Origin of the sequence: Peribacillus sp. FSL E2-0218 (genome assembly GCF_037992945.1) — a bacterium.
Classification (GTDB): Bacteria; Bacillota; Bacilli; order Bacillales; family DSM-1321; genus Peribacillus; species Peribacillus simplex_B.
In genome coordinates this window covers 1,129,558-1,590,930 of record NZ_CP150304.1, presented here as the reverse complement: position 1 = coordinate 1,590,930, position 461,373 = coordinate 1,129,558, and the positions used below count along the sequence as shown (strand labels likewise).

The following is a 461,373-nucleotide window of genomic DNA, read 5'->3' as shown; positions in this document are numbered from 1 at the left end:
AATTCCTCACTCAGCATCGTATCACGATGACCCTTGCTATTAAGCCAGCCTTCCATCACCGCTGCTGCGTCTACATATTTAGCGGCAATATTCTCACCTGCTGCCTTGTATGTAACATGACCAGCATCAAGCCGTTTTTCCAAGTCGCCTTTCGCTTCGGAAACATGTGTTCCTTCAATCGAGTCGGTCATTTCCCTGCTATGAAGATAAGCAACCTCCGCTGTAGGACCTTCCCATTCCAGAGGCTTCAAATCGAACCTGCTGCGCATGATATTGGTGATATCAAAAATTTGCTGTTCATTCCCATCATCCACCTTCTTCAAGTCCTCTTCGGATAAAGTCTCAGCGCTCGGAAGTTTACCATGATAGGTCAACTCATAGGGCTGTTGCTTCAAAAGGGCGGAATCATTTAAAAATCGGATGCTTGATACGGTCCCTGTGAATTTATCCAAATACAGCTGAACATGAATGTTCCCAAGTTTGATCAACGGCCTCATATTCATATCTTCCTCAGACAATTCAAAACGATAGGAACTATCGTCAACCTCAATATCGACCGTAGGTTCTACATATAAGCTGGAATAGATGCCATCAAGGGTTTGCCCGATCTTGAATGGCGCGACATTAACCTTCTCACCGATTCCGTAAGCCGATACCACTTTTCCAGATTCAATGGCTAGTTGAATGTAGTGGCTATAGTCCTTTTTATAAACCCACCATTCATATCCGTAGGCCGACAGATCAATCCGATCTGGCTCACCGAACTCCTCTTCGATCTCTTTTGCATTTTTCCCGATTGTCACGGCCAACCCTTCCGTTGCTTTAGGCGCCCTTCCCTTTTCGGGGGAATTGGACTTTTCATTTATATGTTCATTGGGATTAACACCTTTATTACCATCAATAAGAGGGTTCCCTTCATCTTCATTGCCGATATTAAGATAAATACCAATAACGAAAAAAATAATGATCAACACGAAAACCTTACCTAATCTGCGCAGAGGAACACACCCTCTCTCTATCTATTTTATGTATCCAATGCAAAAGCCTTGCTTACCTTACCTGATTATATCATTGTTCAATCATAATTTTCTAATTTACGATAAACTGCCGCTTCAATAAATTTATTCACTAGCGATACTTTTGCGAATGATTAAAATACGGTGGTTTTAGTTCATTGCAACTTCCAGCAATTCGTACTATTATAAAATATAGGATAAAATGGTATATTATAAACATACTTGGAGATTTTTAATATATTCTTGTACATAATATTTTCCGGTATGTCATTTTCATTCTTAAATACTGAACATAGGGGGTACTACTCGTGAAATTTGAAAGCTTTGAAATTGAAAATATCTCAGCCGACCTAAACCGATTAGATGACCTAATGCCGCAATATGGGTTGATTCGTGCCGAACAATGGGATTATGAAAGAGTCAGTTACGATCGTAAATTCGAATTGAAAGAAGGCACCTTTTACTTGCGAATACTTGGCTATGCCACAGAAGGCGATGTCGGGGCCCACAGGGCGGTCATCAAACTGATGGTTCCGCTATTGGGAAAACACTATTATCCACATGGAGTAGAATATGGCGAAGGTGAGGATTTCCCTGCATCTCTAGTTAAACAATGTGAAAAAATCCTCGCACAGGTGAAAGAGGAACTTACACAATTCAACGGCCTGTAATAGCCTTCAACAAAAGCGCGTTGCAAATAAGAGGTTCGGCAATTTAATACGAAAGCCTGATGCTTTTTGCACCAGGCTTTTTGATGATTTTAAAATCCTAGGATCGCCTTTATTAAAGAGGTCGTCTCTCCGCCATGATAAATGACATAAAGCAGGATGTAAACGGCCACTCCCGTAATCCCGGTGAAAAACCAGATGATGCTTGTCGTAGGCCCAATTTTTTTATGAATGGCAAAATTCCCTTTAAATCCAGTGGTAAGCATGATGATTCCCAAGACAGCTCCGGTTGTGGCAAGCGTGATGTGAAAGATCAAAAAGATCGTATAGTAAATTTTAATGTCATCCGGTCCGCCAAATGACGTACTGCCGATGAACACCGTTCTAGAGAGATAGATGGCGAAAAAGATCACCGCAAAGACGGCAGCTACCATCATCGTTTTTTTATGGGTCTCGATTTTACGTTGTTTAATTTGATACCAGCCTATTGCAACAGTGATGGCACTTAATACAATGAAGGCTGTACTTATCGTTGGAAGGATTGGTAAAGACATAAGAATTGTATTCCTCTCTATATTTATTAATCACCTTTCATTTTATAAGAGGCAATCATAAAATTCAATAAAATCAAGCATTATTAACAGAATGCTCACTTTTACAGAAAAACCAAGACAAATCACTGGCTATTTAGGCTGAATCTTTATTCATCTCTTTATATTCGTATGGGGATGGGGCGGCAAACAGATAAAAAACTTGTCTGTCTTTAGACAAGTTCTTTATGAAGCAGCTATTTGACCGTCTGAAAATCCACCGGGATCGGATCGATATCGTTTTGCCCGCCATTCTCTTTTTTGAACCAAGCAAAGAAAATGACACCTAAAACATAGCCCAACACGATTTCCTGAATCACCTTCATCAGAACTCCGCCAAGCTGCTGATCCTCAAGCAAGGGCAATCCATTGAACATTTCCGGACCACTGAGCGTTAAGTTGGACAGTGCTGATGCAGGTACGCAAAGCTCCATCGCGCTCGCCCAAGATTCCGCGTTCGTAAACGTATCATACAAAGGTGCGTTAGCAAAAATGATCAATGCACAAGCCGGGGTCATTAAGATCCCACTCCCGAAAATATAAGCCACCTTTTTCACACCTGAGAGGCTCTCGTGTTCTGCTAATTGATTGACAAGCGGGAACCACATCAGAATGGCAGTCGCAAACAAAAGCACCGTGTACCCCGCATGTATCCACATTCCCGTTTTAATGAAATCGAACACTAATGGAATATGGTATAACGAGAACAGAACATTGAATAGTAAAAGGGCAAATAGAGGCCTAGTAAAAAAATGAAAAAAACCATGCACTCCCCTTGAATCTATGAAAGATCTCCAAACCCAATCCGGGATTGCAATGATGAATAAAGGGGGAATCACAAGATAGAGCAAAGCCATCTGGAACATATGGGCGCTGAACATGATATGGCTCAACAAATCTAGCGGCGACCCCTTCACAGTATATAAAAGAATCATGGCCACTAAAAAATAGGTGATTTGCCTGCCGGTAAGCGATGTACCGCCCGAAAACCGTCCCCTTTTCTTTGTCATCAGCCAAAAATAGCCTACGGTTATAAGTACGAGGGCCGCAAAATAGTAAGGACTCCATAATGCACGAAATCCAAAAATATCAATAGACAAAATATCACCTCGTTCATCAACTTTTTCCTTGCTTTCATTATACCTAAAATGAAACATAGTAACAAATATAGATAATCCTGGATTTTCATTCTTGATGATCGGCACAAAAAGAAAAACCGGCTATCTTGCAATAGCCGATTCCCTTTAAGGTTTATAACCAAACGATCGTTGTGAAAACGAGGACCGTAATTAAGCCGACCGCCAGGCCAGAGAATAAAAACAAAGAGATCGTCCCATGACCTTTGTGCTTCATATGCATGAAATAATACAATTGGAACACCACTTGGATGACCGCTAGCAGTAAAATGACCGGTTTGATGAACCAATGTGAAAACTCTTCCATTCCCACTGCGATGAAGGCAATGACTGTAAAGAAAATCATTAATACAAATGTAATCACTTGATGTTTCATCTCTTCAGCGTTTTTCTTTCGGCGATATTTTAAATCGACATTCGGGTTCGCTGAATTTGATTGTTCATTCGCCATCAGTTATCCCACCATTCCCATTAAGTATACGACTGTAAAGATAAATACCCAGACCACGTCAATGAAATGCCAATAAAGACTCGCAATATAAAATTTAGGGGCATTGTACAAATTAAGGCCCCTCCTTGCATTTCGCACCATAAGGGTTATGAACCACATCAGACCAAACGCAACGTGCCCCCCGTGAAATCCGACCAACGTATAGAAAGCCGAGCCGAATGCGCTACTTGTGAATGTATGATGAAACTCATGAACATAGTGATTAAATTCATAAATTTCAAGGCCTAGAAAGCCGAAACCAAGCGCAATCGTTATGACAAGCCAGGCTTGCATTTGTTTGAAATGGTTGTTTTTCATATGGTACATCGCATATACACTTGTTAACGAACTGGTCAATAGCAGCATCGTCGCCACAAAAGTGAGTGGCAATTCAAACAAATCTTTTGCCAAGGCTGCTTCACCATTCGGTACCTTATCCTTTAAGGCAAGGTAAGTTGCAAATAGTGAGGCGAATAACACCGTCTCTCCACCGAGAAACAACCAGAATCCCAAATACTTATTTTTCCCTTCGAGAGTTGCTTTCTCGGGAGAGGCAGGCCAAGTGGCATCCGTGAATCTTTCATCTGTGTGCATTATGCCTTACCTCCCTTGTCAGAATCGTCCATCAGGTCTTCTTTATGAATATGGTATCCATGATCATCTTTAACGGAACGGATCAACATTGAACCGAATGTGATTAAAAGTCCGACAATGATAATCGGCAATGTCCAAGACTTGTCATCCATATGATATAAAGCTCCGAAGGCGGCTACAAATAAACCGAATGCAATCGTCACCGGCAGAAAGGACGAATTCGGCATATGGATATCCCCTAGAGGTTCTGCAGGTGTCATTTCCTTTTTGCCTTCCATCTTTTCAACCCAGTAAGCATCTAAACCGCGAACAAGCGGCAGTTGCTTGAAATTGTAAAACGGCGGCGGTGAAGGAATCGCCCACTCGAGCGTCCGCCCATCTCCCCAAGGATCATTGCCAACTTTTTCATTTTTCACGGCCGTGATGATGATATTGATGACCATGACCAAAACACCAAATGCCATCAAGAAGGCTCCGACGGTACTGATCATATTGCCTGTATTGAGGCCTTGATTGTCCAAGAACGTAAATACGCGACGAGGCATACCCATAAGACCTAGGAAATGTTGAATGAAGAATGTTAAGTGGAATCCGATCAAGAATGTCCAAAATGTGATTTGCCCCAATTTTTCACTTAACATCGTTCCAAACATTTTCGGCCAATAAAAATTGATTCCTGCCAGTAAACCCAAGACTACCCCACCGACAATGACATAGTGGAAATGGGCAACAACGAAATAGCTATCATGGTATTGATAATCGGCTGGAGCTGATGCGAGCATGATACCTGTCACGCCACCCATTGTGAAAGTAGGAATAAAGGCAACCGCATATAGCATCGGTACCGTGAACCTGACACTTCCGCCCCACATCGTAAAGATCCAGTTGAAAATCTTGATACCGGTCGGTACCGCGATGGCCATGGTAGCCACAGCAAAGATCGCGTTTGCGATAGGTCCCAAACCAGTGGTGAACATATGGTGGGCCCATACCATGAAACCAAGGAAGCCGATTAAAACGGTTGCAAATACCATCGAAGAGTAACCGAACAATCTTTTTCTGGAGAACGTGGCAAATATTTCCGAAAAAATCCCGAATGCAGGGAGGATCAGGATATATACCTCAGGGTGACCGAATATCCAAAATAAATGCTCCCAAATGATGGTATTTCCTCCTGCTGCGACATCGAAGAAATTCGAGCCGAACATCCGATCGAACATCATTAGCACCAATCCAACTGTAAGCGGAGGAAAAGCGAATAATATCAATGCAGAAACGACGAAAGTTGACCACGTAAACAGCGGCATACGCATATAGGTCATACCTGGTGTACGCATGTTAATGATGGTAACAAGGAAATTGATCCCCGCTATTAGTGATCCAAAACCCGATAACTGTAACCCGAGGACATAAAAATCAATGCCATGCCCCGCAGAGTGCATGGATAGCGATGCATATGACGTCCAGCCTGCATCAGGCGCCCCTCCTAAAAACCAGGAAAGGTTCAAAAAGACTCCTCCGAAGAAGAATAACCAAAAGCCTAACGAGTTCAAAAATGGGAACGCGACATCACGAGCCCCTATCTGTAACGGTACGACCGCATTCATAAGAGCGAATACCAATGGCATCGCCGCCAGAAATATCATGGTAGTACCGTGCATCGTCAAAATTTCATTATAAAAACCGGCACTTACGAAATCATTATTTGGGATTGCAAGTTGGATACGGATAAACATCGCTTCCAAACCGCCGATTACAAAGAATAGCCCGCCAGAGATAAGATATAATATGGCGATTTTCTTATGGTCCACCGTCGTCAAATAATCCCAAATCGTAGCGCCAAATCCTTTTTTATTAGCGTACGTACTCACGATTTAACCTCCTTGATCAAACTTCTATTTTTCTTCCACCTTAAGCTGTAATAGATAAGCTGCCAGCGCATCAATATCTGAATCTGAAAGTTCACCGTAAGTACCGGTCATCGTGTTGCCCGGTTTATACTTCTCAGGGTCTTTGATCCAATTCTTCACATTTGCTTCCGTGTGATCCAAAACGCCCGCTATTTTTTGACGTTCACCGAACGTAGCCAGATTAGGTGCCTGACGAGCAGCTTCAGGTCTGCTATCATTTGGAGTCACTGCATGGCAACCAATGCAGCTTTTGTTGAACACAGCTTCTCCCTGCTTGGCTGCATCCCCTTCCACGACAGGTTCCTTTACGGATTTCATATCTTTTGCCCATGCTTCAAAGTCGCTTTTTGACTTCGGGACAACCTTGAAATCCATCAATGCGTGGGAAGGACCGCAAAGCTCAGCACATTTCCCGTAAAATAAATTATTAGAATCTTCTGCTTTTTTACTATCGAATTCTAAGTAAAACTTATTGACTCCATCCGTATTCGTATCCATTTTCCCGCCGGCGGCCGGTATCCAGAATGAATGCTTGACATCCGAAGCAGTCAGATTGAAATAGACTTTTTGATCGGTTGGGACAACCAAATCCTGACTTGTTACAACGCCTAGGTCTGGATATTCAAACTCCCACCAATAAAGGTTAGCCCTAACATTCACCACGAGCGCATCCTTCGTTTTTCCATCCTTATCTTTCTTATCCATCGCCTTTGTGTCAGCCAGGTCGAAGGTCGTGACGACGGTTGGTACAGCCAGAACAATTAAAAGAAGGATAGGAATGACAGTCCAGATGATTTCGAGTTTATGACTTCCTTCAATTTGTTTCGGTATTGTTTCGTCGCCTTTCTTCCGACGGAAGCGCAGTAAAACTACAACGAACAAAACAATCACTACAATAATAACCAATACCATGATTAGTGTACTCAATATCAGTAAGTCAAACTGAGATTGTGCAACATCGCCAGCTGGCCTCAGTGCGGATAGATATGGTTCGCCGCAGCCCGAAAGGACAAGCCCTACAATACCCAGCAGAGCAAACAGGCGCCATTTGTGCAGCCTTTTTTTCATAGCTTCAGAAACCCCCTCTTTCGTCAAAATTTTCTAACAAAATAAAAAATGGGCGCAATTGCGAATATTCTCTCTATGTCAATTTCTAAAAAAGAAAGAATCCCTAATCTAAGGATTTTTTTACGATGATTCATGTAACCGCTCTTATGAAGACCCTGCTGAAAAACTTTTCCGTTAATATGTATGTATGGCGGTTAATGCAATATGTATTGGTGAGCTGCGGCCTGTATAGGAACAGGCCACAGCTCATTTAACCAAACTAGATAAGTGTGACAATAACCATCGCTACAAATAAAATGGTCATATAATTTAGAGAATATACAAACATGGATGTTGCCCATTTAACATCATCTTTCTTTCTATACCCGTTAATTCCCAAAATAAGCCAGCCTGTACTTAATAAAGCTGCCAAAATGACTAGAGGAATTCCTAATGGAATCAGGAAGAAAGGAATGAACATTAAACAGATGATCCATAACATAATTGATCGTTTTGCAGCCTTGAACCCCTTTACGACCGGAAGCATTGGAACACCCGCTGCACGATACTCTTCGACACGCCTCATCGCAAGTGCATAGAAATGGGGCGGCTGCCATAGGAACATGATCGCAAACAAAACCCAAGCGATCGTATCAAGGCCCGGATCGACGGCAGCCCAGCCAATAAGCGGAGGAACCGCTCCCGATATGCTGCCTATGATCGTATTGGATACGAATCTCCGTTTAAATACCATGGTATATAAAACAACATAGGCGAAGACGCCAAATGCACCAAGCAAGGCCGTGGTCATATTAGTCAAGGCCAGTAAAATCAACCCTGCAGCGATTAAGCCGAAGCTTAACGCCAAAACCTTCGAAGGCTGAACTTTTCCGGTTACCGTTGGCCGGTTTTTCGTTCTTTCCATTAAATGATCTATATCCCGGTCATAATAATTATTGAAACTGCACGATCCCGCCATGATGAGCGCGGATCCGGCAAGTGTATAAAATACTACATCAAGATTACTTAAAAAGCTTAGCCCCGAAAAATGAAGGGCTAACCATACACCGGTAAAAGCTGTTATTATATTTGAATTGACAATCCCCACTTTTATAAGAGCGAGAAAGTCCTTCCAAGCTGTTGTTTCCGGTATATCCGATTGAAGGGCGGCTTTACTGTCCTTCATGACAGCTTCTGACAAACCCCTTGTTTCTGACATTTGTTTTCCTCCTTTAAATCATTAAACACAGACGCAAATGCAAAAAAAATACTTACATATGCTATAGGAACATTATTTCATACTTTTCGATATTTGTAACCAAGGAAGCGTAAAACAAAAAGTAAATTATTTACCAATGACTGTAGTCAATGGAATGCATCGAGAGCTATTATTCTTCATATCATGCTTATCAACAGTAAAATTTAGTAAAATCATTTCTCCAATATATTAAAACACATTTTTGGAAGCTTTTGTGAAAAATTTTTGGATATTTTTTGACCAATTTGTGTCTCCATACCTTTCACTGCTTTCGTAAGCAGCTGCCAGATTTCCCATCAGAACTTGGATCGTACGTCATTATCATCATCCCCTAGGCTCTATCTCTATTTTGCACCTACTTGAAGGTTTACACTCCCTTTATTTCTATCAAAGTCTTATGTAACTTTCAACTATTTCGGGCATTTTAATTCACGGACCATAATATTAACCGAACTTGTAAAATCATACTATTTTGTGTAAGATCGAGGAAGTTCGACAAATATTTGTGAAATATTTTATGCTATTATTGATACTATGGAACAAAATAACTTGGCTACAGAGAAGAAGGTGGGACTACTAGTGAAATCGTCTCTTAAATGGTTTGCTGTTTTAACTACGATTGTAATGCTATTCATCTTACTGGGTGGAGCTCTAGTCACCAAGACGGATTCCGGAATGGGATGCGGCAGGTCCTGGCCATTGTGCAACGGCCAGCTGATTCCTGACAAAATCACGCTTGAATTGGTCATTGAGCTTTCCCATCGCCTCGTTTCAGGTGCAGGAGGTTTCTTGGTTTTATTATTGTCGTATATGTCTTGGCGGGAAATTGGCCATATTCGGGAAGCGCGTTTTTTATCCGTCCTTTCTTTTAGCTTCCTGTTGCTGCAAGGGTTGATAGGAGCCGCTGCCGTCCTTTGGTCGCAATCCGATTTTGTTCTCGCCCTCCATTTTGGCATATCGCTGATTTCCTTCGCATCCGTCTTTTTATTGACGCTGTTGATTTTTGAAGTGGACAAGAAGTTCGAAGCCGAAAAACTTATCGTTGATAAACGGATGAAATTCCATATCACCGGAGTATTGGCTTTCAGTCTATTTGTCGTGTATACGGGGGCCCTTGTAAGGCATACGGAATCCAGCCTGATTTGTAAGGATTGGCCTTTATGCATTAATGACAGCCCCGCGCTCCCCTCCAATCTATATGAATGGGTTCAAATGGGGCACCGCGCAATCGCCGGCACGATATTCCTGTGGGTATCTTATGTGACTTATATTGCACATAAATATTACAAAAATCAAAAAGTGATATACGGCGGATGGATTGCTGCATTCATTCTTGTTTTTCTGCAAGTTACCGCCGGTGCATTCATCATTTTCTCAAGGCAGAACCTATACATCGCATTATCGCACGCCTTGTTCATCGCCTGCTTTTTTGGTGTCATGAGCTATTTGATGCTGCTGACATCCAGAAGCAAGAAAAATGCTTTAGCCAAGCTGAAAGGGAGCTCCCCAAACACAGTCAACGTGCATAATGAACACGATATAACGCCGACGTTACCCGCTCGTTAATATCTGATTGTTCAATCAATAATATAGTGTGCAAAGCAAAAAAAGGAAGGGAATGCGACATCATTGCCTTCCTTTTTTCATTGGATTTGAAGCATTAGAAGAAGGTGCATCGTATACATAGTCATGCTCCCCCTAAGATTGGAATGGGTATGTGGTTCTATTGGAGGCATTGGGGCGAACTTGGCTCAAAACAAGGCCTGAAATGTAAAGGGAGCGTTCGAAAGGCAAAGCAAAAAAAAGAGATACTCTCCATTATTCACCAGAGTATCTACAGACTTAAAAACCACCAATCATTTTAGATTGGTGGTTTTCTATTTCATCCATGCATATGATGGCCCTAATTTGCCTATATAGGGGCATAGGGAAGCTTGAAGGCTCAAGCCTACCCATTAATGCCCCCATTCATTTGCAGAGCCACAGCCAGCGGTACTACTTGGTTATTTCAATCAATAAATCCCCTGTGCTGATCGCTTCTCCATCCTTCACATAGATATTTTTAATGGTTCCAGAGAATGGTGCTTGGACGGTGGTTTCCATTTTCATCGCTTCGGTAATGATCAGGTGATCACCCTGCTTGACTTGATCGCCTTTTTCTACGACGGCACGAATGACCGTACCTGGCATCGTCGCACCGATTTGTTCTTTATTTTTTGGATCAGCCTTCATTTTTGAGATAACGGATGATTTTATGTTTTCATCCTTTATGATCACTTCACGCGATTGACCGTTCAACTCGAAGTACACAACCCGTGTTCCATCAGCCAATGGTTGGCCGATTGATACCAATTTAACGATAAGGGTTTTTCCCTTTTCAATTTCGACCTCGATTTCTTCTCCCAATCGCATTCCATACAAGAAAGTCGCGGTATCAAGATTGGAAACATCGCCAAACAGCTCGATGGTTTTATTATAATCCAAGAACACTTTTGGATATAAGGCATATGCGAGCACGTCGAAATCCGTGACAGCCCGGCCCAATTCCTTGAATAGTTCTTCTTTAAGGGCACCGAAGTCCACTTCCTCCAACAATTCTCCAGGTCTTACGGTTATCGGTTTCTTACCTTTTAGGATAACTTCCTGAAGCTCTTTCGGAAAACCGCCAACCGGCTGCCCCAAGTAACCCTCGAATAACTCGATAACCGAATCAGGGAAATCAATGGATTTGCCTTTCGTCAGGACATCTTCTTCGGATAGGTTATTTTGCACCATGAATAAAGCCATGTCCCCCACCACTTTGGAAGAAGGAGTAACTTTAACGATATCACCGAACATCGCATTCACTCGCTGATACATCTCTTTCACTTCATGCCAGCGTTCTCCTAGTCCCACAGCTTTAGCCTGTTGCTGCAGATTACTGTATTGGCCTCCTGGCATCTCGTGTTTGTACACTTCCGTATGAGGGGCATTCATGCCGCTCTCGAAGTCATTATAGAATTTCCGGACTTCTCCCCAGTATTCTCCTAAACGCTCTAGTGCATCTACTTCCAATTTAGGCTGCCTGCTTGATCCTTCCAGTGCATAATGAAGGGTTTGCACGCTTGGCTGTGATGTCAGCCCGGCTAAAGAGCCAATCGCCGTATCAACGATATCCACACCCGCTTCAATCGCTTTGGCATACATGTATATCCCATTTCCGCTTGTATCATGTGTGTGAAGGTGAATCGGCAGCGATGTCGTTGCTTTCAATTCCGAAACAAGACGGTACGCGGCATCCGGCTTCAGGAGACCGGCCATGTCCTTGATCGCAAGAATATGGGCACCGGCATGCTCCAATTCCATTGCCATGTTTTTATAGTAGTCGATATTGTATTTACTTCTCGATGGGTCATTCAAATCACCTGTATAACAAATGGCCGCTTCCGCAATTTTACCTGATTGACGGACTGCATCGATCGCCACTTCCATACCCTTGACCCAATTTAAGCTATCGAAGATCCGGAAAACATCGATCCCTGCATCCGCTGATTTTTCCACGAATTCACGAATGACATTATCAGGGTAGTTTTTATAACCTACTGCATTCGAAGCCCGCAATAGCATTTGCAAAAGGACATTCGGCGCCTTTTTCCTGAAGCTTAACAGCCTGTCCCATGGATCTTCTTTCAGGAATCGGTAGGCTACATCAAACGTTGCCCCGCCCCACATTTCCATTGAAAATAATTCGGGAAGGAGTTTTGCTGTTGGTTCGGCGATATCAAGGATATCTTTCGACCTGACTCTCGTCGCCAATAAGGATTGATGGGCATCACGGAACGTGGTATCAGTGATCAATACCTCATTTTGCTCTTTAATCCAGTTAACGAGCCCATCTGCGCCTTTTTGTTCAAGGATGCTTTTTGTGCCGGAAAGAAGCGGCAAACCAGCAACATTAGGAATTGGGGCTGGGTCGAAAACAGGCTTTTTCTTCTTCTCGACGCCTGGGAAACCATTTACGGTGACATTTCCGATATACGAAAGCATTTTTGTCCCGCGGTCTTTCCTGACCGGGAAGCTGAAAAGCTCCGGAGTTGAATCAATGAAGGATGTATCGTATTCGCCAGTTATGAATTTTTCATGTTTTACAACATTTTCAAGGAAGGGAATATTCGTTTTAATCCCGCGGATCCTGAACTCCTTAAGGTTACGTACCATTTTAGAGGCTGCCTGCTCGAATGAAAGCGCATGTGTTGAGAGTTTAACAAGAAGGGAATCGTAGTAAGGCGTGATAACCGCTCCCTGGAATCCATTCCCCGCATCCAGTCGAACACCAAAACCCCCACCTGAACGGTATACCATCATCTTGCCGGTATCGGGCATGAAGTTATTCAAAGGATCCTCAGTCGTCACCCGTGATTGGATGGCGTACCCATGAGTTTTTATTCCTGCTTGTTCGGGAATTCCGATCTTTTTGCCGTGAAGATCATGTCCTTCGGCAATCATGATTTGCGATTGGACGATATCGATACCGGTAATCATTTCCGTGATCGTATGTTCAACCTGAACCCTTGGATTCACTTCAATGAAGTAGAATTCTCCATTGGCGACAAGAAATTCGACCGTACCGGCATTCACATAGTCAATATTTTTCGCCAATTTGACTGCTGCCTCGCAAATCTCTTCCCTTAATTGATCCGTGAGGGAAACGGAAGGTGCCACTTCGACAACTTTTTGATGCCTCCTCTGGACCGAACAGTCACGTTCATATAGATGGACGATATTTCCATGCGTATCAGCGAGGATCTGAACCTCGATGTGTTTTGGATTTTGGATGAATCGTTCTACATACACTTCATCATTGCCAAAGGCTGCCTTGGCTTCTGATTTTGCACGATCATATGCTTCTTCCACTTCTTCGATTTTCCCGACAATCCGCATTCCGCGCCCGCCGCCGCCTAAAGAAGCTTTGATAATAATGGGAAAACCGTATTGTTCACCAAATGCCTTGACTTCTTCCACGCTGGACACTGGGCCCTCGCTGCCAGGAATGACCGGTATATTGGCTAGTTCCGCTTGTGTTCTTGCTTTAACTTTGTCACCAAACATATCAAGATGTCTTAATTCCGGCCCTATGAAGATTATGCCCTCTTCTTCACACCGTTTGGCAAATTCAATATTTTCAGACAGGAAACCATAACCAGGATGAATCGCGTCGACACCGCTCATTTTGGCGATTTCGATGATGCCTTCAATATCCAAGTATGCATCAATCGGCTTTTTGCCTTCTCCGACCAGGTAGGCTTCATCCGCTTTATAACGGTGATAAGAACCATAATCTTCCTTTGAATAGATTGCAACTGTATGAATATCCAGTTCCGTACATGCCCTGAAAATCCGAATCGCAATTTCTCCACGGTTTGCCGCCAGTACTTTTTCTATACGTTTACCCATTGCTACCACCCTAATCAATATGTATTTTTATAGAATATATAGAAAAAAAGCGTGATGAATACACCACTTTTTATTCACAAAGTTATTCCCTCACTGCGGGGAGAACGATCAGATAACACCTATTCTATCGCCGTTGTAATTATTTCGATATATTTTTAGATTTTATTTTCACGTATCTTATCACAAATGATAAATAACCCCTAGCATTTAGTAACAGAATATTAAGCTATTATAATATATTATCAAAAAGAATCAGTTGGACTTGGAATCAATTAATATAACCATAATACTAAAATAAACTGAATACAATAAAAAAATAAAAAATTATGTATATTCATATGCAAAAACAAGGAATTAAGCATGCTTTTTTCGTGGAAGCCATTTCGAAGGAGTGCCAATCGGGAATTTTTGCTTTACATAAAAATGCACGTAACCTACGTATTCTGGTCGTAAAAAAAAGCCCCCCTATTGAGCTATTTCGGTAATTAGTATGTAACATTCAAAAAAAGTATAGCACTATTAAACCCGATTGTACACAAATAAAAAACTCAAACAATCATCGAGATTTGTTTGAGTTAGTATGTTTTATCTATTATTTTTTCAATGATGCTTCATGCAAAACTGACAATTCCTGTTCGAGTGTTTCCAAAAGGGATTTACCCTCGGTATCCTCTACCAAGCCCAAACGGACGGCAAAATCGATTTCCCGTGATAGGCCGAACATTTGAGTATCCAGTACCTCTTCATATAAAGGACATTGAGGCATAGTGAGATTCTCCATTTGAACTTTAATCAGTTTTAGAATCTTGTCAGCATCTGCTTTTAATAAAGCATAAGCTTTTTCTCGATGATTGACAAGCATATCAGATGCCATGTTAAATCCCCCCGCTCAGAGCGATTATATCTTATCTTTAAATTCTACCTTTAGTTTTGTGAAAAAGCAAGGACATTGACAAACAATTTCCCGCCTGAACGTCACATCCATCTCTCCGTTACTTATACGAAGCCAACGATAATAATCGACATCCTTGATGATGTGACATTTCATTTAATATTGATTATAATTACTTAAGAGCAACAGAAAGGAATGAGATATTTGGAACCCATCGTGTTTATAAATGGAAAAGTGAAATATCCTATAACGCTAGATCCCGGTGTCTGGATTTTTGATGACCGTAAAGTTGAAATCGATACATATTTCCACGCTGACAGAGCAGAAGTCAATGAATTGGAAGAGTATACGATCAATGCCTCCAAGCATTGGCAAAAAGAAATACAAGAAGGAGCAACCATGCCTCCTACATTGAAGACGGAACGGAAATTCGAAAAGCAAAGACTGATGGAAGGGACTTTTGGCATCCCGTTCGAACCTTTTTTGAAAAATGCCGAACCTGAAAACGGGGTAACGGAAGTCATGGTTACAACTGCAGATAAAGAATTTACGTTCCCTCTGGAAACGGCTCTTCAATTTTTCCTTGGTTTTTCCAAGGATGGCAAGCCCCTTAAAGTAACAGAGGGCGGCCCGATGGAAATTTATTTTGGGGATGCCTCCAATCTCGAAGATCCGATTAAGAATGTTCGGTCTTTCACCATAAAATAGTGGCTGAATGGTCATAAAGCCTTAAAGGAATAGGCAAGGGGGGGCTTCCCCCGCTTGCCTATTCCTTTATAATAGCGTGGCGGCGAGTTGGGCCAATCCTGACCGTTCCCCTTTAATTAATTTAACATGTCCGGCTATGCGCTCTGTCTTGAATTTTTCCACCACATAGGTCAAGCCATTATTGTATTCATCTAAATAAGGATGATCTATTTGCTCGGGATCCCCCATCAAGACAATTTTGCTCCGCTCCCCTACTCTCGTCAAGATTGTCTTAACCTCATGCTTCGTTAGATTTTGCGCTTCATCGATGATGATGAATTGATCAGGGATGCTCCTCCCCCTTATATACGTCAATGCCTCGACCTCAATCGAACTCATGCCCGCTAAAATGGCATCCAATTCACCCGGTTTTTTCGTATTGAACAAATATTGCAGATTATCAAAAATAGGCTGCATCCAAGGTCGTAGCTTCTCTTCTTTTTCTCCAGGGAGATATCCAATATCCTTGCCTACGGGGACGATCGGCCTGGCAACCAAAAGTTTCTTATATTGTGACAGATCCTCCGTCTGCATCAAGCCTGTCGCCAATGCCAATAATGTTTTCCCTGTTCCCGCTTTCCCTATCAGCGTCACCAGCTGGATATCGGAACGAAGCAACAAATCAAGGGCCATCGTCTGCTGGACATTCCTTGGCTTGATTCCCCAAATATGCTCACCTTCATATACCAATTTCTTAACGAACCTGCAGTTCTCATCCACTATGCCAATCGCGGAAGCTGAACTCCCCAGCGTGTCCTTCATCAACAGGAACTGATTGGGATGATACGTATCTTTTGTCAGTTCTTCAAGTGGCAGAAAACTTTTTTCATAAAACTTATTCAGATTATCAATCGCGACGAACACTTCTTTATGCCCACCGTATATATGGTCCAATTCAACGACGCGATCATTTAAAAAATCCTCTGCTTCAAGCCCGATCGCATCGGCTTTCACCCTTACAAGGGTATCTTTGCTTACAAGGATGACGGTTTTGCCGTCTTCTTTCGTCTCCTCTTCCAATGATAAATTTTTGGCAACGGCCAATATTCTGTTATCGTTCGTTTTCTCGACAAAAATTTCCTGAAGCTCATGGAATGATCGGTGATTGAGTTCAATTCTTAAGCTTCCTCCATTATGAAGGGGGATGCTCAGATGAAGCTTCCCTTTTTCGCGGAAGCTATCGATCAGCTTCGATACTTGTCTGGCATTTCTTCCTATTTCATCCATATACCTTTTTTTCGAATCCAATTCTTCCAAGACGACTGCTGGAATGACCACTTCATTATCTTGAAATGAATAAATCGAATACGGATCCTGCAACAGGACATTCGTATCTAAAACATAGATTTTATTTCCCAATATGACGCCTCCTGCCTGCTCTTTAGGATATGCCTTACCATTTACTACACTCAGCAGTTATGTAGCGGACGAGACTGTTGATAAAATATATGTTCCTTTGCATAAAGATAGAAGAACATTTACAGACTATAAAGAAAACTTCCTGTAAAGATATCATCACATAACGCGGAACATATCATTGTCTGCTGAAATTTATGCCTATATGCATTAGAAATAGCCGGTGTGGACAGGCTGTAACTAACGAAATACTTTAAGGGGGGCCATATCTTGCAAAAAATCATTTTATCGCTTTCTGCCATGCTCTTGATGGCGGGATGTTCAATGGATAATAAAAATCAAGCGTCGGAAGATCCTGCAAAAAACCATATAACGAAAGTCAATAACTCGACCATCCAGGAAGCGGACAGAGATACCGGGCAGCAAACGGCAAAAAGGCTCACTGGTTTGGCTAAGTCCATTCCTGAAGTGAATGATGCCACTGCAGTGGTTCTCGGCAAATATGCGATAGTAGGGATAGATATTGATCAGGACATTGAGCGTTCACAGGTAGGGTCGATTAAATATTCGGTCGGTGAAACGTTAAAGCATGATCCTGACGGTGCAAGTGCCATCATCGTCGCCGATCCGGATTTAAACGAACGGATCCGGGAAGTAGCAAAGGATATTAAAAACGGTAAACCAGTAAGAGGGATCTTGAATGAACTGGCTGACATCACAAGCAGAGTAATCCCTGAGGTTCCGGGTGATATTTTGACACCCATACCATCAAAAACGATTGACAGGGAAAAGAATAAGCTGAATGATAATCAGGAAAGAAAAGAGCTGGATAAAGAGCAAAATGATCAATCCAATCACCATATGGAATGAGTTTACTAACCCGAAGCAATTCTTCGGGTTTTTGTTTTATGGCTGGCCTTGCGCCAAAAAACGTTTCACGTTCAAGGTACGCTTGCACTTTATCCTCGTTTTACCATTAAAATATTGGTATACTTAAAAGCATATTCGAATTGAAGTGAGGTTCAAATGATATGAAGGTTAAATGTGTAATATGCGATCAAATCGAATCAATCCCTGACGATAGTCCAGAAGCAAAGAAACTCCGTAATCGGCCTATACATACCTATATGTGCAATACATGCAATCAACGCATAGAAAAGCGTACGAATGAACGGATTGCAACGGGGAACTTCAGGCTTTACCGTACAATCAAAACGGAAGATGAATGGTAATCGCAGGTATAGAACCGTTGTGATCGGTCTCCTTAATGGGATTGTCCTTGGATTGGTTATGAAGTGGGTTGAAATGCTTTCTGGAATAAAAGTGTATACGCTTTTACTGAATGTGGATTTCCTTCCTGTCATCGGCACCGTTCCCTGGGGTGAGGAGTCATTGTTCTTATTCCATCTGCTATTCTCGTTAGCGATTACTTATGGTTATGTCCAAATCGTCGTTCCGTTAAAACTCTTCAGGGGCTGGAATACATACCTGCTTGCATTCCTGACGATCATCCCTGCGGTCATTCTGTACTTTCCATTAGCGGCATGGTCCTTGACAGGCGCTGTCCTGCCTTCTGATATGACCGCCTTCAGTTTGTGGGCATTCCTGCACCTGTTTTACGCACTTTCCCTCCCAAAAGCCATATAAAAAGAACCGTACGAAATTCGCACGGTTCTTTTTATCATTACTCGATATTTTTATACTTTTCTGGTTCGAGCTGAATTTGATCTAACATGATATCAATCAATTCGATTGGGAAACGCTGCTTTTTCGTTTCTTCATCCATTGTATACTCGACGAAGTAAAAAGGCTCTGATCGTGAAACCGAATCAATGTTCACTCGATGATCGTCTTTCAACAACTGCATGAAAAACATTTCGGTTTCGCGCGCAGCAGTATCATCAGGTCTTGCATCACAGACAACTTTTATTGTCAACCAATTGTATAAAGCATCCTGTAATGATTTCATCAGGTTATGCCCGTTCTTCTTTTTTGGAATTATGAAGACGGATTCTATAAATCCCAAGAACAAGAGATGCGATGACCAAGGCTTCCCCCATAGGAAGAAACACCGCAAAGAAAGAAAGAAGGGTACATCCAAGTGCCATTACTGCATAAATGACCACATTTTTTAGCAAAGGTAACTTTTTGGCAAAACCTAACTGATAGACAAGGATGCACAATCCTAAGACCGTTAAATACAAATACCACATTCCTGCTTCAGGATTCTCATCCACTCTGTACAATGCTGCAAAAAATGATAATCGCTCTTGGATATCCAATCTATTCTCCTCCTCTTGCTATTTATTTTTCTTCAACAGCAACTTTTTTCCTTTTAGCCGCTCTTTCACGCTCGTTTTTATCAAGGATCTTTTTACGAAGGCGGATGGATTCCGGAGTTACCTCACAGTACTCATCATCGTTCAAGTATTCCAAAGCTTCCTCAAGAGACAGGATTCTCGGTTTTTTCATGGAAGAAGTTTGGTCTTTATTCGCTGAACGCATATTCGTCATTTGTTTCGCTTTAACGATATTTACAGTCAAATCGCTATCACGGTTATGTTCCCCGACGATCATGCCTTCATAAATATCCGTACCCGGCTCAACGAAAATAACACCGCGGTCTTCTACTTGCATCGTACCATATTGTGTAGTTTTTCCTGATTCCATGGAAACAAGTACACCTTGACGTCTTCCGCCGACTTGGCCTTGTGCCATTGGCTGGTAGCTGTCAAACGAGTGGTTCATGATGCCATATCCGCGAGTGATCGTTAAGAACTCGGTTGAATAACCGATCAATCCGCGAGCTGGAATCGTGAACAGTAAACGGACTTGACCGCTTCCGCTATTGATCATATCCAACAATTCACCTTTACGTGCTCCCATGGATTCCATGATAGAACCTGTGTGTTCTTCAGGTACATCAATCTGAACGCGTTCAACCGGTTCACAACGGACACCATCAATCAAGCGAACGATAACTTCCGGTTTAGAAACTTGCAGCTCGTATCCTTCACGTCTCATGTTTTCAATCAAGATGGAAAGGTGAAGCTCTCCACGGCCTGAAACAACCCAAACATCCGGAGAATCGGTGTTTTCGACTCTTAAGCTGACGTCCGTTTGCAATTGGCTTTTCAAGCGCTCTTCGATTTTACGCGCTGTAACGAATTTCCCTTCGCGTCCTGCGAATGGGCTGTTATTGACAAGGAATGTCATTTGTAATGTTGGCTCGTCAATACGTAGGATTGGAAGCGCGTCAGGATGTTCGACCGGACAAACCGTTTCCCCTACGTTAATATCTTCCATACCAGAAACGGCAATCAAGTCACCGGCAACAGCTTCTTGGATCTCAACTTTCTTCAAGCCGATATAACCAAAGATTTTCGTTACACGGAATTGTTTAACCTTCCCATCAAGCTTCATTAATGAAACTTGCTGTCCTACATGCATTTTACCGCGGAATACACGGCCAACACCGATACGGCCTACATAATCATTATAGTCAAGTAAAGCCACTTGGAATTGAAGCGGTTCCTCTGAGTTATCGATTGGTGCAGGGATCGTTTCAACGATCGTTTCGAATAGTGGTGTCATGTCTTTTTCTTGTTTGGCAGGATCGGAATCCAAGCTTGCTGTACCAGCAATACCTGAAGTGAAGACAACCGGGAATTCCAACTGTTCTTCTTCGGCTCCCAATTCAATGAATAAGTCGATTACTTCATCAACCACTTCATCTGGACGTGCAGAATCTTTATCGATTTTGTTCACGACAACGATTGGCGTGATTTTTTGCTCCAAAGCTTTTTTCAAAACAAAACGAGTTTGCGGCATGCAACCTTCATAGGCGTCAACGACAAGCAAAACGCCATCGACCATTTTCATGATCCGTTCCACTTCACCGCCGAAGTCGGCATGACCCGGTGTATCCAAAATGTTAATCCGTGTATCTTGGTATTGTACTGCTGTATTTTTCGCAAGAATCGTAATTCCGCGTTCTTTTTCAATCGCATTAGAGTCCATCGCACGCTCTTCCACATGTTCGTTTTCACGGAAAGTACCAGATTGCTTAAGCAACTGATCCACTAACGTTGTTTTACCATGGTCAACGTGGGCAATGATGGCTATATTACGAATATTTTCTCTTAATTTCAAAAAATTCACTCCTAAAAAAGTTTGTGTATAACGTATCACTAGTATTAACTTACATATTATATCACAAACATACTAGAAACAAATACAGAAATTATGTACAATAGACATATTAGGGGTGATAGTATGAATATTAAATGGAATTTCTTAATATTAGCGATATTGGCAACATCCAGTATTGGCTCCATCGGCATCTTCATTGCTGAAAAAAGCTTGATTGGGATATTGGCTGCAATCGTTGTCCTTTGCGGTTTAATGGGGTTTGGATTCACTCAGAAGAAAAAATTACGCGAAGCAGGAAAGTTATAATATAAAAAACTCGCTGAAACAGCGAGTTTTTTTTGTTAATTATTACAATAAGGCCAATCCGACATCAAAGACCGGAGTTACCTGATAAGTATTTATCGAATACTTCTTTGTGCAGTCCCGGCTTGGAAACGAAAAGGGAATCACCTTCTATATAATTCAACTTGCCGCCCTTGATATTGCTTACTTCTCCGCCCACTTCCTCTATAAGTAACACTCCTCCGGCAAAATCCCATGGCATGAGCCTCATCGTTATATAGGCATCAATCCTTCCAGCAGCCACGAAGGCAAGCTCCAATGCTGCCGAACCATACGAACGGGTTCCTCGTGCATCCCGGACGAGCGGCGCTAAAAGACGCGGGTCTATCCTGCGGTTTTCCGTCACCCAGCTTGCATTAATGGAAACTATGGACCTATTTACCGTTGCCGGCTCGAGCGAAGGAAGGCGTTGATCATCCATGTATGCTCCCTGTCCCTTGATCACATGATATAATTCATCACTAACGACGTCATAGACCATGCCGATTTTTCCGATGCCATCCACATAAACCCCAAGAGAAATGGCAAAATCCCTCTGTTGATGAATGAAGTTCAATGTCCCGTCAATCGGGTCAATAATCCACACTGTCCCCTTTAAATCCTTTATATCATTGCCCATTCCCTCTTCCCCAAAAATCCGGTGATCAGGGAAGACCTCACCAATCTTGTCGCAAAAAAACTTTTCGATCCCCTTATCCATATTTGTAACCAAATCATTAGGGTTCGTTTTCATTTCAATATCCAATTTGGTATTAAAGGAAGCCCTTAGCCTCGCTCCCGCTTCCTTCATCCATAATTTTGCATATGTATCCATTTCCTTTACCGATGCCATTATAATATCCCCGTCCTTTATGATCAGAAACTACATTAGAATGATCCTCCTATAAAGATTAAAGCAAATATAGTTTGTCTTCAAGTTTTTAACATCTTACATTTTTGATAATCCTAACGAAAGCAGGGAAACGTCGGGCGCCCCCATTTTTTAGTTTGGACTTCGAATGAAAAACGGACACATTATTTTTTAAATAAAATAAGTGTCCGTTCATCTATAATGAAATTCCTTGTATTGAAATTGATTCATTTCCTTCAGTCATTCTCCTTCATGATCCTTGCGGACAAGCTTCTTACAATGCTTTTAACTTCAACAATTCCAACCGGATCCGTTCAAGCCTTTGCTTGCATTGTGACCGCATTTGATCATTCTCTTCACCAATCGCTTCAAAAAGGGTTGCTAATTCATAGTCCATTTCCATTCTTAACACTGCAGCTCTATGTCTTTCAACTTCTTTAGCCTTTAATGCTTGGTTCATGACTTGTTTCATAATTAACATTCTCCCTTCAATTAACCTAATTTTCTGAATTTATTTATAGTTTATCATATGTCTTCCTACAACAAATAGCAACTAATTTGTGTTTTAACCTAGAAGGAATTTTGCGGTGACGCCCCATAATCGTATTAATTAATTTTCACTTTTAATTATGCTACAATATGTGCAAATGACACAGTAGGAGAGATGATAATGAATAGAGCAAGATTCACGGCAGATGATTTTAACGTTTTCACGATTGATGGATTGGAACAACGCATGGATGCTTTAAAAGATCGAATCCAACCAAAACTACAAGCTCTTGGCGAGCATTTTTCCCAACAGCTTTCCGTGATGACGGGGGATGAAATGTACCCTCATGTGGCAAAGCATGCTAGACGGACTGTGAATCCTCCTAAAGATACATGGGTAGCTTTCGCTGCAAACAGCAGAGGATATAAAATGATGCCGCATTTTCAAATTGGGCTGTGGGAAACCCATATGTTCATTTGGTACGCCGTCATTTATGAAGCCCCGAATAAAATGGAAATCGGAAAGAAACTGGAGCAACAGGCGGACCGTTTGATCAAAAGCATTCCATCTCATTATGTTTGGTCGATGGATCATACAAAACCTGATGTCATTCCTCATGAAGGTTTAGACATAGAAGATTTGAACTCTATGTTCCACCGGCTGCAAACTGTAAAGAAAGCTGAAATCCTATGCGGCATAAGAATTTCACGTGATGATGCCATTAAAATGAATGAAGATGATTTCATGAAGACCATTCAAGATGCGTTTGAACATCTTTTACCCTTATATAAATTAAATTAAACACGATGAATCATCATTCGACATGGGATTATGGAACACTCGCCAATCTTGCTGCAAATGAAAAGGAGAGCGGTCGCTTGCTTCACCAGTCTGTATGCGAACCCGATGAAAAATGAGTTGAACTGCCCCGTAACTGTTAGGTACCAAACTAACAATTAAGGGGGTATTTTTTTTATGCCCGCTTTGGAAAAGCAACAGTCTAAGCATTCATCTCCCTAGCCCAAACACACGGTCCTTGTTTGGCCTTACATAGCGGGCCGTAGGGTTATTCTCGAAAATCCAAAAGGGTTCCAAAATTTTTAATTCCGGAACCCTTTTTCTTTATTTTCGAACTAAATCTTTGCTCGCTTGTATCAGTTCATTAATTTGATCTTGCTTACCTGATTCGAAGCATTCTATGATCTTGCTGCCGACAATGACCCCATCGCAGGACTTGATCGTATCCCGGACATGTTCTGGGGTCGAAATGCCAAAACCAGCAAGAACAGGAACGGGACTAAGCTCCTTCACCTTCTTGAGGTAGTCCCCCAGTTCACCTGCAAAAGTGTCACGGGTACCAGTGATGCCTTTGACTGTAACTGCATAAATAAAGCCCTCTGCCCCTGCTGTAATCTCTGTGATGCGCTCTTTCGAGGAGGTGAGTGTCACGAGCCTGATAAGCACGATTCCTGCCATTTTGATAGAGGAAAACACCGCTTCTTCTTCAATTGGCACATCCGGAATGATACATCCGGAAATTCCCGCACTAAGGCAATCTTCGGTAAATTCTTTAAGACCATAGGCCATGAGCGAATTGGAATAGCCCATTAAGATGATGGGGATCTTCACCTCATTTTTGATTTCCTTCACTTTTTTCAGTACATCCCTTAAAGTGGTGCCATTCTCCAAGGAACGGATGCCAGCCTGCTGGATGACCGGTCCATCCGCAACAGGGTCAGAGAATGGTATACCTAGCTCCACGGCTGTCGCTCCGCTATTTTCAAGGAAAAGAAGCTGGCTCTTCAAACGTTCTAGACCGCCATCGCCTGCCATTATATAAGGAATGAACGCTTTTTCCTGCTTAATCCTACATTCTTCAAGCGCCTTTGTTAATTTATTCATGTTCACTGCCCCCTATTAACGATTGAACCGTTTCTACATCCTTATCGCCACGGCCAGATAAGCAAATCACCAATCCTGTACCTTTACCCATTTCCTTGGCAAGTTTCAAACCATAGGAAATGGCATGTGAACTTTCCAAAGCAGGAATTATCCCTTCTTCCCTTGATAGCAGCATCAGCGCTTCCAAGGCTTCATCATCTGTAACAGAGGTATATTCCACTCGCTTGGTATCTTTTAGGAAACTATGTTCCGGACCCACCCCCGGATAATCCAGCCCTGCTGAAATCGAATGCGCCTCCTGGATCTGCCCGTCTTCGTTCTGTAAAACATACATGAATGCACCGTGCAGCACACCTGGCTTCCCTTTCGTCAGGCTGGAAGCATGTAAATGTGTATCAAGTCCATGACCTGCCGCTTCCACTCCATATAATTCGACCGTTTCATCTTCAATGAACGGATAAAACATTCCCATCGCATTGCTGCCCCCGCCTATGCATGCGACTACGGCATCTGGCAGGGTGTGGTTTTCCTCCAAATATTGGCGCTTCGTTTCCTTGCCTATCACACTTTGAAAATCGCGAACAATTACCGGAAAAGGGTGCGGACCAAGAACGGACCCCATTATGTAATGGGTGTCGTCCACATTAGCTACCCAATAACGCAGGGCTTCATTAACTGCATCCTTCAGTGTCCCGCTTCCTTGTGATACGGATACGACCTTGGCGCCTAATAGCTCCATCCGAAACACATTCAGTTTCTGCCTCCTGATATCTTCTTCTCCCATGAAGATGATGCACTCCAGCTTCAGCAAAGCGCAAACTGTCGCAGTCGCCACTCCATGTTGCCCTGCACCCGTCTCGGCAATCACTTTTTTCTTGCCCATTTTCTGAGTCAGTAACGCCTGGCCGATCGTATTATTGATTTTGTGTGCTCCGGTATGGTTCAAGTCCTCACGCTTCAGATAAATATCGGCACCGCCAGCCAGTTTCGTAAGATTCTCCGCATAATAGAGAGGAGTTTCGCGACCGATATACTGCTTCAAGTAATAGCTCAGCTGCTTTTGGAATTCGGGATCTTTTTTGGATCGATCATATACTTCCTCAAGTTCCGTTATCGCGGCCATTAACGTTTCCGGAACGAACCTGCCCCCGTAAGCTCCAAAATGTCCTGTTCGATCAGGCTGTGTATAAGTAGTCATCTTTTCATTCCCCTTTTCCGGCTGTATATTTCGCCTCATTAATAAATGCTTTCATTTTCAGCGAATCTTTTAATCCATTTGTTTCTACCCCACTTGCCACATCCACGGCGATTGGTGAAACGGCACTAATTGCGTTCCCCACATTTTCAGGAGTCAGACCGCCTGCAAGGATCAGTTTCCTGCGAGGTAACATCGCTTCGCCGATCATATCCCAATCCAAAGTCAGACCCTTGCCAGAAGATCCCTTAGGAAGATCCACCAATAAAAATTCAGCTGGGTACTCCTGAAGCTTTTCAAGATCTGTTTCTGAGCGGATGGCAAAAGCCTTGATTACCGGGAGCGGCATCCTGCGAGCGAAGCTGGCCGACTCATCGCCATGCAGCTGAATAAAATCCAACCCTGCCACTTCAGCAATCCTTATTACTTCTTGCTCGGTCTGGTTGGCAAACACTCCGACTTTTTTAACATGACCCGGCAGCTTCAATCCGAATTCACCGACCAATTCAGGAGCTACTTTCCTGCTGCTTTCTGCAAAAATGAACCCAATTAAATCCGCTCCGTATTTTACGGCTTCTTGGGCAGCAGCCAATGTCTTTATCCCACATATTTTTACTAACATAGCAATCTCCTTATAGGCTCATTTGCAGTTCTGCCATGGTATTGGGAAGATTCGCTGAGGTCATCAGTGTTTCGCCGACCAGAATCCCCACCGCACCAGCCTTCTTCACTCGCAATACGTCTTCTTTTGTCTTGATTCCACTTTCGCTGATGATGAGGTGGCGCTTTGGATCAAGCCGTTTCGCCAATCGCTCCGTGACAGCCAAATCCACTTTGAATGTTTTCAAGTTCCGATTGTTGATCCCGATAAGTTCTGCATTCATTTCAAGAGCTCGTTCCAATTCAGCTTCATCATGAATTTCGGTTAACACATCCAGCCCTTTATTTTTTGCATATTGATATAACTCATGAAGCCGATCTTGGGAAAGTGCTGCCACAATTAATAGAATGATGGTCGCACCAGCCCGATAGGCACGATCGATCTGAATCTCATCGATGATGAAATCTTTGCACAGCCTTGGAATTTTTATGGCTTCGCTCACCGACCTTAAATCCGCGATCGACCCTTTGAAGAATGCTTCATCCGTTAATACGGATATCGCTGCCGCACCGCCACTTTCATAGGACAGCGCCTGCTCGATCGGATTTACATCCATCTTAATATTCCCTTTCGAAGGGGAGGCCCGTTTGATTTCGGCAATGACAGCGATGGTCTTCGCAGTTTTCAACGTTTGCACGAGAGACGGCCTGACCACGTCGATCATAACTGATTCATCTAAACCTGTTTCCTTTAATTTTGCGACTTCGACTTTTTTCTGTTCGATGATTTCCGTTAAGATATTTTCCATTACAAGACCACCTTATTTCTATTGCCGTAAGCAATCAAATTTTCCAATTTCGAAAGAGCGGAGCCACTATCCAGGCTTTCCTTGGCCAAGGAAATTCCTTTCTTGATCGTTGCTGCCGTGCCATGTGCGTATAAACCCAGGCCGGCATTCAATAAAACGGTATCACGGTAGGCCCCTTTTTCCCCTCTCAACAAGCGCAGCATGATATCGGCATTCTGTTTGGCATCGCCGCCCCTGATCTTTTCGTTATCGTATACGGGCAGATTCACCTCCTCGGGATGAAGGGTAAACGGAATGATATCCCCTCGCTCCAACAGCACGAGCGAATTCTCTCCCTGAAGACTTGCTTCATCCATGAATCCGGCGCCATTTATGACAATAGCGCGTGTTCTGCCTAATTTATGGAGCACATCTGCAAATAGCTCGAGCATATCGCGACGATTGATCCCCAATAATTGGGTTTCAAGTTGGACTGGATTGGTCAAGGGCCCGATTAGATTGAAGATTGTCGGGATTTTCAATTCTTTTCGCACTTTCATGATCCGTGCAATATTAGGGTGGACGGATGGAGCGAACAGAAACGCTATCCCGTTTTCCTCCAATACCTCCTTCAGCATCTCAGGCTCCAAGGACAAATTAACTCCCAGCTCTTCCAGTACATCCGCACTGCCCGTTCTGCTTGAAATGCTGCGGTTGCCATGTTTGGCAACCTTGACTCCTGCTCCAGCAATTACGAAGGCCGATGCCGTACTTATATTGAAGCTTTTAGACCCATCCCCCCCAGTACCGCAATTATCCATTACATTAACCGAGCTTGTTTGGACGCTCCTTGCTTCCTTTCTCATGACTTTAACAAGGCTTGCTATTTCTCCTGCCGTTTCCCCTTTCGCTTTCAGGGCAATGATGAAAGCTGCCATTTCGCTTTCGGTGATATCTTTAGAAAATAACGCTTGGGCTGCTCTGCTCATCTCATCTTCCGTCAATGTCTGACGCTCTGCTAACTTTGCTAAATATTCCTTCACCGCTAACTCCCCCAGTCGTTTTTTGAATTTATAAAATGGATTGTTTCTTTTCCAACTGAAAATTCCCGGCAATCTCGTAAAATTCATGCAATAATTCCTTGCCGATTTTCGTCCCGATGGACTCAGGATGGAACTGCAGACCGTATAATGGGAACTCATCATGCTGCAATGCCATGATCTCCCCATCATCCAGTGCTGCTGCCGTAACGTTCAATTCTTTTGGCAGGCTTCCTCTCTCCACCACTAGGGAGTGGTAACGCATGACCGGAAATTGCACATCCTGATTGGCAAATACCCCTGATCCATCATGCTCGATAACCGATGTTTTCCCGTGCATGATATGTTGTGCCCCAACCACATTCGCACCAAAAGCTGCACCGATCGCTTGGTGCCCGAGACAAATGCCCAAAAGCGGAACCTTCTTATAAAAATGAAGGATGATTTCGATGCTGATACCAGCATCTTCCGGCCGTCCAGGGCCAGGGGAAATAACGATTGCCATTGGGTTCAGTTCCTCGATTTCGGCTATGGTTATTTCGTCATTCCTTTTTACGATGATGTCTTTCTCCACTTCCCCTAAATATTGATAAAGGTTATAGGTGAACGAGTCGTAGTTATCAATTAGTAAAATCATTTTCCATGTACCTCCATTAGCGCCCGTGCCTTATTTTGTGTTTCTTCATATTCCGTTTTTGGATCTGAATCATAGACGATTCCCGCACCTGCCTGTACATAGGCCTTACCGCCTTTAATGATCATCGTCCTAATAGCCAAAGCCATATCCAGATCCCCTCCGAAGCCCATGTAACCTATGGAGCCGGAATACACCCCGCGTTTGCAATTCTCCAGTTCATTGATCAGCTCCATCGCCCGAATCTTAGGGGCGCCTGAAACAGTCCCGGCAGGAAGGCAGACAGACAATGCATCCAAACTCGTAAATCCTTCTCTAAGCTTTCCGCTGACCTTCGAAGCAATATGCATCACGTGCTGATATCTTTGAATTTCCATTTCTTCGGTAAGGTGGATCGATCCTATTTCACATACCCGCCCAAGATCATTCCTTCCCAAATCAACAAGCATCCTATGTTCGGCAAGTTCCTTTTCATCCATCAGCAGGCTTCTTTCAAAGCCTTTATCTTCTTCATCCGTTTTTCCTCTTGGCCTTGTGCCGGCAATCGGGTTAACATGGACGACTCCAGATGAAACACTGATTAAGCTTTCCGGAGAAGATCCTATGATGGTATAATCACCAAATTCTATATAAAACATATATGGGGAGGGATTGGCTAAACGCAGACGGCGGTATGCATCGAAAGGCTTTCCATCAAAGTCCGCTTTAAACCTTTGCGATAGAACCACTTGAAACACCTCACCTGCCACAATCGCCTCTTTCACTTCGCGTACCATCTGCTCGAATTCTTCCTGGGTGAAATTCGAGTCGAATTCCAAATATTCCGACGATATTTCCTTTGATGGTAGGTTTGCCTGGTTGATTGTATCCTTCATCCGCAACAGACTTTTTTCACTTTCTTCCTCCGCAGTCAACAGGTGTATCTTCTGAAGCACATGATCGAATATATATAATTCCTTATAAAAAAGAAAATGGGCATCCGGCATTTGCAGAGAATCGGGAGGCACCGGACCTATATTTTCAAATAAGCGAATGACATCATACCCCATATATCCGATCGCTCCCCCATTAAATGGCGGAATGTTAACCGGGGCGTCCCCTATCTCCACCAACAATTCCCTTTTCAGAAACTCGATGATGTTGATGTTCTTGACGCTTTGACCACCCGTCTCAAAATCGTTCACATAAACGCGGCCAGCAAGTGACGTTACCTCCAAATACGGATTTGAGCCTAAGTACGAGTAACGTCCATCATCATGATGGGAATTCGAACTCTCCAATAAAAACCTTTGTTGCCCTGCTAATTTCTGAAATATGGCAATGGGTGTATGAATATCGCCTTCAATGGTTTCCATTTTGAAGCGAAGCATCTTCTTTTCATTCAAATCTTTCATCAAAAATCCCCTCCAAATTCTTATTCGATCATGTGAACTCGATTGCCGTGCCCTTTTTGGGTATATGGCGCTTCTGCCTCAACCGAATTAAAATCCACAAAAAAATCCCCTGCAAACACAAAAATGTGTCTGCAGAGGACGGGATACCGCGGTGCCACCTCAAGTTGGAAAAATAAATCATTTTTCCCTCTCAAGCAGGAAATATTTCCTGCCAAACCCTTTAACGGAGGAAGCCGGGTTTCCCTACTTATTTCAAGAAACCACTCATAAGTCCATTCATCCTTTTATATCGTACCGGTTTCCACCTATGCCGGCTCTCTGTGACGAATCTAAAAAGATTACTACTCTTAATCATAGATTTAAGTATCATTTTTTCGAAAAAACGCAAAAAGGCCCTTCATCCAAAGGACGAGGAACCCGTGGTACCACCTTAATTAGCTAAATTAGCTCACTTTACGGCATGATTCATTCCATGCCTATCTCCATTAACGATGAGATAATCGCCAAAGCCTACTCCGTCCATCCGTTTCGGTTTGGGGCTCGGAAGTCCATTCGCTTAAATTCGTTCACCAGTTTTCAGCAACCACTGGCTCTCTGCGGAACTGCATTAAGGTACTTTTCTTCGTCACTGCCTTTATCTTTTTCTTGGTTATTATGTTAAAACAATCTTTTCAGTAAGTCAATAAAGTTTTCAAATTATTATTTCATTTTAACCCAGTCGCCGTCCTCAAGTCCCTTAGCCTTCTTAATGACTTGATACGCAGAATAGGTACTGACCGCCTCGAACTCATCCGTATAGTTCTTTTCATCCGCCTTACCTGGAACGATTGCCTTGAATCTTCGGTAAGCCTTCATGAACGCTTCCTTCTGGATTTTGCTCTCATAAGCTTTTTCCACCGCTTCGAAAAATTTAATTACATCGACTATTTCGTCCGTTGACCAATCAAGGTCCATTGGATACTGATAATCCATACCTTAAACACGCTCCTTCTAGATCGTTTTTTCATGTTGTCGGGGGAGACCATCCACCTTCAGTATGCCCATTTCGAGCGAATTTCCTCAGCTTGGCCGATGATCCGGCTGAACAGCTCAGCTGTCGCCGGAACATCATGGATCAGACCCATCACTTGTCCTGCCCAAGCATATCCTTCTTCTTCCATACCATCATGGATATAGCGCTGATTCGCTTTTCCGCTTATGTAATCCTTCAATTGCTCATATCCACCGTTTTCTTTTTCAATTTCAAGAATTTTACTCGTCCAACCATTTGCTATCACCCGGGCCGGTGCACCGATGGACCGCTTAATGACAACGGTATCATTTTCCGTACCGGAAACCAAGGCTTTTTTATATAATTCATGTGCATGTATACACTCCTTGACTGCAATGAACCTGGTTCCCATCTCGATCCCTTCCGCCCCAAGTGCCATCGCTGCCATCAAACCTCGTCCATCACCAAAGCCGCCAGAAGCAATGACCGGAATCTTCACGGCATCCACAACTTGAGGAATCAAAACAGCGGTACCGATATCCGTCCGTCCTAAATGTCCGCCCCCCTCCTGGCCAACCACCATAACTGCATCTGCACCAAGCTGTTCCGCCTTCACCGCTTGCCTTGTCGCTGCAACAAGCACAAGTTTTTTCACCGAAGTGTCCTTGACGCAATCAAGAAAGGGCCCAGGGTTGCCGCCCGTTACGGAAACAGCTGCAATTCCTTGCTCCATGGCTGCTTCAAGCATATGCTCATAAGGTCTTCCATGCTGCCCAATTGCAAAATTCACGCCAAACGGTTTATCGGTCAATTCCTTCGTTCTCCTTATTTCATCGACCAATTGCTTTGGGCTGTCCAAGGACATCGCCGTTACCTGCCCCAGCCCCCCTGCATTTGAAACGGCCGCTGCCAGTTCCGCATAAGCTAAATGAGCCAACCCTCCTTGTACAATCGGGTATTGTATTCCTAGCAAATCTGTCACACGCGTCTTCCAATTCAAACTCCCCACTCCCTTTTTATGTATGATATGAACGTACATGTTCATTATGGCAAATATTGTTTAACCATTCAATTTTTACATTCGACACAATCCAGCTTCATGGGAAAGACTGGTTCATTAACGATATTCGCGATTATTTCTTCCCCGGTCATTCGAGGAACAAGATGATTTTTCATGTCAGAACGGTAAACTCATGCTAGGCATTTATTATAAGACGTGCTATAATTCATTTGTTTTATGTTTTTCCATAGCTACCTGACCATTCATATGGTTGCAAAATCGGAGAAACATTCGATCATTATAGAAAGGGAGTCTTTCTCCCCCATATTTGTACCTACTATATTGAAAAGGGGCCACAAAGAATTGTCACAGAATGAAACACCCTTATACACTGCCTTATTGCAGCATGCCAAAAAAAATCCCGTTCAATTCCATATTCCAGGTCATAAAAAAGGAAAAGGAATGGACGCCGATTTCCGTGAATTCATTGGAGAAAATGCATTATCCATAGATTTAATCAATATCGCTCCGCTCGATGATCTCCATCAGCCAAAAGGGATCATTAAACAAGCACAAGATCTGGCTGCCCAAGCTTTCGGGGCCGATCACACGTTCTTTTCCGTTCAAGGAACAAGCGGAGCTATCATGACGATGGTCATGACGGTATGCGGTCCTGGGGATAAAATCATCGTACCAAGGAACGTACATAAATCCGTCATGTCTGCGATTGTCTTTTCCGGAGCCGTTCCCGTTTTCATCAACCCTGAGATAGATAAAGATCTGGGCATTTCACACGGTATCACCCTAGATGCCGTTGAAAAAACGTTAAAAGAGCATAGTGATGCAAAAGGATTGCTTGTAATCAATCCTACCTATTTCGGCATTTCAGCTGATTTGCAAAAAATCGTCGAAATTGCCCATTCCTACGAAATCCCTGTCCTCGTTGATGAAGCACACGGAGTCCATATCCACTTCCATGAGGACTTGCCCATGTCAGCCATGCAGGCTGGAGCGGATATGGCCGCAACGAGTGTCCATAAACTTGGTGGCTCGCTGACAGGAAGTTCGATTTTAAATGTGAGAGATGGATTGGTTTCCGCAAATCGAGTTCAAGCGATTTTAAGCATGCTCACTACCACCTCAACCTCCTACATCCTTCTAGCTTCCCTGGACACGGCTAGGAGGCAGCTGGCGACCGTAGGCAGGCAAATGATCGAAGAGGCCATCAATCTTGCAGGGTACATCAGGGAGGCCGTAAATGAGATCCCTTATCTATACTGTGTCGGCAGCGAAATTCTCGGAAGCAAGGCTGCCTTTAGCTATGACCCTACAAAACTGATCATTTCCATCAAGGAATTGAACATTACCGGATACGACGTCGAGAAATGGCTACGTGAGAAGCATAATATCGAAGTGGAGCTTTCCGATTTGTATAATATCCTTTGCCTGATTACACCAGGAGACTCCAAAACGGAAGCGGATCTTCTGATCGCTGCCTTGAAGGACCTTTCGGATGAGTTTAAGGAAATGGCGGCTGAACATGAAAAAATCGAAGTGCTCCTTCCTGATACACCACCGCTTGCCCTATCGCCAAGGGAGGCATTTTATGCCGAAACCGTAGTGGTGCCGATCGAGGAATCCGTCGGAAAAATCAGTGCTGAATTCATCATGGTATATCCGCCGGGCATCCCGATCTTTATTCCTGGTGAACTGATTACGGAAGATAATATCAGTTATATCCAAAAAAACATCGAGGCGGGCCTGCCTGTTCAAGGTCCAGAGGATCCAGAAATAAAATATTTACGCATCATAAAGAACTGATTGCATACACAAACCAGAGCGGGTGACCGCCCTGGTTTTTTTCATATAGTCAGCATTAAAATGGCGCAGCAGCCTATCGGTTGTTCAAAAAAAGTGCTCCAGACCATAAAGTCGTGGAGCACTCTTGAATTCTATTAATCTCATCGAAGGTTTTCGGTATTATTCCTGAGAGGCAGCTGTATCACAGCTTTGGCAGTTGTGATTGTGTGTATAAAGTACACTTACTTTTTCATCTTCAAAATGTTCAATCGTGCTATTGCAAGTTTGACATACGATAGTTCCCATTTTTACAACCCCTTCCTCTATATTGTATGCAACATTCCATTAATGTAACCGCTTTAAATGAATTATAATATAACACATTTATAATATCAAGCTAAAAAGTATGACATAATCATTTTATTGGATCAGGGAATGTTTATACGGGTATGCCAATCCTGCTGGTAAAGCAATGAGCATCGCATGAGCAGCAGTTTATACCATTGAAAGATTCGCCCTCCCTTTCTTTCCAAAAAAAGGGGGGAAGTAATTTTACTTTTAAATATACATATAGATAAGTATATAAATCAACCAAAAAATGCTAATATAATAGTAAAACTGATCGAATAAGGGGGATCCAAATGGCAGAAAATGCGTATATCAAGCTAGTTCCCGAATCAGTCAAAGCGACCGTTACCATCGAGGATGTAAAGGAATTGCTGACCTATTATCAAATGATCACGGCAAAAACAGGAAAGCAACTGGATTGGGACTACGATAAGAAAGCTTTTCCTTATGAAATGAGGGAACCTGAAAAAATGAAAGACAAAGCCATATATCTCCAAGCCAAAGAAGATCGTTACCATATGATCTTGATCGGTGTAGACCAGGAAGTGATTAAGGATGAAGACGGACTGGAACGAATCCAATCTTATATCCAATTCACCCTTCCGGAAACAGCAACCTTCGGGGATAAAGGGAAAGCAAATGAATTATGCAAGTTCCTCGCAAAAAAATTAAAGGCGCAGCTTCACCTCTTTAATAATCGCGTGATGTACTTCTATCCAAGAAAATGAAAAAACCTGCAAAAGCTGAAAGCCAGCTCATGCAGGTGTCTCAATCGAGTCAGGATCAAGCATCTTATAGCCTTTCTTTTGAAAACCTTTCACGATCTCCTCAATCGCTTCACTCGTCCATTTTCGGTCATGCATTAGAAGGTTCGCACCATTTCCTAAATAAGGACTATTCAACATGATTTCTGTTAAGGCCTTTTTGTCCTGATATTCCTTTTCCCAATCATATCCATATGTCCAATTCATCACCAACATTTTTTCTTCCTCAGCAACTTTTCTTGAATGATCGGTATTCGAACCAAACGGCGCCCTGAAATACTTAGGGCGTTCCCCGATAATGCCCTCAACCAAATTATTCAGTTTAACGATTTCCCTCTCTTGTTCCTTTTCGGTCAATTCTTTTAAATTCACATGGGAATATGTATGGTTGCCGATGGGAAAACCTAGATCATGAATTTCTTTCAACATCGCTTTATTTTCATCATTTTCAAGAAAATGGCCATTGACGAAAAATATCGCTGGAACCTTAAGCCGATGAAGGGTTTTGGCTATTTCTAGCGAATATTTATCAGGAGCATCATCAAATGTCAACAAGACAACCTTCGGATCTGCGTCCCCTATCGGTTCAAATGACCAAGTATCTTTATTGACCCGGTATTCTGCCTTAACTTTCTCTTCCGCATTCGTCTTGGGTGATTCTTCTTGTTCTTTTTTCTCTTGCTGGCTTTCATCTCGGACGGACGCTGCCGTTTCCACGCTTTTATTCTTTTCTTTTTCCGCGTGATCGGGATCTTGGCCAGTACAAGCGATCAATAAAATGGCTACACTCGCTAACAAAACTAAAACTTTGTTGAACATGATACCTCCGTGTTTTTTTGTGTCTTTGCAGGCCCTGCGAAAATTCAATAAACGGGTACTAAGGTCTCCAAAAGGATTTGTAACAGCCCGTAGCATAATAGGCTGATCACAGTTATAAGCATGGTTCGCTTATTGGATTTCAAAATCATTTTACCAATGTAAATGGCCAAATATGAAAAGACCAAAAACATGAATACCTTGAAGACAAACCGATCATTAACAGAAAGCCATTCAACCAGTGTATAGCCGCTCCATACGATTAGTTGAAAGAGGATTACCAGATAATTTTTCAAGTGATCCACCCCATTTTCAAATGAATACATCAGGCCTACTCATGTCATGAGCAATAACTTTATATTCGCACATTGCCCATCTTATTTTTTATCCTCTTTTACCATATTCAAACCTTTTGGAGAAAAAAAGTAAAAAGCCCTTTATATAGCTTATGCCCATTTTGTCCTTTTCATTTAAATAGTGTAAAGAAAATCTCGAATTGGCGGGTACATTCCTTTTTCATGGCCGAATCCAATGAAAAAAGCGTGCTGCAAGGGCAGCACGCTACTATCGGATAAAATTACTTAATGATATGAATAGGAGTTCCAAGGGCCACTTCCGCAGCTTCCATTGTAATTTCCCCTAAAGTTGGGTGCGCGTGGATCGTCATCGCGATATCTTCGGCAGTCATTCCTGCTTCGATGGCCAAGCCAAGTTCCGCGATCATATCAGATGCGTTCGGCCCTGCGATTTGTGCTCCAATAACCAATCCATCTTCTTTGCGAGTGATAAGCTTCACAAATCCATCAGTATTGTTTAAAGATAGAGCACGTCCATTTGCAGCGAATGGGAACTTGGAAGCAAGCGCTTCAATTCCAGCTTCCTTCGCTTCTTTTTCATTATAGCCGACAGATGCAAGTTCCGGTTCAGAGAATACAACAGCCGGAATGGCAAGGTAGTCGATTTCTGATGAATGTCCAGCAATGGCTTCGGCTGCAATTTTACCTTCATAAGAAGCTTTATGAGCCAATTGAGGTCCAGAAACGATATCACCGATCGCATAGATGTTTTTCACGCTTGTACGGCATTGTTTATCCGTTTCGATCAAACCGCGATCCGTCATTTTGATTCCGACTTGCTCAAGACCGATTTCGGCAGTATTAGGACGACGTCCCACAGTAACCAATACGTAATCAGCTTCGACTTTTTTCTCTTCGCCTTTTGCTTCATAAGTAACGGTTACGCCTGTTTCGGTTTCTTCCACGCCTTTGGCATTTGCTTTCGTAACAATTTCAGCACCTTTATTTTTAAGGTTACGTTTAACAAGTGCTGCCATTTGTTTTTCGAAACCAGCTGAAAGAATTTCTTCCGTGCCTTCAAGAATCGTCACTTTAGTGCCAAAGCTTGCGAATGCTCCGCCAAGCTCCGTACCGATGTAACCTCCGCCGATTACTACCATTGATTTTGGAACTTCATCCAAAGCAAGGGCACCAGTAGAGTTAATTACGCGTTTCGTATATTTAAATGACGGAATCTCGATTGGTGATGAACCAGTGGCGATGATCGCGTTTTTAAATGTATATGTTTGGGCTGAGTCTTCATTCATAACACGGATGCTGTTTTCATCAACGAAATACGCTTCGCCTGTTACAACTTCCACGTTATTTCCTTTTAGCAGGCCGCTGACGCCGCCCGTTAATTTTTTGACAACAGTACCTTTCCAAGCTTGTACTTTAGAAAAATCAACAGAAACTTTTTCTGCAAAGATCCCCATGTCTTCTGAATGCTGAGCTTCATGGAAACGGTGTCCCGCCGAAATTAAAGCTTTCGATGGAATACAGCCTACATTCAAACAAACTCCGCCGATTGTTCCTTTTTCAACGACCGTAACTTTTTGTCCAAGCTGTGCTGCACGAATTGCTGCAACATATCCCCCTGGGCCTGAACCGATCACTAAAGTATCTGTTTCGATTGGAAAATCTCCTACAACCATTATTTACGCCTCCATTAACAATAATTCTGGGTCGTTCAATAACTTTTTGATATGATTCAATGCATTTTGAGCAGTAGCTCCATCAATCATGCGGTGATCAAAGCTCAGTGATAATGCCAGAACTGGAGCGGCGATAATTTCCCCGTCGCGTACAATTGCTTTTTCGGCAATGCGTCCAATACCTAGAATGGCAACTTCTGGGTGATTGATTACAGGTGTGAACCATTGGCCGCCTGCTGAACCGATATTCGTGATCGAGCATGATGCACCTTTCATTTCGTTAGGTGCCAATTTTCCATCACGAGCTTTTGTGGCTAATTCATTGATTTCTTGTGAAATAGCAAAAGGTGATTTACGATCTGCATCTTTAACAACCGGAACGAGCAAGCCTTTGTCTGTATCTGCCGCAATTCCGATATTGTAATAGTGTTTATGGATAATCTCACTAGCCTCATCATCAAATGATGTGTTAAGCATAGGGAATTCACGCAATGCACTTGTTAACGCTTTAACAACATAAGGAAGGAATGTAAGCTTAATTCCTTTTGCAGCGGCAACATCCTTGAATTTCTTGCGGTGAGCGACGAGTAACGTCACATCGACTTCATCCATCAATGTTACATGTGGAGCTGTCTGCTTGGATTTAACCATCGCTTTAGCGATCGCTTTTCTCATGCCGCTCATTTTCTCGCGAGTTTCAGGATATTGACCTTCTGGAATGGACACTTTAGCTTTTTCAGTCGTTTCCTTTTCACCTTGTTGTTGTGAAGCTTCACTTTCAGCTGCTGGCTGCTGTGGAGCGGATTTGCCATTTTTGAAAGCATCGATGTCTTCTTTCATGATGCGGCCGTTATCCCCGGAACCAGCGACCTCACGAATGTTTACCCCTTGTTCGCGTGCATATTTCCTAACAGAAGGCATGGCGATGATACGACGTGAAGGATCCACCTCAACCTGTGGCTGTGCTCCTGCGCCCGTTTCTGCACTATTGGCTTGATCCGGTGCAGCCTCTTTCTTGACTTCTTGTCCAGCTTCAGCAGTAGCTTGAACCTGAGCCTCCGTATCCTTATCGCCTTCAGCCTTCTCTTCGTCTCCATGATCCCCTTTGAACTGAAGATTTTCATATCCTGGAGCATCGAATTTTACAAGAACATCACCAACAACGGCAACCGTTCCTTCTTCAACAAGGATTTCTTCCACGGTACCTTCAACAGGTGATGGAATTTCTACAACGGCTTTATCGTTTTGAACCTCGCAAAGCACGTCATCTTCTTGAATCTTATCTCCTGGTTTTACAAACCATTTCACTATTTCACCTTCGTGTATACCTTCTCCGATATCTGGGAGTCTAAATTGGAATGCCACTGAGTTCAACCTCCTATATTAAATCATACTTAGTGCTTCGAATAAAGTCCTTTATCTTGCATTTCATTCATGCTAATTCTTTCTCAAGCAAGCACTTTCTTTCGCGTTACTCAAGATTAAGTTAAAACGTTAAGACTTTAGTCGCCGTTTCCATAATGTCTTTATAATTAGGGAGCCATACTGTTTCAGCTTGAGAGAACGGGAATACCGTATCAGCAGCTGCCACTCGCAATACAGGAGCATCCAAGCTTAAGATGGCACGTTCGTTAATCTCTGCAACAACATTCGCTGCTATACCAGCTTGTTTTTGTGCTTCTTGAACAACGATGGCGCGTCCCGTTTTTTCTACAGAAGCAATGATCGTGTCAATATCAAGTGGAGATACAGTCCTTAAGTCGACAACCTCGACAGAATGACCATCCTTGGCCAATTCTTCCGCTGCCTTGATGGATTCTTGTACCATCGCACCGTAAGTTATGATGGATAAATCCGTTCCTTCTCTTTTCACATCCGCTTTTCCTAACGGAATTGTATACTCTTCTTCAGGCACTTCCTGACGGAACGAGCGGTACAATTTCATGTGCTCAAGGAAAATGACAGGATCGTTATCACGAATTGCCGAAATCAATAAGCCTTTTGCATCGTAAGGAGTTGAAGGGATAACTACCTTTAACCCTGGTTGCTGGGCCATTAAACCTTCTAAGCTATCCGCATGCATTTCCGGAGTATGCACTCCCCCTCCGAATGGTGAACGAATCGTAACAGGCGCACTGTAACGTCCGCCTGAACGGTAGCGCATACGAGCAAGCTGACCGCTTACGGAGTCCATTACTTCATATATAAATCCGAAGAATTGAATTTCAGGAACAGGACGGAAACCTTGTAAAGAAAGACCGACCGCTAATCCACCGATTCCAGATTCGGCAAGGGGAGTGTCAAACACACGATCTTCGCCGAATTCTTTTTGAAGATTTTCCGTTGCACGGAATACTCCACCATTAAGACCGACATCTTCTCCAAAAACGAGTACGTTTTCGTCATTTTTTAGTTCTGTACGTAATGCTTCTGTAATTGCTTGGATCATCGTCAATTGAGCCATGGCTTACTTCGACTCCTTCTCTTTATAAATTTCATATTGTTCTTTTAGGTTGTAAGGCATTTCTTCAAACATGTTTTCGATAAGGTCAGTTACTTTTTGCTTAGGTTCTGCATCTGCCTTTTTGATTGCTTCTTTAATATCTTCTTTAGCTTTTTCTATCGTTTCGTTCTCTAACTCTTCATTCCAAAGCTTTTTATTTTCCAAGAACTTACGGAAACGAACCAATGGATCTTTCAGTTCCCACTCATTATCCATGTCGGAAGTACGGTAGCGTGTCGGATCATCTCCAGCCATCGTATGTGGTCCATAACGGTACGTCAATGTTTCGATCAATGTAGGGCCTTCACCATTAATGGCACGTTCCCGGGCTTCCTTAACGGCAGTATAAACGGCCAATGCATCCATTCCATCAACTTGGATACCTGGAATACCTGCAGCCACACCCTTTTGTGCCAATGTTTTCGCTGCGGATTGCAAGTCAACAGGAGTTGAAATCGCAAAACGGTTATTTTGCACGATGAAGATAGCTGGCGCTTTAAATGCACCTGCAAAGTTGATTCCTTCATAGAAGTCACCTTGTGAAGTTCCGCCATCACCAGTATAAGTGATCGCTACCGCTTTTTTACCGCGTTTTTTCAGTCCAAGCGCTACACCGGCAGCTTGGATATATTGGGCGCCGATAATGATTTGCGGTGAAATGACATTAACATCCTCAGGAATTTGATTTCCTTTGAAATGACCGCGGGAGAATAGGAATGCTTGCCATAACGGCAGGCCATGCCAAACGATTTGCGGCACATCACGATAGCCGGGAAGAATGAAATCCTCTTTCTCCAAAGCATATTGCGAAGCGATTTGAGAAGCCTCTTGACCGGCAGTCGGTGCATAGAATCCTAACCGTCCTTGGCGGTTCAATGAGATTGAACGTTGATCCAAGATACGTGTATAAACCATACGACGCATTAATTCCTGCAGCTGCTCATCACTTAAATCAGGCATTGCCGCTTCATTCACGACTTCTCCCTCTTCGTTTATAATTTGAAAAGTTTCAAATTGTTCTTCCACTTTCTTAAGCTGATCCTGAACATTAATTTTAGCTTGTTTAGTTTTTTGAGCCATTTGGCACCTCATCCTTTCATTAAAAAGGTTTGTGATTATTCTTCTATAAAGCAAAGATAGTTTGCTTTTTAGCTTCTTCAACAATCCATTGAATTATTTTTCCCTTAAGACCAATCCCTCAAACGTGGATACGCTTAATATGCTTCAATCTTAGTCTGTACCATAAAAAAAATCAAGGAAAATGATACAAGGGATATCCAAATATTAATTTACAAGATGAATTAACATCAGTCAACGTCTTGAAGTTCCTTATTTTTTCAAACCCATAGTACGAACAACAAAGGATTTGCATCTCTGTATTAGTTTCGGGTTTATTACTGTATCACTAAAATTGCACTATCTTTCATTTTGGGTGGGAGAATGAGGATCATTTGCCTTCACTCACTCATACCAGCCATTCAAAAATCCCTTGAACTAAAGGCATTTTCATGACTTGGAAGAATATTCAGAAAAAATCTTCAAACGCTTTCATTTGATCCTGCTGTTAGATTTTACACATTTGATTTTTTTTAGTACAGGTCCTTGAATATTCACGCACACCCTGATTTCAGCCTGATGCAAAAAAAGGGCTGTGAGTGAGAATCACAGCCCATCAGTATTTATTCTTTTGTTGAATTAGCCATTTCTATGCCTGAACGATCATAAAAACTTTCTTTTTTTTGATTGGATTTTTCCGTTAAGGCGTTAAATTGCTTATTGGCTTTCAATACTTTTGCATATGAGGTATTGATTTTCTTGATTTGACCCTGCAGTTCATCCATCTTCAAATCTTCTTTTTTGAACAGGTCGTATAATTCGCGATCATAATCCAGGCTTTGCCGGTAGGCTTCATATAAGCTGTCGTATGTATCATAACGTTCCGTCATGACATTTTCCATTTCAGTGGCTTCTTTTTTTACTTTTTCATCCTCTATCTTACCTATTTGTTCATCCATCTTTTTAAATTCTTCTTTCGAGCTCTGCATACTAGTTTGTTCCTTTTCGATAATTGCTTCCCGTTGTTCGAGATTCTTGGTCGCTTCATCTGATAGCTCTACGATTTGTTCATATTCATCCATTCCAAGTTTTATAATTTTTTCATACTGCTCTTTTTCTTTTTTCTCCAATTCATTAAGCGGCTCCTGATGTTCGTTGAAATCATTTTCCTTTTCTGCCGTTTTTTCTAAAATCTTTTGGATTTTTTCCTCTGGTGAACCATTTAAACACCCGGACATGATCAATGTAGTGGAAAAAAGTAAAATAACAATGGCGCCCAAACGCTTCAATATAGACAGCTCCTTCTGATAAGTTCTTCGAAGATTTAAATTCCTTTTGAATTTCCGTTATAGCAGCAGACCTCGTACAATCCATATTCATAACAGGATTTTTTCATTACTGGGCGTTAGCCTACACCCTTTAAACCTTACTGCATAGGCTGTAGGGACCGTTTCAAATCAAAGTGGTCAACAAGTAAAAACAATACAAATACGGAGGTATGAAATTATGTATGGAGGTTACAACCAGGAATGTTGTTATCCGGTTTCAGCTGCACCCAGCTATGGTTATGGTGAGCAATGTGGTGGCGGTGGAGGCTTCGGATGCGGCTTCGCCTTGATCATCGTCCTTTTCATCCTGCTCATCATCGTCGGCGCTTGCTTATGCTAAACAGATAATTACTATTACCTTTACCCGAAAATGTTATCTATTTACCCTGATTCACAAAAAAAGATGTACTTTTTTCTTTTGACCTTAACTCGAAAATAAAACAATGGGTGGGATAGGGATTTACCCAAGGGTTCGCCTCCTATCCCATGCTATTAATAGTTGTGATCATTCCATTAACTTTTGGCATGTTTTTTGTTAAAATAACCCTATACATATCAATGACAGTACGATGGGGGTGAAAAACGATGCTTACTATGGATGATTTTGTTAAAGAAGACGATCCTATCTTAAGGAAAGTCGCAGTGGAGGTCCCTCTCCCGGCATCAGATGCCGATAAGCAGCTTTTGGCCAGCTTGATGGAATATGTGCAAAACAGCCAGAAGCCTGATATTGCCGCCCTCTACGGACTGCGTGCAGGAATTGGCTTGGCCGCACCTCAGGTGAATGTTTCTAAAAGAATGATTGCGGTTCATTTAAAAGAAAAGGATGATAAACTTTACAGCTATGCGCTTTTCAACCCTAAGCTCCTAAGCCATTCAGTGGAGAAAGCCTACTTGACTACAGGAGAAGGTTGCCTTTCCGTTAACCGGCCTGTTTCAGGCTATGTACCACGTTATGCTAGAATTACGGTTGGAGGTACGGATTTGGAAGGAAATTCGGTCCTGCTCCGGCTGAAAGGCATCCCAGCCATTTGCTTTCAGCATGAAATCGACCATTTGAATGGAATTATGTTTTATGATCGCATCAATAAGGAAGACCCTTATGCCGTGCCGGATCATTCGATCGCGGTGGAACGGTGATCCTTTTGTGTGAAAAACTCCCGTCTGTTGTCCGACGGGAGTTTTTATTTTTTAAATGAGTTCAAGTTCTTTCAAGCCAAAAAATATTCCATCCTCATCGACAGCCTTCGTTACAAAGTCTGCCTCCTGCTTCACAAGTTGGCCGGCATTCCCCATCGCCACGCCATAGCCTGCTACTTTTAGCATTTCAATATCATTTAACCCATCTCCAAAGGCATAAACATCTTCGAGCGCGAACCCGACTTTTTCCATTAATATTTTTATGCCTTCTGCTTTTGATCCTCCAAACGGAAGTACATCCGTTGAATAAGGATGCCATCTAATGAAATGGAAGTCATCATAATTCCCTACATAATCCGTTTCTTCATCTTCGGAGCAAAATAATAATGCCTGATATATTTCATGATCCTCATAAAAATCGGCCACATGCTCAGGGTGGGGGAATTTCAAGGTGCTAATGGCCTCTTCGATTCGGTCATGATGAGGCACGCTTGATTTCATCGTTTCTTCATTCATGAAGACGATCGGGATTTCATTTTTCTCAGCATGATCGTGGAGCTTCCTTACCTCTGATTTGCTCAACGGGTTTTTATAAACCACTTTCCCTTCAAAAACGACATACTGGCCATTGAAACTCACGAACGTATCGATGCCAAGTTCTTCCCTCAATGATTCGAACATGAACGGAGCCCTTCCTGTTGCAATCGCAACAAACACCCCGCTATCCTGCAGCTGCTTAACCGCCTTTTTCGTAGAGGCAGGTAATTTTTTGTCATGATCCAGCAATGTTCCGTCAATATCAAAAAATACGATTTTCACTAATCATTCACTTCCAATTCATTCGGATTTATCCTTTTCTAATATGTACCCATTTAATAATTGTCATCAAGATAAGTCAAGTAACTGTGCCAAATTCCACGCTAAGTCACGTTTTTTATTCGGGGACGTGCATATACTATCGTTAAGGGTCCACATACCCGGCCTCCATTTAATATTTCTCCTTACTTCCACACAAACTCATTTAGCCGTCGTTCGGGCCTTTTTTTCAAAAATGGAACAAGTACTTGTAAAGACATATTTACATTATTGAATAATCCTATACAATAATACTAAGGGAGTGTGATCGCCATGTTAAAAAAGCTTCGTAAAAAGCTTGTAAAACAGTGGAATGATCTTTTAAGAAAAAAATCCATCGCATGATTCGCCATTCATTTCTTGCCATGGCCGTCATCCATTTGCGAATTTTTTTCGGACAGCCCTTCAAAAACTTGCGGAGGGCTTCTTCCTTGTTGTAAAGTTCTTGTTAAGCATTCTTTCCATTGGCCATGTAACAGCCAACCAATGGGTACCATACATATTTCGTGTTGAATAGGAGCCGTTATTCTTTCTTGAAACGCTGCTTTAGGCGGGAAGAAAACATTGATCATTCCAGTAATCGAGATAAGCTGAAATCGCCTGAAAACGTGCTGTCCGAAACTTTCTTTGCCGATTTAAGTTTTACACCTAGTAAAAACGGTTAGGATAGAGGATAGAGGACTAAACGGACCGGCAATCTATTTTTTATATACTTTGGCAGACATTAGTATATTTGGTTCAGCAAAACCCCTTCCGTTTTCATGGCGGAGCTGGGTTTATTTTTACATGATGTTGAAAAACATGTAAAAATTGTTGTTTTTATATATAATGAAAAAAGCAATGCACACAAGTGAGGAGAGATTTAAATGGTTTTTAAGGTATACTATCAAGTAACCATATCAGAGGTTCCCATCAGGGAGAATACGAAAACGATGTTTGTCGAAGGTGAATCCGTTCGCGACGTTCGTCTAAAATTAAAGAAAGAACCTTACAACGTAGAAATCGTACTGCCCGTAACCGGAGCCTATCTAGACTATGAAAAACAAAATGAAGATTACAAAGTATTGGAGCTATAATTTATGAAATTCGTAAAAAATGATCAAACAGCTGTATTCGCCCTGGGCGGTTTAGGCGAAATCGGTAAGAACACATACGCGGTTCAGTTTCAAGACGAGATCATCGTCATTGATGCTGGAATTAAATTTCCGGAAGATGAACTTCTCGGTATTGACTATGTGATTCCAGACTACAGCTATTTAGAGAAAAATGTAGATAAAATTAAAGGTGTCTTCATCACGCATGGCCATGAAGACCATATTGGCGGGATTCCCTATTTACTTAGAAAAGTGAATGTCCCGGTATACGGCGGGAAGCTGGCACTTGGGTTGCTTCGCAACAAATTGGAAGAACACGGCCTTTTACGTCAGACGACGATGATTGAAATCAGCGAAGATGAAGTGATCAAGTTCCGGAAGACTTCCGTTTCTTTCTTCAGGACGACGCACAGTATCCCGGATTCTTACGGAATCGTTGTAAAGACGCCGCCTGGACAGATTGTTCATACTGGTGACTTTAAATTCGATTTCACTCCAGTTGGAGAACCGGCCAATTTGACAAAGATGGCCGAAATTGGCAAAGAAGGCGTATTATGCCTGCTCTCAGACAGCACGAATAGTGAGGTGCAGAATTTCACTATGTCCGAAAGCCGTGTCGGCGATACCATTCAAGACATTTTCCGTAAGGTGGACGGCCGGATTATTTTCGCAACATTCGCGTCGAACATTCACCGCCTTCAGCAAGTGGTGGAGGCAGCGGTGGCAAATGGGCGTAAAATTGCCGTTTTTGGCCGCAGCATGGACTCTGCCATATCAATAGGCCAAGACCTTGGCTATATTGTGGCGCCGAAGGATACGTTCATTGACGTACAGCAATTAAATCGCATGCCTGCAAACAAAGTCACCATCCTTTGTACAGGCAGCCAAGGTGAACCAATGGCAGCCCTTTCGAGAATTGCTAATGGGACACACCGACAAATCCAGATCATTCCTGGGGATACAGTCGTATTTTCTTCTTCACCTATTCCTGGTAACACGATCAGTGTTTCCAGAACGATCAATCAATTATATCGCGCTGGTGCAGAAGTCATTTCCGGACCATTGAGTGATATCCATACATCTGGACATGGCGGACAGCAGGAACAAAAGCTAATGCTGCGTTTAATCAAGCCAAAATTCTTCATGCCGATCCACGGCGAATACCGGATGCAAAAGCTTCATGCCCGCCATGCAGTCGATTGCGGAGTTCTTGAAGAAAACTGTTTTATCATGGATAACGGTGAGGTGCTTTCCTTAAGTGAAAATACCGCACAAATCGCTGGTAAAATCCCTTCTGGTTCGGTTTACATCGATGGAAGCGGCATCGGGGATATCGGCAACATCGTTTTACGTGACCGCCGCATTCTTTCTGAAGAAGGCCTTGTGGTTGTCGTAGTAAGCATCAACATGAAGGAATTTAAAATTGCTTCGGGTCCTGACATCATCTCACGCGGCTTTGTTTATATGAGAGAATCAGGAGATCTGATCAGCGATGCCCAATCCTTGATCACTAAGCATCTGAATAAAGTGATGGATCGGAAGACTACACAGTGGTCTGAAATTAAAAATGAAATAACGGATACATTGTCTCCATTCCTTTATGAAAAAACGAAACGCCGTCCGATGATCCTGCCGATCATCATGGAAGTTCAATAAACAAGAAAAAGCCCAGCCATTCGAATGGCTGGGCTTTTTTATCGTCCCATTGAGTCAGTCACAAGAATCTTTCTTATTCCACAATCTTCTTTTCAAAACGGTTGATATCGGAATCGGCGCCGATTACGATCAATATATCCCCTTTATGAATCAAGTCGTTCGCCTGCGGGGAAACATTGATTTCATTGCCTCTTTTTATCGCGACGATATTCAGCCCGTAGTGGGCACGGATATCAAGGTCAAATATCGAGTTTCCGTTCATCTTCTGGCTTGCAACTATTTCGACGATGGAATGTTCATCAGACAGCTCCAAATAATCGAGGATATTATTGGAAACGATATTATGGGCGATCCTTCTCCCCATGTCACGTTCGGGATGCACGACAAAATCGGCCCCGATTTTCCGAAGAACCTTCTCATGATAATCGTTTTGCGCTTTCACGGTAACATTGCCGACTCCCAGCTCCTTCAGCATGAGCGTTGTCAATATACTCGCCTGAATATTCTCGCCAATGGCTACAATGACGTGATCGAAATTGCGAATTCCCAAGTTTTTCAGCACATTTTCATCTGTCGTATCTCCAACTACGGCATGTGAAGCGATCCTTGCGAATTCATTCACTCGATCTTCGTCAGCATCGATGGCCAACACTCCCAATCCTTCTTCAGCTAATGTCTTCACTATACTGCCGCCGAAGCGACCAAGTCCAATCACAGCAAATTCTTTTTTCACTTTAAGCCCTCCAACATCTTTCTTTGCTCTGTGTTCCGTATAATCTTTACGCTTCGTTCCCTTTGAACGTTAAATAATCGGCAATATGGTTGATGGCAAGTTCTATTGCCCTTTCATCAGGGTTCAACTTGGAATGGTGCAATCCGAATTCCGATGAAACCCCGAGCCAAAACATGAAACCTGGTATCTCTTTTAACATATACCCAAAATCCTCACCAGTCATCGCTTCCGTACAGCGATGCAGATGAACATCAGCTCTCGCCTCTGTAAACTCCATGAATTCCTTGGTCGATACTTCTTCATTATATACTTGATGGTACATCGCCCCATAATCTATCTCTGCAAGGCATTCATAGCCCACTTTCATGCCCTCCACAAGCGCTTCTATCCTCGACTTGACCTTTATCATCGTTTCCGGATTAAGCGTGCGTATCGTACCTTCCAGGCGCGCTGTCTCCGCAATAACATTTTGCACCGTCCCGCCTGTGATTTTTCCGACTGTAATCACGGCTGAATCAAGCGGATTGACATTTCGGGAAACGATGGTTTGCAACTGCCCTACCAGCGAGCAGGCTGCGATGACCATGTCCCTTGTTTCATGAGGGTACGCTGCATGTCCGCCTTTGCCTTTTAATTCGATGAATAATTCGGATGTATTGGCAAATAAAAGCCCTTCCTTAACGGCAATCGTCCCCACTGGATACTCCGGCGCAATATGCAGGGCAAGAATCATATCCGGCTTCCATTCTATCATCGCTTCCGATTTCAGCATCGGCTCGGCGCCGCCAGGTCCCTCTTCCGCTGGCTGGAAAATGAAAAGTAAGTCATCATCGATCGGATTTTCGTTAAAATGGGTCAATAGACCCAAACTGATGCTCATATGAAAATCATGACCGCATGCATGCATATACTCCTCATGAGTGGAGGCGAAGGGCAAGTCCGTCTCTTCTTTTATCGGCAACCCATCTATATCGGCTCTGTAGCCAATCATTTTCCGCGGTTTCCTTCCCCTCACTTTGACGAATATCCCAGTTTTCCAAGTTTTCACTTCCATTCGCTCAGAGGGTAAACCTTGTATGTAATTCAGTAGATATTGTTGTGTCTTGAATTCTTTGAATCCAATCTCCGGAATTTGATGCAATTCACGCCGAATCTCGGCAAAAGGATTTATTTTCACACGATTTTCCTCCCTATACAGAAAGCGTGGATAAAATTATCCACGCTTTAGACAATATTCTATTAAGAAATTAAAGCTGGCGAAGCTCTTGCATGATCTCTGTTTTCGATTTCGTTTTTTCATCAATTTGCTTGATGACCCTAGCCGGAATGCCAGCAGCAACAGAGTATGGAGGAACGTCTTTCGTTACGACAGCACCAGCCGCTACAACGGATCCCTCGCCGATTTTAACGCCTTCAAGAACGACCGCATTGGCTCCGATCAACACATCATCTTCCAAGATGACCGGTTGTGCGGAAGGCGGCTCGATGACACCTGCTAATACAGCCCCTGCCCCGACGTGACAGTTTTTCCCAACGGTTGCACGACCGCCAAGGATCGCATTCATGTCAATCATCGTACCCTCGCCAATGACGGAGCCAATATTGATTGATGCCCCCATCATGATGACTGCATTGTCCCCGATGGACACTTGATCACGAATTATTGCACCAGGCTCGATACGCGCCTTGATTCCTTTTAGATCCAATAAAGGAATGGCAGAATTACGGCGATCATTTTCTACTACATAATCCTCGATTTTCGTTCCGGCCGCCTTGATTGCCTCTTCCATTTCAGACCATTCACCGAATACGACCCCGGTATTCCCTGTAATGAAGGTTTTCGAAGCTGCGCCAAAATCGATGCCTTCCAAATCACCTTTGACATATACCTTGACTGGTGTGGATTTTTTACTATTTGAGATAAAAGAAATAATTTCGTTTGCATCCATTTTATTCATTCCGGGTAAAACCTCCTAAATATGTATCATTACTCGTCTTAAATTTACCAGACAACTGCTGGCAAGACAAGCTGAATGTCACTCCAATTTATTATTCGGCCCTATCTTGGCTTTAGCTGATTCATATCATGCCTTGTTCACGAATATGTTCCTTCACCACTTCAGTGAACGCTTGGACTTGCTTTAGCTGGAAAGCAGATTCATATCCGCAAAGCCATGTATCTCTTTCAATCGAATGGTTATGCCCATCCAAAAGCGGGATCTTGAACACATTCGTATCCTTATCATGTAACGTGATGGCCGGCAAAATGGCATACCCTATTCCATTGAACACCATTTGCTTACATGTTTCAATTTGGTCGACGACTATGGTGTTTTTTGGTGTCGTTTTAAATTGCCGATGCCACCAGTCCTGGATTTCCTGGTAATAATTGGAATCACTTTTAAACTGAATGAACGGGCGGTCCGTTTCGAACACTTGATTCAATTCCTTCATTTCGGTATCCACCAAATAGAGCATATCGGTAAATAAGTGCTGTTTGATTCCTTTCCAATCTGGTGCTCCCCTGATGATGCCAATATGCACTTGCCCCTCATATAAAGACTTTAAAATCTCACTGCTCCAGCCGGTGATTAGCGAGATTTTGGCATAAGGGTATTTTTGGACGAATTTTTTCAAGACTTGAGGCAGCCAATTTTGGCCGACGATCGAGGCGCAGGCTATTTTCAATGTGCCATACACTTCATGATCCATTGCCTGGATACTTTCCCTTACCTTTTCTTCTTTTTCGATCACTTCATTGGCCAATCGGATCACCGCTTCTCCTGCAGGCGTCAGGGATAGTCCTTTTTGTGAACGGAGAAACAGTTTCGAGCCCCAATCCTTTTCTATGGATTGTAAACGCTGAGATAACGCCGGTTGGGAAACAAACAACCGCTCAGCCGCTTTTCTCATATTCATTTCCTGAGCTAACACGGATAATAGATGAAATTCTGAAAATGACATACACACCAACCTCTTGATAATTATTTCTTATCATGATGATTAAAATTATTTACATGTAATTATCAACAAAGTCCGCTTATAATACAAGGGAAAAGAAACGGAGTGATATCCATTGACGATCATTTTATTGCTGGTCATCAGTTTTGCCGCCTCATTCGTAGGCACCTTGGCTGGCAGCGGAGGCCTTATCGGCATGCCTTCCCTCCTTTTGATAGGCTTCCCTATTCACCAAGTCATTGGCTCAGTCAAATTTTCCAATATGTTTTCCTCATTTTCGAGTTTTTATATCTTATTGAAGAAAAAACAGCTAAAAGTGGCGGATGCACTCAAGTTAATCCCATTTGCCTTATTTGGCGGCTTCTGTGGCGGCCTTCTTGCTAATTCCTTTTCTGAAAAAATGATGAACTTATTGGCCATCTGCCTCTTGACGATTGCCTTGGTGATAAATTTCATCAAGAAGCCAAAGCCGGAATCGGGATCAATTTGGCATCTGCCTAAAAAAGCGTACCCTTCTTTATTCGGGATCAGTGTTTACGATGGAATGTTCGGCCCAGGACAGGCAACCATGCTTATGTATACCTTTTTAAGAAATGGTGCCACATACCTTCAATCCCTCGCCTTTACTAGATTCCAAACTTTCATAAGCTGCACAGCTGCATTCATCACCTATTTCCTTGCAGGGAACATTGCCTGGGAGATTGCCACTTACTATACCATTGGGTCCCTGATCGGCTCGCAGCTAGCCGTTCGTGTCGCCCAAAAAATCTCAACCCGTCAGCTGAAGTTCATTTTACATGGAGTCACGATTGCCTTGCTGCTTCAATTGATCATCCGCGTTGCCTTTCCTTAACGAAAAAAGCAAAGGCAACCTCATGAACGAGACTGCCTTTGCCTTATATGACTATCCATTCTTCCTTAGTCTCGTAAGCAATATGAAGCTAACTGCAGAGAAGGCGAGAACGATTAGATAAATCGTGTGCAGCGACAATGTGAGTCCCTCCTGCAGGACCTTCACGACAGCATCAGGAAGCAACTCCCTTTCTTCGCTGTTCAATAACTTATTGGCGGTATCGATCGTCACTTCCGTCCCTTTTGGTGCATGCCCGCTTAAATAGTCATGAAGTCTGGTATTCATGACTCCTCCAAGTAAGGCAGCGCCTACAGTATTGCCTAGATTACGCATGAACATATTGGATGCTGTAGCAATCCCGCGCCGTTCCCAGCTGACTGTTTTTTGAATGACGACAATGAATGAAGTCGAAGTCAGGCCCATCCCCACCCCGACAAAGAAAGAACCAAACGCTGCCAGGAGCGGGCCTGCTTCAGGCTTCATCAAGACCAGGATCAAGCTTCCTATGATCAAGGAACTCCCTCCAAGGAGAGAAGTCGCCTTGAAGCCTATTTTCATCAAGAGCCAACCTGAAACCATGGATGCAATCGGCCAGCCTATCGACATGGCGGTCAAGGTAAAACCTGCCACCGTTGGCGAACGTTCCATCACTCCTTGAACGAAGGTCGGAAGAAAGCTCGACAAACCAATCATCATGACCCCTGTCGTAAGGGATACAAGATTCGCTATCAAGATGGAGCGCTCCTGCCAGATTTCAAACGGCATCATCGGCTCCGCTGCCCGCTTTTCCTGAAGAATGAATAAGCTGAAGGCAAGCAAGGCCACAATGGCTAGGGAAATGATCGGTACCGATGCCCATGACCATTTCACTCCTCCTTCTACAAGGATCAGCATGAAAGTGGAGATGGATAAAGTCAATAAGGCTGCTCCCAAGTAATCGATATCCCGTTTTTTCTTTTCGATATTTTCATGAAGGAAAAACCATATTCCAATAAAAGATAATATTCCAAGGGGGATATTCACCCAGAAAACCAGTTTCCAGGTCAGGTTTTCAACAAGCAAGCCGCCCAAGGCAGGTCCCATGACCGCCGAAATGCCCCATACACTGGATAGATATCCTTGAACGCGTGCCCGTTCTTCATTTTTATAGATATCCCCAATGATCGTTGAAGCTACCGGAGCTACAGCACCCGCGCCAAAGCCTTGTATAAAGCGATAAATGATGAGTTCAGTCATACTATTTGCAAAGCCGCAAAGAAGCGAGCCTATTAAGAATACAGTAATTCCAAATAATAAAACCGGTTTTCTCCCGAGAATATCGGAAAGCTTTCCATATATCAAGACCGTCACGGCATTCATTAACAAATAACCTGAAAACACCCAGCTGTATAAGGAAAAACCGCCTAAATCACTTACAATGGCCGGCATCGCCGTCGATACGATCGTCCCTTCAATGGCGTTCATGAACATTGCCAGCATGATGGCAGTCAATATGAAGGGACGTTTCAATGGTTTATGCTGTTTTTTTGAACGATCCGCTGTTTTCCCCAATTTTCGCATCCTTTCCCAATATGTATTGATTTCGTTTCAAGTTAAACAAGAAAACTCGCCAATTGGCGAGTTCTGAAGGAACCATAATGCGCAGCCGAACTTATTCAGGTGAACTTTGTTTGAATACCTTTTTCAAGATCGCTCTTCTTGTCAAGATTCCTTCAAATACATGTTCGTCATTTTCTACACAGACAAACGGATGATCTATTAACAATTCCACACCCTTGGTCAGTGTATCCTCAATATGCAAGCGAGGTATGTCTATATTCATTATTTCTGAAACTTTTTTATTCTCAAGATTATCGAATTCGATTCGTTCCAGTCCCAAGATTGAATCAAGAATGACTGGTGTGCTAATCAAGCCATGCAGCTTATACATCGGATCTAACACAGGAATGGCCGTATAACCGCTCTTTGTCAATACCAATAGTGCATGTTCTAAATTATTGGTTACCTGCACGTGGGCCACGCGTTCAGAAGAAATCATCAAATCTTTAACGCTGGATTCCAATAAATCCCCATCATGAGTACCGATCATGTTAAAACCCCTTACCATATGTTTTTATATACAGCTCTCCTTTTAGTTTAACATATGTAAGCTGAAAAGGCTCATTCCCAGAGCAATAAAATCCCAAACTGCGGGATTTTCCCTTGAAATCCTTAGCCCTTACTAGTTTTGATGTTTGCCTTTTTGTAACCGCATTCAGGACATTGATAAATGACATTTTGGTTGGACTGTGCCGTCAATACATTTTCCATTTCCCGTTTCTCACCGCAAACAGGGCATAATACGATTGGACTCTTCATTTACATCCCTCCAATTAATAAGATGTCGTAAAAAGCACTTCTTCATTCAAAAAGCGAAACGTGTTCGCCTCTACAATAAAACACCTTTTCTAATCGGAAGTCAGCTCTCGCAAGTTTCTTGCTTTTACTCGCGAGTTTGGGCTTTGCATCGAATTTGAGGCAGGTTCTCATAAAAATCGCACTTTTCACATGCTTTTTGTCCCTTTTCTCTCCAGCTACATATGGACAATCGGGATTTCCTCTTTGTCTTCACGCAAAATGGAATGAAGCGGTCTTTTTACAAATCAACAAAACTATAGGCAACGCCCTTCAATTTTCGTTTTCACACAGAGTGGAATGAAACGGAAGGTGCGAGACTCCTGCGGGAAATGCGTGTCTACTTGAGACCCCGCAGGCTGAAAGCCGAAGAGGCCCAAGGACCGCCTCTGGATAAGGGAGCTCTGCAGTGCAATGAAACGTTCATCGTACAAACCATCAAAAATGCAATGGAGATTCTATCTTCGTTTTCAACGACCAATAGCAAAAAACAAAAAACCGTAGACAACCTCCATTACTCTGGAGCTTATCTACGGTCTGAAAGCCTCTTCCAAGTGGAAGCCAGCTTTTTCATGTTTTTTTAAGATTGAAGAAGATCAAAGATTTCAATGGTAATCATATCGATATTATCAAATTGATATTTCGATGATTTCCCTTTATCACTGTATACTTCAAGCTCGAACATTTCTGTTTTGCTGAAATATGTAACCTGGCACTTTTTCACACCATCTATTTCAAAAAAACGTTGAGCAGATTCAGATTCCTTCGCTTGCTCTTGAAGACTTTTCAATCTGGTAAGGATGCCCTGTAATTGAGACATACTCCCTCTCCTTTCTGAATAAAACCTTTTCGATAGGTTTCACTATACCATACTTTTCTATCCAGTAGCCACGCTGAAATAAATTCAGAATAATTTAAAACTTCATTCTTTACATGACACTATTAACAGCATAAAATAAGGAATGGATTTTGTACATGAAAAATTTTCTGGAGGTAGATTCGATTGCAAAACATTAGTGAACTTGGTTATCGCATTTCTTTAATTGATGGTTTTGATCTGGATAGAAGAAATCGAACGGGAACATATGTAATTGCCGATACGGATATCACGTTAGTAGAAACTTCCGCCAGTCCCTCCATCCCACACTTACTCAAGGGGCTCGCTGAACTTGACATAGCCCCCGAGGATGTTACATATATCATTCTTACCCATATTCATTTGGACCATGCAGGCGGTGCCGGACTTTTTTTACAACATTGCCCGAATGCCAAAGTGATCGTCCACCCAAAAGGTATAAGGCACTTAGAAGATCCTACACGTTTGATAGCCGGAGCCAAAGCGGTTTATGGGGAAGACTTCAATAAGCTTTTCGATCCGATCCTGCCCATTCCCCCCGAAAGGATGATAGGGAAACATGATAGGGAAACCTTACAAACCGGTGATAACTCGACGCTGACTTTTTATGACACCCCGGGCCATGCAAACCATCATATGAGCATTTTCGATTCCATGTCAAAAGGGATGTTTTCTGGTGACACGATTGGCATCTATTACCGTGAACTCGATGAGGAGGGGGTGGAATTTCACTTACCATCCACATCACCAAATCAATTTAACCCCGAAGCCATGCTGGCTGCAGCAGAATTGTATGAAAGCGTCGGCGTGGAGCGAATATATTTCGGCCATTACGGGGTATCGGAAAACCCTAAGGAAGTATATAGGCAACTTCAGTACTGGCTGCCTATTTTTGTCGAGACGGCAAAATCGGCATTCCGGGAGTATGCTGCCTTCGAGGAAAGGGTCGCAGCAACCAGTAAAAATATTTTCAAGGTAGTGGCAGCTCATTTGGAGGAAAAGGGGATAAGCATAAACCACCCTGTTTTCGATATCATATCCATGGACCTGAATGTCAGTTCCATGGGATTGATAGACTATCTGATGAAGCAGGAGCAGAATAAGTAGATTGCTGAAGTTTTTTTCCTATCCAAATGGCTCGGGATTACCTATAATGAAAGAGTGAACCTTACCTATAGCACATACATGGAGGAATGAAATGAAAGACGTCACGCTTTATACCCAACCTGATTGCCCTCCCTGCAAAATCATGAAAATGTTTTTTGATGATAATAATGTCGTATATAATGAAAAAGATATTAAAGCAGACGGACATGCACGTAAAGAATTAACGAATAAATATGGGGCTTATTCCACACCAACGGTCGTCATCGATGGGAAGGCCATCATAGGCTTTGAAATTGATGCCATAAAAAAGGAACTGAATATATAACAAAAAGTCTGGAAGGGGCCACCCTCCAGACTTTTTCATTTCAATTTTTCATTTTCATATCTTACATCCTTTACCTTCCAAACGCCATTTTCTTTTTTCAAGGTAACGCACTCAACATGTTTTCCGCTTAATACCGGCCCGTCCTCTGTGCCCTTGAACTCCTCCTGCACATACATGAGATCACCATTGTCCCCATAAACAACTTCAGTATGTTCATCGTAGCTGAAAAATGGGATATAATAAGGCGCGAAGTCCGATCCAAATGCAGTATACCCATCATCGACTTTCACTACATTCGCTTTCACAAACTTCCTGATGAAATCATCTGTGAAATGTTTTTCGAGCTTGGTATCTATCGCTTCTTTCGTGCTTACTTCCTCGCTTATCGAGCCCTGGCTCATTGCGGCTTCCTTTACTAAGTTAAGTGCTTCCTCCCTATGTAACCCCTCTGCCGAAGCTGTGAACCCTCCGCCTAAAAAAAGAAGGATACTGGCGAGACATGCTACTACATATTTACTCATTCCTATCATCCCCTCACTATAGAATAATTTGGTTCCGATTACTGCCTATGTTCTTTCAATACCCGTCCAGGACAAAGTGAAACTACAAATTGTCATGAAGTCCATTTGCATCCTCAGCCATAAAAAAAGAAGATTTCATATGATGAAATCTCCTTCTTATAACCATTGAAAGGCATAGTAGAAAATAAAACCGGCAACCAAAAGAGTTCCAACGATAAGAGAAACGAATATCGGGTTCTTCAAATAAGGATGTTCTTTAACTGCATCATCGATTGTCGAATCATATCTGGCTTTGACTTTTTGTGCCCTGGCTACAGAATATGTATAAAACAGAAGATATAACGCCATGACTGTAACGACTATGAGTAGAATCCAGATGTACGTGCTCAAAATATGTCTCCTCCCAGCGCATCATTTTGCTTAGGTTTACACATTTCAAGCTTTTATATACATGGACCCTTTTTATAAAAGGGCATCATTTTCATATAGGTAACTATAAGAAAGATCGAAGAAAATGTATTCCTTATTATTAAGCGGATAGGAAAAGGTCCTTATGGTCTCCCCTGTTTCGATATCACTATATAAATCAGACAAAATCCCCTTTTTCTCATTGCGCATCTTTACGATGTTTTCGAGGAAATAAGGCCGCCAGCTCCAATTTTTATTGAGATAACTCGGCTGGATGATCCACTGCCCGTTTTTTTGGAGGATATTCGGCGATCGTTGATACCCCTCTTCATCACAAATGTAAAGTCGAAAACAGATGGACTCCAACTTTTTCGCGATCGTCCCAAGAAATTCTTCATGAGATCCAAATTGCTTTTGTTGCTTCAAAAAGATTTGCATATTTTCATTAAATTGCAAGGTCTTTTGATATACTGCTTCCAGCTTCTTCGTTTCAAGTGAAATGAAGGACTGACATTCTTGATGGAATTTTTCCCGAAGTAAATCTTTATTAATGAACTCACCTTCGGGCTTGGCCAAGAAATACCCTTGATAATATCGTCCGCCGTTCTTCCAGGCAAAGCGGAGCTGGTATTCGGACTCAATGTTCTCAAATAGTAAATTGGCACCGATCTTTCGTGCAAGCATGCTTAGTGAAAACAGGATGACCTGATAGGCATCCCCACCTGAAATGCGAAGCTGGTCCAAATTAACTTTTAAAATATTCGGAGAAATTTGCGCAATTTGATCCAATTTCGTATCCTGACCCAAATGATCGAAAGCTATTTTAATCCCATATGTTTTAAAGTAAGCAAGAACATGCTGTAAAGGATCAAAATTTTCCGGGCTGATCGTGTCTGATAGTTCAAGTACAATCCTGTGCATTTCCTCAGGCTGGAAATGACGATGTAAAATCTCCATGAATTCTTCGCCATGATCGAGCATGAGCAAATTCGGATCTCTGTTAATGAAGATCAGAAAATCTTCCCCATAGTCTTTTATTCTTTCCAAGGCTATTTCAAGTACGTAATTATCCACTTCCACCCTATACTCTTTAGGCACTGAAGAATCATGAAAGAATGAACCCAGGCTTTTATATTCCGATTGTTCCTCATAACGCCCTAAAATTTCATATCCGATTACCTGATGTTGATCTGCACTGAAAATCGGTTGAAAGAATGGTGTCACCCTGTCTAAATTTTTCAATATTTTTTCTGTATCCAAGATGCATCTTCCCCCTAATTACGAAAACACCAATATGCAAAAATTATACCATTAGTTTCTAATATTGATAATAAATAATTTTAATTCCCTAGGCATAACTCCATTTTCCGCCAATTTATCTTCTTTGCCTATAATCAAATGGAAGAGGCATTGTCCCTATATAGAGCAATGCCTCAAAATCCATCAAAATGGGAAGATCCATGGAATGGTGATCACCATGATGACACCGATGAATACCTGGATAGAAATCCCAATCACGATAAAGTCTTTATATTTGTAATCCCCTGCTGTCATGACAAGTGCGTTGGTCGTTGCCACCCTTGGTGTGGATAATGCCAAACTCCCAGCGACAGCAAGGCAGATGAAGACAGGAATGGGGTCAATCCCCAGGTTAACGGATGATGTCAGTGCAATCGGCGTCATGATCACGACAGCGGCCCCATAGGGGATGAATTGGCTAAGGATCAATGTCAACAGATAGAACACCGCCAGTATACCATGTGGGCCGATATTGCTGAACAGCACTGCCAGCCAATCACTGATCATCCTCACCCCACCCGTATTATCCAATGCAGTCGTGATTCCGAACATCGCCGCAATCAATAGGATAGGCTCCCAGTTAATCTTTTGGTAAGCATCTTCCATCGATCGGACACAGCCCGTAATGATCATCAGCAAGGCAGCGGTCAATACTGAGAGCACGGGAGGTATCGAGTCCAGCGACAAAAGAATGACCATCAATGCCGTGATGCCCACGGAAATCCAAGCTTTGCTTTTGGAGTATATATGCGAGCCATCTTCCGAAGTACTTCCGATAACGATGACGTCCTGCAAATCCGAGGAAATCCTCTCAATATTTTCCCATTCGCCATGTATGAGTATGGCATCACCCGGTTTCAGACGCTCCGTACCGACATCCGCTTGAATATATTCACCATTACGATTGATGGCCAACACATTGCATTGGTACTTCTCACGGAAATGGACATCGATCAATGTTTGATTTTCATAATCGGAATTCGGGACGATCAATATTTCCGTCAAACCAAATCTGCTGCTGAGAAAGTGCTTTTTTATTTGTTCCGTATTGAAATGTTTAAATTCCAGTTCATAGTTGAGTGCCAATCTCTCAACTGCTTCTTCTTCACCGAACACCAATATGATATCGTCAGGGTGAAGCACTTCATCCGCTCTGGCTGAAATGGTAAGCTGCCTTTGTAACAGCGGTAATTGCTTATCCTTCGGCTTCCGCTGGATTTCAATCAAAGTCAATTCATATTGAATCGGAAGCTGCAAGTCTGACAGCCTTTCACCGACAATATCCGAAGTTGCGGGTATATGCAGGTAGTGCAATCGATCATACACTTTGTACATACCGGCAAGTTCGCCTGCCGACAAACCTTTGACACTATTGTTAGCGGCAATCGTTCTTTCCGGCAGCAGCAGGCGCCCAAGTGTCAGCATGAAGAATAAGCCGGCTGCAAATGCGATTAAGCCTATCGGTGAAAAGTCAAAAAAGGATAAAGTCTCCAATCCGTTTTGCTGCAGCACGTCAGCAACGATCATATTGGAGGGTGTACCGGTAAGGGTTAATAGCCCGCCAATGCTGCTTGCATAGGCAAGAGGCAATAAATATCTTGTCGGGCTGGTTTTTTGTTGTAAAGCCATGCTCATAACGAGCGGAAGCAAAATGGAAACAATGCCCGCCCCACTTAAAAATGCACTCAATATCCCAGCCGTCAGCATGACGATAAGCAGCGATTTCCACTCACTTCCCCCGCATAAACCTAATAGTTTGTTTCCTGCCTTCTCCACGATACCTGTATTCAAGAGTCCAGCACCGACGATGAATAACCCAGCCAGCATGATCACCACTTGATTGGCAAAACCAGCGACAAGCTCATCCAATGTAAGTATCCCGAGGAGACCGAGTATGGAAAGTGCACTTAGCGCAATTAAGTCCGCGCGAAATTTTGCTTGTATAAAAAGCGCAATTGCGCATAGAAGTATAATCAGTGTTATAAACAATGGTTCGGTCATCATGTTACCTCCGTATAGATGTTCAATTTCAAACCGTATAGGGTTCCATTTTTCATATGCGTAAAGAAGATATTTTCTTCATATTTTGTATATTGTTTGTTAGTATGAGGAAGTAACATTTTTAAATCAGATAGGTTGATTAATTTGAATAAACCCATATCCAGAAGAACTTTTTTAAAGAAAAGCTTTGGTACTTTGGCTTCCTTGACCGGTTTAGGCATAGGCGGAAACTATTATGCCCATAATCTGGAGCCAAAATGGTTAGAAACCAAGTACAAGGTCATCAGCCACCCTCTTATCCCCAAAGGATTCAATGGCATGAAAATGATTCAATTCAGTGATACGCATTTAGGCTTTCAATTTCAGCTAAGGGATCTACAAGCGGTTGTCAATAAGATCAATCAACTGAATCCTGATGTCATTTTATTTACCGGCGATTTAATGGACCAGCCTAATAAATACGGTTCCCAGCAGGAAATACCCACTGTCTTGAATCAGCTCAAAGCACCATTTGGAAAATTCTGCATTTACGGTAACCATGACCATGGCGGATACGGCTCAACGATTTACAGCAATATCATGAAGGAATCTCATTTTACCATGCTGCAAAACACCTCAACCAAACTTTCCTTATTGACGGGTGAAGAAATATTCATTTCTGGCGTTGATGACGCCATGCTGGGGAAACCGGATTTTGAAAAGGCCCTTGCCGGCATCCCAGACGAAGTATTCACCATCATGCTCGCGCATGCCCCTGATCTGGCCGATATATCAAGGACTTATAATATCCAGTATCAAATAAGCGGTCACAGTCACGGAGGTCAAGTCCAGATTCCATTTGCCGGTGCCCTTGTCACTCCTCCGTATGCTGAAAAGTATCGCGAAGGCACATATGAACTTGATTCACTGACGTTACATGTCAATCGGGGGCTTGGCACTACCCGGCTTCCATATCGTTTTCTCTCACGCCCTGAGCTGACCGTATACGAATTCAAGGTCGGAAAGGAATAGAAAAGAACACAGGGGAAAGCCGCCAGACTTATTAACAAAACCTGTGCGACGAGAATGACTTGCTGTTGCCTATCATTTGTAATGAATTCTTATGAATTATAGCATTAGAAGGATAAATGAGAAACTTAGATTTTTTTACCAGCCACATCGGCCAATTTCATGAAGGTCATACATACATTAAATATCCACATAGGAAAGCGCCGATACAGCCTAAAATCGATACCGTTACATAGATGAGGCTATCTATGCAACGGTATTTTCTTATAAGTTCGATTGTTTCCATACTGAATGTGGAAAAGGTCGTGAACGCCCCCAGGAAACCTATCGTCAGGAAAACTTGAACAGAAGGGTCCCAAGCTTCCTTCCGGGGAAACGCAATCCCTAAACCGAAAGAACCTATCAGGTTAATCAGTAAAATACTAATGGGGATCGAACCTGCTGGCATTAGCCTATTAAAAATCATCTGTAAAACATACCTTGAGGCTGAACCAAAGAAACCTCCGATAAAAACTGAAAGAAGGTGATTCATTGCCTTTCACCTCTTTGTCTATTGAAAAGGCCCAGTCCGAGAAAACCGGCAAGCAAGCCCAATGAAACGCTGGCCCCCACATACACTCCTGCATATAACACCGATGTTTGCAGGAAATCGGCAGTTTCTTGGGAGAATGTCGACATGGTCGTGAAGCCGCCACAAAACCCGCTGCCCAAAGTTAAAAAAACGAGCGATTTCCTTTTCGAGGCGAAATAGCCATTAATCATGCCAAGTAAAAAGCTGCCTACTATATTTATTAAGAGGGTTTCCAATGGAAGGAAGGTATGGGCGGTCGCCAAGATTACGGTATAACGCAACACTGCTCCCGCTGCCCCGCCGAATCCAACGGCTAAAATGCTTTTAAGGAAATCCATTACGGTCACCTCTGATTTTTTTCATAAGTAGATTCATTATAACAGATTGAGGTGAAACAGGCTCTTTTCTAAAAAAAATCCATACTATGTATAGAATTATAGGAAAGGAGGCCAATTATGCAACCACAGTATTTGCCTTACCACTACTATCCTCAATCCTTCACGCTGCAAAACGAATATAGGAATGGGAATGAATATGGACCGGAACATTGGAATGACGAGCGATTTTTTCCGTTCTTTCCTCTATTAGCACCTGTTGCTTTTGTAGCGGGATTGGCAGTGGGACCATTGTTATTAAATAACCGCCCACCAGCCTATCCGCCATATCCTCCTCCCTACCCGCCTTACCCACCAGCTTACGCTTACCCTCCTTATCCTGTTTATCAAGGCTTTCAGGGGTATCCACAACAATTCGGTGCACAGGCACAGGCAGGAGTTTCTGAAAATATCAACATATACACTCAATAAGAAATTGGCAGAAGGCGTCCTGAAACGCCTTCTTTTTCTTTGGCCAAACACTGTCTATTTGAAATTTACTTCCTTATCTATTTTGAAGTGGTATAATATGAAAAGCATAGATGGTAAAGTGTTGGTAAAATTTGTCCTGCCCTAGAAAGGTACAAGCATCCTTTTCATGCGGCTATAAGCCCAAGTCGCACCGCATCTTTATTACACTCAATATGAATACAGGTATTTATTGAAGGACCCATGTATCATACCTTCTAACCTTATTAAGTAAAGGAGTTTCCATAATGAACGAAACGAAGGGACATTCTGAGAGGGATGAGTTTTCGATTAACTCCCTTGCCCAAGCCGTGTTTATCGTTAACAAACATGCGAAGACCGCGTTGGAGCCTAAAAATTTATATCATTTAAAACGGCTCGCATTAAGCAAGCTCATGCAAGAAGGCAAAGCAAAAAAGATCGGCTTGCATTTTTCTGATAACCCTCGCTTTGCAGCGCAGCAATCCGATGTCATTGTCGAATGCGGTTCGTATGTTTTTCATCTGCCTCCCACTAAGGAAGACTTGAAAAAACTCCCCCACCTCGGCAGCCGGGCAGCATCCATACGCAATCCCAAAGCCGCTTTGTCCTTATCCAAGGCAAAACAAATCCTTCAAGCCTATGTTGGACAAGCCGGTGACAAACAACCTAACCTCACTACCGAGAAAAAGGCTTATGGCCGAAATTCGGTCAAGCAGCCTTTTCACAATCCATTTCCATCCTCCTTTTTAGGAAAAGGTTCCAAGTATTAAGGATAATTCTTGGAAAATACAAACGGGCCGTGAGGTGTTGCCTCCCCGGCCCGTTTTTCATTCTTATAATACGAATCTGTCTATTAATTTTACAAGCTCCGCTATTTCCGGTTTGCTGATTTGGGCGTCGGCTCCTACCATTTGCCCTTTATGACGCAGGCTATCCGTAATCAACGAAGAGAAAATGATCACAGGCAATACGGCGAGCTCACTGTTTTCCTTTATTCTCCGGGTCAAGTGATGGCCATCCATCTGGGGCATCTCGATATCGGTAATCACCAATTGCACTTCTTCCGTTACGTCTTTTCCTGCTTCGATCAAATTCTCTAAATACCCAATCGCATCTAGTCCATTTTCATAAAACTCCAGGTACTTGAAACCAGCCTCTGATAATGTATCAAACAACAGCTTCCTAAGTAATGGGGAATCTTCCGCGATCAGGATTCTCTTGTCTGAGTTTTGACGGATACCGAGTTTCTTGACCTGTTGGATGTTTATTCCTGATTCCGGATTGATTTCAACCACTATTTTTTCAAAGTCGAGCAGCAATAACATTTCGCTATTTAACTTAATGACTCCGATAATCTGACTTTCAAGGCCTTGATACATATCCGATGGCTTCTCGATTTGGGACCAGGAAATACGGTGTATCTGTGTCACGGTATGTACATGGAAAACCACTTTTTGCTGATTGAATTCCGCAACAATGAATTTGTCATGCTCAGGAGTGGCAGAAGGAGGGAACCCGAGCGCGTCAGCCACGTTCACAACTGGCAGGACCTCTCCCCGGAGTTCAATGATTCCCTCCACATTTGCATGTGAATGGGGAACAACTGTGATAGGAACAGGATTAATGATTTCCTTCACCTTGATTACGTTAATGCCGAATTTATTCTTGCCGATGCCGAATTCCACTATCTCAAGCTCATTCGTTCCACTTTCCAATAATATCCCCTTATTTGCTTCCATTGGTTCATCTCGCCCTTCTCTTGCTTTTTTCATTTTATCGCTCCATGAATCCAAACCTTTGGCGAAGCAGCAAAAGCTGCCTTTCAAATGGACCATGATGATTCTTCAATGCTCATACCTAATAATTCGGATATTTATGGCTTTTGTTTAGAGTATAGATAAAAAAAGAATTCGCAAAAAAATAATTGAGGTTATCCGATTTTTATTGGCTTATAAAAATGACTATCACATGGAACACAAGGCACTTGCTTTGGTGCGGGTGGTCGCTCGGGCCGCTTCGGCGCTCTGCATCAAAACGGGATAAACCTTCAAATCCCTCCGAGTGGAGGGATTTGCATTTTGATCGTTTCATTTCACTGCAGGCACTAAGCTTATCCGAATTCGTCCGGGAGCCTCGTCGGCACTTTTGGGGCTGTAGTCTGGGCTCGCACTTCTAGCGGGAACCTCCCACTCTTCGTTCCTTTCACTCCAGCCATGAACCTTTGACTCCAATCGTGTCATGTCGTGATAAAACATGGTGGAGTTGAAACTCTTAATTCTTTTTCATTCACAGATTTTGGATATCCGCTCCAAGTGCTTTTTGAATCGCTGGTATTCAGGAACATATCCTAAGACTGTCCTATCAAGCTAAATTTCAGTTCTTTCGTGATTTTTTCCTTGGGTTCAACCAGCCTTTCTTAACAAAGTATAAAAACATCATCAAGGCAATTCCGCCCATCATTCCAAGGATGAGGAAATAGCCATAATGCCAGGTCAATTCGGGCATAAATTCAAAATTCATCCCATATACACCAACTATGAAAGTCAGCGGCATGAAAATGGTCGTGATGACGGTCAAGGTCATCATCGTCGAGTTCATATTATTGGAGTTCACCGATAAATAACTATCCCGGATATCTGAGGAAAAATCCCGATAGGATTCCAGCATTTCGGTTAACTTCAAAAGATGATCGTATACGTCATTGAAATAAAGGTGCTGGTCCTTCAAATAATTCAAGCGCTCTGATGAAATCATCCTATACAATAAATCGCGCATCGGTAAAATGGTCCGCCGAAGCCTGGACATATCCGTACGCAAATCGAATAGTTGATCCATCAAATCATTTATCGTTTCATTTTCCGTATTGTCCTCGATGATCCCTAACTCGCTTTCCATTTTATAAACGGGAGGGAAAAATTCATCGACGATCCTGTCGATGATTCTGTGCATCAAGAAAAATGGACCTTGCTTCAGCATTTTATTACCTGAAATTTCTTCCCATACCTTTTCCAGCTCAAGCATATCTTCCTTATGGAAGGTGACGATCCATTTTTCCCCGACAAACATATCCAACTCTACCGCCCTGAATACCTTCTGCCTCAGGGCATGAAGCACAAGAAATTGATAGTTCTCATAAAAATCCATCTTGGGACGTTGATTAAAGTCATCGAGGCAGTCTTCGATTGCCAGCGGATGAAAATGAAAATGGTTGGATAATAGCTCGATTTCCTTATTTGTAGGATTGGAAAAGTCCACCCAAAACCACTCTATATTCGAATCATTCAAATCAGATAGCGGTAAATCGAACGTCACTTCCTGGTTGGACGTTATTGCGCAAGTTCTAATCATATGTATCAGCCCTCAAATTTTTTCTTATCTTTCATTATACCTTTAATTCATGAATCGCAAAAAGTATTTATCCCCCATCCAAACTAAATGATAAAATAGGATGAACCAGTCAAACGAAGTACATCATTTCATCAAGTATGAAAAGGGAGGATATTCATAGATGGAACACTTAGTTAACCCTTTAGTAAGAGACGTTCAAATATCAGGAATCCGCAAATTCTACAATATGGTCGCTGAAATCGAAGGGACCATTTCTTTAACGATTGGACAGCCTGATTTTCCAACTCCTATGCATATTAAAGAAGCGGCCAAACAAGCCATCGATCAAGATCATACGGTTTATACCCACAATGCAGGTTATCTTGAATTGCGAGAAGCAGCATCTGAATATGTTATGGATAAATACAAGCTTTCCTATGATCCGTTGAATGAAGTCATCGTCACATCAGGAGCCAGTGAGGGGATCGACATTACATTCCGGACGATCCTTACCCCGGGAAATGAAGTGATATTGCCAGGGCCGGTATATCCAGGATACGAACCTATCATCAAAATGTGCGGTTCATCCCCGATTTATGCCGATACAACCCAAAATGGGTTCCGTCTGACTGCGGATATCATCGAAAAATACATAACTGACCAGACTCGTTGCATCGTGTTACCTTATCCATCGAATCCAACCGGGGTGACATTGTCTGCCAGAGAACTCCAGGACATTGCGGAACTTGTCAGGGGGAAGGATATTTTCATTCTAGCCGATGAGATATACAGCGAACTCGTATTTGATCAGGAGCATGTTTCGATTGCCACATTCCTGAAGGAACAAACCATCGTCTTGAATGGCTTATCCAAGTCCCATTCGATGACCGGATGGAGGATTGGGCTTCTATTTGCCCCCAAGGCCATCTCTGAGCACATCTTGAAGGTCCACCAATACAATGTGACCTGTGCCGCTTCCATATCGCAGAGGGCGGCCTTGGCGGCCTTGACCGCAGGCAAGGATGATGCCATTCCGATGAAGGAAGAATATGCAAGGAGAAGGGAATATGTATACAGGCGCTTGCAATCGATGAAGCTGGAAATAGTCAAGCCGAATGGTGCCTTTTACTTCTTCATTAAACTTCCTGAAGGGTATTCCTCTTCGCTGAACTTTTGCCTGAGCCTAGTCAAACAGGAAAAGGTTGCTGTAGTCCCGGGAGATGCATTCTCTCCGCTCGGCGAAGGATACTTCAGATTATCTTATGCCTATTCCATGGAAACGCTGGAAAAGGCTTTGGATCGCATAGAGACTTTTTTAGATTGAAAGTTAACAAAAAAGAGGCCTTCAATCGAATGGATGATTGAAGGCCTCAACTTTATATCTATATGCCAGCTCCTGAAAAGCTCCTGGGAATGCAAGATCGTAATCAATATAATCTCCGTAAAAAGCGAATTTCCCGGTATCCTTCTTCCTTATTTGTCGTCGTGAGGCTCACTTCAACGATCGATCCGAGTAAATCAGCCATCACTTCTTCAAATTCCTTCGCAGACCGCGGCTTTGAAAAGCCTAAGTTTTTCAATTCGCGCATCAGGATCTGGAACCCGGCATTCGTTTCAATATGACTGAACTTTACCGGCAGGATTAGCGGACTTTCATTCATTAATTTCAGGTCCCAGCGAATGGGCTTTGTTTGGTGAATGGTTTTTTCGCGTTTAAAGCCTTCAATCCTGACAATATACCGTCCATCCTCCAATTCCTGGAATTTCATCTGAATGTCATCGAATTCGCCCATAACGATCACTCCTTTTTGTAAAGGCTGTCGCTATCAGCTTATTCATCAAAAAGAAAAGCTAGCACTTAATTATAGTGTTTATACAATGCCTGGGTACCGCTATTTTCCTCGCCAGCTTCCGCAAGATCTTCATAGAGGGATTTACTCAAGCTTAATCCCGGTGCGTCCATTCCCATTCTTTCGGCTTCATCAAGGGCAATCTTCATATCTTTTATAAAATGCTTGATATAAAAGCCTGGTTCAAAGTCACCTTGGACCATACGAGGCACCAAATTGGACAGTGACCAGCTTCCGGCAGATCCGGATGAAATGCTTTGCAGGACGCGGTCTGGGTCCAAGCCCGCCTTCTTGGCATAAGAAATGGCTTCTGTAACTCCGATCATATTGGAAGCAATGGCAATTTGATTGCACATTTTCGTATGCTGGCCAGATCCAGCCGGACCTTGATGGACAACATTGCTGCCCATTTTACCAAAAATGGTCTTGACTGCTTCGAATGCGGTGCTTTCCCCGCCAACCATGATGGTAAGCTTTGCATCGCGTGCGCCAATATCGCCACCGGATACAGGTGCATCTAATGCAGCCATGCCTTTTTTCTTGGCTTCCTCGGCGATTTTCATTGCCAAAGATGGGGTGGAGGTCGTCATATCGATTAAATAGGTACCTTCTCTCCCATTTTCGATAAGTCCATCACTTCCAAAGTAAATTTCCTCCACGTCACTTGGATAACCTACCATGGAGATAATCAAATCGGCTTTCCGAGCGATTTCCTTAGGGGCAGCGGCCCATATGGCTCCTTCTGAGAGCAGTTCATCCGCTTTTTCTTTAGTCCTTGTATACACATGAACCTCATATCCGGCTTTAAGAAGATTTCGAACCATGCTTTTTCCCATAACTCCTAGACCGATGAATCCGATTGTTTCGTTTGATTGTGTCACTGCAATTTCCTCCAAATCATTTTGCTTCATGATACTTTAAATGGATTTAACCATTCCTCCGTCAACTAAATAAGATTGGCCCGTTAAATATGTATTGGCACCCGAAACAAGGAATGTAACGAACTTCGCGAATTCCTCCGGTTCCCCATAACGGCCGAGAGGGATCTTACCGATCGATTGTTCTGTAATCTTCTCCTGTGTTAACCCTAGTTTGTCTGCATTCATTTTGTCCAGGTGCTGAATGCGATCCGTCGCGATCCTGCCGGGTCCGACTGTATTGATCAAGATCCCGTCTGGCGCCAATTCGGATGCTAATGTCTTGGACAATCCAACGATTGCAGTCCTGAATGTATTTGATAATATCAATCCAGGAATAGGTTCCTTTATGGATGAAGATGCAATATTAACGATCTTTCCGCCCTGTTTTTTCAGGTGTGGCAGGCTTTCACGGATCGTCCTGATGAAGCTTAGTAAATTAAGTTCAAAAGACTGCTGCCACTCTTCATCATTGAAATCGGTAAAGCTCCCCCCAGGAGGTCCTCCAGCGTTATTGATCAGGATATCGATGCCCCCAAACTCAAGTGCAGTTTGGTTTACCAACCGTTTGATAGCTTCTCCATCCGTTATGTCGGTAGCCACATACGTTACTTTTCCGGTGCCAAGCAGCGACAATTCCTTTTGGACGGCAGCGAGCTTGTTTTCATCCCGGCTGGCGAGCATGACATTTGCTCCTTCTTTAACCAGCTCTTCCGCTATCGCTTTTCCCAACCCTTGACTTGACGCTAAAATCAAAGCATTTTTCTGTTCCAATTTTAAGTCCATATCATATCCTCCATTCTCCATATAAATATAATTCCATTATATCGTCATAATCAAAAAGTGAAAAATCTGAATAATCATTTTCAAGCACTTTTTCATGTTCCCCCATATGTATGAATTCAAAAAAATGACCGGTTGGATAATCCAACCGGCGTCAAAGGGGGAAATGAGAATGTCAGCTGCTCTGCTTAGAGCTAACAACTGTGCTTGGTTCTTATATACCCCGATTTTTTTGCAATAAACATATTTCCCTAAAAATGATAAAGAAAAAGTGACAGTTCAGTACCCCAGCCTGAACAGGTAAGGGGGCACCTTTTTTCACTATTGGTTTATCACTTCAAAGCATTGATAACCGCTTCTTTCACGTTATCATTCGTATCCAGCTCTAAAACGTCTTGAGATAGTTTTTGCATATCTTCAAGCGAAAGTTGGCTGATCAACGAACGTGCTTTTAGAATCGAAGTCGCACTCATCGAAAATTCATCAAGTCCAAGACCGATCAGGATCGGGATGGCCACTTCATCTCCAGCCATCTCTCCGCACATTCCTGCCCATTTTCCTTCTTTATGAGCTGCATCGATGACCATTTTGACCAGACGTAAAATCGCTGGGTTATATGGTTGATATAAATAAGATACTCTCTCATTCATTCTATCGGCAGCCATCGTATATTGGATCAAGTCATTGGTACCGATGCTGAAGAAATCGACTTCCTTAGCAAAAACGTCCGCCATAACGGCTGTTGAAGGAATCTCAACCATGATGCCGACTTCAATGTTTTCAGCAACTTGAATACCGCCATCAAGCAATTCCTGTCTGACTTCAGCCATAACGGCTTTCGCATCGCGGAATTCAGCCAATGTGGCAATCATCGGGAACATGATTTTCAAATCCCCGTGAACGCTTGCTCTTAGAAGGGCACGGAGCTGGGTCCGGAATATCTCTTGTTCATTAAGGCAAAGGCGAATCGCACGGTATCCAAGGAAAGGATTCATTTCCTTAGGGAGCTCTAAGTAAGGCAGTTCCTTGTCTCCGCCAATATCAAGCGTGCGGACGACTACAGGCTTTCCTGACATTCCTTCCAGTACCGCTTTGTATGCCTCGAACTGTTCTTCTTCACTAGGGAAGTCATTCCTGCCCATATAAAGGAACTCGGTACGGTATAACCCTATTCCTTCACCGCCGTTTTGATGTACGCCTTCTAAGTCTTTCGGCGTCCCTATGTTGGCAGCCAATTCAACATGATGGCCATCTTTTGTAGCCGTTTGTTCATGAACCAGCTTGGCCCACTCAGCCTTTTGCTTGGCATAGGCAACTTGTTCCTCTTCGTAGCGTTTCACCAATTCCGGAGTAGGATTGATATGAACTTCACCCTTTAAACCGTCTATGATGACCAAATCTCCATTTTCAATGGAAGATGTTACTGTTTTTGCGCCAACGATAGCTGGAATCTCCAATGAACGGGCCATGATGGCTGAATGGGATGTACGTCCACCAATATCGGTCGTAAACCCTTTCACGTAAACCGGATTCAGCTGAGCTGTATCCGAAGGAGTCAAATCTTCGGCAATGATGATCACTTCTTCGGCAATCAAGCTCGGATTGGGGATATGGACACCTAAGAGATGTGACAGTACCCTCTTCGTGACGTCGCGGATATCTGCCGCACGTTCCTTCATGTACTCATTATCCATTTGCTCGAACATCGTAATGAACATGCTTGCTGTCTCGTTCAGAGAAAACTCGGCATTGACTTTATCGGATTGTATTTTATCGGAAATCGGGTTGATAAGCTCGGGATCTGCCAATACGAGCAAGTGCGCGTCAAAAATAGCGGCTTTATCCGCCCCTAGATCTTTTTCGGCTTTATCCCTGATAACCTCTAATTCAACCGTTGACTTTTGAATAGCTTCCTTAAAACGGGATATTTCCGCCTGAACGTCTTCTATGTTTCTTTTTTCGATCGTTAAATCCGGCTCTGTAAGGCGATAGGCTTTAGCGATGGCTATCCCATTTGAAGCTGCTATTCCACTAATCAAAGTGGACATTATTCTGCTAGTCCTTCTCTGTTCAATGTATCAGCTAGTGTATTTAGAGCATCGTTTTCATCGCTTCCTTCAGCAGAGATCGTGATTTCTGCATCTTTGCCAATACCTAGGGACATTACGCCCATGATGGATTTAAGGTTCACTTTTTTCTCTTTATATGCAAGGTTAATATCTGAATCGAATTTTCCTGCAGCTTGTACAAGCAATGTAGCTGGACGTGCGTGAATTCCTGTTTCTGCTGTTACTGTAAATGTTTTTTCTACCATATGAATCAATCTCCTTTAAGATAAATTAACAAAATAGGTTATGTAAGGGGTCTCTCGATCCAATCAGGAAAAAAGAAATGCCCTTTTCCTTATCAGAATAGCATTATCATACCCAACAAACAAACCAAAACTATTCAGTACCTAAAAATAGTACAAAAATATAGATGGAACTGCAACTATTACTTATTAGAATTTTTCAATGATTAAATGCAAAGCTGCGCATTTTTGGTAAAAAAGGCTCTAAAACTCAGCATGATGAAAAGGACAACCGTCAATGAGACACTCCCGAGAATCCCGATAAGGATGGCAATCTGGTATTCAATAGCAATAAGCGGGCTTATCCCCGACATGATCTGCCCTGTCATCATACCGGGAAGGAAAATGATCCCCATCCCCAGCATATTGTTCAATGTCGGGAGCACCGCCGAGTCGAATGCTGCATCGACATGACTTTTTACAGCCCTCGCAGGAGTCGCCCCAAGCATGAGCATCGCTTCTACTTTGTCACGATTATCGGTAATCCCTCCATGAAGGGTTTTAAGCGCTAATGTCACACCAGTCATCGCATTCCCGACAATCATTCCGGCGATTGGAATGAAATACCTTGGCTCGTACCAGGGGGTGAAATGAATCACGACCAAGTTAAAATAAAACAAGGCTGCCATCGGTCCTGTCAGCATACTTAGGATAACCATCCTTTTGATTTTCTTATTGGGCGTGAATGGAACTTGCTTAAAAATATTATGGATGGAGAACAGAGCCATCACGCATAAAAATGCCAAGGAGAGCAATGGCTGGGGATTTTCAAAGATATACGTCAAAACATACCCGGCAAGGATGAGTTGGGCCGTCATCCGCACCGTAGCGAGAATGATTTGCTTCTCCCTTGAAATCCCCCTCCATTTCACGATGATGAGCAGGACGATAACGAAGATATACGCTGCACTAAGACGCCAGAACTCAATATCTATTATTCCATTTCCCTCCATTAATACTCACCTTCCTTCGCCTTTTTCAACGTGATTGTGTTTTGGGCGCATATTTCGGCAAGTTGTTTAGAATGGGTAATCATGATGACCGTTCCCTTATCCCGTTTCACTTCCTCTAAAAACCGGCTCATGACCTTCAGCTCTGTCTCCTCATCAAGAGCTGCTGTCGGTTCATCCAATAAATACACTTCTGGTTTCAACAAAAGCACTCTCGCAAGTGAAAGCCTTTGCTTCTCACCTCCAGAAAGATTCCCTGCCCCATCTGATAAGGACTTATGCAGTTGGACCGTTTCAAGCGCTTTCAACAATACGGCCTCATCCTTCTTTTCCCGTTCCGTCATTTCCAGGCCCGCCTGAAGGTTTTCCCCAATCGTTCCCGGTAACGTGAATGACGTTTGAGACAGCATCGTGACTTTACGCCTTAACTCGATCGGATTGAAACGATCGAGCGGCTGCTCTTGATAGAAGATCGAACCGCTATCCGGATCATCCATCCTGTTCAATAACCGGAGTAAAGACGTCTTTCCCGCTCCGCTTTCTCCAGTCAAGCAGGTAACCATCCCAGCTGATATTTTCAAATGATCGATATGCAGAATCCCTTTATACCTGATTTTTTCGAGCCTAAACGTCATGATTTAAGTCTTCCTCCCCTGCCCCTCTTATCCATTATAAGAAACTACCGGCGTTTGGGGTAGCAAGGAAACTCAAATTTAAACTTTTTTCGTTTTCTTTCCCTTTTTTATAGGTTAGTATTATTTCTGCCGATTAGATCCATGACTGACTGACAAAACATCTTTGAAACGGAGGACGATCATGAACGGAAATTCCTTTATACAAACTTATTTGCACGCAATTCTCATGAGTGCATTCTGCCTGTTCATCTTGACTGGCTGCCAGGGAACAGTAGATAGCCTGGGAAATGGATCGACACAAGAAACCTCGAAGTCCAACGGAGACGTCCAATCCAGTACAGATTCGCCTGTCCATGAAGAAAAGGGAGAAATCTTCACAGCCAAAATCGTCAGGGTGGTTGACGGTGATACTGTAAAAATCAAACTGGAGAATGGAAATGAAGAAACGGTCAGGCTTTTGTTGATCGATACACCGGAAACCGTTCACCCTTCCAAGCCGGTACAGCCGTTTGGGCCGGAAGCAAGCAAGTTCACCAAGGAATTAATGCCTGCAGGATCTACCGTGGAAGTGGAAACCGGTATTGGTGAAAGAGATAAATATGGTCGGCTGCTCGCCTATTTTTATGTGAATGGAAAAATGGTGAATGAGCTCCTGCTTGAAAAAGGATTGGCAAGAGTCGCCTATGTATACGCACCGAATACTAAATACCTGGATGAATTGGAGTCTATTCAGAAACAAGCCCAAAAAGAGAGAATTGGCATTTGGTCACTTGAAGACTATGCCACTTCAAAAGGATTTGATGATTCGAAGACTGATGAAGCCTCAAAGGGGGAATCCACTGGGACATTAGCTTGCAGTAATCCCAAAATTAAAGGGAATATAAATTCTAAAGGCAATAAAATCTATCACCTTCTTTCCGGCCAATATTACGATATAACCAAAGCGGAGGAAATGTTTTGTACCGAACAAGACGCACAAGAAGCGGGATTCCGTAAATCGCAGCGGTAATGACATACCGTCGAAGAGCCGATTTTGGGAAACTCTGCACGTGCTGTAGAAGTATGTAAAGGGGATACATAATGAAATATACAGGAATGAAGCATTTCGATTCAGCTTCTCTCCACCGATTCCTGGTTTATTCAGCATTATATACCTACACCACTTAAAACATGAAACAGAATGGGGACGCTGCCTTCAATCATGAAGAGAGCCCATCCAACCTGGAATCAAGCCCATTTTTCCCTTATCTTGAAAATGGACAGTATCATGGCATTAATTTTATTATTTGTTGGATGGCAGCCTCCTTTTAGGCCTGTCATTTTTCTCGAAATGCCTTTTCGCTAAAGTATTTCCAATCAGATATGGTAAAAGCACCCGGGAATACATGAAAGTGCACTTTCCAGAGGCAGTTGTGCTTTATGACGGATTTTTCGAAAATTACAACGAAATTCACCCCGATGATCCATCACATTATCCGATCTCTTTCCATTTATAAAAATAAGGAAGAGTATTTCCAAGTAGGGTTGATCGCCCTCTGGGAGTCTTATCGGAATTTCAATGCGGACCAAGGACAATTCCATAACTACGCCTATACTGTCATCAAAGGCCGCATCATGAATGAATTGAAGAACCATCATAAATATGAAACCAACAACAAACCATATGATGCCGTCAACCTTGAAATCATAGATCCCCTTTCCATACACGAAGAGGCCTTCAAGAATGAAAATCTATTAACCTACACCGAAGGGTTGACCTTAAATCAGCAAAGATGGCTTTTGCAAACCTACTTGCAAAATAAAACAGTAACCGAAATCGCCTATATATACCAGGTATCCCCATCAGCCGTCAAATCATGGAGAAAGTCGGCTTTAGTCAAATTGAGAAGGCAATTGCAAGTTGATTGTAAATGATGGAAGGGTGGCTCAAATAATGAGCCACCCTCCCCTCTTCCTTATATCAGCTTCTCGCTTCTTCTAAATACGTATAGATGATTACACCGTCATGTTGTGCATTTCCTCGGAAATGCTTAAAGTCTTCCCTGTTCACAAGTACCTCACGAAACCCTAAAAAATCTTCCTTTGAGATCCTGAATTCATCGATTTCACGATTTGCCAGTTTACTCAGTACTTCATTTGCTTCGTCTGCATTCATCATATGATCCCCTTTTTTTCTAAATAAGCTTCCATCCATTTGACAGGAGAAATTCCGTTTCCATTTTATCATAAGCTTGGCACTTTATTTAAATCAGAATTTTTTGGGCATACTTGCTACATTATTCTTTACGTATGCTTTAAAATAGTGCAAACTGTATAGTAAAATATCATAATGTAAAATGTTTGGCATTTTTTGTACATAGGAATACATACTGGTCAGAACACATCCATATGCAAGATCTACCAAATAAAGCGTTATCATTACACTCGCTTCATGACAAGAAAGGCGCCATCCTTAACAATTTAGCATACTGTACCGACAGAAGAGATGTCCAATGCTTTTACTTGCACTCCCCACGTCAAAATCTAAACGGCAAGATGTTCGAATAATCCAATTACTCCATAATTACTTTTTAATCATTGGAAACGAAATGGGAAAGGATGATTACCATGAAGAAAGCGGAAGTTGGAAATATCATTGAATTTAGAGAAGGCTTAAAAGGAATCGTCGAGAAAGTGAACGAGAACTCCGTAATCGTGGACGTCACGTATATGGAAAATTATCGTGATTTGGAACTTGAACAAAAAACCGTCGTCAATCATAAAAATTATAAAATTATCGGATAACTTCATCATAGCCTAGCGGAATGGTCACTAAACTGACCATTCCGCTTTCATTTTACAGCTTTGTAACTTTTCTCTGCCAAGACCGTCTATTCTTATATGGGAAAATTCATCTTCCACAACTATCTTGCATGAACTCCAAACAGAAGGGTGAGGTCCAAAACATGATCAATCGGAAAATTCACATAGGCTGTGCCATATTGACGGGCTTACTTTTAACTGGCTGTGGAGCGGCCAAAGACGATAGCCAAGATGCGCCCAAAGAACATGTCGATAAAGAAGATAATGAAAATCATTCAGCTCATCAAGAAAATGGCAGTCCTGAAAAAAACAACAAAGTAAGACTGATGGAAAAGAATTTGCAATATAAGAGTAATGGCAGGACCATAGAAAAAACGGCGTTCCTAAAAAAAAGTAACAACCAACCATTTAGCCTCTATGTTCTGCAGCAGTTCAAGTTAAGTGCCGAAGAACCAGGAAAAGATGTTCTCGTCTTGAAGGAAGATGACTCGATATTCATGCGGATCGAGTTGCTGGCAAGGGACACCGATTGGGATGAAGCGGAAGAAAACACTAAACGCCAACTGAAAAGTCTTTCAGGAACGATTTCGGATCCAGGACTTGATGTGGGGAACGGAACTGGATTTGAAGTGAAGAATGGGGATGAAGTCATAACATCCGTATTGATCAAAAATGAAAATGAACCCCTCCGCTTGACCATGTTCACGCAAAAAGATAAGGATTACCGGGATGCTTTCCTGGAAATGGCCCAGACGCTTTCGAAAGATTGACCCTCCTATCTTGGGAAGGAGGCTAAGGACATGCCCCGTTTCTCCTTACTCCTTTCCTGCCTTGCTTTTCCATACCAACATTAAAAAAAGCAGGCTGATGTATCCAAAAACCGGATAAATATAGCCTAATAACCTTCCATATCCAAATTCGCCTATCCCTAACGCTATTAAGAAAATCAATGCAATGATCAATATGCTTGGCAATTTAATATACCGGCTTATTTGCCTCTGTAATCCATATATATTTCCAATCACAGAGGTGAATATTTCCCCGTAAATCACCAAAATGAACATCCAATACAATTGGGATGCAGCAGTCCTCATGATTACCGCTGAAGGAATTTCAAAACGATTAACGTCAGGTAGCGTCATGAGCGAAAAATGCCCCGTCAATAAAATGATGGTCAGAAAAATGCCTCCAAGAATTGCACCATGTTTGATGACCTTCTCATCGCGGACTTCATATGCAACGGGAACAAGCACAGCTTGTGCCAATGCAAGATTGAAGGCCGTATAGGCAAATGGGGATACTATCATTTTCAAGGTGATCACTTCATCCGGCACCTTCGTAAGATTCCTAAGGAAATCCCCGTTCCCTAATGTCGAGCAAAAAAGGATGATACTAAAACAAATCATGATCGGCACGACAAAGGAGTTGACCGTGAAAACCCCACGCATCCCCATCATCAATACCAACGATGCCAGGATGATCGTCGACCAGCTTCCTATACTTTTCGGAACGCCCAGTTGTTCTTCAAACACCGCTCCTGATCCGGAGATCATGACAGCTGTCACTCCCAATAACATGAAGAGGAAAAAGATATTGATGATTCCGGCTATTTTTTTCCCGAAAAGGAATTGATTGAACTCCTCGTAGGATGCTGCGTTGATTCTTGCAGCAATGAGCATGATTTTCGTACCGCTAAATATGAAAATATAACCTGCTATTAAAATCCCGATAAAGCCATAAAACCCATAACGGGTAAAAAACTCGACGATTTCTTTTCCAGTCGCAAATCCAGCACCTACCACTGTGCCTACATAAACGGCTGCAATCTGAAAAACCCCCGTCCACCTTGAAAGCATACGCTCCCCTCCTCCCTACATCTATATGTAAGGAAGATACATTTAAGACAAGCCAAGTGATATTCCTTACGCCAGGCTAGCTTTTGAACGTTAAAAAGCAAGTGCGCCATCCATGCGAAATCCGGAACTGCATAAAAAAACGCTTAAGGAAAAATCCTCAAGCGTTGTCATCAGGTACTATACCGTGACATGTAATGGCTTATCATCCATTATAGTGCCTTATCATCAACAGTGGAGAGCCATTCGTCTATCACCTTCACGACAGACTGGACAGTTCCGTCGACAAAGGGAGATTTCAAATTCGCGGATTCGACGAGACCAAGGAAAGATTGGCTGCCACCAAGTTGGCACAGCTGTAAATAATCCTGCCATGCCGTTTCATCTTTTTCAACGGATCTCTTCCAGAATTGAAAAGCACATATTTGGGCCAGTGTATAATCGATATAATAAAATGGTGACTGATAGATATGGCTTTGCCGCTGCCAAAACCCGCCATTCTCCAAGAATGCATTTCCTTCATAATCACGATGCGGCAAATACTCCCGCTCGATCTTACGCCAGGCTTGCTTTCTTTCATGTGGGGAAGCTTCAGGGTTTTCATAAACGAAATGCTGAAATTCATCAACAGCCACCCCGTACGGAAGGAATATAAGTGCCCCGCTCAAATGGGAAAACTTATACTTTTCCGTATCTTCCTTGAAAAACAGCTCCATCCATGGCCACGTAAGAAATTCCATGCTCATGGAATGGATTTCACACGCCTCATAGGTAGGCCAGTAATACTCAGGAATATCGAGGTTACGGCTGTTAAACACTTGGAATGCATGACCTGCCTCATGTGTTAAAACATCAATATCTCCTGAAGTCCCGTTGAAATTGGAAAAGATGAACGGAGCCTTATAATCTTCGATAAAAGTGCAGTAACCTCCGCTTTCTTTACCTTTCTTAGCCACTAGATCCAACAGGTCATTGTCGATCATAAAATGGAAGAACTCACCCGTTTCAGGCGAAAGCTCCTGATACATCTGTTTCCCATTTGCGATGATCCACTCCGCATCACCTTTAGGAACTGGATTTCCTGTCCTGAAATGAAAATCCTCGTCATAGTAATTCAGGGTATCCAAGCCAAGACGTTCACGCTGCCGGTCCTTCAACCTGGTAACAAGCGGGACCACTTCCTCTTTTACCTGCTTGCGGAATGCAGCAGCCATTTTGGCATCATAATCAGTCCTTGTCATTCGATAATATCCAAGTTCGACGAAATTCCGATAACCGAGCGCAAGCGCAATTTCATGCCTCACCTTGACAAGTTCATCGAATATACGATCCAATTTTTCCTGATTTTCTTCAAAGAAACCATAATATGCCTCGCTTGCATTTTTTCTTGATTCACGATCCTCGGACTCCATAAAAGGCTGCAGCTGAGCTAGAGTCAGCTCCTTGCCATCGAAGTCAATTTTTGCGGATGCAATCAATTGCGAATATTGGCTGGATAGTTTATTCTCCTTTTGAAGCTGCGGAATGATTTCAGGTGAAAAGGTTTTCAGTTGGGCGTCCGCCAAATCAAACAGTTGGCTGCCCCATCTGGCCTCAAGCTCCTGGCGATATGTAGAGTGGACAAGTTCATTGTAAAATTTCGATGTCAACTCTTCCATTTCAGGGGAGAAGTCATCCAAATAATCATTCTCCGCTTTATAGAATTCATCATTCGTATCGATGGAATGTCGAATAAGGACCAAGTTAAACATCGTACCTACATGGTTTCGGATTTCATTTATTTCTTCAATAGCCTCCATTTGGGCAGACACATCTTTTGCGTCCGTCATCTTTTCCAAGGATTCCATGAACCGGGCCTTAATCTCATCCAGTTTTGGCCGGTTATATTCATACTCGTTAAATTTCATATGTACACGCTCCTTTTTCCATTTCGCCAGCTTTTTCTCCCTAACCTATATTACCTCTTTCCCAAAAGCCCTATATGTAGGTTCCGTCATATAACTACATTCTCCGCAACGATATTAAAAACCTTCAAACCCTGCCAAAAAAGGTTTTCCGTTGGTGCTCCTAATCATTCCATCACACAAAAAAACCAGCACCCATTAAATAAAGGGGCGCTGGTTCACAAGCTATTTTTGAGCGGAATAACCTATCTTTTTGAGCAGCTCGATCACTGTAGCTTTTTCGTCTTGGGTAAGTACGCTCATGATATCATCGATTCTCTTTTCATGCTCGGGAAAGACCCCTTCAATAAAGTCTTTTCCTTTATCCGTTATTTTAGCAAAGGTTACACGGCGATCTTCCTTACAGGCTATGCGCTGGAGATATTCCTTCTGCTCAAGTTTATCCACGACATACGTGATGCTGCCGCTGGCCAAGAGGATTTTTCCGCCTATTTGCTGGAGAGGCTGATCACCTTTGTGATAAAGTAATTCCAGTACCGCAAATTCAGTTGGATTCAAACCCTCTTCTGCTATATATTTATTTACCACATCATTAATGGAGCGATGAGCTCTAGACATCACAATGAACAGTTTCAACGACTGTTGGATGTTATTATTCTCCATAAATTCACAACCTTAAAGTGTTTTTAATTAAAATATCTTGAATTAAAAGTTATTATATGACACTATGACTTCTTTGTCAATTTACGACTCGGGAATGTATTGTTTAATCAAACAGTTTGTTATACTTGAAAAAAAAAGTTAAAGTAGTGACGAACATGAAAACAAGGCATAAATTCACGACCTATCTTCTCATTGTTATTTTACCATTAATCATTCTGTCCATCATATATTGGCGTCATTTAGACAAGTCCATCCAAAAGGAAAGACAGGAGCAAGCTGAATGGGCCGGTTCTGTCTATCGAGATTATATAGACCAAGTTATCGGTGAAACGAAAAAAAAGCTTGAACTGCTAAGCCTAAGCAGTTCCGTCCTTTATATGGATGATAATAGAACTGAGCACCTTATGAAATGGATCATGGATACCGACCCGAGATATGCAGGTGTTTATTGGATAAATATGGACGGAGTCTCCTTATCGGGGACGAATAAGGAATTCTACCATTACTATTTAATCGAACAAGCTGATATAAACCGTGCCATTATAACGCAAAGGGCCGTAGTTGCAAAAGGCAAGGCATTGAATAACTCAGGCATTAACCATTTTTCCATATTCGCTCCCATTCTCGACCACGAGAAAAGGGCCCATGGGTTTTTATTGGCACAAATCCGGCTCGACCATATGGAAAAAATATTGAATATACTCATCCCTGATCAAACCTTGAAACTTAAAACGAGCGATAATATTCGAGTTTTAGGAATGAATGAAACCATTTCCAGGCATTCGGAATGGGTGGATGTTCCTTTGTCAGAAGTAGATTGGACCCTTTCCGTCAAAAAGCCCGACACGCTTAACACAAATAACATGAATGTCTTTTTAATGTTTGTCTTTTTCACCTTCTTTTTTACCCACATGATCTATACTGCCGTGGAGGAGTTGAACGTTCGCAGAGAAGAAAAAAAACAAAAGGTATTGATTGAAAGGCAAAAAATAGATTTTGTCGGCACATTGGCGGCCAGTACCGCGCATGAAATAAAAAATCCCCTTACCGGCATAAAAGGTCTCATACAGCTGCTGGTTGAAAAACACCCTGAAGAACAAGATCAGTTTTATTACGCTGTCATCATGAAAGAGATCGATCGGATCAACAGCATCGTCAGCGAATTTTTGATTTTAGGGAAACCTATGGCAAGGGACTTATCCATCTATGATGTTCGCAGTATCATTGCCGAATTGAGACCAATAATAGAATCAGAAGCACGTTATTTCAATATGGAAGTGACATGGCATATCGTGAAGGAGCCAATATGGGTCCTATGCACGAAGGACCAGTTTAAACAAATCATTCTCAACACGGCCAAAAACGGGTTCGAGGCCATGAAGGATGGCGAAAAATTGAGCATACGAATTTACCATGAAAAGGACCATGCGAAAATCGACATCATCGACATTGGACAAGGCTTGAACGAAAAAGAAATCGGTAAAGTGTTCGACCCCTTCTACACATCTAAAAAAGAAGGAACTGGATTAGGGCTGTTCGTGTGCAAACGAATCATTGAATCATTCAATGGAACGATCCAGCTTGCAAGCAAACCGCTTATCGGGACCACCGTTACAATCAGCTTACCGTTAGTTACCAAACATCCATGATCGTCCCTGCCAGTAAGACAGGATAAGCGGCACCCGTTAATAAGGCCTCTGCTTTTTACATATATATGAATAGTCAAATTTCTATATCAGGAAGAAGGAAATATACAAATGGGAAGTCTCACTGCCATGAAAACCAAATCTCAAAAACAAGATATGACGTTGAAAATCATGATCATCATCGGCATTTGCCATTTGATGAATGATTCTCTTCAGGCCGTAGTACCGGCCATGTTCCCCATCCTTGAAAAATCCATGTCGCTGACATATACCCAGCTTGGGATGATTGCATTCTGCCTGAATATCGTCTCATCGCTCCTGCAGCCTGCTGTTGGCTTCTATACGGATAAAAAGCCCATTCCCTATGCATTGCCCATTGGCTTGACAAGCACGCTAATCGGGGTCATCATCCTTGCACTTGCCCCGAACTACACGATCATCCTGGGTGCAGTGATCCTGATGGGCTTCGGTTCGGCCATTTTCCATCCGGAGGGCTCAAGGGTCGCCTATATGGCAGGAGGCCCCAAGAGAGGCCTGGCACAATCGATTTATCAGGTGGGCGGGAATAGCGGGCAGGCACTCGCCCCGCTCATCACAGCGATCGTGCTTGTCCCTTTCGGTCAAAAAGGCGCACTCTGGTTTGCCCTCGTTGCCTTAACGGCGGTTATCTTATTGCTCTATATCGCCAAGTGGTATTCGCAAAGACTCATTTCCTTTCAACCGAAAAAGGTAGCTGCCAAGGTTTTCAATAAAGAAAGGTCCCATAAAGTCGCGAAAGCATTGATCTTAATTTTGTTCATTATTTTTGCCCGTTCCTGGTATGTATCCTGCATGACCAACTTTTATAGTTTTTACTTAATCGAACAGCATTCATTCACGATAAAATCCGCTCAAATATTCCTGTTCGCCTTCTTGGCAGCTGGAGCTGTAGGAACGTTTTTCGGCGGTCCGCTCGCGGATAGATTCGGGCGCAAAAACGTGATTTTCCTTTCTTTCGCTGCCAGCACGCCCATCACCGCCCTTCTGCCATTCGTGCCTCCAGCAGCGGCTTTCATCTTGTTATTGATAGCAGGCTTCATTATCATGAGCAGCTTTTCAGTCACTGTCATATATGCACAGGAATTGGTCCCTGGCAAAGTGGGAACGATGGCCGGACTGACTGTTGGCTTGGCCTTCGGGATGGGCGCCATCGGATCCGTATCACTAGGAGCCATTGCTGATATAATCGGGATCGAATCCATGATCAAGCTTGTCGGATTCCTGCCGTTGCTCGGCATCATCAGCATGCTGCTGCCGACGGATTCCACTTTAAAAAAATGGTATCCCGCAGAATGATCATAAAGGATGATCGGAATGCCCTTTTATCTGGAACCAATTTTTCGTCCGCTCAATACAATACATTATTGTTTCACCATATGGTTTATGAATACGAATCAATAAGTATCATACAAAGGAGACGTTTATGAGTGGAGTTTTATTAGGCAGCATCCTATCTGCTATGTCCACAGGGCTCGGTGCGTTACCTATTCTTTTCATTCAAGGCTCGATCACACACCGGTTCAGGGACACCCTTCTGGCATTCACCGCTGGTATCATGATGGCCGCTTCGTTATTGAGCCTGATTCCTGAGTCTCTTGCGACGGGAGGCTATATTCAGCTTGTCATTGGAGTTTTCCTCGGGGTCATGACATTGACGATGATGGAAAAAAATATTCCGCATATCGATCTCAGCCATACGAAAAGCGGCATTCAGTTCGATGAAAAGGCTTTGCTGATCATTACTGCCATTACACTTCATAATATTCCTGAGGGGCTTTCCGTCGGGGTGAGTTACGCCTCGACTACTGCTGACACGGGTAACTTGATCGCTTTTGCCATCGGGCTGCAAAATGCCCCCGAAGGCTTGCTTGTCGCCCTTTTTTTAATTAATCAAAAAATAGGCAAATTCACGGCGTTCATCATCGCCACCTTAACTGGCGCCATCGAAATAATTACGGGCCTATTAGGTTTTTACTTAACATCGTACATCGGGTTCCTCGTTCCGTACGGCTTGGCTTTTGCGGCCGGGGCCATGCTTTTCATTGTCTATAAGGAATTGATTCCGGAAAGTCACGGAGATGGCAATGAACGCTCCTCCACCTATTCCTTCATTATCGGCCTTTTGTTCATGGTCATATTATTGGAGATATTGTAATGCATGGGCTGGCTCGCTTAAGTGAGTCAGCTGTTACTTTTTATTCATCCAAGCGTTTCCATATTCCGCTTGGACAATATCATTGGTCATCCAACCTATGTAAAACCAATTGCCGATTTGGCTTTTCCAACGCATGAAAGGACACCTCAAGGTGCCTTTCCCCATTTCTTCGATACAGTTCATCGTTTATAGCCGATTGCCGTTGAAGTTCAGCTTCTCATCATGAATAATTAGATATTTCCTTTATCTTTATATTTATGAACTCATGCAGTTCCATTTATCATGCAAAGTCATCATGAAATGGCTTCTGTACAATGACGACCATGTCTTTTCGCTTATTCCTCACTTCCACCGATGAATGGTGTTGAAGGATCAAATATTCATTTATAAGCTTATCGAGTTGCTCGCTTTGGCGAAGAGTATACTCATGGCCTATCCCATACGCCTTTGCCAACTCCATCATTTCCCAACGTTTCATGCGAATCTCAGAACAAATTTCCATTGCACCCCTAGAATTCATAACTACATTCACTACTCCTGCCCTTTTAAAGTTACATCATAATAAAGAAGTATTACAAAATATGCCTTATATGTAAATAGATTCGCAAAAAAAGACAAAACTTCTTAAATTGCGCTAAAGCATGTCCCAGAAGCAGACAGAATATGACGGGAATTCTTATCGCTATCAACCTTGGAAAAACTCATCCCCTACATGGACCAGCTGTACAAGTCACTACTCCAAAGGCAAAAAAAAAAGGAATCCATTCATCGATTCCCCTTTTCAAGGATTGGATTTGATCATGATATACCTTACGATTCAGCAAGCCTTCTTCACGACTCCAACGGCAAATATATATGAAAGCTCGTCCCTTGATCCACTTGACTTTCGACATCTATATAACCTTTATGCTCTTCAATGATTTTATAGCTGACCATCAGTCCAAGCCCGGTTCCCCGATCCTTCGTCGTATAAAAAGGTTCACCCAACTTTTTCAGTTTTTCCGATGAAATGCCCATTCCCTGATCAGTAATGGAAATACAAACGTATTTCCCTGAGCATCGACTTGTTTTGATCCGAACAGATCCGCCATCCGGCATCACCTCCAAAGCATTTTTTATGATGTTAATGAAAACCTGCTTTAGCTGGTTCGCTTCACATAAAACGGGAAGCTCCACTTCTTCGAAGTACGTATCGAATTGAATATTGTCCAATAAAGCCTGAGCTGCAAGCAATTCGAGTGTTTCCTTTAAAATGGTATGCACATCTTGTTTAATGATTTTGAGCGCCTGCGGCTTAGCCAAAACTAGAAATTCCGTGATGATGGTTTCAATTCTCTTGATTTCGGAAGTAATGACATGAAAATATGTGGAGAAATCCCCTTCCACTCCATCCTCCAGCAACTGGATAAAACCTTTTAAAGCCGTCATTGGATTCCTGATTTCATGGGCAATCCCGGCCGCCAGTTCACCGACGACGTTCAACGTGTCCGACTTGCGGATTTGCTCTTGCATTTCCAGGTTTTTACTCACATCACGAAAAATACTTAAATTCAGGCTCGAATATACATTTTTCCTCGTTAAAAATTCAATATGTTTAACACGTCCATCCTCGAATTTTATCGGAATGATGGAGGAGAAAACCTCATGCTGGTATACATTCTCGATGTGTGCATTCAAGTCAGGGGCATTTCCTGGAACTTTCTCGATGAATTCTTTTACCGTAAAAGAAAGCAGCCTATCCTTCGATATTTCCAATATTTCCTGACCCGCTTCGTTAATGTCCTTGAATCCCTCATGATTCCACAAGATCAAGCCGTCCAATGTTCCCTCAAATATTTTCCTGAATTTCTTTTCACTATCCCTCAATTCCTTTTCAATCAGCCAGCGCTCACTGACATTGCGGAAAATCGTGACGTTGTACCCGTCACCCTCATGTTTTTTTGCCGTCAATTCAAGTAATTTAATTTGATCATTCGGCATTTTATAAAACAGCTCGCCCCTCACTTGCGTGTCCCTTTCAAACGTTTCCATCATCTGCCCGAAATGCTGATTGTTGCTGTAAACGTATTTCCAGATATAACTGCCAATCAAATCCTCCCTCGTCGATTCGAATATTTTGCAAGCGGAGTAATTGACTCGAAAAATGATTCCGTCATCATTCCAAAAAATGATTGCATCCATCGACTGGTCAAATAATTCGGCAAAAATCCGTTCGCTCGTCTCCAACCTTTTTTCGATAAGATTGGATTCTGTAAGTCTCCGAAGCACTGACATGTATAAGTCATTTCCTCCCATTGGACTTATCGAAAAGGTGAAATGGTAAGGTTCGTCCCTGATGATCATCTCTACCTCTCCCTTGAAGTTCGATACATCAAAGACTTTACGTATGCATTGATCCCAATAGCCCTTATAATCGGGGGAAATGAAATCCTGCATATTCTTTCCGACGATTTCCTTTTTCGGAATCCCCATTACCTGGATGAAGGCATGGTTCACTTCCATGATTATTCCCGAACTGTCAAACAGGACAATGCTCTCTATGGCAGTATCGAATATGTCCAAAAACATTTGCCTTGACATGCTTTTTTCCCGGGATGCGGACACATCCAAACTCACATCTTCCAGGCGATACATTTGCTCGCCTTCGGTAACGGCACCGACAGGTACGAATACAATTTGTTTAAGATCCCCTGTATGGAGCTGGATCATTTGCTTCTCCCTATCTCTCGGTTTTCCCCGTATGGCGGACTCTTCCTGATTATTCAAAGGGATGACGTCGAGAAAATCCGTCATCTTCATGGAGTAAAGCTTTCCTGCAGGGGTCTCCAGCAGGGCACAGGCGGCATCATTGACATATGTGAACCCTAGTTCTTCATCAATCCTGATATAAGGCTCCGGCATTGAGTTGAAAATGTTTTGAAAATCTTCAATCTGCATTTTCAATTTTTCAAGTTCCTGTTTATATTCCGTTTCATTTTTTAAACCGATATTCATGATCATCCACACCCCTTATCAAACCCTTACTTACCAACCTTTATTCGACACCCATTTTGAATTTCCTCGCTATTTTTTCGAAAATAATCGCAATTTTGAAATCCAGTATTTCCCTTCATGTCAAATTATCGTATGTTGAATCCGATAAAATTTAGCGTTAAGCTTAAATTAAGAATGAAATCATAAAATTAATTTAATAAATCATGATTCCCCACTACAAAATTAGGGTATAAAAATAACAATGCTTTCTAGCTACCTTAAAATTCTCTTAAATGGAGGCAACTATGAAACAACGCGATTTTTTCTTTGATAATGCCAAGTTCATTCTTATGGCATTTGTCGTTTTTGGACATTTGCTTAATACGTATATCCATGATAATGAAACGATTTACGCTTTATATAAAACCATTTATTCCTTTCACATGCCAGCCTTTATCCTAGTTTCGGGGTTCTTTGCAAAAGGCTTCTATCAAAAAGGATATTTAGCTAAAATTACGAAAAAATTGATTTTACCTTACGTCATCTTTCAATTAATATATGCCGTTTATTATTATTTCCTTTATCAAAGGTCTGCCCTCACTGTTGACTTGCTTGATCCGCAGTGGTCTCTTTGGTTCTTGATTAGTCTATTTTGCTGGAACATCATGCTGCTTGGATTTTCAAAGCTAAAACCATCAATAGGGATAGGTTTATCGATTATGATCGCCTTATTGATTGGTTATATGGACAATATCTCCAATTACCTTAGTCTCTCAAGGACTTTCGTTTTTTTCCCGATGTTCTTAATCGGCTATCATTTAAGTAAGGACCATCTAAAGAAATTATTTACACCAAAAGTTCGTTTCGCTTCCCTTGGTGTCATGTTAGTGATATTCATCGGCTTTTATTTAAATACCGATATCAATTATAAATGGCTGCTCGGTTCCAAGCCATATGCCGAGCTGGAAGATGCAACGATCGTGTCGATGTTCAAACGCCTTGGGTTTTACGGGTTAAGCCTCATTTCCGTGTTCAGCTTCTTATCCTTCATCCCGCGGGGACAGTATTTCTTTACCAATTGGGGTAAGCAAACTTTATATGTTTATCTGCTGCATGGATTCTTCATTCGATTCTTCCGTGAGAGTACGATACATGACTATTTCAGTAATACGGAAAGCTTCATCATGCTTGCCTGCCTATCATTCTTGATCACGGTCCTGTTATCAAGCGAGATGATCGCAACCATGGCCCAGCCAATCATAGAACTGAAGGCCACCAAAACAAAACGGTTCATGACGAGAACGAAAGAATATATAAAACAAGCTTTTTAAAAGAAAGCTGTTATGAATGCAGGTGAACTCGAGGATAATGAAGTTCACCTGCATTCTTTTGATACTCCCCTTTTCATTGCACACAATCCGGCACAAGCTTTTTAGCGGACGTTCCGGGCGCTTTCTCCCTAGCGCTTGGGAGATCCCCCCTATGTACGACATTCCCAAGTGGGAGTCTGACACCTTTCGTTTCAGTAATCTCGATAATAATGAAGCGGGCTTCCAACGTTCAGGTTGCGGAGTCCCTTTTCACTGATGGTTTATAAAATAATAATTCTGGTTATCCGTTTTTCAAATGGTGTAGGCTATGGTAGAATTACTCGTTAGTATTTACTGTCTTAATTAGAACATGAAAGGAGACAGGCGTTTCTTCATGATGAATATAATCATTAGTACCCTTAACGCAAAATATATCCATACATCGCTCTCGATACGATATTTAAAGGCGTATGCCCAGCCGGATTATGAGGTGCAGCTGGCGGAATATACGATAAAAGACCCGATCATGAACATTGTAGGTGACCTTCATTCCAAAAAACCTGATGTCGTCGGATTCAGCTGTTATATCTGGAATATCGAGGAAACGATGAAAGTCATAGCCATGCTTAAAAAAATCAATCCAGAATTAATCATCATTCTCGGGGGGCCTGAAGTTACATATGATGTTAACGATTGGCTTGACCAAATTCCCGGAGCTGATTTTATCGTAATGGGAGAAGGTGAGGTCACCTTCAAGTCCCTTTTATCTGAAATAGAAGGATCACAAGACTATAAGAGGATTGGCGGCATCGCCTATCGGGAGGACGGAAAAAAAATCATCCAGCCGCAGAACGGCAAGGTTGATCTCAAATCGCTTCCTACCCCCTATCGTTTGGAAGAAGACCGCCGTGATCTATCCAAGCGGGTCACCTATATCGAAACCAGCCGCGGCTGTCCGTTCAGCTGCCAATTTTGCCTTTCCTCCATCGAAGTGGGTGTCAGGTATTTTGACCGTGAAAAGATTAAGGAAGATATCAGGTACTTGATGAATAATGGGGCAAAGACCATTAAATTCGTTGATCGGACCTTTAATATCAGCCGAAGCTATGCGATGGATATGTTCCAATTCTTGATTGATGAACATCAGCCGGGAGTGGTGTTCCAGTTTGAAATCACTGCAGACATCATGCGTCCGGAGGTTATCCAGTTTTTGAACGACAAGGCTCCCGCAGGGCTGTTCCGCTTTGAAATCGGTGTACAATCAACAAACGACCATACGAATGATCTCGTCATGCGAAGACAAAACTTCGAAAAACTGACCAGGACCGTTACGATGGTGAAAGAAGGCAAGAAAATAGATCAGCACTTAGATTTGATTGCCGGTTTACCTGAAGAAGATTATCTAACCTTCAAAAAGACCTTCAATGATGTTTTCGCACTCAGACCAGAAGAGATGCAACTTGGCTTTTTGAAAATGCTCCGCGGGACTGGGTTGAGGATACGTGCCGATGAACATCGGTATATTTACAGTGAACATGCACCCTATGAAATTCTCGGGAATAATGTTTTGTCCTTTGATGATATCGTGCGGATCAAGCAAGTGGAGGATGTTCTTGAAAAGTACTGGAATGATCATAGGATGGATCATGCGACTGAATACCTGGTCAACACGGTCTTTCAATCACCCTTTGACTTTTTTCAGGCCTTCGGAACATTTTGGGATCAACAAGGGTGGTCCCGTATCGGACATCAATTGGAGGACTTATTCAAACGGCTGCTGCAGTTTCTGGCATTCCGTGAGCCGAGTCAGCTGGAAACTATTACAGGTCTCATGAAGTTGGATTATTTCAATAATCAAAAATTCAAGCCGCGTAAACCATGGTGGGAACCATCACTGGACAAACAAGGGCGGAAAGAGATTTATGATGCCATCTTATCCGAACCTGAGCTGCTTGGGGACAAATATTCAGCCTTGGGGCTTAATGAAAAGGAAATCCACAAACATACATTGCTTGAGGCCCTCCCTTTTGATTTGGGTATCTATTTAACTGAGGGAACCATCATCGAGAAGCCTTCGATCATGCTCACTTATTTCGATCCGGGCGGTAATGGCTCAAAGGTCTTCGCCATGCCCGATTCAGGAATTTCTGTATTGTAAGAACAAGGACGGATCCAAAATGGATCCGTCCCCTTTTTTTACTTATTATCCCGCTTTTTATTTTCTTTTGCCAATATTTCATAAATCTTGGTTGCGTTCATGTCACCGCTGAATTCCATTCCGAATTCTGTCCGTACATGTTCTCCGATCTGTTTTTCCGCTTGGGGCCGCTTGTCCTTATTCATTAACTTCTTCCTTTTCTGCCCTGCTTTGAATTGCGGTTGGCACCCTTCATTGGGTTTTCTTCTGCTGCAAACTCATTTGAGAAGTCATTTTCAGCTTGGTTTCTTTTTGGGGTTTTACTTGCTTTGACAGCTCCATCCACATTGGCTTTCCGTTTCATTTTCATCCATCCTTTTTCAATAAAGTTAACGGTTTATGATGGGGTAATTAGGACGGAAATTATTCAGGGATAATATAGGGACAGACGAGAAAAATAACCGTAAACAAAAAAGGGAGATAGGCTATGAAAAAGAACAAGAAAATGGATTCACCCATCATCGCGGATACACAGCCGCACCAAATCAACGCGCCAAGCTTTAAAGGAACGGGCATAAAACCACAAGCTCCATTTGTTAATGATTACGGCGTCGTGATCGGGGACAGTAAATATGCATCAGAAAACTCCCCCCTTGAAAATTGGAGTGAAGATACCGATCCCGAAATCATGGCTGGAGACGAATGGATCCATCCCACCAATGATATAGGCTGGAATACAGCGGAAAACCGTGAACTCTTAGAAGCAAAAAGAACGCCCCAGCCGCCCTTTTTGCATCCTGAAAAAGATGTCAGCGCCGAAACGGATTGAATTGCTCTTTGCTTTTAATCCTTTGGGAAAAAGGGGTGTACCACTCCTTCGGTGCACCCCTTTCCTTCATTTAACCTGCAAGATCAATTTCCCGGTCGTTTGACGGGTATTCATTTCTTCATGAACATTGGCTGCCTTTTCAAACGGATAGATTCCGCCGATCGTCAGTTTAAGCTCTCCTGATGCAACGTATGAAAAAAGGTCGTCGATGCTGGGCAAAAGCAAATCAGGATTTTTCATGATTTGGGGCAGGAAAAAGCCTACGACGGATTGATTGCGTCTCATTAATTGCTGCGGGTTCATCGTATAGCCCTCACGGCTGGCATTGCCAAATACAACAAGACGGCCGAATGGTGCCAGGCACTTCAACGTTTTATTGAATATGTCACCCCCAGCCATCTCCAGCGCCACGTCAACTCCCTTCCCTCCTGTGGCCTCGCGAACCTTCAATTCCCAGCCTTCCTCCGTGTAATCGATCAGTACATCAGCGCCCAGTTTTTTGGCCAATTCCAACTTTTCCTTCGTGCTGGCAGTTGCAATCACTTTAGCTGCACCGAATATTTTCGCAAGCTGGACCGCGATCGTTCCCACTCCACCTGCTGCGGCATGTACCAAGACCGTTTCTCCTTGCTGCAATCGTCCCATCGTCTTTAAAATATGATAAGCACTCAGCCCTTGAAGGGGCAATGCTGCAGCTTCATGAAAGGAAATGGCGTCTGGGATCGGAATGACAGAGTACTCGTCGGACAAGGCATTTTCGGAATACCCCCCCGATTCAATTAGGCTCACCACCCTTGTACCTGGTTTGATTTTGGTCACTTTCCCGCCAACCTCGACCACAACTCCAGCCACTTCCGCACCCGGGATGAACGGCAGCGGCGTTGGCACAACATATTGCCCTTCCCTTCTGGCTGTATCTGCATAATTGACGCCGACACAATCGATTTCAATCAACACCTCATGGCCAGTTGGGACCGGTCTTTCCGTATCTGTCATTTTTAATACATCCGGCCCGCCATATTCTTTAAATTGTATCGCTCTCATCATGGTCCCCCCTCAATTTCCTGTGAATTCCGGTTTTCTTTTCTCCTTGAAAGCAGTGACTCCCTCCAAGTGATCTTCCGTTGATGCCATCAACGTTTGGGTAATTCGCTCTTGCTCGAGCATTTCATCAAGCGTCGCCGTAAACGAATGGCTAACGAGCTTTTTCATCATTCCATAGGCTTTTGTCGGTCCATTGGCCAGCTTTTTCGCAAGCGTGAATGTTTCTTCCTCAAGTTGATCGAGTGGACATAGATAATTTATGATGCCTAACTGATATAAACGCTCAGCTGAAATCGGTTCAGCCGAGAAGAAGAGCTGCTTTGCAAGATGTGGTCCTACCAGCTTCGGTAAAAAGTACGAACCCCCTCCATCCGAAATCAAGCCAACCTGGGAAAAACTCATGGCAAATTGACTGTCTTCGGAGGCAATGATCAAATCACAGGCAAGGGCCAAATTAAAGCCGGCTCCTGCCGCGAACCCATGGACGGCAGCAATTACGGGAACCTCGGCAGCATCAAGAGCCAATATACAATCATTCATCCTCCCGACATGGTCATATAATTGGCCGGCAGAGGCCTTCCCCATCGATTTCACGTCGCCGCCAGCGGTAAAAGACCGTCCCGACCCTTTGATGACGACTGCCCTTATATGGGGCTTTTCTTTGATCTCCTTGATTTCCTTCGTCAGGGTGGAAATCATCTCCGGACTGAAGGCATTCAAACTTTCAGGTCGATTCAAAGTCAATATCAATACATTGCCTGTTACCTCTGTCAATAAATGGTCTTTTATCATTTTCCCATCTCCTTATTATTTGATTAGCCAGCCGCCGTCGACAAGAATGTCGGTCCCCGTCATATAGGAGGCCTCACTTGATGCAGCAAACGCGATGACGTTGCTAATTTCCTGAGCCTTCCCCACCCGTTCCAATACCGTGTTCCGCTGGATGGACTTCACGAATTTTTCATTTTGCAGTCCATCCTCCGTTAATGGTGTTTCTATGAATCCTGGCGAAACGGAATTGACCCGGATACCCGCAGGGGCCAGTTCCAATGCCAGAGATTTCGTTAAGCTGATGACCCCTGCTTTAGCTGAGCTGTAGTGGGGAATGACTGCTCCCGCCTGATGTCCCGATAAGGAAGCGACATTCACGATTGCCCGATTTACACGGTCTCCCACTTCTCCGCTCGCTCCTTCCACCATCAATTTCCCCAAATGCTTGGACACAAGGAATACACTTTTCAAGTTGACATCCTGAACCATGTCCCAATCATCCTCTGAGGTGTCCAAAAGCTTCGAGGACCTTGAACCGCCCGCATTATTGATTAAAATGTGAAGATCGCGATAATGTTCCTTCACATACATCGCAAGCTCCATGACATCTTCCTCGTCCGTCACATCTGCCGGGAAAATATCGGCGACCGGCCTGGTATGCCTGGCATTTATTTCAGCTGCCGCCTCCTTCAGCTTCGCTTTGGTCCGCCCGACCAGCAATACGCTTGCCCCTTCATCCGATAAGCGCTGGGCAGTAGCTTTCCCAATTCCGGAACCTGCTCCTGTCACCACCGCTATTGACTGTGAGAATTTCATCCCTTTCACCTCTTATCCGGATTTTGATGCTGCATTTCGAGCCTGCTTGATTCAGCTTCGATTCTTCCATCCACCATTTCGGGAACAAGATCGATCGAGCCTTTATTCGCAGCCAATTTCAAATCGTCGATCAAGCTGTGCCTGTCGAACAGCTGTCCGACATATGATGATTGCAGGATATCGAAAGCATTTTCGATATTCGTGCGATAGAGCGCGTTTGCAGCCTTTGCGGCATCATTGAGGATGAATCTCTCCCGTGAGCCAAGCATCAGGCAATCGATCAAATGTCCTGCCCCGTAAAAATCCTCCAGGCTGAATTCACCTGAGTTTCCGGAACACACGATGATGATCGTTTCGGACTGATGCTGTCGTTTTATTTTTTCTGCAACAGACGGGTTATTCAACAAAGAAGCGATATACACCTTTTTGGCAGCGGCAGAATTTCTCAAAGCAACCGTTCCGTTGGTTGTGGACAGGATGAGCGTCTTATCGCGTACCATCTTCTTCAACAGCGTCGGACTTGGATAGATCAAATCATCAACAGGCGCCGCATTAAGCTCTCCTGCCAATACATACTCACCCTGTTCCTCCTCCTTGCTGATTAACAAGCCCTCAGTAGGGTCCATGACAGGTATCACCCGGCGAGCTCCGCTATGAAGCGCCGAAATGATCGTGGTGGTCGCTAACAGCACATCGAGGACGACCGCCACTTTCTCTCCTTCGGAAAGCTTATCCCTCCGGATCTCTTCTTTTTTTAAAAGTAAATGAATGTTTTGTACATGCCCCATGCCTTTAAACTTCCTTCGCTGCAACATTGGCTGCATGGGTAACCAAGCTTTTTACCGTTTTTCCAAGTTGGGAAAAGCGGGGATCATTCGTCTGCCCTTTTTTATACCTGGAATAGATTTGCTGAAGGATGACGGCCAATTTAAAATAACCAAAGGTAACATAAAAATCGATATTGGATACATCCCTGCCGCTTCTGCTTGCATACGTCTCGATAAATTCCTCTCGCGTCAAAAAACCGTTTAAAGTGGTGATTGAAGCATGTCCAAGGCCAAGTTTGATCAATTCGGGGTCATCGCTTTCCATCCAATAGCTTAAGGCCACTCCTAGATCGGCGAGCGGATCGCCAACGGTCGCCATCTCCCAATCGAATAACCCCACCATTTCCGTAAGGTCTTGATTGAACCTGGCATTGTTGATCTTATAGTCATAATGGATGATCGAAGTCTGGCTATATTGTGGGATATTCTGCTGTAAATAAGTAAGGAGCGGCATCAATTCTTTGATTTCATCCGTCTTTGCCCTCTCATATCGCGAAATCCACCCGTGTACCTGCCTCTTGATGAATCCATCTGGTCTGGAGATTTCCACTAATCCCGTTTTCTCATATGGAATCGCGTGAAGATCGGCGAGCCGATTGACCATGACATGAGAAAGGCTGCGGCATCGCTCCACCGTAGGAACGATGCCTTCGGGAAATGCACCATCTATGACCAGTCCATGTTTCCTTTCCATTAAGAAAAAGGGGGCTCCCACAATCGATTCATCATCCGAAAACAAGATAGGCTCGGGGGCCGATTGGAAATAGGGATGGATGGAAGAAAGGATATGATGTTCACGCTTCATATCGTGTGCCTTGGGAGCGACAGGACCAAGCGGCGGTCTTCTCAGGACAGCCTCCCACTCCCCCATTTTCAATTGATAGGTCAAGTTTGAATAGCCGGTTGAAAATTGTTGAAGGTTTAACGGCTCAATGGGAAGATCCTTGACATTTTTCCTGAGAAAATTTTCTAAAACGTCAATATTTAGCTCCTCCCCGGGCCGAACTGGAATCGTATCGTCCACCATATATGCTTCAATCCTTTCTACTTATTTCAAGCTAATGAAGTACAATCTCCGAGATGAGCTTCTCTTTCATCTTTTCAGGTATCGGTTCACTTTTTTGAGTGGCAAAATTATAACAGACCAAAACCGCATGCCCCTCGGCAATGATCTCTCCCGTTTGGGAACAAAGGATTTCGTGGATCATATCACAGCTTTTTGTGCCTACCTTTGTCAATGAAGTCTTTATCGTCAACAGTTGATTGAAGTAACCTTGACCAATAAAATTACAGTTTGTCGAGGCTAATAAAAAATTCCATGGTTGAGCATCCATTGCAAGACCGAGAGCTTCAAAGAACTTCATGCGTGCTTCTTCGAGATAGATGAAATAACTGGTGTTATTGATAGGACCAAAGGCATCCGTTTCGGAAAAACGGACGTTCACTCTGAATTCATGCATAAGACCCCTCCTTGATTAACGGTGTACGAAAGACGGTTTACGCTTATTCAGGAAAGCGGAAACACCCTCTTTTACATCTTCGGTTTGAAAGATTTCCACGAATAAATTCGTTTCTAGCTCCAGTCCTTCTTCAAGTGTCGCTTCACTTCCATCATTGATCGCCTTCTTGATTCTCGAAAGCGCCTGCAGGGAGTGCCTGGTTATCCTTGAGGCCAGCATTTTCGCCTCGGCCAAACCGCTGCCCTTTCCGACGACTTTATTGACGAGCCCAATCTTTTCCGCTTCTTTGGCATCAAGAGGATCACCGGTAAAAATGATTTCCTTTGCTTTTGCATTTCCAACAAGCCGGGACAGGCGTTGTGTCCCGCCGCCCCCAGGAAATAAGCCTAATTTAACCTCGGGAAGGCCGATTTGGACTTGAGCCTCTGCAATGCGCAAGTCACAGGCCAAAGCGAGTTCGCATCCTCCTCCTAAAGTGAGGCCGTTCAATACAGCTATCGTCGGTTTAGGGAACTGGTCAACCATCGTCAATACAGCATGCCCTTCCTTTACCGTTTCCTTCATATTCGGATTTCCCATCAGGTTAGGGAATTCCTTTATATCGGCACCGGCTGCAAACGCCATATCCCCAGCGCCCGTTATGAGGACGGCTACCGTTTCATTGTCGCGGGAAAGTTCCGTGAAGGTCTCTCCCAATTCTTTGAATACGTGTTTGCTAATGACGTTTAACGGTGGATTATCAATGGTGATGATTGCAAGCTTGTTTTCCTTTTCCACTTTAATGAACCTTGTCATCAATGCTTCACCCCTTGATTTGGATATTCATACCAGCCCTTACCCGATTTCCTTCCTAAATGGCCCTGCTTCACCTTTTCTTCGATACTCGCATTCGGCTTGTCCTCAGGATTTCCCGTTTCATTGTATCGCTGCTGCATGACAAAATAGCCTACATCAATTCCCGATAAATCCATCAGTTCAAACGGTCCGATGGGATGGCTTAGCGCTTTTCGGCAAATTAAATCGATATCCTTATAGTCGACAATTCCTTCTTCATACAAATATAAAGCTTCACGCTGAAGGGCACCCAAAATCCGATTGGCTACGAATCCCGATATTTCTTTCCTTAATAACACGCCGGTCCTATTCATTCTCTGTGTGACTTTCATCGCTTGCTTTGCTGTTTCTTCAGATGTTTGATCGCTCATGACCACTTCAACACAATCCATTACTAGAGGCGGGAAAAAGAAATGCATATTGATGAACTTGTCCGGACGTGTTGTCACGCTTGCAAGCAAGCTATTGACAATCGTTGAACTATTGGTGGCGAAAATGGTTTCAGCAGGTGCCAACTTGTCCAGTTTTGCGAAAACATCCTGCTTCACATCAAGTTTTTCTACAACCGCTTCAATGATCAAATCAGCTCCTTCGGCCGCCTTCTCCAAGTCGGAAGTGTATTGAAGTCGGCTAAAAGCCGCCAATTTCCGATCTTCTGACAATTTACCTTTTTGGACCCATTTGGTCATGATCGCTTCCAATTTCCCCTTGGCTTCATTCAATGCTTGTTCCTGGACATCCTGAAGAATCGTCTCATATCCTCCCAAAGCGGCAAGCATCGCGATTTGATGCCCCATCTGGCCGGCTCCGATAACGGTTATCGATTGAATTTGCTCGTTTGTCATGTTTCAATCTCCCTTCTAACTAGTCAGTATGTAGCCCATATATCATGCTTCAATTCCATGTAGAATCATCCCCATGAAAATGTCTGCCACTTCCCGCTCATTTTTTTCACCCTCTGGGTCGAACCAATGATAGCTCCAATTAGCCACCCCCAAAATGGCAAAGGAGATGATGGAGGCATCGAGATTGGCACGCAATTCACCACTCTCGATGCCACAAATCAGCACCTGCTCGATTTTGCTGCGAAATTCATCTCGTTTTGGGAGGATTTGTGCCAATTTTTCATTACTTAGATTTTTCATTTCCCGAAAAAAGACCGTTGCGCTCGACTTTTTCGTTTTAATGCTTTTTAAAAGCATATGAACGATATCGAAAAGGATATCCTTGCAGGTTTTCCCTGGAGTCGAAATGATTTTTGCTTGCTCATTAAGCAATTCATCTATATACGCTAGATGAATATCCATCAGCAATTGCTCTTTGCTCGTGAAATAATAATAAAATGTACCTTTCGTAACGCCAATCGATTCGACGATATCCGTAATCGACGTTTCACTGAAGCCCTTTTTTTCGAATAAGCGTATGCTATGTTCAGTCATTTTTTCCTTCATGTATGCATCCTCGCAATCTGTTAAAATTTCAGTGAATCGATATCATACGCTGTCGTACTCTTGAACCCTATAATTTATTGGATAGTTCTTCCCTTAAAGCCCGCCTCAATATCTTTCCGACATTCGTTTTTGGCAACTCTTCACGAAATTCAACGAAATGCGGAACCTTATAGGCAGCCAGGTTTGCACGGCAGTAATCGATGATTTCCTGTTCACTTGCCATTTTCCCATCTTTCAGTACAAGCACTGCTTTTACCGACTCTCCTCTGTAGGCATCCGGAACTCCGATGACCACCGCTTCCCGCACAGCAGGATGTTCATAGAGTACTTCTTCCACATCACGCGGGTAAATGTTATAGCCGCTTGCAATGATCAAGTCCTTCTTCCTATCGACGATATAAAGGTATCCTTCTTCATCAACCTTGGCGATATCCCCGGTATATAGCCAGCCGTCCCTAAGGGTGACTGCCGTTTCCTCTGGCATATTCCAATACCCTTTCATCACTTGGGGACCTTTGACGACCAATTCACCCAATTCACCTGGTGCCACTTCTTTTGTTCCATCACCTAGATCCATGACTTTATATTCCGTCGAAGGGACGCCGATCCCGACACTTCCCGGCTTCCTTTCGGCAAATGCCGGGTTGCAATGCGTTGTTGGCGAAGCTTCCGTAAGCCCATAGCCTTCCAAGATCTTCGCACCCGATTTCCGTTCAAACTCTCGTAAAAGCTCTACCGGCATTGGTGCACTTCCGCTGTTACAGAGTTTAATCGAGTCCATCCCATACTCTTCGGCCTTTGGATGGTTCGTCAGTGCTACATACATGGTCGGAACTCCGGGAAAAGTCGTCGGCTGCTCACGTTTGATCGTTTCAAGCACTTCATCTATTTCGAATCGTGGCAGCATGATTGAATCACCGGCGATAAATACGGATAAATTCATGGCGGATGTCATTCCAAAAACATGGAAAAGCGGGATGATCGATAGCGTTCTTTGAGAACCGATATTTAATTCATGCTTGAAGAATTCGTAGCACTGAACGACGTTTGCAAGAATATTGCGGTGAGTCAGCATGGCCCCTTTCGAACGTCCCGTCGTCCCTCCTGTATATTGAAGAACGGCGATATCATGTTCCGGATCGATGGATACAGGATTGATGTTGCCGTCTCCTCCCTCCATGAATTCATCAAATGAAGTATCAGGCGAGAAAACGGCCTTCGATGGCTGCAGGCTCACTGCCATGATATTTTTCAGGTTCGTATGATGCTGCACACTCTTCACTTTCGGATATAATCCATCCAATACGACGATCGTTTCGGCTCCGGAGTCCTGCAAGATATGCCGCAATTCCCTTTCAACAAGCATGGGATTGATTTGGGTGATGATCGCACCAGCGGTCAAGGATCCATAATATGCAATCACATATTGCGGACAGTTAGGCAGCATGATAGCGACACGATCGCCCTTTTGAATCCCTTTTTTTTGAAGGGCTGAGGCAAAGGCCTGCGACGCAAGAAAAAGTTCCTGATATGTGATTTTTTGATTATAAAAAGTGATGGCTGTATTGGTTGGATAGGATTGACATGCATTTTGAAGAATTCTTTGCATCGGGAAATCAGGCACCTTTATTTCCTTTGAAATTGAATCGGGATACACGGATAGCCACTTTTTACCATTAGTCATTACATTCCCTCCAGCCATTTATTTACTAGTCCTTACATTGCATGTGAACCCCCATCGACAACCAGGATGTTTCCTGTTACATAATCTGAAGCCTTTGAAGCCAGGAAAACGGCAGCACCTTTTAAATCATCATCACTGCCTAATCTTTTGAGCGGGGTGGAATCCAAGATGGGATTCTCTCCTTGCGCCAGCACCCCTTTCGTCATTTTCGTCGGAAAGAATCCAGGTGCGATTGCATTGACATGAATATTGTGCTGGCCCCATTTTACGGCTAGATCCTTCGTTAATGTAATGACCGCCCCTTTGCTCGTATTGTATCCGACCGTATCGAGCACCCGTGGGTCCGTCCCCCCTAATCCAGCAACGGAAGCGATGTTGATGATTTTTCCATATCCCTGCTCAATCATGATCCTCGCTGCAGTCTGGCTCATGATGAAGGTTCCGGTTACATTGACATTCATTACTTTATGCCAGGCTTCAAGTGGCATATCGATTGCTGGCGCGCCCCAGGAGGCGCCGCTATTGTTGACGAGAATATCAATGGAGCCGAATTCACGAAACGTTTCATTAACCACTTCCTGTACATCTGAAGGATTGGTGATATCGCACTTGAAGGAAAGCGCCCTGACTCCAAGCCCTTCGATTTTCAAAGCCACTTCATCGCATGCCAGCTTGTTCCTGGAACAAAGGACGACATTAGCCCCCGCTTCGGCAAAACCGGTCGCTATTTGTTCACCTAGCCCCCTGCCGCCGCCGGTTATGATTGCCGTTTTTCCAGTCAGATCGAATAGGTCCTTCACGTTCATATTTTCACCTCATGCTTTTGTTGATATTTCCGAAGCTCGATTTTTGCCACTTGTGATCGGTGCACTTCATCGGGCCCATCAGCAAGCCTCAGCGTCCGGGCATTGGCCCAATGTGCGGCAAAAGGGAAATCATCGGAAATTCCTGCAGCGCCAAAGCCTTGGATGGCCCGGTCAAGCACCTTCAATGCCATATTCGGCGCAACCACTTTTATCATCGCAATTTCCGCCTTCGCCTCCTTGTTCCCTACCGTATCCATCATATAAGCTGCCTTTAATGTCAACAGCCTGGCCTGCTCGATTTCAATCCGTGAATCGGCGACCCACTCCATGATCACGCCTTGTCTCGCTAAAGGCTTCCCAAACGCGACACGACCTTGAATACGCTTACATAATTCTTCAAGCGCCCTTTCAGCCGCGCCGATCAGCCTCATGCAATGATGGATTCTTCCAGGACCCAATCTACCTTGGGCTATTGCAAACCCCTTGCCCTCACCCCATAAAATATTCGCTGCCGGGACCCTTACATTGTCGAAATTGATCTCGGCATGTCCATGAGGAGCATGGTCATAGCCGAATACAGGAAGCATTCTTTCGATTTTGACGCCCGGTGTATCAAGCGGCACAAGAATCATGGACTGTTGCTCATGCCTCGATGCTTCAGGATTTGTCTTCCCCATAACGATGGCTATCTTGCATCGTGGATCTCCTGCCCCTGAAGACCACCATTTCCGGCCGTTTATGACATACTCATTACCGGACTTTTCGATCCTGCACTCAATATTGGTGGCATCGGAGGAGGCTACATCAGGCTCCGTCATCGAGAAGCATGAGCGGATATCCCCTGCAAGCAACGGCTTCAGCCAACGTTCCTTATGCTCGTCGGAGCCGTACCTCACCAAAACTTCCATATTGCCTGTATCAGGTGCATTACAGTTGAAGATTTCAGGACCTATCATCGACCTTCCCATGATCTCGCAAAGCGGTGCATATTCCAGATTCGTTAAACCTGCGCCATAACTGCTATCGGGTAAAAATAAATTCCATAACCCTTCTTCCTTTGCTTTCGCCGTCAATTCGGCTAAGATCGGCGGTATATCGCTCCAACGGCTTTTCTGCTTCTCGAGCTGTTTCTGGTATACAGCTTCATTGGGATAGACGTACCTTTCCATGAATTCAGTTAACTTGGTTTCCAGAGCTTTCACCTTTTGAGTATGTTCGAAGTTCAAATTGACTTCCTCCTCCTCTACCAACTGACCGGTTAGTATGTTTTCACCTTTACAGTATATACATAATTTTCCGATTTTTTCAACAATTAAATCACTTATTTTCTTGTCCTTCCTTCGCCCCCACTTTCTCCTCCTTTTCGCTGCCGTTTCTCTCGTTTTCTTGAACGGCAGGGAATACACAGACGATTTTCGTTCCTTTTTTCAACTCACTTGTTATGAAAACCTTTCCGCCATGCTTTTCGATGATCTTGAAACAAACGGAAAGTCCCAATCCTGTTCCAGATGATTTTGTCGTAAAAAATGGTTCTCCCACTTTCTGAAGGGAATTTTCCGGGATGCCCTCCCCCTCATCCAAAATGCTTACAAACACTTCCCCGTTTTTTTCATAAATGCTCAAAAAAATATTTCCGCCATTCGGCATTGATTCTATCGAATTTTTAATGATATTGATTAATACTTGCTTGATTTGATTTTCATCAAAGCGCATGAAAATCGGTTCTGCATCATAATTTTTTTGAATTTGTATATTGTTCAATACGGCATTTGTCTCAAGCAAGGTTACGACATGATTGCAGCTTTTTTTCAAATCCTTCTCAAGAAAAACTGCACCGCTCGGTTTGGAAAGCAGCAGGAGTTCATTCAAGACTTGTTCGATTCGATTTATTTCCGAAAAAATAATGTCATAATACTCCTGTTTATCCGCCCCTCCATCCCTGATCAACTTGACGAATCCCAATATCGCCGTCATCGGGTTTCTTACCTCATGCGCTATTCCTGCGGCAAGTTGGGCAGCTGTGGATAGCTTGCTTGATGTGATTGCCAAATGTTCGTTCAGGTTTACTAGTTCTTCTTCTGCATGCTTACGTTCATTGATTTCGGATAATATCCCTGCAGTCCCGATGAATTTCCCCGTTTCATCGTATATCAGTTTAACAAATGCTTCGACCCAACTGCTTCCCTTTTTGCCATCGCGTAACTTAATGTCAACGCGAAAATATTTATTTCCTTGATGAAAGGATTCCGCAAACGCCTTCAATACGTCTTGATATGAAGCATTATCCATATGTTTTGAAAAATGCAGCCCGAGTGATTCATTAACGGTTGCACCGCTCATCGACTTCCAGGCCGGGTTTAAGTACAGCCACTTCCCTTTATGATCCGTTTGGAAAATGACCTCATTGAAGCTATTGATCAATTCCTTGGAGTACTTGGAGAAAATGCGATATCGTCCTTCGCTATCCTGCAATAGTGAGATGGTCCTCCGTTTATCATCATAAATCGCACCCAAACACCAGGCCAAGGCTAAGACGACAAATAAATAAATTCCCAGTAACGCAGGGAATCCGCCTTCCTTGAGGACGGTCGATGCCAAAATTGGCGAAATCAATAAGATGAACAGTGCAGGAACCATGATTCTTCCAGTATATTTCTTTATTTCCTCCACCTCCTTTACATGACTCCTATTAATGGCATTTGCTCTACCTTAACGCGAAGCATATTGGACAACTATATTTAAATGCGAAATAACTCTCTTGTAGGTAAATTTCAACATTTTATCATTGATTCCTGCCACCAACACAAAAAACCTTTCCTGATAGGAAAGGTTCACGGTCGGCCATTGTTTTAACCAATGATGACACGTTCTTTTGGATAATGATAAATTTCCCTGATTTCTTTGTGACCTATGATATAAAGCAAGGAGGTTATCCCGACACGGCCAATAAACATGATGATCATGATGACAATCTTACCTGTATGGCTAAGATCTGGAGTGATGCCCATCGAAAGACCAACAGACCCGAAAGCAGAGCATACTTCGAAGATGATTTGGGTCAAAGTGAAGTTCTCGGTAATCGTCAAAATGAAGATCGCTATTATGCATAGAAGTGAACCCATGATCATAACGGCTGTTGCCTTCCGGATATCATCTGGATGTATCTCCCGCTTGAATACTTTAATGGAGCGCCTTCCCCGCATGAAATTCCACAAGAAAAGAATCATGATGGCCAGGGTTGTCGTGCGGATACCCCCTCCGACTGAACTTGGGGAGGCTCCAATGAACATCAGGATGCTCATCAATAACAGGGTCGGCTCCGAAAAGTCGCTCACATTCATGGTTGTTAAACCGCCGCTCCGTGTATTGGAAGACATGAATAAAGAATAGAAGAACGATTCATGCCAATTCTTGTCTTTAAAGAATCCGTTCACTTCCAGGAGGAAGATCATGATCGTGCCGCCAATGATGAGCGAAAAGAATGTGACGGATGTCAATTTCGTGAATAAGGAAAAATGAAACTTATAAGTACGGGCACCATTGGATAAAAATTCTTTCAACTCAATCAAGACTGGAAATCCGATGGCTCCAAGGGTAAGCAGGATTATCGTGATGAACTGAACAAAATAGTCCCCTTTAAAAGGAATCATCGAGATGCCGGTTATGTCAAAACCAGCGTTCGTGGTGGAACTGATTGCCAAGAACAGCCCATTGATAAAAGCTTCTTTCCAGTTTGGGTAATAATTTAAAAAATAAACCCCTAAAACCAGTGCGCCAATCATTTCAATTACAACAAATATCTGAATGATTTGGATCAATAATTTCACAAGGCCTGAAAGATTCGATTGATTTTGATCCGTCATGATCAATTGCCTTTCCTTCAAACCGATCTTTTTTCCTAGGATCAGCCAAAAAAACGTTCCGAGCGTCATGATGCCAATTCCGCCGAATTGGAGAACGAACATCAGGATGAAGTAGCCAGCTTCACTGAACACATCAGGTGTACTGACCACCGTCAAGCCAGTTACACTGACCGCACTGACGGCCGTAAATAGTGCGTCCATGAATTCCCACTCAACACCAGGCTTAAGGGCAACCGGCAGACTAAGAAGGATTGTTGAAATGCTGACAGCTAAAAAATAATAACCGACAATAAGCTGAGCAGGTGTTAACTTTGATAATATTTTTTTTATAGCAACCATTAAGCGTTTCCTTTCTTACTCCTTTATAACTAGATGGACCACAAACCCATTAATAATATAGTTTACCCTTTTTTCATTCTTTTTTCCATTCTCTTTTAAAACTGACTTCCTTGCAACAATAAGGCAGGTTTACCAAAAAGTTTGATCCTGCTACCATAAGTAAAACTCCTCATTCTACTTATACTATCATTACAGCGGCAGAAGCCGTTGAACATGTAAAGGGGAGATTCAAATGGCTAACAGCAGCAATAACCTTCTTGTTCCTGGAATCGAACAAGCATTAGATCAAATCAAATATGAAATCGCATCAGAATTCGGTGTACAATTAGGTTCCGATACTTCAGCACGTGCCAATGGTTCCGTTGGTGGAGAAATCACGAAACGCCTTGTACAACAAGCTCAATCTCAACTTAAAGGTCAATAATAATTTATCACACAATTGAATATCCATGGCTAAGAGTCCAGCTTCCTGCTGGACTCTTTTTAATGATTCCATCCATGCCGGTTTTCCTCATGATCCTTACCTCGTTTCGGTGTCTTCATCTCTCGGTTGCCTTTTTTTAGATCGTGCCTTTCATGATCCGTATGATTCTTTTCTCGTCCCCTTCTCTTTTCCTGGAATGATGGCTGCCCTTTTCCACCCTGATTCGCCTTTTCATGTTTCTGTTTGTCTCTTGCATGATTGCTCCGGTCGTCACGGCGGCTTTGCTTGGCTTGGAAATCTTGATTGCTTTGATTGTTTCGTTTGCGTTCAATGGTTCGGCTCTGTCGGTTGCCTTGATTGTTTGGATCGCTTCTTTTGTTTTGGATGCTTCGGCTGCTGCCAGGTCCATTCTCTGTCTCGTTGTTTTTTTCCTTAAACCGTTTTATCCCAGGGTGTTTGGTGCTTTTATCATCCCGGTTAGTTTTTTCGTTTTTTTTGTCTGGCTTTGTCACTAAATGTTCAGATACGGGCTGTTTGACCTCAGTTACACGATTTTGCTTGACGGCATTCGCATCGTTCACTTTTTTGTTTTCTCTGTCCGATTGCCTGTCTTTGTCCTGATTTTCGCCCTGCTTTTGGGAAGTGGCATTTTTCTCTTCTATCGGTTTATCTTGTTCAGGATCAGGTACCCTTTTATTCACCTTTGTCTTGTCTTGATTCGTTTTCAATTTCTTTTCGACATATTTACCTGTCGAGATGCCTTGTGCCTTGGCTTGCTTCCGTTCACTTTTCGTTGCCTGGATGACCTTCATCTTTGTTTTTGAAACGTTTTCCTGCTCGGCTATTTCTTTTATCTCTTCTTTTAAATTCTTATCCAGTTTTTTATCTTTATCCAATAACGTGGTCGACACGACTATTTGTTTTTTGCCTTTTAAATATCCAAGTTGCTTTGTCGTTTCAACAATCTGGTTTGTAACAGTCTTGATTCCCTTGCCTTTCCAATCTTTCAGTTGATCGATGACAAGCTTGCCGTCTTCGTTTAAACCGGTAAGCTTAAGCACATCCAACTGGTCATCCAGCTCCAATTCAATGCTGGGATTCACATCGATCGTCATATAAGCCGACACATGCCCAGTGAAATAAGACGGCAGGATTGAAAAAAGAATAAGAAAGGTGGTGGCTATACTTAACACGGCCTTTTTCCTGAAAGTTGATTGGAAACTGGAAATGGTGAAAGCTGTCTTGTGTGGGGAAAAAGTGATTTCCTCCCCCACTTCATATGCCCGTTCGTCTCTCTTCGCTTTTAGAAATTCACCCTCGGGGGTCAATAGGGTTACAAAACGCTTATTTACTGACAGAATAACTCCTTTTTTCATCCATTGATAGCCCCTTTTATATAATCATTCAAGTACAAAAAATCTCCGTTTATTATGATTGCCACAGCAATGATGTACTTTCGATTCCGTTCAATTGTTTTTCTGCTTACTTCCACTTTTCCCTCAAGCTGTTTAACTGGCAGCCGCTTTTTTGCAAACAGGATTTCTTTCAGTTCGTCGTCATCCATTAGCAGCTTGGCGATCATGATTGCACCTTTTCTGGCATCAGCATGTTTTGGAGAGTTTTCAACGAGATCTTCAAATGTCAGCCCAAAATCCTGTAGATGGCTTATATATAGGTGAATTTCTTCTTTCCTTTTCTCTGCTTCCTTTTGCTTTTCGTATTCATGGATGGAATTTTCGTTATCGATATATATATGGCTTTGATCATTGTCATCATTAAGCGATAGATCCAAAAGGATTTCTTTCCGCTTCGACTGGCTTCTTAAATAATCTATAACCCTTCGTTTAACGAGGGTTTCGGCAAATGCCAATAACGAACGGCCTTTGTCAGGGGAGTATTTGTCGATCGCTTCGTTAAAAGCAATCAGACCTATACTGAATTCATCATCTGATTCATATATGTAACGTCTGCACACTGACGAGACGGTTTTCGCTATAAAAGGTTTGAATGACTCTATCGTATCATTGCGAAGGCTTATATCGCCTTGTTGAATTTTCAATACGGTTTCTTCTAAAGAACGCTTTTTTTTGAATGCTGTAAACAACAATCCAAGCATTTGCTCACCTCGCTTCTGTTGATAAAAATATGAATCAACATACTTATCTTAAGCGGAGAGAGTCTAAAAGACAGTACCAAAAGAACTATTTTTGCCGAATTGTTGAAATCACACCATAACGCAACATGACAAAGTGCTTAGCTTTTTCTCGTTTATTACAGTGCCGTTACATTACATTATCTTTTTACGTATCCTTGTCTAAATCAATGGGACAATTGTCATTTTTATAACCAGAATTTAATATTCACAGCTTTTAACATATCATTCGAAAACACTCTAAGCGTTATGTGGGTAATGTCCATAAATCCGTTTTTTATGTTAAAAAATATCGTGTATAGAAGATTCAGGTTTTTTGTGAAAAACAATAATGAGGGAACTGCAGTTTCTTTGATCATCGTTATGTTCGTAACTTTCGACTTTGTGCGAGGAGAAAGATAAAATCTTCATTGCCTATTGTGTTGGCGATTTGTACCACGACCGTTCCATTGCGCGGCAGGCTCTCCCTTTCCAGGGCCGCTCGGGGACCCTCCTCAAGCTTTGCGTTTATCGGGTCCACGTAGTCACGCATTTCGCGCTGGAGTGTCGCACACCCACTCCATCCCACTTAGTGTGAAAATAAAGGGAGCTTCTCCATTTCCTACAGTTTTATGGACCTGTACAGTGCCCGTTTCATTCCACTCTGCTGGATGGGAAAATGGAATCCCGCTGGCGAGAAACCCTACAAAGAGCATGTGAAAAGCGCAAGTTTTATGTGACTTTGCCCCAAAATTCGATGCAAAGCCCAAACTCGCTAACCGTTGCTTTCCTCTCCGCTCCGTATTGTAACGAAGGTGGAACCCCGATTGCCTTATACATGTGCTTGAGCCGCACAATGATTCTTGTAACATCAAAAAGGGTTTTGGAATGTAATCATCCCAAAACCCTTTGATCTGCAAGCTGAGTCTTGCTTTAGTTCGTCAGTGTTTTTTATGCTTCTTGTATTTGTTTTTCTTTTTTCTCATTTTTCTCTTTTTTACTTGAGATGATCCACGCACCTACCGCTATGCCAATCAATACCACCCAGAAAATCGATTTCCAAAGGGTGGATTCAGGGAAATGGTGGTCGATGACCGCCAGCGAAGGGTGTGCGAGTGTGTGTACCGCCAATTTCACTCCAACCCAACCTACAATCAAAAATGCAGCCGTTTCCAGAGAAGGACGCTGATGAAGCAGTTTAACAAAACCATTGGCTGCAAATCGCATAATGATCAATCCAATCAGACCGCCGAGGAACATGACAGCGAATTGCCCTCCGTCAATACCGCCGACTTTCATCCAGCCTGTTGCAGGAAGTGTAACCGCAAGCGCGACGGCAGCCAGCATAGAATCGATTGCGAAAGCTATATCTGCAGCTTCCACTTTCACCACGGTCATCCAGAAGCCAGATTGCTTTTTAGGCTTCGTGATTTCCTTCTCACCTTTATGAGCGTATTTTTTATAAATGTTCTGAAAAGCAATGAACAGTAAGTAAATGGCACCAATTGCTTGAATTTGCCACACGTCGACAAGAAAGGAAATTAGGAATAGACTTGCAAAGCGGAAAACGAAAGCTCCCATCAGACCATAAAATAAGGCCTTACGTTGTTGCTCTTTCGGTAAATGTTTAACCATGACAGCCATGACGACTGCGTTATCCGCAGCGAGTATTCCTTCCAAACCGACCAAAATGAGAAGGACCCAGCCATATTCCAATAGTATTGATGCTTCCATCCATTCAACCTCCAATAGTTTGTATTCCCTTCCTATTGGCATCGGCAAAATAAAAAGACCTTTGCCATATAGGCAAAGGTCTTGCTGAACATGAAATCATGTCAACAAAGCCGATGAATGTTTCCATCCACGTAATGACGACTTTGTTTTAGGGCGAACCCTAACGCTACTCCCCTTTGAAAAGGAAAATCAGTTATTAAGTATATTAATAGTATACGCCAGTATTATGAAAATAACAATCTTTTTTTAAAATGAATCAATCTTTTCGTTTCGCTTTGGATATTTTGATCAATTTCATATAATCTTTTCCAAATTCAATCCAGTTCGGTTTACCGGAAAAATAGTTCCGGAACAATGATAAGAAGGTTGGGTATTTCCCCTCATATGGATACCATTGAATTTCTGTATTTTTGTGACCATTGTCTACCATGATCGCCTTTTCATGGCAAAAAATCTTCAGTCCCTGTTCGCCATGATAACGGCCAACGCCACTTTGTTTCGCACCGCCAAATGGTAAATGGTGATTGGCAACCGTAATGAGTACATCATTGATCGTTACCGCTCCTGTTACTAACTGTGAGGCAATCCGTCTTGCTTTTTCCTTATCGATTGTCCATACGCTTGAATTAAGGCCATATTCACTTTCATTTGCCAGGGCGACCGCTTCCTCCTCGGAATCAAAAGGCATAACGGGCAATACGGGTCCGAATGTTTCTTCTTTCATGATCCTCATGGAGTGGTCGACATTGGACAAAATCATGGGTGGAATGAAATGGGTCCCACCGGTTTTCCACTCTTTTGGGAGTTTTCCAGCTTCAAGTATCGCTCCCTTATCGAGGGCATCCTCCAAGTGTGAAGCCACAATATCCACCTGGCCCGGAAACGTCATCGAACCGATATCATCCTTTAAATTCGTCCCTTGCCTCATGGCCTCCGTTTTTTCTTTAAGCAGCGCGAGGAATTCCTGATAAACCGGGCGTTCCACATAAACCCTTTCGACACTCATACAGACCTGCCCGCTGTTCGTAAAGGCTCCCCAAAGTGCGCCGTTCACTGCCCGTTCCAGGTTCGCATCACGCAGGACGATCATCGGATCCTTCCCCCCAAGCTCGAGAGTGGTCGGTATTGAATGTTTTGCCGCAACTTCGCCAATTATTTTTCCAGTCTTTACAGATCCGGTAAAAAAGATATAATCTGGTTTTTGCTCCGTCAACGCTGCGCCCAATTCCTTCCCACCATGGGCAAATTGGATCGTATCCTTCGGGAACCCAGCTTCAACAAACAAATTTTCGATGCATACTCCAACCAGTGGAGTTACCTCCGATGGCTTGGCAATGACCGTATTCCCTGCTGCAAGTGCGTTAAGAATGGGGACCATCGCCAGCTGGAACGGATAATTCCACGGCGAGATGACCAGCACGGTCCCACGTGGCATGTATTCAATATAAGATTTTTTTCCAATCAACATGAGCGGAGTGGCAACCTTTTTTCCGGAAAGAGATTTAATCGCATGTTTTTCGATATGCTTGATCGCATCAATGGTTGGCATGATGTCTGCCACCAGCGCTTCAATTTTCAATTTTCCCGTATCTTTGGAAATGACTTCAGCTATCTCATCCATCTTTTCGACCATAAGCAGGCGAAGCTGTCGTAAATAATGCAGTCGTTCACTTATGGAAAGCTTCGACCATGTTTGGAACGAATGTCTTGATTTTGTATATATAAGTGGAATTGACGACAGTGGCGTCGGCTCGATTTCGGCAATCTTCTCACCTGTTGCCGGGGAAAACACTTCCCACTTGTCATGTATTTCTTCCATAATTACTCCCCTTGCCTTACCTTATTTTAATTTGGTGCCCTTCATCATGTTTGTGTTTTGAATAATACTCGACCATGGCAGGAACAGCTTCTTTAAAGCCAGGACAAATGATCCCTGAAGCGATTAAATCCGCTTGCGCACAAGAGCAGTCAAAACGCCCTTTCCAAGTGAAATAATCAAGAGCCTCTTTTTCCACGCCTAAGAATCTCCGCACCTGACGTATGGATAAAAACGCCTTACTTAGTGACAGAGGGACATGGCCTTTTGGTTTTTTCTTGTACAATTCAGCAACGAAAAGCTCATAAATTTCCTTAGCCGTACACGGGTAGGGATCGGTCAGATGATAGGTTTTTCCTGCACCTTCTTTATATAATGCCAGAAATGCAGTTGCCTGTATAATATAATCGATTGGAACAAGGTTTACGACCGTTTCCCTCTCCGAAGAGATGTATGGAAAAAAAGGAAGGAAGCTTAAGCGATCAAGAAAATTAAGGATAAAATAGGGGCCATCGAATTTAATCGTTTGCCCTGTCTGAGAATGTCCCTTTACGATACCGGGCCTGATTATCGTGATGGGAATTTCTTTTTTAAGCTCCTCTACCATTAATTCAGCTTCATATTTCGTCCGTTCATAATGGTTCCTGAAGCTCATCGGCAGCTTCAATTCATGCTCGTATAAACACCCTTCCCGCATCCCCGCTACATAAGCGGTGCTGAAATAGGTGTATCGCTTAAGTGCAATCACCCCTTTGGCCCATTCGTTTACTTGCTTGGTTCCCACTACATTGACAAGCCTGGCCAATTTTTCCGGGACAGCCAGATCGTATATCGCGGCAAGATGGAAAAGATGCGTGACTTGTTGCTGAAGTTCATGGTATACCTCCAATGAAAAACCAAGATGCTCCTTCGTAATATCCCCCATCACGATTTCAAAGGCGATTTTCATACCATCCAATTCATCTTCAATCCTTTTGGTCTCCTTTTCTGCTTTTGCCCTTTGCTGAGGTAAAACGAGCAAATAAATCTTATTTATCCTTTCATCACGCCGAACTAGCTCCCTGATTAATTGATTACTGATGAAACCTGGAAACCCGGTGAAAAAATAAATGTGCCCCATGAAATCCACCCTCTCATCATTTCACTTGTCTTATGTTCTTCTAGACATAATAGTACTACTAAAATGGAATATATAGTAAATTTTTCGTTTTCATAAAGGATAATTCATCTATTCTATCGAAGATAATAGATGTAGGAATGGATATTTTGCGAGTAGTTGAAATGACAATCACTTCAAATTCATCGGATAAAGTGTTTACTATTGTTTCTTGGAGGATAAATTCATGTTACACAATAAAAATTATTATCTAAATAACTGATTTTCCGTTACTATATAAGAAGGCGATTTTTTCGCGCATACATATTTGAGGTGAGCGCACAAGTGAAAAGAATAATTAAAGCATACGACTTCCCTATTTTCATTGCTGTCGTATTACTCTGTTTGTTTGGTTTAGTGATGATTTATAGCTCGAGCATGATCACGGCTGTCGCTCGATACAAGGAGCCCATGGATTTCTTCTTTGAGAAACAAAAAATGGCTTTTATCATCTCATTTTTAGCAATGATCGTGACGATGATTCTTCCTTATAAGATGTACAAAAACAAAAACTTCTTGATGCTTATGATGTTGGGAATGGCCGGTATCCTTTTGCTGCTCTTTATCTTTGGCCATACAGCTGGGAATGCCACAAGCTGGTTTAAGATAGGAACAAAATCGATACAGCCAGCAGAATTTTCGAAGCTTGCCATGATCATTTATCTTGCAGCCATTTACGGAAAAAGGCAGGATCGAATCAACAGCATTGATAAAGCCGTCATCCCCCCGATTTTCTTTCTCGTATTCATTTGTTTTTTAATCGGGATACAACCTGACTATGGAACGGCAGCTGTCATTTTCCTGATTTCAAGTACCATGATCATATCATCTGGCATGTCCTTCAAGAGTATATTCAAGCTCTCTTTGATTACTTCGATATTCGTTGCCATATTTGCATTAGGGATTATTCTGACAGGAAATTTATCATCGGTTTTCTCGGAAAATAAAGTGTCCCGTTTTACAGGGTTTGCAGATCCTTTTGGTCAAGAGGGTGGTAATGGGTACCAACTCGTGAATTCATTGTATGCGATAGGATCAGGGGGCCTTACAGGTGTCGGGCTTGGTGACAGTGTACAAAAATACGGGTACCTGCCTGAATCCCATACGGATTTCATCATTTCCGTCATTGCAGAAGAGCTTGGGATATTCGGAGTGGGCTTCGTTTTATTGACTTTAGGTTTTATCGTCCTTAGAGGATTCATACTCTCAGCAAAGTGTAAAGACCCATTTGGCAGTCTATTATTGATCGGGATCTCTTCCATGATCGGCATACAGGTTGGCATCAATATTGGCGGGGCGACTGGACTGATTCCCATCACAGGGATCACGCTTCCGTTCATCAGCTATGGCGGTTCATCCCTACTGCTGCTCATGATTTCTATGGGGATATTCCAAAATGTCATCATGCGAATGAATCTACTGGAACAGAAAGAAAAGGTCATCTCCATACCAAAGGATGAGATCGCTTCAACTAAATAAGGGATTCTTCATGAAAAAACAGGCAGTCGCAATCGACCGCCTGTTTTTTTCATTTATAGTGGATGCCTACTTTCGTAAAGCCCGAAATCAAACTGAGCAAAGGGCAAATTAAACAAAAGAATGCAAATGGCGCATATTCAAGCGTTGGAACACCCAATACCTTTGTCAGGAATACACCGCAGACTCCCCATGGAACAAGTGGATTCACGACTGTTCCGGCATCTTCAAGTACCCTCCCAAGCGTTTTTGGCTGTAACCCTAGCTCTTCATATTTCTGCTGAAAGGCTTTCCCAGGCAGGATAACTGACAAATACTGTTCCCCCACTAGGAAATTCACGCTGATTCCTGCAAATACGGTAGCTGAAATCAATTTTGCTACACTCGTCAATGAATCCCGAACCGCATGCAGGATGGAAGGGATGACTCCTAATTCAAACAATAGTCCACCCATCGCCAAAGCCAACAACACCATAGAAACGGAGAACATCATACTTTCAATGCCGCCCCGCGATAGGATGGAGTCAAGCTGTGCCATCCCGCTCTTCAGCACAAATCCGCCGTATAGAATATCCGCCAGTTTTGCAACCGTCATACTTGGCGTTTGGATGAAAGCAATGACAGCCGCCGAAACGATTCCAGCTGACAATGTCGGAATCGCCGACACTTTTTTCAATGCCATGACCAGAATGATGACAAACGGAATCAAACTCCATACGCTAATGTTCGTTTCCATTTCCAAGGCCTTGGTCATGGCTTCTATCTCCTCAACACGAGACAGTTTGACATTCGGTGAAAGGAAGTAAAAAAAGATAAGTGATAGTAAAAAACCCGGAATCGTTGTCCACTGCATATTATTAATATGTTCAAATAGTGGCACTCCCACCGTTCCCGAAGCAAGGTTGGTCGAGTCGGATAATGGAGACATTTTGTCGCCAAGAAAAGCACCGGAAATGATTGCACCGGCTGTAATCGCCAGCGAAAGATCCAGCGCCGACGCCATACCTATGAAAGCGACTCCGATCGTGGCTGATGTTGTGAGTGAACTGCCGATGCATAGCCCGATTAACGAACACACCAGAAATGTGACCGCGTAGAAATATTTACCAGACATCCAGTCAAATCCATAAAACATGATGGTAGGGATTGTTCCGCTTGCCATCCAGATCGAAATGAGCATTCCAATGAAAAAGAATATATAGATGGCTCCCATACCAGATACTGCACCTTTGACGATGGCCGCCTCCATGATCGAAAATGGCAGCTTCTTGATTTTTCCATAAACGAATAAAAAAAGGATGGCTGCAATAATCGGAATATGTGGTACAAGTTCATAATGGATGATTCCTATTGCAATAATTAAGAACAGCATCGCTAAAACACAAATAGCTTCAGGTAAAGAGAGTTTTAGCTTGGCATCATCGAGACGCATAATGTATTTTCCCCGCTTTCATTTTGTATATTCTTGAGGCAAGACTGTAATCGATCATTGTCTACTGATACGCTTTTAAGCGTTAAAGTACCAGCTAAATATAAAGGAGTTGCTGCAGTTTGTCAAAGGAATTTTTTAGGAGCATCATTATTCGGATGAGATGGATTTGCCATGCTGTTTGATTCTATAGTCCACTCCCGAGCTAGCAGAACTAATGGAAGAAAGCAAGAAAAGCTCCATAATCAAAAAAAGCCCGTGTATACGACACGGGCTTTCATGATTATTTTAAATCCATGGGATTATATAATTCCACATCAGGATTTTTATCTTGGAACCAACGGAGTGCAAACTCATTTTCAAATAAGAATGCGTATTTATCAAAGCGGTCTTTAACAAGTATGCTTCTTGAGCTATGAAGATTTTCATCAAGCTTTTCGTCTTCGGCCCAGCGTGTAATTTTACTGCCCATGCGCTCCATCAGGACTTCAACATTGTATTCGTTCCTCATTCGATGCTCGAACACTTCGAATTGAAGCTGCCCGACGGCTCCAAGGAGATATTCTTCCATCCGGACCGTCTTGAAGAGCTGTATTGCCCCTTCTTGGACCAGTTGGTTAATTCCTTTATGGAAATGTTTTTGTTTCATTACGTTCTTAGCCGTAACCCGCATGAATAGTTCCGGAGTGAATTGTGGTAACCTCTCGAATTGGAACATATCCTTGCTAGTTGTGATCGTGTCGCCGATTTGGTAGTTCCCTGTATCATATAAACCGATGATATCCCCGCTTACCGCCTCGTTTACCGTATTCCGATCATCAGCCATGAACTGGGTTGAAGAAGAAAGATTGATCGGCTTGCCCGTCCTGCTCAAGTTGACGCTCATTCCGCGCTCGAATTTACCGGAGCAGATGCGCAGGAAAGCGATACGATCACGGTGTTTTGGATTCATATTCGCTTGAATCTTGAAAATGAAGCCTGAAAAATCATTACTGACAGGGCTCATTTCACCAGATGTCGTCATTCGTGCTTGAGGAGCTGGTGCAAATTGAAGATAAGCATCCAAAAACGTCTGGACACCGAAAGTCGTCAAGGCACTTCCGAAGAATACAGGACTCAATTTGCCATTGGCGATGCTTTCTTCAGAGAATTGGTTGCCCGCTTCGGTCAGCAGCATGATTTCTTCCAAAGTTTGCTCATACAACTGGGAATCCTTAAGTTCATGGTCGATTTCAAGTTCACCTTCAGCATTCAATGGAAGGAAACGCTCTTCGCCCTCCGTCTTGAACTGTTCGATGCGATTGTTGAATCTATCGTAAATGCCGACGAAGTCTTTTCCCATTCCAATTGGCCAGTTCATTGGATATGTCTCGATGCCCAATACCTCTTCAAGCTCGGCAAGCAACTCGAGCGGCATTTTACCTTGACGGTCCATTTTGTTGATAAACGTGAAAATCGGGATGCCCCTCATGCGGCATACTTTGAATAATTTAACCGTCTGATCCTCGATTCCTTTTGCCGAATCGATGATCATCACGGCGCTATCAACAGCCATCAGCGTACGATAGGTGTCTTCACTGAAGTCTTGGTGACCTGGTGTATCAAGAATATTCACCCGGAAATCATCGTAATCGAACTGCATGACGGAGGATGTAACGGAAATTCCACGTTGTTTTTCAATCTCCATCCAGTCACTTGTTGCATACTTGCCAGTTTTTCTCGCTTTAACTGTTCCGGCATCGCGAATCGCACCGCCAAACAGCAATAATTTTTCGGTCAAAGTCGTTTTCCCGGCATCCGGGTGGGAGATGATTGCGAAGGTCCGACGCGATTGAACCTCATCTTTTAATGTAGTCATAAAATGTTCCTTTCGTTAGTGGAGTCAACAATTTCGAGAAAAATTTATAGGTGAACTTCTTGTATTTTTACATTGGAATGTCAACCTTTCTTTGTATGTAAAAAATCCTGATCATACACAAGATATGTTAGGAACATATATCATAAGGCTAAAGCCTTGGCTACTTGGCATTCATTTCAATCAACCTTACTATTTTAACACGATATGAAGGAAAGATGTAGAGGTGAATGAATCATAGGATGAGGATTTGTTCGAAGCCAAACAAAAGACGCCTGTTCAGCGCCCTTTCTTATTATTTCTATGGTTTGTTCATTTCGCAACTTATCTTGCAGTTTTCATCGCTTTTTGATTTCGTTTATTTTTCCAGCGCTTCTTTACCTCTTTGAATATGATCGGCGCAGCAAAAATTAAGGCTCTTTTCAAAAGTTTCTTCATTATTCATCAGTCCTTTCTTCGTTAACCTTTACCCGCTTACTTCCTAATGAAAACGTGTTTGAGCTATTGTTTTTTTAAAAAAATTCAACATTAGGCACCTAGTTAAGCGCTAATAATGGACATCCCTCATTATTATTCCCCTGAAAAAAGGTATAAAATACCTTCATTTGTTTTATCCTTTATAAAGGTGGGTATATAGTAAAAAGTTTAGAAATTCAGCCATAAGAAAGCCTTCTAGCATTCACTTATTATCAAGCATCTTCCCATATGGATTCCAAGCTTGAGTGAGGGTTCTTGATAATGTGTGAAATGGATTCTTCCATCAAGGAAAAATTTTCACCATTAATTTTTTAACATTTTTAGGAGGATTCACCGAATGACAGTAACTGGCAAGGTAAAATGGTTTAATAGTGACAAAGGGTTTGGATTCATTGAAGTTCCGGACGGAGATGATGTATTCGTACATTTTTCTGCGATTCAGGGAGATGGTTTCAAAACACTTGATGAAGGACAAGAGGTCGAGTTTGAGATTGAAGAAGGTAACCGTGGACCTCAAGCAAAAAACGTCGTAAAACTATAAAGTTTGGAAACATCATCATAGGTCAAATGCAAACAAAGAGGATGCTGCCCCCTTTCATGGGGCGGCATTCTCTTTGTCTACGCACTGATTTCGTTCCTTAGCCCTTCATTCATTAAAATGGTCCAAAACGAAATCGGGTACATGGTCGCCGGAAAAACTCTTGATATCCACGTCCCTGCTATCTTTATAATGATAAACAGCTACATATTCACCACTCCACTCAACTTGGGCGTTGGCAATGAGCGTATCGATTTCTGAAAGGGTGTTGATTTTCAATCGGTTGGGTTTTTGTTCGATTTGTCGGGCGAGCTCCTCTGCCGAGACCGAATTATAAATGGGCGAATCTGTCTTGGCAATCAGAATATAGGAGATGTCACTAGCCACTAGTCGTGCTTCGTCTGCTTTACCGGTTTGCTCCATCCATTTGGAAAACTGAGTGAAAGAGGAATCCCAATTCATATAGATGATTTTGTTATTTTCCAAATATATATCAATCGTGGCATAGTCACCGAAAGAATTCGTCATTTGTGAGAGCGACTGATTTTTGAGATCCTCGGACAGTGCCTGGACGGCTTCTTGGAGCTGATGGCCATCCTTGATCGTGACGGATTTATCCACTTGCCCGCTCGCTTTTATCCTTATGTTAGTGACATCTTTAGCTGCCACATTCAGCAATTCATTCACCGTTTTTTTATATTCACTCGATTCATAAATTTTCGCCAGTAACGGCAGGTACGATTCATAGTTTTGCAAATGATACTCTCTCGCTATCCGTTTTCCATCCTTTAGTTGATACATGATGAATACCGATTGGCCGTCATTCAATTCACCGACGGAAACTGTTTTCCCCTTTTCGATAATTTCTTGATGCAATAACGTGACCGCCTCTATGTTTCCCTTCTCTTTAAGGAAAGTGGGACCGATATATGTGGTTTCATCCTCAAAATACAAAGGGGAGCTGCCAATATAGATCTGGCTGATTTCCCTTTTATCCGGAATGTTGGACTTATACTGAATGGGATCTATTTTCAAAATGATCGCCAAAACAATGATGATCATCGTAAATACTAGATAGCCTTTCAGCTTGAACTTGATTCGCCAAGTCTTTTGCAGGACGATTTCCCCTAAATAATATCCGAACAAAGAGCCGATGACATATCCGAAGAAAATCCAGCCCCTTTCACCGGTCGTTTCGCTAAAATAAAATCCTGAAAACAGTAGCATGCAAATCGTCAGACCGAATTGGAATAATGGCTTGAGCTTCGGGAAAACAAAGGCCTGCGAAACATGTTCCAGCTTCCTCCTTTGGTAGATGACCAGCGACAGAAACGACAAAAGCAAGGTCAATAAAGCATAGATCACTGTTTGAGAGGAGAAAAATGTGATTTTCTCCATCTCGGTTGCAGCCAACAAGGGAGAAATTCCTGTCAGGTTGGTCCTTAAATAGTAATCCGCAGAAAATCCTGTTAAAAAAAACTTCATATTTGCTGCAAACAACACAAATAAGCCGACAGGCAGTGCTAGAAATATATAAGTCAGCAAGCCTTGCAGAGCCGATAACCCCGTTATCATTCCTATAAAAACGGCAACGGAAAAGATGACCGCTTCCAAAATGAATGTAATTCCCATCCAGGACCAAATATCCGCCAGCGAAAACAGTCTTTCAATATCTATGGCAGATTGGAACAAGATCAAAATTGAACCGGTGAATATAATGGGCAAGGCTAAGAACAAAAAGCCCATCCCGACCATATGAAGATATACGGTACGTCTAGTGATGGGTAAACTATGAATAAAGTCCGATGCTTGTTTTATCTGTAAAAAACGAAAGAGAAAGATTGCAAGTAAGACTGGAATAACGATGACCAGGACAAATTGGATCATTTGCTGACTGGAGAAAAGGTTTTCAAATTCCACGAATTCATTTTTTTCATTCAAAATATACGTCAATATTTGCAAAGGGAGTGCAAACATGAGGCCAATTAAATAGAGAAAGCCAATCCAGCCGGTACTTCTGAAAATATAGATGATCAGTTCCCGATTAGGCCAGGGTATTCTGGATGACATAACCTATATCCCCCATTTCATAAATGAATATCTCCTCTAAAGTAAGGGGAAGCATATCGAAGATGTCAGGTTGAAACTGATTGAAGTGCGCTTTGATGCTCGGTTCCTTTCCTTTAACGATGCACACGATCACACTTCCTTGTCTTTGCTTGTCAAGAATTTGGATTCCGCGGTAAATCCCGTGAGGAATTTTATGTTTAAAGGCAATTTGCACTTTGTGTACATCCGCTTTTAAATCAGCCAGATCTTTTTGGATAACAAGCTTGCCGTTATGTAAGATTCCTACATGATCCGCCAGATCTTCAATTTCCCGGAGATTATGGGAAGAAATCAAGATCGTCATGTCCCTTTCAGCAACATCCTGAACCAATAACTGTCTCACATTTTTCCGCATGACCGGATCTAACCCATCAAAAGGCTCGTCCAATATCAGAACTTCAGGCATCGTAGCGAGGGCGAGCCAAAAAGCAACCTGTCTCTGCATCCCCTTTGAAAGTTTATGTATTTTATATTGGAGGGGTATCGGGAATATTTCCTGCAGTTGATAGAAGCGTTCTTCGTTCCACTTACGGTAAACACCGCTATAAAAAAGGGCCATTTGCAAGATCGTATAGTTAGCCAAGAAATAAGGCGTATCAGGAAGGAAGAAACAACGATTTTTCACTTCACGGTTTTCGAAAACATGTAATCGGTCAATCAGTACCTCACCACTATCCTGAATCAGGTTGCCTGAAAGCATTTTTAAAAGAGTCGTTTTCCCTGCCCCATTGGAACCCAGCAAACCGAATATGGTGCCTTTTCCTATAGCCAAGGTGACGTTCCTGATCGCTTCTTTCCCTTCATATAACTTACTCACCTGCTTTATTTCAATCATGAATCTCCCCCCTTTCTCAATGGACTGATATCTTTTACCAATCGATGGATTTCATGTTTCTCGATGCCGATATACATAGCTTCAGCAAGCACTTTTTCAAGCTCGTTTCTGATTTTCACTTCCTTCAAGGAATTCTTGATGGATTTAGGAGGGGCGACGAAATTCCCTTTTCCGGGCAGTGTATATATATATCCGTCAGATTCAAGCTGTTTGTAAGCTTTCTGAATGGTATTGGGATTGATGGTCAATTCCTGTGCCAATAATCGGATCGATGGAAGCTGGTTGTGCTCCAGTAAAACCTCATTGATCATTAGTTCCTTAAATTTATCCATCAATTGCTCATATATGGGTTTCCTGCTTTGAACATCCAACTCGATCATCAGGAGCCTCCCTCTTATATTGGTGTATTACACATACTAATACAGTTCATTATAAAACATTTTCTTCCAATTTAAAACCATTTTTAAACAATACTTTTACGTCTGACATTCATAAACTCTCATTCATTTTGTTTAATAAGACGTATTGTGGGGAACTAATGGTAGTAATCATTTAAAAAGGAGATGTTTACTTTGAAACCACTATATACAGCTACAGTTACCGTACACGGAGGACGAGAAGGACATGTTAAGTCAGAGGACGGAATCCTTGACTTCGATGTCAGATCACCTAAGGAACTAGGCGGTTCCGGTGAAAAGGCAACGAACCCTGAACAATTATTTGCAGCTGGCTATGCTGCCTGCTTTGATAGTGCCTTGAATCTTGTCCTGCAAAAGGAAAAGAAAAAAGCCGATACTTCCGTGACGTCAAATGTCACGATCGGTAAAGATGAGCAAGACGGAGGCTTTAAATTGGCTGTAAGGCTGGATATTTCGATTCCTGACCTGAGCAAGGAAGAAGCCCAAGACTTTGTCAAAAAGGCCCATGCGACTTGCCCATACTCAAAAGCAACTCGCGGGAATGTCGACGTTACCCTTAATTTGGTATAAGGACAGATAGATGAAGGGAATGCCCCCGGTTAAAAGGGGCATTCCCTTTTTCATTTGACTTCTTCCAATTTCTTCAACTTGAACAAAAAGCCCAGTCCTATGACCGCCATGATGATCAGTGACCCCAATGCCATCCGGCTCGCCAATGTCCCAAGCTCATGAAAAACCAACGTAATCGTTCCATATAATAGAGGGCCAATTATGGAAGAAACCTTTCCAGAGAAAGCAAATAATCCAAAGAATTGACCTCTCTTCTTCTTGGGCGTCAGTTCAATGATATACGTCCTTGAGGTCACCCACATCGAGCCAAGCGAAACGCCAAACATACTCCCTGCAACCCAGAACCAAAGAGCGGTTTGTGCGAATACCGCGATAAATAAAGCGACCAAGAGCAGCATCCCCACATATGTCACAGCAAGCCGAGGTCCCTTCGACTGTGTGATATATCCAAAAAGGAAAGAGCCGGCAATACTCGATATCGTCGATACCAAGTAAAGCAAAATGAACCCGCTTGAGGAAAATCCCACGACAGTCTTGGCATAGACAGCCATCATGCCAATCGTCGTCGCAATGGCGTCGTTTAAAAAGAAATAGGCGATCATGAAAGTGAATATCGAGCGATAGGACCTCATCTCTTTGAATGTTGCCTTGATTTCCTTATAACCGGATATGAACGGTTGTTTTGCTTTTTGCGGTTTTGGCGTCTCCTTCACAAAAAAGAACAAGGGAAGGGAAAAAACGAGAAACAAAATGGCCGTAGGCATGAAGGCTTCATGTGAGCTTCCTTTACTGATGAATGGATAAATGGACAGCCCCACTAACGTTCCTAGGTAGCCAACGGCCACGCCAAATCCCGATATAAGCGGCATTTGCTCTTTCGTACCTAAATCGCTCATCATCGTATCATAGAAAACGAGACTGGAATGATAGAAAAACTTAGCGATAACAAATAATAGAATGACAATGGCCAAGGAAACGGGAATGCCAAGGAACAGTCGATCAAACGAGGCTCCCCCGAAAACCCCCATGAAAAATGTGCTTATAACGGAAATGAGTGTAAAAATCACGATATATTTTTTCATCTTTCCGGTTCGATCGATCATGACGCCAAACAACGGTGAAAACAAAACAAGAAATAAACTGGCCATCGCATTTGCGTAGGAAATGAAGGTACTGGCAATTTGATCAAGAACAGCATTATCCCCAATTTGCTCCTGCAGGAAAAACGGAAAGAAAATCGTATTGATATTTGAAGAAAAGATCGTATTGGCAAAATCGTATAATGCCCAAGAGAGAACGGGAACCGAAAAATATAAACCAAGATTCCCCTTCCACTTTCCAGGGTTCTGTTTCATCAGCTTCCCCCCTTATTATTCCTTTAACTATATGTATTCCATCACTCATCAATAAATCCTTTTCATTCTCGAACAATGGTTAACATCACTGTAGTAAGATCCATGCTTTTTCCTTATCCAACATGTAAAATGATGAAATGAGGCTGACAATGGACAAACTTATTTTATTTTCTTTAAGCTAGGGTAAAGGATAACCAGGAAGTTTATTTTTGTTACTAAAAGGAGTGTCAATGGTGATTGGATTTTTCTTGATAATTTTGATGATCGTACTTTTCCTCTTCGCCCTTAAACTGAACGGTTCGAAGAGTGTCTTCCAAGAGAACTTCAATATCCAGCATTCCCCCCTCAAAATCGGACATCGCGGCGCTGCCGGACATTGCCCTGAGAATACGGTCGCTTCTTATAAGAAGGCGATCGAATTGGGAGCTGAAGTGCTTGAGCTGGATATTCATCTTAGTAAGGATGATGTACTTGTGGTTCATCATGACCCGACGCTGGATCGGACGACAAGCGGTAAAGGAAGACTCCGCGATTACACAGCTGCCGAATTAAAGGAATTCGATGCCGGGAGCTGGTATCATTCACGTTTCAAAAACGAGCGGATTCCTTTATTAAGTGAAGTATTCGAAAGATTCCGGACCGAGGCTGGGTTCTTAATCGAAATCAAACACCCATCCCTTTATCCCGGCATTGAAGCAAAGCTAGCGGAAGAGCTAAGGAAGTACATCGGAAGCGCATCCTTTAGTAATCCGATCATGGTTCACTCGTTCGATGCGGATTCCATGAGAAGGTTTCATTTACTGATGCCTGAAGTACAAGTTGGGGTACTGATAAAGCGGAGGATCAATGACGAAGCATTAAAGGAAATAGCGAAGTTCGCTTCATTTTTAAATCCCAAGCAAACGATCCTGGATCCGAAGCTTCAGCAGCGGATTCAAAAGCATGGGATGAAGGTATATACTTGGACAGTCAACAATAAAAAACGGATGCGCATGTTCGAGAAAATGAAGGTAGACGGCATCATTTCAGATTTCCCTGATTATTTCTCGGATTGAATGCTTGAAGGTCCTACCCCCTCTGTTCGGTTATTAAACAAAAAGGTTACGGAATGGCTGCTTCCGTAACTTTTTTTGTTTTCATAATGAAATTGTTGTACAATGACACACCTGCGGGAATCCATGTCCAAGGAAGACTCCACAGACGCAAGAGTGAAATGACACGCTCAAAGTCCCATTTCTCCAAAACTATGGATGGTTCGCGCAACTTAAGGCGATTGCTTTTAAAAGCATTGAAAGGCCTGTATTTCACTTGCGTCGGTTCCATAATAGGACCATCGCTGCTGACTTTTTCTCCAGCGATAGCCCGCTACGGAATTATAGCCGACATAAGTGGGGTAAAACCAAAACGAGCGGCCGTTTCTTAGCCAAACATACGTATTTTGGTATAAGCACCCTTTCATTGAACCAGGATCTAACGCCTGCAGCATACCTCCAGTAAGCTTTGGAATGAATAAAGGCGGCGCCATATGCGGCGGGCCCCCTCCTTGTGGAGGCCGCGGCGGGCTTGCCTGTCCCCCGCCCTGGTAAGAGCCTGACGGGCCAGGAGGTCCAGGCATCCTTTCAGCCAATTGTTGATTTTCAATTAAATCTGGTGCTGCCCATAAATCATGAGCATTGGTTTGTGGGTGTATATTTTGATAAACATCATTTTCAGGTTGGTAATAGTTATTATGTTGATTGAACGAATCGTACGGTTTCATCCATCTTCACCTCATGATTGAACTTCCTTTTATTCTTATGTAGGCGAAGGATCATATGTGCCATGGCCGCCTCCATTCCATTCATGCTTCTGGAATATCCTTGGGCCTTTCTCATCCACTTCATCGAAGTGAAAATATTCCCTGTTTATTTTTTGAAAATATCCCTATATTTTTTGGCATGATTGCATTAGAATTTGATATAGTGTTCTTAATGATTTAAACTCAGTAAGATCGGATTTTATTTTAGCGGTCAACTGAATGACATTTTCCTATCTTAGACAAAAACGAGGGATTCCTATGTGGGAATTATTATTAGAATTTGATTATCAAACCGTTCGTCATGCGGTATGGGCAGGTTACTTGTTGACCTTTGTCTTTCCACTGGCGGCGTTTTACTTCTTAAATAAAAAGCAATCACACTTGAATGATAAATATCAAGCTTCCGTCCATTCCGATCAAAGTAAATCCCCTGTTCATACAGGCAGCACTTTTGACTGGCGCGGTGCACAGCGCTTTTTCACATTTATCAGGCAAAAGGATTCACCCGATGATTCCGATGAGCCAAGCCTCCTACTAGTTGTTTAAACAAAAACAATTTGAGGAGGAATTAATTTGAAAAAGAAAAGCGTGTTACTTATTACGGTACTGATCCTGGCAACGGTCCTTATGTCAGGTTGCTCTGCAGCTGCAAGCGGTCCATTTCATACAGGTTTGGTTAATCCAATGACGAAAATGCTTGAATTCAATGCCAATTTATTTAATGGTAACTATGGGTTGAGCATCATCATGATGACATTTTTCATCCGTCTTGTCCTGCTTCCATTGACTGCCAAGCAATATAAAACACAGCTCAGCATGAAAACGAAAATGAATGGCCTGAAACCTGAAATGACTGCCATCCAACAGAAGATTAAAGAAACGAAAGATCCGGCTAAACAAAAAGCCCTGCAGCAGGAAATGATGCAGCTTTACCAAAAGCATGGAGTCAACCCGTTAAACATGGGTTGTCTGCCACTATTGATCCAAATGCCGATCTTGATGGGTTTTTATTATGCGATTAAAGGATCCCATGAAATTGCGACACATAACTTCCTTTGGTTCAGCCTTGGCCAGCCGAATATTGCCATGGCGATTATTGCCGGTGTCATTTATTATTTCCAATCGGTCATATCCATGAGACAAATGCCCGAGGAACAGCAGAAACAAATGAAGCTGATGAGCCTGCTCTCGCCAGTGATGATTTTATTCATTTCTTTCTCCGCTCCTGCCGCCTTGCCATTGTATTGGTCAATCGGTGGATTATTCATGATCGCCCAGACGATCGTCCTGCAACGCGTATATAAAAAAGACCACGTCAGTGTCCCTGCCGGGAATGAGACGGTTATCAAAAAAAGCTAATTCATCATGAAACGTACCCTCGAAGGCAGTTGCTTGTTGCTTTAAAACAACTCTGCTTAGGGGGTACGTTCTCTATAAACAAGCATACATGAAAGAACGTGCACTTCGCAGGGCGAAATGCACGTTCTTTCATTTTTTTGATAAGCTGTCGCTGGAAACCTTTTGAAAAAACTGCTCGACATATTCGAAATCCGTGTAGAAGAAAAGTAACAGATCTCCTGGTCGAGATGCTTCCCAAGCGTTCATGAATGCATCCAACTCATTCAAAACGATCCTGGCCCGATTCTTATGCAGCCCTGCTTCTTCCGCAGCTTCCTGGAGCAGCCCGGCTACTTCGCGTGGCTTCCTTCCCCGTAAATCGTCATCTTCCTTAATGATGAATAAATCGGAATGGACGGCCGCCACCTTGGCAAGCCTGATGAGCTCCTCATCAACACGGTCTCCCGGACCTGCCAGAACGGTGATAAGTCGATTTCTGTTATAGGCACCCACCGTTTCGAATATTGCCTTCAACCCCGCCTCATTATGGGCATAGTCGATGATGATGGTCCGCTCATTCAATTTCTTTAAATTGAAACGTCCTTTTGACAAGTTGGTATCAGGCATAAAAGTCACTGCCTTCTTTCGTAGTTCTTCCATGGATACGCCTTGTGTATGGGCTGCAGCCAGCGCCTGAAGCAAATTGGCGATATTATGACGGGCCATCCCCGAAATCGTGATGGGGATCATGGTACAATCCATGAACGGCTGTGTGACACCTGCTGATGAATGCAGGATCATCCCTTGTTCATTTACGAACCAAACCTTTTGACCCATTTTAATCGCTTCCTTCACTAACAGCTGATTGGCGTCCGTCGAGGTATAAATGACTTCCCCATCTGTATATGCCCCCATTGCGGCCACCTTCGGATCATCGGCATTCAGGATACAATACCCCGTATCCAGAACGACTTCGGCTATCAGACGCTTTAATTTCACAAGATCCTCCATCGTATCCATACCATCACAGCCGAGATGATCTTCACTCACATTCGTAATGACACCCACATCACATTGGCGGAAGGCCAGGCCTTCACGCAAGATTCCTCCTCGTGCCGTTTCCAAAACCGCTGCATTCACTTCAGGATGGGACAGCACCATCCTTGCACTGATCGGTCCGCTGCAATCACCTTGATCCAATATGTCTTCACCTATATAGACCCCATCTGAATTGGTCATTCCAACCTTGGTGTCATCATTCGAAAGGAAATAATGAATCATTCTGGTCGTTGTCGTTTTTCCATTCGTTCCCGTCACTGCGATGACCGGTATCGCCGCATCTTCCCGGGACGGGAATAAATAATCGATGATGGCTTTGCCTACCTCCCGTTTTTCCCCTTCACTCGGATAATGGTGCATCCGGATACCGGGAGCAGCGTTGACTTCAATGATTGCCGTCCGTGAATCATTGAGCGGCATTGAAATATCCTCACAAATAAAATCAATTCCGGCAATATCCAATCCAATCGCTTTTGCAGCTGCAATCGCCATTTTCTTAATGGTTGGATGGACCTGCTCCGTTACATCGATAGCCTTGCCGCCAGTCGAGAGATTTGCGTTGCCGGCAACTTGGACCAGCTCCCCTTGCTTCGGGATCGAGTTGAGTGTCCGATTCGTTTTTTCCAAGTAGCATGTCACGGTATGTGTCAGCGGGATTTTAGACATTGGTTTTTCATGGCCATCGCCCCGCAAAGGATTGCGGTTTTCCTTTTCTATCAATCTGCGTATCGTTTCATTTCCGTTTCCAATCACATAGGGAGGAAGCCTCAAACTGGTCGCTATAAGCTCCCCATTCACGATTAGCATACGGTAATCATGTCCTTCAATATGCCGTTCGACGATATATTTCTTCACGTACGCTTCCAGGCAATTGATGACATTGAAAAGTTCATCCTTATTCTTGATATGGGTGATGACACCCTGTCCCTGCCTGCCGTTATACGGTTTTATAACGAGCGGAAAACCGATTCTGTCCGCCGTTTCGAATATCTCTTCGATTGAATGGGCTATTTCCCCTTCAGGAACCGGAAGGCCGCACCCTTTTAAGATCGATTTTGTTAAAGATTTATCACAGGCATTTTCGACGGCGATATTCGAGGTTTGGCTTGAAATGGTCGCCTGGACATACTTCTGCCTTGAACCTGTTCCTAAACGCAGCAAACTATCATCGCCAATACGTTCGACAGGGATGTTTTTTTCATATGCAGCCTTAAAAATCGCTTCTGTACTTGGTCCCAATTTATTTTTATAATATAAATCTTCTATTTGTTTTACATGGAATTGGACATTTATCTCTTTCTCATCATTAAGGATGGCTTCGACGATTTCCTTTGCTGCCAAGAAGGCTTGGAGACCGGATTCCGGCTCTTGATAGTCAAAGGTAACCTGGTAATGTCCCTTTTTTTCCATCATGATCGTTTTTCCGCGAATGACATCGATTCCTGCCAGGTTTTGTAGCTCGATCGCCATATGCTCCAAAACATGCCCCATCCAAGTACCTTGGCGCAGCCTCTCGGCAAAACCTCCCCGATACCCTTTGGAGCATGTATGATTCCCTAGGTTCGGGAGCGTTTTCAACAGGTTTTCATTGAATCCTGGAATGGTATCGGAAGGTTTCTCTTCCAGTTCCTCCAAATCCAAATCGATGCAGATCGTCGGAGTATATGCAAAATAATTGGGTCCTTTTAAGTAACGGACTCTCTTGATTATCATGGTTGGATCCCCTTTTTCATTAACAATTTTCTGGTCACCAGGTCAAAACGATAGCCCCTTGTAAGAGCATGAAGGCAGAATCCCGAGAGAGTCAGCTCTTCACTTCCATTATCGGAGGTCGTGACGTGAATATAATCACTTTTGCTGCCATCAAGCACCAGTACTTCATGTTGCCCATAGACTTCAAAAAGGCCGTCTTTAACTAAAATGGCTGTATTTTCATCGATGCCAATGCCCAGCAATTCCTTGTTTACCGCTATTGCACTTAACAGACGGTCGAACCGGCCGCGCTGGGAAAAATGCTGATCGATTAGCAAACCATCCAGGAACCCGAAACCTATTCCAATCTCGACCTTTAACTTATCATCATTCAGCATCGTGTCGGCGGCCACGATCATATGCTTGCCAATAATGGAAGCACCGGCACTTGTCCCTGCTATCACCATGCCTTGATGCCATGCTTTGGATAGTGCTTGGTGGAATTTGGATTGACCGATCCGTTCGGATAGCCGGCTTTGGTTGCCTCCCGTTATGAAAAGCGCAGAAAGGGATTCCAGCTGTTCGCACATGAGGGGATCATCTGCCTCTTCCCGCGAATCCAGCTTGATCACTTCAACCCTGTCAACTCCTAAAGCTCTAAAAATCTTGATATACTGTTTGCTCATCTCTTCAGGAATTTCACTCGCTGTAGGCAGGATTCCAATCCCGCCATCGGAACGACGGAGAGCAAGCTCGACAAATTTATTTAACACTTCACCTTCAAGGCACTTATCCTCGGCACCGCCAATGATAAGCAATTCACCACAATTCATTTCCTATAATCACCCTTACTTCATTAATTACTCTGTCAGAACACATAATGACTAGTATGGCATCTTGAGCCAGTATTCATTCATTAAATTGGCAAACTGCAGAATTTTGTTTAACTTTATGAAAAAAGAGGAAAAGTATTAGAGTAAAAAATAAAAGGAGTGTGCGAAGATGAGCCAAAACCAATTAAAAGAAAAAGTATTGAATATCCTCAGTGATTCTAAGACTGGAGTTTTATCATCTGTAGAAAATAACAAACCACATTCACGCTACATGACATTTTTTAACGACGATTTGACTTTATACACACCATCAAGTGCCAAGACGGAAAAAATTGATGAAATCGAAAAAAACCCTAATGTCCATATCCTGATCGGCTATGAAAATGAAGGATTAGGTGATTCTTATTTAGAAATATCCGGAACCTCGAAAGTGAACGATTCACAGGACCTGAAGGATAAATTATGGCATGAGTCGTTTGAACATTGGTTCGAAGGTCCCAAAGACCCTAACTATATCATTCTGCAAATCAAGCCTGACAGCATCCGATTGATGAATAACAATGGTGAGCCTCCACAAGAATTATCATTATAGAAACGGACGTGGCTATACCCATTTTATTTGCCCACTTAAAAGCCCACACTCAGTTGAAAGAAGTGTGGGCTTTTACTGTTTACATCATCTCTGATTCGATATAATGCAGGATCAGATTGGCCGTATGTTTTAATGATGAAAGGTGAGTCCGTTCAAAGGCATGGGATGCATCGATTCCCGGCCCGATCAAACCGTGGACGACATCATGGCCTGCGCGGATGGCGGCGGAAGCATCCGAACCGTAATAGGGGTATATATCGACACGGTAGTCAATCGCATGGGCTTGGGCCAAGGCGACAAGATGCTGACGCAATCGATAATGATACGGACCCGAGGAATCTTTCGCGCAAATCGAAACGCTGAATTCATCCGTCGCTTGTCCATCACCGATCGCTCCCATATCGACCGCCAGATATTCGACTGTCTGCCCGGGGATATTGGAATTGCCGCCATAGCCGATTTCTTCGTTGTTGGAAATCAGGAAATGGGTCGTATAGGCCAATTTTATCTTCCCTGCAGAAATGAGATCAATGATATGAAGTAGGATTCCGACGCTTGCTTTATCATCCAAATGCCTTGATTTCAAAAATCCTCCATCCGTGACTTCCACTCTTGGCTCGAAGGAGACAAAGTCGCCAACGGAAATGCCTATCGCCTCGGTTTCCGCTTTCGTTTTCACGACAGCATCTATCCGGACTTCCATTGTCTCTTCATCACGCTTGGCGTCCCCGGCATTTTTATAAACATGCACAGAGGTTTGATTGATCAATATGGTCCCGGTGATGATTTTCCCATCAGCGGTATGGATTTTACAATATTCCCCCTCCACTGAATTCCAGCGGAAACCGCCTATCATCGTCAACTTAAGGCGGCCATTCGGCTTGATCTCCTTCACCATCGCTCCCAGCGTATCGACATGAGCCGTCAGCAAGCGATGTTTGCCATCATCTTCCCCCTTTATTGAAGCAAGCAATGCCCCTTTATTGGTGATCTCGTATGGAACCTTCCTGTTCCCCATGAATTCGGCCGCGTACTTTATCGCCTCCTCCGTATATCCCGACGGACTTGGTATCGTCACTAACTCTTTTATGTAAGAAACGATTTCCTTTTCGTTGATCATGCTCATGATTATCTCTCCCTTCCTATTTATTATAGCTTTTCCTGCCAGCTTTTAACATACAAAGGACCGTCATTAGACGGCCCTCCGATCGCTTATCTAAATATGTGCAACAACGGGCATGATCGCCATCACCAATGTCGTGATCCCGTATAAAGCGATATTCTCCATATTCATTTGCCTTTTCCACTTATCCCGCCAAACTTTATATCTGCTTCTATCTTCACTTCCCATAAAGAACCCTCCTCGATGGATGATGAAAGTTCACCTTACTATAAAAGTTCACCTTACTATTTTAATTGTCTTTGCTTGTTGGACATTTCCTTCATATATTCCAAGAAGGCTATGCGCTTTTCATCTGGATAGGCAACAATGTCCGCAATGATTTCCTCTTCCAGCGGCTTCAATAATCGGCCAACCGATTCAGTAAACAATATTTCCAGCTCTCTCTTTGTTTCATTAGGATTTCTCACTTCCATCAAAATCACCCTTCCAATTAATTACTATTATCTATATAACCGTAATGCAGTTCCTTGAAACACAAAAAAAATCGGCCGCCCATTCAGGCGGCCGATTGGAATCAGCGATCATCTTATTTAGTAACACCTACATTATGCCATTGATATTGGCGTCCTGCTAGGAAGTCGTAACCAGTAACACGATCATTCACTCCCGTCAATTGGTAACGGAATAATGTCGGAATGACTGGAACCTCATCATGAATCAGTTTTTGCCACTCATTGTACGTATCGATCCGATATTGATCATCGAAGGCTTCCTCTGAAATTCCTTTCGCCAGAAGCTCGTCATTTTTATCATTCACCCAGCGAGTATAGTTGAATTCTGCAGATCTTGACCAAAGACCGGATGGATCAGGATCGGAAGCGACGCCCCATGCAGCTTGATACATATCAACATCGTCATTATCTTTTTTCAACAGATCATAGAAGGAATTGAACTCATGAAGCCTTCCATCGAGCAATTCAACGTCTATGCCCACTTGCTCCCATTGTTGAATATAATATCTTGCTAATGGCTCGGAAACATCGGATCCGCTCATTGATGCAAAGTTAATTTTGAATTCTTTCCCATCTGCATCTTCACGAATGCCATCATTATTTGTATCCACGAATCCTGCTTCATCCAAAAGTTTTTTTGCTTTTTCTGGATTGTATTCATAGGCTTTTAAATCTTTATTGTTATATTTAAAGTTAGGTGTAATGACCGAGTTGGCAGGGAAACGGAGCCCCTTGAACATCTTTTCGCCCACTTCTTTGTTATTGATTGCATAGGCCATCGCCTGACGGAGGCGCTTGTCTTTGAATTTTGGATTCTCATCCATGACATTTTCTTCTTTTTCCTTATCATATTGACCGAAATTGAAGCCGATATAAGAATAAGCCAATTCAACTTTCCCCAATAATTCGACATTATCGAGTTCCTTGGCTTGTTCATATTGCTCAGCCAGGACCTCCGCCACATCGATATCACCATTTTCAAGTGATTTAACGACAACGGAAGGATTCACGACTTTCAAAGTGACGCTGTCCAATTTAGGTGCCCCGCGATAATAATCCTTGTTCGCTTCGAATTCCACGGCTTCGCCTTGGACGATTTTCTTCACTTTGAATGGCCCGAACCCGATTGGGTTTTTCCGGATTTTATCCGAAGATTCCAAATCGGCAATCGGCACATCTTTTAAGTATTCTTTGTGAAGCGGATATGTCCATAAGCCTGTCGTTACGGATGGATTTCCTTTCTTGAATGTGAAGGTGATTTTCTTGCCGTCTACTTTAATGCCTGAAATGCTATCCGCTTTTCCGGCATGATATTCTTCCATACCTTCAATTAATGCCATTTGTTCATCATAGCGCACACCTTTATAATCCTTGCTTCCGATTACAAGATAGGCATATTCCAAATCGGCACCTGTAACAGGCTTGCCATCCTGCCAATTAACATTATCTTTAATCGTCAGCGTAACCGTTTTATGATCGTCAGAAATTTCATAGGAAGCGGCGCCATCATTCGTGAATACATAGTTTTCATCTGTATCCAATAAATCTTCATCATCCAAAAATGTGATTATTTGGTGATCTGGTTCACCTTGATAGAAAACTTTATTCAGGATTCCTTCGAACGGTGTATTAGATACCAATCCGTATGTCAGGTGTCCGCCTTTGATCGGCTCTCCCTGATTAGTCGTCTTTGTCGGGAATTTAGAAGCATCGACCTGTTGGACCGCTTTCCCCTTTTTCTCTTGCGTTGACGATTTCTCGGTATCATCCGAACAAGCAGCAAGCAGTAGAGATGAAATTGCCAATGCACTAAGTACTTTAACATAGCCTTTGATCTTCATATCAAACACTCCCCTTTTTTTATCCTCTTCTTTGCCTTGCATCGGCGGCGCGTTTTAACGCTTGGCCAACAAAATTTATACTCAGCATCAGCACTAATATCATGATTGATGCGGGTACCCAAATCCACCACTTATTTTCCAGAACATCTGGATTTCGCGCGTAACTGATGAGCGTTCCAAGACTCGGGGTGCTCTCCGGAAGGCCGAACCCCAAGAAAGTCAAACTGGATTCCAGGCCAATGTTGCCTGCCAGGTTCAAAATGAAATTGACGATGATCAGTGAGCTTACATTGGGCAGAAGCTGAAAAAGGATGATCTTCCAATGCGGCGTTCCCAGTGTCTGTGAGGCATGGATATAGTCCAGCTCACGCTCTGACAATGCCTTGGAGCGGATCAGCCTCGCCTTTCCTGTCCATAAAAACATCGTCATGATCAAGATGAAAACATACACATTGAATACCGGAACGATCGTCACCACCACAATGATGAACATCAGCTGCGGCAGGGCAATCACGAAATCGATGACACGCATGATCACATTATCGGTGGCTCCGCCGAAGTAACCCGCAAGCAATCCAAATGACAACCCGATGATCGCCGTGAATAAAGTAATGAACAAGCTGATCGTAAATGAATTTCTCGTACCTACGATAAGCTGTCCGAATACATCACGTCCGCCATAATCGGTTCCGAGCCAATAATCGGAAGATGGCTCCAAATAAATGGAGAGGAAATCGACCTTGGCGATTTCTTTCGCATCCATGAATAAAGCCGCGCCGTAAACAAAAATCAATATAGCTGCCAATATAATCAATGAGCCCATCGCAAGCTTATCCCTTTTAATCTCCTGCCAGATGATTTTCATGCCTGAGGGGCTCACATCCTGCACTTGTATGTTCTTTCCTGTCTCCACTTTCATTTCCATACGACTCACCCCGCTCCTATTCTATCCGTATGCGCGGATCGACCGCACTGAGTATGATGTCCGAAAGAAGTGTGCCAAGCAGCGTGGCAAATCCCGTCATCATGACAATGGCCGTGACAACGCTGAAATCCCGCAGACTCACTGAACTGAGGAAAAGCTGCCCAAGACCCGGATAACTGAAAATGGTCTCGATTATGACAGAGCCCCCGATCAAACCAGTAATTTCGTACCCTAAAAATGCCGCGATCGGCAAAAACGAATTTCTAAGGATATGACGGGAATATACGTTTGATTCAGGCACTCCCTTAGAACGGGCCGTCCTGACGAAATCCTTGATTTTATTGTCGATGATTTCATTTCGTAAATATTGGATCGTGCTTGTCGTGGCAATTAAAGCCGTACTTAACGCCGGTAAAATCAAATGATTGATCTTACTTACCACATAAGCGAATGTCCCTTCATCCACCTTGGAATCGACACTGCCTCCAGACGGGAACCAATCCAGGGCAAAACCGAAAATGAACAACATGATCAAGGCAAAGATGAAAATCGGTGTGCCAAAGCCCAAATAACTATAGCCCGTCACGGATTTGTCGATCCAGGTATCGTTGTACCTGCCGCTCAGTATGCCTAACGGAATTGCCAGCATATATGTAAAGATCAGCGTGACCAGCGCCAGGAACACCGTGTTCCACAGTCTGTCCTCGATAACATCGATAACAGGTGTTTTATGTGTATAGGAAATACCGAAGTCCCCCTGTACAGCATTCGATACCCACCTTCCATATTGTTGGTACCAAGGATCATTCAAGCCCAGCTCTTCCCTTACTCTTTCAAGCTCGGCAGGATTGGCCTTAGGGTTGAGTTCTTGCCCCGACAGGGCATCTCCCGGCATGGCTTTTGCCATCATGAAAACGATGAGGCTCAATAAAAAGAGCTGCGGGATCATAACTAAAAAACGTCTGAGGATAAACTTCCACATATTCCTTCCACCTCCTTATTGTAATGCAACTCTATGGGTCGATGAGATTGGCTTCAAATCATAGGCCCGGCCATTTTCATCGAAAAATGTTGAATAGGAAGACTCGTATTCCGCCGTAAGCTTCTTTCTGAGCTTCACCTTTTCCCCGCGAACTTCCGGCTCTAAATCCGGAATGGCGGCAATCAGCCGTTTCGTATATATATGTTGGGGATTTTCATAGATTTCATCGCTTTTGCCTTCCTCAACCAATCTACCGCGATACATGACACCCATCCGGTCACACATATGCCGGATGACACCTAAATCGTGGCCGACGAATAAATAAGTCAAATTGAATTCCTGCTGAAGGTCCTGAAGAAAATTCAATACCTGTGCCTGTACGGAAACATCCAAGGCCGAAACCGGCTCATCCGCTATGATCAACTTTGGCTTCAATGTCAATGAACGGGCAATCCCGATCCGCTGGCGCTGTCCCCCTGAAAATTCATGGGGATATTTATGGATCGATTCCGGACTGAGTCCTACCTTGTCCAGGAAGTCCTGAACGATCTTCTTTTCCTCCGCCGGTGATAGCCGTTCGAAATTCCTCAGCGGTTCGGCAATGATGTCCAGCACCCGCTTCTTCGGATTCAATGAAGAATACGGGTCTTGGAAGATCATTTGGATATCTTTTCGGAATGGTTTAATCTCTTTTCTACTTAGGCCCGCTAAATCCCTGCCTTCAAACAGGATTTGTCCCGATGTCACATCATTCAGCTTGACAACTGCCTTACCTGTCGTCGATTTGCCGCTGCCCGATTCCCCGACCAATCCATATGTTTCTCCTTGCTGCAATTCAAAGGAAACGCCGTCCACTGCCTTTACATGATCGACCACCCTTCGAAAAAAACCTCCCCTAATCGGAAAATGCACTTTCAAGTTATCTACTTTGAGTAATGTCATGGGTCGATTCATCTCCTTTTGCTTGGAAATAAAATTCTTTATAGCAGGTACACCGTACAAAATGGCCCTTGGCCACTTCGTGAAGCTGAGGCCTCTCTTCATGTGCATGCCTTGGAATCCATGGAATCCTGTCTTGGAAACGGCATCCAATCCTATCCATTTTCGCGATGGATGGAACGATTCCCTCAATAACATGCAAACGGTTTTTCTCATGTGACGCCGAAGGAATCGAATTCAATAAAGACCTCGTATACGGATGAAGCGGATTGTTGAATATTTCCTTGACGCTCCCCGTCTCCACTACCTGACCCGCATACATGACAACGATCCTGTCCGCAACCTCTGCCACGACGCTCAAGTCGTGTGTAATCAAGATGATTCCCATCCTTGTCCTGCTTTGGATATCCTTCAGCAAATCTAGTATTTGCGCTTGAATCGTGACATCCAGGGCGGTCGTGGGTTCATCGGCAATGACCAGTGCAGGGTTGCAGGCAATGGCAATCGAGATCATCGCCCTTTGCCGCATTCCGCCCGATAGCTCATGCGGAAATTGCTTGTACGTACGTTCAGGGTAAGGAATTCCCACTTGAGTCAGAAGCTCGATTGTCCTTTTCTTTTTTTCATCCTTGGAAAGTTTGGTATGGTAATCAAGGTTTTCCTCGATTTGTTTTCCGATCGTCATGAGCGGATTCAAGGCCGTTAAAGGTTCCTGGAAGATCATCCCCAATTCCTTTCCGCGGACTTTATTCATTTGTGTATCATTCAACTTCAGCAGGTTTTGCCCGTTATAATGTATGGTTCCTTCTGATTTAGTCCTTTGTTTATTATGTAGTTGCATAATGGATAAGGCCAAAGCACTTTTTCCACAACCTGATTCTCCAACCACGGCTACAATTTCGTTTTCATTTACCGTAAACGAAACATCATCCACAGCAGCATGATATGTACTTCCGATTCGAAATGAAGTTGTCAGATTCTCTATTTCCAAAATAGCTTTATTCATCCTTGCTCCCCCTAAACTATTTTATCGGGAAAATAATTAATCTTCTGATAATTAGTTAAGATTTTAATCAATTTTTTACATTTACACAATAGTTTTTATACAAAATAATGACAATTTTTTCTCTTTTTATAACTTTAGGAATAATTTTCTGGTATAAAAAATCTTTTCCTTTATAGCTGTTACACAGTAAAGTCATGAAGCTGGTTAAAAAGCTTGGACTAACCATTCCCTACTTCATTATTTTAATATAACAAAAACGATAAATATTGGAATTGTTTGATATTATTGGACGAAAGGGTATCAGTAAATAAATCAGATGAATATTTTAATATTTCAGAAAAATTAGGATAAAGGTAGGATGCTCATAAAATTAGGTTTCTTTCATATATATTTCAGAAGCTTTAAAAAAACACCTAAATTTCCCTATGGACAATGAAACCTTTTTAAAACCCATTCGTAAGTATCGGTAGAAGAATAATGATGAGGTGAAAACATGTATTCACAAACTGTACAAACCTATATGCCATCCGTGATGCGGACCTTCGCATTATCACTGGCCATTTCAGTATTGGGGATGGCCATAGGCACTTTTGTTCCTCCGGCCTTGTTCATCCCGTTAGCGATCCTCGAGATTGCCATGTTGATTGGGGCTTTCATCATGCGGAGGAAAAAAGCGATCGGATACACATTTCTGTATAGCTTCACGTTGATTTCCGGGATTACCACCTATCCGATCATCGCTCATTACTTGGCCGCTGCCGGTGCTAATGTAGTGATTTTAGCCGGTGTAACGACGACAGTCGTATTTGGAGGTTTAGCCATTTATGCTACGACCACCAAAAGGGACCTTTCTTTCCTGGGAGGAATGCTCTTTGCCGCTTTGCTTGCTTTAGTGGTGATCGGTATCTTCAACATTTTCTTTCCTTTAAGCTCTACAGCCATGTTGGTCTTTTCATTTATCGGGATTTTGGTTTTCAGCGGGTATATCCTTTACGATTTCAATCGAATGAAGCATTACGGTGTAACGGCCGAGGAAGTTCCGCTCATGGCCTTGAATCTCTATCTTGATTTCATTAACCTTTTCATAAACATCTTACGCTTTTTTGGTATTTTGGCAAGTGATGACTAGTTCCGATCAAAAGGACGCTTGGAAGGCAGCCAAGCGTCTTTTGACGTTCAGTCTCCGAATTGGATACCTTTTAACTCCATGTTAAAAAGACCCAATCTCTGTTTGATTTGGCAAACACGATTGAAAAACTAGGTGAAAATCGAGTTTGTCGATCGTCTCTTTTTATGGGTGTGTACCTTTTGCCCGTTTGTCTCCCTTGCAGGCATCAGCTTTTCCAGGGACGAGCTTTGCTTATGCACACCTCTGAACAAAAGCGAAGTCCAATAACCAAAAAAAGGCTTCGGAAAGGGATACCTTTCTGAAACCTTTTGTCTGCCAATGGCCCAATCACTTAATGATTAGTTTCATCTTTATATAATCCTGGATTCGATTGTTCGCTCCATGGCAGCTTGACACCAAAAGTGCTTGCAATGAACTGTGTATCTTCTCTTCTTTTTTTCCTTATTTGAGCCCGTTGTTTTGCCGATTCATTTAAATTGATTTCCATTTCGGTTTCCGGAACCAAATGGGGAACCGGTATAGGTTTACCTTGTTCATTAATGGCGACAAAGGTCAAAAAGGAAATGACACATAAATTGCGATCTCCTGTAACTAAATCCTCAGCAATCACTTTTACGATGATTTCCATCGATGTTCTGCCCGTATAGGTCACGAAGCTTTCCAGACAAACGGCATTTCCTTCGTGGATAGGGTGAAGGAAATCAACCGAATCGGTAGAGGCGGTAACTACGTTGCTCCTGGCATGACGCATGGCGGATATGGCCGCTACATCATCAATATATGCCATTAGCTTGCCTCCGAACATCGTACCAATATTATTTGTATCGGGAGGGAGGACAAGACTTGTTTTGATGACCAAAGAGTCCCGGCAATGCTTTATTTCTTCCATGGTGACTGCACTCCTTCATTCATGTCTGATTTCTCACTAGTCCACTTTATCGAATTCTCGGCTGTAAAGCAATATACAAGCTTATTTTCCTGCTTTTCGTCTAATATTCGAGAAGGGAAATGAGCTGATTCCGCCTCACTGCCCTCTAGCCTGCTTGCCCTGCTGCAGCTCTCTCAAGCTTAAGCCAAAGGTCATTTGCAGATGGGGGTAGTCCTTGAATCCTGGCCAATCCCCACCCCATTCGAATCCCAGCCCTTTAGCAACGGTGACGACCTCCATCCAATCCGATTTCCGATTATCATTTCCGTCATAGTCCATATCCCAAATGGCCTCGCCTTGTTTGTTGAGGAGAGCGAAATCTATCGCCAAACCGAAATTATGAAGCGACTCGCCGCCTTTTGCATATGTCACGATTTTCCCCGTATTTAAACGACCCTTTTCATATAGTTTATTTTGTTCTTCCAAAGAACGATATCCGGCGGTAATGATTATTGGGATGTCTAATTCATTAGCCCGCTGAATGAGCTCATCTTTTTTTTCAGCGACGATCGGATGCAGCTCATCTGCCAGTTCGATTTCATCTAAATCAGGCGGAAGCATATTCTTGTACAAGACAACCGCCAACCATCCGAAACAAAACAAGACCAGACATGCCTTAACCCAGTTAGCTTTCACAGAACGTTCCTTTCTGTCTAAAGTGAAAAACTCAACCAGGTTCGGATGAGTTTTTCTTTTTTTATAATTTAGATTTTAGCTCTTCGATTTGCAGTAAATGCCTTTTTTCATGCAATCCCACGAACGGTATCCATTGCTTCAAACTTAAATCCTTGAATAACGGATGAGGAAATGACTTTTCCTCAAGGTCCTTTTCATCTGCGCTGTCGACAAGTTGTACCAATGCGGCACGTGACTCGGCCAATTTATCCTTGACTTCTTGCAAGGTTTGGAATGATTCCGACGGAACGACATATGAAGGCGCTTCTACCTTCACTTCACGATTTACAGTAAGCTCAATCGGTTTGTCCGCTGCTGGAACTTTCTCATCACTTTGCAATTTATCGGCAATGCTCTTTGTGATGGCCCGCTCCATTAAATATAAATGATCCAATACTTGGATAATGCTCCAACGTCCTTCTTCAGGATGGGCATTCAGCTGTTCATCCGAAAGCCCATTGACTGCATTCAGAAGTTCTTCCCTGGTTTTTTCATTTTGATTCATTATTAGCATCTCCTCATATAATCCGGATTAATCTCCCATAATTATTCCATGTTCTATAGTAATGTGTAAAATAATTGTACTTATGAAACGAAAAGATTTGATAAAAAGGAGAGTAAAATACCTCTTACATGTTCATTCGTTGTTTAACAGGTAAGGGGCAGTTTAGAGTTTGTCTACATTCCATGGCTATCATTTGAAGTCGTAGCTTGCCAGTATCCGATTTGTGATGAGCCTATATCCTTTTTCATTGGGGTGAATTTCATCACTGAAATAATCGGCTTTCTTTTTCTTTTTAAACAAATCATCGGTGGGAATGAATACCATCCTTTCGTCCTTTTTCACTACATCCTTGATTGATTGGTTATAATCCTGAATGTGCTTTTCGATCTTTCGGTTGCCAATGATCGGGTTATACAGGCCCACTACCAGGATATCGGCCTTATCATTTTCCTTTAAAAGTGTTTCCGTGATCCGTTTTAGATGCCTGATGTATTCCCGCTTGCCCTCGTCGATTTTCCGATCGTTTATTTCGGTCAAGTCGCCGCCGTTACTATTGATGAAGTCATTCGTGCCGATATAGACGATGAAAGTGTCCGCTTTATCGAGTTTTGTATGGATTCGGTAATCATCGAGCTGTTCGAGGACGCCATCCGTTTCCTGCCCTTTAATCCCATAATTCCAAAAGCTGACTTTTTGATCCGACTCAGGATTGTTTAGTTCTTCCCTTAAGCCTTTTACATAGCCTTCCCCATGCTTATCTCCCTTACCGTATGTTAAAGAATCGCCAAAAGCCATGACCCGCTGTACACGGTTCGACGCCCCAGCCTGCTGAAATTCATATACGACAAAACAAATAATGAGGACAATCATTAATAATCCAGTTAATTTTTTCATTCGTTTCTCCTTTTGTTTTATATCTAAGAAGCATTTTATATGTTACATACCCAAAAATGAGCATAAGTAACAATTAAAATGAATTGGCAGATAATGAGGAGAAGGTGTATGATAATATAAAACTTTCAGATGATTTGGTTATGTCCACAATTCACTATCAAATTATGCAATAGGAACTTCTGGATGTTAATAAAAGGAATGGATTGGAGAGTTTATGATGAACGAGTACATACAATTCAGAGAGGCTGAATTATCGGATTTGCCTAAAATTGTGGAAATTTACAATTCCACAATTGCCTCCAGAATGGTCACCGCAGATACGGACCCGATATCTGTACAATCGAGGGTTAAATGGTTTGAGGAGCATAATTCAGAAAGCAGACCGCTATATATCATTACTTTTGAAGGACAAACCGCAGGATGGATGAGCTTTCAATCTTTCTATGGAAGGCCCGCCTACAATGCTACGGCGGAAATCAGCATCTATATCGATGATTATTTCCGGGGAAAAGGAATCGGAAAGGTTTCGATTCAACAGGCGATTGAAGTAAGCCCAAAATTAGGGGTGAAGACTCTATTAGGTTTCATATTTGCTCATAATTTACCTAGCATGAAGCTTTTCTCCAAATTTGGTTTTGAAGAATGGGCGCACTTACCGCAAGTTGCCGAGCTCGATGGCGTTGAACGGGATTTGGTCATCCTTGGTAAACGTATAGAAGCATGATTATTCAAAAGCTATTGCTTTCAGCAATAGTTTTTTTGTTTACACGGAAAACTCCACCATCATGTGTATACCAGATTCACGAATTCAAGAAAACCTAGGAATTTCCTGAATATTCAGCTTTCCTATTCTTCGTTAACGCGTTTAAAAGGATATCCAATTCTTGACTAGCTTGAATCGTCAGAAGACTGTTTATACCAAAAATATTTGCCAACTCCATCATCTCTTGTCTCTTCTCTTCTATTCTTTCAGGGGTAACCTTTTTGGAAAGCAATTTATATACACCTCCCATATATTCAATATTTTTACACTTTCCATCATAATGAAACTCGTAGTTAAAATCAACTATTTTCGAGTGGTAAAAATGTGTTATTTTAGCGGTCAAATGTGACAAAACTCCTATAATATCCTTAAAATATGTATTTTTTGTGACAACAATCTTTCCATATAAAAAAGCATTCACCACTGTACACTGCGAATGCTTCCTTCTATACTTCTATATACATGATCTTTATTGAATGATCGCCTGCTTCTTGCTATGTCATCCATTCTGTAGGAGACTCGCTATCAGACCTATTTATAACGATCTTATATTCATCTTCCAATACTTTTAAAGGGGCATCATAAAGGTGCCTTTCATCAGAGGTTTTGTATACACCCTTCGCCAATAGCTCTTCTATCAGCAACGCCTTCCTCTGTTCGATCCACTTAAATACTTCTGCCATATTAATGGCTCCTTTCCTTGTCAGCTTAAAGCCTAAGCTACCTTAACAAGTTTCAATTTCACCAAATTATATATACCTTTTCTATTATGTCCTTAAACACTATTTTACAAAAATAAAAGCCTCTTCAATTAAAGAAGAGGCTGACAGGGTCCGGACGGCTCTTCTTATCTTCCAAGCGATCGCTTGTTGGATGTAGCACAGTTCCCATATGGGTCTGCTGCCGAGGTTTCATAGGGCCAAGTCCCTCCACCTCTCTGGATAAGAATTCAATTATATAAATGATGTGAACATTATCTTATCCCAATAATTCACAAAAGTCAATTGCCTCGTTCCCCTTTTTTCCACTCTCTTCCCTTTCAAAGGCGGGTTGCATTTTCTTGGCTTTCTGATATGATGGCAGTAATTACATACAATGCACACCACTAGGGGAGTCTTGTCAAGACTGAGATGGAAGTAATTTCCGGACCCTTTGAACCTGAACCGGCTCATACCGGCGGAGGAAAGTGGATGAGATCGCCCATTCCGGCTATATCCATCTGCCCCGTTCCGTTATTCAGGAACGGGGGTTTTTTATTGGCCCTAAATAATCTTTCCATATAAAGGGGGATGAACATGAAAAATATTAAAACAGAAACCTTCAGTGACAGACTTCATGCACGCGCAAAGGAAATTTGGGAAAGGAACCATTCACATCCCTTTGTCCAAGCTATCGGAACCGGAACGCTTCCTGAACATAAGTTTGCTTATTACTTGAAGCAGGACTATATCTATTTGATGGATTATTCCAAGCTTTTCGCTTTAGGTGTCATTAAAGCGCATAATGTTGAAACCATGGCAAAGTTTGCGGAAATCTTGAATGAAACGATACAGGTCGAAATGGATATCCATAGGCATTATGCCTTGGAGTTCGGAATTACTTCACAGCAATTGGAAGATACGGAACCTACTCCCACTACCCTTGCCTATTCGGGTTACATGCTGAATGCTGCTCAACATGGTACTTTGGCAGATTTAATCGCCTGTCTTCTCCCTTGTGCCTGGGATTATTATGAAATCGGTCTGCTTTTAAAAGAACGAAATGGCAAGAATTTGGATAACAACCCCTATGCAAAATGGATTGAATCCTATTCCTCCCCAGAATTCGGTGAAGCACATAAGTGGCTGATTGCTTTATTGGAGGAATTGACGGAAGGGATGCCTGAAAAAGAACTGCAGAGACTGGAAAAGCACTTCTTGGTGACCTCCCGCTACGAATATTTATTCTGGGACATGGTTCAAAATGAGCAGGATTGGCCCTTGTAGGTCGTAGACATGATGATCAACACAATCAGAAAAATGACGTTGACGGCAATGATCACAGCCATAACGACTATAACCAGTTCCTTTATATTCATCCCGGTAGGATTTGTGAAAGCTTTTCCGATTCAGCACCTGGCCAATGTCCTGACAGCTGTTTTACTCGGCCCTGCCTATGCGGTTACGCAAGCTTTCCTCGTTTCCTTGTTGAGAAATATATCTGGTACGGGATCACTTTTCGCCTTTCCTGGCAGTATGATCGGTGCACTGCTGGCTGCGTTCCTTTACCGTAAAACCAAGCGATTGACTTTCGCCTGTCTAGGGGAAGTGACGGGGACCGGCCTTCTAGGTTCGCTTGCCTGTTATCCGATCGCGGTACTCCTCTTAGGGGAAAAAGCAGCTCTTTTTGGCATTATGCCAGCTTTTATGCTTAGTTCAATGGCAGGTGCCATTTTCGCTTTCATTTTACTGAAAATATTATTGAAAAATACTTATGTGAAGGGGTTTTTCCATGAAAAAAGCATTAACCATCGCAGGCTCTGACTCAGGGGGCGGCGCAGGGATACAAGCCGATATCAAAACATTTTCTGCACATGGGATCTTCGGGATGTCCGTCATCACGGCCGTCACTGCACAAAACACAAAGGAAGTTCGTTCCGTTCAGGCGATCGACACGGATATCATCACTGATCAAATGGCTGCCGTTTTCGAAGATATACACGTCGATGCAGTAAAAATCGGCATGCTTGGTTCAAAAGAAATCGTCGAAACAGTCGCTGAAGCTCTTAATACCTACTTACCGGCCATCGTCATCCTTGACCCAGTCATGATTTCCAAAAGCGGCCACCATTTGCTGGACGGAAAAGCCGTTACTGCCCTAAAAACGAACTTGCTCCCGCTTGCAACGCTCATCACCCCTAATGTACCGGAGGCGGAGGTACTTACTGGTTTATCGATTCGAACGGAGCAAGACTTTTACAAGGCTTGTTTATCCTTGATTGAATTGGGTTCCAATGCCGTTTTACTTAAAGGGGGGCATGCAGAGGGAAACCCAAACGACCTCTTTTATGATGGAAAGAACTTTCACTGGATAAAAGGAGAAAGAATCCATACGAAAAACACTCACGGGACTGGCTGTACCCTCTCCTCCGCCATTGCATCCAACTTGGCTAATGGACAATCGCTGCAAGAGTCGATCGTGCAGGCCAAGCTGTATATCTCCGAAGCGATACGGAATAGTTTTTCAATAGGAGGGGGACATGGGCCTGTCCATCATTTTCATTCATTTTCAAAAAAAGAACGGAGTGAATCCATATGAATATAAAGTTTTCGGCAGCTGACTTGTTTGAAAAGGTAAAAGAAAGAAAACCACTTGTACACCAAATCACCAACTTTGTTACGGTCAACGATTGTGCAAATGCCACGCTTGCCATCGGTGGATCACCTGTGATGACATCCAGTCCCAAGGAAGTCGAAGCGATGGTCAAGTTGGCGGATGCACTTGTCCTGAATTTCGGTACGATTGATGAAAAATCCCTGGAAGCCATGGAGATAGCCGGTAGGACGGCAAACTCCAGAAATATCCCGGTCATTTTGGATCCTGTGGGAGTCGGCGCCACACCGTATCGAACAGAGAAAGCCAGTGAGCTTCTAAAGAAGGTCTCCTTCCAGATCATCCGCGGTAATGCGAGCGAGATTCACCGTTTGATCGGCGGCGATATCGTTACACGGGGAGTCGACTCAGAGGAACTGGCGATTAGCAATGAGGCTCTTGCTGCAGCTGCGGCAAAGGAGTTGAATAGTGTCGTCGTGGTCAGCGGGGCTATCGACGCTGTTAGTAACGGGAAGCACACATCCCTCATTGATAACGGGAACGTTCTATTAACGAATGTAACAGGCACGGGATGTATGGCCACCGCACTTATCGGCGCCTTTTCCGGAATCACGGACGACTATTATGCTGCAGCAGTTGCCGGAATCTCGACGATGAGCATTTCAGGGGAGATCGCTGCTGAAACCTTGCAAAAGCATGAAGGCACAGGAACCTTTCGGGTGCGCTTAATTGACGCAATATCAAGAATGGATAAGGAAATGTGGATGAATGAGGTGAAAATGAATGAAAAAATCACACATTGATTTAAGCCTATATTTAGTTACGGAAGAGTCGATAGATATTGTAAACTTGACCAAAATCATCTCGGAATCGATTGCTGGTGGCGTTTCGGCTGTACAACTTAGGGAGAAGAACAATTCATCCCTGTCCTTTTATAGAAAAGCTGCGGCCTTAAAGCAGGTATTGAACGAATTGTCCACTCCCCTGATCATTAATGACCGGGTGGATATAGCCCTTGCTATTGGCGCGGACGGGATACATATTGGCCAGGATGACCTCCCGCTTTCCGTCATCAAGCAAATGGTCCCAGAAGAAATGATTATCGGTGTATCCGTTTCGAATCTGAAGGAAGCTCTCGAAGCGGAACGAGATGGAGCGGACTATATCGGCGTTGGTTCGGTTTTCCCTACGAAGACAAAGCAAGATGCAACGCCAATGGCGATCCGCGAATTGGAGGAAATCTGCCGAAGCGTATCAATTCCAGCCGTGGCCATCGGGGGCATCAATACCGATAACATTGCCTCACTTACTGATAAAGGCCTGGCCGGAGCCGCCGTGGTTTCAGCCATCATGAATGCAAAAAATCCGCGGGAGGCTTCCACATCCCTTTTAGAAAGGATAAAAGTATTCACATGACGCAAAAGAGGGGACTAACATTCAGTCCCCTCCATCTTTATGTCAAAACGGTATTCTTTGTTTCTTTACCGAAGGCTACTGCAATGGCACCCACGAGAATGGCGATTGTAAAAATAGTGAAAATCGTTGAAATCGGAGTGCTTGAAGCAACCAAATACCCGACAAGCAAGGGTCCGAGGACACCGCCTATCCTGCCGATGCCGGCCGCTAACCCAGTGCCTGTACCTCGAACCGCGGTTGGGTACTGCTCAGGTGTATATGCATAAAGTGCACCCCATGCTCCCAGATTGAAGAATGACAGAAACATTCCAGATGCAATAAGGAGAGCTAACTCTTCGGCCGAGCCAAAGAAATAGGCACTGATGGCCGTACCGATCAAGTATGTGATCAGAACGAATTTACGTCCTGCCTTTTCAATCAGCCATGCTGCCGAAAAATAGCCCGGTAGCTGTGCAAGCGTCATGATCAATACATATTCGAAGCTTTGGATCATGCTGAAGCCCTTTAGGACCATGACACTCGGCAGCCATAAAAACATTCCATAATAGGAAAAGACGACACAAAACCATAATATCCACAATACGATTGTCTGGCGCAGATATTCCTTTTTCCAGACACTTTTCAAATTACTGAATGCAGAAGGCCTCATCTTCTTTTCAAGCTCGTTATATTTGGGTGAATCTGGCAATTTTATACGCAGATACAGCGCATATAAAGCTGGAACGGCACTTAAAAGAAGTGCAACCCGCCAGCCATAAGCCGGAATGATGAAAAAGGAAATCAGTGCCGCCAATATCCAGCCAACCGCCCAGAAGCTTTCAAGCAGGACGACGACCCTCCCCCTTTTACTTGCTTCAACACTTTCCGAAACCAATGTCGAGGCAACCGGAAGCTCCCCTCCTAATCCCATTCCGATCAAAAATCGCAAAATCAAGAACAAACTGAGTGTACTGACTGCTGCAGACAAACCACTTGCAATCGAAAATAATAATAATGTAATGATGAAGACATTCTTCCTTCCGACCCTATCGGCCATCATCCCAAAGAAAACGGCTCCAACAGCCATCCCGATGGAATTTATGCTTCCTATCCAGCCAACCTGTTCACTGGTTAAGCTCCATTCCTGTTTCAATGCAACAATGATGAAGGAAAGCATACCGACATCAAGTGCATCGAACATCCAACCAAGTCCCGCAACACCAAGCAATTTCCGCTGTGAGATCGTTTTCGCATCATTTCCCATATAATCCTCCTGAAACCTTTAGACCTTCTCGTTATTTTATCCTTATTCATTTTACCTATTAACTTTCTTTTTTGCTATAGTAAATACAGATGTCATGACAAAAAGTTTTGACGGATAGAAACAACGCCGCTAACAGAATCTGGAATCATATAATTTGAATATTCCTTATTTTTGATTTATGATAATAATTGGCATATAGCGTTAACAAGAAGTCATCATGTCTTGCCCAAGATAATCAAATTCAGGAGGGTAATTAATGACAAATCTAACGTTAGAAGTAAGTGGAAAGCTGCAAAAATTTTTAACCGGGCCAAAAAAGCTTTATATTAATGGCCAATTCGTAGAAAGTGCTTCAAAAAAAACCTTCTCCACGCCCAATCCTGCCACAGGACAAAAACTTGCCGATGTATTTGAAGCCGATAAAGAAGACATTGATTTAGCCGTTAAAGCTGCACGCAAGGCATTCGACGAAGGTCCTTGGTCCAGGATGAGCGCAGCAACCCGCAGCAGGCTTATGTATAAACTAGCAGATTTAATGGAAGAAAATAAAACCGAGCTCGCCCAACTGGAAACATTGGATAATGGAAAGCCAATCAGTGAAACCACCAATGCTGACATTCCTTTGGCGATTGAACATATGAGATATTTCGCCGGCTGGTCCACCAAGATTGTCGGACAGACCATTCCCGTTAGCGGAAACTATTTTAATTATACGAAACATGAGCCCGTCGGTGTTGTGGGCCAAATCATCCCTTGGAACTTTCCGCTTCTCATGGCGATGTGGAAGCTTGGGGCGGCACTTGCGACAGGCTGTACGGTCATCTTGAAGCCAGCGGAGCAAACTCCCCTATCCGCCCTTTATTTAGCTGAATTAATCGCGGAAGCCGGTTTCCCGGATGGCGTCGTCAATATCGTTCCTGGTTTTGGTGAAACGGCCGGACAAGCACTTGTCGACCATCCTCAAGTAAACAAAATTGCCTTTACTGGATCGACCGAAGTCGGAAAACTGATCATGCGTTCCGCTTCCTATTCCTTGAAACGGGTCACATTGGAGCTTGGAGGAAAATCTCCAAACATCATCCTTCCCGATGCCGATTTCTCAAAAGCAATCCCCGGAGCCCTTAATGGAGTCATGTTCAACCAAGGGCAGGTATGCTGTGCAGGCTCAAGGGTCTACATTCAAAAGAAACATTATGACAATGTCGTTGCCGATATGGCCAGTCATGCCCAAAACATCAAACAAGGGGCAGGTCTAGATCCCAATACACAAATCGGACCGCTTGTTTCAGCGGAACAGCAAAACCGGGTAATGGGCTATATTGAAAAGGGGAAAAACGAAGGTGCTGAAGTTCTTGTCGGCGGCAATAAACCAGGTGAACAAGGCTACTTTGTCTCCCCTACCATTTTCGCTGGCGTTGAAGAGGAAATGACCATTGCCAAGGAAGAGATTTTCGGGCCGGTCATAGCCGCAATGCCATACGAGGATTTAGACGATGTCATCAATCGGGCAAATGCCAGTGAATATGGCTTGGCTGCCGGCTTATGGACAAGCGACTTGGCCAATGCCCACTATGTTGCCGGAAAACTCCGGGCCGGTACGGTTTGGGTGAACTGTTACAATGCATTTGACGCCGCTTCCCCATTCGGAGGCTACAAACAATCCGGAATCGGACGTGAAATGGGATCGTATGCACTTGAAAACTATTCCGAAGTCAAAAGTGTCTGGATCAATTTGAGTAAGTGAATTTCTTGATTCGGATTTAGAAAGGGGGTCCCAAAAGGGATCCTCTTTTCTTTATGCCAACAAAATCAAATGATTATATTATTTCGTTTATTCGAATCTTTTCAATAGTCTTTCCCTCTTTAGGTTTGATAAAATGAAAGATAGAAAAGGAGTTTTTTTCCTATGTATGATATTGCTAGTGTCGGCACATGGGACCGCTGGGGGATGTGCAGCCACCTTTTCGGGAAAACATGCTCCTTGATACCGATGCCAGCATAACCAGGAGGGCCTACGGGAAGCCGGCGATGGTGCCAGAGTGGCCATTAACCTCCTCAGTGAAATCAATGGTGAACGTTATGTGGACCATGATGTATTGAAAAAATGATCTTGCTCCTAAAAAACGGCTGATTGAATCTGACTTCCGCCAGTTTTCATGAACCCCTTGTGGGATTATTCCCCACAGAATGTCGTAAAAGTTTCTTTTTTTACTGACAAAAAGTACAATGATAAATGTAGAAAATGGAAAAGGGGTTTTGAAGTGATGAGTGACTTTCAAACGAATTTAGAAAAATACGCTGAACTTGCCGTCAAGGTAGGGGTTAATATCCAACCAGATCAAACGCTAGTCATCAACACTACGTTAGAAGGCGCAGAGCTTGTCCGTCTTATCGTAAAAAAGGCATATGAAAGCGGTGCCCGCAATGTCATCGTAAATTGGAATGACGATACCGTTTCACGTACCAAATTTGAAATGGCACCGGATGAGGTTTTCAATGAATATCCGAAATGGCGTGCAGAAGAAACGATTGAACTGGCCGAAAACGGAGCTGCTTATCTTTCCGTCATCTCTTCAAGCCCGGACCTATTGAAAGGTGTTCAGCCTGAAAGGATGGCCAACTTCCAAAAAGCATCAGGGACTGCCCTGAAGAAGTGGCGCCAATATATGCAATCCGATAAAGTAAGCTGGTCAATAGTCGCCGTCCCTTCAGAGGCCTGGGCCGCTAAAGTATTTCCTGAAGAAGCGGAAGGAACACGCGTCGCCAAGCTATGGGAAGCCATCTTCAAAGCAGTTCGCGTCGATGTGAAAGATCCCGTAGCTGCCTGGAAAAGCCATGATGACACCCTGCATGAAAAGGTTGATTATCTAAATGAAAAGCGTTACCAAAAATTGCATTATACAGCACCAGGAACGGATTTGACCATCGAATTGCCTGACAAGCACCTTTGGGTCGGCGCAGGAAGCGTCAATCAACATGGGCATGAGTTCATGGCCAACATGCCTACCGAAGAAGTATTTACCGTCCCATTAAAAACAGGCGTTAACGGCACGGTTTCAAGCACGAAACCACTTAGTTACAGCGGAAATATCATCGATAAATTTTCCGTGACTTTCAAAGAAGGACGGATCGTCGAAGTACAAGCCGAAGAAGGGGAAGAAATCCTAAAGCAATTGGTGGCAACGGATGAAGGTTCACATTATCTAGGCGAAGTGGCACTGGTTCCATTCAACTCACCTATTTCCCAATCCAATGTCTTATTCTTCAATACCCTATTCGATGAAAACGCATCAAACCATCTCGCCATCGGCAGCTCCTATGCGTTCTGTATTGAAGGCGGGAAAAACATGAGTCCAGAAGAACTTGCCGAAAATGGCCTGAATGAAAGCCTTGCACACGTTGATTTCATGATTGGCTCGGAGCACATGAACATCGACGGCATCAAACAGGACGGCACTTCGGAACCTGTCTTCCGTAATGGGGATTGGGCTTTTTAATTAACTCATTCCCAATTGCAACAGCCACGTGTTGCCTTAGAACAAGGTATACACGTGGCTGTTATTGTTTAATTGGAACGCTTCAGGCAATCATCTACATGGCCGGACTGTTTTCTGCTGAAGCAGCATCATTTGAGACAAAATCGCCCTATCGGAAACCTTTTATGTTAAACGAATATGAAGTTTTTCCCATACCCTGAAAAATATGAGCAGGAAATTGACGGCACTCATAAATCAAGCCTCGCCATTTCCGCCCTTGCCTTTACTTAAATGAATGTTTGGAATATCTTGGACACATTTTTTATATCCAAATATGTTATACTATTAGTAAAGAGGGTGCATAAATTGAAAAGCAATAAGTATAATACTGGCGAAACGGTAACCATTCAGGATACTGATGAATTAGTGACCATTAATAAATGGGCATATGTGAAAAATATGAAAAGATATTCTTATACTGTAAAAGAACATCCGACCACTTTTTTCTTTGAGGAAGAATTAAAAAAGGCCTAATAATGTCGTAAAACCCTACTCGGCTCAAGAGTGGGTTTTTTAATGCCTTTTTCTTTTTTCTCCATAATAAAAAACAGACCCCTATCAAGGGATCTGTTCATATAGGTTACGATTTAATTATAAATTAAGCTTTTTGAACGTTAGCAGCTTGAGCTCCACGAGCACCTTGCTCAACGTCGAAAGTTACTTTTTGACCTTCGTCTAAAGATTTGAAGCCTTCGCTTTGGATTGCTGAGAAATGTACGAATACGTCGTCTCCATTTTCACGCTCGATGAATCCAAAACCTTTTTCTGCGTTAAACCATTTTACTGTACCTTGTTCCATAATTTGTTGCCTCCTAGTGCATAACACACATTGTATTACTATTTTCAATCATTTGGAAAATAACTAGTATCCTCTTCCACAATCAAAAACAATTCTTTATTAGATTAACATGAAATGATTAAGATAGCAAATGATCCAATGATATTTTCAATGTGACCATAGGAAATCCATTGTTTATCCTTCATTATTAATTTTCTTTATTTTACCCACCATGATTCAGATGTGGAAGAACGGGTATATCAGAGTATATGAAAAAGTGCGAATAAACATACAAAATAACAACTTAGGAGGTCAAGCGATGAAATATTACAAAGTTTCCAATAGCGGGTTTGATAGTAAGGTCATCGTAGCCAATAGCGGGTATGAAGCCCTTGGGTATTATTTAATGGAAATTGATGATCAACTTGGCTTTGTTGATGATATTGATGTGGATGAAGTGGATGCCGATGAACGGGTCGAGATTTCCTATACAGGCTATCCCATTTATAAAACACTTCAGGAGATTTACCAAGAAAAAGAATTTTGGGAAGTGCCCCATGTTGTTATCGAAGTCGAATGAAAAAAAAGAAATTCCCACCCTTTTCTTGAAAGGGAAGGGAATTTGAGTTTTGACGAAGGAGAGTTCACGAACGTATCAACTCTGTCAAATAGTATTTCGTGATCGCCAGATATTCGCGGAAATATGATTTCGGCACGGATACTTTTGGTGTTTTTGCCGGTATTCCCTTTATATTCAGGCCTTCTTTGGTCGCTATTGCAACTGCCCGGTAAATATGAAAATCATTACTGACGATCACGCCGGTTGCTGCTTGATCAGGAATGAATTTTTTAGCGAACACTATATTCTCATAAGTTGTCGTCGATTTGTCTTCCATAATGATACGAGTCCCTTCAATCCCCTTTTCAATCAGCCCCCGCTGCATCGCTTGTGCTTCAGATATGTCCTCACCGGGGCCTTTGCCGCCGGATACGATGGCTACTGTCTGCTTATTCGCCAATAAGTACTCGGACGCTTTATCAATCCGATATTGTAAAGATAATGATGGAACGGAGCCTTTGACCCTTGCCCCAAGAATAATCAGGTAATCGGCCCCCTCAGGAATATCCTGGTGCTTGCTTTCCTGGATTTTCAGGTGCAGAAAGCCAAAATACACCATTACCAATACAGCAACGATTATGAATGATTTCACTGCCTTCTTCACCGCTTTTGACCGTTTCGATTCACGTTCGTTATACAACATGAATCCCCAAACCCTCCTATAAGACAGCGGCATCACCATGGAAAAGGGAGCCGTGCATATAAACTCCTCTCCCTTTTCCAAGATCGTGATACCCCGGCACAACAGCGACAATCTATTCCGCCACCATATGATCGTAAATCAGCTTGCCAATTTTGCTGATTACTTGCCGGCTTTCTTCCTCCGATTTCATATTTTCAGTAAGAACGGCCGCATAAACAGTTTGAGTCTCCGAGCGAATGATTGCACAATCATGGGAAACGCCCCGAATTCCGCCTGTTTTGCTTGCGACCTTCACTCCTCTGCCCATCAGTGATGGAAGTTTATCTCTTAATTGCTGATTGTCAAAAACGCGCAATATTCTTTCCTGGCTTTCTTTCGTTAAAAAGTCCCCTGTATGTATCGCTTTTAGGCAAGTAATCGTATCTTCCGCCGAAATCGTATTGTCCCGCCCCTCTTTTAATGCCTTAAAATCCTGCATTTTCCTTCCAAGGATGGTATGCTTCAAACCCAGCTCCTGGATGCATCGATTGATTTCATCAATTCCCAACAAGCTCATCATCATATTCGTCGCTGTATTGTCGGAAACCGTTATCATCAAGGTCAATAAGTCCTCAACCGTTAAAAATACTTTATTGGATAATGCATGCAGGACCCCCGATCCCCCAGTCACTGCATTCGGGGGTATGGTCACTGGTTGATTCAAATAGATGTTTTTTCGTTCACTTTGCCGATACCCTTCGATGATCATTGGTATTTTGATCAAACTTGCAGATTGAAACGAGTCTTCCTCTTGATAACCAATCATATCACCAAAACCAGATTCAATTTTATAAGCAATGTTGCCGTCAAATGCATCAACTAATGCCCATATATCATTTTCGATCATTTGTAATGTCATCGAATCCCTCTTCCTCCTTGTTTAACCAAACCCTCTAATGACGGTTCTATTCCCTAACTTATTCTACCATGTCAATTGCAGTACTTTCTTCTGCAATATTCCAATTTCTCTAAATTTATATATCAGAACGAAAAAAAGAGCTCTCGCATGAAAGCTCCCTAACACCGATATTCATCTAGCTTTTACAGCCCGGCCCTTTCCTAATGGGAACCGTTTCTTTTCAGTTGTATCCACCTGGGTGATTTCCCCATCGTGGACCGTTATGATCACGGATCCATATTGAAGAGATTCCAAACTTGAAATGATATGCCTGATTTTCAGTTCTTCTTTCTTTTCCATTTTATCTCCCCTTTACTACTGGTAATAAAGCTTCGGACATGCCTAATGTCAAAAAGAGATTCCCCTTTACCATGTTTTCTTGAGGAAAACGGTTTACCTATTTTACTTTCATTGATTTTTCGGAAATAAGAATAATCCGAACATAGCCCCTCCCTTGCACTTGAAAAACAAAAGGCACCCAGCATCTAATCAATTAGATGTAAGGGCGCCTTTAGTTGACTAATCGGCAATATTTAAAGGAATTTCCAAATACGAAGTTATAAAGCTTATTATTCTTACCAACTAACTTGGTATTAATTAATATAATCCAATCTCTTCCTTTTGTCAAGAACACAACGAAATTTTCTGATTAGTCCGTCTTTAACATTTTACTTATTTACCACTTTACCAAACTAAACTGTTTACGATATACTATATTAGTATAAGTTGTCGGAAATCAAACACACATTGCATTCAAGAAAGGTACGATTATATATGGTAAATAAAAAATGGGGTTTATTGATCTTAACCACTTTCGTAGTTGGAAATATGGTCGGCGGCGGAATCTTCATGCTACCTGCCCAATTAGCACAGGTATCCAGTCCATTAGGGGCAACATTGGCCTGGATCGTTACAGGACTTGGTGTATTCTTAATAGCGCTCGTATTCGGCAACTTGGCTGTCCGGAAACCGGAGTTGAAGGCAGGTCCTCAAAGCTATGCTCAATCATTGTTTAAATCCCCTGCAAAAGGAAGGATTTCAGGCTATAGCATGGCTTGGGGATATTGGGCGGCGAATTGGGCGGCGACAGCATCCGTCATCATTTCATTTGCTGGATATCTATCGACGTTTTTTCCTGTGATGCATAGTACGAAAGTGATTTATTCAGCGGGTTCCTTCCAACTGGAGCTTGGAAGAGCGCTGACATTTGCAGTATGTACCATCGTCCTTTGGGGGATTCAGGCAATCCTCGTAAGGAGCTTTAACAGCGCTGGTAAACTGAATCTTTTTGCTACGATTACAAAAGTGATCGGATTCTTGTTTTTCATCATCATCACGATATTCATCTTTGATTCTTCCAACCTAGGAAACGGCGGCGAATTTTATGATAAGGCAGGTACATCGATTTCTTTAGGTGCTCAAGTTAATGCTGCTGCGATTTCAGCTTTATGGGCCTTCATCGGGATTGAAGCGGCCGTCATGCTTTCAAACCGTGCCAAATCACAAACTGATGTAAAAAAAGCGACAATCATTGGTTTGCTTATCGCCGTTTCCATTTATATAGGCATCACTTTATTGACGATGGGTGCCATTTCACAAGAAGAACTGAAGGTTTCACAAAAACCGCTCGTAGACGCATTGCAATCGGTAGTCGGCTCAAGCGGCACCTATTTGATGGCCGCTCTTGCCGTCATCTCGCTATTGGGTTCTACGATCGGATGGATTGTCGTTGCATCTGAAGTTCCATACCAAGCAGCGAAATCAGATCTTTTTCCTGCCTATTTCGGCAAAGCGAACAAAAATGGCACTCCTGTCCGATCCATGACAATAACGAATATCATGACACAGATTTTCTTATTCTCGACCATTTCCGGTACGATTTTGGAAGCCTATAAATTCTCCATGATCGTCGCAACACTTGCCTACTTGATTCCTTATCTTGCATCGGTCCTGTATCAATTGAAGTTGGTCTTGACTGGGGAAACCTATGACATCATGAAGGGTTCAAGGGTTCGCGATGGGGCCATCACCATCCTAGCATTAGTGTACTCCATCTGGGTCGTCAAGACAGGCACAGCCGATATGCACACATTCATACTTGGCATTGCCCTCTACGTACTTGGACTGCTTCTATACCCGCTGTGGATGAGAAAAAAAGCATAACCGCAAACACCTTGGCTTCTGCCAGGGTGTTTTTTCATATCTCCTTCAACACCAGTTTCGTTTTCAGCAAAACTTTTTCCCCTGTTCCCAGATCCTTCACCCCGGTGAATCCAGCTGACAAATCAAGATTGGGTGCATTCGTTACCCATGTATAGGGTTCAGGGCATACGAACCCATCCTGATTGAACAATACCCAAAATTTATAATGATGGTCGACATGATAAATGACCTGCACGCCGGCCTCTTGATCCGTAAGTATGCATTCGTTATTCAGATTGCTTTCCTCATCATAGCTGAATATATCATCAAACAGCCGTCCTTCCAGGCAAAATCCATTTTGGATTTCTTTTTTATTGGCCGATTCCCCGATTTTACCAGTGGGCAAAGACCGTTCATTCAATTCCCAATGCTTGTTGACAGGAAGAGCTATGCGGCAATTCCCGATTTGGCTTTCCGCTCCAAAAGGAAAATTGAATACCGTATGATAACCGGCTCCCCAAGGAAAGGGTTCAAGGCCGTTATTGAGGATTTCCAATTGGACCTCCAATCCATCATCGATTAATATCAATGACATATTGACCACGATATCTTGCGGAAAGCTTTTTTTGAGATAAGGAAAATCCCGGCTAGAAAACTCAGTCTTGATGAGGACTTTATTCCCGATTACCTCCCTTTTGATGACGTTCCATGGCTTATCATGCAAAAATCCGTGGATGTGATTCGACTTCTCCCTTTCATTGATAGGGAACCTATAAGTTGTGTGCTTATAAGTAAATTGGCCATCTTCGATTCGGTTTGGCGGAAATAAAATGGGCATCCCGTATAATATCGGGAGTTTTTTATAGTCCTCAGAACAATCGGGGGTCCGCAGCACTTGAATATCCTTATGCTTGAGCTTCAATGAAAGAAGATTGCTTCCCAATGCTGGTACAAGTATTCCTTCCACATGTTCATTACCGAATTTCAGGGCCTCTTCCTTAATGAAAGTCGTATCTTCTATGTAACCTGTCACATACTCTCCCCCTTTGGCTTTCCCACATTTCCATCGTACTTCCACCAGCCTTTTTTTGCAACAAATGGAACGTAAACCCAGCAGTTTATCAATCTCTCACCTTTTTTCATAGAATTCTAAACCCATGAAAAAAAAGGATGCCTTTTCGGCACCCCTTTTTTATCTATTGCTTTCGCTTACCATGGCCACTATGCCTTCTTCATCATCCAGAACGAGTTCAATGCCGGAATAAGGATCTTTATTCAAATATTCATCAAGCCATAAACGAAGTGCTTCTATCAGATTGATGGTAATTAACACTTGTTTTCGCCCATCGACGAATGCTTCCGCCGAAAAGCCATAATCATCATCATACATCAATTCCACTTCTACTTCATTGGGTTGTACCTGCTTTTTACGAGCAATGTAAACGCAAACGGCATTGATGATATCTTGTTCCGATATCTTTAGCCTCTCCATGGATTTGGATCCTCTTTCTTCTTCTTATCTTTGAAATAAGTGAATATTTTACGGATTACAACCACTAATGCAATGATCGCTAACACATTGACCATTAGGCCAAGAATTGAACCAAGTGCTCCCATATTGGCAAATAGGCCACCGAACAGCAAGCCAGCCAACCCTCCGAGCATGATTCCCTTCATTAAACCGCCTTTAGCAAAAGAACTTCCCGTTTTCGTATTCGTTTTTGCTTTATTTGTAGTCGTCGCATCCGATTTGTTCGTTTGTTTATTTTGGAAATTAGAATTATTATTATTGTTGCTATTGAAGCTTCTTTTTCCTGATTTGTAGCCCCTTGCATCAACTGACTCCGAGTGGTCCTGGAATACATAAGAACCAACTGGCGAGAATGCTAGTGTAATCGTAAGTAATGCAGCCATTAATTTTTTCATCATGTTTTTTGCCTCCGTTTACTAGTATGGAATAATGCTTCCTTATTTGTTTTCCCGGATTCACTGAAAGTCCACATCACCTATCCTTGTTTTATCTTATAGTATTTACGTTCAATATCAAAATAAGTTTCATTTTTTTTGATATTTTATTAAAAAAAATAAGCAGGTGAGCCTCAGGCCCCCTGCTTATTAAAGAAGATTAGTTTACACGTACCACACGGCCGTTGAATTTATCCGCCCAATATCCGCTTGACATATTGGCGACTGCAACACCTGTAGAACTTTGCGAACCGATGAATTTGCCACCGCCGACATAGATGCCGACATGCCCATCCGTTTTATACGTATTGAAGAATACTAAATCCCCAGGCTGCATTTGGCTTTTAGAAACTTGAGTTCCCGCGCTTGTCAATGCTCCCGTACTTGCTGGAAGATTCACGCCCGCTTGTTTATAAGCCCATGCAACGAAACCTGAACAATCGAATAATCCGTTAGCAATATCGGATGCCGTTCTTCCGCCACCGAATTTATAAGTCGAGTTACCGATATATTTATAGCCTGCTGTAATGGCAGAGCCTGTATTTGCACTGCTTGGCTTGCTTACGTTTTCAGTTTTACTGGCTGCTGGCTTGCTGGCTGCAGGTTTGTCAGCAGAACTGCTCTTAGATGAATCAGAAGAAGAAGCTGGTTCTTTAGACGAACTTGATGATCCAGCGTTAGAAGAACTTGACGACGACGATTCTCCTTTAGATGATTCATCACTAGAAGAATTCACTTCTTGTGCAGCACGATCAAGATCTGCTTTCTCTGCTGCTTTACGCTCTTCTTCTTTTTTGATATTTTCACGAATCGATGCAATTTGTGCTTCAAGTCCAGCATCTTTATTCTCTAAAGCCTGTTTAAGGGCTTCTGCTTCCGATTCTTTCTTTTCACTCTTTGCCTTCATTTCGATCATTTCTTCTTTTTGGTCCTCAATCTGGGATTGCATGCCTTTAAGCTCTAATTCCATATCTTTCAGGTTTTGCAATTTTTTCTCTACAGACGCTTGTTTTTTCTCTAGGTCAGCTTTATCCGCTTCCTGCTCGCTAAGGATTTGCTGGTCAGCTTCCACGATCGTTGCCACTGCGCCAACACGGTTAACGAACTCACCAAAGCTTTTCGAACCTAAAACGACTTCCAGGTAATCAACGTCCCCGCCGCTCTCTTGGAATGAAACCGCACGTTCTTTCAAAACTTCCTCGCGTTTAGCGATTCTATCTTCCAAAGCTTTAATTTCTTTCTTTAGTGACTCTATCGCTTTTTCAGTATCTTTGATTTCTTGCTTCGTTTCTTTGATTTTCTCGTCATTTGCCTTCATTGCATTTTCAATCTGGGCAATTTGGGAAATCATTTTCGATTGTTCTTTTTTCAATTCCTTGATGACTTGCTCTGCTTCTGATATGTCCGATTGAATTCCTGTACGCTGTGATTGAATGTCTGAGATTGACTCGGCTTTCACTGACGGTAATGCAAAAGCGCTACCTAAACCGAGCATAATTGTCGTGTTCAATACGATAAGTTTTTTCTTCAAGCTCATTTCCCCTGCTTTCCTCCCCGTGCATTTCCATCGACCCACTTCTTTTTCTCTATGAAAAATCATCAGTCAAAATAAATAGCTGGGAACTCTTCTCTATTTTTTTTACTCATTATGTATTTTTCTATGGTTGTAACAATATGAAATATATTTCTGAAACTCTACTATGTTTTACCTAAGTCGTAGTATATCATCAGATTTTGTCAAATGCGTAATAACAATATTACAATTACATTTCATTTTTAACATAATACACGAAAATTCGACTTTTTCATGTGATAAAACGTCCATTATTTTACATAACGCAGTGTGGGTTTTGATGCAAGACTATTTATCTACTTCTTATAACCAAGGAACCAGTGACCATTGGCAGGTAGAAAACACGATAAAATCGGTGGACTTTTCACCTGCCATTCCTGAGAAACGAAAAGTCGGTTTCCTCTCTCCATTTGTCCAGAGGATCTGGGAAACGCCTCTTCACCTTTCGGCCTGCGGTGACTCCCTTGGCCATGTTTCCCCGCAAAAGTTGGCGCCTTTCCTTACAATCCTCTCGGCATGAATACTCTGCCTATAGTCTTCCAGGTTTTAGAATAGTAGGTTGTGGCGCCATGAATCGTTTGCTATGCAAATACGAGCCTCTCTTGTTCGTCTTCAATAAAAAATCGAGAAAGTTGGAAAACCGGAACCCGTCGCTACAGATACAGGATACAAATCAAAAAGGCTTCGGAAAGACAAGCTTTCCGAAACCTTCGTTTTTCGACATTTGCTTAAATTCCAGCCATATAGTCGACAAAGACTTTCAGCTCTTTTGGCCTGACAAACACTTTTGCGCCTTTTCTTAATCCAAGCTGAATATAATGCTCTTTGGTCAGCTCGACTTCAAGCGGTTCGTTCGTATCCTCGCGGATCACTTCGATGCGGACGATGGCTCCCATCGTATGAATATGATCGATGATGGAGGCTATCGAATCCTTTCCTGACGCTTCTGTTTCGATGATGAAATTATGCGCCCTCACATACCCTGTGCTGACGCCATCTTCACTGTCAGGCGCATTCATTTCCACATTCCCCGTTACCAATTTCCCTTGTTGGACGTTCCCCTTGAAAAGATTGACACTGCCAAGAAAATCATAAACAAATGGATTGATCGGGTGATCATATACTTCTTCGGGCGTTCCGACCTGTTCAATTTTCCCTTCATTCATGATGACCACCCTGTCGGCGACATCCATCGCTTCTTCTTGATCATGCGTCACGAACACACTCGTCACATTGAATTCATCATGAAGCCTTCTCAACCAGCGCCTGAGTTCTTTGCGAACCTTGGCATCCAATGCCCCAAATGGTTCATCAAGCAAAAGTATGTTAGGTTCGACCGCAAGGGCCCTTGCCAAAGCTACACGCTGGCGCTGGCCGCCGGATAGCTGGGATGGGTAACGATCTTTATATCCTTCCAACTTGACGAGCTGAAGCAACTCGATCACTTTTTGTTCAATCTCTTTTTTACCTGGTCTTATTTTTCTGGGGCGGACCTTTAAACCGTAAGCAATATTATCGAATATGGTCATATTGCGAAAAAGGGCATAATGCTGGAAGACGAAACCAACATTTCGATCCTTTACATGCTTATGTGTGTAATTTTCCTCATTGAATAGGATACTCCCATTCTCTGCCTGCTCAAGCCCCGCAATGATGCGCAATAATGATGTTTTCCCAGATCCGGATGGGCCAAGAAGAGCGATGAGTTCCCCGCTCTTAATTTCCAAATTGATGTTGGTAAGAGCTTGATATGATCCATAATATTTTGTAATGTTTTCAACGATGATGCTCATTTCTTCCCCTCCTAGCTCGCTTTTGTCGATTTGAAGTCCGTTTTCCATTCAATGAAGCTTTTGATGATCAAGGTGATGATGGCAAATATGGACATCAGGGATGCAACGGCAAACGCTGCTGAAAATTGATATTCATTGTATAAGATTTCAATATGAAGCGGCATCGTGTTCGTCATTCCCCTTATATGGCCGGATACGACCGATACCGCGCCGAATTCCCCTATCGTCCTTGCGTTGCACAGGATGACGCCATATAAAAGGCCCCATTTAATATTAGGAAGCGTGACATACCAAAAAGTCTTGAACCCTCCTGCACCAAGTGTCAATGATGCCTCTTCTTCGGAAGTTCCCTGGCTTTGCATGAGCGGGATCAACTCACGAGCAATGAACGGGAAAGTGATGAAAATGGAGGCGATGACTATCCCCGGTATCGAGAAGATCACTTTCAGGCCAAGCGTTTGCAGCACCGGACCAAGTGCCCCATGTAAGCCGAATAGAAGGACAAAAATCAAACCGGCGATGACAGGAGAGACCGAAAAAGGTAAATCTATCAGCGTTATCAGGAAGTTTTTCCCCTTAAAATCATATTTAGTTATCGTCCACGCAGCCACTACCCCAAAAACGGCATTGAGTGGCACCGTGATGAGGACGACGATCAATGTTAACTTGATTGCCGCCAATGAATCCGGATGGGCTATTGCCGCCAAATAAGCATCTGCTCCTTTTTCAAACGCCTTTACAAAAATGGCGATTAATGGGACGACTAAAAACAACGTCAAAAACAGCAAGACAATGGAAATAAGGATCCACTGTATTGATTTTGGCTCTTTTATTGCGTTTTTCGTGATCTTGACAGGTCCATTCGTTTTTGCAACAACTGAATGATCATGTTCCACTATGTCCCCTCCTACTTCCCTGAGTATCTTTTGCCTGTCCACCACTGCAGGACATTGATGGTGAACAAGATCAGAAATGTAATGACGAGCATCACTGCCGCTACCGCCGTGGCACCCTCATAATCATACTGTTCGAGCTTTGTCATGATGATCAGCGGCGAAATCTCCGTTTTAAATGGCATGTTTCCGGCAATGAAGACTACGGATCCATACTCTCCCAGCGCCCTTGCAAATGAAAGCGCAAAGCCAGTCAGAATCGCTGGAATCAGTTCGGGGAAAATTATTTTTATGAATGTTTGCATGCGATTCGCCCCAAGGGAAGCCGAGGCTTCTTCCATTCCTTTTTCGATATTCTCAAGCACTGGTTGAACCATCCGGACCACGAATGGAAGGCCGATGAATATGAGGGCTATGATGATCCCTGCAGGGGTGAATGCAATTTTAAAGCTAAAGAATTGGCCGATCCACCCATTCGGTGAATACAAGGTCGTCAAGGTTATCCCTGCGACAGCAGTCGGGAGGGCAAAAGGCAAATCAACCAATCCATCGATGATCCGTTTACCCGGAAACTCATAGCGAGTGAGCACCCATGCAATTAAAACACCAAAAACCGCGTTCACGAATGCCGCAGTTAACGCTGTCATAAAACTCAATTTATACGAGGCGACTACCCTTGGTTCTGTTATGGTCGCCCAGAACTCCTGTAATCCCATCGAAAACGTATTCAGAAAAACCATCGATAACGGGATCAAAACGATGATGGTAAGATACAGCAGCGTAAAACCCATCGTCAATCCAAAACCGGGTATGGTCCTTTTATTCTTCCGTTTTCCTTCTGTCATTATAGTCATCGTTTCGCCCCAGTTCTTTCTTATTGTGTATGAGGGAGAAGATGTGAACATACACCTTCTCCCTCATGGCTTATTTGGGTTGATAAATCTCGTCGAATGTACCGCCGTCATTGAAGTGTGTTTCTTGGGCTTTTTTCCATCCGCCAAACTTGCCATCCACCGTCACCATATCGATCTTGGCAAATTGGTCTTGATATTTGGCGAGAACCTTCTCATCCCTAGGACGATAGAAGTTTTTCGCGGCAATTTCCTGACCGGCATCTGTATAAAGGTATTTCAAATAGGCTTCAGCCACTTTTTTTGTTCCTTTTTTCTTGACCACTTCATCGACAACAGCTACTGGAGGCTCAGCTAGAATACTGATTGACGGATTGACGATTTCATATTTATCATCACCGAACTCCTTAAGCGTCAAATAGGCTTCATTCTCCCAAGCAATCAGGACGTCGCCGATTCCCCGCTCCACAAATGTGGTCGTAGCACCGCGTGCTCCAGAATCCAAAACCTCAACATTCTGATAAAGTTTCTTCATGAAATCCTTCACTTTTGCTTCGTCATTATCGTATTTCTTCTCGGCAAAAGCCCACGCAGCCAAGTAGTTCCACCTTGCTCCCCCGCTAGTCTTTGGATTTGGTGTAATGACCGATACATCCTTCTTGATTAAATCATCCCAATCTTTAATTCCTTTTGGATTATCTTTTTTCACCAAAAACACGATCGTTGATGTATATGGCGTCGAGTTTTCCGGTAAGCGTTTTTGCCAATCTTTCGCCAATAGGTTACTGGCTTCATGAATGGCATCAATATCATAAGCAAGTGCCAATGTTACGACATCCGCTTCCAAGCCATCGATGACAGCCCTGCCTTGTTTCCCGGAACCGCCATGGGATTGTTGAATCGTAACATCCTGACCGGACTCTTCTTTCCAATGCTTCGCAAACGCCTCATTGAATTCCTGATACAATTCCCGTGTCGGATCATATGACACATTCAATAGCTCAACCTTTTTCGATTTTCCGTCTCCCTCCGTTTTTTCCGACGAATTGCATCCCGCAAGTAAACCGAAGGCTAAAATTACACTTGACCACACCATCAACTTTTTCATGGACTTCCCCCTATTTTTCACTTTTAGCAACAAAAAAGGCAAACCATCCCCTTCAATCATTCTATTCAAGGAGATAGCATGCCTTCAGTTCTCTGATCAGCAAATATTCTGAATTTACGTATAACTACCATAAAGCAAAGTATACCAAGTTGTCAACTGCGTTTTTTTTACACAAGGATATGGAACTACTATTTTTCTGATCCTTTCCAATTAAAATGAGTGATTGATACGGAATAACGAGACTCCGGCTTTAGGAAAGAGAGACACCCGAGGGCCGACCGCCTCTGGAAAGCTTAGCACCTGCTGTCGAATGAACGCATAACGTACAAACCTTTTCTTTTGGATTTCGGAGGTTTACCCGTACACTTAGCCACTTTACTCGCCAGTTCGGCACTTTTGCCCGCGAATTTATCGGATTTACTTGCGAGTTTAGGCTTTATCTCGAATTTGAGGCTGTTTCACGCCATCTGCATGTGGATAATCGGGATTCACTCTTCATCTTCACAGAAAGTGAAAGGAAACGGTCTAAGTACAAATCCTCCTAAATCACGTGGACTAGCCGTTCTACCTTTCCCCTAATGCAGAGTGAATCGGAGAAAAACAATAGCAGCAAGCTCAATACGACGCGTTTTTTTTCTTATTATAAGCAAAAGCACCCTATGGGATGGACTTTATTCAAGTGTCCATCCCATAGGGTGCTTTTTAAGGAAAAATAGAGACCCATACATCCAAACATTTAAGGCATGGTATCTTTTCGATACAGCTTCTTATCCAAAATATATTGATAACACCGATCAGGCAGCAAATATCTTGGCTCTCCCCCCATCGAGAATTCATCCCTTATATAGGTAGAACTGATTTCCATGGAAAGGCCTTTATCGATAAGGTGAAAGGTATTGCCATCATCATAATTCCTAAGCAACGGACTCTTGGAAATGATTTTCAGCATGTCTATCCCATCACGTGCCATGACGATGAATTTATGATTGGCAATCAATTTTTCCCTGAATTTCCATCGTAAGTGCACCGGCTGATCCTGATTATCCATATCATCCAGTAAATCGGCACCCATTATGAAATACACTTCGTCACTTGGATACTGTGATTTAAAGAACTCCATCGTATACCAGGTGTATTGTTTCCCCGTACCTGCACGTTCATTGATTTCATAATCACTCACTTCGAAAAGCGGATTATCCTCTATGGCCATGCCAAGCATTTCCCAACGATGTTCATTACTCGTTTTCATTTGTTTATCGATGCGCCCATTTGCACAAGGTAAAAAAATCACCTTGTCCAGCTTTGCACGATGCGCAATCGTCGATGCTGTCCATAAATGAACATTTGTGACTGGATCGAAGGAAGAACCATAAATTCCAATCTTACCCATACACATCCCCCCCCTTCATCACTTTCTCTTGATTTTCAGCATGAATGTGTAAACGATGCAAAGAAAAATCAACCACGGCACACCAAACTGGAGAACGATTTTAAATGGGCCAGTAAACCAAGTGGATACCGTCAATGCAAGCAAAAGCAAGGCGCCAAGTATCGTTAAATATGGAAAACCGTGCATTCTTACCGGTAATTTACGCCCGCCTGTTTTTTCCCAGCTCTTCCTGAAATATAAATGCGAGATGAAAACCATGAACCAGGTCAAGATGGCACCGAACATCGATATGCCCATCATGAACGCATAGGAGGTATCAGGAAGAAGGACCTTTACACCTGCAGCAAGGAAAATGCCCAAAGTAGATATGAGCAAGGCCCTTATCGGAACTCCATTTTGTCTTACTTTCCGAAAAAATGCCGGGGCCTGCCTTTGCTCGGATAATGAAAATATCATCCGGGTGGAGGCGTATAATTGGCTATTCATGGCTGATAAAGCTGCCGTTAAAATAATGAAATTCATGATACCCGATGCACCGGGTATATTCAGGATTTCCATCACCCTGACAAAAGGACTTTTATCCATGCCAGCATCTTGCCACGGGACAATCATTAACATGATTCCGATTGTCAGTACATAAAACGTTGCGAGTCGGAAAACAGTCGCCTTTAAAGCTTTCGGTACGGCAATATCAGGGTCCTTTGCTTCCCCTGCGGTCACGGCAATCAGCTCTGTCCCTAAAAAGCTGAAGAGAGATATGAAGATGGCCACCCAAAGGCCCCAGAACCCAAATGGCAAAAACCCATCGTGATTGGTATAGTTCTCCACGCCGATTCCGCTTGCAGGCTCGGCACCGATGACCACATACGCTCCCAGTAAAATGAAGATGACGATGGCGCTTATTTTTATCATAGAAAACAGATACTCGAAATTTCCGAATGTATTGACGCTTGTTGCATTTACATAGATCAGCAGGGCCGCAAAAAGAATGATCCAAATAATCCCAGGTACATCAGGAAACCAGTATTTCATATATACTGCTACGGCACTCACTTCAACCCCAATTGCCAGGACATTCGCGATCCAATACGAATACCTCACAACAAAACCAGCAAATGGACTGATATATTTTTCGGCAATCGTGCCAAAGGATCCCGATGTTGGATAGGCTACCGTCATTTCTGCCAAACAGCCCATTAAAAGAAGGACAATGAAGGCACCTATCGCATAGCTGATCAAGACACTCGGGCCTGCTGTCGAAATCGCAAGGCCGCTGCCCAGAAATAAGCCCGTGCCTATTGCACAACCCATGGCAATCATGGTGATTTGATTTGATGATAATTCACGACGCAGTTTATTCTTTTCCATATGTTGCTCCCATCTTAGGCAATGATTCCCTTCTTATTTTCAAGGATGTTCGTATAACCAAGGCTCGGCTGCTTCCAGCCATCAAAGAAATCTTCACGATGTTCCGCAGCTTTTTCCTGCATCGACCTCGTTCATTTGTAGATTTTTGCGCCTTCCCATGCCAACCTTATCATTCTATGAGGATCTTTTTCAATATAATCTCTTTTATCAAAAATCATCGTGTAACGATTGGCTTCATTGTATTTCGGCCAAATTTCCCCCTCAGGCGGATTTGGATCTCCATATTTCGCAAAATTAACCCAATGGTTCTTTATCCTGTCTGTTACCTTACGTGATGACTTGAAACGGTCGGAACGGATCCGCCTCACAAAGGTGGCATTGAAATTCCGGAATGCAAAAGGGTGTTCCAAACCCGGAAGTCCCCCCCATTCGCTTATACGATCGGCAGCCGTTTTACAATCAGAGTGATACATCCAGGTTTTTTCAAAACGGCTGTATACCTCCGCATACCAAACGGAAGGAATATGGTATATTGGAAGACCGCCTTTACCCAGCGTCTTTTCCTTTTCTGGGAACGACCCATAAGCATTTTCAATCCGCCCCTTTGCCTCTGGGTCAGTGTTTTCAAACAATTTTTCGACCACCTCTGCATGTGCCGGGATGAAAGGGGATTCGATTTGGCCGAATAATGGCACATCGTCTCGTTTTGTTCCTATAAGCAAGGGTATGCCCTCGGTGCTTTTCGAGCGAATCGACTCAAGTGGATAATCAGGCAAAACATCACCATCGACGACAGGTCCAAATGGCAGGGTGCCGGGCATGGCTTGTGAATTTTCCTGTAGTAACCGCGAGGACGCGGCGAGGATGTCTGCAACGGGGAGTGACTTTAATCGATGTACTTCATTCTTGCCGATTCCCAAAATCTGAAGGAACCTTTCACTGATTCGTTGTGCGATTTCTTTTCCGTATACAGATGTCGGGGTGGGGCTTAGGGCAATGGCCTTTTGAAAAAGCCCTCTTGCCGATGGTACAGTCAGTAAGGTCGTAACGGTGTTGCCTCCAGACAGTTCCCCAAAAATCGAAACATTTTCCGGATCGCCGCCAAAAACCTCTATATTTTCCTTGATCCATCTTAACGATGCCACTTGGTCGCGTAAACCTAAATTGGTTTCGAATGTTTCACCTCTATCAACAAAATCGGTAAAATCCACATACCCCAATGCCCCTACCCGGTAATTGATGCTAACAACGACAACATCTCCATTCTTAGCCAATGAATGCCCATTATACTGATCGATGGACCCTGCTCCAAAAATGTTTGCCCCACCTGGAATCCATACAATGACGGGTCGCTTTTTATCATCCGCTCTTGGTGACCATATATTAAGGAATAGGCAATCTTCATCCATTTTTTCTGTGCCTGCCCAGTCGTTCGGCTGTGGCGGAATCGGACCGAACTCCACCGCATCCACTACACCGCCCCATTTCTCGACTGGCTCGGGTGAGCGGAAACGCAAGGCAGAAACTGGCGCCTTGGCATACCTGACTCCACGCCAAACATATATATCTTTTTCCATCGTCCCTTGAAGATGCCCTTTTGCAGTCGTTACGATTGATCCTATCATCCACTCTCACCTCTCCAATTAGTTTCGATTACTTAAGTTCTTCTTTTTTGATTCCTTTATATCCTTCATCTTTACAAAAAAAAGAAAGATAAAGGCGACAAAAAAAGACCCATTCGGGTCTCAGACTGTAGACAAACTCGATGAAAATCGAGTTTGTCTATTTTTATGGCCTGTACAATTTAGACGTTGATTTCCACTCCAGGCACTCGCTTTCCGCGGGCGGTCGGGGAGCCTCCTCGGCTTTGCCTGCGGGGTCTCCCCTAGACGCGCTTTTCCCGCAGGAGTCTCGAACACCCGCTCCAATCAACTTTGTCTTACCTTTTAGATAGAACACTTTTGACTGGAGTCATTTTTGTTTTAAAATTGAAGGATTAAAACTTGAGGTGATGAGGATGCTTTCTAAACATGATTCTATTCAGCGAGATCAACTTGAAATGATTACTTTAGATCAACTGGTGCCACCGAACCATTTGGTTCGTAAAATGGAGGCTGCCATTGACTTCACTTTCATTTATGACTTGGTGAAAGATATGTACTCAGAGGTAGGACGCCCAAGTATTGATCCAGTTATTTTAGTTAAACTGACTTTCATTCAATATACCTTCGGTATTCGTTCCATGCGTAAAACGATTGAAGAAGTTGAAACCAATATGGCTTATCGTTGGTTCTTAGGCTATGGTTTCCATGATAAAGTGCCTCATTTCTCTACGTTCGGAAAAAATTATGAGCGACGCTTTAAAGATACAGACCTGTTTGAACAGATTTTCTGTCGCATTTTAATGACAGCTGCTAATAAAAAGTTAATAAGTGTAGAACACGTTTTCGTGGATTCCACACATGTGAAAGCCAGTGCGAATAAACGGAAATTTGAAAAGAAAATCGTTCGTAAAGAAACACGAGCGTATCAAGGACGTCTTCAAGAAGAAATCAATCAAGATCGTGAAAACCATGGAAAGAAGCCTTTTCCACCAGATAAATTTGATAAGGAAGAAACCAAAGCAATTAAAGAAAGTACTACGGATCCTGAGAGTGGCTACTATGTGAAAGATGAACGAACAAAACAGTTTGCCTATTCATTCCATGCGGCCGCAGACGGCAACGGTTTTGTATTGGGAACGATTGTAACACCTGGTAATACACATGACAGTCATATTTTGGAGCCACTTGTTGAGCAAGTGATTGAGAAAGTTGGAAAACCAGAAGCAGTTGCCGCAGATGCAGCTTATAAAACACCAGCGATTACAAGCTACCTATTTAACAAAGAAATCACACCTGCTTTACCCTATACACGTCCTCGTACAAAAGAAGGATTCTTTCGCAAACATGACTATGTTTACGATGAACACTTTGATTGTTACCTTTGCCCTTCGGGAGAAACTTTAAAGTACTCAACAACAAATAAAGAGGGCTATCGCGAGTACAAATCGCCCAAACAAATTTGTGCAACATGCTCATTTTTATCACGGTGTACGGAAAGCAAAGACCATCAAAAAGTAGTGACACGGCATATCTGGCAAGCATATGTGGAAGAAGCAGATCATCTGCGTCATCATCAAGAGGTAAAACCTATATATGCGAAACGCAAAGAAACGATTGAGCGTGTATTCGCAGATGCAAAAGAAAAGCATGGTATGCGTTGGACTACTTTAAGGGGACTTAAAAAATTGTCGATGCAGGCGATGCTTACTTTCGCTGCCATGAATGTAAAGAAGATGGCCACTTGGACATGGCAAGGTCCTAAAACGGCTTAACATAGTGGCTCGAAGAGCCCAAATCTCGTAACCTTTGGTCAAAATTTCAAAGGAATTTCAAAAGGGGTTCGGAATTTTTTAATTCCGAACCCCTTTTGTCTACAAACTGAGACCCATTCGGGTCTTAAACAAGCTTAAGCAAGCATGGCAATGATGCTCAATAAAGAGCTGCTTCTAACGGAAAGCTGCTTTACGGCAAACGAGACCTGCTGTTCATCGAGCTGGTTGAGCAAAGGCTTTAATTCCATCAATTCATTTTCCAGCTCCTTAAGGTCTGCAGACAATTTGTCCACCATCAAGAGCACTTGCTCAGAATCGACGGTGGTTTGCTTCCAGACCTGCAATCGTTCCTTGATTTCATTCAAAGGCATATTCTGTTCTTTATACCGATTGATCATTTGAAGACGGTTTAGTGCATCTTCCGTGTAATATCGGTATCTGGACCCAGTTTTTTCGTAGTTCAGCATTCCTAGTTGTGTGTAATAATCAATGGTTCTCCTCGAGACATTTGCAAGTTCAGCGAGCTGGCCAATCCGATAAATATTCACCCTGAGAGTCACCTTCTTTTAAAATCTACTGTTAACGATACTATAACATAACATTCCAAAAAGGGACTTCCAGGATGAATCAATTAGACTACTTTATCCGCACTTCCATTCAATTGCTTTTTCGCAAAATAGAGGGCATCTTCCCTGGATTTGAAAAAATGCTGTTTTTCGATTTTATGATACAGTCCCGTGCTGAGAAGCAATTCCTTCGGTTGTTGCTGGATTCCGGAAATGATCAGTTTTCCTTTGTATTTTCCGATGCGATTAACGATCGCCAATAGTGCAGCCTCTGCTGAGGTATCCATATAGGTTACCCGCCGCATGCTTAATACCAATATCTTCGTCTTATTATCCAAATTTGCCAATATCGAAGACTCCAATACATCTATCGATCCAAAGAATAACGGCCCCTCCAAGTTATACACATTGATCTTTGAACCCGAATCATCGGTTGAGACGATTTCCGTGATATCATCTTTCCTTTCCCTGACCTTTAACGTATGGCTCATTTTCTTAATGAAGGTGACGAACGCAATCAATAAGCCAATGCCGACTCCCATGATTAAATCAGTGAAGACCGTGACGAGAAAAGTCACTAATAAAACAGCTGAATCGGTCGTCTTCGTTTTCAATACATGAGCGAATTCCTTCCTTTCACTCATATTCCAGGCTACAAACATCAATATCGGTGCCATGCTGGCCAATGGTATATGCGCTGCAAAAGGAGAAAGCACGAGCAAAACCAACAAAACGACGATTCCATGAATGACTCCAGACATAGGGGAAACGGCACCGCTTTTTATGTTTGTCGCAGTCCTCGCAATGGCACCCGTTGCCGGTATCCCGCCAAAGAATGGAGTCGCCATATTCGCAATCCCTTGGCCAACCAATTCCTTATTGCTATCATGCTTGGTTCCTCCCATGTTATCAGCCACCGTGGCGGATAACAATGACTCAACACCGCCTAACAAGGCAATCGTAAAGGCAACTGGGAGGAGTGTGATGATGGTTTCCACTGATAACTCCGGTACATGGAATTCGGGGAACCCTTTCGGAATGGCTCCATACGTCGATCCAATGGTGGCTACCTTATCCCGAAATAAAAAGTAGGCTGCCAATGTCGAGACAAGCAGGCCCAGCAGAGGTCCTGGCACTCGTGGCAGAACTCTTGGTGCCAGCAGGATGACGATGAAGCATATACACGCAACAGCAATACTATATAAACTGATCGTGTCCGCTTTAATCACAAGCTCCTTCATGTTATCTATAAACGCTTCATGCTTTTCCACTTTCATTCCCAGGAAGCTGGCAATCTGTCCCGAAAAGATGATGATGGCAATGCCTGTCGTAAAACCGATGATGACTGGACGGGGGATGAACTTCATCAAATTGCCCAGCTTTAGCAGGCCCATCAGGACTAACATCAGTCCCGCCAAAAACCCGGCAATCAGCAAGCTTTCATAGCCATATTGCATAACGATGCCGAATAATAAGGGAACGAATGCACCTGTAGGTCCACCAATTTGATATTTAGATCCTCCCAAAATGGAAATGAGAATTCCCGCTATGATCGTCGTATATAATCCGTATATCGGTTCTACGCCTGAAGCAATTGCAAATGCAAGTCCTAGAGGAATGGCTACGACGCCTACAACCAATCCTGCCGTTACGTCTTTTTGAAAACCCTTCATGTTATATCCTTGAAATCTAGTATCTTTTATCATTCTTTTCATTCTCACATCCTTGGTCTTTTTTGGTTAACATCCACCATCGCCAGTGGGAAAATCGAAAAGCATTATCGTTGTTTAATTAAAGATGGTTACAGGGGAAACGTTTTTTTTTCAACCTTCAGAATAATCTTCATGTGCCCTCTCCTTTGTTAAGTTATTTGACATGCTTCAACATTATACAGTAATACGTAAAACTGTACATTATTAGAAATGTAAATATTTGTTTTCAACTTCACACGAACTTTTACACCTATATTACAAACCAGGACCATACTTCCAGACTGGTTATTTTGAATCTGGAGATATTGACTATGAAACAGGAAGATTGAACGCTCGACCATTTCCCCATACAGCTCAGGGACCTTGACCACACTACTAAAAGGAAAAACATGTTTTTAGAAAATGGCGTTGAAAACAATCCCTTTCCTTATAAACATAAAAAAACCCGTCCTCCGATGAAGGAGGACGGGTTTCATGAGCGCGTTACTTTTACGGACTTGATATATTCAGCCTTGATTACTTCCCAATTGAGTTCGTTCGTTGCATCTACCTGATAATCGGATTTGAAAAGGGTATTGCCCACTCCTACAGCAAACATTTCGCTTGCCTTGATCGAGTCGATGCCTGCAGATGCATCTTCAATACCAATTGAACGTTTTGGGTTTGCCTCAAGCTGGTTACATGCAGTTAGGAAAATTTCCGGATCGGGTTTTGACTTTTTCACTTTTGAAGCATCGACAACATAATCAAAAGTATCCTCTAACTGAAGTGCCTTCAATACAGTGCTTGCATTTCTGGAAACGGAAGCAAGGCCAATAGGGACTCCTTCACTTTTGATGGCGGTTATCAGCTCGATGATTCCCGGCAGTATATCATGAGGCGTCAACTGCTTCAAAAACTGACAATAATGTTGATTCTTCTTTTCAGCCATTTCTTCTTTTTCACTTAGCGAAAAGTCATTTTGTCGATTGCCTTCCTGTAGAATCAGTTCAAGTGAAGCCATGCGGCTTACGCCCTTTAACCTCTCGTTAAACATTTCGTCAATATCGATGTTTATCTCACGAGCGAGGTCCCGCCAAGCCAGGAAATGATAATGCGCTGTATCCGTTATGACACCATCAAGGTCAAATACTACAGCATCGATAAATTTTTCATCCATTGGAACCGTCCCTTTCATTTCGAAGCAATGCTGCCACATTTCGAGATGTTCTCTCGATATTTGCAAATGCACCGCTTAGAATGTTTTCAATTGGCAGCATGGCAGGAATGGTGGGGAAGATCGCATCAAAGCCATGATCATAAAGAGCCTCCGAGCCTTCACCCACACTTCCGCAAATCGCTATCACCTTCGCTTTTCGCGGCGCACATTTCGCTACGCCTGCAGGTGCTTTTCCATATATTGTTTGGCTATCTATTTTTCCTTCGCCGACGATCACGATATCCGCATCTTGGCAGATTTCTTTCATCTTCAAATGCTCCAGCACGAGATCGATCCCCTTCTTTATTTGAGCTCCTGTGAATAACAGCAGACCTGCCCCCATCCCTCCGCCTGCACCGCTTCCCGGCAAGGAGGAGACATCCGTTCCCATATAGCTGCCTGCGATTTGATGAAATCTGCCCATGGCTTGATCCATCTCATTCAACATCTCTTTAGGCAGCCCTTTTTGCGGTCCATAGATATATGTAGCACCATCCCTGCCCGTTAAGGGGTTATCGACATCTGCCGCCACTATTATTTTCACAGTATCCAAACGCCGATCACGGTTGCGATCAGACAATGAAGTTATATGAAATAGATCCTTGCCGATACCCTCTACCTGCTTTCCTTGTTCATCGAAAAATTCATAACCAAGCGCGGATGCCATGCCCACACCGCCATCATTCGTTGAACTCCCGCCCACTCCAATGATTAGTTCCGCAGCTCCATGATTCAGCGCATGAAGCATCAGCTCTCCCACACCAAAGGAAGTGGTATGTAACGGATTTCGCCGACCCATCGGAACAAGGTGTAATCCGCAAGCCTCCGCCATTTCGATAAAAGCTGTCTTTCCATCATTCGAGAATGCTATTTTCGCTTCTACCGGAATTCCAAGCGGGCCTGTAACGAATACGCTTTCGATGCTTCCGTTATGTGCGGATACCAATGCCTGTAGCGTACCTTCACCGCCATCTGCAATTGGCAGCAAGTGATACTCCGCTTGCGGGAAAATGGACAGAAATCCAGCTTGAATGGCTCTTGCCACTTCGTCTGCTGGTAAACTCTCTTTAAATGAATCTGGTGCAATGACTACTTTCATGTTTGCCTCCAATTTTTTTAATGATCGCTAGCAAGAACGGATGCTATTCTCTTTTAGTGAAGGTCCATTGCAAATTTGTCCGATACGAGAAATTCAGTCCCATTTAGTTCAATACATACATCATCACCCGAAACTTTCGTTATGACGGCTTGGTTGTGGGTTAGGGCAACATGTAAGCGAGACCCTTGGAAATTGAGCGGGAAAGCAAGTTCTGACCATCCTGATGGCAGCTTAGGGTCCAGACTTAACCGCTGATTCTTGATCGAGACATTTGCAAAACCGAACATTGCTGCCATCCAGATGGCACCGAGGGAAGCAGCATGAAGTCCCTCATCAGAGGATTGAGGATTCGGGCCCAAGTCGATTAAACAGCTCTCCTGGAAAAATTCGTATGCCTTTTCGATTTCCCCCGCCCTTGCTGCAACTATGGCATGAATCGCTTTGCTCAATGAAGAGTCGTGGATGGTATGCTCCTCATAATAACGCAGATTTTCATAGATTATATCACTTGGAAATACATCCGGTAATAAGTAGAGCAGCATGACGACATCCGCCTGTTTCAGGATTTGCATCTCATTCACTTCTTGACGTGAATAATCCATAAGGATGCCCTGACTGCCCTGAGCTTGTTTGTACCGTGAAAGGTCGATCTCAGGCTTGCTCAGGAACGTATCATCTTGGGGGATGATTTTATCATCATTGGCCTTAGGCAGATATAAGCGCTTCAAAAACTCATGGCCCCGATCCTTTAATTGCCGATCATCATCCCCGTATTTATCCATAAAAAACAGCGCCTGCTCGACATTGTACCAAGCCATATAATTGGTAAAGGCATTATTATCGATATGCTCCGTGTACTCATCCGGTCCGATGACATCTTTGATAACCAGCTGGTCATTTTCTTCCACGGCCCGGCTGATCCAAAACCGGCTCGTTTCCTTAAGAAGCTCCAGCCCTTCTTTTTTCATGAACGAGTCATCCCATGTATTTTGGTAGTATTTCACTACAGTATAGGCAATGTCTGCAACAATATGGTGCTCCGCCAAAGCGGAGGCCACCTTCTGACGCTTCCCGGTTTTAATGTTGATGGCTGCAAATTCAGGTGTTTCTTCTTCACCAGTGAATGCACTTTCCCAAGGGAACAAAGCCCCTTCATAGCCATTCGATGCAGCTTTATCCAGCGCCTGCTTCAGCCTCAAGTAACGGTAACGCAAAAGCTTTCTCGCTTTTTCCGGCTCCGTATACAGATGAAACGGTGTTATGAATATTTCCGTATCCCAAAACACATGTCCTTTATATCCTTCTCCCGTCAAACCCTTTGCACCTACGCTAAACCGTTCATCATGGGCAGGTGTCATGACCTCCAGTTGATATAGGGAAAAATCGATGGCAAGCTGGTCAAAATCCCTCGTCGATGCCACTTTGATGCGCTTTTCCATCCAAAATTGCGCCCACTCCCCTGCCGATTTATGCAGCAAAGCATCATATCCAGCAGCAGAGCAGCTTCGTAGGACCGCTTCACTTGCTTCTTCAGGGCTTTCCCCCCTTAAATCACCATCCAGGGACGTAAAAATGACGCCCATTTTTTCAAGAACGAAAGGGGTATCAGCCAGAAGGTCCTGATTAATGGCGGATAGCAGCTGCCTATTTTTAGCAGTGTGGGACATCTCGCCTTTGACTGAACCAGTACAACATGTTGCAATTGCGATGGTATGCCCCGATTCGGTTGTTTTATAGGTTCCCTGAAGCAAGTCCCCTTCCGCAACACGAACCTTTTCTTCAATAAGATGCTGTCTTCCAAAATTCGTTTGCTGTGCATCGATTCCAGTCACGATTTTCATTTGAGCAGGTTTATCCAAAGAAGTAACCGTCAATTTAGTTGCCAGAACATGGCGGTCGTTTTTTGCGGCAAAACGCTGAAACGTAAGGCGGAAGCGTGAACCGGTTCTGCTTTTCCATAATATATCACGTCGCAGTTCCCCGTTTTCAAGGTTCAACTGGCGTTTGTAGGAAAGAATCTCTCCTGTTAATAGGGAAAAGACCTCTCCATCAAGCTCAATATTCATGCCCGCCACATCTGGCAAGTTGACCAAATCGGACGGTTCATTGACTGTAGCTTTATTATAAATCCCTGCCACATACATCCCTCTTGTTTGATTTACATAATTTTCTTCATGGGAAGCACGCAGACCGAAATATCCGTTGCCTACAGTCATTAAACTAGCGAATTTATTTATATAGCGCGGATCGAAACTATTTTCTTCTAATTTTTTCATATCGTTATGCTTTCACCTTTTTCAGCAGATTGATAGAGAGCTTCGACGAGTTGCATGATCAAGTAACCTTCTCTTCCATCAGCCACCATGACCTCTTTGCCTAGGCATTTATCAACAAAGGCTGCCATTCCTTTCTGTAGCCTTTCTGGATCGGCTGTCTTCCTATCCAATATCGTCACCAATTCCCCTTTTCGATCGGAATAAATATGGGCAGGAAACAGGGTTGCACCCGCCTCATCCCCTAGGAATTCCACATTCATGATGGATGTTTCTTTTATATTCAGAGCAAATGAAGTCTCGATTTGCAGCAAGCACCCGCCTTCAAGCTCTATGAATCCAAATAGGGAATCCTCCACTTCATACTTGTTTGGATCCCATTCACCAAAAGATCCGTGCGATTTTTTCGTGCCGATTTTTTGAAACATTTTTGCCGTTACCTTTTCGACTTTTGGATAACCTAAAACATGGAGGGCGGCATCGAGCATGTGGACGCCCAAATCTATCAGGGGCCCCCCGCCCTGCGCTTCTTTGTTAGTGAAATTTCCCCAACCAGGTACACCGCTTCGGCGGAGCGCCTTCGCTTTTACAACATAAACATCCCCAAGCACGCCTTCCGCCACTTTTTGCTGCATGATTTCAACGTCTTCGGCAAAGCGATGGTGAAAATTATAAGCGAGAATTAGATTTTTTTCTTTAGCCACTTCTTGCATCTGCCTTGCTTCTTGGCTTGAAATGGAAGGCGGCTTCTCGCAGAGAACATGACAGCCATGCTCCAAAGCCTTCATGACATGCTCATGATGGAATTTATTCGGCGTGCAGACACTGACGATGTCCGGGTGTTCCGCTTGAAACATTTCCTCTACATCCGTATAGTATCGGGCGATTCCATTCCGTTCCGCAAACTCTTTTGTCCGTTCGAAATTTGAGCCGACAACTGCGACAATTTCAACCTCATTCCTGGTACGGTAGTATGAAACATGGACCTTTTCCGCCATTTGCCCTCCACCAATTATCGCAATTCTCTTCTTCATCTTCAGTCAGCCCCTTTAGCCTAGTGATTGCTTTAGGTAATGTAACGCTTTCATATATTCCGCTTTCGGATCAATTCCCCTTACACGGCATTCCAGTGTTAAAAAACCATCATATCCATCTTCTTTAAGCTGATCAAAGTGTCGTTTGAAGTCCAGTGAACCGCTGCCTGGCTGAAAACGGTGGTTATCCGCCAGATGGATGTGCCGCACCAAATCCTGATTCAGATGAAGTGCCTCGGATATATCATCTTCTTCAATGTTCATATGATAGAAATCCGCGATGATTTTCACGTTGCCCAACTCATTTGCTTCTATATAACTCCTTGCATCTGCCAGCGTATTGATCATATGATCTTGATAGCGATTCAAAGGTTCAAGAAATATCGTTGTCCCGGTTTCCTTTGCAATTGTCTCCAAGTAAAGCAGGGAATCGGTAATGGCCTTCCTATCTGCCTCCTGGCTTCTAGGAGAATGCATTGGCGGCAAGCGGTACGTGAACATGCCCCAGGCAGCTGGAACGACAATCCCTTTCCCGCCCACTTCTTTGAGCGCCTCAAGGATTTTTTTGATTTCAGCTAATCCGTTCAGCCTGCGTTCCTCGTCGAAGTCACCGATCCAACCGGTGTAGCCTCCGCAGGCAGTCGTTACCGGAAGCCCTGTCTCCTCAATGGCAACCTTCACTTCTTCCAAATGGTCGACAAGGAGTTTGCCATCGATTTCATATCCTTCAAAGCCTGCTTCTTTTAAGAAAAAGAATTTTTCTTTCATATCCCTCGGAAAAAACGCTTGATCCTGTGTACCGATTTTCATAAATAAAGCCCCCATTCACAAGTACTCATCATTAAACATCGCGCGCTAAAGACTCATTTTTTATAGTCAATTCCCATTTTGATACTTAATTCGGGATGCTGATCGACATATTCCATATAGGCTTCTGCACTTTGTTCAAACGTAACGATTGGTTCGATGATATCCTCGCAATTTAAATAACCGTTCATTAGCAACTCCCAGCAGGTCTCTTCGATGCGCTTTCTGTTCCAGCGTGGATAATCTGGATTAGGCTCGCTTGCTGCGCGGGAGAACACGATTTTGGCATTATTGAAATGGGCTTCCCTTCCAAAGTTCAAACCTTCCGGAAAGGCTTTCCCAAAGGCCACATATGAAATGATGCCACCATAAGCAATGCCCTTCAGTGCCGCTTGAAGAGCTGCCGCATTTCCGCTTGTTTCAATGATTGAATCCGCCCCTATTTTGTTTGTCAGCTTTTTCACTTCAAAACCAACATCATCGATGGTCGGATCAAAACAAACATCCGCCCCGTTACGCCGTGCGATCTCCCTGCGTTGACTCAAGGGATCAACACCGACAACGATACTCGCACCCGCTTTTTTTGCCAGCTGGATGGCCAATTGTCCAATTGCACCAAGTCCCACCACTACGACATAATCACCTGCGCGTACATTGGCATCACGTACACCGCTCATGGCAAATTGTGCGGGATCATAGCACACGGCATTTTGCCATTTAGCTCCCTCAGGCATTTTACGTAATCGGTGGTTATCCACAGCATTCACAATGACCGTTTCCATGATGGGGCCGTATGTACAAACCGTATCCCCCACCTGGTATCCCGTTACATCGCTTCCTTTTTCAATGATTTGTCCTACAACCATATTCCCAAGCTGGAATTCGCCGAATACAATCCCTTTAGTCGACCCTTCTTCCCTTGGCATGAACATCCGCCACTCTTCAGAAAAATCCTCATCCATGAAAGGTGTCATCCCACGAAAGTCAATCACCTCCGTGCCATGTTTAGGCGAGGCGAACTGTACATCTATTTTCACTTCATTCGGCTTGATGGCACTTTCTTCGTAATCGACCAATGCCGCTACTCTTGGTTTTACTGCAACTAATTTTTTCATCCTATATACCTTCTCTCGTTTATTTGATTTTTCCCGATTATCCCTTCACTCCGCCTTCGGTCATGTTCCCTTTTATGAAGTGCTCGGAGATTGCGTACATCCCTACAACAGGCAATGCCGTTATAAGCGAAGCTGCCATCATTCTTCCCCATATATAATCAGGTGTACTGAACAAGGCATTCAAGCCGATGGGAAGCGTGAAGTTTGCGGAATCCGATAGGAATATCGATGCAAACAAGTAATCATTCCAGGCGACCATAAAGGAATATACAAAAACAGATATGATCCCTGATAGAGCTAGAGGGATGATAATATAGAAAATGATCTGGATTCGGTTTAATCCATCGATCATCGCTGCTTCCTCCAAATCATCCGGAATGGTGTCAAAATAACTTTTTAACATAAAAATCGAAGTGGGAAGCGTTTGAACGATCATCGTGATGATCAGTGCCGTTTTCGTATCATACAAGCCGAGCCCGGAAATGATCTTGAATAACGGCACGACAAGCAAAATCCCAGACAGCATATACACGGTATAAAAGCTGGCATTAATGGTCGTCTTTCCGATAAAGTTCAATTTCGAAAGGGCATAGGCCCCGAAAATGCCGATTAAAACCGACAGCAGCGCTGCAGTGAGAGCCACAGTTAAGCTGTTTTTAAAATAAGATAAAAAAGGGAAGATATCCGGGTTGAAGATATCAACATAATGCTGGAATGTCCAATGCTTCGGAAAAAAGGTTGGTTCGGTAGCAACCGCTTCCCTAGAGGTCTTGAAGGAAGTCATCAGCATGATGAAAAATGGGAATAGGGAAACGATCAATAAGGCGATCAGCCCGGTATAAAACCCGATCTTCCTTGCTGCTTTATTCTTTTTACTGCTAGCCATTGCCATTGAATTTCACCCGCTTTCTTGATGCTATTATTACGATGGAAAGGATAATGAAAAGAATGACAGAAATGGATGCGGCCTTACCAAGATCATTAAAGGCAAATGCCGTTTCGTATAAGTAAATCCCGATGATGTTCACTTTGTTCGTTAACAGATATACATCTGTGAACATATAGAACAACCAGATGGAACGAAGGGTTATTATCGTTATCAGCACAGGCATGATCGCCGGGATGGTCACATTCTTGAACTTCTCCCACGTTGACGCCCCATCGATTTCCGCCGCTTCATATAAACTGGAATCCACTGTCTGCAAGATTGCCAGAAACGAGATGAATGCATATGGGAAGTATCTCCATATTGCAAAAAGCACGACCAGTATGAAGCTGCTGACAGGATTGTCAAACCATAGGGGCGCCTTATCGAATAAATGGAACACGTCCACTCCCAGATGATTTATGACACCATATCCATTATTGAACATGTATTTCCACGCAAATACCAAGGAAATCGAAGGGGTTACATAAGACAGGATAATTAAGGATCGGGCTGCTTTACGGAATTTGAAGGGGCGATTAAAAAAGATCGCCACGGCCAATCCCAATGCCGTACTCCCTGCCACTGCCAGTATCATGTATAAAACTGTAATTCCTAATGATTTAATGAATTCGACATCCGTCAGTATGTCCGTATAGTTTTTTAACCCGACAAAGGTCGCATCTAGCCGTGGATTGATTGGCAGATCAAAAAAACTAATCTTTATGTTGGATATCATTGGATATGCCACAAGCAAAAGCACTAAAAAGACGCTTGGGAAAAGCAGTACCAATGCCAACCTCATATCCGATTTCCCTCTGTTTTTCATGTTCATGACCCCCTGAATACATACCGTTTTCCCCTAAGAGATGTCCAAGACCCTTTTGATCGACGAGGGATCTTGCTCCCCTCTTCATTAGGTATAGAGCTTGGACATACTCACTAAAATAGAGGATCTTGCCGGATGTTTTTGCCTTTCCTTGAATCTTATTTACTTAAGACATCTTTAATTTTCTTTTCAGCGATTTCAAGTTCACCATCGACGCTTTTTCCGCCAACTGTAATTTCATTCACTAATTTCGAAATGGCGCCTGAGCTCGTTATATCTCCCATTTTCGTGTAGTTTTTCCCGCCGACCAGACCAAAGACTTGGATATCGTTAAAGGATGTGGCAATTTCCGTCGATAAATCCCCGAAGGATTTCACCACTTCATTGGCCTGATATGCAGCGTTTTCCGTAACCGCTTTATTGACAGGCTGTGCACCGCCTGGTGACATCAATACCCAATCTGTCATATTTTCCGGCTCTGACAAAAACGCCGTGAATTTTTCTGCCGCCTCTTTTTGTGCATCTTCCAAACCAGAGGAAATGGTGATAGCCGATACCGTACCATACACGGCTTTTGTTTTTTGTTCAGGAATCGCAAAACCAATATTGTCTGCATCACCTTCCGCATGAACCGAAGGGAGGATATACGTCGAATATAGAGCCATTGGCGTCGTTCCATTCATGAATGCATCTTTTACCTCAGTGGTATCATTTGATCCCGGCATCGTATATTGGGCCAGTTCTTTATAATAGGTTAGCGCGTCCTTCATTGCTTTTTTATTCATATCCAGCTTTCCATTGACATCCAGTACATTGGCATTGTTCGATAGCGCAAATTGAGAGAATGCTTGCTCCGAGAATCCTCCTTCGATGGTCGGCAAGCCGATGCCGTACTTTTTACTGCCGCTGTCCGTAAATGCCTTTGCGACCTTCAGTACATCCTCCCAGTTTTTCGGCTCTTCAAAACCTTTGGAGGCCAGCATATCTTTATTGAACCAAATTCCTTGTACCCAGCCACTTATCGGAATTCCGGTATAACCCTTCCCATCTTCTGGTGTCATTAATTTTAAAGCGCCGTCATAGAAGTCTTTTTCACCCGCTTTCTCAAGCGTTTCGGTAACGGCCTCTTTATCGATAAGCTGCTCTTTATCCATTACCTTTGCGTAGTCCTGGCCAACTTCTAGGACTGCAGGAAGCTTTCCGGCACTCGCTAACGTGATGATCTTTGTGTTATATGCATCTTCTTGAACCGGAACTTGCTTAATTATTATGGCCGGGTTTTCTTTCTCGAATTTATCCACCAGCTTGTTGATCACCGCCAGACGCTCTTGTTCAACGGAAGAATGCATGAATTCGATCGTTATGATCTCATCTGTGCCTGTTTTGTTGCTTCCGCTGCAGGCTGATAATACAACGCTTAAAACGAAGATCAACGCTACACTCATGATTTTGAGTTTCATCGGTTTGCCTCCTAGTTACTTGATTTCAACCAAAGGAATTGATAGGGATCCAGTGTTATAGTTTCGGCGAAAGTCACTTCTTCCCCAGTGATCAGATTTACATATTCTCCCGATAATTCGAAACCAACCGGTTCATTCGCAATATTATGAATAATGGTAAGGCTTTCACCGGAGTCGGTGCCCCTCTTGAGTGCAAATATCTTTTCTCCTTTTTCCAAAACCTCCATAGGCACATCCGGATGGAATAAGGCTTCCGCTTTTCTTACTTGAATGATGGTCGTTAATTCGCGATATATCTTGCTTCGCAACGTACCAGGTTTTGTCAGCTCAGCTTCGATTTCTTCCAAACTATACTTTTGACGGTTAATGGAACGGTTCATTCCTGTTTTGGCAACGCCATCATAATCATTTCTGGATCCTAATATACTTTGGATGTATATCGCCGGCACTCCTTGAAGTGATAATAAAATGGAATGTGCCGATAAGAACCGTTTCATCCTTAATTCATCATCATCCGCGCGTTTATTTAACGCGTCCAAGTAAGTCACGTTTATTTCGTATGGACTTTGTGTGCCATCAGGATTATTTTTATAGTTTACCTTTGCTCCTTCTTCTTTAAGATCGGATACGAGCGCAAGAATTTCTTCTTCCGGGATGATGCCGCGAATCGGATTCAAGCCGATGCCGTCATGGGAAGCGAGGAAATTAAAGAAGGTTGTCTCGTCGCCTGCCGGCTGCAGATTTCTTGCCCAGTTTGTGAGAGCGCTCCCATTGCCCCGGTTGATTGTATATAGCACAAGTGGAGGTAGGGGAAATTGATAAACCATATGTGCTTCATCGCTTCCATTGCCGAAATAGGAAATATTATCTTTATGAGGTACATTTGTTTCCGTGATGATGACCGTTCCTTTCGCTACTTCCTCAACAATATCACGGAATAGTTTGATGATTTGATGTGTTTTTTCAAGATGGATGCACGTACTTCCAACTTCCTTCCACATGAATCCTACCGCATCGAGCCGGATATATTCAGCACCGTGCTCAATATAGAATAATAGGACATCGATCATACTCAATAAAACATTTGGGTTTTTGAAGTTCAAATCAATTTGGTCTTCACTGAACGTCGTCCAAATATATTTTTCTGCTCCATCTTCCATTTCGAACTTGGTGAGAACTGGAGTGGATCTTGGTCTCGTTACTGCACTCAGATCTGTGTCAGGTTCCATCTCCGTAAAAAAGTGAGCATATTCGGGATTGCCTTTTATGTATTCTTTAAACCATTCACTCTTTGCCGAAATATGATTGCACACATAATCGAACATGATTCTCGTTTTCTTGGATAGGTTTTCTACATCTCCCCAATCTCCTGCTATTGGATTGACCTTCTTATAGTCGATGACCGAAAAACCATCATCCGACGAATAGGGATAAAAGGGAAGCAAGTGGACAATTTCGAATTGGTCTGCCAAATAACGATCAAACACCTTCTCAAATGTCGCCAATGCCGGCTTTCCTTCCTCCCGGAATTGATCTGAATACGTAATTAAAACCAGATCTTTTTCATCCCATCTTTGTTTTCGTTCTTTATAATGGGTTTGTTTTGCTTTCAATAACTTTTCTTTCAAGCTAGTCCATATATTTTGTGCATCAGATTCCCCATATATTGCAGACAGCCTCTGTTTGATATATTCCATATACGCCTCCTCCTTGGAACCGTTTCCATAAATTGATAGATTGATATTTTATTCGTGGTACCGCTCCCACAAACAAAATATAATACAGTAAGCGCTTTCTGTCAACGAAAACCAAAAGAGGAATCCCTGATTTTTTTCAATTTTCGCATACTGGCTAAACAGGGCTTTCTCTGCCTGCATCCCTTCCGGTTTTAAAATTTCTATTGCCAGCATCACGTTTCACCCATATAATTTACCCTATGAAACCGCTCTCTTTAACATTCATGCACCACATTTACTATTGAACCTTTAAAATCCAGAAGAAAAGATCATACAGAAGCATACCAGGAGGGGGAGAACATTATTGGGACACACCATTTACGATATCGCCCGTGTTGCAATGGTTTCAAAATCCACCGTGTCACGCGTTCTCAACAATCAAAGCAATATCTCTGAAGAATCGCGTGAGCGTGTGTTAAAGGCAATTGAACAACTGAACTATCATCCCAGCAAACTAGCCAGGGCCCTTTCCTCAGGATTTGATGCCATCATGGTACTATCTCGTTCCACCAAAACTACCGCTAATAACCCATTTTTCTCTGATATTATCCATGCCATATCAACCAATGCCGAAGATAAAAACTTCGATGTTATATTACAGACGGCAAAAAACAGCCAGGACGAGCTTCAAAAATGCATTCGGAAAATAAAAGAGAAGTTCATAAAAGGGATTATCATGTTAAGTTCCCCTGCAGATGAGAACTTTTTCCAGCAGATAGATCCCTTTAATATCCCTATAGTAGTCATTGGAAAGGTTGAGGGAGATTATAAAAATGTTTTTTCTGTAGATACGAATAACTTTATGGACAGTTATGATTTGACGCAATACTTGATCGATAAAGGACATAGCGATATTGCCTGCCTGCATTCTCCATTGGATTATCATGTTTCCATCGATCGCTTGGAAGGATTTAAATCATGCATGATTGCAAATGGCCTCCCGTTAAAGGATGAATGGATCGTGAATAGCGGTTACACCATTGATGCCGCCCATCAATCAGCAAAAAAAATGCTGGGAAATAACCCGCCGACGGCCATTTTTGCCACGGATGATCTTAAAGTGATGAGTATCTATAAGATGGCCGCCGAAAATGGTATTTCCATTCCGGAAGATCTATCCATTGTAGGATACAGCAATTCAAATTTACATCCATTCCTTTCTCCATCTTTGACCTGTAAAGAGATTCCCGTGAGGAAATTAGGAGATGTAGCAACACAAATACTTTTTGCAAAAATCCAGAACGATCCAAACACGAAGCCACATACGATCATTCCAACCGAAAACATCATCCAAAATTCCGTAGCTGAGATTTGAATAATGGAGTTTTCAGGAAAGAATCCTAGTAAAATGAGATGACATTCAAAAAAACGTCCTCCAATGAATGGAGGACGTTTCTTTTCACTCTTGATTTTCATATTCAATCCACGACCGGGAGCCAACCCTTGACCCCAATTAGCTTTTCCCAGAGCGGATCGGGAATGACCAGTTCGGCCTGATCTTTTTTGGAAAGCGTCGTTCGTATTTCCATTTCTTTTCCTGACCTGATTTTTTCGATCCAATGCGGCTCCATCAGTAGCTCCCGGCCAAGGGCGATAAAAGGGACACCCGTTTCCATAGCTTCTGCCACTTCATCGGGAGTATGCAGCTCCCCTACACCGACGACCGGGATGCGGTTGCCCACTTTATCGTATATTTTAACGATCCGTGACTTGGTCCTGTCACTCTCACGGAAGGAACCATTCCAGAAATGGCCTACCGAGATATGCAGGTAATCAAGATTTTGATTCGCCAATCTATCAACAAGCTGCAGCGTATCATCCAAAGTAATTCCGGGATTGCTACCTTCTTCAGGGGATAGACGGTAGCCGATGATAAATGGCTTCTTGGCATGCTCAGCAACTGTTTTTTCCACTTCATTCACAACTGTGAGCGGGAAAATGAGCCGTTTGCCTAATGTCCCTCCCCATTTATCGGAACGGCGATTCGAGTGTGGCGAGAAGAACTGCTGGAGCAAGTATGTATTGGCGCCATGGATTTCCACACCATCGAATCCTGCTTCAATCGCCCTTCTTGTCGCTTCTCCAAATGCGGTAATGACTTCTTGTATGTCGTCTTCACTCATTTCCCGCGGTACCGGTGCATCCTCTTTGGAAGCAACGGCGCTGGCTGAAACTGGCTGGTTATCAGGCAATAACTCCGGAGGGCTTTGGCGACCGCCATGATAGATTTGTAAAATGGCTTTTGATCCGTTGGATTGAATCGTTTCCGCCAATTTTTTTAACGATGGGATAAAGGAATCGTCATCTGCACTTAATTGGCCCGGAAACCCTTTGCCGCTGGCCATGACATAAGCACACGCCGTAATCACTGCGCCTACACCTGCAGAACGATCGGCGTAGTAAGCCAGTTCCGCATCGGTCACCACCCCATGATCATCTGAAGAATAGGTGGTCATCGGGGCCATCATGATCCGGTTGTTCACTTCGACCCCTGATGAAAATTTGTATGGTTGAAAAATCTTTTCGTATTTTTGATTCATGCCAATTGTCCCCCTTCACATTCTACTGTTACTGGTGATGATGATGCCCGTTCGGTTCTTTAGAAGGATTAGTAATTTCAAAGCCTTCTTCAGGTACGTAAAAATATTTGATCCAGACACCGTCAAGAAATTCCTCACGTGAGTCCAGCAAAATATCAATATCTTTATCCGTTTTGACGATTTCATCATGCGCAGCGGGTGTATCCAGCTTCATCTCATAATGAGCATGGTCACCATGCATATGGGTGATATACACACGGACCATTTTTCCTTTTGCTTCATCCGTGTTCAGCATATTATGAAGAACCTTTGCTGCATTCCGATTAATTTTGCATTTCATGTCCATTCCTCCAGCAATAAAATTGTCCGTGTACTCAATTGTACCCAACTTAAGGTAATCCGTAACATCCATTTATACCCTTCCAACTTGAGGCTGTACTCATTAAAGGCTTATGATCGGTCTGCCGGGAAGACGATACCGATTTGGCGTCTTGCTTCGTCCATGATTTCCATCGTCGATAGTGAGTGGGAGAAAGAATTTATATCGGACTCCATTTTCCCCTGCTTTATCAATCCAACGAATTCTTCCGCTTCATAATACATCGACGGCATATCCTGAGGTACCGTAATATTTTCAGCGGTTCCGTCGCGGTACTGGATACTTGCAGCAACCGGTCCTGAAATTTTCTGTATTAAGATGCTTCCAAGTTCCCCCTGAATTTCAGTTGGCTGATCGGATTGGGTGATCTTCGAATACATGACGACTGCTTCCATATCATCGTAAGAAAGCAAGATCGAGCCCTGCCCATCAACTCCTGATTCAAGCATCGTTCCTGTTGCCTGCACCTTATTCGGTTTACCGAATAGAACAACAAGCGGATACAGGACATAAATCCCCAAATCCATTAATGAACCACTCGAAAATTCCGGATTGAATGCATTCAGCACTGTACCCTGTTTATACGCATCATAGCGGGAGGAATATTGACAAAAGCTTGCCGTAAAACGGCGTACTTCGCCGATTTTCGCGATATTTTCCTGCACGCTTCGGAAATTTGGCATGATCGTTGATTTCATCGCTTCCATCAATAGCACGCCATTTTGTTGGGCGGCCTCGATCATTTGCTTCACCTCGGCCGCATTTGAGGCCATTGGTTTTTCACATAATACATGCTTCTTAGCTTGTAAAAATAATACTGCCTGCCTGCAATGATGGGAGTTGGGGCTGGCTATATAGACAGCGTCGATCGCATCGCTTGCGGCCATTTCCTCCAAATTCGTAAAAATCGTCGAAACTCCATATTTCCCGGCAAATTCCTTAGCCTTCTCTTCCGTCCGTGAATATACCGCCGTTAACGATAGATCCGCTACATGCTTTGCCCCCTCCAAAAATCGTTCCGTGATCCAATTTGTTCCTATTACCCCTATTCGTATCAACAGCCTATCCCCTTTCAAGCTAACTTATTATGTACTCAATATACCGACAATTCATAAAAAAACAAAACATAATGATTAACGGCAAAGGTTCAAATTGGATTTTTTAGGCAATATTCGTATATAATTTCCTATATTACCACTGCCATGAGGTTTCTACATACTCCCTAAAGGGGAAAGAAAACTAAAAAAGGAGCGTGTGAAGGTTATGTCAGATTTAATGAAAAATAAGGTGGCCATCATTACCGGCGGAGGATCGGGAATTGGCCGGGGGGCAGCACTGAAGCTAGCTGAAAACGGTGCGAACATCATCTTTTTCGATCGCACCGTGGAAAAGGCTGAAAAGGTGAAGGAAGAGGTTGAAAATCTCGGCCGGGAAGCGTTAATCATTAAAACCGATGTATCAAAGCCGGAGCAAGTTGAACATGCCTTCAAGGCTGCCTATGACCATTTCGGAAAAATTGACTTCGTATTCGCTAATGCGGGCATCAACGGCGTGATTGCCCCAATTGAAGACATCAAACCAGAAGATTGGGATCAAACGCACACCATTAACCTTAAAGGTACCTTTCTCACCATCAAATACGCCATTCCATATATGAAGGAAACGGGCGGCAGCATCGTCATCAACAGCTCCATCAATGGTAACCGATTTTTCAAGAACTTTGGTTTTTCCGCCTATAGCGCCTCCAAAGCTGGACAGGTCGCATTCGGTAAAATGGCAGCGCTCGAATTGGCAAAATATAAAATCAGGGTCAATACCATTTGTCCCGGGTCAATCGATACGAACATCCACGACAATACTTTCCCTGAAGATGAACACTTAGAGAAAATCAGGATACCCATCGAATATCCGCAGGGCTCACAGCCTTTAGCCAATAAAGCTGGAACCACCGATCAGGCTGGTGACCTTGTATTATTTTTAGCTTCTGACATGTCCTCCCACGTCACCGGCACGGAAGTTTATATCGACGGAGCAGAATCGCTATTATAATCCATGAAACCTTAACAAAAAGAGCTGAAATCCCACCAAGGGACTTCAGCTCTTTAGCTGTTTTAAGCGACCTTTCTTAAGCCGCGGCGTGCAAGCATTAGGTAAGCGAGCATGGCGATCGCATGACAGCTTACCATCACAATTCCCATCGGCAGGGGTGATTCGCCAGAACCCAAGCCCACCAAAGGAGCCATGAGTGAGCCCAGTATGAAGGGCAGCAATCCAATCAAGGCCGATGCACTGCCTGCCGTTTTTTTCTGATTTTGCATCGCTAACGAAAAACTCGTCGTACCGACGATGCCGACGCTTGAAACCGAGAGGAACAGAGCGATTAGAATTCCTGCTAACCCTATCTCGAAAAGCACTGAGGCAATAAGGAAAACCCCGCCAAACAGGGCAAGACATAATCCGATTTGAAGGAGTTTTTCTTCTTTCACCCTTCCTGCCAGCTTTCCTGCCACTTGAGAGGCAATGATGATTCCCACTCCATTCATTGCAAAAATCAAGCTGAATGTCTGTGGGGAAACGCCATATATGTTCTGGAGGACAAAGGGAGAACCGGAAATATAAGCGAACATGGCAGCACTTATGAAGCCTTGTGAAAAGGCATACCCCATAAATACACGGTCACCCACTAAATTCCCAAAAGTCCTGATTGTGTCGTATATCCCCCCGGCGCTCCTGAAATTAGGCGATAAAGTTTCCTTTATCCCGAAAAAGGCAGCGGCAACCATCAGGACACCTAATATCGCAATCACCAGGAAAACGCCCCGCCAAGAAGTGAACTGTAAAAGCTGTCCCCCAAACACAGGAGCCAAAATCGGCGCCGCCCCATTAACCAGCATGAGCATGGAGAAGAATTTGGTCAAATCCGTTCCTGAAAATAAATCACGGACGATGGCCCTTGAAATGACGATGCCCCCCGCACCCGCAACGCCTTGGATAAAACGTAATAATAATAGCAATTCAATCGTTGGAGCAAAGGCACATAACAAAGATGAAAGGCCATAAACCGATAAAGAAATGATTAACGGTGTGCGCCTGCCTTTCGCATCGCTTAGCGGCCCCAAATACATTTGGCCAAGTGCCAACCCTAACAAGCAGGCAGTCAAACTCAGCTGTGCCAGGGACGTACTGCTTTTCAGATCATCCGCCAGTGATGGGAGACCTGGTAAATACATATCCAGTGACAGTGGTCCAATCGCTGCAAAAGAACCTAGCATAAGTGCCAAAAGCAGTCTTTTGGATTTAGTCATTTCGTCACCTGTCGATATCGTTTCCTTCATTTCAATCATTCGTTAACCTATCCCTTTCAACTAATTGTTTTTCGCTTTATTCATTTTACAAAAGATCGGAACAATTTACGATAAGTATGCCTCCCTTGATCTGGAATTCTCCCAATGTGGTTGCCTATCGCTCTGTCTACCTTTGCTGCAAAACGGCGAAATTCATCTGAAATATACCTCGCCCAAATCCTTAGATTGGAATCCACTTCAGTGCATTTTTCCGTACTGGCAATAAAAAATGACCGCTTTTTGGAGTCATTTCAGATGATAAACGGCTTACACTGCATTTTTCAGGTCGTCCGCTGATTTTTCCGACCCACCCCGCACTTTTTCCGGCCATCCTCCGATTTTTTCCGGCCTTAACCACACTTTTTCCGGCCATCCTCCGATTTTTCCGACCTACATCGCACTTTTTCCGGCCGGCCTCCGATTTTTCCAGCCTCCCCGCACTTTTTCCGGCCGTCCGCGGATTATGCTTTATTCAACAATACTAAATTTCGGGGGGTATCTCCCGCCAATCCATCCGCCAGGTTTTGTACAGCTAGGGCTGCCATTTTCAGTCTTGTGGCAATGCTGGCACTCCCGATATGCGGTAATGTAACCAGATTGGGCAATGTTAGCAGCGGGTGCTCGACAGGAACGGGTTCATCTTCAAATACATCCAGCCCTGCTGCCCAGATTTCACGATTCTTCAAGGCATGATATAATGCCTTTTCATCGATGATCCCGCCTCTTGCCGTATTTATGAGCACACTCGTCCCCTTCATTAATTTCAACTGCTCCTTGCCAATCATATAAGCGGTATCCTTTGTAAGCGGCAGCATGACACACACAAAATCGGATACTTGAAGCAGCTTTTCAAGCGGGAGGTATTTCATGCCCAATTTCTTTTCCTGTTCATATTTACGGCTTCGATTAAAATAAACCAAATTCATATCAAAGCCCTTCGCTCTTTTGGCCAGTGCTTCCCCTATCCTGCCCAAGCCGATGATTCCCAGTGTTGCACCGTGTACATCCTGCCCAGTCAGCTGCAAGGGAGACCATGTTTCCCATTTTCCGCTTCTTAAATAATCGGCTGCCTCCATCATCCTTCTTGCCGTTGCCAGCAGCAAGCCAAAGGTTAGGTCAGCTGTCGTTTCCGTCAATACCCCAGGTGTGTTCGTTACCATGATGCCCCGTTCCGTGGCACTGTGCGCATCGATATTATTGTGGCCGACCGCCATATTGGCAATGATTTTCAACTTAACCGCCCGATCGATCAGTGCCTTATCAATTTGTTCCGTCAACAGGCAAAGCAGCCCATCCACTTCCTTCACTTCTTCTTCAAGGACTTCCCTTGGTACCGGTATCTCCTCTTCCTCCCACATCCTGATGTCATGATCCCTTCTTAAACCTTCGATGATTTGTTCCGGCAATTTCCTTGTAATATAGATTTTCGGCCTCACTTGATAACCTCCTATACTGATTCATTCGATCCACCCATAAAAAACCATAACCGGACAGTTCATCCAGATCATATGGGAGCTTCTTCTTGACAGTTTCCTTTCAATCAACTAATCATAGAATAACAAAGTCTTACTATTTCGTCATTTCACTAGTTTTCCAATTTGTTTATCTTTAGGAGGATCCCGGAATTTCATGAAAACGAATGCAGATTTTGAAATTTATCCAATCATCGCTCCGAGCGCTTTATCTTTAAAAAGCATAAACTTTTACTTAGTGAAAAAGGCAGACGCTTTAACATTGATCGATGCAGGCATGAATGATGATACTTGCTGGAATGCCTTGCAGCACACATTGAAGGAAAATGATTTGAACATTGGGGATATCACGGATATCTGGTTAACCCACCATCATGGAGATCATGTTGGTTTGGTCAATAAGATTACTGCGCGCTACCCGATTCCGGTATATGCCCATCCTAAAGCCGTTCCTCGCCTAAAACGAGATCCCGATTTCTTAAGCATGCGCATTGAATTTTATAAACAGCTTTATTTGGAGATGGGCTGTGGTGAACTTGGCGATAAACAGGTGGCTTACCTTTTCAACGCGGTCGACCATAATAAAGATAAAAAGTTGAATGGCGACATCATTGGAATCACCGAAAAACACTTGTTTGACTTTGAGGTGATTGAATTTCCCGGGCATGCCCCGGACCAAATCGCCTTTCTTGATCCAAAAGGAAATCGACTGCTTTCCGGTGATTTATTGATCGAGCATATTTCAAGTAACGCCTTGATCGAACCTGATGATAAGGGCAATAGAATGCGGACTCTTGTCGAACATATCGACTCTTTGAAGCGATGTTTGGCATTACAGGTTGATCTCCTTCTGCCTGGTCACGGGAATATCATTGAACAGCCAAGTCTTTTGATTGAAAAAAGGCTGAATGGCATCGAGAGGAAATCACAAAAAATCTTGGCAATGATAGAAAACGGAATTTCTTCTGGAAATGAGCTGGCAAAGGCATTTTACAGGCAAAAGTATGTATCCCAATTCCCGCTTGTCATGTCAGAAATCATCGGTCACTTGGATTATTTGGAGTACCAGGGGAAAATCACGAAGAAAGTCATCGCAAAAGTGGTTCATTATCAAGCGATGTAATCATCAAAAAGGCTGAAATCCATTAAAGATTTCAGCCTTCTTTTTTGGCACTCTCACACGCACACTACAACCTGTCTCGAGAAAATCCCTTTCCTCGCTACACATCGATCGGCAATTTCAAACCCTGCTTCACCAATCATCTGATCCATCGTGTCAATCGTCACGACAACGACTTTGTCAGCGAAACGTCTTGCATGTTTAAGGATCGAGAGCTGATCCTCCGGTGTCGCATGCGTATATAAATTGTAGGGCATATCAATGATCGCCACATCATAGTTACTGGTGACCTCTGAAATCGGACCTGTGGTTACTTCGCCCTCAAGTCCAAAATAGGCAATGTTCTCCCTAGAGCCGTCTGTAACGAGCGGATTGATATCTCGCCCATCAATATTTATCCCCATTGATAGCGCCTCTACCAATACGGTACCAATCCCGCAGCATGGATCGATGGCCTTCACTCCATCAGGATGCGGAACGGCTATGTTCGCAATGGCCCTTGCCACCCTTGTGCTTAGGGCAGTTGAATATTCTCGAGGCTTCTTCATATGATGTAACCAAATTGCATCAGGTTTGACATACTCGCCAAAATACCAACGCCCGCCGAGGGGCACGATTCCGAACACCTGATCAGGATTGCGTACATCCGCCTCCGCTTGGATGTGCCAGCCAATCTCTCGTTCGATTTCACGCTGCCCATCATAATCTATTTTTTCTTCTTCATTCAAATCATTGATTTTTACGAATAGCACTTTGAACGTTGAATCCGGCAAATGAATGGTCTTTACTTGCTCAACGATTTCGGAGATGCTCTCCCCTTCGAACAAGACATCCACACGCCCTTTTATAAAAGGACTTCTGCTCGGTTCAATTTTTATATCGCTTTTCAAAATGTTTCCTTCCGTTTCAAAACCAAAGAACGAGCGCATCTCCATTTTGGATAATGAGCCTTCGTCAGGAGTGCACGTAAACGTATATATATAGGCCGGTATCCGGCTATGATTAGTCAATCCATTCCCATCCTTCATTTTCTTTAGATTATATCTTTCTATCAAACATAGCCGTAATGGTATAGAAAAGCAAATGGAATCGCACAAAAAAACTTGAAGGCTCCAAGGAGTTTTTGCCCAATTTCATTCAACATCTAAAGAAAAGGGAACGTTCAATCCAATTTATGCAGCTGGCCATTAATATACTTGGCACGATTCTCTATGAATTTCAGGATGAAATCAGGCTCATTATCAAAAATATCCTGATGATCTTTAATATATGGATCTTTCGGGACATATGGGCTTATTTGGTCATGCAGCCCAATAATGATGGGTTTCATATGACTTACGTTAAATCGGGTGTCCATAATCTCTTTTAGAAGACTTTGGTACTGAAGACGAAATGCCCTTATATCGAGGATCCTGGCAGTCAATGTATTAAACCCCGCGATGCCCACATAGTCCTCTTCCATCACTTCTCCATTGACATCCCTTCCCCACGTCGCATCATAATCCCACGGGATGATTTCAAACAGTCCTGTAGCACCATTTCGGTACAAGGCATAGTTATGAACGAATCCATCATAGTTTTGCGTGAAGATGACGCCTGCCAGCCAGCGCAAGTACTTATCCACATCGATATATTTTACGATTTCCTTTTCAAAATCCACTCTTGAAATGGTATTGATTTGGATGAGCAATTCCTGTAAATATAATTCATCTTTTGCAGTGCCGCATTTTTTTTGATAGCCCATCTCCAAAGATTTTTTGATTCCTTTATCCAAATCGCTCATTAAGGAAAAATTGGCATCGCCGTCCACTGCATAGAAAATGGAACCTTCCGGAAGATTCCTTTGCTTCAAGTAATATTCATCCACGGACTCCAGTTCCAGATATATCCCCTCATCCCGCCCGTTAAGATTCAGGTGTACGAACTGGGATTTAGGCGCCAAGGTTCCGATATCCGCAAAAAAGTCCAGCGATAATTTATTTCTCAGTAACGATTTATCGTTATATTCAGCGTTCAAATGAATCTCTTTTGCTCCCTTGAATGTATGTGGCTTATAAAAAACTACATGATAGGACTTTTTCCGAAACTCCCTGATATGCGAGCCACGGTAAACAATATCAATATCCAGCTTCTTTTTGTTGATGGTTAGCTTTGCAGGCAGCGGATCATTGCACCATATATCCCTGCGCAGTTCCATTAAATTAACAGGTGGAATAAACAGCTGATACATAGGCAGCTTCTTGTCAGCATTCATATAACCCTTCCCTTTCACTTTCCTATTAAAATATGGAAAAAAGTGAAGGACGTCACCAAAATGCAACTATTTTTTTACAGGCTGTGCGAATATCTTTAGCACATTACGTACAAGCAGCATAGTTTATCGTATGGAAAGGGGGATTATTATTATGTCAAACTTCATTCGTGATATACAAAATGCTGTTGATAGGGCCAATTCGATGGGATTGGGCGATTTCATGTTCAAGGACCCACGCTCAAAAGGGCGCTCGTCACGTAAAAACGATAAAAAAAGACGTTCTACTTGCAGCACTAAACGTTGCACAAGCAGGAAACGGTCCACTTGCGGCACGAAACGCCGCTCTAGCAAGAAACGGTCAACACGCAACACACAAAGACGTTCTTGCTGGAAACGGAGCTCAACTCGCGGCACGCAAAGGCGCTCAAGCAGAAACAGGAAATCAACAGGCTGCAAAAAAAGGAACACTTGCAGGAAACGGTGTTCCTCCCACAAGCGCGGATGCCACGGCAGCGGCAGCATTAAGTTCAAGAAGAAATGGAAATGGAGCTTCTAGTTTCATGACGTCTTCTCGTGTAATTGGACAATGTTAAAAGAAGAAGAGACGTGTTCTTTAACGTCTCTTTTTTTAGTTCCATGTACAATTGGGTTTTCAATAAATAAAAGATGCTGCCGACTTCATGTATCGGCAGCATCCTTCCTTTTTCCTTATTTGTCGGAGACCAGTGCGAACTGTGCATACACATCCTTCAGCCCTGCTTGGATGGCTTGACCAGCCTTCCCGCGATATTGCATTTGTACACGATCGATCAATACCTCGATACCATCTTGCAGGCAATAACCACGCAGCAGCTGCCGAATGAATTCCCTGCCATGCTCTGTAGCGAGCGTGCAGGACGCCTCGACGATGACACCATATTTATAATCCAGCTCCAATGTGATCGTGATGGAATCATATAAATTTCTCGCTGCCATCCCTTGTGGAAGTTTTGCATGCCCTGCAATGAAATATGTGTTCATCTCTGGTCTCCTCTATCTATATTTAATGTACGGAAGCTTTCTCGAAGGGCCATGCAGGCAATTTCTTACGAAGCTCTTTATCCTGTCTGTAGCCTAGTGCGTATTCACCCTGCATCATCGTATGGATTTCACGGGTTCCCTCGTAAATGACCGGAGCTTTCGAATTCCGCAAAAAGCGTTCGACCGGATATTCATCGGAATAGCCATAGGCACCGTGGATTTGAACGGCATCATTGGCAGCTTCGTTAGCTGCATTGCAGGAAATCCACTTAGCAAGGGATGTTTCCTTCGTATTCCGTTTTCCTTGGTTTTTCAACGTCCCCGCTTTAAAGACCAGCAATCGGGAAATCTCCAGATTTGCCGTCATCTTGGCAATCATTTGTTGGACAAGCTGATGCCTGCCAATCTCCTTGCCGAATGTACTGCGTTCATGGCAATACTTCAAGCTGGCTTCGAGGCTGGCTTCGATTAATCCTACAGCACCCGCGGCCACCGTAAAACGGCCGCTGTCCAAAGCCGACATGGATATTTTAAAGCCCTCGCCTTCTTCCCCAAGCCTATTCGCTGCCGGAACTTTTACATCCGTTAAAAAGACTTCCCCTGTATTTCCCGCGCGAATTCCCAGTTTTCCCTTGATGGCCTTCGATTCCACTCCCTCAAAAGTCCGTTCCACGATAAATGCCGTTATGCCTTTTGAGCCAAGATCATGATCAGTCTTGGCAAAAATGAGGAAATGATCGGCATAATCACAGAGGGAAATCCATGTTTTCGATCCGTTCAAAATATAATGATCGCCTACACGTCTGGCAGTAGATTTCATCGCCGCCACATCAGACCCTGCATTCGGTTCAGTCAGTCCAAAAGCGCCAATCTTCGTCCCTTTTGCCTGCGGAACTAAATATTTCCGTTTTTGTTCTTCGGTACCCCATTGCAGCAACGTCATGCTATTCAACCCTGTATGTACCGATACCGCAGTTCTGTACGCCGTATCACCCCGCTCCAGCTCTTCACAAACGATGGCCAAGGTATTATAATCCATTCCCACCCCGCCATACTCTTCGGGGATGCAAACGCCCATCAACTGTAATTCCGCCAATCGTTTTAAGATATGTGGCTGAAATTGACCTTGCCTATCCCACTCTTGGATATATGGGATGATTTCCTTATCCACGAATTTCCTGACCACTTTTTTTACACTTTGCTGCTCTTCTGTTAATTCGAAATTCATCATCAAGATTCCTCCTAGATCATTTTATTTTGCTTGAATTTGTCGATTTGACCGGAATCATACCCCAATTGAGCCAAAATGGCATCGGTATGCTCACCATACAGCGGCGGATGCTTCCTCATCGTGACCGGCGTTCTGGATAGGTTCAGGGGCGATCCGATCATCCTCAGGCCATCGATGGTCGGATGCTCCATTTCCACAAGCATGCCTCTGGCACTGATTTGTGGATCCTCGAACATCTCTGCGATATCATAAATCGGACCATTCGGTATCCCAGCAGCATCAAACAGCTCTTTCCACTGTTTTTTTGTCTTTGTTTTTAATGACTCTTCCAATAGCGGCACTAATTCTTCCTTGTTCAGCAAGCGCATTTCATTAAGCTTAAACCGTTGCTGTTCCGCTAACTCAGGTCTGCCAATAACAGCCGCGAACCGCCTGAACTGCTCGTCATTCCCCACCGCCACGACAAGCTCTCCATCACTTGTAGGAAACGTTTGATATGGAACGATATTGGGATGCTGGTTCCCCATTCGTCCTGGAGTCAACCCGTTGAATAAATAGTTGCTCGCGACATTCACTAGCGAAGAAACCTGACAATCCATTAGCGAAATATCAATCTCCTGTCCTTGCCCCGATTCATTCCTATGATGCAGGGCCGATAAAATGCCAATGCATGTATACAAGCCAGTCAAGATGTCTGCTATGGCCACACCGACTTTCACGGGACTTCCATCCTTTTCCCCGGTTATGCTCATCAACCCGCTCATCGCCTGAATGATATAATCATAGCCCGGCAAATCTTTATAAGGACCGGTTAAGCCAAAGCCCGTGATCGAGGCCATGATCAGTTTGGGATTGCATTCCTTTAACTCCCGATAGCCTAAGCCCATCTTCTCCAATGTACCGGTCTTGAAATTTTGAATCACAATATCCCCGGACGAGATCAGTTTTCGAAAAATCTCTTTCCCTTGCTCAGATTTCAAATTCAAAGTCATGCTTTGCTTATTTCGATTGGCGCATAAATAGTAGGCGCTTTCCCCGCCTGAGAATGGGGGGCCCCATCCTCTTGTTTCATCACCTGATTCATGATGTTCAATTTTAATTACTTCCGCTCCCAAATCACCAAGGATCATCGAACAAAACGGCCCTGCCAAAACACGGGAAACATCAATGATCCTGACTCCATCCAAAGCACCATTCATACCATCACCCCTTTCAAATTGCCCGGATACACAAAAGAGCCAGTAAAACAAACAATGCCATCACATTGTACGTTTCACTGACCCTTATCCACGCACTGTCTTCCTGCAAAGGAAGATCAAGTGAACCAAGTCAATTTTTATGAATTCCAGTTTTAGGACAAGCCGGCCATGCAGCAAGGTAGGAAGCTTGCTGTCATCGGTTTGGTAAATTAAGTATAAGGTAATTATTTGAATTTTTCAATAATAATGAATTTCTTTTTGTCGGATGACGCATGCATCAAAAGGTATTGTGATTGAAATTGCCTTTATCCTTGAAGCGTGTGATGATATTGGTATGAACGAACGCCTCGAAGGGAGATCGCAAAATGGAAAAGATAAAAAGCGAAATAGTGGAAACCATCAAGAAATATTCAACCATCATCATACATCGCCATGTTGATCCGGACCCGGATGCCCTGGGGTCACAAGTCGGGCTAAAGCACTTATTGAAGCACTCCTTCCCGTCTAAGGAAATCTTTGTGGTAGGCGAGGAAGTCGATAAGCTTCTTTTCATCGGAAAAATGGATATCATTCCGGATAATATATACGAAGGGGCCTTAGTGATTGTTTGTGATACTGCCAACCTTTCGAGGATCAGTGATTCCCGCTTTCGTTTAGGTGATAGGCTGATTAAAATCGACCACCACCCCGATTACGAGCCATTTGGCGACCTCTCTTGGGTCGACGCTTCCTATAGCTCTGCAAGTGAAATGCTGACGGATTTGTCCTTGGAATTTCCAGATGATTTTGCAATGAATAAAGAAACGGCTAAAGCCTTTTATACAGGGATACTTAGTGATACAGGTAATTTCATGAATGGAAAAATCACTCCACGAACATTAAATTTGGTTTCTCGATTGCGAGCTTATGATTTTCAACCGGAACGAATTCATAACTTTCTCCAGGTAAAGTCGAAAAACTCTTCCAGGCTTCAAAAAGACATCCTCATGAGCTTCAAGGTATCTGATAAAGGAGTTGCTTACTTCATCATTACCGAGGATTTGCTGAAATTGTATAACATGGACCGAAACGACGCTTCGAATTTAGTTAATACGCTATCAAGTGTCAGGGCCAACAAGATTTGGGTATTTTTCATTGAATATCCTGGGAAAATCCGTGTCAGGATCCGTTCACGCACTACCCCCATTGACTCGGTGGCTCGGCAATTCAATGGCGGAGGACATCCGCTGGCCTCTGGTGCCTCCATTGATTCCTGGGAGGAAGTCGATCAGGTGATTCAAGCATTGAATCAAGTTTGTCCATGATAGGCAATTATTCCGGCGTAATATCAATTAATTCGACCTGTACTGAAATTAATTCGTCCTACATCGTAATTATTCGACCGAAATTCGTTTAATCCGGCCTGGATTGGAAGCAATTCGTCCTACAACGGATTAATCCGGCTTTTTTCGATCGTCCTATACTGGTAGTAACCCGACCTCCTCTTTACAACCCAGCATATTTTGATGCAATTAGAAAATCCTGCTTCCGTACAGTTTATCCTTCATCTTTTGCGTTCTTTCATGCAATGGCTTTTTCAGAATGATGCCAAACCCGATGGTCAGTAGTAAATAGATGAATAAGATGAATATATCCCTGCCGGCGACACTCCAGGTGATCCCGCCAACGGATTCACGTAGTAAACCGACAGCATAGGTGAATGGCAGGAAAGGGTTGATATGTTGAAAAAACGGTGGAGTTACTTGAATGGGGAAAGTTCCTCCCGAACCTGATATTTGAAGTACCATCAGAACAACGCTTATCCCTTTCCCGACATTCCCCAGAACCGAAACGAAGGTGTAGACCATTAATGTAAACACCGTACTTATCAAGACCGAAAAAATGACGTACTCGAATTTATCCACTGCATATACATCAATCAGAAAAAGATTGCCGATGGAAACGGCTAAAGCCTGGACCAATCCAATGATGAAAAATATTAGGTATCTGCCAATATAAATTTGATATGGACTGTAGTCCTTTTGCGAGACGCTCACGCTAAGCATGGAAATCAGTATGGTCCCGCCCACCCAGAGGGACAGTGCCGTGAAAAAGGGAGACATGGCAGATCCATAGTTCGGAATCGGAAATAGACTGTGTTTATTGAGCAGTACCGGCTCCGAGAAAAATTCACTCTCTTGTTCGATATCATTTTTTAGGAAATCAATGACTTCTTCCATATTGTAAGACTTATCAATTTCTCTCATTTTAGAGGCCAGCGCCTTGATTTTTGCTTCGATTACCGGAAACCTATCCTGTAACGTATCGATATCCCCCATGCGAGCCCCAAGCGTTCGATCGGTGTCATTCAAAAGTGCCTTCACTTCAGGAAGAGCCTGGCTGCCCTCTTCGATCGAAAGCTGGGCTTTTTGTAATATGGAATTCGCTTCCGTCCAGATTTCATGTATTTTAGATCCTGTTTGCTTTGAAAAGGTATCCTGGAGGCTCTCCAAGACTTGATCATTATTTTCACCAAGAACCCTGAGTGAATCGAAGGAATGGTCATTCAGAGCTTGAAGCCGGCCCGAAGCATTATCCCGTAAACCATCCACTAGCATTATTTCTGGCTGAAGGCGGTCTTTTTCACTAAATTGATTTACGCTCACCAATAAGTCATACATACTGTCCAAAAGGTAGAGCTCTTTATTTAACCGCGTTCTCCCTTGTTCAACTAGCTGATTAACCTCATCGCTAGGCAAATTCTGATCTGTTACCCTACTTGCAAGCACTAAGATCGTTTCATTATCGCTCCTGATTTTCGCAATATCATTCTTCAAGAGTGGCTGGATTTCTTCGAATGCCTGCTTGGTCGATTCTACATAACCAGAAACGCCTGACACCAATTCATCTTTCTGCGACGTTATCCCCTCTATTGATTCCAGGCCTTCATTGACCTTGTTAATGATCTCTTCTGCCCTCTTTACATGTGTTTGTACGATTTTCAAGTTTTGTTCAAGCTCTGGAAGTTCCCCCTCCAATACATACACCATATTCTTCATCTTCTGAATGGTCGGCAATTCATTTTGCAACGTGATGCCCAGTTCATTAAAGATTTCCAGGATACTCCCGCTAGCTGACTTAATAAAGCTTTTGCTTACATTATCGACGATGGTGTTGGCTCCAGCTGCCGTAATTTTTGGGGCGATGGAATTGATTTTTTCATTAACATAGTAATCAATTTCCGCTTTCATAGGTTCATCGGTCATGATGGTTGCAATATGCTCGGAAAAATTTTCAGGGATGATGATCGTCGCGTAATAATTCCCTTTCTTCACCTTTGCAACCGCATCCTTTTCCGATGTGAATCTCCAGCCTAAATCTTTATTCCCCTTTAACCCCTCTATGACCTCATTGCCTAAGTTGACGGCTTTACCATTCAACTCGGCACCTTTATCATTATTGGAAACACCGACTAGGATTCCTTCCGTGTTGGCATAAGGGTCCCAAGAGGCGACAATATTGAACCACGCATAAATGGACGGGATGAGCATAAGGAAAACAACCACGATGCAAACAAAGAAATTTTTATAAATGCTTTTTAAATCGTCCATGAAGATCTCCCGAATATTTCTCAAAATATACCCCCGTGCATACGTATTTTGATACTATTATTCGGAAAACCTCCATATTCGATACTAAGTAAACATATCCATGGATTTTCCCACTCTCATCTATCGATTAGCTCTTCCTGTGAAATTTCCATTCAACTGCTCGCACTCGCTTTCCGTTCCAATCCACTCTGTGCGAAGAATATGTTAAAACCATGAGTTGCCCATATCGGTCGTTGCATGAACATCGGGACTTTTCATAAAGAAAAAACGGAAGGCGAACCCGCTTTCGGGTTTGCCTTCCGTTCCGTTCGATTGGCCTTTTCATCAAAATTGCATCAACGTTTTTCTATCACCGTTATCAATTCCCTTAAGTAATCCGGCAGATCAGGCGGGCGTCTGCTTGATACTAGGTTTCCATCGACTACGACAGCTTCGTCAATCCAGGTTGCTCCGGCATTTTCCATATCATCCTTAATGCCAGGTGTACTTGTTACATTCTTGCCAGCTAGAATTTTTGCGGAGATCAGCACCCAGCCAGCATGGCAAATTTGCCCGATCGGTTTTTTTGTTTCTTCCATGCTTTGAATAAGTGAAATCACTTCAGGGAACCGACGAATTTTGTCAGGGGCCCAACCGCCCGGTACGAGAATCGCATCATAATCTTCCGCTTCAATGCTGCCATAATCATAATCGGATACGGCGGGTACACCATATTTGCCAATGTACGTTTCATTCGCCTTCTCCCCAGCAAGATGGACGATCGCACCCTCTTCTTTCAATCGTAAGATCGGATACCAGAGCTCTAAATCTTCAAAATCATGGTGCACAAGACTGATAATTTTCTTTCCAGCTAACCTCATGAAAATCTCCCCTTCCTTCGTGCTATTCAACTTTACCATTCTTCCCTGTTTCTTCACTTTTTCAACCATTTTCTCCAGACAACCAGTCCAGCCATATCCTGTCTAAAAATCAACCTTTACTAAATGCAGCCCGGCGGCATCCGCCATACGGCCCGTTTGGATTCTTTCCTTCGACTCCAGAATGCCCGGGATTTGCTCAGCGTCTATTTCACCAAGCCCGACCTCTATCAGCGTCCCGACCATCTTTCTAACCATATTATAAAGAAAACCATCCCCACGCACACTAATTTCGATGAAGCCGGCATTTTCCTCTATATCAATCACATATATTTCACGCACCATTGATTTTTTCTTGGACTTTGCATTTGAAAAAGCAGTGAAATCATGGGCACCTATAAAATATTGACACGCCCTTTTCATTCTTTCTATATCCAGCTTTTCCTCAACATGCATACTGTACTTTCTCATGAACGGATTCGTATACCTCTCGTTCCAGATCTTATATAAATAGGTTTTGTCCTTAGCATTATAACGGGCATGAAAACGATCAGGAACTAACATGACCTCTTTGATGCTTATATCTTGGGGCAAATATCTATTCAAATAGTTCATTATTTCTGATTCTGTCAAATTTCCAGCGATCTTGAAATTGGCAATCTGGGCAAAAGCATGAACACCGGCATCCGTTCTGCTGCATCCAATGATTTCGATTTTCTCCCCTGCCATTTCCGTTAATACATTTTCTATTTTCCCTTGAATCGTATCGTCACTATCGCCCAGCCGTTGCCAGCCCCTATAGCGTCCGCCATCATATTGAATGGTCAGCTTATAATTGTTCATTGCTTCCTCCTACTGTAAAGCTATCCAGACAAAAAACCTGATAAAATATAAGCCCCCATACACGCCTGCTGTATGAGGGAACATATGATTTTTCCTTAGAAACGCTTCTTTACATATTTAAGTTTTCATCATTGTCATTTATTATGTGCCCCGAAAACGAAATACCACAATGCAAATCGGACCGTAATATTTCCCAATCAAGAATAATGCACTTCTGCATAGTGTACCAAAGAGGCTGATGCCCTGCAACGGACGAGGCACCGTCACATATCGCTTTTTTGCGCTTTCCTCTGTCAAAACCACCGCTCTGGTTCTTTATCATTCAATAAAACACTGACACATAGAGGATTATCACTCGCCCATACTTTCCGTTTTTATGGTGATTGTTAAATAAAAAAAGAATTGGAAGTTGATATTTTTAGGAAAATACTCCTAAAACAAAGAAAAAATAAGCTATAATAAGGATACTATAAGAGGATAAATCAATAAGAAGAGTATCACCGGGATCATTTGTTTTCCCATACACTCTAGGAGGTACGTCTTGAAAGAATCTACATTGAATAAAGGATGGGTAAGTTTAGGTGCAATCGGGTTGTTTTTCCTCGGGAAAATAAAATGGTTGCTTGCACTATTGAAAGTAGCAAAAGTGGGTTCTCTCTTATCTATTTTCGTTTCACTGGGCGCGTATGCGTTGGTTTACGGTTGGAAATTTGCTGCAGCCTTAGTCTACCTTATTTATATCCATGAAATGGGCCATTTACTTGCGGCTAAGCGAAAGGGCATCAAAACATCCAGTGCCATTTTCATCCCGTTTGTCGGAGCGTTAATTGCCCTTAAAGAAGAACCGAAGAATGCTAACCAAGAAGCTTATCTTGCATTTGGAGGACCATTGTTAGGTACAGTAGCATTCTTACCAGCCATCCCCTTATTTTTGGTGACGGAAAATCCGTTTTGGCTTTTGGTCATTACCCTTGGAGCCATGATTAATCTGTTCAATCTAATGCCTGTGCATCCTCTTGATGGGGGACGTATTGTAGGAGTCATCTCTGCAAAACTTTGGGTAGTCGGGATTATCGGAATGGTCGTATATATGTTCTTCCGCCCCAATCCGTTACTAATTCTTTTCTTCATATTAGGAATCTCTAAATGGTGGAACGAATTCCGCAGCGAGATAACCATAAATCAAAGAGATAGCGTAATCGAATCCAATCAATTTGGTATGGAACAGCTAGAGGAATTTGCAGCTGCAACAGAAGAAGAAAAAATTCGCCTCGTCAATATTTGGAATATGGAATTAAGTCGGCTGCATGGAAAGCTTAACAAAATGAAGAGTTGGCATATCCCGCTATTCGATGATGATAAGCTAAAAGAAAAACAACGGACCGAGGTAAAATTAACCATTTATAGATCCTTACTTGATGCTGCTAATTCGAATGAATACCAGTACGGACCGACCGATTTTGAAAATATAGGCACCTATGAACGAATTGCAGCAACGTTTTTTAAAGAAGTGCAAGAACAAACGAAAATCAGGGACAAAGAGAAATCCTATTACTCATCAAGTCTCAAAACAAAAGTGATCTGGTTCTCCTTATACCTTGGACTTGCCATTTTCTTAATGTTAACGAGCTTATATGCAGGTGATTTAATGGAACAATATAAAACTTCATTACCTTAACGCATTTTGAAAAAGGGACCTCAATAATGAGCGTCCCTTTTGTTTGCCGAAGTCCGATCCCCAAATGAATCCCTCTGTAAGTAGCCTCTAAGCATTTTGGTATGGTACGCCCAAAGGTGTCAATTAGGCAAGAAAAAAAGGCCTAAAACACGTATAATCTATCCACTTCATCCTGTAAACCCAATTTAATCATTTCTTGAATGACCAATTCCTTTAACGCTATACCATTTGTAATTAAATAAGTGAATTGGACATCTCTGATGAAAGCCAGTTTACTTTCTGTTGTTGCAGAATAAAAAAAGGCTTTCATTTCTGCCAAGTCAATCGTCATATCTTTTTCAAGTTTATATAGGATATGGCTGCTCGTCACGTTATCTACAGGTATGATGCCTAACCCATCAAGAGTGGGAAAAATGGTTTGTTGTGCTCTTTGTTCCCTTACTTTTATCTCTACATAATGATAGACATCCTCGATTGATTCGCTTCCAAACGCGGCTATTATCTTCTCCACTACATATTTTGCTTCTTCTTCAAATTCCTTATCTTCAGGTTTTACTTGATTTTGTTCTTGAAGATATTGAATATACTGTTCTTCTTCTTCGAAGATATTAAAGTTAGATATACTTAAGGCATCTTTCATCGTACAAACCAAGCTAAGATACTCCCTAATATTTCTTGCTACAATCTTGATATGTGTATCAAAATCCATGGGACTAATACAAACGACGAACGCATTCTCTAAATCAGATACTCTACCGAAGTCAGTTAGAAATCCGAAATGTATGCCGTCAACGCCTGTACTGGCAAAAGTAATGACATCATAGAGAGTAGTTTCATAAGGGGAGAAGTCAAATTCTAAATAAAGCGATAAATCACTTAAGGAGTAGCCTTCTTTTTCAATTTCCTTCTTTAATGTATGGAGCTTGTCAATTGTTGGCGGCATTTTCAAATACTCTCCGAGATAACTCATGATTTTCTCCTTCAATATTGTGCCTTGTTAGTTGATTCAAGAATAACTTGTGTTTATCGTAAGTATTTGACACCCTCATAAGGAATTAATGGGAAACATACAAAAAAAAGACCCAAACCCTTATTATATCAAGGATTTGAGCCTTTGTTAGTTGATGACCTGTGAGGGATTCGAACCCACGACCCCTTCCCTGTCAAGGAAGTGCTCTCCCACTGAGCTAACAAGTCGTATGTATAAGCTTGCGTGTGAATTACTTAAGTACATAATTTATTATAAGTTTTTTTGGTGAAAAGTCAACGCATTATAGTAAAAAAGTTTTAATTTTATTTCATTTTTCACAAAAACGAACAAATGTTCCTTTTTCACTTGCATAAAAAACGTACGTTCGCATATAATGATTAAAACCAAGTAAGTTAGCAAAGGGGCGATCGGAAATGAAATATATCCTTCGCAAGCATATGGAAGAAAAGGTTCCTCTGGAGATCATTTACCTCTCGGAGCAAGGAAAGATTACACAACGGAAAATCCAGGTTCTAGAAATATATCCAGGCCATATTCATGCTTTCTGTTTTCTGAGGCAGACGAAACGGACGTTCAAAATGAATAATATCCTTTCTGCCCGCCTCATCAAGGCAAAATACGATCGATCCGGATGAGTCCGCATGACCCATAGGATTCATCCGATTAACTCTTCTTCTTCCTGGATGTCCTTTTCCCTTTCCGTCAACGATTCTTCTTCATCCCTCAGGCGATGGGCCAATCTTGAGGCGGCACTCGCGGCAATGCTTGCAACGATATCATCCAGGAAGGTATGGACAACTCCTTCCTGCTTCTTATCGAGCTCGTGGATGACGCCTATTTTATTTTTATCCAAGTGGCCAAATGTCGTGACAGCAATGCTTCCGTATCCGAGGACTGCACCGAATGCGATGGTTTCATCGACGCCGAACAAGCCTTCATCGGATTCAACGATGGATTGAAGAGGTTCGGAAAGCTTCTTTTGCTCTGCCAGTTTATCAAGCTCCACACCGACTAGAATCGCATGCTGTATTTCCCTTTTCAATAGGACACGCTCGACGCTGCGGATGCATTCCTCCAATTCGAGATCGGCTTTGTATGGAATCTGCAATTCGTAAACGATTTTGGCTATGGCTTCCACACTGACGCCGCGTTCCATTAAGAGGCGCTTTGCCGCCTTTGTTACTTCCCTGCTGTGTACGTGTACATCTGCCATTTAATTCCCCACCTTTTTTATAGTATGATGGATAGATATCCTTGTATTATAGCATTAAATTTTCTAAATTTTTAGAAAATATAAAGAAAATTTTTTATTCCAAATTCTTGGGACGGGAAAATCTCGCAAGGCTATGATAAAATAACTAAGTAATAAGTATTTCATTATTAATGATCATCGAGGTGCGGGAAATGAGTTTACGCAAAGGCACAATTAAAGAGTACATGTTTAAAAGTGAAGCGCTGGCGGAGGAATTGGAACTGCTTGTTTACTTGCCTGCTAATTATTCACCATTGTATAAATATTCGCTTGTAATTGCTCAGGATGGACGTGATTATTTTCAAATGGGCCGAATCGGCCGTGTAGCCGATGAATTATTGGGTAACGATGAAATCGAGAATATAATCGTTGTGGGCATTCCCTATAAAGATCGTTTTGACCGCAGAAGCAAATATCATCCAGACGGGGAACAGCACCTTGCATACATACGTTTCCTTGCCCATGAACTTGTCCCGTTTCTGGATGAAGAATTTCCGACCTATCAAATGGGACATGGCCGCGCCCTGATAGGCGACTCGCTTGGCGGTACTGTTTCATTATTGGCCGCCCTGAAGTATCCGCACACATTCGGGAAGTGCATCATGCAGTCGCCCCTGGCCAATGAAGCCGTGATGGAGGCTGTACGCAACTTTGAGGATCCGCATCTACTCGAACTTTATCATGTGATCGGGACTGATGAAACGGACGTACCAACGACTGATGGGAATCGGGCAAATTTCATAGAGCCCAACAGGAAATTACATCAATTATTGAACCAAAAAGGATTTCCGTGCTTCTATGAAGAATTTGAAGGTAATCATACCTGGAAATATTGGCAGGCAGATTTAAAAAGAGCACTGCTGGAAATGTTCTAACCTGTAATAGGTTTCTTCACAACATATCCAGCCACCATACAACCATTATAAATATCAGGAGGTTTTATTTATGAAATACGGTGTTGCCATTTTCCCTACAAAGAAACTTCAAGACTTAGCTAACTCCTATCGAAAGAGATATGATACGAAGTATGCGTTCATTCCACCGCACCTGACGCTTAAGTCAACGTTTGAAGCGACGGACATGGAAATTTCGGCGATTGCTGACCAAATAAAAGACATTGCCCAAAAGTGCAGGCCTTTTACGATGAATGTGACGAAAGCGAAGTCCTTCCAACCGGTAAGCAATACGATCTATTTCAAGGTGGAGCTATCCGAAGGGCTTCAGGAGCTGCATGATGCGCTGAACGATGAGAGTTTCATAAAAAGTGAAAATGAATATGCTTTCGTGCCGCACATCACCATCGCCCAAGATTTATCCGATAATGAACATTCCGATGTTTTAGGTCAGCTAAGCATGCTTGATGTCAGCCATGAAGAAGAAGTGAAGCGGATTCATCTGTTGTATCAGCTAGAGGACGGTGCCTGGACGGTATACGAAACATTTAGGTTAGGAGCTGAATAAAGCCGTGTTTGTAAAAATTGCCGAAAACAGCCAAGAGCGTGAAAAAGCGTATATGATTCGAAGGCAAGTATTCGTTCAAGAACAAAATGTTCCGATTGAAGAAGAAATCGATCAATACGAAGACGTTTCCACGCATTTCGTCTTATATAATGAGCAGGAACAGCCAGTCGGTGCAGGCCGCTTAAGGGACATCGACAACATCGGTAAAGTCCAACGCATCTGTGTCCTGGCAACAGGCAGGAAAAATGGGGCCGGTGCCATGATCATGAACGCAATCGAGGAATACGCCATCCAGCAGGGAATGCATCAATTGAAGCTTGATGCGCAAGTTCACGCCATACCGTTTTATTCCAAATTAGGATATGAGATTGTGTCCGATGAATTCATGGATGCTGGCATTCCTCATAAAACGATGATAAAAACTTTATCATGATACCAAAACGCTGTCCCTTCAGTCATCTGATGGACAGCGTTTTTTTGTTTGTTTCATCTTCCTTGATGATCGTTTTATAAAAAACCCTTTCCGTTCAATGGCAATCTCCGCAAAAATACATAGTCTATATATAGAAAGCAACAAGGAGGGATAATTTTATGGGTAACAATGAATTTAACCTGGAGGAGTCGCAAAAAAGATTAATGGAGCTACTTGTTTCAAGGACAATGAGAAAACATGGTTTCAAAAAGGAGAAAGTTGATCTAACTGAAAAAGAGAGAAACAACTTAAAAGAAACCATTCGCTATTTACAGGAGCAATCGCAAATTCTCATAAACCAGGAAAAAAACATCACGGAACACGATGTTAATCCAGTTACGAATTCCATTCATAATAAATTCACGGATTCCAAAAAAAAATGATTGACCATATCAGCTAATCAAACCTTACTTGCTGGCGAGAATTAAATTAACCAAGACATAGCAGCACTTACATTTCATTCTGAAACTCCAGCTTCTTTATCATTCATCCCCACACATCGATACTTTTCCGAAATATTTAAAAAAATAGACGAATTAATTGATTTATTCGTCCAACCAGAATAATCATCGAAGCATATTTTAATAGGGAATAAAACCTAAGGAGGAAAAAACGACATGAACCAAAATGTATACCGTAGCAACTGTAACACACATGAAAGCTGTGACAGATCTTGGTCAGCTCTAGATTCCGCTTCCAACCACCCCCTGACAGGATTTTGTAACGGCAACGATGACACACGTATTGACCAAGAGGCAAGACAGGATAATAATCAAGTTCAGCTTTCCGAAGAACTTATTTACATTAAAGATTCCTGTAATGTAAATGTCACTTCAACAGATGTTAAAGCTGCCCTTTCTCTTCAAGCTGCATTGCAAGCTGCAATTGCGGTCATCGTAAGCATTTCCATCGCAGATGCAGATAATGCCGAAAGAATCACTCAAGAATTGATCCAATCCTCTAATGTCAAACAAATCACGCGTCAAAAAACAATTGTTGAGAACAGCCGTGATATCGACATTACGACAACGGATGCACAAATCGCTCTTAACATCCAACTATTACTACAACTATTGTTAGCTCTAATCGTTGAAATAGACATCCTTTAAGAAATCAACACAAAAAGGACACTCACGTGTCCTCTTTTGTATTTCATGGCATTCTAGACCATAACGTTTAAGTAGACTCCCTTTCCCGTCATTGCAGCAGTCAGCTGGTTGCTGGCCCTCATGGCCATTTGCTTTTTATACGTGCCCGCTCCTGCCGTTCTTTCATGGGTACGCTGATGAACTTGATTGAATCCTTCAAAACTCCCCATTTCCTCCTCTAATACCTGAGTGAAACGGATGGGTTGAATGGGCGTCGTGCCTTTAACAATTCTTACTTTCTCTGCAGCTTCAACCGTCCTGTTGGCATATTGAATATAATCAAATTGTGTGACCGGCGCTATGTATCCCATGGTTTACCCTCCTTTTCATGTACGTATGCTGTCATTTAAATACCCGCCCAGAGTGAGAGGTAAACACCATTTCCACATTCTTTTTTCCTCATCTTCTGGTATGATGGGTATTGCCGATATTTTTAATAGATTAGAGGTATCCATTTATATGAATCAAGCAAAATCTGGCAATGAAATTGTACATATACATACCGTTTCAGCTGGTGAGCTGCAGACACTATTCGAAAAAGGGAAACGTGATCAGCTTTCTTGCGTCGTTTGTCAAAAGCCCGTCAAATTATTCATTGGCATTCATGAAACGCCCTATTTTTATCATAGTGACCCATCGCAGGCACCCTGTGTAATGCCATATTCCGAACCAATGAATCAGGACAAGCCCTTAGAATATATGGAACAGAATGGATTTAAGATCCCCAAGTCTCGAACCATTACCGAAACTAAAACCATTACGGAGCCTTTCCTTAGAAGCCGGCAGGTAACGGGAAATCCGCAATATTCACATAAAACCTCCTCCCTGGCACAATTAGAGGAACCATATTTCCAGGAATTATCCTCTTGCGGGGTCGTTCTAGATGCAGAGCAGCTTAAAGCCGTAAAAACGATCGATGGTCCCATTCTCGTCCTTTCTGGAGCAGGCAGCGGGAAAACCCGGGTATTAACGGTCCGTACTGCCTACATGCTTACGGTGAAGAAAATCGATCCAAGAAGCATCATGCTCGTGACATTTACCGCAAAGTCTGCTAAGGAGATGCAGCAGCGTCTGCTCAGTTATCCTAATATGACGCCTTCCCTCGTTTCCCAAGTCGTGAGCGGGACCTTTCATAGCATTTTTTATAAAATCCTGATTTTTCACGAACCATCCAAATGGCAACGCGATTTGCTATTGAAATGGGAATGGGAAAAAGAAAAGATCTTGAAACAAGCTGGTCGGGAAATGGAACTTGATGATAAGGAATTTGCGTACGATCAAGCACTCCAGCAAATCGGGCTCTGGAAAAACTCATTGGCTTTCCCCGAAGATATTCAACCTGATGACGAGTGGGAGAAATCCTGTTTATTCTTATATAAGAAATATGAAGAGTATAAAAAGCAAACAGGAAAATATGACTTTGATGATATGCTTGTCGGCTGCTATGTCTTCTTAAAAAATCACCCCGATTTTTTAAAGAAATACCAGCAACGATTTCAGTATTTCTTGGTGGATGAATTTCAGGATATCAATAAAGTTCAATACGAATTGATAAAACTCCTTTCTTCCGAATCAAAAAATGTGTGTGCGGTTGGAGATGATGATCAATCGATCTATTCCTTCAGGGGGAGCGATCCGAAATACATCCTGAATTTCAATCATGACTTCCCTCGATCCCAAGTTGTCAAGCTAACCGAAAATTATCGCTCTTCCCATCAAATCGTCGCCACTGCGAATCGATTGATCAAGCGCAACCAGAATCGGATGGAGAAGCAAATGCGGGCACAGCATGATTCAGGAAATCCGCCCGTATTATTTTATCCATATGATGAGGAATTGGAAGCAACGATGATCGTTAATGATATTCAAGAAAAAATCGCCAAAGGAGCAAATCCCGGGGACTTTGCCGTATTATACAGGACACACACAATGTCCAGGGCCATATTTGAAAGACTGGCCGCTTCCAACCTGCCATTTGTGATCGAGAAAGATGCAGATTCCTTTTATCAGCGCAGGGTCATACGCGGCATGCTGGCCTTCATGCGCTTAAGTTTGTTTCCTCATGATAGCAAGGCAGCAGCGGATGTTCTTTCCTCATTATTTTTAAGGCAAAGCATTTTGCAGGAATTAAAAGCACAAACCATATTGCAGGACTGTGATTATATCGATGCATTTGCTTACATCAAGACGGGGCATGCTTTCCAAGAAAAAAAATTAAAAACGATTCCAGGGCAAATCCGTTCTTTAAAGATTATGTCGCCGCTGGTTGCTTTGGAAATCATCGAAAAGGACTTGGGCTACCAGGATTATGTTAAAAAACGGGGCAACGAAGCGAATCTGGAAAAAGGCTCCGATGACATTCGAGACCTAAAGGTGGCAGCCAACCGTTTTCCTACAGTCGCCGCTTTCCTTGAGCATGTCGAACATATGACAGCCATGGTCCAAGAAATTAAACAGCTCTCGAAACATTTCAAGGATGCCATACAGCTTACCACCGTACACCGTTCCAAAGGCCTTGAATACAAGACCGTATATGTACTTGCTGCAGTCGATGGCAGCATTCCACATGATTTCGCACTTGAATCCTATCGAAAAGGGGAGCTTGCCCCTCTTGAGGAGGAACGACGACTGCTTTATGTTGCAGCGACAAGAGCCAAAACGGATCTTTACCTTTCCATCCTGCAAACAAGACGCGGACGGACCGCACATCCATCACGCTTCCTCAAGCTTTGACCTTACCTTGTTTTCAAAGCAGAGGGCAGGATTCAGCCATATGAAAAAGGCCTGCATCTAGAGCAGGCCTTGATTCATTATTTTTTATTTATCATATTGGAAATCGTCCCAAAGTCGAGTTTATTGCCTTCAGCTACGATGGAATGGACGATTTTGTCTTCCGTTTCCTTATTGACCGGTTTGTTCGCTATTTTTGAAACGCGTTTAATGACATTCCTGACGGTTGTTTCATCTTTGAAGTTGGCCCCTTGTAGAGAGTTTGCCAATTCTAATACATCTTTCATATTCACGCCCGTTTTACCTTCTATGTTTTTAAAAAAGTTATTATCCATACCTAAGCCCCTCCCTTTTCTGTACCTATCCTATGGTTTAAACAGAAAATGGTGCAAGGCCGATAAAATAAAAAGAAATGGAATAGGCTTCTTCTGCCTATTCCATTTACTTTAGCAGAAAGAAGCCCCTACAATGATCAATAGGATAAACAACACAACGATTATCGCGAACGTAGAACCGCCACCACCGTAGCCTCCGCCATAACTGCCGCCATATCCATAACCGCTGTTGCCGCAGCAACCGTAGCCACCGAAACCAAACATACTATATCACCTCGCTTTCGCTAAAAGCTTACTGATAACATATGTAGGTCTGGACAAATATGTATAGGCCATGTCCTAGTCCAGGCTGCCCATTTCCGATCCTATCCCTTTGGCCTGAAAACCAAAGCCCCGATAAATCCGAAGATGATGGCTGCCGAGATACCGGAGCTCGTGATTTCAAACATTCCTGTTAGTACGCCGACGATGCCATGTTTTTCGGATTCCATCATCGCACCGTTCACAAGGGAATTCCCAAATGAAACGATCGGTATCGTTGCTCCTGCGCCTGCAAAGTCAACAAGCGGTTCATATAAGTCAAACCCGCCAAGAACCGCCCCTATTACAACGAATAAACTTAGCGTATGTGCTGGTGTCAGCTTAGCAACATCAAAAAGAAGCTGGCCGACTACACAAATCAATCCACCGATGACAAAGGCCCAAAAAAACATCGCTAACATCCAAATCTCTCCTTTTTCATGAATTCATCCCATACTCGATGGATACCGCATGAGCAATGCACGGAATCGTTTCCTTTTGCTGGACCGATAACGGCGACAATAATGCCCCAGTAGCAACCAGCAGGATTTTTTTATAATGACCTGAAATCATTTGATTGAGGATATGTCCATATAAAACCACTGCTGAACATCCCGCGCCGCTGCCGCCCGCTAAAACGGGCTGGTCCTTTTTAAAAATCATCAAGCCGCAATCTTTGAATTTTTCCTGATTGATTTGACATCCCTTTTGTTTTAATAAATCCAGGGCGGTTTCCCTGCCCACTTGCCCTAAATCACCGGTAATAACCAAATCATAATCATCCGGACCCAATCCCGTATCTTTGAAATGGGCAAGGATCGTATCGACGGCAGCCGGGGCCATCGCTCCCCCCATATTGAACGGATCCTTCAGCCCCATGTCAATGACCTTGCCGATCGTGGCCGAAACCACATGCGGGTATTCGCCTTGCCTGCTTCCATTCGGAGCGACCAGTGCCACCCCCGCTCCCGTTATCGTCCACTGAGCTGTAGGAGGTTTTTGCCCTCCATATTCAGTCGGATAGCGGAATTGCTTTTCAACGGCTGCATTGTGGCTCGAGGCCCCTGTCAGCACGTAATTCGCCCCGCCATAATTTGTGATGAAGGCAGCCAATGCAAGCCCCTCCATTGAAGTGGAGCACGCCCCAAACAACCCGAAGTAGGGGATGCCATGCGTTCTTGCCGCAAAACTTGTTGGGGTAATCTGGTTAATTAAATCACCCGCCAAGAAAAACTGCACCTGCTCCTTTTCAATTTCTCCTTTTTCCAATGCAAGTTCCACAGCCTTCTCCATCAAGTGGCGATGGGCCTTCTCATACGAATCCTGCTCCATCCACAAATCTCCGTACAAAATATCGAAGTCGCCCGCGATTTCGCCATTTGCTTCAAACGGCCCGCCTGTTACTCCTGTTTCCAAAATGACTGGTTTATTGGCGAACATCCATGTTTGTTTTCCTTTTAACACCGTTTAGCCCCCAATCATTAAATAAATCGTTTTAATCAACGCCACGACAAAGGCTGAAAATACTCCAAATAAAATGACCGAGCCTGCCAATTTGAACATATTCGATCCGACCCCTAACACGAACCCCTCGGTCCTATGTTCGATGGCCGCTGAAATGACTGCATTACCAAACCCGGTAACCGGGACTGCACTCCCTGCCCCAGCGAACTGCCCAATTCGATCGTAGAAGCCGAAGCCTGTCATCAATAGGGCCAGGAATACCATGGTCGCAGTGGTTGGACTTCCAGCTGTCTGTTCGGTAAAGTTGAAAAAGTAAATATAAAAGTAAGAAATCGCTTGTCCCACCATGCAGAAGATCCCTCCTATCAAAAAAGCCTTCAAACAATTCTTCACTATCGGTCTTTTAATTTCATGCTTTCCTTGAAGCTGTTTATATGCATCCTGTTGGGGAGTCGTTTTCTCCTTGCCGCTCATCGTTCTGAACCTCGCTTTCTAAATCAATTCTTTTTGAAGTTCTTCAATTTCCTTGAACTTCTTCCGTGCCTTTTTCTCAGGAACGTTTTCTTTCTTAAGGAACTCATTCAACCTTAAAGATTCCAAAAAGATTTTATAATCACTCGATACGATGAAATCATACTTCGGGAATCTTTCCTCCAGGTGTTGGGTCACATTCTTTTCAATCTTCTTCATATGGAAACGTTGTAAATGTTTGACTTTATAAGCGACGATAATCTTTTTTTCATTTTTCACCACGATAACGTCATAAATCGTATCTTCATTTGCTACCGTTTCCTTCACCTTTGAGATCAGGCCTTTTTCATCTTCTTCATCCATCCCATTGATGATATCCATCGGCTTGGGATTCGTCCGTTTAATCAGAGCCAGATTCTCCGTTTTCCCGTCTCCTTGGCTGCTGCAGGCTGTCAGCATACACAAAGCAACCAAAAGGAGCATCCAGCTGCGATACACATATTTTCTTTTCCTGAACAAAAGAATCACATCCTAATTAATCGTTCTATTAGTATTTTCTTGTTTAATGGTTTTTTTATGAATGGTAGGATTAGGAAATAAAAAAACCTTCCCTAAACGGAAAGGTTTTTCTACTCAGTAATAGCCTTTATTTTTATTATTATTATTACAGCCACAGTCTTTCTTGATTTTGATTGGCTGATCCTTTTTCACCGGTTTGGCATAAGTCCATGGGCTCTGCTTCTTATTCAAGTTATGACGCCTCCTTTAAAGTCTATAACTTACTATATGAATGAAGAGACAAGTTGTTTCCAATCAAATGTCCATAATTTTACTGATTATGACCTCAATGATCGCTCCTACGGCCGCTACGGCAAGAATCAACACCACTATGTCCCCTATGAACCAACTTTGCAGGTGCAGGAATACCAAAAAAAGGCTGACCCAGACACCCACGCACCAAAAACAGCTAAGCAACTGTCCTCCCCAGCCAAGTAATCCCTTTTCTTTGGGAAGCAAATATATTTCCACTTCGCCTTCTGCATTCTTTTCCTCTATTTCCTTAAAAAAAGGGCGGCGCAGCGGCTCCATGATTTTATCGAATACAATCAATCGTGTCAGCCTGAAGGAGGCCAATCCTAATAGTACAAACAAGGTGAACTCATTATGCGGGAGAAACATTCTCTATTGCCCCCTTCACTTCGGTTCTTCAATTATTTTGGCATCGATGATATCAGGAAGAGCGACAAAGTGAATACGGTTGCCCCTTTTAATCTTCACCGATTCCCCCTTAATCCCCAATACGTGGAACCGAAGTGTTTCTCCGTTCATTACCGCTTCACACAATGGCTTCGGGAATCCTTGATGTTGGGATAATCGCGTTATGATATCGCGAGAAGATTCTTTTTTCTCGATTTTTTTCCGCTTTTTCTTTTCTGGCTTTACCGTTTCCTTTTCTGCTTGTTGAGGGGGCTCCGTCTGCTCGGATGGCGTTTGCACAGGAATATATTGATTGGTTATGTTCCTGATCGCGGTCATTTCCGTTTCGATTTCCTTCATGGCATCATATACACCGAATTCACGCTTAACTTCTTCTATTTTTTCTTCCTTTTGTTCTTGCTCCCCATGCTGTTCTTCCTGAAGCTCTGGCTCAACGGTATCAGGAGCCGTACTCTTTTTCGTCCGGAAATCCGTTTGCATATTTCCTCGCTGATCGGAAATCTTTGATGAATCGACATATAAAAGCGGCTTGGATTGTTTATCGTCATTCCTCTCTGCCATGTTCTTCCTCCTTAATATTTCAGAATATCGACAGACTGCAGCTGCTTCATATCGTATTGAACAACCTTTTTCCCAAATTTATGCCTTATATACAAATCGGATTTCTTTTTATATTCCAATTTCCCAAATAATGTACGGCCATTGATGATGAATTTACAAACGGGCTTGGGTGCAAAGGCTGGGAGTCGGGACAATAGCTCCACCAATTCCTCGGCACTATATGACGTGCTGATATTTTTTTCATTAAATGGCTTATGGCCCTTCATGTCATATACGGTTCGTTTCCCGATAGCACAAGGCAGATCGACTTTCTTCACGTCCATATGATGCCCCTCCTCCTTTTTCATTGGCCCCAATAGGGCTGAAAGCAGGTTTAAGCTGATTGTGTCTAGACAATGGAATATCTGCTCTATGTATCATTTATATGAAAATAAGCTTTTTTTATGCGTAAGATGTGACCGCGGAATAATCGGTTTCAGCCAAGCATAGGACGTCGGGATAATAATTTTTTAACATTGACTTAATTGAAAATGAAGATTAAACTTTAATTGTTATTGATTATCATTCTCATCTATTGGTGAACAAACACTTTTTAGAGAAAGGAAACCTTCGGCAGGATCCACAAGGCAAAAAATATTTTACTATAAGGAGAACTTCATTTTGAAAAAAATACTTTTACCCATCGTCTTCATCTTTACGCTTTTAGTCAGTGCCTGCGGCAATGCAGCCACTGAAAAAACATCGAGCGAAAAAAACAAAAAAAATACGATTACCTATCAGTCGGAAAATGGTGCGATTGAGGTCCCTGCAAACCCAAAACGGGTTATCGTTTTAGCATCTTATGCGGGAGATGTCATGTCACTTGGAGTAAATTTAGTTGGTGTAGAACCTTGGTCCAAAATGAACCCAAGGTTCAAAAAAAAATTAAAAGACGTACAATCGGTATCAGAAGATGAATTGGAAAAAATAATCGAATTGGATCCAGATTTGATCATCGGTGCAAGCACTACCAAAAATTTGGATAAGTTGAAGGAAATTGCCCCTACTGTAACTTATACATACGGTAAAGTGGATTATTTATCACAGCATTTGGAAATCGGTAAGCTGCTGAACAAGGAAAAAGAAGCACAAGCTTGGATTGATGATTATAAATCACGTGCGGCGGCAGCCGGAAAGCAAATTAAAGAAAAAATCGGGGAAGATGCTACCGTTACAGTGGTGGAAAGCTATGATAAGCAGCTTGCTGTGTTTGGAGATAATTGGGGAAGGGGCACCGAGGTCCTCTATCAAGAAATGGGATTAAAAATGCCCGACAAAGTAAAGGAAATGGTCCATAAGGAAGGCTATTATTCGATTTCCTTGGAAGTACTGCCCCAATATGTCGGCGACTATTTGGTCATTAGCAAATATAGGGATCAAGATAACTCTTTCCAAAACACCGATGTTTACAAACAAATGCCTGCAGTGAAAGAAAATCATGTATTCGAAGCAAATGGTAACGAGTTTATATTCAATGACCCTCTAACATTGGACTATCAATTGGAATTTTTCCAATCACATTTCTTGGATTAAATAAGAGGCTGCGCAGGGAGAATTCATCTTCCCTGCTTTTTATGGTTTAATGAAGAATAAGCTGAAGCCCCGTTTGCTCACCTATTGACGGAATAGGACTACAACCGTTTCTTGCCATAGCAGCCACTCCTATATTAAGGCCACGTCCGGCCACGGCAGTGGGGGTTTCCTTTAGTCCCGCATTCTATTGAGGGAGTATCTCGCTCCCTTTCTTTATAGTTAGTCCTCCTCATTGTGGTTGCAACACCAGCTTCATCTAGGAGCCAGGTTCAAGCGGATTTTAGAGAGCGGTTTGATTTAAGATAGCCCCCGTCAAAAATGCTTGAGGAAAATCAAAAGGGATCCGGAATGTTTTCATTCCGAATCCCTTTTTGGATTTGCTGTCATTACCCCATAATATGATATCCAGAATCGACATGGATATTTTCGCCGGTAATGCCGCGGGACATATCACTTAATAAAAAGAGGGCCGTATCGCCGACTTCTTCAGGAGTCGTTGTGCGGCGAAGAGGTGCCTCTTCCTCAATCTTCTTCAGGATGCTATTGAAGTCACGGACCCCTTTGGCCGATAACGTACGGATCGGGCCGGCCGAAATGGCATTCACACGGATGTTATCTTTGCCAAGATCGCTTGATAGGTAACGGACATTGGCTTCAAGCGAAGCCTTAGCCACACCCATTACATTATAGTTCGGCATGACGCGTTCACCGCCAAGGTACGTCATCGTGACTATGCTGCCGCCTTCAGGCATGAGATCTTTCGCTGCTTTGGCTACAGCCGTTAAAGAGAAAGAACTGATATTGTGGGCAAGCAAGAATCCTTCACGGCTTGTGTTGACGAACTCTCCGTCCAGTTCTTCCTTGTTCGCAAAAGCGACCGAATGGGCGACACCGTGGATGATGCCTACCTTTTCCTTAATGGCTGCAAAGCATGCCTCGATAGACTCGTCCTTCGTTACATCACATTGTAATATGATGGAAGGCTCACCTTCCAACGTGGAAGATAGTTCGATTACGCTTTTTTCCGTACGCTCTTTTCCATATGTGAATATCAGTTTTGCACCTGCTTTATGTAAGGAACGGGCAACTCCCCATGCAATACTTCTTTTATTCGCTACACCCATTATGACAAACGTTTTTCCTTCTAGTGAAAAAGTCATCTTGTGACCTCCTATTTTTAATACAAGTTATTAGTACCTGCTACTAATGACAGTATATCAAATTTTCATTAATAAAAACACCGTTTTCTCACCGAGGCCTGCATCCTTCAAGTTACAGTAAATAGCCCATGAACAATGTCGCCAATCCGAAATAAATCAGGATGCTGATCAGATCGTTGATCGTCGTAATGAAGGGTCCGGAAGCTACAGCTGGGTCGATCTTCATTTTATGCATGAGAAGCGGGACGATCGAACCTGCAAGCGTGGCTACGATTAACGTGATGAAAATTGAAATGCCCACCAATAATCCAAGCATTATATCATGCTGCCAAAAATAGACGATGAAAATGATCGATATTCCGCATGTAAGTCCGATGATGAGCCCGGTTCCAGCCTCTCGGAGCACCAGCTTCCATTTGCTTTCCTGTTCCAAATCCCCTGTTGCGATCCCTCTTACGGCTACTGCCAGTGCTTGTGTACCGGTATTACCGGCCATACCGCCAATCAATGGAATAAAAACGGCCAAAATCGCTTTTTGGCTGAGCGTCTCCTCGAATCGACCGATTAAACTTGCAGTCAATAAGCCTAAAAACAATAAGATCACCAACCACGGCAACCGTTTCTTCGCAGCAGAGAACGGACTTTTATCAACATGGTCCAGATCTGAAATTCCTGCCAATTTAGAATAATCATCGGATGCTTCTTCATCCATTACATCAATGATGTCGTCTACCGTAATGATTCCTAACAGATGATTTTGAAAATCGACGACTGGTACGGCGAGGAAATTATAATCCCGTATTTTACGGGCCACCTCTTCTTGGTCCTCCGAGACAGGTACGGATACGACCCGGTCATCCATCAAATCGCTGATCAAAGCATCTTCATCAGCGATAATCAAGGTACGGAGCGATAACACCCCCAACAGTCTCTTTTCTTCATCTATGACGAAGACATAATAGATCGTTTCTGCTTGGGGGGCTTCCCTTTTTAAAATCTGCAATGCCGAACGAGCCGTTTCATTCGCCTCAATGGCGATGAACTCCGTCGTCATTATGCTTCCTGCCGTTGATTCCTCATAATTTAAAAGCTCCTGGATTTCACTGGCTGCTTCATCATCCATGATCGTCAAATAGCTGACAGCCTGTTCATCATTGATCTCATTCAACACATCTGCAGCGTCATCGGCATACATATGCGAAAGCATATCGGCTACATAGGAAGGATTCATTTCTGCAAGCAGACTTTCGTAATCCTCTTCCTCTATTTCAATATTTTCAAAAAGGTCCGCCATTTCTTCAGGTGACAAGTACCTGTAAACGATGGACCTTGATTCGTCCGACAAGCTTGTATAAAATTGAGCCTGATCATATGGATGCATGTCAAGGAACTCCGTACGGAATTTATCCAAATTCTCCGTTTCAAGAGCTTCATGCAAAAGGTCATGATTCGTTTGTTTACTTTCTTTTTCCAGTTCCTTCATCTCCTCCATACCTATACACCTCCTAAAACGCACTTTTTAATTTCTTCGTTTATATTTTATTTTTTTTATTAATACTATACTAATACCATAAACATATACAAAACAAACAAAGGATGTGACTAATGAACATCGATATCATCGGGGACATTCACGGATGCTTCCCCGAATTCAAGCAGCTAACAAAAAATATGGGCTATACGTGGGAAACCGGGATACCAATCCATCCTTCCGGCAGGATTCTTGGATTTGTTGGCGATTTGACAGACCGCGGCCCAAGCTCCCTCCAGGTGATCGAGGTTGTCCATGAATTGGTCATAAATCAAAAACTTGCAAAATATGCCCCAGGTAATCATTGCAATAAGCTGTATCGTTATTTGTCGGGCAATAAGGTCCAAGTATCACATGGATTGGAGACTACAGTAGCTGAATATCAATCCCGGAGCATTCGGGAACAAAAGAAGATCCGCAAAAAATTCATGGAATTATATGAACGCTCCCCCCTCTATCAACACCTGGATGATGGCCGTTTAATCATTGCGCATGCCGGCATCCGGAGGGAGTATATCGGCCAATATGGGAGTAAGGTGAAAACCTTCGTTCTCTATGGTGATATCAACGGCTCCAAACATCCAGACGGTTCTCCGATCAGAAAGGATTGGGCCCGGTCCTACGAAGGAGATGCCTGGATCGTGTATGGACATACACCAGTCCCAAATGCCCGACAAGTCAATCGTACATACAACATTGATACCGGCTGCGTCTTCGGCGGCAAATTGACAGCGATCCGTTATCCTGAAATGGAACTTCAAGATGTACCTTCTTCCATGCCCTACCTAGCAGAAAAATTCAGGACTTCTTTCGATTAATCAAAAAAACTCGCCAACTTGGTGAGTTTTTTTGCTTCTATGAATGTTTTTCATTCGCTTGTTTTCGATTACTCCAGCACTGTCCTGATGAAAGGAATCACATTTCTCACTTCACTTCGAGCAAATTCTTCATATCTTCAGGCAGCTCTTCCTGAAACAACATCATCCTCTTCGTGAAGGGATGCAAAAATTTCAATTCAAAACAATGAAGGGCTTGGCGATTGATTTCCGTCCTGCTGCCTCCATATAAATCATCACCTGCCAGGGGATGCCCGATATGAGCCATATGCACCCTGATTTGGTGCGTCCGCCCGGTTTGGAGTTCCAATTTGAGGAATGTATGGGAAGCAGTGTGTGCCAATACCTGGAATAACGTACGGGCATGCCTGCCATCGTTGCGGACTTCCCGTTCAATGATGCTCGTCGATTTCCTTCCGATAGGGGCGTCGACCACACCTCCAGGCCCGGCAACAAGCCCTTCGGAAATGGCTTGGTATCTCCGTTTCACCTGGCCCATTTTTTGCTGCCCACTCAAAAGATGATGGATATGCCGATGCTTGGCAATTAAAACAAGTCCGGACGTATCCCTATCCAGCCTTGTAACGATATGGATCGTTGCCTGTATTCCCGTTTTCTTATAATAGCCGGCCAAGCCATTTGCCAGACTGCCATTTGGATGCTCCCGGGACGGGATGGTATTCATGGCAGGCGGCTTGACCACCACCAATACGAATTCATCTTCATACTTGACATCCAGGGGGATCGGTTCCGGCAAAAGTCCTCCGCTTGCCAGCTCTGGGGGAAATATGACCGTCACGACATCCCCAGCTTCAATACGTTCCCTGACGGTGACGATAATGCCATTCACCAAGATAGATCCGCCTTTAAACTTAATATCCGTTAATGCCCGCTTTGAAATATCGCATTTGCTGAGAAACTCTCGCAATAAAGATCCGGAATCCTCTTCAAGAACCGACCAAGTCAAAGAAAAATTTTGATTTGACATGAGATGAGTTTATCTCCTTAATTAGCAATGAATGAATCATGCACTCTTTTCCAGAATGGAAAAGGGCGGAATCTGGCAAAGCGGATCTTTTCATCAGCCACTCGGCACTGAATCGACTTTACATCCTCTTGAAGAAGGGTTAAATGATCGATGGTAATTTGAAAATTGACCGCATTCACAGGCCGGAACATACACGTATGGTGCGCCGGCAGCAATAGCGGCGAACCGACAGTCCTGAACACACGATTATTGATGGATGCCAATTCGGTGATCTGGATGGCATCGATGGATGGGTGGACGATGGCTCCCCCAAGAGCCTTATTATATGCCGTGCTGCCCGATGGGGTCGCGATGCACAGACCATCCCCACGGAACGTTTCGAAATGCTGGCCGCGTATCTCGACATCCATCACGAGCGTGCCTTCAACGCTTTTGACTGTCGATTCATTCAAAGCCAAAAACCTGGCCTCACGTCCTCCATGCTGATAGCGGACAATCGTTTCCAGCAAAGGATATTCCACAATTTGAAAGGGGGTTTTTGCTAGCGCTATCACCAATTTTTCTATTTCATCCGGCGTCCAATCCGCGTAAAAACCCAGATGCCCAGTATGCACACCAACAAAGGCCGTTTTGTCCAAACGATTCTTATAACGGTGGAAAGCATATAATAATGTGCCATCACCGCCGACCGAAATGACAATATCCGGCTGATCCTCGTCATAGTCCAACTGAAAGTCCTGGAGATACGTTCGCATCCTTTGCATCAAGGTATTCGATTTTGCATCCCCTTTTGACGTAATCGCAAATTTCATGTAATCCCACCTTACCTTTAGATAACTTTGTATTTACTATTTCATGCGTTCAAGAATCTTTCTTCCTTGAAAAAAGGCGCTGTGCTTCCTGGATTTCCGTCCGGATCTGCGACATCTCTGCATCAAGCAGGAAAGCCGCTTCAGCCGCACGTTTCAGCCGCAGTTGGATATCTTCCGGAAAAATGCCTTTATATTTATAATTTAACGAATGTTCAATCGTCGCCCAAAAATTCATTGCGAGTGTCCTGATTTGAATTTCGGCAAGGATATTTTTTTCGCCATGTATCGTCTGGACCGGATAACGTATGACCACATGATAAGAACGGTAGCCGCTTGCTTTTTTATGGGAAATATAATTCCTTTCCTCAACGATCTCGAAATCATTGCGGCCACGTAACAGTTCAACCACTTGTGCGATATCATCCACAAACTGGCACATCATCCTAAGACCTGCAATATCCTGAATCTCGGTTCCCAATTTATCAATCGGAATGTCCTTCAGACTTGCCTTATCCAAAATGCTGACAATCGGCTTTACCCTGCCCGTAACAAATTCGATGGGGGAGTGAATATTCTCACGCTCAAACTGCTTCCTTAATCCCTTTAGCTTAACCTTCAATTCTTCGACAGCCTGTGTATAAGGCGCCAAGAAATCGTCCCAACTCTCCATTGCCACACCACCTATATCTATCTAAAAAGCGCCTGTTCAACTCTGGTATGGGCAGGACGCTCTCTCCTTATCCAGCGGTTATAGGACACATTGCCTTCAACCCTGGATCCGATGAAATCCTTCACTGATAAAAAATATGTATGAGTTCTCTTTTTATGGAATCCACATCATGTGTTCAACGTTTATATTTTATCATAACCTGCAAATGATTCCTAAATATTCAAGTACAATAGCGAAAATTTATTGCCTTCCATTTGACAGCCGGACTGGTTCTTATATGATTGATTTAAATTAAAGATCAGAAAGGGAGAAACAAATGGACCAGCATATAGAAATCGAGTTTAAAAACCTTTTGGACGAAAAAGAATTCCGGCAGCTGATCGATCATTTCGAGATCGATGCCGCCGATTTTACATCACAGCATAATCATTATTTCGATACATCTGAATTCGAATTGAAAAAACGCAGCTCTGCGCTCCGGATTCGGGAGAAAAACAATCGTTATGAATTGACTTTAAAGCAGCCCGCTACAGAGGGACTATTGGAAACCAACCAAGACATCACCGCCGAAGCTGCCACAGCGTTTCTGAAGCATGGCACTTTCCCTGAAGGGCTGATCTTACGGCTCCTCACGGCAGAGGGATTCGATCCGGGAGCCTTTGCCTGCTTCGGGACTCTGCAGACGGACAGGTTTGAATTCCCATACAAGCAGGGGTTGCTCGTCTTGGATCATAGCTCATATCTAAATCAAGAGGACTTTGAGCTTGAATACGAAGTGACGGACGCAAAGGCGGGGAAAAATATTTTCCTAACCCTGCTTCAAACCCTTCAAATTCCTGAAAGAAAAACCGAAAATAAAGTTAAGAGGTTTTATCGTGCCAAATTCAGGGATTAATCCTGCTTGAACCACAATCGGAGGTGAGGAGTTTGAAAGTACAGGATTTCAAAACTTTTATCGAATTGCAGGCCCTACAGCCATTCACAAATAAAAACCATACAAATATGCCTTCATCGCAATCGATTTTTCAGGACATGCTGTCTGAACTCGTATCGGGTGATACGCTAGACGGCGCGTCGCAAAGATTGGGTTCGTTATTATCCACTGTGGAAACGGAAGCGAACTCCATCCTTCAATCAAGGGACGCAGCATCGATGGTCCCCAACACCCCTGTCTCCCCTGCCCCGGCAGGACGGGAGATGAGCGAAACCGGATCAAATTACGATGAAATCATCAGCCAGGCAGCCACTTTGTATAAGCTCCCGGAAAAGCTGATTAAGTCGGTCATCAAACAGGAATCGAACTTTGACCCTAAAGCGGTCAGTTACGCCGGCGCGGCCGGGCTTATGCAATTAATGCCCGCAACCGCCAGAAGCCTTGGAGTGAATGATGCCACGGATCCCGAACAAAACATCATGGGCGGAAGTAAATATTTAAGCCAGATGATGGCCCGTTATGACGGAAACATCCAACTCGCCCTTGCGGCTTATAACGCAGGACCGGGAAATGTGGATAAATATAACGGCATTCCACCATTCAAAGAAACAAAGAATTATGTTCAAAGCGTTTACGGGACATTTTTAAGTTAATGATAACTGACCCTTCTAGTATTCGGGGGTCAGTTTTTTCATGTTCACTCACTACCTCCAGCAGTGCAACCTAGACCCGGCTTCCCCCCCTTCTCCCGCTGTGTCATACTACAGATGTAAAATTTTCTTCAAGCTATATATTTGTTATATCAGGACGTCATTGATAAAATATGAATAATATCAACCATTTTTCTTTAAAAGGAGTAATCAACATGATGCAGGGAAACCCTACACCATATGAAATAATTGGAGAAGGGCAATTACACAGGTTAATTGATGTGTTTTACTCCAACGTTAGTCAACATCCTGATTTGAAGCCGATTTTCCCTCACGATCTAACGGAAACGGTCCGTAAACAAAAACAATTCATGACTCAATATCTAGGCGGTCCGTCTTTATATACCGAAGAACATGGCCATCCCATGTTGCGGGCAAGACATATGCCTTTTGAAATTACACCAGAACGTGCCAAGGCATGGTTATCATGCATGTATCATGCCATGGACGAAGTGGGACTTAAGGGTGAAATGAGGGAATTTTTCTATCACCGCCTCTATTTGACGGCACAGCATATGATCAATACATCCGGTATGGACGGGAAAGGAGAAGGCAGTTGAGCGCACATAAACCAGTTTTCAATATTTCCGATTGGATTAAAACACAGCATTGCTATGATATAGGAAAAAAGCCAATTGAAATTTATGTTTTTGTTGATCCGCTTTGTCCCGAATGCTGGGGCTTAGAACCAATTATTAGAAAATTACAGATAGAATATGGTCAGTTATTCAGCTTACGCCATGTTTTAAGCGGTAAAATTGATTCTCTTAATATGGGGAAAAATAAAAATTATGAAAACCTTGCTCAAGTTTGGGAAAAGACGGCCAGCCGCTCGGGAATGTCCTGTGACGGAAGCCTCTGGTCCGAAAACCCAATCTCTTCTCCATATACTGCTTCCATCGCCATAAAAGCAGCTGAATTACAGGGCCGGAAATTGGCCATTCGCTTCTTAAGGCAGCTTCAAGAATATGTATTCATCGGGAAAAAGGACATTTCCAATATCGATGTTTTGACGGAGTGTGCCGAAATGGTTGGATTGGATGTCGAGGAATTCCTATACGACATCAACTCGTCAAGCGCTGCCAAGGGCTTTCAATGTGATCTGAAAATCACAAGTGAAATGGAAGTGACGGAAATCCCTTCACTTGTCTTCTTCAATCAAAATATCGAAGAAGAAGGAATCAAGGTTTCGGGCGTCTATTCTTACGAGGTATATGTTCAAATTTTAGAAGATATGCTGAATGGCCTTCCGGCACCTGCCAAACCGCCCTCTCTTGAAGATTTCTTAAGCTGCTTCAAACTCGTGGCGACCAAGGAAATCGAAACGGTCTATAATATGAACAAAACTAACGTCGAACTGGAAATGAAGAAGCTTGTATTAAAACAGCTGGCTGAGAAAATTCCAGCTAAATATGGGACGTTCTGGAGATATACAAAGAAGCAATCATGAAAAGGGAAAAACCATGCAATCGAACGATTGCATGGTTTTTTATATAAGAAATAAGGGGATGGGAGAAATTTTTCACGATCAAACAAAGGGGTATAAGTTTGTATGTGATTCACTTCACAATAGTAACTATAACAGATAACCCATCCACGTATCAAGTCCTTGTGTAACATTTCACAATTTGTTCACATAATCGATGTTTATCTTCACCCATCCTTGCGATAACAAGTTTTTTGTTATGATTTCATTTATTTACACCTATTAAAAAACAAGCTCTATCTTGTGAAATAAATCACATTTATATGCATTTTAAAACTTTTACTTTTCATTACTGGTTGCCTCTTTTACTTATATACCCAATTATTAAGCAATTCAACAAAAAAAAACCCGACAAATCGTAAAATCTGTCAGGGTTTTTCCTATTTATACGAATAAAGGGGATGGGAGAAATTTCACGACTTTCAAACAAAGGGGTATATGTTTGGGATGTGAGAACTTCTATATCTGTACTATAGCAGGTTATGCACGACAATTGCAAGAACTTTGTGCGACATTTCACATTTTTGTCATATTCTTAGAATACTGCTTATTCCAAGACATAAAATCTACTATAGGAGCAGAGGTCTTTTTTCTGCATCAGGTTGGAGGTGCCATTTTGAAAGGCGTTATATTACTGATACTCTTGATAGGATCGTTATTTGTCCAGCTACTCGGAATCATGGACCTCATTCCCCTTTATTTCTCCTCGCCCATTTTATTTTTTGTTTTTTTCATCATCCTTCACAGCAGGAATCAGAGGAATCGGTTTAAAGGATTATAACCTACATCCCAAAAAGGACCCGGAGCTTGCCGGGTCCCTTCTGTATCCTATTGATTCAATAGCTCTTCCAATTCATTTAACTTCTCTTCGAATACATTCATGGCTTCTTGTACAGGCTCGGCTTTTGTCATATCGACTCCAGCCTTTTTGAGTACTTCGATTGGATAGTCGGAGCTGCCCGATTTCAAGAATTCCAAATACCTTGTGACTGCTGGTTCGCCTTCTTCAAGGATCTGCTTGCTTAGGGCTGTTGCTGCACTGATTCCTGTCGCATATTGATAAACATAATAATTGTAGTAGAAATGTGGGATGCGTGCCCATTCCAACCCGATTTCCTCATCAATGGTCACATTCTCGCCAAAGTATTTCTTATTCAACTCATAATATTCCTTCGTGAGCATATCGGCTGTCAACGCTTCCCCATTCTGCGCTTTTAAGTGGATCGTATGTTCAAACTCCGCAAACATCGTTTGACGGAACAATGTTCCACGGAAGCCTTCAAGATAATGATTCAATAAATAAATGCGTTTCTTTTCATCTTCAATCGTATTTAGTAAATAATCATTCAATAAGTTTTCATTGCAAGTCGAGGCGACCTCCGCAACAAATATCGAGTAGTTCCCGTATGGATATGGCTGACATTTGCGTGTATAGTAGCTATGGACTGAATGCCCAAACTCATGAACGAGCGTGAATAGGTTATTGACGTTATTTTGCCAATTCATTAAAATGTATGGATTCGTGCCATATGTACCGGAGGAATAGGCGCCGCTTCGTTTCCCCTTGTTTTCATGTACATCGACCCAACGGTTTTCAAACCCTTCTTTCAACACATTTAAATAATCCTCGCCTAGAGGCGCAAGACCCTTAAGGACATAATCTTTTGCCTCCTCATAGGTCACTTCCATCTTCACTTCTTTTACGAGCGGAGTGAATAGATCATACATATGAAGTTCATCCAAAGCGAGTACCTTCTTACGCAATTCAAGGTAACGGTGCAGCAGCGGCAGATTGTCATTAACCGTTTTGACAAGGTTATCGTATACGGTCTCCGGGATGTTATTGCTGCTTAAAGCGGCATGGCGTGCTGAATCATATTTCCGAACCGTTGCATTGAAGTTATGATTCTTGACCTCTCCAGACAGGGTAGAGGCAAAGGTATTGCGGAACTCTCCATACTTGCTGTATACCCCTTTGAAGGCCTCCTCGCGTACACGGCGGTCTTCACTTTCAAGAAAACGGATATACCGTCCGTGCGTGATCTCCACTTCAGTTCCCTCTTCATCCTTGATCGTCGGGAATTTCAAGTCAGCATTGTTAAGCATGCCGAATGTATTGCCTGATGCATCGAGTACCTCTGATGCCTGTGCCAATAATTCTTCCTGTTCTGCCGTTAGGATATGGGGCCTTTGAAGACTTATTTCCTCTAATGAATGTTTATAGAGTTTCAGTTCTTCTTTTTCTTCCAAAAACCCCGCCACTTTGCTTTCATCGATGCTCAACAGTTCCGGAACCATATAGGAAAATGCGGCGGCTGCCTGGGCATATAAAGCTTTCGCCCGGTCTTCCATCCCTTGGTAAAAAGGATTGGCCGTATCTTGATCATTGCGCATATGTGAATAAGAATACACTTTGCCCAGGTTTTCGAACACTTCATCTTGAAGTTGAAGAGCGGCAAATAACTTTTCTGCACTCTCGCCAAGCATCCCTTTATGTGCATCCGCTTTTTTGAGATCCTCTTTCACTTCTTTAAAGGCAGCTTCCCAATCTTCCTCGGTTGCGAAGATATCCTCAAGTCTCCAAGTATCTTCAGCAGCTATTTCATTTCTTGCCGGTAAAGTATTCACTTTTGTTTCCTGCACCATAAAAAAATCCCTCTCCATTCTATAGAAACTTGCCACTCGGCCAATCAAATGACACCGGATCAAACACTTCAGTCGGTACCAGGGCATCCATGCTTTGTTCGAGTTATAATCCCCAGTCTTATTACTATTTCTCCATTAACGAAAATAATCCTGCCCTTTCTCCTCAATTCAAGGACAAAAGAGTATCACCCCTCATTATACTGGATATTTCCCTTTTCAATCATCAACTTATGCTCATGATAGAAAGTTTCTTCCAGCATTTGTCCTTCTTCACTGTTCGAGGGAACGGACATGCGTTTTTCAACGGTGAATTCACCTTCGGCCACCTTCATGATGTAGCCCATGTTCTCCAATAGTAGAAGATGTTGCCTTAATGGATATTCCGCAGACTTATCATGAAGCAATGGTAACGTCCTGAATTTTATTTTTCCAGTCCTTGCATGATTCCGGAAATGACGGATAACATCCTTCATGTAAATCATTTCCCCAGGTCTTTTCTTTCCAAACACATCCATGTAAATCCATGCCTGCCATTCAACTGCCGCAGTCTTGATCAATAACATCCCCTTAACGGGAATCCCTATTTCAACTGGAATGGTTGCAGCCGCCAAACGGTGTAGGTAGAGCCCTTTAAGAAAAGGGTCGCCTCTGCGTGCGTTTTTCACGACATGCAGGCACCAATTCTTTCGTTTTTGTCTCCAAGCAGGAAGAAAAGGGAAGCGGGAGCATTTTCGCGGTATTAATTTATGAGGGGTAAGGAACTTCAAAGGAGCAGTCGTCAATTCGGCAAAGACGGTTCTGGGGGAAAAAGGCGTTAAGTTCTTTAATGCTGATAATTGGTTGGATTCGGGACAGAACATCCACAGGAAAGGGTGCTGGTAACTGCCAGTGACAAAAAGCCATTGAAAATCGGATAACTGGAATTCATGCTTATTTTTCCTTTTTAGGCAATTTGCCGCAAGAATCCAAATCGGCTTGATGCCCATGCTTCGATAGGCTTCAGTTCGGTCAATGAATTCGATCTCGGGGATGGTCGAGCATTGGAATTCGATTGCATAGCGGATGCCTCCTACCGTTGCCAAAATATCGGCCCTTTTCTTAATGTCAGGAAGGTAAGCTTCCAGTTCGACTTGATAATCATGTGACAAAAACCATTGAAACAATTTTCGTTTTCCGCTTAAATGATAGGCGGATTCCGGTTCCGAGGATGCATGGCACGAATGATTATTTTTGTGTGCAAAATGGGGAATTCTGACCTCTCCGGCTTTTATCGACATTTCCGATTTACAGCATGGACAGTAATATTTCCCCGATCTCCTCCATTGCATCAGCAAGTTAGCTGGCATCTTTTCAGGAAGGGTAATCCATGTTCCATCTTTTTTTATCGCAGTCAGCATAAATCTCCTCCTCCCACATAACATTCGCTTGCACCTCCATCAATCCCTTTCAATTCAAAAAAAAAATGCCTGATCGGCATATAACGGAAACGGCATCCTTTAAAGAAGCGGTGAAAGTAATCGGCAGGTGGATTCAAGTATTTTCAATCCAACATTACGCTTGGAAAACGCATCCATTTCCACCTCTTGAGATACCTTCAAATCCTCCACAAAATCATTAACAAGCTGTTGGGTGCTTTCCGTTCTGTAGAGAAAGGCATTGACCTCGAAATTCAAATGAAAGCTTCTCATATCCATATTGGTTGTCCCGATCGAAGCCAACTGACCATCAACAATGATGATTTTACTATGCATGAAACCCTCACTATATTGGAATATGCGCACCCCCGAAGCAAGCATTTCCGGAAAATAGGTTCTCGAAGCATGGTATACGATCCGTTTGTCTGGGTTCATCGGCACTAACAGTCTGACATCCAGACCACTTAAAGCGGCTACCTTCAACGCTTGAAGGATATCGTCATCAGGAACGAAGTAGGGGGAAGCGATCCAGACAGACTTTTCTGCCGAAGTGATCATCTTGAAAAATATGCTTTTAATGACCGTCCACTCACTGTCCGGACCGCCGGCAATCAATTGGACTCCGCCATGATCATCTAGGGGCGGCATGTCGGCCATAAGATATTCATCCGTTAAAAAGCTATGATTGGTGCTGTAATACCAATCCTGTAAAAAAATGAGCTGTAATGTCCGGACCGCTTCTCCTTTTACGATAAGATGAGTATCACGCCAATAACCAAATTTTGAATCGTGACCCAAATATTCATCTCCGATATTGAGTCCGCCCACGAATCCGACAGAACCATCAATCACAATGATCTTTCGATGGTTACGGAAATTGAACGTATTGTTTAAAAAAGGAAGCTGCAAAGGTCCAAATGCGACCATCTCGACTCCACCCTGCTTAAGGTCATCGATATAGGAACGAGCCAGCCTCCAGGAACCAACCGCATCATAGAGAAAACGGATTTCCACCCCTTCACTCGCCTTTTGCAGCAAGACATCCTTTAACGTACAGCCGATGCCGTCATCCCTGACGATGTAATATTCCAAATGAATATGATGTCTCGCCTTTTTTAATTGTTCGATAATATTGAAAAATGTCTCTTGACCGTTCCTTAAAATCCGCGTTTCAGTTACAAATGAAATGGGACTATTCCCCAGCCTATTCGCAAGGGTGATTAACTGCTGTGAGCTTTCGCCCATTTCCTTTATCCGTTCGTGATGTTCCGCTTCTCCGCTTATTTTCACGAAAGATTGCTTATTCAAGAAATACTTCTTGCGAAATATCCTTTCTTTCCTGAAATTACGGCCAAACAAAAAGTAAAAAATGCAGCCGAGGAATGGAAAAGCACCAAAAACAACAAGCCATGTAATCGTTTGGGATGGATTCCTATTTTCAAGGAAAATGACAAATCCAATTATTGTCAAAAAAAGGGTCAAAGTAAGGCTTGAATAAAAAACAAATCCGCCATTGGCTTCATTCATAAGGAAAAACCAAGGGCAGACCAACAAGAGGAAAAGCAGGGTGATGCCAACTATATTCTTCACATAAGCTACCTCCAATTAACTAACGCAGGCACATAGGTGGAAAAGGCCGATTTCTACTGAAATCGGCCTCAACATTTAGGCGAAATATTTATCGACCGTTGAGAATACATCATTTTCAATAACTATTTTCCCGTACTCTTCAAGCATATGCACCGTTATTGGTGACTCCTGGCTGTATTCCAATAAAAGGCTTAGAACATTATCGATTTCTTCCTCGTCGATTTCCGCCTCGGAAAACTCGATATATAGATAATATTTATTTTGATAAACATAAAGTTTCGTTGTCCAGTCATCCAAGCCATGACGCTTGCTTAATGAAATGACATCTTCGAAATCTTCGAAAGTTGTAATGAACTCAATCATACCGTCTTCGAATGTCATGCCGCTTTCTTCATCCTTACCATGAAAATGTTGATCAAGAAGCGTATCCATCTTATCCGATACATTCAAATCCTTTAACTTATCATCTGAAAGAGGCAGCTCGAGTTTTTGACCATCCTTGGCAAGCTGGGCTTTTGTGACCAATACTTCCAAGCCTTTTTCAAGAGCTTGAACCTGAATCCATAAAGGTCCTTCAATCATGAATTCTTCTTCTTGATGCACTTCATCCATCATTTCCCAAAAAAGTTCCTCACTTCTCTCACGGCTGTACCAAATTTCTTCGCGATCGAAGCCTCTTTCCTCAATATCTATATAGGAAATATAAAATTTAACTGTATCGTCATTAATGCGTTCGATTTCCATGATTCCCCTCTCCCTTCCTTTCTCATTTTGAAGGGATAATAACCCCCAAGCGAAAATTGCCCTTAAAGCTCTTTACCCGTAAGTGAATACTCTAAATCATGTTAGTCAGTTGAACAGACTATTTTACATCATTTTATGACAAAACCTTGAAGAAGGGAAATAAAAAACATTACTTATCTAAAAAACAATTGTTTGCCTAATATTCCATTCATTCTATAAAAAAATTCATCGGCATGCAACTCTCACCGTGCACCCCGTCATTTTCCCGCACTGCCTTATGATGCCCAATATATAAGATGAGGTGCACCTCATTCATCTTTAATCTTTAAATGAAGACTGAATATAGGATATGCCCGGAAACACCAAACATCCACTTTTGACTAAGAATCGATAATTGTACCCGATTACAAAAGGAAAAAGCGAAAAAGAATCGATTATGTATAAAGAAAAAGCCCTGCACAATTCCTGGCAGAGCTTGAAAGACCTTTTTATTAGTTGACCATGCGCTGTGCTTCACGCAACTGGAAAGTACGGACTTTACGCGGTAAAAAGCGTCTTATCTCATCTTCGTTGTAACCAACTTGAAGCCTTTTTTCGTCAAGGATAATCGGACGTCTCAGCAACCCAGGATTTTCCTTGATCAATTTATATAATTCTTGAAGAGGCAGGCTCTCTAAATTCACATTTAACTTTTGAAAGGTTTTTGACCGTGTTGAAATGATTTCGTCGGTGCCATCTTCAGTCATTCGAAGTATCTCTTTGATCTCATCGATCGTTAACGGTTCTGAAAAAATATTCCGTTCTTTATATCCAATCTCATGTTCCTCTAACCATGCTTTTGCTTTTCTGCATGAAGTACAACTAGGTGATGTATATAATGTTACCATGTTTACTCACACTCCCTAAATATAGAATCGGTGATCTATGAGGGGAAATCTACTATTAGTATTCATAAGTACCACTCTAATTTGAAATAATTTTAAATAAGTATTTCATAAACCTTATTATACACTATTTTATTTAAAATGAATACCCTTTTTGATATTTGAAAAAACCCTTTAAATCTTCTTGTTTTGCCTGTACTATAGCTTTTTCTGATTTTTATGTAATACATTATCAATCCATTTTCCTAATTGAAAATACCAGGCTGTCATTCTCATTTAACTCTCAATTCGGCCCTCATATATTTTACTTTCCCTTTACTTGTATCTACCCCCTTTCCCTTTCAATAAACAAAAGCCTTTAAATATATTTTCTTTAATGACGGCCAAATCCCTGCTTTCATATGAAAAACGCTTCTTTTAGCACACACTCTTCAAAAAGTAAAAAAAAGGAATTCGAAAGCCCCAGAAGGCAGCGTCATTTCCATCCGAGAAGCTATACCTATTCCATTCCTTATAAAAAATGACAGTGGCTGCAGAAAAAAACCCCTTGTTTCCTGATATCCGCTCTCTTTCCGCTTAATTTTTCGGCCGGCTTCTCCCTTTTTTCGGGCTTCCGCGTATTTATTTCGGCCCGTTTCCCTCTTTTTTCACAAATCAAAGGGCCGGTGAATGACCGGCCCTTGCAGACTGTAGACAAACTCGATGAAAATCGAGTTTGTCTATTTTTATGGCCTGTACAATTTAGACGTTGATTTCCACTCCAGGCACTCGCTTTCCGCGGGCGGTCGGGGAGCCTCCTCGGCTTTGCCTGCGGGGTCTCCCCTAGACGCGCTTTTCCCGCAGGAGTCTCGAACACCCGCTCCAATCAACTTTGTCTTACCATTTAGATAGAACACTTTTGACTGGAGTCATTTTTGTTTTAAAATTGAAGGATTAAAACTTGAGGTGATGAGGATGCTTTCTAAACATGATTCTATTCAGCGAGATCAACTTGAAATGATTACTTTAGATCAACTGGTGCCACCGAACCATTTGGTTCGTAAAATGGAGGCTGCCATTGACTTCACTTTCATTTATGACTTGGTGAAAGATATGTACTCAGAGGTAGGACGCCCAAGTATTGATCCAGTTATTTTAGTTAAACTGACTTTCATTCAATATACCTTCGGTATTCGTTCCATGCGTAAAACGATTGAAGAAGTTGAAACCAATATGGCTTACCGTTGGTTCTTAGGCTATGGTTTCCATGATAAAGTACCTCATTTCTCTACGTTCGGAAAAAATTATGAGCGACGCTTTAAAGATACAGACCTGTTTGAACAGATTTTCTGTCGCATTTTAATGACAGCTGCTAATAAAAAGTTAATAAGTGTAGAACACGTTTTCGTGGATTCCACACATGTGAAAGCCAGTGCGAATAAACGGAAATTTGAAAAGAAAATCGTTCGTAAAGAAACACGAGCGTATCAAGGACGTCTTCAAGAAGAAATCAATCAAGATCGTGAAAACCATGGAAAGAAGCCTTTTCCACCAGATAAATTTGATAAGGAAGAAACCAAAGCAATTAAAGAAAGTACTACGGATCCTGAGAGTGGCTACTATGTGAAAGATGAACGAACAAAACAGTTTGCCTATTCATTCCATGCGGCCGCAGACGGCAACGGTTTTGTATTGGGAACGATTGTAACACCTGGTAATACACATGACAGTCATATTTTGGAGCCACTTGTTGAGCAAGTGATTGAGAAAGTTGGAAAACCAGAAGCAGTTGCCGCAGATGCAGCTTATAAAACACCAGCGATTACAAGCTACCTATTTAACAAAGAAATCACACCTGCTTTACCCTATACACGTCCTCGTACAAAAGAAGGATTCTTTCGCAAACATGACTATGTTTACGATGAACACTTTGATTGTTACCTTTGCCCTTCGGGAGAAACTTTAAAGTACTCAACAACAAATAAAGAGGGCTATCGCGAGTACAAATCGCCCAAACAAATTTGTGCAACATGCTCATTTTTATCACGGTGTACGGAAAGCAAAGACCATCAAAAAGTAGTGACACGGCATATCTGGCAAGCATATGTGGAAGAAGCAGATCATCTGCGTCATCATCAAGAGGTAAAACCTATATATGCGAAACGCAAAGAAACGATTGAGCGTGTATTCGCAGATGCAAAAGAAAAGCATGGTATGCGTTGGACTACTTTAAGGGGACTTAAAAAATTGTCGATGCAGGCGATGCTTACTTTCGCTGCCATGAATGTAAAGAAGATGGCCACTTGGACATGGCAAGGTCCTAAAACGGCTTAACATAGTGGCTCGAAGAGCCCAAATCTCGTAACCTTTGGTCAAAATTTCAAAGGAATTTCAAAGGAATTTCAAAAGGGCCGGTGAATGACCGGCCCTTGTTTTTATACTTCCATCTCTTTAAAAATATTCGTTTCCTGCTTGGCATTCAGGCTCAGGACGTCCTCGACATTTTGATAAGACTTGCCGTAAAGGTCGTCATCTTTGTAGGTATGGATTTCAGAATAAATTTCTTTCATGAAATCGAATACGTCTTCCTCTCCAACTGAGGGATCTGACGGCCAATATAGGATTTCCATCGGGGTATTCTCCATGGTGGCAAGCGATTTCCTGCTGTAGGTGATCGAGGAGGCATGTTCGAATCCTTCCCTTTTATAAAACCGCAGCCTTTTAAAGGAATCGTCATCATTTTCTTGGATTGGCTCGACTTCCAATAAAATCGTTTTTTCTTTCGCTTGCAGTTTTTGAATCAATTTCCTTCCCAATCCCTGCCCCCGTGAATTCTTGGATACAAATAGATAATCGATGAATATAAACTCTTCTCCTTCAACATATAATAAAACATGGTCAGGCCCTTCATCTTTTATATATATTTCTTTCTTATCCTTCAATAGGACGTCTATATGCTCTTTGGACTTCATTTCCTCGATAGGGAAATATTGATTTAATTTTTCATACCAATTCATGATTCCATCTCCTTTTCACTTGTTTTTACTTTCAATGCTTTCTCTTATCCACTACAATAGAATCAATAACAACTTGAAAATATTAGGAGGGATGTAATGATCAGTTACTTTACGGACTTTATTTTGGTCGCCGCCTGCGTTATTGGCATTACGGCAGTGAATGGCGTTGTGACCAATGCTGTCGGCGAAAAATGGTTGGGCGGGAAACGTCACTCTCATATTTTCGATCAATCGAAACGAATTCAGTCAGGGTGGAATAAAGTTGGCGGGAATAAAAAGCGGTAATCCAGAGAGAAAAAGGGATGACCGAAATGCTTTCCTTCCGGTCATCCAATTTTCATGGGGTATAGTCGACTCCCTTTGTATAGCGGTTTGCTGCATTCCACAATAGATATTCATTAACACCGTTATCGTTCAATGCTTTTATTTGGGCCTCGACTTCTTCCTTGCCATACTTTTGATAATTTCCTTCTCCTAAATAGGAAGCGGTGAAATCTTGAAGCCACGGCCTTGAAGTAGGTGGGGTTTTCAATTCCTTCAGCTTCCCTTTCTCCAATTTCGCATATTCCGTAACGAGGTCATAAGGCTCCAGGTCAGGTTTATCTATGCCAAAATAAGATGTCCAATGACTTGGATAGATCATTGAGGAAATGACATCGACATTCTCTGAGATTTTCGTGAAGTTTTGGCCGATACCTGGTGCTTCAGGCAGGGTAGCGGTATATCCGAAAATATCCACCGATACCTTCACTCCATATGGCTCCAAACGCTTCTTCGCATAACTTACGAAATCCGTCACGGCCTGAACACGTTTAGCTGTATGATTCACTTTCGCCTCATCATATTCACCCATATCATACTTCAAGTCGTCTTCCTTATTCTCGAACCCTTCAGGAAACCGGACATAATCGAATTGGATTTCCTTGAAGCCCATCTTTGCCGCTTCAATGGCAATGCCGACATTATAATCCCATACCTCTTTTAGGAAAGGATTAACGAAGGCCTCGCCCCGGCCATTCTTCCATACCTCTTCACCATCTTGAAAGGACCATTCGGGCTTCTCTTTAGCCAAAAGGGAATCCTTGAAGACAACGACCCTGGCAATCGGATATATTTTTTTATCCTCAAATTTCTTCAGCATTGCCTTTGGATCTTTTATGTAGTCTTTACCAATTCCAGCATATGGAGAATCGGAATCTTTGGCTTTATACGTAATGTTACCCCAGTCATCCTTAATATCAACGACCATCGCATTCAAATCGGTTTCATCTACATATTTAATAAGTTCGTTCAGTTTACTGCCGCCCGCTGCCGGTCCGGTGACATATATTCCTCGCACTGCATCCGGATAATCGAATTTCAAACCCGAATCAAAAACAAAACGAGGTGCATTCACAGGCAATTCTTTCGTTTCTAATGCCACCTGCCTCGTTTCATTCACGCTTTGTGCATGGACAGGCTGTTGAACCAGGAAAAGGCAAACACCTGTCATCAACCATTTACTCATTGTTTTCATATCCTCCACCTCACTCGCCATCAATCTCAATTTTCTACAAAAACAAAAGACCCCTTTCTTTAATACCACAATGATTCAACATTACTCCTCTATATTATAAAAAATTAATAAAACTCTGCCATACAAAATTACCCGCCTATAAAAATCCAACCCTCCACAAGATGGAAACTTCGCATGAAATGCGTTCTCTTGTGTGTAGCCTTCCCTAAAATCATCCTGACATTGTGCAATACAGAAAACGGTTTGATTTTCCTTTAATTCTGCAAATTATCAAATCGAAATAGGATGAGCATAAATTAAAACTAAAATCATTTGCCAAGATACTTCTTGCCGATTGGATTATACATTTACTATGAATAAATGCTAAAATACAGGTATAGTGGACATTTCGTAATCTCAGAAATAGCATCGATACAGGCCTAATGGCCCTCCACGAGATTTAAATGATCGTTTCCCTTCATGGACGGCCATTTCTTTCAAAGAAATGTGGATTCATTTTCTATTTATCCTTACAATAATGAAGAGCGAATATCCATTTATCAATAAACGCAATTAGAGGAGTGACTAGCAGTTGAAAAGGATTTTCTCCGGCATACAGCCATCAGGTTCGGTAACGTTAGGTAACTACATCGGAGCCATGAAACAATTCGTGAAACTACAAAATGAATATGAGTGTTTCTTTTGTATAGTTGACCAGCATGCCATAACCGTTCCACAAGATCGCCTTAAATTAAGGCAAAGCATTAAAACATTAGCTGCTTTATACTTGGCCATTGGCCTTGATCCTGAAAAGAATACGATCTTCATTCAATCAGAGGTGCCAGCACATGCTCAGGCAGGCTGGATTTTGCAAAGCATTTCCTATATCGGGGAACTGGAGAGAATGACACAATTCAAGGATAAATCATCTGGCAAGGAAGGGGTATCGGCTGCACTGCTTACATACCCGCCACTGATGGCTGCCGACATTCTCCTTTATGGCACCGATGTTGTTCCGGTCGGAGAAGATCAAAGACAGCATCTTGAATTGACACGGGATTTGGCTGAAAGATTCAACAAAAAGCACAACGAGATTTTCAAGATCCCTGAAATAAGCCTGCCTACAGAAGGGGCACGAATCATGTCGCTTCAAGAGCCATCCAAGAAAATGAGCAAATCCGATGCCAATAAAAAGGCTACAATTGCCCTATTGGATGATCCGAAGCAAATCGAAAAAAATATTAAGAGCGCAGTTACCGATTCCGAAGGCATTGTCCGCTATGATAAAGAAAACAAAGCAGGAGTTTCCAACTTGATGTCGATTTACTCCATCTTCAGCGGGAAAAGCTATGCAGAGATTGAAGGGATGTACGAAGGGAAAGGGTATGGCGACTTCAAAAGCGATTTGGCTGAAGTGGTTCTCGCCGAGATCCTTCCCATCCAAGAACGTTTTAATGAATTGATCGATTCACCTGAATTGGATGAAATCCTCGATCGCGGAGCAGAAAAAGCGAACAAGGAAGCCAATAAAATGATCAGAAAAATGTATAATGGCATGGGACTTGGCAGAAAAAGATAAAAAAACAAGACGATCGTCCCTGTCTGTAGACAAAAAGGTTTCGGAATGATATCATTCCGAAACTTTTTTGTTTTTATTAAAGAGGGTTGGTCATACACATGGTGATACTTTCGAAGAATCCTTCATTTGTTCAAAGTGGTGTATGGGGGGGCTGATCCAGCTTGAATGGAAAGGCAACAGCTTTGGAATTCCAGGATTCCCAGGCACCTGTTCAACTAAAAAGAGATGCTCATCATGTGTAATTCTAGATGTTACAAACTACACTAACCCGTTGCTGTTTAGTAACGCATATAATCAAAAAGCGCATGCCTCCTGCCTAGAAATGCGGGTCTACGTGGGACCCCGCAGGCAATAAATTGAAGTGCACCCCCATTGTTGGACACATATCTAACAATGGGGGTGTACGTCAAAAGCCGAGGGGACTCACGGACCGCCCGCGGAAAGCGAGCAACTGCAGTGCCATGAAATGCTCATTGTACAAATCACTAAAATTGTAGGCAATGACAATACTAGCTTAGTGTTCACTCAAAGTGCAATAAAAAAAAGACGATCCGCACCGGATCGTCTTCTTGAAGTATTTCTATAAAATCGATGGGCTATCGCCAGCCTCGACTTGCCAAAGCTTTTCAAAAAAAGGCTGCCCCTTCACCAAGTTCTCGCAAAGTTGAAGGTGCTTATCCGACCAGCCCTCCTTCATTTCTTCATATAACTCAAGCCACGCTAGTTGAAACTCCATCTCTTGAATGCTCTCATATTTTTCAGGAGCCCATTCTGTATACCAATAACGGATTTCAGCGGTGTTTTTCGCCGTGAATAGCTGATCCATCGCCATGAAAAGTAATTGCTTCAGCTGTCTTTCCTTTCTAGTCAAACCATTCATGAATAAAGGTGACGGCGATAAAATGTGATATTCTTTTTCAGATGTAGGTTTTTCAGTAAATGTGTAATCCAGGACATCATGATTTTCTATCATGTCATAAACAATTTGTTCCTGGCGGGGAATAATTCTGCTTTTCCTGATCGGAATATGATAACCTATCGTATCAACAGCTAGAATCCCATTTCCATCAGTTACGATAAAACAATAGTCAAGCTGAATTCGTTCATGATTTTTTCTTGCATATGCTTTTTGATACACATCATTCAGCAACGGCTTAGGCAATTCTGACAAGTCATTTTCTATGTAGTCGAACAATGTTGCCGACACTTTCAACAAAGGAACTTGATCTAACAGTTCAATCCCATCATCCTTCCTCCATTCGTGAAAATGGCAAATGTTATAGCCGTTTTCTTCTCCTTCAAACCAGTTAACCCATACATCATGAAGATATAGCATCATTCATCCCTCACTTAAACAAATTTCTGTTTGTCACTCAGTATAGGCAGGAATCATACAATTTATTCCTATTCCAAAAAAACAGATTAAAGAAAAAAGAACGGATAGATTCGTTCTTTATAAGAATTCTTCAGATTGAACGATGAATGATTTTTTCACAGAACGTTTTTCGGATTTCCCCACTAAATAAAAGCCGCTGCAGTATCCTAGCATATGCGGGTATTCTTTTTGGCCAAGCAGAAGGATATCATGCAGGGGGTCCGTGCGCTTTATCGTGTGTTTCCCTTCCAGATGCTTGCTCCAAAACTCTTGCAGTTTATCTTCCTGATATAACTTGGTCCATCTAGCTAAATATTTTGTACCCAAATATCTCTCGACTGTTCGTTCAGCGAGCCCTTCCATGATCATCGTGTCCAGAAGCGTAAATTCTTTCTGTTCCTTCTCTAAATGATGCAATCGGCAGATATGATGATATTCATGAATCAGCACAGCCTCCATTTCCTTGTCGTCTATATTTAAGTCATAAAAAAGAAACAATTTATCTTCAAATGCCAACCCTGATTTCGTTTCATTTTTTTTCTTCCACACCCCGGAAGACATCAGCGGAAAAATATATATGGGCACATCTGGCCCTCCCCACATCTTCTTATAAGTTGTAAATAGATTTTGAGTTTTTTTCCACGAATCATTATCTTGTAAAAATTCCCAGGTCGATTTAGTCCTTTGATTCGGAGAATACATGCCGTGCTTCAATAAGTGCTGATAAATCACCTCTCCATCTATCGAATTGCGGAACGTACTTTTAAGTCTTTCCATCATCTGTATCGGGCGGTTGAAATCCTTCTTCAGCCATTCATCTGTTGAAATAACTCCCATTTTCCTGCCCTCCGCTTTTTTGACTATCTTATGATTTCAAAAAGCGGTTGACACCCCTTCGCATTTACGACTGTACAAAAAAAAGAGCAGATCTAAAAAGATCCGCTCCACTTCAATTATTGATATTTCTTGAAAAGAATCGTGGCGTTATGTCCACCAAATCCAAGGGAATTACTGATTGCAGCATTAATTTCGCCTTTTCTTGCTTCATTCGGAATATAGTCCAAATCACATTCAGGGTCTGGCGTTACTATGTTGATGGTTGGCGGCAGAATGCTATCCCTGATCGCTTGAATCGTGAATATTGCCTCCACTCCACCTGCTGCCCCTAACATATGGCCCGTCATGGACTTTGTTGAGCTGATCGCAAGTTTATATGCATGATCGCCAAAGACTTCCTTGACTGCCATCGTTTCATATTTATCATTATACGGTGTACTCGTTCCATGGGCATTTACGTATTGGATGTCTTCCGGGTTCAAACCTGCATCATCAATCGCAATTTTCATCGCTCTTGCCCCGCCTTCTCCACCAGGTGCCGGAGCCGTAATATGGAAGGCATCCCCAGTGGAACCATAGCCCGCTATCTCGGCATAAATCTTCGCCCCTCTGTTCAAGGCATGTTCCAAATCTTCCAGAACGATAATGCCTGCTCCTTCACCGATTACGAATCCATCACGATTCGCATCGAATGGACGGCTAGCCGTTTGCGGATCAGGATTGGTCGATAACGCTGTGTTTGCACAGAAGCCTGCAACCGACATCTTCGTGATTGGCGCTTCCGCTCCACCTGTGATCATTGCATCGGCATCGCCCCGTTGGATGGCCTTAAATGCATCACCAATCGAGTTCGTTCCAGTTGCACAGGCTGTTACCGTACATGAATTGATTCCTTTTGCTCCAAGCAGGATAGATACCTGGCCAGCTGCCATATCCGGGATCATCATTGGTACGAAGAAGGGGCTGACACGCTTATATCCCCTGTTTATAAAGTTTTCATGCTGTGTTTCCAATGTCTCCAGTCCGCCGATGCCAGAACCGATCCATACCCCTATACGTGCAGCATTTTCATCGGTTATTTCCAGCTTACTATCATTATAAGCCATTACGGATGCGGCAATGGCATAGTGCGTGAACCGATCCATCTTGCGCGCTTCTTTACGGTTAATATAAGTTTCAATATCAAAGTCCTTGATTTCCGCTGCCACTTTAACGGGGAAATCATCAGCGTTCAAGCGTGTTAATGGCCCTACACCCGATTTTCCCTCGATTATATTCTTCCAGCCTGTTTCTGCATCATTACCAACTGGAGAAATGGCTCCAATACCTGTTACTACTACACGACGATTCGTCATTCGAAATGGCTCCTTCCAATATTAAAAAGTTCGTACGTTTATTTGTCTTTTATTTCCCCCATCTAAGGGCGATCGCTCCCCAAGTTAGGCCTCCGCCAAAACCGACCATGATGATCAGGTCATTGTCCTTGATCCTTCCCGCTTCCATTTCTTCCACAAGGGCAATCGGAATGGACGCTGAAGAGGTATTTCCATATTTATGAACCGTTTTTGTCATTTTTTCAACCGGGAGTCCAAGGCGTTCCCTTGAAGCTTCCATAATGCGGATGTTCGCTTGATGAGGGACAAGTAAATCTACATCCTCTTTTGTCAAACCCGCTTTATCCAGTACGTTCAGGCTGGATTCCCCCATTTGGCGCACAGCGAATTTAAACACTTCACGGCCATTCATGCTGAGGAATTCTCCTTCCTGCATTAAGTACTTCCCGCCAGATCCATCTGCCCCTAATTCGAAGGAAAGGATTCCTTTTCCTTCTGACACAGGTCCAACTACAGCTGCACCTGCACCATCACCAAAGAGAACGGCCGTATTGCGGTCTTCCCAATTAGTTATTTTCGAAAGTTTCTCGACTCCTACGATCAGCACATGCTTGTATGCACCCGTTTGAATGAATTGCTGTGCCATAATCATTCCATACATAAAGCCCGCACATGCAGCACTTACATCCATGGCAGCTGCCTTTTTCGCTCCTAATTTCTCTTGGATCATGCAAGCAACAGTAGGGAACGATTGATCCGGCGTCACTGTAGCTACAAGAATCAAATCTATGTCTTCAGCTGAAATTTCCGCATTTTCCAATGCAGCTTTTGCCGCTTCATAAGCCATATCAGAAGTATTTATATCATCATTGGCAATTCTTCTTTCCTCGATACCCGTCCTTGTCCGGATCCACTCGTCAGAAGTGTCCATCATTTTCTCTAAATCCGCATTTGTTAAGATTTTTTCGGGTAAGTAGCGGCCAAGCCCTAATATTCCAGCGTTCATATTGCCATCCCCTTATATTTAATGAGTTATTATAATCATCTATTATTACCTGGTACTAATTTTATATAAAAAATCACTTCCTTGCAAGAGCTAACAGTTTGAAAGTATAAAAGAAACGGATTCCGAGTTCGGTTATGAGCCTATTCCAAGGCGATTTGGGGACATACATTAATAAGGGAAGGCTCATTTCGAAAAGATTGTTGTTTTTATACGAAACGATCTAAGGTTGATTGGAGGAGAAACCAACCACACCGCTTTACGGTGAAAAGCAACAAAGGATGCGAAAACACCCTTAATAATTAATCTGGAAAGGGGGGAATGATTATGGATATCTTCAACCGCAACAATCATAGGACCGAGGATGATCATTTTTCGAATTTGATGTTCGGCAGCAGGAAAGCAGAACCGGAGAAAGATGAATTAGAAGAAGGTGAATCCAGTGTTGATTACCTGAAATTGATGCAAAGCGTCGAAACATTGATGGGTTTATACGGGCAATACAAGCCAGCCATCGAGAAACTGAACCTGAGTCCAATGATCGACAAGTTCTTGAAAAAGGAATAAAAAAAAGCAAGGCTGCCGGTAAATCCGGACAGCCTTCCTTTTAATTAACGTTGGGCATCTTGCTTGCCAAGCTCATAGGCCTCTTGCATGACGCTTTTGAAAAGCTCCATGAACGGCTCTGCCATCTCCATTGAGAAGGGAATCCCGCTCGCTTCAAGTTTCGCTTTAGCCTCAGGGAAGTACTTCATTGCTATCCCCATAAATTCAAGTGTTTTGTCTGAACTCATTTCCGTTTCCTCCTTACTTTTAAAAAATTCATTGATCGTTGTGATGCCTAAAGAAAGCTCAATATTATCATAATTCGCCATGTCCCTTTCGTAAAGGGCGTAAATTAAATATCAAAAAAAATAGAAGTTCATGGATAAGGTATCCATGAACTTCTATGGTACTCGACAAAAAGGCGTGAGGCAAATATACCGTTCGTTCCTTTACGAATAATGAAAGCCTTCGCCTCCGGGAATTGCTTTAACACTTCATTTCGCTTTTCTCCACTTTTTAAGTAAGCTTAATCGTTTATTATGTTTTCTTTGTAAGGCCACGCCTTCCTGCGGATCCGTGTTGCATTGCACCTCAACTATGCTGCCTTTGTTGATTTCGGGTGTTGGGGCAAATGATGAAGCGATTTCTTCATCAAAAACATGCGCCGCACATTTATTCCAGTGATCGGCTATATTGCTTGATAATTGAATGCTCCTATCCGAAGAAGCAAGTACTCCTTCCAAAGCACTCACGAAATCAGAAACGAAGAGGGCATCCCCCGTATATTCTTTAGCAATGGCCGCTTCGATGACAGACGATCCTTGTTGATTGATTCCCACTTCAAAACTCATTGCTTCCGATTGCCAAGGTCCATAAACCGTCGGTAAATATATGATTTTGGCAGAGTCGATGCCTTCTATCGCGGATATGATGGATTGAAACAAACTCTCTTCTGCTACTGGCATGAACAGAACAATATTTGGCGTTTCGCTCAGACCTTTCTTTTTGCATTTTTCAATGAACGAACCGATTTCACTTAACAGTAATTCAGTATTACCATATTTCCCGTGATAAATATCGTAACAAGATATGAACACCGTGTCCTGACGAGCAATATCCAATAACTTAAGTTTATTTACCGGAAAGTATATATAGTTAGCGCTTCTGCCTATTTCAAGTTCCTTTTCTTCCATAATATACGGGCTGTCATCCTTATCAGCCCAATCTATCCCAATAACCTCTTCACCTTGGTTCAAAAAATATTGAGTCACATAGAAACCTATGAATTGATAAGTGCCTATCACAATATATGTCTGCATCAATACAGCCTCCTCGTATGCCATCAAGCCTGCTTCATCCGGCACGTCTAGTTTTTTTAGATGCTGTATCGTATGCAAACCATTGTGTAAATATATCCAAACTCACAAATCCTCTTCATTTTGATTGAAAAATTTTTGGATTTGAGATGGGATTTTATAACGTTTTTCGGGCAATAAATACGTCAGCTGCAAGTCGGCCTTTCTGGCTAGCTGTATTTGTCTGTAAAGGGAGGCTTGCTCTTTCCGCATGCTTCCAAAAACCTGAATTACCTTCATCGGGATTTTCTCCGGGATTACAGGTTCTTCGGATTTCAGAATATAGCTTTCACATTCTGCTGGCTCGAGCTCATATGCAGCTGCCACCTCGGACAGCCATTTTTTATAGAAAAATTTATTTTCCTTTTCTTTTTCAAGCTGCGCTTTCAAGGAGAAAACCGGATCGATCAATACGACAGATCGGATATTATTGCCAAGTTCATTCATTAGCTTCAAGGCGAGGAGCGCGCCTGCACCCTCTGCCAATACATGAACCCTTTTATTGACTATTTCCTTTTTCATGAAAAGTATATATAAGTTAAGGGAAAGATCCATTGCTTTAGGGCTGCCCCAGTTGGCTCCATATAGATTGGATGAAAATAACGTGTATCCGAATCCCTTTAAATATTCCAATATTTGCAGCCTGCCGGGGTGCTGAAGCCAAAAGCTGCTGTCTTTTTCGACAAAATGACTGCGATCTCCAATAACCAAAACGGAAAAACCACTGGGCCGCTCTGGATAATAGATGATATTCCATTGGTCGTCAATTTGAAAAGTTCGTTGTTCCATCGGTCTAACTCCTTTAAGGAATATTACTACTACTATATTAATTTATGACGTAAAATAGAAAGGGTCAGTGGAAACGCCTAACTTCTTAGCTTAAATTAACCAAGCAGGGAGGATTTTTTCATCCATGGACCGCAATGATTTCCGTGATGACCTTTGATATCGACCCGCTTGGCCTGGAAGGTTCTATCAGTGAATGCACTGAATTATTTAACGGGTATTATTAAAAACCCGTTTTAACTGCATATTAATTATGGTAAGATAAAAATGAATGTAGTGGAATGAGGTGAAATTTCGATGCGTTATGCTTGGACAATTTTTTGGACATTCTTATTAGTGCATATGACTGTATATGTTGTTTCTTCCATGATGGGAGTTTCATACGATGCTGCACAGGGATCGATTCTAGGAATAGCAGCTTCTATCCTGATCTTAATCATCCCTGCTATTTTGCCTGCTGGGCCAACAGAAGAAGACTCCCATCAGCATTAAGAAGCAAAAGAGGACATCCTATTTGGATGTCCTTTTTGTTATACCGCCCTTTTCTTTCGATTAAACTGAATTTCATATATTTAAAGGAGAACCAATTCATCATCATTAAGATCGATCGTTATCCCTTCTTTTAGACCGTCCGTCCCGGCTATGATTTGACGGGCGATTTTTGTTTCCAGATGCTTTTGGATGAATCGTTTCAAAGGCCTTGCACCATATACCGGATCATATCCTTGTTCGGCAATGAATTCCTTTGCGGCTTCAGTGACATTCAATCGAATATTCTGCTCGGTTAATCTCACTTGCAATTGCTGAACCATTTTTTCTACGATTTCAACGATTTCCTGTTTTGTAAGAGGTTTGAATAAAACGATGTCGTCTACGCGATTCAAAAATTCCGGGCGGAAATGCCCTCTTAATTCTTTGAACACTTGATCTTTGATTTCCTCTTCGATGGCGCCATCATTCCTGCTGGACTGCAACAAGAAATGGGAACCTATATTTGAGGTCATGATGATCACCGTATTTTTACAGTTGATGGTTCTACCTTGGGAATCGGTAATCCTTCCATCATCGAGCATTTGCAGCAAAATATTGAATACCTCAGGATGTGCCTTTTCGATTTCGTCCAATAATACGACTGAATATGGATTTCTCCTGATAGCCTCTGTTAGCTGGCCGCCTTCCTCAAAACCGACATATCCAGGAGGGGCTCCAACAAGACGGGAAACGGAATGTTTCTCCATATATTCGGACATATCGATTCTAATCATATGTTCTTCACTATCGAATAACGTTTCTGCCAGTGCTTTTACCAATTCGGTTTTTCCCACACCGGTCGGTCCGAGGAAAATGAACGAGCCGATGGGCCTGTTTGGATCCTTGATTCCTGCCCTTGCCCTTAGAACTGCGTCAGAAACAAGTTCAACCGCTTCCCCCTGACCAATTACACGTTCATGGAGGATATCCGATAGACGAAGCAGTTTCTCCCTTTCGCTTTCCACCAGCTTGCTGACAGGAATGCCCGTCCACCTTGCCACGATCGAAGCAATTTCTTCTTCCGTTACTTCTTGGCGAAGTAATCGTGACTCCTGTTTTTCTTGTTCCAATTCATCCTCCATCGCTTCCAATTCTTTTTGAAGCTCGGGAATCCTTCCGTGCCGGAGCTCCGCTGCCCGATTAAGGTCATAGTCATTCTCGGCCTGCTCCAATTCATGACGCAGCTTCTCCAGTTCTTCACGTTGATCCTGAACCTTTTGAAGCGCCGACTTCTCCATTTGCCATTTGGATTTCATTCCATTCGCCTGATCTTGAAGTTCCGAAAGTTCTTTTTGCAGCACTTCCAGCCTTGCGATACTTTGAGGATCTTCTTCATTCTTCAAGGCCGCTTCTTCAATCTCTAGCTGCATGATCTTTCTCGTGATTTCATCCAGCTCCGATGGCATTGAATCGATTTCCATCCGGATCATGGCACAAGCTTCATCAACAAGATCGATTGCTTTATCCGGCAGGAACCGCTCCGTTATATATCGGTTGGAGAGAACGGAGGCTGCCACGATCGCCCGGTCATGAATCCTGACACCATGGTGAATTTCAAACCGTTCCTTCAGCCCCCGCAAGATGGAAATGGTATCTTCCACATCGGGCTCTGGCACGAGTACCTGCTGGAAACGACGCTCCAGAGCTGGGTCCTTTTCGATATATTTTCGATATTCATCCAAGGTAGTTGCCCCGATGCAATGAAGCTCGCCACGTGCAAGCATAGGCTTCAGCATATTACCGGCATCCAATGCCCCATCCGTTCTGCCTGCGCCGACGATGGTATGCAATTCATCTATGAATAACAAAATTTTACCATCACTTTTCTTAATTTCATTCAATACGGCTTTTAGCCGTTCCTCAAATTCGCCACGGAATTTTGCGCCTGCGACAAGCGCGCTCATATCCAGTGAAAAAACGGTCTTGTCCTTCAATCCTTCCGGGACGTCCTTCCTGACGATCCTTTGGGCCAGCCCCTCGACAATCGCGGTTTTTCCAACCCCAGGCTCACCTATCAATACGGGGTTGTTTTTTGTTTTACGTGAAAGGATTCGAATGACGTTTCGAATTTCCGTATCACGTCCTATGACAGGATCGACCTTCCCCGTTTTAACTTCAGCAACGAGGTCTCTGCCGTATTTTTTCAATACTTCATATGTGCTTTCAGGATTTTGACTAGTCACTCGCTGATTCCCCCTTATATCCTGTATGATCATTTTCGCTTTATCGTAATCCATTCCAAATGATGAAAAAAGCTTGATAACATTCGCTTTACTGCCTTTCAATACTGCAAGCAGGATATGTTCGACTGATAAATATTCATCCTCCCACACCAGCATTTCCTTTTCGGCGGCTGTCACGATCTGCTGAAGTGAAGGTGACATGTAAATCTGGGAAACACCCCCGCTTACTTCCGGCAAACGATCGAGCTCCTTATTCAGCTCCATTTCAAATTGATCAAGCGATTTATCGGATTCCGATAAAATCCTGACCAATATACTATCATCCTGCCCGAGAAGATTCTTCAATAAATGAAGCTCCGTCAACTCCGGATTCCCTCTCTCGCTGGCTACCTCTTGTCCCCCGATGAATGCTTGCTGGGTTCTTTCGGTCATTCTATTCATATCCATCCTGAATACCTCCCATCATTACATGAACGATTTAAGTTTGACCAATTTTGACCTTTATATTTTTATTATACTTCTAATTTTCCCCATGTAAAGAAAAGTTAACATGAATCCACAATGCAAGTTAAAAAAAAGGAAAAAACCTTTCTCCATGACGAAGAAAGGTCAGACTGTAGACAAACTCGATGAAAATCGTATTTGTCAATGTTTATGAGTTGTACAATGTGGCCGTTGCTTTCCTATCGGGTCACTCGCTTTCCGCCTGCGGGATCTCCCGTTACTCGCATTCCCCTCAGGAGTCCCGTACCCTCCGTTCCAATCAACTTTGTTTTACCTTCTCGATAAATCAAGTTTGCCTAGATTCATGTTTGTTTTTAAATAGAAGGAGTAAAGCTTGCAACGAGACCCATGGAAACGTCAAATTCGGAAATTGCATGAGGTGACTTCCGAATTTCCCTAACCAGTCCTATTTCCCCTCACCAACACGCCTCACGCGGTTTTCAAGGTAGCCGATTTTATCGATTTCGATCTTGACCACATCCCCATCTTTCAGGAACACTTGCGGGCTGCGCGCAAATCCCACTCCACCAGGCGTTCCAGTGAGCACGATGTCTCCTGGTTCGAGGGTCATTAAATTCGATAAAAATTCAATTAAATATTTCACATCAAATACGAAGTTGGATGTATTCGTTTTTTGCCGTTCTTCTCCATTCACCGTTAATCGAACATGTAAACCGGATGGATCGGGCAGCTCGTCGGAAGTAACCAACCAAGGTCCAATCGGAGCGCTTCCATCTACCGTTTTGCCTTGAAGCCACTCGATTGTACGCCGTTGGATGTCGCGATACGTAACATCATTGGCAATCGTATAACCTGCTACATAATCGAGAGCATCTTCTTGTGACACTTGGCGTGTCCTTTGTCCGATGACAAATGCGAATTCAGCTTCATAATCAAGCTGTTCAGAGATCGGGAAGAAGGGAATGTCATCCTGGGGTCCGATCACTGCATTCGTGTACTTGGCGAATACAACCGGAAAAAGTGGCAATTCTCGCCCCATTTCTGCAATATGCTCACGATAGTTTTGGCCAACACAGATGATTTTTCCTGGATTTTGGACAGGTGCCTCAAGTTTTATATCCTCCATGGCATGTATCAATTTATGTCGAAATGAATCACGATTATCGATTGCATAGTCAGCCGCCTTCTTGGCAATGGCCATGCTTTCCTTGCCCCCCTGTAAAAAATCGACCATCGATGAGGGGACATACGCGTTTGCAATTTGTACACTGCGCAGTTTCCCTTCACTTTCAAGAAATGCTTGATAAGCATAATTCAAGTCCACTATTTCATCATTGGGGTAAAGCGCTCCAATCCGTTTAAACCCTTCATTACTGAAAGTCACTAATTTCATATCCCATTCTCCTTTACTAATCACTTTTATTGGTGGTTGCTCATGGACGCAGCCAAGCCCACTTCTTTTGTTTATGTATAAATGATTCAATATTCGGAAATTCACTTATTTTCTATATCATTATAAAACTCCCATAATCCACATGGCAAATGGATGATATGCAAGACTATCAATCTTTTTATTCGGGAATAAAAACAAGGCAGGGAAATTGCTGAGTCAAATCATATTAGGAAGATAAGGAAAAGGAGTTATTCCCTCCTTTTCCCTGCTTTAAGTTTTTTCAAGGCTTCCGCTGATAAGTCCATATCCGGTTATGATTGGATGTTTCAGGAAAGGAATCTCCTGCATCGAGTTTTACCATTTTCGGATTAACAACCGTACTGCCCGTTTCACCAATCTCTACGTAGGTCCCATTATTAGGTGCCTTCTGACCTGGCTTGAATTGACGATTTTGCCCCATAGATTTCACTCCTTTACATGCTTTCCTTGTTATTATTGCCAGGATTTTTCCTTTCATGTCTGAAAAATTAAGGACAAAAAGGAAATCCGCAAATAAAAAAGGCGTCCGCTCAGTGAGCGGACACCTCATAGGTTAAGACATTAAATCCACTAAAACCGCTTTCTGCGCATGAAGACGATTTCCAGCTTGATGGAAAACGACGGAATTAGGTCCATCGATGACTTCACCGGTTACTTCCTCTCCCCTATGTGCAGGAAGACAATGCATGAATAAATAGTCGTCTTTAGCCAGTTTGACTAGTTCATTGTTGATTTGATAATCCTTAAACGCTTCCAAGCGGATTCCATTCTCGATTTCCTGCCCCATGGACGTCCAGACATCGGAATAAACGATGTCCGCATTTTGTATCGCTTCCTGGGCGGATGTCGCCACAACAATATTACTTCCCGTCTTTTCTGCCACTTTTTGCGCATAGCTGACGACTTTTTCATCAGGCTTGTAGGTCTCTGGGCATCCAATGGAAAAGTCCACACCCATTTTTGCACAGCCGACCATCAAGGAATTGGCGACATTATTGCCATCTCCGATATAACTCATCTTCAAACCTTTTAGCTTCCCTTTAATCTCGATGATGGTCAAGAAGTCAGCCAGCACCTGACACGGGTGGGCAAGATCAGTTAGTCCATTGATGACCGGAATGGACGCATTCCCCGCCAATTCCAGGATTTTTTCATGTTCGAACGTACGGATCATGATGCCATCAATATATTCCGAAAGGACTTTAGCCGTATCGGAAATGGTTTCACCGCGACCTATTTGCAGATCATTTCCACTTAAGAACAAGGCGTGTCCGCCAAGCTGCATCATGCCCACTTCAAAGGATACACGGGTTCTGGTCGATGATTTTTCAAAAATCATCCCAAGCGTCTTTCCTTTTAAAGGTGTATATTCCTCGCCAGCCTGTAATTTACCCTTAATCTCCTGAGCCAGCTTTAACAGTTCTGCTATCTCTGTAGGTGTAGACTCTTTCATCGTCAAAAAATCTTTTCCATTTAAAATCTTGGCGCGTTCCTGTACTATAATCGGGCTCATGCGTGTGACACTCCTTTCGAATAGGTTACAAGCCAATCCTGAAGCGAGGTTACTTCTAGGTCAGCATTACCTGCCGATTGCAGATATGCCTTGAAGGTCTCTTCTTCCGTAAACGCAAGCAACCGGTATTTTGCGGCCATAAGCCTTAGCTTCTTATCTTCTGCCGTTGTTCCATAAGCCAAGACGATTGCGGCATTCCCGTCTTTCAGCCATTTTTCAAAGTCCGTGTCACACAGGATCAAACCGGCTTCCGTGATTTGCTCAAGCAATCCTGCACTTAGCTGGACTGAGTTGGATTGGTAAACTCCTGAAGCATGTTTGGCTTTTTGAGCATGGAATACTTTAGCCAAAGCTTCTTTAACCGTTTTACCAACGGCAATTCCCTCACCTGTCGATTTCATTTCCGGACCTACCTTGGAGTCAAGCCCGCTTAAGGCAAACGTTGAGAATACTGGATATTTGACGACTTTATACGGAATGTCTTCCATTAATCCCGTTTTTCCGAACACATTCGACAATAAATATTTCCCAAGCAATATTTTTGTTGCGACTTGCACTAAAGATACATCTGTGACTTTACTGATGATCGGAATTGTCCGGCTTGCACGCGGATTTACTTCCAATACATATACGCTGCTTCCTTCAATCACATATTGGATGTTCATAAGTCCTTTATAACCCAGCTCTGTAACTAGCTTTTGGGCATAAAGGGTCATTTTCGCTTTCATTTCATCACTTAAGGTTTGTGCCGGCAATAAGGCCATGCTATCTCCTGAATGGACGCCTGCCTTTTCAACATGTTCAGCAATGATTGGGATATATAGATCCACTCCATCCGCAATCAAATCAATTTCCGCTTCTTTCCCTGGTATATAGGAATCGATCAGCACGGGGTAAACGAGTGCGGCCCCATTTTTCATTCTTTGGATCAAGTCTTCCTTCGAACGGATTATTTCCATGCCTTGGCCGCCAATTACATAGGATGGACGCAATAGGACTGGAAAGCCGATTGCCTCGGAACGCTCCATTAACTGCCGTTCATCATTCGCCATCGAACCTGGGACATGCGGGATCTCCAGCTTTTGCAGAAGTTGATAAAAACGATCGCGATCCTCCAATTGATCAAGTGTATCGAAGGTGGTGCCCAACAAGTTCACACCGTAATCTTCAAGACCCTTTGCCAAGTTTATCGCGGTCTGTCCTCCGAATTGGACGATGACATCGTCGATATCCTCCACTTCAATTACATTAAGCACATATTCCAATGTTAACGGCTCGAAGTAAAGGCGGTCTGCGGTGGCAAAATCGGTACTTACCGTTTCCGGATTATTGTTGATCATGATGGTTTCAACATTTTCATCCTGGAGTGCATAAACTCCATGCACGGAACAGTAATCGAATTCAATTCCCTGTCCGATCCGGATAGGCCCGCTGCCGATCATCAATACCTTCTTTTTATTGGTTTTCTTCTGCTCATTCTCACCGAAATATGTCGAATAATGATAGTTCGTATGTGAACTGAACTCGGCTGCACAAGTATCGACCGTTTTGTATACAGCGGTGACTCCGAGCGCTTTTCGATGTGTCCTCACTTCCATTTCACTTACATTCCACACGGACGCAAGGTAACGATCGGAGAATCCCTTTTCTTTGAATAACTGAAGTTCTTCTTTTGTTACCGATTTGATTGACTTGGACGTGATTTCAGTTTCCTTGGCGATAAGCGAAGCGAAGGAATGAAGGAAGAAATAATCAATGATCGTCGCTTCATGGATTTCTTCAACGGTCACACCTTTACGAAGCATCTCGAATATGACGAAAATTCGTTCGTCGGATTTTTCGGCAAGTTTTTTCCACAGTTCTGGAACGGATTTATCCCTCAACGATAAAAGCTGCAGGCCATTCGTTTTTAGTTCCAATGAATCGACGGCCTTTTGAACCCCGCCCTCAAAGCTGCGGTGTAAAGCCATCACTTCACCCGTTGCCTTCATCTGTGTTCCCAATTTTCTGTTTGCGGCCGTGAATTTGTCGAATGGCCACCTTGGGAACTTCACGGCTACATAGTCAAGGGCAGGCTCAAAGCTTGAATATGTACTTTTCGTTACAGGATTGATTATTTCAGATAAATGATAGCCGACGGCGAGCTTTGCGGCGATGCGGGCAATGGGATATCCTGTTGCCTTGGAAGCCAATGCCGATGAACGGCTGACGCGCGGATTCACTTCTATCAGATAATATTGTTTGCTATGTGGATCAAGTGCGAATTGAATGTTACAACCCCCGATGATGCCTAAAGCAGAGATGATCTTGATCGATGCGGCACGCAGCATCTGAAACTCATCGTCCGATAAGGTCTGAGAAGGTGCCACGACGATGGAATCGCCTGTATGGATACCGACGGGATCGATATTTTCCATATTGCAGATGGTGATGCACGTATTGTTGCCATCGCGCATGACCTCATATTCGACTTCTTTATACCCAGCTATGCTTCTTTCAATCAAGCATTGTGTAATCGGGCTTTCTTGGAGACCGCCCCGTACTAGTTCCTTGAATGACTCCAAAGAATCAGCAATTCCGCCACCTGTCCCGCCAAGTGTATAGGCAGGCCGGACGATGATGGGAAAACCGATTTTTTCCGCGAAAGCTTGCGCCTCTTCCAATGTATGAACGATTGTACTGTCCGGGACAGGCTCATCAATTTCAAGCATCAGCTCACGGAACAATTCACGATCTTCACCCTTTTTGATCGAGTCGATCGGTGTACCTAATAGTTTCACATCATATTGCTTGAGTACTCCTGCATCATCCAGTTGATAGGCAAGGTTCAAACCTGTTTGGCCCCCTAAAGTAGCCAGCAGGCCATCAGGCTTTTCTTTGGCAATGATTTTTTCCAGCACATCCACTGTCAAAGGTTCAAAGTAGACAGCATCCGCATTCATGTCATCCGTCATGATCGTTGCCGGGTTATTGTTCACAAGAATGACCTTATATCCTTCTTCTTTTAAAGCTAGGCACGCTTGTGTACCCGCATAATCGAATTCGGCAGCCTGCCCGATGACAATCGGCCCCGAACCAATCACTAAAATCGTCTGTATCGTGTTGTCCTTAGGCATAGGCTTTTTCTCTCCCGCTATAGTCATTTATCATTTGTAAAAAGTCATTGAATAGTTGTGAACTCTCGTTCGGTCCCGGATTTGCCTCAGGGTGGTACTGGGTAGTGAAAATTGGCAGGTCTTCATGCATAAGGCCCTCAACCGTGCTATCATTGACATTCCTGAAACGAACTTGAAGCGATGTCCCCTGTAAGCTTGGTTCATCCACCTCATAACTATGATTTTGAGAACTCATATACACCCTTTTCGTTTTCAAATCGACCACGGGCTGATTCGCACCGCGATGCCCAAACAGCATTTTTTTTGTATTCCCACCGAAGGCAAGGGCCGTTAATTGATGACCGAGGCAGATGCCCATCGTCGGGAATTTCGTAATGATCTTTTTTAAGTTCCCTAAAAGATATTCCAGCTGTTTTGGATCCCCAGGCCCATTTGAAAGCAAAATCCCATCCGGCTGCAGCTCCTTGATCTGTTCGAATCCAGTGTCAAATGGTACGACCGAGACTCTGCAGCCTTGCTCAACCAACGAGTCCAAAATGGATTTCTTATATCCGAAGTCCATCATCACTACGTGCTTGTCACCTTCTCCAAAGCTCTCTACCACCTTTGTCGATACTTCGGCGACTTGGGCTGCCAAATCATTCTGGCTTGGTTTGACCGTGAATCCTTCTTCCGCTGTGATGACGGCCTGCATCGAGCCTTCCTGTCTAATGTTTTTAACGACCGCCCGTGTATCAACATGGCTTAACAGCGGAATGGCCCATTTTTCTAAATATTCCCCAAGTGAATATTTTGCCTGATAATGGGAATGGCTCATATTCCCTTCATAAACAATGACGCCAGCAACATGCGGCTTTTTGCTTTCAAAATCATTTTCATTAATTCCGTAATTTCCAATGAGGGGATATGTGAAAATGACAATTTGGTCCTTATAGGAAGGATCGGTCAATACCTCTTGATATCCGGTCATTCCCGTAAAAAAGACAATCTCTCCACAGGTTGCTTTTTCAGTGGGTCCAGTAAGCAGTTCCCCTTCAAAAACGGAACCATTCTCTAAATATAGATAGTTTTTCATGTTCTTCACCTCTGTAGTGGACTGCGTATATTTATATATACAATAGCATAATTATTCATTTTACTCTATAAAAATCCAAGCAATTTAGATTGTTTGCTTTATTGCCAATACTTCTTCTATTTTCACGACCGCCATATCAATTTCTGACTCGGTGACAGTAAGCGAGGGGAGCAGCCGAAGAACCTTAGGTCCTGCGCTCAATACAAGTAAACCTTCTTCTTGAAGCTCAGCCAGGAATTCCTGAACATCTTGTTCACATTCAATCCCGATCATCATTCCAAGCCCGCGGATCTCCTTCACTTTGACAGAATCCTGCAATGCCTTTGCCAATGCACTCCTAAGATATTCAGCTTTATTCACGATTTCTTTTAAAAACCCTTCTTTGAAAATTTCCTTTAAAACAGCTTCCGCTGCCGAGATGCTAACAGGGTTGCCGCCAAAAGTTGAGCCATGGCTTCCCGGATTGAAATGCTCCGAAAGCATTTCACGTCCGATCATCGCTCCGATCGGCAGGCCATTTCCCAGACCCTTTGCCGAGGTGATGATATCCGGTTGGACATTATAATGCTGAAAGGCAAATGGTTTTCCCGTCCGTCCTATCCCAGTCTGTATTTCATCAATGATTAATAGAGCCCCATGTTTTTTGCAGTGCGTCTGGATCGTGTCCAAATACGATTGGTTTATGACATGGATACCACCCTCTCCCTGAACGATTTCAATCATGACAGCGGCTGTCTTCTCATCAATCGCAGCTACCATGGCATCATTGTCATTAAACGGGACATATTCAAAGCACTCAAGCATCGGCCCGAATCCAGTCTTGATTTTTTCCTGTCCCGTTGCTGCCATCGTTGCAAATGTCCGTCCGTGGAAAGACTGCTGGCATGTGATGATTTTACTTTTCCCGGTAGCTTTACGTGCCAGTTTGATGGCAGCCTCATTCGCTTCCGCACCGCTGTTGGCAAAAAACACCTGACTTAAACCGGAGGCATCCGCCAGCATTTTTGCCGTGCGCTCCTGAATCGAACTCTGAAACATATTCGATACATGCCAATATTTATTTAGCTGTTCCGTGACGGCCAACTTTACCGACTCATGGCAATGCCCAAGATTCAAAACCCCGATTCCCGACGTAAAGTCCAGGTACTCTTTACCTGTCGTACTTGTAATCTTCATTCCTATCGCTGTATCCGGCTCAATGTTCCACCTTGCATATGTAGGAAATAAATAACTCATTGAATGACCCCCTCTTCCTGAAGAAATTTCGTGCCGATGAACTGTCCAGCTCTATAAAAATGATCTTTCCCGCTAACGATCATCACTTCCCCAACCCCCTTATTGAGCACCGACAGTGCTGTATTGACCTTCGGGATCATTCCGCCATGGATGCTCCCATCCAAGATCAAGCCCAATGTTTCCGTTTCAGTCAAACTCTCAATGATTTGCTCATCCTTTAAAACCCCTTTTACATCGGTCACAAATAAACACATTTCTGCAGAGAGTGCCTTCGCTACAGAGCCTGCAGCCATATCGGCATTCACATTCAATTTGGTGCCCTCACCCGTTATCGAGATTGGTGTCAATACCGGACAATACCCCTTTTCCAATAAAATCCCCAGCAATTCCGGATTGACTTGCTGTATCTCTCCAACAGCTCCCAGTTTTTGTTCATCGATAAACCCGCCTGTAAGAATCCCGCCATCCGATCCATTCAAGCCCACTGCCCGAATTCCGTGCGTTTCCAGTTTATGAACGAGACTTCGGTTCGATTTGCCAGCCAGCATGAGTTCGACGATTCCCAATACTTCCGCGGTCGTCTTTCTTAACCCGTCCTCAAAGATTGGCTCGATCTCGAATTTTTCCATCATCGAATTGATATCAGGACCGCCGCCATGAACAAAGACAATATGATAGCCGCGATCCTGCAGCTGATTGACACTATGGAAAAAAGACTCCGATAACTCATTAATGATGCTGCCCCCGCACTTGATGACCAATATATTCATCCTTGTCAACACCCCTTAAGAACGATAGCTTCCGTTTATTTTTACGTAGTCATATGTTAAATCACAGCCCCATGCCGTTCCTATTTCCTGCCCATCCTTCAAAAAGACATGAATGATGATATTTTCATTTTCAAGGTAGGCCTTTGCTTCTTCCTCAGAAAATAGGACCGGTTCACCATCTTTAAGTACGACAATATCACCAAATACGATCGTTGCTTGATCAGGCTGGAATTCCACTCCGCTTCTTCCCATCGCCGCTATGATTCGTCCCCAGTTCGCATCAGCGCCAAACGCTGCCGTTTTCACTAGATTCGAACCCACGATCGTCTTCGCCATCATCTGGCAATCTTGCTTTGTATGCATCCCATGGACATTCACTTCTATCAGCTTCGTGGCCCCTTCCCCGTCTTTGGCGATTTGTTTGGCCAGATTTTCGGAAGTTTGTTTCAGTAATTCCAAGAAAATGGACCATTGATGATGTGTGGGTGTCAAAGGTTCATTATTCGCCTCTCCATTCGCCAGCACCAATACCATGTCATTCGTGGAACAATCGCCATCGACCGTGATTTGATTGAAGGTATCATTCGTAATTGAGGACAAGGCAAGCTGTAAGTCCGCAGATTCGATGACAGCGTCCGTTGTTATGAAACCGAGCATGGTGGCCATGTTTGGATGAATCATTCCCGACCCTTTCGCCGCTCCGCCCATTTTCACGGTTTTGCCGTCGATGACCGTTTCATAGCCGCAGCTCTTGGTTACGATATCCGTTGTTAAAATGGCAGTTCCAAAATCTTCAGCAGCCCCGGGTGTATGATTTGGCTGCAATACGTCTATGCCTTTTTTCACTTTTTCCATTTCCATGTATTCTCCGATGACACCGGTAGAAGCGACTGCGAATGCATGATCCTCCAAGCCGAATTTTTGCGCCGCCAGCTTTCTCATTTCCTTTGCATCCTTTATGCCTTGTTTTCCAGTACAAGCATTCGCACATGCACTATTGACCACGATACCGTGAAGTTTCCCTGTAGCCGCAATGCTATCCTTGGTTACATCGATTGGAGCCGCTTGAACTAAATTTTGGGTATAAACCGCAGCGGCTGAAGCTGGTGTCTCGGTAAAAATGATGCCAACGTCTTTTTTTGAGTACCGCAATCCAGCATGGACCCCTGATGCCTTGAAGCCTTGTGCAATTAAGATGTTTCCGTCTTTAATCTGTTTGATTTCTTCAACTGTCTGTAATGTATTCATTTTTCTCCTCCATATTTTAAGGATAAAGGGGACTGTTCCAAAGCCCTGCCGTTTCTTCCAGTCCCATTAATAGATTGGCATTTTGAATGGCCTGGCCTGCAGCACCCTTCATTAAATTATCAATGACCGAAACCACCGTTACTTTACCAGTTCTTTCATCATGGGCGACACCGACATCACAGAAATTCGATCCGTACACCTGTTTCGTGGATGGAAATTGAGCGAGCGGCTGTACCCGGACAAATGGATGATCCTCGTAAACTGTTTTGTATAAGTCGACCAATTCCTCCCATGAGGTTTGACGATCCACCTTTATATACATCGTTGCCATTATGCCCCTAGTCATCGGAACGAGATGGGTATTGAAGGTAATGGGTTGTATAGGCTGCATCCCCGGCGACCATCGCCCAAGCTGCTGTTCGATTTCCGGTATATGTTGATGCTGATTCACTTTATATATTTTGAAGTTCTCATTCATTTCGCTAAAATGTGTTACGGCTGAAGGGGATTTACCCGCTCCGGAAACTCCGGATTTCGCGTCGATTACCACATCTGAAGCTGCGCCAGCCAACCCTTCCGTATACAAAGGAGCAAGGCCTAGAAGTGATGCCGTAGGGTAGCACCCTGGATTGGCAACAATATTCGATTTCTTTATCGCTTTTGCATTCCATTCAGACAATCCGTATACGGCTTCTTCAATGATGGGCTTTGGCGCTGCCGGTTTCTTATACCAGTATTCATATTCACCCGGGGTTTGAAGCCTAAGATCACCGGATAAATCAATCACCTTAATATCAAGGTCTGAAAATTCGGAAATCAATCGCGAAGATACACCTGAAGGGGTGGCAAGGAATACAATATCCGAGTGTTTAGCGATAGCCTCCGGATCAATTTTTTCCAATTTGTCTTTCATATGCATTAAATGTGCATTTTCTTCATGTAAACTTCGACCAAATTGGGATGAAGTATGTAATGATTTAATTTTGAATTGCGGATGATTATTCAAAATCCTGATTAATTCCAGCCCTCCATAACCTGTGGCGCCTATAATTGATACAAACACATTAACCAACTCCTGTATTTTTTTGTCCCTGTCATTATTTGATTCTATTATTATATGACTGAATAAAAATAAAATCAAATGTATTTTTATAAAATTTCAGTCTTTAATTCCAAGAGGCAATTCCTCTTCAGCTAAATTCTACATTTATCCATATATGTTGACCGCTAGTTGTTTTTCCGTTTAAATCAAAGGTAGTAATTGGATATCCCTTCACTTGAAAGGTGGTTATTAACATGAATGGATCATCGTTATCAAAACGGTTGCATGCCCTTTTAGATAATAGACAGCACATTAAACATATGGAAAAAGGATGCTTCCTTTTTCAGGAAAGCACCTCCGCAAATGATTTATATTACATATTGAGCGGCAAAGTGGAGCTGAGCAAGGTTGTTCCAGACGGACGGGATTTAACTTTGCGCATTTGTTCGGAGAATGACTTGGTTGGAGAAACCATCCTTTTTTCTCTTAATCCAAAATATATGATGAATGCAAAAATGTTGGAAGATGGCAATGTGGCGGTTATATCAAAAGAATCGCTGGAACAGAAAATTTCCTCCGATAGCAGCCTTGCAATCGAGATGATAACTTGGTTGTCCGCTCAAAACCGCAAAAATCAGGCGAAATTCCGCGATATGCTCCTGCACGGAAAAAAAGGGGCATTTTACTCTACCCTCATCCGTTTATCAAATAGCTATGGGAAGGAAGTTGAAGATGGCAAAGTCATCAATTTTCCCTTTACAAACCAAGAACTCGCCAATTTTTGCGGGTCATCACGTGAGGTGGTCAATCGATTGCTCTCTCATTTAAGGAAAAATGATGTCGTCTCCATCAAAAAGGGGATCATTACGATTCTTGACATTGATTATTTAAAACAAGAGATCGATTGTGAAAACTGTCCAATCGAAATCTGCACGATCGATTGAAGCCGCCTCCCTAAAACAGACAATGCATAAGACCATACTCATACATCCCCACCGGGACCATGGCCTTATTTTCCTTGCTGCGGGTTCGTTAACAATATCTTTCCCCATCAAAAAAAGTTGCATAAAAATTGTATAAAAAAAGATGAATGCTATTGGCACTCATCCTCGGTGTTTCACATATACAGATTAAATTCGGGATGGCAATCGGTTAACCTCCGATGAATGACATCTCGATTTTTTCCTGTCCTTTCAAGGTTCCCGCTGCCCGTTCATCTGAATAGCGGTCATCCCTATCATTCCACAATGAAAGGATGAGCTCGGTCAAATCCTCATCCGCCATGTCAGAACGGAGCACGGACTTCAAATCGTGGCCCTTTCCATTGAACAGGCACGTGTATAAACTTCCATTGGCAGATAAGCGGGCACGTGTACAACTGGAACAAAAAGACTCGGATACGGATGTTATGAAGCCCACTTCCGTATTCGTTCCTTTATGACGGAAGCGTTTTGCCACTTCTCCATAATACTCTTCTTCCACAGGCTCCAGGTCGAATTCAGTTTGAAGCATTTCAAGCAATTCCATTTTCGTTACCACATTCTTCAATTGCCAGCCATTTGTATGACCGACATCCATGAATTCGATAAACCGTAAGGTGATGCCCTCTTCTTTACAAAAACGGGTCATGGGAAGGATCTGAGATTCATTGGTTCCTTTTTTCACCACCATATTCACTTTAACACCAAGACCGGCTTCTTTGGCAGCTCTTATGCCACAAATAACCGGCTCGATCCCGATCCCCCTGCCATTCATCTGCTTAAACAGTTCATCATCGAGGCTGTCCAAGCTGACATTCACTCTCTGTAAACCAGCCATCATCAACTTCTCGGCATGTTTTTTCAAATATACGCCATTCGTGGTCAATCCAATATCTTCTATCCCTTCAATGTTAACGAGCGCAGCTATCAGTATAGGAAGATCCTTCCGCAACAATGGTTCCCCGCCCGTCAATCTGAGCTTTTTAACTCCTAAGTCAGCAAATATCTGCGAAACCCTCACGATTTCCTCATAAGATAACAGTTCACTTTTTGGGAGGAATTGAAACGAATCATCAAAAATTTCTGCTGGCATGCAGTATTGACAGCGGAAGTTACACCGATCGATGACGGATATCCTTAGATCCCTCAATGGTCTGCCCAATGAATCTTTTATAGGTTTATTCAATTAACCACTCCTAACCCAGCGTATCAGAAAAAACCAGCCCACAAAAAGCTTCACCCTTATGAAGGATTCACTATGCGACTGGTTTCCCATTTTTATTCCTTGTCGATTATTTGATTCCCAATGCGATTTTGGCATATCTGGACATTTTGTCTCTGGTCCATGGCGGACTCCAGACAATCTTCACATCTGTCTCCTTGACCTCCGGGATATCTTCAAGAACCAATTTCACTTGATCGACTATCGTCCCAGCTAGCGGACAGCCCATTGCGGTCAACGTCATCGTAACTGTAGTCAGACCTGCTTCATCCATGTCCACATCATATACCAAACCTAAATTCACGATATCTATACCAAGCTCAGGGTCAATGACCTGCTCCAAAGCTCCAAGAATAACGTCTTTTGTATCTTGATCCACACCAATCACTCCTTCTATGAAAAATCTCTTCGTTTCTAAAATTTATCGGTTTCATCGCAAACTGTCCCGATCTAGACTTTACACTGCGTCTGTATTAGAATCATAACAGATTTTGCGTGAGTACTTAAGCTTTTTGCACAGTTGGCAGCAAATGTTTCTCGAACCAGCCTGCTGTCATAAGCACTCCTTCTCTGCTGACCTTATGGCCAGCCTTTGGGTCGAGGGTGAACTCGATTTTCCCTTCTGCCCCATCATACCCCGCTTTGACTCCTTCAAAAAAGCGATACGCATGCTGATAAGGGACGATCGGATCTTTAGCTCCATGCCAAAAAAGAAGCGGGCGGCTGGCAAGCCTGTCTGGATTGAGACTCAAGTCGTACGGTTTAAGATATTCCATCACTTTGCCGGCTTCCTCATCCGTTACAGGGAAGGGCAATTTCCTTTTCTTAATTTCTTCGATCTGGAGCTCTGCATACGCGACATATGATGGATTCCCCATCAGACTGACTCCGGCCGTTATCCATTCATAAGCGGCAAGTGCCCCGTTCGTCACGATCCCCCCCATTGACGTACCCGCTACGCCAATCCTATCAGGGTCAATTAATTTTCTCCCTAATAATTCATCCTTCATCACAGATAATTCTTTTATCGTTTGTAAAACCATTTCCCAGAAAAGGGGCATCATTTCGGAATCGCTTAAACCAGAATCCCTTTCCCCATGATGAATTACATCGGGAAGAAGCACCCGGAAACCCTTTTCAGCCAATAAATAGGCATAGTGAAGATTATGTTCTTTCGCACTTTGAAAGCCATGTATAAAAATGATGAGCGGCAATTCCTGATGGAATGTAGTCTGCTCACTCAAGTGTAAGGCAGGAATTTGTCCTATTTGTTCTTTTTCGATTATTATCAAGTTAACCCCTCCGAATATTTTCACCCTAAAATGATTCCCGTTGTCTCCATACTCGCTCTAAGTATTATAATCCTGGATATAGTAATATCATACAGGAATGCATAAAGAATGAAAAAGATTTACATTTACTTTAAAATAGGCTTAACAATATTTGCATATAATGAAATCAAAAAGAACAGAAGGTGTGTACATGGCTGAGAAACATTTAATCGTATTGGATCTTGATGGAACTTTACTTACCGATAAAAAAACCATTTCTGCAAAGACTAAACAAACATTGCTTAAATTAAAAGAAGATGGACATGAAATCATGATTGCCACCGGTCGTCCGTTTCGTTCAAGCGAACTGTATTACCGCGAATTGGGCTTGACTACACCAATCGTCAATTTCAATGGAGCTTTCGTCCATCATCCATTACAGACAAGTTGGGGGGTATATCACTCTCCGCTTGATATAAGCGTTGCGAAAGATATCGTGGAGGCTTGTGATCAATTTAAATACCATAACATCATCGCTGAAGTCCGTGATGACGTCTACGTCCATCATCATGATCAGAAATTGATGGACATGTTCAATTTAGGCAATCCAACCATGACGACGGGTGACTTGCGCAATTTTCTTCAGGATTCCCCCACATCGATGCTCATCCATACAGACAGTGAATATGTAGGATCGATTCGCCAGCATTTATCCGATGTGCATGCAGAATTGGTCGATCATCGCCGCTGGGCGGAGCCTTTCCATATCATCGAAATCATTAAAAGCGGGTTAAGCAAGGCGGTCGGCCTAAAACGCGTTTCCAACTATCTAGGAATCCCCCAAGACCGGATCATTGCATTCGGGGATGAGGACAACGACTTGGAAATGCTTGATTATGCAGGAACCGGCGTTGCTATGGGAAATGCCATCTCGCCTGTTAAGACGGTGGCAAATATGACGACTTTGACGAATGAAGAAGATGGAATAGCTGTCTTCCTTGAAGAAAAATTCAATATAAAGTTCTGATGCGGCATTTTTTACCTTCATAAAATCTCCTATCGAAGCCAAACTAATATCGACAACAGATTTGCTTCTGTTGTTCACAACGCTCAGAATCGGAGGAGATAAGCATGGGTAGTAAATCTAAACGATTTGTACAGCAGGGCAAAGAAAGTGTTGCCAAGCATGCCGAAAGGATCCCTTATCACACCACGTTTGAACAGGCTGAAAAAGACAGGTTAAGAATCATGTCTGAACAAAGCTATGGTGGCTTCTAATGGGAAACAAATTATTCCAGAAAGCTAGAGAATTTGTTGAAGAAGCCCTTCACTCTGAGCATGACCATGACGGTGACCAGCACAACACCGAGGATATCGCTAAAAACGCTCTTTCATCCGCCTTCGCCAACTCGACCGAGGCTGAGAAAGAACAATTGCGGGAATTCCAGGAAGAGTTGGAAAACCACACGAAATAAGCGAAAGCCTCCAGGATATCCTGGAGGCTTTTGTTCAATTATTATCCTTTCGGGCTTTTCCGCCCTTTTCCCCAATCTCCTTATAAAATGCCTTGCCATGAGAATCGGAAGTGGCCTCTCCGCCCTTCTGCCCAATTTCCTGATAAAAGTCCTTATTATGGTTATTGGATGTTGCTTTGCCGCCCTTTTGTCCAATTTCCCTGAAAAATTCCTTGTCGTGATTTTTTGAAGTGGCTTCCCCGCCTTTACGTCCTGCTTCCTGCCTGCTCATTTTTTCATCGTTAGCCATTTTTCATCACTCCTTCGGTAGATTTTTGAATTGGCGCTACACTATATGAAGTAACCGCTTTGAACAAGCAGTAAACAGGAAATGCCAACAAAACTCCCATCTGTAAACGAAGTGTAATGGTTTTAATTTGCCGTTAATATCATTCCCTCCTGAATGTGCCAACGATTCCTGAAGTTTCGATAATGTTCGTGAAGGCTTGAGGATCCACTTCTTTAATGATACGTTCCAGGTCATAAAGTTCATATCTTGTAATGACAATCAATAACATTTCCTTATTTTCATTAGTGAATGCACCTTTAGCCGGAACCCTCGTGATTCCACGGACAAGCTTGGCATGGATGGCTTGTTTAAGTTCTTCGCTTTTCTTTGTAATGATCATGGCCGTAAGCTTTTCATGGCGTGTATGTATCGCGTCCACAACACGAGTAGATGTGTATAACGTGACCAATGTATACAAAGCTTTTTCCGGTCCGTAAACTGCTCCGGCCGTAACGATGATCACGCCATTGAGCAGGAATAAATAAGTGCCAACAGGTTTATCCTTTTTCCGCGACAGCAGCATGGCAATAATATCCATACCACCTGTCGATGCACCATACTTCAAGGTGATTCCGACGCCCACAGCAGCTATGACACCGCCAAACACGGCATTCAATAATATGTCAGGAGACCATCTTGTAATGGGGATCACTTCCATAAAGAGTGTCATCAAAGCAACGCTAAGAAAACTATAAAAGGTAAAGGACTTTCCAACTTTCCGCCATGCGATGATGGTTACGGGAATATTCAATAACAGCAATAAAATCCCTGTAGAAACATTAAAAGGAGCAAAGGACCCAATCATTCGCGATAGAAGCTGAGCCACTCCCGTAAAGCCGCTTGCATAAACATTTGCCGGTATTAGAAAAAAGTTCATCGCGATGGCATTCAAGAATGCCCCGACCACAACTATGATGATTTTCTTCATTTCGCCACTATACATCATAAAACCTCCATTTCACCCTTATCCTATTATCTTTTTACCCATAAATATTTATTCTATTTACGTATGGATTGAAATTTTGCGTTTACGTGCTACACTAAAAAGTGGAGTGAACTCTCATTTTCTAAAAACTGTAAAAAGAAAGCAGGTGTATTATGGCTATCACAATTCTTGCAGATAGTGCATGTGATTTGCCATTGTCTTTCTATAAGGAAAACAATGTCTCATTGATCCCTTTACAAGTCCACCTTGATGGGAAAAACTATGAAGATTTGCTTACCATTAATTCTAAAGAAGTCTATCAGGCGATGATTGACGGAAAAGCGCCGAAAACATCCCAAGCTTCCCCGGAATACTTAATAGAACTTTTCAGGCAATTTGCCAAGGAGGAAAAACAGGGGATTTATATTGCCTTTTCCTCTGAGCTATCCGGAACCTACCAAACGGCTGTGATGATCCTTAATCAGGTGAAGGAAGAATATCCTGCTCTTGATATTGAAATCGTCAACACAAAATGCGCTTCGATGGGTGTCGGCTTAATCGTCAAGCAAGCCGCCGAATTAGCGGCAAACGGTGCATCGAAAGAAGAAATCCTGGCTGATATCGAATTTCGCACCCGCCATATGGAGCATCTGTTCACGGTGGATAATCTTGAATATTTGGCACGCGGAGGCCGCATCTCCAAAACTTCTGCCCTTGTTGGCGGATTATTAAACATTAAACCGTTATTACACGTTGAAGATGGGAAACTGGTCCCACTGGAAAAGATTCGCGGCAAAAAGAAATTGATTAAACGTGTCATTGAATTAATGCATGAAAGAGGCAAAAACTTAACAACCCAAACGATTGCCATCAGTCATGGCGATGATGAAGAAACGGCATTGGAGTGGAAAGAAGCCATCCAAAATGAATTCGGGACGAGCGATTTCATGATCCACACGATCGGCTCCGTCATTGGCGCTCATGCAGGCCCTGGCACAATTGCCCTTTTCTTCTTAAACGATACCCCTGAGAAATCATAAACATACATACTTCCTCCCATCATTGTGAATCATAATATTGATCATGATTATGGAAGGGAGTTTTCAGTATGTCCAAAACCACTGATAACAATAAAAGACCGAAAGACAATCAAGCGATCAATGCCGAAAAAAATATCGCTTATCAGGAAAACCTCACTGCAGGTAAACACTCCTATTCGAAGAAAACGGATCATAAATGAAGCGTAGGGGCTTGCCCCCTCGCTTTTTTAGTCATGCAGCCATTTATGGTCAATTTGGTTGTCTTCCTTGCACACTTTCTCTATAATGAAGGAAATAAACCCTGCTGGAGGTAAGTGATGGCAAAGGAAAATTCATTTGATATAGTATCCAAAGTAGACTTTTCGGAAGTGACGAATGCAGTGACCATGGCTATGAAAGAAATTCAGACACGCTATGATTTTAAAGGGAGTGTAAGCAGCATAACCCTTGAAAAGGAAGACCTCGTTTTAGTGTCTGACGATGAATATAAGCTTGAACAATTAAAGGATGTCCTTATCAGTAAACTCGTGAAACGGGACGTACCGATCAAGAATTTGGACTATGGCAAATTGGAAGGTGCGTCTGGCGGAACTGTTCGCCAACGGGCCAAGCTAATTCAAGGCATTGATAAGGAACAAGCCAAAAAAATCAACACGATCATCAAAAATAGCGGTCTTAAGGTGAAAAGCCAAATACAAGATGACCAAATTCGCGTTACCGGGAAAAACAGGGATGATTTGCAAGGAATCATTTCAGCCATCAGGGGCGCCGATCTCTCGATTGACGTCCAATTCCTGAATTATCGCTAATTAAGATAGACCTTACCCGTCGGGGTGGGTCTTTTTTTGGCCTCTCATACAGGGCTTTACCTTCTCACTTTGAATGAATTTGCTTCATTGAACATGGTAAGACTAAGGATGTTGCATTCTTGAACTTTCAAGAAAAATTTACGGCAATTTATTATGGAATGTTTTGCCATGTTTTCTTTTTCCAAGAACAAGGAATAGAAATGGTGTAGATCATTAATCAGGAGGCGTTTTAACTTTGACTAATCAAAACGAAAGCAAACAAGGATTTCCCCCTCAGCATCAGCAACACCAACCTGGCTTGGAAACAAAAATGGAACCGAACCCAGAATCGGTTAAATCCTCTTATAAAGGCAGCGGAAAATTGAAAGGGAAAACCGCTATCATCACGGGAGGAGACAGCGGTATCGGCAAATCAGTGGCCATCTATTATGCAAAAGAAGGAGCAAATGTCACAGTCGCGTACTTGGATGAACATGAGGATGCCAAGCAGACAAAAGAATTGATTGAAAAAGAAGGGCAAAAATGCTTACTCATTTCCGGAGATATTGGTAATGAAGCCTTCTGCCAGGATGTCGTCAAAAAAACGGTGGATGAATTCGGCGGTTTGGATATTCTGGTGAACAATGCCGGTGAGCAGCATGTACAAACAAGTATCCTTGATATTTCCGCTGAACAATTGGAAAAAACGTTCCGCACCAATATCTTTTCGATGTTCCACTTAACAAAGGCTGCTTTAAAGCATCTAAAAAAAGGCAGCAGCATCATTAATACAACCTCTATCACCGCCTATCAGGGCAATCCGAAATTAATCGATTACTCTTCTACAAAAGGTGCCATTTTAGCCTTTACGAGGGCTCTTTCCAACTCCATTTTAAAAGATGGCATCAGAGTGAACGGTGTTGCACCGGGTCCAATCTGGACGCCACTGATCCCTGCTTCATTCGGTGAAGAGGATGTTGCCAAATTCGGCCAGGATACACCAATGGGCCGCGCTGGACAGCCAGAGGAATTAGCACCAGCCTATGTCTATTTGGCCAGCGATGATTCTTCCTATGTCAGCGGACAAGTCATTCATGTAAACGGCGGAAATGTTGTAAACGGGTAAAATCATGAACTACAGCTGCAGTGGGTTTCTTTTGAAATCCGCTGTTTTTCCTTTTTCATGCAGGATATTGCCGGTCCGCACCGTATAAGACCGTATAAGATGGAAAGGAATGATATGATTTGAACAAGATTGCCGACCCTTGGTTCACCGTTCAGGAATTGGACGCAATGACGTTTGCGATAAGTGAATATGGTCATTGGGAGAAAGTGCATTCTTTTTTACTAATTGGCAAGAACAGGGCTGCGTTGATTGATACCGGGCTTGGCATCGATTCGATCAAGCGGATCACGAACCAACTAACGGACCTCCCGATCATCGTCTTGACCACACACGTGCATGCGGATCATATCGGGGGACATGGGGAATTCGATATGATTTATGTTCATGGGGCGGATGCCGATTGGCTCATTAATGGCATCAAGGGCTTGTCTTTGAACCAAATAAGGAAAGACATGGCCAGGGATATTACAAAACCTTTGCCTGAATCATTCGACCCTGCAACATATAGACCATATGTAGGAACCCCTGACGGACTCCTTGCAGATGGGGATACGGTCGACCTCGGGAATCGGAGTTTAAGCATCTATCACACCCCTGGACATTCACCGGGCCACATCTCCATATTGGATCATGATAGAGAGTATTTGTTTACAGGTGATTTGCTTTATTCGGATACTCCCATTTACGCATTTTATCCATCCACAAATCCTATAGACCTTGTGAATTCATTTGAAAGAATCGCCAAAATCCGCAAAGTTTCGAAAATATACGGCAGTCATAACCAGCTGGGACTGGAATCGTCCATTCTGGAGGAAGTGTTGGCAGCCGCCAAATACCTCAAAGACAATGATTTGGCCAGACATGGTACAGGCATCCATACGTTCAAGGGCTTCAGTGTCCAATTCTAGCAAAAGGGCATTGCTTATGAGCAATGCCCTCCCTTTCGTTTAATAGTTCATGGCCACCATCGCACCCTGCTTGAGTGATCTGCAAGAGTGCCTTTCCACGAAATGATGTGGAATGATGGCACCAGCAGGAGCATCTCCAGTTTGCAGCATCTGAATGATGCCCTTGGCCGCCTGATAGCCTAAATCGAAAATATTAATATCCACTGAGGTCAGGGCAGGTAAAGATAATTCCGAGAAAAGCACATTATTGAAACTGACGATGGACATTTCTTCCGGCGTGCGAATCCCCATCTCCCGAAGTGACTGCACGACGCCTAGTGCCATAAGGTCATCACTGACCACCAAGGCTGTTGGAGGCTCGTCAATGGAAAGCAGCCTTTTCGCCGCTGCCTGTCCACCTTCATGCAAGAAGTCTTCATGTAAGGTATATTCATTCCTCGGAACGATGCCAGCCCTTTTCAGCGCTCGTTCAAACCCTGACAAACGATCGAGTGTCATCACAAGGGTTGCATCTCCTCCAATGAAGCCGATTCTTTCATGTCCGAGCTGAATGAGGTAATCTGTTGCCTGTTCTGCAGCGAGGACATTATCATTATCTACATACGTTAGCTCCTCGATGAAATCGTAAGGTTTCCCGATGATGACGAAGGGAAATCCCCTTTCTCTCAAATAGGTCAGAATATGGTCATTCAACCTTGAATACATCAAGATGATTCCATCAACCATCCCGCCCTGCACCATATTTACGACTCCATTGTAGATTTCGTCTTCTGTTTTCCCCGTACTAAGCAAAAGTGAATAGTGGTTTTCCTGAGCTCCCTCACTAAGGCCTTGCAATATCGTCGGAAAAAAAGGATTTTGATAAAATTCTATTGATGAGCTTGGCAGTACCAAGCCAATGATCCTCGTTGTCTGATTAGCAAGGCTGCGTGCAATGAAGTTTGGGTGATAGCCTAGTTTTTTCATTGCCTTTCGCACACGCACTTTCGTTTTTTCACTTATCCGAGGATTATTTGCGATCACCCTGGATACCGTTGAAGGTGCAACTTTCGCTAACTGTGCCACATCTTTTATCGTGATTGCCATGTCGTTCCCCTCTCCCCTCTTTAGCCTTAATTGACTTCATTTATAAATGCCCATGAATACTTCTTGAAATTATTTATATTTATACATTTGTATGTATTCATAATACACTCAGTCCAACAGTTATATCCATACTTTTTTTATGGCCATTTGCTTTTTTTCAGAAAATACTAACTATTACTCTTTTTATCTTTTTCAAATAAAAAGAAGCTGATTTTCGGATCAGCTTCTAAAAAAAATGTAAGGGCATTGGGGGAAGGAAAGGTCAGACGACTAACCATATGTGGATATAGAGTCACATTCAATGATTTTCCATTTGGTTCAATAACGATAAATCCTTGTTTCATATGGCCGTAAACCAATAATGGAACCTTCCGGACAATCATCATAGTTAGCAAGCAATAGCTCCATTTCCCCCCAATGGGAAAGATCGATCTGATGGTGATTCATGCTGAAATTACATACTACCTTGACTGAATCACCATTCATACTTCTTGTATAAATATAAAGGTCCGGGTGATCTTCCCATAATAATTCGTATTCTCCGTAAACTAGGACCTCATGTTTTTTTCTTAGCTGAATCATCTTTTTATAAAAATGGTAAATCGATGAAGGGTCTTCCTTCTGCCGTTCGACATTAATCGCCCGATAATTGGAATTGACCCTCATCCACGGCGTCCCATTAGTGAATCCGCCATTATCTTGTTCACTCCATTGCATCGGGGTCCTTGAATTATCACGGCCGCTATGCCATATGATGTGCATGATTTCGTCATGCGGGCGGCCTTTGGAGGTCTCAATGCGATAGAAGTTTTTCATTCCGACATCATCATAATCATCTATCGAGTCAAATCGGACATTCGTCATGCCTATTTCCTGACCTTGATAAATGAAAGGGGTCCCTTGCATGAAAAAGTATAGAGCCCCAATCATTTTTGCGCTCTCCAGCCAATATTGATGATCATTTCCCCATGTCGATACACTTCTCGGTTGATCATGGTTTTCAAAAAACAAGGCATTCCAGCCTTTATCCTTTAGGCCCTTTTGCCATTTGGTCATGGCGCGTTTAAGCCCGATTACATCCACATGCTGATTTTGACCTCGATTCCAAAGTCCAAGGTGTTCGAATTGAAAGATCATATTGAACTTCCCATTCGCTTCCCCGACCCACTCTTCAGCCTGCTCGATCCTGACGCCATTGGCTTCCCCGACCGTCATGATATCATATTGGGAGAAAGTTTCCTCTTTAAGCTCTAGCAGGTAATCGAGGATCCCATCCTGGTTCGTGTGCATTTCAAACGCAGGTACATACTGATGCCAATAAGGGTTTGCCATATCCGGCAGGCCCTCCCGCTTATGAATGTGCGTGATCGCATCAATCCGGAAGCCGTCAATCCCCTTATCAAGCCACCAATTGACCATTTTATACAGGGCTTTCCGCACATCAGCATTTTTCCAATTTAAGTCTGGCTGCTTTTCGGCAAAAAGATGTAAATAGTATTGATGGGTACCTTCATCGAATTTCCAGGCACTTCCTGAAAAAATACTTTCCCAATTATTCGGCTCGCGGCCGTCATGACCATCCCTCCATATATACCAATCGCGTTTCGGATTATCTCTGGACGACCGTGACTCAATGAACCAAGGATGCTCATCACTCGTATGGTTCAACACAAGATCGAGGATCACCTTCATGCCGCGCTGGTGAACATCTTTCAATAGTAGCTCGATATCATCGATTGATCCGAACTCTTCCGAAACTGCTTGATAATCACTAATGTCATAGCCATTATCAGCATTGGGAGATTTATAAAATGGACATATCCAAATGACGTCGATCCCTAAATCCTGGAGGTAATCGAGTTTGGAAATCACTCCTTTTAAATCTCCCACTCCATCACCATTACTATCCATGAAGCTGCGTGGATAAATTTGATAACAAACGGCTTCTTTCCACCAAGTCTTGATCATGATGAATCCCCCCGATCCTGTTTTCACAAAGCCTTAGGGACGATAGTTTTCAGACAGCTACAAGAGGTGATTATTTTGGTTGGTTCCTTTTTGACCGTTTAATGACCAAAGCAATGAATATAGCAAAAATGACAAGAACCAATCCTATAACGATCAGGTAAGGAATATTGATGATGGACTTAGGTGACAGTGTGTAGACCTCTGACGTCTCCCTGTCGATTACAATCGTGTAACTGTTGCCCTTACTGCGCACCAGATCGCCATTCAGCATGCCTCTCAACTCTTTGTTCTTTTCAAGTTGCTTATCGGAAAGCTTTATCGTTTGGGTCCCAGACGTATTGTTCATGACGACAACCATCGTCTCCTTGCCATGTACACGTTTGAATACCGAGGCTCCCCCCTGTTCATATAAAATTTCCATATCCCCCTTTGTCAAAGCAGGGTGCATGTCTCTAAGATCAGAAAGCTTCGTAATGTATTCCACCAGCTCCTGTTCTGTCTTAAAATTCATCAATTTATGATTGTCTGGAGCCAAATTGCCATTCAAAGCAATTTCGGAGCCATAAAATACGATTGGCACTCCCGGCATCGTATAAAGATAGGACAACGCCATTTTCCATCTGGAACCCGGATTTTCATTATGATCGGCTGCATCCTTGGTAAAACGCGGCATACTCTGGGTATCCATGAACAATGCTTGGGGGGCCTTACCGCCGAACTTCGCTTCACTGTCCTCGAATGCATTAAAAACCGGCTTCAATTCTTTGTCGGGAGCGGAAAACGCTTCCCTTAATGCACCATTTTGCGGATAGGCCATAAAGGCATCCATTCCCGTTTCCTTGTAGCTTGAAATCGTATCGGCATCACCATTTACATCGCCGATTGTATAGAAATTTGATTTTTCAGATTTGACTGCATCCACAAATTCCTTCCAAAAATCTTTTCCCACGTATTGGACTTTATTTAAACGGTACCCATCAATATCAGTTTCCGTTATCCACCATTTTGCAGCATCAAGTAGATATTCCCTTGTTGCCTCATTGTCTTGATTCAAATCGGGAAGACCGTCGTGCCAGCCTGTTTCCATTAGCTTTTGGTCGCCGTCATTGGAGATTTCTTTTTTATCATGGAACCATCCTTGTTTATCTTCCTCATTCAGCCAAGATGAATGAGGTCCCACATTATTGGCCTGAAAATCAAGAATCACTTTCATGTCAAGATCATGGGCCTCATTCACGAGCTTTTTAAATTCTTTCATTGTCCCATAGTGTTGATCCGTTTTATAAAAATCGGTCACCCAATCCCCATGATAGCCCTTATCTTCATTAGCAAAAATCGGTGAAAGGATGATAGCGGTATAACCCATGTCCTTTAAATAATTCAGTTTCTTCGTGACACCTTCAAAATCCCCGCCATTAAACGCAGAAGGGTCATTTACATTCGCATCACCATTATTTTTGGTATTGCCATCGAAAAATCGGTCCACCATTAATGAATATACGATTTCATCCGTCCAAGTTCGTTGTTCTTTTTCAGCTGCTCCTACTGGAATGGCGTAAAAAAGAAGCAACGGAATTAAAGCGAGTGATAACACTCCATTTCTCATATCCGCTCTCCTCCTAGCTATCTCTTTACGCCTTTAAGATTAGCCTTTTGACCACTTCTCGTCAAATCCAAATTATAAAAAACTTTACACTTAAGGGACAAATTGGGCATGGGGGAGGAACGCAATGAAATCGAACAGGGAACGCGAAAATCATTCTTTTTTTATCGCCTTCACCGCTTCATCCAACGTCCTTTTCGGTTTAGCTTTTTCCATCGTTATCCGATTCATGGCAGAATCCATCGGTCTCCATACTTTGTTCATTTCCGGAATATTCGGCACAGGTTCAGCGTATTGTAATTGTATGCTTAAGGCTTGTGCCCTTTCATTTTCTTTAATCAATTTATTATGACTGAACGATTTGTTCGGCGGGACATCACCAGTTGTTTCATAACGTTGGATTGCCTGTTTGTCACTTGTCAGATACTCGACCAATTTTGTAGACCAGTAAGGATGTTTCGTGAAGGCCGTTACATGCCAGCCTTTGACTTCCAGGAATGATTTCATCGGCTTGCCATTCGGCAATTCAGGCAAAGGCGCCATTCCTGTTTCCTTTTTCCCGGAAAATGAGTTTGCGTCCCCAAGGAATGAAGCCAATTCCCCTTGACTATACAGCTTTTCGATCGCAGCCCCGTCGCCTTTTGGGATCAAATTCGCTTTATACCATTTTTGGATATAGGCAGCTGCTTTGATGGCATGCTTATCATTCAAACCAATGTCCGAAGGGTTGAATTTTCCGTTTTCATCGTGGAATACATAGCTTCCCATTCCAGCCATCACGCCATACGCATCATGAAATCCATTCCATTCGGCGTGAAAACCATAGGCGTTCTCTTTTCTTAATTTCTTCGAGATTTTATATAAGTCATTCATCGTTTCGGGAGCTTTAGACAGTATTTTTTTATTGTAAATCAATACGGAGGTGTTTACCGATTTCGGCAATCCAAATACCTTATCTTGATACATTTCAGCCCGGATCGAAGATTCATGGAAGGCATCCGTTACCTCATCCTCCACCTTCACTTCCTGAATCAGGCCTTCCTTCACGAGCTGACCGACTTGCCGATGAGAAAATGTTACGACATCCGGGGCTTTTCCGTTTCCGATTGGGCCATCACGGCGCAGGCGGTCATGCATTTCTTCAGCAATTTCCAGTTCTTCATGTACAACTTTAATGCCATATTCTTTTTCAAAGCCTTCGATAACTGGCTTTAGGGCATCAGCTTTACCTTTTTCCTCCCAAATGACCATTTTTTCCGGTTTCGCTTCTTCGGTGGCTTCTTCCACAGTTTTCTTATTATCCTTGACGATTCTATTTTCCTTATCTGAATCAGTACCACAAGCACTTGCCATCATGATCAAAAATATGGACATGAACAAATGAAATATCTGGTTCTTCAATTTCATTCTCCTTTTTAAAATGTTTATTCTATCATGTCCAAAAGCGCCGAATTGTTTACAGTGCTTGTTTTTCAGTTCAATAAATCGGACGAAGCCCCAAGAATGAAAGCGATGCCAACTCTGTTGTTACCATTATATGAACGGCTTTCATTTTTACAACATGTTCCTCTTTGTATTTATTTCCTTGTCGAGATGAATAATTTTTGTTATTTTTTAATTAATTCCCGCTTTTTTCAATTATTATCGGGTATATAACCATATTGAAAAATACATGTTCCGGCTGTACCCAATTATACTGACTCTTCCACATTCATAGCCTGGCGTTCCCTTTTTCAATTCACTTCCTCAAATACACTTATAGAATTGGAGTGATCATTGTTGGAATTTTCTTCGATACACCATAGACCTACTGACAATTTCGCCTATACCATCGACAAAGAAACTCTACATATCCGCCTGCGTACGAAAAGACAAGATATCTCCTCAGTAGGATTGATTTTTGGGGATCCATACATATCGGATAAAGGACAATGGCTATATGAGGAGAAAGCGATGAGCCTATCCGGACGCGATGCCCATTATGATTATTGGGATGTGTATGTGTTGCCCCCATACCGAAGAATTCGCTATGGCTTCAAGATCCGTTCAGGAGATGATATGGCCATCTACACGGAAAAGGGTTTTTTCAAAGAAGTTCCAAGGGACCCAGGAAGCTATTTCGCCATTCCCTATCTGCATCAAAATGAAATATTCGGTGCTCCTGAATGGGTAAAAGATACAATTTGGTACCAAATTTTCCCAGAACGATTTGCGAACGGCAACCCTGATAACGACCCAGAAGGTGCAAAGCCTTGGGGGAGCGAAGAACCGACCGTGGATAATTTTTTTGGCGGTGACTTTGAAGGGATCATTGAACATTTAGATTATTTGGAAGGGCTTGGCATTAACGGGATCTACTTCACGCCAATCTTCGAGGCCCATTCCAATCACAAGTACGATACGATCGATTACCGGAAAATCGACCCTCAATTCGGAACCGAGGAAACATTGAAGACACTCATACAGGAGTGCCACAAGCGTGGTATCCGCGTCATGCTGGATGCCGTTTTCAACCATAGCGGCTACTACTTCCCACCTTTCCAGGATTTACTCGAGAAGGGAGAGGAATCAAAGTATAAGGACTGGTTCCACCCCCATGATTTCCCCCTTCATGGAGGGGAAAGGCCGAATTATGAAACATTCGGTTTTTTCGAATCGATGCCGAAATTGAATACAGCGAATCCGGAGGTAAAGGAATACCTGCTTGAAGTATCGACCTATTGGATCAAGGAGTATGATATAGATGCGTGGCGGCTGGACGTAGCCAATGAAGTCGACCATCCCTTCTGGCGTGATTTCCGAAAAGCGGTCAAAGAAATCAAGCCAGACCTATATATCCTTGGAGAAATCTGGCACGACTCCATGCCTTGGCTGCGCGGCGACCAGTTTGATGCCGTGATGAATTACCCGTTCACCAACCAAGTTTTTCGCCTGGTGGCATCGCAAACCATCAATGCTCGCGAGTTCATCGAGGAAATGACAGCCATTTATCAGAGCTATCCGACCAATGTTTTTGACGTAACGTTCAATCTGCTCGGAAGTCATGATACACCGCGGATCTTCACCGATTGCGGCGAGGATTTGGCCCGAGCCAAACTAATCCACGCCATCCTGCTGACCTTCAATGGCAGCCCCTGCATTTATTATGGTGATGAGATCGGCTTGACAGGCGGCATGGATCCAGGATGCCGAAAATGCATGGTTTGGGAAGAAGAAAAACAAAACAGCGAGCTTTTAAATGAAATCAAGGAATTGATTCGGTTAAGGAAAGAAGAACGGTTATTGGCAAATGAAGGGATGTTCAAATTTTTGGATACTAGCGGAAACGAAGATATCGTTGCTTACTTAAAATATAATCAAGATCGTTCCGTGGTGGTCCTCGTTAATCCAACCGAGGCTTTCCAATCCTTCCCCCTTCCTTTTGACTTGAGGGGACGGACCGTTACGAATTTAAGAACGAAAGCAGCCGTTAAGGAACGGCAAATTGAATTGGGTAACTATGAATATAAAATCTTGGCATTCGATCATTGAGGCAAGGAAAAAGGGGCAAGGAAAATTTTCCTGCCCCTTTTTCATTCAATGATTTGGATATCATATTCTTTGAACCATACATGGGTCTGTGCCAAGTGGGCAAGTAACTGCGGACCCGACATTAATTGTCCGAACCATGGCACCTTAAATGCGGCCCCTTTGGAGTCGACAATGTCATTTAACTTCTGTTTATCGAAAAATTCGTGCAGGACGGAATTTTTGTCCCTCAGCAGCTCTTTTAGCCAACCCTGCACACGGTCTGTGTATTGAGGGTTATGAGTTTTGGGGTAGGGACTTTTCTTACGATACAATACCTCATCAGGCAACAGCCCTTCCAGCGCTTTCCTTAGTATACCCTTTTCGCGGTTCCCCTCCATTTTCATATCCCAAGGGATGTTCCACGCATATTCGACAAGGCGGTGATCGGCAAATGGTACCCGCACCTCCAGGCTTGCTCCCATGCTCATCCGGTCCTTGCGGTCAAGAAGCGTGGTCATGAACCATAATAAGTTCACATAGAATAGCTCCCGGCGCTTTGCTGCTATACCATTTTCGCCATCCAATTTAGGTGTTTCGGCAAGGGTGGTCAAATAGGCTTCCTGTGCGTATTGCTCCAGCTTCAGCTTGTCACGCCAGCCCCCCTTCAATAAAGATACTCGTTCATCCGTAGACCTCATCCAGGGGAACCCTGCCCGATTCAAATCGTCCTCGCGGTGAAACCATGGATAACCGCCGAAAATCTCGTCCGCACACTCGCCTGATAGGCCTACGACGAAATCCTGCTTGATTTCCTTACAAAACCAAAGTAAGGAAGAGTCGACGTCCGCCATGCCCGGGAGGTCCCTTACAAGCACCGCTTCCGTCAGATGATCCGTTAGCAGTTCCTGGGTGATAATCGATGAATGGTGAACCGTATTGAAGGTATCCGACATTTTTTTTATCCAATAACCATCGGAGTTGGGCTGAAAATCATTCGCCTTGAAATAGCGTTCATTATCTTCATAATCAATCGAATACGTATGGAGCCGTCCTTTTCCTTCTTTTTGATAGGAGTTGGCAGCAATGGCCGTAATGGCACTTGAATCAAGCCCCCCTGACAGGAAGGTACACAGTGGAACATCGGATACAAGCTGCCTCGTCACTGCATCCTCGACAAGAAAACGGACCTTCTCGGCCGTTTCATCGAGGGAATCCCTATGCTCTTCACTTTTCACATTCCAATAGCGCCAAATCCTGAGCCCCTTCCTCGATAATGTAAGGGCATGGGCGGGCCTTAATTCGTGAATATTACGAAACACACCCGATCCCGGCTTTCGGGAAGGACCGACACCAAAAACTTCAGACAGTCCTTCACGGTCAATCTCCGTCTTTACATCCGGGTGGGCTAATATCGCCTTCAGTTCAGATCCAAAAATGAACCCGCCATCCTTTTCCGTGTAAAATAATGGTTTTACCCCCATCCGATCTCTTGCAACGAATAATTTTTGCTCCTTTTCATCCCAGATTGCAAACGCAAAAATCCCATTGAACAAGTCAATGCATTTTTCTTTCCATTCAATATAAGAAGTTAGTAAAACTTCTGTATCAGAATGACCCTTAAAGGAATATCCTTTTAATAATAGCTGTTTACGAAGATCTTCGGTGTTATATAGCTCCCCATTGTAGCTTAGCGTATATCTGCCGTCTTGTTGATTTTTCGTCATCGGCTGTTTTCCGCCTTCCGCATCTACAACCGTCAATCGTTTATGGCCAAAGGCGACATGGGCTTCGCTCCAGACATTATCCTCGTCAGGCCCCCGCTTTGCCAATGTTTTCGTCATGCTTTCCAGTGTTTTCGTTTCAGTTCGTAAATCTTTTCGAAAATGCACCCAGCCTGTTATCCCACACATTTTACACTTCATCCTTTCCATCGGGACTACTACAGAATATTGGCTCCTGTCTAAAAAAGATTTACCGTCCCTTATTTCCTAATTCGAAGACATGCACAACAAAGTTTAAGTATCGATCAGCGTCATTCGTAGGATCCCTGCCCTCGAAACGCCCCCCTTTATTGATTACGAAGTGGTGAGCAAAGCATCCCGTGTTTAAACATAGCCTATGCAAAGACGGAAAGATGGTTATTTGTCCATAATATTTTAAAATATACCGTTATATTTTCATTGGATTTTGACTAAAAAGTAGGTGAGGATTCCACTATTGGAGGTATATGTATGAGTCAGCAACAACGAACCAAACTAATGAACAGGCAAACGAGAGCTTTTACCGAAGGAACAGTGGAAAATATCAATCAACAATGGATTTTCTTCGATGATGAAACAGATGAGGCCTGCTCCATCGAAGACCATGTTGATAGCGTCATTGAAGTATACAGGGGTGGGCGTTGGCAGCAAGGAGTGGTCGAGGAAGAGGGAAAAATCCTGCTTCACCGGGAGATCACCTTCCTAAAGGAAAACGAACCCATCCGGATTCGCAAAAAGCTGCTCTACTCTTTTGAGCGTTTGTTGGAAGAATTGAACGATGATTCGTTTTTCCAATTTGTAACGACCTTAAATTCTCTTGATTTTTCCATTTATGATTGTATATATAGCTATAATCAGCTCACGTTTTTAAGGACCGTCCCGAACCAGTCCGGCGTGAATTTCTTCACCTTCGATAACGAGAATCAAATATGTCTCGTCCAGCACCATTTTTCTTATGGGAAAAAGGATCATGATCGCTTCGAATTCACCTTGAACACCGGGAAAAGGATCGTCATTGAAAAAGTGAATTCCCAATAGCAGAAAAAAAGCGGGTAAATGAGATCAGCTCATTTACCCGCTTTTCCATTCCTATTTAAAGAGGTAAAGTCCTTGTGGCAGGGAAAGCCCCAAATACACGACGAATACTAATGCAACGGCGAATAAGATCCACATGGCACTTGTGGTTTTCCTTTTCTTCGTACGGACCAATACCATTTCCATCGCAGCAATCACGATGATGCCGACGATCATTTTAACGGCATAGGCACCAAAATCGGTAATCAGCATTCCGCCAGTCAAAATAATTAATAGATAGAATAACCTTGTAATCATATGTAGCATTTTCGCTTTCGGATTTCCACTTTTATACATCGAATATGTGACAAAGAAAAGGATGATTCCGATTACCCACGCTGTAATATGCAAGTGTGTAGTCATTTTATTGCCCCCTCGTTCAGTTTCTCTCTCATCATATCATAGGCTTTTATATAAAAACAAAGCTAAGATGCCACCTGGGTGGGGAAAAATCAACAATTTAATGAACATCATGTACCATTCCCCTCCACTGTGCCCTACCTACGCATAAGCGGCCTTTTTCCATATGTAACAAAACGCCAGATATATTCAACCGGGCCATATTTATACAGGCTCATCCATAAGCGGGATAACAGGAGTTGCAAGCAAAACAGAGCGATTAGCAAAATGAACCCTGTCGTGTAAGAAATCGATCCGTATAAACCAAGGCCGTATGAATAGAAAATCGAGGTGCAGACAATCGATTGGAATAAGTAATTGCTCATCGACATCCTGCCAACATGGGAAAGGGGCATCAACAACCGGGAAACTCCATTTTTTTCCACAATAAGCGTGACGGCTGTAATATAAAATATCGTCAATAACGGCCCGCCAAAATAATCCTGTACGAAAATCGTGCCAAAATGGTATACCGCCACATATGGTAGAGTTTTGATCGCCAGACCCAATAGCAGGCTTACGATCATGATTGCTTTCAATTTCTTCCTAAATTGCACCGGGTTTAGCAAATAGCCTTGCTTGGCAACACCTGCCCCGATCAAGAAAAACGGAAAAATCGATAAAAAAAGGATGCCGGAATTCGCGAGATTATTCACCTTATACCAATCTAGCGCCCTCTGATTGACGATTTGCAGAAATGTGCTTGATTGATAAATTTCCAAAGACCGCTTCATCATCGTCGAATCTGTTTGTATCGCCAGCCCCTCGCTATCGATGCTGCCCATAACCAGGAGAAGCGCACCCAATATGGCAAAGGGCAGAACATAACACACCGTGCCCACTAAAATTAACGTCTTTCCCTTCATCTGATAAAAAAACAATAAGGCAAACCCGAACACAGCATAATTAATAAGGATATCGCCATGCCAGATGAAAAAAGCATGAATGCACCCAAGAACCAGCAGGAAGGATAGCCTTTTCGTAAACAGGACAGGAAAGGCTATCCCCTTTTCTTCACTCCTGATGGCCAGGATAATCGCACCGAAACCGAATAAAAATGCAAATAACGGATAAAAGCTGGCCTGGGCCATGACATCACTGAGCCTGTATAATATCCCGTCCCAGCCCCCGGGCCATCGCCTTGCACCATCGATGTACAAGAGCGGGGAGTGGAAAGCAGGCATATTCACTAAAAAAATCCCTAAAATGGCCAAGCCTCGTAATATATCGATGCTAACGATCCGTTTATTTTCCTGCAATGATATCATCGTTCCGTTCAAGAATGTCCCCCCTTTCCGCTACAGAATTTCTTCTTTATGGACTCACTGCACCATTTTCCACGATGGAAACCGCTTTTTTCCTCTTTATCAATATGACGAACAAGCTTCCCAATAAGCAGAAGATCCCCGCAAGGAAAAATGCCCATGTATAGGAGTTGAAAACCTTGAAAATCAGGCCACCGCCGTATGCCGCCACCGCAGCACCGGCCTGGTGGGAAGCGAATATCCACCCATAGACAATCCCGCTCTTCTCCACCCCGAAGACTTGCCTTGAAATGCTGATGGTCGGGGGAACCGTCGCTATCCAATCCAATCCGTAAAATACGGAGAAGAGGATCAACAGGGTGATCGTACCCTCTTTGAGGGCAAAAGGAAGAAATACAAGGGAAGCTCCCCTTAAGCCGTAATACCAAAACAGCAGCCAGCGGTTATCAAAACGGTCCGATAACCAGCCCGATAAGGTTGTGCCAATCAAATCGAAGATACCCATGAAAGAGAGCAATGATGCTGCCGTAACGACCGGCAAACCGAAACTGATGCAGTAAGAAATGAAATGTGTCCCGATCAACCCGTTCGTTGATAGTCCGCATATGAAAAAGCTACCTGCCAATAACCAGAATTCCTTGACCCGCACCGCTTCATTTAAAGATCGAAAAGCCATGCCAATGGGATTCTTCTTTTGAACCGCAGCTTCCTCCTTGATTTCTTCTTCCGTCCCATACGGAAGGAGGCCAACTTCCTTCGGCGTATTTTTCATGAAAAACAGGATCATCAGCAGCATGATCAAGCTCAGGAAAACGATCAATCCAAGCGCCCATTTAAAAGAGTAATTCTCTATGATGATGGCTAAAGCCGGCAGCAAAATGAGCTGACCAGTAGCCGTGCTGGCTGTTAATATCCCGACTGCGAGCCCCCGCCGCTTTTCGAACCAACGATTCGCCACATACGGGCTCAATACAGTCAAAAACACGCCCGAACCCAGTCCTATGATCATCCCCCAGATAAGCATCAGCTGCCACTCATGCTCCATGAAAAATGTGAGGCATATGCCTGCCAATAAAGTCGACATGCCAAGTACCATCATTTTCTTTAATCCAAGCACTTCAATCAAGGCAGCCATGAAGGGCCCCGATAATCCATAAAGAAATAGACTTACCGCAAATGCCAAGGAAATGATGGAACGGTCCCACCCATATTCATTTTCAAATGGTACGATGAATACGCCGGATGAGGACCTAATGATCCCTGCTACAATAATTGAAAAAAATGTAAGGATTAAGATGACCCAGCTATAATGAATTCGTTTCAATGCCCTCCCCCACTTCTACTAATCATGAATTACGCCATGAAAAAAAGAAAAGTATCATGATGTGAAATATTTTATAATCGTACCACTTATTATTAAAATCCGTAGCCCTTTTATTGAAAAATTCCGTTATTTCCTCTTTCTTCCTCCGCACACTTCCGGCTTCCTTAAAAACAGGGCCATCAATTGGAAAATGAAAAATCTTCAATGCCAGATTCTTTTTGATCAATCACATCGATCCTGGGTAAACATACAATACGATGAAACTCCCTACTGCAGCAGGCCCGTCGCCTCTGTCCCAGGGAAAAACCGAATGAAAAAAGGGTGATTTTCTTGCCGGCCATTGTAGGTATCGTTCAAGTCATTAACGTCGGTAGCAGTGGCGTTGTCCATATTGGTGACGTCTTTAAAATTAATCCATACTCCACTTCAAAAACATTTGCAGGTGCTGGTTCGTTCAATACAGGTGAATCCATTTCACTTTATAATGCCTATAGCACCACAAATACAAATGATACAGATGGTGTTGACCAGCCAATGGTCTTAAATCTCTAATGGTTGTATAGAAAGGAGTCATCATGATTTTCAATATTCACCAAACCATCCAAATCAATATGATCAAAATTGAAAGCATCGCAAACTCCTCCGTTTTTCAAATCGGGAGTGCAGGCGTGATCAAACCATATTCCACATTGGCCAATACCGGCGGCTTCACTGAGCCAGCACCGGAAATCGAAACTGATATAGCACCATTGTCCACCTTCGTTCCATTTACTCCTCCTAGTTCATAGGCATTCACCTACCGCAAACTTTTTCATATACTGTCATATATGAAAATATATCTTGGTGAAGGTGAGGTGTTGAATCGTGAATCAGGATCTTTATTCGTACTCCATGCAAATGCAGCGTTATCTAGAAGCCCAGGATAAGCGGATCATGAAACTTGAACACGAACTCAAACGCCTGACGGATGAACTTGCCGAGCTGAAAAATAGGCCGCCAATCCATGTTGATAGAATTGAATATAAATTCGATCAATTAAAAGTCGAATCACTGGACGGTACGTTGAATATCGGTTTAAATCCGAATGATCTAAACAACATTGATGAATTCGCCGTTAATAACCAACCCGTTCAGCCTGCTCCAAATTTATTTCCAGGCCGGGAACTCGTTGTCCAGGAAATTCATAACGACATTCTTTCAGACTTGGAAAATATGATTCACGATACGGAAAGCCAGCTGAAAATTTCATTGGAGCCTTCTTATCATGACTTCATTAAACAAGACGTTGAACGTCAGCTCCATCAACGGATCAATATGTATTACGATAACCTCTCTTACCCGGAACGTGCACCGCAGCAACGTGATAACGTTAAGGAAAAGGTCAAGGAAAGGGTAAAATCCGATATTCAAGCGGCATTGTTTCAATTCATCACACATTCACAAGCAGAAACAGGAGGAAATGTAAATGGAGTTTAACGTAACCAATCACCAGCTTTGTGTAGGTGATATAAAAATCACCGGTGTAGCCAGCTCTGCTTTATTTCTCATCGGGGATGTCCAAACGGTGCAACTATCTTCCGCATTCGATACCCCGCCAGAATCCCTTATCATCGGTCCATTCGTACCGGTTTCCCCGGAAGGGTAACCAACATGTTCTCTCGAATATCGAAAGTGAAATCCATATTATCCGATACGGTCTCATTCTGCTCGACCATGCAAATCGGGGACACTTCCTATATAGACGGAAATGCCCTTGCATTAGCCGTTCAAAAGAAAAGCGAGACTTTTGGTTCAGTGGACATTCAATTCAAAGACTATGACATTTTTAAGCGGCCCATTTATATTCCGAGATTGTATGAACCGGTCTACTCAACATTTGCAAATTCGAATCCCTTCATACGTGTCGGCCATATCAATATCATCGGGATATCATCCTCTTCCGTGGTTGGCGTGGGCAATGTCGGCCACATACGTATGGAATCCAGGGTGAAGCACATTCGGCAGGTCCCTAAAAAGGTCGAAGAAACATCCGTTGAGGATTCAACAAACAATACTTGATTTTTTAAGAAGGAGGAGTTCATATGCCAGCCATAGTCGGCCCAATTCAAATATTCAATGTAGGGGAAGGAAATCTATTATTCGGTGATGCAGCGGTCATTTCTCCAAAGTCATCCTCCAAATCGGTCACAGGATCAGGTTCAGCGAACACAGGTGCCATCGTTTTTACCGCCAACGGACTGAATGGAAGCAATGTCCTTGATATCAATGGAATCGACCAACCCATTGCAGGGAATAATTAACGAAGGAAAAGGCTCCCGCTTCTTATATGTGCCCTATAGAGTAGACACGAAAAGTCTACCCTATAGGGCACATTTGTTTAAAATAAAAAAACGTCGGATGAACCAGTGGAAAACTGCCGGTTTTTATTAACTCCAGGTTTGAAAATGCAGATGAAATTTCGACTGTCCACAACTTTGGAGAGGTCGGACTTCGGCCTTTGCTTTTCGCGGGCGGTCCGGGAGCCGCCTTGGCGCTTTATGACTCAAATAGAATAGATAAAACGAAGATTTTTTTTAATTATGAATGATGGATGAGGCAGCCTTACAATTAAGCTGGTTGATGCGTGAGTCAGGATCATCCAAGTCACATGGGAAAACTGTAGAGATATACCCGACAAGAACCATTCTTCCGTCATTTTATAAAATTTGGACGGGTACGATAAAATTGGAGGATTGATTACAACCTCTATCGTGGACAGTAAAACCATAAAAAATGCCGCCTGTAAAATACAGACGGCCTTCCCTTCAAGCTGCGTAGCTTTATTTTCAATACCCTTTACGAAACTTACACTTTACTTCAGAGATACTTTCAAATTCATCCAGGTTTCCCAGCAGGCTTGCTCGATTGATCCTACCTACCCCTTAAACTTCCAATAAATGTGACCCATCAAAGAAAAACAAGTAGCGGTTGGTTACTTTCTTATTCAGTATCCCTTCAACAGCCCTCGTATAAAGCTGGAGCTGCATCCGGTATCGATCGGCAAGGATTTCTTTAGCTCCTTCAAACCCATTGGCAAATCGGCCGTTTATCGTATCCGTTTTATAATCCAGCAGGACAAGGCCCCGTTCATCCTCAAAAATACAATCAATCACACCTTGAATCAGGATTTCCTCTTCACCGGAAGCCCAATCGGCGTAAGCTTCCTTTGCCGGCAATGACATCGTGAATGGCACTTCCCGGCGAATGTTCAGCGACTTTTGCATTCTTCGCCCGATTTCACTGTCAAAGAAAACGACAATCGTCTCCGGGTCCACAGCTTCTTTCTGTTCCTCTGTCAACAGTTCACGTTGTATCAAATCCACCATCAATTCTTGGACCGCTTGAACGGTAATCTGCTGGGATAAATCAATATGCTGCATCACTAGATGGGTAATCGTCCCCCTTTCCGCAGGGGTAAGTGATTTTTCCTGCATGAAAGTCGGGCGCTTCGTGATGGGACGCTGAAATTTACGCAATAATTCCGTGGAGCCCGTTTCGTCCTTCAATTCATATTGACGCTTCAGCTCAGAAACGGATTGCTTCGAACGATGCACGGAAGCCTCATATTCCGGGTACTCCCATTCAAGCTGTGCTTTAATATCTTCATAAAACTCGGAAACGATTCCGACCTTCTCCGATTTCTGGACATGTTCAAGTAATTGCTCCTGTACAATTGCCTCTTCTTCATCCAGAACGGCAAGCTCCTCACTTGGAACGATCGAAATCGACCAGTTCGATGGATGCGACTCCATTTCCAGGCCTTGGCCTTCCATAAGTGAATCGCGATGGCGGACAAGGGCTGGGCCAATCCAATCAAGATAGCTTTTGGCACCTGCCCGTACATAGTCCTTTAATAACCATTCTCCATGCGCCGCATTGCTTGCCCAGTCTTGCTGCGTTTTTTCCGCATCATTGATGCTGGCAATCAAATAAAGCTTTTCCTTAGCTCTTGTCAGTGCCACGTAGAGGACCCGCATCTCCTCGGCAATCAGTTCAAGCTGCTTCTTTTTCTTAAATGCCAACTGGGGCAGGGATGGATAAGTGATCCGCAATTCGGGATTGACGTACTTAGCTGCGAATCCATAATCCTTATCAAGTAAATACGATTTGCGGATATCCATCCTATTGAATTGTTTGGAAAGTCCGGCAATAAACACGATCGGGAATTCCAAGCCCTTTGAGGAGTGGATCGTCATCAAGCGGACTACATCTTCCTGTTCGCCTAAAGCCCGAGCCGCCCCTAAATCATCTCCGCGCTCCTGCATCCTTTCGATGAACCGCAGGAAACGGAACAATCCGCGAAAGGAGCTTGCTTCATATTGCCTTGCCCTGTCATACAATGCCCTCAAATTGGCCTGACGCTGTTTGCCGCCAGGCATCCCCCCTGCAAAATCGTAGAACTGGGTTTCGCGGTATAACAGCCAAATTAAATCTGATAATGCTTCCTGCCTGGCAAGCTTTCTCCACTTGACCAGTTTTTTATAAAAAGCCGAAGCCTTATCATAAAGCGCTGGGTACTCTTCCCGATCACTCTTCCTGTAAAAATCAGCTAATGCTTCGTAATAACTCCCGGTATGGAATAATCGTACCTGTGACATTTCTTCTTCATCCAACCCGACGATGGGGGAACGAAGAACGGATGCCAAGGGGATATCCTGCTGCGGATTATCAATCACCTTCAACAGGGAAATCATGATCGCAACTTCTGTCGCTTCAAAATACCCTGTCGATAAATTGGCATAGACTGGAATCCCTTGCTTTTTAAATTCTTCCATGATTTGCGGTGCCCATGGCATCGAACGCAGCAGGATGACCATATCCCGATAAGTGGCCGAACGGTACTGTTTGGTCTTCGTATCATATATCGGATGCTTTTCACTTATGGCCTTTTTAATGAGCTTGGCCATCTGCCTTGCTTCTAGCTGCGCTTTCTCAAGCTCCTCTGCCTCAAATCCGTCCTCCGCCGCCGTATCCGCATGTGCATTTGGATCAGCTGCCCCATCAATCAAATGGAGTTCAATCGGATTGGGGACGTCTTCGGGATAAGGCGCACCTTTTTTCAATTGAGCATCCTCATCATAATCAATCTCACCGACTGTGATGCCCATCAACTGCTGAAACAAGAAATTCGTTCCATCCAGAACCTCTTTACGGCTTCGGAAATTGCGGTTCAAATCAATTTTCAGCCCAGAATCAATTCCATCATGAGTAAAGCGGGTGTACTTTCCAAGGAAGAGATTCGGTTCGGCAAGCCTGAACCGGTAAATGGACTGCTTGACATCACCAACCATGAAAAGATTTCCATCATATTCACCATCGGCCGTCACCAGTTTTAAAATCGATTCCTGAACAAGGTTCGTATCCTGATACTCATCGACAAGCACCTCTTTGAACTGGTTCCTGTATTCGATGGCAGCCTCCGATGGTTTTCGTTCACCCGCTACGGTTTCACCAGTCAGGATTTGCAGGCAATAATGTTCCAAATCAGCGAAGTCGACCAAGTTCTTTTCTGCTTTGGCCGCGAAGAATCGTGCATCGAATCGTTTCACCAGCAGGATGAGTGTGTCTACATATCCCTTGAGCTCCCTTATGTCGCGCAGGTAGCTTTCCGGCTTACGGGAAAACAACTCTTCCTGTAACGCTTTGATGATTTTCTTCGCCTTATCACGATATTTCGTGGCCTCATCCGATATTTCCTTGATGAAATCTGCACCAGTGCAGCGTTTTGCCGTTCCGAATTTCACGTTTTGGATTTCTTCGTAAAGCGCATCCCAGGATTGCTCTTTCACTTCCGACAGTTTGGCAACCATGGCAAGGTCAGCCAAATAGTTTTCAGCCCTTGGCGCCGGTCCCCCCGGCACTTTTGTCAACGCAAGCGAGCGTTCCAACAAATCCCTTGCCGTGTCCAGCTGCAACCCAATATCAAATTTCAATGAAGCGATGAACGAAAGGTCGTCAATGCCCTCACCATCAGCCAACTCATACATGCTGGCGGCCCCATCGAGCCATCGATCGGGATCAGGGTTCGATTGCGAAAAATCGTGGAGCGATCGAACGATATCCTGAAGTGCATCATCGTTTCGATCGCTCGTGAATGCATCAACCAATTGAAAGAACGTTTCATTATCACTTTGTCCGTACTGCTCCTCGAAAAGCTCTTCCATTACTTCATCACGAAGCAGCTGGACTTCTGTAGAATCGGCTATCCTGAAAGCCGGGTCGATATCCGTCAGATAGTAATACTTCCGGATCACCTCTAAACAAAAGGAATGCAGGGTCGATATCGAGGCACGATTAATCAAGCTCAGCTGCTTACGAAGATGCTGTGACTGCGGATTATCAGAAATCGCTTGTTCCAATGCCTCACCTACCCTATGACGCATCTCGGCAGCCGAAGCATTGGTGAATGTTACGACGAGCAGTTCATCAACATCGATCGGCTCATCTTCCGATATCACTTTTTGAATGATCCGATTGACAAGCACTGCCGTTTTCCCGGAACCGGCAGCGGCCGCAACCAAAATGTCCTGATCCTTGGCCCATATCGCCTTCCATTGGTCTTCGGTCCAGGTCACATCTGCTGGAAGAGCAGGTATTATCGTTTTACTCATCGCTCTCCCCCTCCCCTCTCAATAGATCAAGAACATCATTTTGTTTCTTTTGTGCTAAATTCCTAAATTGATTTTCCTCTAGGGACTGGTCGAATTGGCATACCGATTTAAAGGAACAGAAGGTACAAGGCGTTTTTTCCTTTAATTTATATGGCGTTATATCCACATCACCATCAACCATGCGATCACCAGCTTCCTGATAAATGCGGCGAACGTGGCGATTCAGCAATGAAAACTCTTCCCTGCTGGCAACTTTGGAAGCGGCGAGGAGCGATCCATCCTTTTTGAATCCTGCCGGAATGATATCGGACTTACCCGAGCTTTCGATATCAAGCGATTGATCCATCATCTGGATGACATTCGAATGATCCAGTACAAGGCCATTCATTTTAAAGCTTTTATATATCTCTTCCTCAATTTTATCCAAACTGAGCATGCCTTTTGATTTGACCACCGGGTTATGCACATGAAAATACAAAACGCCGGCCGGAATCGCTTCCTTGCCAATCAGCGAATTCGAATGAGTAACGACGATATCAAGGTAGGTCAGCATTTGCAGGGCAAGTCCATAATATACTTCACTCATGTTCAGTTCCTTTTCACTCGACTTATAATCGAGCACACGCAAATAGACTCCTTCCCCTTCCTCCGCTTTATCCACGCGATCGATCCGGCCGATCAATTCCATCTTCGTACCGTTCTTCAAGGTGAAAGTTAGCGGCGGCAGCTCTCCACTTTTCCCGAACCCAAGCTCCAAACCAACCGGAGCAAAACCGCTCACCTTGGCATGCTCGCTTAAAACCATCGAGGCACGTCCGATCACATGCTCCAATTTCCTGCTTAAATAGTGATGCCGGTTCGTACTTAACAAAATTTGGTTTTGTAATTTAGGAGCGAGTCTTTCCACTGCCATTCTGGCAAGTTCCAGGCATTGTTCAGTCGTCAATGCAGACCAAGCGATATCATGCTCCTTTAAATAATCCGAAATCATTTTCAACGCTCCATGGAACATCTCTCCGATATCCGGTGCATCCAAACGGAAAATTTGCCTTTCCCTCAATTTCAAGCCATGGGCTGCATAATGGGAAAACGGGCAGCTATTGAACATTTCCATTCGCGAAACACTCGTAAGTATGCTTTCTCCATACAATTGCTTACTGGTTTCTTCGGATAATTTCTTCGTTTTGTTCTGGTAAAAAAGGCTTGATAACACCTTAGTCGCAAAAGGTCCGGCCATTTCATCCTCTATGATGATATTATATACATCCCACCATAGCGGATGGATTGGATAGTTCCTTTTTTTGAGCTGTAATTGGGCAGCCAGATACGAGAGGGCCACATCATTATTCGCGGCATATTTCAACTGTTCCCCAGCAGGCAGATCGGATGGACCATTCATGTAATGCACATCGGAAACGTTAGGCAGCACATCCCTCACCCGCTTTAAGTAGGAAGATGGCAGCAGAGCCTTTCCTTCCTCATCGGCAAGCGGATATGATAAATAGAGAGACTCTGCAGGTGTCGTGAAAGCTTTGTACGCGGTGAACTCCTCATCAAGGAGGCGCACCTTGGAGCTTGGGGCGACGTCAAATCCACCAGCCAAAAGAACATCGCGATCACTATCGGAAAAGACCCCCTCGGAAACAGCCTTGCCCGGCAGGACCCCTTCATTCAGGCCGATAACAAAAGCCGTCTTCACATCGTCAAGCCGGGATAAATCGAGATTGGCGACAAGAACTTGGTCAATGGCAGGCGGCACTAAAGAGAACTCAAGCGATTCCAACCCGGCTTCAATGATTGTCGCAAATTGCTTCATGGAAAGCTGTTCCTCGCTTAAAAGCTCGACGAACTGGTCCAATAGGTCGACAATCGCATTCCATGCTTGTTCATGCTCTCTTGCCGAAACCAAATCGGCGGCATCTTCCGCGTCCTGTTTCAGCTTTTCCAACTTTTCCGATACATGCAATTCTTCAAGATATAAATAAAGGGCTTCGCATAATTCCCTCCCATTTTCAGCCTTCTTAACACGCTTGGAAAGCTTCAAGATGGGCTCGGTAAATAATTGCTTCATCTCATTCAGCTCTTGCTCAAGCTTCATTTCCTTATCCGTTTGGTTCCGGTCCTCCAGTTCCAGACCACGGAAGCGCCTGTACGTCCAACGATCTTTTGAAGTCCATCTGCTCCCTTTGATCCCACGGGACAATACATAGTTCTCCAGCTTATCCACCTGCTCGCGCATCCTGTCATGATTATTTTGCAGCGGAAAGAGCAGCTCCGTCTTGATTGCGCGAAATACCGGTTCATAACGCCAATATCCAGTGATGATCTCCAATGTGGATCGAATCAATTCGATTAAAGGATGATTCAGCATCGTCCGTTTCGAATCGACGAACAAGGGAATTTGATAATCGCGGAAAACGGTTTGTAAAATATCAGAATACGCTTCACCGTTCCGGACTAAAATCGCAATATCACGGAAACGGTGCCCCTTCTGCCTGACAAGCATCAAGATATCCCGGGCAACACCTTCAATTTCTGCCCTGCGGTTAACGGCCTGTGCAATTGCTACATCAGGTAAGTGCTCAAACGTCCGTACAGGACGAATTGCAAAATAAGTTTCGAGATGATCCAGTCCCGGACTCTTCCCAAACCTTTCCGTTCCCGTTAAGATCTTATCGTCTGAAATTGGGATGTCATTCCTCAACCCTGCTTGATAAAGATGATGATACAGGTTTCCCGTTTGCCTGAACAATTGCAGGTCATCCGGTGCATATTGCCTATAGGGCCGATCCAAGGTAAGTGAAACCGTCACATTCTTGCACAGCTTCATCATTTCTTCGACAATCAATAATTCCTGGGGCGTCAAGCTATAAAAGCCATCGATATAGATCTCCGCATTCTTTATATATGAAGACTCAGCCATTTTTTCGATCAGTAAAGTGAAATAGTCTTCGGAGTCGAGATATTTGCCGACCATTTCATCCTCAAACGCCTGATAGATCAATTCAAGGTCATGAAGTTTATCCTGGATGCCGCTTGCTGCCTTTGATGCTTCAGTCAAGTAGTTTTGAATATCCCGCGGCTCGATGCAATACTGCTTGAACTCAGCCAGCATTAGTTCCATCTGGGCAATGAAACCCTGCTTATCTGCAGACCGGCGAAACAGCTTGAACTCCTCTTTTTTATCATCCATTATTTTCCTTATCAGCATATTCACGCCAACACTATCCAAATGGAGGCGGCTCATTCCCCCGGTTTCCTGTAGAACCCGCCAAGCCAGCCTGCTAAAACTGAAAACCTGTGTCCGGATCATGCCGGCAAGACCTGGCGTTTTAATTAATTTATATTCAGATAGAAACGTCATCTGATCAGGAACGAGATAGATGATCGGATTGCCTTCGGGATCTTCTGCCAGTTTGGAGCGGATTTCGCCCAATACATTCGAGGTTTTCCCTGTACCTGATCTTCCCAGTAAAAAACGGAGTGACATCTCTTTTTCCCCCTTATACACCAACATTATGTCTAGATCTATCATACCAGAAAATCCTTCAACTTTTTGATGAGGATCCTTTCCAGTCAAGGACCACTTTCTATCATTTTACTGTTTCCCAATCCAAAACACCAATCGTACGTTCGCGTTTCCCCAAAAGAAAAAGCCCTCTGCTTTCTCGGGCTTTGCCAGTCATTCACCTGTAAATCTATAATTGAATTCTTTGAGCGGCCAATATCGAACATCCACCTTACCGACGACATTTTCCACTGGTATAAAGCCAAAGTGGCGGCTGTCCGCACTCTCAAGACGATTGTCACCCATGACAAAAAGCTTTCCCTTCGGAACGGTGGTCTCGTCCGTCAATTCCTTTAATGTGAAATCCCCCGTAAAATCCTGATCTGGGAATCCTTCCTTCCATTTCTCGAGATAAGGCTCATCCACTTTCCTGCCATTTACGTAAAGCCAATCATCCTTGTAACGGATGCGGTCACCTGCAATCCCGATCACTCGTTTAACATAATCTTCTTGTGAATTCGCATGAAAAACAATAATGTCAAACCGGTGAATATCGTGAATCTGATAATTGATTTTATTCACAACAAGTTTGTTGCCATCTTCTAGGGTCGGCTGCATCGACTTCCCTTCAACGTCATAGCTTGAAAAGAAAAATGTACGGATCAAGATGTAAATAACAAAAGCTATCATGGCTGCTTTTATCCAATCGGATAAAGAATTCTTGTTTGTTTTTCCCATCTCGTCAACCCCTACTACATTTATATTCTAACTTATTGTCCTTCTTCCCTCTTCATGCTTTTATTTAATCGGACTTCCAGTCTTTTTCCTACATACCAAAGGACGAATATGACGACCCCGATAATGATCGTGCGTATTGGCTTATGTATTAATGATACTAAATCGTAGCCTACGAAGCTAATCGTGAAAATCATCACCGCTTTTCCTCCTACGACCGCAAGTCCATATTGCAACGGACTGACCTTTGACAATCCCGCCACGATATTCACGATGGCCGAAGGTGTAAAAGGGAAGCAGAGCAGGATGAACAAAGGTCCGAATCCATGACTTTCCACCCAAACCATCAAACGCTGAACCTGCTTATGTTTTTGTAAAAACCGAAAAAACCTCATTTGACCATATCTTCTAATGACTAAAAAGATCAAAAATGACCCCGCTACCGCACCAATCCAGGAAAATAAAAATCCCCACCAAAGGCCAAAAGCGGTTGCATTAGCCAACACGAACACCACTAAAGGTAAAAAGGGCAAGAACGCTTCCAGCATCGGCAGTAAGATACCGGGAATCGGGCCGAATGAGCGATATTGCTGAATAAGCCCCGAAATATGATCAAGTGTAAACCACTCACGTATTGTCTCCAAGTCCATAATTATCTCCCTCGACATGCTGCCGTCAAAGCAGCATAAACTTATTAAAAAGATGTTTATTTTAGATATATCACTTTCTTCTGAAATTGCAAGAATTATTATCCATATATCTTCATACTTTCCCTATCTCAGGAAATCATAATCTTGTTAATGAAATTTTCACCATTTTTTAAAACAGCTTGCATATCGATTGAAAATACATTAGGATAATCAAACAAGAACAAATGTTCTATACGTTATAAATGTTACATATTCATAGTAAAAAAGTGTTTTGTCAGAAAGGGGCGGTCATGATGACCCGCATTCCAGAGGATGACCGGAATATGATCGAAAAAGCCATCTACCTACCGATGGTGATTACAGTCTTAAACCGGGATCTCAAAGTCATCGAAATCAGTCCGTTTAAATTAAGAAGGCCCTATTCCGAGCTAGTCGAGCACATCCTAAAAATCGTTCAGGACGATTTGGCCGAGGTTCGTCGATATCTGCGCAAGGAAAATATTAAGGTAAGTGAAATCAAACGCGATGAATCCTTCACGATGTATTGTTTTTTATACAAAGGATACGAGGAACATCATAATTATTTCAATCCGCGCCTTCGCAACAAAACCGAAGACCTGTTATGTTATTACTTTTTCGAGAGAAGCCACCGTTCTACGAATTAGCGGGTTACAGACATACCTATCCTGTAGATGCCGAATATTTAGGGTGGAGGAAATGAATGTAAGTAAATAGTATCATAAATAACTCCCTTATCTTTTTCTGATAAGGGAGTTCATTTTGATGATTATAATCTATTCACTTCACACGCCTCCATCGCCGATTTAAAAATGACCTAGAAAGAAAATCCATTAAATGATAGATTACCCAATCCGATATCGGTGACTTATTCACGTATAAGCATGGGTCAGGATAAACCCACTTGAACGGGGGGGACCTGATATGATAAAACGGCAGTTTCAATGGAACCGTACCCCATTTAGCACTGTAGCGATTAATAGTAAGAAACTTGTTCCATTCATTTTCATCCATTTTCTTTACATTCGATTAGCCTTTCCTTACATTCGCTTTTCCTCCTCTAACGTGGAATATACTTTGAATTCAACTCTGAAGCCTTGGCTCCATTGGCATCGGTGAATAAATAGAAAGACTTTCTCTTGGTTTCCTCAATCCTCTGGATCAGTTTCGTTTTTAAAAAGGATGTCCGGTGCAGCTGATTTTCGAACGAGCTGTACGATACCTCTAAGTCGATCGATTGTTTATTCCGGAATGTAACGGTTGTATGTTTGGAGTCTAGGCGATCATAGGCTACGACATGCTCATGTGATAACCAGATGCATGGAGGACGCAGCGGAGATGTAGTTGGAAAGAAGAAAATCGAACTGGTCGGATCAATCGCGATCGGTGCTTTATGCGTGATGTTTATGAGCTGCTTAGTGCCTTGTCTACGCCCTTCGTAGCTGGATCCGAAGAATTCACAGCTTCTCTTGATAATTTCCAACGGCTTGAAAGGGGATATGAACTCGTCCTCCATTTCAACGATACGGGCATAAATTTTACTGCCATAGTTGAGCGGTGCAACCATAAGTGTTTGGGGCGTTATTTCATATTCCTCTATGATTCCCTCGTTGTGTTGCATCAATTTTAACCCACCTCTTCCTCATTGCATTAGGATTCAACGTTTTACTAAAGGCATTCGTCCCCTTTCACCGACAATTGGTGAAGAGTACCAGTCCATATAAGTAAATTTCCTCACTATAATAGCACAATAAATTATGAGAAATTTAAAGTTCACAAAAAATTAAAAATTCTTTCAAAAAGCGGTCGTTCCGCCATCTATATGACACATTTTCTATTAATATTAGAATTTTTTAAATTTTCAGTTGATTTTATCCGCGCAAATCCATATACTAATAAAAAGGGTCAGGGGTGGTAACTTTGAAAAATGAAAAATCTTATTCAGAGTCAGTGAAGTCCTTATCAATGAGCGAGATGAAAAACGATGCCGTGGTTCAGGAAATGTTGATTGATATGATTATTCTGGAAGCCGTCCTTACTACCAAAAAGAATATCCTTGCGAAGCAAATTGATGAAGCCTTGGATATGAAAAACAAACCTTTATTTCTGAAACTTAGTTCTGAAATGAACGTTTTACTAAAACAATTTGGAAATTAACACCCGCGATTAAATGACAACCGAATCATCAAAAAAGCCTCCCTTCATGAGGGAGGCTTCAGTTCGTATACAAAAGTGGTCCTACTCACGTGTTTGTAACAATGTGACACCGGGAGCGCCGGCACATGGGAAACGTCAAGGGCTTTGCTGATCATTCCTTATGAAACATTCCCATGACCTCGGCTGTTTCCGTTATATTGACAAAGGCATTTGGGTCCACTTCTTTTATCATCGTTTTGACGTCGGTTAATTGGTAACGGGTGATGACCGTCATCATCACTTTACTCTTTTCCCCCGAGTATGCACCTTCACCATCCATGACTGTAATCCCGCGATATAAGTTGGTCAGGAGCTTCGTTTTCATCTCATCACTCTTTTTCGTAACGATCATCAAAGTTAATTTTATGTGGTTGGAGTGAATCGTATCGATAACTTTTCCAGCTGCATATATGGAAATCAATGTATATAGTGCAGCATCCCAGCCAAAAATGAAGCCTGAAATGACCACCACGACTGCATTCATCACCGATAGTAATGAACCAAGCGGGAAGTTGCTCTTCTTAGCCAAAAGCATGGCGATGATATCAAACCCGCCGGAGGAGCCTGAAGCACGGAAGATGATCCCGATACCGAACCCGGAAATGATTCCGCCGAATAAAGAGGACAAAATCGGTTCAGTGGATACTCCATGAATGGGGATCAGGTATAAACTGATGGAAATTACGACAACTGACAATATCGTATATGTGATGAACCGCCTTCCCAATTTGAGGTATCCGAGAATCAGCAATGGCAGGTTCAACAGAAAATTCAATATACCTGTATTCACTGGAGTGATGATTCCCAGCATGATCGCAATTCCACTAAGTCCGCTGCTTAAAATTAAATGAGGTATCAAAAATAAGTTATAGGCAACTGCAACAAGCACTGAGCCTAAGGTGATGAGAAGTACATTATACATAACCGATCTCCTTAATCGAGCTGAGAATTTAATTAATTATAGTGGAGAACATCAGCATTTATAAAATAAAAGTTTTTTCTGATAAATCCCGGCTATCCGTATCCTCAGATCATATAAAAAAACCAGCTGTTCTTCAGCTGGCTTTCAATCACCCTTTGCATTTGCCTTTTCGATTGTGGAAATCCGTTCGAGCATGGTTGGATGTGAATACCGCAGCCATTTCACCAAAAATGGCGGGTTCACCTGACTTAACCCAGATCTGGTGAGTTCCTGAAATGTGGTAATTGCCGATTCTTTATCCCCGGTCATTTCGATGGCATACCGGTCTGCCCTCGTTTCTTCGTATCTGGACACGAAATTCGAGAGCGGACTGGAAATAAAAAGCAGCATGGCCGTGATCAAAAGAAATAAGGGCAATGAAGAAATGCTGCCTACCGAATGCACCTTTAACAGATGACCCCAGCGCTTAATGACATAATTCATGATTCTCGAGGTCAGCCACAGCCCGATCAAGGTCATTCCTAGATAACCGGCAATGCCGAAATAGATATGCTTTTCTACATAATGAGCCATTTCATGTGCCATGATGAAAAGGATTTCGTCTTCCTTCAGTTTGTTCAAGGTCGTATCCCAAAGGACGATTCTTGAGTTGGAACCTATACCTGTCACATAGGCATTCAATGAATTCGTCTTTTCCGCCATATTAACTTCATACACGTGCTCAGCCGGAATTTCCGCCTGTGCGGCGAGTGACAATATTTCCGTTTCCAACTCTTTATTTTTGAGCGGATAAAATTCATTGTACAGAGGATCGATCAATACAGGCTGAACAAACATCAAGAACAGCGTAAATGGGATCGATAGCATCCAAGCATAGAGCCACCACTTCTTTGCACTTTTCTTCATTAACCAATATAGGACGGATACAATGATGAACATCATTCCGAAATTCACCCAGAATTCAATGATTCCATCCTTCATCCATGAGGTGAAGCTTTGTGTACTGATATGGTAGTTCTTACTAAGCCAATAGCCAATGAAGCTTATTGGAAAAAGTGCCAAATAAGAAATGATGGAAAGCCAGAATAAATAAATGCCTGTTTGGATCACTTTTCGCTTTGTAACGGCCGATGCCGACTTTTCAAATGCCCTGGATATGCCAAATAATAAAACGAAAAAATACAGCAGCCATTCATATGGTGTGGAAACGAAAAATATGAAATTCCGCAATCCTGAATATTCTTCGCTAAGCTTTAATTCCCTTGCATTCAGGAATGTAGCAGGATCTGCTGCAGTACCTCGCAATGCATCGGGAATGGCGGTATTTGCCCCATAAAAAATATACCAATACATCACTGCTACATAAAGGATATATACTAGAATAGCTCTCCCAGCCCATTTTCTAACCATGATGCCCCTCCTTCGAATCTCTCCCTCATAATAGTTTAATCCAAAACGGACAGGTTAGAACCGCATTTCCATCCAATATTATTCATTCCGTCAAGCCTTATTGCCGTTAACCATCTCTGGACCATTCGACAATGACATACAGCATTAAACACATCTGAGTGCAAATGAGCGGGGTGCAGTAAAGCTCCGGCAGCTAACAAGCATGGCACAGGCCCTTGTTGATCAAAGTTTTGACTGGTCAGCCCTTCATGTCCTATTTTGAAATTTATACAAAAGCGCCATAAGTTCCGGACGATTGCTCACATTCATTTTTTTATAAAGCCGGCTGATATAATTTTTGACCGTTCCTATGGATAAATATAGTTTTTTGGAAATCTGCTGATTTGTTTGTCCTTCGGTGAGGAGAATGAGCAGTTCATACTCACGTTTGGAAAAGGAGCCCAATTTTTCGATTGCCTTTTCCAAGGCCGCATTCCCCTGCCCCACCCCTTCCTGCTGAAGCTTCTTCATCAAAAAAGATTTAACAGTGGCAGGATAGACGATTTGCCCGTTGGCGCATTGCCGGATCGCTGCCACTACTTGCTCCATTCCGCCATCCTGTAACACGTAACCTGCTGCGCCATGGGATATCGCTTCAATGAGATAGTGATTCTCGGGATAGGCAGCACGGATGACTATCGGGATGGAAGGATGTTTTTCCTTCAGCATCACCATCATTTCCTGTCCATGTGTCCATGATGAGCGGACATCAAAAAGAATGACATCAGGCATGACTGCCGCTGTAACATCAAGGCTGCGCAATTCCCTTTCAGTTTCAGTGGCTCCAATGACCGTAATGTCTTCCTCCTTTTCGATGATTCCCTTAAGCCCCCCTTGTTTACTGACTAACAATAGCTTAATCAACTTCATATCTTCACCTGTTCTTTTCATTATTGGCTACATTTTTTCATAGTTTCATCAAGTAGTTCATTTGAACTATATTTTACTTCTTAATTCACTTGATAACAATATAAGTCAATTATATGTAAAATCCAAATTTAAACTGTAAGAACACGTAAAAAAAGATAGTTCCCTGAATATAAATAATGCTATCAACCCGTTTGCCTTCAGGATGATAGCCTTTTTCTTTGTTCCTCATCAATAAGTTTGTCAAGGTTCATGATGCTTTCCTTTGCCCTGAGGAAATCAATTTTGCGGTAATGGTGCTTTCCGCCCTCTTCTTCATCTTTTTCGTCTGCCCATTTGACGACCTGCTGCAGTGGGGTCCGGATAATATCATTTGAAGGTAAGAATGAATCGGTGTGAAATAATATGGCGAGGGAAATGGTCTTTGCCTTGATCGGATTTTCACCGAGGCGGATTAACAATTTATGTGCTCTTTCCGCACCTTTAATCGGATGGATATCATTTTGCTTGTACAGGTCATAATCCCATTTTCCATTGCGGTACCAGGTGAAGTGACCCATATCATGCAAAAGGCCTGCCTTGGCCACAATATCCGGATCGATGTTATATTCGTTGGCAAGGTGAAACGAGTGGTATGCCACCGCAATCGCATGGGCAAGTCCTGAGCGGTTCAAGTATTTTTGAGCAATGGGATGTGTAAAAACATCTAACAGCTTTACATCTCTCATCTAACCCCTCCTTACAATTATGTGGAAATTTTTAATGTCAATCATAACTCTTTTAGAATAAAGAATCAATACTTAAAGCTTACCTCATATATATTTTATGCAGCGCATTACGCTTTGTTTGTACAAAAAGACGACCATCGCCGGTTTGGCAATGGTCGCCCTTGATCGATCCTTTTAGTTTTGGGTAACATGGGTTTTTAAAGATCGCCTTAAAATTTTTCCTGTTGTGTTTTTTGGCAGTTCATCCAAAAATTCAATCTTTGCAGGAACCTTATATTTAGCCAAGTGCTCCAGGCAATAATCCAGGAGATCTTCCTCTGTCAATGCTTCGTTTTTCTTGACCACGAAGCATTGAACCACCTCTCCCTGATTTGGATCGGGAACGCCAATCGCTGCTGCCTCAACTACTTCAGGGTGGGCATACAGAACTTCTTCGACTTCCCGTGGATATACGTTATATCCACCGACAATGATCAGTTCTTTTTTGCGATCTACGATGAAAAAGTACCCTTCATCATCCATCCGGGCTAAATCACCTGTATATAACCAGCCATCTTTCAACACAGCTGCCGACTCTTCAGGCATCTTATAATACCCCTTCATGACATTAGGACCCCTGACAATCAATTCTCCGACCCCATTTGGCGGCACCTCTTCACCCAGCTCCGTGACGACCTTGTTTTCCACTCTGAGGATGGATGTTCCTATCGATCCCGCTTTCCTAGGGCGATCAAGAGGATTGAAGCATGTAACAGGAGAAGCTTCGGAGAGGCCATAGCCCTCTGAAACCCTAACATTGAATTTTTGCTCGAATGATTCAAGCAGAGATATCGGCATGGCTGATCCGCCTGAAATACAGATACGCAATGACCTTAAATCGTCTTTGTGCCCCTCCGGATATTGGAACAGGAAATTATACATGGTAGGCACGCCAGCAAAAACGGTTGCATCATATTTTTTGACTTGCCTGAATATTTCCTTCGGACTGAATTGCGGCACAATTAAAAGCGTACCTCCTTGCAGCAATGGTGCATTCACGACGACCGTCAAACTGAAAACATGGAACATGGGCAAGGTGGTAATGACACGGTCATTTTCGGAAATCTTCAAGTATTCGCCTACATCATTTGCATTGGAGTAGATATTGGTGTGTGAGAGCATCGCCCCTTTAGGTTTTCCTGTTGTACCGGAAGTATAGAGGATGATGGCCGTATCGTCGGAATCCAATTCCGGGCCTTGGAAGCTCGCATCCCCCGCTCCAACCATTTTTGTAAACGATTTCATTTTTTGATAAATGCTCAGTTCACCACGATCCCCTTTATCGGGCTCAGTCTCACATATAACATAGTAATCTACATTTGAAAGAATTGGGTCCATTTTCTCAAATAAGGGTATCAGTTTATCCAATGCCACGACAACCTTTACATCGCCGCTGTTCAGGATGTATCCAATTTCATCAGGTGTGTAAATTGGATTTACGGGTATTACGGTAGCTCCTGCTCGTATGGCTCCATACAATGAAATGATGAAATGTGGAGAATTCCCTAAAACCAGCGCAACATTATCACCTTTCGAAACACCAAGCTTATGTAGTTCATCGGCAAACTTTGTAACGGCGCTGTCCAATTCCCCATACGAGGTTGATTGGTCCATAAAATAATAAGCTGGCTTTTCAGCCTGCCTTAAAGCCGTTTGATGAAGCTTTTCGGATAAATTCATCGTTCTCCCTCCCCAGTTTACACCATGAATGAATAGTCATTCATTTTTATATTAAACTAAATACCTTTTTATTATATTAAAAGAAAATGATTACAGCAACAATTTTATCCATATTCAAGCAATTACTGTCATTATCAGACACAAAAGCCGTCCTATTAAGACAGGACGGCTTTTCAGGCTTAATAGATTAAAGCCAATATTTCCTCTTTCGTTACATTGCCAAAATAATGTTGAACATCTACCTCATCCAAAACCTCACTGATGGCGTCCCTTTCATAGCGTATCCCCGTAAGTTTTCGTTCTATATCCGCAACCTCTCCGACCCCAAAGAAATCACCGTAGATTTTACAATTTTCAATGATCCCCCTGTTCACTTCCAGACGGATATCAACTGACCCCACAGGAAATCTATGCGAATTCTGCAAGTTGAATTTCGGCGATTTTCCATAGTTCCATTCCCAGCTTTGATACCGTTCTTCCGAAATCTTATGGATTTGCTCCCAATCTTCCTCCGTTAGAACATACTCGGTGACCTCACCGCTATCCTTGAATATATTTTGCAGAAGGAATGAACGAAATTCCTCTATAGACATCGGTTCTTTGAGGAATTCAGCAATATTGGCGACTCGGCTTCTTATCGATTTAATACCTTTAGACTCGATTTTATCTTTTTTCACTTTTAAAGCGGATACAATATGGTCCATTTCCGATTGGAACAACAAGGTTCCATGACTGAACATTCTGCCCTTCGTCGAAAACATCGCGTTACCCGAAATTTTCTTCCCTTCAGCCAGGATATCATTACGGCCGCTTAGCTCAGCATGGATTCCCAGTTTCTCAAGGGTTTCCACGACAGGCTGGGTGAATTTCTTGAAATTGTGGAAGCTGTCACCATCATCCTTCGTGATGAAACTGAAATTGAGATTACCCAAATCATGATAAACCGCACCGCCTCCGGAAAGCCTTCGAACAACAGTAATGCCATTTCCATCTACATAATCGGCATTGATTTCTTCAATCGTATTTTGATTTCTCCCGATGATGATTGAAGGCCGATTAATGTAGAATAGAAGATAGGTTTCATCAATATTCAGATGTTTAAGCGCATATTCTTCAATGGCAAGATTAATTCTCGGATCCGTAATTCCCTTATTATCAATAAAAAGCACAGTTGTTCCTCCTTGTATGCTTCATTCGCACATCATTAATTTTCCCATCATAGCTGGAATTCGAGATTGGTTTTCGCCACAGCTATTTCCCGTTTGAATACCTCTGATGCTTCTTTCTTCAATTGATTGATATCTCCGTAATGGGGGAGATGAGTTAACAGCAAAAGCTGCACGTCTGCCCTATCTGCTAGCATGCCCGCTTCCCTAGCCGTCATATGCCCCGCCTTTGAACCATCCATATCACTGTAAAAATTGCTTTCACACAATAAAACATTTGCATCCTTTGCGAAGTCCGCCAGCTCATCCATATAAGAACTGTCACCTGTGTAAACGATCGAATGATTTTCAGCTTCTATCCTCATCGCAAAACAAGGGACTGGATGCTTCGTTTTCATGAATGTAAAGGTGCACGGTCCAATGGTCAAGGGTTCATTGGCAGAATAAGCAATTCCCTTTGTCACATCTTTATACGTTAACTTTCCAAATTCGGCTTCATCTAAATCATGGCCATAGATGGGAATGGCCCTTTTTTCGCTGCCCAAAATCTGCTGGATGAGTGCAGCGTGCTGCAGGACACCGACATCCGCTACATGATCCGGATGATAGTGGGATAAAACGACTGCACCGAGGTCTTCGGGCTTCATATGATTTTGGAGCTGTGATAGTACACCGCTGCCACAATCAAGCAAAATGCGAAAATCTTCATATTCAAGCAAATAGCCAGAGCTTGCCTCATTTTTAGCTGGATATCCGCCCCAGCAGCCAATTACGGTGATTTTCATGCATCGGCACTCCTTTTTATCTCTCAATGACTTCCCCATTAATATAAACTATTCCCGCCTTTATTTCACCTTTTTTACTTATGTTATAAAACATAATTGACAATTATAATCTGTTATAATACAATACAGATACAGAAAAAAACATAAAAAATTTCAGGAGATGATGTTCATGATTCAAAGTAGCGTCGAGTTCTTCAAAAACCTGCCTCCTAAACAATGTGTGGAATGCGGAAAAAAAATCGATGAACAGCACGAATGTTATGGAATGCACTGTGACCATTGCCTTTCTGGAGAGTAATCAGTAAGTGTTGCACCATCCGCTTCCCCAAGAGCAGGATGATCTCATAGTCGCACAGCTTGAAACACATCGCCATATAAAAAGAAGAGATGCCGTTGAACGAATGGCATCTCTTCTTTTTATATGATCTGGTTCACTGTAGTTAGAAAACGGATAAACCTTTGAATAAGTATATCTTGAATAGTTCAGCAATTTCTTCTTTCCCTAATGGATCATGATTCCTCTCCCAATCAAAGATAAGGGCGAGGTACATTTTCAGCATCAGGAAAGCTGTTATCTCTGGATCGCAAGGCTGGATATATTTCTTGTCGATCGCTATTTTTAGTTTTTCCTTAATGTAGGATACGATGGCCTCTTCCATTTCATTGACCATTTCCTGAACGGCCGGGGTACCAATCTCCCGCTCTTCTTGAAGGAGCTTTAAAGATAATTGATGCTCCTGCCTGAACTCGAGGATTCGATAGACGGCCCTGTGCAGATTTTCAAAAAAGGAAAATTGCTCGTCCAAAGATTGTTCAGCCTCATATTTCATTTCCTCGATCATCCGCTGAACGATTTCCTTAAACAGCTCTTCCTTATTTTTATAAAAAGTGTAAATGGTCCCTTTACCCACATTGGCAATTTTAGCGACTTGATCCATCGTCGTTGCCTTGTAGCCAAAAAGTGAAAAAGATTTGGTCGCAGCTTCCAAAATTAATTTTTTACGATCAACAGACATTTCCCACCCCGATTCTGACCAAACGGACAAAATAGTCAATAATATCTTACCAAAAATATTCAGTCTTTTCAATCATTTTTTCGTTATCTGCAGAAAAAGATGGCTGCCCAATATCTGGGCAGCCATCTTTTCCAAACCAAGTATTCAATTTAAGCCATTAAGCCCCGTTGTTAAATGAACAGACTAATCAATTTTCCTGCAGGCGGTTCAAGACGATTGTCGCCAACGCATCGATGAATTCCGGCTTTACATTAGGCATATCCGGACGATAGTATGCCGCACCGATATCATCCGTCACCACTTTACATTCATAATCATTATCATAAAGAACTTCAAGATGCTCAGCTACAAATCCAACCGGAATATATATGAAGGCTTCATAGCCTTTCGCTTGATGAAGGTTTCTCGTTAAATCCTGCACGTCTGGTCCTAACCATGGTTCTGGCGTTTGTCCCGCGCTTTGCCAGCCAACTGCATAATGGGAAACTCCTGCATCTTTTGCAATCATCTCAGCCGTTTCCTTCAGTTGATCTGGATAAGGATCACCCAGTTGCAATATCTTTTCTGGAAGGCTATGCGCCGACACGATCAAAGCATAATTATCGCGTTCTTTTGAAGTCATCCTTCCAATCACTGCTTTTACTTGGTCCACCCAATATTGAATGAATTTGGGCTCATCATACCAGCTCTCGACGGAAGTGATCGTCATATCACCGAATTTAGCGGCCTCGTCCTGTGCACGTCCATTATAAGACTTGACACTGAAGGTTGAAAAATGCGGAGCCAATACAATACTGACCACTTCCTTGATGCCATCATCATGCATCTGTTTCACTGCATCTTCAACAAAGGGTTCAATATGTTTCAATCCTAAGTATGCTTTGAATTCGATTTCTTCTTGAATCGAATTCAATTGCTTTTCAAGCGCTTCAGCTTGCCCAGCCGTTATTTTTGCCAGTGGGGACAAACCGCCAATCGCCTCGTAACGCCCTCTCAAATCGGCAATCAATTCGTCGCTCGGCCTTCTTCCATGACGAATATGTGTATAATACCTTTCAATATCCTCTTCTGTGTATGGAGTCCCGTAAGCCATGACGAGGAGGCCCATTTTTTTTCTTGACATGAATTTACACCTCATTTAAAAATTTCGTATTTTCCACCCATTAAAGGTTTTTTCGGTTACTTCATTTTTGATGAATATTCATGAATGAAGGAAGTCAACCTCTTCAGTGTTTCCGGATTTACGGAAGGGAAAACCCCATGTCCTAGATTGAAGATGTAGCCGTCCTGTTCCATGCCCTGATCAAGGATCCGTTTCGTCCGCTCTTCAATGACATCCCATGATGATAATAGCAGGGCAGGATCAAGATTGCCTTGCACCGTCTTTTGGATACCCATCTGTCTTGCTTCAGCGATTGGAAGCCTCCAATCCAGTCCGACTACATCGATCGGCAGGTCATTCCATTCAAGTGCCAAGTGACTTGCACCGACACCGAACATGATTAGTGGCACATTCTCTTCACGCAATGAAGAAAAGATGCGATTCATGACCGGCTTGATGAATACACGATAATCTTCAACGTTCAATGCCCCGACCCATGAATCAAAAATTTGGATGGCCTTGACACCTGCTTTAATTTGGGACTTTACATAAACAATGATCATATCCGCTAATTTATCCATCAGTGCAAACCATGCCACAGGCTCGGAGTACATGAAGGCTTTTGTCCGATTGTAGTTTTTCGAAGGGCCCCCTTCGATCATATAGGAAGCGATCGTGAATGGTGCGCCAGAAAATCCGATCAAAGGCACGGACAACTGCTCCGTGGTCAATAATTTGATCGTGTCAAGTACGTAAGGAATGTCCGCTTCTGGGTTCAATTCCCCCAATTTCTCAACATCTTTGATTGATTGGATCGGGTTCGAGATGACTGGACCGATTCCCGACTTAATCTCTACATCCACACCGATGGCTGGTAGCGGTGTCATTATATCTTTATATAAAATGGCTGCATCCACGTCATATTGCTCTACGGGCAATCTAGTCACATAAGCACATAATTCGGGCTGATGGGTAATTTCAAAAAGGGAGTACTTCTCTTTCAATTTACGATATTCCGGCTGTGATCGGCCAGCCTGACGCATATACCAAACAGGCACATGATCCGTTTTTTCTCCTCTAGCAGCTTTTAGAAATGTATCATTCGTAATTTCCTTAGACATTAATATCCACCTTTCAAGCAATCACGTTTCTATTTTCATTCATTCCTTAAATAGAATATCAGAAGGATGTTGAATTTCAAATTGAATCACCTTCAACTATAGCTTTTTCTATAATGGAAGTATAGCCAACCTATATATTTGTCAGAAATTCGACTTTTTTGTCTAGTTGCAAAAACGAATTTCCACCTAGTCTGGATAATGGACTTGAAAATATTCAGTAAAATGCAAATGGTAAAAGCGCTATTCATTGGGTAAAATGGGTATACAGGTACTATATAGGAATTGGAGGGGAAATAAATGAATGTATACATCACGTCCGGCACTTACGAATTTATGAAAAATAAGAAAGAGAAGCATCCGGATGAAAAGATATTACTGATGCAAAATTTTGAATCTGCCGTCCTTTTACATGAAACTACAGGTAAAACGCTCTTTAGCTCCCCACGAAAGTATGAAGTCGTCGATGGGAAGGGAAATCTTCAGGATCATGGTTATGTAGTCATGAACAATATCCCGGTCAGTGAAGAAGGACAGCCTGTATTTGAACATCAGTTTAAAAACAGGGCAGGGCTCATAGAAAATGAACCAGGTTTCGTCGCTCTGCGCATCCTGCGGCCGCTAAATTCCGAAACGTATGTCATTTTGACGATTTGGGAGAAACAGGCTGATTTTACGAACTGGAAGAAGTCCGCTTCCTTCCAGAAAGCGCATGACAGCGGGGTTAAACCTGCCGTTACGAACTCCAGTCAGAAGCTGTTTACTGGTGATGCCTATGTAACACAATATACATTGGTACAAGATTCGGAAGAATAGTTCCTTTCGATGCAGAATGAGGCCCGTTCTATTAAGAACGGGCCTCATTCTGCATGACTTGAAGAAATTCAAAGATCATCTGCAGTTTTTCTGGTTCTAGATTTACCCGTTTCTTTCCACTTCGAACACTCGCTTATCAAGTGGCGGTCTGCCCTCGGAGCTTTTTCCGCTGGATTTCCTAGGATTTCATTTAAAAAACAGGAGTCTTGCACTCCGTTCCAATCATGTTGGTTATGATTTTCTAAAGTCTTCATTGTTTAAACTAAAAAAACTTTTAGGTGAATGTATCATCCATCCGACAAATTCCTTGTTTATTTCCAGGGAAATGCAACGGATGTTTACAAATATTTCAGTTTGAGATCCATTTTTAAATGAATCTCCCCAGCAGCTTATATAAGTTACACCAGATTAGGGTGAATGCGATACCCAACGAATACCCAGCCAATATATCTGTTGGAAAATGGACATTCATGGCAATCCGACTGAGTCCTATCAAAAGGATGAGGAAAAAGAAGCCGATTCCCACCACCCATTTCAATGAGTTTCTCTTAACTTCTATTATGATGAAATAAGCCAAGAGACTGAAGAATATCAGCCCAACCATGGCATGGCCGCTTGGAAAACTGAATCCGGATGCATCCACAAGCTGATCGTCAGGCCGTTCTCTTTTGACTTGATTTTTTATCCTCCTATTTATTATATCGGCTCCCCCCATTCCGATCGAGAATAGGGCCATCTTTAAGTAATCCTTCTTAACGATCCATAAATAGAGAACAACCAGTATGCTTCCAAAACCAATGACCACGGACTTCCCAAGATAGGTGATGTACCTTAAAAACGAGAACGACAATGTATGTTCAGCAACGGCAAAGTCCAAGTATGTATCAAGCGCCAAGGTCCGCTCACCCAGAACCTCATGCACTAGCAAAAAGAATAGCAATAAGCACAGCAAAACTATTGCAATCCATGAGTGTTTAATCATATAAAACTCTCCTCAGCGACTATTTTACTCTGATTATTCAGAATATGATATACTATTCAACATTAAACCAATCATGGGAGGTACAATATGATACACCAATTACACGCCCTTCTGGAAGGTTCTTACGATGAAATGGTTTCCATCAGAAGGTATCTTCATCAACATCCCGAGCTTTCGTTTCATGAAACAAAAACTGCCGGCTTCATCGCTAACTATTATGAAAAACTGGGAATCGAGCACAAAACCAATATAGGCGGAAATGGGATCATCGCAACGATCACTGGCAGCAAACCCGGTAAAACGGTGGCATTGCGTGCTGATTTCGATGCCTTACCCATTCAAGATGAAAAAGAGGTTTCCTACAAATCCACCGTACCAGGCGTCATGCATGCCTGTGGACACGATGGCCATACTGCGGCACTCCTTGTCCTAGCTAAAAACCTGAATGAGCTGAAGGATGAGCTCGAAGGCCGCTATGTATTCATCCACCAGCATGCTGAAGAATATGCTCCAGGTGGCGCCAAGCCAATGATCGAGGCTGGCTGCCTTGATGGGGTGGATGTCATTTTCGGTACCCACTTATGGGCTACGGTGCCGACTGGAACTGTTCAATACACCTACGGACCGCTTATGGCTGCTGCTGACCGTTTTGAAATCCTCATTCAAGGACAAGGCGGACATGGAGCACAGCCACATAAAACCCGTGATGCAATCGTCGCCGGCTCCCAGCTAGTCACGAACTTGCAGCAAATCGTAAGCCGCCGCCTTAATCCGATAGATTCTGCAGTCATCACCATCGGTTCCTTTGTAGCTGATAATGCCTTTAATGTCATTGCTGATAAAGCCAGAATAATCGGGACAGTCCGGACCTTCAAGGAGGACGTCCGTTCATTTATCAGCGAAGAGATAGAGCGGGTTGTTAAAGGAACCTGCATGGCTGCGGACTGTACCTACGATTATCAGTACTTCCAAGGGTATCCGGCTGTTATCCCGCATGACGAGGAAACGAAATTCCTTATCGAGAGCACCAAGGCCATCAAGGAAGTATCGGTTACGGAACAAATTGATCCGGATATGACAGGAGAAGATTTTTCTTATTATTTACAAAAGGTGAAGGGAACATTCTTTTTTACAGGTGCCAGGCCAAATGATGCACAAACGTACCCCCATCATCATCCCTTATTTGATATGGATGAAAAGGCCATGCTCATTGCTGCAAAAATTTTAGGCACGGCAGCGGTAACTTATCATACTAAGGATCAATCAGCACTCAATGCGAACGAATCTTTATTACGGTAAGGGAAAAGGGACGGGTTACTCCCGTCCCTTCAATCTTTAAGCAGCCTGATTCGATAACAATTGACAGCCGTCTCCCCGAGCTGCTCCAGTAAATGATGGTTAGCATATGCACCGACAGCGGCTCCCAATCCCGGCACGAGCTGGAACATCTTGATGACATCGATATGATCGCGATATTCCTGCTGAAGCTCTTGCCAATCAATTTCAGGTACATCACCCAACCCCCATTCTTCTATCACATGTAATATCTCCAACCGTTTCTGCTCGCTTGAGAATGCCATCTGGAAAATATGGAGGATAAACAAACGTTCCTCATATTTATTGGGATCGAAACCATATAAACGGGATATTTCAAATAGTAACTTCATCTTGATGCTTAACAGTAAAGGGAAATCAGCCAGACCTATCAAGAGCCCTGCCGCACCTGTTCCCACACCCTCTATAATCGCCGTTTTGCGATGTGCCGCGACCGTTTCCGTAATCCATTCTTCTTTTTGCTGTAAGGAAAGGAGCATTACATTCTTCTCTTTGGACATATATTTAGATCCTGATAATACTGCCTCGATCATGCTCTTAATGCTATCTGCAATCATTTTGTGCACACGGTCCGGAATGAAACCATTCACTTTCGTTTGCGCCTTTTTTGACATGCGTTCGAACTTGCCTGATTTCTTGGTCATCTTCTTTTTCCATGTAACTAGCTCCGCTAAGGCCCTTTGTTCATACTCATTCATTTAAGCACCCCCGTTATGTATGTATATACTTTTCTCAAGGTTTTTAGTGTTCATTTCCTTTTCTTATACGAAAAAGCTGATTTTATGAAAAATCAGCTCCCCGTTCAAAAGTTTTTAATTTTCCTTGTTGCGTAAATTTTAAAGCCGACCAAGAAAACAAGACCTAGCACCAAAGCGGCCAAAGCAGACATCCATTCCCCATTCACAAGCAGGACGATACTAAAGACAAGGTCCTCAAATAATAAGAAATATGAAATGATCTTAATGACTGCAGACTCTCTCATTTTTGCCGGCAATGGATACAGCGAAACCCACACTTTCCATTCATGAATCTTCCAGACCGGCAGCAGCTGCAGGGCTGTCATGAATAGGAACAAAAAAACGACGATCAAGTGGGCCCAGATATTCATGAATACGCTTAAGATGACCGATCCTATGATGGTTAAACGCAAACAAAGCCCCACGTAATCATTGGACCGCAGCAGGGTGCGGGCATATAGAAAGGTATAAGTGGACTTTTCACCATATGGAATGAATGATAAGAGCCAGTCCATCCATTTCCTTCTTGCCACCTTCCCTTTTAGATGGGGAACATCCGTAAACATGTTTGCTATTCGATAAAACGAATTCATCCGTTTATTTTCCAGTTCAACAAGACGCTCCCACTTCAAGACAAAATCTTTGGCTGCGCTTCGGTAATACATGTAGAGCCCGATCAATATGAGCATCGTAATGAGCGCAAAAAGGATATTTGCCCCTGAACAGACGAAATAGAGCATCACTCCATTAAGTATAAAGCGGATAAGTGAGTCCCAATGGCTGACTGAAGGATCCTGATATTTCAATACGTTCCAGCGAATGATTAAATTAACAAACTTCAAAATCAGCAAAACAGCGAGAATGATTCCAAAATCCCTGCCGCCGGCATCGGTGACCTTCGTATACATCGGTATGAATGCAATTAGGACAACAAGCAGGATAATGCCTTGCATAACCCAACTCAAGCGCAGCGAATTGTTAAAATAACTTTTCAGCTTCGTTTCAAGCGGTAGCAAAAATACGGTATCGGGTTCTTTCAAAAAGGTATTTATCGGACTTCTTGTGACAAGGATCGAAAAAACAACGGCCATGATCCATTCGGCCGGGAAGTCACCGTCCAGCGTCTTCACCCAATCACTGTAATAATAAGCCAGACCACCTAAAACCAATACCATCACAAAAACCAGATGTCCGTTAAAAATATAACGAAGGTATTTTTGCGTTTCATTTATATAGCCCAGATATCTTTCCTTCCAGAGATTTTGACTATTCATGTCCGATTTCTTCTTTCGTCAATTGAATGTACAAATCGTCTAGCGTCGCTCCCGGCATCGCAAATTGCTCGCGAAGCTGCTCAAGGTTGCCCTTTGCACGGATTTCTCCATTATGCAGGATGATGAAGGAATCACAATACCGCTCCGCAGTTGCCAATATGTGGGTGGACATTAATATCCCCGCTCCGCTTTCCTTCATTTTCCTCATTAAATCAAGCAATGATTGGATGCCCAATGGATCCAGGCCCACGAATGGTTCATCCACGATATATAAGGAGGGCTGCACCAAAAAAGCGCACATGATCATGACTTTTTGTTTCATCCCTTTGGAGAAGTGGGCCGGAAACCATTTAAGTCTTTTCTCCATACGGAACTCCTTAAGCAAGGCATCCATTCTTTCTTTGTATGTCGCTTCCGCCAAACCATGCGCCATGGCCGTCAGCTTTAAATGCTCCTCAAGTGTCAGCTCATCATATAAGATGGGCGTTTCAGGAACATATGTGAATTGTTTTCGATATGTATCAGGGTCCTGCGCAAGCGTTTTACCGTGTATCGATACACTCCCGCCCTTTGGCTCCATCAGTCCGATGATATGCTTGATCGTCGTACTTTTCCCAGCGCCATTGAGCCCGATCAACCCCACCAGCTCATTTGGTTGAATGTCAAAACTTATCCCTTTCAAAACGGGCGTTTTCGTGTATCCGCCTACTAATTGCTTTATTTCCAATAAGGACATATTAACGATCCTTTCTATTATAGAGGTTCTTATTTCCATTTTAACAAATTCTCCTGCATTTATATAGTCGAGTGTTCCCTGAAGAAAATTACCAAAAATAACTAATTATAATTTTCCTGCTTAGTGGCTATCATAAATAAGGAAGAAGGGGTTAGTCATTACGTGTGATTCACATCATAATGTAAATGAGGTGTCAGTTAAAGACGTATTACACTGAAATGCCCAAATGTTTTATTACAAATGATTCATATCATCTTGTAAATGAGGTGTCAGTTAAAGACGTATAACTGAATTAAACCAGAAGCTTCATAAAAAATCGTTTCGAGCAAGGAGATGGTTCTCTTGCACGTAAAAGCAGAAAAATCATTCAATGATTATCAATTATGCTTTATAAGTTGATGAAACTTTAAAGATATAGGAGATGGTTGCTTTGAATGGAAAAACTCTAACCAGATAACCGTATTTTACTTTATTGTAGATGAGGTGTTTGTCGCAGAGAATTTATGCTAATGCGAATTTTGAAGCAAAACCCCCTTTTTCTAGGACAGGGTGCAACTCAATGTTGCATCCTGTTTTTATGATTTTTTCTTTTCGCAACGATTGATGCTATGGTACGATTAACCAAATACACTAACTACCAAAGGAGCGGTTTTGATGAGCGATTGCATTTTTTGCAAAATAATCGATGGGGAAATTCCGAGCACCAAAGTATTTGAAAATGAACATGTATTGGCCTTTCTCGATATCAGTCAAGTAACGAAAGGGCACACTCTGGTAATTCCTAAAGTACATAAGGAAAATCTTTATGAATTGACACCGGAAATTGCGAAGAATTTATTTGAAGTCGTACCGGAGATCTCCCGAGCGATGAAACAGGAATTCAACCCCGTTGGCCTTAACCTCTTGAATAATAACGGCGAAGCGGCAGGACAATCCGTTTTCCATTTTCATATGCATCTAATTCCGCGACATGGAGAAGGTGATGGCTTTGGGGCAGTCTGGAAAACGAATGCCAGCGCTTATTCGCCTGATGACCTGAAGCAGATTGCCGATTCCATTGCCCAGCATATTGAATGAAGGGATAACCTCTGTTCGGAAGGCATCCAGAGATCGTGTTGCAGTGAATAAAATGAATATCGATCGGGTCCACACTTAAAAGGTGCTGGGCCGTTTTTCTTTTGTGATTCATTTCAGCGGAATCATCACTTAAAATTCTAAAAATTCCTCCAATTGAATTTCAATTTCTGTTAGGATAGATAAATAGATGTAATTACTTTAACACACTATCGTATAGGAGGAAAAAAATTGAAACGTGCACGCAATTTTAACGCTGGGCCGGCTGCCCTGCCCTTGGAAGTTTTACAAAGAGCCCAAAACGAATGGTTGAATATCGAGGATTCCGGCATGTCCGTCATAGAATTAAGCCACCGGAGTGCAGAGTTCGAAAAAATCCATAACCGTGCCATCCAATCATTAAAAGAGCTTATGGACATTCCTGAAAATTATGAGGTCCTTCTGCTGCAAGGCGGGGCAAGTCTTCAATTCTCCATGATACCGATGAACCTCTTGCCTGAGGGGAAAAGGGCTGATTATGTCCTCACTGGCTCTTGGTCGGAAAAAGCATTAAAAGAAGCCAAAAAAGTTGGAGAAACGGCAGTGGTAGCTTCATCAAAAGCAGATAAGTATACATTCATCCCTAAAGTGGAAGATATCGAATTGAATGAGGATTCTGCTTATCTTCATATTACAAGCAATAATACGATCTACGGAACTCAATGGAAGGAATTCCCTGAAACAGGTGACGTTCCTTTAGTGGCGGATATGTCCAGTGATATACTCAGCAAAAAAATCGATGTAAGTAAATTCGGCCTCATCTATGCAGGAGCACAAAAAAATCTTGGCCCATCAGGAATCACGTTAGTCATCATCCGTAAAGATTTAATAAAGGATATTGACAGCATTCCATCCATGTTGAACTATTCCATTCATGCAAAAAATAATTCTTTATACAATACGCCACCGACATTGGCCATTTATTTATTGTCGCTTGTATTGGATTGGGCAAAAGAACAAGGCGGAGTCGAGAAGATCGCTGAAAACAACGAGGCAAAAGCAAAAGTCATTTACGATGCCATCGACGGAAGCGATGGTTTTTATAAAGGCCATGCCAAACCTGACAGCCGCTCTTTCATGAACATAACATTCACACTTCCATCTGAAGAAGCTGAGGCACAATTTCTAAAAGAACTGAAGCTGGCCGGTTTCGTCGGATTGAATGGTCACCGTTCCATCGGTGGCTGCAGGGCTTCCATTTATAATGCCGTGCCCCTATCCCATTGCCAGGAACTTGCGGCTTTCATGAAAAAATTCCAGCAAGCACATCACGCGAAGGAAGCTCATACTCTTTAATTGTGTACAAATATTACTTCTAAAAAAATAGGTCTTATGGTATACTATCTTATACTTCTTGCAACAAGCAACAGTGCATTGTTGAAGAAAAGATGTTAGTCGAGATGAGAATAGGAGAGATGAGTAATGAAAACGAAAACCCTTGTATCACTGTCCCTATTAATCGGGATCGGGGCTGCCCTGCATTTTATCGTTCCAGGCTTCTTCCTTGGAATGAAACCGGATATGATGCTGTTGATGATGTTTTTGGCGATTACCCTGTTTCCTGAGAAAAAGAATGTATTCATTGTTGCCTTGGCTGCTGGAGCCATCTCTGCCATGACAACCACATTTCCTGGAGGACAGATTCCAAATATCATAGATAAATTGGCAACAGCCTTTCTGTTTTACCTTTTATTCATCAGTCTTAAGAAGTTTTCAACATCCGTTGTGACGGTAAGTGTCTTGACTGCCGTAGGAACAATCATTTCCGGCGCTGTCTTCCTTGGATCGGCATATTATCTCGTATCCCTTCCAGGTCCTTTCGTTGCCCTTTTCGGAGCTGTTGTGCTTCCTGCCGTACTGCTAAATACAGTAGCGATGGTCATCATTTATCCAATCGTGAACGGCATCGTCAAAAAATCGAATGTAACCATTAATGCTTAAACCAGCTAAATCATCATACTTAAAAAGCACCGGAGCAGAGTCCGGTGCTTTTTTTTCCACACTATGGATCTGGAATAAGCCGCCCACTGCAATCAATGAATGAACAGCCACATCAACCAAATGAAAAGCAGCAAGCCCCCGGGCAAGGCAAAAGCGTAGGCTCTAGCCTGGAGCACCCTCTTAGGCGGATAGATTCCTGGAGTTTTTGCTTTTCTTAGGAAATACCCCATCCCGCACAGGCATACCAGGCCTAACAAAAAAATGATTTTCATTAATAACCCACCAGTGCCATCCATATTCCGACAGCTTGTTTTTACTATCTATATGCTCCTCTTTCCTTTATATGAAGCGTTTTCTATAAAACTCCAAGTTATTTTTAAATATTATATATTGACTGCTTAAGTTTAAGAAAATATTTTTGTGATATAAAGATAAAATGGTAGATACTCTTCCATAGGAAAGAAAATTATGGTATTTTGTTATCAATAGCATTTACAACCCTATTTATCAAAATTTCCAATTGAGTTTTTTTTCAGCAGGGAATCAGACCATGTAACGCGAAAACAATATTATTAATGAGGTGATCCTAATGAAAGCAAAATCATTACTAATTGGCTTTTTAACCGGAACAGTCGTAGCGGGTGCCGCAACTTTGCTTGCAGCGCCGAGCTCTGGCAAGGACTTGCGGAATCGCATCAAAACGAATGCGGAAGAAATGAAGACTACCATTGATGAACTGAAGGTAAAGATGCAAAATATTAAAGATGACTCGCTGGAAGCCACTCAAATCAGCAAAGAAACGGTAAAAACCTTCATTTCTGACGTGCAGGTGGTCATCGAGAACTGGAAGCAGGAAATCGAACCGAATAAGAATGAATTACTGAAGAACGTTCAAGAAATTGAAACTTCATTAAAACAGTTAGAAACGGCCATCCCTGCTTCTAAAAAATAATAGCTAAACGTGGTTGCACAAGTCGAATTCTCCATTTTTCCCAATAAGTAACATTATAAACAAAGGAAAAATGGAGAATCGATTAAAAAAACTAAAATTTTCTAAAAATTTTGCAAATATTATCTTTATTAATTTTTATTTTATTGTCATAATAAATATACAGAATCTTATAAGTAGGTGAGCCCATAATATGCAGAATAAAAATTATTCTATGAAAGAAGCAATGATTTTTAGTCAAAGAATTGCACAATTAAGCAAAGCATTATGGAAATCGATTGAAAAAGATTGGCAGCAATGGATTAAGCCCTATGATTTAAATATCAATGAGCACCATATACTTTGGATTGCCTATCATCTTAATGGCTCTTCCATTTCAGACGTTGCAAAATTTGGGGTCATGCATGTTTCTACGGCATTTAACTTTTCAAAGAAATTAGAGGAACGCGGGTTTTTGACATTTTCAAAGAAAGAAAATGACAAGAGGAATACGTATATTGAGATCACAACTGAAGGAGAAAAGATTCTTCTTGATCTGATGGAGACTTATGACCCAAGTAAAAATTCAGCTTTCTCAGGTGCCCTTCCACTTCGTGAGCTTTATGGTAAGTTCCCCGATATGATAGAAATGATGGCCGTCATCCGTAATATATACGGGGAAGATTTCATGCAAATCTTTGAGAGGTCCTTCGATAATATTGATCAGGAATTTACTGATGTGGAGGGTAAAATCACAAAAAAAAAGATAGAGAAAGAAACTGAGCCAGTTTAGCCTCACACTCTATCCATTTCCCTCATGAAGGATACATATAAACCTTGTGAGAGGCATGCGTCAATGCATTCCTTTGTCGTTATTTTTGGATTGACCTTCCCTTCAAATTGGTTAAAAAGCGGTCGAAAGTTCATGTATCCTTCCGCTTTTTCTATTTCATAGCGTTTGCTCAAAATATCACATAACCCCAGCAGCGCTTCCGCCTCCTGCTTCGTGAAATTTTTTTCCACAAACAAAAAGTCCAATCTTGCCTCTGGATTGCGTATCAGGTTCAGTAAAAGCCCCTGATGAAAACGGAGTATGTCTATTTCTTCATTTATATTTCTCATACAGCATGAGTCCCCAATCAATCATTCATATTTAACCTTAATCGCGCAAAAACGTTAGTGATTTCTCATTCAGAAATTGCCCTCCCAGTGGACAGTCGCCGCCAATCATCACCTTTAGTCTTTGTCCATTCTGTGGTGATTATTATCTTATAACTAAATTCCAGAATTCTATTGCTTTTTCCATCCATTCATCGTAATGTATGTAAGTAAATTCAACGGTCTTTGGAGGGCTGATTTCAAAATGAACTCGTGGAAAACAATTGACGTGGCAAAACAATATGGGAATTGCCGTCTGATCTTTTTTTCAGTTTTTACTATATTGATGTCTTTTGTTTTGATCTATACATTATTAAGTGCCGTTTCATCCCGGGTTGTTTTGTATGACGATCAAACAATGCTTTTTTTTAGCCTATTAGTCTTATTATATCCTGTTCACAAACTATTACACTATTTACCTTTACGATTATTATGCAAAAAAGTAAAAACTTCTTGGTCCATTAAGTGGAGACTTGTGCTTACATGCAATGTAAATGTACATTATCCGATACGCAAGCATCTATATCTCTTGACCCTTATCCTACCCTTCTTCATTATGTCGGTCTTATTAATCGGTTGTGCACTTGGTTTTCCGCATTACATCCATTATTTCACCATTTTATTATCCCTGCATACCGGATTATGTGTATCGGATTTCATTTATATAAAGAACCTGGTTGGTTCACCAGGACATTCATTTATTGAAGAACATCGGGAAGGATACGACATCCTTATCCAAAAGTAATTCCATTTCATTTCGCAAAGGTGACTGAAAAGATTTTTAAGTATCTTTTTTCATTATAATTTGGTATCGTATTTATACATGATGTTTTGCAAGGAGGGATTTTCGGTTTTGATCTCATTCTGGTTTATTGTCGTTGCCATTTTGATTCTTTATAATATTAATAGAATGACCAACTCTTTATGTATCCAAAAAGAAATTGCTGAAGACCGGCAGCCTAAAGTATTCAGGACCATTAATGTATTAATTACTATTATGTTATTATCCTCCTATATTGAAATTTTGTATACGTAGAGATGAGCAACAAATGATCGACCATCATTTGTTACATACATTGGTGATAACCGGCGGATTATTCAAATAAAAAAGAAAAAGGGCGAAGCGATAAGCTTCGCCTTTTGTTTATGCATTTATAACCAAGAAGCTCCAATGATGACTAACAGGATGAAAAGAACGACAATTAGAGCAAAGCCTCCACCTATTCCTCCAGACATTGATCTTCCTCCTTTCCATTCTTAAGTAATAGCAGTTTCATGCACACTCTTATATCCGCCAAAAGGAATTCATCCCTTTCGTAGCTTGATAAACACTATATTCTTTATTGTTGAGCGGCTACCCTATCCTATTCAACTCCATGGCAAAAGGAGTGGGCACTTTCCATTATAATTTTGCAATTGTTTAGCAATAGGCTGCTCCCACAATTATTAATAAAATGAATAACACTACTAACAAGGCGAAACCTCCGTTAAATCCATTACTCATTATACTACCTCCTTTTGGTGTCCTCGATTTATCATATGTAGATGTTCATGATCTGGGTAGGTATCTGCCCATTTTTAAAAAAATTCTTATTCATACATCAATATATTATTTTTTGTAAAGTAACCAGAATATGTTATAGTTAATTTTGTGGAAATACGAAGATTAGTAAACCAGAAACTTAAAATTAGGAGTTGTTCTCAATGAGGAAATGGGCATTATCAATTGCTGTGACTGCAGGGCTGATTGGACTTACAGCATGCAACAGCGACAAAGAGGCAGTCGTGGAAACGAAAGCGGGGGATATATCGAAAGAAGAATTTTACAATGTCATGAAGGACCGTTATGGTGACACCGTTCTTCAGGAACTTGTTTATGAAAAAGTTCTTTCTGAAAAATATACAGTAACGGATAAAGAAGTTAAGGCTAAAACGGCAGAACTTAAAGAGCAAATGGGTGATAATTTCCAAACAGCCCTAGCCTCTTCCGGATATAAGAGCGAAGATGATCTTAAACGTGCACTTAAGATCGGCATGCTTCAGGAAAAAGCTGCCGTTGCTGATATTACAGTCAAAGAAGCTGATGTGAAAAAAGCTTATGAAGACTACAAACCACAAATCAAAGCTAGGCATATTCTGGTAAAAGACCAAAAAACAGCTGATGAAGTGAAAGCTAAATTGGATAAAGGTGAAGACTTCGCCAAACTTGCCAAAGAATATTCAACAGACACAGGCTCTGCTGAAAAAGGCGGCGAACTTGGCTGGTTCGGAAAAGGTGAAATGGTTCCTGCATTCGAAGAGCAAGCCTACAAGATGAAGAAAGACGAAATCAGTAAACCGGTTAAATCGGATTATGGCTACCACATCATCCAACTTGAAGATATGAAAGAAAAGAAATCGTACAAGGATATGAAAAAAGATCTAGAATATGATTTGAAAGTCGCGCAAATCGACCAAACCAAGGTTCAAGATATTTTGAATGCTGAAGTGAAAAAAGCTGACGTGAAAATTAAAGATAAAGACCTTAAAGACGCCATCACTTCTGGTGACGCAACCAAAGCCGAAAAATAATCGATAAGCAAAAGCGACAGGACTTGGTCCTGTCGCTTTTTTTAGTTATGCTCCCTGATTGATATCCTTTTTACGCCTCTCACGCTCTTCTTCCATACGTTCAATGTACTTCTGGCCTTCCTTCTCTATCCAAGCATCATCTATGAGGCGCTCCTGCCTAGCTGTCCAAATTGACATGACTGCACTGACAATTATTCCAATAAACACGAACCAGATCCAAATTGGCATGTCCATTACCTCCCAAAAAATCTACTATTCATTTACTAGAGAATATGCGTGAACAAAAAAAAATATGCTTCTTTCTCCAACGGAAAGAAGCATATTTTTTTAAAATGTAGGTTTATAAAATGAGCGATTATCGAGCGCGAAGACTCTTTCCGTGAATTCACCCGGCTTCACTTTCTCCAAGGCCCGGTCCATCATATTGATCTTGGCATCCATGTTATCGATGTAATGCAGCACTTCAGCTTCCCTCACCATTGGCGGTTTGGGGCTGCCCCACTCCGCTTTGCCATGGTGGCTTAATATCAAGTGCTTGAGGATCATGATTTCTTCTGCTTCAATCCCTAACTCCTCTGCTGCTTTACCGATTTCATTCACCATGATGGTTATGTGGCCCAATAAGTTCCCTTCCACCGTGTAAACGGTCGACACAGGTCCAGATAGCTCATGTACCTTCCCTAGATCATGCAGTATGACTCCTGCATACAAAAGGTCACGATCGAGCGATGGGTAAAGGGTTGATATCGCTTTGGCCAGACCCAGCATCGATACTACGTGATAAGCGAGACCCGACATATACTCATGATGGTTCTTCGTCGCTGCAGGAAACGTCAAGAATTCATTCTGATATTTCTTAATAAGATGTCTAGTCACCCTTTGGATATTCGGATTCCTCATTTCAAAAATGAATTGAGTGATCGTTTCCATCATTTCTTCCTGACTTAAAGGTGCCGTTTGAATCAGATCGGCTTTTGTTACGCCATCAGCATCAGATGTGATTCTTATATTGCGGATTTTCAATTGGCTTCTGCCCCGGTAATTCTGGACTTCACCTTGAACTTTCACCGTAGCTTCGGCACTGTACGTTTTCTCATCAGCCTCGGAGACATCCCACAGCTTCGCCTCGATCTCCCCGGTTTTATCACACAAAATCAATGTTAGAAACGGCTTTCCATTACTTGCAACCGCCTTTGTACTCGTTTTTATATACATATATATATCTACAACTTCACCAATTCCATAGTGAATGATCCCATTTCCCATGCGACTGCCCCCGTTCGATTAAATATCAACATTATAACATATGAACCCTTTCAGTGCGTTTAGTTTTATCAATCGTGCTGGACATATTATAAGGAAACGAAGCAATGTACAAGCAAAAAAGCCAGCCTCTTACCAAGCCTGGCTTTCCATTCCATCTGATTAACTGTTTTTATTCGGACAATACGCGCATTTTTCCTGTCCATCAATCCGGTAATATAAACAGCATGTCATTCGTTTATAAGGATTCATCGACTCGGGGATGGTTTTCCCCCCTAAAAATCGCTTAAATGGTGAACGCCTTTCAATATTCAGCCATATTTCATCTTCCAGCAGACAATTTATGTCCGCTTCAACACGTGCCTTTATATCAGGCAGTTTCAATAACTCGCTATACATCCATACCGCATAGCTCCAAATCGTTTCCCACAGTACATGTTTCGATATTTTTGTGGTTTTGGAAACCGGGGCGATGGCATCCGCACCAAACCTGCTTAATATCGTCTGGAGGGCAGCGGAGCTTTCCTTCTCCGGGACAATTCCCCACCGGTTTGTTTTCAATAAAAAATCCGGCAGCCAATGTTCATCTTCCGGATCATCCAAAACTCCCATGTCCCCCAGTGTGCCCTCCCAGGCAAGCCGATGCTTGCTGACCATGTACAATTGTGCCGTAACAAAAAAAGCATATCGTCTGAACCACATCGACATGGCTATTTTTGACGTCTCCGCCCCTGTCCGGGCTTGTGCATACGAAATTAGCTCTTCAACATTACAAATGGTCTTTGAGTCTTCGTTTCCACGTATCGATACGCGAAAGCCTTGCAGCTCTTTTTCCATGGTTGGTGTGAGCTTAACCATTGGCCATCGCTTTCATCCGGCTTTGTGCGTAACGCCCCTTCCCATACGGGATGCACATGGGACTGCCGAAAATTGGATCAAAGGAGATATGGCATTCCATCCCGAATACTTGCTGAACCAACCCGGGCGTGATGATTTCCTCTGGTCGTCCTTCTGCATATATCGACCCGTCTTTAACCGCAACCAAATTATCCGCATAACGGCATGCCAAATTCAAATCATGAAGAACCATAACGATCGTTCGATTCTCAAACTCATTCAAATCGAACAATAAGTCAAGAATCTCAATTTGATGGGTCATATCGAGATATGTAGTCGGTTCATCCAGCAATATGATATCCGTATCCTGTGCCAACGTCATCGCGATCCATGCCCGCTGCCTCTGCCCTCCCGATAATTCGTCGACAGCACGTTCCTTCAATTCAGACAGGTTCGTTACTTCGATCGCCTTCTGAACTTTCTCTTCATCCTCGGTACTCCACTGTTTCAACCAACTTTGATACGGATACCTTCCTTGTTTCACGAGCTGATAGACGGTAAGACCTTCAGGAGCTGTCGGCGATTGTGGAAGAATCGCCATTTTTCTTGCTACCTCCTTGGATGACAAAGACGATATCGCCTTGCCTTCAAGCACGATCGAACCCGCTTGCGGCTTCAACAAGCGTGCGACCGATCGCAGTAGTGTTGACTTCCCACAACCATTGGCACCGATGAAAACAGTGATCTCCCCTTTGGGTATATCCAAATTCATATCATTTATTATTAATTTATCACCATATCCGAGCGATAAAGACTGTGTGTTAATAACTGGTCGCATAAAAATACTCCCCTTATTATGTTAATAATCTAAGTTTAATGAAAATGATTATCACTGTCAATCTTAATGAGCATATTGAACCAAAAACATCCTGCAAATAAGTCACTCATTGGCGGACATTCAAGTAAAGATATCAAGTGCTTTTTTTTCGAAACATGAAAAATATGGTATCCACACTTCACCCTGATGCTTTTTGCTCGGCTGTTCAAATACGTGGAGTGGAGCGGAAGACGCGTGACTATGCGGGAAAGACGTTTCAAGGGCAAACAAGTGCCTGCATTGGCAAGCAACGTACAAAGGGAAAACACAAAAACTGCAGACAAACTCCCTCATTATCGAGAGTTTATCTACAGTATGTCAGCCCTCCCTATGAAAGGACGTTAACCTACGAGCAGCCGTTTCGTACAATGTGCCAGAGATTCATCTTTGATGAAAGTAAATAAATCCCGATTGACCAAAGGCATTATTTCAGCTGCGATATTCCAGGCGTTGACCTCAATTTGATAAAGGATTTCCGAGTTGCCCGTATTCCAAAGCTCCTCACTCAGCACAGCTAGCTCTGTATCCAGCGCATGCCCCATTTCATGCGCAAGGATGACCCATGTATATTCCTCAAGCGCATCAAGCGAACCTAGAAAACGCTCACACTGAATTTCGATATCTTTCTTATATAAAGTGATCGTATGATCTTCGGCAGAATATTTCCCCCCCACACATCGTATTCCAGGGAACTCGTTTTCGACGATTAATCGTAATGACGAATCATGCCGGCTTACAAACTCATTCATATCCAATGCCTTCACTCTCTTTATTCATAGTTTTCACTCGATTATATTCCTCGGATGATCAAATCATTATCTTTTTTCAATATGGAATTGGATAGATGAATCACTTGCTTCTCCGTGAAATCCTCCATTACATGTCGATGGCAGGTAAAAAAGAAGATTTGCCGTTTGAGAGAAATTTTTTTCAATAATTCAAGCATCCTTTTTGTCCTTGTTGCATCAAAATTGACAAAACCATCATCGATGATAAGCGGGAAAGAATCATTTTCAAAAGTATGATCGGCAAGGGCGAGCCTTAGGGAAACATAAATTTGCTCGGCTGTCCCGCGGCTTACCTCTTCCACCCCGAATCTCAAGCCGTCACTTCGCTGTACAAAAATCCCTTCTCCTGAATGATCAAGGATGATTTTCGAATAGCGCCCATTCGTCAAAAAGGCAAAGTGTCGCTCGGCATCTGCGATGACCTTGGGCAGACGTTCCCTTTTATATCGATCCAAAGTTTTATTCAATAAGCGTTTGGCTATGGCCAATTTCGCCCATTCTTTCGCTTCTTCATTGAACGCCGCTTTTTCTTCATAAAACTTATTAAGTAAATCGTCATAAACACCTGATGATTCAAGACGTTTTATCTGATGCTTCGTGTCAGTCAGTTTTTCCAGTAATGCTGATTTCACTTTTACAGCATCCTTTTGTTTCCGCTCTAAATCTTCAAATGCATAAGTGGTGATCCGTTGTTTAACATACGTTTGTATTCGTTCAGGGAGCATTCTCGATTGCTCAATTTGAATCGCTATCAACCCGAGTTGATTTTGCAGGGAGCCTTTCTTTTCGGACAAGGCAGCGTGATGTCTGAACTCTTCCTCAGCATTGACCTTCGCTAATCCAAAAAGCTGCTCGATTTCGGCATCAAGATACTCTTTTTCCATCGTCAGCTGCTCGATTTCATTCCGCAAACGGATTCGTTCCTGCAGCCACTGCGTGCGCTGGACGGATACCTCCAAAGCATTGTTCAATTCCCGCTTTAAAAGGCCGATCGCTTCACGCCAAGCAGATGGCTCAACATCAAGGCTGTGGGCAAAATGTAATAAACCCTTCGCTTTGCTATCAAATTCTTCATTTAAATATTGATGCCGCTTGATCGCTTCATATTTCCTTTCAACGGCAGTTTTCCAATCTTCAAGCATTTCAAATACAGACTCAAGATTGATTTCCATGCCAGGAAAGGACATGCCCCATCCGTTCAGGATGCTTTTCATTTCTTTATCCAATTCGTCCCTTCCAGCTTCCCAAGCCGCATACTCCTGAATGGTCGCTTCGAAAGCCTCCTCCCGTTCCCCATACTTGAACCTTTCCGTTTCCAACTGCCTTTGGAGACGGTCATCCAATTCCAGCAATTGTCCCATCGACTCTCCATCATGATCCAGATTGGCTTCACTGCCAAGTGCCGACCTTTTTCGTTTCATGTCATCCAATTGCCGGATATGCCCTGATAATATCATTTCTCCTTTGGAAAGATATCTGGAAACCACAAACAGGACCGCCGCGGCCAGAAGTATCATGGAAAGCAGCAACTGTTCACTGAAATAACAGCTGATCGCACCTAAACATAGCAGTGCTACTATACTTCCATTCATGATTAGGGAACGTTTGCGATCCTGAGCCTCCTGCTTCTCCTGTAGGGCCAATTGCTTCTCAAGTTCAAGTATTTGCTCATCAAGAATGAGCCTTTTGACCGTTTTAAATTCACGGTTATGTTGCTTGTTGTATAAAGATTCAAGCTTGCTTCGTTTTTCCACGGACATTACCTGGGATTCTATCTCCTTCAAGCGGGCTTCTGCCGTCTCCAAACTGACCTTTTGCAGCCCATATTTCTCATCCAGCTGTTTTTTAGCATTTTGGAGTTGATGCTTATCCCTCTCCATCCGCTTGACCTTTTCCTTCATGAATGCACTGATATCGAGATTGCTCAATTCATCATCGGGTTCATCGAGGAATAGGTCCTGCTTCACCTTTTCGATATACTTTTCTTCCATCAGGCATTCGTGTTCCGCCCTCCGAAGGTCCAGCTCGAGCTTCTCCAATAAAGTGCCTTGGTTGACTGCAAGTTCGATCTGCTCTTTGTGCACCTTGATGAACGGTTTTATTTCGAATTTAACGAGATTCCCTTCAAGTTTGTTCAGTTTTTCTGTCAATGCTGCTAATTGCGCCTTCATCGGCATTGCCACTGCTTGGAGCTGCTCAAGTCTTTTTAAACCATCAACAGGAAAACTTACATCCTTGATTTTGCTTATCTCCGATTCAATTTTCGCCTGCTCCTCAATCAAGGGCTTGATTCTCAGGAACGTACCCACATTCATAAGATCGTTTTCTATCTCTTGGATAGCTTCCGTAATTTCAGCAAGCCTCTCCTTAAGTTCTTTCTCTTCCTGCAAAAATGCGGTATATGACTGCTGCTCCTGTTCTGATGCCTTAACCTTTTTCTGCAATTCCTTAAGTTCTTTTATTTTTACATTCAAAAGGGGTTTTTGGCCTGATGGCTTGAATAGCCGATCGAGTTCTTTTTGCAATTTCGTCTCTGCTTCAAGAAGCTTATCATTCCCGACCAGTCCAGCTGACAACAGATACTTGCTCATGGTTCCTTCACTTAGCGTATGTAAACCTTGAAGTCCTTGAAGGTCGAAAGAAAAAATGGCTTGGTAGTAGTTTTTATCTACGCCATGGAGAATTTCATTAAGCTCCTTTTCACCCGCGACCCTCCCATCTTCGAAGGTGATCGATACATCCCCAGTCGCCTTTCCCTTCACTCGTTCAATAACGATTTCCCCATGTTTTTTTGTTAAAAGAGTGAGCCTTCCCCCATATTTGGCATGCATCTTAGGCTCGTAGCGCGGTTCATTTTGAACTCTTGTCGGAAACCCAAATAATATACTATGCATGAAAGACATGATGGTCGACTTGCCAGATTCATTTTCGCCAAAGAATACCTGCATCCGGCCCAGTTCCGGGAAATGCTGGTTTTCCAATTTGCCATAACCATAAACTTGGAGGTTCTTTATGATCAACGCTTCTCCTCCTCCCTTACCTATTCGTTCGTTTCAAACACCTTCAAAAGCCATCTTTCCGCTTCATCCAAAAGTGACTTCTGCTCTTTTGGTTCCATCGAGTCAAGAAACCTTCTTGCAATCGGGTGATGATAAAGAGCGGCAGAGGCAGCCTCCGTATCCTCAAACTCGGAAGCAAGCTCTGAAATCTCAGCCACAAATGGAGATACCTTGCTTGACCTTATCATCGGAATTGTCTGGATGAGCTTGATTTTATACACCCAGACAAACGCTTCCGCTTGCTCTTCTTCTTGTAAAATCCGGGTCAATTCGTCAAGATATTCCGCAATTTCCCCTGCATATGCCCCGGCATCCAACTTTAGTTCCAAAAGATAGCTTCTTCCATCCAGGCATTTTTGCTCAATGAGTTCCTGGCATTGCTTGAAGATTGCATCAAAACCCCCATCTGCTGTTACTTGGATTGTTTCACTATGCCATATCACCCCAGAGGTCCCTATGAATGAATGTCGTCCCAAGTCACCATCGAGTTCGATCAGCATGCATCCCTTTTCTCCAGATTCCTTGCGGTTCCTGCCTTGGATATTTCCGGAGTAAATCACCAGGGGGTCCTCTGAAACCACCTGATGCTTATGGATATGCCCCAGCGCCCAATAATCGAAATCCTTGTCAGCCAGTTCCTTCAGGGAAAAAGGGGAGTAGGGGCTATGTTCCGCGTTGCCTTCCAAATTTCCGTGAAGCAGCCCTATATGATAATCCGCGCCTTCAGCTTTCATGTAGGTTTCAATCATCCTCTCCTTTACGTGGCGGCGAGGATAACTGAACCCATACAAGTGGACGCTTGTCCCATCCGCTTTTTCGAACAGTTTCACTTCCGTTTGCCCTGAAAATATGTGGACATTTTCCGGGAGCTCCACAGTAATCCATGTTCCGCTGAGATGATCATGATTTCCGTGTATGATATAGGCAGGTATCTGATGTTGCCGTAGTTTTTCCATTTCAGTCCGAAAGCGCACCTGTGTCCGGAGACTGCGATTTTCACCATCAAACAAATCACCAGACAGGACGATGAAGTCAACCTGATGGAAAATGGCCTCATGAATGATCTTTTGAAAGGCTTTGAATGGACTTTCTCTTAATTCCTTTACTATCCTTGACGGCAAATCCTTCAGCCCTGTATATGGGCTATCCAGATGGAGATCCGCCGCATGAATGAATTTCACGCTGCTCATTGCCTCACCTCGGTATTTCATTTCTTTCACTTTAACATAAACAGAACATACTTTCCCGCCAAATATCAGAATTGTCGCGTCGATTTATGTTATAAACAGTATCGCCACAATCTTAAATAAAAAGACCGAATGGCTGGTACATTGTCGCATGCACCGCGTTCGGCCTTCTATTATTATTGGAAAATATCCATGCTTAAATAGCGTTCACCATTATCAGGGGCTATGCACAGGACACGTTTACCTGCACCAAGGCGCCGTGCCTCCTTGAGCGCAGCCCAGACAGAAGCGCCGCCTGATGGTCCAATTAGAATCCCTTCCTTTGCCGCCATATCCTTCATCGTTGAAATTGCATCCTCATCGGCTGCTTGGACAATTTCATCAAACACATCCGTGTTTAAAATGCTTGGCACAAAACCGGGACTGGTTCCGACCAACTTATGCGGACCAGGCTTCCCGCCTGAAAGAACCGGCGAGCCTTTAGGCTCGACCACGACGACCCTTAAATGCGGCAGCTGTTCTTTTAAGGCTTCACCTGTTCCTGTTATCGTCCCACCTGTACCGGCAGTCGCCACAAACACATCCAGCTTTCGATCCATCTGTTCCAAAATCTCGACAGCAGTCGTCACTCTATGAATATCAGGATTGGCTTTATTTTCGAATTGTTGAGGAATAAAGCTGTTCGGAATCTTTGCAGCCAGTTCCTGAGCTTTGCGAATGGCACCTGGCATCCGCTCCGCAGCTGGAGTGAGGACAACTTCCGCGCCATACGCCTTTAAAATATTGATTCTTTCCTTTGACATATTATCCGGCATGACCATGATGGCCCTGTAGCCTTTTGCCGCTGCATTCATCGCAAGGCCGATACCTGTATTGCCTGAAGTCGGCTCGATGATCGTGGAACCAGATTGAATGACCCCATCCAGCTCCGCTTGCTTTATCAAGTTAAACGCAGCCCGATCCTTCACACTTCGGCTCGGATTGAAATATTCAAGCTTTACAAAGACGTCCGCATCATCCCTCCCTGTTAAATGATGAATCCTTACAACTGGTGTATCTCCTATCAATTCCGTTATATTATTCACGATTTTCACCGTCATTCCATCTAACTCCCTTCGGCCTATACACACACTTCATATACTTTTCTCCTACTCTATTATATCATTTATGATTTTTCTTTTAATGATGGGATTCCGCTCGTTACAATCGTTTTTTTAAACTTCCACGCTAAAGAAAACAACACTTAAAGTTTGTTCGATATAATTTTTCCCGATCCTATTTTTATAAAATCCCGCTATACTTCAATATCTTTTAGTTTCCTATATTTCTTTCAGATAATAATAGTCAAAATTGACAGATAATGATAGAATTTTCTTAGCCGTTTCTATCATGATCAACTATACAAATTCGAAAAGGGAGTTTTTTGAACATGAGCAAACTATACAAGCTAACCGTATTTGAACCGTCGGGGGAAAAACTATTGGATGAATCGTTTACCGCCGAAAATGATGAAAATGCAAAAGAATTAGGTCAAAAGCTTTTGACCGAAAAAAACTATCAAGACCATACACACCGATGCATATCCCCAGCAGGAGCGCTCTTGCTTTTTCACCGCTGACAATATGGAAGCGCACTCATATAATTAAGAGGCCGTCACAATGGCGTGACGGCCTCTTCTGATTCATATTTATCATTTACCGGTGAAATTCGGTTTTCTTTTCTCGACGAAAGCTTTTATTCCTTCTTGATGATCCGCCGTTTGACGCATTTTCATTTGTGCCGCTTTTTCTATCTCAAGCATTTTAATCAATAATGGCCGATTTTTTTCACTAAGGATTTTTTTCGTTTTAATCATGGCAGTAATCGGGCTTTGCAGCCAAGCTTGCACTTTTCTCTCCACCGCCTGTTCCAAGGTTCCGTCTGCCACCTCATGAATGAGGCCCTTTTCTTTAGCCTCGAGCGCCGTAAGCACCTTGCCTTCCCAAATCAATTCCTTTGCGCCCACTTCACCCAGACGGCGCTCAAGGAAGAAATGTCCTCCGCCGTCCGGAATCAGTCCGATTCCGATAAAATTCATCGCAACCTTGCTTTCCGAATCTGCAATAAGGTGATCCGTTGCAAGAGCTATACTCAAACCGAGCCCTGCTGCAGCTCCATGAATGGCGCTAATCGTCAATTTAGGCATGAAATATAACGTGGTCACCAATTCACTGATGCCATCCATCAAATTGTCGAAAGCGTTTTCTTTTCCAGGAGAGAGCATCATCTTGATATCTCCGCCCGCGGAAAAGGCTTTCCCATTCCCTTTTAAAATGACGACGTCCACTGCTTCATTATCACTTACCTCCTTAAGCGCGGTAATGAAATCATGCAGCATTTCCGGATTTAACGCGTTCATCGCCTCTGGACGATTCATGGAAACTGTAGCTGTCCGGTCTGAATAAGTGACTAATACAGTACCTGCAGCTGATGTCGAATCTATACTCAATTTTTCTTCCTCCTTCTTCTTATCCCATGAATTAATTATATATCCCCGACAATTATCGGAATAGGGTGAAAAGTTATAATTATATGAAATCACTTCATTAATTCTTTATATATTTATCCTGAAGCTGATCTCGCAAGGCCCGCTTCAGAAACTTTCCAACCCCCGTTTTTGGAATCTCATCCAAAAAGACCACTTCATCCGGCAGCCACCATTTTGCAAACTGCGGCTTTAAAAATTCGATGATGTTTTCCTCGGTCACTTGCCCTTTATATGCATCTTTCAAAACAACGCAGGCAATCGGGCGCTCCTGCCATTTTTCATGAGGAACCGCAATGACCGCCGCCTCAAAAATCCCTTCATGGGCCATTAATGCATTCTCCAGATCGACCGAAGAAATCCATTCCCCGCCGCTTTTGATCAGGTCTTTGGTCCGATCGACGATCTTCACGAATCCCTCCTCATCTATCGTGACGACATCGCCTGTATATAGCCATCCATCCTTGAACGTATCCTCTGTACGTTCATCTTGAAAATACTCGTCTGCAATCCAAGGTCCCCTTATCAGCAATTCGCCCATTTCTTTTCCATCAGGTGATACTTCCCCGTCAGGACCGACCACTTTAATTTCGATCATTGGCGCGACAAGGCCTTGCTTAGCCTTCAATTCATAAAGCTCATCTTCAGGCAGGCCTTCCTGATAGCTTTTTGGTTTGGAAATGAAAACGAGCGGGCTTGTCTCCGTCATCCCATAGGCATGCAGAAACGGAATTCCAAGTTTTTGTTCAAATGCCTTAATCATGCTTTTTGGTGCAGCCGAACCTCCGCATAACACTGCGCGAATGCTGCTCGTGTCATGGCTGGTTTCTTCAAGCTCCTTCAACAACCCAAGCCAGATCGTCGGTACCCCGGCCGCAATGGTGACCTTCTCCGCTTCTATCAGCTCCGCCAATATCTTCGGTGTGAAATACGGTCCAGGCAAAACCATCTTTGTCCCGAACCATACACTGGCAAAAGGCATGCCCCAAGCATTGACATGAAACATGGGCACGACTGGAAGGGCGACATCCCTTTCACTGATGGCAGTGGAATCGGCCAGCCCCAGTGCAATCGCATGCAGCAATATCCCGCGATGTGAATAAACCACACCTTTTGGGTTCCCTGTCGTGGCGGAAGTGTAGCATATGCCCGCAGGAGCGTTTTCATCCAAATCCTCGATGAATGGCTGTTTTGGATTCCCTTCGGCCAATAATGTTTCGTAATGGTATAAAGGTGACAGGGATGTTTCGGGAAGCTCCGCTTTATCGGTCATAACGATATATCCTTCCACGGTCGGCAGCTCATCTTTAATCGCTTCCAATAAAGGAATCACATCGGGATCAATCAATAATAACCGATCTTTTGCACTATTAACGATATAAGAAACGTGTTGAGGAGAAAGGCGCATATTAATGGTATGGAGGACAGCTCCAGAGCATGGAATAGCAAAGTAAGCCTCCAGATGCCTATGATGATTCCAGGCAAGCGTCCCGACACGATCGCCCGTCTTTATTCCGAATTTGCCCAATACACTTGCCAGTCTTCTTGTGCGTGCTGCAATCTCGGCATATGTAAAAGTATGGATTCCACCATCCGTACGCGAAACTACTTCTTTTTTCGAAAAATATTTTTCCGCTCTTTCAATGATTTGAGTCATGATCAACGGAGTATCCATCATTACAATCTCCCCCTTATATGAAAACGCCTTCATTTATATATTCGACCAGAAAAAAAATAATCCTTTTTCCCTAGAGGTTTATTTTGAATGAATTTTTATGTTTCTTTGTAGAAAAAAAAGGTAATAGTAAAGATACAATTATATTTAGAGGGAGCTCACTGATGGTAAATAGAATAAACGAAGAATTAGAGGCGTATTGTGCGAGTGAATATTCAAAGCTATCACGGGTGATTGTCTGTGAACCTCGTCATATGGCGATTCGTGACATCATTAATGAAACGCAAAAGGAGTTCATGGAGGAAAATATAGATCAAGCACGCGCCGTGGAGCAGCATGCCAATTTTACCAAGGCACTTGAACGAGAAGGAATTGAGGTCATTAAACTGCCTCCAGAAAGTACATATCCAGAACAAGTCTTTACAAGAGACATCGGATTCACTCTCGGCAACACAGTTTACGTAGCAGAAATGGCTACAGCTATCAGACAGGGCGAAGAACTTATCTTGAAATCCTGGCTCGAAACGAATGATATTCCGTTTTTCAACCTTCACAAAAATCATATTGAAGGTGGCGATGTCATCATTGATGGCCGAACGATCTATATCGGGGTCAGTGATCGGACGGACGAAACATCCATCCAGCACCTTCAGTCCTTGTTACCGGAATATGATATTATCGCCATTCCCTTCATTGAGAAGTTCCTTCACTTAGACTGTGTTTTCAATGTGATTTCACCGACAGAGGCCCTTATTTTTCCTGAAGCCCACACAAAAAAAGAGTTGGATTTATTAGCTTCGCGCTATGACTTAATTGAAGTGACAAAAGAAGAACAATTCACATTGGGAACCAACGTACTTTCCATTGGAAATAAAAAATTATTCAGTCTGCCTTGTAATGAACAAGTCAATCGTCAGCTACGTCAACGAGGATATGAAATCATTGAAGTCGATATAAGTGAAATCATCAAGTCAGGAGGCTCTTTCCGCTGCTGTACCATGCCTCTACTGCGGACAACGAAAAAATGACAGGACTTGCCTAGCATGAAACCCTGCTCTTCACCGGACATCCCAATCAGGAAGTCCGGTTTTCCTTTTGCTGGCCATTCATTCGTTTAGCAAATCTAATATGGTTTTTGAATCATCACGATTCAATTTAACGTGTTTTTTATGCTGATCCCGCGTCAATTCAGTTACATGATCATCGGGATTAACCCAAACATAATATACCGCTATATTCCCTTCATTTTTATCATCATTAAAATAAAAGATAAAATCCGCCTTAGGATGGTCTTTCTCCAACACGTATTCACGCCAATCCGCATTCTTCAAAATTTCCTTTGCTTTTTCTGCATCTCTCGTTTCTATTTCTTGTTTATAGGCCTCGAAATGGTAGGATTTGTTTTCAAGTTTTTGGATCGAAATATGTTCCTCCTTTGTTGAACACCCTGTCACTAACACTATGGGCAATAAGCTAAGTGCTAGTATAAATGGCTTCTTTTTCATCCATGTCATCTCCCTATACCTTAGTGGATTAATTATCCATATTATTTTTCATTATACTATTCCTCGCACATTAGCAATAGGCGGAGTTAGCGGGACGGAATAAATTCGGGCTTTTCGCTTTGGATTTAGCCAAACCTGCATTCCGACTTGGTTTACAAGGAAGGAAAATTGATTATGTACCAATAACCTTGTTATACTTCTATAAGTTACCTAGAAAATAGATTGAAAGGGGAATGTAAAATGAATTATGTAAAAAACCAACTGACAATGATGCGCAAAAGTCTTTTGAAAGAAATCGAGGGAGTCACTCCAGAAATTATGGATGTACAGCCTGAAGGTTTTAATAATACCATCCACTGGCATCTAGGACACGTTCTTACCGCAGCGGAAAAGTTCCTATTGGATGATAGCAGCACTTTGCCTGCCAATTACAGCCAGCTATTCGGATATGGCTCAAAACCTGCCGCCTGGACCGGCGATGTACCTTCAGTCGATACACTGACACAACAATTACAAGAACAACTTGGCCGCCTGCTTGAAATTCCCGAAGAACGCCTGACAGAAAAAGCAGCACAACCTTTCATGGGAATGGAAACTATAGGCGAATTCATTAATTTCGTAGTCCAGCACGAAGTTAATCACGTTGGCCAAATTCACGCAATGAAGCGCATCATTCAATCAACTAATCAATAATTCTACCAGCTGTCACTCCTTTTCTTTAAATGGATGACAGCTTTTTTATTATTTTCCTCGCGAGTTTTGGGGTTTTACCCGCGAGTTTGGCCCTTTTACTCGACAGTTTCGGAATTTCACTCGTGAATTTCGGGCTTTTTCTCACGAGTTACAGGCTTTTATTCGCGAGTTTGGCCCTTTTACTCGTGAGTTTCGGGATTTTACTCGTGAATTTTGGGCTTTTACCCGCGAGTTTGGCCGTTTTACTCGCGAGTTTTGGGCTTTCACTCGTGAGTTTGGGCTTTCATTCATGAGTTTGCATTTGGCATTTGCGAGGAAATTCAAAAGCAGCCCCCGCTAAGGAAGCGGTGGCTGCTTTTGGGTGAGTCTTTACGTTAACTGATCCTGGTTTTCAATAAAGTCATTATATGCTTGTTCGGCTGCGGCTTCGGAGGAGAATAAGGCATCATCGTCCTCGATTGTATGGAATGTATCGTTCAGGAATAAAGCGACAGCATTAGGGTCCTTTGGATGGGGAACGATTTCCGCGGCCCTTATATTGGAAACGGTTGGGACATGGGGATTATTATAAATCACAAATACCTCGTCTCCTACTTGTACTTCTTTCGCGTTGATTACTCCCATTTTATCCTTCCTTTCCTTTGCTGGTTTTCTATAGTTTACGGAAAGGTGCGGAGAATTATTTATGAAATGATGCTAAGTCCCCAAAAATCGTGAGGCTCCCCCTTTAATGAATGAAGGAGCCTCATGTTTCATTTAAGCATATTCATCTTCTGCAAAAATTCGATGGGATGCTGCTTGCGGAAGAATTCCTTCAGCATATACGCAACGCCGTCTTGGTCATTGGAGCGAGTGATCCATTTGGCCACATTCTTCACTTCCGCATCCGCGTTGCCCATGGCAACTCCCAGACCGGATCCGGCAATCATCTCCATATCATCCAATCCATCTCCTATCGAGACGATTTCCGTCCTTTTCACCTCTAAACGGTCGGCTAAATAAAGCACGCCACTCCATTTCGAAACCCCCTTCGGAACAATCGTCATCTTATGGCCCGGGTGTAGAACCGCGTCCACCTCAGGGAACATTTCCTTTATCAATTTCAGCATATCGCCTCGATCACTTTGTTCTGAAAATATAATATCCATTTTTGTTGGTGCCATTGGCTTATCAATCAGCTCTTCACTGATATCATCCACATAATTTTGAGCATAGAAGTTTTGATCATTCAAATACATGACCGTTTTGCCAAGCAAATTCTCAGGGAGGTTCACCCGATTGCCAAGCGAGTATTTTTCATGAATGAGCATAATTTGACACACGGTTTTTTCAAGCATTTGCACGAGCTCTGCGGTCAGTTCTTCTGAGATTCTTTTTACCATCATGGGCTTCTCGATGGAAGCTCCCACAAAAGCTCCTTGTTGGGCAACGATCATCGGATTTATTTTTAGGGCTTTGGCCACTTTTTTTGCTGAGTGATAGTTTCTTGACGTCACTAGTGCAACATGGACACCTTTTTGGTGCACATAGTCGATTGCTTCTTTAGTCGATTTATTTAAACGGCCATTAGACTGGAGCAACGTCCCGTCGATATTGACCGCAAGTAGACGATATACCATGCTGATCTCCCCCATCTGTAATATCCTCTTTAAAATTTATGACTAAAATTTACAGAGTAGAACAAATAGTGGTCCATATAAAAAAACTCCCAACCACTTTGAGGCTGGGAGTAACAGTAGCTTATTGCTCTTGTTCAGGCAAGCCGTATAAATCTTCAAGCGGCTTCATGATTATTTTATTGAGGTCGGCGATGACCATGCTCATCCGTTGCTCAGCTTCCATCAATTGAGAAATGGTTGGGTTTTGTTGGACTAGCTGTACCGTCTTTTGTGCTTGTTCCACTTCTTCAGGAGCGATCTCCTGGCCCATCATTTGTTTTTGCTGCAATGACATTTGCAGATTGCGGAAGTTTTCAAACATTCCTTTTGTTGCTTCATCGGAATTGACAAGATCATATAATCGTTGCAAGTCAGCATATTCATTGCTTGCCCGAATTGCCTTTTCCATTTCATACGCTGCATCATATACGTTACTCATGTATTTCCCCTCCCGGTATCATTGTATTCCTACACCTTTTCCACTATAACAAATCCGCTTGCGAATTACACGTCTTCCTTATCAAACAGTTTGATAATCGTGGAATTCGACATTATCTAAGCAGCAGCCACTTGAATATTCAAGAATATCGAACGAGTTTTTTTCTCGATTGATGGCATTGCTTCAACCATCATTAAGAGGGATTTTTTTCTGTTGTAATCGTTCTTTACTTCTGTCTGAACGGAAATTTTCATATTCTGTAAAGTAACACCGCTACTTGATAACATACATTGAATGACTGACATGTGATTTATATTGTATGAAACGATGGCATCATGACACCTTCTACTCTCAAAAACATAGAATGTGTTATCCACTTTTGCCCATCATTTAATTGGAAAGGGTTAACAAACTTAGTGCAAACGGGGAATTGATATGAATATTAACCATCAGAAGGTTTTCATTACGGTAAACCCTGCAGTGACTAGAAAGAAGGCGCTCCTGTTTATCGAAGAAAAGCTATTTGGGGAATGGGGCCTTCATTTCGGAGAACCCGTTACGATCATGGCTGGATGCCGATCCGTCCCTGTCCTTGTGCAGCCATTCCCTTCATCAGGGCCTACATTGAAACTTTCATATGATATGAATCAATTTTTATCACTGCCTGCCTTTTCAGATCCGATATCCGTTTTTTTTCATCCGGAAGAAAGGAACATTCAAATAGGCCCTTCCTTCGCTGCTCTCATCAATCAATCTCCTTTGCAAGACGGGACATTCGGGGAGATGGAAAAATTCTATCAGGAAATGACATCATATTGTAATCAGCAAGGCATCCCCTTCTATTTAGTGAAAGTGCAGTCTCTTCAAGAAGGGATAATCGAAGCATTTGTCGGGGAACAAAAAGGCTGGCAAACCTTGACTATCCCGATTCCTGATGTGTTTTATAACCGGATACATTCACGAAAGCTTGAAGCATCGCCATCATTCGAGCTGTTTAAAACCGAACTCAAGACACAATCCATACCGATGTTCAACGGTAGGTTCCTTTCCAAATATGATGTTCATCAGCTTCTGAGCTTAGAAAATGAGCTGTTGCCAAGTTTGCCTGATACGATACTTTTTGGCGAACAGGAGGCATTCTTGACCTTCATAGAAAGACATTCGATTATCTATTTTAAACCGGTATCAGGCAGTCAAGGTAAAAATATATGCAGATTAACGCAAGTATCTGGAAAATGGAAAATCGAGCCCTCCGGAAAAAAACAGGAACTGCTTTTTGCCGACTCAGATGAGCAATTGTTCCATACATTAAAAAAACTATCCAGAAAGCAAGCCTTCATTCTGCAACAAGGGATTTCCTTATACGAAACCGATCAAAGAAAGGTGGACTTCCGCATCCTTCTTCACCAAAACGAACTGCTAAACTGGAAGGTTTCATCAATGGTTGCACGGATAGGAGAACAAGGTGCCATCGTTTCCAATCTTGCACAAGGCGGTTTGATGAAAAACGGCTCGGATTTCCTCAAGGAAGCATTCGATTACCCCGATTCTGGCCGTTTGTATCAAAAACTGATACGACTGGCTAAAAACACGGCAAAGGCAATTGTTGAACACCATGACGAATCTTTCGGGGAGCTGGGCATCGATTTAGCACTTGATGTCGATAAAAATCCATGGATCATCGAGGTGAATTCCAAACCTTCGAAAAAATTTCAGGGCAATTATGAAACCTTTCGCCCATCAGTAAAATCCATCATAGATTTCATGCTGACCCTCAACAGCGAAAAACATCGATAAAAGGAGTTGCTAGCACGTGTTAATCGGATTAATGGCAACGTCGGATTCACATGAAAACCACTACTTCACCGAAATAGCTAAAACGGCAAAACCATTCAATATGAACGTTTGTAAATTCACGCCCGAAAATATTGATAGTGACCTTAAGAAAGTGCGGGGCGAACGGTTTGATCAAGAAAAGGAGACGTGGATTGCTGCATCTTTTAATATACCTGATTATATTTATGATCGCTGTTTCCATGGGCTATCGCGTCAACCATCGGAAACACGAAATAAAATCAATTGGTTAAAAGAACATTCCAGCTTCTTAGGGCTCGGGCTTCCTGGTAAGTGGGAAGTTTATCAAACCCTGAAAAAACACCCCCTTCTTCAAGCTTTTTTCCCAGAGACCGTCCAAGTATCCACATCTGAAGATATTATCGGTCATTTGGAGCGCCTGGATCGAATCATCATCAAGCCTGAATTCGGTGCAGGCGGTACGGGAATTTACCTTCTTTCCAAAAACGATGACGGCACTTTGGTATCCATGACAAAAAAAGGCAACAAATATGACCGCCAATTCACTTCTACATCACAGCTGAACAAATGGCTGCAGCATTTATTGAATCGATACAAATACCTTTGCCAGCCATATTTGGAACTTTGCAACCAAGAACATGAACCGTTCGATTTACGCATCCTGCTGCAAAAAAATGAGAGGAACCAGTGGGTAGAACGGGGCCGTGGGATTCGCACCGGCCAAAAGGATGGAATCACCTCAAATTTGGCAACAGGCGGAGAAGCCATAACATTGGATGCCTTCATCAAAAAAAATCCGGAAACCATTTCGATTGCGGTCGAACAAAAGATCCAGCATATACTCCGTACCCTGCCTGCCGAAATCGAGGCTGTGTTTGAAAGACTATTCGAATTGGGCATCGATCTAGGCATCGATAAAAAGGGCCAGTTATGGATACTGGACATTAATTCAAAACCCGGAAGGAAAATCATCCAGGCACTGCAGCCGGAGAACATGAAGGATATTCATCGGGCACCGCTGCAATATAGCCAATATTTAGCCAATCATCTTCAGAAGGCAGGTGAATGAAAGTGAGAAAGACTTTTCCTGTCGAAATCGCCGTCATCCCTGGCAACGTTCTCTTTTACCCTTCAGAACTTGGAGATCTGGAAGAGATCGAATTGATATATTTCGGACAGCATTCATGTCCTGCCAGTGTGAAACAAAACCCGGCCATCAATCAATCCATCGTCCTATCGGAAAGTCTCGCGGAATCGTTAAAATTCGATTTGACCGATATCCCCCTTCATTTATTCATTTACGGCAAGACCATCCATATCGGTCCTTTGGTAGGTATTTTTTCTTCAGGTTTCACTGGCCTGTCAAACAAACCTCTAGGTGAAAGATCGCCATTTTTCTCAAAGCTTCTTTCCCTTAGCCGGACTACAGGCTGCATCCCCTTCGTTTTTGGGGAGAATGTCATCAATTGGGATGAAGAAACAATCAAGGGCTATGTGTTCGAGAATGATAATTGGCACATTCAGGAATTCCCATTTCCTAACGTCATTTATGATCGGCTTCCCAACCGGTTGACCGAAAATCGCGACGGCCCTAAAGAAGTGAAGCAGAAATTCCAAAAAGACTATACCATTCCTTGGTTCAATCCGGGGTTTTTCAATAAATGGGACGTAAATGAAAGATTATGTGCAGATGAGCAGGCACTGCCATATCTGCCTGAAACTTATCCATTTCAATCCATATCCGTGGTAGAGACGCTTCTTTCCCATTATCGTCAGGTTTATATCAAGCCCATTCATGGCAGCCTCGGCCTCGGCATTCACCAGATCCTTTATGATAGGCATGAGAATGTTTACTATTGCCGCTATACAAATGAAGCAAGGGAGAATAAATTACAAAAATTCTCCACACTGGAATCAATCGTTAAACACCTATTTCATGACCGACCGCTAGAGAATCTTATCGTCCAGCAGGGCATCTCACTCATCCGTTCCGAAAAAAGACCAGTCGATTTCCGGGTTCATACTAACAAGGACAGTAATGGCGTATGGCAAGTAACCGCAATTGCTGCCAAAATTGCCGGCGCAGGCAGTGTTACAACCCATATTAAAAGCGGCGGGGTCATCAAAACGGTTGCCGAACTGTTTGGAGATGACGATGAGGCAAAAGAAGTGGAACGCAAACTATCTGAAGCAGCACTGTTATTAAGCGAAAGCATGGAAAAGCATCTGGATGGCATCATAGCGGAAATCGGATTTGATTTTGGGTTGGATAAGAAAGGGCAGGTTTGGATGTTTGAAGCGAATTCCAAGCCAGGACGCTCCATCTTCTCCCATCCCAAACTGAAGGAATTCGAATTGTTGACCAGAAAGCTCAGCCTCGATTATGCCATTTATTTGACTGAACAGACGATTACAAACGCCATTAGTGTGCAGCGATGAATATTTTTTATGATAGCGTTTCGGAATCTTGGTGCCATGATCAAAAGGATACAGTACTTTTTGCAGGTGCTGCAGATGAAGAGATAAACTATAGCAATGAGCTTTCAGGTCAAAGACTCTTTCCGATCACCGAATTTCCCGGAAGCCGGCTGCTCGTTGTTGGAATAATGACTTCGTTCAATCCGAAAAAGGAAACAGGGTTGGGCGGTAACTTGGCCCTTTTTCAGGATTTATCATTGTATCTTTTCCAACATGGGATTTTACCCTATGCATTCACGGGAAAGGACTTTGCTTCCGGTTCAATGAGAGGTTATGTATTTTCATACGATTCAAACAAGTGGATCGAGTGTAAGATGCCGCTTCCTGATATTGTTTATAATCGTATACCCTCCAGGGGCTATGAGGCTTCGGCAGAATTCCAATCACTCATGAGCCATTTCATTGAGCACCATGTGATATTTTTCAATCCAGGTTTCCTGGATAAATATCTAATGTTCGAAGCTTTGCTTGATGATGGTTCCCTCATCAAGTACCTGCCGGCAACAGCGATCCTGCAAAAGCGCGATTGTTTGGAGGCATTCCTTGATACACATCGGCACATCTACTTAAAACCTTGTAAAGGAAGCCAGGGAAAAGGCATTTACACCCTCCGCAAAAATCCTGATGATACACTTTTGTTCAACAGCCTGAAACACAGCGAGACTTTCTCGAACTTCGCTTCTTTCTGGGAAACGAAAAAAAAGGACTTATTAAAAAGAAATTACCTGGCTCAGCGGGCGGTCGTACCAAAAAAACTCCTTGGTCACCGTTACGATTACAGGGTTCTCGTCCATTATGAAAAAGGATTTTATAAAGTAACGGGCAAAGCTGTACGAATGTCACAACTGCAGGAAATCACTACACACACTCCTCGAGGCGGTAAGCTTTATCCCTATCAAAACCTGCAATCAAAAAGGCTGAATCTAACATTGGCTAGAATCGCCCAAAAATGCGGAGAAATTCTTTCAAAAAAAATAGGCTTTCTCGGCGAATTTTCGATTGATATCGGTGAAGACGAATCAGGCTCGCTCTTCATTTACGAAGTGAACTCCAAGCCCATGCAGTTCGACGAAGAGGAAATCGAAGCTAATCGGCTTTTACATTTAAAAAACCTTTTCATGGAATTAACTTTTTCCAACAGGAAAATAAAATAACACCTCCTGCTGCCGTTTTCCATTATAATGTAATGTGAGACAGCATATATGGAGGTAATACATATGATCAGTCATTTTCAATGGGCACCGCTGCATAAGAATCTGCCAGGGTGGAAAATTTCCTTTTATTACAATAGACAATCCATCCAGGCTTTCTATCATAAAGATGGAACCATCGAATGGACAGCCAACCCACCTGCAACGGAAGATGAAATGAAACTCAAAACCATGATACATGACTTGATGGTCTATCATGTTTATGAATAAACCGTATCGTCCAATTGCTTTTAGGAAAGCTTGAAAAGAATAAAAATCCCTCTAATGCCTATACTAATGAAAAGGTTAGGAGGGATTTATTTTGGACAAAGAAAAAATGACTTTTTTAAAGGATAGCGAGTATGATGGACGGGATTCCGCCTTCCTTGACATCGATCGCTACATCAATGAAGGTTTGGCAGGCGGCAATGTATATGAGGCCGCTGATCTTCGGAACATTGAAGAAGCCCATGATTTCTATGACGAGACCGATCCTAACATCAATAAATAGACGACCTTATTGCCAGGGCTCTCTTTTAGGAGAGCTCTTTTTGGAGCAGGCTTGTTTCCCCGAACATTTCTCGAACCACACTCTCATAGGCGACTTCCAAATTACGTGAAAATAATTCCTTTTCAGCGGAACTTATTGCTTGCCCATTGATTTCCTCTGTAAGCTTTTCACGATTTCCGCTTAAAGAAATCGTTTCCCCTCCCGAAAAATTGTACATAACCTGGGTTTTAAGATGATCCGTGAAATATTTAACCGTTCCAAACATTTGTATTCCCCCTTAAAAAATAAAAAAACAACTTCCCGGAAGGAAGCTGTTTGAATGCATAACGAAGCATAACAAAAATAAGCATGTTTTTTCATTTTTAAAAATGAAAGCATGCTTTTGCCAATTTTCGCACGTAACATCCCCTATCCTCGTAGGCATTTGATGATGTGCTAAAAACAGGCAGGTATCCTGGCTCATGGTCAACGCTTTTCGAACCTTCCCATTCCCTTTTGCAGAAAACAGTGGCATCACTCGAATCGCTCACATATACAGTTGCGGGACAGCGCCGGATTCCAACCGGCTTCCCTTTTAAGCGGATAAATCGATGTTTCATATCCGCACCCGTTTCTAGACTTATTTAGTTTTCCATCCATTTAAATGTATCAAATTATTTCCTGGATTACAATCCGCTCACGCGATGAACGATCATCTCGCTTTCAGCCTTATGGTTTCCGCCATTCCCTTAACGAAGTTGATACCGTTGAATTTTCTCCAAAGTGAACGTACAAAAGGGTTATTCGAAATCCTTGTAATCAGCTGCTTGCGTTTAATTTTTTTCAACAGACCTTGCTTTGCATGAATTTGCTCATAGACCCGGCGGCTATTGGAATGATCGATATAAGGAAGATATGTTTTCCTTAACTGGCCAAATGCTTCTTTTTCCGCAAAACCGGCTTCGGCATAGGCGTTAATCGTCGAAATCAACTTTTCTGTAGTGAAAACCTGATCACCAAATAATTGATTATCCATATTCATATAACTTCCTTGATACTTATTGTACGTCTCGAGATCGAATTGGTAAAAAACAACAGGTTTTTTTTGGTAAAACATATCCCAGGCGACACTCGAGTAATCCGTAATCAACATGGATGCCTCCATCAATAAGGTATTCAAGTCTTCTTCATTGGAAATCGTGAACCGCTGATTATCAATGGAAAAATGTTCGATAAAGTCCTTGAATTTTGGATGCAAATAAAAATGCAGCGTCAAATCATGCTGCTCCAATAGCCTGCTCAATTCTTTTGATTGTAAAAAAGTCTTGAATACTTGCACATACTCACTCTTTTCCACTTCCTCAAAAGGTAAGTTTTCAAGCCATACGCGCCATGTCGGCATCACTAAAATCCTTTTTCCGTTCGATCTATTTTCAATGACATCCCAGCGGGGAAGGCCGCTGACAATCAGTTCGTTTTTGTTATAGCCGAAATGATTCTGGATGATCTTGCCTTCCTCGGGTGAGGAAACGACAAAAAGGCTTGGTGCGTTAATGCTGGATTTTTTAAAGATGCTGTTAAGTTTTTTTAATCCGATAACGCCATGCTGCAAAAAGACAAGCGGCTTATAATTCATCGCTTTTCTAATCCTGCCCTTTTGAATTCTTATGTCGTATGCATGCCCTTTAGTTTCGGAGGATACCAATAGCTGTGCGGCAAACATGAACACCATATATTTAAAGCTCATGAATTCAACGACTCTATTTTTCATGTTTTCCAATTTCGGGTAATCTTCCGAATCAGGTTTAATGATGTAATATGCTTGTTGATGGTTATGATTTTCATAGATGTATTTAAAGAAGTAGTATCCGTTATCTTGGGCCCTGTCAGCGGTTTTCTCGTAAATCAGCCAAATGTTTTTCTTTTTATAATAGGGGAGCAGCAGTCTATAAACCCATGAAGCCAGAACTTCTTTAAAAAAGTGCTTGTTCGTCTCGTACTCGGTTCTTTCCTTATAAGTCAGTGCCACAGTGCCTGATGCGGTCAAATATGGATACACCCAATATCCGTTATCAAAGGTGTACGACATGCCAAATAGTCGTTTATTCAACTTTCTCAAGGCCATGCACGTAGGGTTCTTCAAACGAATATAGTGGTCCTTCCCCCCAACCCTGACCATTAAATAGAAATCATAATAAAAAGGACGCCATTCCATCGACTTAACATCGATTGTAAAAGACAGTTTATGACCCTTTCCTTTAACAGGGAATATATACTGCGTGTTATCCGAAACATCCCTCTGCTTTAGGACCATACCAACCAGTTCATATTCCTCTTTCAATTCAAGGCGTACGGAACCCGTCAGGATAGTACCTTTAAAACGCAAGGATTTCAGTGATAGTTTTGCTGACAGTACCTCATCCGACAGGTGGATCGGTTGTTTGATGACAATGCTCAGCCCGCCTGATGCCGTAATATAAGGGGTGATCACTTGAACGCCAATAGAGGGGATCGAATGGAAATACTCATTCTTTCCCCCGCTAATTTGTATTCGATGCAGTTCGCCACTTGCTTCCATATACAAATCCCATCTGGATGCCGCTTGATAATATTCCTCGGAAAAATTTTTCAGGTGGATGACGATCTTGGAATCGATCATTTCCGTATCGAAGGTCCATCTGATTTTCATGGTTTTTTCAATGCCGATGATTTTCAGTGATTTGGGGTCCTTGCATTGAAAGGAAATTTTTTCGTCTTCACTTATGAGATTATCCACCGTGATTATCTTCTTCTGTTCCATAGGCCGCGTGTCCCCCTTCCATTCAGATTCATTAAATGATCTCTTAATGAAAAAGCCAGCTTCCTAGTTACTTTCCCTCGCTTCGCCAAGCGCCACAACTTTCTCAGCACGGTCACCTTTGAGAGTTTTTTATAGAAGGAAACTCTCCTTGGCCTCAATCTTTTTTCATTTTTAACAATATTATCATATATACGTTCGCTATTTTTATTGTCGATATTAGCAAAATAATGGCTTCTTTTCTCCTTGAAGATATCTTGTTCCTCAAAGTTGTTACGCACACTATTTTCAATCGAAGTGATCAATTCATCCGGATCAAGTGCCTGATCACCGAATAACTCCTTGTTCATATCCATGTAGCTTCCTTGTAATTCCGTATATTCTTCAAGATCGAACTGATAAAAAATTGTCGGTTTTTCAAGATAGTACATATCCCAAGCTACACTTGAGTAGTCTGTGATCAAAAGCGCCGATTCACGGATCAACTTGCTGATATTGACATCCCCGAACTTGATGATCTCGATCTGGTCACAAGTTGTATGGAATTGATCGATAAATGGCTGGAATTTGGGATGGACATAAAATTTCAATTCGACATCGTGCATCCGAAGTAAATCCATCAATTTCTCGGAATTCAATAAACCGATATAATTTTTAAAGTAATTCGATTCGATGAATTCTTCGTTTGACACTTCATTAAGCCAATTTCTCCAAGTAGGCATCAAGAATATTTGGCGTTTTATCGGAGTTTCTTCTTTGTTTACGTCATCCCAGCGACTCAAACCGGTGACGATGATATCCTTCTCATTATATCCAAAATAGTTTTTCACGATTTCTTTTTCGAAATCTGAAGACGTAACGAACAAATCCACTTCCTCTGAAGATCCCTTATTTAACGTACTGTCTATTTTCTTTAAACCAAGAACTCCGTGTTGCAGGAAGACAATCCGCTTTCTTCTCAGATACTCCATCACTTTGCCCTTTTGTACACGCCACACATATGAATGGCCCTTGGTTTCAGAAGCGATGAGCAATTTGGAAGCGAATAAGTACACCAAGTGTTTAATGCTCATGAAATGGATTACACGGTCCTCGAACCCTTTAAGGTTGGCCAGATCAGGAGAATCTTTCTTAATGATATAAAAGACATTTCTTTCCGGTTTTTCGTTGTAGCAATATTTAAAGAAGTGGTAGCCATTATCTTGTGCAGTTTCGGACATCTTCTCGTACACAAGCCAGATATTTTTATGGTCATAATACCTATTAAGCATTTGATAAATGATGTAGGAAAATTTTTCTTTCCACTTGTAGATTGGCGCTTCATATAAGCTTTTCATTCTATATGTTAACGCAAGGGAGTTGCTCCTTGTAATGTAAGGGTATACGACATGATCGGCATCCTTTTGGTATGAATGATCCCTGATTGTCCCATTCAATTTTTTCCGGACATGGTCTGTTGGACGCTTAAGCTTAATTTCGTAGTCCTCGCCTTCAACGTCGACCAATACGTAGAAATCCCAATAAAATTGTTCAAATTCATGTTCGGCCAAATTGACTTTGGCTAGTATGCTCTTCTTCTTTACAGTAACCGGGATCTGCGCAAATGCTTCATTATTACGATGCCTCAGTAGCATTCCCTTCACTTGATAACTTTCAGCGTCTGGCAAGGAAAGCGTTATTTCGATTTCAAGTATCGATTTTTTTAGAGACACATTCTTAATTAGAATTTTTGACTTTAATTTTTCATGCCGAAGCGCAAACTCTGTACCGATAACAAAAGAGAGTTCATTCCGTGCTGTTAAATACGGTGTAAAAACATTCTCCTCATCGACCTCGACCGAACGTAAATACCTTTCTTCCATCGGAAGTTTCTTTTGATCGTAAAAACCAACCCGATTCACTTCCATAATATTCGCATACGTTATCTCAATGGAAACGTCCCACCTAGATGGGGTGATTCCGCATCTAATGAATGATTCCAAATTTGAGTGGATTCCAATATTCCGGGAGCTTTTGTTCACATTAGCCGGCACCCGATGAATTTCACCGCTTTGTCTATTTTTCATCACAATCTGCACGGAGTTTATATCGGCATCTTGGATATTTTCTATCGAAAAAGACAATTCATATTTATGAAAGCTTAAGTCATGCATGGGCAGTCTATTTTTCGTAATATAGAAACTCGCATTATTGATTTTTTCTTCACTTTTTCCTAATAATATTCCCAACTCTGCTTTAGGCGATATATAAGCCATTGCCTGGGTTTTTATGTCTTCAAGAGGCACCTGTCCCATTTGAGGAGTTTTAGGTGCTGAAAAGTGTTTTAATTTCCTTACCTGCACTTCCCCGGCCACAACCTCTTTGACATAAACCTTCCACTTTTGACCCTCTTTAAAGAAACGATCATTAAATATTTTTTTCAAATCAATGAACAATCGTTGCCCATCCTGTTTGAATTCGTGCGTTTGTATCCACTCCACCGATGTACTCTTTTCAAAAACGACGGAAGCGGACTGACAGGAAGGTTCCATCAAACGAACTTGAAGATGGTCACCCATTATTTCGAATTCATCAAAGTACAGCGTCTTTTGGCTTTCGGTTGCATCACTTAGAGAATCCATTTCGTAAAAGGAGAGCTCACGATGGGTCTGAACAAGGTTTGGATGGAACAGAAGCTTAAATGACTTCAAAACCTTGCCGACTTTCGCTTCCACATACACATCGGCAGCCGTAGGAATTTCAGCCAGCTTGGATACATCCACTTCCAGTGAATTCTTTTCGCCCTGCACTGCTCCAATCGCTGAGGTATGCTTGGTGACCGGGTCATATATAGTGAGTAATGCCTTACCTAACTCCCCTTCTTCATGGAAAAACCTTGCCTTATCTCCTGCCACTTCCATCTCTGTAATATGTAAAGTATCTGAAACCACTTTACAGGAGGCACGGAATACGCTTGCTGAATTACCGTACATTATACTTAGGGTATTTTTTTTGTTCAGAAAGATGGTCGCAGTTTCCGTTTGTGAAATTTGATAATAAGAGCGGGCGAACAATCGATTCTTCAATCTTTTAATTGTAGGCTTTGTCAGTCTGAACAACTCTTCGTTCATTTTAAGCAAAATGGTATACGTTGTCCTATGGACATCTGGCCAGTTCATATTATCAAGTGTGATGGTCAAACGGGTTTCTTCGTTCAAACTTTCACAATTTACATGCTCGTAAATATGTTCTTCCTTTGTATCATTATTTCGAAATATCAAGTTGGCTGATTCTATAATTCCATTCAGGATTATTTCAATCTTTGAGCCATTTAAATTAAAATCGGTTGCATGAATCGCTTCCACTAGTTGATCACCTTTTTTTCCATGTAATGTAGCACTTTGTTCATTCTCTTTGACTATCATCCCATAAGAGAACAGTCGTTATTTATTGTACATGACAATCCCTTGCTTAAAATATATTCTAATAATTCCATAAATTAATATTTTGTGGTTCTTTTTATTATTTAGTAGATTGCATGCTTCTAAACATAAAATTATACCAAATCATGCGAATAACATCAAAACTTCATGAGACCAAAGTGGGTGTTTTTTCCTTATTTTAGAAAATTAATTTTGTTCACCTGATTAATTTTCACTCCCCTTCTTTTAGGTGATTATTCCTGATCCATATGCTTCAACCCCCTATAATAAAGGGACTCGGACCTACTACCTTCTGTACTTGTCCCTATCCAGCTTACATGCACTCACACAAATTCTTAGATCCGTTCGCGCAAAAAAATATTTTTATCGAGTTGAAAACAGCTAGGAACGGAGCGCTCGCGGATAAGCGAGTGCATGAAGTGGAAAGGAACGATCGCAGTCCAACCTCTTAATCATGATTACGGTCTCATCAACAAAAATAACTGTAAGCAGCCTCCATTATTTGCGAGTTTGCCTACAGTCTAAATGGCTTATTACGCTTTTTACAAGCATGAAAACCTCTCACTCTTCCTTCCATCAGTCAATTGTCTGGAACTGATTACGCATTCTCTTGGCAATATACCCTACTTCCTTGTTTTCTCACTTGCATCCAGAACATTTTCATTCAATATCGATGTAATGATATGCTCCGAATCCCATTCATGCTCCGATATTTCGATAAGGGGGTATCGATGGGGTAAAACGAGATGCTGAATCTCACGCACCGTTCGTCCTTGTTCATGCAAAAGCAAAATTTCACCACGGAGGTTTTCCAAATAATCGAGTTTTTTTCTGAACATATCCTTTCCATTCGGAACATACCCGGCATGGCAACAAAACATCTCCCCAAAGTCATAGTGAAGCAATCTTTTTATGGAATGAATGATTACCGGAACGGACTCTTCCCGCAGAACAAGTTTTGTTTTTGGAGTGACGAAAAGATCGCCTGAAAAAAGCATGCCGGTATTGCGATTCAAATACACCATATGGTCATGCGCATGACCGGGGGTGTAAATCGGCTCCCATGCTTGGCTTCGGGAATGAACGGCCTCCCCAAGCGGCTCAGCTTTGAAAGCATCCCTCCTTCCCCAAAACATTTTACGATAAGCGGGATATTCAGCATCTTTCGCACAAGCCTCAACCGACACCGGATGAATGAATATCGGAACCTTTTTATGTTCCTGAATCCAGGCGGCTCCTCCCGTATGGTCTTCATGATAATGCGTAAGGGCCACCGAATCGAAGTCGGCTGACTCAAAGAAAGGAATGAGTCCATCCATTAAAATCTGGGCGCCCGTATCAATCAGAAGACCGTCCGTTAGAAACACATAAACGCTCATCCCCGACCTGACTCCCCCCGGAATTCCGTGCACACAAACCACATCATTTACCGTCTTAACCTCTATCATGAACCTGCACACCCTTCATTTTATTAGATAGCTACACTCCACGTTTTTTCTATTTATTACAATAAATGTATTACCATCCCCCCCATTTGACAAGGAATTAATGGAACAAGCAAAAAAAATTATTCTAAAATCACAGAATTCATTGACAATGAGGTGATTAACAAATACTATAGAATATATTAAAAAAATTGAAATATTCCAAAATAATAATTTACTTATCAAGAGTGACGGAGGGATCAGGCCCTGTGATGTCCGGCAACCGCCCCAATCGGGAACGGTGCCACTTCCTGCAGAATGATTGCATTCTGAAAGATAAGACGAGATATAATTTCGCTGCCTCTTTCTGAATGATAGAGACAGTTTTTTTTATGCTTAAGGGGGTTGGCTCATGATTGAAATCCGTTCAGTCAGGAAGGAATACATATCGAAGAAAAACCGAGTTATCGGAGTGGATAACGTTTCTTTAACCATTCAAAAAGGGGAAGTATATGGAATTGTCGGCTACAGCGGAGCAGGCAAAAGCTCATTACTTCGCTGCTTGAATTTGCTTGAACGTCCGACAGGAGGAAATATCATCATTGACGGAACTGACTTAACCTCTTTATCTAGCAAGGAGCTGCGTAAGCAACGTCAAAAAATCGGAATGATCTTTCAGCACTTTTCCCTGGTCAGTTCCAAAACCGTTTTTGAAAATGTGGCTTTTGCCTTGAAGGCAGCGCATCAATCGAAGGGAGCCATTACGTTACGTGTTTTACAACTGTTGGATATCGTAGGACTCAGCGACAAAAAGGATGTTTATCCCGCCCAACTTAGCGGCGGCCAGAAGCAGCGGGTCGGAATCGCTCGTGCATTAGCCAATGATCCCACTGTATTGTTATGTGATGAGGCGACTTCAGCCCTTGATCCCACCACGACTAAAGCCATCTTACAGCTACTGAAGAAAATCAGTCGCGAACTTGGCATCACCATCGTATTGATTACACATGAAATGGAAGTGGTCAAGGAACTATGCCATCGGGTCGCGGTCATGCAGGATGGGCGGGTGATAGAAGAAGGTTCGGTTTATGAAATATTTTCACAGCCTAAAGAGGAGTTAACGAAAAAATTCATTTGCAGTGTACTAGATTTTGAGCTTCCCTCACATTTGATTGAGGAAAGTGAAGGAACGATCATAAAAATTCAATTCGAAGGGCAAACGGCAGGTGAATCGATTCTCTCCGATACCCTACAATCTTATTCGGTAAAGGGTAATATCCTGCACGGGAAAATCGAGTATATTCAGGATATACCTTTAGGGATATTGATCATCGAATTGAATGGCGATGCTGCTGAAATCCTTTCGGCATTAGCCTATATAAAGAATCGTACCAGCTCTGTGGAGGTGCTAAAACATGTCACTGCTTGATTCCATCATCAATATCCTGCCTGACCTTAATAAAGCATTCATTGAAACGATTTATATGGTGGGTGTCTCACTGGCGGTTGCCCTTCTTATCGGCTTGCCGCTTGGCGTATTACTGTTTACGACAACGAGGAACTTGTTCTTCGAAAATAGTATCTTGAATCGTTCTCTCGGCTTCGTAGTCAATATTGTCCGTTCCATCCCATTCATCATTCTCTTGGTCGCCCTCCTTCCTTTAACGAATTTGCTTACGGGATCGACGATAGGACCAAAGGCTGCTTCCGTATCCCTCTCCGTTTCCGCGATACCTTTTTTTGCAAGGATCGTTGAATCGGCATTGCGCGAAATAGACAAAGGGGTGATTGAGGCGGCAATCGCCGTCGGTGCCACGCCGTGGATGATCATAAAAGATGTACTTCTGCCTGAGGCAAAACCGGGTATCATCCAAGGACTTACATTAACGACCATTTCCCTTATCGGTTATTCCGCCATGGCAGGAACGATTGGGGGAGGCGGAATTGGAGACCTGGCCATCAGGTTCGGATATTACCGCTATGATAATACGGTCATGATCACGACGATCGTCGTCTTGATCTGCCTTGTACAAATCATCCAAATGCTTGGTGACAAGGCGTCATATTTAGTCAACAAACGATAGAATCTTTCTTTTACCCATGATTCAAACCATACATAACATTTTTAGGAGGAAGTTTATATGAAGAAAATAGCTTCGTTAATATCGGTATGTGCCCTTGCCCTTGGGTTGACGGCTTGCGGAAGCGACAATGCATCCCCAAAAACCGAAGACAAAAAAGAATTGAAGATCGGGGCGACCACCGGCCCATACGCCGATATGGTCAATGAAGCCATCAAACCAGGTCTGGAGGATCTCGGCTACAAGGTGGAAATCGTTGAATTCACTGATTATATCCAGCCGAATAAGTCGCTTGGCAACGACTCGATCGACGCAAACCTATTCCAGCATAAAGTGTATATGGAAAACTTCGCTAAAGAAAATAATCTAAAGCTCTCTGACCTTATCATCGTTCCTACAGCACCGATGGGGATTTACTCGAACAAATATAAATCGTTAAAAGACATTAAAGACGGCGCATCCTTGGCTTTGCCAAATGATCCGGTCAACCTTGCACGTGCACTTAAAGTATTGGTCGATGAAAAGTTGATTGAAGTCGATCCAGATGTCGATCCTTTAAAAATTTCTGAAAAAGACGTAACGAAAAACCCTAAAAATATCCAATTCAAGCCATTGGAATCCGCCCAATTGCCTCGGGCAACGGAAAGTGTCGATCTATCCGCGGTGCCAGGCAATTTCGCGCTTGCAGCAAAAATGAAGCTTGAGGACGCCCTTGTATTGGAAAATATGCCAGATATGTATCGAAACGTCGTCGCTGTGAATACAAAAGATGTAGACGCTCAATATGCCAAGGATATTAAAAAAGTGGTAGAGTCCTCCGAGTTTGAAAAAGTGATCGATAGCCATTTCGTCGGTTTCGGAAAACCTGATTGGATGAAGTGATCGACCAAAAAACTTAAATTCGAGGCCTGCGTCCCTTTTTGTGGAACAGGCCTTTACATGAAGGAGAAAAAAAAACGATGAATACCCTACTGGAAGTCCGCAGCGGTCCCTCCTACTATGCCTGCATGGCTAATATTCTCGATACGCTGGAAACAAAACTAAATAAAGCGAACATGCGTAAAGTGCTTGTTATTCACGGAGACAAATCGTGGGAAGTGGCTGAACCCTTCTTTCCTGCATTAGAAAATGTCGAAACGAAACTTTTAAAATATAATGGGGAGTGCAGTGATCTTGAGATTGAGCGTGTGGTTAAGTACGCACAGGAAGAAAACGTGGATGTCTTAATCGGAATTGGCGGAGGCAAGCTGCTCGACCTTGCCAAATCAGCGGGAAACTCCATTGGAAAGGAAATCATCCTCATTCCGACCCTCGCTTCCACTTGTGCCGCTTGGACACCATTAAGCGTCATTTATGATCGTAACGGTTCATATGTGCGGTTCGATATTCATGAAAAAAGCGCCTGGATGTTACTGATCGAGCCAGGAATACTGCTGGACTCGCCTATTGCCTATCTCCGGGCAGGAATCGGTGATACATTGGCGAAATGGTATGAGGGCAATGCACTCGTAGAAAAAATTGCGACCAAGTCCACCTGCATTGAATTGGCACACATAGCCGCGAAGCAATGCCAGGAAGTTTTATTGACACATGGAGAAGAAGCCCTGGCGGATTTGACAAAGGGAAAATGGACGGATTCCCTTCAGCGTGTAATGGAAACGAATATCGTCACGAGTGGCCTAGTGGGAGGCTTTGGTGACCAGTTCCTGCGAATTGCAGGTGCCCACTCCATTCATAATGGCATGACCTCCCTTGAACAAACTCATCATTTACTGCATGGGGAAAAAGTGGCATATGGCATTTTAGTGCAGTTATTGCTAGAAGGAAAATTCTCGGATATCAAACAGCTGCTCCCCATCTACGAATCTCTTAAGCTGCCGAGGACTTTATCCGAAATTGGCCTTACCTTGGAGCATAAAGCGGAACTGGAGCAAATGGCCGCCCTATCTGTAATGGAGGGTGAAGCCATCCACCTCCTTTTCCCTGATATAACCATGGAGAAAGTGGCAGCTGCCATGCAAAACCTTGAAGTCCTTACAAACCCCGCGAGCAAATCCATGAACTAATAGGAGATCCACGACCCACATCGTAAAAGCCATAAAAATAAAGGGTGAGGCATATTATGATTGCAAAATATGCCTCACCCTTTTACTTCTTGTACATTCATTTATTGAAAACGGCCCCAGCCAAAATGATGACGAGCCAAAGCACAATCACTAAACACAGCATAGTGGGCAAGATAGGAATAAACGTTACGAATATTTGTAATTTTTCTTTGAACTCCCTTTTAGAACCATGAGTTTCCTTTTTTGAAAAACATCTGTTACATCCTATTCTTTTGAACTTTATTTTTTTTCGCTATAATGATAGGGAGAAAGAAGGTGAAGAATAGTGCTTGAAAATCTTAAACAAAAGTTCCCCAACGCGATTTATAATAAAGCCGATACAGATGACATCTCTGAATTTGTTTGGTTCGAGGACTCAATGGGAAGCATTCTCGGCATCCCCCGCTTTGAAATCACAGCCGAGGAAACCCGTTTATTGGAGCTGCTTTTTCCGTCTTCCTTGGACCATACCCATTTCACCACGTTTTCGGAACCATCTTGGAATGCTTTTTTAACCGAACCGAATGCACCCCTGCCTTTGACAAGCTGGGAAAACGTGCGCTTCATTCACTTCAAGCTGAGTCATGCCGATTTTTCCCGGCCTGATTTTGAAGATGCCTGCCTTGCTTTCGTGCCATCCGACGCAGCCTTGATCTGGGACAATGAGACGGAGGGAATCCTGATTGAAACGGACAAGGGTGAGGCATTATCGAAGAACGACCTGCTCGCCATCTCCTCTACACTGGAAAGTGATTTTTATGTAAAGACGCGGATGTTCACCGGGCGCTTTCACCTTGTCAGCCAAGACCTTCATAACCACAGGCTTCGGGAGAAAAAATGTTTTGCCTTGGCACAAGCTGAGTTGCCGGATTTGAAGGTGACCGATTTGGCCGATATCATCCCCTACATACTATTGAATCGGCAATCTGATGCGAATACGCAGTGGTATATCAATCAGATTCTTGGCAAGACCAGGAAGGATACGGAGCTTATCAATACGATCAAAACGTATATCGAGTGTAATTCCAATGCCACACATGCCGCCAAACAGCTTTATATACACCGGAACAGCCTGCAGTACCGGATAGACAAATTCACCGAGAGGACAGGACTCGATATAAGAAACTTTCGGCACGCATTGACTGCTTACTTGCTTATGTTATTGAATGATTGACTTTCCGTTTGCAAGAAAAGGATCATTATCCATTTTTGTGCAATGTGCACATACTTTTTTCTAAACTGATAGCTTAGACTATAGTTAATTGGTACAAGTAATCAGTAGTTTAAAAGGGGGATTTTTCATGGCAGAGCTAGTATTGGATCATATTTTCAAGATTTATGATAAAAAGGTGACGGCTGTTAAGGATTTTAACCTTCATGTTGCCGATAAGGAATTCATTGTGTTTGTAGGACCTTCCGGCTGCGGGAAATCGACGACTTTACGGATGATTGCCGGCCTTGAGGACATCTCACAGGGTGATTTATATATCGACGGCAAACGAGTCAATGATGTACCGCCAAAAGATCGTGATATCGCTATGGTTTTCCAAAACTACGCATTATATCCCCATATGTCCGTCTATGACAATATGGCATTCGGATTAAAACTGAGGAAAACGCCAAAAGCGGAAATTAAGCAAAGGGTCACTGAAGCGGCAAGGATCCTTGGTCTTGAAGAATATCTAAACAGAAAACCTAAAGCGCTTTCAGGCGGGCAGCGCCAACGTGTGGCACTTGGCCGTGCAATAGTAAGGGACGCAAAAGTTTTCTTGATGGATGAGCCGTTATCCAATCTTGACGCAAAACTCCGGGTCCAAATGCGCGCGGAAATAGCCAAGCTACATAAACGACTTGATACAACGACGATATATGTCACACATGACCAAACGGAAGCGATGACGATGGCGACAAGGCTTGTCGTCATGAAGGATGGCATCATCCAACAGGTCGGTGCCCCAAAAGACGTCTATGAGAAACCGATCAACGTTTTCGTCGGAGGTTTTATTGGATCACCTGCCATGAACTTCTTCAACGGGACATTAAAAGAAGGCTTCATCAAAATGGGTGAGCAAACGTTTGAGATACCTGCAGCGAAAATGAGAATGTTGCGTGATCAAGGCTATGTTGGAAAAGATATCATCCTTGGCATCCGGCCGGAGGATTTCCATAATGAAGGTGAATACTTCACGGATTCCCCGAATGCCCTATTCAAAACCCACATCGATGTGGCAGAACTCATGGGGGCGGAAATCATGCTTTACTCCACGCTTGAAGGACAGGACTTCGTTGCACGGGTAGATGCCAAAAATATCATTCATGCAGGCGAAAAAATCGAGCTTGCCCTCGATATGAATAAAGCCCACTTTTTCGATAAAGGAAGCGAACACCGCATTTTTGTCGAAGAGGACGAACAGATGCAGGAAGGTTTGAAATTGTCTGCTAACTAAACATAAAAAAATACCCGTTCATGAACGGGTATTTTTTTATGTTTAGCCGGGATTCAAGGACTCTCCTATTCCTGAACCAATACCACTTCATCATGTCCGCATTCAGGGCATTTCATAAGGTGTGGACATTGGCCTTTTTGTAAGGATTGGGGGTAGCCGTCATTTAGCTTAAGTGTATCGATATCCATATAAGCACTGTATTCATCAGCGTAATCCATGAATTTCCCTTTATCGTCAAGATCATTGCCGCATTCGGGGCAATTCACATGGATTTTTCTCAGACCGTTGCAAAGCGGGCATAAAGACATTGTGTTTCCTCCTTTTCCAGCCTTTGATCCTTAGTATTTGTTGATAGGATGATTTTAACACATTGAAACACCCTCCCCAAAGAAACCAGCGGGAGGGCATTCTTCTGCTATTATTTATTGACCATGTTAGCTGGGTCGACCCATGCATTGAATTCATCTTCCGTCAGGAATTCCAATTTCAACGCCGCTTCTTTAAGGGTTGAGTTGTCCTTGAATGCAGTTTTGGCAATTTTGGCCGCTTTTTCATAACCTATGTGCGGGTTCAACGCCGTAACAAGCATTAGCGAACGATCTACATTTTCTTTGATTTTATCTTCATTGGCAGTGATGCCGACTGCACAGTTATCGTTGAAGGAATGAATGCCGTCCGTCAATAATTTAACCGTTTGCAGGAAGTTGTAGATGATGACCGGTTTGAATACGTTCAATTCGAAGTTCCCTTGGCTGGCTGCAAAACCAATCGTGGCATCGTTACCGACAATTTGTGTTGCAATCATGGTAAGCGCTTCACTTTGGGTTGGATTCACCTTCCCTGGCATGATGGAGCTTCCTGGTTCATTTTCCGGGATGGCAATTTCACCAATTCCGCTTCTTGGGCCACTTGCCAGCCATCTGACATCGTTGGCAATTTTCATTAAATCCGCTGCCAAGGCTTTCAGTGCGCCATGGGCGTACACGATTTCATTATGGCTTGTCAGGGCATGGAACTTATTATCCGATGTGACAAAAGGATGTCCTGTATCCGCAGCGATTTGTTTTGCGGAAAGTCCAGGGAATTCTTTTTTTGTATTGATTCCGGTTCCAACAGCCGTTCCGCCCAGCGCTAGGTTCAATAATTTTTGGCTGCTTTCCTCAATCATCTCCAGGTCTTTATCAAGCATCGCTTTCCAACCGGATATTTCTTGTCCTAAAGTTAACGGGGTTGCATCTTGAAGATGTGTACGGCCAATTTTCACGACATCCCAAAATTCTTTTTCTTTTGCATCGAATGTATCTCTTAGTACTTTGATGGCAGGGACCAGCTTTTCAGCAACTTCCATGAAGGCCGCAATATGCATGGCAGTAGGGAATGTATCATTGGAGCTTTGGGCTTTGTTAACGTCATCATTCGGATGCAGGGCAACGGATTCCCCTATTTCTTTTAACCATTCATTTCCTTTGTTAGCGACCACTTCATTCACGTTCATATTACTTTGCGTGCCGCTCCCCGTTTGCCAGACAACAAGCGGGAAATGTTCATCAAGCGTACCTTCGAGGATCTCACCGCATATCTTGACGATGGCATTCTTTTTCACTTCCGATAAATCACCAAGATCATAGTTCACCTTCGCTGCAGCCTGCTTAACGTATGCAAACGCACGCACCAATTCAATCGGCATTCTTTCGTTACCGATTTTGAAATTGTTCCGGCTTCTCTCGGTCTGTGCTCCCCAATATTTATCAGCAGGCACTTTCACTTCACCCATCGTATCTCGTTCGATTCTGTATTCCATGTGTTCTCCTCCTATGGTTGCACTATTCATCGAAGATCTTATGTATTAATAAATGAATAATGTCGTAATATTCTTTCTCTCCATCCATTGTACAAACATTATTATTTTAAAGCAAAAAAAACCGGTCAAGCGTGCTCTTTTTTCTAAAGGGATCATTCAGGTTTCACTTGAAGGCTACTTCGCCTACATTTCCAGTTTTTTTTATTAACGTAAAACGTTGCCACGCTGGGTTTCAATAGGGACATCCATGCAATCCCTTACCAAATTCTCCTTGACAGTATTTTGTATATATAGTAAATTCAAAAGAAATTGAATAATCTAAACTCTTATCGAGAGAGGTAGAGGGAATGGCCCGATGACACCTCAGCAACCTTCATTTGTTCCAACGAATGAAAAGGTGCTAATTCCACAAGTTTTTGAACTTGGAAGATAAGAAGAATGACTCGTCCCCATTTAATCAAAGTCTTCTTCTTAAAGAAGACTTTTTTTTATTTTTATTACGCAAAGGAGCAGTGAAAATTATGTACAAAACCGAAACATATCTTGCTCAATTAGGAAATCGCAGTGAAACGGCGACAGGAACGGTCAATCCTCCCGTCTACTTCTCGACAGCCTTTCGTCACGAAGGGATTGGCCAATCGACTGGCTTCGATTATACAAGGACAGGTAATCCCACACGCCAACTATTGGAACGTTCGATCGCCGATCTCGAAAAAGGCGATCAAGGTTATGCCTGCAGCTCGGGGATGGCCGCCATTTCTACGATACTGGCGCTTTTCAAATCGGGGGATGCTTGGATTGTCAGCGAAGACCTTTATGGCGGTACATATCGTCTCTTGGAACAAGGCTTTAAGAAATGGGGATTGAAGTGTGACTATGTAAACACATGTTGTTTGGAGGATATCGAGAATGCCATCACTCCTCACACGAAAGCCATCTTCATCGAAACTCCCACTAATCCCCTTATGCAGCAAACGGATATTGGCGCCATTGCCGCATTGGCCAAACGATTCAATGTATTGCTGATCGTCGATAATACTTTTTACACGCCTCTCATTCAACAGCCCATCCTGCTTGGCGCCGATATCGTGATTCACAGCGCAACCAAGTATCTCGGCGGCCATAACGATGTACTCGCCGGACTGATCGTGGCTAGCGGCGCGGAATTATGCGAATCACTAGCCTTCCATCATAATGGCACAGGAGCTGTGTTGAGCCCCTTTGATTCATGGTTGTTGATGCGCGGAATGAAAACTCTTGCACTTCGGATGGAACGCCATGAAAAGAATGCGAAAATACTTGTAGATTACTTGTCGGAGCATGATTGTGTATCGGACGTATTGTATCCCGGAAGAGGCGGCATGATTTCATTCCGGATCATCGATGAAGACGCTGTCAACCCATTTTTACAATCGCTCTCCCTGATTTCGTTTGCGGAAAGCCTTGGCGGTGTTGAAAGCTTCATCACGTACCCGGCCACACAAACACATGCCGATATACCTCTTGAGGTCAGGACGGCGAACGGGGTTTGTAATCGCCTCCTCCGCTTTTCCGTAGGTATCGAAGACAGCGGAGATTTGATTTCCGACTTGCAGCAAGCATTCGCGCATGTAAAAAGGGAGGCCCTCCGATGACAGATCATGATTTTAGCTTTGAAACCAAATTGCTTCATAATCAACATAAATTCGATGCAACGACTGGCGGTGTGAGCGTTCCGATTCAGCACGCCTCCACTTTCCATCAATCCGATATCGATCAATTCGGCAAATATGATTACAGCCGAAGCGGGAACCCGACTCGCGAGGCGTTGGAAGAAATCATTGCCGAACTTGAAGAAGGCACACATGGCTTCGCCTTTTCCTCAGGTATGGCGGCCATTTCAACAGCTTTTCTGCTGTTATCTGCCGGGGACCATATCATCATTTCCGAAGATGTGTACGGGGGAACGTTCAGGATGGTGACCACAGTCCTGACCCGTTTCAAAATTGAACATACTTTCGTTGATATGACGGACCTCGAAAGCATCGAAGCGGCCGTTAAGCCAAATACGAGGGCCATTTACATCGAAACGCCTTCAAACCCATTGCTGAAAGTGACCGATATTTCCGCCGTATGTGATATCGCAAAAAAAATTGGTGCCTTAAGCTTTGTCGATAATACATTCTTGACGCCAGCGCTGCAAAAGCCTTTAACAATTGGCGCTGATGTTGTCCTTCATAGTGCGACGAAGTTCTTGTCCGGGCATAGTGATGTAGTAGCTGGGCTTGCAGTGGTAAAGGACCCTATATTGGCGCAAAGGCTCGGTGCCCTCCAAAACTCCTTCGGGGCCGTTCTTGGTGTTCAGGACGCCTGGCTTGTGATGAGGGGGCTGAAAACCTTGTCCGTAAGAATGGATCACTCCCAAAAAGGGGCTGAAAAAATGGCCGCCTACTTGAAGAATCATCACTTGGTGAAAAAGGTTTATTATCCTGGACTTGCGGATCATCCCCAGCATGCCATCCAGAAAGGTCAATCGCTTGGGGCGGGAGCGGTCCTTTCCTTTGAATTGGCAAGCGAGGAAATTTTCCGTTCGTTCGTGAACACCGTTGAACTCCCTGTCTTTGCCGTAAGCCTAGGCGCGGTGGAATCGATATTATCCTATCCCGCTAAAATGTCACATGCTGCGATGCCTGCTGATGAAAGGGGTAAACGGGGCATCACCAACAGCCTGCTACGTCTCTCCGTGGGACTTGAAAATCCGGATGATCTAATCAAGGACTTCGATGCTGCACTAATCAATATCGCCAAAGGGGAAGTTCTAGCTGCAAAATGATGAAAGGTCGCTCCCCCATATTTCAATGGGGCACCTTTTATTTCATTCCATAACAATGGATAAGGACCATCGATCGCTCGATGGTCCTGCTATCATTTCTTCATATTATATTTTTCAAGAAAGCGATCGACTCTTCCGCCTTTTTCAGCGAACTTTTGCTTTCCTGTATAAAAAGGATGCGTATCTGAGCTTATCTCCACTTTTAATAATGGATACGTTTGACCGTCTTCCCACTCGATTGTTTCGTTCGACTTTTTCGTTGAACCCGTCAAAAATTTATATCCGCTGTTCGTATCCATAAATACTACTTGTTGATAATCAGGATGAATATTTTGTTTCACTATTATCACCTCATTGTTAGGATAACTATATCTTAAACGTAATGATTACTATTATCAAGTGATATGCTTGAGTGTGCCAAATTGGCACACTCATTATTATTTGTACATTCGTTAATGATTACTTCATCCTGCCATCCCTTTATGGGGACCAACCTGCAGTTCATACATTTGATAATATTTCCCTTGCAATCCCATTAGCTCCTCGTGTGTCCCCTTCTCGGCAATCCGCCCTTTATCGAGGACGAGGATTTGATCGGCATTTTTGATCGTGGAAAGTCTATGGGCAATGATGAAGGTCGTTCTGCCTTTTTTCAGCACTTCCATCCCCTGCTGGATAATCGCCTCTGTTTCGGTATCGATGCTTGCCGTTGCCTCATCCAAAATTAAAATCGCTGGATTGAATGCCAGGGCTCTGGCGAAGGAGATTAGCTGACGCTGTCCGGAAGACAGTGTTCCGCCTTTTTCGATTACCGGTTCATCCAGTCCTAAAGGAAGATGCTTCAGCACTTTGTCCCCGCCCACATCCTTTAATGCCTTTTCGACCATTTCCCTCGTGATGCCATCATGATCGAGGCTGATATTGGAAGCGATGGTGCCCGTGAACAAATAAGGATCTTGAAGGACGATTCCCATATGCTCCCTAAGGGTTTGATGCGGAATATCCAAAATATCCTTTCCATCTATTTTGATTTTCCCTTCACTGCTGTCATAAAAACGGAACAATAAATTCATGATCGAGCTTTTTCCTGAACCTGTGTGACCCACCAAGGCGACAGTTTCCCCTTGTTTAGCCGAAAAGGTAATGTCTTTTAACACATATTCATTTTCCTTATAACCGAAAGAAACGTGTTCGAAATCTACATTTCCTTTGTATCTGGCTCTGCTTTCATCACGGACAGCCACCCCCTGCTCATCCAATAAGCTGAATGTCCGTTCTCCTGCAACGAGCGCCTGTTCGAGGCTGGCGAATTGATTGACGATGCCATGAAGTGGATGGAGCAGGCGGCTGATCAAATCGACAATCGCATACATCACCCCTAAGGAAATCGCCGAGCTCGCTGTCATGGATATCCCACCGAAATACCAGACGAATGCGATTAATGCCGAAACCTTAATGACTCCGATCAAATTCCCGCCCGTCAATGAATTTAAATGCAACATTTTATTTTGATAGGAATAATGCTCCCGGTTCAAATCCTCAAACGATTGCTTCGTTTCCTTTTCACGTCCAAATGCCTGGATGATGCTCATTCCGGAAATGGATTCGTTGATCATCCCATTGATATCACTAATCCGCTCCCGGATGATATGATTATATTTGGAAGCGAATTTACGGTATACCTTGGTCCAGATAACGATGATCGGTATAAGCAAAAGGCCCATCGCCCCTGCACGTGAATCCAGGATGAACAAAGCGATGAGAACGCCAATGATGTTGATCGTACTCGAAAAGAAACTGGCGAGCACCGTGACATACAATTCCCTGATCGCCTCTGTATCATTCGTTACCCTGGCCACCACTTTCCCCGCTGGCATATTATCGAAATACCTGATCGGCAAACGGGATATATGCGTAAAAATATCGTTTCGCATTCGTTGAATGATCCTGTTTGCCGCTTTCTGCAAATAAAAGCTTTGCCCATATTGAAAAATCGATGAAAGGATGACAAGCCCAAAGTAAAAAGCGACTAGCTTAATGATGCGTGGGATTTCAGGCTGGTAAAATCCCATCACTTCCTGACTCTTCAATCTCTCTATCTGAGCTTGGTGCTCCTTCCCGTTTTTATTGATGATTAATGTTTGGCCTTCCAAGGTCCTGCGCCCATCCATAGGTACTGCTTCATTTACGAAGACAAATTGATTACCCACCTGGAAAACGTGAACCTCCCTGCCTTTTTTCTCACCTTCAGTAAAGTAATCTGCACGTTTGTACCAATGATCATCATACTTAACAGCATCTTTTCCTTTTTCCGTTTCATACCAGGACGTTTCGATGCCGAGTATATGTGAATCGATGATTTTCTTTGCGACAAACGGACCCGTTAAATCTGCCGCTACAGATAGTGCCAGCATGATCAATGCACAAATGATCAATTTTTTATAAAGGGCTGCATAATGAAATAGTTTTTTCACGACCGTCATGCCCTCACCCCCGTTCCTTCGTCAACCTGCTGCCGCTCGTATTGCTCCCTATACCAGCCATTTTGTTGCAGTAAATTTTCGTGTGTACCTTCTTCGATGATTTCCCCGCTATCCAAAACGATGATCACGTCGGCGTGCTGGACGGCTGATAAACGATGCGTCGTGATGATGGTCGTTTTCCCTGCCCGTTCTTTTTGAATGTTTTCGATGATCGTCGTTTCCGTTTTTGCATCCACGGCAGATAACGAATCATCCAAGATAAGGATCTCCGGATTTTTAATCAAAGCCCTGGCAATAGATATCCTTTGCTTTTGACCTCCAGAAAGAGCCACCCCCTTTTCACCAACAAGTGTCTCAAGCCGATCGGGAAGCATCATCAAGTCCTTCTCAAAGTCGGCAAGCCTGATTGCTTCAGCCAGTTCTTCTTCAGTTGCATCCATCTTACCGAATAAGATATTTTCCCGCACAGACCTTGAGAATAAAAAATGGTCCTGTGGGACATAGCCGATCCACTTGCGGATTTCTTCAAGATCCAATTGCTCCAACGGTATGCCGGAAAAAGCGATTTCACCTTTACCTAAAGGATATTCCCTGAGCAATTGCTTCACGAAAGTCGTTTTTCCGCTTCCTGTTTTTCCAACGATCCCTAACGTTTGCCCACGTTCAAGATGCACGGAAACATTGGCTAGATTCATGACCGATGAAGATGGATATGTAAAAGACACTTTTTGAAAATGAATATCTTCCGGGTTCGGAATACTCTCCAACCCCAATGGATTTGTCACATCCCTTTCATATGAAAGCGTATCTTGAACACGGTCAAGCGAGGCATTTCCCCGTTGCATGACATTGATCAGTTCACCCACTGCGATCATCGGCCAGATTAGCATGCCAAGGTACACATTGAACGATACAAGCCCGCCAAGAGTTATCGACTGCTGGAAAACAAGATAGGCTCCATATCCCAAACCGATTAAATAGCTGATGCCGATGATGATTGAAATCGTCGGATCGAAGAGGGCGTCGATCCTTGCCACGGCAAGGTTTTTACGATAGACATCCTCGGTCATTTCATCGAATCTCTTTTCATCCTGCCGCTCCTGGACGTAAGCCCGGATGACGCGGACACCAGAAATCGATTCCAGAACCTTGTCATTCAACGTACCAAAGGCTGCCTGTGCATCGGTAAAGCGCTTATATATTTTCTTCACGTAGATTTGCATCATCACTGCCATGATCGGCAGCGGCAGCACCGCCGCAATCGTCAATTCCCAGCTGATGGTTGCGCCCATCATGACGACGACCGTTATGGTGAAAAGCACCGAGTCGACAAGGGTCAATATTCCAAAACCAGCTGTAAGCGATATTGCCTTTAAATCATTCGTAGCCCTGGCCATTAAATCCCCTGTCCGGTTTTTCTCATAAAAAGTCGGCGTCATTTTCAGTAAATGGCCCATGAACCCAGACCTTAGTTTTCGTTCAACCAAGTTCCCGCCGCCGAATAACAGATAACTCCATAAGTACCCAAACAGGTAGCTGCCGCACAGTACCAGCAGCAAATAAATCACGTATTTCATGATTGCTTCTTGCGTCATATCGCCGTTATTCATATCATCGATGGCGTTCCCGACGAGCTTTGGCGGGATAACCTCCAAAATATTCACCAGGCACAAAAATAAAATGGCCCAGGTATAGCGCTGCCATTGTTCTTTAAAGAACCAGGACAGCTTCTTAAAAATTGCAAACATGAATTCCCCTCCCTTTTGTTCAAAACCTTTTTCGTAGCTAACCGCTTTCCGGATCTCCTGGCTGCTGCATGACTCCCAAACTATTTTGTCTCATCGTGCTTCCCCCTATCTATCAAATGGAAAGGATGCTTATGCTCCTTAATTCCCCAATGCCAAAAAGCCTCCGCCTTTTAGCGGAAGCTTTTTTAGATGCGTAAGAACACATATAAAGGCGCAGGCCGCGAAAAATCCACAACCTGCGCTTTGGAATGATCAATGGTTTTCATTTTGAGCTTTGCCTAGAAAGGCATTTGATCAAGGCAGGCGGACGTATGAACATATTCAATTGAAGTTTTTATTTGCTTAACTGATTTAGTCATGACGTTCGCCTCCTTTTCCATAAATAATGGTAATTTCCAACTCGTGTTTAAAGATTACTACGGGAGTATATTTTTGTCAATTGTGACTTTTCTAGATTATTGCGGTATTATCCTTTATTCTTATAAGAATGACATAACGTAAGGAGGTTTAAGCATATGGATTGGAGAAAATATATACTCTTGGCGGTACCGTTTTTATTTCTATCCATTTTCATCTTGTTTGCCGTACCGGTCCAATATAGGCCGTTATCTTTTATCCCCGTGTTACTTTTCTGGATAGTTTATTATATTTTATTGAGCAGGGAAAAGAAGAAGAAAAATAAAAAATGAAGGAAAATTTTCATCACCAATCGATTTGAAGGGCGTTGCAAATGCAAAGCCCCTTTCTTGACCTCTCTGCATATAATGGCTGAAAAACACGAGTGGTGATCGCATGTTTTCCCAACTTGCACAAAAGCTGTTAGGCACATCCCCTGTCAAGACCAAGCCTCTCATCGATTCTGAAAGATTCGTCCTGCTAAAAACTCAATTACGAAAAGAACTATTTCAGCCTGACGAGGAGTCTAAGGCATTTTTCCCCGAGGAAACCGCTCTTGTAAAAAGGATCCGAACCGAAACGGCAGCCTTGAACCGTAATAATATGACGAGAACGCATGCTTATCTTGCCTATTACCGCCGTAACCCCGAGATTCATTGGGCCCTTTTGGCACATATGGTTTCGAGGAATGGCGGATACCATATGACCGACCTGAAAAGCTCGTCCATGACCCAACTGCTCAGCCAAGCGGAACGGCGGAAATTCTTCCTTTTCCTGGAGCGCGCCAATTCAGCCATTTTTGCCGATGCCTTTCCTCAGCTCCTTTTATATGAACATTCTAAACATAAGGAACTTCGCTTAAGAAAATATTTCCCCATCTTCCATATATCAAGATTCATGGCCCCGATTTGGGAATCTTTCATCCAAGAACCCCATTCGCCCCTTTTGACGACAGCCCTTATCATCAATGAGCAAAGCATGATTCAAGAACGGGTGTTGAAACGTACCCGTCATGGTGAAATCCTCCTAAGGCTTGATTTTCAGCTGCAGGAATTTTTAGGCTTCACGAACGTAATCTTCCCTTTTGTAAATAAGCAAGACGGAATCCGTTCCTTAACCGGCCTTACCGTTGAACGCTTTGCCGATCCAAAACGGCGAATTGAAACGGGAAAATTCCTGTATGAGCTCCTTTTTGAGCACCCTGATGTTTTTCATGGCGTTGGAGAGTTCACGAACGCGGTTCCACACACGGGCTCAAGGATGGATTACTGGGAAAGCATTTATACCTCCGATCCGTTAGCAAATAATGACAAAGTCTATAGCCCTTCCCTTCAAGATGCATGGGCAGATCATCCTTTCTTTCCTCCCCCACCGATCGATTGGTATACAAATGAAAGCTTCATCGGGCATTTACAAGACTCCCCTCTCATTAAAAAGGTGGATTTGACCAAAAAAGTGCTTGAAAATGTCAAACATCTCAAAGCCATCAACGAACTGAAAAGCCTATTCTAGCAGGACGAAGCCTCTTATTCTGAATATCCCATCCTCCATTTGGCAAGAATGGATAGCAAAAAGAATGGGTGAAGCCAATGAGAGGCATCGTACTATTGAATCCGAACTATTCGATCGGGGAATTACATATGAAGGATAGCTTTACAATCCAACAGATCGTGACGAACAAGTATATGGAAGAAAACAATATTTCCCCGGTCATACTAAATCCTTATCAGCTCAATCTCCATTACACGATCCCGCATGAACTGCTATACAATTTACAGAATAAGAAAATCGATCAAATTGATTGCCTGGTCCTGCACTCCATGGAAACGTTGGAGCGGTTCATCTATATCTACCCTGAAAAATGGCTCGCGTTATCCGGATATTTCAAAGAGATCATCCCCGTTACCACTCAGACGCCCGTCAAGAAATATGAAGCCCATTAATTTTGGAATCCGTTGGCGCGGATCATTCATTTCACCTACAAAAGCCCCCTTTTTACGCATGAGCAAGCCATGGACCATCCCCCTTCAAGTGTCTGCCGCGCTTATCGAATCCATCAGAATCTTTCCACATCTCCAAACTTTACAATTATAGTAATTTTCCCAATCATAAGATTACGAGTAATTTTATAACTATATAACAATCTTTTGGAAATATAGATAAAATTACGGATAAAGCATAGAAAAATAAGTTAATTTTATATATCATTGGAGATAGGAATTTTCTTATTTTTTACTTTTACTAGAAAGGAATGTTACTGATGGCCAAAGAAAAAAAGAAAAAAACCCCAATTCCTTTCCGACTGAACTTCATGTTCTTTTTAATATTCATTTTATTTTCAAGCTTAATAATCCGGCTTGGCATCGTCCAAATCGTATATGGAGATGATTACCTTCGTGAAGTCGACCGGACGGAAAACGATGTGGCCAATACCCCTGTTCCACGTGGGAAGATGTTTGACCGCAACTTCAATCCGGTCGTCGATAATGAGCCGCGCAATGCCATTACCTATACGAAATACCCAAATACAAAAACCGCCGATATGGTGAAGACGGCGGAGATTCTTGCTACCTTGATCGAAAAAGATACGAAAAAGGTAACGATACCGGATAAAAAGGATTTTTGGATCTTAAAGCATCCGAAAGAAGCCGAGGCATTGATCACCAAGTCCGAAAGACGGAAGGTAACCGAAAAGAAATTAGAGCAAAAGAATTTATACAAGCTTCAGCTGGAGCGTGTCACCGAGGAGAATATCAAGGAATTCACCAAGGATGAATTGGAAGTGATAGCCATATTCCGGGAATTCAATAGCGGCTATGCCCTCACACCGTCGATCGTGAAGAACAAAGATGTCTCCACAAAAGAATTTGCCAGGGTCAGTGAGCATTTGGATGAAATGCCGGGCGTGGACGTCACGACGGACTGGGAAAGGACCTATAAGTATGACGAAACTCTTCGCTCGGTCCTTGGCAAAGTCTCTTCCTCCGAAGAAGGGATTCCGAGTGAGAATATCGACTATTACCTGGCACGCGATTACACCAGAAATGACAGGGTCGGTAAAAGTTATATTGAAAAGCAATATGAAGATGTTCTGCGTGGTCATAAGACGCGGGTTGAAAACGTGATGAGCAAAGGGGAAGTCATCAAAACGAATACCCTCACGGAAGGGCAAAGCGGAAAAGACTTGATCCTGTCAATTGATATGGAGCTTCAGCAAAAGGTCGAAAAAATCATCGAGAGCGAACTATGGAGGGCGAAGGCCAGGGGGAATACCTACTTTTTGGATCGTGCCTTCGTCGTCTTGATGGACCCGAACACGGGCGAGGTGCTCACGATGGCGGGCCGGCAATATGGACGCAACAGTGAAACCGGCTTGACCGAAATGAACGATTTCGCCCTCGGGAACATTACGACCTCCTATACGATAGGATCATCCGTTAAAGGGGCCACGGTATACACGGGCTACCAGACGGGAGCCATTTCACCGGGGTCTGCTTTTTTTGACAGAAAACTCCATTTAGCAGGGGCCCCACCGAAAGGCTCTTATAGTGATTTAGGGTATGTAACGGATGTCTCCGCGTTAAAGAAATCGTCGAATGTCTATATGTTCATGACGGCGATCAAAATTGCCGGGGGCCATTATATTCCCAATCGGCCGCTCGGGATCAACCGGGAAGCTTATGCAATCATGCGCAACCATTATGCCCAATTCGGATTGGGCGTCCGTACCGGCATCGATCTGCCGAATGAATCCGTCGGGTTTAAAGGAGTCGATATGTCAACGGACGGATTGCTGCTGGATTTATCGATCGGGCAGTATGATACGTATACGCCGATGCAGTTGGCACAGTACGCATCGACGATTGCAAATGGCGGGAAAAGGCTGGAGCCGCGGATGGTCAGGGAAATCCGGAATCCTTCCGACGAACACAATCAGTTGGGCAGCGTTTTTAAATCGATGAGCCCGAAAGTGCTGAACGAATTAGGCGGTAAGGATGTTTGGATTCAGCGTGTCCAGGAAGGTTTCCGGCAGGTTGCCCAGGAGCCAGGCGGGACGGCGTATAAGTATTTTGGCGGAAAATCCTACCGGGCTGCAGCGAAAACGGGAACAGCCGAGGCCTTTTACGACGGACCGCGGAGGAGTCAATATAGTGCTCCCGTCCCGACCATCAATCTGACGCTTGCAGGGTATGCACCTAACAATAATCCGGAAGTGGCATTCTCTGTCGTCGTGCCATGGGTATATCAAGGCAAGCCAGCTGACGATATCAACAAACGGATCGGAGAGCAAGTAATGGACGCCTACTTTAAATTAAAGGAAGATCGAGCAAAAGGTAAGTCCGATTCAGACAAGAAAGCAGAAGACACTCAATAATCTAGCTGGGCCTGCTCGATTTCGAGCAGGCCTTTTCATGCAAATTGCCCTATTCCAGCTTGTGAACGAACTCCTTATATAGGGCCCTTAGTGCATCTCCCCTGCTGATGATGCCGACGACTTTATCATCTTTGTCGACGACCGGGATTTTCTTGAAATGATGCTTGGAAAGCACCTTTATCATTTCATCTAAAGGATCTTCCATGGACAGCTTTGTGATCCTTTTATTTCTTATGATTTGCGAGGCTTTATCGTTCATTTTGGATCGCACCTTTTCATCCAGTTCCTCACCTGGAATGACTGTGATATATGTGAAATATCCCTTGATGGCTTCTTCTGCAGGTGTCAGATAACGAAGGATGTCCCCATCCGTCACCATTCCCAATAGCTTATCGTGTTCATCGACGACCGGTACCCCGCCCACTTTATTTTCGATCAAGGTTCGCAAAATTTCCTTTAAGGTATAATCAGGACGGGCAACGTAGACTTCCCGGATCATGAAATCCTTCACTAACATGAAAAACACCCCTTTTTTAAAGTTTGTTCCTATATCCATCTCATCTTTCTATTAATACCCTACCTTATTCTATTTAAAAACCCTTGAGTTCTGAACTGCCTTTTACCAGCCTTGAGATGGATTTCATTTATAATCTTGCGGGTAAACTTGAAAAATATTGGCAGGTTGCAAGATTATCTTTTACAATGAAACAAGAATGATGGGAGGAATGGCCAATGAATAATCATGAAATCGATTTTAAAATATATGGTGATGACATGCAATTCGTCGAGGTGGAATTGGATCCACAGGAAACGGTGGTGGCCGAAGCTGGAAGCTTGATGATGATGGAAGATCATATCAAGATGGAAACCATCTTTGGTGATGGGTCACGAAATAGTGACGGCGGGATGATGGGCAAATTATTTGGTGCGGGCAAAAGGCTTCTTACCGGGGAGAGCCTGTTCATGACGGCGTTCACGAATGAAGGAAGAGATAAACGGCATGCCTCCTTCGCCTCACCCTACCCGGGAAAAATCATTCCATTGGACTTAAGCGAACTGGGCGGTAAAGTCATTTGCCAAAAGGATGCCTTTCTGGCGGCAGCCAAAGGAGTATCGATTGGAATCGAGTTTCAGAGAAAAATAGGAACGGGCTTTTTTGGCGGCGAAGGCTTCATCATGCAAAAGCTCGAAGGGGACGGAATGACCTTCGTCCATGCTGGGGGCACGATCCATAAAAAAGAATTGGCTCCAGGTGAGATCCTCCGGGTCGATACGGGGTGTTTAGTCGCCATGACGGGCGGGGTAGATTATAATATCGAATTCGTAAAAGGCGTGAAGACCGCTTTATTCGGGGGCGAAGGGTTATTCTTCGCCACATTGAAAGGACCTGGAACCGTCTGGGTGCAATCATTGCCTTTCAGCCGCCTTGCAAGCCGCGTCTTTGCAGCAGCGCCGCAAAACGGGGGATCTTCTGAAGAAGGCAGCGTAGCTAAGGGTTTATTCAATTTATTCAACGATAAATAAGGTCCGATCGATGGCTGCCATCAAGGCAGCCATCGATCGATTCCGTAAAAGGAGTTGTCTATTTGCAGCTTGTTAAATGGTCCTACATGCGACGATATAATATCAAGGCAACTTTTGATCGATTCCCGAACTCACCCGTTATTTTCCGAAAGATAAGAGATTACTATTTTGTTTACACGATTCACTGGACCGCGGCCGATGACCCAATCGGCATTGAAGAGCTCGAAGAAATGGAACGGCTGCTCAACAGGGAGCTAGGCACTGAACTGCAATATCTCTACCGGAGAAAATGAACTCACTCTTCGTACATCATTTTTCTTGTCATCCCACCATCGACGATAAGATTAACCCCAGTAACGAAATCATTTTCAGCTGCCGTCAAATAAAGACAGGCCCTTGCTATATCTTCCGGTTTACCGACCCGATTGGAAAAATGCTGTTGATGATCCTTCTCCCTAAGCGCATCATAATGGCCCGTTTCAATCCATCCGGGGGAAATCGAATTAACGGTAATTTTCTCGTTGCTTAAAGAGGCGGCAAGTGCATGGGTCAGGGAAACGATTCCTCCTTTCGTCGCAGCATAAGATTCAGAATCAGGCTCTGACATAAGGGCTCTCGTTGAAGCTAAATTGATGATCGCCCCGCCCGTTTCATTTTCCCGCATCGCTTTAGCCGCTTCCCTGGAGCAAAGGAAAACACTGCGTAAATTCGTATTCATCATATCGTCCCATTCCTCAAGCGTCAGTTCATATACAGGCTTGAATAACGCCTTTCCGGCATTATTGATTAATATATCTATGGTCTTATAGGTTTTTAGCGTCACATCCATCAAATGAAGGATATCTGCCTCGGTCCGAACATCCGTTTTAACGAACATAGCTTCATGCCCGCTAGCCTTGAGCTCCTTTGCATACCGAAGACCCTCCTGCTCGTCCATATCCGCCAAAACGACCGATGCACCGCTTTGTGCATATCCCATTGCCACGCCCCTCCCTATTCCATTTGAAGCGCCTGTGACGATCACTGTTTTACTTGAAAAGCCCATCATATCATCCTTCCTTTCCCAAGCTTACTTTTCCCTATCATAATATCCAATCCCCTTCACTTCAAACACGAGCATCCGTGGTCATCACAATCAGGAGGACCCATTATATTTTTGTAGCGGCCTTCAATGATGTATGATAAAAGGAACAACAAGAAGAAATCATGGTGAAGGTGACCCGCAATGTAAACATTTGATGGAGGGATGAAAAATGGACTTATTAAAAAATGTGTTCTCTTTAGGTTTGGGAGCTGCCGCCGCTACGAAGGAACAAATTGAAAAAGCGGTGGACTCGCTTGTGAAAAAAGGAGATATCAGTAAAGAAGACTCCAAGGTTCTGATTAAGCAATGGGTGGAAAAAGGGGAACAAGCGCAAAAGCAGCTGGATGAATCCGTCAAGCTTAAAGTCAATCAAGCACTCAACGGGCTGAACTTGGCAACGAAGGAAGAAGTTCGGGAATTGGAACGCCGCATTGCCATTTTAGAGCAACAAAACCAAAACACATAATCATGACCTGGAGGTACTTGAATGTTTGGCAAACGACTGAAACACGCACATCGTTACCAAGAAATCATTAATGCCTTTTTGAAGAATGGCTTTGGATACTTCGTCTATCGTCTCGGGTTATCGGAAAGCAAGGCGGCAACGAACCTCCAGCCCGATGAAAACCTGAACCTCCGCTCGATCGGCGAGCGGCTGCAAACGATATTGCAAAGCCTGGGGCCCACTTTCATTAAACTGGGACAGATAGCAAGCACAAGGCGTGATTTCGTTCCGGAAGAAATCGTCCGCGAACTGGAAAAACTGCAGGACCAGGTTGCCCCCTTTCCGTTTGATAAGGTACGCAAAATAGTTGAAGCAGAGTTGGGCGACTCTTTGGAAAACCTTTTTCTCGAATTCCAAGAAAAACCGCTCGCAACCGCATCAATCGGACAGGTCCACGCTGCACGGCTTCCTTCACAGGAAGTCGTAGCGATTAAGGTCCAGCGTCCCGATATCATGCCGACTGTGGAAACGGATTTGGAAATCCTCGATGATTTGGCAAGACTGATGGAAGCGCGCATTTCCTGGGCAAGGCGCTACCAAATCAGGAAAATGATTGATGAATTCGCTAAATCACTTCGCGCAGAGCTCGATTATAATGCAGAGGGCCGCAATGGAGAGAGAATAGCCAAGCAATTCAATCATGATCAAGGCCTGAAGATACCAAGAATTCATTGGGAGTATTCGACGAAAAGAATCCTGACGATGGATTTCATCCAGGGAATTAAGATCAATCACTATAAACAGCTTGATGAGGAAGGGTATGATCGACGGATAATCGCTGAAAGATTAGCGAATTCACTGCTTCAGCAAATTTTGATCGATGGTTTTTACCACGGTGATCCCCACCCTGGCAATATCATCATTTTGCCAGGGAATGTCGTCACACTCATGGATTTTGGAATGGTGGGACGATTGGAGGACGATATGAAGTATCAATTTGCCTCGCTTGTCATCAATCTGAAACGCGGAAGCACCAATGGATTGATCAAAACGCTTGCCGACATGGGACTTCTGACGGACGAAACCGATATGGCTTCATTGAGGGCGGATATCGATGAACTGCGAAATAAATATTACGATATCCCATTAAGTCAAATCAGCTTAGGCGGAGCGGTCAATGATCTGTTCACTGTTGCCAATCGGCATCATATCCAAATCCCCCCGGAATTCACCATGCTCGGTAAGGCTTTACTTACGATGGAGGCCATAGTCGAGGAGCTGGATCCGCATTTCAGCATCATGAAAGCAGCCGAACCTTTTGGACAAAGGCTTTTCAAGGAACGCTACAATCCAAAAAACATCGCAAGGAATACGTGGAACCAATTCATCGAATCGGCTGAGGCGATGGCTGAACTTCCGAAGGATATCAAGGAAGTAACGGGGATCATCAAAAAAGGAAAATTGCGCTTGGATATCAACATACCTGAGCTTCAGGTTTTTTTACATAAGCTTGATCAAATCTCGAACCGCCTTTCCTTCAGTATTATCCTGCTTGCCTTCAGCATCATCATGGTCGGTCTTATCATCGGTTCGGCGATAGGCGGGGAAACGCTGCTACTCTGGAAAATCCCGGTGATCGAAATTGGATTTGTCGTTGCCACCTTGATGTTTTTGCTCATGCTTTACACCATTTTCAGATCGGGGAAAATGTAATCGTACAAAAAAAGAGCAAAACCCTTGATTTTGGGTTTTGCTTTTTCCATTCATTGGCCATGTGTGCGCCGCTCATACGAAACGGCATAAGCGCGATGGCGAAAATGCAGGATCGGATCATTCGAACACTCAATTCCTTCAGGGGTATTGGTTGGATCGAACAGCAAATGATCTGCAGTCGTGTCCACCTTATCAGTGATCATTAAATGCCCGACCGTGATTACCTGTGTGCCTTCCGACCAAGCGATGGTCGGATCGTCAGCTGGGTCATTTTCCCCTCCAATTTGAATGTTCAATTTAAAACCTACTGGTCCCTGCTTAAGCCTTTCTTCCATTTCTTCTTTCAAATAATCTGCAGGGTGCTCGGCTGCCTCCTTTTTCTCCAGCATGCTGAGTCCGGAATCCGGCACCCATTCATACTTGATGGCCTGACGCCTTCCTTCTGCGTTCATGAGGTAGAAAGCATGTATCGAGTAATATTGACACGTTGCGAAACTTGCCGGAGAACGCATTTCCTTAAGCATTTGCAGGCCTGCCTTACTCTCCGGGTATTTCAACAAAATACCCCCCAATTCTTTCAGATTGGGAAAACCGTCTTTTGCAGATTTGATGAAGTGAGCAATCTCGACGAAAGCTTCAGGTGTTTTCGCAAAGAAGAGCGGAATGGTCACCGCAATGAGGTCAGTTTCCTCTCCACCTGGCAATCGAAACTTGACGGCCATGCCCTTTACAGGTGAATCGGCATCAGGATGGGTCGGGACCGGTGAGCTATTCGAAAACCGAATGACCGCAGGCACGGCTTCATCCTGAAGATGGGCAGCCACCGTTAACGGCGAAGCTTTTCCGTTCGGGGTAAAAACCCCCTTATACACATATCCCCTCGCATGTGCCCGACGGTAGCCTGGATATGTTCCAACTACTTTTTCAATCGCATCCACTGCTTCACTGGCTAGTTCAGGTTTTAAGCTCTCGTTTCCCTCCATTACATGTCACCCCATCTTTTTAAATTCATTATTACCTGTACCCATTAATTCATAAGCCTATTCAAGGAAAACTTGCATTCAAATGATTTTCACGGAGGAACGGACAATTTCCAACCTAAAAAAATATCCCGTTCATGTTGGTTTTGTACCTGACATGTACGGGATATTTCTAGTTTATCTTTAGCTTGTCGTCGTATAAAATCCAGATTCAGTTACATACCAAGGTCTATAAAAGCGTTTCAATATCCCGTTCCATTTCAAAAGGTGCTTCGATTGATTCAAAGCGCTTCACGACATTACCATCACGATCGATCAAAAATTTAGTGAAGTTCCACTTAATTGAATCATCTATCAAGAATTCCGGATGTTCCGTTTGCAGCATCGCCTGCAGCATTTTCCCGCCAGGTTTATTGTCAAGTCCAGTAAATGGGGCTTGATCGGTTAAATATTGAAATAAAGGGTGTGCCTGGCTTCCTCTTACATCGACTTTATTGAACAGAGGGAAGCTAACGCCATAATTCAATTGGCAAAACGTCTCTACTTCTTCATTTTGCCCAGGTTCTTGACCACCGAACTGATTGCATGGAAAGCCTAAAATATTGAGGCCTTTATCTTTATATCGATCATAAAGCTTTTGAAGATCTTCATATTGCGGAGTGAAACCACATTCACTTGCCGTATTGACCACAATGAGAACCTGTCCTTTATATTGTTCCAAAGAAACTTCCTTGCCATTGATCCGCTCTGCTGAAAAATCATATATGCCCACGCTTCATTCCTCCTTATGTCTTGCTCAGGAATTATACGGTAAATAATTAGCGAAAAAAAGGAATATGCTCAATGAACTAAGACTTATGACCCTGTTTTGATCATTTCATGTCATTCCACATAAACGGCAGTGCCATAGGCGATGATTTCACAAGTGTTCTGCATGATAGCTGAAGTTTCCAAACGCATGGCCACAATGGCATTCGCCCCTCTTTCCTTCGCTTCTTCCACCATCCTGCCAATTGCTTTTTGCCTCGCCTCTTTCATCATTTCGGTATACTCATTGATTTCGCCACCGACAATGGTTCTTAATCCAGCAAGGATATCTTTTCCGATATGTTTGGATTGAACACAGTTTCCCTTAACAAGCCCCTTTAAATCTTTGATTTCTTTACCAGGAACCGTATTAGTAGTCACGATAATCATATAGTTCATCCTCTTCCTTTTTTCTGATTTTCTTAACGATCATATAAAAAATGATCGGGAACGGGGCTTGAATCAACCCAAGAATCCCCCACATCCATTGGTTGAAGCCATTCTTCCTGGCATCGATGAATAGAAAAATGCTTTGGGTCAGTAAAATCAGCCCACAGACCATCAAGGCAAATATCTCAAGATTACTCATGACTCACCTTCACCTTCCTTTTCACATGTACCGTATAGCAACAAATGAACACCACGGTCAGCACCTGGAGCATTATGAACATTACCGGCTGAAGGTACAGCGCCAAAAACAGGAAAGATAGGATAACTGCAGCGGTTATTGTAAAGATAAGCAGTTCTCGCAGCCGCCTATTTTTGGTCTCTGCACGCAAAATTTTAATTTTCTCTTCAAAATGCGACGGATGAGGAACCTCAAAAGATATCGCCTCATCAAAATTCTCCAGGCTCTTATTCAATTGGTCGACTACATCTTGATCATTCTTGGCTGAGCGTTTTGGATATCCTGACTGATCCTTCATCAATCGTTGCCAGCTCCTTTCTTATGGCTTTGATGCCTTTATGGACACGGGATTTTACCGTCCCTTCCGGAATGCTGATTATCGCCGCTATTTCTTCGTAAGAAAAACCATAGTAATGCTTCAATATGACCGGCACCCGTAAACCATCGTTCAACTGTCCTAACGCCTCCATCACATCATCCCATACTTGGTTATTGCTTTGCGCCTCCCATTTCAGCTTGCGTATTGATTGCTCTTGTTTCATCCAGTTGAATTCGCGTTTCCTCTTGCGCTGTTGATCCAAATATAGCCGTGTTGCTATGGAAATCAACCAAGTGGAAAATTTGGAAGTCCCCTTGAACCTTGAAAGATTCTCGATGGCCTTCGAATAGGTCTCCTGAGCCAAATCCTCTGCATTTTGCAGGTTAAAGGTCAATTTCAATAAATATTTAAGCAGGAAAGGATAGGAACCTTGAAACAATTCCGCCAAAGCTCCGTCATCCCCATTTTTTGCCGCTTTAACCAGATTTTTTTCGTCCATCCCTTGATCACCCACTCTCATTTCCCATCCTTTATATTATTTGACGTTTGAAAGGAAGGATTCGTTCACAAGCGATGAAAAAAATCTATCATTCATGCTTCCGCTCAACTTCTGAAAGGATGACATGTGTCACCGTTGCCGCAAAAGGAATGGTTTGATTGATGAATTCCTCCACTTTTTCCAGACTCTCACTGCGAATTTTGAGCATAAAGCAGGCTTGCCCGGCAATTCGATAGCAAAAATCAACATTCGGCAGCTTGGAAATATACATTTTGAATTTTTCATATTCCCCATTTTTTATCGTTGCTTCCACGATACACTCAATCGGAAAACCGATCTTTTTGTGGTCAATTTCGGCAACGTATCCCTTAATGATGCCGAACGACTCCATTTGCCGGACTCGCTCGGTAACGGTGGGAGCGGAGAGACCTACCTTCTTTGCCAATTCCCTCATTGAGACCCGGCTATTCAACATTAATTCAGCAAGGATGTCCCTATCTTTATCATCAATTTTCATTCGAATAACATACTCCTTCTTTTCCTTACGTTCAATAAATATTTAATAGATATACTTTGCGAACGCAATTAAAAATGCTCGTTTTTTATATTAAGATTATCTCAAAGGAGAGATGAGCATGACAAGAATAAAAAATTCGGAGCTTGGGTCCAGTCCCTTTCAGCGGTTATTTCATTCCGAAGAAATTTTGCAAAAATGGTCAGACCTTTCAGAGAGTGTGTGTGCAGATGGGAAACTATCGAAGGAATTAAAGGAAAATGTCAGGAGGGTCCTGGCCTTGGGCAACGGCTGTTCTTACTGTCAGGCAAAAGGTACTCCACTAAAGCCAAGCGAAGTAAAAGAAAGCTATGCGATTGGGTTTGCAGAAGTATTCCTAACCCAGCGTGAAAAAACGGGGGATCCATTTTTCCACGTATTGAAAGAAGCGCTTACGGATGAAGAAATTTCGGAACTATTGGCCTTCATTTGTTTTACTACGTCCCAGCAATATTTCGGGGCACTGATGGACTTGAAGTGACACCAAAAAGGAACAGTGGACCTGCACTGTTCCTTTTTGACGTCTTTCTTACGCCAAGTGCTGCATCATGGCTGGCGACCTTATCATTCACTGACCTTTGGAAGGATGGAACGCGAAGGTACAGGGGATGTCAAGACTATGGAAGTATTCAGGTGCCCATAGGGTATCAATCGATCGATAAGTAATCTCATGCTGTCCATATCAGCTAAAGCCGCCTTAAGAAAATACCCCACTGTCCCCGTTACGCGATGGCATTCGATAATATCCAAATCATTTATCACTAATTGCTCGAAATCGGAAACGGAAACCTTAAGTTCACTCACTTGAATGAACACGAGCACCGCTCTTCCGATTGCGGTCGGTGAAACCCTTGCACTGAAACCCTCGATGATTCCCTTTTCCTGGAGGCGATACATGCGTTCAGAAATGCTTGGTCGACTTAAGGCCAATTTCTTTGATAGTTCACTTATTGTCATCCTTCCATTCATTTGTAAAAGCTCCAGTAAACTGACATCTATTTCATCCATGAAACGACCGCCTTTCATAATGAAGGATTATAAGGCTATATTTCTTTAATATGGTGGATGGAAAGCTGTAAATACGTTCTTTTTTGTATGTAATTTTGACAGTTAATATTCTATCATTAAAATTACCATAGAAAAAGAAAATTCAGAATCATATAAAAGGAGGAACCTGCATTGACCTATAGTAAAATCCCGGTGCGAAAAAAGATTGAGGAATTAAGTCCTTATGTATCCGGTAAACCGATTGAAGAAGTGCAACGCGAATTAGGCCTGGAAACAATCGTCAAATTGGCCTCCAATGAGAATCCATACGGCTGCTCATCTCTAGCAAAGGAAGCCATGATCGTCGAAATGGAGCAAGCATCCCTTTACCCTGAAGGGATGGCCCCTTCATTAGCGGCAAAGCTAGCCAGGAAATTATCCATAAAACAAGATCAAATCATCTTGGGGAATGGATCGGATGAAGTGATTCGCCTATTGACAAGAACGTATATCCAAGCAAAGGATGAGGTCATCATGGCAGATGTTACCTTTCCGCGCTATGAAACGAATGTTTTGATCGACGGCGGTACGCCTGTCAAGATCCCTCTCATGAATGGCGTGCATGACCTTCAGCGGATGTATGACGCCATAACGGAAAATACGAAAATGATTTTTATTTGTAATCCCAATAATCCGACAGGGACGATCGTTCAAAAGGAAAGGTTAAGAGCCTTTATCGAAAAAGTACCGAAACATATTTTACTGATCGTTGACGAAGCTTACTATGAGTATGTCAATGATGAAGACTATTTGGAAACCTTGCCCCTTTTAAATGACCATGCAAATCTTGTCATCTTACGTACGTTTTCAAAAATTCATGGCTTGGCTGCATTAAGGATCGGATACGGTATAATGAACGCCTCCATCATCCAAGAGCTCGTAAAAGTGAAAGAACCATTCAATACGAACCGGCTTGCACAGGCTGCAGCCTTCGCCTCATTGGACGACGATGCTTTCGTGGAGCAATGTGCCCGCAGGAACGAGGAAGGAAGAAGATATTTGGAAAACGAACTGAGCAGGATGGGTTTGGCATTCTTCCCTTCACATGCCAATTTCTTAATGATCAAGCTGAACCAGCCTGGCAAGGTTGTTTTCGAGAAGCTATTGACTTCCGGGGTCATCACCCGTTCCGGTCATTTGCTTGGGTATGCGGATACGATCCGTGTGACCATCGGCACTCCGCTTGAAAATGAAAAGTTCATAACCTGCTTGCAAAATGCAACCAATGAAACGGCTGGCGTTTGACCTAAAAGGAAGGATAAAAAGATACGGCATGGTCGTTGTCGCCCATGCCGTATCTTTTAGTGGATTCATTTAATGATATCCTTTTTTATGATGGTTGGTTCCTGACCATCCACCCTTTTGAATTTGAAGATCGAAATGACGGTTAAAGCAGCCAACACGAGAAGACAGGTTATGATACTGATTCGATTTTGTTCACTGAACACGAAGCTGAGGCTAATGATGCTTAAAATGATGGCTGCAAATGTCGTTACATATGGGAAACCCCACACTTTAAAGCTCGGAACCTCAGTATATGAACGGCGAAGTTTTAGCTGTGCAAAACAAATGCTGATCCATACTAGTGAAACGACAAAGCCCGGTATCGCCATTAACAAAAGAAATGCTTCGTCCTGTGCAACGTAGGTGATCATCGAACCGGCCACCAAAACAACGGCACTAAGCACCAAACTGTACATCGGAACGCCATTTTTAGAAACATATGAAAACGCTTTTGGCGCTTCCCCTTCTGTAGCCAATGAATGTAACATCCGGGTACACCCATATATTCCGGAATTAGCCGCAGATAAGACAGCCGTTATTAGGATGAAGTTCATGATGTGGGCAGACCCTTGAAAGCCGGACATCGATAGAACTTGGACAAAAGGACTCGATTGGTCGGTAATCTCGTTCCATGGAATCAAGCCGCAGATAACAAGTATCGGCAAAGTGAAGAATAAAATGATTCTCCAAATATAGCTTTTGATGACCTTTGGCAAGATGCGCTCTGCATCCTTTGCCTCCGTTACCGTCAATCCGATTAGCTCGGAACCGCCATATGAGAACATCACGATCAATAATGCGGAAAAGATGGACATCCAGCCATTAGGAAAGAAACCGCCATGTCCTGTAAAGTTTTGCAGATAATTGGATCCGCCGCTCGGGATGATGCCAAATAAAATACAGGCCCCCAAGATAATGAATAAGATGATCATGGTAATTTTTATGCCGGCAAACCAAAATTCGAATTCACCATAATTTTTCACATTCATCATGTTGACCCCGATGATCAAGGCTGTACACGCCAAGCTTAATACCCATAGCGGGATTGCCGGGAGCCAGTATTGCAAGAAGCTGCCTGCCACCACTACCTCGATGACACAGACGGACAGCCACATGAAACAATACATCCAGCCAATAATGAAGGAACTGCGCTTGCCGAAGGCTTTCTGGATGAAGCCTTTCATATTCGTATTTGGGTAGGCGATTGCCATTTCTGCTATGGCCCCCATGACGACAAGAAGTAATAATCCTGCAAAAATATAAGTAAAAATAACGCCTGGTCCTGCTAATGATATGGTTTCGGCACTTCCTTGAAAAATCCCGGTACCGATTGCCCCTCCCATTGCCATCATGCTAATATGTCGCGGCAGCAATCTTCTTTGAAGTGACCCGCCATTTGAATCCATTTGCATCTGCCTCCTTCATTCCATAATGTCCAGTATAAAAAGTCAAATTCTCCATTCAACAGGCGAATGGCGAATTGATAGGTTAAATTCTCATCAACCGTTATGGAAAAAGCGTGGAAGCATGCCTTGCTTGCTTGAAAAACCACTTCTTCACCAAGATAAAAATATATCAATATGCGGGTAGTTTTACAAGAGGAAACATTGTAAACTCTTACAGTTCCTGTATGCCCAAGCATCGTTTTTTGGTGGTGATTTCCCCAATAAAACAGGTTCAAAACCCCGGTGTCATTAGTATTGCACTATAATTAGGGGACTACATTGGTAATCCCCATGAATTAAGAATATTTTAATTATTCACGATGTGAATCGCATGTCCCAACGCAGCCTCCGCCGCTTCCATCCACCCTTCCGATAAAGTTGGATGCGGATGGATGCTAAGGGCTATATCTTCGACCCGTGCTGCCAACTCAAGGGCTAGGACGCCTTCGCCTATCAGGTTGGAGGCATCAGGTCCGACCATATGCATCCCTAGCAATATGTGGCTTTTCTCATCCACGATCACTTCAGCAAACCCTCTCATTTCATTCGTCGCAAGCGCCCTGCCGTTCGCGCTGAAAGGGAATTTGCCCGTCTTGACGCTGTAGCCCTGTCGCTCCGCTTCTTCACGAGTGATCCCGACTCCTGCTATTTGCGGCTCGGAGAAGATGACATATGGCACATAGGCTGAATCATGGGCACTTGGCAGCCCACAGATCACTTCCGCCGCCACCACCCCCTGCTTCGACGCCCGATGAGCGAGAGCCGGACCCGGCGTAATGTCCCCGATGGCAAAGATGTGCGGCACATTCGTTCGGCATTCCATATCCACTGTGATATGGCCTTTTTCGCCTATCATGACCCCAGCCCGATTCAGGCCTATCTCTTCCGTATTGGGAATTCTGCCGATTGTAACAAGCGACTTTTCGCTGACGATCACTTCCGTACCCAGTTTTTCCGAGTGAATATGAAGATGCACTTGACCATCCACCACCATCGCCTTTTCCACCCTTGCCGAGGTTATTAGATTCATTCCAAGCTTCTTCGCATTATGGATAACCTCCTTGACCAGGTTTTCGGCAATCTGCGGGAGGATGCGGTCGGCCATCTCGATGATGGTCACTTTAGTCCCTAGCTTTGCAAAGGCCATGCCCAATTCGATTCCGATATAGCCCCCGCCGATGATCGACAAGCTGGCTGGAACTCCCTGCAGCTGTAATGAGGCTGTCGAATCCAGTATAAACTCTCCATCCACTTCAATGAATGAAGGAATGAAGGGCCTCGATCCCGTCGCAATAATTGCATGTTCAAACTTGTAGGTTTCAAAGTCTCCAGCGGTTTCCACACCGATCCGGCCATCAGATAAAAAGGTCGCTTGACCTTGAACAACCGTTACTCCATTTTCTTTACATAAATGGGCTATCCCCTGAGTCAACTGGGAAATGACTCCTCCCTTCCAATCCTGCCAAACATTAAGATCCATCGTGATCCTTTCCTGGGGAAGCTTGATTCCCATTTCCCCCAAATCGCCAAGCTTCCGGAATTGGTCAGCCGTGTGTATCAGAGCCTTCGAAGGGATGCACCCCCTATTGAGACAAACTCCGCCAAGCCTATCTTTTTCAACCAGGACGACCGTTTTCCCTAGCTGTCCGAGACGGATTGCCGCAGCATACCCTCCCGGACCGCCTCCCATGATCAAAACATCGGTTTCTACAGCAACTTCCCCTACTACCATTATCTCATCTCCACAACTAAACGAATTGGATTCTCCAGCAGTTCCTTGATCCGATTGGTGAACTGCACAGCTGTAACACCATCAATCAAGCGGTGATCGAAGGATAAGGACATATTCATCATCAAGCGGATAACACCCTCCAAATCGCGAACGACCATACGCGGCTCCATTTTATGCAGCGACAATATCGCCGCTTCCGGATAGTTGATGATCGGGGTCGCGTGCATCCCTCCAATCGGACCTACATTGCTGATGGTGAATGTACTTCCTGTAATTTGCTCCAGGCTCAGCTTCCCCTCTCTTGCTTGGGTGGCCAACTGCCTGATTTCATCAGCCAATTGAAAAATCGTTTTTTGATCTGCATGTTTAATGACGGGAACAATCAGGCCCTCGTTCGTATTCGTTGCAATTCCAATATGATAATAGTGTTTCAAGATGATTTCATTGCTCTTATCATCTATTGAAGCGTTTAAAGTTTGGAACTCCTTTAAAGCAATGACGATGGCCTTGACGAAAAACGGTAAAAAAGTCAATTTGATTTCTTTGTCTTCGGAATATACCTTTAATTGATCCTTCAATTCCTTCAATGCATTCATTTCCAATTCATCCACATGGGTCACATGAGGAATGGAGGAAACCGACTTAACCATATGTTCAGCGATTTTCTTACGGATCCCCTTGAGCAGGATGCGCTCCTCCGGCTCAGCTTCCGCACTCTTTGACTGTTTGGCTTTCTTTTTCGGCTCCCGCTCCGGAAGGATCGTGTCATTGTTGTGATCGGGGTGTTCCTGCAAGAACGAACTGATTTCTACGAACTGCTGCAGGTCACTCTCGATTATTCGTCCAGCTGGTCCAGTACCTTTAACCTGATGGAGATCAATCTTCATTTCCCTCGCCATTTGACGCACGAACGGTGTTGCCAATACCCGTCCTGCATCAAGTTGCCCATGACTTGTCACTCGATTTGTTTCTTCATAACCAGGTTGCTCCTGGCGGCCACCACTTTCATTACGGTCTACGTCCTTTAATGACACTTCGTTCTCTTCTTGAATGGTGAATATGGTGGTCCCCACTTCCACAGTATCGCCTGCCGAAAAAAGTATGTTCTTGACCACACCTGTTATGGGGGCAGTCAATTCGGCATTGACTTTATCCGTCTGCACTTCAACGATGGGTTGATCCTGCTTCACCGCATCCCCTTCTTTAATGAGCCATTGGATGATTTCTCCTTCATGCATCCCTTCCCCTACATCAGGAAGTTTGAATTCAATCATGCATCTTCCTCCCCTTCCTAATGACAATTAGAATGAAATCGTTTCGACTATCCCCTGTTTAACACGTTCGACAGTTGGCAGATAATGATCTTCTATTGAAAACGGCGGCACCGGCACATCAAATCCAGTCACACGTTTAATCGGCGCTTTCAGGTAAATAAGCGCTTCATCATTAATGATGGAGATGATTTCCGCACCTAATCCAGCTGTCTTATGGGCTTCATGGACGATCAGTGCGCGCCCCGTCTTTTTAATGGATTGTACGATCGTATCGCGATCCAAGGGATACAATGTACGAAGGTCGACCACTTCACATTTCCAGCCCTTTTCTTTTTCAATTTTCCTTGCGGCACTCACTGCTTCCCTCAACATGGCCCCCCAGGCAAAAATGGTCAGATCACTTCCCTCCTGGACCACTTTTGCCTGACCGATTGGTACTCGGTACATTTCTTCCGGTACTTCTTCCTTAAAAGCCCGATACAATTTAGTCGGTTCCAGGAAGATGACCGGATCCGGATCTTCAATGGCAGATATGAGCAGCCCTTTCGCGTCGTATGGATTGCTTGGTGCCACCACCTTTAATCCAGGGGTATGCGCAAAGAAGGTTTCGACACTCTCGGAATGAAGTTCAGGACCTCTTATTCCAGCTCCATATGGTGTACGAATCACCAGGGGCACCCCGAATTGCCCGCGGGTCCGATATCTCATACGTGCTGCATGTGAAACGAGCTGTTCGAACCCAGGATAAATAAAGGCAAGGAATTGAATCTCCACTATCGGCAGCATCCCATTAAGGGATAAACCGATGGCAGAACCGATGATTCCTGACTCAGCCAACGGAGTATCGACAACGCGATTCCCTCCATACTTCTCATGAAGCCCTTCCGTCGATCTAAAAACCCCTCCATTCACCCCAATGTCCTCACCCAAAATCATGACACGATCATCTTGATCAAGCTTTTGATCCATCGCCTCCGTAATGGCCTGGAGCATCGTTACACTTTTACCCATCATTTCTTCACACCTTTCTTCAGGATTTGCCTCAATTCTTGCTGCTGTTCCTTTAGATGCCATGACTCCCCTGCATATACATGATTGAACATTTCAAGAGGGGACGATTTCGGGTAAGCTTCCGCTTTTTGAAGGTGGGAATCTATCAATTCATTGAACTGCTTGATGATCTTTTCTTCCTGTTCCTCATTCCAGTGACCTTCTTTTTGCAGATACTTTTTAAGACGGTCGATCGGATCGCGATTTTCCCTCCAAAATGTTGAAACTTCGTCTTGATTCCGATATATATTCGGGTTATCTGCCGTAGTATGGGCACCATAGCGGAAAGTAATCGCTTCGATCAGAGTGGGTCCCAGGCCGCTAAGCGCTCTTTCGACAGCCTCCCTCACGGTCAGCCAAACTGCAAAAATATCGTTTCCATCCACTCGTACACCATGAATGTCATATGCGGAGGCTCGCTGGGAAATCGTTTTAGAGGAGGATTGCTTTTCAAACGGCACACTGATCGCGTAGCCATTGTTTTGGCAGAAAAAGATTGTCGGAGTTTTATAGACACCCGCAAAATTAAGCGCCTCATGAAAGTCTCCTTCAGAAGTGGCGCCATCACCAAAATAAGCAATGCTCACATTCTCTTCCCCTTTCAGCTTACTTGCCCAAGCCGTTCCTACCGCATGAACCATTTGAGTGGCAATGGGGACGCTAGGAGGCAGTATCCTCTTTCCTTCCGGGCAGACCGAGCCCTCCAAATGCGCCATCCAGTACAGGAAAACGCGGTACAATTCCTGCCCGTGGATGATTGCCGCTCCATGATCACGGTATGTGGGAAACATCCAATCCCCTGCCGACAACGCTAATGCACTCCCTACCTGGGCTGCCTCCTGCCCTTCGAATGGCGCATACGTCCCCATTCTTCCTTGACGTTGGAGATTCACTGATTTACGGTCAAAAGTTCTGAGTAAGAGCATGCTTTCATACATCTTCAGCATCAGTGATTTATCGATTTTTCCATCAATGGATTCAATGATTTCTCCATCAGCACTCAATACACGATACATGTCTGGTTCACCTTCATTTGAATGCGCTTTCATAACTGAGTTTCCCGTCTTTTCCATTATATTTCTCCCCTTAAGTTAGATTTATTTCACAAACTTACCAAGGATTCGAACGGTCATGAAATGATAGCCCAAAACGTTTTTCCGGGCTTTTATGCTGTGAATAATTGCTTTTTCATAAACTTCATTTACTTATATAAAAGGATAATACATCGGTGATTTTAATAACATGTTAAATAGAATGAATTTTCCGTATTTTGCCTTTTTTTAGCTTGTGTTTTCCGATGCTTCGCCTTCATTTTGAATATATGCTAAATTAATGGAAAAACTTCGTAAACTTTCCTTGATAGTTCATCATTTCAGTTATGCTATCTGGGTTCAATCGTTTAACGAATCAGTCAAAAATCGATTGAGATATAAGAACCGTTTTTTTATGAGAAAGGGGGAAGATCTTCTGTATAATCAGCGTCAAAATGGTACAAGCCATAAAAAATAGACAAACTCGATTTTTACCGAGTTTGTCTGCAGTCTGTAGGCAACACCACGAATATAGATTGGTGATCTTGCTTATATATCACTTGTTTTTTATAAGCGGGGGAAACCCTATCTTTCAAATATTCCTTTCACCACCGCCGCTCCATCTTTGACCATGATTTGTCCCATTGCAATGACGATATCGATTTCGAACGTTTCCTTATCCATTATGATTATATCGGCATCATTCCCTGCTTTAAGCCGGCCCTTTTTTGCGAGTTTTAGGATATTCGCCGGATTTTCCGTCACGACTCGCATGGCATCGGCCGTTGTTACTCCATCCACCAAAATCGCATCGACCACGGAGTCATAGAGGGACATGCATGTACCTATGCCCAATCCTCTCAGTTTCCCGTCATCATCAAAGTCAGGAAGACTTGCTTGCCCATCTGAAGTTAAGGTGATCTGATTGATATCGACTCCTCCCTCGAGGGCCATTTTTATTGCTGTACTTGCTTTCACTTCCCCTTCCTCCAGGAACTTCTTGACCGTACTCGTCGTAAAATCGATATAGCCGCCTTTTTTTGCATATAACAACCCCGCTTTGAAAACATGCGGATTTCGATTAATATGCGTCGGGTAAAACTGAGTGATTGGAATATCCGTTGTCTCGACGACTTCTTCGATCACCTTCAATTGATTTAGGCTATCCCCCACATGCATGTTCACGATTCCGCCTTTCCCGGACAGCAGGCCTCCATTACGGGCCTGCGAGGCAAGTTTGGCAAGTTCTGCCGCAGTCGGTTGCGAAGATCGGTGATCTGCGATGGCAATTTCACCGACACCGATGATTTTATCGATAAGGATCAAATCGTCCTCGACCTTCCCTGTCAATGTCTTGACTGGAACATGATAGGAGCCGGTATGGACGAAGCAGCTTATCCCTTCCTCTTCAAGAGCTTTCGCTTTAGCTATCAGTGCCGGCATCGTCCTTGTCGTTCCATCCGTTCCGATAACACCGACCAATGTCGTTATTCCTGCCAGCGTCGCATCCGTCAATTGGATTTCAGGTGTCCTCGTCTTGAAGCCTCCTTCCCCGCCTCCGCCGATAATATGTACATGAGCATCGATAAACCCCGGAACTACGATTTGACCGCTCGCATCTATCACTTCCATTTCAACGAAATTGGCAGGTGCATCAATCGTATCCTCAAGGAATCCTATTTGCCTTCCAACCAGAAGGATATCTTTTTGACCCATATATTCCGGGCCATAAATCTCCCCATTTTTAATAAGTGTTAGCATCATTCCTTCTCCCTTCAAAATTGTATATGCCAAAAAGGTTTCAAATACTTTTACACGGGTAAATATACAACATAACTCGCTAACAATTACATAAATAAGACCGAATATGCTTGTTCATCTTTTTAAAAATTGTAGCTTAATCGACATCTTGATTATGCTTTTTATTGAAAAAGTATAAAAACCAAAGGAGTAAACGACAATGAATAAAGTAATTTCTTCTGACATTAAAACGAATAAAAGATTATCCATGCGTCAAATCATGAACCTATATCAAGTTACAAAAGAATTTAAAGGAAATATATATTTTATCTGCAACCATAAATTGGTGGATGCCAAAAAGCTTTCCACCTTCGTATCTTTTGTGCTCATCCTTCAGGAATGTGCAAACATGAAAGTCATCCTCGAAGGCGAGAATGTACATGCCATGCTCCAAAAAGTACAGGATATTTGTAATGAAAATGATGAAAACGCACTAAGTTTTCATATGAACCAAACCGTCAATATTTAAATGAATCCAACTATGCTATATAAAGAAGAAGGTGTTTTTACAATGAGAACAATCTTAATGGTGATTGGCGCGATCGTCGTGATTGGCATAATAGTAAATTTCATATTTTAATGATGAAGAGCCTGAAGGCAAACTCGATGATGATTGAGCTTGCCTTCAGGCTTTTTTTGAGCTGTATGGCATGGAGGAAAAACATCCCTGTGAACGATGCCTCCATGTCCTGAAATTACCATGGCAATTCCCAGTTCCTCCATTTGTTCCAGCCCTCCTTTATTTCATTCCCTTTATCAATCCAATATCGCTTACGTTTCTCTTCTTTTTCCTTTTCCTTTTGCTCTGCCAAGATTGCCTGTTGTTCAGCTATGAACGGCCCGATGTCTTCGGTTTTAAAAGATTGGGACGCTTGGTTCTGGAGCGCTTTTGCCATGATCTTTTGAAAAATGAGCGCACTTCCCTCGCTGCTATGTGTCGTTAAGTAATGCTTTTCATCCGTCTTATCGTATCCAGCCCATACGGCCCCGACCAACGAAGGTGTATATCCTATGAACCACTGATCTTTAACTCCTGATATTCCCTCTATCGGAACTTGCGTTGACCCGGTTTTACCTGCAATTTCATAACCGGAAACCGCCGCGTTTTTCGCTGTGCCATATTCCACAGTTCCGAGCAGCATGGTATTCATTTTATCGACGACATCTTTAGAGGTCACTTTCGTTACTTTTGTGCCCTTTTCCGTCAAGGAGGCGACTTCCTTTCCCTCGAAATTTTCTATTTTTAGTATGGCATGCGGCTCGATCCTTTCACCGTTGTTTGCAAATGCCGAAAAAGCATCAGCCATCTGCAACGGGGACACACCCTTTCTCATTCCGCCTAATGCGAGCGTTAAATTCCGATCCTCCTTTTCATACGGTATTCCAAACCGCTTAAGCGAATCAAGTCCCTTATCGATGCCAATCTCATTCAATAACCAAACGGTTGGTACATTCAGGGAGTTCATCACGGCTTCATACATCGGTACTTCCCCTTTATATACACCGCTCAAGTTAGTTGGCTCATATTCACCGAAGCTCATTTTTTCATCCTTTAAAGGAGAGGTGATTTCATATCCCTCTTCCACCGCGGGCATGTACACAACAAGGGGCTTTATGGCAGAACCGGGGGACCTCGTCAGCTGAGTGGCCCGGTTATAGCCCATGAATTGATGCTTTCCTCTCCCGCCGACAAGTGCGCTTATTCCTCCTGTTTTCGGGTCCAAAAGGACTGAACCGCTCTGGACCAGCTCCTCCGTACTCGTTCCGACGGGGAAATTGGCATCATTCCCATAAACGGATTCTGTCGCCTGCTGCATGGATTGGTCCAGCGTCGTATATATTTTATAGCCTTTGGTAAGTAAATCCTCAAGCTTTATCCCATATTTACTGGATGCCTCCGACAAAACATGATCGACGAAATAGGGGTATTTTCCCTTTAACGGATCTGTTTCCTTCTCCCCCCTAATGAGTGTCACGGTATCTTTTTTTGCGGCAGACTCCTCGTCCTTCGTCAAATAACCATGCTCCGCCATTCTTGAAAGAACCAGATCTCGCCGCTTCATTGCCCCTTCCAAATTCTTGTATGGATCAAGTTTGGAGGGCAGGTTAATGACGCCAGCCAGTAAAGCACTCTCCGAAACGCTCAATTCGGAAACCTCTTTGGAAAAATATACATTGGCGGCCTTTTTGATGCCCCATGCCCCATGGCCAAAATAGACTTGATTCAAATACATTTCCAAAATCTCATCTTTTGTATATTCATCCTCGACTTCCTGGGCGAGAAAGAATTCTTCTATCTTCCTCTTCAAGGTTCGATCCGACTCAAGCATCGTGATCTTCACAAGCTGCTGCGTAAGCGTACTTCCTCCTTCAACAATACTGCCAGCCTTCGCATTTTTGACCAAGGCCCGCAAAATGCCTTGATAATCTATGCCATGATGTTCATAAAAGCGGTGATCCTCAATGGAAACCACCGCCTGTTTCATGTGTTCCGGTATTTCGGCTATCGCAACGCCTTGAGATTTATTGGCAGTGATCGTGCTGGCCAGATTCCCATCCAGATCATAAATTCCCGTTGGCTGCTGAAGATGATTTTCCAGATGACTTATGTCTGCACCCTGTCTGAAATAAATTAGAAAACCGGCACCCACAACCACCGCTGCCAATATTAATAGTAGACCTAATTTCACTAACCCTCTCATTTGAACCCCCATTTTCCCGTCTTCGTCATATTCATTGAAAATATTTTACCCTTTTTATGAAAGAAAACTCGCAGATTAATTAAATAACAGTAGCTCATTCGCCTTTCGTGTTGCAATCTGGCCGGGATCCGGCATGAAAAATAACGAATGCTCGTATCTATCCTTTACCCACAAATGACAATCAATATACTGGTTAAAAGGCTTAATGCTTGTGAAAGTGGGTATAAAACCTCTAAAGACATTTAAAATGGGGAGAGATGATATTCATGAAAGACTTCAAGCATATTGTCGTCGCTTTTGATGGAAATGAGGAGAGTAAGCGTGCCGTCGAGTATGGGGCAACTCTGAAAAAGGCCTTTCCGGAAACGGAACTCACCGTAGTTCATGTCTTAATTGATAAGGTGGAACAGCGCATCATGGGAAATGCATCGGCTCCAGGGTTCGTACCTGCTGCTGGCTTTTATGTGGATCCCGTCCAAAATCATCCTGTCATGGAAGTTGAACATCATGAAAAAACGAAAGGAAATACCTCCCATTCGGTCGTCGAGAATAGTGTCCAAAACGCAGAAAGCAATACATTGAGACTGCTCAGTGAGTTTCAAGTGAAAGGTAATTTCGAAATATTGGAAGGGCATGCGCCTGATAGCATATGTGAATATGCGGAAAGGACCGGCGCTGACCTCATCGTTGTGGGCAATAGCGATAAAAGCGGGCTCGAAAAATTCTTTCTGGGCAGCACAAGCAGTTCCATTGCGAAAAATGCCCCTTGTTCGGTATTCATAGCCAAATGAAGATGGCGGCTTCAAGAGATTCAAATTGCCAAGATCTTCGAAAAAAGCAGGATTCCATAGAGAATCCTGCTCAGTTTGTAGACAAAAGGGGTTCGGAATTTAAAAATTCCGAACCCCTTTTAAAATTCCTTTGAAATTTTGACCAAAGGTTACGAGATTTGGGCTCTTCGAGCCGCTTTGTTAAGCCGTTTTAGGACCTTGCCATGTCCAAGTGGCCATCTTCTTTATATTCATGGCAGCGAAAGTAAGCATCGCCTGCATCGACAATTTTTTAAGTCCCCTTAAAGTAGTCCAACGCATACCATGCTTTTCTTTTGCATCTGCGAATACACGCTCAATCGTTTCTTTGCGTTTCGCATATATAGGTTTTACCTCTTGATGATGACGCAGATGATCTGCTTCTTCCACATATGCTTGCCAGATATGCCGTGTCACTACTTTTTGATGGTCTTTGCTTTCCGTACACCGTGATAAAAATGAGCATGTTGCACAAATTTGTTTGGGCGATTTGTATTCGCGATAGCCCTCTTTATTTGTTGTTGAGTACTTTAAAGTTTCTCCCGAAGGGCAAAGGTAACAATCAAAGTGTTCATCGTAAACATAGTCATGTTTGCGAAAGAATCCTTCTTTTGTACGAGGACGTGTATAGGGTAAAGCAGGTGTGATTTCTTTGTTAAATAGGTAGCTTGTAATCGCTGGTGTTTTATAAGCTGCATCTGCGGCAACTGCTTCTGGTTTTCCAACTTTCTCAATCACTTGCTCAACAAGTGGCTCCAAAATATGACTGTCATGTGTATTACCAGGTGTTACAATCGTTCCCAATACAAAACCGTTGCCGTCTGCGGCCGCATGGAATGAATAGGCAAACTGTTTTGTTCGTTCATCTTTCACATAGTAGCCACTCTCAGGATCCGTAGTACTTTCTTTAATTGCTTTGGTTTCTTCCTTATCAAATTTATCTGGTGGAAAAGGCTTCTTTCCGTGGTTTTCACGATCTTGATTGATTTCTTCTTGAAGACGTCCTTGATACGCTCGTGTTTCTTTACGAACGATTTTCTTTTCAAATTTCCGTTTATTCGCACTGGCTTTCACATGTGTGGAATCCACGAAAACGTGTTCTACACTTATTACCTTTTTATTAGCAGCTGTCATTAAAATGCGACAGAAAATCTGTTCAAACAGGTCTGTATCTTTAAAGCGTCGCTCATAATTTTTTCCGAACGTAGAGAAATGAGGCACTTTATCATGGAAACCATAGCCTAAGAACCAACGATAAGCCATATTGGTTTCAACTTCTTCAATCGTTTTACGCATGGAACGAATACCGAAGGTATATTGAATGAAAGTCAGTTTAACTAAAATAACTGGATCAATACTTGGGCGTCCTACCTCTGAGTACATATCTTTCACCAAGTCATAAATGAAAGTGAAGTCAATGGCAGCCTCCATTTTACGAACCAAATGGTTCGGTGGCACCAGTTGATCTAAAGTAATCATTTCAAGTTGATCTCGCTGAATAGAATCATGTTTAGAAAGCATCCTCATCACCTCAAGTTTTAATCCTTCAATTTTAAAACAAAAATGACTCCAGTCAAAAGTGTTCTATCTAAAAGGTAAGACAAAGTTGATTGGAGCGGGTGTTCGAGACTCCTGCGGGAAAAGCGCGTCTAGGGGAGACCCCGCAGGCAAAGCCGAGGAGGCTCCCCGACCGCCCGCGGAAAGCGAGTGCCTGGAGTGGAAATCAACGTCTAAATTGTACAAGCCATAAAAATAGACAAACTCGATTTTCATCGAGTTTGTCTACAGTCTGAGCAGGATTCCATAGAGAATCCTGCTTTTTTTGGCATACCGAACAAAATTATCTTCATTCAAGAATGAATAAATGGCTTCTAGGCAAACAAAAAAGCAGCCTCATGCTCCCCGTTGACCATCGTGGCTTAGGTTATGATCGCATTTTCCCTTTCAGTCTTTTTGGCTCCTCTTGCGGAAGTATTTATTTATCGTTCGACGGTTAGAATATACTATTGGTTTCCAAAAAAATTAACCGACTCATGATTGCATTAGAATGCATACACCCTTTCAACCAACTTCTTTTGTCCATTATTGTACAGCTCAATATGGTTTGTTTCATGAATAAACCTAATTATCATCGGAAAGGGGGATAGACATGGATAAACATTCGGTTTCGGCTGAAAAAGGCGCCTACATAAGCATTGCCGCTTACATATTCTTGTCCGCTCTTAAATTGTCGTTTGGCCATTTCGGTGAATCCAAAGGACTCTGGGCAGATGGTTTAAATAATACGACCGACATTATCGCCTCGATTGCCGTATTGATTGGTTTGAAAATTTCAAAGAGACCGCCAGATGATAATCATTCATACGGCCATTTAAGGGCGGAAACCATAGCATCGTTAGTCGCTGCCTTCATCATGATAACCGTGGGCCTGCAGGTTGTATACAGTGCTGTGGAATCCTTCTTCCAGCCAGATTCGACGACCGTCCCGAATATGCTGACCGCTTATGTCGCACTTTTCTCTGCTCTCTTCATGTACGGAATTTATCGTTACAATTTGGTTTTAAGTAAGAAAATCAAAAGCTCCTCCATTTATGCCGTTGCACAGGATAACCGTTCCGATGCCCTTGTCAGTGTCGGTGCGTTTATAGGAATACTCGGTTCCAAGCTTGGAATTCCTTGGTTGGATGCCATAGCCGCTGCAGTCGTGGGTATCATCATCTGCAAAACGGCATGGGGCATTTTCCGGGATGCCTCCATTTCTTTAACCGATGGATTCGACGAACAGCTGCTGCAAAAGATTGGTCACACCATTATATTGACAGAAGGCGTTAAAGGCATGAGTGAAATTAAGGCACGCATGCATGGAAGTGAAATCCTGCTCGAAACCACCGTGCTCGTTGATCCTCTTTTGACCGTCATCCAAGGTCACGATATTACTGTTAATATCGAAGAAAACCTTTTTAAAGAATTTAATATCCAGCATGCAATCGTTCACATCGAACCATTTGCCATTAACAGGAAAGGAGACCGTCAGTAACTTTACGGACTCCCTTTTTTTATTTTCATCCTTGTAATAACTGTAATAAAACCAGCACAAAAAGAGGTATTCTTTTATTGATTGACGAATTACTAACCCATTGACACATGTCTAAACACCATTAATCTGTTATCATAAACACATCATGTAATTATTTTGATATTTTGTAATTTTTATTGAAGAAAATAAATTTCTGGGTCAAAAGTAAATTCATTTTCCTACAGTATGGAGGGCAAAATGGTATCTAATCGAGAAATGACCATTCACTTTTTATCTTCTCAAAAGAGCACTATCCTTTCTAAATGGAAAGATGAACTGCTGCATTTACCGGATGGATATGTAGGTTACTTCAAGCGGGAAGTGGAAAACGTTTTCAGTTTAATGATGGATCAACTTGAAAAATCGAATACGGACATGGGAGATATACTGAGGGTAATCGGTGAAAAAATTGCAACTGACCGAGTCAATAAGCAGTTGAATATGGAAGTTTTCTTTTCCTCTGTAACCATCGGAAGGTCTATCTTCATTGAACACGTTTTAATTTCCAGGATGCCTATGGAAGAAGGATCCGCTCTCATTAAGCAAATCAACGTTTACTTCGATCAACTCATTCAGTTTGCATCATCCCATTATACCGATTTGAAAACGAAGGAACTGGACGAACGCTATCAATTCATAAGCCCTAACCATAAAGACCGTTTGACACTTTTAGGCCAAATGACCTCAAGTTTTGTCCATGAATTCCGCAATCCTCTGACTTCCATCATGGGATTCATACAATTGCTACAAGCAGAACAACCTGAAATCAAATATCTTGATATCATTTCCAAGGAGTTGGATCAGCTCAATTACCGGATTACCCAATTCCTCAATATGTCCAAAAAGGAAACATCGGGATCGCCGACAGAACTATTTTCGATCTCCCGACTGGTTAACGAGGTAATTGAATTTTTATATCCCAGCATTTTGGAAGTCAACGCTTCGATTACATGTAACGTTGCCGATGATGCCGTCATTTCAGGTTCTGAAGAGGAATTTCGCCAAGTGTTATTGAATATCATTTTAAATGCCTTAGATGTAGTGACTGGGATGCCTTCCCCATCCATTTATATTTCCGGCTCTGAATCACCCCCTGGCATCCTTACCTTGAATATTTCCAACAATGGTCCGAAGATACCGGAAGAAGTCCTGCCGAATATTTTTGAACCTTTTATCACCACAAAAAAAAGGGGGACGGGGCTGGGGCTATTCGTCTGTAAAGAAATCGTTTTGAAACATAAAGGAACCTTATCATGTCATTCAACCGATTTCCTGACGACCTTTTCCATACAGCTGCAAACTAAATAATGAATAAATATCCTGATTTCCTTGGATTTTCAGTGTGAAATTTTTGACTGAATGGCCTCCGTTTACTTATACTATTAGGAAGGTTCCGCTACTGATCGAGGTGAATGACGCTATAGATCGAAAATTCTCATATGGAATAAACCGATATTTATTTTTCATCTGCCATTTATAAAAGGTAATCATTTCATTTATTATTGGTTTTGGGAGGTGACTGGGATAATTAGGTCGTCCGGCATCAACGGCGATTCAATGGAATCCCTCACTATTTGGACATATTAAGTTTGTTATTAGTCATTATTTTAATCGCTTTAACTGCCTTTTTTGTAGCTTCCGAATTTTCGATCATCAGGGTTCGCAGCTCAAGGCTCGACCAATTGATTGAAGAGGGAAACAAAAAAGCCATGGCGGCCAAGAAAGTTACATCCGATCTTGATGAATACCTTTCCGCGACACAGCTCGGCATTACAGTGACTGCCCTTGGATTGGGGTGGCTGGGACAACCGACTGTCCTCACATTGGTAGGACCTTTATTCAATGCCTTACATTTCCCACAGGAAGTCACAAGCATTCTGACATTTGTCATTTCATTTTCCCTGATAACATTCCTGAATGTCGTTGTTGGTGAATTGGCACCGAAGACAGTCGCCATTCAAAAGGCGGAACAAGTGGCCCTGGCTATTGCCGGCCCGCTGATTTTTTTCCATAAGATTGCCTTCCCCTTCATTTGGGTATTGAATCACTCTTCTCGCTTCGTTGTAGGATTATTTGGCTTCAAGCCTGCGTCCGAAAGTGAAATAGCCCACACCGAAGAAGAATTGCGCTTCATCCTTTCCGATAGTTATAAAAGCGGAGAGATTAACCAATCGGAATTCAAATATGTAAGCAATATCTTTGAATTCGATGACCGTGTTGCCAAAGAAATCATGGTCCCAAGGACAGAAATCATGACCATTTCGAAAGATGAAACGGTACAGGAATTCGTCGATGTGGCAAAGTTGGAGAAGTACACACGATATCCTGTTGTCGAAGGTGATAAAGACCATGTCATCGGCTTGGTGAATTTGAAAGAGGTGTTCTCGGACCTTATTCGTAATCCGGAAATCCAAGTCAAGGCGATTGAAAATTACTCACGTCCGATCATTCGTGTCATGGAAAATATACCTATACATGATCTGCTGTTGAAAATGCAAAAAGAACGCATCCATATGGCTATTTTGATGGATGAATACGGCGGTACCTCCGGCCTTGTCACAGTCGAGGATATCCTCGAGGAAATCGTTGGGGAAATCAGGGATGAATTCGATATCGATGAAGTCGCATCCATCCGGAAAATTAAGGATGGGCACTATATTTTAGACTCGAAGCTTCTTGTTAAGGAAGTGAATGATCTACTTGGCATTCACTTGGAAGAAGACGATGTCGATACCATCGGCGGATGGGTGCTTACGGAAAATTATGATGTGAATGTAGGGGACATCATGGAAAAGGACGGATTTTGCTTCAAGGTGATTGAAATGGAAGATCACGCCATTCGTTCCATAGAAGTGACAAAAAAGGTCGTTAAGCTTCCTCTCGAGGAAGACCTTCCCCAAAGATAGATGAAAAAACAGCCCCGTAAACAACGAGGCTGTTTTTTTGTATTCATTTATCAGAAAACCGACCTATTTTTTTAACCAATACGACCGGGGGAGGACTCTTCCTTTTCCATATGATATAAAGCATGATGAAAACAAAGGAAAAACCTGCTGCCGGAATTAGATATGGCGCAGTGATTTCCCTGACTTGCTGCCAATTATCACCGAGGATTTTTCCTAAGGATAAAAACAAAATGGTCCAGGGTATGACTGCCGCAATCGTATAGAAGATGAATTTCCATACGGACATCCTGGCTATTCCTGCCGGGATGGAAATGGCATGGCGGACAACCGGGATGAATCGAGCCGTGAAAATGACCCCTACCCCATAACGTTGAAACCAACGTTCGGACATAAAAATATGCTTTTCCTTTATTAAAATATATTTTCCATACTTCAACAAAAAAGGCCGTCCGCCATAGTAACCAGCCCAATAAAGAAATAACTGGGCCATCGTCCCTCCTGCTACCCCTGCAAGGACGGCTCCCCAAAAATTCATTTTTCCTAAGCCTACCAAATATCCGCCGTATCCAAGAACAAGCTCACTCGGGATGACTTCGACCATCAGCCCCAATAATATGCCCAAATACCCCATTCCGGCAAACCAATTCAATATCGTCATTATAAGCTGTGATACCATTCAATCGGACTCCCCTTAACACCAATTTCAAAATGTTTGTCCTTATATCCTATTCGGGACACAGCGTTCTATTCGGTTTTTCATATTCTGCCCGATACTCGGTACCGCCTAGATTATTGCACAAAAAAAAGACCAGCAAATATGTGCTCCGGTCTCTCATTGCATCAATATTCCTTTAGCCTCCGTTTTTCGGACGAATTGCAAAAAAGCAGCTGTGGTGAGTAAGGATGAATCCGTTTGCGAAACATTGTTGAAAATCTCCTGCCGTGATTTCGTTTTTTCAATATGAATCCCGAGATCCTTATACTTATTGATGATTCGGTTCTTCATGCTCACCTCACCCTTTCTGCTGTATCGTATCGTTATTCTTTACCTTCCCATTTTAATAATGGGTAAAACCTATAAAATCGATTTAAGCTAAAAAGCATGTTATCCTTATTCATTTTTCAATTCACTTGAATGGTTTGCAACTGGTGTTCGTGGACCTCATCTTTCTCGACATGCACCTGCACTTTATAGGTACCCGGTTCAACGAATGACACCTTATTTTGATATCTCCCATTTCCTTCGTCCTCAGCCCTGGTGAAATGACTTTCTTCGCTGCCATCCTTCCATACCTCGAAATTCACGTCTGCATTTGTCAGCGGTTTCCCATCCAATTCTACGCTCGCGGCAAAGGTCGAGCTGCTGCCAGCCTTTACAGGGTTGCTTTGGAACTCAATCGATACATCCGTACTGGGATGAGCCGTTGCACTTTCATTCTCATGTTCTGGGATGACAACTTCTTTTTCAGGCATCACATGAAGGCCCTTGGCCGTTACATGGGCAATAACAATATATTTCCCTTGCTCCGTAAACGTATGCATCACTTGATACTTGCCGCTCCCCGTATTTTTCGAATCCAACATTTCCCTTTTGTCTTGTCCGGACTTTCTCACTTCAAATAACACCTCATCAGCTTCATTCACTAAGCGGCTTCCTTGTTTCACTGTCGTTTCAAGAATGACTTCCTTTCCTTTATCCAAACTCCCTTTAATCGCGATCGATGCTTCCATGGAATCCGGAACGGCACTGTTCACTTCTTTATCCTCTTGCATTTCTGCCTGTTGACAGCCAGCCAGCATAATTAACAACGCGGAGCACATATAGATTTTTTTCATTCGTATTTCCCCTTACCGGTTATTGGACTAAAACTCCGTCCTATTCATATTGCCCATCCTTTCCTTTTTTCAGATTTTTATACGTAAATTAACATCAAGCCGTTCGCATCACGGTGACTGAAGTCAGCATGGCTACTGCAATGATCGTTAAAAATGAATATAAAAAGACGGAAGTCCCTACAACACTCAACCCGAAAAGCAGAACACATCCATCAATGAAGAAAATCAGCAAACCAACATTCAGTCCGCTCTTCCTCGAAAGGATCTGTGCCAGCATATCCGTTCCGCCTGTAGAGGTTCCATACCGAAGCATCAAGCCAATTCCGAGCCCGATCAACGCTCCCCCGATTACAGCACTAACATAAATCGGTAAATGCCAACCGGTGATGGCATCCGAAAAAATATCGATGCATAAAGAAGAAAATAACAACCCATGCAGGCTGTTCAGAAATAGCTTTTTCTCAAAGTACCAAGCATATATATATAATGGAATACTGCTGAGGATTACCCCCAACCCTGTTGGAAGTCCGATATAGTAATGAAAAATCAGGCCAATCCCGATCATGCCTCCATCCAATAAATGATAGGGTATCAGAAAGAAGTTGATACCCACCCCTACAAGCATGCTGCCGGCAAGAACCGCCGCAATCCTTTCCATCATTTTCATCAATGTCCCCCTTTTATACGCCATAAAACCTGTCCTTCTTCTAAGAATATGATTATACAGTCCAAATAATAATGAAAACTGCAATTATTTATGAATCAGCCCATTAATTTTCAGAATATTCCATCATATAATACAATAAAGTAGAGAAAACAGCCAAAAACGGCTAATTATTAGCTCAAATTGACTCTTTACAAGCAATTTACCTGATTTAAGGAGCAGTAAGCTGTTTGACTGAATGATGTTCTCTTTCTATAATGAAAGTATTTAAATTAATTAATTGAGGTGATTTGATGGGGCATTAAAGAATGTTCGTTTTGACGGACGGACGCTGCTTTGCGTAACGGACATGTGCATACCTTTGATAAATGGATGCAAGCCATTATGCAGGAATTCTTCTATTTCCCGTCTGCGCATCGCTTATCGGCATACACTATAATTCTCTTCAAGCTATGTACGACCGGTCCCAAAATATTTGGCAAGACAAAAAAAATATACTTGTATATTTTAAAAATGTAGGAGGTGGACTCCTTATTCGTCTCGGAGACGATGTAAGGGAGACTATTTGGACATATTAAACTTGGTAATTATTGCCATTTTAATTGCTTTAACAGCATTTTTTGTTGCTACGGAGTTTGCGATCGTTAAAGTGAGAAGCACGAGGGTCGATCAATTAATTGAAGAAGGAAATCCGAATGCTCTTTCAGCAAGGAAGGTCATATCCAACCTGGATGAATACCTTTCGACTTGCCAGCTCGGCATTACCGTAACGGCCTTAGGGCTCGGGTTCCTTGGAGAACCGACGGTTGAAAACATTTTGCGACCACTTTTGAATCAATTAAACCTTCAATCTGCTTCACATGTACTCTCAGTTGCGATTGCCTTTTCTTCCATAACGTTCATACATGTAGTCGTTGGGGAACTGGCACCGAAAACATTGGCGATTCAAAAAGCGGAGCAGGTCACGTTATTGGTTTCCAAACCTTTAATAGGCTTTAACAAAATCATGTACCCTTTCATCTGGGTACTGAATGGTTCTGCAAGGGCTCTGACCAAAATGCTAGGATTAAAAGCGGTTTCTGAACATGATTTGGCTCATACAGAAGAAGAGCTGCGTATCATTGTTTCCGAAAGCTATAAAAGTGGCGAAATTAACCAATCTGAGTTTAAATACGTGAATAAGATCTTTGAATTCGATGATCGGATTGCAAAAGAAATCATGGTTCCACGTACTGAAATTGCAACGATATCCAAGGATGATACGATCGAACAGTTTTTCACGGTCATGGCGGAAGACAACTTCACCCGTTATCCTGTCATCGATGGCGATAAAGATCACGTCATCGGAATGGTCAATATCAAGGAACTATTCACTGAAATGATAGACAAGAGCAATCATGCGGCTGCATCGATCAACAGATATGTTCGTCCGATCATCCGCGTCATCGATAGCATCCCGATTCACGATTTACTTTTAAAAATGCAAAAGGAACGTATCCACATGGCTATCCTCATGGATGAATACGGCGGTACATCAGGTTTGGTAACCGTTGAAGATATCCTCGAAGAAATCGTTGGCGATATCCGTGATGAATTCGACCTGGATGAAGTGCCCGACGTACGCAAATTAAAAGAAGATCATTATATTATCGATGCGAAGGTATTGGTCAGCGAAGTGAATGATTTACTTGGTTTGGATATAAATGATGAAGACATCGATACGATGGGCGGCTGGATCCTTACCGAGAATTACGAGGCAAAGCAAGGTGATGTCTTAACTTTTGGACCTTATAATTTTAGGATAAAAGAAATGGAAGATCACCATATTCGTTATATTGAAATATATAAACCAGCAAAAATAGTTAGCGAAGTAAAAGAATTTCCGATGATTTCGCAAACCGAAATCGTTTCATGAAAATACCCCCCGTTCCTCATCTTGTTGAGGCACGGGGGGTATTTTCGTTTCATTGGTACATGAAATGATAAACAGCATATTATAAACAAAATAAACCCCCATCAAGATTGAATGAGTACAACGAGTATAGTTCAACCTTTATTGTTTCATACTGTTAGAAAAGCAATATTTATGAAGGAGTGAAGAATTATGAAACTAATAACCATTTGCCAGCACTGCAAAGGGAAAGGTAAAACCCGCTATCTTCAATTCTTTTCCCGGGATTGCTCTCATTGCCATGGCCAAGGCAGGGCAATAAAAGATATGTCCGATATTAGAAACCACGCCAAAAATCTTTAACCGTTGTTTCATAATTTAAAGTTGGATTTGATGACACCTGCTTTCTTTAACGTATCATAAACGATGAGCAGCGAAGGACCAAGAAAAAGCCCGACGAAGCCAAGCATTTTAAAACCTAAATAAAGGCTTATCAATGAAGCCAATGGGGACAACCCCATATTTGCGGAATAGATTTTTGGTTCGATCGTCCTTCTTACGATTGTTATGACCAGGAACAGGATAACCAGGCCAATCCCTAAATGATGATTTCCTTGTGCCCAAACGATGGCTGCCCAAGGAACGAGAACAGATCCCGTACCCAATATGGGGAGAATGTCCACGACAACAATTAACAGAGCCAAAGGGATTGCATATTTCACATTTAACAACCATAGCCCCCCATATGCCATGATGAACGTAATTAGACTCAAAAGGACCTGTGCCTTGATGAAGCCAATTGCTGCATTGCTTAAATCATGATAAACTAGCGATATTTTTTGAAAAGTGGAAGTCTTTAAGTATTGGACTCCCTTTTTCCTTAACTTAGGCAATTCCAAACTGATCAAGAATAAAGCGATTAAATAAATGAGCAAATCAATGAATAAACCCGGAATTAGCGTAACGAACTGGACCATATCCTGAACAAAGCCCTCCGTGAAACCCTCAAGTGCCTTGACGCCCTTTTCCATCGTTTGTTCCACAGATTGGATGAGATTTGGCGGAAGCGTTTGGGAATATTGTTCCCATTGCCTTATGACAGGCAATATCGCCGTCAAATACATTTGACGTATCAATTCAGGAAATTCCTCTGAATAGACCATGATTTTTTTGATTAAAACCGAGAAGGAAAAATAGGTGATGCCAAGCAGACTGCCTACATATAAAACGAATGAAATCAAGACGGCCCATAATCGATGCAGCTTTGCCGTTTCACTAATCATCCGGACCAATCCATCCAAAAGAATCGCAGTGAGTAACGCCAAGATCAAAGCCCATGAATAAGGAATAATGAATATTATGCCCAAGAGGATAATCCCCCTCCAAAACCAGCGAAAAAAATCAGCAACATTCACTGAGCAAACCCTCCTTGCTCTTTCTTGTTCTCTCTATATTTATGAAACGGGGTCACATATATTTCGCATACACGTTTTATTTTCTTAATTTAGGGAAAAAGAGTTACAAAGAGATGGAGGGATTGACTGTGGATAACAAAGATAAGGAAAAGTATCTTGAAGAGCGTAACGATAAATCCAAGGCATTCAAAGAAAATCAAGAAAAGCAGCTGGAACGTGACCAAGTCGTCATGCCCATCGAAGATTTACCCATCGATGAAATTAAATATGAACGACAAGAAGAACGAAATAAAAAGGAAACGAAGCATCGCTCCACGAGCGAGAAGTTTTAAACCAAAACCAGCCGATCACAGGCTGGTTTTGGTTTATGCTCCCAAGAGCACAATCATCATCTTCCTGAGGCAGCCTGCCTCTTCTGGAGCCTTACATTTCTTGCAGAAAAGAAATCCAGGCCCCTGCGAAGCACTTGTAATGACCCCCAAGCCCATTTCGCCGACCGAGCCAGCAAAAAAATAATATTCGCCCGCATTTTTTCCAGTTTTCACTTCGTTAAGCTCCATTTTGTCATGATTCAGGAGATTGGACTTCCATCAAATTCAATTCCACCGCCATTCTCGTCCCCCGTTCGTGTTTTTATTCCAAAAATAAACATTGACTGAAATGAATGATTCTTTACAATAGACTTTTAAGAATTAAAGAATATAATGGATTGGTCGACCATTATAAAGGAGAATCATATGAACCCTACTCAATTATTTCATCAATATTTACAAGTTTCCCGATCATTAGTCAGCAAAATGAATGAGCAAATCACAGCCCTTGAAATTTATCATAATCAGTGGACAATCTTGAATTATTTAAAGAATTGTGGATATTCCACCATACCCGATATTTGCAATTACTTGGATGTAGATAGTGTCATCATCACCCGTTCGGTCAACAGCATGGAACAAAATAATATGATTAAGCAAGTTCCAGGAAAAGATGAACAGGAAAAAAGAATCGAACTGACTCCCCGGGGCAAGGAAGTACATACTAAATGCCTTAAAATTGCAGAAAAGATTGAAGGAAAAGCCTTGGAGGGGATCACGGAAGAAGAACAGGAGTTATTTTTTCAGACCGTCCTTAAAATTCTCAATAATATAAGAAATTGAAATCACCGTCTATTCGTAAGTTATCTTTCTAAGATGCATGAAACCATTGCCAAGCCTTTTTCCAAACTCGGATTGCTTCTATGAAGGATAAATCGAAGCCATGCTCCATCCCCCGGCATGCAGCGATTCAATTAGTATTGATTCACTGCTGGCTGCTGTTGTTTACGTTTACCAACACGTGTCAGCGATGATGCAAGCTCACTTCAACTTGCATGCTGCAGCATTTTACGAAAAATCGTATTTATTTTTTATTCAGATGGCGTTTTTCATGACCATTTCCCATAAAAAGACAGACAGTTCCCAGAATTATTCCGGAAACCGTCTGTTTCTATCCGTTAACCCTCTACTGATCAAAGCACCTGGGTTCTTTGGATACTCCATAGTAACTGAAAGTTTTTCAAAAAGTTGCGGAGCTAGCTGTATCGTCCAGTTGCAGCTCCCTTGCAAGGATGGAATGGATTTTAGCAGCAAGACGGAATTCCTCGCGTCAATTTTCTCAACCATGTTATCCTTCCTTTTTGAACGAGTCGGACCTATCGGTATCTAGATAGGCTCATGTTTTCTGGTCCCTCCTCCTTCGTCGTATCCAAAATGGCCGTTCACATAATGTTTCGTGACAAGCGAACCATATCACGGCACTGAATTCCATTTTCATACAACGCCTCGGAATAATGTTTAGTAAAAAAGTCTCGATCGACGCCAACTATTCTAAATCCGCATTTTTGGTATAAAGCAAGCTGTCCAATACTCGAATTCCCTGTGCCGATTTCCATCAATTTATACCCTTGCTCCCTTGCGTAGCCAATGGCATGCCCAATCAATTGTCTCCCAATTCCTTTTCCATGATGCTTTTCATCCACTGCGATATTTTTTATCTCCATCATATCCGTTCCTTTTTGCAGCAAAACATACACGCCGAGGATTTGCTTGTCTCGCTCTGCAACAAAGCATATCCCTTTACCCAAGTAATCCTCTACCATTTCCTTTGATGGATCTGCCAAAAGCAACAGGTGCAGCGGCGGGGACTCACCGATGAATAACTGCCTTATCTCCATCTCCATCCACTCCTCCCCATTTTAGCTCTTCCATTAGAAGCTCGACCAATTCAGCGGCAGGAATTTCCCTGCTAAGCTTATACCCTTGTCCTGCCCATAAAGCCATCAATTCAGGATTGCCTTTCTGCCCTGCCACTTTCCTCATTTGCTTGGTCATGTGATGGACAAATGGATAGGCGGCTGGTGCAGCGTGATCATTCACCTCCATAAAGTGGTTCACCAACCCGCGTGCCCTCCTGCCGCTAAAAGCCCGGGTAACTGCAGTTCGGTTAAATCGCGGATCATTGAGTGCTGCCTTATGGACTGGACTTGCCCCGCTTTCTGGGCAGCGAAGGAATGCCGTCCCCAATTGTGCCGCCATTGCTCCCGCAGCGAGCACCGCAGCGATATCCTTCCCATGCATCAATCCTCCCGCAGCAATGAGCGGCAAGTTCAGTTCATTTTCAATCATCCTTATTAATACCAACAGGCCATAATCGTCTTCTGTCCTGTTTTCAAAGCTGGCTCGATGCCCCCCTGCCTCCATCCCTTGCACACATAAAACGTCGGCACCGGCATCTGCCGCTTTTTTTGCTTCCTGAAGGTTGGTTACGGTCACGGCAATGAGGGCACCAGTGCCTTGAAGGTTCCTTAATACACGGGATTCAGGACACCCAAAGGTAAAACTGATGAAATCGACCTTGATTTCTTTCAATACAGCCAATTTATTTACCCAATCATCATCATCACCGGCTCCGTAGCCGACGGTGGCGCCCACACTTCTGGCAGCATTTTCGATTCTTGAACGGTAGGCGGCCACTGCTGTTTCATCAATTGCTTCGTTTCCCGGTACAAAAACATTCACGCCAAAAGGAAACTCCGTCAAACGACGGGTTTGCTCTATCTCATCTTTCATCTCTTTTGCAGTCTTATAACCACCTGCTAAAAATCCCAGCCCTCCCGCATTGGATACAGCAGCTGCAAGCTTTGGAGTCGATGCCCCTCCTGCCATAGGCGCTTGAATGATGGGATATCTCAATAAATCTTTGAACATTCCACACAACTCCTTTTGATTTTCATTCATGCTCTTATCATTTTTACGTTTTCTTGGTATAATGATTGTCTGTAAGAGATAAGTGTCTAAATGATCACCCTTTATATCTTGCAAATATAAAACATAGGTGGTAAAAAAAAAATGGAAACAAAACCATATAGAGTATTACTTTATTATTTATATGTACCTATCGAGAATCACGAAGAATTCGCAGTCGAGCATCTTGCGGCCTGTAAAGCTCTTGAATTAAAAGGCAGGATCCTCGTGGCAACGGAAGGAATCAACGGGACTGTTTCAGGTACGGTTGAACAAACCAATCAATATATGGACATGATGAAAAGCGATTCCCGCTTTGCCGATATCGTGTTTAAAATCGATGAAGCCGATGGCCACGCATTCAAGAAAATGCATGTTCGTCCGCGTAATGAGCTTGTCACCCTCCGCTTGGAAGATGACATTAACCCGAACCGGACGACGGGCCGCTACTTGAGCCCAAAGGAATTTTTCGAGCAAATGCAAGCTGAAGATACGATTGTCCTTGATGCCAGAAATGACTATGAGTTTGATTTAGGCCATTTCAGGGGGGCTATCAAGCCCGATATCACGAATTTCCGTGAACTTCCGGATTGGGTCCGCGAAAATAAACAAATGTTTGAAGGCAAAAAAATCCTGACGTATTGTACAGGCGGCATCCGTTGTGAAAAATTCTCCGGCTGGCTTGTCGAAGAAGGCTTTGAGGATGTCGGTCAGCTGCATGGCGGAATCGCGACATACGGAAAGGACCCTGAAGTCCAAGGTGACCTTTGGGATGGTCAAATGTACGTATTCGATGAAAGAATCGCCGTTCCCATCAATCAAAAAGAACATGTCATCGTCGGACGTGATATTTATTCAGGTGAACCGTGTGAGCGATATGTCAATTGTGCCAATCCTGAATGCAACAAGAAAATCCTTTGCAGTGAAGAAAACGAGCACAAACATATGCGCAGCTGTTCCCACGAATGCCGTGTGCACCCGCGTAACCGCTATATAGTCGAACATGGTCTTTCTGAAGAAGAAGTCGCTGAGAGATTGCAGCGGATCGAAGACGGCCTTGCTGCAAAATGATTCATCGAACCCGAATTTGTGGACATTGGTCCTGATTCGGGTTCTTTTTATGCTGAAACCGACCATTTTCCAGTGAGTTTGCTTTTTGGAATGGGGCGTTTCACTAGTTGGTTTCGCGCCTTAACCGTGAAATTTTTATCCTGCTAGTCCATGCCATTTTGCTCCGAAAATTATTCGCCAAAATCAAACCTATGTTCTCGATCATCTCAACTTATTGGATTCTCTAAAATTTTTTCTCCTTAAATTGTCCCTGCACTTCCTCTTTTACTTCTATATCAATATAGGAAAAACCTTCTTTAAACATAAAAGAAAAAACTGAATAAAAATCAAAAAGCTTCGGAATGGGAACATTCCGAAGCCCTATTGCCTGCACCTTGCTTCAATGATGGTTATTTTTCTTCCGCGCTTACAATTATCCCGCAAGCTTGTCTATCGCCAGCATCTCCCGTTTTCAACGTATCTTCATCAGGGCCTTCTTGTCCATTGGCTTCATAGCGGTCTGGAATATTGGCAAAGTTGTCTGGGTTTGCATGAACGATGACTGCCAGCTCTTCCTTCTTCAATTGGTCGATCGACATGTTATCCAGCGTTGCCGTAAATTTTGCCGTGCCGTCCTCTTTTACAAATAAAGGAGGCATATCGCCCGCATGATGGGAGTGCGTTTCATCAGTTGGATTGAAGTGCCCTCCAGCTGTAGTGAATGGACCATCCTTAGCCTCTGCTTCGCAAATCGCATTTTCATGAATATGAAAGCCGTGGTAGCCTGGTTCAAGCCCTTCCAAAGCTGTCTGGATCAAAACTGCATTCCCTTCTTCGGTAAAATTCACGGTGCCAAGTGTTTTCCCTTCCACATCCTTAACTTCCGCCTTCACCTGTGGATCCGCGTCCGTTTGGGTTCCTTGTCCTATCGTATTCATGTCCTCGACATTTTTGTCACCCTGATTGGAATCATTCGCTGCATTGCAGCCATAAAGTAAAAAGGCAGCACACATGGGCAGCACAAGCTTTCGTTTATAGTTCATGATCATTCCCTCTCTTTCCGTTATCCATCTATCCTAATGTTTTCCACTAATATGGAAGAATAAACAGAAAGAGGGTGAAATGGTAAAATAGATTAAAATGGTGAAGGTAAATGCCTTACTAACTTCTCAGGCAAGACTTGGACATCCTAGGCTGATTGGCTCATCCATCACAAAGGGATGACGCCAAAGGCAATGGCTGCGATGGTCATGACGATGGTTGTCCCAAACGCCCACTTAAACAGGAATTTTTGGTGATCGGAAAAATCCACACCAACAAGGCCAATCAATATGAAGGTTGCAGGCACCAGCGGAGATAATGGGAACCCTGTGGTCGAATGCCCCAGCAAAGCGGCCCTTCCTATTTCTGCAGGTGCAATGCCAAAGTTCGATGCCGTTTCACTGATGATCGGCAAAATGCCAAAATAATAAGCATCAGGTGAAAAAATGAATCCCATCGGCAGGCTTGTAAGCGCCACAACGAGCGGCAGATGTGCCCCTAGCCAATCCGGAATGACTGTTACGATGGTAGCAGCCATCGAGTCCATCATCTTTGTTTCCGTGAATACCCCCGTAAAAATCCCTGCAGCAAAAATGAGTGTGCAAATCAGCACGAAACTATTGGCATGACTTAGTAGTCTTTCCTGCTGTTCTTTCGGATTCGGGAAGTTAACGAATAAAGCAACGGCAAATGCCGAAGCAAATAAAACTTGGATTGGAAGCACTTCCAACACCAACATGACCATCAGTAATATCGTCAACAGCCAGTTAAACCAAAATAACTTGGCTTGTTTTCCGGATCCGGTTTCGACGGCAGCGGCCTGTTCACTCATTCCAGGCGGCAGGTTCGTCTCCAACATACTGACCCCCAACCTCTCCCTTTCCTTTTTACCGAGGATATATGCTGAAAAAAGCGTCCATAATAATCCGCAAATCATGACGGGAATGAGCGGAATGAATAAATCCGATACTTCAACCTGAAGGCTGGCTGCCGCTCTGACCAAGGGTCCTCCCCAAGGTATCATATTCATGACACCCGCTCCTAAGCCGACGACACAGGCCAAGACAAGTCTATTCATCCCCAGTTTCAGATAAAGCGGCAGCATGGCCGAAACGCTGATCATGAAGGTAGAAGAACCGTCTCCATCCAGGCCTACCAATATCGTAATGATGGCCGTTGCCATGACAACTTTTAGCGGATCTCCTTTTACATAGCTCAAGATTTTCCCAATCATGGGCTGAAACAATCCAACGTCAATCATCAAACCAAAATATAATATGGCAAAAACGATCATCACCGCTGTTGGTGCCACCTTTAGTATCCCTGCCACCATCATATCTCCCATCTCGGAGGCAAAACCGCCTATCAAACCAAAGGCGATTGCCGTGAAGATAAAAGCCACGACGACCGATAATCGCTTTGTGATGACCAAGACAAGGAACGTAACAATCATGCAAAACCCCAGAATAGTTAACAATTTAAAACCCCTTCCACCAAATTTTAATTTTCTGAAAAATTAAACATTTTAAAATTATAACATCCGTTCATTCATTACAAAACCTGTTTTTCTGTACAAAAAGCAAAATCATTTAATAAATTAGTTAAATTCTGTATACTATTATTTAGGAACCCGAAGTATTTTCTGAGGAAAGAAGTGTTGAGTGTAAAATGAAACAACATCAAATAGCTAAACGAAACTTGTCCATCATGTGGTTCGCCAACTTCTTCATCGGCGGCAGCATGACGATGGTTCTTCCATTCATCTCTTTATACATTGGTACATTCGGCAATTATTCGACACAATATATCCAGCATTGGTCAGGGTGGACATTCGGAATCACCTTTGTGACTGCTTTTTTATTTTCTCCGGTTTGGGGACGAATTGGCGATCGGTATGGCAGAAAGAAAATCTTGATCGCCTGTGCCTTCGGGATGGGACTGTCCATTTTCTTGATGGGATTCGTTGAAAATGTTTGGCAGCTATTCATTTTAAGGATGTTCACGGGGATATTCACTGGCTTCATTTCAATGTCACAGGCCTTCATTTCGACCCAGACTCCGAAAGAAATTGCTGGCCGCGTACTCGGGACGCTGCAAACGGGGAATATAACTGGCTCGCTTTTCGGTCCATTGCTTGGAGGCATCCTTGCCGACACCGTCGGCTACTCCACTGCCTTTAAGTTCACCTCGATCACCATTTTCATTTCTGGCCTTCTTGTCATTGCAACGAAGGAATACCAAATGGAACGGCAGCAGGGAACAAAATCGAGCTACACAAGCAGGGAGGTTCTCTCTCATATCCTGCGCAACCCAATTCTCGTCAATATCATGCTCATTTCAACACTTGTTCAAGTTGCCCACTTCAGCATCCAGCCGATTCTTTCTTTGTACGTCGGCGAGCTGCACGGGACTTCGAATCTAGGATTTTATTCTGGGATCGCCTTTTCCGCGGCAGGACTGGGAAATCTACTGATGGCGCGTCATTGGGGCAAAATTGGCGACAGGCACGGTCATGTGAAAATCCTTGTGCTGCTACTTTTTCTGACAGCACTCGTTTACTTGCCCGGCGCTTTCATCGATCAGTTTTGGCAGCTCGTTTTTGTCCGATTCCTATTAGGCATAGCCATAGGCGGCATCATCCCGGTAAGGATCGCGTATATCCGCCAGGAAGCGCCCGTATCCATGCAAGGGGAAGTACTCGGATACAATACAAGTCTTCGATTTTTAGGCAATATCATCGGACCTGCAATGGGCGGAATGGTCGCTGGCTTCTATGGATTCTCCGCTGTTTTCATCACGACCAGCACATTGCTCCTTATCGCCGGACTGGTCCTTTATTTCGCGATGCACCGTAACCCAGAGTTGGCCCGTTCCCACTAATGCTTACTATAAGCGCCTGCTTCCCAACTAAAGTGGACTTTATAATGAAAACTACTCCACTTTAAGAAGAGGCTGCCTGTATTTTTCAGGCAGCCTCTTCTTTAGTTTCCACTCCCCTCAATAAAACAGTTCATATAACCTTTCTTCGCGTATCACATCTTTTCTATCGGATCCTTCGTTTGCAAAAATACAGCCGTTTTCTTTGAGTCTGGGCTCCTTACTCTGGGGGTTTGCTGTTTTACTCTCGAATTGGGTGCGCGTCTCGTTTTTTCAGCAGCTTTCTCCTTAAATGGAGAACTTTTTTCGCGACATAGATAGCTTTACTCGCGAGTTTTTTGTATGGTCTACGGGAATTATATTAGGTCAATGCAAAAGTGCAGTGCAATGAGACGGACAAGATTTTTCAAGTAAAAGAAACTTATACATGTAAAATGAATGTGAAGTCCAGTCATTGCAGTGATAAAAACCGCTGAAAATCCTTCAAAGAATCCACTATGCTACTTCGTTTAAATACCATATTCCTATAAAATCAGTTCTCAAGAACCGCTCGAAAGTAGTATAATATACCCAGTATATTATACCCACTTATAAGGAGCTAATCATGTACCCGACTTTCACATTTTATTCAAAAGTACACATCATCAAAAATCAGCGTTATTGCGAATGTGGCATTATCCATAATTATCGACGGTTAGTCGAGAAAAAAGATTTGAAGCGAGTTGTTTTCAAGCCCATGGAGGAAATTACCTGCACTCCTTGTAAAGAGAGGTTCAAGTAGCATGCAGACGTGTCATTGAACAAAGTATTTACTCATCCTTTCATAATCGCTTGTCATTTTATGTTAAAATAATTAAATAGGCAAATTTTATGAAAATAAAAGACGCAAAGCCACGGGCCTAAACCAACGACTTAGTTGTCATGGCAGCCGGGCCGCCAAGATTTATCTTGATTAGATTGTTTAATTATTTATTTCTTGCCCCTTTTTTAATTTGCCTAACATTAAAAAAAAGAGGGTTTTATATGTTTTTTCCAACCATTTATTCAGCTAATACGGATGAGCGGCACATCGTTAAAGACAAAAATACGTGTGCATGCGGCAAAAGATATCATGTTTTTGCCATACTGACCAGAAGCGACCTTCGAAAAATCACGTTCAAACATTATAAGGAAGTGTCATGCCCAATATGCAAGTCCAGCATCAAGCATGAGGAATGATCCCTTATACCCTGACTGTTCCCTTCCTTTCTTACGTTGATGCTGCACCAGATTCAAGTCAGGTGTCAGGAGGGGAATGTTTTTAGGTAAAACCTAACCTACTTGCCATTCAACAAGCTATTTCTATCAATCTTAATACCTTTTATAAGGTGATAGCTTTTCACTTATCTGCATGAAGCACCCCTTGTTTCATCCATACACCCGCTTCAATAACGAACGAGGGATTGTCTCCTCCGTAAACTCCTATCCTTTACCTCCAACGTGATTTGCCCCGCCTCATTAATGATGTCATCCCCCTGATACCACAGGACTTTCAAATCAATTACCATTAGATTGAAAGAGGGTCTCATGCTATAATTTAGAGCGTTAAAAAATAGCAAACATTTGTAAAGTAAAAGGAGCATTTCATGAATATATCTGCATACAAACAAGAATGGTTCGGCAACGTCCGCGGCGATGTTCTTTCGGGTATTGTCGTTGCCTTGGCATTGATCCCGGAGGCCATTGCGTTTTCGATCATTGCTGGTGTTGACCCAATGGTCGGTCTATACGCCTCATTCTGCATTGCCATCGTCATCTCTTTTGTCGGCGGAAGGCCGGGAATGATCTCTGCTGCCACTGGAGCAACGGCACTCGTCATGGTCGACCTTGTGAAAGATCATGGCCTAAACTATTTACTTGCTGCAACGATATTGACTGGTTTGCTGCAAATTATACTCGGTGCCTTTAAAATCGGGAAATTAATGAAATTCATCCCCAAACCAGTCATGACTGGTTTTGTGAATTCTTTAGCCATATTGATTTTCACTGCACAGCTTACCCATTTCGCAGGTGAATCTTGGATCATGTATGTCATGACCGCCGTATCATTAGCGATCATTTATCTTTTTCCGCTGCTTACGAAGGCCATCCCTTCCCCCCTCGTTGCCATCGTATTGATGACGATCGCCGCCATATCCACCGGGGCGACGGTACGTACGGTTGGGGATATGGGGCAATTGACCGAAGCACTCCCCATACTCATGCTTCCGGACGTCCCTTTGACATTCGAGACTTTGGCCATCATTTTTCCTTATTCCATTGCTCTTGCGTTTGTAGGACTTCTCGAATCATTGTTGACGGCCCAAATAGTCGATGAGCTGACAGACACGCCAAGCAATAAAAATCTGGAAGCTAAGGGTCAGGGCATAGGCAATGTCATCGCCGGATGTTTTGGCGGGATGGCGGGATGTGCGATGATCGGGCAATCCGGAATCAACATCAAGTCCGGAGGGAGAGGCAGGCTTTCCACATTTGTGGCAGGCGCCTTCCTTATGGTATTGATTGTCGCATTGAATGGCGTCCTTATAAAAATCCCCATGGCTGCACTCGTTGCTGTCATGATCATGGTTTCCATCGGGACATTTGACTGGTCTTCATTAAAGAGGATCAAGATAGCGCCAAAGACGGATGCAGCCGTGATGATTGTAACAGTCCTCATCGTCCTTTATACACATGATTTGTCGAAAGGGGTTTTTGCCGGGGTGCTCTTGAGCATGATTTTCTTCTCGGCCAAGATATCCAAGGTGACGGTTGAAAAAACGGCAGACATAATCAATAAAAAAATGATTTACGAGATTCGAGGACAAATCTTTTTTGCTTCGGTGCAGGACTTTGTTTCAAAATTCGATGTTAATGATGATGCAGATGCGATCATCATTGATTTTTCCCATTCAAAAATATGGGATGCTTCTGCGGTCGCTGCTGTCGATACGGTTGTCCATAAATATCAGCAACAAGGCATTTCCGTACATGTACAGGGCCTCGATCTGGAAAGCTCCTTATTGCTTGATAAACTTGCCACATCCATTAGTAAAATATCCTGAAGAACGATCTTGCTGGCGAATAGAACCTTTTCAAAACCGACAGAATAAATAACAGGAAATATGTCGATATGGAAGGGAGCGAAAAGCATGACACCCGAGCAGGATTATACGGCTGCCAATCTTTCACCAGATTTATTGGATGAGTTGAAAAGCTTTGAAAGCAAGCTTGGCGAGGAAGCGAATAAAGAATTGATTGTCATCGCCTATGAAAAGGAGAAGGATTCCTTGAATTAAGCAAAAAGACGGAAACATGATCATTCGTAATGTTTCCGTCTTTTTTTGGGTATGGAAAAAGGGTGCTGCTGCACCCTTTTTCACTTACTTATTTACTGAATACATCCGTTAATACAGGCACGATTTGTTTTTTGCGCGAGACTACGCCTTCCAAAACGGCGATGTTATTGTTCAATGTAACGTTATAGGCTTTTTCGACTGCATTCGCTGCTCTTCCAAGAGCTAGGGCTACAGAATCATTTGTCAGGATATCCGTAACGACGAATAGGAATAAATCCAATTCCTTCACTCCGATAACCGCTTCAATCGCCGCTTCCAATTCAGCTTGCTTAGCAAGGACTTCATTCGGATCTACAGCATTGACTTGGGCTATTTCCACTTTTGCCATTCCCATGCTGAATTCTTTTGCATCAAGAGTGATCAGCTGGGCAATCGTCTTGTCGCTTAAATCAGCTCCTGCCTTCAGCATTTCCAATCCATAAGTTTCAGCGTTGACTCCGGCAATGGCAGCCAGCTCCATGGCCGCTGCAACGTCTTGCTCAGTGCAGGTCGGGGACTTGAACAATAAAGAATCGGAAATGATGGCAGATAGCATTAGCCCTGCTACCGCTTTCGGGACTTCGATTCCATTTTCTTTATAAATTTTATTTAAAATAGTTGCCGTACAGCCTACCGGTTCTGCACGGTAATATAAAGGATCGCTTGTTTCAAAGTTAGCGATGCGGTGATGGTCGATAACCTCCAGCACACGGACTTGGTCAATATCCTCAGCACTTTGCTGGCGTTCATTATGATCGACAAGGATCACGGCCTCCGCCTCCCCTGCCACTTTTTCGACAAGACGAGGAGCATCGAATTTGAATTGGTCCAGCGCATATTGAGTTTCGCCATTCACTTCACCCAGACGAACTGGTTCAGCATTGATACCTAATTGCTTTTTCAGATCCGCATAAGCGATTGCGGAACAAATCGTGTCTGTATCCGGGTTTTTATGTCCAAAAACTAATACTTTATCCAAGATTTAAATCCCCTTTTTCATAAATATTTTTCCGTGAATCCCCATATCGCACCAAGGGAATGCCACCTTTACGCTACACTTCATTTTAACACAAAATCCGTTAAATTCAGTGCTTGAATTGCCACTTCCCCAAGAAAATCTTTCATTCGCCTTCCCCCTGCCTTCACTTTGTCAATAGATAAGGGTTGGTTTTTCTCAAATATATTAGTTGAATTATCATCGCATATGGCTTACGATAATATAAGCAGAAATACTAGATATTGATTATTAAAACAATACTGATAACTATATATAGAATTTTTTACAATCCAAGGTGCCAGTGATGGCTGAAAAGGGAATCCGGTGCAAACCCGGAACTGTCCCCGCAACTGTGAATGTGACGAAATGAGGAACCACTGTATGGCTCACTATACGGGAAGGACTCAAAGTAGGATGATCATGAGTCAGGAGACCTGCCTTGAATTTTTCACGTTCTTATTCTTCGGGGATTGAGATGATGAAACGATCGTATAACGGCTATTTTATTCATGGCTCTTTATGCTGTCGTTTGATCCGCTCAACTCGTTGGGCGGTTTTTTTATTACCGGAAGTTTACAAGGAGGATTCTTAATGACTCAAACATATAACTCTACCATAAGCGAAAATGATACTGAAACGAATTCCCTTCAGCTTGAGATGCTGTCGAAGGAATTTGAAGGCCGTCTCGATATGGAGAAATTCAAAAAGCGTTTTACAAAATGGCTTGATCGCAAAAGTGATTCAACCGATGAACAGGCTTCAAAGAAACTGATTCAGCTTGCTCTTGAGAGCGTGGATATCGATGCCCCGGATTGGACATTCGTTGCAGCTAAAGAGCTATTGAATACGATGTACAGGGATGCACAGGCCAATCGAGGTTATCAAGGTTTGAGTTATGGTCCATTCTATGACCTTATCCAGGACCTGTCGCAGCTGCAAGACGGCCAACGATATCCAGTTTATAAATCCGAGCTGCTATCATCTTATACTAAAGCCGAAATCGAAGAACTTGGTTCAGTGATCGACCCTGAAAAGGATAAACTATTTTCCTACATAGGCATCTACCTACTAAACGATCGCTACCTTGCCCGTCCCAAAAAAGACAAAGTGTACGAACTCCCCCAAGAACGCTTCATGATCATCGCGATGGAAATCATGCGTTTGGAAAAAACGGAGCACCGCCTGCAACTTATAAAAGAAGCCTACTGGGCCATGTCCAATCTTTATATGACCGTTGCCACCCCTACACTTTCGAACGCAGGTAAAGCGCATGGACAATTAAGCTCCTGCTTTATCGACGCCATTGAAGATTCCATCGACGGCATCTATCTAGCTAACTACGATGCTGCCAAGGTGTCTAAATTCGGCGGCGGTGTCGGCCTGTATGTCGGGAAGATTCGCTCACTTGGTTCCGATATCCGTGGTTTCTCCGGCAATAGTTCGGGTACGACTCCTTGGATCCGGCTATTTAACCAGACAGCCGTCAGTGTCGATCAATTAGGTCAACGCAAAGGCGCGATTGCGATATACTTGGATGCTTGGCATAAAGATATCATGAGCTTCCTCGATTTGAAGACGCAGAACGGAGATGACAGATTAAAGGCACATGATATTTTCACGGGTGTATGCATTCCCGACTTGTTCATGGAGGCTGTACGCGACAGGAAAGAATGGTATCTTTTTGACCCGCATACCGTCAAGCAAACCCTTGGATTCTCACTTGAAGATCTATATGACGAGAAAAAAGGCGAAGGTAGCTTCAGGAACCATTATGCACTTGCTGTCGAAGCCGCAGAGAATGGTACGCTGCCAAGCTACAGCTTTGAAAAAATCAACGCGTTGGACATCATGAAAAGCATCATGATTTCTCAATTAGAAGAAGGCGTTCCATATATGTTCTACCGCGATGAAGTGAACCGGAAGAACCCGAATAAGCATAAAGGGATGATTTATTGCTCCAACCTTTGCACCGAAATTGCTCAAAACCTTAGCCCAACGACGATCACGGATGAATACGAAACAGAAGATGGCGATGTCGTTGTAGTTCGCAAAAGCGGCGATTTCGTTGTCTGCAACCTATCTTCCATTAACTTGCCTCGTGCAGTGGGCAGCGATGTTTTGGAAAGATTGATCCCCATTCAAGTCAGGATGCTCGATAATGTCATTGATGTGAATAATCTTCCGGTCAAGCAGGCCTCGATTTCGAATAAACGGTACCGGGCAATTGGTTTAGGAACGTTTGGCTGGCATCATCTACTTGCCACAGAAAATTTTTATTGGGAATCCGACGATGCCGTAGACTATGCCGATGCTTTATACGAAAAGATCGCTTACCTGACAATCAAGGCATCCAACGAGTTGGCCAAGGAAAAAGGATCATACCCTTATTTCGAAGGTTCGGATTGGCACACAGGGGAATACTTCGAGCTGCGTGACTATACGGATCGGAAATGGCTCGATTTAAAAGCGAACGTACAAGAGCATGGGACTCGTAATGGCTACTTAATGGCCATTGCCCCTAATTCATCTACTGCCAAAATCGGCAATTCCACTGATGGAATCGATCCATTGTATGAAATAGAATTTTATGAAGAAAAGAAAAACTTCAAATTCAAGGTAACGGCACCTGGTTTGACGCCAAATACGTATGAGTATTATAAAAAGACACGCTTTAATTTGGATCAACTGGAAAGCATCAGGCAAAACGCAGCCCGCCAAAGGCATATTGACCAGGCGATCAGCTTTAATCTATATGTTCACAACACGATCAAAGCGAAAGTCTTATTGGATATTCACTTAACGGCTTGGGAAAGCGGACTGAAATCAACGTATTACGTTCGTTCGACTTCTTCCGAATATGACAATGCGTGTGAAAGCTGTTCCAGTTAATAAAACGATCATGACCAAGCAATCCATTCTTAAAGGAGTTTTTTCGAATGACCAATCATCTAAAAAAAATCCGGATGCTCGAACCTACGCATCCAACTAAAGCGACCGGCGTATTCAAAGGAGAAGCTTCAGGCTTTCTCCTTTGGAACGATATTCAGTATGAAAAATTCTATGATACCTATACACAGCTCATCAATAACTTTTGGAAGCCATCTAGCGTGAACATGATTCAGGATAAAAAACAGTGGGGAGAACTGGATGAAGATATCCAGGATGCCTTCCTTGATATCCTGACGATGATTGCCGGGATGGATAGCCTGCAAACACCTACCTTGGTGGAAATCCTTCGATACATCAAGGACCCGGCAGCAAAGGCAATCCTTGCCAATATGGCTCAGCAGGAATCGATCCATAATGAATCTTATTCGTATATCCTTGCTTCCTTGATCCCAGTAGGCAAGCAAAAACAGCTTTTCGACCGCATTAAAGAACATCCGGAAGTGATAAAGCGAAATCAGCCGATTGTGGATGCCTATCAAACCTTCGTGGACGATCCAAGCCCACAGCACTTATTCGAGGCTTTGATTCATTCAACAAACCTCGAGGGGATTTATTTCTACTTGGCCTTCGCATTTTATTACAATTTAGGACGGCAAAATGTCATGACCGGTTCGGCTACGATGATTTCGTACATCCATCGTGACGAGATGGTTCATTTCGATTTCATCGGAATGCTCATTCAAATCCTGATGTATGAATATCCTGAATTGAATAATGAAGAAAACACGAAATTCATCTACACAACGATCGAAAAAGCCGTCGAACTTGAAAAGGAATGGTCCGAATACATGCTTGAGGACATTCAAACGAAAGCCGACCTCGATTTGGAAGAATTCAATGAGTACATCGAATATATCGCCAACAAACGGCTGCGCATGTTAGGCCTCGACAATCTGTATAAAGAGTATGACGAAAACCCGATGCCATGGATCAAAACCTTCGATGATGAATCGATCGGACTGACCAAAACCGATTTCTTCGAACAAAAATCAAGAACATACAGTCAAGTGAATGCCAGCAATGGGTTCGATGAATTATAGGATTGCCATCGTTTATCATTCTGCAGGCGGCAATACGAAAGCGCTCGCCGAGGCCATCGGTTCTCTATTGCCTGAAGCTGAACTATATCGCATGAGTGAATTCGATTTACGCACTTTGCCGAATTACGATGCGTTGATCGTGGGTACCTATACTTGGGGCAATGGAGAGCTTCCGGCTAAATCGGCTGCCTTTTATGAACAACTGGAGCAACTTCCGATAGCTTCCCTAAAAACAGGGGTCTTTGGGACTGGCGAAACGAACTACAATCATTTTTGTGGAGCGGTCGATCATTTTCGGGACATGTTATTTGCCAAGAGTCAGTTATTGGTCACCTTGAAGATAGAACAAATGTATCAGGATTCAGACTTGTCCAGATTACAAAAGTTTACCTCATTATTTCAAAATTGAACGAAGGGGGATATGCGATCCGTATATCCCCTTTCGTTTGTTTAAACCTGGCACAATTCTGCCACGGTAAGGAAAAGGATGATGTATAATGAAGGAAAAAAGGAGAAATCATGGCCGCTACTATTGCTCAGTTACTGCCCATCGTTTTTATGCTGGTACTTGTCGCATTCGTTATTTTCATCGCATTTTACCTATCCGGGCATTTTAATCGTTCAAAACGGATTGAGGAAAAACTGGATAAAGTTCTAAAGGAAATGTCGAGGAAAAAAGAAGGTTTGAACATGAAGAAGGAAAAAATAAAAAGACTCCATAAGAACGGAGTCTTTTTTTATAGGCGTTCAATTATTTTTGAACGTTAGCTGCTTGTGGTCCACGAGCGCCTTGCTCGATTTCGAAAGAAACTTCTTGGCCTTCTTCAAGAGTTTTGAAGCCTTCGCCTTGGATAGCTGAGAAATGTACGAATACATCGTCTTGGCCTTCAACTTCGATGAAACCGAAACCTTTTTCTGCGTTAAACCATTTTACTTTACCTTGTACCATGATAGTTCCTCCTGTGTTTGGAAAAATCCATTTTATTACTATTTTTGGTTCTGGATAATGTTTCAAGAGGAATCCTATAACGGTAAATCCATCTATCAAACTTATTCCGAACAAAAATAATTACCCATATTATATCATGGAAAATCCTAAAAAAACAAGATTATCACAGTAATTCAAGCGACAAATTATCCTAAATTTCTACATTTCCCGCTTCCTGCTTTGACGAAAGCCTTCGTCAAGCAAATAGCGCTCTGCCTCGATCGGGCTCTCGAAACACTCCTCCAAATTCGACCCGGAGTACACGTTCCAGAGTTGATCTTCCCTGATTAGCGAAAGCTCTTGTTTTTCCCTGCCAATCCATGTGCCTTCCAACCTAGCGAACTCGTTATCCTCCTCTTCGATTTCAACCGCAGGTTCAGATAGATAGTCCATGCTTTTCCGGATCAATTCCTTTAATTCCGCTTCCTCATAGTCACGTATATTGATGAACCCTTTACGGTCCGTGTCTTTTTTTCTCATATGTCCTGCATAAACGAAACCATTGCCATTGGGATGCAAGTGCTGAACGACTATCTTTTTCTCCTGGACGCTTTCTGGATAATGGAAGTTCACACGCCCCAATGAAACGTCTTTTCGCTGTAACTCCGGGAAAGTCTCGATAATGCTTAATTTTTCTTCAAATGTTAACAAATTTCTTCCTCATTTCATTAGTTCATCTTGTTTGTCGATTATAACACAGACTGATAAGAAACAATAATCTCCCTCCAGGCAGGCCTAAGCGGAAACTTTGATTCCGGGTACGCCTCTTTCAAGCCTTCCGTTTAAGCAGGCAAAAAATCCGTCTCATTTAATATACGTAACGGCAAAAAGCATCATGAAAGAAATGGCAATGATGATGGCAACCCATAGCCAGGCTAACGTCATATTCCCGGAATCCATGGCAATATATATAGCAGTAGGTATCGTTTGTGTCTGTCCGGGAATATTTCCGGCAAACATTAATGTCGCACCGAATTCCCCCAATGCACGTGCAAAACTCAATATCGTTCCAGTAACGATGGATTTGGCCGCCAAGGGGAGCGATACGAACAGGAACAACCTCAGCTGCCCTGCCCCGTCAACCATTGCTGCATGTTCAATTTCTTCATCTATATCTTCAAAGCCCGTTTTTGCGGATTGGTACATAAGTGGAAAAGCCACCACCGCAGATGCAATCACTGCCGCACACCACGTGAACATTAAGGGCTGATTAAAGATGGTTTCAATGATTTTACCCGGGAGTCCATTTTTGCCAAAAACCACAATCAATAAAAAGCCAACGACAGAGGGCGGCAGGACAAGCGGCAATAAAAATAAGGTTTCCAACAGGACCTTTCCCTTGAATTTCTTTCTGGCCATGATTCGCGCTAGGATGATTCCAACAATGAAAACAATGATGCCTGCTAGCCCAGCCACCTGTATCGATAGCTGAACAGGAGACCAAAAGCCCTCTGTCATGCCGCTATCCCTTCTTTGGTATCAATGATCATCAGCTTATGTAAGTCCTTGTACGTCATGGTCGACATCGAAGGACCTTTATCTGCAAAGGCTGCTTTCATTTCAATTTCTCCCTTTCTTTTTGAAATAACTTTTAAGTTTATTTTTCTTGACATCTTGCTGACACATAGGACGGTTAAAGTAAGGGTATCACAAATAGAAAAATATTTTTCATACCAATAAACTTTGAAACTTTAAAACTTTGAAAACTTGAAGGAGTCGATTTTAAATGGTAACAATTTATACTACTCCAAGCAGTCTAGCCTGTCGTAAAGCAAAAGCTTGGCTTAAGAAGAACGAAATTTCCTACAATGAACGCAACCTATATTCTCAACCTCTATCTATAGAAGAAATAAAAGAGATATTACGTAAGACGGAGGGCGGTACAGATGAAATCATATCGACTCGCTCCAAAAAATTCAAAAGCCTGAATATCGATATAAATAATACACCACTTAATGATCTTTGCAAGCTTATTCAAGATAACCCGGATTTACTTCGCCGCCCGATCATATTCGACCATAAGAACCTGCACGCTGGGTATAACGAAGAAGAAATGGGCCGCTTCCTTCCAAGGAAGGTCCGTCATGTACAATTATGGCGGGCAATCAGCCAATTGGCTTAATATCCATTGTTAAATAAGAGGGTTGTCCAGTAATTTGGACAACCCTTTTGTTAAACTTGATCCGTTTTCTCAAGGATGATCATAAAGGTAGTCCCTTGCTGATTGCTATCCTTCAGTATAAGATCACCTTTTTGTGCTTTGGCGAGCATCTTACTGAATGGCAATCCCAAGCCTAAACCACGCACCTTCAGTTTTTTGTTTTCACCTCGGTAAAATGGTTCGAACACATACTGCTGTTCATGTTCAGGGATACCTCGGCCGCTGTCCTGTACCTCAATGCAGATTTGGCCATCATCTTTTTCATAAAGGTCTATCGTGATTTTCCCGTTGCCATCAAGTGCATGCCTGGCATTATTCAAAAGGTTAATGACGATTTGCTGCATTCGCAAAGAATCTATTTGACCGTAGAGGGGGTCATCAGGAACTTTTACATCGAGCGCGAACGATTGCTCATCATCCTGCGTCACCTGCCAGCGATAGGCAATCTCCTGAATGAATATATTGATATTTTCTTTTTGCAAACGAATCTTGAATGCACCTGCCGAGATGGCATTATAATTAAGCAAATCCTCTATCATGCCTTGAAGCCTTTGGGTTTCCTTTAAGGAAATATCCAGGAACTCCTTACTCTGATCACCCGTTACGACATCATCTTTAACCGCTTGTATCAGTCCGCTAATGGAAGTGACCGGAGTTTTCAAATCATGGGTCACTCCTGCAAGCAATTCCGCCCTTAACTTCTCCATGACCTTCAATCGATTCGTCATTTCCTTAAATGATTTTATCAGTTCATAAATTTCTTCTTCCTTGATTTCCTCTTCCTCTTTGAAATGAATATCATAGTTGCCTTCACGAACTTCAACTGCTGCGTTCGCTACATCTTGGATGGGCCGGGAAATCTGCCGCGAAAGAAAATAAATGACCCCTGTCCCCAAAATCAACAGGCCTCCAATCATGATCGCCAATAAGCCATGATCTTGGTTGATTTCCTTTAAAGCTCCTTCTTCCTGGGCAATGACCACCCAGCCTCGCGTCTTGTCCTCAAAAGTAATCGGGGATTTGACGACATATACTTTATTATCGGAAATCTTGACCTTCTGAATGAGTTCCGTATTTTTCATGATGACGTCCGGAAGTTTATTTTCATCTGGATCAATGTACAATTGAGGCATCGTATAAATGATGCTGCCATCAGGATCGACGATATATATGATGGGCTGCTGGTTCAAGTGAAGGATTTTCTCCCTTTCCTCGACAATCTCCGAAAGGACCGGACCGACGACAATCTGGCCATTTTCCTTTATCGCCCTGTCGGAAGTTTCATCAGCTAAATACTTAAGAAGGCTTAGCCTATATTCCAATGCTGTTTTTTCCATCCACCATAATGAAAAGACAGACAATAATATTAAGCCTGAAATCAAGGTCATTACGTACCTTTTCGTCCAATAGCGTTGTAAAGTAGTTCTTTTTTTAATTTTCATAGACACTCAATTGATACCCCAATCCACGCAATGTTTTGATTTCCCCTTCAGTTGCAGGCCATGCATCGATGGCCTTTCTAATTCGTTTGATTGCGAGATCCACGGCACGGTCACTGCCATCATAATCCATGCCCCACACTTGATCGAGAAGCTGCTCTCTCGTGAAGATTTGATTGGGATGCTTCGCGAAAAAAATGAGCAGCGACAAATCGCGCGGCGTCAAGCTTATCTCCTCCCGATTCAATTGTACCGAATAAGACTGATCATCGATGATTAAGCTCCCGAACTCATGTACATGACCTGCATCCCCGGCCGGGATGCTTGATCTTCTTAAAACGGCATGCACCCGGGCAACGACTTCCTCCGCTACAAAGGGTTTGGAGATGTAATCATCCGCACCTGATTTAAAGCCGGATAATCGGTAATCGACATCGTTCAGTGCCGTCAGCATGATAACCGGGCATGCATCGTCCTCACGGATATCCTTCAATATATCCCAGCCCTCCTTTCCCGGCAGCATGACATCCAACAGAACGAGATCTGGGTCCGTCTCCTCAAAAACCGGAATCGCCTTCAGCCCGTCGTACACTTGGATGACTTCAAAACCTTCACGCTCTAAATATGCTTTCAACACCATTGAAATGGAAATTTCATCTTCTATTATTAAGATCTTCTTCATTTATGGATTCCTCCTTCCTGTCATTATAGTTAATTCGATACATCTATGGTAACGATTGCAACCATCAGGGCTTTTCCCTCCATCCTACCCTTTAAATGTGTCAGGAGTATGTTCGCGGCAAAATCATCAGGCGTTTCACTTTATAATTTCCAATATAGCTCCTTGTCCCATTATGTAATGGACACCTTTAAGAGACTGGCTCAGGTTAGAGCCAGTCACCTTTTTAATTGCATGTCTCGTGTGGATTCGGACAGCCCGCATCCTGCCTTTCCACTTGAATCGTGCTATGTTCAATTCCAAACTGATCGTGAAGCAATTTTTGCGCTTCAGCTAAAACTGCATCATGATTGCCGCTCCCATCGATGACAACATGGCAGCTCATGGTCAAAAAACCCGAGGTAATCGTCCAAATATGCAGATCATGGACATTTGATACACTGCCCAATTCAAGCAAGGATGTTTTTACATCCTCCACATCAACTTGATCAGGTGTACCCTCCATCAAGATATGGAAGGAATCCCTTACTACCCTATAACCGCTTATGATAATTAGGAACGCAACTATGACGCTTGCAATCGGATCTGCTATTCCCCAATCGAAGAAATAGATCAAGAGTGCAGCAGCAATGGCACCGACAGAACCAAGCATATCACCGATCACATGTAAAAAGGCACTCCGTACATTCAAATTCTCTTCCTTATCCCCGCTCATCAAAATCCATGCGGCAATGACGTTAACCAGTAAACCAATGATTGAAATCATCAGCATTCCCAGGCTTTGCACCTCGGGAGGATTCACGAACCTCTTGATTGCCTCCACAAAAATGAAGATGGATATCACGATCAGGGTCAATCCATTCAAGCAAGCCGCGATGATTTCAAATCGTTTATATCCATATGATTTGGAGGATGTCGCCTTCCTCTCCCCCAGCCTTATCGCTGTATAACTAAGCCCTAAAGCTGCCGCATCGCTAAGCATGTGCCCTGCATCCGACAATAACGCCAGACTATTTGTCAAGAATCCTCCTATAACCTCGACAACCATAAATGTGGAGATCAATATGAAAGATGCCAACAACACTTTTTTATTATTTGAATGATGGTGGTGGTGACCATGCCCATGATCATGAGCGTGCCCATGATGATGTCCCATTCCATCCCTCCTCCCGGATTTAAATTATTATATAGTATGGGATAAATTCAGAATGGTTTCAAATGATTCCTTTTCCTTCAATCATTCACAAACTAAAAATAAACGCTACAGACATTTCCTGCAGCGCTTTTCCCCCTTACCTTTCTTCTTGCATCGCATCATCGACAATGGCATACAGATTTTTATTGAATAATTCATTATTACAGACAAGACTATGCTGCTCCATCTCTTCTTGCTCTGGATTTTTCACCCGTTCTTTTTCTTTCATGACCTACCTCCACCATTGATTGTTTTGCCTATTATCGTATCCCCAGGCCTGTACCTTTATGCTGGATAATTTCCCGTATCCCATGATGGTTAAACGCATTAAACCTTCTGCCCGCCATGGAAAGCACGAATGATGAAATCATGCTCGGGTACTTGCAGGCTTTTATACGACAGCAGGAACGATGAATTATCATAGGAAACCTTCTCAAGATCCACCTGAATTCCTGTTTCTTCTATCGTAACAATCGCATAAGGGGCTATGGGTTCAACCGTACAGCCAAGAGATCCCGGATTGAGGAATATCGTTCGATCGTTTTTAAAATGATGGGTTGGGTGATGATGTCCAAAGCCAATTAGTTCGTGATGGTGGTCATTAAATAGGCTTTCTAAATTCGCCAATGACGGTTCAACGATTTTACTAAATGGGTTTTTGCTTATATGCTCATTCAATTTATTCGATTCAATGTGGTAATGAGTGAAGTAAACGGAGTGTTCGTAAATGGTATGCTTAATGGTGCGGGGCAACTCTTCAAGTTTGGTGATGAATTCCGGATGCATTCTTTTCGCTATCCATTCATGATGCTCCCTGACATGAATGTGCCCTTCAGGATGCGGCTCCCCATTTATGATGGCCAATACGGCTTCATCATGATTTCCGGTCAGCATCGATAAATCCTTCCTGGAAAATAAAAGTTCCAAAACTTCATTTGTCGCCGGACCAATCCCGACCATATCCCCTAAACAATAGATATGGGCTATTTCATCCATTTGATCGATTTCATTGAGTACGGCTTTTAATGCTGAAGCATTTCCATGAACATCCGTTATAAGGGCAACCTTCATAACAAACTTCATCTCCCTTCCTCCATCATTCGCATGGTATATTATAACATTTATACCGGGATCATAGAAATAATAGGGCTTATTTCCCCTGATCCACCAACGCCCATTTTTAATGAATCAGCAAACACTTCGGCCTAGAATACATAGTATGAAGTATTCCCGGTAAAGATGTTTTGCTAGGTATGAAATTCATAAAAAGTATGAGGAGGAAATTAAATGGGTGGAAATGGTAACGATTGTTGTGGCGGCGGTGGCGGCTACGGCGGTTTCGATAACGGCTTCGCTTTACTGATCGTATTATTCATCTTATTAGTCATCATTGGATGCAGTTGGGGATTTGGCGGCGGCGGCGGCTATGGTGGCGGCGGTTACGGCGGATTCTGCTAATAAAAACATAAATGAAAAAGGCGCCAGTTCATGGCGCCTTCAGTTTGTAGACAAAAGGGGTTCGGAATTAAAAAATTCCGAACCCCTTTTGAAATTCCTTTGAAATTTTGACCAAAGGTTACGAGATTTGGGCTCTTCGAGCCACTATGTTAAGCCATTTTAGGACCTTGCCATGTCCAAGTGGCCATCTTCTTTACATTCATGGCAGCGAAAGTAAGCATCGCCTGTCCCCTTAAAGTAGTCCAACGCATACCATGCTTTTCTTTTGCATCTGCGAATACACGCTCAATCGTTTCTTTGCGTTTCGCATATATAGGTTTTACCTCTTGATGATGACGCAGATGATCTGCTTCTTCCACATATGCTTGCCAGATATGCCGTGTCACTACTTTTTGATGGTCTTTGCTTTCCGTACACCGTGATAAAAATGAGCATGTTGCACAAATTTGTTTGGGCGATTTGTATGCGCGATAGCCCTCTTTATTTGTTGTTGAGTACTTTAAAGTTTCTCCCGAAGGGCAAAGGTAACAATCAAAGTGTTCATCGTAAACATAGTCATGTTTGCGAAAGAATCCTTCTTTTGTACGAGGACGTGTATAGGGTAAAGCAGGTGTGATTTCTTTGTTAAATAGGTAGCTTGTAATCGCTGGTGTTTTATAAGCTGCATCTGCGGCAACTGCTTCTGGTTTTCCAACTTTCTCAATCACTTGCTCAACAAGTGGCTCCAAAATATGACTGTCATGTGTATTACCAGGTGTTACAATCGTTCCCAATACAAAACCGTTGCCGTCTGCGGCCGCATGGAATGAATAGGCAAACTGTTTTGTTCGTTCATCTTTCACATAGTAGCCACTCTCAGGATCCGTAGTACTTTCTTTAATTGCTTTGGTTTCTTCCTTATCAAATTTATCTGGTGGAAAAGGCTTCTTTCCATGGTTTTCACGATCTTGATTGATTTCTTCTTGAAGACGTCCTTGATACGCTCGTGTTTCTTTACGAACGATTTTCTTTTCAAATTTCCGTTTATTCGCACTGGCTTTCACATGTGTGGAATCCACGAAAACGTGTTCTACACTTATTACCTTTTTATTAGCAGCTGTCATTAAAATGCGACAGAAAATCTGTTCAAACAGGTCTGTATCTTTAAAGCGTCGCTCATAATTTTTTCCGAACGTAGAGAAATGAGGTACTTTATCATGGAAACCATAGCCTAAGAACCAACGGTAAGCCATATTGGTTTCAACTTCTTCAATCGTTTTACGCATGGAACGAATACCGAAGGTATATTGAATGAAAGTCAGTTTAACTAAAATAACTGGATCAATACTTGGGCGTCCTACCTCTGAGTACATATCTTTCACCAAGTCATAAATGAAAGTGAAGTCAATGGCAGCCTCCATTTTACGAACCAAATGGTTCGGTGGCACCAGTTGATCTAAAGTAATCATTTCAAGTTGATCTCGCTGAATAGAATCATGTTTAGAAAGCATCCTCATCACCTCAAGTTTTAATCCTTCAATTTTAAAACAAAAATGACTCCAGTCAAAAGTGTTCTATCTAAAAGGTAAGACAAAGTTGATTGGAACGGAAGGTACGAGACTCCTGCGGGAAAAGCGCGTCTAGGGGAGACCCCGCAGGCAAAGCCGAGGAGGCTCCCCGACCGCCCGCGGAAAGCGAGTGCCTGGAGTGGAAATCAACGTCTAAATTGTACAGGCCATAAAAATAGACAAACTCGATCTTCATCGAGTTTGTCTACAGTCTGAAGGCGCCAGTTCATGGCGCCTTCTTTGTTATTGATGGACTTTCAATTTTTGTCTTTGCTTTTGTTTTTGAGCCTTCATAATGAACCAAATGACGATAAGTGCAATCGGGATAAGCAGGAAATTCGCATATTGGGAAAAGATGGATCCCGCCTGTTCCCATCTAGGACCTAACTTATATCCTAAATAAACATAAACGCTTGTAACAGGGAGCATCGCCAAATAGGTGAATAAAATGAACTTCCAAACATTCATTTTCAGCATTCCGCATGGAAGCGATACGGCTGTACGGATTCCCGGTACAAATCGTCCAAAAAAGGCAATTCCCCCGCCATACCTTTCAAAGAATCGGTCCGCCTTATTCAACTGCTCTTCTTTAATCAAAAAGTATTTCCCAAACTTCAGCACGAGCGGTCTCCCGCCATATTTTCCCAAAGCATAAAGCGTCAGCGGTCCCGTTACCCCACCAATCGAACCGGCGAGAATGGTCAAGTATAAATTCATATCACCTTGATAAACCCAGTAACCTGCCAGCGGCAATACTATTTCAGCAGGAATGAATTCAAAGGTCAAAGCCAGCATCACACCGAAATAAGATAAAGATTTAAACGCTTCAATCATATCCATTATTATAGTTTCCATTGAGATTTCCCCATTTCCGCCTTATTACATATAATAAGGCTCCGCCTGGATTGAATTGGCGAAGCCCTTGATTTCAAAAAGGACATTTTCCATTGTATCACAAGTTCAATCACAATTTTTCATAATCTACTGATGGGTTACCATGTTTCTTATGAAGTCCTATTGCATTGACGTGTGAAGCTTTCCTTCATTGAATTATTATTTTGTAAAAAGATGTGAAACGCAAAGAAGAAAGATAGATGACCGGATCGTTTAAACAAAGAAATGCCGCCTGCAAAATACAGACAGCATCTCCTACAAGTTCCTGGCTTTTTTTGAAAAATCCACATGGATCCACCCCAAGCTTTTTTCTGTTAAGCCGGGGTTGTGCTTCAAGTGTTAAATCATGAAGGGGGTGGAAAACGCCGCTAATCCCAGCTCGATATGCTTTTTCGCATCCGTCATCATCCCATCAAGCAATTCCTGGACCGTGGGAATATCCTCAATCAATCCGGCCACCTGGCCACCATTCATGAACCCTTCGTTAACATCCCCACGCATTGCACCATTTATATGATGCACTTCAGATGTCATATCACGATAAGTCATGGCAGACAGACCTCGTTTTTCCAAGTCCAGGATTTTGTCCGCATACGGGGCCTTCAATACTCTTCTCACCTGGCCAACCGACCTGCCTAATATGCACGTATCATTTCCCATCGATTCAATCAATTTCTGTTTGTAGGATGGATGGAAAGGAGCTTCCTTCGTGGCGATTAGCCTGGTTCCCAACTGAACTCCCGAGGCTCCCAGCATCAAAGCCGCTGCCAATCCCTGACCATTGCCTATTCCTCCAGCTGCCAATACCGGCAGTTTCACCTGCTTGCTAATTTGCGGAATGAGGGTAAAGGTCGTCAATTCCAGGTTGGAATTGATACCGGCAGCCTCGACCCCCTCGGCAACCAACACATCAGCCCCGGCAGCCTCTGCTTTTTGGGCGTGCTTGACCGATGCCACGATCGCGATCACTTTACTCTTCTTTTGTTGCAAGGACGGAATGTAAGGGGCCGGATTTCCTGCTGACAACGAAACGACAGGTATATCATGCTTGAATACAAGATTGATTAGCTCATCTGTATATGGACTAACGTTTATCGGAATGTTCAACGCAAAATTGTTATTCGTTTTATCCTTCGTTTCAAGTATGATGGCCTCCACCTGGCCCGGGGTCATCGTACCGCAGCCGATCGTCCCAAGTCCCCCTGCGTTGGATACTGCAGCCGTTAGAGTTGCATTGCTTATATTCCCCATGCCGCCTTGAATGATGGGATATTTAATTGAAAAAAGCTCACAAATATATTTCACCATTACCCCTCCCTGTCCATTTAATGTTATACTATAATCATTAGAAAAACAATTCTGACTTTTCAAAAGGAGCGCTACTATGATCATTCCATATAATAAGAAGAAGCCCCTCATTGATGAAACCGTTTTCATTGCCCCTGGCGCCTATTTAATTGGTGATATTTCCATTGGGAAAGAATCGACCATCTGGTTCAACTCCGTCCTGCGCGGTGACGAGGATTCCATCACCATAGGGGAAAAGTGCAGCATTCAAGACAACTCCACCATTCATTTATTCGAAGGCTGTCCGGTTGTCATCGAAGACGAAGTAACGGTTGGTCATAACGTAATCCTGCATGGCTGTAAAATAGGTAAACGCTCCATTATAGGAATGGGGTCAACGATATTGGATCATGTAGAAATAGGCGAAGAATGCATTGTCGGCGCGAATACATTGATTGCAGCAGGCAAAATCATCCCTCCGCATTCACTCGTAATCGGTTCACCTGGGAAAGTGGTTCGCAGATTGAATGAGAAGGACCTTGAATTGATCCAGCTTTCAATAGATACATATGTTCAAAAAGGAAAGGAATTTAAAGCTTTACTCGATTGATCGTAAAATTGGGCCCTCCCTTTCTGGTGATCATTTTCATGAAAAAAAGCCTCGGCCAGTAATCGATAGCGACTGGCTGAAGCTCTTATTCACTTAATGATCAGCGGATGATCCTTAGCATCATAGGCCTCATCTTTCCGCCATAAATCATTATTCTCCTGGAATACGCTCTCGAAGAAGCGGCTTGCCGGTTCAGCCAACACTTGATAATACTGGCTGAATAAAAGAGCAGCATGGTTCCCGTTCCATTTTGAGGGCAGCAGTTCATTTGGGAGGCCTGGATCGATGAATAAAAACTTACGGTATTCATGCACCAGATTCGTCCTTTCCACAAAGCAATCCGCATCAGACATTTCGCCCCTGCTTATGATGCTTTGGTGAACGATGAATTGTTTACTGTATTTCTCGATGAATTGTTCATATTTATTCTCGATCTCCTCCAGCTGCCAGCTCTTCTCGACCAGTGAATGATTTTCCTTTGGTCCCTTGTATTCGGAAATGAAAAAATCAACATATTCATCAATTTCATATTTCGCAATCAAAAGATCGATTTCTTTCTCGAGATCATTAGGGGAAATCCAACACCCATTGGAAAAACTGCCAAATCCACTCCATAATAATTCTTTACGCAGATCATCCCGCAATTGCCGTTTATCTTCAGGAATCGTGTACATCAAGATGCGCCATTTACCATCCCATTCATTTGGTTTCATCTTGTAAATGCGATTGGCAGCTTCATCCATTCGCTGTACACCGCGCTCAGTCAGAAAGTAATAACTTTTATTCCCTTGCTTTTCGGATTGGATCCACCCTTGCTTGACCATCCGTGAAACGGCTACACGCACGCCCTGCTCATTATGGCCGAATTCCTTTAATAGACGAATTAAACTGCCTATCCAAATTTTACTTCCATAGTTCCGGATATAATCGCCATATATCGTAAAAATCATGGATTGCGTATTCGTTCCTATATCCCTCACCTCATTCTATTGTTACCATTTTCACACGGTCCACATAATTATTATTATATCCCCTTAAACAGAAACCGCAACATCATTTCCCGGTAAATTGCGTTTTTCTCCTTTCGCTGAATGCTTGGAGTGCTTCCAATCTGTCCTGAGTCGGAATGGTCAGCTCATAGGCTTTTCCTTCTATCGCCATTCCCGTTTGCAAATCCGTATTCATTCCCTGGGTAATTGCATATTTGGCTTGAGTGACTGCAATCGGCCCATTTTTCATGATTGCTGCCGCCAACCCTTCACAGGCTGAGCGAAGCTGTTCCCTTGGCACGACCTTCAAAAGGATTCCTAATTGTAAAGCTTCTTCTGCGGTCAGTTTTTTAGCAGTGAAGATTAATTCCTTCGCCTTCATTTCACCAATCAATCTAGGCAATCGCTGTGTACCGCCTGCCCCCGGAATGATTGCCCAGCTAGTCTCCGTAAGACCTAAGGAAACGCCTTCTGCCGCAATGGCAAAATCGCATGATAGCAACCATTCGAAGCCGCCCCCCAGCGCATATCCATTGACGGCCGCAATGGTTGGCTGCGGCAACTCGGCAATGCTGGCAAAAACATCGCGGATCATTTTAACATTCCTTCTTACCTCCGAATCATTCAAACTCTTTCTTTCTTTTAAATCTGCGCCTGCACTGAATGCTTTTTCCCCTGCCCCCGTGAAAATGACCACACGGATATCACCGTCCAGATGAACCGCATCAATGACTTCCTTCAGTTCAGAAAGTGTCTCGTAGTCAAAGCAATTCAAGACCTCAGGTCGATCCACCGTTATATACCCGATTTGATTGTTCACTTCATAAATGACAGTAGACATATATTCTCTCCCCTTTTATAAATCAATCCTCTTCCATTTTTTCAATGATCGCCGAAATCCCTTGCCCAACACCGACACACATCGTGGCAAGGCCGTAACGTACATTTCGCTTTTTCATTTCGTGAACAAGCGTTGTTAAAATACGCGCACCGCTTGCCCCGAGTGGGTGACCAAACGCAATCGCCCCGCCATTGACATTCACTTTCTCCTGATCCAGCTTCAATTGGCGGATACACTCGACCGATTGGGAGGCGAATGCCTCGTTCAATTCAATTAAGCCAATGTCTTCAATCGCGATTTTCGCCCGCTTCAATGCCTTTTCGGTCGCAAGAATGGGACCAAGTCCCATGACTGACGGTTCCAATCCAGCTACCGCACCTGCCACATATTTGGCCAAAGGCTGCAATCCAAGTTCGCGCGCTTTTTCACCACTCATTAACAGCAAGGCTGAAGCTCCATCGTTCACACCAGAGGCATTACCGGCCGTTACAGTTCCGCCCTTAAAAATCGGTTTAAGTTTTTCCAGCTTTTCGATGGTCGTTTCAGGACGGGGATGTTCATCTTTAATGAAAATGACCTCATTCCCCTTACGATCCGTATATCTGACCGGTACGATTTCATTGAAAAACCGTTCATTTTCCACTGCATTTTTCGCTCGTTGCTGGCTCTGAAGTGCGAATCGATCTTGTTCTTCCCGCGAAACGGAAAAACGCCGTGCGACATTTTCCGCTGTTTGGGGCATGGAATCCACACCATACATCTCTTCAAGCTTTTCATTCGTGAAGCGCCAGCCGATCGTCGTATCCTGGAGCTCCATTGCTCCCCGGGGAAATTCACTTTCAGGTTTGGCCATGACGAATGGTGCCCTTGTCATGCTTTCGGTGCCGCCTGCGATATAAATCTCTCCTTCTCCTGCAGCTATTGACCGTGCAGCATACATGACGGCATCCAATCCAGATCCGCACAATCGATTAATGGTCGTTCCGGCCACAGTTACGGGAAGACCGGCCAATAACGCGGACATTCTCGCCACATTGCGATTGTCCTCCCCTGCTTGATTTGCATTGCCGAAGATGACATCATCGATTTTTTCTGGCGGAAGCACCGGATTGCGTTCCATCAGCGCCCTGATCACAACCGCACCTAGGTCATCCGGGCGAACGCTCTTCAAAGCGCCTTTATATCTACCGATTGGTGTTCTTACAGCATCGACAATCACGACATCCTTCATTTCCTCACCAGCTCTCCATCTTTTGTATAATCATACACGCCCCTGCCTGACTTGCGGCCAAGCCTGCCTGCTTTAACATACTGTTCAAGCAGCGGCGCCGGACGGTACTTCTCCCCAAGCTTGCTATGTAAATACTTTAGGTTATTTAAACGGGCATCCAATCCAACCAAATCCCCCAGCTCGAATGGCCCCATCGGGTAATTCAGCCCTAACTTAATGGCCTTATCAATTTCTTCAGGTGTCCCTAAACCCTCTTGAAGCATATAAAACGCTTCATTTCCTACGAGGCAGCTGATCCTGCTCGTCACGAACCCTGGGAATTCATTGATGACCACGGTTTCTTTCCCCATTTTTCCGGCAACTTCCTTAATTACGGCTGCCGTTTCATCACTTGTTTCAAGTCCGCGCACAATTTCCACGAGCGGCATCTTTTGAACAGGATTAAAAAAATGCATGGCAATCGTTTTTTCGGGGCGTTTACCATAAGATCCAATTTCAGTCGGGCTCATGGTGGAAGTATTCGTTGCAAAGTAACAGGCTTCGTTTGCATACTCTTCAAGCGTTTCAAAAACGGCTTTCTTAATTTCCGGTTTTTCCGGAACGGCCTCTATGATTAGATCGGCAGCTGCTGCCGCTTCTTTCAAATTGGAAGAATATGAAAATCTATTTTTTGCGGAAGCCGCTTCCTCCTTGCTGATTTTTTGATAACGGACACCCTTCTCAAAAATGGAATCAATTTCATTTTTTGCGCTTTCCAATGCCGTTTGACTCACATCCACCAATATTACATCGAATCCTCCAGTTGCCCCTACGTAGGCTATTCCCCTGCCCATGACCCCGGACCCGACGATCACTAGATTTTTAATCATCAACCATTCCTCCTTTTACTTAAAGAGGGCCGGCTACAACGAATCAGATCAGCATTCATCCATACATGAATTACTTATCCGACAATCGTTTTGCCAGCCATCTATTTATGTTCGATTAAATGCCGAAAGGATTCAAGGGACGGCTTCCATGATAGGAAATGATGCTTTTCGTTTCTGTATAAAGATCGAGTGTTTCAATACACAGCTCACGTCCGAATCCTGATTGTTTATACCCTCCGAAAGGGGTTCCAGGAAAAGCGGAGAATGGGCAGTTCACCATGACGATTCCCGCTTCGATTTGATTGGCCACTCGGGTCGCACGTCCGCCATCCTTTGTCCAAAGCGCTGAACCTAGTCCAAACTCTGTATCATTCGCGAGCCTGATGGCTTCTTTTTCATCTTTGAATTTCATAATGACGACCACGGGACCGAATATTTCCTCTTTCACTACATTCATATCATGATTGACATTGGCAATGACCGTCGGCTCAAACCAGTAGCCTCCTTCAAAGCCTTCAATGACCGCAGGCTTTCCGCCGGTTAGGATATCCGCACCATCCGATATGGCCGATTGAACATAATTATTGATGACATCCAATTGCCCCTGATCTATGATGGCCCCGACATGCGTTTCTTTATCGAGCGGATTGCCCAATTTCAATTTCTTCGTTTTTTCTACGAACTTGGCAACGAATTCTTCATAAATGTCTTCATGCACATATAGACGCGATCTAGCTTCGCAAGATTGTCCGGTATTGTAGAAAATGCCATATAGGGAGCCATCGATAGCTGCTTCAAGGTCGGCATCTTCAAAAACGATATTAGGAGATTTTCCGCCAAGCTCCAATGTTACCCTCTTTAATGTTTGGGAAGCTTTACCCATGAGGTCCCTGCCGATTGGCGTAGAACCAGTGAAGGCGACCTTATTCACGTTAGGATGCTCGACTAGGTAATTCCCTACGTCCGCTCCAGGACCAGGGATGATATTGACCACCCCGGACGGCACACCCGCTTCCAAACAGATTTCCCCTAAGACGATGGCAGTCAGCGGCGTTAAGGAGGCCGGCTTGACGATCACCGAGCAGCCAACTGCAATTGCAGGGGCAATTTTCCAAGCTGCCATCATCATTGGATAATTCCAAGGAATGATTTGGGCGCAAACTCCCACTGGCTCTTTCTCGGTATAGTTATGGAATTGGCCAGGTACGTTATTGACAGATCCGCGGTGCGCAACTAAAGCACCTGCATAAAATTCGAAATCCTCTATCGCCTGCATGACTTGGCCCTGCGCTGCCGATATGGATTTTCCGCTGTTCAACACTTCCAGCTCAACCAATTCATTGAAGCGGGAACGCATGATTGCCGCAATTTTATTCAATACACGGGAACGTTTATTAATCGGGGTTTTCTTCCATTTACCTTTATCAAAAGCTTCACGTGCAGCTTGAACCGCCTTTTCCGCATCTTCCTTAGTGGCTTTTGCCACCTTGGCGATGATTTCGCCAGTTGCAGGATTGCATGCATCCAAAGTCGATCCGTTAGAGCTTTCCACTCTTTCCCCATTAATGATCAGGTGGTAATAATCACGTTTCGTTTCCGCTTTTTCAAATGCCGCCTCTTGAACTTTAACCATGTAATCCCTCTCCCTTTTTATATTACTTTCCTATGAACTGAGCTTTCCTTTTTTCGGTGAACGCTGCCACGCCTTCAGCAAAGTCCTGCGTCAAACCGGCGATTCGCTGGCCTTCCGCTTCTTCGGTTAAGTATTCATCCAATGAAAGGTGATAGGTTGCCTCTAAGTATCTTTTGATCAAGCCGATTGCTTTCGTCGGCTTGGCTGCGATATTCCCTGCAAAGGCCCTCAATTGCTCGTTCCATTCATCCACACCGATCACTTTCGTTGCGAGTCCGATGGCTTTTGCCTCGGAGGCAGTGACCTTTTCTCCCAATAAGGATAGTTCCAAGGCCTTCGCATGGCCAACGATTCGCGTGAGGTAGTACAGGTTGCCTGAATCAGGTATCAAACCGATATTGACAAAAGCATTTATAAAACTGGCATTTTCGGAAATTAGCCGAAAATCGCATGCAAGTGCCAGGCTGAAGCCGGCCCCTGCCGCCACACCGTTTACTGCCGCAATGATAGGTTTTTCGCAACGAGAAATTTGCTGCATCATCGGGCCGTAGTCCTCACGGAGCACTTGACCTAAATGCTTGCTTTCATCCACTTCCAATAAATCCTGTCCCGAGCAAAAGGCCCTGCCTTCCCCGGTGATGATAATGGCACGTACAACGTCAGATTCCGCAGATGCTTTGATCGCTTTCTTTATTTCCCCATTCATTTGGGAAGTAAAGGCATTAAGTTTATCAGGACGGTTCAAAGTAAGCCAAGCGACTCCATTTTCAACCCTATATGTGATCGTTTCGTACATAGAGCACTCCTTATCCGCCTGTGAATTTAGGCTTTCTTTTTTCAACAAACGCACTCATTCCTTCTTTTTGGTCCCCTGATGCAAAAAGAAGATAGAAGTTCTTCCGTTCAAACTGCATCCCCTCATATAAGGAATGGTCAACGGCTTTATTGACGGATTCTTTAATCAGCCTTACCGCCAACGGAGGTTGCTTCGCAATCTTTTGAGCAAAATCAACCGCTACTTCCATTAACAATTCAGGAGCGACGATCTTATTGATGAAACCATAATGCAGGGCTGACTTTGCATGGATCCTCTCGGCTGTCAATATCCATTCAAGCGCCTTCGTTTTGCCCACCAATTTCGTCAGCCTCTGCGTTCCTCCTGCACCAGGCATGACTCCCAACGTGACTTCCGGAAAGGAAAATTGGGTGTCGCTGGCAGCAATCAGGAAATCACAGGCTAAAGCAAGCTCGAAGCCACCACCGAATACAAAGCTTTTCACAGCCCCGATTATTGGCTTCCTGATTAGATTGATTCGATCCCAATCGGCAAATTGATTCGTTAACTCCAAAGTGATTGGGCTGTCATTCACCATCTCGTCAATATCTGCCCCGGCAGAAAATGCTTTTCCATTTCCAGACAGCAAAATCACCTTCACTTGGGAATCGATGTCGAATGCTTCCATCGTCGAAACGATTTCACTGATCATCTTCCTATTAAGGGCATTCAATTGCTTCGGCCTGTTTAGAAAGATGAATCCAATGCCGTCCTCGATCGACGTTTCAATGAACTGGAGCGCATTCATTTCATTTCTTCGCCAATCATCATCGTCACTAACTTCCCTGCAAAGCCCATTAAGTCTTTCCCCGATGCTTTTCCTTCTGGGGAACTCATTCCTTTTTGGAGGGCATCATGGTTTTCATAATACATTTCACATAGAATGTGATATTCAGAGTCTTTGCCCATTGGAGTCCCGATTATTTTAGTGACCTCCATTTTTTGAAGACCAGGGATTTTTTCTGTTAACGGACCGTGGACATTGAAATAGTGCTCATCGAATTCTTCCTTGTTTTCAGGTTGTTTATATAGGGCAATTAGCTTTATCATGTTAGAAAACCTCCATTTATTAGATCATTTTTATCATCGGTTTCATTGCTTCGAACGGGTTTTTACATGCTTTGCAATATAAGATGCTGCGGCAGGCTGTCGGGCCGAATATATTCTCCATCGTGACATATTTTGATTCACAATACGGACAATCTATATGCCATGATCCATCTTTTTTCATTTGTCTGGGAGGGGGGGAGATCCCGAAAACCTTCAATCCTGCTTTCCCTTTTTCCGTAATACGATCGGACGTCCAGGAAGGGCAGCGCAAAAATGTAACGCTTACATTCCTTACCGTTGGAAGCTGTTTTACAGCCGTCTCCACATTTTTCTGAATGATTGGCAATGCCGGGCATCCCAGAAAGGTCGGCAGCATTTTCACCGATACGTCCGGGCCCGAAACCGTCACTTCTTCAACCATTCCCAAATCCAGAATGCTTACTGTATCGATTTCGGGATCTTTAACGTCTTCCAGAAGCTTATATATTTCATCTGAGTTTATCAGTACGGTCGACATGATATCCCTCCCCTTTTCTCTAATGGTTCACCATGAAGCAGCTTTATCGGACGCATACACTTCGCTTAACGTTTCGAGCGCCGTTTCCAAATCCTCCGTGTGCACGCCGTTTCGCCCATCACCTTTGGCCATGCCCATTTCAAATGTGGTAACTAAGCCTACACTTTCAAAAACCGGGGTGATGGCCTCGATCCATTTCTTCCGTAAGGTCGCTTCGCCCTCTATCAAGCCTTGCTCCACCATTTCTTCGCCATATTGTCCAAGTGAAAACACGCCGGCGAAATTCGGTAAGGTTTTCTCAATCGCTGCTTTCATTTTCGAAACCGCTTCCTCGTGATCCGAACCAAGCAATTGGACGAACCACAATTTCCAGTGCATCAAATGATAGTAAAGTTCCATCTGTACCTTTTGCGCGACTTCAGCAAGCGGTTCATAAGAGCTTGATTGCAGAGATTGAATCTTGATCGCTTTAGCCTGAGTGTAAAAATAATTCCGTACCACTGCAAAGGCCCAATCATAATCAGGGTCTTTCATATAATGTCCGGGACCATTGGCAGCTTCGAGAATGATGGCATTGCGCCGTTCATTGGCGGGACGGTCGTGGGCGAGCCGATCTGCCGTTCCCTCCCCGATTTCTTCCAATAATTGATAAAATATCGCGGCATGCCCCATCGTATCTTGGGCTATCGAGGAGGATGCCACATCTTCCTCGATATGGGGAGCGAGCCCCAGCCATTCAGAACCACGATATGCATGGATAAAATCATCATCGGCCAAGTGAAGCAGCAATTCCTTGATTGCCATGTTCTTCAATGATTCATTCTCCATCTTTCACACCTCCCGCCCAAGACATTATTTCTTTTTCATCGAGCATTTCCTGCTCATACTTCCGCCATTTTTTCTTCAGGTACCCATATCCTTTTGTGGTCCTGTAATCTTTGTTGTCCATACGCTGAAGCGTTTTCTTCTCATCGGCCGTCATTTTCCGTATATCCTGTCTTTTGACGACCCAGATATCATCAACTGCTTCTCGTCTCATGAAATTCTCCTGTGCCATCATGATGGCGATATCCTCATTCGGGGCCAGCAGGCTAAACTGATATTGAACGGGCGAGGATTTCGTTTTACGGCTAAATACTTCAAATTCTTCAAAGTAAGTTGCTTGTCTTGGTTCCATACCTTCCTTCCCCCTCCCTTAGATGACCTTCGGAGCCAAGGCTTCCCGTACCCATTTATTATTTTCATAGGAAATTCTTCGAAGATTCAGGCGATCCTGTGAACGTGGTCCTTTATTCCTCGCCATCACCTTCAATTTGCTCCAATCAGGTTGCTTGTATATCCAGGTTTTCGATTCTTTATCAAATCGAAGGGTTTCATCCGGGATGGTATAGCCGAGTGAAAGGATCCGCTTCACATATTTGGAAAAGAAGGCCTGGCGAAGCTCTTCATTCGTACTCGTTCTGATTCTGTACCTAATCGTTACATCCTGTTTGGATGACCCCACCTCATTCTTGCTTGGAGGGCCAAAGAAAAGCAGCAATGATTCCCACCAATAATCGATCGAGTCCTGAACCAATCTCCTTTGTTCTTCCGTCCCTTCGGCCAAAGCCATGATGATCGCCTCGCCATGCTGGGCGTGAAAAACTTCTTCGGCACAAATCCGGTGTAACGCACGGGAATATGGTCCATATGAAGCGCCTAGCATATTCGTTTGGGAGATGATCGCCGCCCCGTCTACAAGCCAGCCAATCAAGCCCGCATCTCCCCAAGTCTTGGCCTCCATATGGAAGACATTATGAAACTTTAAATCTCCATTAAATAAATCCTGCATAAGATCATCCCGTTTTTTGCCGAACGGCTTTAGCAAATCCTCGACGACACGAAGCAATAATTGTCCATGCCCCATTTCATCCTGTACCTTTGCCATGATTCCAAGTTTCCTATTTAAAGTTGGAGCTTTAGGAACCCATTCCTTCTCTGGAAGCGCCCCCATGATTTCACTGATGCCATGCATGGAAATTAACTTGATGAGAGTCCCTCGGTAATCTTCAGGCATCCAATCATCAGCTTCTATCTTTTCCCCTGCTTCGATCCTGGCAATGAAATGTTTCAGCTTTTCTTGTTCTGCCATCTCATTTAAAAGAATGTTCATCTAAAACACCTCTTATCCGGTAATGTATATAACGTTAATATAACGTTATTATAAGTAAATGTTATATTAAATGCAAGACAATTCCGTCTTTTGTTCTGACAAAAAGGAAATTACCGGAAGGAACGTGGATTTTAAACGCAGACGTTTCCACTTTGTTAGATTCCGTTGGACAGCCTTCCAGTGCATCATCCAGATCATCGGATCATTCTGCGGAGACTGCATCATCCCCTTTTATAGGAAGTTATGTTACCGCGCTTTTTTATGACTGACAATCGTCTCATCGCTCCATAACTTACCCTGAGGGACAGCGCCATTCACCGTAAGGTATTTACGTTTCCCGCTCAAACACTGAGAATTTCATCTTTACGTTTATCAACAATACGAATCGCTTTTCCTTCCGAACGGGGAATGGTTTTTGGGGCGTTAATAATGATATCCATCGTTACCAGACATGTCGATTTCATTTGCTGTAGAAGTCTTTTCCTTAATTTCACTACATTTTCGTGATCAAGGTCTTCTCCTACCCCCTTATAGAAACCGCTTTCAATTTCGATGTGCAATTCAACGCTATCCATTTGCCCCTTCTTCACAAGGTGGATTTGATAATGCGGAACAATTCCTTCCATCTGGAATAACACACGTTCGATTTCAGACGGAAATACATTTACTCCTCTTACTATGATCATATCATCCGTCCTGCCTTTGACCCGGGACATTCTTGTTGTCGTCCGCCCGCATGTACACGGCTCACGGGTAATGGAGGCGATATCACCCGTTCGGTAGCGGATGATCGGAAGCGCTTCTTTCGTGAGGCTTGTAAAAACAAGTTCCCCGTCTTCGCCCTCATCAACAGGTTCAAGGGTTTCGGGATTAATGACTTCAACGAGAAAATGATCTTCTGCAATATGCAGCCCATTCTGTGCTTGATGACATTCAATCGCTACACCCGGCCCCATGATTTCACTAAGGCCGTAAATATCAACCGCCTTCAACTTCAATTTCTTCTCAAGTGTTGCCCTCATTCCCTCTGACCACGGCTCAGCTCCGAATATTCCATAATCAAGCCCATTATCAGCTGGATCGATCCCCATTTCTTCCATTTTTTCTGCAATGTTCAAGATATACGAAGGGGTTCCGCAAATGCCACGCGGCTTGAAGTCATTGATGATCGTAATCTGGCGATCGGTATTCCCCCCTGAAATGGGCACAGTGGCAACCCCTAATTTCTCTGCACCGCAATGGAGACCCAGTCCGCCTGTAAACAGCCCATATCCATATGCATTATGGAAAACATCTGACTTCCGGCCTCCTGCAGCCACAATCCCGCGGGCGACGATCGTTGCCCAATTCTCCAAATCGTTTTTCGTATACCCCACTACGGTAGGTTTCCCGCTTGTGCCGGATGAAGCATGTATCCTAGCCACCTGTTCCATCGGAACGGCGAACAATCCGAATGGATACTGATCACGGAGAGTCTGTTTTTTTGTAAAAGGCAGTTTCGTCACATCATTCAGTGTCTGAATATCTGCCGGATCAAGGCCCATCTCTGAAAATTTCTCTCTGTAATAAGGTACCTGTTCAACTACATAGCGTATCGTTTTTTTGAGGCGTGCCAATTGCATACTTTCCATCTCGGCACGGGTAGCCGTTTCAACTTCAGGATTGTACATGGTTTCAAGTCCCCCTCTTTTTTGCTCGTTTTCCAGTCCGCCCTTGCCTATAACGTAATTTTAACGAATATATATATTATCGTTATACTTATTTTTAAGATTAATACGCCGCTTTCGACCTGTCAATATTATTTTTTGAATTTAAAGAAAATTTAAAATTATAATTTACATTATTTTCTGACCATGTTAATTTTACAGTGGCTGTCGAATAGCTCGGCAAAGGACATTAGAGGAAGGGTGATTTCATGACCATCGACATTGATCAAGATATGCATGAGTACCATTACGACCAAATCAAGCAAGTGCTGGCAGACGAACCATATGCCTCTTTTCTAGGGATGAAGTTGACGAAGCTTGGTCCTGGCGAAGCTGAAGCTGAATTGACCCCAAGTGGACATATGCTAAATAGCCACGGAGCGGTACACGGTGCCATTATCTTTTCGCTTGCTGATTATGCGTTCGCTGCTGCCAGCAATTCATATGGCAAAGTAGCGGTCGGCGTTTCCAATGGCATTCAATTCATCTCAGCTGGCAAACGTGGAGAAACCCTAGTCGCTCGGGCAAAGGAGATTAAGAAAAACCATAAACTCGCATGGTACCATATCGAAGTGGCAGCCGAAGGCGAACTGATTGCAACGATGGAGGCGATGGTGTACCGGAAGAATCAATATTTCGTTGACCAAGATGAATAAGCAGCCTCTGAACCGGTCGGATCCTTGACCTGCCCGGTTTTTCACTTGTACTGAAAAAGCCAGGTGAATAAAAAAATCAGGCAAGCAAAGGGGAGTCCCGATTCCGGAACTCCCCTTTGCTTGATTGTAACTCATCCAAGTGCCAATCTTTGTTGCTAGTTTTTGACCTCAATGGAATCGGTCACCTTCACCCATTCCCCCTGACCACTTACGATTGGTTCCCCATTCCGATAAACCATTTTCCCTCTGCTTAAGGTAGCAGTGATTTGACAAGGAAAAGTATGGTCCAGGTAAATGCTTTGCTTATGTTTCGCGAAAAAATTCGTTTCCGAAGCTTCGTGGATCCCATCAAGGGAAACAATCGCAAGATCCGCATCCAGTCCCTCCATGATTCTTCCTTTCCTCGAGGAGAGGCCAAATCGTTCAGCCGGCCCTGATGCTGTCCATTCAGCCACTTTGTAAAGCGGGATTCCATATGACCCTGCCAGTTCTATCATCGACATGAGTGAAAATTGTCCGCCGCTTATTCCGCCCCATGCTTCAAAAAGATTATGTACCTCCGGATCCTTCATCTCATAGGGACATGGCGAGTGGTCCGAGGAGATCATATCGAATTTCCCTTCCATCAAACACTCGATCAATTTTTGTTGTTCTTCACTGGCCCTTAATGGGGGGGCACATTTTGCAACCGCACCTTTTTTGACTAAATCACCTTGATTGAATAATAAATAATGCGGACACGTTTCCACCGTTACATCCAGTCCGCGCTGTTTGGCAGCTTCTATTTTTTCTATGGCCAAGCCACTGCTAATATGGACAAAGTGCAGCGGGCAGCCCGTTAACTCCGCATATGCAATCGCACGCTCGACAGCTTCCGCTTCTGCCTGCACAGGTCTTGTAGCCGCATAATCGTCAGCACTGAATAGACCTTCCTTCTCTTTTTCCTGCTTCAACCATTGAGTGATCGGGTCACTTTCCGCATGAAGAGCCAAGACCTTGCCCAACTCTGCGATCTTCTTCATTCCATGTAAAAGGGTGAAATCATCTGCACGTTCAAATTCTTCATTTCCCGTTGCCGAGAGAAAAGCTTTAAACCCGATGACTCCTGATTTTGCGAGCGCTTCTAGTTCATCGACATTGCCAGGCACCAAGCCTCCCCATAATCCAAAATCTATAATCGACTTCGCTTCGCCGATTTTCCCTTTTTCAAGGAGGGCTTCACGGTCAATGGTTGAAGGGATACCATTCAATGGCATATCGAAATATGTCGTGCATCCACCCGCAGCCATCATTTGCGAGCCCGTTTCAAAGCCTTCCCAATGAACGCGTCCAGGTTCACTGAAATGCACATGGACATCGATCATTCCAGGAAAAATATGCTGACCATCCGCCTCATACTCTTGAACGGCGTTCGCCTCAAGGCGATCGTCAATCTTGACAATCACTCCATCTCGGATTGCAAGATCGGCTTTCTTCACTTCACCAGGAAAAACTACATTCCCATTGCGGATAATAAGATCATAAACTGACATCCAAACCACTCCCCTTAAATAATTTCATAAACTTAAAACGCCCCCCTGGATACCGCAGCTTGCTCCGCCTTTCCTACATATACATCAAGCGCAGCCTGCAAAGCCTCCCCTCGATTCACTTGGAATCCTTGACGCAGCAGGACAGCTTCCAAGGACGCGAGCACAAAGAGGATGTTTTCTTTTCTGCAGCTGAATCCCATGGTGCCAATTCTCCATATTTTCCCGTGGAGAGGACCGAACGAGGAGGCGATCTCGATGCCGAATTCATTCAGCAGCATGGACCGGACGGCTTCCCCATCGATTCCAGCTGGAATTTCTACACAAGTTACACAAGGGAGTTTGTTTTGGCCATTCCCGAACAGCGTCAGCCCCATCGCTTTGATCCCTTCCACCAATGCCGCTTCATGAAGTTCATGACGGGCAAATCGGGCTTCCAGACCTTCTTCAAGCACAAGGCGCAAGCCTTCACGCAACGCATAAATCATGGATGTCGCTTCCGTATGGTGATTCAAGCGCCGCGGTCCCCAATAATCCTGGAGCATGCTTAAATCAAAATAATTACTGGTGATGGGACGGCGGTTAGACACCCTTCGATTGTCTTCGGCGGTCGCAATGCCGCGCTCCACTTTTTTGCGGGATTGAATGATTTTTTCGATGCGCTCATTATACGTGATCGGAGCCATTCCTGAAGGAACGGACAAGCATTTTTGTGTCCCGCCGATCAATCCATCAATGCACCATTCATCCACCTTCACATCCGTGCCCCCGATAGATGCGACCGCATCGACAACAAGCAGGACATCCAGTTCGCGGCAGGCCAGCCCAATTTCCTTCAATGGCTGCATACAACCCGTCGAAGTCTCTCCATGTACGATTGCCGTTATCTTAGGAGAAACCTTCTTGATTTCCGCAATGATGACTTGCGGATCGAATACTTCTCCCCAAGGGCATTCAATCGTATGGACTTCGGCACCGTACCGTTCACAAATTTCCACCAGCAGGTGACCGAATCTTCCAAAAATGGGGACGAGGACTTTATCACCTGGTTCAATGATGCTGCACAGGAGCGCTTCATTCCCTGACCTCGATGTGCCGTCTATCGGGAACGACCATGTATTTTTCGTCTGAAAAACCAAACGCAGCATCTCCATCACTTCATTCATGATCGAGGTGAATGCAGGATCGAATTGCCCTAAAATCGGCGTGCTCATCGCTCTTAAGACACGCGGGTCCACCTCGACCGGCCCCGGCGTCATGATCGTTCTCATCGGTGTATTTAATTCTGAATATGCCATTTTTCCCAGCTCCTTTTAATAGGCTAATTTATAGAGGACTTCGCTTAAAACATCGATTCCCCTTTCTAAATCCGGAACACTTGTAAACTCCTTAGGCGAGTGGCTGATTCCACCCTGACTGGGAACGAACAACAAGCAGGTCGGACAGAAAGAACCAAATACCTGGGCATCATGACCGGCTCCACTGACAATATCCTGATAAGGTATATGTTTATCCTCGGCAATCCGCCTTGCAAGCTGATTCATTTCCATATCCATCGCAACGGGTTTGACATCCATCCATTGCGAAACCTCCAGCTTCATTCCTGCTTTTTTCGCCAATCCATCAAAAGAAGAGAAAATTTCCTTGCAAAACAAATCAAGTATCACTTCTTCATGATGCCTGATATCAAGGGTGAACTCCACTTCACAAGCAATGACATTGGGAACATTGGGAATAACATTCAATCTGCCGACCGTCGCCACTAAATGCGGGTCCATCCCCTTCGCTTTGTTCGTTAAGAAGGAGATGAATTCTGACGCGGTGCTGACTGCATCCTTGCGGTAGGACATGGGGGTGGTTCCCGCGTGATCGCTTTCTCCAACGACTTTTACCGTATAGCGGCGCTGTCCGACAATATGGCTGACGACGCCTATCGCATTTCGGTTCTTTTCGAGGACCATCCCTTGTTCGATATGGATTTCGACGAATCTGTCAATATCGTTGCGGGCAGGCGTTTTATAGACTTCGGGCCCAAATCCCGCTTTCTTCATCGCTTCCACAAAAGGGATTCCCTCTGTATCTTCCATATCCTTTACATGATCTAGATCATAGATTCCTTGGATATTCCTCGAGCCCCAAAACGTAATGGGGAATCTGCTTCCCTCTTCTTCACAAAAGGAGACGACCTCTATCGTTTTTCGAGGCTGCCCATATATTCTATATAACTTTTTAACCGCAAGGAAGCTGGCGATGACCCCGTAAGCGCCATCGTATTTTCCCCCATCCTTGACTGTATCGATATGGGAGCCGGTCAGGATCGTCCCACTTGCCGAATCCGCCCCCTCAAGCCTGCCAAACAGGTTCCCTACACTATCAAAATAGGTAACAAGGCCTTCCTTATCCATCTCACCCTTCATTGCAAGCTGAGCACTCAGCCATTCCTCGGAATACAATAAACGGGTCACCCCTTTATTTTCCGTCGCTCCAAAAGAGGCCAACCACTCAATCAATGAAGCAACATCACCCGTTTCATCCATGAATTTTTCAATTTGGATTTCCATCACATCTCTTCCCTTCCCAGATTCAGTCATGTCATGAATATTCACAAACATGTGTTATCTATTATTTTACTTCCTTTCGCCTCTAACTTCATTGACGAATCTGTCAGGATTTTGATGTTTTTTTGTGCAAAACAACCAATGTACCAATCTTCTAAGTTTATATAAAGAAGAGAGCACCCATGAAACTAGCCCCCCCTCCTCTTTTCAACTTGTATAATTCGAACCTAAGCCCAATTCCCTCAAAAGCTTACGGTAGGCGATCGACGTCTTATCTGCCGCGATATGCGCTTCCGCTTGAAGGTCAAGAGGCAGCTCCTCCGGCTTTTGATTTTCCACCATCGCCCTATCTTCATTGAATATCTGCAGATTAAATTCATACGTATCCTCAATCGGGGCATCCACATCGAAATTACGGGCCATCGGCGAAAACATTCTTGTCTTACGTGCCGAAACCGGACTGGCACAATTCAAGATATGGAGTTTTCCATCATACGGGAAATGAACGATCAGCCTTGCCGCAAGCGGCGGAAATATATCGAAAACCCGAAGCCATTCGAAGTTGGCAGGCTCTAGGTGCTTCATGCCTTTTCCATAATTGCTGACGGAACTTAAATATTCAACATGCAGGCCATACTCCGTTTTATCCACCTTATAGCTGGGGACGATCTGGTTATTACGG

At 43.1% G+C, this 461,373-nt stretch carries 455 protein-coding genes, 1 tRNA gene, 2 pseudogenes, 7 riboswitches and 2 other annotated features (2 of these 467 cut by a window edge); of the genes and pseudogenes, 154 read left to right on the top strand and 304 right to left on the bottom strand.

The window, feature by feature from the left end:
* On the bottom strand, positions 1 to 974 hold the 5' portion of the coding sequence (locus tag MHI53_RS07655; protein ID WP_260320326.1) for a CAP domain-containing protein. It extends 61 nt beyond the left edge of the window; 974 of the gene's 1,035 nt are visible here — the first part of the coding sequence; the start codon lies at positions 972 to 974; the stop codon falls past the left edge of the window.
* 350 nt (positions 975 to 1,324) lie between these two features.
* On the opposite strand from MHI53_RS07655, the gene MHI53_RS07650 reads away from it, so the two are divergent.
* Positions 1,325 to 1,687 (top strand): YugN family protein, encoded by a 363-nt coding sequence (locus MHI53_RS07650; protein WP_061144078.1) that lies wholly within the window; start codon positions 1,325 to 1,327, stop codon positions 1,685 to 1,687.
* A gap of 89 nt (positions 1,688 to 1,776) precedes the next feature.
* On the opposite strand, the gene MHI53_RS07645 is transcribed toward MHI53_RS07650, so the two are convergent.
* From MHI53_RS07645 to cyoE, 7 genes are all read right to left on the bottom strand, one after another.
* A complete protein-coding gene (locus tag MHI53_RS07645; RefSeq protein ID WP_155645576.1) occupies positions 1,777 to 2,244 on the bottom strand; it encodes a DUF420 domain-containing protein in 468 nt (155 codons plus the stop codon).
* A gap of 227 nt (positions 2,245 to 2,471) precedes the next feature.
* A complete protein-coding gene (ctaG, locus tag MHI53_RS07640; RefSeq protein WP_340373153.1) occupies positions 2,472 to 3,374 on the bottom strand; it encodes a cytochrome c oxidase assembly factor CtaG in 903 nt (300 codons plus the stop codon).
* 151 nt (positions 3,375 to 3,525) lie between these two features.
* Entirely contained in the window at positions 3,526 to 3,861 is a 336-nt protein-coding gene (gene ctaF / locus MHI53_RS07635) for a cytochrome c oxidase subunit IVB (protein ID WP_061144080.1), read from the bottom strand.
* A 3-nt stretch (positions 3,862 to 3,864) separates the two neighbouring features.
* The gene (locus tag MHI53_RS07630) at positions 3,865 to 4,494 is read right to left on the bottom strand and encodes a cytochrome (ubi)quinol oxidase subunit III (RefSeq protein ID WP_061144081.1); all 630 of its coding nucleotides are present in this window, start codon (positions 4,492 to 4,494) and stop codon (positions 3,865 to 3,867) included.
* Positions 4,494 to 6,365, bottom strand: a complete 1,872-nt coding sequence (gene ctaD / locus MHI53_RS07625; protein ID WP_061144082.1) for a cytochrome c oxidase subunit I — start codon at positions 6,363 to 6,365, stop codon at positions 4,494 to 4,496. The genes MHI53_RS07630 and ctaD overlap by 1 nt, the downstream gene beginning before the upstream one ends.
* Positions 6,366 to 6,389: 24 nt before the next feature.
* A complete protein-coding gene (coxB, locus tag MHI53_RS07620) occupies positions 6,390 to 7,472 on the bottom strand; it encodes a cytochrome c oxidase subunit II (protein WP_061144083.1) in 1,083 nt (360 codons plus the stop codon).
* 259 nt (positions 7,473 to 7,731) lie between these two features.
* On the bottom strand, positions 7,732 to 8,670 hold the full coding sequence (cyoE, locus tag MHI53_RS07615) for a heme o synthase (protein ID WP_061144084.1): 939 nt from the start codon (positions 8,668 to 8,670) through the stop codon (positions 7,732 to 7,734).
* A 618-nt stretch (positions 8,671 to 9,288) separates the two neighbouring features.
* On the opposite strand from cyoE, the gene MHI53_RS07610 reads away from it, so the two are divergent.
* Positions 9,289 to 10,275 carry a heme A synthase gene (locus MHI53_RS07610; RefSeq protein ID WP_081092553.1) on the top strand — a complete coding sequence of 329 codons (987 nt, stop codon included), beginning with the start codon at positions 9,289 to 9,291 and terminating at the stop codon, positions 10,273 to 10,275.
* A gap of 429 nt (positions 10,276 to 10,704) precedes the next feature.
* Here the strand turns inward: MHI53_RS07610 and pyc are convergent, their stop codons facing one another.
* Together pyc and MHI53_RS07600 are read right to left on the bottom strand one after the other, a co-directional pair.
* Positions 10,705 to 14,142, bottom strand: a complete 3,438-nt coding sequence (gene pyc, locus MHI53_RS07605) for a pyruvate carboxylase (RefSeq protein ID WP_340373152.1) — start codon at positions 14,140 to 14,142, stop codon at positions 10,705 to 10,707.
* A gap of 592 nt (positions 14,143 to 14,734) precedes the next feature.
* Positions 14,735 to 15,016: a YlaN family protein gene (locus tag MHI53_RS07600; protein WP_061144087.1), complete on the bottom strand. Its 282-nt coding sequence runs from the start codon at positions 15,014 to 15,016 to the stop codon at positions 14,735 to 14,737.
* A 222-nt stretch (positions 15,017 to 15,238) separates the two neighbouring features.
* Between MHI53_RS07600 and MHI53_RS07595 the strand changes: the two genes are divergently transcribed.
* Complete coding sequence (locus MHI53_RS07595; protein ID WP_155645580.1) at positions 15,239 to 15,742, top strand: peptidyl-prolyl cis-trans isomerase; 504 nt, start codon at positions 15,239 to 15,241, stop codon at positions 15,740 to 15,742.
* A gap of 66 nt (positions 15,743 to 15,808) precedes the next feature.
* On the opposite strand, the gene MHI53_RS07590 is transcribed toward MHI53_RS07595, so the two are convergent.
* On the bottom strand, positions 15,809 to 17,140 hold the full coding sequence (locus MHI53_RS07590; RefSeq protein ID WP_061144089.1) for a PhoH family protein: 1,332 nt from the start codon (positions 17,138 to 17,140) through the stop codon (positions 15,809 to 15,811).
* 267 nt (positions 17,141 to 17,407) lie between these two features.
* Here MHI53_RS07590 and MHI53_RS07585 point away from each other — a divergent pair, with 267 nt between their 5' ends.
* The 3 genes from MHI53_RS07585 to MHI53_RS07575 all read left to right on the top strand — a co-directional run bounded on the left by MHI53_RS07585 (position 17,408) and on the right by MHI53_RS07575 (position 18,784).
* Positions 17,408 to 18,007, top strand: a complete 600-nt coding sequence (locus MHI53_RS07585; protein WP_081092554.1) for a YhcN/YlaJ family sporulation lipoprotein — start codon at positions 17,408 to 17,410, stop codon at positions 18,005 to 18,007.
* A gap of 161 nt (positions 18,008 to 18,168) precedes the next feature.
* Positions 18,169 to 18,369 (top strand): YlaI family protein, encoded by a 201-nt coding sequence (locus MHI53_RS07580; protein WP_081092555.1) that lies wholly within the window; start codon positions 18,169 to 18,171, stop codon positions 18,367 to 18,369.
* A 73-nt stretch (positions 18,370 to 18,442) separates the two neighbouring features.
* Positions 18,443 to 18,784, top strand: a complete 342-nt coding sequence (locus MHI53_RS07575) for a hypothetical protein (protein WP_340373151.1) — start codon at positions 18,443 to 18,445, stop codon at positions 18,782 to 18,784.
* A 37-nt stretch (positions 18,785 to 18,821) separates the two neighbouring features.
* Here MHI53_RS07575 and MHI53_RS07570 read toward each other — a convergent pair whose 3' ends face one another.
* Genes MHI53_RS07570 through typA form a run of 3 tightly spaced genes read right to left on the bottom strand, consistent with a single transcriptional unit; the run spans position 18,822 to position 21,289 of the window.
* Positions 18,822 to 19,106: a hypothetical protein gene (locus tag MHI53_RS07570; protein WP_061144091.1), complete on the bottom strand. Its 285-nt coding sequence runs from the start codon at positions 19,104 to 19,106 to the stop codon at positions 18,822 to 18,824.
* A 4-nt stretch (positions 19,107 to 19,110) separates the two neighbouring features.
* On the bottom strand, positions 19,111 to 19,419 hold the full coding sequence (locus tag MHI53_RS07565; RefSeq protein ID WP_061144092.1) for a YlaH-like family protein: 309 nt from the start codon (positions 19,417 to 19,419) through the stop codon (positions 19,111 to 19,113).
* 22 nt (positions 19,420 to 19,441) lie between these two features.
* Positions 19,442 to 21,289, bottom strand: coding sequence for a translational GTPase TypA (gene typA, locus MHI53_RS07560; RefSeq protein WP_061144093.1), 1,848 nt, complete (start codon positions 21,287 to 21,289; stop codon positions 19,442 to 19,444).
* A gap of 123 nt (positions 21,290 to 21,412) precedes the next feature.
* Here typA and MHI53_RS07555 point away from each other — a divergent pair, with 123 nt between their 5' ends.
* A complete protein-coding gene (locus MHI53_RS07555) occupies positions 21,413 to 21,595 on the top strand; it encodes a YlaF family protein (protein ID WP_061144094.1) in 183 nt (60 codons plus the stop codon).
* A 64-nt stretch (positions 21,596 to 21,659) separates the two neighbouring features.
* Here the strand turns inward: MHI53_RS07555 and MHI53_RS07550 are convergent, their stop codons facing one another.
* Together MHI53_RS07550 and MHI53_RS07545 are read right to left on the bottom strand one after the other, a co-directional pair.
* Positions 21,660 to 22,463, bottom strand: a complete 804-nt coding sequence (locus tag MHI53_RS07550; RefSeq protein WP_061144095.1) for an inositol monophosphatase family protein — start codon at positions 22,461 to 22,463, stop codon at positions 21,660 to 21,662.
* Between the two features lie 292 nt (positions 22,464 to 22,755).
* Positions 22,756 to 22,953 carry a hypothetical protein gene (locus MHI53_RS07545; protein WP_061144096.1) on the bottom strand — a complete coding sequence of 66 codons (198 nt, stop codon included), beginning with the start codon at positions 22,951 to 22,953 and terminating at the stop codon, positions 22,756 to 22,758.
* Positions 22,954 to 23,151: 198 nt separating this feature from the next.
* Between MHI53_RS07545 and MHI53_RS07540 the strand changes: the two genes are divergently transcribed.
* Positions 23,152 to 23,772 carry a DUF1054 domain-containing protein gene (locus MHI53_RS07540; RefSeq protein WP_061144097.1) on the top strand — a complete coding sequence of 207 codons (621 nt, stop codon included), beginning with the start codon at positions 23,152 to 23,154 and terminating at the stop codon, positions 23,770 to 23,772.
* Positions 23,773 to 24,093: 321 nt separating this feature from the next.
* Here the strand turns inward: MHI53_RS07540 and trpA are convergent, their stop codons facing one another.
* From trpA to MHI53_RS07495, 9 genes are all read right to left on the bottom strand, one after another.
* Entirely contained in the window at positions 24,094 to 24,873 is a 780-nt protein-coding gene (gene trpA / locus MHI53_RS07535) for a tryptophan synthase subunit alpha (RefSeq protein WP_061144098.1), read from the bottom strand.
* Positions 24,866 to 26,071, bottom strand: a complete 1,206-nt coding sequence (gene trpB, locus MHI53_RS07530) for a tryptophan synthase subunit beta (RefSeq protein ID WP_061144099.1) — start codon at positions 26,069 to 26,071, stop codon at positions 24,866 to 24,868. Before trpB ends, trpA begins: the two co-directional genes overlap by 8 nt.
* Positions 26,072 to 26,075: 4 nt before the next feature.
* Positions 26,076 to 26,690, bottom strand: coding sequence for a phosphoribosylanthranilate isomerase (locus MHI53_RS07525; protein ID WP_061144100.1), 615 nt, complete (start codon positions 26,688 to 26,690; stop codon positions 26,076 to 26,078).
* Between the two features lie 10 nt (positions 26,691 to 26,700).
* The gene (gene trpC, locus MHI53_RS07520) at positions 26,701 to 27,477 is read right to left on the bottom strand and encodes an indole-3-glycerol phosphate synthase TrpC (RefSeq protein ID WP_061144101.1); all 777 of its coding nucleotides are present in this window, start codon (positions 27,475 to 27,477) and stop codon (positions 26,701 to 26,703) included.
* On the bottom strand, positions 27,477 to 28,499 hold the full coding sequence (gene trpD, locus MHI53_RS07515; RefSeq protein WP_340373150.1) for an anthranilate phosphoribosyltransferase: 1,023 nt from the start codon (positions 28,497 to 28,499) through the stop codon (positions 27,477 to 27,479). The genes trpC and trpD overlap by 1 nt, the downstream gene beginning before the upstream one ends.
* Before the next feature lie 28 nt (positions 28,500 to 28,527).
* Entirely contained in the window at positions 28,528 to 29,133 is a 606-nt protein-coding gene (locus MHI53_RS07510) for an aminodeoxychorismate/anthranilate synthase component II (RefSeq protein WP_100533999.1), read from the bottom strand.
* A complete protein-coding gene (gene trpE, locus MHI53_RS07505) occupies positions 29,130 to 30,524 on the bottom strand; it encodes an anthranilate synthase component I (RefSeq protein WP_340373149.1) in 1,395 nt (464 codons plus the stop codon). Before trpE ends, MHI53_RS07510 begins: the two co-directional genes overlap by 4 nt.
* Positions 30,525 to 30,655: 131 nt before the next feature.
* Positions 30,656 to 30,888, bottom strand: a binding site (T-box leader).
* A gap of 37 nt (positions 30,889 to 30,925) precedes the next feature.
* Positions 30,926 to 31,162 (bottom strand) — a binding site (T-box leader).
* 61 nt (positions 31,163 to 31,223) lie between these two features.
* Complete coding sequence (locus tag MHI53_RS07500; protein ID WP_340373148.1) at positions 31,224 to 31,496, bottom strand: UPF0223 family protein; 273 nt, start codon at positions 31,494 to 31,496, stop codon at positions 31,224 to 31,226.
* 59 nt (positions 31,497 to 31,555) lie between these two features.
* A complete protein-coding gene (locus tag MHI53_RS07495; RefSeq protein ID WP_061144105.1) occupies positions 31,556 to 32,515 on the bottom strand; it encodes a nitronate monooxygenase family protein in 960 nt (319 codons plus the stop codon).
* Between the two features lie 363 nt (positions 32,516 to 32,878).
* On the opposite strand from MHI53_RS07495, the gene MHI53_RS07490 reads away from it, so the two are divergent.
* On the top strand, positions 32,879 to 34,336 hold the full coding sequence (locus MHI53_RS07490; protein ID WP_061144106.1) for an aminotransferase class I/II-fold pyridoxal phosphate-dependent enzyme: 1,458 nt from the start codon (positions 32,879 to 32,881) through the stop codon (positions 34,334 to 34,336).
* A gap of 159 nt (positions 34,337 to 34,495) precedes the next feature.
* Here the strand turns inward: MHI53_RS07490 and MHI53_RS07485 are convergent, their stop codons facing one another.
* Positions 34,496 to 34,621, bottom strand: a complete 126-nt coding sequence (locus MHI53_RS07485) for a GapA-binding peptide SR1P (protein ID WP_081092558.1) — start codon at positions 34,619 to 34,621, stop codon at positions 34,496 to 34,498.
* Positions 34,622 to 34,956: 335 nt separating this feature from the next.
* Between MHI53_RS07485 and MHI53_RS07480 the strand changes: the two genes are divergently transcribed.
* Entirely contained in the window at positions 34,957 to 35,391 is a 435-nt protein-coding gene (locus MHI53_RS07480) for a DUF1885 family protein (protein ID WP_340373147.1), read from the top strand.
* 27 nt (positions 35,392 to 35,418) lie between these two features.
* Here the strand turns inward: MHI53_RS07480 and MHI53_RS07475 are convergent, their stop codons facing one another.
* The 6 genes from MHI53_RS07475 to MHI53_RS07450 form a co-directional block, all read right to left on the bottom strand.
* Positions 35,419 to 36,246 (bottom strand): polysaccharide deacetylase family protein, encoded by an 828-nt coding sequence (locus MHI53_RS07475; RefSeq protein WP_340373146.1) that lies wholly within the window; start codon positions 36,244 to 36,246, stop codon positions 35,419 to 35,421.
* 574 nt (positions 36,247 to 36,820) lie between these two features.
* Positions 36,821 to 38,233, bottom strand: a complete 1,413-nt coding sequence (lpdA, locus tag MHI53_RS07470; protein WP_061144109.1) for a dihydrolipoyl dehydrogenase — start codon at positions 38,231 to 38,233, stop codon at positions 36,821 to 36,823.
* A gap of 3 nt (positions 38,234 to 38,236) precedes the next feature.
* Positions 38,237 to 39,598 carry a dihydrolipoamide acetyltransferase family protein gene (locus MHI53_RS07465; protein WP_061144110.1) on the bottom strand — a complete coding sequence of 454 codons (1,362 nt, stop codon included), beginning with the start codon at positions 39,596 to 39,598 and terminating at the stop codon, positions 38,237 to 38,239.
* 121 nt (positions 39,599 to 39,719) lie between these two features.
* Complete coding sequence (locus MHI53_RS07460) at positions 39,720 to 40,697, bottom strand: alpha-ketoacid dehydrogenase subunit beta (protein WP_061144111.1); 978 nt, start codon at positions 40,695 to 40,697, stop codon at positions 39,720 to 39,722.
* 3 nt (positions 40,698 to 40,700) lie between these two features.
* Positions 40,701 to 41,816 (bottom strand): pyruvate dehydrogenase (acetyl-transferring) E1 component subunit alpha, encoded by a 1,116-nt coding sequence (gene pdhA / locus MHI53_RS07455; protein WP_061144112.1) that lies wholly within the window; start codon positions 41,814 to 41,816, stop codon positions 40,701 to 40,703.
* Positions 41,817 to 42,415: 599 nt separating this feature from the next.
* Complete coding sequence (locus tag MHI53_RS07450) at positions 42,416 to 43,081, bottom strand: YkyA family protein (protein WP_340373145.1); 666 nt, start codon at positions 43,079 to 43,081, stop codon at positions 42,416 to 42,418.
* Between the two features lie 217 nt (positions 43,082 to 43,298).
* On the opposite strand from MHI53_RS07450, the gene MHI53_RS07445 reads away from it, so the two are divergent.
* Together MHI53_RS07445 and def are read left to right on the top strand one after the other, a co-directional pair.
* Positions 43,299 to 43,460, top strand: coding sequence for a YjcZ family sporulation protein (locus MHI53_RS07445; RefSeq protein WP_061144114.1), 162 nt, complete (start codon positions 43,299 to 43,301; stop codon positions 43,458 to 43,460).
* Positions 43,461 to 43,705: 245 nt separating this feature from the next.
* Positions 43,706 to 44,260 carry a peptide deformylase gene (gene def, locus MHI53_RS07440; protein ID WP_061144115.1) on the top strand — a complete coding sequence of 185 codons (555 nt, stop codon included), beginning with the start codon at positions 43,706 to 43,708 and terminating at the stop codon, positions 44,258 to 44,260.
* A 51-nt stretch (positions 44,261 to 44,311) separates the two neighbouring features.
* Here the strand turns inward: def and MHI53_RS07435 are convergent, their stop codons facing one another.
* On the bottom strand, positions 44,312 to 45,079 hold the full coding sequence (locus MHI53_RS07435; RefSeq protein WP_340373144.1) for a Cof-type HAD-IIB family hydrolase: 768 nt from the start codon (positions 45,077 to 45,079) through the stop codon (positions 44,312 to 44,314).
* 902 nt (positions 45,080 to 45,981) lie between these two features.
* Between MHI53_RS07435 and MHI53_RS07430 the strand changes: the two genes are divergently transcribed.
* Positions 45,982 to 46,191, top strand: a complete 210-nt coding sequence (locus MHI53_RS07430) for an RNA polymerase epsilon subunit (RefSeq protein WP_061144117.1) — start codon at positions 45,982 to 45,984, stop codon at positions 46,189 to 46,191.
* A gap of 3 nt (positions 46,192 to 46,194) precedes the next feature.
* On the top strand, positions 46,195 to 47,865 hold the full coding sequence (gene rnjA / locus MHI53_RS07425) for a ribonuclease J1 (RefSeq protein ID WP_061144118.1): 1,671 nt from the start codon (positions 46,195 to 46,197) through the stop codon (positions 47,863 to 47,865).
* A 73-nt stretch (positions 47,866 to 47,938) separates the two neighbouring features.
* Here the strand turns inward: rnjA and MHI53_RS07420 are convergent, their stop codons facing one another.
* The 4 genes from MHI53_RS07420 to MHI53_RS07405 all read right to left on the bottom strand — a co-directional run bounded on the left by MHI53_RS07420 (position 47,939) and on the right by MHI53_RS07405 (position 51,562).
* Positions 47,939 to 48,598 carry a TrkA family potassium uptake protein gene (locus MHI53_RS07420; RefSeq protein WP_061144119.1) on the bottom strand — a complete coding sequence of 220 codons (660 nt, stop codon included), beginning with the start codon at positions 48,596 to 48,598 and terminating at the stop codon, positions 47,939 to 47,941.
* A 46-nt stretch (positions 48,599 to 48,644) separates the two neighbouring features.
* Positions 48,645 to 49,769, bottom strand: coding sequence for an N-acetyldiaminopimelate deacetylase (locus MHI53_RS07415; protein ID WP_340373657.1), 1,125 nt, complete (start codon positions 49,767 to 49,769; stop codon positions 48,645 to 48,647).
* 76 nt (positions 49,770 to 49,845) lie between these two features.
* Positions 49,846 to 50,556: a 2,3,4,5-tetrahydropyridine-2,6-dicarboxylate N-acetyltransferase gene (dapD, locus tag MHI53_RS07410; protein ID WP_340373143.1), complete on the bottom strand. Its 711-nt coding sequence runs from the start codon at positions 50,554 to 50,556 to the stop codon at positions 49,846 to 49,848.
* Positions 50,557 to 50,677: 121 nt separating this feature from the next.
* Complete coding sequence (locus MHI53_RS07405) at positions 50,678 to 51,562, bottom strand: LysR family transcriptional regulator (RefSeq protein WP_061144121.1); 885 nt, start codon at positions 51,560 to 51,562, stop codon at positions 50,678 to 50,680.
* A gap of 112 nt (positions 51,563 to 51,674) precedes the next feature.
* On the opposite strand from MHI53_RS07405, the gene MHI53_RS07400 reads away from it, so the two are divergent.
* On the top strand, positions 51,675 to 52,412 hold the full coding sequence (locus MHI53_RS07400) for a sulfite exporter TauE/SafE family protein (protein ID WP_340373142.1): 738 nt from the start codon (positions 51,675 to 51,677) through the stop codon (positions 52,410 to 52,412).
* Positions 52,413 to 52,463: 51 nt separating this feature from the next.
* On the opposite strand, the gene MHI53_RS07395 is transcribed toward MHI53_RS07400, so the two are convergent.
* The 4 genes from MHI53_RS07395 to MHI53_RS07380 all read right to left on the bottom strand — a co-directional run bounded on the left by MHI53_RS07395 (position 52,464) and on the right by MHI53_RS07380 (position 55,626).
* Entirely contained in the window at positions 52,464 to 53,963 is a 1,500-nt protein-coding gene (locus tag MHI53_RS07395; protein WP_340373141.1) for an MDR family MFS transporter, read from the bottom strand.
* Positions 53,964 to 54,063: 100 nt separating this feature from the next.
* Positions 54,064 to 54,501, bottom strand: a complete 438-nt coding sequence (gene cbpB / locus MHI53_RS07390) for a cyclic-di-AMP-binding protein CbpB (protein WP_061144123.1) — start codon at positions 54,499 to 54,501, stop codon at positions 54,064 to 54,066.
* Between the two features lie 122 nt (positions 54,502 to 54,623).
* Positions 54,624 to 54,770 carry a hypothetical protein gene (locus tag MHI53_RS07385; protein WP_185113148.1) on the bottom strand — a complete coding sequence of 49 codons (147 nt, stop codon included), beginning with the start codon at positions 54,768 to 54,770 and terminating at the stop codon, positions 54,624 to 54,626.
* Positions 54,771 to 55,386: 616 nt separating this feature from the next.
* Positions 55,387 to 55,626 carry a YkuJ family protein gene (locus MHI53_RS07380; protein ID WP_034314086.1) on the bottom strand — a complete coding sequence of 80 codons (240 nt, stop codon included), beginning with the start codon at positions 55,624 to 55,626 and terminating at the stop codon, positions 55,387 to 55,389.
* A gap of 183 nt (positions 55,627 to 55,809) precedes the next feature.
* Here MHI53_RS07380 and MHI53_RS07375 point away from each other — a divergent pair, with 183 nt between their 5' ends.
* Both MHI53_RS07375 and MHI53_RS07370 read left to right on the top strand, forming a co-directional pair.
* Complete coding sequence (locus MHI53_RS07375; protein WP_340373140.1) at positions 55,810 to 56,769, top strand: MBL fold metallo-hydrolase; 960 nt, start codon at positions 55,810 to 55,812, stop codon at positions 56,767 to 56,769.
* Positions 56,770 to 56,860: 91 nt separating this feature from the next.
* The gene (locus MHI53_RS07370) at positions 56,861 to 57,094 is read left to right on the top strand and encodes a glutaredoxin domain-containing protein (RefSeq protein WP_061144125.1); all 234 of its coding nucleotides are present in this window, start codon (positions 56,861 to 56,863) and stop codon (positions 57,092 to 57,094) included.
* A gap of 35 nt (positions 57,095 to 57,129) precedes the next feature.
* Here MHI53_RS07370 and MHI53_RS07365 read toward each other — a convergent pair whose 3' ends face one another.
* The 4 genes from MHI53_RS07365 to MHI53_RS07350 all read right to left on the bottom strand — a co-directional run bounded on the left by MHI53_RS07365 (position 57,130) and on the right by MHI53_RS07350 (position 61,323).
* Positions 57,130 to 57,615 carry a DUF3993 domain-containing protein gene (locus MHI53_RS07365; RefSeq protein WP_340373139.1) on the bottom strand — a complete coding sequence of 162 codons (486 nt, stop codon included), beginning with the start codon at positions 57,613 to 57,615 and terminating at the stop codon, positions 57,130 to 57,132.
* A gap of 156 nt (positions 57,616 to 57,771) precedes the next feature.
* A complete protein-coding gene (locus MHI53_RS07360; RefSeq protein WP_100533983.1) occupies positions 57,772 to 58,005 on the bottom strand; it encodes a hypothetical protein in 234 nt (77 codons plus the stop codon).
* A 72-nt stretch (positions 58,006 to 58,077) separates the two neighbouring features.
* Entirely contained in the window at positions 58,078 to 59,286 is a 1,209-nt protein-coding gene (locus MHI53_RS07355) for an EAL-associated domain-containing protein (protein WP_340373656.1), read from the bottom strand.
* Positions 59,287 to 59,466: 180 nt separating this feature from the next.
* On the bottom strand, positions 59,467 to 61,323 hold the full coding sequence (locus MHI53_RS07350) for an SLC13 family permease (protein ID WP_340373138.1): 1,857 nt from the start codon (positions 61,321 to 61,323) through the stop codon (positions 59,467 to 59,469).
* Positions 61,324 to 61,467: 144 nt separating this feature from the next.
* On the opposite strand from MHI53_RS07350, the gene MHI53_RS07345 reads away from it, so the two are divergent.
* Positions 61,468 to 62,334, top strand: coding sequence for a metallophosphoesterase (locus MHI53_RS07345; RefSeq protein WP_340373137.1), 867 nt, complete (start codon positions 61,468 to 61,470; stop codon positions 62,332 to 62,334).
* A gap of 166 nt (positions 62,335 to 62,500) precedes the next feature.
* On the opposite strand, the gene crcB is transcribed toward MHI53_RS07345, so the two are convergent.
* Both crcB and MHI53_RS07335 read right to left on the bottom strand, forming a co-directional pair.
* Positions 62,501 to 62,863, bottom strand: coding sequence for a fluoride efflux transporter CrcB (gene crcB, locus MHI53_RS07340; protein WP_061144131.1), 363 nt, complete (start codon positions 62,861 to 62,863; stop codon positions 62,501 to 62,503).
* Positions 62,860 to 63,240 carry a CrcB family protein gene (locus MHI53_RS07335; RefSeq protein ID WP_340373136.1) on the bottom strand — a complete coding sequence of 127 codons (381 nt, stop codon included), beginning with the start codon at positions 63,238 to 63,240 and terminating at the stop codon, positions 62,860 to 62,862. Before MHI53_RS07335 ends, crcB begins: the two co-directional genes overlap by 4 nt.
* A gap of 117 nt (positions 63,241 to 63,357) precedes the next feature.
* Between MHI53_RS07335 and MHI53_RS07330 the strand changes: the two genes are divergently transcribed.
* Together MHI53_RS07330 and MHI53_RS07325 are read left to right on the top strand one after the other, a co-directional pair.
* Positions 63,358 to 63,708, top strand: coding sequence for a hypothetical protein (locus tag MHI53_RS07330; RefSeq protein WP_340373135.1), 351 nt, complete (start codon positions 63,358 to 63,360; stop codon positions 63,706 to 63,708).
* A 284-nt stretch (positions 63,709 to 63,992) separates the two neighbouring features.
* Positions 63,993 to 64,496 (top strand): YkyB family protein, encoded by a 504-nt coding sequence (locus tag MHI53_RS07325; protein ID WP_061144133.1) that lies wholly within the window; start codon positions 63,993 to 63,995, stop codon positions 64,494 to 64,496.
* Between the two features lie 63 nt (positions 64,497 to 64,559).
* Here the strand turns inward: MHI53_RS07325 and MHI53_RS07320 are convergent, their stop codons facing one another.
* On the bottom strand, positions 64,560 to 65,465 hold the full coding sequence (locus MHI53_RS07320; RefSeq protein WP_061144163.1) for a chemotaxis protein: 906 nt from the start codon (positions 65,463 to 65,465) through the stop codon (positions 64,560 to 64,562).
* Positions 65,466 to 66,099: 634 nt separating this feature from the next.
* Positions 66,100 to 67,074 (bottom strand): magnesium/cobalt transporter CorA, encoded by a 975-nt coding sequence (gene corA, locus MHI53_RS07315; RefSeq protein ID WP_061144134.1) that lies wholly within the window; start codon positions 67,072 to 67,074, stop codon positions 66,100 to 66,102.
* 160 nt (positions 67,075 to 67,234) lie between these two features.
* Between corA and MHI53_RS07310 the strand changes: the two genes are divergently transcribed.
* Positions 67,235 to 68,377, top strand: coding sequence for an aminotransferase A (locus MHI53_RS07310; protein WP_340373134.1), 1,143 nt, complete (start codon positions 67,235 to 67,237; stop codon positions 68,375 to 68,377).
* A 103-nt stretch (positions 68,378 to 68,480) separates the two neighbouring features.
* On the opposite strand, the gene MHI53_RS07305 is transcribed toward MHI53_RS07310, so the two are convergent.
* The 7 genes from MHI53_RS07305 to MHI53_RS07275 all read right to left on the bottom strand — a co-directional run bounded on the left by MHI53_RS07305 (position 68,481) and on the right by MHI53_RS07275 (position 74,538).
* Complete coding sequence (locus tag MHI53_RS07305) at positions 68,481 to 68,846, bottom strand: hypothetical protein (protein ID WP_061144136.1); 366 nt, start codon at positions 68,844 to 68,846, stop codon at positions 68,481 to 68,483.
* 65 nt (positions 68,847 to 68,911) lie between these two features.
* Positions 68,912 to 69,784, bottom strand: coding sequence for an NAD(P)-dependent oxidoreductase (locus MHI53_RS07300; protein WP_340373133.1), 873 nt, complete (start codon positions 69,782 to 69,784; stop codon positions 68,912 to 68,914).
* A 36-nt stretch (positions 69,785 to 69,820) separates the two neighbouring features.
* A complete protein-coding gene (locus tag MHI53_RS07295) occupies positions 69,821 to 70,606 on the bottom strand; it encodes an SDR family oxidoreductase (RefSeq protein ID WP_061144138.1) in 786 nt (261 codons plus the stop codon).
* A gap of 329 nt (positions 70,607 to 70,935) precedes the next feature.
* Positions 70,936 to 72,651: a phosphoenolpyruvate--protein phosphotransferase gene (gene ptsP, locus MHI53_RS07290; protein WP_340373132.1), complete on the bottom strand. Its 1,716-nt coding sequence runs from the start codon at positions 72,649 to 72,651 to the stop codon at positions 70,936 to 70,938.
* On the bottom strand, positions 72,651 to 72,917 hold the full coding sequence (locus tag MHI53_RS07285) for a phosphocarrier protein HPr (RefSeq protein ID WP_061144140.1): 267 nt from the start codon (positions 72,915 to 72,917) through the stop codon (positions 72,651 to 72,653). Before MHI53_RS07285 ends, ptsP begins: the two co-directional genes overlap by 1 nt.
* Positions 72,918 to 73,120: 203 nt before the next feature.
* Positions 73,121 to 73,906, bottom strand: coding sequence for an iron export ABC transporter permease subunit FetB (gene fetB / locus MHI53_RS07280; protein WP_061144141.1), 786 nt, complete (start codon positions 73,904 to 73,906; stop codon positions 73,121 to 73,123).
* Positions 73,906 to 74,538, bottom strand: a complete 633-nt coding sequence (locus MHI53_RS07275; RefSeq protein WP_061144142.1) for an ATP-binding cassette domain-containing protein — start codon at positions 74,536 to 74,538, stop codon at positions 73,906 to 73,908. The genes fetB and MHI53_RS07275 overlap by 1 nt, the downstream gene beginning before the upstream one ends.
* A gap of 181 nt (positions 74,539 to 74,719) precedes the next feature.
* On the opposite strand from MHI53_RS07275, the gene MHI53_RS07270 reads away from it, so the two are divergent.
* Both MHI53_RS07270 and MHI53_RS07265 read left to right on the top strand, forming a co-directional pair.
* Positions 74,720 to 75,547 (top strand): thermonuclease family protein, encoded by an 828-nt coding sequence (locus tag MHI53_RS07270; protein WP_340373131.1) that lies wholly within the window; start codon positions 74,720 to 74,722, stop codon positions 75,545 to 75,547.
* A 410-nt stretch (positions 75,548 to 75,957) separates the two neighbouring features.
* Positions 75,958 to 76,452, top strand: coding sequence for a sigma-70 family RNA polymerase sigma factor (locus MHI53_RS07265; RefSeq protein ID WP_061144144.1), 495 nt, complete (start codon positions 75,958 to 75,960; stop codon positions 76,450 to 76,452).
* Between the two features lie 46 nt (positions 76,453 to 76,498).
* Here the strand turns inward: MHI53_RS07265 and MHI53_RS07260 are convergent, their stop codons facing one another.
* Positions 76,499 to 76,693 carry a hypothetical protein gene (locus tag MHI53_RS07260; protein WP_061144145.1) on the bottom strand — a complete coding sequence of 65 codons (195 nt, stop codon included), beginning with the start codon at positions 76,691 to 76,693 and terminating at the stop codon, positions 76,499 to 76,501.
* A gap of 452 nt (positions 76,694 to 77,145) precedes the next feature.
* Between MHI53_RS07260 and MHI53_RS07255 the strand changes: the two genes are divergently transcribed.
* Together MHI53_RS07255 and MHI53_RS07250 are read left to right on the top strand one after the other, a co-directional pair.
* Positions 77,146 to 77,322, top strand: coding sequence for a DUF2187 family protein (locus MHI53_RS07255; protein WP_064505160.1), 177 nt, complete (start codon positions 77,146 to 77,148; stop codon positions 77,320 to 77,322).
* A 161-nt stretch (positions 77,323 to 77,483) separates the two neighbouring features.
* Positions 77,484 to 78,110 (top strand): hypothetical protein, encoded by a 627-nt coding sequence (locus MHI53_RS07250; RefSeq protein ID WP_340373130.1) that lies wholly within the window; start codon positions 77,484 to 77,486, stop codon positions 78,108 to 78,110.
* 45 nt (positions 78,111 to 78,155) lie between these two features.
* Here MHI53_RS07250 and MHI53_RS07245 read toward each other — a convergent pair whose 3' ends face one another.
* The 3 genes from MHI53_RS07245 to MHI53_RS07235 form a co-directional block, all read right to left on the bottom strand.
* Positions 78,156 to 79,196, bottom strand: coding sequence for a hypothetical protein (locus MHI53_RS07245; protein WP_061144147.1), 1,041 nt, complete (start codon positions 79,194 to 79,196; stop codon positions 78,156 to 78,158).
* Positions 79,197 to 79,405: 209 nt separating this feature from the next.
* Positions 79,406 to 81,100: a M3 family oligoendopeptidase gene (locus MHI53_RS07240; protein ID WP_340373129.1), complete on the bottom strand. Its 1,695-nt coding sequence runs from the start codon at positions 81,098 to 81,100 to the stop codon at positions 79,406 to 79,408.
* A gap of 222 nt (positions 81,101 to 81,322) precedes the next feature.
* Positions 81,323 to 81,760: a MarR family transcriptional regulator gene (locus MHI53_RS07235; RefSeq protein WP_340373128.1), complete on the bottom strand. Its 438-nt coding sequence runs from the start codon at positions 81,758 to 81,760 to the stop codon at positions 81,323 to 81,325.
* A 155-nt stretch (positions 81,761 to 81,915) separates the two neighbouring features.
* Between MHI53_RS07235 and MHI53_RS07230 the strand changes: the two genes are divergently transcribed.
* From MHI53_RS07230 to MHI53_RS07220, 3 genes are all read left to right on the top strand, one after another.
* On the top strand, positions 81,916 to 83,409 hold the full coding sequence (locus MHI53_RS07230; RefSeq protein ID WP_340373127.1) for an ATP-binding protein: 1,494 nt from the start codon (positions 81,916 to 81,918) through the stop codon (positions 83,407 to 83,409).
* A gap of 126 nt (positions 83,410 to 83,535) precedes the next feature.
* On the top strand, positions 83,536 to 84,741 hold the full coding sequence (locus MHI53_RS07225) for an MFS transporter (RefSeq protein WP_260320329.1): 1,206 nt from the start codon (positions 83,536 to 83,538) through the stop codon (positions 84,739 to 84,741).
* A gap of 127 nt (positions 84,742 to 84,868) precedes the next feature.
* On the top strand, positions 84,869 to 85,600 hold the full coding sequence (locus MHI53_RS07220) for a ZIP family metal transporter (RefSeq protein ID WP_061144152.1): 732 nt from the start codon (positions 84,869 to 84,871) through the stop codon (positions 85,598 to 85,600).
* A 280-nt stretch (positions 85,601 to 85,880) separates the two neighbouring features.
* Here MHI53_RS07220 and MHI53_RS07215 read toward each other — a convergent pair whose 3' ends face one another.
* A complete protein-coding gene (locus MHI53_RS07215; protein WP_061144153.1) occupies positions 85,881 to 86,120 on the bottom strand; it encodes an aspartyl-phosphate phosphatase Spo0E family protein in 240 nt (79 codons plus the stop codon).
* Between the two features lie 311 nt (positions 86,121 to 86,431).
* A complete protein-coding gene (locus MHI53_RS07210; protein WP_340373126.1) occupies positions 86,432 to 88,594 on the bottom strand; it encodes a PAS domain S-box protein in 2,163 nt (720 codons plus the stop codon).
* 284 nt (positions 88,595 to 88,878) lie between these two features.
* On the opposite strand from MHI53_RS07210, the gene MHI53_RS07205 reads away from it, so the two are divergent.
* Entirely contained in the window at positions 88,879 to 89,904 is a 1,026-nt protein-coding gene (locus tag MHI53_RS07205; protein ID WP_061144155.1) for an acyltransferase family protein, read from the top strand.
* A gap of 376 nt (positions 89,905 to 90,280) precedes the next feature.
* Positions 90,281 to 92,041 (top strand): B12-binding domain-containing radical SAM protein, encoded by a 1,761-nt coding sequence (locus MHI53_RS07200; RefSeq protein WP_340373125.1) that lies wholly within the window; start codon positions 90,281 to 90,283, stop codon positions 92,039 to 92,041.
* A 38-nt stretch (positions 92,042 to 92,079) separates the two neighbouring features.
* Here MHI53_RS07200 and MHI53_RS07195 read toward each other — a convergent pair whose 3' ends face one another.
* Positions 92,080 to 92,226, bottom strand: coding sequence for a hypothetical protein (locus MHI53_RS07195; RefSeq protein ID WP_185113159.1), 147 nt, complete (start codon positions 92,224 to 92,226; stop codon positions 92,080 to 92,082).
* Positions 92,226 to 92,384: a hypothetical protein gene (locus tag MHI53_RS07190; RefSeq protein WP_061144505.1), complete on the bottom strand. Its 159-nt coding sequence runs from the start codon at positions 92,382 to 92,384 to the stop codon at positions 92,226 to 92,228. Before MHI53_RS07190 ends, MHI53_RS07195 begins: the two co-directional genes overlap by 1 nt.
* Positions 92,385 to 92,507: 123 nt before the next feature.
* On the opposite strand from MHI53_RS07190, the gene MHI53_RS07185 reads away from it, so the two are divergent.
* Positions 92,508 to 92,849 (top strand): DUF3905 domain-containing protein, encoded by a 342-nt coding sequence (locus MHI53_RS07185; RefSeq protein ID WP_061144504.1) that lies wholly within the window; start codon positions 92,508 to 92,510, stop codon positions 92,847 to 92,849.
* Between the two features lie 66 nt (positions 92,850 to 92,915).
* Here the strand turns inward: MHI53_RS07185 and MHI53_RS07180 are convergent, their stop codons facing one another.
* From MHI53_RS07180 to MHI53_RS07115, 14 genes are all read right to left on the bottom strand, one after another.
* On the bottom strand, positions 92,916 to 93,893 hold the full coding sequence (locus tag MHI53_RS07180) for an NADPH:quinone oxidoreductase family protein (RefSeq protein ID WP_340373124.1): 978 nt from the start codon (positions 93,891 to 93,893) through the stop codon (positions 92,916 to 92,918).
* Between the two features lie 12 nt (positions 93,894 to 93,905).
* Entirely contained in the window at positions 93,906 to 94,685 is a 780-nt protein-coding gene (locus MHI53_RS07175; protein WP_340373123.1) for an enoyl-CoA hydratase, read from the bottom strand.
* Between the two features lie 15 nt (positions 94,686 to 94,700).
* The gene (locus MHI53_RS07170; RefSeq protein WP_340373122.1) at positions 94,701 to 95,480 is read right to left on the bottom strand and encodes an SDR family oxidoreductase; all 780 of its coding nucleotides are present in this window, start codon (positions 95,478 to 95,480) and stop codon (positions 94,701 to 94,703) included.
* 5 nt (positions 95,481 to 95,485) lie between these two features.
* Complete coding sequence (locus MHI53_RS07165) at positions 95,486 to 96,268, bottom strand: 2-phosphosulfolactate phosphatase (protein WP_340373121.1); 783 nt, start codon at positions 96,266 to 96,268, stop codon at positions 95,486 to 95,488.
* A 4-nt stretch (positions 96,269 to 96,272) separates the two neighbouring features.
* On the bottom strand, positions 96,273 to 97,334 hold the full coding sequence (locus MHI53_RS07160; protein ID WP_061144499.1) for a phosphotransferase family protein: 1,062 nt from the start codon (positions 97,332 to 97,334) through the stop codon (positions 96,273 to 96,275).
* Between the two features lie 31 nt (positions 97,335 to 97,365).
* A complete protein-coding gene (locus tag MHI53_RS07155; RefSeq protein WP_061144498.1) occupies positions 97,366 to 97,767 on the bottom strand; it encodes a thioesterase family protein in 402 nt (133 codons plus the stop codon).
* Between the two features lie 15 nt (positions 97,768 to 97,782).
* Positions 97,783 to 98,562 (bottom strand): enoyl-CoA hydratase, encoded by a 780-nt coding sequence (locus MHI53_RS07150; RefSeq protein WP_185113158.1) that lies wholly within the window; start codon positions 98,560 to 98,562, stop codon positions 97,783 to 97,785.
* On the bottom strand, positions 98,562 to 99,446 hold the full coding sequence (locus MHI53_RS07145) for a 3-hydroxyacyl-CoA dehydrogenase family protein (RefSeq protein ID WP_061144496.1): 885 nt from the start codon (positions 99,444 to 99,446) through the stop codon (positions 98,562 to 98,564). The genes MHI53_RS07150 and MHI53_RS07145 overlap by 1 nt, the downstream gene beginning before the upstream one ends.
* A 42-nt stretch (positions 99,447 to 99,488) precedes the next feature.
* Positions 99,489 to 100,052: a TetR/AcrR family transcriptional regulator gene (locus tag MHI53_RS07140; protein WP_061144495.1), complete on the bottom strand. Its 564-nt coding sequence runs from the start codon at positions 100,050 to 100,052 to the stop codon at positions 99,489 to 99,491.
* A gap of 67 nt (positions 100,053 to 100,119) precedes the next feature.
* Positions 100,120 to 101,736, bottom strand: a complete 1,617-nt coding sequence (locus MHI53_RS07135) for a long-chain fatty acid--CoA ligase (protein WP_061144494.1) — start codon at positions 101,734 to 101,736, stop codon at positions 100,120 to 100,122.
* Positions 101,737 to 101,768: 32 nt separating this feature from the next.
* Positions 101,769 to 102,542: an SDR family oxidoreductase gene (locus MHI53_RS07130; protein ID WP_061144493.1), complete on the bottom strand. Its 774-nt coding sequence runs from the start codon at positions 102,540 to 102,542 to the stop codon at positions 101,769 to 101,771.
* On the bottom strand, positions 102,539 to 103,768 hold the full coding sequence (locus MHI53_RS07125) for an acyl-CoA dehydrogenase (RefSeq protein WP_340373120.1): 1,230 nt from the start codon (positions 103,766 to 103,768) through the stop codon (positions 102,539 to 102,541). The genes MHI53_RS07130 and MHI53_RS07125 overlap by 4 nt, the downstream gene beginning before the upstream one ends.
* Before the next feature lie 91 nt (positions 103,769 to 103,859).
* Positions 103,860 to 105,212 carry an ATP-binding protein gene (locus MHI53_RS07120; RefSeq protein ID WP_340373119.1) on the bottom strand — a complete coding sequence of 451 codons (1,353 nt, stop codon included), beginning with the start codon at positions 105,210 to 105,212 and terminating at the stop codon, positions 103,860 to 103,862.
* A gap of 179 nt (positions 105,213 to 105,391) precedes the next feature.
* Entirely contained in the window at positions 105,392 to 106,744 is a 1,353-nt protein-coding gene (locus MHI53_RS07115; RefSeq protein ID WP_061144490.1) for a TrkH family potassium uptake protein, read from the bottom strand.
* 232 nt (positions 106,745 to 106,976) lie between these two features.
* Here MHI53_RS07115 and MHI53_RS07110 point away from each other — a divergent pair, with 232 nt between their 5' ends.
* Complete coding sequence (locus MHI53_RS07110; protein WP_061144489.1) at positions 106,977 to 107,168, top strand: alpha/beta-type small acid-soluble spore protein; 192 nt, start codon at positions 106,977 to 106,979, stop codon at positions 107,166 to 107,168.
* A gap of 59 nt (positions 107,169 to 107,227) precedes the next feature.
* Here MHI53_RS07110 and MHI53_RS07105 read toward each other — a convergent pair whose 3' ends face one another.
* The 5 genes from MHI53_RS07105 to MHI53_RS07085 form a co-directional block, all read right to left on the bottom strand.
* Positions 107,228 to 108,544, bottom strand: a complete 1,317-nt coding sequence (locus tag MHI53_RS07105) for an anti-sigma factor domain-containing protein (RefSeq protein ID WP_340373118.1) — start codon at positions 108,542 to 108,544, stop codon at positions 107,228 to 107,230.
* Positions 108,541 to 109,284 carry an RNA polymerase sigma factor SigI gene (gene sigI / locus MHI53_RS07100; protein ID WP_100533943.1) on the bottom strand — a complete coding sequence of 248 codons (744 nt, stop codon included), beginning with the start codon at positions 109,282 to 109,284 and terminating at the stop codon, positions 108,541 to 108,543. Before sigI ends, MHI53_RS07105 begins: the two co-directional genes overlap by 4 nt.
* Before the next feature lie 966 nt (positions 109,285 to 110,250).
* The gene (locus MHI53_RS07095; RefSeq protein ID WP_340373117.1) at positions 110,251 to 111,033 is read right to left on the bottom strand and encodes a TerC family protein; all 783 of its coding nucleotides are present in this window, start codon (positions 111,031 to 111,033) and stop codon (positions 110,251 to 110,253) included.
* Between the two features lie 256 nt (positions 111,034 to 111,289).
* Positions 111,290 to 112,852, bottom strand: coding sequence for an aldehyde dehydrogenase family protein (locus MHI53_RS07090; RefSeq protein WP_340373116.1), 1,563 nt, complete (start codon positions 112,850 to 112,852; stop codon positions 111,290 to 111,292).
* 16 nt (positions 112,853 to 112,868) lie between these two features.
* On the bottom strand, positions 112,869 to 113,969 hold the full coding sequence (locus MHI53_RS07085) for an SDR family oxidoreductase (protein ID WP_340373115.1): 1,101 nt from the start codon (positions 113,967 to 113,969) through the stop codon (positions 112,869 to 112,871).
* A gap of 321 nt (positions 113,970 to 114,290) precedes the next feature.
* Here MHI53_RS07085 and MHI53_RS07080 point away from each other — a divergent pair, with 321 nt between their 5' ends.
* Entirely contained in the window at positions 114,291 to 115,484 is a 1,194-nt protein-coding gene (locus tag MHI53_RS07080) for an FtsW/RodA/SpoVE family cell cycle protein (RefSeq protein ID WP_061144483.1), read from the top strand.
* A 49-nt stretch (positions 115,485 to 115,533) separates the two neighbouring features.
* Here MHI53_RS07080 and nhaC read toward each other — a convergent pair whose 3' ends face one another.
* Entirely contained in the window at positions 115,534 to 116,913 is a 1,380-nt protein-coding gene (nhaC, locus tag MHI53_RS07075) for a Na+/H+ antiporter NhaC (protein WP_340373114.1), read from the bottom strand.
* Between the two features lie 280 nt (positions 116,914 to 117,193).
* Entirely contained in the window at positions 117,194 to 118,768 is a 1,575-nt protein-coding gene (locus tag MHI53_RS07070) for a peptide chain release factor 3 (protein ID WP_340373113.1), read from the bottom strand.
* Positions 118,769 to 119,579: 811 nt separating this feature from the next.
* Between MHI53_RS07070 and cspD the strand changes: the two genes are divergently transcribed.
* On the top strand, positions 119,580 to 119,783 hold the full coding sequence (cspD, locus tag MHI53_RS07065; protein ID WP_061144480.1) for a cold-shock protein CspD: 204 nt from the start codon (positions 119,580 to 119,582) through the stop codon (positions 119,781 to 119,783).
* A gap of 105 nt (positions 119,784 to 119,888) precedes the next feature.
* On the opposite strand, the gene MHI53_RS07060 is transcribed toward cspD, so the two are convergent.
* From MHI53_RS07060 to MHI53_RS07050, 3 genes are read right to left on the bottom strand one after another with little or no spacing between them, the layout of a single operon-like run.
* The gene (locus MHI53_RS07060) at positions 119,889 to 121,850 is read right to left on the bottom strand and encodes a DUF6449 domain-containing protein (RefSeq protein WP_340373112.1); all 1,962 of its coding nucleotides are present in this window, start codon (positions 121,848 to 121,850) and stop codon (positions 119,889 to 119,891) included.
* Complete coding sequence (locus tag MHI53_RS07055; protein WP_061144478.1) at positions 121,825 to 122,724, bottom strand: ABC transporter ATP-binding protein; 900 nt, start codon at positions 122,722 to 122,724, stop codon at positions 121,825 to 121,827. The genes MHI53_RS07060 and MHI53_RS07055 overlap by 26 nt, the downstream gene beginning before the upstream one ends.
* Complete coding sequence (locus tag MHI53_RS07050; protein ID WP_061144477.1) at positions 122,721 to 123,104, bottom strand: GntR family transcriptional regulator; 384 nt, start codon at positions 123,102 to 123,104, stop codon at positions 122,721 to 122,723. The genes MHI53_RS07055 and MHI53_RS07050 overlap by 4 nt, the downstream gene beginning before the upstream one ends.
* A gap of 192 nt (positions 123,105 to 123,296) precedes the next feature.
* Between MHI53_RS07050 and MHI53_RS07045 the strand changes: the two genes are divergently transcribed.
* Positions 123,297 to 123,713 (top strand): organic hydroperoxide resistance protein, encoded by a 417-nt coding sequence (locus tag MHI53_RS07045; RefSeq protein ID WP_061144476.1) that lies wholly within the window; start codon positions 123,297 to 123,299, stop codon positions 123,711 to 123,713.
* Positions 123,714 to 123,763: 50 nt separating this feature from the next.
* Here the strand turns inward: MHI53_RS07045 and MHI53_RS07040 are convergent, their stop codons facing one another.
* Entirely contained in the window at positions 123,764 to 125,068 is a 1,305-nt protein-coding gene (locus MHI53_RS07040) for an MFS transporter (protein ID WP_061144475.1), read from the bottom strand.
* 233 nt (positions 125,069 to 125,301) lie between these two features.
* Here MHI53_RS07040 and MHI53_RS07035 point away from each other — a divergent pair, with 233 nt between their 5' ends.
* A complete protein-coding gene (locus MHI53_RS07035) occupies positions 125,302 to 126,123 on the top strand; it encodes a glycerophosphodiester phosphodiesterase family protein (protein WP_340373111.1) in 822 nt (273 codons plus the stop codon).
* Between the two features lie 224 nt (positions 126,124 to 126,347).
* Here MHI53_RS07035 and MHI53_RS07030 read toward each other — a convergent pair whose 3' ends face one another.
* A complete protein-coding gene (locus MHI53_RS07030; RefSeq protein WP_340373110.1) occupies positions 126,348 to 126,827 on the bottom strand; it encodes a transporter in 480 nt (159 codons plus the stop codon).
* A gap of 297 nt (positions 126,828 to 127,124) precedes the next feature.
* Here MHI53_RS07030 and MHI53_RS07025 point away from each other — a divergent pair, with 297 nt between their 5' ends.
* Both MHI53_RS07025 and yidC read left to right on the top strand, forming a co-directional pair.
* A complete protein-coding gene (locus MHI53_RS07025; RefSeq protein WP_061144472.1) occupies positions 127,125 to 127,412 on the top strand; it encodes a hypothetical protein in 288 nt (95 codons plus the stop codon).
* 27 nt (positions 127,413 to 127,439) lie between these two features.
* Positions 127,440 to 128,225, top strand: coding sequence for a membrane protein insertase YidC (yidC, locus tag MHI53_RS07020; RefSeq protein ID WP_260320345.1), 786 nt, complete (start codon positions 127,440 to 127,442; stop codon positions 128,223 to 128,225).
* Between the two features lie 129 nt (positions 128,226 to 128,354).
* Here yidC and cphA read toward each other — a convergent pair whose 3' ends face one another.
* Positions 128,355 to 130,976 carry a cyanophycin synthetase gene (gene cphA / locus MHI53_RS07015; RefSeq protein ID WP_340373109.1) on the bottom strand — a complete coding sequence of 874 codons (2,622 nt, stop codon included), beginning with the start codon at positions 130,974 to 130,976 and terminating at the stop codon, positions 128,355 to 128,357.
* On the bottom strand, positions 130,973 to 131,788 hold the full coding sequence (locus MHI53_RS07010) for a cyanophycinase (protein WP_061144470.1): 816 nt from the start codon (positions 131,786 to 131,788) through the stop codon (positions 130,973 to 130,975). Before MHI53_RS07010 ends, cphA begins: the two co-directional genes overlap by 4 nt.
* A gap of 169 nt (positions 131,789 to 131,957) precedes the next feature.
* Between MHI53_RS07010 and MHI53_RS07005 the strand changes: the two genes are divergently transcribed.
* The gene (locus MHI53_RS07005) at positions 131,958 to 132,380 is read left to right on the top strand and encodes a pyridoxamine 5'-phosphate oxidase family protein (protein WP_061144469.1); all 423 of its coding nucleotides are present in this window, start codon (positions 131,958 to 131,960) and stop codon (positions 132,378 to 132,380) included.
* Positions 132,381 to 132,459: 79 nt separating this feature from the next.
* On the opposite strand, the gene MHI53_RS07000 is transcribed toward MHI53_RS07005, so the two are convergent.
* The 8 genes from MHI53_RS07000 to MHI53_RS06965 form a co-directional block, all read right to left on the bottom strand.
* Positions 132,460 to 133,500, bottom strand: a complete 1,041-nt coding sequence (locus tag MHI53_RS07000) for a M42 family metallopeptidase (protein ID WP_340373655.1) — start codon at positions 133,498 to 133,500, stop codon at positions 132,460 to 132,462.
* A 96-nt stretch (positions 133,501 to 133,596) separates the two neighbouring features.
* Positions 133,597 to 133,731, bottom strand: a complete 135-nt coding sequence (locus tag MHI53_RS06995) for a hypothetical protein (protein ID WP_260320344.1) — start codon at positions 133,729 to 133,731, stop codon at positions 133,597 to 133,599.
* Positions 133,732 to 133,787: 56 nt separating this feature from the next.
* Positions 133,788 to 133,976 carry a hypothetical protein gene (locus tag MHI53_RS06990; RefSeq protein WP_034314269.1) on the bottom strand — a complete coding sequence of 63 codons (189 nt, stop codon included), beginning with the start codon at positions 133,974 to 133,976 and terminating at the stop codon, positions 133,788 to 133,790.
* Positions 133,977 to 134,089: 113 nt separating this feature from the next.
* Positions 134,090 to 135,856, bottom strand: a complete 1,767-nt coding sequence (gene opp4A, locus MHI53_RS06985; RefSeq protein WP_061144468.1) for an oligopeptide ABC transporter substrate-binding protein — start codon at positions 135,854 to 135,856, stop codon at positions 134,090 to 134,092.
* Between the two features lie 19 nt (positions 135,857 to 135,875).
* Complete coding sequence (locus MHI53_RS06980) at positions 135,876 to 136,781, bottom strand: ABC transporter permease (RefSeq protein WP_155645595.1); 906 nt, start codon at positions 136,779 to 136,781, stop codon at positions 135,876 to 135,878.
* 16 nt (positions 136,782 to 136,797) lie between these two features.
* Complete coding sequence (opp4B, locus tag MHI53_RS06975) at positions 136,798 to 137,763, bottom strand: oligopeptide ABC transporter permease (protein ID WP_340373108.1); 966 nt, start codon at positions 137,761 to 137,763, stop codon at positions 136,798 to 136,800.
* Between the two features lie 15 nt (positions 137,764 to 137,778).
* The gene (locus tag MHI53_RS06970; protein ID WP_061144466.1) at positions 137,779 to 138,705 is read right to left on the bottom strand and encodes an ATP-binding cassette domain-containing protein; all 927 of its coding nucleotides are present in this window, start codon (positions 138,703 to 138,705) and stop codon (positions 137,779 to 137,781) included.
* Entirely contained in the window at positions 138,683 to 139,708 is a 1,026-nt protein-coding gene (locus MHI53_RS06965; RefSeq protein WP_340373107.1) for an ABC transporter ATP-binding protein, read from the bottom strand. Before MHI53_RS06965 ends, MHI53_RS06970 begins: the two co-directional genes overlap by 23 nt.
* Positions 139,709 to 140,201: 493 nt before the next feature.
* On the opposite strand from MHI53_RS06965, the gene MHI53_RS06960 reads away from it, so the two are divergent.
* Positions 140,202 to 140,837, top strand: coding sequence for a Bax inhibitor-1/YccA family protein (locus tag MHI53_RS06960; RefSeq protein WP_061144464.1), 636 nt, complete (start codon positions 140,202 to 140,204; stop codon positions 140,835 to 140,837).
* A 331-nt stretch (positions 140,838 to 141,168) separates the two neighbouring features.
* Here the strand turns inward: MHI53_RS06960 and MHI53_RS06955 are convergent, their stop codons facing one another.
* The 4 genes from MHI53_RS06955 to MHI53_RS06940 form a co-directional block, all read right to left on the bottom strand.
* Entirely contained in the window at positions 141,169 to 141,726 is a 558-nt protein-coding gene (locus tag MHI53_RS06955) for an acyl-CoA thioesterase (protein WP_061144463.1), read from the bottom strand.
* A gap of 135 nt (positions 141,727 to 141,861) precedes the next feature.
* Positions 141,862 to 142,326 carry a M15 family metallopeptidase gene (locus MHI53_RS06950; protein WP_081092580.1) on the bottom strand — a complete coding sequence of 155 codons (465 nt, stop codon included), beginning with the start codon at positions 142,324 to 142,326 and terminating at the stop codon, positions 141,862 to 141,864.
* 136 nt (positions 142,327 to 142,462) lie between these two features.
* A complete protein-coding gene (locus tag MHI53_RS06945; protein ID WP_340373106.1) occupies positions 142,463 to 142,945 on the bottom strand; it encodes a DinB family protein in 483 nt (160 codons plus the stop codon).
* A gap of 189 nt (positions 142,946 to 143,134) precedes the next feature.
* On the bottom strand, positions 143,135 to 143,839 hold the full coding sequence (locus tag MHI53_RS06940; protein WP_340373105.1) for a GDSL-type esterase/lipase family protein: 705 nt from the start codon (positions 143,837 to 143,839) through the stop codon (positions 143,135 to 143,137).
* 217 nt (positions 143,840 to 144,056) lie between these two features.
* On the opposite strand from MHI53_RS06940, the gene MHI53_RS06935 reads away from it, so the two are divergent.
* Positions 144,057 to 144,563: a GNAT family N-acetyltransferase gene (locus MHI53_RS06935; RefSeq protein ID WP_061144459.1), complete on the top strand. Its 507-nt coding sequence runs from the start codon at positions 144,057 to 144,059 to the stop codon at positions 144,561 to 144,563.
* A 94-nt stretch (positions 144,564 to 144,657) separates the two neighbouring features.
* Here MHI53_RS06935 and MHI53_RS06930 read toward each other — a convergent pair whose 3' ends face one another.
* On the bottom strand, positions 144,658 to 144,945 hold the full coding sequence (locus MHI53_RS06930) for an aspartyl-phosphate phosphatase Spo0E family protein (protein ID WP_340373104.1): 288 nt from the start codon (positions 144,943 to 144,945) through the stop codon (positions 144,658 to 144,660).
* 151 nt (positions 144,946 to 145,096) lie between these two features.
* Positions 145,097 to 145,285, bottom strand: a complete 189-nt coding sequence (locus MHI53_RS06925) for a Fur-regulated basic protein FbpA (protein ID WP_061144458.1) — start codon at positions 145,283 to 145,285, stop codon at positions 145,097 to 145,099.
* Positions 145,286 to 145,446: 161 nt separating this feature from the next.
* Positions 145,447 to 145,550, bottom strand: a riboswitch (SAM riboswitch).
* Between the two features lie 149 nt (positions 145,551 to 145,699).
* Positions 145,700 to 145,804: riboswitch (TPP riboswitch) on the top strand.
* A gap of 93 nt (positions 145,805 to 145,897) precedes the next feature.
* Here MHI53_RS06925 and tenA point away from each other — a divergent pair.
* From tenA to thiE, 5 genes are read left to right on the top strand one after another with little or no spacing between them, the layout of a single operon-like run.
* The gene (gene tenA / locus MHI53_RS06920) at positions 145,898 to 146,587 is read left to right on the top strand and encodes a thiaminase II (RefSeq protein WP_061144457.1); all 690 of its coding nucleotides are present in this window, start codon (positions 145,898 to 145,900) and stop codon (positions 146,585 to 146,587) included.
* A 12-nt stretch (positions 146,588 to 146,599) separates the two neighbouring features.
* On the top strand, positions 146,600 to 147,124 hold the full coding sequence (gene thiW / locus MHI53_RS06915; protein ID WP_340373103.1) for an energy coupling factor transporter S component ThiW: 525 nt from the start codon (positions 146,600 to 146,602) through the stop codon (positions 147,122 to 147,124).
* Entirely contained in the window at positions 147,093 to 147,899 is an 807-nt protein-coding gene (thiD, locus tag MHI53_RS06910; RefSeq protein ID WP_340373102.1) for a bifunctional hydroxymethylpyrimidine kinase/phosphomethylpyrimidine kinase, read from the top strand. The genes thiW and thiD overlap by 32 nt, the downstream gene beginning before the upstream one ends.
* A complete protein-coding gene (gene thiM, locus MHI53_RS06905) occupies positions 147,896 to 148,717 on the top strand; it encodes a hydroxyethylthiazole kinase (RefSeq protein ID WP_340373101.1) in 822 nt (273 codons plus the stop codon). Before thiD ends, thiM begins: the two co-directional genes overlap by 4 nt.
* Positions 148,698 to 149,330, top strand: a complete 633-nt coding sequence (thiE, locus tag MHI53_RS06900) for a thiamine phosphate synthase (RefSeq protein ID WP_340373100.1) — start codon at positions 148,698 to 148,700, stop codon at positions 149,328 to 149,330. Before thiM ends, thiE begins: the two co-directional genes overlap by 20 nt.
* Positions 149,331 to 149,367: 37 nt before the next feature.
* On the opposite strand, the gene MHI53_RS06895 is transcribed toward thiE, so the two are convergent.
* On the bottom strand, positions 149,368 to 150,573 hold the full coding sequence (locus MHI53_RS06895; RefSeq protein WP_061144453.1) for an MFS transporter: 1,206 nt from the start codon (positions 150,571 to 150,573) through the stop codon (positions 149,368 to 149,370).
* Between the two features lie 256 nt (positions 150,574 to 150,829).
* Here MHI53_RS06895 and MHI53_RS06890 point away from each other — a divergent pair, with 256 nt between their 5' ends.
* From MHI53_RS06890 to MHI53_RS06875, 4 genes and pseudogenes are all read left to right on the top strand, one after another.
* Complete coding sequence (locus MHI53_RS06890) at positions 150,830 to 152,317, top strand: aldehyde dehydrogenase family protein (RefSeq protein WP_340373099.1); 1,488 nt, start codon at positions 150,830 to 150,832, stop codon at positions 152,315 to 152,317.
* 277 nt (positions 152,318 to 152,594) lie between these two features.
* Positions 152,595 to 152,681: pseudogene (locus MHI53_RS06885) on the top strand (pyridine nucleotide-disulfide oxidoreductase); the annotation flags it as partial.
* A 156-nt stretch (positions 152,682 to 152,837) separates the two neighbouring features.
* Positions 152,838 to 154,070: an aminopeptidase gene (locus MHI53_RS06880; RefSeq protein WP_061144450.1), complete on the top strand. Its 1,233-nt coding sequence runs from the start codon at positions 152,838 to 152,840 to the stop codon at positions 154,068 to 154,070.
* Positions 154,071 to 154,415: 345 nt separating this feature from the next.
* Positions 154,416 to 154,583, top strand: coding sequence for a hypothetical protein (locus MHI53_RS06875; protein ID WP_169792904.1), 168 nt, complete (start codon positions 154,416 to 154,418; stop codon positions 154,581 to 154,583).
* A gap of 124 nt (positions 154,584 to 154,707) precedes the next feature.
* Here MHI53_RS06875 and cspC read toward each other — a convergent pair whose 3' ends face one another.
* A complete protein-coding gene (gene cspC / locus MHI53_RS06870) occupies positions 154,708 to 154,908 on the bottom strand; it encodes a cold shock protein CspC (RefSeq protein WP_010331195.1) in 201 nt (66 codons plus the stop codon).
* Positions 154,909 to 155,206: 298 nt separating this feature from the next.
* On the opposite strand from cspC, the gene MHI53_RS06865 reads away from it, so the two are divergent.
* Entirely contained in the window at positions 155,207 to 155,467 is a 261-nt protein-coding gene (locus MHI53_RS06865) for a hypothetical protein (RefSeq protein WP_340373098.1), read from the top strand.
* Positions 155,468 to 155,531: 64 nt separating this feature from the next.
* Here MHI53_RS06865 and MHI53_RS06860 read toward each other — a convergent pair whose 3' ends face one another.
* The 3 genes from MHI53_RS06860 to MHI53_RS06850 all read right to left on the bottom strand — a co-directional run bounded on the left by MHI53_RS06860 (position 155,532) and on the right by MHI53_RS06850 (position 157,386).
* Positions 155,532 to 156,149 (bottom strand): YdcF family protein, encoded by a 618-nt coding sequence (locus MHI53_RS06860; protein ID WP_340373097.1) that lies wholly within the window; start codon positions 156,147 to 156,149, stop codon positions 155,532 to 155,534.
* A gap of 112 nt (positions 156,150 to 156,261) precedes the next feature.
* Positions 156,262 to 157,047, bottom strand: coding sequence for a serine hydrolase (locus MHI53_RS06855; protein WP_340373096.1), 786 nt, complete (start codon positions 157,045 to 157,047; stop codon positions 156,262 to 156,264).
* Between the two features lie 171 nt (positions 157,048 to 157,218).
* A complete protein-coding gene (locus MHI53_RS06850) occupies positions 157,219 to 157,386 on the bottom strand; it encodes a YezD family protein (protein ID WP_340373095.1) in 168 nt (55 codons plus the stop codon).
* A 474-nt stretch (positions 157,387 to 157,860) separates the two neighbouring features.
* Here MHI53_RS06850 and MHI53_RS06845 point away from each other — a divergent pair, with 474 nt between their 5' ends.
* Complete coding sequence (locus MHI53_RS06845; protein WP_061144446.1) at positions 157,861 to 159,249, top strand: amino acid permease; 1,389 nt, start codon at positions 157,861 to 157,863, stop codon at positions 159,247 to 159,249.
* Positions 159,250 to 159,283: 34 nt separating this feature from the next.
* Here the strand turns inward: MHI53_RS06845 and MHI53_RS06840 are convergent, their stop codons facing one another.
* From MHI53_RS06840 to MHI53_RS06825, 4 genes are all read right to left on the bottom strand, one after another.
* The gene (locus MHI53_RS06840) at positions 159,284 to 160,261 is read right to left on the bottom strand and encodes an aldose 1-epimerase (protein WP_340373094.1); all 978 of its coding nucleotides are present in this window, start codon (positions 160,259 to 160,261) and stop codon (positions 159,284 to 159,286) included.
* Positions 160,262 to 160,420: 159 nt separating this feature from the next.
* Positions 160,421 to 160,720, bottom strand: coding sequence for a YxcD family protein (locus tag MHI53_RS06835; protein ID WP_061144444.1), 300 nt, complete (start codon positions 160,718 to 160,720; stop codon positions 160,421 to 160,423).
* Positions 160,708 to 161,154, bottom strand: coding sequence for a hypothetical protein (locus MHI53_RS06830; RefSeq protein WP_061144506.1), 447 nt, complete (start codon positions 161,152 to 161,154; stop codon positions 160,708 to 160,710). Before MHI53_RS06830 ends, MHI53_RS06835 begins: the two co-directional genes overlap by 13 nt.
* A 199-nt stretch (positions 161,155 to 161,353) precedes the next feature.
* Positions 161,354 to 162,730, bottom strand: coding sequence for an NlpC/P60 family protein (locus tag MHI53_RS06825; RefSeq protein WP_340373093.1), 1,377 nt, complete (start codon positions 162,728 to 162,730; stop codon positions 161,354 to 161,356).
* Positions 162,731 to 163,046: 316 nt separating this feature from the next.
* On the opposite strand from MHI53_RS06825, the gene MHI53_RS06820 reads away from it, so the two are divergent.
* The gene (locus MHI53_RS06820; RefSeq protein ID WP_340373092.1) at positions 163,047 to 163,286 is read left to right on the top strand and encodes a hypothetical protein; all 240 of its coding nucleotides are present in this window, start codon (positions 163,047 to 163,049) and stop codon (positions 163,284 to 163,286) included.
* A 208-nt stretch (positions 163,287 to 163,494) separates the two neighbouring features.
* On the opposite strand, the gene MHI53_RS06815 is transcribed toward MHI53_RS06820, so the two are convergent.
* From MHI53_RS06815 to MHI53_RS06785, 7 genes are all read right to left on the bottom strand, one after another.
* Positions 163,495 to 164,559 carry a sulfate/molybdate ABC transporter ATP-binding protein gene (locus tag MHI53_RS06815; RefSeq protein WP_061142655.1) on the bottom strand — a complete coding sequence of 355 codons (1,065 nt, stop codon included), beginning with the start codon at positions 164,557 to 164,559 and terminating at the stop codon, positions 163,495 to 163,497.
* A gap of 11 nt (positions 164,560 to 164,570) precedes the next feature.
* The gene (gene cysW / locus MHI53_RS06810) at positions 164,571 to 165,455 is read right to left on the bottom strand and encodes a sulfate ABC transporter permease subunit CysW (protein ID WP_185113088.1); all 885 of its coding nucleotides are present in this window, start codon (positions 165,453 to 165,455) and stop codon (positions 164,571 to 164,573) included.
* A gap of 11 nt (positions 165,456 to 165,466) precedes the next feature.
* A complete protein-coding gene (cysT, locus tag MHI53_RS06805; RefSeq protein ID WP_061142660.1) occupies positions 165,467 to 166,306 on the bottom strand; it encodes a sulfate ABC transporter permease subunit CysT in 840 nt (279 codons plus the stop codon).
* A 70-nt stretch (positions 166,307 to 166,376) separates the two neighbouring features.
* Positions 166,377 to 167,411 carry a sulfate ABC transporter substrate-binding protein gene (locus MHI53_RS06800; protein WP_340373091.1) on the bottom strand — a complete coding sequence of 345 codons (1,035 nt, stop codon included), beginning with the start codon at positions 167,409 to 167,411 and terminating at the stop codon, positions 166,377 to 166,379.
* Positions 167,412 to 168,147: 736 nt separating this feature from the next.
* Positions 168,148 to 168,801: a nicotinate (nicotinamide) nucleotide adenylyltransferase gene (nadD, locus tag MHI53_RS06795; RefSeq protein ID WP_061142656.1), complete on the bottom strand. Its 654-nt coding sequence runs from the start codon at positions 168,799 to 168,801 to the stop codon at positions 168,148 to 168,150.
* A gap of 18 nt (positions 168,802 to 168,819) precedes the next feature.
* Entirely contained in the window at positions 168,820 to 170,169 is a 1,350-nt protein-coding gene (locus tag MHI53_RS06790) for an amino acid permease (RefSeq protein ID WP_061142657.1), read from the bottom strand.
* A gap of 131 nt (positions 170,170 to 170,300) precedes the next feature.
* On the bottom strand, positions 170,301 to 171,794 hold the full coding sequence (locus tag MHI53_RS06785) for a carboxylesterase/lipase family protein (protein ID WP_340373090.1): 1,494 nt from the start codon (positions 171,792 to 171,794) through the stop codon (positions 170,301 to 170,303).
* Positions 171,795 to 172,186: 392 nt separating this feature from the next.
* Here MHI53_RS06785 and MHI53_RS06780 point away from each other — a divergent pair, with 392 nt between their 5' ends.
* Positions 172,187 to 173,545, top strand: a complete 1,359-nt coding sequence (locus tag MHI53_RS06780; protein WP_340371447.1) for an IS1182 family transposase — start codon at positions 172,187 to 172,189, stop codon at positions 173,543 to 173,545.
* Positions 173,546 to 173,679: 134 nt separating this feature from the next.
* On the opposite strand, the gene MHI53_RS06775 is transcribed toward MHI53_RS06780, so the two are convergent.
* From MHI53_RS06775 to MHI53_RS06720, 12 genes are all read right to left on the bottom strand, one after another.
* On the bottom strand, positions 173,680 to 174,093 hold the full coding sequence (locus MHI53_RS06775) for a MerR family transcriptional regulator (protein ID WP_157805828.1): 414 nt from the start codon (positions 174,091 to 174,093) through the stop codon (positions 173,680 to 173,682).
* A gap of 83 nt (positions 174,094 to 174,176) precedes the next feature.
* Entirely contained in the window at positions 174,177 to 175,817 is a 1,641-nt protein-coding gene (locus MHI53_RS06770) for a SulP family inorganic anion transporter (protein ID WP_340373654.1), read from the bottom strand.
* Positions 175,818 to 176,295: 478 nt separating this feature from the next.
* Positions 176,296 to 176,982 (bottom strand): beta-phosphoglucomutase, encoded by a 687-nt coding sequence (gene pgmB / locus MHI53_RS06765; RefSeq protein WP_260320193.1) that lies wholly within the window; start codon positions 176,980 to 176,982, stop codon positions 176,296 to 176,298.
* Positions 176,975 to 178,120 carry a glycerate kinase gene (locus tag MHI53_RS06760; protein ID WP_340373089.1) on the bottom strand — a complete coding sequence of 382 codons (1,146 nt, stop codon included), beginning with the start codon at positions 178,118 to 178,120 and terminating at the stop codon, positions 176,975 to 176,977. Before MHI53_RS06760 ends, pgmB begins: the two co-directional genes overlap by 8 nt.
* Positions 178,121 to 178,173: 53 nt before the next feature.
* Positions 178,174 to 180,396, bottom strand: coding sequence for a glycoside hydrolase family 65 protein (locus tag MHI53_RS06755; RefSeq protein ID WP_340373088.1), 2,223 nt, complete (start codon positions 180,394 to 180,396; stop codon positions 178,174 to 178,176).
* Positions 180,393 to 181,427 carry a Gfo/Idh/MocA family oxidoreductase gene (locus MHI53_RS06750; RefSeq protein ID WP_061142475.1) on the bottom strand — a complete coding sequence of 345 codons (1,035 nt, stop codon included), beginning with the start codon at positions 181,425 to 181,427 and terminating at the stop codon, positions 180,393 to 180,395. Before MHI53_RS06750 ends, MHI53_RS06755 begins: the two co-directional genes overlap by 4 nt.
* Positions 181,428 to 181,442: 15 nt before the next feature.
* Positions 181,443 to 182,237: a sugar phosphate isomerase/epimerase gene (locus MHI53_RS06745; protein ID WP_061142474.1), complete on the bottom strand. Its 795-nt coding sequence runs from the start codon at positions 182,235 to 182,237 to the stop codon at positions 181,443 to 181,445.
* Positions 182,238 to 182,290: 53 nt separating this feature from the next.
* The gene (locus MHI53_RS06740) at positions 182,291 to 183,349 is read right to left on the bottom strand and encodes a zinc-binding alcohol dehydrogenase (RefSeq protein WP_061142473.1); all 1,059 of its coding nucleotides are present in this window, start codon (positions 183,347 to 183,349) and stop codon (positions 182,291 to 182,293) included.
* Between the two features lie 37 nt (positions 183,350 to 183,386).
* The gene (locus MHI53_RS06735) at positions 183,387 to 184,241 is read right to left on the bottom strand and encodes a carbohydrate ABC transporter permease (RefSeq protein ID WP_340373087.1); all 855 of its coding nucleotides are present in this window, start codon (positions 184,239 to 184,241) and stop codon (positions 183,387 to 183,389) included.
* Positions 184,228 to 185,103, bottom strand: coding sequence for a sugar ABC transporter permease (locus MHI53_RS06730; RefSeq protein ID WP_155645474.1), 876 nt, complete (start codon positions 185,101 to 185,103; stop codon positions 184,228 to 184,230). Before MHI53_RS06730 ends, MHI53_RS06735 begins: the two co-directional genes overlap by 14 nt.
* Before the next feature lie 158 nt (positions 185,104 to 185,261).
* Positions 185,262 to 186,563, bottom strand: coding sequence for a sugar ABC transporter substrate-binding protein (locus MHI53_RS06725; protein ID WP_340373086.1), 1,302 nt, complete (start codon positions 186,561 to 186,563; stop codon positions 185,262 to 185,264).
* Positions 186,564 to 186,574: 11 nt separating this feature from the next.
* The gene (locus tag MHI53_RS06720; protein ID WP_340373085.1) at positions 186,575 to 188,260 is read right to left on the bottom strand and encodes an alpha-amylase family glycosyl hydrolase; all 1,686 of its coding nucleotides are present in this window, start codon (positions 188,258 to 188,260) and stop codon (positions 186,575 to 186,577) included.
* A 343-nt stretch (positions 188,261 to 188,603) separates the two neighbouring features.
* On the opposite strand from MHI53_RS06720, the gene MHI53_RS06715 reads away from it, so the two are divergent.
* Positions 188,604 to 189,614: a LacI family DNA-binding transcriptional regulator gene (locus MHI53_RS06715; protein ID WP_340373084.1), complete on the top strand. Its 1,011-nt coding sequence runs from the start codon at positions 188,604 to 188,606 to the stop codon at positions 189,612 to 189,614.
* Between the two features lie 103 nt (positions 189,615 to 189,717).
* Here the strand turns inward: MHI53_RS06715 and MHI53_RS06710 are convergent, their stop codons facing one another.
* From MHI53_RS06710 to MHI53_RS06700, 3 genes are all read right to left on the bottom strand, one after another.
* The gene (locus tag MHI53_RS06710; RefSeq protein ID WP_340373083.1) at positions 189,718 to 190,839 is read right to left on the bottom strand and encodes an NADH-dependent flavin oxidoreductase; all 1,122 of its coding nucleotides are present in this window, start codon (positions 190,837 to 190,839) and stop codon (positions 189,718 to 189,720) included.
* A 28-nt stretch (positions 190,840 to 190,867) separates the two neighbouring features.
* Positions 190,868 to 191,179 (bottom strand): hypothetical protein, encoded by a 312-nt coding sequence (locus tag MHI53_RS06705; protein WP_061142523.1) that lies wholly within the window; start codon positions 191,177 to 191,179, stop codon positions 190,868 to 190,870.
* Between the two features lie 110 nt (positions 191,180 to 191,289).
* Entirely contained in the window at positions 191,290 to 192,276 is a 987-nt protein-coding gene (locus MHI53_RS06700) for a Gfo/Idh/MocA family oxidoreductase (protein WP_340373082.1), read from the bottom strand.
* Positions 192,277 to 192,481: 205 nt separating this feature from the next.
* Here MHI53_RS06700 and MHI53_RS06695 point away from each other — a divergent pair, with 205 nt between their 5' ends.
* Complete coding sequence (locus MHI53_RS06695) at positions 192,482 to 193,267, top strand: SDR family NAD(P)-dependent oxidoreductase (RefSeq protein ID WP_340373081.1); 786 nt, start codon at positions 192,482 to 192,484, stop codon at positions 193,265 to 193,267.
* A 62-nt stretch (positions 193,268 to 193,329) separates the two neighbouring features.
* Here MHI53_RS06695 and MHI53_RS06690 read toward each other — a convergent pair whose 3' ends face one another.
* Together MHI53_RS06690 and MHI53_RS06685 are read right to left on the bottom strand one after the other, a co-directional pair.
* The gene (locus MHI53_RS06690; RefSeq protein ID WP_061142522.1) at positions 193,330 to 194,553 is read right to left on the bottom strand and encodes a multidrug effflux MFS transporter; all 1,224 of its coding nucleotides are present in this window, start codon (positions 194,551 to 194,553) and stop codon (positions 193,330 to 193,332) included.
* 470 nt (positions 194,554 to 195,023) lie between these two features.
* On the bottom strand, positions 195,024 to 195,998 hold the full coding sequence (locus MHI53_RS06685) for a D-glycerate dehydrogenase (RefSeq protein ID WP_061142465.1): 975 nt from the start codon (positions 195,996 to 195,998) through the stop codon (positions 195,024 to 195,026).
* A gap of 193 nt (positions 195,999 to 196,191) precedes the next feature.
* On the opposite strand from MHI53_RS06685, the gene MHI53_RS06680 reads away from it, so the two are divergent.
* Complete coding sequence (locus MHI53_RS06680; protein ID WP_340373080.1) at positions 196,192 to 197,157, top strand: MBL fold metallo-hydrolase; 966 nt, start codon at positions 196,192 to 196,194, stop codon at positions 197,155 to 197,157.
* 53 nt (positions 197,158 to 197,210) lie between these two features.
* On the opposite strand, the gene MHI53_RS06675 is transcribed toward MHI53_RS06680, so the two are convergent.
* The 5 genes from MHI53_RS06675 to MHI53_RS06655 all read right to left on the bottom strand — a co-directional run bounded on the left by MHI53_RS06675 (position 197,211) and on the right by MHI53_RS06655 (position 202,858).
* Positions 197,211 to 198,164 (bottom strand): RNA methyltransferase, encoded by a 954-nt coding sequence (locus MHI53_RS06675; RefSeq protein ID WP_340373079.1) that lies wholly within the window; start codon positions 198,162 to 198,164, stop codon positions 197,211 to 197,213.
* 152 nt (positions 198,165 to 198,316) lie between these two features.
* Positions 198,317 to 199,408, bottom strand: coding sequence for a CotH kinase family protein (locus MHI53_RS06670; protein WP_340373078.1), 1,092 nt, complete (start codon positions 199,406 to 199,408; stop codon positions 198,317 to 198,319).
* Positions 199,409 to 200,116: 708 nt separating this feature from the next.
* Entirely contained in the window at positions 200,117 to 200,428 is a 312-nt protein-coding gene (locus MHI53_RS06665; protein ID WP_340373077.1) for a DUF3870 domain-containing protein, read from the bottom strand.
* 22 nt (positions 200,429 to 200,450) lie between these two features.
* A complete protein-coding gene (locus MHI53_RS06660) occupies positions 200,451 to 201,656 on the bottom strand; it encodes an acyl-CoA dehydrogenase family protein (RefSeq protein ID WP_061143428.1) in 1,206 nt (401 codons plus the stop codon).
* Positions 201,657 to 201,670: 14 nt separating this feature from the next.
* Positions 201,671 to 202,858: a CoA transferase gene (locus MHI53_RS06655; protein WP_061143424.1), complete on the bottom strand. Its 1,188-nt coding sequence runs from the start codon at positions 202,856 to 202,858 to the stop codon at positions 201,671 to 201,673.
* A gap of 365 nt (positions 202,859 to 203,223) precedes the next feature.
* Here MHI53_RS06655 and MHI53_RS06650 point away from each other — a divergent pair, with 365 nt between their 5' ends.
* On the top strand, positions 203,224 to 204,162 hold the full coding sequence (locus tag MHI53_RS06650; RefSeq protein ID WP_340373076.1) for a bifunctional oligoribonuclease/PAP phosphatase NrnA: 939 nt from the start codon (positions 203,224 to 203,226) through the stop codon (positions 204,160 to 204,162).
* A 207-nt stretch (positions 204,163 to 204,369) separates the two neighbouring features.
* Here the strand turns inward: MHI53_RS06650 and MHI53_RS06645 are convergent, their stop codons facing one another.
* The 3 genes from MHI53_RS06645 to truA all read right to left on the bottom strand — a co-directional run bounded on the left by MHI53_RS06645 (position 204,370) and on the right by truA (position 208,148).
* Positions 204,370 to 206,448 (bottom strand): YhgE/Pip domain-containing protein, encoded by a 2,079-nt coding sequence (locus MHI53_RS06645; RefSeq protein WP_340373075.1) that lies wholly within the window; start codon positions 206,446 to 206,448, stop codon positions 204,370 to 204,372.
* A gap of 335 nt (positions 206,449 to 206,783) precedes the next feature.
* Entirely contained in the window at positions 206,784 to 207,308 is a 525-nt protein-coding gene (locus MHI53_RS06640; RefSeq protein WP_061143427.1) for a type 1 glutamine amidotransferase domain-containing protein, read from the bottom strand.
* Positions 207,309 to 207,410: 102 nt separating this feature from the next.
* Positions 207,411 to 208,148 (bottom strand): tRNA pseudouridine(38-40) synthase TruA, encoded by a 738-nt coding sequence (gene truA, locus MHI53_RS06635; protein ID WP_340373074.1) that lies wholly within the window; start codon positions 208,146 to 208,148, stop codon positions 207,411 to 207,413.
* A gap of 541 nt (positions 208,149 to 208,689) precedes the next feature.
* Between truA and MHI53_RS06630 the strand changes: the two genes are divergently transcribed.
* Positions 208,690 to 209,826, top strand: coding sequence for a site-2 protease family protein (locus MHI53_RS06630; protein ID WP_340373073.1), 1,137 nt, complete (start codon positions 208,690 to 208,692; stop codon positions 209,824 to 209,826).
* Between the two features lie 142 nt (positions 209,827 to 209,968).
* On the opposite strand, the gene MHI53_RS06625 is transcribed toward MHI53_RS06630, so the two are convergent.
* On the bottom strand, positions 209,969 to 210,796 hold the full coding sequence (locus MHI53_RS06625; RefSeq protein WP_340373072.1) for a hypothetical protein: 828 nt from the start codon (positions 210,794 to 210,796) through the stop codon (positions 209,969 to 209,971).
* Between the two features lie 155 nt (positions 210,797 to 210,951).
* Positions 210,952 to 211,023 (bottom strand) — tRNA-Val (locus MHI53_RS06620).
* Between the two features lie 207 nt (positions 211,024 to 211,230).
* Between MHI53_RS06620 and MHI53_RS06615 the strand changes: the two genes are divergently transcribed.
* On the top strand, positions 211,231 to 211,452 hold the full coding sequence (locus MHI53_RS06615; RefSeq protein ID WP_061143419.1) for a hypothetical protein: 222 nt from the start codon (positions 211,231 to 211,233) through the stop codon (positions 211,450 to 211,452).
* A gap of 20 nt (positions 211,453 to 211,472) precedes the next feature.
* On the opposite strand, the gene MHI53_RS06610 is transcribed toward MHI53_RS06615, so the two are convergent.
* Positions 211,473 to 212,030 (bottom strand): phosphatidylglycerophosphatase A, encoded by a 558-nt coding sequence (locus MHI53_RS06610; RefSeq protein WP_061143418.1) that lies wholly within the window; start codon positions 212,028 to 212,030, stop codon positions 211,473 to 211,475.
* Positions 212,031 to 212,221: 191 nt separating this feature from the next.
* Between MHI53_RS06610 and MHI53_RS06605 the strand changes: the two genes are divergently transcribed.
* The 5 genes from MHI53_RS06605 to MHI53_RS06585 all read left to right on the top strand — a co-directional run bounded on the left by MHI53_RS06605 (position 212,222) and on the right by MHI53_RS06585 (position 215,111).
* Positions 212,222 to 212,944 carry an alpha/beta hydrolase-fold protein gene (locus MHI53_RS06605; RefSeq protein WP_061143417.1) on the top strand — a complete coding sequence of 241 codons (723 nt, stop codon included), beginning with the start codon at positions 212,222 to 212,224 and terminating at the stop codon, positions 212,942 to 212,944.
* Positions 212,945 to 213,014: 70 nt separating this feature from the next.
* On the top strand, positions 213,015 to 213,530 hold the full coding sequence (locus MHI53_RS06600) for a YjcG family protein (protein ID WP_340373071.1): 516 nt from the start codon (positions 213,015 to 213,017) through the stop codon (positions 213,528 to 213,530).
* 4 nt (positions 213,531 to 213,534) lie between these two features.
* Positions 213,535 to 213,963 (top strand): GNAT family N-acetyltransferase, encoded by a 429-nt coding sequence (locus MHI53_RS06595; protein WP_061143415.1) that lies wholly within the window; start codon positions 213,535 to 213,537, stop codon positions 213,961 to 213,963.
* Between the two features lie 158 nt (positions 213,964 to 214,121).
* Positions 214,122 to 214,385 carry a hypothetical protein gene (locus tag MHI53_RS06590; protein WP_061143414.1) on the top strand — a complete coding sequence of 88 codons (264 nt, stop codon included), beginning with the start codon at positions 214,122 to 214,124 and terminating at the stop codon, positions 214,383 to 214,385.
* A 234-nt stretch (positions 214,386 to 214,619) separates the two neighbouring features.
* Complete coding sequence (locus tag MHI53_RS06585; protein WP_061143413.1) at positions 214,620 to 215,111, top strand: spore coat protein; 492 nt, start codon at positions 214,620 to 214,622, stop codon at positions 215,109 to 215,111.
* A gap of 53 nt (positions 215,112 to 215,164) precedes the next feature.
* Here the strand turns inward: MHI53_RS06585 and MHI53_RS06580 are convergent, their stop codons facing one another.
* The gene (locus tag MHI53_RS06580) at positions 215,165 to 215,461 is read right to left on the bottom strand and encodes a hypothetical protein (protein ID WP_340373070.1); all 297 of its coding nucleotides are present in this window, start codon (positions 215,459 to 215,461) and stop codon (positions 215,165 to 215,167) included.
* 148 nt (positions 215,462 to 215,609) lie between these two features.
* Here MHI53_RS06580 and MHI53_RS06575 point away from each other — a divergent pair, with 148 nt between their 5' ends.
* Positions 215,610 to 217,883: an ATP-dependent helicase gene (locus MHI53_RS06575; RefSeq protein WP_340373069.1), complete on the top strand. Its 2,274-nt coding sequence runs from the start codon at positions 215,610 to 215,612 to the stop codon at positions 217,881 to 217,883.
* A 77-nt stretch (positions 217,884 to 217,960) separates the two neighbouring features.
* On the opposite strand, the gene MHI53_RS06570 is transcribed toward MHI53_RS06575, so the two are convergent.
* The 9 genes from MHI53_RS06570 to MHI53_RS06530 all read right to left on the bottom strand — a co-directional run bounded on the left by MHI53_RS06570 (position 217,961) and on the right by MHI53_RS06530 (position 222,552).
* The gene (locus tag MHI53_RS06570; protein WP_034314458.1) at positions 217,961 to 218,215 is read right to left on the bottom strand and encodes a stage VI sporulation protein F; all 255 of its coding nucleotides are present in this window, start codon (positions 218,213 to 218,215) and stop codon (positions 217,961 to 217,963) included.
* Between the two features lie 111 nt (positions 218,216 to 218,326).
* A complete protein-coding gene (locus tag MHI53_RS06565) occupies positions 218,327 to 218,479 on the bottom strand; it encodes a YjcZ family sporulation protein (protein ID WP_081092502.1) in 153 nt (50 codons plus the stop codon).
* 101 nt (positions 218,480 to 218,580) lie between these two features.
* Positions 218,581 to 218,937, bottom strand: a complete 357-nt coding sequence (gene spoVAE, locus MHI53_RS06560; protein ID WP_061143410.1) for a stage V sporulation protein AE — start codon at positions 218,935 to 218,937, stop codon at positions 218,581 to 218,583.
* Between the two features lie 16 nt (positions 218,938 to 218,953).
* Positions 218,954 to 219,979 (bottom strand): stage V sporulation protein AD, encoded by a 1,026-nt coding sequence (gene spoVAD / locus MHI53_RS06555; RefSeq protein WP_340373068.1) that lies wholly within the window; start codon positions 219,977 to 219,979, stop codon positions 218,954 to 218,956.
* 3 nt (positions 219,980 to 219,982) lie between these two features.
* Positions 219,983 to 220,453, bottom strand: coding sequence for a stage V sporulation protein AC (gene spoVAC / locus MHI53_RS06550; protein ID WP_340373067.1), 471 nt, complete (start codon positions 220,451 to 220,453; stop codon positions 219,983 to 219,985).
* Positions 220,454 to 220,471: 18 nt separating this feature from the next.
* On the bottom strand, positions 220,472 to 220,969 hold the full coding sequence (locus MHI53_RS06545) for a YhcN/YlaJ family sporulation lipoprotein (protein ID WP_061143407.1): 498 nt from the start codon (positions 220,967 to 220,969) through the stop codon (positions 220,472 to 220,474).
* A 294-nt stretch (positions 220,970 to 221,263) separates the two neighbouring features.
* Positions 221,264 to 221,629 (bottom strand): DUF1360 domain-containing protein, encoded by a 366-nt coding sequence (locus MHI53_RS06540; protein ID WP_061143406.1) that lies wholly within the window; start codon positions 221,627 to 221,629, stop codon positions 221,264 to 221,266.
* Positions 221,630 to 221,644: 15 nt separating this feature from the next.
* Positions 221,645 to 222,229 (bottom strand): hypothetical protein, encoded by a 585-nt coding sequence (locus MHI53_RS06535; protein WP_340373066.1) that lies wholly within the window; start codon positions 222,227 to 222,229, stop codon positions 221,645 to 221,647.
* Positions 222,230 to 222,240: 11 nt separating this feature from the next.
* A complete protein-coding gene (locus tag MHI53_RS06530) occupies positions 222,241 to 222,552 on the bottom strand; it encodes a hypothetical protein (protein ID WP_061143404.1) in 312 nt (103 codons plus the stop codon).
* A 337-nt stretch (positions 222,553 to 222,889) separates the two neighbouring features.
* On the opposite strand from MHI53_RS06530, the gene MHI53_RS06525 reads away from it, so the two are divergent.
* Entirely contained in the window at positions 222,890 to 223,801 is a 912-nt protein-coding gene (locus MHI53_RS06525; RefSeq protein ID WP_340373065.1) for an iron-hydroxamate ABC transporter substrate-binding protein, read from the top strand.
* A 386-nt stretch (positions 223,802 to 224,187) separates the two neighbouring features.
* Here MHI53_RS06525 and fabI read toward each other — a convergent pair whose 3' ends face one another.
* A complete protein-coding gene (gene fabI / locus MHI53_RS06520; RefSeq protein WP_340373064.1) occupies positions 224,188 to 224,961 on the bottom strand; it encodes an enoyl-ACP reductase FabI in 774 nt (257 codons plus the stop codon).
* A gap of 112 nt (positions 224,962 to 225,073) precedes the next feature.
* Positions 225,074 to 226,453: a magnesium transporter gene (gene mgtE, locus MHI53_RS06515; protein WP_061143401.1), complete on the bottom strand. Its 1,380-nt coding sequence runs from the start codon at positions 226,451 to 226,453 to the stop codon at positions 225,074 to 225,076.
* Positions 226,454 to 226,566: 113 nt separating this feature from the next.
* On the opposite strand from mgtE, the gene prpE reads away from it, so the two are divergent.
* Positions 226,567 to 227,310 (top strand): bis(5'-nucleosyl)-tetraphosphatase PrpE, encoded by a 744-nt coding sequence (gene prpE / locus MHI53_RS06510; RefSeq protein WP_340373063.1) that lies wholly within the window; start codon positions 226,567 to 226,569, stop codon positions 227,308 to 227,310.
* A gap of 106 nt (positions 227,311 to 227,416) precedes the next feature.
* Here the strand turns inward: prpE and MHI53_RS06505 are convergent, their stop codons facing one another.
* Genes MHI53_RS06505 through MHI53_RS06495 form a run of 3 tightly spaced genes read right to left on the bottom strand, consistent with a single transcriptional unit; the run spans position 227,417 to position 229,798 of the window.
* Complete coding sequence (locus MHI53_RS06505; protein ID WP_061143399.1) at positions 227,417 to 228,316, bottom strand: RluA family pseudouridine synthase; 900 nt, start codon at positions 228,314 to 228,316, stop codon at positions 227,417 to 227,419.
* 17 nt (positions 228,317 to 228,333) lie between these two features.
* Positions 228,334 to 229,128: an NAD kinase gene (locus tag MHI53_RS06500; protein WP_061143398.1), complete on the bottom strand. Its 795-nt coding sequence runs from the start codon at positions 229,126 to 229,128 to the stop codon at positions 228,334 to 228,336.
* A 49-nt stretch (positions 229,129 to 229,177) separates the two neighbouring features.
* On the bottom strand, positions 229,178 to 229,798 hold the full coding sequence (locus MHI53_RS06495; RefSeq protein WP_061143397.1) for a GTP pyrophosphokinase family protein: 621 nt from the start codon (positions 229,796 to 229,798) through the stop codon (positions 229,178 to 229,180).
* Between the two features lie 316 nt (positions 229,799 to 230,114).
* On the opposite strand from MHI53_RS06495, the gene MHI53_RS06490 reads away from it, so the two are divergent.
* From MHI53_RS06490 to MHI53_RS06475, 4 genes are all read left to right on the top strand, one after another.
* Positions 230,115 to 230,693: a CYTH domain-containing protein gene (locus MHI53_RS06490; protein WP_061143396.1), complete on the top strand. Its 579-nt coding sequence runs from the start codon at positions 230,115 to 230,117 to the stop codon at positions 230,691 to 230,693.
* A 32-nt stretch (positions 230,694 to 230,725) separates the two neighbouring features.
* Complete coding sequence (locus MHI53_RS06485) at positions 230,726 to 231,385, top strand: lytic transglycosylase domain-containing protein (RefSeq protein ID WP_061143395.1); 660 nt, start codon at positions 230,726 to 230,728, stop codon at positions 231,383 to 231,385.
* A gap of 212 nt (positions 231,386 to 231,597) precedes the next feature.
* Positions 231,598 to 232,002 carry a globin gene (locus MHI53_RS06480; protein WP_061143394.1) on the top strand — a complete coding sequence of 135 codons (405 nt, stop codon included), beginning with the start codon at positions 231,598 to 231,600 and terminating at the stop codon, positions 232,000 to 232,002.
* A gap of 23 nt (positions 232,003 to 232,025) precedes the next feature.
* Positions 232,026 to 232,892, top strand: coding sequence for a ClpXP adapter SpxH family protein (locus MHI53_RS06475; protein WP_061143426.1), 867 nt, complete (start codon positions 232,026 to 232,028; stop codon positions 232,890 to 232,892).
* Between the two features lie 864 nt (positions 232,893 to 233,756).
* Here the strand turns inward: MHI53_RS06475 and pepF are convergent.
* The 5 genes from pepF to spxA form a co-directional block, all read right to left on the bottom strand.
* Entirely contained in the window at positions 233,757 to 235,574 is a 1,818-nt protein-coding gene (gene pepF, locus MHI53_RS06470) for an oligoendopeptidase F (protein ID WP_340373062.1), read from the bottom strand.
* Between the two features lie 185 nt (positions 235,575 to 235,759).
* A complete protein-coding gene (locus MHI53_RS06465) occupies positions 235,760 to 236,971 on the bottom strand; it encodes a competence protein CoiA family protein (RefSeq protein ID WP_340373061.1) in 1,212 nt (403 codons plus the stop codon).
* A gap of 99 nt (positions 236,972 to 237,070) precedes the next feature.
* The gene (gene cls / locus MHI53_RS06460; RefSeq protein ID WP_061143390.1) at positions 237,071 to 238,579 is read right to left on the bottom strand and encodes a cardiolipin synthase; all 1,509 of its coding nucleotides are present in this window, start codon (positions 238,577 to 238,579) and stop codon (positions 237,071 to 237,073) included.
* Between the two features lie 75 nt (positions 238,580 to 238,654).
* Positions 238,655 to 239,323: an adaptor protein MecA gene (gene mecA / locus MHI53_RS06455; RefSeq protein ID WP_061143389.1), complete on the bottom strand. Its 669-nt coding sequence runs from the start codon at positions 239,321 to 239,323 to the stop codon at positions 238,655 to 238,657.
* A gap of 491 nt (positions 239,324 to 239,814) precedes the next feature.
* Positions 239,815 to 240,210, bottom strand: a complete 396-nt coding sequence (spxA, locus tag MHI53_RS06450) for a transcriptional regulator SpxA (RefSeq protein ID WP_034314502.1) — start codon at positions 240,208 to 240,210, stop codon at positions 239,815 to 239,817.
* A 951-nt stretch (positions 240,211 to 241,161) separates the two neighbouring features.
* Between spxA and MHI53_RS06445 the strand changes: the two genes are divergently transcribed.
* Positions 241,162 to 242,520, top strand: coding sequence for an IS1182 family transposase (locus MHI53_RS06445; RefSeq protein ID WP_340371447.1), 1,359 nt, complete (start codon positions 241,162 to 241,164; stop codon positions 242,518 to 242,520).
* 101 nt (positions 242,521 to 242,621) lie between these two features.
* Here MHI53_RS06445 and MHI53_RS06440 read toward each other — a convergent pair whose 3' ends face one another.
* On the bottom strand, positions 242,622 to 243,203 hold the full coding sequence (locus tag MHI53_RS06440) for a GNAT family N-acetyltransferase (protein WP_061143023.1): 582 nt from the start codon (positions 243,201 to 243,203) through the stop codon (positions 242,622 to 242,624).
* Between the two features lie 96 nt (positions 243,204 to 243,299).
* Between MHI53_RS06440 and MHI53_RS06435 the strand changes: the two genes are divergently transcribed.
* Entirely contained in the window at positions 243,300 to 243,488 is a 189-nt protein-coding gene (locus MHI53_RS06435; protein ID WP_340373060.1) for a hypothetical protein, read from the top strand.
* A 52-nt stretch (positions 243,489 to 243,540) separates the two neighbouring features.
* Here the strand turns inward: MHI53_RS06435 and MHI53_RS06430 are convergent, their stop codons facing one another.
* The gene (locus tag MHI53_RS06430) at positions 243,541 to 244,719 is read right to left on the bottom strand and encodes a putative glycoside hydrolase (RefSeq protein ID WP_340373059.1); all 1,179 of its coding nucleotides are present in this window, start codon (positions 244,717 to 244,719) and stop codon (positions 243,541 to 243,543) included.
* A 571-nt stretch (positions 244,720 to 245,290) separates the two neighbouring features.
* Here MHI53_RS06430 and trpS point away from each other — a divergent pair.
* Complete coding sequence (gene trpS, locus MHI53_RS06425) at positions 245,291 to 246,277, top strand: tryptophan--tRNA ligase (RefSeq protein WP_100533831.1); 987 nt, start codon at positions 245,291 to 245,293, stop codon at positions 246,275 to 246,277.
* Positions 246,278 to 246,857: 580 nt separating this feature from the next.
* On the opposite strand, the gene MHI53_RS06420 is transcribed toward trpS, so the two are convergent.
* The 4 genes from MHI53_RS06420 to MHI53_RS06405 all read right to left on the bottom strand — a co-directional run bounded on the left by MHI53_RS06420 (position 246,858) and on the right by MHI53_RS06405 (position 250,829).
* On the bottom strand, positions 246,858 to 247,613 hold the full coding sequence (locus MHI53_RS06420; RefSeq protein ID WP_061143027.1) for a YjbA family protein: 756 nt from the start codon (positions 247,611 to 247,613) through the stop codon (positions 246,858 to 246,860).
* 117 nt (positions 247,614 to 247,730) lie between these two features.
* Positions 247,731 to 248,489, bottom strand: a complete 759-nt coding sequence (locus MHI53_RS06415) for a DUF2268 domain-containing putative Zn-dependent protease (RefSeq protein WP_340373058.1) — start codon at positions 248,487 to 248,489, stop codon at positions 247,731 to 247,733.
* Between the two features lie 116 nt (positions 248,490 to 248,605).
* Positions 248,606 to 249,844 (bottom strand): beta-ketoacyl-ACP synthase II, encoded by a 1,239-nt coding sequence (gene fabF, locus MHI53_RS06410; protein WP_061143028.1) that lies wholly within the window; start codon positions 249,842 to 249,844, stop codon positions 248,606 to 248,608.
* A gap of 49 nt (positions 249,845 to 249,893) precedes the next feature.
* Positions 249,894 to 250,829, bottom strand: a complete 936-nt coding sequence (locus MHI53_RS06405; RefSeq protein WP_061143029.1) for a beta-ketoacyl-ACP synthase III — start codon at positions 250,827 to 250,829, stop codon at positions 249,894 to 249,896.
* A gap of 324 nt (positions 250,830 to 251,153) precedes the next feature.
* On the opposite strand from MHI53_RS06405, the gene MHI53_RS06400 reads away from it, so the two are divergent.
* Positions 251,154 to 251,393 (top strand): hypothetical protein, encoded by a 240-nt coding sequence (locus tag MHI53_RS06400; protein ID WP_340373057.1) that lies wholly within the window; start codon positions 251,154 to 251,156, stop codon positions 251,391 to 251,393.
* A 44-nt stretch (positions 251,394 to 251,437) separates the two neighbouring features.
* On the opposite strand, the gene MHI53_RS06395 is transcribed toward MHI53_RS06400, so the two are convergent.
* The 3 genes from MHI53_RS06395 to MHI53_RS06385 all read right to left on the bottom strand — a co-directional run bounded on the left by MHI53_RS06395 (position 251,438) and on the right by MHI53_RS06385 (position 253,516).
* Positions 251,438 to 251,620 carry a ComZ family protein gene (locus tag MHI53_RS06395; protein WP_034314525.1) on the bottom strand — a complete coding sequence of 61 codons (183 nt, stop codon included), beginning with the start codon at positions 251,618 to 251,620 and terminating at the stop codon, positions 251,438 to 251,440.
* 246 nt (positions 251,621 to 251,866) lie between these two features.
* Positions 251,867 to 252,691 carry a hypothetical protein gene (locus MHI53_RS06390; protein WP_340373056.1) on the bottom strand — a complete coding sequence of 275 codons (825 nt, stop codon included), beginning with the start codon at positions 252,689 to 252,691 and terminating at the stop codon, positions 251,867 to 251,869.
* Between the two features lie 102 nt (positions 252,692 to 252,793).
* A complete protein-coding gene (locus MHI53_RS06385) occupies positions 252,794 to 253,516 on the bottom strand; it encodes an alpha/beta hydrolase (protein ID WP_061143032.1) in 723 nt (240 codons plus the stop codon).
* A 294-nt stretch (positions 253,517 to 253,810) separates the two neighbouring features.
* On the opposite strand from MHI53_RS06385, the gene MHI53_RS06380 reads away from it, so the two are divergent.
* Positions 253,811 to 254,005, top strand: coding sequence for a YjzD family protein (locus tag MHI53_RS06380; protein WP_061143033.1), 195 nt, complete (start codon positions 253,811 to 253,813; stop codon positions 254,003 to 254,005).
* Between the two features lie 80 nt (positions 254,006 to 254,085).
* On the opposite strand, the gene clpB is transcribed toward MHI53_RS06380, so the two are convergent.
* From clpB to argC, 10 genes are all read right to left on the bottom strand, one after another.
* Positions 254,086 to 256,674, bottom strand: a complete 2,589-nt coding sequence (gene clpB, locus MHI53_RS06375) for an ATP-dependent chaperone ClpB (RefSeq protein WP_340373055.1) — start codon at positions 256,672 to 256,674, stop codon at positions 254,086 to 254,088.
* A gap of 463 nt (positions 256,675 to 257,137) precedes the next feature.
* Complete coding sequence (locus tag MHI53_RS06370; RefSeq protein WP_340373054.1) at positions 257,138 to 258,085, bottom strand: fumarylacetoacetate hydrolase family protein; 948 nt, start codon at positions 258,083 to 258,085, stop codon at positions 257,138 to 257,140.
* A 280-nt stretch (positions 258,086 to 258,365) separates the two neighbouring features.
* Positions 258,366 to 258,545 (bottom strand): YjzC family protein, encoded by a 180-nt coding sequence (locus MHI53_RS06365; protein ID WP_061143036.1) that lies wholly within the window; start codon positions 258,543 to 258,545, stop codon positions 258,366 to 258,368.
* 132 nt (positions 258,546 to 258,677) lie between these two features.
* Entirely contained in the window at positions 258,678 to 259,637 is a 960-nt protein-coding gene (gene argF / locus MHI53_RS06360; protein WP_340373053.1) for an ornithine carbamoyltransferase, read from the bottom strand.
* Entirely contained in the window at positions 259,634 to 262,753 is a 3,120-nt protein-coding gene (locus tag MHI53_RS06355; RefSeq protein WP_340373052.1) for a carbamoyl phosphate synthase large subunit, read from the bottom strand. Before MHI53_RS06355 ends, argF begins: the two co-directional genes overlap by 4 nt.
* Entirely contained in the window at positions 262,746 to 263,828 is a 1,083-nt protein-coding gene (locus MHI53_RS06350; protein WP_340373051.1) for a carbamoyl phosphate synthase small subunit, read from the bottom strand. Before MHI53_RS06350 ends, MHI53_RS06355 begins: the two co-directional genes overlap by 8 nt.
* A gap of 84 nt (positions 263,829 to 263,912) precedes the next feature.
* Positions 263,913 to 265,064 (bottom strand): acetylornithine transaminase, encoded by a 1,152-nt coding sequence (locus tag MHI53_RS06345; protein ID WP_340373050.1) that lies wholly within the window; start codon positions 265,062 to 265,064, stop codon positions 263,913 to 263,915.
* The gene (gene argB / locus MHI53_RS06340) at positions 265,061 to 265,834 is read right to left on the bottom strand and encodes an acetylglutamate kinase (protein ID WP_340373049.1); all 774 of its coding nucleotides are present in this window, start codon (positions 265,832 to 265,834) and stop codon (positions 265,061 to 265,063) included. Before argB ends, MHI53_RS06345 begins: the two co-directional genes overlap by 4 nt.
* Positions 265,835 to 265,849: 15 nt before the next feature.
* Positions 265,850 to 267,082, bottom strand: coding sequence for a bifunctional ornithine acetyltransferase/N-acetylglutamate synthase (argJ, locus tag MHI53_RS06335; protein ID WP_061143042.1), 1,233 nt, complete (start codon positions 267,080 to 267,082; stop codon positions 265,850 to 265,852).
* Between the two features lie 16 nt (positions 267,083 to 267,098).
* A complete protein-coding gene (gene argC / locus MHI53_RS06330) occupies positions 267,099 to 268,145 on the bottom strand; it encodes an N-acetyl-gamma-glutamyl-phosphate reductase (protein ID WP_340373048.1) in 1,047 nt (348 codons plus the stop codon).
* Between the two features lie 233 nt (positions 268,146 to 268,378).
* On the opposite strand from argC, the gene MHI53_RS06325 reads away from it, so the two are divergent.
* Positions 268,379 to 269,068, top strand: coding sequence for a Crp/Fnr family transcriptional regulator (locus MHI53_RS06325; protein WP_340373047.1), 690 nt, complete (start codon positions 268,379 to 268,381; stop codon positions 269,066 to 269,068).
* Between the two features lie 208 nt (positions 269,069 to 269,276).
* Here MHI53_RS06325 and moaA read toward each other — a convergent pair whose 3' ends face one another.
* The 3 genes from moaA to MHI53_RS06310 form a co-directional block, all read right to left on the bottom strand.
* On the bottom strand, positions 269,277 to 270,290 hold the full coding sequence (moaA, locus tag MHI53_RS06320) for a GTP 3',8-cyclase MoaA (RefSeq protein WP_340373046.1): 1,014 nt from the start codon (positions 270,288 to 270,290) through the stop codon (positions 269,277 to 269,279).
* A 106-nt stretch (positions 270,291 to 270,396) separates the two neighbouring features.
* Positions 270,397 to 270,705, bottom strand: coding sequence for a metal-sulfur cluster assembly factor (locus MHI53_RS06315; RefSeq protein WP_061143046.1), 309 nt, complete (start codon positions 270,703 to 270,705; stop codon positions 270,397 to 270,399).
* A 124-nt stretch (positions 270,706 to 270,829) separates the two neighbouring features.
* On the bottom strand, positions 270,830 to 271,618 hold the full coding sequence (locus tag MHI53_RS06310) for an alpha/beta fold hydrolase (protein WP_340373045.1): 789 nt from the start codon (positions 271,616 to 271,618) through the stop codon (positions 270,830 to 270,832).
* A 190-nt stretch (positions 271,619 to 271,808) separates the two neighbouring features.
* On the opposite strand from MHI53_RS06310, the gene MHI53_RS06305 reads away from it, so the two are divergent.
* From MHI53_RS06305 to MHI53_RS06295, 3 genes are all read left to right on the top strand, one after another.
* Positions 271,809 to 272,624 (top strand): Cof-type HAD-IIB family hydrolase, encoded by an 816-nt coding sequence (locus tag MHI53_RS06305; protein ID WP_100533812.1) that lies wholly within the window; start codon positions 271,809 to 271,811, stop codon positions 272,622 to 272,624.
* A gap of 104 nt (positions 272,625 to 272,728) precedes the next feature.
* Positions 272,729 to 272,875 (top strand): hypothetical protein, encoded by a 147-nt coding sequence (locus MHI53_RS06300; RefSeq protein ID WP_057912450.1) that lies wholly within the window; start codon positions 272,729 to 272,731, stop codon positions 272,873 to 272,875.
* A complete protein-coding gene (locus tag MHI53_RS06295; protein ID WP_061143049.1) occupies positions 272,875 to 273,072 on the top strand; it encodes a DUF3813 domain-containing protein in 198 nt (65 codons plus the stop codon). Before MHI53_RS06300 ends, MHI53_RS06295 begins: the two co-directional genes overlap by 1 nt.
* 37 nt (positions 273,073 to 273,109) lie before the next feature.
* On the opposite strand, the pseudogene MHI53_RS06290 reads toward MHI53_RS06295, so the two are convergent.
* Positions 273,110 to 273,361, bottom strand: a pseudogene (locus MHI53_RS06290) (general stress protein); the annotation flags it as partial.
* 139 nt (positions 273,362 to 273,500) lie between these two features.
* Complete coding sequence (locus MHI53_RS06285) at positions 273,501 to 274,343, bottom strand: YitT family protein (protein ID WP_061143051.1); 843 nt, start codon at positions 274,341 to 274,343, stop codon at positions 273,501 to 273,503.
* A gap of 155 nt (positions 274,344 to 274,498) precedes the next feature.
* Between MHI53_RS06285 and MHI53_RS06280 the strand changes: the two genes are divergently transcribed.
* From MHI53_RS06280 to MHI53_RS06260, 5 genes are all read left to right on the top strand, one after another.
* The gene (locus MHI53_RS06280; protein ID WP_061143052.1) at positions 274,499 to 275,365 is read left to right on the top strand and encodes a DegV family protein; all 867 of its coding nucleotides are present in this window, start codon (positions 274,499 to 274,501) and stop codon (positions 275,363 to 275,365) included.
* Positions 275,366 to 275,433: 68 nt separating this feature from the next.
* Positions 275,434 to 275,565, top strand: coding sequence for a DUF3941 domain-containing protein (locus MHI53_RS06275; RefSeq protein ID WP_081092478.1), 132 nt, complete (start codon positions 275,434 to 275,436; stop codon positions 275,563 to 275,565).
* Between the two features lie 117 nt (positions 275,566 to 275,682).
* The gene (locus MHI53_RS06270) at positions 275,683 to 276,174 is read left to right on the top strand and encodes a YajQ family cyclic di-GMP-binding protein (protein WP_061143053.1); all 492 of its coding nucleotides are present in this window, start codon (positions 275,683 to 275,685) and stop codon (positions 276,172 to 276,174) included.
* 235 nt (positions 276,175 to 276,409) lie between these two features.
* Positions 276,410 to 277,279: an SDR family oxidoreductase gene (locus MHI53_RS06265; RefSeq protein ID WP_061143054.1), complete on the top strand. Its 870-nt coding sequence runs from the start codon at positions 276,410 to 276,412 to the stop codon at positions 277,277 to 277,279.
* Positions 277,280 to 277,446: 167 nt separating this feature from the next.
* Positions 277,447 to 278,187 carry an MBL fold metallo-hydrolase gene (locus MHI53_RS06260; RefSeq protein WP_340373653.1) on the top strand — a complete coding sequence of 247 codons (741 nt, stop codon included), beginning with the start codon at positions 277,447 to 277,449 and terminating at the stop codon, positions 278,185 to 278,187.
* Positions 278,188 to 278,226: 39 nt separating this feature from the next.
* Here the strand turns inward: MHI53_RS06260 and MHI53_RS06255 are convergent, their stop codons facing one another.
* The 4 genes from MHI53_RS06255 to MHI53_RS06240 form a co-directional block, all read right to left on the bottom strand.
* Positions 278,227 to 279,273, bottom strand: coding sequence for a LacI family DNA-binding transcriptional regulator (locus MHI53_RS06255; RefSeq protein ID WP_340373044.1), 1,047 nt, complete (start codon positions 279,271 to 279,273; stop codon positions 278,227 to 278,229).
* A gap of 318 nt (positions 279,274 to 279,591) precedes the next feature.
* Positions 279,592 to 281,241, bottom strand: a complete 1,650-nt coding sequence (locus tag MHI53_RS06250; RefSeq protein ID WP_340373043.1) for an alpha-glucosidase — start codon at positions 281,239 to 281,241, stop codon at positions 279,592 to 279,594.
* Positions 281,242 to 281,311: 70 nt separating this feature from the next.
* The gene (locus MHI53_RS06245; protein ID WP_340373042.1) at positions 281,312 to 282,847 is read right to left on the bottom strand and encodes an alpha-amylase family glycosyl hydrolase; all 1,536 of its coding nucleotides are present in this window, start codon (positions 282,845 to 282,847) and stop codon (positions 281,312 to 281,314) included.
* Positions 282,848 to 282,997: 150 nt separating this feature from the next.
* Positions 282,998 to 284,245, bottom strand: coding sequence for an extracellular solute-binding protein (locus tag MHI53_RS06240; protein ID WP_340373041.1), 1,248 nt, complete (start codon positions 284,243 to 284,245; stop codon positions 282,998 to 283,000).
* A 378-nt stretch (positions 284,246 to 284,623) separates the two neighbouring features.
* Between MHI53_RS06240 and MHI53_RS06235 the strand changes: the two genes are divergently transcribed.
* Entirely contained in the window at positions 284,624 to 286,375 is a 1,752-nt protein-coding gene (locus tag MHI53_RS06235) for a glycoside hydrolase family 13 protein (protein ID WP_340373040.1), read from the top strand.
* A gap of 41 nt (positions 286,376 to 286,416) precedes the next feature.
* Here the strand turns inward: MHI53_RS06235 and asnB are convergent, their stop codons facing one another.
* On the bottom strand, positions 286,417 to 288,264 hold the full coding sequence (gene asnB, locus MHI53_RS06230; protein WP_340373039.1) for an asparagine synthase (glutamine-hydrolyzing): 1,848 nt from the start codon (positions 288,262 to 288,264) through the stop codon (positions 286,417 to 286,419).
* Between the two features lie 321 nt (positions 288,265 to 288,585).
* Here asnB and MHI53_RS06225 point away from each other — a divergent pair, with 321 nt between their 5' ends.
* Complete coding sequence (locus MHI53_RS06225; protein WP_061143061.1) at positions 288,586 to 289,152, top strand: DUF2777 domain-containing protein; 567 nt, start codon at positions 288,586 to 288,588, stop codon at positions 289,150 to 289,152.
* A 51-nt stretch (positions 289,153 to 289,203) separates the two neighbouring features.
* On the opposite strand, the gene MHI53_RS06220 is transcribed toward MHI53_RS06225, so the two are convergent.
* From MHI53_RS06220 to MHI53_RS06210, 3 genes are all read right to left on the bottom strand, one after another.
* Complete coding sequence (locus MHI53_RS06220; protein WP_340373038.1) at positions 289,204 to 289,551, bottom strand: YisL family protein; 348 nt, start codon at positions 289,549 to 289,551, stop codon at positions 289,204 to 289,206.
* A 134-nt stretch (positions 289,552 to 289,685) separates the two neighbouring features.
* Complete coding sequence (locus MHI53_RS06215) at positions 289,686 to 290,867, bottom strand: DUF418 domain-containing protein (protein ID WP_340373037.1); 1,182 nt, start codon at positions 290,865 to 290,867, stop codon at positions 289,686 to 289,688.
* 34 nt (positions 290,868 to 290,901) lie between these two features.
* Positions 290,902 to 292,176, bottom strand: a complete 1,275-nt coding sequence (locus tag MHI53_RS06210; RefSeq protein WP_340373036.1) for an MFS transporter — start codon at positions 292,174 to 292,176, stop codon at positions 290,902 to 290,904.
* Positions 292,177 to 292,506: 330 nt separating this feature from the next.
* On the opposite strand from MHI53_RS06210, the gene MHI53_RS06205 reads away from it, so the two are divergent.
* The 6 genes from MHI53_RS06205 (at position 292,507) to MHI53_RS06180 (ending at position 294,476) form a co-directional block, all read left to right on the top strand.
* The gene (locus MHI53_RS06205; RefSeq protein ID WP_061143066.1) at positions 292,507 to 292,728 is read left to right on the top strand and encodes a spore germination protein; all 222 of its coding nucleotides are present in this window, start codon (positions 292,507 to 292,509) and stop codon (positions 292,726 to 292,728) included.
* A 23-nt stretch (positions 292,729 to 292,751) separates the two neighbouring features.
* Positions 292,752 to 292,964, top strand: coding sequence for a spore germination protein GerPB (locus tag MHI53_RS06200; RefSeq protein ID WP_340373035.1), 213 nt, complete (start codon positions 292,752 to 292,754; stop codon positions 292,962 to 292,964).
* A gap of 76 nt (positions 292,965 to 293,040) precedes the next feature.
* Positions 293,041 to 293,652, top strand: coding sequence for a spore germination protein GerPC (gene gerPC / locus MHI53_RS06195; RefSeq protein ID WP_061143068.1), 612 nt, complete (start codon positions 293,041 to 293,043; stop codon positions 293,650 to 293,652).
* Positions 293,642 to 293,821: a hypothetical protein gene (locus MHI53_RS06190; protein WP_057912469.1), complete on the top strand. Its 180-nt coding sequence runs from the start codon at positions 293,642 to 293,644 to the stop codon at positions 293,819 to 293,821. The genes gerPC and MHI53_RS06190 overlap by 11 nt, the downstream gene beginning before the upstream one ends.
* Positions 293,822 to 293,826: 5 nt before the next feature.
* Positions 293,827 to 294,234: a spore germination protein GerPE gene (locus MHI53_RS06185; protein WP_061143069.1), complete on the top strand. Its 408-nt coding sequence runs from the start codon at positions 293,827 to 293,829 to the stop codon at positions 294,232 to 294,234.
* 23 nt (positions 294,235 to 294,257) lie between these two features.
* Positions 294,258 to 294,476 (top strand): spore germination protein, encoded by a 219-nt coding sequence (locus tag MHI53_RS06180; RefSeq protein ID WP_061143070.1) that lies wholly within the window; start codon positions 294,258 to 294,260, stop codon positions 294,474 to 294,476.
* A 621-nt stretch (positions 294,477 to 295,097) separates the two neighbouring features.
* On the opposite strand, the gene addA is transcribed toward MHI53_RS06180, so the two are convergent.
* The 4 genes from addA to MHI53_RS06160 form a co-directional block, all read right to left on the bottom strand.
* Positions 295,098 to 298,826 carry a helicase-exonuclease AddAB subunit AddA gene (gene addA, locus MHI53_RS06175; RefSeq protein ID WP_340373034.1) on the bottom strand — a complete coding sequence of 1,243 codons (3,729 nt, stop codon included), beginning with the start codon at positions 298,824 to 298,826 and terminating at the stop codon, positions 295,098 to 295,100.
* Positions 298,819 to 302,316 carry a helicase-exonuclease AddAB subunit AddB gene (gene addB / locus MHI53_RS06170; RefSeq protein ID WP_340373033.1) on the bottom strand — a complete coding sequence of 1,166 codons (3,498 nt, stop codon included), beginning with the start codon at positions 302,314 to 302,316 and terminating at the stop codon, positions 298,819 to 298,821. Before addB ends, addA begins: the two co-directional genes overlap by 8 nt.
* Positions 302,317 to 302,508: 192 nt before the next feature.
* Entirely contained in the window at positions 302,509 to 303,072 is a 564-nt protein-coding gene (gene lepB, locus MHI53_RS06165) for a signal peptidase I (protein WP_061143073.1), read from the bottom strand.
* Between the two features lie 32 nt (positions 303,073 to 303,104).
* Entirely contained in the window at positions 303,105 to 303,719 is a 615-nt protein-coding gene (locus tag MHI53_RS06160; RefSeq protein ID WP_061143074.1) for a TVP38/TMEM64 family protein, read from the bottom strand.
* A 293-nt stretch (positions 303,720 to 304,012) separates the two neighbouring features.
* On the opposite strand from MHI53_RS06160, the gene MHI53_RS06155 reads away from it, so the two are divergent.
* Positions 304,013 to 304,384: a hypothetical protein gene (locus MHI53_RS06155; protein WP_340373032.1), complete on the top strand. Its 372-nt coding sequence runs from the start codon at positions 304,013 to 304,015 to the stop codon at positions 304,382 to 304,384.
* 413 nt (positions 304,385 to 304,797) lie between these two features.
* On the opposite strand, the gene MHI53_RS06150 is transcribed toward MHI53_RS06155, so the two are convergent.
* Positions 304,798 to 305,358, bottom strand: coding sequence for a competence protein ComK (locus MHI53_RS06150; RefSeq protein WP_340373652.1), 561 nt, complete (start codon positions 305,356 to 305,358; stop codon positions 304,798 to 304,800).
* Positions 305,359 to 305,657: 299 nt separating this feature from the next.
* Between MHI53_RS06150 and MHI53_RS06145 the strand changes: the two genes are divergently transcribed.
* Complete coding sequence (locus MHI53_RS06145) at positions 305,658 to 305,894, top strand: IDEAL domain-containing protein (RefSeq protein WP_057912478.1); 237 nt, start codon at positions 305,658 to 305,660, stop codon at positions 305,892 to 305,894.
* Positions 305,895 to 306,045: 151 nt separating this feature from the next.
* Here the strand turns inward: MHI53_RS06145 and MHI53_RS06140 are convergent, their stop codons facing one another.
* The 7 genes from MHI53_RS06140 to MHI53_RS06110 all read right to left on the bottom strand — a co-directional run bounded on the left by MHI53_RS06140 (position 306,046) and on the right by MHI53_RS06110 (position 313,569).
* A complete protein-coding gene (locus MHI53_RS06140; protein ID WP_340373031.1) occupies positions 306,046 to 306,855 on the bottom strand; it encodes a YitT family protein in 810 nt (269 codons plus the stop codon).
* Positions 306,856 to 306,999: 144 nt separating this feature from the next.
* Positions 307,000 to 308,265, bottom strand: a complete 1,266-nt coding sequence (locus tag MHI53_RS06135; RefSeq protein WP_061143079.1) for a M48 family metallopeptidase — start codon at positions 308,263 to 308,265, stop codon at positions 307,000 to 307,002.
* Between the two features lie 246 nt (positions 308,266 to 308,511).
* Positions 308,512 to 309,174 (bottom strand): response regulator transcription factor, encoded by a 663-nt coding sequence (locus tag MHI53_RS06130; RefSeq protein WP_185113110.1) that lies wholly within the window; start codon positions 309,172 to 309,174, stop codon positions 308,512 to 308,514.
* A gap of 197 nt (positions 309,175 to 309,371) precedes the next feature.
* A complete protein-coding gene (locus MHI53_RS06125; RefSeq protein WP_340373030.1) occupies positions 309,372 to 309,899 on the bottom strand; it encodes an HD domain-containing protein in 528 nt (175 codons plus the stop codon).
* Between the two features lie 174 nt (positions 309,900 to 310,073).
* Positions 310,074 to 311,618 (bottom strand): fatty acid--CoA ligase family protein, encoded by a 1,545-nt coding sequence (locus tag MHI53_RS06120; RefSeq protein ID WP_061143082.1) that lies wholly within the window; start codon positions 311,616 to 311,618, stop codon positions 310,074 to 310,076.
* A gap of 179 nt (positions 311,619 to 311,797) precedes the next feature.
* Positions 311,798 to 312,787 (bottom strand): lipoate--protein ligase, encoded by a 990-nt coding sequence (locus MHI53_RS06115; protein ID WP_061143083.1) that lies wholly within the window; start codon positions 312,785 to 312,787, stop codon positions 311,798 to 311,800.
* 47 nt (positions 312,788 to 312,834) lie between these two features.
* Positions 312,835 to 313,569 carry an MBL fold metallo-hydrolase gene (locus MHI53_RS06110; protein ID WP_340373029.1) on the bottom strand — a complete coding sequence of 245 codons (735 nt, stop codon included), beginning with the start codon at positions 313,567 to 313,569 and terminating at the stop codon, positions 312,835 to 312,837.
* A 169-nt stretch (positions 313,570 to 313,738) separates the two neighbouring features.
* Between MHI53_RS06110 and yhfH the strand changes: the two genes are divergently transcribed.
* Complete coding sequence (gene yhfH, locus MHI53_RS06105; protein ID WP_081092480.1) at positions 313,739 to 313,867, top strand: protein YhfH; 129 nt, start codon at positions 313,739 to 313,741, stop codon at positions 313,865 to 313,867.
* Positions 313,868 to 314,009: 142 nt separating this feature from the next.
* Here the strand turns inward: yhfH and MHI53_RS06100 are convergent, their stop codons facing one another.
* From MHI53_RS06100 to hemE, 3 genes are all read right to left on the bottom strand, one after another.
* Positions 314,010 to 314,585 (bottom strand): TetR/AcrR family transcriptional regulator, encoded by a 576-nt coding sequence (locus tag MHI53_RS06100; protein WP_061143085.1) that lies wholly within the window; start codon positions 314,583 to 314,585, stop codon positions 314,010 to 314,012.
* A 187-nt stretch (positions 314,586 to 314,772) separates the two neighbouring features.
* Positions 314,773 to 315,708, bottom strand: a complete 936-nt coding sequence (gene hemH, locus MHI53_RS06095) for a ferrochelatase (protein ID WP_340373028.1) — start codon at positions 315,706 to 315,708, stop codon at positions 314,773 to 314,775.
* A 56-nt stretch (positions 315,709 to 315,764) separates the two neighbouring features.
* Complete coding sequence (gene hemE, locus MHI53_RS06090) at positions 315,765 to 316,808, bottom strand: uroporphyrinogen decarboxylase (RefSeq protein ID WP_340373027.1); 1,044 nt, start codon at positions 316,806 to 316,808, stop codon at positions 315,765 to 315,767.
* A 297-nt stretch (positions 316,809 to 317,105) separates the two neighbouring features.
* Between hemE and MHI53_RS06085 the strand changes: the two genes are divergently transcribed.
* Complete coding sequence (locus MHI53_RS06085) at positions 317,106 to 317,621, top strand: antibiotic biosynthesis monooxygenase (RefSeq protein ID WP_340373026.1); 516 nt, start codon at positions 317,106 to 317,108, stop codon at positions 317,619 to 317,621.
* Positions 317,622 to 317,988: 367 nt separating this feature from the next.
* Here MHI53_RS06085 and MHI53_RS06080 read toward each other — a convergent pair whose 3' ends face one another.
* On the bottom strand, positions 317,989 to 318,603 hold the full coding sequence (locus MHI53_RS06080) for a phosphatase PAP2 family protein (protein ID WP_340373025.1): 615 nt from the start codon (positions 318,601 to 318,603) through the stop codon (positions 317,989 to 317,991).
* An 87-nt stretch (positions 318,604 to 318,690) separates the two neighbouring features.
* Between MHI53_RS06080 and MHI53_RS06075 the strand changes: the two genes are divergently transcribed.
* A complete protein-coding gene (locus MHI53_RS06075; RefSeq protein WP_061143091.1) occupies positions 318,691 to 319,902 on the top strand; it encodes a M20 family metallopeptidase in 1,212 nt (403 codons plus the stop codon).
* 29 nt (positions 319,903 to 319,931) lie between these two features.
* Here the strand turns inward: MHI53_RS06075 and MHI53_RS06070 are convergent, their stop codons facing one another.
* The 3 genes from MHI53_RS06070 to MHI53_RS06060 form a co-directional block, all read right to left on the bottom strand.
* The gene (locus MHI53_RS06070) at positions 319,932 to 320,636 is read right to left on the bottom strand and encodes an EcsC family protein (protein ID WP_340373024.1); all 705 of its coding nucleotides are present in this window, start codon (positions 320,634 to 320,636) and stop codon (positions 319,932 to 319,934) included.
* A gap of 104 nt (positions 320,637 to 320,740) precedes the next feature.
* Entirely contained in the window at positions 320,741 to 321,949 is a 1,209-nt protein-coding gene (locus tag MHI53_RS06065) for an ABC transporter permease (protein WP_340373023.1), read from the bottom strand.
* Positions 321,942 to 322,685, bottom strand: a complete 744-nt coding sequence (locus MHI53_RS06060) for an ABC transporter ATP-binding protein (RefSeq protein ID WP_061143164.1) — start codon at positions 322,683 to 322,685, stop codon at positions 321,942 to 321,944. The genes MHI53_RS06065 and MHI53_RS06060 overlap by 8 nt, the downstream gene beginning before the upstream one ends.
* A 654-nt stretch (positions 322,686 to 323,339) precedes the next feature.
* Here MHI53_RS06060 and MHI53_RS06055 point away from each other — a divergent pair.
* From MHI53_RS06055 to MHI53_RS06035, 5 genes are all read left to right on the top strand, one after another.
* Positions 323,340 to 323,762 carry an HIT family protein gene (locus tag MHI53_RS06055; protein WP_061143094.1) on the top strand — a complete coding sequence of 141 codons (423 nt, stop codon included), beginning with the start codon at positions 323,340 to 323,342 and terminating at the stop codon, positions 323,760 to 323,762.
* 228 nt (positions 323,763 to 323,990) lie between these two features.
* Entirely contained in the window at positions 323,991 to 325,094 is a 1,104-nt protein-coding gene (gene serC / locus MHI53_RS06050; RefSeq protein WP_340373022.1) for a 3-phosphoserine/phosphohydroxythreonine transaminase, read from the top strand.
* Between the two features lie 126 nt (positions 325,095 to 325,220).
* Positions 325,221 to 325,739, top strand: a complete 519-nt coding sequence (locus MHI53_RS06045; protein ID WP_061143096.1) for a tryptophan transporter — start codon at positions 325,221 to 325,223, stop codon at positions 325,737 to 325,739.
* A 589-nt stretch (positions 325,740 to 326,328) separates the two neighbouring features.
* The gene (locus MHI53_RS06040; protein WP_061143098.1) at positions 326,329 to 326,691 is read left to right on the top strand and encodes a YtxH domain-containing protein; all 363 of its coding nucleotides are present in this window, start codon (positions 326,329 to 326,331) and stop codon (positions 326,689 to 326,691) included.
* A gap of 190 nt (positions 326,692 to 326,881) precedes the next feature.
* Entirely contained in the window at positions 326,882 to 327,460 is a 579-nt protein-coding gene (locus tag MHI53_RS06035; protein ID WP_340373021.1) for an HTH-type transcriptional regulator Hpr, read from the top strand.
* 2 nt (positions 327,461 to 327,462) lie between these two features.
* On the opposite strand, the gene MHI53_RS06030 is transcribed toward MHI53_RS06035, so the two are convergent.
* Positions 327,463 to 327,789 carry a DUF1878 family protein gene (locus tag MHI53_RS06030; RefSeq protein WP_340373020.1) on the bottom strand — a complete coding sequence of 109 codons (327 nt, stop codon included), beginning with the start codon at positions 327,787 to 327,789 and terminating at the stop codon, positions 327,463 to 327,465.
* A 196-nt stretch (positions 327,790 to 327,985) separates the two neighbouring features.
* On the opposite strand from MHI53_RS06030, the gene MHI53_RS06025 reads away from it, so the two are divergent.
* Together MHI53_RS06025 and MHI53_RS06020 are read left to right on the top strand one after the other, a co-directional pair.
* The gene (locus MHI53_RS06025; RefSeq protein WP_340373019.1) at positions 327,986 to 328,570 is read left to right on the top strand and encodes a DUF3267 domain-containing protein; all 585 of its coding nucleotides are present in this window, start codon (positions 327,986 to 327,988) and stop codon (positions 328,568 to 328,570) included.
* A gap of 111 nt (positions 328,571 to 328,681) precedes the next feature.
* Positions 328,682 to 328,861, top strand: coding sequence for a hypothetical protein (locus MHI53_RS06020; RefSeq protein WP_232732510.1), 180 nt, complete (start codon positions 328,682 to 328,684; stop codon positions 328,859 to 328,861).
* 116 nt (positions 328,862 to 328,977) lie between these two features.
* On the opposite strand, the gene MHI53_RS06015 is transcribed toward MHI53_RS06020, so the two are convergent.
* Positions 328,978 to 329,061, bottom strand: coding sequence for a YjcZ family sporulation protein (locus tag MHI53_RS06015; protein WP_034314699.1), 84 nt, complete (start codon positions 329,059 to 329,061; stop codon positions 328,978 to 328,980).
* A 184-nt stretch (positions 329,062 to 329,245) separates the two neighbouring features.
* Positions 329,246 to 329,329, bottom strand: a complete 84-nt coding sequence (locus tag MHI53_RS06010; RefSeq protein WP_081092482.1) for a YjcZ family sporulation protein — start codon at positions 329,327 to 329,329, stop codon at positions 329,246 to 329,248.
* 200 nt (positions 329,330 to 329,529) lie between these two features.
* On the opposite strand from MHI53_RS06010, the gene MHI53_RS06005 reads away from it, so the two are divergent.
* Entirely contained in the window at positions 329,530 to 330,396 is an 867-nt protein-coding gene (locus tag MHI53_RS06005) for a peptidylprolyl isomerase (protein WP_340373018.1), read from the top strand.
* Between the two features lie 45 nt (positions 330,397 to 330,441).
* Here MHI53_RS06005 and MHI53_RS06000 read toward each other — a convergent pair whose 3' ends face one another.
* The 8 genes from MHI53_RS06000 to cysK all read right to left on the bottom strand — a co-directional run bounded on the left by MHI53_RS06000 (position 330,442) and on the right by cysK (position 339,507).
* Positions 330,442 to 330,630, bottom strand: a complete 189-nt coding sequence (locus tag MHI53_RS06000; protein WP_048677962.1) for a sporulation YhaL family protein — start codon at positions 330,628 to 330,630, stop codon at positions 330,442 to 330,444.
* Between the two features lie 93 nt (positions 330,631 to 330,723).
* The gene (gene yhaM, locus MHI53_RS05995; RefSeq protein ID WP_061143104.1) at positions 330,724 to 331,662 is read right to left on the bottom strand and encodes a 3'-5' exoribonuclease YhaM; all 939 of its coding nucleotides are present in this window, start codon (positions 331,660 to 331,662) and stop codon (positions 330,724 to 330,726) included.
* Positions 331,663 to 331,821: 159 nt separating this feature from the next.
* On the bottom strand, positions 331,822 to 332,517 hold the full coding sequence (locus MHI53_RS05990; RefSeq protein ID WP_340373017.1) for a (2Fe-2S)-binding protein: 696 nt from the start codon (positions 332,515 to 332,517) through the stop codon (positions 331,822 to 331,824).
* Entirely contained in the window at positions 332,510 to 333,334 is an 825-nt protein-coding gene (locus MHI53_RS05985) for an ABC transporter ATP-binding protein (RefSeq protein ID WP_340373016.1), read from the bottom strand. The genes MHI53_RS05990 and MHI53_RS05985 overlap by 8 nt, the downstream gene beginning before the upstream one ends.
* A gap of 380 nt (positions 333,335 to 333,714) precedes the next feature.
* The gene (locus MHI53_RS05980; protein ID WP_340373015.1) at positions 333,715 to 334,122 is read right to left on the bottom strand and encodes a hypothetical protein; all 408 of its coding nucleotides are present in this window, start codon (positions 334,120 to 334,122) and stop codon (positions 333,715 to 333,717) included.
* Positions 334,123 to 334,163: 41 nt separating this feature from the next.
* Complete coding sequence (locus MHI53_RS05975) at positions 334,164 to 337,181, bottom strand: AAA family ATPase (RefSeq protein WP_340373014.1); 3,018 nt, start codon at positions 337,179 to 337,181, stop codon at positions 334,164 to 334,166.
* A 20-nt stretch (positions 337,182 to 337,201) separates the two neighbouring features.
* Complete coding sequence (locus MHI53_RS05970) at positions 337,202 to 338,410, bottom strand: DNA repair exonuclease (protein WP_340373013.1); 1,209 nt, start codon at positions 338,408 to 338,410, stop codon at positions 337,202 to 337,204.
* Positions 338,411 to 338,583: 173 nt separating this feature from the next.
* Entirely contained in the window at positions 338,584 to 339,507 is a 924-nt protein-coding gene (cysK, locus tag MHI53_RS05965; protein WP_340373012.1) for a cysteine synthase A, read from the bottom strand.
* 329 nt (positions 339,508 to 339,836) lie between these two features.
* On the opposite strand from cysK, the gene MHI53_RS05960 reads away from it, so the two are divergent.
* Entirely contained in the window at positions 339,837 to 340,025 is a 189-nt protein-coding gene (locus MHI53_RS05960; RefSeq protein WP_340373011.1) for a YhzD family protein, read from the top strand.
* 72 nt (positions 340,026 to 340,097) lie between these two features.
* On the opposite strand, the gene MHI53_RS05955 is transcribed toward MHI53_RS05960, so the two are convergent.
* Positions 340,098 to 340,895 (bottom strand): enoyl-CoA hydratase, encoded by a 798-nt coding sequence (locus MHI53_RS05955; protein WP_340373010.1) that lies wholly within the window; start codon positions 340,893 to 340,895, stop codon positions 340,098 to 340,100.
* 97 nt (positions 340,896 to 340,992) lie between these two features.
* Positions 340,993 to 342,609, bottom strand: a complete 1,617-nt coding sequence (locus tag MHI53_RS05950) for a long-chain fatty acid--CoA ligase (RefSeq protein ID WP_061143112.1) — start codon at positions 342,607 to 342,609, stop codon at positions 340,993 to 340,995.
* A 161-nt stretch (positions 342,610 to 342,770) separates the two neighbouring features.
* Between MHI53_RS05950 and MHI53_RS05945 the strand changes: the two genes are divergently transcribed.
* Positions 342,771 to 343,634 (top strand): dimethylarginine dimethylaminohydrolase family protein, encoded by an 864-nt coding sequence (locus tag MHI53_RS05945; RefSeq protein ID WP_340373009.1) that lies wholly within the window; start codon positions 342,771 to 342,773, stop codon positions 343,632 to 343,634.
* 78 nt (positions 343,635 to 343,712) lie between these two features.
* Here MHI53_RS05945 and MHI53_RS05940 read toward each other — a convergent pair whose 3' ends face one another.
* On the bottom strand, positions 343,713 to 344,111 hold the full coding sequence (locus MHI53_RS05940) for a hypothetical protein (protein ID WP_340373008.1): 399 nt from the start codon (positions 344,109 to 344,111) through the stop codon (positions 343,713 to 343,715).
* 240 nt (positions 344,112 to 344,351) lie between these two features.
* On the opposite strand from MHI53_RS05940, the gene MHI53_RS05935 reads away from it, so the two are divergent.
* Positions 344,352 to 344,804 (top strand): DinB family protein, encoded by a 453-nt coding sequence (locus tag MHI53_RS05935; RefSeq protein ID WP_340373007.1) that lies wholly within the window; start codon positions 344,352 to 344,354, stop codon positions 344,802 to 344,804.
* A gap of 369 nt (positions 344,805 to 345,173) precedes the next feature.
* Here MHI53_RS05935 and MHI53_RS05930 read toward each other — a convergent pair whose 3' ends face one another.
* From MHI53_RS05930 to MHI53_RS05920, 3 genes are all read right to left on the bottom strand, one after another.
* Complete coding sequence (locus tag MHI53_RS05930; protein WP_057912515.1) at positions 345,174 to 345,428, bottom strand: transcriptional regulator SplA domain-containing protein; 255 nt, start codon at positions 345,426 to 345,428, stop codon at positions 345,174 to 345,176.
* A gap of 128 nt (positions 345,429 to 345,556) precedes the next feature.
* On the bottom strand, positions 345,557 to 346,423 hold the full coding sequence (locus MHI53_RS05925) for a Cof-type HAD-IIB family hydrolase (protein ID WP_340373006.1): 867 nt from the start codon (positions 346,421 to 346,423) through the stop codon (positions 345,557 to 345,559).
* A 121-nt stretch (positions 346,424 to 346,544) separates the two neighbouring features.
* Positions 346,545 to 346,901, bottom strand: a complete 357-nt coding sequence (locus MHI53_RS05920; RefSeq protein WP_061143115.1) for a YlbF family regulator — start codon at positions 346,899 to 346,901, stop codon at positions 346,545 to 346,547.
* A 435-nt stretch (positions 346,902 to 347,336) separates the two neighbouring features.
* Here MHI53_RS05920 and MHI53_RS05915 point away from each other — a divergent pair, with 435 nt between their 5' ends.
* From MHI53_RS05915 to MHI53_RS05890, 6 genes are all read left to right on the top strand, one after another.
* Entirely contained in the window at positions 347,337 to 348,698 is a 1,362-nt protein-coding gene (locus MHI53_RS05915; protein ID WP_340373005.1) for a YheC/YheD family protein, read from the top strand.
* Between the two features lie 16 nt (positions 348,699 to 348,714).
* The gene (locus tag MHI53_RS05910; protein WP_340373004.1) at positions 348,715 to 349,785 is read left to right on the top strand and encodes a YheC/YheD family protein; all 1,071 of its coding nucleotides are present in this window, start codon (positions 348,715 to 348,717) and stop codon (positions 349,783 to 349,785) included.
* Entirely contained in the window at positions 349,782 to 351,155 is a 1,374-nt protein-coding gene (locus MHI53_RS05905; RefSeq protein WP_340373003.1) for a YheC/YheD family protein, read from the top strand. The genes MHI53_RS05910 and MHI53_RS05905 overlap by 4 nt, the downstream gene beginning before the upstream one ends.
* Positions 351,152 to 352,348, top strand: coding sequence for a YheC/YheD family protein (locus MHI53_RS05900; RefSeq protein ID WP_340373002.1), 1,197 nt, complete (start codon positions 351,152 to 351,154; stop codon positions 352,346 to 352,348). Before MHI53_RS05905 ends, MHI53_RS05900 begins: the two co-directional genes overlap by 4 nt.
* 63 nt (positions 352,349 to 352,411) lie before the next feature.
* Positions 352,412 to 352,615: a YheE family protein gene (locus tag MHI53_RS05895; RefSeq protein WP_061143119.1), complete on the top strand. Its 204-nt coding sequence runs from the start codon at positions 352,412 to 352,414 to the stop codon at positions 352,613 to 352,615.
* Between the two features lie 91 nt (positions 352,616 to 352,706).
* A complete protein-coding gene (locus MHI53_RS05890) occupies positions 352,707 to 352,895 on the top strand; it encodes a hypothetical protein (protein WP_061143120.1) in 189 nt (62 codons plus the stop codon).
* Between the two features lie 25 nt (positions 352,896 to 352,920).
* Here MHI53_RS05890 and MHI53_RS05885 read toward each other — a convergent pair whose 3' ends face one another.
* The 4 genes from MHI53_RS05885 to MHI53_RS05870 all read right to left on the bottom strand — a co-directional run bounded on the left by MHI53_RS05885 (position 352,921) and on the right by MHI53_RS05870 (position 360,541).
* Complete coding sequence (locus tag MHI53_RS05885; protein ID WP_340373001.1) at positions 352,921 to 353,160, bottom strand: hypothetical protein; 240 nt, start codon at positions 353,158 to 353,160, stop codon at positions 352,921 to 352,923.
* A gap of 161 nt (positions 353,161 to 353,321) precedes the next feature.
* A riboswitch (cobalamin riboswitch) is annotated at positions 353,322 to 353,521 on the bottom strand.
* 65 nt (positions 353,522 to 353,586) lie between these two features.
* Entirely contained in the window at positions 353,587 to 355,674 is a 2,088-nt protein-coding gene (locus MHI53_RS05880) for a CDP-glycerol glycerophosphotransferase family protein (protein ID WP_340373000.1), read from the bottom strand.
* A complete protein-coding gene (locus MHI53_RS05875; protein WP_340372999.1) occupies positions 355,656 to 359,015 on the bottom strand; it encodes a CDP-glycerol glycerophosphotransferase family protein in 3,360 nt (1,119 codons plus the stop codon). Before MHI53_RS05875 ends, MHI53_RS05880 begins: the two co-directional genes overlap by 19 nt.
* A 701-nt stretch (positions 359,016 to 359,716) precedes the next feature.
* Positions 359,717 to 360,541, bottom strand: coding sequence for an MBL fold metallo-hydrolase (locus MHI53_RS05870; RefSeq protein ID WP_340372998.1), 825 nt, complete (start codon positions 360,539 to 360,541; stop codon positions 359,717 to 359,719).
* Positions 360,542 to 360,753: 212 nt separating this feature from the next.
* Positions 360,754 to 360,860: riboswitch (SAM riboswitch) on the top strand.
* A 69-nt stretch (positions 360,861 to 360,929) separates the two neighbouring features.
* On the opposite strand from MHI53_RS05870, the gene MHI53_RS05865 reads away from it, so the two are divergent.
* From MHI53_RS05865 to ugpC, 6 genes are all read left to right on the top strand, one after another.
* The gene (locus tag MHI53_RS05865; RefSeq protein ID WP_340372997.1) at positions 360,930 to 361,946 is read left to right on the top strand and encodes a methionine ABC transporter ATP-binding protein; all 1,017 of its coding nucleotides are present in this window, start codon (positions 360,930 to 360,932) and stop codon (positions 361,944 to 361,946) included.
* A complete protein-coding gene (locus MHI53_RS05860) occupies positions 361,933 to 362,601 on the top strand; it encodes a methionine ABC transporter permease (RefSeq protein WP_340372996.1) in 669 nt (222 codons plus the stop codon). Before MHI53_RS05865 ends, MHI53_RS05860 begins: the two co-directional genes overlap by 14 nt.
* Positions 362,602 to 362,658: 57 nt before the next feature.
* Positions 362,659 to 363,480 (top strand): MetQ/NlpA family ABC transporter substrate-binding protein, encoded by an 822-nt coding sequence (locus MHI53_RS05855; RefSeq protein WP_340372995.1) that lies wholly within the window; start codon positions 362,659 to 362,661, stop codon positions 363,478 to 363,480.
* Positions 363,481 to 363,557: 77 nt separating this feature from the next.
* Positions 363,558 to 364,664: an iron-containing alcohol dehydrogenase family protein gene (locus tag MHI53_RS05850; RefSeq protein ID WP_061143128.1), complete on the top strand. Its 1,107-nt coding sequence runs from the start codon at positions 363,558 to 363,560 to the stop codon at positions 364,662 to 364,664.
* A gap of 325 nt (positions 364,665 to 364,989) precedes the next feature.
* Positions 364,990 to 365,877, top strand: a complete 888-nt coding sequence (locus MHI53_RS05845; RefSeq protein WP_340372994.1) for a helix-turn-helix domain-containing protein — start codon at positions 364,990 to 364,992, stop codon at positions 365,875 to 365,877.
* A 127-nt stretch (positions 365,878 to 366,004) separates the two neighbouring features.
* A complete protein-coding gene (ugpC, locus tag MHI53_RS05840; RefSeq protein ID WP_061143130.1) occupies positions 366,005 to 367,150 on the top strand; it encodes a sn-glycerol-3-phosphate ABC transporter ATP-binding protein UgpC in 1,146 nt (381 codons plus the stop codon).
* Positions 367,151 to 367,215: 65 nt separating this feature from the next.
* On the opposite strand, the gene MHI53_RS05835 is transcribed toward ugpC, so the two are convergent.
* Together MHI53_RS05835 and fumC are read right to left on the bottom strand one after the other, a co-directional pair.
* The gene (locus MHI53_RS05835) at positions 367,216 to 367,458 is read right to left on the bottom strand and encodes a hypothetical protein (protein WP_061143131.1); all 243 of its coding nucleotides are present in this window, start codon (positions 367,456 to 367,458) and stop codon (positions 367,216 to 367,218) included.
* A 110-nt stretch (positions 367,459 to 367,568) separates the two neighbouring features.
* A complete protein-coding gene (gene fumC, locus MHI53_RS05830) occupies positions 367,569 to 368,951 on the bottom strand; it encodes a class II fumarate hydratase (RefSeq protein WP_061143132.1) in 1,383 nt (460 codons plus the stop codon).
* Positions 368,952 to 369,274: 323 nt separating this feature from the next.
* A riboswitch (SAM riboswitch) is annotated at positions 369,275 to 369,387 on the top strand.
* Positions 369,388 to 369,472: 85 nt separating this feature from the next.
* Between fumC and MHI53_RS05825 the strand changes: the two genes are divergently transcribed.
* Together MHI53_RS05825 and metC are read left to right on the top strand one after the other, a co-directional pair.
* Positions 369,473 to 370,585 (top strand): methionine biosynthesis PLP-dependent protein, encoded by a 1,113-nt coding sequence (locus MHI53_RS05825; RefSeq protein ID WP_340372993.1) that lies wholly within the window; start codon positions 369,473 to 369,475, stop codon positions 370,583 to 370,585.
* Complete coding sequence (gene metC / locus MHI53_RS05820) at positions 370,582 to 371,763, top strand: cystathionine beta-lyase (RefSeq protein WP_340372992.1); 1,182 nt, start codon at positions 370,582 to 370,584, stop codon at positions 371,761 to 371,763. The genes MHI53_RS05825 and metC overlap by 4 nt, the downstream gene beginning before the upstream one ends.
* A gap of 92 nt (positions 371,764 to 371,855) precedes the next feature.
* Here metC and MHI53_RS05815 read toward each other — a convergent pair whose 3' ends face one another.
* The 3 genes from MHI53_RS05815 to MHI53_RS05805 all read right to left on the bottom strand — a co-directional run bounded on the left by MHI53_RS05815 (position 371,856) and on the right by MHI53_RS05805 (position 375,994).
* Positions 371,856 to 372,104 (bottom strand): type B 50S ribosomal protein L31, encoded by a 249-nt coding sequence (locus MHI53_RS05815; RefSeq protein WP_061143134.1) that lies wholly within the window; start codon positions 372,102 to 372,104, stop codon positions 371,856 to 371,858.
* Between the two features lie 123 nt (positions 372,105 to 372,227).
* A complete protein-coding gene (locus MHI53_RS05810; protein ID WP_061143135.1) occupies positions 372,228 to 374,246 on the bottom strand; it encodes an ABC transporter ATP-binding protein in 2,019 nt (672 codons plus the stop codon).
* Positions 374,243 to 375,994, bottom strand: a complete 1,752-nt coding sequence (locus tag MHI53_RS05805) for an ABC transporter transmembrane domain-containing protein (protein ID WP_340372991.1) — start codon at positions 375,992 to 375,994, stop codon at positions 374,243 to 374,245. The genes MHI53_RS05810 and MHI53_RS05805 overlap by 4 nt, the downstream gene beginning before the upstream one ends.
* Positions 375,995 to 376,509: 515 nt before the next feature.
* On the opposite strand from MHI53_RS05805, the gene MHI53_RS05800 reads away from it, so the two are divergent.
* From MHI53_RS05800 to MHI53_RS05785, 4 genes are all read left to right on the top strand, one after another.
* The gene (locus tag MHI53_RS05800) at positions 376,510 to 376,683 is read left to right on the top strand and encodes a hypothetical protein (protein ID WP_340372990.1); all 174 of its coding nucleotides are present in this window, start codon (positions 376,510 to 376,512) and stop codon (positions 376,681 to 376,683) included.
* 103 nt (positions 376,684 to 376,786) lie between these two features.
* Positions 376,787 to 377,902, top strand: coding sequence for a DUF2515 family protein (locus MHI53_RS05795; protein ID WP_340372989.1), 1,116 nt, complete (start codon positions 376,787 to 376,789; stop codon positions 377,900 to 377,902).
* A gap of 77 nt (positions 377,903 to 377,979) precedes the next feature.
* A complete protein-coding gene (locus MHI53_RS05790; RefSeq protein WP_061143138.1) occupies positions 377,980 to 378,333 on the top strand; it encodes a hypothetical protein in 354 nt (117 codons plus the stop codon).
* A gap of 317 nt (positions 378,334 to 378,650) precedes the next feature.
* Entirely contained in the window at positions 378,651 to 380,765 is a 2,115-nt protein-coding gene (locus MHI53_RS05785) for a penicillin-binding protein 2 (protein ID WP_340372988.1), read from the top strand.
* A 49-nt stretch (positions 380,766 to 380,814) separates the two neighbouring features.
* Here MHI53_RS05785 and MHI53_RS05780 read toward each other — a convergent pair whose 3' ends face one another.
* The gene (locus tag MHI53_RS05780; RefSeq protein WP_340372987.1) at positions 380,815 to 381,282 is read right to left on the bottom strand and encodes a CBS domain-containing protein; all 468 of its coding nucleotides are present in this window, start codon (positions 381,280 to 381,282) and stop codon (positions 380,815 to 380,817) included.
* A 215-nt stretch (positions 381,283 to 381,497) separates the two neighbouring features.
* Here MHI53_RS05780 and MHI53_RS05775 point away from each other — a divergent pair, with 215 nt between their 5' ends.
* Together MHI53_RS05775 and MHI53_RS05770 are read left to right on the top strand one after the other, a co-directional pair.
* Positions 381,498 to 382,289, top strand: a complete 792-nt coding sequence (locus tag MHI53_RS05775) for a TIGR00266 family protein (RefSeq protein ID WP_340372986.1) — start codon at positions 381,498 to 381,500, stop codon at positions 382,287 to 382,289.
* A gap of 62 nt (positions 382,290 to 382,351) precedes the next feature.
* Positions 382,352 to 382,582 (top strand): hypothetical protein, encoded by a 231-nt coding sequence (locus tag MHI53_RS05770; protein WP_061143142.1) that lies wholly within the window; start codon positions 382,352 to 382,354, stop codon positions 382,580 to 382,582.
* A gap of 2 nt (positions 382,583 to 382,584) precedes the next feature.
* On the opposite strand, the gene MHI53_RS05765 is transcribed toward MHI53_RS05770, so the two are convergent.
* Entirely contained in the window at positions 382,585 to 383,334 is a 750-nt protein-coding gene (locus MHI53_RS05765; protein ID WP_340373651.1) for a glucose 1-dehydrogenase, read from the bottom strand.
* A 208-nt stretch (positions 383,335 to 383,542) separates the two neighbouring features.
* On the opposite strand from MHI53_RS05765, the gene MHI53_RS05760 reads away from it, so the two are divergent.
* Both MHI53_RS05760 and MHI53_RS05755 read left to right on the top strand, forming a co-directional pair.
* Complete coding sequence (locus MHI53_RS05760; RefSeq protein WP_100533734.1) at positions 383,543 to 383,839, top strand: hypothetical protein; 297 nt, start codon at positions 383,543 to 383,545, stop codon at positions 383,837 to 383,839.
* 21 nt (positions 383,840 to 383,860) lie between these two features.
* Positions 383,861 to 385,531: an AarF/ABC1/UbiB kinase family protein gene (locus MHI53_RS05755; RefSeq protein WP_340372985.1), complete on the top strand. Its 1,671-nt coding sequence runs from the start codon at positions 383,861 to 383,863 to the stop codon at positions 385,529 to 385,531.
* A 50-nt stretch (positions 385,532 to 385,581) separates the two neighbouring features.
* Here the strand turns inward: MHI53_RS05755 and MHI53_RS05750 are convergent, their stop codons facing one another.
* From MHI53_RS05750 to MHI53_RS05720, 7 genes are all read right to left on the bottom strand, one after another.
* Positions 385,582 to 386,514 carry a catalase family peroxidase gene (locus MHI53_RS05750; RefSeq protein ID WP_061143146.1) on the bottom strand — a complete coding sequence of 311 codons (933 nt, stop codon included), beginning with the start codon at positions 386,512 to 386,514 and terminating at the stop codon, positions 385,582 to 385,584.
* A gap of 226 nt (positions 386,515 to 386,740) precedes the next feature.
* Positions 386,741 to 387,283: a glutathione peroxidase gene (locus tag MHI53_RS05745; protein WP_061143147.1), complete on the bottom strand. Its 543-nt coding sequence runs from the start codon at positions 387,281 to 387,283 to the stop codon at positions 386,741 to 386,743.
* 110 nt (positions 387,284 to 387,393) lie between these two features.
* Positions 387,394 to 387,708: a YbjQ family protein gene (locus MHI53_RS05740; protein WP_340372984.1), complete on the bottom strand. Its 315-nt coding sequence runs from the start codon at positions 387,706 to 387,708 to the stop codon at positions 387,394 to 387,396.
* On the bottom strand, positions 387,689 to 387,907 hold the full coding sequence (locus MHI53_RS05735; protein WP_061143149.1) for a hypothetical protein: 219 nt from the start codon (positions 387,905 to 387,907) through the stop codon (positions 387,689 to 387,691). The genes MHI53_RS05740 and MHI53_RS05735 overlap by 20 nt, the downstream gene beginning before the upstream one ends.
* Positions 387,900 to 388,244 (bottom strand): YxlC family protein, encoded by a 345-nt coding sequence (locus MHI53_RS05730; protein WP_340373650.1) that lies wholly within the window; start codon positions 388,242 to 388,244, stop codon positions 387,900 to 387,902. Before MHI53_RS05730 ends, MHI53_RS05735 begins: the two co-directional genes overlap by 8 nt.
* The gene (gene sigY / locus MHI53_RS05725; RefSeq protein ID WP_340372983.1) at positions 388,201 to 388,764 is read right to left on the bottom strand and encodes an RNA polymerase sigma factor SigY; all 564 of its coding nucleotides are present in this window, start codon (positions 388,762 to 388,764) and stop codon (positions 388,201 to 388,203) included. The genes MHI53_RS05730 and sigY overlap by 44 nt, the downstream gene beginning before the upstream one ends.
* Before the next feature lie 88 nt (positions 388,765 to 388,852).
* Positions 388,853 to 389,281: an Lrp/AsnC family transcriptional regulator gene (locus MHI53_RS05720; RefSeq protein WP_340372982.1), complete on the bottom strand. Its 429-nt coding sequence runs from the start codon at positions 389,279 to 389,281 to the stop codon at positions 388,853 to 388,855.
* A 118-nt stretch (positions 389,282 to 389,399) separates the two neighbouring features.
* On the opposite strand from MHI53_RS05720, the gene MHI53_RS05715 reads away from it, so the two are divergent.
* Positions 389,400 to 389,798 carry a carboxymuconolactone decarboxylase family protein gene (locus tag MHI53_RS05715; protein WP_340372981.1) on the top strand — a complete coding sequence of 133 codons (399 nt, stop codon included), beginning with the start codon at positions 389,400 to 389,402 and terminating at the stop codon, positions 389,796 to 389,798.
* An 83-nt stretch (positions 389,799 to 389,881) separates the two neighbouring features.
* Here the strand turns inward: MHI53_RS05715 and MHI53_RS05710 are convergent, their stop codons facing one another.
* The gene (locus MHI53_RS05710; RefSeq protein ID WP_061143153.1) at positions 389,882 to 390,325 is read right to left on the bottom strand and encodes an Lrp/AsnC family transcriptional regulator; all 444 of its coding nucleotides are present in this window, start codon (positions 390,323 to 390,325) and stop codon (positions 389,882 to 389,884) included.
* 171 nt (positions 390,326 to 390,496) lie between these two features.
* Here MHI53_RS05710 and hisC point away from each other — a divergent pair, with 171 nt between their 5' ends.
* Positions 390,497 to 391,609, top strand: coding sequence for a histidinol-phosphate transaminase (gene hisC / locus MHI53_RS05705; protein ID WP_061143154.1), 1,113 nt, complete (start codon positions 390,497 to 390,499; stop codon positions 391,607 to 391,609).
* Positions 391,610 to 391,674: 65 nt separating this feature from the next.
* On the opposite strand, the gene MHI53_RS05700 is transcribed toward hisC, so the two are convergent.
* The 6 genes from MHI53_RS05700 to iadA form a co-directional block, all read right to left on the bottom strand.
* Positions 391,675 to 393,054 (bottom strand): amino acid permease, encoded by a 1,380-nt coding sequence (locus tag MHI53_RS05700; RefSeq protein ID WP_061143155.1) that lies wholly within the window; start codon positions 393,052 to 393,054, stop codon positions 391,675 to 391,677.
* A gap of 346 nt (positions 393,055 to 393,400) precedes the next feature.
* Positions 393,401 to 394,825: a dihydrolipoyl dehydrogenase gene (gene lpdA / locus MHI53_RS05695; RefSeq protein ID WP_340372980.1), complete on the bottom strand. Its 1,425-nt coding sequence runs from the start codon at positions 394,823 to 394,825 to the stop codon at positions 393,401 to 393,403.
* The gene (locus tag MHI53_RS05690) at positions 394,825 to 396,099 is read right to left on the bottom strand and encodes a dihydrolipoamide acetyltransferase family protein (protein ID WP_340372979.1); all 1,275 of its coding nucleotides are present in this window, start codon (positions 396,097 to 396,099) and stop codon (positions 394,825 to 394,827) included. The genes lpdA (MHI53_RS05695) and MHI53_RS05690 overlap by 1 nt, the downstream gene beginning before the upstream one ends.
* 27 nt (positions 396,100 to 396,126) lie before the next feature.
* On the bottom strand, positions 396,127 to 397,110 hold the full coding sequence (locus MHI53_RS05685) for an alpha-ketoacid dehydrogenase subunit beta (protein WP_061143170.1): 984 nt from the start codon (positions 397,108 to 397,110) through the stop codon (positions 396,127 to 396,129).
* Complete coding sequence (gene pdhA, locus MHI53_RS05680; protein WP_340372978.1) at positions 397,110 to 398,222, bottom strand: pyruvate dehydrogenase (acetyl-transferring) E1 component subunit alpha; 1,113 nt, start codon at positions 398,220 to 398,222, stop codon at positions 397,110 to 397,112. The genes MHI53_RS05685 and pdhA (MHI53_RS05680) overlap by 1 nt, the downstream gene beginning before the upstream one ends.
* 543 nt (positions 398,223 to 398,765) lie before the next feature.
* On the bottom strand, positions 398,766 to 399,941 hold the full coding sequence (iadA, locus tag MHI53_RS05675) for a beta-aspartyl-peptidase (protein WP_340372977.1): 1,176 nt from the start codon (positions 399,939 to 399,941) through the stop codon (positions 398,766 to 398,768).
* Between the two features lie 199 nt (positions 399,942 to 400,140).
* Here iadA and MHI53_RS05670 point away from each other — a divergent pair, with 199 nt between their 5' ends.
* Positions 400,141 to 400,449 (top strand): hypothetical protein, encoded by a 309-nt coding sequence (locus tag MHI53_RS05670; protein ID WP_100533722.1) that lies wholly within the window; start codon positions 400,141 to 400,143, stop codon positions 400,447 to 400,449.
* Positions 400,450 to 400,675: 226 nt separating this feature from the next.
* Here the strand turns inward: MHI53_RS05670 and MHI53_RS05665 are convergent, their stop codons facing one another.
* Complete coding sequence (locus MHI53_RS05665) at positions 400,676 to 402,682, bottom strand: PBP1A family penicillin-binding protein (RefSeq protein ID WP_340372976.1); 2,007 nt, start codon at positions 402,680 to 402,682, stop codon at positions 400,676 to 400,678.
* 266 nt (positions 402,683 to 402,948) lie between these two features.
* Between MHI53_RS05665 and MHI53_RS05660 the strand changes: the two genes are divergently transcribed.
* Complete coding sequence (locus MHI53_RS05660) at positions 402,949 to 403,473, top strand: universal stress protein (protein ID WP_061143162.1); 525 nt, start codon at positions 402,949 to 402,951, stop codon at positions 403,471 to 403,473.
* Between the two features lie 180 nt (positions 403,474 to 403,653).
* Here the strand turns inward: MHI53_RS05660 and MHI53_RS05655 are convergent, their stop codons facing one another.
* Positions 403,654 to 405,012, bottom strand: coding sequence for an IS1182 family transposase (locus MHI53_RS05655; protein ID WP_340372975.1), 1,359 nt, complete (start codon positions 405,010 to 405,012; stop codon positions 403,654 to 403,656).
* Positions 405,013 to 405,640: 628 nt separating this feature from the next.
* On the opposite strand from MHI53_RS05655, the gene MHI53_RS05650 reads away from it, so the two are divergent.
* From MHI53_RS05650 to MHI53_RS05640, 3 genes are all read left to right on the top strand, one after another.
* Positions 405,641 to 406,528, top strand: a complete 888-nt coding sequence (locus MHI53_RS05650; RefSeq protein ID WP_340372974.1) for a cation diffusion facilitator family transporter — start codon at positions 405,641 to 405,643, stop codon at positions 406,526 to 406,528.
* 237 nt (positions 406,529 to 406,765) lie between these two features.
* A complete protein-coding gene (locus MHI53_RS05645; protein WP_340372973.1) occupies positions 406,766 to 407,875 on the top strand; it encodes a HAMP domain-containing sensor histidine kinase in 1,110 nt (369 codons plus the stop codon).
* Between the two features lie 266 nt (positions 407,876 to 408,141).
* On the top strand, positions 408,142 to 409,473 hold the full coding sequence (locus tag MHI53_RS05640; protein ID WP_100533717.1) for a hemolysin family protein: 1,332 nt from the start codon (positions 408,142 to 408,144) through the stop codon (positions 409,471 to 409,473).
* 43 nt (positions 409,474 to 409,516) lie between these two features.
* On the opposite strand, the gene MHI53_RS05635 is transcribed toward MHI53_RS05640, so the two are convergent.
* From MHI53_RS05635 to MHI53_RS05620, 4 genes are all read right to left on the bottom strand, one after another.
* A complete protein-coding gene (locus MHI53_RS05635) occupies positions 409,517 to 410,149 on the bottom strand; it encodes a DedA family protein (protein ID WP_340372972.1) in 633 nt (210 codons plus the stop codon).
* A 156-nt stretch (positions 410,150 to 410,305) separates the two neighbouring features.
* Positions 410,306 to 410,479 carry an Lmo0850 family protein gene (locus MHI53_RS05630; protein ID WP_340372971.1) on the bottom strand — a complete coding sequence of 58 codons (174 nt, stop codon included), beginning with the start codon at positions 410,477 to 410,479 and terminating at the stop codon, positions 410,306 to 410,308.
* Between the two features lie 116 nt (positions 410,480 to 410,595).
* On the bottom strand, positions 410,596 to 411,309 hold the full coding sequence (locus MHI53_RS05625) for a FixH family protein (RefSeq protein ID WP_340372970.1): 714 nt from the start codon (positions 411,307 to 411,309) through the stop codon (positions 410,596 to 410,598).
* A gap of 94 nt (positions 411,310 to 411,403) precedes the next feature.
* Positions 411,404 to 411,976 carry a YitT family protein gene (locus MHI53_RS05620; protein ID WP_311316491.1) on the bottom strand — a complete coding sequence of 191 codons (573 nt, stop codon included), beginning with the start codon at positions 411,974 to 411,976 and terminating at the stop codon, positions 411,404 to 411,406.
* Positions 411,977 to 412,538: 562 nt separating this feature from the next.
* Here MHI53_RS05620 and MHI53_RS05615 point away from each other — a divergent pair.
* The gene (locus MHI53_RS05615) at positions 412,539 to 413,888 is read left to right on the top strand and encodes a hemolysin family protein (RefSeq protein WP_061143744.1); all 1,350 of its coding nucleotides are present in this window, start codon (positions 412,539 to 412,541) and stop codon (positions 413,886 to 413,888) included.
* A gap of 347 nt (positions 413,889 to 414,235) precedes the next feature.
* On the opposite strand, the gene ytvI is transcribed toward MHI53_RS05615, so the two are convergent.
* A complete protein-coding gene (gene ytvI / locus MHI53_RS05610) occupies positions 414,236 to 415,231 on the bottom strand; it encodes a sporulation integral membrane protein YtvI (RefSeq protein WP_340372969.1) in 996 nt (331 codons plus the stop codon).
* A gap of 176 nt (positions 415,232 to 415,407) precedes the next feature.
* On the opposite strand from ytvI, the gene MHI53_RS05605 reads away from it, so the two are divergent.
* Entirely contained in the window at positions 415,408 to 415,611 is a 204-nt protein-coding gene (locus MHI53_RS05605) for a hypothetical protein (protein WP_081092527.1), read from the top strand.
* Positions 415,612 to 415,644: 33 nt separating this feature from the next.
* Here MHI53_RS05605 and MHI53_RS05600 read toward each other — a convergent pair whose 3' ends face one another.
* The gene (locus tag MHI53_RS05600; protein ID WP_340372968.1) at positions 415,645 to 415,824 is read right to left on the bottom strand and encodes a hypothetical protein; all 180 of its coding nucleotides are present in this window, start codon (positions 415,822 to 415,824) and stop codon (positions 415,645 to 415,647) included.
* A gap of 192 nt (positions 415,825 to 416,016) precedes the next feature.
* Between MHI53_RS05600 and MHI53_RS05595 the strand changes: the two genes are divergently transcribed.
* The gene (locus MHI53_RS05595) at positions 416,017 to 416,433 is read left to right on the top strand and encodes a MarR family winged helix-turn-helix transcriptional regulator (RefSeq protein ID WP_061143740.1); all 417 of its coding nucleotides are present in this window, start codon (positions 416,017 to 416,019) and stop codon (positions 416,431 to 416,433) included.
* Between the two features lie 599 nt (positions 416,434 to 417,032).
* Here MHI53_RS05595 and MHI53_RS05590 read toward each other — a convergent pair.
* Positions 417,033 to 417,488 carry a GNAT family N-acetyltransferase gene (locus tag MHI53_RS05590; RefSeq protein ID WP_340373649.1) on the bottom strand — a complete coding sequence of 152 codons (456 nt, stop codon included), beginning with the start codon at positions 417,486 to 417,488 and terminating at the stop codon, positions 417,033 to 417,035.
* Entirely contained in the window at positions 417,460 to 418,521 is a 1,062-nt protein-coding gene (locus tag MHI53_RS05585; RefSeq protein WP_340372967.1) for a nitronate monooxygenase, read from the bottom strand. The genes MHI53_RS05590 and MHI53_RS05585 overlap by 29 nt, the downstream gene beginning before the upstream one ends.
* A gap of 141 nt (positions 418,522 to 418,662) precedes the next feature.
* On the opposite strand from MHI53_RS05585, the gene MHI53_RS05580 reads away from it, so the two are divergent.
* Positions 418,663 to 419,628 carry a rhodanese-related sulfurtransferase gene (locus MHI53_RS05580; protein ID WP_340372966.1) on the top strand — a complete coding sequence of 322 codons (966 nt, stop codon included), beginning with the start codon at positions 418,663 to 418,665 and terminating at the stop codon, positions 419,626 to 419,628.
* Between the two features lie 389 nt (positions 419,629 to 420,017).
* Here the strand turns inward: MHI53_RS05580 and MHI53_RS05575 are convergent, their stop codons facing one another.
* Positions 420,018 to 420,650: a superoxide dismutase family protein gene (locus MHI53_RS05575; RefSeq protein ID WP_061143735.1), complete on the bottom strand. Its 633-nt coding sequence runs from the start codon at positions 420,648 to 420,650 to the stop codon at positions 420,018 to 420,020.
* 167 nt (positions 420,651 to 420,817) lie between these two features.
* The gene (locus MHI53_RS05570; protein WP_340372965.1) at positions 420,818 to 422,125 is read right to left on the bottom strand and encodes a citrate:proton symporter; all 1,308 of its coding nucleotides are present in this window, start codon (positions 422,123 to 422,125) and stop codon (positions 420,818 to 420,820) included.
* Between the two features lie 191 nt (positions 422,126 to 422,316).
* Here MHI53_RS05570 and MHI53_RS05565 point away from each other — a divergent pair, with 191 nt between their 5' ends.
* From MHI53_RS05565 to MHI53_RS05555, 3 genes are all read left to right on the top strand, one after another.
* The gene (locus MHI53_RS05565) at positions 422,317 to 423,528 is read left to right on the top strand and encodes an MFS transporter (RefSeq protein ID WP_340372964.1); all 1,212 of its coding nucleotides are present in this window, start codon (positions 422,317 to 422,319) and stop codon (positions 423,526 to 423,528) included.
* Positions 423,529 to 424,375: 847 nt separating this feature from the next.
* Positions 424,376 to 424,466, top strand: a riboswitch (cyclic di-GMP riboswitch).
* 684 nt (positions 424,467 to 425,150) lie between these two features.
* The gene (locus MHI53_RS05560; protein ID WP_340372963.1) at positions 425,151 to 426,608 is read left to right on the top strand and encodes a SulP family inorganic anion transporter; all 1,458 of its coding nucleotides are present in this window, start codon (positions 425,151 to 425,153) and stop codon (positions 426,606 to 426,608) included.
* A gap of 87 nt (positions 426,609 to 426,695) precedes the next feature.
* Positions 426,696 to 426,842 (top strand): hypothetical protein, encoded by a 147-nt coding sequence (locus MHI53_RS05555; RefSeq protein ID WP_155645510.1) that lies wholly within the window; start codon positions 426,696 to 426,698, stop codon positions 426,840 to 426,842.
* Between the two features lie 88 nt (positions 426,843 to 426,930).
* On the opposite strand, the gene MHI53_RS05550 is transcribed toward MHI53_RS05555, so the two are convergent.
* A complete protein-coding gene (locus MHI53_RS05550; protein WP_061142988.1) occupies positions 426,931 to 427,860 on the bottom strand; it encodes a manganese-dependent inorganic pyrophosphatase in 930 nt (309 codons plus the stop codon).
* A 294-nt stretch (positions 427,861 to 428,154) separates the two neighbouring features.
* Positions 428,155 to 428,335, top strand: a riboswitch (cobalamin riboswitch).
* 134 nt (positions 428,336 to 428,469) lie between these two features.
* Between MHI53_RS05550 and MHI53_RS05545 the strand changes: the two genes are divergently transcribed.
* The 4 genes from MHI53_RS05545 to MHI53_RS05530 all read left to right on the top strand — a co-directional run bounded on the left by MHI53_RS05545 (position 428,470) and on the right by MHI53_RS05530 (position 432,635).
* Positions 428,470 to 430,767 carry a ribonucleoside-diphosphate reductase subunit alpha gene (locus MHI53_RS05545; protein ID WP_340372962.1) on the top strand — a complete coding sequence of 766 codons (2,298 nt, stop codon included), beginning with the start codon at positions 428,470 to 428,472 and terminating at the stop codon, positions 430,765 to 430,767.
* A 47-nt stretch (positions 430,768 to 430,814) separates the two neighbouring features.
* Positions 430,815 to 431,867, top strand: a complete 1,053-nt coding sequence (locus tag MHI53_RS05540) for a ribonucleotide-diphosphate reductase subunit beta (protein WP_061142989.1) — start codon at positions 430,815 to 430,817, stop codon at positions 431,865 to 431,867.
* Positions 431,848 to 432,276, top strand: a complete 429-nt coding sequence (locus MHI53_RS05535) for a flavodoxin domain-containing protein (protein ID WP_185113102.1) — start codon at positions 431,848 to 431,850, stop codon at positions 432,274 to 432,276. Before MHI53_RS05540 ends, MHI53_RS05535 begins: the two co-directional genes overlap by 20 nt.
* Before the next feature lie 110 nt (positions 432,277 to 432,386).
* The gene (locus MHI53_RS05530; protein WP_061142990.1) at positions 432,387 to 432,635 is read left to right on the top strand and encodes a hypothetical protein; all 249 of its coding nucleotides are present in this window, start codon (positions 432,387 to 432,389) and stop codon (positions 432,633 to 432,635) included.
* Here the strand turns inward: MHI53_RS05530 and MHI53_RS05525 are convergent.
* From MHI53_RS05525 to modB, 3 genes are all read right to left on the bottom strand, one after another.
* Entirely contained in the window at positions 432,619 to 432,816 is a 198-nt protein-coding gene (locus MHI53_RS05525; protein ID WP_028393295.1) for a cold-shock protein, read from the bottom strand. The genes MHI53_RS05530 and MHI53_RS05525 overlap by 17 nt on opposite strands.
* Before the next feature lie 198 nt (positions 432,817 to 433,014).
* On the bottom strand, positions 433,015 to 433,506 hold the full coding sequence (locus MHI53_RS05520) for a hypothetical protein (protein ID WP_061142991.1): 492 nt from the start codon (positions 433,504 to 433,506) through the stop codon (positions 433,015 to 433,017).
* A gap of 153 nt (positions 433,507 to 433,659) precedes the next feature.
* Positions 433,660 to 434,313 carry a molybdate ABC transporter permease subunit gene (gene modB, locus MHI53_RS05515; RefSeq protein WP_340372961.1) on the bottom strand — a complete coding sequence of 218 codons (654 nt, stop codon included), beginning with the start codon at positions 434,311 to 434,313 and terminating at the stop codon, positions 433,660 to 433,662.
* A gap of 268 nt (positions 434,314 to 434,581) precedes the next feature.
* Between modB and spx the strand changes: the two genes are divergently transcribed.
* Entirely contained in the window at positions 434,582 to 434,977 is a 396-nt protein-coding gene (gene spx, locus MHI53_RS05510; protein ID WP_057912582.1) for a transcriptional regulator Spx, read from the top strand.
* A gap of 50 nt (positions 434,978 to 435,027) precedes the next feature.
* Here spx and MHI53_RS05505 read toward each other — a convergent pair whose 3' ends face one another.
* The 5 genes from MHI53_RS05505 to MHI53_RS05485 form a co-directional block, all read right to left on the bottom strand.
* Positions 435,028 to 436,458, bottom strand: coding sequence for a HAMP domain-containing sensor histidine kinase (locus tag MHI53_RS05505; protein ID WP_340373648.1), 1,431 nt, complete (start codon positions 436,456 to 436,458; stop codon positions 435,028 to 435,030).
* Positions 436,448 to 437,137 carry a response regulator transcription factor gene (locus tag MHI53_RS05500; RefSeq protein WP_061142994.1) on the bottom strand — a complete coding sequence of 230 codons (690 nt, stop codon included), beginning with the start codon at positions 437,135 to 437,137 and terminating at the stop codon, positions 436,448 to 436,450. Before MHI53_RS05500 ends, MHI53_RS05505 begins: the two co-directional genes overlap by 11 nt.
* A 223-nt stretch (positions 437,138 to 437,360) precedes the next feature.
* Positions 437,361 to 438,290: a cation diffusion facilitator family transporter gene (locus MHI53_RS05495; protein ID WP_061142995.1), complete on the bottom strand. Its 930-nt coding sequence runs from the start codon at positions 438,288 to 438,290 to the stop codon at positions 437,361 to 437,363.
* 136 nt (positions 438,291 to 438,426) lie between these two features.
* The gene (locus MHI53_RS05490; RefSeq protein ID WP_260320226.1) at positions 438,427 to 438,558 is read right to left on the bottom strand and encodes a hypothetical protein; all 132 of its coding nucleotides are present in this window, start codon (positions 438,556 to 438,558) and stop codon (positions 438,427 to 438,429) included.
* Positions 438,559 to 438,656: 98 nt separating this feature from the next.
* Positions 438,657 to 439,412 carry a metallophosphoesterase family protein gene (locus tag MHI53_RS05485; RefSeq protein ID WP_260320227.1) on the bottom strand — a complete coding sequence of 252 codons (756 nt, stop codon included), beginning with the start codon at positions 439,410 to 439,412 and terminating at the stop codon, positions 438,657 to 438,659.
* A gap of 204 nt (positions 439,413 to 439,616) precedes the next feature.
* Between MHI53_RS05485 and MHI53_RS05480 the strand changes: the two genes are divergently transcribed.
* Complete coding sequence (locus tag MHI53_RS05480; protein ID WP_340372960.1) at positions 439,617 to 439,787, top strand: YjcZ family sporulation protein; 171 nt, start codon at positions 439,617 to 439,619, stop codon at positions 439,785 to 439,787.
* Positions 439,788 to 439,936: 149 nt separating this feature from the next.
* Here MHI53_RS05480 and MHI53_RS05475 read toward each other — a convergent pair whose 3' ends face one another.
* From MHI53_RS05475 to MHI53_RS05465, 3 genes are all read right to left on the bottom strand, one after another.
* Complete coding sequence (locus tag MHI53_RS05475; protein WP_340372959.1) at positions 439,937 to 441,277, bottom strand: IS1182 family transposase; 1,341 nt, start codon at positions 441,275 to 441,277, stop codon at positions 439,937 to 439,939.
* A 300-nt stretch (positions 441,278 to 441,577) separates the two neighbouring features.
* Positions 441,578 to 442,189, bottom strand: coding sequence for a DedA family protein (locus tag MHI53_RS05470; RefSeq protein ID WP_061143207.1), 612 nt, complete (start codon positions 442,187 to 442,189; stop codon positions 441,578 to 441,580).
* Positions 442,190 to 442,567: 378 nt separating this feature from the next.
* Entirely contained in the window at positions 442,568 to 443,533 is a 966-nt protein-coding gene (locus MHI53_RS05465) for a DUF561 domain-containing protein (RefSeq protein WP_340372958.1), read from the bottom strand.
* Positions 443,534 to 443,612: 79 nt separating this feature from the next.
* Between MHI53_RS05465 and MHI53_RS05460 the strand changes: the two genes are divergently transcribed.
* Positions 443,613 to 444,125 (top strand): gamma carbonic anhydrase family protein, encoded by a 513-nt coding sequence (locus tag MHI53_RS05460; RefSeq protein WP_340372957.1) that lies wholly within the window; start codon positions 443,613 to 443,615, stop codon positions 444,123 to 444,125.
* A gap of 89 nt (positions 444,126 to 444,214) precedes the next feature.
* Here MHI53_RS05460 and paaX read toward each other — a convergent pair whose 3' ends face one another.
* From paaX to MHI53_RS05395, 13 genes are all read right to left on the bottom strand, one after another.
* Complete coding sequence (paaX, locus tag MHI53_RS05455; RefSeq protein ID WP_100534195.1) at positions 444,215 to 445,096, bottom strand: phenylacetic acid degradation operon negative regulatory protein PaaX; 882 nt, start codon at positions 445,094 to 445,096, stop codon at positions 444,215 to 444,217.
* 82 nt (positions 445,097 to 445,178) lie between these two features.
* Complete coding sequence (locus MHI53_RS05450) at positions 445,179 to 445,955, bottom strand: enoyl-CoA hydratase-related protein (protein WP_340372956.1); 777 nt, start codon at positions 445,953 to 445,955, stop codon at positions 445,179 to 445,181.
* Between the two features lie 22 nt (positions 445,956 to 445,977).
* Positions 445,978 to 447,186: an acetyl-CoA C-acyltransferase gene (locus MHI53_RS05445; RefSeq protein ID WP_340372955.1), complete on the bottom strand. Its 1,209-nt coding sequence runs from the start codon at positions 447,184 to 447,186 to the stop codon at positions 445,978 to 445,980.
* Entirely contained in the window at positions 447,183 to 448,055 is an 873-nt protein-coding gene (locus MHI53_RS05440; protein ID WP_061143213.1) for a 3-hydroxyacyl-CoA dehydrogenase, read from the bottom strand. Before MHI53_RS05440 ends, MHI53_RS05445 begins: the two co-directional genes overlap by 4 nt.
* Before the next feature lie 115 nt (positions 448,056 to 448,170).
* Positions 448,171 to 449,688: an aldehyde dehydrogenase family protein gene (locus tag MHI53_RS05435; protein WP_340372954.1), complete on the bottom strand. Its 1,518-nt coding sequence runs from the start codon at positions 449,686 to 449,688 to the stop codon at positions 448,171 to 448,173.
* Between the two features lie 22 nt (positions 449,689 to 449,710).
* Complete coding sequence (locus tag MHI53_RS05430; RefSeq protein WP_340372953.1) at positions 449,711 to 450,484, bottom strand: enoyl-CoA hydratase-related protein; 774 nt, start codon at positions 450,482 to 450,484, stop codon at positions 449,711 to 449,713.
* Positions 450,485 to 450,494: 10 nt separating this feature from the next.
* Entirely contained in the window at positions 450,495 to 451,271 is a 777-nt protein-coding gene (locus tag MHI53_RS05425) for an enoyl-CoA hydratase-related protein (RefSeq protein WP_340372952.1), read from the bottom strand.
* Positions 451,268 to 451,573: an EthD family reductase gene (locus tag MHI53_RS05420; protein ID WP_061143217.1), complete on the bottom strand. Its 306-nt coding sequence runs from the start codon at positions 451,571 to 451,573 to the stop codon at positions 451,268 to 451,270. The genes MHI53_RS05425 and MHI53_RS05420 overlap by 4 nt, the downstream gene beginning before the upstream one ends.
* Before the next feature lie 19 nt (positions 451,574 to 451,592).
* The gene (gene paaD / locus MHI53_RS05415; protein WP_340372951.1) at positions 451,593 to 452,090 is read right to left on the bottom strand and encodes a 1,2-phenylacetyl-CoA epoxidase subunit PaaD; all 498 of its coding nucleotides are present in this window, start codon (positions 452,088 to 452,090) and stop codon (positions 451,593 to 451,595) included.
* Positions 452,091 to 452,117: 27 nt separating this feature from the next.
* A complete protein-coding gene (gene paaC / locus MHI53_RS05410; RefSeq protein ID WP_340372950.1) occupies positions 452,118 to 452,918 on the bottom strand; it encodes a 1,2-phenylacetyl-CoA epoxidase subunit PaaC in 801 nt (266 codons plus the stop codon).
* On the bottom strand, positions 452,908 to 453,267 hold the full coding sequence (paaB, locus tag MHI53_RS05405) for a 1,2-phenylacetyl-CoA epoxidase subunit PaaB (RefSeq protein ID WP_061143220.1): 360 nt from the start codon (positions 453,265 to 453,267) through the stop codon (positions 452,908 to 452,910). Before paaB ends, paaC begins: the two co-directional genes overlap by 11 nt.
* 18 nt (positions 453,268 to 453,285) lie before the next feature.
* Positions 453,286 to 454,242 (bottom strand): 1,2-phenylacetyl-CoA epoxidase subunit PaaA, encoded by a 957-nt coding sequence (paaA, locus tag MHI53_RS05400; RefSeq protein WP_340372949.1) that lies wholly within the window; start codon positions 454,240 to 454,242, stop codon positions 453,286 to 453,288.
* Positions 454,243 to 454,583: 341 nt separating this feature from the next.
* The gene (locus MHI53_RS05395; protein ID WP_061143222.1) at positions 454,584 to 455,912 is read right to left on the bottom strand and encodes an AMP-binding protein; all 1,329 of its coding nucleotides are present in this window, start codon (positions 455,910 to 455,912) and stop codon (positions 454,584 to 454,586) included.
* Between the two features lie 245 nt (positions 455,913 to 456,157).
* Between MHI53_RS05395 and MHI53_RS05390 the strand changes: the two genes are divergently transcribed.
* A complete protein-coding gene (locus tag MHI53_RS05390; protein WP_061143223.1) occupies positions 456,158 to 456,604 on the top strand; it encodes a hotdog fold thioesterase in 447 nt (148 codons plus the stop codon).
* A gap of 155 nt (positions 456,605 to 456,759) precedes the next feature.
* Here the strand turns inward: MHI53_RS05390 and MHI53_RS05385 are convergent, their stop codons facing one another.
* From MHI53_RS05385 to MHI53_RS05370, 4 genes are all read right to left on the bottom strand, one after another.
* A complete protein-coding gene (locus MHI53_RS05385) occupies positions 456,760 to 458,136 on the bottom strand; it encodes an allantoinase (protein ID WP_340372948.1) in 1,377 nt (458 codons plus the stop codon).
* A gap of 32 nt (positions 458,137 to 458,168) precedes the next feature.
* Positions 458,169 to 459,431, bottom strand: a complete 1,263-nt coding sequence (locus MHI53_RS05380) for an alanine--glyoxylate aminotransferase family protein (protein ID WP_340372947.1) — start codon at positions 459,429 to 459,431, stop codon at positions 458,169 to 458,171.
* Positions 459,432 to 459,446: 15 nt separating this feature from the next.
* Entirely contained in the window at positions 459,447 to 460,694 is a 1,248-nt protein-coding gene (gene allC / locus MHI53_RS05375) for an allantoate deiminase (protein WP_061143339.1), read from the bottom strand.
* Positions 460,695 to 460,898: 204 nt separating this feature from the next.
* On the bottom strand, positions 460,899 to 461,373 hold the 3' portion of the coding sequence (locus MHI53_RS05370) for a Rieske 2Fe-2S domain-containing protein (protein ID WP_340372946.1). 578 nt of this gene lie beyond the right edge of the window; the window shows 475 of its 1,053 coding nt (coding positions 579-1,053); the start codon falls outside the window, past its right edge; its stop codon occupies positions 460,899 to 460,901.

Bases quoted from the DNA above. Each gene is read 5' to 3' on its own strand.
- ctaF (WP_061144080.1), bottom strand. From the start codon at position 3,861: ATGGCGAATGAACAATCAAATTCAGCGAACCCGAATGTCGATTTAAAA.
- MHI53_RS07630 (WP_061144081.1), bottom strand. From the start codon at position 4,494: ATGCACACAGATGAAAGATTCACGGATGCCACTTGGCCTGCCTCTCCC.
- coxB (WP_061144083.1), bottom strand. From the start codon at position 7,472: ATGAAAAAAAGGCTGCACAAATGGCGCCTGTTTGCTCTGCTGGGTATT.
- cyoE (WP_061144084.1), bottom strand. From the start codon at position 8,670: ATGTCAGAAACAAGGGGTTTGTCAGAAGCTGTCATGAAGGACAGTAAA.
- pyc (WP_340373152.1), bottom strand. From the start codon at position 14,142: ATGGGTAAACGTATAGAAAAAGTACTGGCGGCAAACCGTGGAGAAATT.
- MHI53_RS07600 (WP_061144087.1), bottom strand. From the start codon at position 15,016: ATGGCATCTGATATGCTTGTCAATCATCGAGAAAAAGCTTATGCTTTA.
- MHI53_RS07580 (WP_081092555.1), top strand. From the start codon at position 18,169: ATGAAGGTTAAATGTGTAATATGCGATCAAATCGAATCAATCCCTGAC.
- MHI53_RS07575 (WP_340373151.1), top strand. From the start codon at position 18,443: ATGCTTTCTGGAATAAAAGTGTATACGCTTTTACTGAATGTGGATTTC.
- MHI53_RS07570 (WP_061144091.1), bottom strand. From the start codon at position 19,106: ATGAAATCATTACAGGATGCTTTATACAATTGGTTGACAATAAAAGTT.
- MHI53_RS07555 (WP_061144094.1), top strand. From the start codon at position 21,413: ATGAATATTAAATGGAATTTCTTAATATTAGCGATATTGGCAACATCC.
- MHI53_RS07550 (WP_061144095.1), bottom strand. From the start codon at position 22,463: ATGGCATCGGTAAAGGAAATGGATACATATGCAAAATTATGGATGAAG.
- MHI53_RS07545 (WP_061144096.1), bottom strand. From the start codon at position 22,953: ATGAAACAAGTCATGAACCAAGCATTAAAGGCTAAAGAAGTTGAAAGA.
- MHI53_RS07540 (WP_061144097.1), top strand. From the start codon at position 23,152: ATGAATAGAGCAAGATTCACGGCAGATGATTTTAACGTTTTCACGATT.
- trpA (WP_061144098.1), bottom strand. From the start codon at position 24,873: ATGAATAAATTAACAAAGGCGCTTGAAGAATGTAGGATTAAGCAGGAA.
- trpB (WP_061144099.1), bottom strand. From the start codon at position 26,071: ATGACTACTTATACACAGCCTGATCGAACAGGACATTTTGGAGCTTAC.
- MHI53_RS07525 (WP_061144100.1), bottom strand. From the start codon at position 26,690: ATGTTAGTAAAAATATGTGGGATAAAGACATTGGCTGCTGCCCAAGAA.
- trpC (WP_061144101.1), bottom strand. From the start codon at position 27,477: ATGGAAAATATCTTAACGGAAATCATCGAACAGAAAAAAGTCGAAGTC.
- MHI53_RS07510 (WP_100533999.1), bottom strand. From the start codon at position 29,133: ATGATTTTACTAATTGATAACTACGACTCGTTCACCTATAACCTTTAT.
- trpE (WP_340373149.1), bottom strand. From the start codon at position 30,524: ATGAAAGATTTGAATGAAAAGAAGATGCTTCGCTTCAAAATGGAAACC.
- MHI53_RS07500 (WP_340373148.1), bottom strand. From the start codon at position 31,496: ATGGATTATCAGTATCCAATGGACCTTGATTGGTCAACGGACGAAATA.
- MHI53_RS07485 (WP_081092558.1), bottom strand. From the start codon at position 34,621: ATGGGAACTATCGTATGTCAAACTTGCAATAGCACGATTGAACATTTT.
- MHI53_RS07480 (WP_340373147.1), top strand. From the start codon at position 34,957: ATGGCAGAAAATGCGTATATCAAGCTAGTTCCCGAATCAGTCAAAGCG.
- MHI53_RS07475 (WP_340373146.1), bottom strand. From the start codon at position 36,246: ATGTTCAACAAAGTTTTAGTTTTGTTAGCGAGTGTAGCCATTTTATTG.
- lpdA (WP_061144109.1), bottom strand. From the start codon at position 38,233: ATGGTTGTAGGAGATTTTCCAATCGAAACAGATACTTTAGTGATCGGT.
- MHI53_RS07460 (WP_061144111.1), bottom strand. From the start codon at position 40,697: ATGGCTCAATTGACGATGATCCAAGCAATTACAGAAGCATTACGTACA.
- pdhA (WP_061144112.1), bottom strand. From the start codon at position 41,816: ATGGCTCAAAAAACTAAACAAGCTAAAATTAATGTTCAGGATCAGCTT.
- MHI53_RS07445 (WP_061144114.1), top strand. From the start codon at position 43,299: ATGTATGGAGGTTACAACCAGGAATGTTGTTATCCGGTTTCAGCTGCA.
- def (WP_061144115.1), top strand. From the start codon at position 43,706: ATGCTTACTATGGATGATTTTGTTAAAGAAGACGATCCTATCTTAAGG.
- MHI53_RS07430 (WP_061144117.1), top strand. From the start codon at position 45,982: ATGGTTTTTAAGGTATACTATCAAGTAACCATATCAGAGGTTCCCATC.
- rnjA (WP_061144118.1), top strand. From the start codon at position 46,195: ATGAAATTCGTAAAAAATGATCAAACAGCTGTATTCGCCCTGGGCGGT.
- dapD (WP_340373143.1), bottom strand. From the start codon at position 50,556: ATGAATAAAATGGATGCAAACGAAATTATTTCTTTTATCTCAAATAGT.
- MHI53_RS07405 (WP_061144121.1), bottom strand. From the start codon at position 51,562: ATGTCATTTTCAGAATTTCATCTATTATCCGTGTTAGCTCAGGAAATG.
- cbpB (WP_061144123.1), bottom strand. From the start codon at position 54,501: ATGATCGGTACTCATGATGGGGATTTATTGGAATCCAGCGTTAAAGAT.
- MHI53_RS07385 (WP_185113148.1), bottom strand. From the start codon at position 54,770: ATGAAGAGTCCAATCGTATTATGCCCTGTTTGCGGTGAGAAACGGGAA.
- MHI53_RS07380 (WP_034314086.1), bottom strand. From the start codon at position 55,626: ATGTCTCAATTACAGGGCATCCTTACCAGATTGAAAAGTCTTCAAGAG.
- MHI53_RS07370 (WP_061144125.1), top strand. From the start codon at position 56,861: ATGAAAGACGTCACGCTTTATACCCAACCTGATTGCCCTCCCTGCAAA.
- MHI53_RS07365 (WP_340373139.1), bottom strand. From the start codon at position 57,615: ATGAGTAAATATGTAGTAGCATGTCTCGCCAGTATCCTTCTTTTTTTA.
- MHI53_RS07350 (WP_340373138.1), bottom strand. From the start codon at position 61,323: ATGACCGAACCATTGTTTATAACACTGATTATACTTCTATGCGCAATT.
- crcB (WP_061144131.1), bottom strand. From the start codon at position 62,863: ATGAATCACCTTCTTTCAGTTTTTATCGGAGGTTTCTTTGGTTCAGCC.
- MHI53_RS07335 (WP_340373136.1), bottom strand. From the start codon at position 63,240: ATGGATTTCCTTAAAAGCATTTTAGCCGTTGGATTCGGCGGGGCAGCG.
- MHI53_RS07330 (WP_340373135.1), top strand. From the start codon at position 63,358: ATGCAACCACAGTATTTGCCTTACCACTACTATCCTCAATCCTTCACG.
- MHI53_RS07325 (WP_061144133.1), top strand. From the start codon at position 63,993: ATGAACGAAACGAAGGGACATTCTGAGAGGGATGAGTTTTCGATTAAC.
- MHI53_RS07320 (WP_061144163.1), bottom strand. From the start codon at position 65,465: ATGGAAGCAAATAAGGGGATATTATTGGAAAGTGGAACGAATGAGCTT.
- corA (WP_061144134.1), bottom strand. From the start codon at position 67,074: ATGATTAGAACTTGCGCAATAACGTCCAACCAGGAAGTGACGTTCGAT.
- MHI53_RS07310 (WP_340373134.1), top strand. From the start codon at position 67,235: ATGGAACACTTAGTTAACCCTTTAGTAAGAGACGTTCAAATATCAGGA.
- MHI53_RS07305 (WP_061144136.1), bottom strand. From the start codon at position 68,846: ATGGGCGAATTCGATGACATTCAGATGAAATTCCAGGAATTGGAGGAT.
- MHI53_RS07295 (WP_061144138.1), bottom strand. From the start codon at position 70,606: ATGGACTTAAAATTGGAACAGAAAAATGCTTTGATTTTAGCGTCAAGT.
- ptsP (WP_340373132.1), bottom strand. From the start codon at position 72,651: ATGTCCACTTTGATTAGTGGAATAGCAGCTTCAAATGGGATAGCCATC.
- MHI53_RS07285 (WP_061144140.1), bottom strand. From the start codon at position 72,917: ATGGTAGAAAAAACATTTACAGTAACAGCAGAAACAGGAATTCACGCA.
- fetB (WP_061144141.1), bottom strand. From the start codon at position 73,906: ATGGAGGGAAATGGAATAATAGATATTGAGTTCTGGCGTCTTAGTGCA.
- MHI53_RS07275 (WP_061144142.1), bottom strand. From the start codon at position 74,538: ATGACGTTTAGGCTCGAAAAAATCAGGTATAAAGGGATTCTGCATATC.
- MHI53_RS07270 (WP_340373131.1), top strand. From the start codon at position 74,720: ATGAACGGAAATTCCTTTATACAAACTTATTTGCACGCAATTCTCATG.
- MHI53_RS07265 (WP_061144144.1), top strand. From the start codon at position 75,958: ATGACGGATTTTTCGAAAATTACAACGAAATTCACCCCGATGATCCAT.
- MHI53_RS07260 (WP_061144145.1), bottom strand. From the start codon at position 76,693: ATGAATGCAGACGAAGCAAATGAAGTACTGAGTAAACTGGCAAATCGT.
- MHI53_RS07255 (WP_064505160.1), top strand. From the start codon at position 77,146: ATGAAGAAAGCGGAAGTTGGAAATATCATTGAATTTAGAGAAGGCTTA.
- MHI53_RS07250 (WP_340373130.1), top strand. From the start codon at position 77,484: ATGATCAATCGGAAAATTCACATAGGCTGTGCCATATTGACGGGCTTA.
- MHI53_RS07245 (WP_061144147.1), bottom strand. From the start codon at position 79,196: ATGCTTTCAAGGTGGACGGGGGTTTTTCAGATTGCAGCCGTTTATGTA.
- MHI53_RS07240 (WP_340373129.1), bottom strand. From the start codon at position 81,100: ATGAAATTTAACGAGTATGAATATAACCGGCCAAAACTGGATGAGATT.
- MHI53_RS07235 (WP_340373128.1), bottom strand. From the start codon at position 81,760: ATGGAGAATAATAACATCCAACAGTCGTTGAAACTGTTCATTGTGATG.
- MHI53_RS07230 (WP_340373127.1), top strand. From the start codon at position 81,916: ATGAAAACAAGGCATAAATTCACGACCTATCTTCTCATTGTTATTTTA.
- MHI53_RS07225 (WP_260320329.1), top strand. From the start codon at position 83,536: ATGAAAACCAAATCTCAAAAACAAGATATGACGTTGAAAATCATGATC.
- MHI53_RS07220 (WP_061144152.1), top strand. From the start codon at position 84,869: ATGAGTGGAGTTTTATTAGGCAGCATCCTATCTGCTATGTCCACAGGG.
- MHI53_RS07215 (WP_061144153.1), bottom strand. From the start codon at position 86,120: ATGAATTCTAGGGGTGCAATGGAAATTTGTTCTGAGATTCGCATGAAA.
- MHI53_RS07210 (WP_340373126.1), bottom strand. From the start codon at position 88,594: ATGAATATCGGTTTAAAAAATGAAACGGAATATAAACAGGAACTTGAA.
- MHI53_RS07205 (WP_061144155.1), top strand. From the start codon at position 88,879: ATGAAACAACGCGATTTTTTCTTTGATAATGCCAAGTTCATTCTTATG.
- MHI53_RS07200 (WP_340373125.1), top strand. From the start codon at position 90,281: ATGAATATAATCATTAGTACCCTTAACGCAAAATATATCCATACATCG.
- MHI53_RS07195 (WP_185113159.1), bottom strand. From the start codon at position 92,226: ATGAATAAGGACAAGCGGCCCCAAGCGGAAAAACAGATCGGAGAACAT.
- MHI53_RS07190 (WP_061144505.1), bottom strand. From the start codon at position 92,384: ATGAAACGGAAAGCCAATGTGGATGGAGCTGTCAAAGCAAGTAAAACC.
- MHI53_RS07185 (WP_061144504.1), top strand. From the start codon at position 92,508: ATGAAAAAGAACAAGAAAATGGATTCACCCATCATCGCGGATACACAG.
- MHI53_RS07180 (WP_340373124.1), bottom strand. From the start codon at position 93,893: ATGAGAGCGATACAATTTAAAGAATATGGCGGGCCGGATGTATTAAAA.
- MHI53_RS07175 (WP_340373123.1), bottom strand. From the start codon at position 94,685: ATGATAAAAGACCATTTATTGACAGAGGTAACAGGCAATGTATTGATA.
- MHI53_RS07170 (WP_340373122.1), bottom strand. From the start codon at position 95,480: ATGAAATTCTCACAGTCAATAGCGGTGGTGACAGGAGCAGGTTCCGGA.
- MHI53_RS07165 (WP_340373121.1), bottom strand. From the start codon at position 96,268: ATGGGGCATGTACAAAACATTCATTTACTTTTAAAAAAAGAAGAGATC.
- MHI53_RS07160 (WP_061144499.1), bottom strand. From the start codon at position 97,334: ATGGTGGACGATACGATTCCAGTTCGGCCCGGGGAGGAGCTAAATATT.
- MHI53_RS07155 (WP_061144498.1), bottom strand. From the start codon at position 97,767: ATGCATGAATTCAGAGTGAACGTCCGTTTTTCCGAAACGGATGCCTTT.
- MHI53_RS07150 (WP_185113158.1), bottom strand. From the start codon at position 98,562: ATGACAAGGTTCATTAAAGTGGAAAAGGAAAACAAGCTTGCAATCATC.
- MHI53_RS07145 (WP_061144496.1), bottom strand. From the start codon at position 99,446: ATGACAAACGAGCAAATTCAATCGATAACCGTTATCGGAGCCGGCCAG.
- MHI53_RS07140 (WP_061144495.1), bottom strand. From the start codon at position 100,052: ATGAAGGAAAAAATGACTGAACATAGCATACGCTTATTCGAAAAAAAG.
- MHI53_RS07135 (WP_061144494.1), bottom strand. From the start codon at position 101,736: ATGACTAATGGTAAAAAGTGGCTATCCGTGTATCCCGATTCAATTTCA.
- MHI53_RS07130 (WP_061144493.1), bottom strand. From the start codon at position 102,542: ATGAACGTGAAGGACCTATTCGATCTGACTGGAAAAACGGCAATCATA.
- MHI53_RS07115 (WP_061144490.1), bottom strand. From the start codon at position 106,744: ATGGTTGCTATAAAAAAAATATTATCAAAGTTAACACCTGCTCAGCTT.
- MHI53_RS07110 (WP_061144489.1), top strand. From the start codon at position 106,977: ATGGCTAACAGCAGCAATAACCTTCTTGTTCCTGGAATCGAACAAGCA.
- MHI53_RS07105 (WP_340373118.1), bottom strand. From the start codon at position 108,544: ATGAAAAAAGGAGTTATTCTGTCAGTAAATAAGCGTTTTGTAACCCTA.
- sigI (WP_100533943.1), bottom strand. From the start codon at position 109,284: ATGCTTGGATTGTTGTTTACAGCATTCAAAAAAAAGCGTTCTTTAGAA.
- MHI53_RS07095 (WP_340373117.1), bottom strand. From the start codon at position 111,033: ATGGAAGCATCAATACTATTGGAATATGGCTGGGTCCTTCTCATTTTG.
- MHI53_RS07090 (WP_340373116.1), bottom strand. From the start codon at position 112,852: ATGGAAGAAATACATGACAAGTGGGAAGTGTTTTCCCCGGCAACAGGT.
- MHI53_RS07085 (WP_340373115.1), bottom strand. From the start codon at position 113,969: ATGGGGCACATTTATTTTTTCACCGGGTTTCCAGGTTTCATCAGTAAT.
- nhaC (WP_340373114.1), bottom strand. From the start codon at position 116,913: ATGCGTCTCGATGATGCCAAGCTAAAACTCTCTTTACCTGAAGCTATT.
- MHI53_RS07070 (WP_340373113.1), bottom strand. From the start codon at position 118,768: ATGACTACATTAAAAGATGAGGTTCAATCGCGTCGGACCTTCGCAATC.
- cspD (WP_061144480.1), top strand. From the start codon at position 119,580: ATGACAGTAACTGGCAAGGTAAAATGGTTTAATAGTGACAAAGGGTTT.
- MHI53_RS07060 (WP_340373112.1), bottom strand. From the start codon at position 121,850: ATGTCATCCAGAATACCCTGGCCTAATCGGGAACTGATCATCTATATT.
- MHI53_RS07055 (WP_061144478.1), bottom strand. From the start codon at position 122,724: ATGATTGAAATAAAGCAGGTGAGTAAGTTATATGAAGGGAAAGAAGCG.
- MHI53_RS07050 (WP_061144477.1), bottom strand. From the start codon at position 123,104: ATGATCGAGTTGGATGTTCAAAGCAGGAAACCCATATATGAGCAATTG.
- MHI53_RS07040 (WP_061144475.1), bottom strand. From the start codon at position 125,068: ATGAAACAGAACCCTGGAAAGTGGAAGGGGAATCTTGGTTTATATTTT.
- MHI53_RS07030 (WP_340373110.1), bottom strand. From the start codon at position 126,827: ATGAAACCGTACGATTCGTTCAATCAACATAATAACTATTACCAACCT.
- MHI53_RS07025 (WP_061144472.1), top strand. From the start codon at position 127,125: ATGTGGGAATTATTATTAGAATTTGATTATCAAACCGTTCGTCATGCG.
- cphA (WP_340373109.1), bottom strand. From the start codon at position 130,976: ATGATAATCAAGAGAGTCCGTTACTTAAAAGGACCCAATTATTTTGCA.
- MHI53_RS07010 (WP_061144470.1), bottom strand. From the start codon at position 131,788: ATGAATTGTGGTGAATTGCTTATCATTGGCGGTGCCGAGGATAAGTGC.
- MHI53_RS07005 (WP_061144469.1), top strand. From the start codon at position 131,958: ATGAGCCAAAACCAATTAAAAGAAAAAGTATTGAATATCCTCAGTGAT.
- MHI53_RS07000 (WP_340373655.1), bottom strand. From the start codon at position 133,500: ATGATCAACGAAAAGGAAATCGTTTCTTACATAAAAGAGTTAGTGACG.
- MHI53_RS06995 (WP_260320344.1), bottom strand. From the start codon at position 133,731: ATGGGAAGTGAAGATAGAAGCAGATATAAAGTTTGGCGGGATAAGTGG.
- MHI53_RS06990 (WP_034314269.1), bottom strand. From the start codon at position 133,976: ATGGAAGTGAGAAATCCTAATGAAACAAAGAGAGAGCTGGAAATATTG.
- opp4A (WP_061144468.1), bottom strand. From the start codon at position 135,856: ATGAAGATCAAAGGCTATGTTAAAGTACTTAGTGCATTGGCAATTTCA.
- MHI53_RS06980 (WP_155645595.1), bottom strand. From the start codon at position 136,781: ATGGAAATGAAAGTGGAGACAGGAAAGAACATACAAGTGCAGGATGTG.
- opp4B (WP_340373108.1), bottom strand. From the start codon at position 137,763: ATGTGGAAGTTTATCCTCAGACGTTTTTTAGTTATGATCCCGCAGCTC.
- MHI53_RS06970 (WP_061144466.1), bottom strand. From the start codon at position 138,705: ATGACATTACTCAAAGTAGATAACTTGAAAGTGCATTTTCCGATTAGG.
- MHI53_RS06965 (WP_340373107.1), bottom strand. From the start codon at position 139,708: ATGAATAAAGCTATTTTGGAAATAGAGAATCTGACAACTTCATTTCGA.
- MHI53_RS06960 (WP_061144464.1), top strand. From the start codon at position 140,202: ATGTATTCACAAACTGTACAAACCTATATGCCATCCGTGATGCGGACC.
- MHI53_RS06955 (WP_061144463.1), bottom strand. From the start codon at position 141,726: ATGGAAGAAATAAAGCATTGCCGGGACTCTTTGGTCATCAAAACAAGT.
- MHI53_RS06950 (WP_081092580.1), bottom strand. From the start codon at position 142,326: ATGCTTCCGCCTGATTTAGATGAAATCGAACTGGCAGATGAGCTGCAT.
- MHI53_RS06945 (WP_340373106.1), bottom strand. From the start codon at position 142,945: ATGAATCAAAATGAAAAAACCAGGGAAGAACTTCTGAATGCAGTCAAT.
- MHI53_RS06940 (WP_340373105.1), bottom strand. From the start codon at position 143,839: ATGAAAAAATTAACTGGATTATTAATGATTGTCCTCATTATTTGTTTT.
- MHI53_RS06935 (WP_061144459.1), top strand. From the start codon at position 144,057: ATGAACGAGTACATACAATTCAGAGAGGCTGAATTATCGGATTTGCCT.
- MHI53_RS06925 (WP_061144458.1), bottom strand. From the start codon at position 145,285: ATGGCAGAAGTATTTAAGTGGATCGAACAGAGGAAGGCGTTGCTGATA.
- tenA (WP_061144457.1), top strand. From the start codon at position 145,898: ATGAAAAATATTAAAACAGAAACCTTCAGTGACAGACTTCATGCACGC.
- thiW (WP_340373103.1), top strand. From the start codon at position 146,600: ATGATCAACACAATCAGAAAAATGACGTTGACGGCAATGATCACAGCC.
- thiD (WP_340373102.1), top strand. From the start codon at position 147,093: ATGAAAAAAGCATTAACCATCGCAGGCTCTGACTCAGGGGGCGGCGCA.
- thiM (WP_340373101.1), top strand. From the start codon at position 147,896: ATGAATATAAAGTTTTCGGCAGCTGACTTGTTTGAAAAGGTAAAAGAA.
- thiE (WP_340373100.1), top strand. From the start codon at position 148,698: ATGAAAAAATCACACATTGATTTAAGCCTATATTTAGTTACGGAAGAG.
- MHI53_RS06895 (WP_061144453.1), bottom strand. From the start codon at position 150,573: ATGGGAAATGATGCGAAAACGATCTCACAGCGGAAATTGCTTGGTGTT.
- MHI53_RS06890 (WP_340373099.1), top strand. From the start codon at position 150,830: ATGACAAATCTAACGTTAGAAGTAAGTGGAAAGCTGCAAAAATTTTTA.
- MHI53_RS06880 (WP_061144450.1), top strand. From the start codon at position 152,838: ATGAGTGACTTTCAAACGAATTTAGAAAAATACGCTGAACTTGCCGTC.
- cspC (WP_010331195.1), bottom strand. From the start codon at position 154,908: ATGGAACAAGGTACAGTAAAATGGTTTAACGCAGAAAAAGGTTTTGGA.
- MHI53_RS06865 (WP_340373098.1), top strand. From the start codon at position 155,207: ATGAAATATTACAAAGTTTCCAATAGCGGGTTTGATAGTAAGGTCATC.
- MHI53_RS06860 (WP_340373097.1), bottom strand. From the start codon at position 156,149: ATGTTGTATAACGAACGTGAATCGAAACGGTCAAAAGCGGTGAAGAAG.
- MHI53_RS06855 (WP_340373096.1), bottom strand. From the start codon at position 157,047: ATGACATTACAAATGATCGAAAATGATATATGGGCATTAGTTGATGCA.
- MHI53_RS06850 (WP_340373095.1), bottom strand. From the start codon at position 157,386: ATGGAAAAGAAAGAAGAACTGAAAATCAGGCATATCATTTCAAGTTTG.
- MHI53_RS06845 (WP_061144446.1), top strand. From the start codon at position 157,861: ATGGTAAATAAAAAATGGGGTTTATTGATCTTAACCACTTTCGTAGTT.
- MHI53_RS06835 (WP_061144444.1), bottom strand. From the start codon at position 160,720: ATGGAGAGGCTAAAGATATCGGAACAAGATATCATCAATGCCGTTTGC.
- MHI53_RS06830 (WP_061144506.1), bottom strand. From the start codon at position 161,154: ATGAAAAAATTAATGGCTGCATTACTTACGATTACACTAGCATTCTCG.
- MHI53_RS06825 (WP_340373093.1), bottom strand. From the start codon at position 162,730: ATGAGCTTGAAGAAAAAACTTATCGTATTGAACACGACAATTATGCTC.
- MHI53_RS06820 (WP_340373092.1), top strand. From the start codon at position 163,047: ATGCAAGACTATTTATCTACTTCTTATAACCAAGGAACCAGTGACCAT.
- MHI53_RS06815 (WP_061142655.1), bottom strand. From the start codon at position 164,559: ATGAGCATCATCGTTGAAAACATTACAAAATATTATGGATCATATCAA.
- cysT (WP_061142660.1), bottom strand. From the start codon at position 166,306: ATGACTATAATGACAGAAGGAAAACGGAAGAATAAAAGGACCATACCC.
- MHI53_RS06800 (WP_340373091.1), bottom strand. From the start codon at position 167,411: ATGAAAAAGTTGATGGTGTGGTCAAGTGTAATTTTAGCCTTCGGTTTA.
- nadD (WP_061142656.1), bottom strand. From the start codon at position 168,801: ATGGGTAAGATTGGAATTTATGGTTCTTCCTTCGATCCAGTCACAAAT.
- MHI53_RS06790 (WP_061142657.1), bottom strand. From the start codon at position 170,169: ATGGAAAAGAATAAACTGCGTCGTGAATTATCATCAAATCAAATCACC.
- MHI53_RS06785 (WP_340373090.1), bottom strand. From the start codon at position 171,794: ATGATAGGATCAATCGTAACGACTGCAAAAGGGCATCTTCAAGGGACG.
- MHI53_RS06780 (WP_340371447.1), top strand. From the start codon at position 172,187: ATGCTTTCTAAACATGATTCTATTCAGCGAGATCAACTTGAAATGATT.
- MHI53_RS06770 (WP_340373654.1), bottom strand. From the start codon at position 175,817: ATGATAAAAGATACTAGATTTCAAGGATATAACATGAAGGGTTTTCAA.
- pgmB (WP_260320193.1), bottom strand. From the start codon at position 176,982: ATGGATGAAAAATTTATCGATGCTGTAGTATTTGACCTTGATGGTGTC.
- MHI53_RS06760 (WP_340373089.1), bottom strand. From the start codon at position 178,120: ATGAAAGTAGTCATTGCACCAGATTCATTTAAAGAGAGTTTACCAGCA.
- MHI53_RS06755 (WP_340373088.1), bottom strand. From the start codon at position 180,396: ATGAAAAAATTAGAAGAAAATAGTTTCGATCCGCGCTATATAAATAAA.
- MHI53_RS06750 (WP_061142475.1), bottom strand. From the start codon at position 181,427: ATGAAGAAGAGAATTGCGATAATTGGTGGAGGGCAAATGGCGGAAAAG.
- MHI53_RS06745 (WP_061142474.1), bottom strand. From the start codon at position 182,237: ATGAAAATCGGTACACAGGATCAAGCGTTTTTTCCGAGGGATATGAAA.
- MHI53_RS06740 (WP_061142473.1), bottom strand. From the start codon at position 183,349: ATGAAAAAATTAGTTGCAGTAAAACCAAGAGTAGCGGCATTGGTCGAT.
- MHI53_RS06735 (WP_340373087.1), bottom strand. From the start codon at position 184,241: ATGGCAATGGCTAGCAGTAAAAAGAATAAAGCAGCAAGGAAGATCGGG.
- MHI53_RS06730 (WP_155645474.1), bottom strand. From the start codon at position 185,103: ATGAAAAACAGAGGGAAATCGGATATGAGGTTGGCATTGGTACTGCTT.
- MHI53_RS06725 (WP_340373086.1), bottom strand. From the start codon at position 186,563: ATGAAACTCAAAATCATGAGTGTAGCGTTGATCTTCGTTTTAAGCGTT.
- MHI53_RS06720 (WP_340373085.1), bottom strand. From the start codon at position 188,260: ATGGAATATATCAAACAGAGGCTGTCTGCAATATATGGGGAATCTGAT.
- MHI53_RS06710 (WP_340373083.1), bottom strand. From the start codon at position 190,839: ATGAATCAAAAATACGAAAAGATTTTTCAACCATACAAATTTTCATCA.
- MHI53_RS06705 (WP_061142523.1), bottom strand. From the start codon at position 191,179: ATGAAATGCAAAATTAATCGGAATGCAGCAAAGGTTCTTCATAATATG.
- MHI53_RS06695 (WP_340373081.1), top strand. From the start codon at position 192,482: ATGTCAGATTTAATGAAAAATAAGGTGGCCATCATTACCGGCGGAGGA.
- MHI53_RS06690 (WP_061142522.1), bottom strand. From the start codon at position 194,553: ATGAAGGAAACGATATCGACAGGTGACGAAATGACTAAATCCAAAAGA.
- MHI53_RS06680 (WP_340373080.1), top strand. From the start codon at position 196,192: ATGAAAACGAATGCAGATTTTGAAATTTATCCAATCATCGCTCCGAGC.
- MHI53_RS06670 (WP_340373078.1), bottom strand. From the start codon at position 199,408: ATGAATGCTGACAAGAAGCTGCCTATGTATCAGCTGTTTATTCCACCT.
- MHI53_RS06665 (WP_340373077.1), bottom strand. From the start codon at position 200,428: ATGAACACATATTTCATTGCAGGGCATGCAAAACTTCCACAAGGGATG.
- MHI53_RS06660 (WP_061143428.1), bottom strand. From the start codon at position 201,656: ATGAATTTCGAATTAACAGAAGAGCAGCAAAGTGTAAAAAAAGTGGTC.
- MHI53_RS06655 (WP_061143424.1), bottom strand. From the start codon at position 202,858: ATGAATGGTGCTTTGGATGGAGTCAGGATCATTGATGTTTCCCGTGTT.
- MHI53_RS06650 (WP_340373076.1), top strand. From the start codon at position 203,224: ATGGAAAAGATAAAAAGCGAAATAGTGGAAACCATCAAGAAATATTCA.
- MHI53_RS06645 (WP_340373075.1), bottom strand. From the start codon at position 206,448: ATGGACGATTTAAAAAGCATTTATAAAAATTTCTTTGTTTGCATCGTG.
- MHI53_RS06640 (WP_061143427.1), bottom strand. From the start codon at position 207,308: ATGAGGTTAGCTGGAAAGAAAATTATCAGTCTTGTGCACCATGATTTT.
- truA (WP_340373074.1), bottom strand. From the start codon at position 208,148: ATGAACAATTATAAGCTGACCATTCAATATGATGGCGGACGCTATAGG.
- MHI53_RS06625 (WP_340373072.1), bottom strand. From the start codon at position 210,796: ATGAGTTATCTCGGAGAGTATTTGAAAATGCCGCCAACAATTGACAAG.
- MHI53_RS06615 (WP_061143419.1), top strand. From the start codon at position 211,231: ATGAAATATATCCTTCGCAAGCATATGGAAGAAAAGGTTCCTCTGGAG.
- MHI53_RS06610 (WP_061143418.1), bottom strand. From the start codon at position 212,030: ATGGCAGATGTACACGTACACAGCAGGGAAGTAACAAAGGCGGCAAAG.
- MHI53_RS06605 (WP_061143417.1), top strand. From the start codon at position 212,222: ATGAGTTTACGCAAAGGCACAATTAAAGAGTACATGTTTAAAAGTGAA.
- MHI53_RS06600 (WP_340373071.1), top strand. From the start codon at position 213,015: ATGAAATACGGTGTTGCCATTTTCCCTACAAAGAAACTTCAAGACTTA.
- MHI53_RS06590 (WP_061143414.1), top strand. From the start codon at position 214,122: ATGGGTAACAATGAATTTAACCTGGAGGAGTCGCAAAAAAGATTAATG.
- MHI53_RS06585 (WP_061143413.1), top strand. From the start codon at position 214,620: ATGAACCAAAATGTATACCGTAGCAACTGTAACACACATGAAAGCTGT.
- MHI53_RS06580 (WP_340373070.1), bottom strand. From the start codon at position 215,461: ATGGGATACATAGCGCCGGTCACACAATTTGATTATATTCAATATGCC.
- MHI53_RS06575 (WP_340373069.1), top strand. From the start codon at position 215,610: ATGAATCAAGCAAAATCTGGCAATGAAATTGTACATATACATACCGTT.
- MHI53_RS06570 (WP_034314458.1), bottom strand. From the start codon at position 218,215: ATGGATAATAACTTTTTTAAAAACATAGAAGGTAAAACGGGCGTGAAT.
- MHI53_RS06565 (WP_081092502.1), bottom strand. From the start codon at position 218,479: ATGTTTGGTTTCGGTGGCTACGGTTGCTGCGGCAACAGCGGTTATGGA.
- spoVAE (WP_061143410.1), bottom strand. From the start codon at position 218,937: ATGTTAGCGATGTTTTTTTGGGCCTTTGTCATCGGTGGATTGATTTGT.
- spoVAC (WP_340373067.1), bottom strand. From the start codon at position 220,453: ATGAGCGGCAAGGAGAAAACGACTCCCCAACAGGATGCATATAAACAG.
- MHI53_RS06540 (WP_061143406.1), bottom strand. From the start codon at position 221,629: ATGTTTCTCCCGCATAATGAGTTCACCTTGTTTGTACTATTAGGATTG.
- MHI53_RS06535 (WP_340373066.1), bottom strand. From the start codon at position 222,229: ATGGCAGAGAGGAATGACGATAAACAATCCAAGCCGCTTTTATATGTC.
- MHI53_RS06530 (WP_061143404.1), bottom strand. From the start codon at position 222,552: ATGGACGTGAAGAAAGTCGATCTGCCTTGTGCTATCGGGAAACGAACC.
- fabI (WP_340373064.1), bottom strand. From the start codon at position 224,961: ATGACTTTTTCACTAGAAGGAAAAACGTTTGTCATAATGGGTGTAGCG.
- mgtE (WP_061143401.1), bottom strand. From the start codon at position 226,453: ATGGAGGAGATGAAGGAACTGGAAAAAGAAAGTAAACAAACGAATCAT.
- prpE (WP_340373063.1), top strand. From the start codon at position 226,567: ATGAACATCGATATCATCGGGGACATTCACGGATGCTTCCCCGAATTC.
- MHI53_RS06505 (WP_061143399.1), bottom strand. From the start codon at position 228,316: ATGTCAAATCAAAATTTTTCTTTGACTTGGTCGGTTCTTGAAGAGGAT.
- MHI53_RS06500 (WP_061143398.1), bottom strand. From the start codon at position 229,128: ATGAAATTTGCGATTACGTCAAAAGGGGATGCAAAATCGAATACCTTG.
- MHI53_RS06495 (WP_061143397.1), bottom strand. From the start codon at position 229,798: ATGGAGAGTTGGGACGATTTCTTGGCGCCTTATACACAGGCTGTCGAA.
- MHI53_RS06490 (WP_061143396.1), top strand. From the start codon at position 230,115: ATGGACCAGCATATAGAAATCGAGTTTAAAAACCTTTTGGACGAAAAA.
- MHI53_RS06480 (WP_061143394.1), top strand. From the start codon at position 231,598: ATGATGCAGGGAAACCCTACACCATATGAAATAATTGGAGAAGGGCAA.
- pepF (WP_340373062.1), bottom strand. From the start codon at position 235,574: ATGGTGCAGGAAACAAAAGTGAATACTTTACCGGCAAGAAATGAAATA.
- MHI53_RS06465 (WP_340373061.1), bottom strand. From the start codon at position 236,971: ATGCTGACTGCGATAAAAAAAGATGGAACATGGATTACCCTTCCTGAA.
- mecA (WP_061143389.1), bottom strand. From the start codon at position 239,323: ATGGAAATCGAACGCATTAATGACGATACAGTTAAATTTTATATTTCC.
- spxA (WP_034314502.1), bottom strand. From the start codon at position 240,210: ATGGTAACATTATATACATCACCTAGTTGTACTTCATGCAGAAAAGCA.
- MHI53_RS06445 (WP_340371447.1), top strand. From the start codon at position 241,162: ATGCTTTCTAAACATGATTCTATTCAGCGAGATCAACTTGAAATGATT.
- MHI53_RS06440 (WP_061143023.1), bottom strand. From the start codon at position 243,203: ATGAATTGGTATGAAAAATTAAATCAATATTTCCCTATCGAGGAAATG.
- MHI53_RS06435 (WP_340373060.1), top strand. From the start codon at position 243,300: ATGATCAGTTACTTTACGGACTTTATTTTGGTCGCCGCCTGCGTTATT.
- MHI53_RS06430 (WP_340373059.1), bottom strand. From the start codon at position 244,719: ATGAAAACAATGAGTAAATGGTTGATGACAGGTGTTTGCCTTTTCCTG.
- MHI53_RS06420 (WP_061143027.1), bottom strand. From the start codon at position 247,613: ATGCTATATCTTCATGATGTATGGGTTAACTGGTTTGAAGGAGAAGAA.
- MHI53_RS06415 (WP_340373058.1), bottom strand. From the start codon at position 248,489: ATGGGAGTTATTTCAACAGATGAATGGCTGAAGAAGGATTTCAACCGC.
- fabF (WP_061143028.1), bottom strand. From the start codon at position 249,844: ATGACGAATCGTCGTGTAGTAGTAACAGGTATTGGAGCCATTTCTCCA.
- MHI53_RS06405 (WP_061143029.1), bottom strand. From the start codon at position 250,829: ATGAACGCTGGAATATTAGGGCTTGGCCGCTACTTACCCGAAAAAATC.
- MHI53_RS06400 (WP_340373057.1), top strand. From the start codon at position 251,154: ATGGATATCTTCAACCGCAACAATCATAGGACCGAGGATGATCATTTT.
- MHI53_RS06395 (WP_034314525.1), bottom strand. From the start codon at position 251,620: ATGAGTTCAGACAAAACACTTGAATTTATGGGGATAGCAATGAAGTAC.
- MHI53_RS06390 (WP_340373056.1), bottom strand. From the start codon at position 252,691: ATGCAGACATATATTGTGATAGGCACTTATCAATTCATAGGTTTCTAT.
- MHI53_RS06385 (WP_061143032.1), bottom strand. From the start codon at position 253,516: ATGGAACAACGAACTTTTCAAATTGACGACCAATGGAATATCATCTAT.
- MHI53_RS06380 (WP_061143033.1), top strand. From the start codon at position 253,811: ATGCGTTATGCTTGGACAATTTTTTGGACATTCTTATTAGTGCATATG.
- clpB (WP_340373055.1), bottom strand. From the start codon at position 256,674: ATGGATATGAATAGAATGACCGAAAGAACCCAGCAAGCATTCATCGGG.
- MHI53_RS06370 (WP_340373054.1), bottom strand. From the start codon at position 258,085: ATGAAATTAGTGACTTTCAGTAATGAAGGGTTTAAACGGATTGGAGCG.
- MHI53_RS06365 (WP_061143036.1), bottom strand. From the start codon at position 258,545: ATGGGGCAAAATCGTCAATTCAAGCCAGGTCAGAAGGCACCTAATAAT.
- argF (WP_340373053.1), bottom strand. From the start codon at position 259,637: ATGAGCCCGATTATAGTACAGGAACGCGCCAAGATTTTAAATGGAAAA.
- MHI53_RS06355 (WP_340373052.1), bottom strand. From the start codon at position 262,753: ATGCCTAAGGACAACACGATACAGACGATTTTAGTGATTGGTTCGGGG.
- MHI53_RS06350 (WP_340373051.1), bottom strand. From the start codon at position 263,828: ATGAAAAACTATCTATATTTAGAGAATGGTTCCGTTTTTGAAGGGGAA.
- MHI53_RS06345 (WP_340373050.1), bottom strand. From the start codon at position 265,064: ATGAGTTATTTATTTCCTACATATGCAAGGTGGAACATTGAGCCGGAT.
- argB (WP_340373049.1), bottom strand. From the start codon at position 265,834: ATGAATATATTGGTCATCAAGTGCGGGGGCAGCATCATTAATGAGTTA.
- argJ (WP_061143042.1), bottom strand. From the start codon at position 267,082: ATGAATACATTACAGACAGTTGAAGAAATCAAACAGATTAAAGACGGA.
- MHI53_RS06325 (WP_340373047.1), top strand. From the start codon at position 268,379: ATGAATGGATCATCGTTATCAAAACGGTTGCATGCCCTTTTAGATAAT.
- MHI53_RS06305 (WP_100533812.1), top strand. From the start codon at position 271,809: ATGGCTGAGAAACATTTAATCGTATTGGATCTTGATGGAACTTTACTT.
- MHI53_RS06300 (WP_057912450.1), top strand. From the start codon at position 272,729: ATGGGTAGTAAATCTAAACGATTTGTACAGCAGGGCAAAGAAAGTGTT.
- MHI53_RS06295 (WP_061143049.1), top strand. From the start codon at position 272,875: ATGGGAAACAAATTATTCCAGAAAGCTAGAGAATTTGTTGAAGAAGCC.
- MHI53_RS06285 (WP_061143051.1), bottom strand. From the start codon at position 274,343: ATGTATAGTGGCGAAATGAAGAAAATCATCATAGTTGTGGTCGGGGCA.
- MHI53_RS06280 (WP_061143052.1), top strand. From the start codon at position 274,499: ATGGCTATCACAATTCTTGCAGATAGTGCATGTGATTTGCCATTGTCT.
- MHI53_RS06275 (WP_081092478.1), top strand. From the start codon at position 275,434: ATGTCCAAAACCACTGATAACAATAAAAGACCGAAAGACAATCAAGCG.
- MHI53_RS06270 (WP_061143053.1), top strand. From the start codon at position 275,683: ATGGCAAAGGAAAATTCATTTGATATAGTATCCAAAGTAGACTTTTCG.
- MHI53_RS06260 (WP_340373653.1), top strand. From the start codon at position 277,447: ATGACGTTTGCGATAAGTGAATATGGTCATTGGGAGAAAGTGCATTCT.
- MHI53_RS06255 (WP_340373044.1), bottom strand. From the start codon at position 279,273: ATGGCAATCACGATAAAAGATGTGGCACAGTTAGCGAAAGTTGCACCT.
- MHI53_RS06250 (WP_340373043.1), bottom strand. From the start codon at position 281,241: ATGATCAAGACTTGGTGGAAAGAAGCCGTTTGTTATCAAATTTATCCA.
- MHI53_RS06245 (WP_340373042.1), bottom strand. From the start codon at position 282,847: ATGAGAAATGGAGTGTTATCACTCGCTTTAATTCCGTTGCTTCTTTTT.
- asnB (WP_340373039.1), bottom strand. From the start codon at position 288,264: ATGTGTGGGATAACAGGCTGGGTGCATTTTCGAAAAGATTTACGAACT.
- MHI53_RS06225 (WP_061143061.1), top strand. From the start codon at position 288,586: ATGAGTCAGCAACAACGAACCAAACTAATGAACAGGCAAACGAGAGCT.
- MHI53_RS06220 (WP_340373038.1), bottom strand. From the start codon at position 289,551: ATGACTACACACTTGCATATTACAGCGTGGGTAATCGGAATCATCCTT.
- MHI53_RS06200 (WP_340373035.1), top strand. From the start codon at position 292,752: ATGATTTTCAATATTCACCAAACCATCCAAATCAATATGATCAAAATT.
- MHI53_RS06190 (WP_057912469.1), top strand. From the start codon at position 293,642: ATGGAGTTTAACGTAACCAATCACCAGCTTTGTGTAGGTGATATAAAA.
- MHI53_RS06185 (WP_061143069.1), top strand. From the start codon at position 293,827: ATGTTCTCTCGAATATCGAAAGTGAAATCCATATTATCCGATACGGTC.
- MHI53_RS06180 (WP_061143070.1), top strand. From the start codon at position 294,258: ATGCCAGCCATAGTCGGCCCAATTCAAATATTCAATGTAGGGGAAGGA.
- addA (WP_340373034.1), bottom strand. From the start codon at position 298,826: ATGAGTAAAACGATAATACCTGCTCTTCCAGCAGATGTGACCTGGACC.
- addB (WP_340373033.1), bottom strand. From the start codon at position 302,316: ATGTCACTCCGTTTTTTACTGGGAAGATCAGGTACAGGGAAAACCTCG.
- lepB (WP_061143073.1), bottom strand. From the start codon at position 303,072: ATGGGAAAAACAAACAAGAATTCTTTATCCGATTGGATAAAAGCAGCC.
- MHI53_RS06160 (WP_061143074.1), bottom strand. From the start codon at position 303,719: ATGGACTTGGAGACAATACGTGAGTGGTTTACACTTGATCATATTTCG.
- MHI53_RS06155 (WP_340373032.1), top strand. From the start codon at position 304,013: ATGACCCGCATTCCAGAGGATGACCGGAATATGATCGAAAAAGCCATC.
- MHI53_RS06150 (WP_340373652.1), bottom strand. From the start codon at position 305,358: ATGCAACACAACGAGGGAATCATAGAGGAATATGAAATAACGCCCCAA.
- MHI53_RS06140 (WP_340373031.1), bottom strand. From the start codon at position 306,855: ATGTATAATGTACTTCTCATCACCTTAGGCTCAGTGCTTGTTGCAGTT.
- MHI53_RS06135 (WP_061143079.1), bottom strand. From the start codon at position 308,265: ATGGTTAGAAAATGGGCTGGGAGAGCTATTCTAGTATATATCCTTTAT.
- MHI53_RS06130 (WP_185113110.1), bottom strand. From the start codon at position 309,174: ATGAAGTTGATTAAGCTATTGTTAGTCAGTAAACAAGGGGGGCTTAAG.
- MHI53_RS06125 (WP_340373030.1), bottom strand. From the start codon at position 309,899: ATGAGAGATGTAAAGCTGTTAGATGTTTTTACACATCCCATTGCTCAA.
- MHI53_RS06120 (WP_061143082.1), bottom strand. From the start codon at position 311,618: ATGAATTTATCCGAAAAGCTTCATCAAACGGCTTTAAGGCAGGCTGAA.
- MHI53_RS06110 (WP_340373029.1), bottom strand. From the start codon at position 313,569: ATGAAAATCACCGTAATTGGCTGCTGGGGCGGATATCCAGCTAAAAAT.
- yhfH (WP_081092480.1), top strand. From the start codon at position 313,739: ATGATTCAAAGTAGCGTCGAGTTCTTCAAAAACCTGCCTCCTAAACAA.
- MHI53_RS06100 (WP_061143085.1), bottom strand. From the start codon at position 314,585: ATGTCTGTTGATCGTAAAAAATTAATTTTGGAAGCTGCGACCAAATCT.
- hemH (WP_340373028.1), bottom strand. From the start codon at position 315,708: ATGTCAAGAAAAAAAATGGGCCTCCTCGTCATGGCTTACGGGACTCCA.
- hemE (WP_340373027.1), bottom strand. From the start codon at position 316,808: ATGTCTAAGGAAATTACGAATGATACATTTCTAAAAGCTGCTAGAGGA.
- MHI53_RS06085 (WP_340373026.1), top strand. From the start codon at position 317,106: ATGAATGTATACATCACGTCCGGCACTTACGAATTTATGAAAAATAAG.
- MHI53_RS06080 (WP_340373025.1), bottom strand. From the start codon at position 318,603: ATGATTAAACACTCATGGATTGCAATAGTTTTGCTGTGCTTATTGCTA.
- MHI53_RS06075 (WP_061143091.1), top strand. From the start codon at position 318,691: ATGATACACCAATTACACGCCCTTCTGGAAGGTTCTTACGATGAAATG.
- MHI53_RS06070 (WP_340373024.1), bottom strand. From the start codon at position 320,636: ATGAATGAGTATGAACAAAGGGCCTTAGCGGAGCTAGTTACATGGAAA.
- MHI53_RS06065 (WP_340373023.1), bottom strand. From the start codon at position 321,949: ATGAATAGTCAAAATCTCTGGAAGGAAAGATATCTGGGCTATATAAAT.
- MHI53_RS06060 (WP_061143164.1), bottom strand. From the start codon at position 322,685: ATGTCCTTATTGGAAATAAAGCAATTAGTAGGCGGATACACGAAAACG.
- MHI53_RS06055 (WP_061143094.1), top strand. From the start codon at position 323,340: ATGAGCGATTGCATTTTTTGCAAAATAATCGATGGGGAAATTCCGAGC.
- MHI53_RS06045 (WP_061143096.1), top strand. From the start codon at position 325,221: ATGAAAACGAAAACCCTTGTATCACTGTCCCTATTAATCGGGATCGGG.
- MHI53_RS06040 (WP_061143098.1), top strand. From the start codon at position 326,329: ATGAAAGCAAAATCATTACTAATTGGCTTTTTAACCGGAACAGTCGTA.
- MHI53_RS06035 (WP_340373021.1), top strand. From the start codon at position 326,882: ATGCAGAATAAAAATTATTCTATGAAAGAAGCAATGATTTTTAGTCAA.
- MHI53_RS06030 (WP_340373020.1), bottom strand. From the start codon at position 327,789: ATGAGAAATATAAATGAAGAAATAGACATACTCCGTTTTCATCAGGGG.
- MHI53_RS06025 (WP_340373019.1), top strand. From the start codon at position 327,986: ATGTATGTAAGTAAATTCAACGGTCTTTGGAGGGCTGATTTCAAAATG.
- MHI53_RS06015 (WP_034314699.1), bottom strand. From the start codon at position 329,061: ATGTCTGGAGGAATAGGTGGAGGCTTTGCTCTAATTGTCGTTCTTTTC.
- MHI53_RS06010 (WP_081092482.1), bottom strand. From the start codon at position 329,329: ATGAGTAATGGATTTAACGGAGGTTTCGCCTTGTTAGTAGTGTTATTC.
- MHI53_RS06005 (WP_340373018.1), top strand. From the start codon at position 329,530: ATGAGGAAATGGGCATTATCAATTGCTGTGACTGCAGGGCTGATTGGA.
- MHI53_RS06000 (WP_048677962.1), bottom strand. From the start codon at position 330,630: ATGGACATGCCAATTTGGATCTGGTTCGTGTTTATTGGAATAATTGTC.
- yhaM (WP_061143104.1), bottom strand. From the start codon at position 331,662: ATGGGAAATGGGATCATTCACTATGGAATTGGTGAAGTTGTAGATATA.
- MHI53_RS05990 (WP_340373017.1), bottom strand. From the start codon at position 332,517: ATGGTTAAGCTCACACCAACCATGGAAAAAGAGCTGCAAGGCTTTCGC.
- MHI53_RS05985 (WP_340373016.1), bottom strand. From the start codon at position 333,334: ATGCGACCAGTTATTAACACACAGTCTTTATCGCTCGGATATGGTGAT.
- MHI53_RS05980 (WP_340373015.1), bottom strand. From the start codon at position 334,122: ATGAATGAGTTTGTAAGCCGGCATGATTCGTCATTACGATTAATCGTC.
- MHI53_RS05970 (WP_340373013.1), bottom strand. From the start codon at position 338,410: ATGAGCAGCGTGAAATTCATTCATGCGGCGGATCTCCATCTGGATAGC.
- cysK (WP_340373012.1), bottom strand. From the start codon at position 339,507: ATGACGGTGAAAATCGTGAATAATATAACGGAATTGATAGGAGATACA.
- MHI53_RS05960 (WP_340373011.1), top strand. From the start codon at position 339,837: ATGAGCAAACTATACAAGCTAACCGTATTTGAACCGTCGGGGGAAAAA.
- MHI53_RS05950 (WP_061143112.1), bottom strand. From the start codon at position 342,609: ATGATGGATACTCCGTTGATCATGACTCAAATCATTGAAAGAGCGGAA.
- MHI53_RS05945 (WP_340373009.1), top strand. From the start codon at position 342,771: ATGGTAAATAGAATAAACGAAGAATTAGAGGCGTATTGTGCGAGTGAA.
- MHI53_RS05940 (WP_340373008.1), bottom strand. From the start codon at position 344,111: ATGAAAAAGAAGCCATTTATACTAGCACTTAGCTTATTGCCCATAGTG.
- MHI53_RS05935 (WP_340373007.1), top strand. From the start codon at position 344,352: ATGAATTATGTAAAAAACCAACTGACAATGATGCGCAAAAGTCTTTTG.
- MHI53_RS05930 (WP_057912515.1), bottom strand. From the start codon at position 345,428: ATGGGAGTAATCAACGCGAAAGAAGTACAAGTAGGAGACGAGGTATTT.
- MHI53_RS05925 (WP_340373006.1), bottom strand. From the start codon at position 346,423: ATGGTATATCGTCTACTTGCGGTCAATATCGACGGGACGTTGCTCCAG.
- MHI53_RS05920 (WP_061143115.1), bottom strand. From the start codon at position 346,901: ATGAGTAACGTATATGATGCAGCGTATGAAATGGAAAAGGCAATTCGG.
- MHI53_RS05915 (WP_340373005.1), top strand. From the start codon at position 347,337: ATGAATATTAACCATCAGAAGGTTTTCATTACGGTAAACCCTGCAGTG.
- MHI53_RS05905 (WP_340373003.1), top strand. From the start codon at position 349,782: ATGAAAGTGAGAAAGACTTTTCCTGTCGAAATCGCCGTCATCCCTGGC.
- MHI53_RS05900 (WP_340373002.1), top strand. From the start codon at position 351,152: ATGAATATTTTTTATGATAGCGTTTCGGAATCTTGGTGCCATGATCAA.
- MHI53_RS05895 (WP_061143119.1), top strand. From the start codon at position 352,412: ATGATCAGTCATTTTCAATGGGCACCGCTGCATAAGAATCTGCCAGGG.
- MHI53_RS05885 (WP_340373001.1), bottom strand. From the start codon at position 353,160: ATGTTTGGAACGGTTAAATATTTCACGGATCATCTTAAAACCCAGGTT.
- MHI53_RS05880 (WP_340373000.1), bottom strand. From the start codon at position 355,674: ATGGAACAGAAGAAGATAATCACGGTGGATAATCTCATAAGTGAAGAC.
- MHI53_RS05870 (WP_340372998.1), bottom strand. From the start codon at position 360,541: ATGATAGAGGTTAAGACGGTAAATGATGTGGTTTGTGTGCACGGAATT.
- MHI53_RS05865 (WP_340372997.1), top strand. From the start codon at position 360,930: ATGATTGAAATCCGTTCAGTCAGGAAGGAATACATATCGAAGAAAAAC.
- MHI53_RS05860 (WP_340372996.1), top strand. From the start codon at position 361,933: ATGTCACTGCTTGATTCCATCATCAATATCCTGCCTGACCTTAATAAA.
- MHI53_RS05855 (WP_340372995.1), top strand. From the start codon at position 362,659: ATGAAGAAAATAGCTTCGTTAATATCGGTATGTGCCCTTGCCCTTGGG.
- MHI53_RS05850 (WP_061143128.1), top strand. From the start codon at position 363,558: ATGAATACCCTACTGGAAGTCCGCAGCGGTCCCTCCTACTATGCCTGC.
- ugpC (WP_061143130.1), top strand. From the start codon at position 366,005: ATGGCAGAGCTAGTATTGGATCATATTTTCAAGATTTATGATAAAAAG.
- MHI53_RS05835 (WP_061143131.1), bottom strand. From the start codon at position 367,458: ATGTCTTTATGCCCGCTTTGCAACGGTCTGAGAAAAATCCATGTGAAT.
- fumC (WP_061143132.1), bottom strand. From the start codon at position 368,951: ATGGAATACAGAATCGAACGAGATACGATGGGTGAAGTGAAAGTGCCT.
- MHI53_RS05825 (WP_340372993.1), top strand. From the start codon at position 369,473: ATGTACAAAACCGAAACATATCTTGCTCAATTAGGAAATCGCAGTGAA.
- metC (WP_340372992.1), top strand. From the start codon at position 370,582: ATGACAGATCATGATTTTAGCTTTGAAACCAAATTGCTTCATAATCAA.
- MHI53_RS05810 (WP_061143135.1), bottom strand. From the start codon at position 374,246: ATGACGGTCGTGAAAAAACTATTTCATTATGCAGCCCTTTATAAAAAA.
- MHI53_RS05805 (WP_340372991.1), bottom strand. From the start codon at position 375,994: ATGTTTGCAATTTTTAAGAAGCTGTCCTGGTTCTTTAAAGAACAATGG.
- MHI53_RS05800 (WP_340372990.1), top strand. From the start codon at position 376,510: ATGGATTGGAGAAAATATATACTCTTGGCGGTACCGTTTTTATTTCTA.
- MHI53_RS05795 (WP_340372989.1), top strand. From the start codon at position 376,787: ATGTTTTCCCAACTTGCACAAAAGCTGTTAGGCACATCCCCTGTCAAG.
- MHI53_RS05790 (WP_061143138.1), top strand. From the start codon at position 377,980: ATGAGAGGCATCGTACTATTGAATCCGAACTATTCGATCGGGGAATTA.
- MHI53_RS05785 (WP_340372988.1), top strand. From the start codon at position 378,651: ATGGCCAAAGAAAAAAAGAAAAAAACCCCAATTCCTTTCCGACTGAAC.
- MHI53_RS05780 (WP_340372987.1), bottom strand. From the start codon at position 381,282: ATGTTAGTGAAGGATTTCATGATCCGGGAAGTCTACGTTGCCCGTCCT.
- MHI53_RS05775 (WP_340372986.1), top strand. From the start codon at position 381,498: ATGAATAATCATGAAATCGATTTTAAAATATATGGTGATGACATGCAA.
- MHI53_RS05765 (WP_340373651.1), bottom strand. From the start codon at position 383,334: ATGGGCTTTTCAAGTAAAACAGTGATCGTCACAGGCGCTTCAAATGGA.
- MHI53_RS05760 (WP_100533734.1), top strand. From the start codon at position 383,543: ATGGACTTATTAAAAAATGTGTTCTCTTTAGGTTTGGGAGCTGCCGCC.
- MHI53_RS05755 (WP_340372985.1), top strand. From the start codon at position 383,861: ATGTTTGGCAAACGACTGAAACACGCACATCGTTACCAAGAAATCATT.
- MHI53_RS05750 (WP_061143146.1), bottom strand. From the start codon at position 386,514: ATGGAGGGAAACGAGAGCTTAAAACCTGAACTAGCCAGTGAAGCAGTG.
- MHI53_RS05740 (WP_340372984.1), bottom strand. From the start codon at position 387,708: ATGATTATCGTGACTACTAATACGGTTCCTGGTAAAGAAATCAAAGAT.
- MHI53_RS05735 (WP_061143149.1), bottom strand. From the start codon at position 387,907: ATGAGTAATCTTGAGATATTTGCCTTGATGGTCTGTGGGCTGATTTTA.
- MHI53_RS05730 (WP_340373650.1), bottom strand. From the start codon at position 388,244: ATGAAGGATCAGTCAGGATATCCAAAACGCTCAGCCAAGAATGATCAA.
- sigY (WP_340372983.1), bottom strand. From the start codon at position 388,764: ATGGACGAAAAAAATCTGGTTAAAGCGGCAAAAAATGGGGATGACGGA.
- MHI53_RS05720 (WP_340372982.1), bottom strand. From the start codon at position 389,281: ATGAAAATTGATGATAAAGATAGGGACATCCTTGCTGAATTAATGTTG.
- MHI53_RS05715 (WP_340372981.1), top strand. From the start codon at position 389,400: ATGACAAGAATAAAAAATTCGGAGCTTGGGTCCAGTCCCTTTCAGCGG.
- MHI53_RS05710 (WP_061143153.1), bottom strand. From the start codon at position 390,325: ATGGATGAAATAGATGTCAGTTTACTGGAGCTTTTACAAATGAATGGA.
- MHI53_RS05700 (WP_061143155.1), bottom strand. From the start codon at position 393,054: ATGGATTCAAATGGCGGGTCACTTCAAAGAAGATTGCTGCCGCGACAT.
- lpdA (WP_340372980.1), bottom strand. From the start codon at position 394,825: ATGGTAGTAGGGGAAGTTGCTGTAGAAACCGATGTTTTGATCATGGGA.
- MHI53_RS05690 (WP_340372979.1), bottom strand. From the start codon at position 396,099: ATGATTGAATTCAAACTTCCTGATGTAGGGGAAGGGATGCATGAAGGA.
- MHI53_RS05685 (WP_061143170.1), bottom strand. From the start codon at position 397,110: ATGGGTAAAAGTGTAACGATGCTCCAGGCCATTACGGAGGCGATGGAT.
- pdhA (WP_340372978.1), bottom strand. From the start codon at position 398,222: ATGGAAAAGACGGGAAACTCAGTTATGAAAGCGCATTCAAATGAAGGT.
- iadA (WP_340372977.1), bottom strand. From the start codon at position 399,941: ATGCTAACACTTATTAAAAATGGGGAGATTTATGGCCCGGAATATATG.
- MHI53_RS05670 (WP_100533722.1), top strand. From the start codon at position 400,141: ATGAATAAAGTAATTTCTTCTGACATTAAAACGAATAAAAGATTATCC.
- MHI53_RS05665 (WP_340372976.1), bottom strand. From the start codon at position 402,682: ATGAGAGGGTTAGTGAAATTAGGTCTACTATTAATATTGGCAGCGGTG.
- MHI53_RS05660 (WP_061143162.1), top strand. From the start codon at position 402,949: ATGAAAGACTTCAAGCATATTGTCGTCGCTTTTGATGGAAATGAGGAG.
- MHI53_RS05655 (WP_340372975.1), bottom strand. From the start codon at position 405,012: ATGCTTTCTAAACATGATTCTATTCAGCGAGATCAACTTGAAATGATT.
- MHI53_RS05650 (WP_340372974.1), top strand. From the start codon at position 405,641: ATGGATAAACATTCGGTTTCGGCTGAAAAAGGCGCCTACATAAGCATT.
- MHI53_RS05645 (WP_340372973.1), top strand. From the start codon at position 406,766: ATGGTATCTAATCGAGAAATGACCATTCACTTTTTATCTTCTCAAAAG.
- MHI53_RS05635 (WP_340372972.1), bottom strand. From the start codon at position 410,149: ATGGTATCACAGCTTATAATGACGATATTGAATTGGTTTGCCGGAATG.
- MHI53_RS05630 (WP_340372971.1), bottom strand. From the start codon at position 410,479: ATGAAGAACCGAATCATCAATAAGTATAAGGATCTCGGGATTCATATT.
- MHI53_RS05625 (WP_340372970.1), bottom strand. From the start codon at position 411,309: ATGAAAAAAATCTATATGTGCTCCGCGTTGTTAATTATGCTGGCTGGC.
- MHI53_RS05620 (WP_311316491.1), bottom strand. From the start codon at position 411,976: ATGAAAATGATGGAAAGGATTGCGGCGGTTCTTGCCGGCAGCATGCTT.
- MHI53_RS05595 (WP_061143740.1), top strand. From the start codon at position 416,017: ATGAACCCTACTCAATTATTTCATCAATATTTACAAGTTTCCCGATCA.
- MHI53_RS05590 (WP_340373649.1), bottom strand. From the start codon at position 417,488: ATGGAGATAAGGCAGTTATTCATCGGTGAGTCCCCGCCGCTGCACCTG.
- MHI53_RS05585 (WP_340372967.1), bottom strand. From the start codon at position 418,521: ATGTTCAAAGATTTATTGAGATATCCCATCATTCAAGCGCCTATGGCA.
- MHI53_RS05580 (WP_340372966.1), top strand. From the start codon at position 418,663: ATGGAAACAAAACCATATAGAGTATTACTTTATTATTTATATGTACCT.
- MHI53_RS05575 (WP_061143735.1), bottom strand. From the start codon at position 420,650: ATGAACTATAAACGAAAGCTTGTGCTGCCCATGTGTGCTGCCTTTTTA.
- MHI53_RS05565 (WP_340372964.1), top strand. From the start codon at position 422,317: ATGAAACAACATCAAATAGCTAAACGAAACTTGTCCATCATGTGGTTC.
- MHI53_RS05560 (WP_340372963.1), top strand. From the start codon at position 425,151: ATGAATATATCTGCATACAAACAAGAATGGTTCGGCAACGTCCGCGGC.
- MHI53_RS05555 (WP_155645510.1), top strand. From the start codon at position 426,696: ATGACACCCGAGCAGGATTATACGGCTGCCAATCTTTCACCAGATTTA.
- MHI53_RS05545 (WP_340372962.1), top strand. From the start codon at position 428,470: ATGACTCAAACATATAACTCTACCATAAGCGAAAATGATACTGAAACG.
- MHI53_RS05540 (WP_061142989.1), top strand. From the start codon at position 430,815: ATGACCAATCATCTAAAAAAAATCCGGATGCTCGAACCTACGCATCCA.
- MHI53_RS05535 (WP_185113102.1), top strand. From the start codon at position 431,848: ATGGGTTCGATGAATTATAGGATTGCCATCGTTTATCATTCTGCAGGC.
- MHI53_RS05530 (WP_061142990.1), top strand. From the start codon at position 432,387: ATGGCCGCTACTATTGCTCAGTTACTGCCCATCGTTTTTATGCTGGTA.
- MHI53_RS05525 (WP_028393295.1), bottom strand. From the start codon at position 432,816: ATGGTACAAGGTAAAGTAAAATGGTTTAACGCAGAAAAAGGTTTCGGT.
- modB (WP_340372961.1), bottom strand. From the start codon at position 434,313: ATGACAGAGGGCTTTTGGTCTCCTGTTCAGCTATCGATACAGGTGGCT.
- spx (WP_057912582.1), top strand. From the start codon at position 434,582: ATGGTAACAATTTATACTACTCCAAGCAGTCTAGCCTGTCGTAAAGCA.
- MHI53_RS05505 (WP_340373648.1), bottom strand. From the start codon at position 436,458: ATGAAAATTAAAAAAAGAACTACTTTACAACGCTATTGGACGAAAAGG.
- MHI53_RS05500 (WP_061142994.1), bottom strand. From the start codon at position 437,137: ATGAAGAAGATCTTAATAATAGAAGATGAAATTTCCATTTCAATGGTG.
- MHI53_RS05495 (WP_061142995.1), bottom strand. From the start codon at position 438,290: ATGGGACATCATCATGGGCACGCTCATGATCATGGGCATGGTCACCAC.
- MHI53_RS05490 (WP_260320226.1), bottom strand. From the start codon at position 438,558: ATGAAAGAAAAAGAACGGGTGAAAAATCCAGAGCAAGAAGAGATGGAG.
- MHI53_RS05485 (WP_260320227.1), bottom strand. From the start codon at position 439,412: ATGAAGTTTGTTATGAAGGTTGCCCTTATAACGGATGTTCATGGAAAT.
- MHI53_RS05480 (WP_340372960.1), top strand. From the start codon at position 439,617: ATGGGTGGAAATGGTAACGATTGTTGTGGCGGCGGTGGCGGCTACGGC.
- MHI53_RS05475 (WP_340372959.1), bottom strand. From the start codon at position 441,277: ATGCTTTCTAAACATGATTCTATTCAGCGAGATCAACTTGAAATGATT.
- MHI53_RS05470 (WP_061143207.1), bottom strand. From the start codon at position 442,189: ATGGAAACTATAATAATGGATATGATTGAAGCGTTTAAATCTTTATCT.
- MHI53_RS05460 (WP_340372957.1), top strand. From the start codon at position 443,613: ATGATCATTCCATATAATAAGAAGAAGCCCCTCATTGATGAAACCGTT.
- MHI53_RS05450 (WP_340372956.1), bottom strand. From the start codon at position 445,955: ATGTCTACTGTCATTTATGAAGTGAACAATCAAATCGGGTATATAACG.
- MHI53_RS05445 (WP_340372955.1), bottom strand. From the start codon at position 447,186: ATGAAGGATGTCGTGATTGTCGATGCTGTAAGAACACCAATCGGTAGA.
- MHI53_RS05440 (WP_061143213.1), bottom strand. From the start codon at position 448,055: ATGATTAAAAATCTAGTGATCGTCGGGTCCGGGGTCATGGGCAGGGGA.
- MHI53_RS05435 (WP_340372954.1), bottom strand. From the start codon at position 449,688: ATGGTTAAAGTTCAAGAGGCGGCATTTGAAAAAGCGGAAACGAAACGT.
- MHI53_RS05430 (WP_340372953.1), bottom strand. From the start codon at position 450,484: ATGTACGAAACGATCACATATAGGGTTGAAAATGGAGTCGCTTGGCTT.
- MHI53_RS05425 (WP_340372952.1), bottom strand. From the start codon at position 451,271: ATGAATGCGCTCCAGTTCATTGAAACGTCGATCGAGGACGGCATTGGA.
- MHI53_RS05420 (WP_061143217.1), bottom strand. From the start codon at position 451,573: ATGATAAAGCTAATTGCCCTATATAAACAACCTGAAAACAAGGAAGAA.
- paaD (WP_340372951.1), bottom strand. From the start codon at position 452,090: ATGTCGACCGTACTGATAAACTCAGATGAAATATATAAGCTTCTGGAA.
- paaC (WP_340372950.1), bottom strand. From the start codon at position 452,918: ATGGAGAATGAATCATTGAAGAACATGGCAATCAAGGAATTGCTGCTT.
- paaB (WP_061143220.1), bottom strand. From the start codon at position 453,267: ATGGAACCAAGACAAGCAACTTACTTTGAAGAATTTGAAGTATTTAGC.
- paaA (WP_340372949.1), bottom strand. From the start codon at position 454,242: ATGAACATTCTTTTAAATGAGATGGCAGAACAAGAAAAGCTGAAACAT.
- MHI53_RS05395 (WP_061143222.1), bottom strand. From the start codon at position 455,912: ATGTACAATCCTGAAGTTGAAACGGCTACCCGTGCCGAGATGGAAAGT.
- MHI53_RS05390 (WP_061143223.1), top strand. From the start codon at position 456,158: ATGACCATCGACATTGATCAAGATATGCATGAGTACCATTACGACCAA.
- MHI53_RS05385 (WP_340372948.1), bottom strand. From the start codon at position 458,136: ATGTCAGTTTATGATCTTATTATCCGCAATGGGAATGTAGTTTTTCCT.
- MHI53_RS05380 (WP_340372947.1), bottom strand. From the start codon at position 459,431: ATGGCATATTCAGAATTAAATACACCGATGAGAACGATCATGACGCCG.
- allC (WP_061143339.1), bottom strand. From the start codon at position 460,694: ATGGAAATCCAAATTGAAAAATTCATGGATGAAACGGGTGATGTTGCT.